Consider the following 451820-nt stretch of genomic DNA (forward strand, 5'->3'; position numbering starts at 1 on the left):
CGTGCTGATCGCCCTCCTGTGGGCGATCTTCGGGCTTCTCGCCAAGCGCTGGGGTGTGAGCTCGCTCGACGTCACCGCCGCCTCCTGCCTGCTCTCCGTGCCGCTGCTCGTGATCGTCGCCCTTGTGCTGCCCGTCCACATGATGCGGGCGCCCTTCGCCGAGCTGCTGCTGCAGGCGGTCTATCAGGGTGTGCTGGTTGGCGTGGTCGCGCTCTACCTCTACGCCCGCACCGTGGCGATGCTCGGCGCGGCGAAGGCGACATTGTTCCTACCGCTGGTGCCGATTGCGACCGCCACCTCCAGCGCGCTCTTCCTGGCGGAAAGCCCCTCGCCTACCGAGCTTGTCGGCATGGCGGTGGTGGTCACCGGGATGCTGGTCGCCTTCCGCTCGCCCTCGGTCGGTTGAGCCGCGGAAGCGCAGAAAGCGCCGTCAGTCGGCCGCCGCAGTAAAGCGGCCGGGAAGCTCAGCCCTGATGCCCCTTGGCAATGGGCTCGACATAGGTGAGAGCCATGTCCCAGGGGAAATAGATCCAGGTGTCCTGGCTGACCTCCGTGACGAAGGTGTCGACCGTCGGCACGCCGGCGGGCTTGGCATAGACCGTGGCGAAATGCGCGTTCGGCAGCATCTCGCGCACGACTCGCGCCGTCTTGCCGGTGTCGGTCAGGTCGTCCACGACCAGCACGCCCTTGCCCTTGCCGTCGCCGATCGCCTTGATGTTCGGCGCGATGTCCTTGAGCACCTTGAGCTCGGTCTGGTTGCGATAGTCGTGATAGCTCGCGACACAGACCGTCTCGATCATCCTGAGACCGAGTTCGCGGCAGATGATCGCCGCCGGCACCAACCCGCCACGGGTGATGCAGACCATCGCCTCGAAGGGGCCCTTGTCGGCGAGGCGCCAGGCCAGCGCGCGGGCATCACGATGGAACTGGTCCCAGGAAACCGGGAAAGCCTTGTTCGAGGACGGTTCGGCCATGGCATGCGCTCCGGGCTGATCGCGGCGCGAAGAACGCCGGTTTCCGACCGAAAAGCCTATCGGCGCGCGCCTGACAAGAGGCACGCGCCGAACATCCCCAGGCGAAGCCCTTTATTGCGGCTCAGAATTCAGCCCAGCCATCCGCTCCGCCGCCGGAAGCCACCTTTCGGCCGCGCAGGGGCGACCCGGCAGAAGGCACCGCGCGCAGCATCGGAGCTGCGGCATGAACAAGCTGTGCCATAGGCCTCGAATACTCGCCTCCGAGCCGGAAGGAGCCGGCCATCGTGCTCAGAGCCTCGGTCTCCTGCTGGAGGTCGCGGGCGACGCGGGCGCTCTGCTCGGCCAGCAGCGAGTTCTGCTGGGTGATCTCGTCCATATGCGCGACGGTGCGGGCCATCTCGTCGATGCCGTTGGCCTGCTCGGTCGTCGCCTGCGAGATCTCGCTGACGGTCGAGGCCACCTTCGACGCGGCGGTGACGATCTCGCGCAGCGTCGTGCCGGCATCCTTGACGAGCCCGACGCCAGCTTGAATCTGCTGCGTAGAATTCGCGATCAAGGCCTTGACGCCATTGGCGGATTCACTGCAGCGCGCGGCCAGCGCCCGCACCTCCGTCGCGACCACTGCGAAGCCCCGCCCGGCATCGCCGGCCCGCGCCGCCTCGACCGCGGCGTTGAGCGCCAGCAGATTGGTCTGGAAGGCGATCTCGTCGATCATCGAGATGATCTCGGAGATGCCGGACGAGGCCTGCTCGATCCGCCCCATCGCCTCGACCGCCTCGGTGACGATGGCGCCGCCGCGGGCCGCGACCTCGCTCGCCTCGTTGCCGAGTTGCACCGCCATCTTCGAATTGCTGGCGCTGTGCTTGACCGAGGCCGCGAGTTCCTCCGTCGTCGCCGCAGTCTGCTGCAGGCTCGATGCGTTCGCCTCGGTACGCTCGGCCAGTTGCTGACTGTCGGAGGTGATCTTCAGCGAAGCGCCGTCGATGCGCGCCGAGATGTCGCGGACCGAGCCGACGACATCCGCCAGCGTATCGAGCAGGTCATTGACCCCGGCGCAGAGCGTCGCGACCTCCCCGCTCTTGCCGTCCAGCGGCACGCGCCCGGTCAGGTCCTTGCCTTTGGCGAGCGCGATGACCTCGCTCGTCTCCCTGACGGCGGATTCGAGCTGCTTGCCCTTGAAGGTCGCGGTGATGTCCGTCGCGAACTTCACGACCTTGTACGGGCGGCCCTGAGCGTCGAGGATCGGGTTGTAGCTCGCCTGGATCCAGATCTCCCTGCCGCCCTTGCCGACGCGCCGGTACTGCCCGGCGTCGTACTCGCCACGGCCCAGGCGTTCCCAGAAGGCGCGATAGGTCGGTGTCTCCCGCTCGGCCGCATCGACGAACATCCGGTGATGCTGGCCCGCGATCTCGGCCAGCGAATAGCCGAGCACACTGAGGAAATTCTCGTCCGCATGCAGGATCTTGCCGGTCAGGTCGAATTCGATCACGGCCTGAGCCTTGTCGATCGCGGCACGCTGCCCTTCGAGATCGGCGAGGCGGTTCTTCTGCTCGGTGACGTCGAACGCGTATTTGATCACGCTCTTCGGCTTGCCGCCGGCTCCCATGATCGGGTTGTAGCTCGCCTGGATCCAGACTTCCTTGCCGCCCTTGCCGACCCGCAGATACTGCCCGCGCGAGAACTCGCCGCGTCCGAGATCGGCCCAGAACTGTTTGTAACTCGCACTGCCCTTTTCTTCGGGCGTGACGAACATGCTGTGATGCTGGCCTTTCACTTCGGCCAGCGCGTAACCCATGGCGGCAAGGAAATTGTCGTTGGCATCCAGGATCTTGCCGTCGAGGTCGAACTCGATCACCGCTTGCGATCGGTTGATCGCATCAAGCTGACCCGCAGCATGTCTGTTCGAGAAAAGGCCGGAAAAGAGCGACATCCATATCCCCCTTTTGGCGCGGCCCGCGCGTCAGGCTTCGTCTCGGGCGAGCGCCGTCATGAAAGCCGTCATCGAACTCTCGCCACGCGAAGACATGGCGAGGGAAGCCGAATTCTTTTCGACTACTCGCGAATCATTACATCAACTTGTTTATGAATGATGTATATGTAGTTAATCACATCAAATCACATCAAACAAGAACTTCCAATACGATTGGATACTATATCAAAGCAATGTTCGATGTGACAATTGAACCATGCCGTACAGCATCGGAGCCCAAAATAAGAGAAAATCCATTATTTTACTGAAATAATTCTATCATATATCTGTCATGATTTGGATTTGGATTTTTCAATCGCAATCATAGATTTCACGTCGGCTATCGCCGCTTCGAGTTTGTCTGCTTCGCGGGAGCGGACGACGATATTCGTGTCGGGCCCGGTATCCGACCAGAACGGGTAGGAGCCGATCGAAACCGCTGGATGGGCCTTGGCGATCGCCGCCAGCGGACCGCCGATATCGCCCTCGCGCAGGCCGGCCTGAACCGTATCCGACAGGACCTTCGTCCCCGTCCGCAATGTCGGGGCGACGACATCCAGCATCGCCTGCATGATCGCCGGAACGCCGGCCATCACATAGACATTCCCGATATTGAAGCCGGGAGCCTTGGAGATCGCATTGGCGATCAGTTCGGCCCCGGCCGGAATGCGCGCCATCCGCATGCGCGCCTCGTTGAGATCGGCCGGGGAGAAACGCTCCGACAGCATCGCGACCGCGCGCGGATCGTAATCGATGGAGACGCCGAAGGCGGCCGCGACAGCATCGGCGGTGATGTCGTCATGGGTCGGACCGATGCCGCCCGTCGTGAAGACATAGGTGAATCGAGCCCGCAGGGCATTCAGCGCCGCGACGATCTCGTCGGTAACGTCCGGAACGACCCGAACCTCGCGCAGCTCGATGCCGATATTGGTGAGATACTCGGCGATATAGCCGATGTTCTTGTCCTTCGTTCGCCCCGACAGGATCTCGTCGCCGATCACCAGGATCGCGGCCGTGACGATGGCGGCTGACGGGCTGGCTTCACTGGTGGTCATCGCGGCGCTCCTGGCTCTCGATACAAGAGCTAGAGCATCGGCCCAAAAAGTGGAACGCGGTTTTCGGGGAAATGCCGATACGAAAACAACGGGGTAAGACGTCGTCGCGCGGCGCCCGGGCAGCGCGGCGAACGCCCCGATGCAACGCGATCGCGCTGCTCAGGCGCGCTTGCGTTCGAAGACCAGATTGAGCCGCGTCTGGGCGACAAGCTTGTAGCCGCTGCGCGTCAAGAGCCCCGCGAGGTCGCTCTGCCAGCGCTGGCGGGAATCCTCGATGATGACGAAGCCGGGCCAGAGCGACTCCGGCGCATCGCGCAGGAACGGTTCGAGAATGATGTCCTCGGCCCCTTCGACATCGAGCTTGATCGCATCGATGCGCTCGTAACCCTCGCCTTGGACCAGCGCCAGCAGCGTCATGGCCGGCACCCGGACCGCTATCCCCGCGCTCGAATTGAGGATGCGCACACTCGACTCGCCGCGATTGGTCTGGTCGATGAACAGGGTCAGCTCGCCGGGCTTGTCCGCCAACGCGCAGGCCACCGCCTTGACCGTCCCGAACGGGTTCTGGGCGATGTTGAACGCGAGCCGCGCGAAGATCTCCGGCTGCGGTTCGACTGCGAGGATCCGCGCGCCGCGCCCCGCACGGGCGGCAACGAACAGGGAATAGGCGCCGATATTCGCGCCGACATCGATGAAGGTGAAACCGTCACGCAGCCGCGCGGCCAGCATCTCGCGCTCGACCGCGTCGAAATATTGCGGCGTGAACAGCACGCGCTTCTCGCAGACATTGCCGTCCGGATAGAGGCGCATCTTGGCGCCGAGCGCCTCGATATCGACCGGAGCGCCGTTCAGCGAGCGCAGGCCGAGGCGGCGCAACGCATAGGCGATCTTGCGCCCGAAGAAAGAATCGGAGGCCGCACGCGTCCGCGCGATGATGCGGGCGAGATAGGCTTTCGGAGCGAAGGCGCCGTAGGGCCGCTCTTCCGCCTGGGATTGTTCGATGATCATGGCCATTGCGCCAGCCTGATACACCTCACAGCGCCGCTGCGCCAGCCGTCTCCCCGCTTGCTGCCCAAAGCTATGCAGCGTCCGCGAACTGCCCGAAGATCGTTTCGAAGACGGGCGCGATCTCCCGGAAGACATCGATTAGCTCCGGATCGAACTGCCTGCCACGCTCGCCGAGGATGACCGCGACGGCCTCCTCGTGAGACATCGCCGCCTTGTAGACGCGTTCCGTGACCAGCGCGTCATAGACGTCCGCGATCGCCATCAACCGCCCCGTCAGGGGAATGGCTTTGCCGGCGAGCCCCCGCGGATAGCCGTCCCCGTCCCAACGCTCGTGATGCGTGAAGGCGATATCCTTGGCCACCTGCAGGAACGAGCTCGATGTGCCGAGATGCCGCTCGGCATTGACGATGACCTGACGCCCGAGTTCGGCGTGCGTCTGCATGACGGCCCGCTCGGCCTCGTCGAGCCGCCCCGGCTTGAGCAGGATGCGATCGGGAATGCCGACCTTGCCGATGTCGTGCAGCGGCGCGGATTTGAAGAGCAGATCGATGATCCCATCGTCCAGCTGATCCGCGTACAGCCCGCGCTCGCAGGCCGCCCTCGCCAGGGCCCGCAGGTAGTGCTGCGTACGCCGGACATGGTTCGCCGTCTCGTTGTCGCGCGTTTCCGCCAGCGAGGCCATGGCCAGGATGATGGCATCCTTCGCCCGTTCCGCCGCCTCCAGCGCGACGGACAGCGAGTTCACCAGCGCGATGTTGGTCATGGCGACGGCGGCGCTGTTGGCGATCCGCCTCAGAGTCCGGATCACCTCCGGCGCCGGGCGATGACAATGCGCCCAATACGCGCCGATCGCAGCCACGGGATCCTCGTGCCGCACCGGCACCATCACGAGGCTGCGCACGAAGGTTGGCCGATAGGCAGCATGCGGAATGCGATCATCCGCGTAGATGTCCTCGATGACGACGACCTCACCGCGCTGCATGGCCCAGCCGGAGATGCAGGTCTCCATCGGAAAGCGCTGGCCTTTCCAGAGCGGCGTGATGGCGTCCTCGTCGGCGTAGTAGCAACGGCCGCTTTCACGCAGGACGAAGCTGATGCCGTCTGCTCCGGTCAGTCCGCGCGCGTTGCGGCGAACGACGCTCATGACCTCCGCGATGCCGCGCGCCATGGCGAGATCGAGAACCAGGGCATCGAGCGCGCTCGGCGCATCATCCCCGTAATAAGCGAACGACGATGTTCTGGCCGGCGCGTGCATGGTTCAAGAGGCAGTCGAGCGGATCGAAAACGACGAAAGCAGTACCATGGCAACGTAATGAAATTCTGAACGCAAGGGCATGTTTGGAGCGCACCTACGTCAGCTGCAGGTGACCTCGACACTGGCGCGGCAGCTCGGCCTCCTCCGATGACGCAAGCGGCTTGCACGCTCCGCCAAACGCAATAGATATGTCGGCAAGGAGTTTCCTGGGCGCGATGACATTCGAAGACACCATCGGCCGGTCGCGCTCACGCGAACCTGCCATCAAGATTCACGGCCCCGAGGCTTTCGCGGCCATGCACAAGGCCGGCCGGCTCACGGCCGAGGGCCTCGACATGCTCGGCTCCTACGTCAAGCCCGGCGTAACCACCCAGCGCCTCGACGATCTCGCCTTCCAGTTCGCCATGGACAACGGCGCCTACCCGGCGACGCTGTTCTATCGCGGCTATACCAAGTCGATCTGCACCTCGATCAACCATGTCGTCTGTCATGGCATCCCCGACGACAAGCCGCTGCGCGAGGGCGATGTCCTCAACATCGACTACACGCTGATCGTCGATGGCTGGCACGGCGATTCGAGCCGGATGTACGCCGTCGGCGAGATTTCGCGGAAGTCCGAGCGGCTGATCGAGATCACCTATGAAAGCCTGCTGCGCGGCATCAAGGCTGTTCGAGCCGGCGCGACCACCGGCGACATCGGCTTCGCCATCCAGCGCTATGCGGAAGGCGAGCGCTGCTCGGTGGTGCGCGATTTCTGCGGCCACGGCATCGGCCGTCTCTTCCACGATGCGCCGAACATCCTGCACTACGGCAGCCCCGGCGAGGGCATCGAGCTGAAGCCGGGCATGGTCTTCACCATCGAGCCGATGATCAACCTCGGCAAGCCCGGCGTGAAGGTGCTCTCCGACGGGTGGACAGCCGTGACGCGCGACCGTTCGCTCTCCGCCCAGTTCGAGCATCAGATCGGCGTCACGGAGACCGGCGGCGAGATCTTCACGCTCTCGCCTGGCGGCTTCGACAATCCGCTCACCGCGCGATGAGTGTCGGCACCGGCAAGGGGCCGCGCAAGGTGCCCTCTTGCCGCCTTTGCCGAAGCCGCCGATGCAAAAGCCGCGACGCCGCATTATCACGGCCATCGCGACCGCTTGCGCGCCCGTTTCCAGGAGACCGGCGCGGAAGCCCTGCCCGATTACGAGCTGCTCGAGCTGCTGCTCTTCCGCTCGATCCCGCAGCGGGACGTCAAGCCGCTCGCCAAGGAGCTGATCCAGCGCTTTGGTTCCTTCGCCGAGGTACTGGGCGCCCCGATCACCCGCCTCACCGAGGTCAAGGGCGTCGGCGAGGGCGTGGCGCTCGATCTCAAGGTCGTTGCGGCCGCGTTGCAGCGCATGGCGAAGGGCGCCGTCTCGAAGCGGCCCGTCCTCTCCTCATGGTCGTCGGTGCTCGACTATTGCCGCATGGCAATGGCCTTCGCGGAGCGCGAGCAGTTCCGCATCCTGTTCCTCGACAAGAAGAACGCCCTCATCGCCGACGAGGTGCAGCAGACCGGCACGGTCGACCACACGCCGGTCTATCCGCGCGAGGTCATGCGCCGGGCGCTGGAACTCTCGGCCTCCGCCATCATCCTCGTCCACAACCATCCATCTGGCGACCCGACGCCCTCGGGTGCCGATATGCGGATGACCCGCGAGCTCGTCGACATCGCCAAGCCGCTCGGCATCGCCATTCACGACCACATCATCGTCGGGCGCGACGGCCATGCGAGCTTCCGCAGCCTCGGGCTGATCTGAGCCCTGTCGCCCGTCTCGTCGGAGGCCAGAGCATGTCGCAGCTCATCGTGAAGCGTGTTTACGACCCGCCCCTGCCGAGCGACGGCATGCGAATCCTGGTCGATCGCCTCTGGCCGCGCGGAATCGCGAAGGACAGGATCGAGATGTGGCTGAAGGATATCGCGCCCAGCGATGTTCTCCGGCATGAGTTCCACGGCCATCCCGACCGCTGGGACGAGTTTCGCGCCGCCTATGCCGCCGAACTCGGCAGCGCATCGGCGCAGGCAGCCCTCGCCACGCTGGAGGAGAAACTGGCGCAAGGGCCGGTGACGCTGCTCTATGCCGCCAAGGACGAGACCCGGAACAATGCCGAAGCCTTGCGGCTTTGGCTGGAAGAACGTCCCAGCGCAGCCAAAAACCGCTAGAAGGCGCCATTTCCCGAAAGCTCGAAGGCGGCAGCGCCTGGTATCGCTGACCGGGTCCTCTTTGCCGGTCCTGCCGAATACGCCGGAGCCCCACTCAATACTGCCTAGGAAAAAGGCAGACCCGACCAATTGGGCATCTTCCTCCCCCCTTCCCGAACGCCAGCGAATGCGCATAGGCTGGCCGAAAAGGGGAAGAGGGCCGCATGGTCGCATTCGATGAAATGACCGGCTCGGGCACGGAACTGAGACCGGCCTATGAAGCTCTCGACCGCTGGCTCAAGGAAGCGCCGCCGGAGACGCTGGCCCTGAGGCGCAGCCAGGCGGAGCTGTTCTTCCGCCGCATCGGCATCACCTTCGCGGTCTACGGCGACGAGGAATCGACGGAGCGGCTGATCCCTTTCGACATCATCCCGCGGGTCCTGACCAAGCCGGAATGGACCAAGCTCGAAGCGGGCCTGCGCCAGCGCGTGACCGCGCTCAACATGTTCCTGGCCGATGTCTACGGGCCGAAGGAATGCCTGAAGGCCGGCATCATCCCGCCCGATCTGGTCTATCGCAACGCCTGCTACCAGCTCGAAATGGTCGACTTCAAGGTGCCGCACGGCATCTACTGCCACATCGCCGGCATCGATGTGGTGCGCGTCGACGCCGACACCTTCTACGTGCTGGAGGACAATGCCCGCACCCCGTCCGGCGTCTCCTACATGATGGAGAACCGGGAGGTGATGCTCAGGCTCTTCCCCGAGCTCTTCTCCACGCATCGCGTCGCGCCGGTCGACAACTATCCCGACCAGCTGCTGGCGACGCTGCGCTCGGTTGCGCCACGCAGCGCGCCGTCCGACCCGACGATCTGCCTGCTCACGCCGGGCCAGTACAATTCGGCCTTCTACGAGCACTCTTTCCTGGCCGACAAGCTGGGCATCGAGCTTGTCGAAGGCTCGGACCTGCTGGTCAAGGACGACGTGGTCTATATGCGGACCACCCAGGGGCCGAAGCGCGTTGATGTGATCTACCGTCGCATCGACGACGACTTCATCGACCCGCTCGTCTTCCGCGGCGATTCCGTGCTCGGCGTCCCCGGCATCATCGGCGCCTACAAGGCAGGCAACGTCACGCTGGCCAATGCGGTGGGCACCGGCGTCGCCGACGACAAGGCGGTCTACAGCTACATGCCCGAGATCGTGAAGTTCTTCACCGGCGAGGAGCCGATCCTGAAGAACGTCCCGACCTTCCGCTGTCGCGAGCCCGAAGCGAACGCCTATGTGCTCGACAATCTCGAGAAGCTCGTCGTCAAGGAGGTCAACGGTTCCGGCGGCTACGGCATGCTGGTCGGCCCGCACGCCAACAAGGCGCAGATCGAGACCTTCCGCCGCAAGCTCAAGGCGAGCCCTGAGGGCTTCATCGCCCAGCCGACGCTGGCGCTCTCGACCTGCCCGACCTTCGTCGCCTCAGGCGTGGCGCCGCGCCATGTCGACCTGCGCCCCTATGTGCTGTCGGGCGCCAACGGCATTTCCTGCGTGCCGGGCGGGCTGACGCGCGTTGCGCTCAAGGAAGGCTCACTCGTCGTCAATTCGAGCCAGGGCGGCGGCACCAAGGACACCTGGGTTCTCGACGCATGACCGACGCTGCCAGCCAGACCATCATGACCCCGCAATCGCCTGCCACGCTGCGGAAAGGCACTCGCTGATCATGCTTTCGCGTACCGCCGACAGCCTCTACTGGGTTTCCCGCTATGTCGAGCGGGCCGAGTATCTCGCCCGCATCCTCGACGCCACGACGCGCCTGACCAACCTGCCCTCGACCTATGGCGGCGCTGGCACGGAATGGCACAGCGCGGTGTCCACCGCCGGCTGCGAGGACACCTTCGCCCAGGCTTATGGCGAGGCGAACGAGCGCAATGTCTGCGATTTCCTGACCTTCAACCCCGACAACCCCTCCTCCATCCGCAACTGCCTCGCCCAGGCGCGCTCAAATGCGCGCGCGGTCCGCACCGCCCTGACCTCGGAGATGTGGGACGCGCTGAACAGCGCCTGGCTGGAGCTGCAGCGTTTCGAGAAGAAGCGCATGGACCGCGAGGAGTTCGCCCGCTTTCTCGACTGGGTGAAGAACGTCTCGCTCGTCTTCGACGGCTCGGCCTACCGCACCATGCTGCGCGACGACGGCTACTGGTTCTCACGGCTCGGCGTCTATCTCGAGCGCGCCGACAACACGGCCCGCATCCTCGACGTGAAATACCATGTGCTGCTGCCGGCGAACGAGCAGGTCGGTGGCTCGCTCGACTACTTCCAGTGGACGACGGTGCTGCGCGAGGTCTCGGCCCTGACCGCCTATCACTGGGTCTATCGCGAAGCGGTGAAGCCGATCCTGATCGCCGATCTGCTCATCCTCAACCGCCGCATGCCGCGCTCGCTCGCCGCCTGCTACGAGAACATCTCGCGCTTTCTCGACCATCTCGGCGATGCCTATGGCCGGCAGGGCCAGGCCCAGCGCCAGGCGCGCAAGACGCTCGGCAGCCTCAGCAACACCCGCATCGACGATGTCTTCACGCACGGGCTGCATCAGTTCATCGAGGAGTTCATCACGGAGAACAATCGCCTCGGCAACACCATCTTCGAGCAGTATCTGCAATGAATCGCTTGCCTGCTCGCAGGCCGGCGGCCAAAGAGCGGTTGCCGTAACTCCGTCCGGACCAAACCATGCGGATCAGGATTTCCCACGCGATCAGCTACGACTATGCCGAGCCGGCGCGTCACATCACGCAGATCCTGCGGCTGACCCCGCGCGACCATGACGGCCAGCACGTCATGTCCTGGCGCATCGAGCCGAACGTCGACGGCCGTCTGCGCACCACGCAGGACGCGCACGGCAACATCGTTCACAGCTTCTACGCCGAAGGGCCGATCTCGTCCCTCGGCATCCGCATCGACGGGCTGATCGAAACCATCGATCTCGCCGGCGTCGTCCGTGGCGGCCACGAGCGGGTTCCCTGCGATGTCTACCTGCGCGACACGCTGCTGACCGGCCAGGACGAAGCGCTCCGCAACTTCGCCGACGAGGCCGTGACGGGCGCCGCCACGCCGCTCTCTCGCATGCACGCGCTGATGGCGGCGGTCGAGGAGCGGATAGCCTGCGTCGAGGCCAGTGGCCGCACCGGCGTCGGTGCGACCGCCGCCTTCGCGGCCAAGGAGGCGATCGCGCAGGATATCGCCCATGTCTTCATGGCCTGCGCCCGGCATCTCGGCGTGCCCGCCCGCTACGTCTCGGGCTATGTGGCGCAATCCGACGATCTGCCGCATGGCAACGGTGCCCATGCCTGGGCCGAAGCTTACCTTGAAGACTACGGCTGGATCGGCTTCGACTGCGCCAACGGGCTCTGCCCGATCGACACCCATGTCCGCGTGGCCGTGGGGCTCGACTTCACGGACGCCGCGCCGGTCCGCGGCTCGCGCCAGGGCGGCGAAGGCGAGAACCTCAACGTGCTCGTCAGCGCTCAGGAAGCCGAAGGCCGCTTCGCCAACCAGTGATCGTGCCCTCCACGGGAGTGCCGAAGATGCAAGGACAAGTCCCGTGACCTATTGCGCCGGAATCCTCGTGCAGGATGGCCTCGTCATGATCGCCGACACCCGCACCAATGCCGGGCTCGACGACATCTCGACCTTCCGCAAGCTCCACGTCTTCTCCTGGCCGGGAGAGCGGAGTTTCGGCCTGATGACCGCCGGCAACCTCTCGATCACCCAGTCCGTGGTGAGCTTCCTCAATGAGGGCCTGCCCAATTCCGAGACCGGCGAGATCGATACCCTGCAGAACGCCAGCTCGATGTTCCGCGCCGCGCAGCTCGTCGGGCGCTGCATCCGCCATGTCCGCGATATCGACGGCCCCGCGCTCGAGGAGGCGAGGGTCAAGTTCGACATATCCATGCTGTTCGGCGGCCAGATCAAGGGCCAGCCGATGCGGCTCTTCATGGTCTACGGCGCCGGCAACTTCATCGAATGCGGCGCGGACGCGCCCTTCCTCCAGATCGGCGAGCATAAATACGGCAAGCCGATCCTCGACCGCGCGGTGACCTTCAAGACGCATCTCTACGATGCCCTCAAGGTCGGGCTGATCTCGATGGATTCGACGATGCGCTCCAATCTCGGCGTCGGTCTGCCGATCGATCTCATGGTCATGCGGCGCGACGCGGACGATCTGGAGCTCAACCGCCGCATCGAAGCCGGAGAGCCTTATTTCCACGATCTGCGCGAGCGCTGGTCGGCCGCCCTGCGCGCGGCCCATATGGCGATCCCTCGCCCGCCCTATGCACCTCCCGAGCCTTGACGCGCTCGAACGGCAACCGGATGTCAATAATTGCGGCGCTAAGTTGTCGGGCAAGACCCGCCTTGGATAACGCATGTTCCAACCGTTTGCCGCGAAGATGACGAACGCGGGCTCCTCCGCTCGTATGTTCGCGAGCACGGTGGTGACTCTCGGCTGTGCTTTCCTGCTCCTGATGGCCGCCGGCATCGGCGTCGTCATCGCGATCACGCGCGAGGCGAACCGGCTGGAGGCACAGCGCCAGGCGGAGCGTGTCGAGACCGCCTTCAACGCCCAGATTCGCCTCAATGAACTGAGGCTGGAAGGGCTGGTCACCACCGGCGAACTGCCGGAAGCGTTGGAACAGACCGACCCGAAACCGGCGCTGCAAGCCGCTTTCAGGCGCTTGCGCGGCCAGCTTGCCGATTTCGACGGCGCTTATATCGCCTCGGCGAATGGCGTCGTGCTCGCAGGTATCGATACCAACGCGCCGTCCGGCCGCTCGGGATCGGGCGGCCTGCGCCATCTCGAAGCGTTTCTACGCGGCACGAAGGGGCAGCTGGTCGCAGCCATCGGCGAGACGCTTCTTCCGCAGTTCGGAGCGACGCGCTCGACGGTCATCAGGGACGGGGACGAAACCCTGATGCTGACGATCGTCGATCTCGCGCGCGTCGTGCCGTTCAGCGCCACGAGCGCGCGGGAATCGCTCTCGCTCATCGCCTATCGTCACATATCGGAAGGCCTGCTCCCGGAGCTGGCAGAGCGCTATCGCGTTGCCGATATCCACCTGGCGGCCGCGCAGCCGAGCGACAGGCTGACGGGACTGGCCTTGCGCGCCCCGGACGGCACCGTCAGCGGTTGGCTGACCTGGACGCCGGCCCGCCCCGGCGACGTCATGCTCCACCGGTTCCTCTGGGCTTTGATCGCAGTCGCCCTGCTGTTCTCGGCGATCTTCGTTTTCGTCGTCCAGCGCCTGCGCGCCGCCGCCGGGGAGATCGAATTGCGGGAGCGCCAGATCCAGCGCCTTGCAGGGCAGGATGAGCTTTCGCTCCTGCCGAACCGGCGCAGCTTCGACCTGACGCTCGATCAGACCCTCGCCGATCTCCAGCAGAACGGCACGGGGCTCGCGATGATGCTGATCGACCTCGATCGCTTCAAGGCCGTCAACGACACCTATGGCCACACCGCGGGCGACGAATTGATCCGGCAGGTTGCGACGCGGCTCTCGAGCGCGACGCAGGCCACGGACACGGTCGCGCGCATCGGCGGCGACGAGTTCGGCATCATCCAGACGCAAGGCGCCACGCCTGCCAGCTGCACCGCGCTCGCGGAGCGCATTCTGGCGCGGCTCACCGAACCCTTCGTCGTCATGGGAATCGAGGTCACGATCGGTTGCTCGATCGGCATCGCCATCGCTCCGCGCGACGGCGCGGATCGCGAAGCGTTGCTGAGACTGGCGGATATGGCGCTCTACGAGGCCAAGAACGGCGGCCGCAATCGCTTCTCCTTCTTCGAGACGCAGATGAACCGGTCGCTGCAGCTCAAGCGCATGGTCGAGGATGACCTGCGCCGCGCCATCGAGAATGACGAGCTGACGCTGCACTACCAGCCGCAGGTCTCGGTCGACGGCTCCACGATCGTTGGCATCGAGGCGCTGGTGCGTTGGCCCCACCCGGTGCACGGCATGATCCCGCCTTCGGACTTCATCGCCATCGCGGAGGAGCGCGGTCTCATCATGCCGCTGAGCGAGTGGGTGCTGCGGCGGGCCTGCACGGAGGCCCGGCGCTGGACCGGGATTCGGCTGGCCGTCAACGTTTCGCCCATCCAGTTCCGCCACAAGGACTTCGTCGCCAACGTCATCCGCATCATCGAGGAAACCGATTTCGATCCGGCGCAGCTCGAGCTCGAATTGACCGAAGGCGTGCTGATCGAGGATGCCGATGCGGCGGAAACCGCGATGATGGACATCCGCGCTCACGGCGTCGGCCTGGCGCTCGACGATTTCGGCACGGGCTATTCGAGCTTGATCTATCTGCGGCGCTTCGCCTTCGACAAGATCAAGATCGACCGCTCCTTCCTCGAATACATGGAAGCGACCGGGGAATCCGCCATCCTCGTCCATTCGATGGCACATCTCGGCCGGGCGCTCGGCCTGCGCGTCTGCGCCGAAGGCGTCGAGACCGCCGAGCAGCATCGCTTCCTGCAGGCGATCGGCTGTCACGAATTGCAGGGCTTCCTGTTCTCGAAGGCCGTGCCGGCCGAGGAGATCGATCGGCTGCTGGATCTCGACAACCCTTTTGCTGAAATCCTCGTCGCCGCCTGAAATCCGTCTTCAGAGCATTTTCGAGCGAAGCGGACACCGGTTCGCGTGAAGAAAATGCGATAAGATCAAAATCTAGAACAGCAGTTCGTGGATGCCGCTGAAGATCGCGTAGGCGAAGCCGGCGCTGAGCAGCAGCCCCGCCGCCCCGAAGATCGCGCCGATGATCATCAGCAGGCCGTCGCGCTCGACGAGGCCGAGCCCGACGAGGCAGACGGCAAGGCCGAGCGGGATCTGCCCGATGAACGGCGCCGCGACGATCAGCCCCAGCGCCAATACCAGGATGACCAGCCCCAGCACGGGAATGGCGTAGGGGCTGCCGAGCATCGTCAAGCGCGGCTTGGAGAAGCGTTCGAGCCGGATCAAGGCCGGAAGCGCCCGCTCGACGGCACGGTTGAGCTCCGGCTTGCCGATGCTGCGGGCGAGTAGGGCCTTCGGTAGCCATGGCATTCGCCGGCCCATCAGCATCTGCAGCGCGACGAAAGCCAGGACCAGGCCGCAGACCAGCGGGATCGGCGGCGGCATCGGCAGGCAATTCGGCAGGCCGAGCAGAACGACGAGCAACGCATAGGCCCGGTCCTGAAGCGCGGCGATGATCGTGCCGACCGCGATCCGTTCCCCGGGCAGGCCGGCAAGCGCCGTCAGAAGTCCGGAGGTGCGCAGGGAAGATGACAAAGGGACAAAGGCCGTGCCGAAGCGGGAGCGCCCGCGTAGCACGGTCGGCCGCTGGCCAACAAGCACGCCCGGCGCAGGCGTTCAATGCCGGGCGGTCGGGGCCAGCCTCTTGCGCGGCCGTTCAATGCAGCGTCAGCACGCCGTTCAGGCTGCGGATCTCCGCCGGCCGGATCAGGCGCGAATGCGCGACGGTGACCGAATGAAGCGGTCCATCGAGCTCGCGCCGCCAGAATGCGAGGAAATCCTTGAGCACCGGAAAGCGCGGCGCCACGTCGTATTGCTGCCAGATGAAGGTCTGCAGGACGCTGCGGTGATCCGGCATGCGATACAGGATCGTCGCAGTCGTCAGCCCATAGCCTTCCAGCTGCTTGATGAAATCTTCCGAGACCATCGCCACCTCCTCTCCTGATACGGAATGAAAGCTTTGCCGGATGCGTCGAGCCTGCTCCCGCTTGGTTAACAAAGGCTTGCAAGTCTACTGCCAAACTGCTGCAATCCCAATGCATGACGCGGGCCAGCACCTGCGGCGTGGCGGGGGCGTGCGTGGCGTATGGGTGGGGCAAGGCCGGTTTGGCCGGGTTGGCGATCGTCTTCGCCGCCGCTGCGTTCGATTCGGCCAGAGCGGAAGAAGACGAGGACGAGTATTCGCCTATTTCCATGGTGATATTCGGCTCGATGGAAGCGGGCCCGACCAAGACCTTCGTATCGGTCGGCATGAAGCGTGCCATCGGGGGCGGAATTGCCGATAGTGGCTTCCGGCTCTTCCTGAAGGCCGGAGGATCGCAGGAGCAGACGCGGCGGTCCTCTCCTCACGGCACCACCTACAAGGCCGGGTCGCAGGCGATGCTGGGATACGAATGGCGCATCCGCGACAGCTTTCTCGCTGTGTACGCCGGCTCCGACACCGAAAGCGAGCAGCGGATCGAAGCCCTCGGTCCCTCGCTGGTTTCGACCCGCTACGGCGCCCGCCTCCAGGCCGATCTCTGGGCCATTCCAGCCGACGGCATGATGCTGCAGGCCAATGCTTACGGCTCGTCACTCAACGGCCGGCTCTGGGCCCGCCTGGCGCCCGGCTGGCAGATGCCTGCCGGCTTTTATCTGGGTCCGGAAATCGAAGCCTATCGCGAGCGCGATTATCGCAAGCTGCGGCTCGGGCTTCATCTCACCGGCCTGCGTTTCCTCGGCCTCGAATGGCGCCTGTCCGGCGGCTGGCAGAACTCGAGCGACCGGCCTTCGGAGGCCTACGGCACGCTGGGGCTACATTGGCTGCGCTGAAGCATTTTCAAGCGAAGCGGACACCGGTTCGCCTGACGAAAATGCGATGAATTATCCCGAGCTCAGCTCTGCAAGGCTCGCAAGGCCTCGGGCGTATCGACATCGATGGCGATCGCCGGGTCCTCGAACGCGACCTCGACCACCCGCTCGCCGGCCTCGTCGAGCAGCCGCCTCGCACCACGATCTCCCGTGAGAAGCGACACCGCCGGAAAGATTTCCCGCGCCAGCAACACCGGATTTCCGCGCTGGCCGAACAACGTCGGCACCACGGCGAGAGCTTCGGGTCGCATCGTATGGGCTGCGACGAGTTGCTCGATGACCTGGGGAGTCACATTCGGCATGTCGCCGAGCGAAACCACCGCGCCCTGGACCCCATTCGGCAAGGCAGCGATTCCAGACTTCAGCGAGCTTGCGAGACCTGAGGCGTAATCGGGATTGTACACGATCCGGACCGGCAGATCCGCCAGCGCGGCGGTAACGGCGTCCCGTTCATGGCCGATGACGACGAAGACGGGTGAAAGGCCGGCCTCCAGCTGGGCTTCAGTGGCGTGGCGCAGGATCGGCTTGCCGCGCAGCGGCTGGAGCAGCTTGTTCCGGGCGCCCATGCGCGTCGACAGCCCGGCGGCAAGGACGATACCGGCGACCGAGCCGCCTCCGCTGTGTCCGGGCGCCCGCGGCTGCGGCCGCGAGACGATTTCCATCAGCAGCCCGCCGACGCCCATGCGCTGGACATCGGCCTTCTCCACCCGGATGCCGGCAAGGCTGCGTTGCAGCACCCAGTCGAAGCTGTTCTCCTTCGGCGAGCGGGCACAGCCCGGCGCCCCGATCACCGGCTTGCCACCGAGCCTGCCGAGCATCAGCAGGTTGCCGGGATCGACCGGCATGCCGAGATGCTCGACCTCGCCACCAGCTTCCACGAGCGCTTGCGGAATGACGTCGCGCCGGTCGGTGATGGCCGAGGCGCCGAATACGACGATGATGTCGGCCTCGCCCCCCGCCTGCTCGGCGATTGCCCTCGCCAACGGCTCCGGCTCATGCGGCACGCGCTTGTCGGCCGACAGAATGGCCTGCGCCGGCGCCAGCCGGTCCTGCATGATGCGCAGCGTCTTATCGACGACGCTCGGCTTCAACCCCGGCAACAGGGTCGAGATCACCGCCACCCGGGACGGGCGATAGGGCGCGATCGCGATGGCCGGCCCATCGCCGAGCGCCGCGAGCGCCTCTGCCACCCGCGCCTCGGCCACGGCGTAGGGAATGATCTTCACCGTCGCGACGAGTTCGCCCACGACCACCGCCTTGAGCGCCGGCAAGGTCGCGACCGTGATCGCCTCGTCCACCATGTTGAAGGCATCGATGGCCGCGACGTCGAGCCTCAGCACGCCGGCCGTGGCCGCGAACAGGTTGACCCGGCCGGTGAAGGGGGCTTCGGCGGCGATGGCCTCGCCGACCATATGCGAGGCCAGCCGCTCGGCCGCGGCGTTCTCGCCGATGTCGCCGGTTTCGAGCCTGACGGCGACGATCTCGGTGATGCCGGCCTCCTGCAGCCGTGCCGCGAGGTCCGCGGTGATGGTCGCGCCTTTCTTCACCGTCGTTCCGCCCGCGCGGATCGTGTGCGCGGCGATGCAGCCGACGGCCTCGGCGCTGGCGACCGGTCCGAATTTCATCGCCTTCGCCTCTCAGGCCGGCTTGCGGCGCGGGCCGCGCAAGGTCGCGACGATCTCGGCAAGGATCGCAAGCGCGATCTCGGCCGGCGAGACCGCACCGATGTCGAGCCCGATCGGCGCATGGATGCGTTCGATGGCGGCGGCGTCGAAACCGGCCGCCGTCAGGCGCTCGACGCGCTTGGCATGCGTCTTCCGGCTTCCGAGTGCGCCGACATAGAAGCAGTCAGAGCGCAGTGCAGCTTCCAGGCCGGGATCGTCGATCTTGGGGTCGTGGGTCAGCGCGACGAAGGCGGTGTAGCCGTCGAGGCCAATCCGGCCGATGGCCTCCTCCGGCCACTCCGCCAGCAGCTCGGTCTGCGGAAAGCGCTCGGGTGTGGCGAAGGCGGTGCGCGGGTCGATGACGACGAGGTCGAGATCGAGCGTCTTCGCCATCGGCGCCATCGCCTGCGAGATATGAACCGCGCCCGTCACGACGACGCGCGGATGCGGCGCCTGAACGGTCAGGAAATACGAGGCGCCATCCGCCTCCACCATGCCGCTCTTGCCCATCCGCAGCTGCCGTTCGAGCGGCTCGGCCAGGAGATCGCCAGCGATAGCCGCCTGCTTGACGAGACGCTGGGCGCCGCTGGCGAGTTCGGTGACGAGGATGGTTGCGCGGCGCGCCTGCCGCTCGGCGTTGAGCGTGGCGAGGACGGAAAGATCCACGCGGCTCAGCCCCTGTCCGTCGCCAGCTTCAGGCCCAGCCCGATCATCAGCGAGCCGCCGATCCAGCGCCCGAAGGCGAAGCCGGCCTTGGTCTTCTTCATCGCGCCCACGACGAGGGAGGCGCCGAAGACGGTGACGAGGTCAGCCGAGGAAAAGGCGAAGTTCACGATCGTCCCGAGGATCAGGAACTGCACCCAGACCGGCAGCGAACCAGCGGGATCGACGAACTGCGGCAGCAGCGCGATGAAGAACAGCGCAACCTTCGGGTTCAGGACCTCGACGATCAGCGAATCGAGCAGCGCGCGCTTCACCGTCTTCGGCGGCGAAACCGGCTGGTCGGGCGCGCCGAGACGCGAGCGGATCATGCCGATGCCGATCCAGATCAGGTAGAGCGCGCCCGCGATCTTCACCGCCACATAAAGTTCCGGCACATGCTTGAACACGGCCGAAAGGCCGAAGGCTGCGGCGAAGACATGCAGATAGCAGCCGAGATGGATGCCGAGCATCGCCATCAGGCCGGCCTTGCGGCCGTGGCTGATCGTCTGGGCAGCGGTGTAGAGCAGCGCCGGCCCCGGAAAATAGGCGACGAGGATCGTCACCGTCGCGAAGGCGATCAATGTTTCCCAGGAGGCCATCTCAGTTCACCTTCTCGACATAGACCTTGATGCGCCCGCCGCAGGAAAGGCCGACCTTCCAGGCCGTCTCGTCGGCGACACCGAATTCCAGCGTCCGTGCCTTGCCGTCGGCGATCACGTCGGCGGCCTCGGCGACCACAGCGCCCTCGACGCAGCCGCCGGAGACCGAGCCGACGAAATTGCCTTCGCCGTCGATGACGAGATGCGAGCCGACCGGGCGCGGCGCCGAGCCCCAGGTCTCGACCACCGTCGCGATCGCGACTTGCCGGCCGGCGCGGCTCCAATCCTCGGCGGCACGCAGGATGTCGGTGTCGGTGCTGATCATGGCCCGTGCCTGTTGCGGATGACGCGGAAACAAATTCGATCTTATGCGCCAATGCCCCGTCGCCGTCGAGCGAGCCGGGCACGGCCGTTATGTGAAGCTGACATATGTGCTAGCGCTCTGCCGAGTTCAAACGCCCTTCCCTCTCCAGACCCGAGGAAACCATGGCCGCAACCGGCCGCCGCGATGGCGTGGTCCTGCTGCACGGCATCCTGCGGCGCGCGGCTTCCATGAAGCTGCTCGAGCAGGCGCTCGCCGGCGAAGGATACCGCGTCCTCAATCTCGACTATCCCTCGCGCCGGCAGAGCCTGTCGGAGATCGTCGAAGGCCTGTCCGGCGCCATCTCCGCCTTCGAGGCTGGGCTGGACGGAGAGCTTCATTTCGTCACCCACTCGATGGGTGGGCTGGTCGCACGCGCCTGTCTCAACCGCTTCCGCCCGGCGCGGCTCGGGCGCGTCGTAATGCTGGCGCCCCCGAACGAGGGCAGCGAGATCTCCGACCTGCTGGCGCGGAACTGGTTCTATCGCAGCGCTTTCGGCCCGGCCGGCGAGCAATTGACGACACGGCGCAGCGAGGAGCTGTGCCAGTTGCTCGGGGCCGTCGATTACCCGCTGGGCGTCATTGCTGGAGACCGCTCGTTGTATATGTTCGCCTCGCTGGTCCTGCCGGGGGCCAATGACGGGCGCGTCTCGGTCGAGCGGACCCGCGTCGCGGGCATGGCGGACCATATCGTCCTGCCGACGAGCCACCCCCTGATCATGCGCGATCCGGAAGCTGTGGCCCAGACCATCTACTTCCTCCAGAACGGCCGCTTCAGGCGCTGAGCGCCGGCATCTGCGCCCGCTTCAGCCACAGGCGCGGATCGTTCTCGCGTCCCACCTCCTGGGAGAGCGCCGCGCAGAGATCCGTCATCGCCGCGAGGTTGTGGATCGGCCGGAACGAATCGACATGCGGCAGCATCGCCCGGATGCCGCTCGCCCGCGCCGCGAAGGCCTCGTAGCGCAGCAGCGGGTTGAGCCAGACCAGTTGCCGGCAGGACCGGTGCAGCCGGTCCATCTCGAAGGCGAGGCTGTCGTCGAGATGCCGCTCCAGCCCGTCGGTGAAGAGCAGCACCACAGCCCCGCCCGCCAGCACGCGCCGCGACCAGACGCGATTGAACTCGTGCAGCGCCGTGGCGATGCGGGTGCCGCCCTCCCAGTCCGGCGCGGCCTTGCCGGCGAGCGCCAGCGCCTCGTCGGGATCTCGCGCCCGCAGCATCCGGCTGACATTGGTGAGCCGCGTGCCGAAGACGAACGAGTGAACCCGGCGCCGCTTCTCGGTGAGCGCATGCAGGAAATGCAGGAAGATGCGCGAATATTCCGCCATCGAGCCGGAAATATCGACCAGCGCCACGATCGGAGGATGAACCTCCCGCCGCTCGCGAAAAGCGAGATCGATCGAGCCGCCTCCGCCCCTGAGCGACTGGCGCAAGGTCTGGCGCAGATCGACATTCCGGCCCCGCGCCGTCGGCTTGAACCGGCGGGTGGTGATGCTGTCGTCCGGCAGCCGCAACTCGGCGATGAGCTGCTTGGCGCGCGCGATCTCGGCCGCGCTCATCTGGGCGAAGTCGCGCGACTTCAACATCTCGCGATCCGAGACGGTGAGCCGCGCCGTGAGCTCGGTCAGCTCGGCAGGCGGCTCGTCGTCGCGTGCCGGCGGCGCGAACGCCTCCGCCACGCGCAGCGCCCCGGCCTCCGCCTTCACGGGCTGTCTGTCCCCGGCAGGCGAGGTCGGCGTCATCTGCGCCATGATCTTTTCGATCAGGTTGCGCCTGCGCCAGAACAGCCGGAACGCCTGATCATAGATCGCGCTATCCTCGTGCTTCTTCACGAAGATCGCATGCAGCGCCCAATAGACGTCGTCGCGCTCGCCGAGCGCGCCTTCGGCCAGCGCCTCCACCGCCTCCACGACTGCTCCCGGCCCGACCGGCAGCCCCGCCATGCGGAGGGCACGGGCGAAATAGGCGACGTTCTCGGAGAGCTTGCCGGTCATCGCTGCCCGCCTGCCCTCAACTCCGCGTCTCGGTCATGAACACCTTCTGGACGATCTGCCAGCGGCTCTCGATCTTCAGGAGCGAGAGCAGATCGGTGAAATAGCGCGGCGGCATCTGGCACTTGACCTTGACCAGCGCGAGCGTCGGCCCGACCAGATCGATCGTGAGGATGTGGTCGTCGCGCTGCAGCCCGGCGGACTTCGGCGCGGGCCGGTTGCGAACGGCCTCGAGCCATTCTTCGCGCGGCACGATCTGGATCGTTCCGTCCTCGCGGGCCGTGGTGAGCGCGCTGGTCGGATGGAAGACATGGGAGAGCTTCTCGGTGTCGCCCTCATAGAGCCCATCGAGATAAGTCCGCACCGTCGCTTCCACCGCCTTGATGTCCGCGTTCATGGCATCCTCCTCACGCTCTGCTTCGGCGACCTATACGGAAGGCAGGCCGGTCAACGCCCCGCCTCGGCCTTGGCCTGATCCAGCAGCTCCTTCACCTTGGAACCCTGCATCGCCTGGATATCGTCCTGGTATTTGAGCAGCGCGCCCAGCGTATCGGAGACGATGGCCGGGTCGAGCGCGACCGCATCGAGCTCGACCAGCGCCGTCGCCCAGTCGAGCGTCTCTGCCACGCCCGGCGCCTTGAACAATTCCTCCTTGCGGATCGCCTGTACGAAACCGACCACCTGCTTCGAGAGCTTCACCGGCGCGTCGGGCACCCGCGCCTTCAGGATGGCGAGTTCGCGGGTGGCATCGGGGTAGCCCACCCAGTGATAGAGGCAGCGGCGCTTGAGCGCGTCATGGATCTCGCGCGTGCGGTTCGAGGTCAGGATCACGATCGGCGGCTCGGCCGCCTTGACCGTGCCGAGTTCGGGGATCGTTACCTGCGCATCGGCCAGCACTTCCAGCAGGAAGGCCTCGAAAGCCTCGTCGGTGCGGTCGAGTTCGTCGATCAGCAGGATCGGCGCCCCGCCCTCCTGCGGTTCGAGCGCCTGCAACAGCGGGCGCTTCACCAGATATTTCTCCGAGAAGATGTCGCCTTCCAGCCGCTCGCGATCCTCCGCGACGCCGCCCGCCTCGGCGAGGCGGATCGCCATCATCTGCCCGGCATAGTTCCACTCGTAGACCGCGGAAGCGAGGTCGAGCCCCTCATAGCATTGCAGCCGGATCAGCCGCCGGCCCAGGCCCGCTGCCAGCACCTTGGCGATCTCGGTCTTGCCGGTGCCGGCCTCGCCCTCCAGCAGCAGCGGCCGCTTCATCCGGAGCGCCAGGAACAGCACGGTCGCGAGCGCGCGATCCGAGACGTAACCCTGCGACTGGAGCAGGGAGAGGGTCGCGTCGATGGAGGCCGGAATGCGGGAGGCGTTCAGCATGCTTGATCTCTATCGCGGCAGCCTTGGCGAAGGAAGGTATGGGACCGCAGGGCCATGCTGCTGACATGGCAGGGCGTTACCCATCCTAGCGTCTCCCGCACGGACAACGGAGCGCACCATCATGACCACCGAACAGATCGCCAAGGACTTCGTCGCCCTGCTCAAGGAGGGAAAGCACGACGAGGCCGCCAGCATCTTCAACGCCGACGACATCGTCAGCTACGAGAACATGCCTGGGCCGATGGCCGTCTGCCGCGGCAAGGAGGCCGTCAAGCAGAAGAGTGAATGGTGGGCCGCCAACCATGACGTGAACGACTTCGGCTGCGAGGGTCCCTATCTCAACGGCAACCAGTTCGCGGTGCTTTTCCATGTCGACGTCACGGTCAAGGAAACCGGCGAGCGGCAGAAGATGGACGAGGTCGGCCTCTATACCCTCAGGGACGGCAAGGTCGTCGAGGAACGGTTCTTTTATTGACGCGCCTCGCGTCATTCCCGGGCCAAGCGAGGCGCAGACCCGGGAATCTCGTGACGAGAAGGCGCTGATGGGCGCCCTCTCCGGCCTGAGATGCTCGGGTCAGGCCTAAGCATGACGCGCGATGGCCAACTCAGGCTTTTCCCGTCGCCTGTGCCACGGCCTCCTTGGCCATGACGCCGATCAGATGGGCGCGGTACTCGGGATCGGCATGCATGTCGCCATTGATCCCCTTCGCCGTATGCTTGAGACCGTCGAGCGATTTCGGCGCGAAGCGGGCCTTGAGCGCGACCTCGGCCTCCGGCCAGCGGAAGACGCCGCCCTCGCCCGCACCCGTCACCGCGACGCTGATATCGCTGCCGCGCTTGGCGACGAAGACACCGACCATCGCATAGCGCGAGGCCGGGTTGCGGAACTTGGCATAGCCCGCCTTCGAGACCAGCGGGAACGAGATCTTGGTGACGATCTCGCCCTCTTCCAGCGCCGTCTCATAGAGCCCGGTGAAGAATGCCTCGGCGGAAAGCTTGCGCTGGTTGGTGATGATCGTGGCGCCGAGCGCCAGCAGCGCGGCGGGATAGTCCGCGGCCGGGTCGTTGTTGGCGACCGAGCCGCCGATCGTGCCGCGATGGCGCACATGCGGATCACCGATATGCCCGGCGAGATAGGCCAGCGCCGGGATCGCTTCCCGCACCTCGGCCGAATCCGCGACCTCGGCATGGGTCGTCATCGCGCCGATGACGATGTTGCGGCCCTTGCGCGCGATGCCCTTGAGATCGGCACAGGCGCCAAGATCGACGAGAGCGGTCGGCGCTGCCAGCCGCTGCTTCATCGTCGGCAGCAGGGTGTGGCCGCCGGCCAGCAGCTTGGCGTCCTCCTTCTTGGCGAGCAGCGTCGCCGCCTGCCGGGCGCTGGTGGGCTTGTGATAGGTGAAAGCGTACATTTGCTTGTCCTTTCAGCTCACTCGGCCGCCAGGCGGCTGATCGACTTCTGCGCCGCGCGCCACACCGCCTGCGGCGTGGCGGGCATCGCGATGTCCTCATGGCCGAGCGCGTCGGTGATGGCGTTGATGACGGCGGGCGGCGAGGCGATGGCGCCGGCCTCCCCGCACCCCTTGATGCCGAGCGGGTTCGACGGGCACGGCGTCACGGTCATGCCGACATCGAAGGACGGCAGATCGTCGGCGCGCGGCATGCAGTAGTCCATGAAGCTCGCCGTCACGAGCTGGCCGTCGCTGTTGTATCGAGCGCCTTCCAGCAGCGCCTGGCCGATGCCCTGGGCGATGCCGCCATGCACCTGCCCCTCGACGATCATCGGGTTGATGACGTTGCCGAAATCGTCGACTGCGGCCCAGCGCTCGATGGTGGTGACGCCGGTATCCGGATCGATCTCAAGCTCGCAGATGTGGACGCCCGCCGGGAAGGTGAAATTGGTCGGGTCGTAGAACGCCCCCTCCTTCATTCCCGGCTCCAGCTCCTGCCCGTTGAACTTGTGCGCGACATAGGCCTGCAGCGCGCAGGAGCCGAAATCGAGCTTGCGGTCGGTGCCCTTCACCGAGAAATGCCCGTCCGCGAAATCGATATCGGCCTCGTCGGCCTCCAGCACATGGGCTGCGACCTTCTTGCCCTTGGCGATCACCTTGTCGAGCGCCTTGAAGATCGCCGACATGCCGACCGCGCCGGAGCGCGAGCCATAGGTGCCCATGCCCATCTGCACTTTGTCAGTGTCGCCATGGATGATCGAGACATTGTCGATCGGTATACCGAGCCGGTCCGAGACGAGCTGGGCGAAGGTCGTTTCATGGCCCTGGCCATGGCTGTGCGAGCCCGTCAGAACCTCGACCGTGCCAACCGGATTGACCCGGACCTCCGCCGATTCCCACAGGCCGACGCCCGCGCCGAGCGAGCCGACCGCCGCCGAAGGCGCGATGCCGCAGGCCTCGATATAGGAGGAGAAGCCGATGCCGCGCAGCTTGCCCTTGCGGGCTGAGTCGCGCTTGCGCTTGCCGATCCCCTTGTAGTCGATGATCTCCAGCGCCTTCTTCAGCGAGGCCGGGTAGTTGCCGGCGTCGTACATCATGATGACCGGCGTCTGGTGCGGGAACGTCCTGATGTAGTTCTGCATCCGGAACTTGGCCGGGTCCTTGCCGAGCTGGCGCGCGGTGACCTCGATCAGGCGCTCGACCACGAAGGTCGCCTCGGGGCGCCCGGCGCCGCGATAGGCATCGACCGGCGCGGTGTTGGTGTAGACGGCGTCGACCTCGCAATAGATCGCCGGGATGTCGTACTGGCCCGACAGCAGCGGCGCGTAGAGATAGGTCGGCACCGAGGAGGAGAAGGTCGAGAGATAGGCGCCGAGATTGGCGGTGGTCTTGACCCTTAGGCCCAGGATCTTGCCCTCCGCGTCGGTCGCGAGTTCCGCATGAGTGACGTGGTCGCGGCCATGCGCGTCGGACAGGAAGGCCTCCGTCCGGTCCGCCGTCCACTTCACCGGTCGGCCGACCTTCTTCGCGGCCCAGACACAGACGGTCTCCTCGGCATAGATGAAGATCTTCGAGCCGAAGCCGCCGCCGACATCCGGCGCGATGACGCGCAGCTTGTTCTCCGGCGCGATGCCGATGAAGGCCGAGAGCACGAGCCGCGCCACATGCGGGTTCTGGCTGGTGGTGAACAGCGTGAAGACGCCGTCGCCCGCATCGTAGTCGCCGACGGCCGCGCGCGGCTCCATCGCATTCGGCACCAGCCGGTTGTTGACGAGATCGAGCCTGGTGACGTGCTTGGCAGCCTTGAAGGCCTTCTCTGTCGCGTCCTTGTCGCCGAGATGCCAGTTGAACACCGTGTTGTCGGGCGCCTCGTCATGGACGACGGTCTTGGCGCCCGCCGCCGTGGCGGTATCGACCACCGCCGGCAGTTCCTGATAGTCGACCGTGATCGCCTCGGCGGCGTCGCGCGCCTGCGCCAGCGTCTCGGCCACCACGACGGCGACATGGTCGCCGACATAGCGCACCTTGCCCTGGGCCAGCGCCGGGTGCGGCCCGGCGCGCATCGGCGAGCCATCCTTGTTGTGGATCATCCAGCCGCAGATCAGGCCACCGATCTTGTCGGCGGCGAGATCGGCCCCGGTGAAGATGCCGAGCACGCCTGGCATGCCGGCGGCGGCCTTGGCATCGATCGACCCGATCTTGGCATGCGCATGGGGCGAGCGCAGGAAATAGGCGTGCGCCTGGCCCGGACGATTGACGTCGTCGGTGTAGCGCCCTTGGCCGGTGATGAAACGATGATCTTCCTTGCGGCGGACTGCGGCGCCGATTCCGGTGACGGACATGGTGTTCCCTCCTCGCACGGCACCTCTGGCGGGCGCCTCACTGCATGGAACGCAAAGACAGACGCGAAACCCGAGCCCATGGGCGCGGGCAGATGCTTCACTCGGCTGCGCGGCGTGGGGCCTCACGGTCCTTCAGCGATCCACCGGCCATGGCTTCGGCCCCGGCGGCGATCGCCTTGACGATGTTGTGGTAGCCCGTGCAGCGGCAGATGTTGCCGTCGAGGTCTTCGCGGATCGTCTTCTCGTCGAGATGGTGGCCACGCCGGTTCACGATGTCGATCGCCGACATGATCATCCCCGGGGTGCAGAAGCCGCACTGCAGGCCGTGATGCTCGCGGAAGGCCTCCTGCATCGGATGCAGCGCACCGTCCTGCGCCAGCCCCTCGATCGTCATGACGGAAGCGCCGTCCACGGAGACGGCGAGCATCGTGCAGGATTTCACCGCCTTGCCGTCGAGATGCACGAGGCAAGCGCCGCACTGGCTGGTGTCGCAGCCGACATGGGTGCCGGTCAGTCGGAGATTCTCTCGCAGGAACTGCACCAGAAGGGTGCGCGGGTCGACATTGGCGGTGACGGCCTTGCCGTTCACCGTCAGCGAAACAGTGGTCATGAGCACATCTCCTGTGACCCGTCTCTGATGCCCGTCCATCCCCCCCTGGGCCTGGATCGGGCTGAGCCCTTCGGATTGCTTCGCCCCATCGGGCAGCTTTTCCTTGGAATAGCTCAAAAACGAGTGTGGACCCGCACTTTTTCCGGGTCAAGCCGGATGCGCTTTGGGAATGCCCTGCGTTTCCAGACGAATCCCGGCGGTTTTCCATCCGGAACGCAACGTGCCGGACTTTGGCGGGACTTTCGGAGCATTGGAGATTTTTTAAGGGTATTCGCGCAGTTTCGGCGCTCGTGCCCGCTTTTCCGGTTACGAACGAGGGTTGCAGCTTGCCCCTGATGATGGAACAGATTCAGCGTAGGCTGCACGCCATCGGCTATGGCGAGAAGCAGCGAGCGCGCCTCCGTCTCTACCGGCCGATCGTCGACGACGTGATCGACAAGCTGGTCGTCGCCGATTTCGAGCGCGCCTTCACCATCCACAGCGACCTGCACAAGAGCGTCGCGCCCGTGGCTGAGGTGCTCTATCCGGCCTCTGCGGCGCATTTCCGCCTGCTGTTCGAGGGCGATCTCGACGAAGCCTATATCGCCTCGATGGAGCAGCTCTGCCGGCTCGAGCGGCAGGCGAATGTCCGCGCCAGGGCACGCGCCTCGAGCGCATTCTCGCTCGTGCGCGAGCTGTGCCTGGAAAGCCGTCGGCGTTCCCTGTTCTCGCCCCGGCAATTCGCCGAGGATCTCTTCCTCATCGAGCGCATCCTGACCTACGACGTCAACACTGCGATGACCGTCAATCAGGAGCTTGAGGAAGACGACGCGCGCCGACGTTCGGCCGCACTCGACCAGGCGGCCGTCACGTTGCGCAGCCGCATCGGCAGCCTCGACGACACGATCAGCGACGCCGTCGAGCAGTTCGTCTCGACTGCCGCCGAGACCGGCCGCACAACGGCCTTCATCAAGGACACGGTCGGCAAGGTCGCCAGCGCTTCGGTGGTCGTGCGGGAAAAATCGATCCAGACCGCCGCAGCGACGGAGGAGATGTCGGCCAACATCGCCGATATCGGCCAGCGCGCGCGGCAAAGCCTGTCGATCACCCATCAGGCCGTCCTCGATGCCGGACAGATGAACGAGGCCATCGCCCGCCTGCGAGAGGTGACCGGCAATATCGGCAAGGTCGTCGGCATGATCGCCGACATCGCGGCGCAGACCAATCTCCTCGCCCTCAACGCCACGATCGAGGCGGCTCGCGCCGGCGAGTCGGGCCGCGGCTTCTCCGTCGTCGCCTCCGAGGTGAAATCGCTGGCGACGCAGACCGCGAGCGCAACGCAGGACATCGCCGGCCAGATCGCCGAGCTCACCGCGAGCGCCGAGGCCTGCAGCGCCCATGCGGCAGCGATCGCCGCCACCGTCGACGCCATCCGGCTGGATTCGGAGGCGATTTCGGAAGCCGTCACCCAACAGAGCAAGGTCACCGCGATGATCGCGCATGACGCTTCACTGGTCGCTGACAGCTCTGATGCCGCGATCGAGAGCGCCAACGCCGTCAACGACAGCCTGGACATGACGCAGGTCGCGCTGGAACGGGCCAATGCCGCCGCGGCGGATGTCGCCCTTCAGGTCGGCGCGGCCGAGACGGCCGTCGCCCAGGCGCTGGACGCGCTACGCAAGGCTTCGTGAGGCGAAGGCGTCAGCCCTCGCTGACCGCCTTGGCGAAATTGGCGAAGAACTCGTCGGCCAGCTTCTTCGAGACCGAATCGATCAACCGCGAGCCGAGCTGCATCAACTTGCCGCCGACCTGTGCCTCAACCTCGTAACGCAGCAGCGTCTGGCCGCCCTCGGCATCGCTCAGATGCACCCGCGCCCCGCCCTTGGCGAAGCCGGCGATGCCGCCCTCGCCCTCGCCGGCGATACGGTAGCCGTTCGGCGGATCGAGCTCGCTCAGTTCGACCTTGCCCTTGAAGGTCGCCTTCACCGGCCCGAGCTTGATCTTCACCACCGCCGAGAGATGCGTGTCATCGTCCTTGCTGAGCTGGTCGCAGCCGGGGATGCAGGCCTTCAGCACCTCGGCATCGTTCAGCTTGGCCCAGACCACCTCTTTCGCCGCGGGCAACGTCGCCTCGCCGCTCATCGTCATCGCCATCATGCATCTCCCAGCTCTGCAGCCGCAGCTCGGACGATCACGGCCGGCGCGGTTCGAAGGCTATCCAGTTCCCTATCCATGGTCGCAAAGCGCCCGCCTGCACAAGAGGTGGGAGAACCGGCCAGCTGCTAACGGGGCACACACCAGTGCCTCGCCTAGGCCGGCGCACAGTCGACGCGCCTTGCCGACCACTTGGCGCGCCACGCAAAGCATGTTCGTGCCGAGCCGAAGTCCGGGCGCTGCCGAGAAATCAAACCGACCGGAACTGCCGGTCGCGATAGATCAGGCCGGCACCCTGCCCGGCCCCGGCGATGCCCACGACCTCGCCGATCAGAATGCGGTGGCTGGCGATGTCGTAAGTGGAGACCAGCCGGCAGTCGAAGGCGGAAACCGCGTCGAGCAGGACCGGCGAGCCGGTTGCCAGCGTATCCCAGCGTGCCGTCATGAACCGAGCCTCGCCGTCGATGCCGCGCCGGCTCGCGAAAATCTCGGCGAGCTCGACCAGATCGGCCGGCAAGGTGTTGATGCAGAAGGCGCCGCTCGCCTCGATAGCGGCCAGCGTCCGGCTCGTCCGGGCGATGCAGGCGAGCACCGTCGGTGGCGAATCCGACACCGAAGCGATGGCCGTCGCCGTCAGCCCCGTCCGGCCATCCGGCCCCTGGGTGGTGACGACATGCACCGCGCTGACGACCTGCGCCATCGCATCGCGGAAGGCAGTTGCATCCGGACGCTCCAGAGCAGGCGGCAAGGGGTGAACGGTCTTCGTCATGGACTCGGTCGGCTCGATGTTCCGGATCAGACGGATAGGCTGACGATGTAGAGGCTCGGGGCCCCGAACACCAGACGCAGCGGCGTCGGAATGAGGGGGCGCTTCGTCCATAGATATATCAGGACCGGCAAGAAGCTCGCCCCTATCGACCGAGCATCGCCAGAAGACCTTTGCGAAGATGCGCCATCAGGGCGTCGCTTGCCGCCATGGCCGCGGTGGAATCCGCGCCGGCAATCGCTTGGGCGAGCCCGCCATGGAGCAGCGCGGCAGGCACGAGGTCGTCCTGTCGTTCGAAATGATACCAGGCGCGCCGGATCAGCGCCTGCAGGGGCTCGACGGCGCGAGTGGCATAGGGGCTCCGCGCCGCCTGGCCGACCAGTGTGTCGAGTTCCTTGTCCAGCCGCGTATAGCCCGCGGCATCGCCCCTCTGGGCCGCCTGCCGCATGGCCTTCGCCGCCTCCACGATCGCGATCCGTTCGTCCGGACCGGCGCGCTTTGCCGCCTCGCCTACGACAAGACGCTCCAGAACCTCGCGCGCATCGAGCGCGGCGATGATGTCGATGGCGCTGATATCGGCGACGAGGACGCCCTTGCGCGGCAGGATCTCGACCATGCCATGCTGCGCCAGCCGGATCAGTGCCTCGCGAACCGGCGTGCGGCCGAGGCCGACGAGATCGATCAGCTGGGCCTCGGTCAGCCCGGCGCCGGGGCGCAGCGAAAGCGTCACGATCGCCTCCTCCAGCCGCCGGTAGGCGATATCGGAGAGGCTTTCTCCTGCCTTGGCGCCATGCCCCGCGCCGCGCTTCGCCTCGTCAGCCGCCTTTCGCTTCATCACGTCCCCATTCGCCGCCGCGGCAGCTTGACCGTTGTCGCGAGCTTGATATATCAAAAGAGATATATCAAGCTCGGTGGGCATTGGCGGCAAACCGCCTTGGGACAAATAGGCCGGCTCCTTCAGGCGGCATCCGATAGGCGATGCGGGCGGAACGCCGGCCGACGCTCTGGTGAGGAGACTTCTGGATGGCCTTCGCCTGCTCGATTCCCGCCATGCCGACCGTCCAGCAGGACGACGAAACCGTCAGGATCACGCGTTGGGATTTCGAGCCGGGCGCGGTGACCGGCTGGCATGAGCATGGCTGGCCCTATTTCGTGGTGATGCTGGTCGCCGGCACGCTGCGCATCCACAACGGCACCGAGGTCACGGACGTCCCGTTGGCGCAAGGCCAGTCCTATATGCGCCCGGCCGGCATCCGCCACGATGTCATGAACGGCTCCGATCATCCCATCGCCTTCGTCGAGATCGAGGTGAAGCAGCCTTCCGCCCTGAAGGAGCTCGCTCGCTCATGAAGGTCGCGATCGTCGGCGCGGGCATCGTCGGCGTCGCCGCCGCCCACGCGCTCCTCGACGAGGGGCACGAGGTGCTGATCGTCGAGCGCGAAGAGCCGGCCTTCGGTCCCTCGCGCGGCAACGCCGGCTGGATCGCCCATACCGACATCCTGCCGATCGCCAGCCCCAAGGTGCTGCGGCAGGTGCCGAGATTCCTCGCCGATCCGCTCGGTCCGCTCAGCATCCGCCCGGCCTATCTGCCGAAGCTGCTGCCCTGGCTCGCGCGTTTCGTGCTGGCCTCGCGGCCGCAGGCCTATGAGCGCTCGATTATCGGGCTCGCCGCGCTGCAGAAGCTCGCCTTGCCGGCCTGGCTCGCCCGCACTGAACGCACGAAACTCTCCCACCACATCCATCGCAAGGGCGGGCTATACGTCTTCGACGATGCCGGAGCGCTGGCCGCGGCGCGCAAGGTCGGGGAACGACAGGCCGCCTTCGGGATCAAGGTCGAGATGATCGGCGCAGACGAACTGCGCCAGCTCGAACCTGCCCTCAAGCCCGCCTTTGTCGGCGCCGCCTTCCACCCCGACGCCGCTCATATCAGCGACCCGCATCAGCTCACCCTTGCCCTGTTCGAGGCGGCGCTGGAACGTGGCGCCGTCTTCGAGAAGGCGGAAGTCACCAACGTCTCGCTCGGCGAGCACCCTGCCCTGATCGGCCCGGATGGCTGGCAGCGCGTCGTCGATCGCGTCGTCGTCGCGGCCGGCGCCTGGGCGAAGCCATTGGCAGCCGCGCTCGGCGATGCCGTCCCGCTCGACACCGAGCGCGGCTACAATGTCAGCTTTCCGGCTGTCACCGGCCTGCTGTCGCGCCCGGTCGGCTTCGAAGGCCACGGCTTCGTGGCGACGCCGCTCGACTCAGGCTTCCGCATCGGCGGTGCCGTCGAGTTCGGCGGGCTCAAGGCGCCGCCCAACCATGCCCGCACACGCCGCCTTTACGACAAGGCGGCCGGTCTGATCGACGGCCTGCCGCCCTTCGACAGCGGCAAGCTCTGGATGGGCTTCAGGCCGTCCCTTCCCGATTCGCTGCCGGTCATCGGCCCGGCGAGCCGGAATCCGCGCGTCATCTATGCCTTCGGCCACGGCCATTACGGCATGACACAATCTCACGTGACGGCAAATCTCGTCGCCGCCCTCGTCGCCGGAAGGCAGCCACCGATCGACCTCTCTCCCTTCAGCGCCACGCGGTTCTGACATGACGACGCCCGGCCCGATCATTCACATCCATGGCTGGCCGGGAACGGGGAAGCTGACGATCGTACGCGAACTGGCCAGCCTGCTTGGCGCTCGCCCGCCACGCCGATTGTCGAACGAGCATGGGAAGGTCCCTGGCAGCCCAACCGGCATCTCGAAAACCTATCTCGCGAGCTTGTCTGGCCTCTGGCGCACAGCGGCAGGCCGCGCAACACGCAATCATCATGCGCCAAAACCACGCTACGGCGCAGAGTATTCTGCACAATTTCGAGGCGTTTCGTTCGTAATTGCTTTTGACAGAAATTTGGCGCGGAGCGATTGTCGCTGGCGCAAGCCATTGGTAGCTCTGCATGGAAATCGCATCCCGCATGCGTCAGCGTCATGCTGATGACGAGAACGGGAGCTGGTTCGAGGGGTCGGCGTCGTCAATGGAAGTCTTTCTGCAGCAGCTCATCAACGGGCTGACACTGGGATCGATCTACGGTCTCATCGCCATCGGCTACACGATGGTCTTCGGCATCATCGGCATGGTGAACTTCGCCCACGGCGACATCTTCATGCTCTCGGCCTTCATCGCGCTGATCTTCTTCATGCTGATCACCGCGGTCGTCGGCACCGGGGCGGGCATGGTCATGCTGGCGCTCGTCCTCGTCCTGGCATTGGCGATGTTCTTCACCTCGCTGTGGAACTGGGCGATCGAACGCGTCGCCTACCGGCCGCTGCGCGGCTCCTTCCGCCTCGCCCCGCTGATCTCGGCGATCGGCATGTCGATCTTCCTGATGAACTTCGTGCAGGTCGTGCAGGGCCCGCGCAACAAGTCGATCCCGCCGCTGCTCAACAAGTCGATCACCCTGATCGATAGCGCGACCTACTCGGTGCAGATCTCCTACAAGCAGATCGTCATCATCGTGACGACGGCGGTGCTGCTCGCCGCCTTCTGGTACATCGTCCAGAAGACGCCGCTCGGCCGCGCCCAGCGCGCCTGCGAGCAGGATCGCAAGATGGCCGCCCTCCTGGGCATCGACGTCGACCGCACCATCTCGATCACCTTCGTCATGGGCGCCGCCCTCGCAGCGGTCGCTGGCGTGATGTACCTCGTGCTCTACGGCGTGGTGAACTTCGCCGACGGCTTCACGCCGGGCGTCAAGGCCTTCACCGCGGCGGTGCTCGGCGGCATCGGCTCGCTGCCCGGCGCCGTGATCGGCGGGCTGCTGATCGGGCTGATCGAGGTCATGTGGTCGGCCTATTTCACCATCGACTACAAGGACGTCGCCGCCTTCGCCATCCTGGCCATCGTGCTGGTCTTCATGCCCTCCGGCATCCTGGGCCGTCCCGAAGTCGAGAAGGTCTGACGCCATGGCGAAGCAACAGAGCACGGCCACGGCCGCGCCCGGCCGCGATTTCAAAGCGGCCCTCAAGGAGGCCGGCTTCGCCGCCTTCGTCACGCTCGGCCTGTGCATCCCGATCGTCGCCTGGGGCACGCGCCAGAACATGGACAACGTGCTGGTGCTCGATCCGCGCTGGGAGGCTGTCGCCTGGGCCGTCGGCATCGTCTTCGTCGGACGCCTGCTGGTGGCGCTGCGCCAGCAGGGACGCAAGGAAGGCAAGGCCACCGTCCGCATCCTGCCGCACGGCACCATCGCCTTCTTCCAGCGTCATTCGCGCGCCTTCTCGCTCTTCGGCCTCGGCTTCCTCGTCACCTTCCCGGCGATCGCCGTCGGGCTCGCCGGCTGGGGCGGCGCGCTGAAGTGGATCGACAATTTCGGCGTCCAGATCCTGATCTACGTCATGCTCGGCTGGGGGCTGAACATCGTCGTCGGCCTCGCCGGCCTGCTCGATCTCGGCTATGTCGCCTTCTACGCCGTCGGCGCCTATTCCTACGCGCTGCTCGCCAAGAATTTCGGCCTGTCCTTCTGGATCCTGCTGCCGATGGCCGGCATCCTCGCCGCCTTCTGGGGCATGCTGCTCGGCTTCCCGGTGCTGCGTCTGCGGGGCGACTACTTGGCCATCGTGACGCTGGCCTTCGGAGAGATCATCCGCCTCGTCCTGGTCAACTGGACCGAGTTCTCGAACGGCTATGCCGGCATCTCCGGCATTCCGCGCCCGACCTTCTTCGGCATCCCCTTCACCGCGGCGGATAACGGGTTCGCAGCGACGTTCGGGCTCGAATTCTCGCCACTCTACCGAACGATCTTCCTCTACTACGTCATCCTCTGTCTCGCCCTGCTGACCGCCTTCGTCACGCTGCGCCTGCGCCGCCTGCCGGTCGGGCGCGCCTGGGAGGCCCTGCGCGAGGACGAGATCGCCTGTCGCTCGCTCGGCATCAACACCACCAACACCAAGCTCACCGCCTTCTCGATCGGCGCAATGTTCGGCGGCTTCGCCGGGGCGTTCTTCTCGGCCCGGCAAGGCTTCATCTCGCCTGAATCCTTCGTCTTCATGGAATCGGCGGTCATTCTCGCCATCGTCGTCCTCGGCGGCATGGGCTCGCTCTGGGGCTGCGCCATCGCGGCGATCGCGATGGTCGGCGGCACCGAGCTGCTGCGCGAGCTCGAATGGATGAAGCAGATCTTCGGCAACGACTTCGACCCGACGAAGTACCGCATGCTGATCTTCGGCTTCGCCATGGTCGTGATCATGATCTGGAAGCCGCGGGGCCTGATCTCGACGCGCGAGCCCACCGCCTTCCTTGCCGAGAAGAAGGCGATCTCGGCCGATCTCGTCCAGGAGGGGCACGGCTGATGGCCTCCACCGCTTCCCACGGACGGGCCCTGCTCGAGGTCGAGCAGGTCACCATGCGCTTCGGCGGCCTCACCGCCGTCAACGCCCTCTCCTTCGCCGCCCGCAAGGGCGACATCACGGCGCTGATCGGCCCCAACGGCGCCGGCAAGACCACCGTCTTCAACTGCATCACCGGCTTCTACAAGCCGACGCAGGGCATGATCTCGCTCAACCATGACGACGGCTCGAGCTACCTGCTCGAGCGCATGCCGGACTTCCGCATCTCCTGGAGGGCCAAGGTCGCCCGCACCTTCCAGAACATCCGCCTCTTCGGCGGCATGACCGTGCTGGAGAACCTGCTCGTCGCCCAGCACAACCCGCTGATGGCCGCCTCGGGCTTCACCTTCCTCGGCGTGCTCGGCATCGGCGGCTACAAGGCCCGCGAGAACGAGGCGATCGAGAAGGCCAAGTTCTGGCTCAACAAGATCAACCTCACCCATCGCGCCGACGACCCCGCCGCCGACCTGCCCTATGGCGACCAGCGCCGGCTCGAGATCGCGCGCGCCATGTGCACCGATCCCGTCCTGCTCTGCCTCGACGAGCCGGCCGCCGGCCTCAACCCGCGCGAGAGCCTCGAACTCAACAACCTGCTGCTCTCGATCCGCAAGGACCTCGGGACGGCGCTGCTGCTGATCGAGCACGACATGTCGGTGGTGATGGAGATCTCCGACCACGTCGTGGTGCTCGACTACGGCACCAAGATCGCCGACGGCACACCCGCCGAAGTACAGGCAGACCCGAAGGTCATCGCCGCCTATCTCGGCGTCGACGACGAAGAGGTCGAAGTGGTGGAAGCGGAGGTCGGCATCTCGTGACTGTGGCCCAGCCTCTCCTCGCCGTCCGCGGCGTCAAGACCTATTACGGCAAGATCATCGCGCTGAAGGGCGTCGACATCGACGTCAACGCCGGCGAGATCGTTACCATGATCGGCGCCAACGGTGCCGGCAAATCCACCCTGATGATGACGATCTTCGGCAGCCCGCAGGCGCGCGAAGGCTCGATCACCTATGAGGGCCGCGACATCACCAGGATGCCGAGCCACGAGATCGCGCGTCTGGGAATAGCGCAGTCCCCCGAGGGACGGCGCATCTTCCCGCGCATGACGGTGTTCGAGAATTTGCAGATGGGCGCCGCCGTCCGCAACTTCGCGCATTTCGACGAGGATCTCGAGAAGATCTGCGTGCTCTTCCCGCGCATCAAGGAGCGGCTGCAGCAGCGCGGCGGCACGCTCTCGGGCGGCGAGCAGCAGATGGTCGCGATCGCGCGCGCGCTGATGGCGCGCCCGAAGCTGCTCCTGCTCGACGAGCCTTCGCTCGGCCTCGCCCCGCTGATCGTGAAGCAGATCTTCGAGGCGATCCGCGAGCTCAACAAGACGCAGGGGCTGACCGTCTTCCTCGTCGAGCAGAACGCCTTCCACGCGCTGAAGCTCGCCCATCGCGGCTACGTCATGGTCAACGGCGTCATCACCATGAGCGGCTCGGGCAAGGAACTCCTCGCCAACCCGCAGGTGCGCGCCGCCTATCTTGAAGGCGGCCGGCATTGAGCCCCGGCGGCCGGACGATGCGCCGGCCGCTGCAACTTTTTGATGAGAGACGGCTGCACGCCACCCATGCCATCGCTGTGGTGATGTCAGCCGCTTCCAAAGCCGAATGAAGCCGGGAGCAAGAGATGCAGGGCATCCTCTACGAAGAACCGACGGTCTGGCTCTTCCTGCTGGTCACGGTGATCATGGGCGGCTGGCTCGCCTGGATGTCGGGGCGCGCCATCGCGCTGACCTGGCGGCCGAACTGGCAGCTCGTCGTCTACATGCTGATCCTCGGCCTGTTCGTGCGCTTCATCCATTTCGCGCTGTTCCAGGCTACGCTGCTGACGCTGCATTACTACATCGTCGACACCATCGTGCTGCTGATCTTCGGTTTTGCCGGCTGGCGCTACAACCGGGCGAAGCAGATGACGCGGCAATATCACTGGCTCTTCGAGCGCACCGGCCCCTTCGGCTGGAAACCGCGCGCCGGGGCCGAAATTCGACCAGAATTGCTCTGAAGAGCTCACGAGCTTGTCGCGTGACACACCATCGAAAAAGCGCAAGACTGCGGCTTCCGGTGGCGAAAACGCGCCGAGACGGGCGGACCGTCCAGCCCGTTGATCAATCATAGAGGGGAGTTGCATCTCATGAAGAAACTGCTGTTGGGCGGTATTGCGCTTGGCGCGGTCCTCGCCATGTCCGGCGTGGCCAATGCGCAGATCAAGCTCGGCGTCGGCGGCCCGATCACCGGCCCCAACGCCGCGTTCGGCGCGCAGCTCAAGAACGGCGCCGAGCAGGCGGTCGAGGACATTAACGCCGCTGGCGGCGTCCTCGGCCAGAAGATCACGATCTCGGTCGGCGACGACGTCTCCGATCCGAAGCAGGGCGTCTCGGTCGCCAACAAGTTCGTCGGCGACGGCGTCAAATGGGTCCTCGGCCACTTCAACTCCGGCGTCACCATGCCGGCTTCGGAAGTCTATGCCGAGAACGGCATCCTGATGATCTCGCCTTCGGCCACCAACCCGAAGATCACCGAGCGCGGTCTGTGGAACACCTTCCGCACCTGCGGCCGTGACGATCAGCAGGGCAGCGTCGCTTCGGCCTATCTGCTGAAGAACTTCAAGGACAAGAAGATCGCCGTCGTCCACGACAAGACGACCTATGGCCAGGGCCTCGCCGACGAGACCAAGAAGGGTCTCAACGCCGGCGGCGTCAAGGAAGTGCTCTATGAAGGCGTCAACGCCGGTGAGAAGGACTTCTCGGCGCTCGTCTCCAAGATCAAGGCAGCCGGTGCCGACTACCTCTACTGGGGCGGCCTGCACACCGAAGGTGGCCTGATCGTGCGCCAGATGCGCGACCAGGGCCTGAAGACCGTGCTCGTCTCGGGCGACGGCATCACCACCGACGAGTTCGCCACGATCGGCGGCCCCGGCGTCGAAGGCACGCTGATGACCTTCCCGCCGGACCCGCAGAAGCGTCCCGAGGCGGCCGCCGTCGTCAAGAAGTTCGAGAGCAAGAACTTCAAGCCGGAAGCCTACACCCTCTACAGCTACGCCGCCGTCCAGATCATGGCGGAAGGCGCCAAGCGCGCGAACTCGGTCGATCCGAAGAAGATCGCCGAAGCGCTGCATGGCGGCCAGCCGGTCAAGACCGTGATCGGCGACATCGGCTTCGACAAGAAGGGCGACATCACCCGCCCCGACTACACCGTCTACACCTGGAAGAAGGGTGCCGACGGCAAGATCACCTATGTCGAGAACTGATCTCGACGGCTGATCCAGCCTGATATGAAAGAGCCCGCTCCGGACCGTCCGGGGCGGGTTTTTCTTAGATAGGCGATGGTGGCGCGGCGCCTGCGATGAATGCCGGCTAGGGGCGAAAGGCTGACGTGGCACACACAAGTGGCGATGTAGGTGTTGATGCCGTTCGCATCAGGCCCATGGTCGTCGGCGATGAGCGGTCGGTGCACGACATCCACAGCGCGTGCCTGACTCAAACGTTGTCGACGCTCTATTCCCCTGAACAGATCGCGGCTTGGATGCAGGGCCGGACGCCCGAGGGATATCTGAAGGCTGCGACATCCGGCGAGATCTTTTTCGTCGCAGAGACGGTCTCGGGCATAATCGGGTTTGCTTCATGGGAAGATGACGAGCTTCTGGCCCTCTTCGTACATCCGGATTTCCAGGGGCGCGGTGTCGGTTCGCAGTTGTTTGAAGCCTGCATATCGGACGCCATAGCCTCGGGCTCCAGCATCACTCGCGTGAAGGCGGCAAACGGCGCGGTGGCATTTTACGCCAATAGGGGATTTGTATCCGTCGCTCGGGGGAGCGTCGTAAAACACGGCGTCACGATCGAGGACACGCGTATGGTCATCGATCCAGTTCGGTTGGCGTCGCCTCGACGGGAACCGAACTGGAGAGGCTTATACGTCCGCGACGGGGTGGAAAGCGGACGCAGTGCCCGCGGCCTAATGCTCCGGAACTGGTCGTAGCAACTCGGGCTGGAAGAAACGGCTTGCAATTGCCGCTAAGATTATCGGCGCGAACCTGATCACGGCAGCATAAACCAGCAGGCCGGCATTGCCGATCAACCCAGCCTTGAAAAGCCCGTACCCGCCGAAAAGAAAGGCATGGGTAATGGCTCCAGCGGCGTAAGCAACACCTACAACCTTGCCGCTGTACGGCCCGCGGATCGCGGAGGCGTAAATGACCCAGACCGACAGCGGAACAAACAAAACTGCCGCCGTCCAGAGGCCGGTGTTGTAAGCGCCCTCCATGATGCCGCCCGCGGTGTGCACAAGTCCGTTTGCGAAGAGCAGCCCCCAGAAACTAAGGCCAATGAGTACGTTTCGTCGGAAAAGATACGCCGCTAATGGCGCACCAAACCACATCAAAGCGATGTTCACGACGGGGTAGAACGCCAGCGGGATCGGGCATTCTGGATAGGGCGGAAAGCCAATCTTCTGGCAGATCATTTCCTGAATGGAGTAGTCGAGGCCCAGCACAGGCAGGCTGTATTCCTCGAACTGATGCAGCCAGTACAGCGGCACTGCGAGCCAAACCAGCCACGCTGGATCCCACCAGCGGGACACCTTGGGATTGCTGCGGAACGTGTCGGTGGTCAGCAGGATGGCGAGCATTACAATCGCCCCACCCAATCCAATGAAGGGCCAAACGGTGTAAAACCACATGCGCATCGTCCCCCGGCACCTGTGTCAAGATCGTATTCAAGGGCCGGTCGGATTACCATTGTGTTTGAGACGTTCCGGGGGCGCCCTCAGAAGCGGTGAAGTACGTCATCCGGCGCTGGTACGATATCGGCTTGGCGATGGTCGTGCCCGTCGCAGTCTGGGCGGTCGAAGGTGACCTACTTCCGGTCCAGCGGATACTGCTGCTGAACTTCGCGGTGTTGCTGTTGCACCAATTCGAAGAGATGCGCTGGCTGGGTGGCTCGCCAGGGTTCTGAACGAGGTGTTCAATGGATATGGCTTCATGGCCGACAAAAACACGCGATACCCGTTCGACCCGCAGGAGATGGCAAGGTGGAACCGGGCAAAGCGTCTCACTCGGGCTGGTATCGTCCCCTTGCCCGGCGCAGACGCCTAACAGGCGGAGCTGAACGTCTCCAATGGGTGGTGGTCTCAATCGGTAATCGCAACACGCTACTTTTCCTTTGGAGATGGAGCGTGGGTGATGATGCAGCGGCGGCGGATCTACTATTCGGCGGCCCAGCGGGCTGAGATCTGGGATCGCTGGAAGGCCGGCGAGTCGATGAGTTCGATTGGGCGGCGGTTCGATCGGGAGTCCTCTTCGGTGTTCTCGGTGCTTTCGCCGACGGGCGGCATTCGGCCTCCAGACCGGCGGCGGGCGCCGCGGGCGCTCACTCTCAGCGAGCGGGAGGAAATCTCCCGAGGGCTCAGCACCCGCCGGTCGCTGCGCGTGATCGCTCGGCAATTGGGCCGATCACCGTCCACGGTCAGTCGCGAGGTTCAGCGCAACGGCGGGCCGGATCGCTACCGCGCGGCGCGCTCCGATCAGGCGGCCTGGGACCGGGCCTTGCGTCCCAAGCCGTGCAAGCTGGCTTGCCGACCCGGTCTGGCCCGGACAGTATCCGGCAAGCTGCAGCGGAACTGGTCGCCCGAGCAGATCGCCGGCTGGCTCAAGCGCACCTGCCCCCGGGAGCCACACAATCAAGTGTCGCACGAGACGATCTACCGCAGCCTGTTCATCCAGACCCGTGGGGTGCTGAAGAAGGAACTGCTGGACCACCTGAGGGCCCGGCGAACGATCCGCCGCTCCCGGCACGCCAGCCTGAAGCGGAACGGCCTGGGCCAGATCAGGGACGCCGTCTCCATCAGCGAAAGGCCGGCCTCCGTCGAGGATCGTGCGGTCCCTGGTCACTGGGAAGGCGACCTGATCGGCGGCTCCCGGAACAGCTACGTCGCCACGCTGGTCGAGCGGCATTCGCGCTACGTGATGCTGGTCAAGGTCGCCAACAAAGACACCGGGAGCGTCATCACCGCCCTGATCAAGGCGAACTCTATCAGTCCCTGACCTGGGACCGAGGCAAGGAGTTGGCCGACCACAAGCGGCTGGCCCTCGCTTCGAACGTCGAGGTCTACTTCTGCGATCCCAGGTCACCCTGGCAACGTGGCTCGAACGAGAACACCAACCGGCTCCTGCGCCAGTATCTTCCCCACGGAACCGACCTGTCCCTGCAAAGCCAGGCCCAGCTCAGCGCCATCGCCCGTCAGCTCAACGAACGGCCCAGAAAGACCTTGCTCTATCAAACCCCAGCCGAGAGGTTCGCCGAGTGTGTTGCGGCGATCAGTTGAGCCCGCCGTCGAAAGCGGGCGTCATGCAACGTCTAGGGAACCGACCCTGACCACGCGCCGTTGGTCTGTCGCCCAAGACGACGAGAACCCGGGATGCGCGAGATCACGATGAAACTGTCCGGTGGCTGCAACTGCGGACAGGTCCGCTACGAACTCGACGGCGAGCCCATCCGCGTCGGTATCTGCCATTGCGAGAACTGCCGGAAGGAGTCCGGCTCGGCCTTCTCCTTCTTCGGAATCTGGCCCAAGGCCAGCGCGATCCTGTCCGGCGAACTCAGCTGCTGGCAGAGTCGCGCGGGCGGCGATCGCTTCTGCCCGAAATGCGGCTCATCTCTGTTCTGCTGGAACGACGAGTCGGATGAGATCGAGATCAAGCTCGGCACGCTGGACGGGCCGCCCAGCGCGCTGCTGCCGGCCTATGAACTCTGGACCGTCCGCCGTGAGCCGTGGCTGGCGCATCAGAAGGGCGCAGAGCAGCATACGCGTGATCGGCAGGATTCCAGCGCCTGACCCGGTCCGGCGCGCTCATGACACGGACGGAAGCTCCGGTCTTTGGATCCCGTCCGCGGAAACGGGCACTCAGGCGTACGCCACCCAGCCGCGGAACGCGAAGCCCGCATAGAACAAGCTGACATCCCCGAACCTCGCTTCGCGCAGAAGCTGCTCGTCATCTTCGGGAGAGAGGATCGGCAGGCGCGCGCCGATCATGGACCGCGCCTTCTGCGCCTGCGCTTGGTCGATGCCCGAAGCGGCCGCGAAGGCGGCATAGCGTGACAGCCAGAGGTCGCGATCACCCTCCCCTTGCGGAAAACTGAAATGCGCGACGGCCAAGGGCGCACCGGACTTGAGGCGCCGGCGGACCTCTCGAAGCGTGCGCAGGCGCTCCTCGCGTTCGACGAAGTGCAGGGTCAGGATGCAGGCCGCGCCATCGAACGGCCCCTCGGGCGCGATGTCGATCAGGCCGTGGTGCGAATCTGCGCGAGCAGCCAGTGGGCCGAGCGTCAGCCGCGCGAGATCCAGCATCTCGGCTGATGGATCGACACCGTCGAAGCGCCAACCGGGCCGGGCTTCGGCAAACACCTTGATCTCCAGGCCGCCGCCTGCGCCGAGCACCAGGATCCGCGCGTCATCCGGCGCCCGCTCCGCGAGGAGAAGCGTGACCATGCGCTGCAGATCGGCGAGACCGGGAACCAGGCGTGGCGGGCCTTCGGCATAGCGGGCGACGGCTTGCGGATCAGAGAATGCATCCATGCTCGAAGGGTCTCCGGTCCGGCGGCGCATCTCGCCGCTATTCGAGAAGGGGTGGCGGCGCTCCTACTGAATCCGTTTCTGCGGAACCACGCTCAAGCTCTTGAGAAAGCCCGCGAAACGCAGCAGGCCGTCCGGCCAGGGGCCATGCCCCGACTCACTGTTGAGATGGCCGCTGTCGCCGGCATCGACGAACTCCGAGCCCCAGGCTTCGGCCAATTCGCGAGCCTCGTCCGACGTGCAATAGGGATCGGTGGCGCTTGCGATCAACACCGAGGGGAACGGCAGCTTCTGGCGGCGATGCGCGATGAAATCCGGCCCCATGCCCGGAACCGCTCCCTTCGCCTTCTCCGAAGCCGGCGCGACCAGGAAGGCACCGGTGACCTCACCGGGATGTAGATGTTCAGCGGCAAAGGCGACTGCGCTGCAGCCGGCCGAATGCGCGACGAGCACGACCGGCCGCGTTGCGCTGCGGACGGCCTGGACGATCCGGTCGGCCCAGAGATGGCGGGAGGGCTTGTACCAGTCCGCCTGCTCGACGCGGCGCGCCGTCTTCAGGCGGGTTTCCCAGCGGCTTTGCCAGTGGTCGGGCCCGGAGCCCGACCAGCCAGGGATGATCAAGATATCGACGTCGGAGGATTTCATCAGGCGTAGATAGCCCCGCCGCCGCCGAAGTCCAGCCCGTCAGCTCTCGCCGAATACCCGGCGGAAGATCGTGTCGACATGCTTGAAGTGATAGCCTTCGTCGAACATCGCCTTGAGTTCGGAAGCTGCGAGCTTCTCCGCCACGTCCTTGTCGGCGAGCAGATTGGTCAGGAAGTCCTCGCCATGCTCCCAGGTGCGCATCGCGTTGCGCTGGACCATGGAATAGGAATCCTCGCGGCTGGCCCCGGCCTGCGTCAAGGCGAGCAGCACGCGCTGCGAATTGTGCAGGCCGCCGAGCCGGTCGAGGTTCTTGCGCATGTTCTGCGGATAGACCAGCAGCTTGTCGACGACGCCGGTCAGCCGCGCCAGCGCGAAGTCGAGCGTCACCGTCGCATCGGGGCCGATCATACGCTCGACTGACGAGTGCGAGATGTCGCGCTCGTGCCAGAGGGCGACGTTCTCCAGCGCCGGCGTGACCATGCCGCGCACGAGGCGCGATAGCCCGGTCAGATTCTCGGTCAGCACGGGATTGCGCTTGTGCGGCATCGCCGAGGACCCCTTCTGGCCCGGCGAGAAATACTCCTCGGCCTCGTAGACCTCGGTGCGCTGCAGATGCCGGATCTCGGTCGCCAGGCGCTCGATGCAGGAAGCGACGACGCCGAGCGTCGCGAAATACATCGCATGCCGGTCGCGCGGGATCACCTGCGTCGAGACGGGCTCGACGGTCAGGCCCATCTTCGCGGCGACGTACTCCTCCACGCTCGGATCGATATTGGCGAAGGTGCCGACAGCGCCCGAAATCGCGCAGGTCGCGATCTCCGCCCGCGCCGCGACGAGGCGGGCGCGGCAGCGATCGAACTCGGCATAGGCCTGGGCGAGCTTCAGCCCGAAGGTGACCGGCTCGGCATGGATGCCGTGCGAGCGGCCGATGGTCGGCGTCAGCTTGTGCTCGAAGGCGCGGCGCCTGATCGCGGCGAGCAGCGCATCGACATCGGCGATCAGGATATCGGTGGCCCGCGCGAGCTGGACCGACAACGTCGTGTCGAGGATGTCCGACGAGGTCATGCCCTGATGGACGAAGCGCGCCTCCGGCCCGACGATCTCGGCCAGATGCGTCAGGAAGGCGATGACGTCATGCTTGGTGACGCGTTCGATCTCGTCGATGCGCGCAACGTCGAAGACGGCATCCCTGGCCTTGGCCCAGATCGTCGCGGCAGCCTCCTTTGGCACCACGCCGAGCTCGGCCAGCCGGTCGGTGGCATGCGCCTCGATCTCGAACCAGATGCGGAAACGGGTCTGCGGCTCCCAGATGGCGACCATCTCGGGGCGGGAATAGCGCGGGATCATCGCAAGCCTTTCATACAATGCGCGCCGTCATCCCGGACAAGCCGCGAAGCGGCGCCGATCCGGATCCATCGAGGGGCGTCGCGCCCTATGATGGATTCCGGGTCTGCGCTTCGCTCCGCCCGGAATGACGGAGCCCTTTCAATTCAAACCCACGCGCCGCGCGCGGCTTCCGCCGCCTTGCGGATCGCTTCGATATTGCCGGCATAGGTCGAAGGCCCGCCCTTGAACACCGCGGAGCCGGCGACCAGCGTGTCGGCGCCGGCCTTCGCCACCAGCGGCGCGGTCTCGGGCGTCACGCCGCCGTCGATCTCCAGCGCGATCGGCCGGTCGCCGATCAACGCCTTCACCTGAGCGACCTTCTCGACCACGGAGCGGATGAAGCTCTGCCCGCCGAAGCCGGGATTGACTGTCATCAGCAGGATGAGGTCGACATCCCCGATCAGTGCCTCGGCCGCGCTCGCCGGCGTGCCGGGGTTGAGCACGATGCCGGCCTGCTTGCCCTGAGCCTTGATCGCCTGCAGCGTGCGGTGCGGATGCGGGCCCGCCTCGACATGGAAGGAGATCAGGTCTGCGCCCGCTTTGGCGAAGGCTTCGACATAGGGGTCGACGGGCGCGATCATGAGATGCACGTCGAAGAACTTTTTCGTATGCGGGCGGATCGCCTTCAGCACATCGGGGCCGAAAGTGATGTTGGGCACGAAATGCCCGTCCATCACGTCGCAATGGATCCAGTCGGCGCCGGCCTCGTCGATCGCGCGCACCTCTTCGCCCAGCTTGGCGAAATCGGCCGAGAGGATCGAAGGAGCGATACGGATGGAGCGCGTCATGGCCGGGGGTTTAGCGCCCCGGGACGCCTGCGGCAATCAGGCGGAGCGCAATTTCACCGGAAAGGACAGCCTTCTATCGGCTTCCGCGATCTCCGCCACGACTTGCGCGAAGGCCGGGCGTAGCTTCAGCCGCGCGAACCATCCGGCCAAGGCCTCGAAGCCGTCGAGCGAGGGGCCACCAAGACGGCGGACGAAAAGCACGCTCATGAACAGGGCGATATCCGCCAAAGAGAGCCGGCCGCCGAAGAATTCGCGGCCCGCCAGCTTCTGTTCCAGCACCTCGTAATGCCGCAGCAGCTCCTCCTCGGCGATCAGCGCATCGGCCTCTTGCGCGATGCGGCGGTCGCGGTCCGGCGATGGCGGCGCCGTGCGGTGCATCAGCGGCCTCAGCGCCTGGAACAGAATTTCGTCGCCATAGAGCTCATCGAGACGGCAGCGCGCCCGGTCGACGGGTGAGTCCGGCATCAGCTTCGGCTCGGGATAGGCTTCGTCGAGATACTCGTTGATCACCGTTGAATCGTAGAGCACGAGCCCGCAATCGCTGAGCACCGGCACCTGCCGCTTCGGATTGAGCGCCAGTACCTCGGGATGCCGTGGGTCGTACCCGGTCGTCTGGTTGAACGGCACCATGATGCGCTGGAAGGACAGGCCTTTTTCCTTCAACGCGATCTCGACCTTGCGCGAGAACAGGCTCAGCGGCCCGCAATGGAGTGTGATCATGGCGCGGCTCTCCTGCGACGTCCAAAGCCTCGCAGGGCCCCGCGTCAACGCCCGTCAGCAGCTTCCCGGCGCCGGATACGGGCCGCGACACCGCCCAGCAGCCAGGGCAGCAGGTAGATCGGGAACTGCGCCAGCGCGAAGAACAGAAAGGTCGTAGGCGAGACGCCGGCGCCGAGCGCCGCGACCAGCAGCCCCATGTTCCGCTGCCCGGTGCCATAGCCGATCATGAAGCGTTCGGACGCCGGCAGCCGCCGCAGCACCAGCCATGCCGACAGGAGCCCCGCCGCCGAGACCGCGAAGACGCAGGCCAGCACGAACAGGACGAGCCGGGGATTGTCGAGCGCGGCGCGCGTCACCCCATCCATCGCCGCGATGGCGAAGATGAAGTACATCAGCACCCCGAAGCCATCGAGATTGGCCTTCATCGCCCTGATCCGCTCGACGCCGAGCCAGGACCGCAGCGCGAAGGCGACGGCCATGCCGCCGCCGATGAAGATCAGCAGCCTGAGCGCCAGCACCCAGCGGTCGAGCGGCACAGCGGCCCCCGCGAGCAGTTCCACCAGCAGCGGCGCGACGATCGGACTCACGATCGTGGTGACGATGACGCTGGCGATGATCAGCGACGGCTCGAAGCCGTAGAGGATCGCGACAGCCGGCGACGACATGATCGGCGGCGCCGCGCCCATGATCGCCAGCCCGAGCACGATGCCCGGATCGAGATTTTCCCGCCCGACAATGAGCAGAGCCCCGCCGATGATCAGCACCGGCCCGGTGACGAGCCATAGGCAGGCCGCGGCGAGCTTGGCTGGGCGCCGTAGCAGCCGGGCGGTGACGCCGAGGTCGACCCGCATGAATACGACCGTGGTGAAACAGAAGATGGTGAAGGGCAGTACCGGGCGGGCCGCGGCGGAGAATTGCGGCAGGGCGAGCCCGAGAAAGATCGAGAGCGCGAACCCCTGGGTACCGTAGCGCCCGAGCCATGCGAGCGCGGCGGCGAGAAAGGCGGCAGGACGCATCGGCACGGCTCTGGAATCATTCGTGAAAGAGCCGCACACTGGCCCATGGCGGATGAAGCGTCACCTGCCTGCCAAGCGGGGCGGTTCTGCGTCGGCATAAAATTGCGCCTGAATCGACCAAAGACTGCCTGAGATCATCGACCGGAGCGAATTGGCGCAGAATTTGCGAAAGATTTGGCCATTCGACGCAAAATACGGTCGCGCCGCTGACAAGCCGCCGCAAACCGGTATTTTTGCAGGGAAAAGCGTTGGCAGGAGCAGGTCATGAAGGTGGATACGATCGTACTCGGCGCCGGGATCGTCGGCATTTCGGTCGCGCTTCACCTGCAGAAGGCCGGGCGCTCGACCCTGCTGGTCGACCGGCGGGGACCTGGCGAGGAGACCAGCTACGGCAATGCCGGCCTGATCCAGCGCGAGGGCGTCTACCCCTACGGCTTCCCGCACGATTTCGGCGCGCTCATCCGCTACGCGATGAACAACACCATCGATGCGCATTATCATTGGCAGGCCATCCCGAAGCTCGCGCCCTTCCTGTTCTCCTACTGGATGCATTCGCGCGCCTCCCACCATGAGGCGATCGCGCATAAATACGCGACGCTGATCGAGCATTGCGTCACCGAGCATGATGCGCTCGCGCAGGAAGCCGGCGCCACCGAACTCCTGCGCCGCAACGGCTGGATGAAGGTCTTCCGCACCGAGCAGCAGCGCGACGAGCGCCTTGCCGAGGCTGCCCGCTGGCACCGGGAGTTCGGCCTGAACTATCGGGCGCTCGACATGGCGGCGCTCAAGGCCGCGGAGCCGCATCTCGATCATTCCAGCCTAATCGGCGGCCTGCACTGGACCGACCCGACCACCGTCATCGATCCGCTGGGCCTCTCGAAGGCCTATGTCGCGCTCTTCGAGAAGCTCGGCGGCAAGCTCGCCATCGGCGATGCGACGACGCTGGTGCAGAACGGCACCGAATGGAACGTCACCCTCGCCGATGGCACCAAGGCACAGGCGAAGGACGTCGTCGTCGCGCTCGGCCCCTGGGCCGACATGCTGACCAACAAGCTCGGCTACCGGTTGCCGCTGGCGGTGAAGCGCGGCTACCACATGCACTACAAGCCTCAGGGCAACGCCGTGCTCAACCATCCGGTGCTCGACACCGAGCGCGGCTATTTCCTGGCCCCGATGCAGCAGGGCATCCGCTTGACCACGGGCGCGGAGTTCGCCGATCGCGACGCGCCCAAGACCCCGGTTCAGCTCGCCCGCGCCGAGCCCATCGCCAAGGCGCTGTTTCCGCTGGGCGAGCGCCTCGACGCCGAGCCCTGGCTCGGCCGCCGCCCCTGCACGCCGGACATGATGCCGATCATCGGCCCGGCACCGAAGCACAAGAACCTGTGGTTCTCCTTCGGCCACGCCCATCACGGCCTGACGCTGGCCGCCGTCACCGGCCGCATGATCGCCGAGATGGTGAGCGGCCAGAAGGTCTTCGTCGATCCGGCGCCGTTTGCGCCCGCGCGGTTCATTTAGCCAGTGCCGTCATTCTCGGGCCGCGCCTGCGCGGACCCGAGAATCTCTTCACGGAAAAAGCGCCCTCTCCTGCACGAGATGCTCGGGTCAAGCCCGAGCATGACGCCCGGCGGATAGCCGGTCTGCACTGAGCCCCCTCGCCTCGCTGCGCCCGGCCTGTCACGATCCGGCTCCCGATTCTTGACCGAGACCTCGCCATGGCCCTCGCCAAACCACCCGTCCAGGACAATGCCTATGCCGCCGCGCTCGCGCTGCTGGACCGGGTGCCGCTGATCGACGGCCATAACGACCTGCCTTATGTCATCCGCAAGGATGCCAGGGCGAAGGGCGACGTCGCCGCCTATGGCCTCGACAAGGTCCATGCCGAGGGCGACACCGATATCCCGCGCATGCAGGCCGGCAAGCTGGCCGCCCAGTTCTTCGCAGCCTATGTGCCGCCGAAGCAGGCCCGGCCCGCAGGTTTCGCGCTCGCCCAGATCGCGCTGATGCGCGACATCCTCAAGCGCCATGCCGATGTCTTCCGCCCCGGCCTGTCCGCGGCGGACGTCGAAGCCGCCAAGGCCGAGGGCCGGATCGCGCTGTTCATGACCATCGAGAACGGCACGGCGCTCGACAACGAGCTCGACGCGCTCGATGCCTATTACGATCTCGGCGTGCGGCTGATGACGCTCTGCCACAACGACACCACCGACTGGTGCGATTCCGCCACCGACGCCCCGCGCCACAACGGCCTGACCGCGTTCGGCAAGGACGTGCTGCGCCGGATGAACAAGCTGGGCATGGTCATCGATCTCGCCCATGTCGCGCCCCGCGTGATGCATGACGCGCTCGACGTCTCAAGCGCTCCGCTGGTCTGGTCGCACTCCAACGCCTTCTCGCTCTGCGACCATCCGCGCAACGTGCCCGACGACGTGCTCGATCGCGTCGCCGGCAATGGCGGCGTGGTCATGGCGACCTTCGTGCCGGACTTCATCAGCCAGGCCTCGCGCGACTGGCACCGTCCGGCCAAGGATCAATACGGCAAGACACCCGATGGCATGGACTACGCGAAGGTCGAAGCCGAGATCGCACGCAACACCGGCCCGCGCCCGAAGGCGACGCTGGTCGAGTACTGTGACCATGTCGAATACCTCGCCAAGCGCATCGGCCACGACCACATCGGCATCGGCTCGGATTTCTTCGGCTGGGTCAATCCGGACGGGCTCGAGGACACCACGACCTTCCCCTCAGCGATCGCCGAGCTGATCCGCCGCGGCTGGTCGGAGGAGAATCTCGCCAAGCTCGCGGGTGGCAACACGCTGCGGGTGCTGCGCGCGGTCGAGCAGGCGGCGGGCTGAACACCAAGTGTTGTCATGGTCGGGCTTGTCCCGACCATCCACGTCTTTTCTTGTCAGGCGCGGGGTTCAAGACGTGGATGCTCGCCACAAGGGCGAGCATGACGTATGAGCTTGCCCATCGCCCCCGACCGTCCTGAGCGCGATGCAAGCCTCAGCGCAAAGACAAGACCTGACCTCCCCATGACCGGTTCCGGCACCGACCGTACCCGCCCGGCCCTCCAGGGCCCCGCCCCCATCGTCATCCTGGTCGAGCCGCAGCTTGCCGAGAACATCGGCATGTGCGCCCGCGCCATGGCGAATTTCGGCCTGTCCGAGATGCGCCTTGTCGCCCCGCGCGACGGCTGGCCCAGCGGTGGCGGCCTCAAGAAGGGCGCGACGGCAGCGGCCTCCGGCGCGACGCATATCCTCGAGAACGCCCGCCTCTTCGCCAGCGCGGCCGAGGCCATCGCCGATCTCAACTACGTGCTCGCCACCACCGCCCGCGAACGCGGCCAGATGAAGCGCGTGCTGACGCCGGCCGAGGCGATGCCGGAGGTCGCGGAGCGCGTCAGTAGCGGCGAGCGCGTCGGCATCCTGTTCGGGCGCGAGCGCATCGGCCTGACCAACGAGGAGATCAGCTTCGCCGATGCGATCCTGACCTTCCCGGTCAACCCGGCCTTCGCCTCGCTCAACCTCGCACAGGCCGTGCTGCTGAACGGCTATGAGTGGTTCAAGACGACGGGCGGCGAACCGCCCTTCCGCGAGAACAACCCGTCCCCGCCCGCGAGCCGCGCCACGATCCTCTCGATGTTCGACTATCTCGAAGGCGAGCTCGACCTCAGCGGCTTCTTCCCGGCCGGCAAGAAGCCGGTCATGACCGCCAATCTGCGCGACATCCTGCACCGGCTCGACATGACCGAGCAGGAGGCCCGGACGTTGCGCGGCGTCTTCAAGTCGCTGGTCGAGGGGCCGAAGAAGGCGCGGCTCCTGGCGCGGCAAGCCGAGACGCCGGACCAGTCAGAAGAATAAAAAAAGCCGGCCCCGAAGGGCCGGCTTGTCTGGTCCGGGGGGTCTCGAAACGCCCGGTCAGAACTGATACTTCAACGTCGCCTTCACGGTGCGGCCCGGCTCGCTGTAATAGTCGCGGGCCTGCGCCAGCACCCCGGTCGGGACGTTGACCGCGTCGAAGTACTTGCGATCGAAGATATTGTAGACGCCGATCTGCAATTCAAGGTCCGCGATCTGCGGCATCGGGCGCCACCAGGCCGAGGCGTTGAAGATCGCGTAGCCCGGTGCCCGGAAGCCCTGAGCGCTACCCGTCGTCGCCGCGACGTCGTCACGCTTGCCGGCGAGTTTGGTCGAGACTTCGGCGCCCCAGTAATCCGTGCCGTAGGCAATCGCGACAATGCCCTGCACCGGCGGAATTGAGTTCAGGAAGGTGTTGTCGGTCTTGTTCACGCCGCGCGTATAGGCGAAGGAGCCACGCACCAGCCAATTCTGCGCGAAGGCGTACTGGCCGTTGATCTCCACGCCCTGGATCTCGGCGCGGGGAATGTTGCGGAAGCTGACGACGCCACCCTGTGGGTAGAGCGCGCTCAGCGGCTCGACCTGAAGCTGCTCGATGAAGTTGTGATACTTCGTGTAGAAGTACGTGATCGACCCGCCGAGCTGCTTGTCGCCGAGGCGGACGCCGACATCGATGCCGTTGCCCTCCTCCGGACGCAGATCCGGATTGCCCCTGCGCAGATAGGTGCCCGGCCCGCCGAAGCGGCCATATAGCTCATTGGCCGTCGGCGCACGGAAGGTCTTCGCCCACTGCGCGAAGAAGGTAACGTCCCTCACCCCGGGCGCGTTCTTGAGGATGTCGTATTCGAGGCGAACGCGCGGCGACCAGCCGGTATCGCTGGACGACGGCGGCAGAGCGGTCGGACGCGAGCCGCCGGCGAAGAAGGCCGGCGTGTTCTGCGGCACTTCCTCGTACCAGTCGAACCGGACGCCGGGCGTGATGCGCAGCCGGTTGTCGAGCATGCCGATCTCGTCATGCGCATAGATGCCGACAAGCTTGCCATCGACCTTCGGCTGGTCGGCCTGATTGGTGTGCAGGTTGTTGCAGGTCGTGAAAGCGCCGGTATAGAGGCCCGAGGGGGGCTTGGCTGGGCAGTTGTCAACGCCCGAGGAGAACTGCTCGAGCGTCGACATGCGCAGTTCGGTGCCGACCAACAGGCGATGCGACAGCGCGCCGGTCTGGAAATTCTTGATGACATGGCCGTTGAAGCCGTAGGCGTTCTCATCGTTCTCGTTGTCTCGCACATGCGGCCCGATGATGGTGGTGTAGCGCCAGGCATTGACGAGATCGTTGCGCTTGAGGCGCTGCCAGTAGGCAACGGCATGGGCCTCGTCGAAGAACGACCCGGGCACCTTGTAGTCATAGGTCAGCGAAACGCGGTTGCGCTCGACATCCTCGCCGGTCTGGTAGGAGCCGGGGCGGAAGTTGCCGGTCAGCGACACCGTGCTGGTGCGGGTCTGCACCCGGTCGGCGCGCTTGAAGAGCTCGCCCTGAATGCCGAAGCGGTGATCCCCGACCTGCTGGTAGAGCTTGGCGAGGAAATTGTACTGGTTGAAATCGGACGGGTTGGGAGCCGTGCGCGCTGCACCGATCGACTTGTTGGTGCCCTTGTTGTCGATCTCATGTCCGTCGCGGAAGCCGCCCTGCAGCAGGACGGAGGTGTTGCCCATCTTGGCCGCAGCCGCCGCACTACCGAACCACGCCCGGTCCGTGCTGTCGTAGCCGGTCTTGGCCAGCGCGCCATAGGAACGCCCGTTGCGGAGCAGGTCCTCGGGATCGAGCGTGCGCACTGCCAGCGCGCCACCGAGCGCGCCGCCGCCGAGCGTGCTGGCGCCGCTGCCGCCGCGTAGCAGGTCGAGCGTCGACAGCGAATCGAAATCGAAGGCGTTCTGCGCGCCACGATTGACGCGAGTATCGATGATGAAGGGTTGGCGGATGCCGTCGATGGTCGTCAGCACGCGCGCGCCATCAAGGCCGCGGATGTTGAGCGAATTGGTCTGGCGGTTGAAGGTGATGCCGGCTTCGACGCGGTTCGAGAGGTCCGTCAGGCTCTGGATCTGCTCGCGGTCCAGTTCCTGGCGTGTCGTGCGCGTCGTCGTGGGGCCGCTCAGCAGCGCGCCGCCGGGCACGCCCTCGCCCTGCACATTGATCTGGTCGAGCACGACCGGGGCATCGCCGACCAAAACCGGCGCTGGCGCCGCCTGGCGGGTCCGTTGCTGCGCCTCAGCGGATGAAGCCAGAAGCACCAATGCCAGGCTTCCAAGCGCCACGCCGCCGCGAAGCCGACCGGAAAGATACCCCATCGCCCGTATCCCGTCCTTGCCGCGCGGCGGTTGAGCCTGCGCAGCAATTTAAAATGAGTAAAAAGAAGACCCTATACGCTCGAATAAGGCCGATGGACCGATATTGATCGTAATGGATACTGTCAATTGTCGAGAAAGATTCGGTAAAACAATAGAGGCGTTCTAATAAAGAACTATTCCAATGTAGAACTGCATCGTTTCTTCCGGGCGACATCACGCATCGCTCCCGAGGTCGTGATCGCCGAAGTCATGCCTGCCGCCGCTCCGGCCATTGCAACGTCGCCGACAGCGCGCATTGTCCTGTCATGAATTCCCGCCACACCAGAACGACCCGCCGCAAGCTGCTGACCGGAGGCAGCGCCATGGCCGCCGCTTTCGCCATCTCCGGCCGCAGCTCTGCTGCGACGGATGCCGATATCGTCATCGTCGGCGCGGGTGCGGCGGGTATCGCGGCCGCCCAGGCGCTGCGCGCAGCGGGACGCAAACCGATCGTTCTGGAGGCGCGCGGCCGCGTCGGCGGGCGCGCCTTCACCGATAATTCGCTTGGACCGGCCTATGATGCCGGGGCGATGTTCATCCATTGGGCGGAGCGCAATCCGTGGGTCCAGATCGCCCGCGAGCTCCGCATCGAGACGGCGGAGGAGTCCTGGGGCGGTGGCTTCCGTGTCTTCGCCAACGGACGCCCCATGGCGGATGCCGATCGTCGCCGCCGACGCGATACCTTCAACCAGATCGACCGCCGGCTTGAGACTGTCGATCTCGCGGCACGCGATATGTCGATCGCGGAACTGCTCGGCGACCTCGGCCCCGACAGCGCTCCCGTTGCGGCATCTGGCTTGCTGCTTTCGATCGGTGAGGAATCCAGCCGGATTTCGGCCCGCGACTATCAACGCCTCTGGTCGGGCGACGATCTCGTCATTCCCTCCGGCTACGGCGATCTCGTCACCCGCTCAGCCGCCGGCCTGGATATCCGGCTGAACGAGCCCGTCGAAGCGATTCGCTGGGATGGCCCCTCCGTCACGGTGGCCTCTCGCTCCGGCGAATTGCGCGCCAATGGCTGCATCGTCACCGTGCCGGTCGGCGTCCTCAAGGCCGGCGCTATCCGCTTTACCCCGGAATTGCCCGCCGCGACCCGCGATGCTCTCACGGGCCTGCATATGGGCGCGCTGACCAAGATTGCGTTTCGGGTCGAGGGCGATCGTTTCGGCCTCACGCCGGGGGCGAGCCTGCTCGAGGCCGGAGCGCCCGAGCGCATGATGAATTTCGACATGTTCCCGGACGGCAAGGACATCGTCATCGGCTATTGCGGCGGCGACTATGCACGCAAGCTCTCCGAAGCCGGCACGCAGGAGGCGCGCGCCCATGTCGTCGACCTGCTCGCGACGATGGTCGGCGCCGATTTCCGCAAGGCGGTCAAGGCGGTGTCCTTTCCGGCCTGGTGGACCGACCCCTTCTCGCGGGGCTCCTATTCCGTCTGCGATCCCGGCCACGAGAACGCCCGGGAGGCGCTTGCCCAACCCATCGGCGGCCGGCTCGTCATTGCCGGCGAGGCGACTGCGGGCGGCGGCGCCATGACGGTCGGCGGCGCCACGCTGGCCGGCCGGGCTGCAGCAACGGCGCTCGCGCGGCTCAAGGCCTGACGACAGGGTTTCGTCCCTCTACAGGATCAGTTCCCAACTCTGCCCGACCAGATGCTGGCCGAAGGAATGGTGCGTTTCCTCGGCCACCAGCCGAAAGCCCTCCGCGAGATAGATCGCGCGCGCGGCATGGAGGATATCGTTGGTCCAGAGCACCATGCGCGTATAGCCCGCATCACGGGCGAAGCCGATCGCCTCGCGCACGAGCGTCTTGCCGAGCCCCAGCCCCTGCGCCCGCCTCTCAACCAGCACGAGCCTGAGCTTGGCCGTAGCCTCATCCTCCTGCACGACGAAGGCCGATCCGGCCGGCGCGCCACCCAGCTCGGCGATGAAGCAGCGCTCGCGCCCCGGCTTGAAATCACGCAGGAACTTGGCCGCGATCTCCGCGACGAGTGCCTCGAAACTCAGATCCCAGCCGTAGTCCTCGGCATAGAGCCGACCATGGGCAGAAATCACCCAGCCGATATCGCCAGCCCGATGCTCGCGGATGACGGGTTCTGAACGGGCTTGCGGCTCCGATGAGAGAAAGCCCTGCGTCGTGTCGAGTGCGTCGACCAGATTCGCCTGCTGCGAGGGGTCCAGCCAGGACAGGATCGCTCGTGCCTGCGTATCGGAAGCCTCATCCAGCGCAGCGAAGAACGCCCTGCCTTCCGCGGTCAGCCGCAACCGCCACGCCCGCCCGTCGGCCGATGATCGGCTGCGCTCGATCAAGCCCTGCGCCGCAAAGCGCTTCAGGATGCGCGAGAGATAGGCGGGGTCGAGATCGAGCGCCTTCGCCATCTCCGCCGCCTGCCAGTCGTCGCGCTTCGCCAGTTCATAGAGCACGCGTGCCTCGGTCAGCGGCACGCCGGAGCCGTGCAGACTGCTTCCGAGCGCGCCAACCCAGCGGGTGTGAAAGCGATTGAACCGGCGGATCGCCGCTACGGCAGCGTTTTCGATAGAGTCCATGGCTCACCTCCGCAGCCGGAATCAGCCAGCTTAGTGGACCAAGTCAACTAAATTCAGGACATCAATGCAGGGCATCGTTGACTCTCCTTTAACCGGTCTCTGGCGGAGTCGGATTTTGACGTCTCGCGGCGCTGACATGCAGGTCGATCTTCTCGCTGGAACGGAATACCGCCCCCTGGCGGTCCCGCGCCCCCAACCCACCATCCTCGTCTTCGATTCCGGGCTCGGCGGCCTCACCGTGCTGTCGCGGACGACGCAGGCCTGTCCCGGCGCGCATATCGTCTACGCTGCCGACGATGCCGGTTTTCCCTATGGCCGGCTCGGCGAGGATGAGCTCGTCACCCGCATCCTCGCGGTGATGGAGCGGCTCGTCGCCCGCTATCACCCCGATCTCGTCGTCATCGCCTGCAACACGGCTTCCACGCTCGTGCTGCCGGCACTGCGGGCGCGCTTCGCCATCCCCTTCGTCGGCACGGTGCCAGCGATCAAGCCCGCCGCGGCGGCAACGCGGAGCGGTATAATCTCTGTCCTCGCCACGCCCGGCACTGTCGCACGCGTCTATACCCGCGAGCTGACCGAGACCTATGCCGCTGCGTGCCATGTCACGCTCGTCGGCTCGACACGGCTTGCCGGCCTGGCCGAACAGGCGCTCCGGGGCGAACCCGTCGATGACGATGCCCTGCTCGCCGAGATCGCGCCGTGCTTCGTCGTGTCGGGCCGGGGCCGCACCGATGTCGTCACGCTGTCCTGCACCCACTACCCGCTCGTCCTGGAGCGGATGAAGCGGCTCGCGCCCTGGCCGGTCGAATGGATCGACCCCGCTCCGGCGATCGCGCGCCGCGTCGTTAATCTCCTCGGCCCCGTTGCCGAGGGCCCCTGCCCGGACGCAACCGCCGTCTTCACATCGGGCGCCGGGCTGAGCGGCCCGCTGCGGATCGCGCTTGCCGGCTATGGTCTGGCGCGCATCGCGATCGAGCCCGTGCCGCTGGCAAACTGAGCCCTCGGCACGGCCCTGCACCGGCCGCAGCACCCATTCGCGTTTGACAAATCAGCCGGCGCATGGTTCTAGAGCGCCGTCGCGCGGCTCCTGACGGGGCCGCGTGACTTTTTCCGCACCCGTGATCCACTCACTTCAGAGTCGGATCTGTCGCCCCGGAGACGGGGACAGGAGGGCGCGGTCCTCAACTCGCGAACCATAGAGGACACGCGATATGTCGAAGCGCCATGAGGCGAAGTACAAGATTGACCGCCGTCTCGGTCAGAACATCTGGGGCCGTCCGAAGTCCCCGGTCAACCGTCGTGAATACGGCCCCGGCCAGCATGGCCAGCGCCGCAAGGGCAAGCCGTCCGACTTCGGCACCCAGCTGCGCGCCAAGCAGAAGCTGAAGGGCTATTACGGCTCGATCTCCGAGAAGCAGTTCCGCCGCTACTACGCCGAGGCTATCCGCCTCAAGGGCGACTCGGGCGAGAACCTCGTCGGCCTGCTGGAGCGTCGTCTCGACGCGGTGATCTACCGCGCCAAGTTCGTGCCGACCGTCTTCGCCGCCCGCCAGTTCGTCAACCACGGCCACATCACCGTGAACGGCAAGCGCGTCAACATCGCTTCCTATCAGGTGAAGCCGGGCGACGTGATCGCGGTCAAGGACAGCTCGAAGCAGCTCGCCATCGTGATCGAGTCCGCCGGCCTCGCCGAGCGCGACGTACCTGATTACATCGACGCCGACCACACCAAGTCCTCGGCCACCTTCACCCGCACCCCGACCCTGTCGGACGTGCCCTACGCGGTGCAGATGGAACCGAACCTGGTCATCGAGTTCTACTCGCGCTGATCCGGCTGCGGCCTACCGGTCGCACATTGGCAGATTTTGGGGGATGGCAGGTTTCTGCCATCCCTTTTTTGTTGCGCATGATCCTGCTGTGTTCGACGCGGGACAGCCGCCTGTATCGAGCAACAGGCGCGGCCCTCCTCGCCTACCGATGCCGGGGAAGACCACGAGCGTAAATCTTGCTCCAAATGCTGAGATCGGAGCTCGTGGATATCTGCCCGGCCTTGTCGGCGCGCTGCTCGCTTCCCTGGCGACGCTACCGGTTGCTCAGGCCGAGATGCGGTTCCGCGGCAATGTCCGTATCGGCGGCCATGAAGTCTCGAACCGGACAGTCACGCTCAGGCGCCGGGCCGTCATTCATCTCTAAGATCGGGCACCAAGCGGCGCCGGCTGCATCTGGCGCTCGGATGACAGGGGCGGAAGGGTGAAGGCCTGTCGTCTGCGCCGGATCAGATGATCGCGATGATGGTGCTTCGCCTAGAGATGCGAGCCGACCTCGTCGCGGAAGAAATAGCAGCCCACGCCGACGCAACCGATCAGGATCGACAGCGCGTAGGGCCCGAAGAGGCACACGACAAAGACGGACCCGATGAAGGCTCGCATCGCCCATGCTAACCACGTCTGCTTCATGGCTAACCTCTCGCATCGCATTTGCTGACAAAGCGTAAACGGCGACCTGTGAATCCAACCTGAATGGATATGGTGAATTTCGGAAACCCCATTCAGATCCGTGCGTTAGCAAGTCCGGCGAAAGCAAGGCAGCTTCACGGCCCGCGTTTGCCTTCGGCGTGGGATGCCGTAGCGTCGTCCTCCCATCGAGAGGAGATTCGCATGAAAAGAGCCTTGCTCATCGCGTTCGTCCTGGGCTGCACCGCCGGCGCCGCTCAGGCACAGAGCTGCAACCTCCAGGCTTCCGACAAGAAGCTCGCCGGCGCGGCCAAGACCAGCTTCCTGACCAAATGCCAGAAGGACGCGACCGCATCCTGCGACAAGCAGGCGGCCGACAGGAAGCTGGCCGGCGCGGCCAAGGCGAGCTTCACCAAGAAATGCGTGACCGACACGGTCGGCGGCTGAGCCGCCTGAAAGGCCGCGAATAGCGGCATCGCATCTCGAACGGACAGGCAGTGACGGGTCCGGTAGTCCGCGGCGCCGCTCTCGTGGCGTGGCTCACCAACGGCAGGCGCGCCAGCCTGTCGACGACTTGGTCGCGTTCCTTGCGATGGGCCGCCTTGCTCATGAGCTTGGCGATGATCTCGCTCTCGTCAGGAACGGCGTAAACTGGAAGGCCTGGATAACGTACGGCTGCAGCTTCATGGCAGCGGCGATCGCATAGAGATGCGCCCCCGGGGCGAGCCGGGGGCGCGATGTCGTCAGGGTTCGGGATCGATCGCCGAATACCGGCGGGGTTTACTCGTCGTCGTCGGAGCCGCCCCGGTCGCGACGGTCGTCCCGGTCGCGCCAGCGGCGCGGCCCGCGATCATCCTCGTCATGCTGCCCGCCGCCGCGCATCTCGCGGAAGCGCTCCTGTCCTTCCGCCATGGCTTCGCGCACGGAGCGGCGGAGCACCGTCTTCTGCTCGTCGCTGAGCGTGGTCCAGAGCGGGCGAACCGCATCGGCCAGCTCCTTCGATCGGGCCGCGCGCTCGCTCTGCCGGCTAGCGGCTGCGTCGAGCCGCTCCATCAGATCGGCATGGCGCAGCTTCTCGCGCTCCTCCCGCATCGCCGTCCATTGCTGGACACGCTGCTCGCTGCGCTGTTTGACGAGCGCCTCGACCTTGTCGAAAGCTGCCGTCTGCTCGGGCTTGAGCTTGAGGTCCGTGCGCACCCTCGCCAGCCGCTCGTCGAGACGCGCCTTGGCGCGCTCGGCGCGGCGCTCACGCCATTCGGTCCGGCGCTGCTCGCGGGTCTCCGAGCGCTCCTGTTTCTGGTCGCCGCCTGCGGGCGGGACCGGTTGCGGCTGTGCCAGGGCGAAGGTGCCGGCCAGCATCGCGATCGACGACGCGGCGATGAGAGCGATTGGTTTCATGGGAATCTCCCTTGAGGCAGTCCAGTCGGTATGTCGCTCAGCGGGTCTCGAGGCCGATTGGCGATGGGGTCAGCCTGCCCCCCGCTGTCTGACCCGGCAATGGCCCGAAGATGAAAAGATCGTAATGTGAGGCCAACGCGCGCCGCGCGATTCGGTTCGCCATCGGACGTCCCATGCATAACCTCATCACCGATATCCGCGGCGTCCTCGTCGGCCATGCAGATGACGCAACGGCAGCGACCGGCGTGACCGCAGCCATATTCGAACGCCCGACGATCGCTTCCGCCGCCGTGCTAGGCGGCGCACCGGGCACCCGCGACACGGCGCTCCTCCTTCCCGAGATGACGGTCGAGCATGTCGACGCGATCGTGCTCTCCGGCGGATCGGCCTGGGGGCTGGGCGCGGCCGACGGCGTCATGAGCTGGCTGGCGCGCGAAGGACGGGGCTTTCCGGTGGGCGCCTTGCGCGTTCCGATCGTGCCGCAAGCCATCCTGTTCGACCTCATCAATGGCGGCGAGAAGCGCTGGGCGCGCGGCGAAGGCGAAACGCCCTATCGTGCGCTGGGCGCGCGCGCAGCCGCGGAAGCCTCCACCACCTTCGCGCTGGGCACGGCAGGCGCCGGCTTCGGCGCGACGACCGCCAATCTGAAGGGCGGCATCGGCTCGGCCAGCGCCCGCGCCGCAACCGGGCAGATCGTCGGCGCCCTCGTTGCCGTCAACGCCGTCGGCACTGCCACGATCGGCGACGGCCCGCATTTCTGGGCGGCTCCCTACGAACGCGGCGATGAATTCGGCGGGCTTGGCTGGCCGGCGACCATCACTCCGGCCGACACGGCTCTGCGCTTCAAGGGCGGCACCGGGCAGAATACGACGATCGCGCTGGTGGCGACCGACGCGGTGTTGACCAAGGCACAGGCGCGCCGCCTCGCCCTCGCGGCTCATGACGGCCTCGCCCGCGCCTTGCGTCCGGCCCACGCCCCGCTCGATGGCGACATCGTCTTCGCAGCGGCAACCGGCTACAGCGGCGCGCCATCCGATGCCTTTGCCCTGACCGAACTCTGCACCACCGCGGCCGATGTCCTGGCGCGCGCAATCGCTCGCGGCGTGCATGCGGCGACGGCCCTGCCCTTCCCCGGCGCCAAGCCGGCATGGCAGGATCGGTTCCGCAGCTGAGAGACTACAACCATCGCGAGCAATCCGGTTCACAGAGCTTGTCGAGTTTACGAAATCGCAAGCCTCCTCCCGCAACCAGGCGGCCGACGAGACGATCGCCGCGGCCGGCAACATCGACATCGTCAGCCGTGTCGCCGCCGAGACCGACGAAGCCGCCAGCCACATCGCCGACTCCGCCGACCAGCTCTCCCTTCAGTCGTCGCATCTCGACGCCAAGGTCGCGCAGTTCCTCGGACGCGTCCGCGCCGCCTGAAGCGCCCGGTTTCAAGCCCGGCGCGAATGCGCTATGGCGAGGCCATGTCCACAGACGATTTCCTCGCCCGCTTCGGCTCGCCCGGCGCCAGCCAGCCGGATCCCGTGGCGGCCGCCCAGCAGGCCATGCGCAACCCCCTGCCCGCGCGCTTCTACAAGGAAGCCGGCGTGCTCGAGCGCGACGGCCTGTTCCATGTCGCGCTCGACGGCAGAACCGCCCGCACGCCGGCCCGCAAGCCGCTGGCTGTCGGCTCCCGCGCTGTCGCCCAGGCCCTCGCAGCCGAGTGGGAGCAGCAGATCGAGCGGATCGACCCGGCCCGGATGCCCCTGACGCGCCTCGTCAATTCGGCGCTGGACGGTGTCGAGGATCAGCAGGAGGCCGTTCGGGCCGAGATCGTGCGCTATTCCGCATCCGATGCGCTCTGCTATCGCGCCGGCGAGCCAGAGGCGCTCGTCGCGCGGCAGGATGAAGTCTGGCAGCCCATCGTGAAGGGCGTCGAGGCGCTGATTGGCGGGCGCTTCATCCTGGCCGAAGGCGTTGTCTTCGCCGAGCAACCGGCCGAGACGCTCGCCGCCGTTACCCGGCAGGTCGAGAATATCCCAACGCCCGTCGCTCTGGCTGGCGCCCACAACGTCATGACCCTGACCGGCTCGACCATCGTTCTGCTCGCTCTCGCGAACGGGCTGATCGATGCCGAGGCTGCCTGGCAGGCGGCGCATCTCGACGAGGATTATCAGATCTCGGTCTGGGGCCAGGACGAGGAAGCGGCCGAGCGCCGCGCGATCCGCCGACGCGAATTCGATGCCGCAGTGCTGTTGTTGACGAAGGGTTGAGCTTTCGAACAGGCAGGGGTCGGATCATCGTTCGATCGCCCTGATGGAAAATTGAGAGGTGGCCATATGGCGATGGGTCCGGCCGCAACCTCACCCGACGGCTATGTCGCCGCGCTGGCGGGCTGGCAGCGCGCCCTCGTCGAGCATCTGCGGCAAGGCGTACTGGCCGCGGCCCCGGTCGAAGAGCGCATCAAATGGACCCATCTGGTCTATTTCGCCAACGGCCCCGTCCTGCTGATCCGCGCCGAGGCGAAGCGCGTGCTCTTCGGCTTCTGGCGCGGCAAGCGTCTGCAACAGATCGCGCCACAGCTGAAACCCGGCGGCAAATACGAGATGGCGACCTGGGAGCTGCACGAAGGCGATTCGATCGCGCCAGACACCATAGCCGCTCTGGTGACGGAAGCCGTCCGGCTGAACACCGAACTCGGTAACCCGGCGGAGCGATCGGCATGATGCCGCTCCGCGCTTGAGCAAATGTCGTAATGGACTCTGGCGGTCGCGCCGCTTAAGCCGGCTTCGAGACGCGATTTCCGCCCGGAGCTTGCCGCCATGAAGGACATCCTCGAACAGCTCGAAGACCGTCGCGCCGGCGCGCGATCGGGAGGCGGCGAACGGCGGATCGACGCGCAGCACAAGCGCGGCAAGCTGACGGCGCGCGAACGCATCGAGCTTCTGCTCGACAAGGACTCCTTCGAGGAGTTCGACATGTTCGTGCAGCATCGCTGCGTCGACTTCGGCATGGAAAAGGGCGAAAAGATACCCGGCGATGGCGTCGTCACCGGCTGGGGCACGGTCAATGGCCGCACCGTCTTCGTCTTCTCCAAGGACTTCACCGTCTTCGGCGGCTCGCTCTCCGAGACGCATGCCCAGAAGATCACCAAGATCCAGGACATGGCGCTGAAGATGCGCGCCCCGATCGTCGGCCTGTTCGATGCCGGCGGCGCCCGCATCCAGGAAGGCGTCGCGGCACTCGGCGGCTATGGCGAGGTCTTCAAGCGCAACGTCCAGGCCTCGGGCGTCATCCCGCAGATCTCCGTCATCATGGGGCCCTGCGCCGGCGGCGACGTCTATTCCCCCGCGATGACCGACTTCATCTTCATGGTCCGCGACACCAGCTACATGTTCGTGACCGGCCCGGAGGTGGTGAAGACCGTCACCAACGAGACCGTCACCTCCGAAGAGCTTGGCGGCGCCAAGGTTCATACCAGCAAGTCCTCGGTCGCCGACGGCTCCTTCGAGAACGACGTCGAGGCGCTCTTGCAGGTGCGCCGCCTGATCGACTTCCTGCCGGCCAACAACACCGTCGGGGTGCCGGAATGGCCGTCATTCGACGTGCCCGATCGCGTCGACATGAGCCTCGATACGCTCGTCCCGGACAACCCGAACAAGCCCTACGACATCAAGGAACTCATCCAGAAGACCGTCGACGAGGGCGATTTCTTCGAGATCCAGGAAGCCTACGCCAAGAACATCGTCACCGGCTTCGCGCGCATCGAGGGCCGCACCGTCGGCATCGTCGCCAACCAGCCGATGGTGCTGGCCGGCGTGCTCGACTCCGACGCCTCGCGCAAGGCGGCCCGCTTCGTGCGTTATTGCGACGCCTTCGAGATCCCGATCGTCACCTTCGTCGACGTTCCCGGCTTCCTGCCGGGCACGGCGCAGGAATATGGGGGGCTGATCAAGCATGGCGCCAAGCTGCTCTACGCCTACTCGGAATGCACCGTGCCGCTGGTGACGATCATCACCCGCAAGGCCTTCGGCGGCGCCTATGACGTGATGGCCTCCAAGCATATCGGCGCCGACGTCAACTACGCCTGGCCGACGGCCCAGATCGCGGTGATGGGCGCCAAGGGCGCGGTCGAGATCATCTTCCGCGGCGGCGACGCCGAGACCATCGCGCGCCAGACCAAGGAATATGAGGACCGCTTCATGTCCCCCTTCGTCGCGGCCGAGCGCGGCTATGTCGACGAGGTCATCATGCCGCACTCGACGCGACGCCGCGTTGCCCGCGCGCTCGCCATGCTCAGGACCAAGAACGTCGAGCGGCCCTGGCGCAAGCACGACAACATTCCGCTGTAAAATCACAGGGCGCGTCATGCTCGGGCATGACCCGAGCATCTCATGCCGAAAGAGGCTCAGGCATGAGTTTCTCGGGTCTGCGCTTCGCTCCGCCCGAGAGTGACGCCCCGGCGCATCGCCACCCGGGCATGACTCGCACCGGATAATGGTCTAAGGCGGCAGCCATCCTCTGATCTGCCCTGCCCGGATGCTGTTCAACTCCTTCGCTTTCCTGCTTGCCTTTCTGCCGCTGGCGCTCGCGCTGCACTGGCTGGCCGAGCGCTTTGCGCCGCGCTGGCGGCTGCCGGTTCTCGTCGTGCTGTCCTTCGCCTTCTACGGCTATTGGGACTGGCGCTTCCTGCCGTTGCTCGCCCTGTCCATCGGGCTGAACTGGCTGATCGCCGAGGCCTTCCAGAAGACGAAGTCGAGCGGGCTGATCACACTGGCGATCGTGCTGAACCTCGCCGTCCTCGCAGTGTTCAAGTACTTCAACTTCTTCGCCGATCTCGCTGGAATGATTCCGGGATTGCCGGCGCCGAAATTCGATATCGCGCTGCCGCTCGGCATCTCCTTCTTCACCTTCCACCACATCATGTACCTGACGGATCTCAGGTGCGGGCAGGCGCCGCGCTACGATATCGTCCGCTATGCCCTCTACATCGCCTTCTTCCCGCAGGTGCTCGCCGGCCCGCTCGTGCGCTGGCGAGAGATCATGCACCAGCTCGACGAGCGGCCCTATCAGCGCCCCGATGCTGCCGAGCGAATCGCACGCGGCCTGATGCTGCTGACCTTCGGCTTGGCCAAGAAGGTGCTGATCGGCGACCCGCTGGCCGAATACGCCAACCCGGTCTTCGCCGCTGCGGCAGCGGGCAAGGTCGTCAGCATGGCCGAGGCCTGGCAGGGAACGCTCGCCTTCACCTTCCAGATTTATTTCGACTTCTCCGGCTACACCGACATGGCGCTCGGTCTCGCTTTGCTCTTCGGCATCGTTCTGCCGCAGAACTTCGAGGCGCCCTATCGCTCGCCCAGCATCCAGGATTTCTGGCGGCGCTGGCACATGACGCTGTCGCGCTTCCTGCGCGACTATCTCTACATCCCGCTCGGCGGCTCGCGCAGCGGCCTTCCGACGCAGATCTGGGCGCTCTTCGCCACCATGGCCCTCGGTGGCCTCTGGCATGGCGCGGGCCTGACATTCGTGGCCTGGGGCGTGGCGCATGGGCTCGCGCTGATCGTCGCCCTGTTCTGGCGCCGGGCCGGGCTGCCGATGCCCGCCCTGCTCGGCTGGCTTCTGACCTTCGTCTTCGTGATGTTCTGCTGGGTGCTGTTTCGCGCTGCGAATTTCGACGCTGCGCTTACGATCTACAAGGGCCTGATCGGCCTCGCCCCGACAGGGACCGGCTTCAAATGGCGCGCCCTCATTCCGGCCGCTGCCTTCGCCATCATCGGCCCCACCGCCTGGAACCTCGTCCACAAGCTGCCGCCGGCGCGCTGGCTCGCCGTTCTGGCGGGGCTCCTGTTCGTCATCATCCTGCTGAAGATCGGCGAAGACGCCAATTATGAGTTCATCTACTTTCAGTTCTGAGCCGGCCGCCGCGCCCGCTCAGGCGGCGAGGTGGACGAGCTTCATTGCGACGCTGCTCGTGGCGGCAGCGCTGTTTTCGGTCGCGTTCCTGGCAGTCGCCTTCCTGCTCGACCCCTATGATTCCGGCCGCTCGCCGCTCAAGCTGAAGGAAGGCGTGCGCCCGCAAGGTCCACGCACGGCTCTAGCCAGCCGCGGCCGCGATCCGCAATTCACCGGCGCGATCTTCGGCAATTCGCACATCCAGATCGTCTCGCCGGATGAGTTGCGTATGCGAACCGGCATACCCTTCGTCTCGCTGATTGCGCCCGCCACGACGCCGAAGGAGGTTCTGGCGACGGTCGACTGGTTCCTGCGTCACCATCGTGCCCCCGCGGCAAAGGCGCTCGTGATCGGCATCGACAATTACTGGTGCACCGCGAACCCCGCCCTGCCCAATGAAAAGCCCTTCCCGTTCTGGCTGCTGAGCCGCGGCCTGCCGGACTATCTCGGCGGCTTGATGCGCTTCGATCTGCTCGAGGAGCTCTCGCGCCGGATCACCTATCTGACCTCGCGCAAGGCCGAACGCGCCCCGCCCGACGGATACTGGGATTACGAGGCGAACTACCGCGCGCTGGGCTACGACACCAACCCGGAGATTCGCGTCCGGCTCGAAAAGCGCCAGGAAACCGGCGGCAACAACACCGACGGCCCCTTTCCGGCCGCAGCCGCGCTGGAAAAGCTCATGAGCACGGCACCTGCCGAGACCGCGCTGATTCTGGTGCGACCACCCGCCTATGCCACGGCGCTGCCTCAGCCAAGCTCGCGCGATGCAGCGGCCGATGCCGCCTGCCGCACAGCTTTCGCCGATCTGGCGGCGCGACGCCCGCGCACGGCGCTCGTCGACTGGCGCGCCGACAGGCCTGAATTGCACGACCCGAATCTCTTCTTCGATCACACGCATTACCGCCAGCCGATCGCCCGGCTGGTCGAGGCGGAAATCGCCCGCGCCATCCAGGCGCTGAATTGAGGCGTATCCGGCCTGAAATCGGACTGGAACCGCCCTTTTGCCGGCGGAAATCACGAAGCGGTTGAAGTCATGTCGGAAGCGATTGTTCCGCTTGAAACGGATCGCTATAAGGACGCGAAATCGGCTCACCCTCCCGCGGCAAAGCCGAGGGGCGCGTGAGCGGACAACTCAGAGAGCGCGCCCATGTCGAAGCAGATCATCCTCGATGCGGATTATAAACCGAGCGATGACGAGCCGTTCATGAACGATCGTCAACGCGAGTATTTCCGCGGTAAGCTCCTCGCCTGGAAGGATGAGATCCTGAAGGAAGCGAAGGAGACCCTCGTCACGCTCCAGAGCGAGAGTGAGAATCACCCCGACATCGCCGACAGGGCTTCGTCCGAGACCGACCGCGCCATTGAGCTGCGCGCCCGCGACCGCCAGCGCAAGCTCATTGCCAAGATCGAAGCCGCCATCGCCCGGATCGATGACAATTCCTACGGCTATTGCGAGGAGACCGGCGAGCCGATCTCGCTGAAGCGCCTGGAAGCCCGTCCGATCGCCACGCTCTCGCTGGAAGCGCAGGAGCGCCACGAGCGCAACGAGCGCGTCTTCCGCGACGATTGAAGCGCACCGGCCGGCCGCTATCCGGAAAGCCCCACGCCTTAAGTCGTGGGGTTTTTTGTAGGAGAGGCATGAGCTTCGCCTCACCCCCCGTCTTTTCCCGAGAACAGCCGTTCTCGTTCGGGCACGACGGCCGGCTATCCCCAGACCACGCGTCCATCGCCTGACGAAGACATGCCATGAAATGCTCGAATGCGAGCGCGACCTCGTTCGAGCTAGGATGCGGCGCGTAAGACAGCGCCGCCTTGCGCGGCAGTGGCGCTGCTTTCAGCGGTATTCTCTTAGGGAAGCGCGGCGGCTCCTACTAGATTTTCCTCTTCCGGCTTTGCCTCCCTTGGCGTCAATCCGCTTTCTTCTCCAGTTGCGGCTCCGCTTTCCAGGCTCCGAATCCGCCGCTCTTGAGAAACCGACGACCCGTCCATAAAACTCTGGGTTGCACATCGGAAGTCAGTCCAGACTGCCGGATTGCAGGGGCCAACGGCATGTTCGACCTCGACGCACCGGCAGAGAACATCGGCGTCCTCACGAAATGGCTGGCGGGTCAGCACCGGCCCGAACATCTGTATAGAGGGCAGACGAAGGACTACCCCGTCATGGTGCCGTCCATTTTTCGGCCTCTGGTGGCCGATCTCTCGGACGCTTCGCCCATCGCCAAGATCGATGCGGGCCGGCTCGGCAATTTTGCTCCACAGGCCGCAGCCCGGCTCGAGATGCTGAATCGCGTTATCGGCATAGCCGGCATTGGCCTCGGCAATATCATCGCCCAGCAATATGGCCTCAGCTCCGAGTCTCTCGACGTTACTGAAAGCATCGATATCGCGAGCTTCTTCGCGACACGTCGGTACCCGAGCTACACTCACGTGGAAGATGGTATCGGTGTGATCTACCGTTTCGACTCCAGCGCGGGGCGGCGGTTGCGGTTTCCATTCACGCTCTCGAATCTCGATGACCTTTTCGAGCGCGGAAAGTCCGACGCAGGCTTCTTCGACTTCTTCGTCAAGAAAACCGAAATGGACCGCATTTTCGATCGTGATCGATGGTTCGGCTTCCAAGAGGGGGAGGAGAAAGTCGTATCCGCGATATCGTTCGCGACGAGTTGGCAGGACCTCGAAGAAGCGATCGACGCGCGACAGGCCGACCTTGCACGGCCGGGCCAAGCCGCGACAAGCCAACTCGCCCGCACGATAGACGCACTGGATTGGGGACGAACCCGCTTCGCCGCCCAGCGAGGCGGATTCATACGTCCCGCGATCTTCTGGAATTCCCTGGTCCCGAAGGACTACAGCCTCATCAACACACGCCAGGAAATGGCGCGCGCCTATGGCGGCGTGTCTCTCCGGTTTGACGGGGGATCAGATGAGCAGGGACCCATCAACGCTTTGCCGCTCATTATTCCGTCCTCGGCGATCAAGCAGACCATCGTAGGAGTCGAAAACCTTCGTTCACGTGCAGACTGCCAGGCCTTCTTCTTCCAGCATGGGCCGAGACGTGCTGCGCCCGTTTTCCGGCGGGGTCTTTGGCCCGAGCCATCGGAAGATCCCCTCTATGGCGAGCTTTGGAACCTCGCCATTCGAATGCTGATCCGTCGCCATTTTCCAAACGACATACCGCCGGTCGACGACCCCGATCACGGGCTGCTCGACCGCGGGTACCGCGTGGCAGGCGAGAAAGCGACCCGCGACGCGCGTGAGATCGAGGACATCTACCGCGGGCAACTCGAGGACGCGGAAGAGGCAATCGCAGCTCATGGGCCGACATCGACACGTTACGCGGCCAAGGGTTGGGCGTTGTTTCAGCTTGGCCGGCGCAGGGAAGCGCTGAGGGCTCTCGCCGAGGGCCTGCGCGCTGACCGGACCGATATCGATCTGCTCATAGGCTTGGCCGAGCTTCTCCGGGCGGCGAACAAGCCGAGATGGGCGGGGAAGGTCATCGAACATGGCGGTCGGATCGATCCGGACAGTCTTCGCGTCATCGAGGCTCTCGCAGACGCACAGACGGACGCGTTAGATTTTGCCGGCGCTGCGGGCACGGTCGATCGCGGCTTGGCCCTTGCGGATGAAAGCCTGGACTGGCGAGAGCGAGCTCGGTTCGTCGTCCTGCGGATCGCGCTGGCGGAGCTTCTCGGCGAACAGGCGCTTTCCACACAGTTGCGCGATGTTGCTCGGAAGGCCGACATCGACATCGAAGAAGCCCATGAGCTTGCCCTGAAACTGCGTGCGCTCAAGGCGCGATCAGACAATGCGGGCGCCGGCCCTCAACAATGAGGAGCGGTGCGGCGAGAGCATCTTTATCGTTCGATGGAAAAGCCCCGCGTCGGGAGAACGCGGGGCTTCGGGCCGCCTGCTTGTCGGCTTGGGGAGCGTGGCGGGCGGCCGGGGCTGTCGGCGGCTCGGGAGAGACCGCCGGCCGAACCGGCGCGGAGACAAGGGGGAGCGTTCCGCGCCGTCCGGGTTCCGGAAAAGGGGTTAGAAGGGCAGCAGGATATCCATGACCTGCTGGCCGTAGCGCGGCTGCTGGACATCGGTGATCTGGCCGCGGCCGCCATATGCGATGCGTGCCTGGGCGATCTTGGTCGACTCGATCGTGTTGTCCGATTCGATGTCCTCGGGCCGGATCACGCCCGCGACGATCAGCTCGCGGATCTCGAAGTTGACGCGGATCTCCTGCTTGCCCTCGATCACGAGGTTGCCGTTGGGCAGGTTCTGCGTGACGACCGCCGCGACATTGGTCGCCAGGGTCTCGGAACGGTTCACCGAGCCGGCGCCCTCGCTCGACCCTTCCGAATCCAGCTTCAGCAGCGAGGACGACTTGGCCCCGTCCGGCAGGAACTTGTCGAGCTTGTTCTCGAAGCCGAAGGTGTTGTCGGCGCCGAAATCCTCGCCGTTCTTGCGGCTGCGCTTCGTCGTGTTGTTGAGCTGGGCCTTGTCGGTCACCTTGACCTTGACGGTGACGAGATCGCCGACATTGCGGGCGCGCTGATCCTTGAAGAAGGCGCGCGATCCGGTGCGCCAAAGCGAGTTCGGCGCATAGGAAGCGTGCTCCATCGCCGGCATCGGCATCTGCACCGGCTTGTAGCCCTTGGCGGCGGTCGGATCATCGACCGGCGACAGCGTCGGCGCCTGGCCGACATTGGCGAGGCGGTCGCCGATGCCGCAGGCGCCGAGCGAGGCGGTGAGCATCAGCAATGCGGAGAGCTTGGCGAGACGATGCGCGTACATGGCGGTTTCCATGGCTGTCACTGGGCGCTTGCGATGCGGCCGGCGGCGGAGGGCTGGACGGAAACCCGCCCGGGGCCGCTGACCTTGCCTTGCAGCACGCGCTTGGATTGAGGATTGGTGACGGAGACGACGTCGCCCATCGCGCCGGCCTCGCTGGCCCGGCCACGGAGCGTGATCAGCAGCCCCGGTGCCTCGTAGACGATGGTGACGAGGTCGCCCTTGGCGACGATCTCCTCGCGCTGGACGTCGCCGCTGCGCAGCGGCACGCCGGCGAGCAGAGCCCGGCGCGCGACCTTGTCGATGGCGGCGCGGGCGTCGCCGATGATCTCGCCGCCCTGCCCGTCGCGCGGGCGGCGCTCGACCACGACATCGTCCTTGCCGAGCGTCTCGCCGCGAGTGATCAGCCGCTTCGGCACGACGACCTCGACGGTCTCGACGAGCTGGCCGGAGATGCGCAGCGGCTTCAGCCGCATCGCCATGCTGCCGGGCACCGCAAGCCGGGCCTGAAGACGGCGCGAGCGGGCATCGAAGGAGAGGTCGAGGACGCTGACGTCGCCCGTGAGCTCGGGCTCGACCGCGATGGACGGAGCCCCGCCATCGATCGACAATGCGAAGACACGGGCATCGACGCCGAAGCGCTCCTGCAGCCCGACCTTTACTGCCGCCTCGAGGTCCGAGGCGGTGATGCGGCGCGCGGTGCGGGTCACGACGACCTGTGCGAAGCCTTGGCTCTCCAGCTCCGAGACCTCGCGGACGATGCCGGCGGCTCGGGCGGCCTCGACGATGCGCGCCACCTGGATAGTGCCGGTCTCGCCCAGGCCCGGTGCCCGGAAGGCGGCGGTCGCGGCGGCTTCGCTGGCGAGGCCCGGAATGAGATCGCCGAAGGTGACGAGGTCGCGCGCCAGATTGATCTCGGGACGCAACTGCAGCTTGCGCGGCAGCGTGGCGGCGGGAGCCACAGGGGTGGAGGCGGCAGCGGATGCGACCGCCACTGGCGCGGGTTGCGGATGATGCTGGCTCTGCTGAGGCGCGGCCAGCGCGGCGGCGCTCGACAGCAACAGGGCGGCGAGGGAGAGGCGGATCATGATGCGAAGCCCTCCGTCAGCCGCGGAACATCTGAGTCGTCGCCGACATCATCTGGTCGGCGGCGGTGATGACTTTGGAGTTCATCTCATAGGCGCGCTGCGCCGCGATGAGGGAGGAGAGCTCCATCACGGCCTGGACGTTGCCCTCTTCGAGGTAGTTCTGCTGCAGCGTGCCGAAGCCCTCGCCGCCGCCGAAGCCATCGATCGGCTGCCCCGACGCTGCGGTCTCGATGTAGAGGTTGTCGCCGATCGACTCGAGGCCGACCTTGTTGACGAAGCGCACGAGCTGGATCTGGCCGAGCTGCTGCGGTGCAGTCTGCCCCGGCATCATGGCTTCGACGATGCCCTGCGCGTTGATGCTGACGCTGGTGGCGTTGTTGGGCACGGTGATGCCGGGCTCGACCTGATAGCCGTCGCGGGTCACGAGCTGCCCCTGTGAGTCGAGGTCGAAGGAGCCGTCGCGGCTATAGGTGGTGCGGCCGTCCGGCATGCGGACGCGGAAGAAGCCCTCGCCGCGGATGGCAAGGTCGTAGGGCTTCTCGGTCGGGCTGATATTGCCCTGCGTCATCACGCGGCCGGTCGAGACCGTCTTGACGCCGGAGCCGATGAAGGTGCCGGCCGGAGCCTGGGTATTCTGATCCGAAGTGGCCGAGCCGGCGCGCCGGAAGTTTTCGTAGAGCAGATCCTGGAAATGGACCTGCTGGCGTTTGTAGCCGGTGGTCCGGACGTTGGCGATGTTGTTGGAGATGACCTGAACGTTCATCTCCTGGGCCATCATGCCGGTAGCGGCTGTCTGCATGGCGCGCATGGTGCTGGCTCCTTTCCGCTATCAGGCCTGCTGGTCCGCCAGGCGCGTGATCGCCCGGCTGCGCAGCTCATCGGATTTGCTGATCATGTTGGCGACGCTCTGGTAGTTGCGCTGCACCTCCATCAGGCGGGTCAACTCGACCACGGCCTTGACGTTCGAGCGCTCGATCGCGCCGGGCTCGAGCCTCGCCTCGGGGCCGGCGGCCTGGGCGGCGACCGTCGAGGAGAACAGGTTGGTGCCCTCGCTGACCAGCGCGGCCGGATTGGCGAAGCGGACCTGACGAAGCTTGCCGCGCGTGCCCTGGTCGCTGCTCACCGTGCCGTCGGCGGCGATGCGCATCGCAAATTCGCTGGAGCCGAAGGCGATCGGGCCGGATTCGCCCATCACCGGCAGCCCGGTCTGGGTGACGAGCCGGCCTTGCCGGTCGATGCTCAGCGATCCCGCCCTTGTATAGCGCTCGCCGTTCGGCGTCTGCACGACGAGGTAGTTGTCGCCCTTCAGCGCGACGTCGAGCGGGTTGCCCGTGAGTTCGACCGCGCCCTGCGACAGGTCGAGCGGCGTGCCGTTGTCGATGACATAGGATAGCGGCCGATCGGTCGGCTTGAACGCATCCGCCTTTGCGCCCGGCATGATGAATTCGTTGAAGCGCGCGTTGCGTGCCTTGAATCCATTGGTGCCGACGTTCGCCATGTTGTTGGCGATGACGTCCAGCTCGCGCGCCAGAGCCACCTGGCGCGACAGGCCGATGAGAAGCGCGTTCTCCACGGCTCAACTCCCGATCATGTCCCGCGGCAACCTCGACGCTCCCCAGCGCAGTCGCCACGGCAGACTTCCCGCAATCGCCGTGCCAGCATGGTTAATTTCAACAAGATATTGAAATCAAAATGATTATCCTTCTGGAAGGAGCTCTCGGAAGCCCGGCACGACCTGCAAAATCGGCAAGAACGACCCGGCAAATTCTGCCGCCCTTAACGACGCGTTAACCGTGATTGGCGAAGGTGAGCCATGGACGGCAGAACGCCGCCCGACGGCCGGGATGCGGAAGAGATGGCGAAGAAAGCCAAGACGGAAGAAGGCGCCTCAGGCGAAGCGGCGCCGAAGAGCAAGAAGAAGCTCTTCATCATCGGCGGCGTCGTGCTGCTGGCCGCGGCCGGCGCAGGCGGCTGGTTCTTCCTGAAGAAGCCCTCTGCCGAACAGCTTGCCGCCGCCGAAGCCGCCAAGCCGAAGAAGCCCGCCACCTTCCTCGAGATGAAGGACATGATGATCGGCATGTCCAATGGCGGCCAGCAGGACCGCCAGCCGGTGATGAAGATCAAGGTCGTGCTCGAGATCGGCGATGTGAAGGTCTCGGAAGAGGTCAAGCCGCTGCTGCCGCGTGTCGAGGACGCCTTCCAGGTCTTCATGCGCGAACTGCGCCCCTCCGATCTCGAAGGCTCGGCCGGCATGTACCGGTTGAAGGAGGAGCTGCTGCGCCGCGTCAACCTGACGGTCTACCCGGCCAAGGTCGACGCCGTGCTGTTCAAGGAACTGCTGGTGCAGTGAGCCGGGATACCCTGAGCTCCGGAACGAGATGACGGCGGAACGATGAGCACCGAGCGCGACAACCCCGCACTGGCCGACGAGCCGCTGACGCCGGAAGGCATGGCGGCCGGCTGGACCACGATGCCTGATATCGTCGAGGAGGATGGCGAGCAGGAAGGCGGTACCGACCGCCTGATGTCGCAAGAAGAAATCGACACGATGCTCGGTTTCTCCAGCGGCGACGACAAGGACGGCCGCAACGGCATCCAGGCGATCGTCGATTCGGGCTCGGTCGCCTATGAGCGCCTGCCGATGCTTGAGATCATCTTCGAGCGTCTCGTGCGCCTGCTCTCGACCAGCCTGCGCAACTTCTTCACGGACAATGTCGAGGTCACGCTGGAGAGCATCCGCTCGGTGCGCTTCGGCGACTACATCAACTCCATCTCGCAGCCGGCGCTGCTCTCGGTATTCAAGGCCGAGGAGTGGGACAATTTCGGCCTGATCACCATCGAATCGGCCCTGACCTATTCGGTTATGGACGCAATGTTCGGCGGCAAGCGCGGCCAGCCGGCGCCGCGCATCGACGGCAGGCCGTTCACCTCGATCGAGATCCGCCTGATCCGCCGCGTCATCGGGCTGGTGCTGAGCGACGCGGAAGCTGCCTTCAAGCCGCTTTCGCCCGTGAGCTTCACCGTCGACCGCGTCGAATCCAACCCGCGCTTCGTCTCGATCTCCCGCCCCGCCAACGCCGCCATCCGGGTCGAACTGAAGTTCGACATGGAGGGCCGCGGCGGCGCGCTGCACATCCTCCTGCCCTACGCCACCATCGAGCCGATTCGTGAATTGCTGCTCGAAAGCTTCATGGGTGAGAAGCTGGGCCGCGACCCGATCTGGGAGAACCACCTCGCGACCGAAGTCTGGCAGGCCGATGTCGACGTCACCTGCGTGCTGCACGAGACGCAGATGCCGCTGAAGCGCGTGATGAAGCTCGAGATCGGCGACACGCTGATGTTCGACAGCCGCCCGGACTCGACCGTTTCGCTGCGCTGCGGGGACTTCATCGTCACCGAAGGGCGGATCGGGCGCGTCGACGACAAGATCGCCGTCCAGGTAACCAGCCCGCTCCGGCGTTCGAAGACCACGCTCGCCGCCTTCGACAGCCTCGCCAGCCATCTCGGCGCCACGACCTGAGCAAGGATGCCATGATGATCAATCTCATCGCCGACGTGCTTGTCGCCAGCCTCCTGGTCGCCACCATCATCACCTGCTTCATCCTGACGAGGCGCATCGAGCGCCTCAAGGCCGACGAGGCCGGGATGCGCCAGACGGTCGGTGCCCTCATCACGGCCACCGACAACGCCGAGCGCGCCATCGCCGGTCTCAAGCACACGCTGGGCGACTGTGATCGCACGCTGGAAGAGCGCCTGCGCACGGCCGAGCGCTACGCCGCCGATCTCGCCGCCCAGGTCGAGGCCGGTCAGGCCGTGATGGAGCGCATCGGCCAGATCGTCAGCGCCGCCAGCCTTGTCGGCGCCAAGTCCGGCCCGGACGCCGCACCGGCCGCCGAGCCGGTGCCCGCGCCCGTCTCCCGCCTTGAAAGCGCGGCACAGTCCGCCGCTGCCATCCGCGCCCGCGCCGCCCGCCGCCTCAAGGAACAGGCTGCGTGATCGAAAGACCCCGCCTCCTGCCGGCAGTGATCCTCGGCGCCATGGGACTCCTGGCGCTGAAGCTGCTTGCCTGGACGGCGGAGCCCGCACCCGGCAAGATTCCGCCCGATCCACCGGTCTTCGCCAATGCCGCCGGCGGCAAGCCCAAGACGGAGAAGGAGGTCTGGGGCCTGGCGAAGATCATCGCGCGCGCCCACGCGCCGGACTTCTTCGATCCGGAGACCACAGGTTCCGTTCCGGCTCCCGACCCGAAGAAGGAGCAGGAGAAGAAGGACGCCGAGGCGAAGGCCGAGGCCGCCCGCGCCGCCAATCCCAACAACAAGGCCGGCATCATGAACGGCACGGCCAAGGCCGCGTCGCCATCGGAGAAGGCCATCCTCGAACGGCTCGGCGAGCGCCGCGAGGAGCTCGACAGCCGCATGCGCGAACTGGAAATGCGCGAGCGCCTGCTGGACTCGGCGGAGAAGAAGCTCGACGGTCGCGTCGGCGATCTCAAGACCCTCGAGGACAAGGTCACCCCGGGGGCGAAGGCCGCCGTCGAGGAGACGAAGGCGATCAAGAACCTCGTCATCATGTATGAGGCGATGAAGCCGAAGGACGCCGCACGCGTCTTCGACAGGCTGGGTCTCGAAGTCCTCGTCCCGGTTGTCCAGCAGATGAACCCGCGCAAGATGTCCGAAGTGCTGGCCGCGATGTCTCCGGAACGCGCCGAGAAACTCACCATCGCGCTGGCGACCAGCGGCCGCATGCCGAGCTTCGAGCGCGTGGCGAACGAAGCCGCCCTGCCCGGCAACGAACTGCCCGCGATCGCCCCCGCTCCGCAGCGCTGACCACTCGAATTCGGCTCGCCGGCACCGTCGCGTTAAGACCGCATTATGGTTGACGCGCTAGCGTGCCCGAGGGCCGTTGCGTCTGCCGGATGCGACGGGCCCGCTGTCGCGTTTGGTCGAGTATTCCGGTTTGCCTTTGTCGCGTTCCCTCGCCTTCGGTATCGGGCTGGCCGCTCTTGCGCTCGCCGCCGGCCTCGACGCGCCCGCGCTCGCCGCCGGCGCGACCTTGCGCGGCGAGACGATGCCGGCGGGCTTCGGCCGCCTGTCCCTTGCCTTCGAGGAGCCGACGCAGACCCGCATCCGCGTCGCAAACGGCGTGCTGATCGTCGCCTTCGGCAGCCCCGTGCAGGTCGATGTCGCGCGCATCGCCCGCGACCTGCCCAACTATGTTTCGGTCGCCCGTATCGATCCCGACGGGCGCGGCATGCGCTTCGCTCTGACCCAGCCCTACAAGGCGAACCTGATCGAGGCCGGCGACAAGGCCTTCATCGACCTGCTGCCGCAGAACTGGGCCGGCGTGATGCCCGGCCCCCCGCCGGAAGCCATCGCCGAACTGACCGAGCGGCTGCGTCTGGCCGAGGCGAAGGCGAAGGCGGCTGCGCGCCAGCCGCCCGCGCCACCGGCCGTGCTGACGATGCGCTCGGCCAGCCTGCCGACGCTGGAGCGCCTGATCTTCAAGGCGCCTTCCGAGACGAATCTCGCCAGCGAGCTTTCGGACGGCACGCTCAAGCTCGTCTTCGACAAGCCGATGAATGTCGAGGCGGCCGAGATCCGCACCGCCTTGCCGCCCGACGTCGCGCTCGCCGGGCTGGATGCCGGCAAGGAGGCGCTCACGCTGACCCTCTCCGTCCCGAAGGAGTGGCAGTCCCGCACCTTCAACGACGAGACCGGGCTGGTCGTCGACCTGCTGCGGCCCGCCAAGACGGCAGCGCTGTCGCTGCCGGATATCGACAAGCCCCAGCCTCCCGCCGCGCCGACAGCCGCCCCGTCCTCCGCCGGGCCTGCCGCGAAGCCTGCCGCCGCTCAGCCGGCCACGCAACCGGCCGCGCCCGCCCCGCGGCCGGCGGCCGCGACGATCGCTCCAGAGCCGCCTCCGGGGCCCGTCGCCATCACGGCCGGGGATAACCGCCTCGATTTCCGCTTTCCCCGCCAGACCGGCGCCGCGGCGTTCCTCGACGCCGGCCTGATGACGCTGGTCTTCGATACCCGCGACACCATTGATCCCGCCCGCCTCACCGGCTTGCTGCCGAAGCTGATCGAGGACAGTTCGGTGAGTCGCGAGGGCCGGGTCACGCTCGTGCGCCTGCGCCTCGCCGGCCAGCCGCTCGCCCGGTTCTTCGACGACGGCAACGCCTGGTCGCTCGATCTCGGCGGGGATGCCGGCAAGCCCGCCGCCCCGGTCGAGCCGCAGCGCAGCATGGACGAACGCGGCCAGACCATCGTCGCCTTGCCGCTCGCCGGCCTGACCGGTATCCATTGGCTGGAATCCGGCCCCGCCGGTCTGCCCGTCGCCGTGGCCACCGCGATCGGCCCGGTGCATCTGACACCGAAGCCCTATCAGTTCGTCGAGTTCGGCTTGCTCGAGACTGCGCAGGGCCTCGCCGTCCAGCCGCGCTCGGACGACGTCGCCGTCCGGGCCGGCACGGAGCAGGTCCGCATCGGCCGCACCGGCGGTCTCAGCGTCTCGCTCGACGTCGCCGAGCCCGCCAGGCAGCAGGAAGCGAAAGTCGAGAAATCCGAATTGCCTCCGCTGCTCGATGCCGATGCCTGGGCGAAACTGCGCCTCGGCAATCTGCGCGACCGAGCCCGAGCGCTGATGCTCGACGTCACCGACGCTTCGCGCGGCCGCAAATCGGAGGCGCGGCTGACGCTCGCCCGCTTCTACGCCGCCAACGGCATGATGCCCGAAGCCGCTGGTCCGCTTGGAGCGATGCTGGCCGACGACACGGCCATGCGCGCCAACCGGGAGGCGCTTTTCCTGAAGGGCGTCGTCGCTGCGCAGATGCACCGCAATCAGGATGCGATCGCCACCTTCGATGCCGAGCTGATCAAGGACGACATCGAGACCGGGCTCTGGCGCGCCCTGGTCGAGCAGCGCCTGAACCGGAACGCCCAGGCTCTGGTCGGCTTCCGCAGGGCCGAGGCCACGCTCGACCGCTACCCCGCCGATCTCCAGGGCGAGTTCCGCGAGGCGATGGCGCGCGCCGCACTCGCCATGCAGGACATGGGCATCGCCGAGCGGCAGATCCAGGCGCTCGCGGACATGCCGCGCGGTAGTTTCGACCAGGAGCGCCTCGCCTTGCTGCAGGCCATGCTGGACGACGCCAGCGGCCGGCCCGAAGCGGCGATGAACGGCTACAAATCGCTGTTCGAGGCCAAGAGCCGGCCCGTCGCGGCGGAGGCCCAATTGCGCGCTGTCAGGCTGGCCGACGCCGAGAAGCGAACCGATCTCAAGCCCGAGGAGGCCATCGCCCGGCTGGAAACGGTCTCGGTGATCTGGCGCGGCGGGCGGCTTGAGATCGAGGCGCTGGCCGAGCTCGGCCGGCTCTATGGCGACCAGCAGCGCTGGCGCGACGCTTTCATGGTTGCGCGCCGGGCGAACGAGAACTTCCCCGACGATCCGCTGACCCGGCGCATGCATGACGAGACCGCGCAGCGCTTCGCCGAGCTGTTCAGCGGTTCCGGGCTCGGCAACCTGCCCCGGATCGAGGCCTTGGCGCTGTTCTATGACTTCAAGGAATTCCTTCCGATCGGCCGGCGCGGCGACGAGATCACCCGCCTGCTCGGCGACCGGCTTGTCGAACTCGACCTGCTCGATCAGGCCGCCGAGATCCTGCGCTATCAGATGGATCGTCGCCTGAGCGGGGCTGCCCGCTCCACGGTCGCCGCCCGGCTCGCGATGATCGACCTGATGAACGGCAAGCCGGCCGAGGCCGTCCGTGCGCTCAATGCGACCCGGCTCGTCGAACTGCCCGCCGACGTCAAGCGAGCCCGGCTGCTGTTGGAAGCCAAGGCGCTCTCCGATCTCTCCCGCACCGATCAGGCGTTGGAGATGCTCGAGAGCGAGCGTGGCGTCGAGGTCGACCGGCTGCGCGCCGATATCTACTGGACCGGACGCCGCTGGCGCGAGGCCGGCGAGGCCTATGAGCGCCTTCTGGACGAAAGCTGGCGCGGCGACTCAGGCCTGACGGACCCCGAGCGCGCCGACGTGATGCGGGCCGGCGTCTCCTATGTGATGGCGAACGAGGCTTTGTCGCTCGATCGGCTGCGCAGCAAGTTCGCGCCGAAGATGGCGCGTAGCGCGGATGCCCGGACCTTCGCCTTCGTCACCGGCGCCAATCGCTCCCGCGCCGCCGACATCCGCGAAATGGCGCGCGCCACCGCCAATGCCGATACGGTCTCGGAATTCCTGAAGGCCTATCGCGAGCGCTATCCCGGCCTCTCGGCCGCGATCCGCAAGCCACCGCCGCAGCCCGACACCCTGCCCTCGCCTGCGCAGGGCGCGACGGCAGACCCGGCGACGCCGCAACGCAGCTGAGTTTCCCGTCATGCTCGGGCTTGACCCGAGAATGACGCGCTTTGCCTAGCCCGGCCCGGAATTCGTATCCTCGCCGCGCGCCCTGGCGCGCAGCACGAATTGCAGGTTGCGGATATAGACGAAGACGCCGAAGCCCTGGCCGAGGATGAAGACCGGGTCGCGCCGGTAGAGCGCATACATCAGAAGCAGCGCGCCGCCGCCGATCGAGAACCACCAGAAGGTCATCGGCACGACCGAGCGCCCCGCCTTCTCGCTCGCCAGCCACTGCACGACGAAGCGCATGGTGAAGAGGCCCTGCGCGACGACGCCGAGCAGCACCCACCAGTCGATTTTGTTGACGAAGACATCGTGGAAATAATTCCCGATGGTCTGCTGCAGGTCGATCAGCATCACATCGTCTCCGAGACGATCTGCGGCACGCGCTTGCGCCGCCGGATCAACCACCAGACGCCGGCGAGGTCGAGGATGCCGACCCAGAGCCGGTCGAAGAAACCGTAATTCGAGACGCCCGTCAGCCGCGGCCGGTCGCGCACATCGGCATGCAGCACCTGATAGCCCTCCCGCGCCATCAACGCCGGCATGAAGCGATGCAGCGCATCGAAGTAAGGCAAAGCGAGATAGGCCTCGCGCCGGAAGCACTTCAGCCCGCAGCCGGTGTCGCGCGTATCGTCCTTGAGCACGCGTCCGCGCACGCCATTGGCGATCTTCGACTGCCAGCGCTTGAAGCCGGTATCCTTGCGCCCGACGCGCTGGCCCTGCACCAGCCCGGCATGCAGCCCGCCCTTCTGCAAGGTCGCCACCATCTCCGGCAGGAAAGACGGGTCGTTCTGGCCGTCGCCGTCGAGCGTCGCCACGATCGCGGAACGGGCATGGCGCACACCGCTGCGCACTGCCGCGCTCTGCCCGCAGGATTGGGCATGGGTGACGACGCGCAGCCAAGGCCGCGTATGCGCCAGTTCCGCGAGCGCATCGGCGGTGCCGTCGGTCGAGCCGTCATTGACGTAGACGACTTCGAAGGGGCCGATCGCCGCGCAGGCCTTCTCGATATCGGCGACGAGCGGCGCGATGTTGCCGACTTCGTTGCGCACGGGCACGACGACACTGAGCAGCGGGTGGGAAGAGGTTTCGGTCAAAACGGCATCATCCGGAAAAACGGCCCGCAAACTGCGTCAGCTCAGTCGATAGGGCAAGGGTTTCTCAACCCGGCTCCCTGGCGAAGACGGCGATATCGAGCCTGCGGCCGCCATTGAGGTTGAAGCCGCGGATCGTCGTGAGCAGGCGCGGCTTGACCGACTGCGACGTAATCGCGGCTTCGAACTCACCCGCGTAGCGCTTCTCGACGAAGGCGACGCGGCAGCCGGGCTGGTTCAGGAAGGCGGCGGCCTGCTCGCCGCTGGCCGCCATGGCGAGATTGGTGCCGGTCAGGAAGACGAGGCTCGGCTCGCGATAGCCCAGCGTCAGCACGGCCGGATCGGGACAGGCTGCCCGAGCCGCCTCGGCGAGCCGCGGCGAGAGCTTGAGCGAGCGCAGGCTTTCGATGGCGAAAGGATAGACCGAAGCCGTCAGCAACAGGCTCGCCAGCACGCAACGCCAGAGCGCGCCCTCGAGGTCGAGCCGCCCGAACGCAGCGATGATGCCGATGGCCACGGCCAGCACCAGCGCGAAGCCGGGCAGCGCCAGCCAGGGCAAGGTCTGGTCGAGCGTCCAGTTGCCGTAGAGAATGACGCCCATCAGCGCCAGCGGCACGATCAGGACGAGGCAGGCCGTCGCCACGGCACCGCGCCGGTAGCGGTCGATGCCGCCATTGATCACCGCCAGCAGCAGCAGGGCCGTGATCGCGGGATAGAGCGGCAGCACGTAATGCGGCAGCTTGGTCGGCACCGCCTCGAACACCAGCCAGGACGGCACGATCCAGGCGATCAGGAACAGGATTTGCGGCTCCCTGCGCCTGACCCAGGCGAAGGGCACCGCCATCGCGGCGAAGGCCGCAGCCGGCCAATAAGTCGCGAAGAAGACGAGGAGATAGAGCCCCGGCGGTCCCCAATGCTTCTCCTGCCCCTCGGAGACCTTCCCGAGCATGTCCTGCCCGACGCTCTCGGCAAAGAAACTGCCGCCGGTCTTGAGCATGATCGCGACGAACCAGGGCACCGCGACGACGAGGCAGAGCAGCAGCCCCGGCCCGAAGCGCAGCGGCTTCAGCCAGCGGAAGGAGCGCTGGCTTGCGCTCAGCACGAGGATGGCGAGCCCCCAGACCATCGGCACGATCGGCCCCTTGATCAGAAGTCCCAGCGCCGTGGCGCCCCAGAACACCAGCCAGTTGCGCCGGTCCGGCACGAAGGCGAGCGAGCGCGTCCAGTTGAGCCAGGTCCGCGCCAGCGCGCCCATGCTGGCGACGGCGCAGGCGGCGAGCACGGCGTCGGTCTTGGCGATCCGGGCCTCGACGCCGAGCAGCACCGCCGCCGCCATCAATGACGCACCGAGCAGCGCGTAGCGCCGCGCCAGGAAGGCGAGCAGCGCCCAATAGCTCAGCAGCACCGTCGCGATCGCGCCGATGAGCGAGGGGATGCGATAGAGCCAGACCTGCGTGCGCGCCTGCGGCACGCCGAGCGCCTCGCCGGCCTTCACCGCGGCACTCTGCAGCCAGTAGATCCCGACCGGCTTCTTGTGGCGGGCTTCGTCCTGGAAGCGGATATCGACGAAATCGCCGGTCTCCAGCATCTGCTTGCTGGCCTGCGCGAAGCGCGGCTCGTCGCGGTCGAGCGGCTGCAACGTGCTGAAGCCCGGCAGGAAGGCGGCGAGCGAGAGCAGCAGCAGGAACGCGCAGACGCGCGCATGACTGGCCGTCAGGAACGTCGTCAGCCGGTCGATCGCTGGCGTGAGCGAAAACATCATCCATCCTCGCGGCCGTCGGGCCGCGCTCATGTCGAAACCGGCATGGCCGGGAACGCCGCGGGGATGCCGGGCCTTTCGGGCACGATCAAGGCGAACCGCGGCGGTTTACGCTGCGGGGCGCGAGCCGGCAAGCATAACGACCCATGCCGCACCATCCCGCTCGTGACACGACGGCGAGATCTAAGGCCAGGGGCGGCGGTTGCGGCTGCTGTTTCGACCGACCCGCCTCCCTCGTCGCCCTTCGACGATCGCGGTGGCGGGGGAGCGCTATCGAGAAACATGGCCGCTTCGCGTTCGCTCCTGCCGTATCTGAAGACCACCGCGCTCGTCGCCCTGGCCACGGCACTGGCTGGCATCGCCGTCTGGTTCGCCCCGCTCGACAGCGTCTCGGCGATCTACATGCTGCCTGTGCTCATTGCAGCGGTGCGCTACGGCACCGGCCCGGCAGTCATGGCCGCCTTGCTCGGCGCGTTGATGACGACGCTCTTCTATCCGCCGCTCTTCAGCGTCCTGGTGTTCGAGCCGCCGCAGATCATCGACCTGACCACTTCGCTGGTCGTCGCCCTCACCGTGGGGCAGCTCGCCGGCAAGCTGAGGCGGCAGATGCTGCAGGCGACGGAACGCGAGCAGACGATCAGGCGGATCTACGAACTCAGCAGCACGCTCGCAGTCGCGACTGATGTGGACGCGGTTTATCGCATCGTTGCCGAGCAGGTGTCGCAGGCGCTCGGCAGGCCGGCGGCGCTGTTCGCCATGTCCGGGCCGGGCCGCCTCGCGACGGTTCATTCGCCGTTCGCTCCGGACAACACCGAAGCCCTGGCCGTGCGGGCCAGGGAACTTCTCCTGAAGGCGCCCGGCCCGTCGTCGACGCTGGCCGTCGAGCTGCCGGATGGCGGACACTGGCTGCTGTGCCGTCTGGCGGGCACGGACGAAGCCCGCGCGGTCGTCGCGGTCGAGGTCGGCACGTCTGGCGACACCCTGGAAGGCCTTCCGGAGCGCCTGCAGACTGTCCTCGCCGAAGGAAACCGTTCGCTCGAACGGCTCGGGCTCTCCCGGATCCTGGAGGAGCGGCGCCTGCGGCAACGCACGGACGCCTTACGGGACATCCTCGTCGAATCGGTCTCGCACGAGTTGCGCACGCCGCTGGCCGGCATCATGGGGTCGGCCAGCGTGCTAGCGACAGCTCCGGGGCTCGACGACCAGCCGGAGCTTCTGGCCCTGGCGGGCGGAATCGAGCAGGAGGCCGGCCGCCTCGACCGGCTGATCCAGAATGTCCTCGACCTCGGGCGGATCCGCGCAGGCGCGCTTCAGCCCCGACTCGACACGGTCGATCCCCTGGACATCGTCAACAATGCGCTCGATCTTGCTACCAGCCGCCTGCACGGCCATGCCGTCCGGCGTGAATTCGACATGGAACTGCCCCTCGTCAGCGTCGATCCGGTGCTCGTCGCCCAAGCATTGGTGAATGTGCTGGAGAACGCCGCCAAATACACGCCTGCGGGCGGGACGGTCGCGGTTTCCGCGGCGAGGGAAGACGATGCGATCATCCTCGCCATCCGGGACGAGGGCGCGGGCCTCGCCTCGGGCGAGTCCGACATGATCTTCGAGCGCTTCCATCGGGGCGATCGCCATGCCGACATCGCCGGCGGCAGCGGTCTGGGCTTGACGATTGCGCGCGTTTTCGTCGAGGCCTGTGGCGGGCGCATTGCCGCCACGAGCCAGGGGCCAGGATTGGGCACGACCATACGGATGGTCCTGCCGGTTGCGGAAACGGGGCAACGTGACCTTGATGACGAGTGATACGGCCGCCACGACGAACCTCGCGACGGGGCCGCTCGTCCTCGTCGTCGATGACGAGGCGCCTATCCGCCGCTTCCTGCGCACCGGGCTGGAGATGCACGGCTTCCGCGTGGCCGAGGCCGAGACGGCCCGGCAGGCCCAGGAAGAGGCCGTGATGCGCCAGCCCGATCTCGTCGTCCTCGATCTCGGGCTCCCCGACGCCGATGGCGCAACCGTGGTCGATGCGCTGCGCGGCTGGTCGAAAGCCCCGATCATCGTCCTGTCGGTGCGCAAGTCGGAAGCGGAGAAGGTCAAGCTCCTGGAGAGCGGCGCCGATGACTACATCGTCAAGCCGTTCGGCATGGCGGAACTGCTGGCGCGGGCCCGCGTGGTGCTCCGGCGCGCCGTCCGCCAGGAAACGACGGAGCCCGTCGTCAAGGCGGGCGGGCTGTCGATCGACATCGCGCGCCGCCTCGTCAGCCGCGATGGGACGACGATCATACTTTCGCCCAAGCAGTTCGCGCTGCTGCGCATCCTCGCGGTCCATCACGGCAGCGTGCTGACCCACCGCCAGCTGATGCGGGAGCTTTGGCCACAGGAGCCGGACGAGGACGTCCAATACCTGCGTATCCTGATGAAAAAGCTGCGTAACCGCATCGAGCCCGATCCGGCCCGGCCAGCCTACATCGTCACGGAGCTTGCCGTCGGCTATCGCCTGCGCACGCAGGAACAGCTCATAGCCGCCGGCTATGTGGCGGCTATGGATTGAGCAACAACCCGTCATGGAACGGCTAAGCCCGTAACTGCTAGCAGCGGCGTTCGGGGAAGAAACGTCGTCGCCGTGGGGGCTCATGTTCAAGCTTTGGCTTGCGATTGCGACCATTGGCGCCATGGCCGGCGCCGTGGCGATCGCCTGGTATTTCTGCCGGCAGCTGATGCCGCTGGCGCGGCTGATCGACCGCCTCGGCGGCGGGCTCGGCGTCATCGCGAGCTGGCTCGTGCTGCTGGCCTGCCTGGTCAGCGCCGGCAACGCCACGATCCGCTACCTGCTCTCCTATAGCTCGAACGCCTGGCTCGAACTGCAGTGGTACATGTTCGCCGGCATGGTCCTGCTCGGCTCGGCCTATACGCTCAGGGTCAACGAGCATGTCCGCGTCGACCTGTTCTACGGCTCGGTCTCCGATCGGACGCGGCACTGGATCGACCTGCTCGGCGGCGCGGTCTTCCTGCTGCCGATGTGCATCGTGATGATCTGGTTCACCTGGCCGTGGTTCGTCCAGTCCTGGACGCTGAACGAAGCCTCCAACAATGCCGGCGGCCTGATCCGCTGGCCCGTCATCCTGCTCCTGCCCGTCGGCTTCGTGCTGATCCTGCTGCAGGGCATCTCCGAGATGATCAAGCGCGCCGCAGCGCTGCGCGGCTTCCATCAGCACGAATACGCTTACGAGAAGCCGCTGCAATGATCGACACGATCCGCGCCAATCTCGGCCCCATGATGTTCGGGGGGCTGATCGTCTTTCTGCTGATCGGCTATCCCGCCGCCTTCTCGCTCGCGGCCGTCGGCCTGTTCTTCGGCTTCATCGCCATCGAGATGGGGGTCATCACCCATAACTACATGGGCAACCTGACCTTCCAGCTGTTCTCGATCATCTCGAACGACCTGCTGCTCTCGATCCCGTTCTTCACCTTCATGGGCGCGGTGCTGGAGCGCTGCGGCCTGGCCGAGGATCTGCTCGACTCGATCGGCCAGCTCTTCGGCAGCATCCGGGGCGGCCTGTCCTATGCCGTCATCTTCGTCGGCGCGATCCTCGGCGCGATCACCGGCACGGTCGCCGCCTCGGTCATCGCCATGGGCGTGATCTCGCTGCCGGTCATGATGCGCTACGGCTACGACATGCGCCACGCCACCGGTGTCATCGCCGCATCGGGCACGATCACCCAGCTCATCCCGCCTTCGCTGGTGCTCGTGGTGCTGGCCGACGTGATGGGCAAGTCCGTCGGCGACATGTATGCCGGCGCCATCGGCCCCAGCATCGTGCAGGTCGCGCTGTTCTGCATCTGGGTGATGATCCTCTCAATCGTGAAGCCGGCCGCAATCCCGGCCTTGCCGCCGGAAGCCCGCACGCTCCGGGGCTGGGCGCTGGTCTGGAAGTGTATCCGCGGCATCGTCCCCTCCGCCGCCCTGATCTTCCTCGTGCTCGGCACCATCTTCATGGGCCTGGCGACGCCGACGGAAGCCGGCGCGATGGGCGCGGTCGGCGCGCTGGGGCTGGCGGCGCTGTATCGCACGCTGAGCTGGAAGCTGACCTACCAGGCGATGTCCTCGACCATGCGCATCACCGCCATGGTCACGATGATCCTGATCGGCGCGCGTGTCTTCAGCCTTGTCTTCCAGGGCGTGGGCGGCGGCAAGTGGATCGAGCACATGCTCACCGGGCTGCCGGGCGGTCATGTCGGCTTCCTGTCCTTCACCATGGTGTTCGTCTTCTTCATCGCCTTCTTCCTCGACTTCTTCGAGATCGCCTTCATCATCATCCCGCTGCTGGCGCCGGCGGCGGAGAAGCTCGACATCAACCTGATTTGGTTCGCCCTCCTGATCTGCGCCAACATCCAGACCTCGTTCATGCACCCGCCTTTCGGCTTCGCGCTGTTCTATCTGCGCGGCATCGCGCCGCCGACGGTGAAGAGCCGCGACATCTACCTGGGCTCGATTCCCTGGATCGTGCTGCAGCTCATCCTGGTCGCGCTGATGATCGCCTTCCCGCAGATGGTCACCTACTGGCTGGATAAACCGGTGACGCTCGATCCGGCAGCGCTCGAAAAACAGCTGAATTCGATGCCGTCCTTCGGCACGATCGAGCTGCAGGGGCTGACACCGCCCAAACCGTGAGCCACCGCGCCGAATGGCGAGCGATCGGCGCGCTGCAAAGCAACTCATTCTGAAGAGGCGATCGAGCCCGGCTCGCGCGCGGCGGCGGCACGGAGCGGCGTCCCTGCCAGCGACCAGCCGAAGGCGACGCCCCCACTCAGGACAAGCGTTGCGCCGCTAGGCGAGCCGCGAAGTTCCGGTCGAGCCGGAGGGCTCCTCGTTCAGGCTTCTGCTCTCGGGCCTCTGACGGCCAGCAGCATCGCGTAAGCCAGCATGCCGAAGGCGACGATGCCGAGGAGATTGAGGGCGATGTCGATCTTCATGGCGTGGCCCGAGCGGTAAAAGGTCAATCATTCCTTAACCGCGCTCGATGGGCCGCGCCAGATCAGATGATCTGATACTTACGTCACGCTCTCTGTGGCCAGTTTGAAGGCGTAGGCCAGCGCCGCGAAGCCGATCAGCCCCAGCATGCTAAAGATGTCCATGTCGTCTCCTCGGTGTTCAGCCGGGAGCATGGCCCGCAGGCCCTAAGATTGGCGGATCGATTTCATTCGAATTTTCTGTAATCGCGACGCCCACGCCGGATGGGTGCGGACGTGGAATTCCACTGACAGGCGACGATGCTTCTTGCCTCGGATAGCGGAGGCGCAAATCAGAATGACGCGCCGTCGCCTCCTCGGAATACCTCGTTGAAAAACGAGAACTCCGGAATGAAATCAATGGCGAGCCCGGCTGGATTCGAACCAGCGACCAGCAGCTTAGAAGGCTGCTGCTCTATCCATCTGAGCTACGGGCCCGAGAGGCGAAGGGAAAGCCCCCCGCCTGTCGTCTTCAATGCGTCCACTGACCGACGCGGGTATACTTGAAATTATCGGAGTAGGAGAGCGCGCGGCGTTTGGCCTCCTGAGGCTTCTCGACCCGGAAAGGGATGCCGTTGCGCGTGGCGTAGGCGACCGCGTCCTGCTCGTTGTCGAACCAGAGCTTGAGCTGGCTCTTCATGTCCGAGGATGAGGTCCAGCCCATCAGGGGCTCGATCTCGCGCGGCCGCTCCGGCTCGTATTCGAGCAGCCAGCGTTCGGTCTTGGCAGTGCCGGACTGCATGGCGGTGCGGGCCGGGCGATAGATGCGTGCGGTCATGAAAGCGCTCTGCCGTCACCAAATCTCGTGCAGCTCGCGACGCGAACCGCTTCGTAGATTTGGAACGATGGTCGGGGCACCAGGATTCGAACCTGGGACCCTCTGCTCCCAAAGCAGATGCGCTACCGGGCTGCGCTATACCCCGACGAACCATTCCAAACGTTGCGGTTCGCTATCATGCCACGGGCCAGACCCGCAAGCGAAAGCCGTTGACTGAGGATCGATCAACGCTTGAAAAGCGCGTGCTCGACCTTGTCGCCCGGCTTGAGCCCGAGCTGCTTGCTTACGCCACCGTTGATCTCGAGCACCGACAGCACCGGTTCCCCGGATGGAATCGTGCGGGTCGAGAGCGGTTCCGTCCGTTCGGCGATGCGCGCGATCGTGCCATCGGCCCGGATGAACAACATGTCGAGCGAGATATAGGTGTTCTGCATCCACATCGCGACCGGCTCGCTCGCGCCGAAATCGAACAACATGCCGCGATCCGCCGGCATGTAGTTGCGGTACATCAGCCCTTTCGCGCGCTGGTCCGGCGTGCGCATCACCTCGACCTGCAGAACGTGGCGCGTGCCGCCGCTGACGATGACGAGCGATTCGAGCCCCGAGCCGGCCGCGGCGGGCTGGCTCTGCGCCGCCGCCGGCACAAGCGCGATCAAGGCAAAAAGAACAGCGGCGAAAGCGGTCTTGACGGTATACATCGCGTCCAACTCCATGGCGGCCATCGCCGCGTGTCAGCTCTAGGTGCGGCCGATGGCGAATCTTCGGCAGATGGCAGCGCCGTCTGTCTTCCGGTCAAGTCTTTCGTCATCATATGAATGCGGGATGCCGCTTCCCGTCGCATGACGGCTTTCTTTCGCCATCGGCTTGCGGCAGTTTCGCCCGGCCAAAGAAGCAGGAGATCTGAATGACCGTTGCGCGCCTTCGTCGGCCGATGCACCTCACTGGAACGGCCCTGACCGCCGTCCTCATCGCCTTCGCATCGCCGGTCTGGGCCGCCGACTTCCAGCTCGACAACGTCCGGATCGATCTCGGCAAGCTGGTGATCAATGCACCGAAGATCGCGATTAAGGGCTCGACGCTGGAGAAGGACGCCTTCCTGGCGCTGTTCAGCGGCACGGCCGGCGATTCGGCAGCTACGCGTGCAGGGCGGTTGACCGCCAGCGAGATCAGCGCGCCGGAGTTGACACTGGTGCAGACGGTCGGCGACCAGAAGCAGACCACGACCTATCGCGACATCCGCTTCACCGACATCCGCGAGGGCAAGATCGGCCACGGCGAATCGGCGAGCGGCTCGATCGCCGCCGACGGCGCCGCCACCGGACCGATGAAGGGCGTGCTGAAGCGCACCGCCTTCGACGCGTTCGATCTGCGCCAGAGCGCGCGCGTGCTGACCGAGAAGGCCGCGCCGGGCACCCAGGAGCCGATGCTGCCGCTGATCGGCAATTTCGAGCAGGACGGCTACAGCCTCGACATGGGCAAGGCCGGCAAGATGTCGCTCGGCAAGACCACCGGGCGCGGCTTCGCCGCCAAGGTCGGGCCGGAGCCGCTGCTCGAGGTCATCAGCCAGCTTGCCGCCGCTTCCGAGGAACTCGAGAAGAAGGATGCCGACAAGGCTGGCGGAAGCGATGCCAAGCCGGCTGGGAAGAGCGACGCCGAAAAGCGCCTCGGCCTGTCCATGCTCTCGCTGTTCGACATGTTCGAATACGGCAGCGGCGAAGCTCGCGACTTCGTCATGACCGTCTCGGCCCCGCCCAAATCCGATGCCAAGCCCGGCGCCAAGCCCGATACGGTCGACATGAAGATCGCCCGCATGGCCTTCGGCGAGAGCACGCCGGCCAAATCTGGTTTCGCCCTCGAAGGTTTCCAGTTCAGCTCGGGCCCGGCCAAGGGCGGCGTCGATTCGATCAGCTATTCCGGCTTCTCCTTCGCACCTGTCATCCGCGAGCTCAGGGCAGCACTGACCGAGCCCGACAAGCCGCTCGACGAGGTCGATTTCCGCCGGTTCATCCCGACGATCGGCACGGTCCGGCTCGCAGGCATCTCGATCGATGCTCCCCCTGTCCTCACCGGAAAGGACCCGATCAAGATGTCGCTCGGCACCTTCGAATTGAAGGCCGGCGAGCAGCTCAACGGCATCCCGACCAGCATCGCACTGACCATCGACAAGCTGGTCACCCCGATCGTCGACGCCAGCGGCAATCCCGCCGCCAAGGACATGATCGCGATGGGCATCCGCTCGCTCGATCTTTCGGCCAGGCTCGACCTCGCCTGGGAGGCAGCGAAGAACGAGATCGCGATCCGCACGCTGTCGCTCGGCAGCGCCGGCCTCGTCCAGCTCGATGCGTCCGGCGCGCTCGGCAACGTCACCAAGGACCTGTTCTCCAGCGATCTCGCCCTCGCCCAGGTCGCCATGCTCGGTGCGACGGTGCGCAACCTGCAGGTCAAGCTGCAGAATTTCGGCCTCGCCGAGAAGCTGATCGAGAACGAGGCACGCAAGTCGAAGCGCAAGGTCGAGGATGTCCGCCAGCAGTTCACGATGGTCGCCAGCCTCGGCCTTGCGGCGATCCTCGGGCCTTCCGACGCGGCCAAGACGTTGACCGCCGCGGTCGCGCGCTTCGTCGCCAAGCCCGGCACGCTCAATGTCTCCGCGAGCGCCAAGTCGCAGACCGGCCTCGGCCTCGCCGACGTCATCACCATGACCGAGCCGACCGAGATCTTCGACAAGATCGACCTCAAGGCCGATGCTCAGTGAGCTAAGCATTTTCAAGCGAAGTGGACGCCGGTTCGCGTGAAGAAAATGCGACCAACTGATGACGGCGCCGTCGCGCCCGAAGATCGCGACTGGCGCCCGTCCGCCCTGCAATCCTGGTGGGCGGGCCTGTCGTCCGTCCCGCGCGGCTGGCTGCGCAAGCGGCTGAACCCCGACAATCAGACCCGGCTGCATCTGGCGCATCTCATCGCCCGGCGGCCGGGCCAGTTCGTCGCCGGCGCCTATACCTATGGCCGGCCGAAGGTGCGCTTTCCGGAAAGCGGCGCCAGGCTCGCCATCGGCCGCTACGGCTCGATCGCGGACGGCGTCGAAATCCTGCTCGGCGGCAACCACCGGCTCGACTGGGCGACGACCTATCCCTTTCCGGCCCTGCCGGGCCTCTGGCCTGAAGCCGCGAGCACGACCGGCCACGACACGACGCGCGGCGACGTCCTGATCGGCCATGACGTCTGGCTGGGATCACAGAGCATGATCCTGTCCGGCGTCCGCATCAGCCATGGTGCCGTGGTCGCGGCGCGAGCGGTGGTGACGCGCGATGTGCCGCCCTACGCGATCGTCGCCGGCAACCCGGCGCGCCTCGTCAGGCTGCGCTTCGACGAGGCGACGGTCGCAGCACTCCTCGAAACCCGCTGGTGGGCGTTGCCACGCGAGGAGCTCGTTCCGCTCCTGCCGTTGCTGATGAGCGAGCGGACCGAGGCGTTCGTCGCCGCGCTCAGGAGCCGCGCAGCAGCCGGCGCTTGACGCCGAGCGCGGGTTTCTCGACCAGGAACCACGACAAGGCGGCGATGACGACGGTCGCGGCGAGCGACGGCCAGAGCAGCGCGACAGCGCCAAGGCTCGGGAACAGCGCGTGCAGGGTCTGCTGCACTGGCCAGCCGTAGAGATAGACACCGTAGGACAGGTCCGCCGGCGGCTCGAGCGAGCGGCGCGTCAGCGCCGGTGCGAGCGCGAGCACCAGGGAGCCCCAGGCCGTGACTAGGTAGAGCGCAGCCTTGTAGAGCGGGGTGAAGCCTAGCGGCAAGAGCGCGAGCACGGCGAGCACCAGCAGTGGCAGCGAGAGCGTCACCCGCTCGCGATAGAGATAGATCACGCCGCCTGCGAGAAAGATCAGCGGCAGGCGAAGCGCGGTCTCCAAGCCCTTAGATCCATGGGGCGCCAGCACTTCGCGCAGGACCACCGCCAGCGAGAGCACCACGAGGGCCGCCAATGCGATCCGCGGCTTTGCCAGCAGCCCGGCGATGCCCGCGACGAGCACGCCCAGATAGCACAGCGTCTCGTATTTCAGCGTCCACACCGTTCCCATCGGGAACTGCAGCGGGTTGCCCTCGAATACGCCTGGCAAAGCGGCGGCGCTCTTGAAGGTGGTCAGCGTCGCGCTGATGAAGCGCCAGAGTCGTGGGTCGCTCAAATAGGCGGCCTTGTCGAGCGTCGTCATCAGCCCGCCGATCAACAGCGCCACGACCAGCGTCGCCGCGATCAGGCCGGGCGCGATCCGCAACAGGCGCGCCAGCACGTAGTCGCGCCAGCCGCGGCGCAGGAAGCTCATCGTGACCAGAAAACCCGAGATCGCGAAGAAGCCGTTGACCGCATGCTCGCCCAGCGTGAAGCCGGTGGTCTGGAACCAGGGCTCCTGCTCGACCCGTCCATCGGTGACGCTGAAGGCATGCGAGATCACCACGGCCACCGCCATCACCAGCCGCAACAGCCCGAAATTGTTGTGCGGATGAGCGAGCGCCTCGGCGACGCGCGGGGCACGCCCGATCATGGCAACATCTCCAGCCCCTCATGCGCCAGCGCGGTCTCGCCCCGCCGCCAGGCCCGCGCGCCCGCGACCGAGCCGGCATGTGCGTAAAGCTTCTCGCGGTTGAGAAGGAGGCCGTAGCCCACCGCCTTGCCGAGATTCTCCAGCATCCGGATCGGGCTGGGCTCCGTCAGGCCGTATTTGCGGGCGATGTAGCGCTCCGACCAGGCGAGATGCCAGCGCGCCTTGAAGCGGCGTTGCGGCGACGGCGTGCTTGAGCGGCCACGACCATGCCGCGCCTCCGCCTCGTGGACATGGATCAGCGAATGGCCGGCATCGCGCATGCGCCGGCACAGATCGTCATCCTCGTAGAACAGGAAGATCGAGCGGTCGAAACCGCCGAGCGCCATGAACAGCTCGCGCCGGATCAAGAGACAGGCGCCAGAGAGGAAGGGCAGGCAGGCATCGCCCTCCGGCACGACCATCGCGCCACTGCGGTTGAGATGATCAGGCGAGAGCAGCGAGCGCGGCTGCAGGAAGATCCGCCCCGACGGCTCGACGATGCGCGGCGCCAGCATGCCGGCATCGGGATACCGCTCGGCTGCAGCAAGCAGCGCCCCAGCAGCCCCGGCGCCCAGCTCCAGATCCGGATTGACGATCAGCACAAATGGAGTTTCGGCTGCCGCGATACCGATGTTGTTGCCGCGCCCATAACCCTCGTTGCGGGCATTGGCGATGACGCTTGCGCCCTTCTTTGCAGCGATGTTCCGGCTCTCGTCGCCGCTTGCATTGTCGACGACGATCGCCGGCACGCCCTCCCCCGCCAGCGCATCGAGGCAGGCCGGAAGGACCTCGGCGCTGTCATAGCTGACGACGATGGCGGTGATGGCGGCGGCGGGCATCGCGGCCTTGTGGCCTCGTCATGTCGCCGGACGCAAGCGAATTTCAGAGCACGCCACGTTTCCAAGGCAACGCGCCGTCATTCCGGCGTGGGTCCGTCCGTAACCAGCAGGCTCTAGCGGCGGGCGAGCGTGCCGATCTCGCCCTGCACGCGCTCGCGCTCGCTCGCGTCGCAGCGATGCGGCGCCTTGTAGGATTTCACAGCATAGCCGGCATTGGCCTCGACGAAGCGCTGTCGATCCTGCCGGTCGAGCCGGGCGATGATCCGGCTGCGGTCGACACGCAGGCCGCAATCATAGGCGCGCGAAACCGTCGCGGCGGCATATTCGACCGTGCCAGGCAGCGACCCCGCCACGGTCGTGCAACCGGCAAGGCCTATAAGCAGAAGCCCGGTGGCGAATGGCTTGATGGTCGTCATTGGGCGTGGCAGCAGCTCAGGAGGCGTCGAAATTTCCGGCGCGGATGCGGCCCATCCGCTCCTTCAGCTCGGCCCGTTCCTCAGCCGTGCAGGGCTCTGGACGGATGCCCTGATTGATCGTCTCGGCTTCGGAGACGCTGATATAGGCCGAGCGCGCCGCGGCCAGCTGCTCGTCGCTCGCCCCGCGCGCCTTCTCGGCCGAGAGGAAGCGATCGAGCGTCGCACGCTGCGGTGTTCCGGCCCGGCAGGCGCTCGCCCGCGACACCGTCGTCGCCAGCGCCGAGGCGCGTCCGGCGCTGGTGTCGGCATGGCCGGCGACGCAGGCGCCGAGCGACAGCGCAAGGAGGCAGGCGAGCGGAAGCGCCCGCCCGGTTGGCAGAGAGGCCATCGATGTCAGCCGTTCTTCTCGGGAGCGTTGATCCGCAGATGCGCCTCGCGAAGCTGCTTGGGCGACGCCTCGGCCGGTGCCCCCATCAGCAGGTCGACCGCCTGCTGGTTCATCGGGAAGAGTGCGACCTCGCGCAGGTTCGTCGCGCCGGCCAGCAGCATGATGATGCGGTCGATGCCGGCCGCCATGCCGCCATGCGGCGGGGCGCCGTACTGGAACGCGCGATACATGCCGCCGAAGCGCTCGACCACCGTCTCCTCGCCATAGCCTGCGATCTCGAAGGCCTTCACCATCGCCTCGGGGCGGTGGTTGCGGATGCCGCCGGACGCCAGCTCGTAGCCGTTGCAGGCAATGTCGTACTGGAAGGCCTTGAGCGAGAGCGGGTCTTCCTCGGTCAGCGCCTTCAAGCCGCCCTGCGGCATCGAGAAGGGGTTGTGCGAGAAATCGACCTTCTTCTCGTCTTCGTTGTACTCGAACATCGGGAAGTCGACGATCCAGGCGAAGGCGTAGGCGTTCTCGTCGATCAGCCCAAGCTCGGAACCGACCTTGTTGCGGGCGTTGCCGCCAAACTTGTAGAACTTCTCCGGATCGCCCGCGACGAAGAAGCAGGCGTCGCCGCCCTTCAGCCCCATCTGCGCGACGATGGCAGCGACCCGCTCCGGCCCGATGTTGTTGGCGATCGGCCCCTGGCCCTCGCCGTCTTCCTTGATCATCAGGTAGCCAAGACCCGGCTGCCCCTCACCCTGCGCCCAGGAGTTCATCCGGTCGCAGAAGGCTCTGCTGCCGCCGCCCGGCGCCGGGATAGCCCAGACGCGGTTCTTCTCGCCTTCGAGGATGCGCGCGAAAACCTTGAAGCCCGAACCGCGGAAATGCTCGGAAACGTCCTGCATGATGAGCGGGTTGCGCAGGTCCGGCTTGTCGGAGCCGTATTTGGCGATCGCCTCGGCATAGGGGATGCGCGGCCAGTTGCGGGTGACGGATTTGCCCTCCGCGAACTCCTCGAACACCCCGGTGATGACTGGCTCCATCGTCGCGAAAACGTCCTCCTGCTCGACGAAGCTCATCTCGACGTCGAGCTGGTAGAACTCGCCGGGCAGGCGGTCGGCGCGCGGATCCTCGTCGCGAAAGCAGGGCGCGATCTGGAAGTAGCGGTCGAAGCCCGCCATCATCAGGAGCTGCTTGTACTGCTGCGGCGCCTGCGGCAGCGCGTAGAACTTGCCGGGATGCAGGCGGCTCGGCACGAGGAAGTCGCGCGCGCCTTCCGGCGAGGACGCGGTCAGGATCGGGGTCTGGAATTCGGAGAAGCCCGAATCCTTCATGCGGCGGCGCATGGAGTCGATGACCTTGGTGCGCAGCATGATGTTGTTGTGCAGCTTCTCACGACGCAGGTCGAGGAAGCGGTATTTGAGGCGGGTATCCTCGGGATATTCGAGATCGCCGAAGACCGGCAGCGGCAGTTCGGCCGAAGGACCGAGCACCTCGATCCCTGTCGCGAAGACCTCGACCGCACCGGTCGGCAGATTGGCGTTCTCGGTACCGGCGAGACGGGCCTTGACCTTGCCGTCAATGCGCACGACCCATTCCGAGCGCAGTGTCTCGGCATCGGCGAAGGCCGGAGAATCCGGATCGATCACGACCTGCGTCATGCCGTAATGGTCGCGCAGATCGATGAAGAGCACGCCGCCATGGTCGCGGATACGATGGCACCAGCCGGACAGGCGCACGTTCTGGCCGATGTCGCTCTCACGGAGCGCGCCGCAGGTGTGGGAACGATAGCGATGGAGGGTCACGGGATCGGTCTTTCGGAAATGCGTCGGGTGCCGGCGCGAACGCCAGCCGAAACTTGAGGCTAACCACACGCGCGGGCGCGGAATGTCAAGAACGCCCGCGACATGCGGCCTCGCTGTCTGCTAAGAGCCGAAAGCCATGCATCTGATCTCCGACACCGCTGAACTCTCCGCCGCCTGCGATCGCCTTGCCGCCCATCCCTTCGTGACGGTCGACACCGAGTTCCTGCGCGAGACGACCTATTATCCGAAGCTGTGCCTGATCCAGCTGGCTTCGCCGGAAGAGGCGGTTCTGGTCGACCCGCTGGCGCCGGATCTCGATCTCGCCCCCTTCTTCGGGCTGATGGTCAACGACGCCGTGGTGAAGGTCTTCCACGCCGCCCGGCAGGATCTCGAGATCGTCTGGCTGCTCGGCCGGGTGCTGCCCGTCCCGCTATTCGACACGCAGGTCGCCGCCATGGTCTGCGGCTATGGCGACTCGGTCGGCTACGAGCAGCTCGCCAACGACCTCGCCAAGGCCCGCATCGACAAGTCCTCGCGCTTCACCGACTGGTCGCGGCGCCCGCTGACCGAGGCTCAGTTTTCCTATGCCGAGTCGGACGTCACCCATCTCCGCGATATCTACCTCGCGCTGCAGGCCGATCTCGATGCCAGCGGCCGCGAGAGCTGGGTTGCCGAGGAAATGGCGGTGCTGAGCTCGCCCGGGACCTACGAGGTCAAGCCGGAGAATGCCTGGCTTCGCCTGAAGGGCCGCGTCCGCAAGCCGCGCGAGCTGCCGGTCCTGATGGAGCTCGCCGCCTGGCGCGAGCGGGAGGCGCAGACCCGCGACGTGCCGCGCCAGCGCGTGCTGAAAGACGACGCGCTGATGGATATCGTCCAGCGCGGCCCGCGCACCACGGAAGGGCTGGCGGAATTGCGCTCGGTCCCCAACGGCTTCGAGCGCTCGCGCAACGGCGCCGAGGTCCTTGCCGCGATCGAACGCGCCGCGGACATCGATCCGAAGACCCTGCCTCGGCTGGAGCGCGAGCGCGGCCGGCCGACCAACGGTGCCGTGCTCGACCTGCTCAAGGTGCTGCTCAAGGCGGTTGCCGATGCCGAGCGCGTCGCGCCGAAGATCATCGCCACCAGCGACGACCTGGAGGCCATCGCGTCCGACGAGCTTTCGGACGTGCCCGCGCTCAAGGGCTGGCGGCGGGAAGTCTTCGGCGAGAAGGCGCTGGCGCTCAAGAACGGCTCGCTCAGCCTGCGCGTCCAGCGCGGTCGTGTCGTGGTGAGCTGAAGGACTCGGCCGAACCTAAATAGAGCGCTACATAGGTCTAAATTTCGTGCTATATAAAACTCCTGCTTCAGGATAGCCGGAGGTCGGACCATGCAACGTGTCGAAGCGGAGATCGCGGTCAGCGTTTCCGATCTCAAGAAGAATCCGACCGCCGTCGTCGCCGGCGCGCGGGGCAACCCCATCGCGATCCTGAACCACAATCGTGTCATGGCCTATATGGTACCCGCCGAGACCTATGAGGCGATGATGGACGCGCTTGACGATCAGGCACTCATAGAGGTCGCCAAGGCGCGGGCGAACGAGAAGAGCGAGCCCGTCAGCCTTGACGACCTATAGGCTCGCATTCCTGCCCTCGGCACGGAAGGAGTGGGACAAGCTTGGCGCGACCCTGCGCGAGCAGTTCAAGAGGAAACTGGCCGAGCGGCTGATGAATCCTCGCGTGCAGGCCGATGCTCTTCACGGCCTGCCCGACCATTACAAGATCAAGCTACGCGCCGCCGGCTACCGGCTGGTCTACCGTGTCGAGGACGAAGAGGTTCCGATCGTCGTCGTCGTGATCGGCAAGCGCGAACGGTCGCGGGTCTATGAAATCGCAAGGAAGCGCTGACGACCCTGCTCGTCACCCCCCGACGCCGTAGCTCTTGACCAACGAACTGGTCACCAGCCCCCAACCGTCGACCAGCACGAAGAAGATCAGCTTGAACGGCAGCGCCACCGTCACCGGCGGCAGCATCATCATGCCCACCGACATCAGGATCGAGGCGACGACGAGGTCGATGATCAGGAAGGGCACGAACAGCAGGAAGCCGATCTCGAAGGCACGCCGCAGCTCCGAGATCATGAAGGCCGGCACCAGCACCTCGACGCCGACATCCTGCGGCTGCTGCGGCCGCGGGCCCTGCGACATGTCGAGGAAGAGCGACAAATCCTTCTCGCGGACATGCCGGAGCATGAAGGTCTTGAAGGGCACCACGCCGCGGTTATAGGCCTCCTGCGGCTGGATCTGCCCCGCGACCAGCGGCTGCACCGCATTTGTGTAGGCCTCGCGCAGCGTAGGCGCCATGACGAAGCCGGTCAGGAACAGCGAGAGCCCGATGATCACGGCATTCGGCGGCGCCGTCTGCGTGCCCAGCGCCGAGCGCAGCAACGACAGCACCACCACGATCCGGGTGAACGACGTCACCATGATCAGGATCGACGGCGCCAGCGACAGCACCGTGATGACGGCGATGAGCTGAAGCGCCCGCTCGGCGACGCCTCCGCCCTGCCCGAGATCGAGCGACAGCGTCTGCGCCAGCGCCGGGCTGGCCTGCAGGGTGAGCAGCACCATCGCGGCCAGCGCGGCGCGGCCATATCGATAGCGTCTCACGGGTCTGGAACTGGGTGTCACGCGCGGCCGTTGCTACGTCCGACTCACGCGATCGGACAGCACGAAGCTAGTCGCGGGAAAACGCCGCGCAACGGTTGCGCGGCGCCTGCAGGCCGGAGCCCCGACATTCCTGTTGATGGTCGCCGCCGCCAGACTGGCGACAGCCTTCAGCTCGCTATCCGCTCAGGATTTCGCCTTGGGATCGCGCCCGAGCAGACGAGCGAACTCGGCTTCGATGGCATCGACCGAGAACGGGTCGATTTCCTTCGATTCCGTCTCGGCCGGCTTGTCGGCCTTCGGCTTCGCCTCGGGCGCGGGCTTCTCGACGGCGGCAAAGGCTTCATCGAGTTCGTCAGTGTCGATGAGCGACCCAGACTCGCCGGACACCGGCTTGGCCTCGACGGCAGGCTCGGGAACGTCCGCCGGCTGTGGCTCCGGCTTGGTCGGCTCCGAGACCTTCGCCTCGGCGGGCTTGGGTTCGGGCGTATTCACCTCGGCAGCCTTGGCTTCGGGAGCCTTGGCTTCGGATGCCTTGGGCTCCGGCACCTTGGGAACGGGTGCGAAGGCCGTCGGAGTCGCACGCTCCGGCGTCAGGCCGAGCGCAGCCGCCAGTTCTGCCTCGACGTCGCTGGCGAGCATCGGCTGGCGCGGCGCAGGGGCAAGGGTCGGCGTCGGGATGGGCGCAGGCTCCGGCTTGAACTCGGTCTTCGGCTCAGGCCTGAATTCCGGCTTGAACTCCGGTATCGGTGGCTGCGCCACGGGCTGGAACGGCTCTAGGGCAGGCTTCGGCGCTTCGACGACGGGCTTCTCGGCAGGCTTGAGCGCTGCGGCGGGCGATCTCACCGGCGGAGCCATGCTTTCCTGCGGGGGCTCGCCCGGAAGATTGGCGGGGCGCACGGCCGAGAAGGGGCGCTTCAGCGCCTCCTCGAGCTGGCGCGTCATGTCGTCGAGCTCACCGGCGCTGACGGCCGGGGCCGGAGCATGCTCGCGTGCGAAGCTCGGCGCCGGCCCGGTCGTGACGGATGTCATCGGCAGCGGCGGCGGAGGCGCAACGGGCTTTGCCGGTGCCGGCGGCGGTTCCGAATCGGGGAAGCCGAGAGCAGCGGCAACACCGGCGCTGGCTGCTGCAGCGGCGGCAATGTCGCCGTGAGCCGAGGACGGGCGGCTCGGCAACGGCGGCAGGACATCGGGCGCTTCGACGATCGCGCCGGCCTTGCGGACATCCTCGCCGGTTCGCAGCGCGGGCTCGGCCGGAGGAACGAGCGTGTCGAATGGCGGCAGCGGACGGTCCGGCATCGCCGTATCGACGTAGCTCGGAGACGCCGCCCTGCCCCCGCTGCGCATGATATTGGTCTCGACGACGACGTCGGAGGCGCCGCCGATCATGACGAGGTGTTCGATGTTGTCGCGCCGGATCAGTACGAGCTGCCGCTGGCGGTCGAGATCGTAAGTGTCGACGACGCCGAGCCGGGGTTGGCGCTGGCGCCCCCCGGCCTGGCCGCGCAGGCGCAGCCGGCCGCCCTGGATCTGTCGCACGAAAAGTCCGAGCAGGGCGAGAAGTACAAGGATGACGACAGAGGCGACGATCACCTTCTGCGCGGTCGAGAGTTCCAATCCGAACAAGCTCTGCAAGGTCTGCCTCATCTTCGACGACGGCCTCGGGCGGCCGAAGTTCCGCACGAGGTTCAACACCTTGGCTATAGCATAACGCTTTCACTATCGGGAAACATGGTGAACGCGTGGTTAACCGCACCTGCGAAATGCAAGGAGGTTAACCCGCTGTTAACCATGAGCCCGGCAGGATTTGCCTAGTAACCGGCAGCGGAACGAGGGGCTGGAGCCATGGCGAATGACGGCTTGAGCATCGGTGGCGGCCTGATGCAGGCGCTGAAGCTGCGCATGCAATACCAGCAATCGCGCCAGAAGATCCTCTCCGAAAACGTCGCCAACGCCGACAGCCCCGGCTTCCGCCCGGCCGACCTCAAGCCGCCGAGTGTCGACCCGGCTCGCGCCGGCGTCGCGCTTGCCCGCACCAGCGTCGGGCATATGAGCCTGTCCACAGCCAATGGCGGCTTCGACGGCACCGGCGCCCCCCGCTTCGAGACCACCCCGAACGGCAATGCCGTGAACCTCGAGGACGAGATGCTCAAGGTCGCGCAGAACCAGTCCGACTACCAGCTGGCCGCCTCGCTCTACAGCAAGGGTCTCGGCCTGATGAAGATCGCGATCGGCAAGGGTCGCTGAGTCATGGACCTGATCAAGAGCATCGCCATCGCCGCCTCCGGCCTGCGCAGCCAGTCAGGCCGGATGCGCGTCATCTCCGAGAACATCGCCAACGCAGATTCCGGCCCCGAGCGCGCCGGCGCCGACCCCTACCGCCGCAAGGTCCCGACCTTCCAGCGTCATTTCGACCGCAGTCTCGACGCCCAGCTCGTCGCGCTCGGCAAGGTCCAGCGTGACCAGAGCGCCTTCAAGGTCAAGCACGAGCCGGGCAACCCGGCCGCCGACGCCAAGGGCGACGTCGCGATGCCCAACGTCAACTCGCTGGTCGAGATGGTCGACATGCGGGAGGCCCAGCGCAGCTACGAGGCCAACCTCAACCTGATCTCTTCGACGCGCCGGATGATCCAGCGCACCATCGACATCCTGCGCGCCTGAAGGGTTAGCACGCCATGGCCACGTCCAGCTTCGCCGCGGGAGCCTATGCCTCCATCCAGGGGATGGGCGCCGGAAATCTGATGCGCAAGCCGCCCGCCCTGGGCGGCGCGGAAGCCGCCGGGCCGGATTTCTCCGCTCTGCTGGGCAAGGCGATCGACGCCACCGCCGATGCCGGCCGCAAGGCCGACACCCAGACGGCGAGCGTCGCCGGCGGGCGGGCCGACATCGTCAATGTCGTGACCGCGGTCGCCGAGAGCGAGGCTGCGATCGAGACGCTGGTCGCGGTGCGCGACCGCGTCATCGCGGCCTATGAGGAAATCATGCGGATGCCGGTCTGACGGCTGGGAAACCCAACAAACCTATGCACACAGCGATCGGACGAACATCATGACCTCCGGAGCCATTCTCGACGTCGCCCGCGACGGCATCGTCGTCTTCCTCAAGGTCGGTGGGCCGCTGATGGTGATCGCGCTCGTCGTCGGCCTCGTCGTCTCGCTGGTCCAGGCGCTGACGCAGATCCAGGAGCAGACGCTGGTCTTCGTTCCGAAGATCGTCGCGGTCTTTGCCGCGCTGCTGCTGTTTCTGCCGTTCATGGGTGACGCGCTGGCGGGTTATATGGGGCGAGTCGCCGTCCGAATCGCCACGGGCGGATGAGCCTGTCGCGACTGCAGCCGGCCCTGGCCGGAGCAGCCTCGCGGCACCCGCGCTGGCGTAAGGGTGCCTGCGGCACGATGCAGATCGCGATCCTGCCCGAGCTCAGCGCCATTTTCGTGCTCGTCTTCGCGCGCGTCGGCACGCTCGTCATGCTCATGCCGGGCATCGGCGAGCGCTTCATCTTCTCGCGCGGCCGGCTCTCACTCGCCTTTTTCATCGCGCTGATGATCCTGCCCGTGGCGCGCCCTTCCCTGCGTATCCCCGCCGACATCTCCGGCGTCGTCACGCTCCTGATCGGCGAATTGCTGGTCGGCCTGATCATCGGGGTCTGCGCCCGGCTGGTGATGGCCTGCCTGCAGACGGCCGGCACGCTCGTCGCGCAGACCATGGGCCTCGGCTTCGCCATGACGGTCGACCCGACCGGCGGCATGCAGAACCCGTCGATCGGCAACTTCCTGACCATGCTCGGCATCACGCTGGTCCTGACGACGGACCTGCACCACGTCGCCATCGCCGCGATCCACGAGAGCTACCGCCTGCTGCCGCCCGGCGGCGTGCCCGATCTCACGGACATCCTGACGCTCGCGGTGCAGTCGGCGGCGCGCGGCTTTGCCCTGGCGATCCAGATCTCGGCGCCCTTCCTCGTCTTCGGCCTGCTGTTCAATCTCGGGCTGGGCGTGCTGGCGCGGATGATGCCGCAGTTGCAGGTCTTCTTCCTCGCCGTGCCGGCCTCGATCATTGGCGGCATGCTCGTCCTGCTCGTCGTCGTCAGTGTGATGATGAGCGTCTTCCTGAACGATCTCGGCGCCTTCCTGCGCCAGTTCACCGGCAATTGAGGGCGCCATGTCCGAAGATGCCGAAAACGAAGACAGGACAGAAGACCCGACACAGCGAAAGCTGGACGAGGCCACCGACAAGGGCGACGTACCCAAATCGCAGGAAATCGGCACGTTCTTCGTGCTCAGCGGCTTCACCCTCGCCTTGCTGGTGGCCGCCGGCTGGTCGGCCCGTGACGCCATGCTGTCGCTGCGCTCCTTCCTGATGAACGCCCATCAGGTTCCCTCCGATGGCGCAGCCTTCATGCAGGTCACGCGGCAGGGCGTGCTGACCGGCTTCATGGCGCTCGGCATGCCCTTCGCGTTCATCCTCTGCGCCGGGCTCGTGGGCGCCATGCTCCAGCACAAGCCGCTCTGGACCTTCGAGCCGCTGATGCCGAAGTTCAGCCGCCTCTCTCCGATGGCCGGCGCCAAGCGCATGTTCGGCAAGGAAGCCTGGGTCAATTTCGCCAAGGGCCTCGCCAAGACGGCGCTGATCGGCGCCGTGGTCTGGTTCACGCTCTGGAACCAGCACGACCGGCTCGAAGCCTTCGTGCAGATGAACGTCGCTGCCCTGATGCCGGCAACGCTCACGCTCGCCATCAAGCTGATGGGCTCCGTGCTCGCGCTCTTCGCCATCGTCGCCATCGGCGACTTCGGCTGGCAGCGCTTCTCCTGGTACCAGCGCCAGAAGATGACGAAGCAGGAGCTCAAGGACGAGTTCAAGAACTCCGAAGGCAATCCCGAGATCAAGGCCAAGCTGCGTCAGATCCGCTCCCAGCGCGTGCGCAAGCGCATGATGGCGGCCGTGCCGAAGGCCACCGTGATCATCACCAACCCGACCCACTTCGCCGTCGCCCTGCAATACGAGCCCGGCATGGCCGCCCCGCTCTGCCTGGCCAAGGGCGTCGATACCATGGCGCTGAAGATCCGCGAGGTCGCCGGCGAGCATCGCGTGCCGATCATCGAGAACCCACCGCTGGCGCGTGCGCTCTATGCTACCGTCCGCATCGACGAAGAAATTCCTGTCGAACACTATCAGGCGGTGGCGGAAGTCATCGGTTACGTCTTGCGCCTGAAGGGTCGGCGCGCCTAACTCGGCACGGATGCGAAGGAAGGTTGGCCGCGAATTTTCGGCGCGGCCGCAAGGGAACGGACTTCACCGCATGAGCGGCACCACGGCGACCACAACGATCGATCGCTCCGACAAGCCGGGCCATATCGGCGTCATCCTGCTGGTCGCGGGCCTGCTGGTCGGCGCCGCCATCGCGCTCGGCTTCATCGCCAACGAATGGGCGCAGCCGCTCATCCTCGGCCTGCTGGCCATTCTGTCCGTTGTCGGCGTCTTCGGCCTCTTCGCCTTCGCCATCGGCCTGGTCCAGTTCTCCGGCCGCGCCGCCCGCAACGACCTGACCAAGACGATCGTCGACGCCGCCGATGAAGGCATCGTCGTGACCGAAGGCGAGAACGACATCGTCTACGCCAACGAGACCTACCTCGCGCTGGCGGGCGCCACCGGCGCGAACGACATCAAGCCGGTCGGGCGGCTGCTCACCGGCCGCGCCGATGTCTCGGAGGCGATCTACCGGCTTGCGGCCGCAGCCCGCGAGAACCGCCGCCTGATCGAGGAGGTCCGCCTCGAGCCGGCCCTGAACGGGCGCGGCGAGGTCGGCTGGTACCGCGTGCGCGTCTCGCCGGTCCGTCGCGAGGCGCGCAATGCGACGCTCTGGTCGGTCACCGACATCACGCCTGAGCGCGAGCGGCAGGAGAACGCCTTCCAGGAACTCCAGCACGCGATCGACTATCTCGACCACGCACCGGCGGGATTCATCTCGATCGATGCCGATAGCGAGGTCTCCTACCTCAACGCCACGCTGTCGAGCTGGCTCGATTTCGATCTCGCCCGCTTCGGCTCGGGCGGCCTGCATCTCGACGACATCTGCACGCCCGCCGCCGCCGCGCTGATCCAGGCGATCCGTGGTCAGCCGGGCGATGTCCGCGTCGAGGTTCTCGACGTCGACCTGAAGCGCCGCAACGGCGCCCCCCTGCCCGTGCGCCTGCACCATCAGGTCGCCTTCGGGCAGGATGGCCGCGCCGGCCCCTCCCGCACCCTCGTCCTCAACCGGGCCTCCGGGGAGGCCGGCATCGACGTTGGCAGCGATGCCGAAGTCCGTTTCGCCCGCTTCTTCCACTCGACGCCGATGGCGATCGCGACCGTCGACAAGACCGGCGCGATCCTGCGCTCCAACGCCGCCTTCGCCCGTCTGACGCCGGCCGGCGCGCAGCCACAGACGATCCACGATCTGGTCGCGCCCGAGTCCGGCCTCGAGCGCGCCCTCGCGGAGGTCGTGGACGGCAGCGCCGGCGTGAACCCACTCGACCTGACGCTCGCCGGGGAGGATGGCCGCTCGGCCAAGCTCTACCTCACCCCCGTCGCGGCCTCGGAGGACGGCGACGGCGAGCGCGCCATCGTCTACGCGCTCGAGACCACGGCCGAGCGCAAGCTGCGCGACAACATGGACCAGGCGGGCAAGATGCAGGCCGTCGGCCAGCTCGCCGGCGGCATCGCGCACGACTTCAACAACGTGCTGCAGGTCATCATCAACGCCTCCGAGTTCCTGCTCGCCAGCCACCGGCCGACCGATCCGTCCTTCCCGGACATCATGCAGATCAAGCAGAACGCCTACCGCGCCGCAGCGCTGGTCAGGCAGCTGCTCGCCTTCTCGCGCCGCCAGACCCTGCGCCCGCAGGTGCTGGAGCTCGGCGAGGTGCTGTCCGACCTCTCGCTGATGCTGAAGCGCGTCGTCGCCGACAAGGTGACGCTCGACGTCCGCCAGGGCCGCGACCTCTGGCCGGTAAAGGCCGATCTCGGCCAGCTCGAGCAGGTCATCGTCAATCTCGCCGTCAACGCCCGCGATGCCATGCCCAATGGCGGCAAGCTGACGGTGCGCACCCGCAACGTCGCCCGCGAGGACTGCGTGAGCTTCGGGCATGCCGCCCTGCCCACCGACGATTATGTGCTGCTCGAGGTCGAGGATAGCGGCACCGGCATCCCGCAGGAGCATCTCGACAAGATCTTCGAGCCGTTCTTCACCACCAAGGAAGTCGGCAAGGGTACGGGCCTCGGCCTCTCGATGGTCTACGGCATCGTCAAGCAGACCGGCGGCTACGTCTTCGTCGATTCCACCGTCGGCAAGGGCACGGCCTTCCAGATATTCCTCCCGCGCCACGTCCCGAGCCAGGAAGAGATCGCCGCCGAGGCCGCCGCCAAGGAAGCGCCGAAGAAGCTCGCCGCCGATCACACCGGCGCCGGCGTCATCCTGCTGGTCGAGGACGAGGACGCGGTGCGCGCGCTCAACGCCCGCATGCTGGTCTCACGCGGCTACACCGTCCACGAAGCCGCCTCCGGTGTCGAGGCACTCGACATCTTCCTGAAGAACGATGGCCGGATCGACCTCGTCGTCTCGGACGTCGTGATGCCGGAGATGGACGGCCCGACGCTGCTGGGCGAGCTGCGCCAGCGCAACCCGAACACCAAGGTCGTCTTCGTCTCCGGCTATGCCGAGGAGGCCTTCCGCAAGAACCTACCGGAGGGCGAGAGCTTCCACTTCCTGCCCAAGCCCTTCACCATGAAGCAGCTCGTCGAGACGGTGAAAGCCGCGATGGGCTGACGGGTTTCAAGCCCGGAGTTGAGTGCGGGCGTCATTCTCGGGCGAAGCGAAGCGCAGACCCGAGAATCTCATGCCGGAACAGCTGCAGGAGCCTCCTCCTGCAAGCCCGAGCATTGTCTGTTTGTGATGGGGTATTGAGGTTTTGTTCCGCGTGAGCGGGATGTCTGGTCCGGCTGGCCGGCCGGACCAGACGCGACTCGTCGACCGTCCCGAGCCAGGGCTTTCGCCCGTCGTCATCGAGGTTGCGGGTCGCTTCCTTGTCACGCTTGGTGAGTTGCCAGGGCCTCTTCGCATGAGCCGAACGCCCGCAGACAATCACAAGCCCTTCGAGGATAGCTCCCGATGCCGGTTTGCACCACGGTCCCTGAACCCTCCCGTTTCCTCGGCTGTGATGTCGGCAAGGCCGGGATCGTCGTCTTCGACAGCCGCGGCGACACCCTCGGCAGTCTCCCTAACGAGGCTTCGGCCCTGGCAGCCTTCGCAGCCGGGCTCGGCCCGGACTGCCTCGTCGTCTGCGAGGCGACGGGCGGCTATGAGGACGCCCTGCTGGCGGCGCTCGTCTCAGCCGGCTGCCCGGCCCATCGCGCCGATGCCCGCAAGGTCAAGGCCTTCATCCGCTCCTATGGGACGCTCGGGAAGAGCGATGCGCTCGATGCCAGGGCGCTTGCCCGCTACGGCGCCGAGCGCCACGCTCGGCTGATCCGCTGGCAGGCGCCCGCCCCGGCACGCGAGCGCCTCCAGGTCCTGGTGCGGACCAGAGCCGATCTCGTCGCCCAGAGAACGGCCTGCACCAACCGGCTCAACGCTCCCGGCATCGAACCGGTCAAAGCCCCGCTCCAGGCCCTGCACGACTGCCTCAAAGCCCAGATCGCCGCCCTGGCGCAAACCATCGCCGAGACCCTGCGCACCATCGCCCGCACCGACAGAAGCGAGCAGGCCTTGCGCTCCATCCGCGGCATCGGAACGACCACCGCCGCCACCCTCATCGCACTCATGCCCGAGCTCGGACGCATCAGCCGGCGCCAGGCCGCCGCACTCGCAGGCCTGGCTCCTCATCCAAACCAGAGCGGCAGTCGAGACGCCTACCGCCCAACCAGAGGCGGCAGGGCCGAAATCAAGGCCGCCCTGTTCATGCCCGCAATGGCCGCCGCAAGGCACGACCCCGCCATGCGCGACGCCTACACACGCCTCATCGCAAACGGAAAAAAGCCAATCGTCGCTCTCACCGCAATCATGCGACGCATCATCGTCATCGCAAATGCCCGCGTCAGAGACCAAAACAAACTGAGTTGATGACGGCTGACCTGGCTCAGTGCGCCGCCGGCACTGTACTGGCATCTTTGGCGTCACGCCCGGCCAGCGCCCCGACCCCGAGCAGCGCCAGGATCGTCAACGCGGCCGAGAGGCTGAGATAGTAGCCGACATAGGCGAGCCCCTTCTCCGTCGCGAGCCAGGTCGCGACATAGGGCGCGAGCGACGCCCCGACGATGCCGCCGAGATTGAAGGTCAGCGAAGCGCCGGTATAGCGCACAGCCGTCGGGAACATCTCGGCCAGCGCCGTGCCCAGCGGCCCGTAGGTAAAGCCCATCAGCGACAGGCCGACCACGAAGAAGGCGAGCACGCCGAGCGTGCTGCCCGAGCCGAAGAGCGGCGCCAGCAGGAAGCCGAAGATCGCGATGCCGAGCGTCGTCGCCAGCAAGGTCTGGCGGCGGCCGAAGCGGTCGGCCAGCACGGCCGAGACCGGGATCGTCAGGCCGAAAAACACGACGCCGATCATCTGCAGCGGCAGGAACTGATCGCGCGAGAAGCCGAGCTTGGTCGTGCCCCAGCTCAGCGAGAACACGGTCATCAGGTAGAACAGCACGAAGGTCGCCAGCGCCGCGAAGGTGCCGCAGAGCAGCGCGAGCTTGTGCTCGGCGAAGATGCTGACGAAGGGCACCTGCACGCGCTCATGCTTCTCCATCGCCTTGCGGAAGGCGGGCGTCTCGCTGATGCGCAGGCGGACATAGAGCCCCATGAAGACCAGCAGCGCGCTGGCGATGAACGGGATGCGCCAGCCGAAGCTGAAGAACTGCTCGTCGGTGAGCAACGCATCGAGCGCCAGGAAGCTGCCGGTGGCGCAGATGACGCCCACGGGCGCGCCGAGTTGCGGGACATGCCGTACCAGGCAGATTTTCCGGGAGGCGCGTTCTCGGTGGCGAGCAGCACCGCCCCGCCCCATTCGCCGCCGAGCCCGAGGCCTTGCCCGAGCCGGCACAACGCCAGCAGCAGCGGCGCCAGCACGCCGACAGCGGCATAGGTCGGCAGCAGGCCGATCGCGACGGTCGAAAGCCCCATCGTCATCAACGCGGCGACGAGCGTGGCCTTGCGGCCGATGCGATCGCCGAAATGGCCGAAGATCGCCGCGCCGATCGGCCGCGCGAAGAAGGCGATGGCGAAGGTCGCGAAGGACTGGAGCATGGCGGTGGTCGGATCGCCGCCCGGGAAGAACAGCTTCGGGAACACGATCACCGCCGCCGTCGCATAGATGTAGAAGTCGAAGAACTCGATCGTCGTGCCGATCAGGCTGGCGAGCAGGATGCGGCGCGGCGAGTTCAGGGCGGCAGGTGCAGGGGCGGGAGACACGTTGGCAACTTTCGCGAACAAATGCGGAAGCCGGGCGCAATAACAGGAAACGAAAGGCCGCGGCATGGGAAATGCCATGGCTTGATATGCATCATACGCATAATGGAACGATAATAACTATTGGCGTCAGCTCCACGAGCATGGCGCGACCATTACTCGGCTCCTCCTGACACAAACTGACAGAGGGAACAAAAAAAGAACTTGCTGCCTGGAACAAAGCGTGACCATCCTCCTGTCAAGACGCATTGAGATGTCCCCGTAGCCCTGCCATAAGGAGCCCGAACCGTGAATCAGGCAAATCTCAAGCTCGTGGAAGGCTCCTCGATGGACAAGGCCAAGGCGCTCGATGCGGCGCTCTCCCAGATCGAACGCGCCTTCGGCAAGGGCTCGATCATGCGCCTGGGCAAGAACTCGCCCTCGATCGAGATCGAGACCATCTCGACCGGCTCGCTCGGCCTCGACATCGCGCTCGGCGTCGGCGGCCTTCCCAGGGGCCGCGTGATCGAGATCTACGGGCCGGAATCCTCGGGCAAGACCACGCTCGCGCTCCACACCATCGCCGAAGCCCAGAAGAAGGGCGGCGTCTGCGCCTTCGTCGATGCCGAGCATGCGCTCGACCCGATCTATGCCCGCAAGCTCGGTGTCAATCTCGACGACCTCCTGATCTCGCAGCCCGACACCGGCGAGCAGGCGCTGGAGATCACCGACACGCTCGTCCGCTCCGGTGCGATCGACGTGCTCGTGGTCGACTCGGTCGCCGCGCTCACGCCCCGCGCCGAGATCGAGGGCGAGATGGGCGATGTCCAGCCCGGTCTGCAGGCCCGCCTGATGAGCCAGGCGCTGCGCAAGCTCACCGCCTCGATCTCGCGCTCGAACTGCATGGTCATCTTCATCAACCAGATCCGCATGAAGATCGGCGTGATGTACGGCAGCCCGGAAACCACCACCGGCGGCAACGCGCTCAAGTTCTATGCCTCCGTCCGCCTCGACATCCGCCGCGTCTCGACGCTGAAGGAGCGTGACGAGGCGACCGGCAACCAGGTTCGCGTCAAGGTCGTCAAGAACAAGGTCGCGCCGCCCTTCAAGCAGGTCGAGTTCGACATCATGTTCGGCGAGGGCATTTCCAAGGTCGGCGAGTTGATCGACCTCGGCGTCAAGGCCGGCATGGTCGAGAAGGCAGGCGCCTGGTTCTCCTTCGACAGCCAGCGCCTCGGCCAGGGACGCGAGAACGCCAAGACCTTCCTCAAGGCCAATCCCGACATGGCCGCCAAGATCGAGGCCACGATCCGCCAGAACTCCGGCCTGGTCGCCGACCGCATCCTCGACGAAGCCACCCCGGGCGCGGACGATCTCGACGAAGGCGAAGCCTGAGAAGTCCAGTTTCGTCCTGCTCGGCCTCGACCCGAGCATCTCCTGCAAGAGATTCCCGGGTCTCGGCTTTGCCTCGCCCGAGAATGACGTGCTGAGAAACGCGGGCGGCCTTCGGGTCGCCCGTTTTCGTTTGCAGATAAGGCCTTGCGGCCTGTGCGCTGCAACCAGCTTTCTGGACAGGGGCGAGCCGCCTGACTAGAACCGGTCGTTCCCGCCGGGCGCACCCGGCCCTTTGCCCGTGTTGAGAAGCGCAAGAACCGATGAGCGGCGTCAACGATATCCGGTCGACCTTCCTCGACTACTTCAAGTCCAACGGCCACGAAGTCGTGCCGTCGAGCCCGCTCGTGCCGCGCAACGACCCGACGCTGATGTTCGCCAATTCGGGCATGGTCCAGTTCAAGAACGTCTTCACGGGCCAGGAGAAGCGCCCCTATTCGCGCGCCACCACCGCCCAGAAATGCGTGCGCGCCGGCGGCAAGCACAACGACCTCGACAATGTCGGCTACACCGCGCGCCACCACACCTTCTTCGAGATGCTGGGGAACTTCTCCTTCGGCGACTATTTCAAGGACCAGGCGATCCATCACGCCTGGACGCTGGTCACCCGCGAATTCGGCCTGCCCAAGGACAAGCTCATCGTCACCGTCTATTCCGAGGACGACGAGGCGCATGCCCTCTGGAAGAAGATCGCCGGGCTGACCGACGACAAGATCATCCGCATCCCGACCTCGGCCAATTTCTGGCGCATGGGCGACACCGGCCCCTGCGGCCCCTGCTCCGAGATCTTCTTCGATCACGGCGACCATATCTGGGGCGGCCCGCCCGGCTCGCCCGAGGAAGACGGCGACCGCTTCATCGAGATCTGGAACCTCGTCTTCATGCAATACGAGGAAGCTGCGGGCGGCATTCGGACCGACCTGCCCCGCCCCTCGATCGACACCGGCATGGGGCTGGAGCGCATCGCCGCCGTGCTCCAGGGCACGCATGACAACTACAACATCGACCTGTTCCGCGCCCTGATCGGCGCCATCGCCGACCTGACCTCGGTCGATGCGGACGGACCGATGAAGGCGAGCCATCGCGTCATCGCCGACCATCTGCGCTGCTCGTCCTTCCTGATCGCCGATGGTGTGCTGCCGTCGAACGAGGGCCGCGGCTATGTGCTGCGCCGGATCATGCGCCGCGGCATGCGCCATGCGCAGCTGCTCGGCGCCAAGGAGCCGCTGCTCTACAAGCTCGTGCCGGCACTGACCCGCGAGATGGGCCGCGCCTATCCCGAATTGCTGCGCGCCGAGGCGCTGATCACCGAGACGCTGAAGCTGGAAGAGACCCGCTTCCGCACCACACTGGCACGCGGGCTCACCCTGCTCGACGACGCCTCGAAGGATCTGACCGCCGGCCAGAGCCTCAAGGGCGACGTCGCCTTCACGCTCTACGACACCTATGGCTTCCCGCTCGATCTGACGCAGGACGCGCTGCGCGCCCGCGAGATCACCGTCGATACGGAGGGCTTCGATGCAGCCATGCAGCAGCAGAAGGCCAAGGCGCGCGCCGCCTGGGCCGGCTCCGGCGAGGCCGCGACCGAGACGCTCTGGTATCCGCTGCGCGACAAGCTCGGCGCTACCGAGTTCCTCGGCTACGACACCGAGACCGCCGAGGGCGTGGTCACCGCGCTGATCCGCGACAACGCCGAGGTGCAATCGCTCAAGGCCGGCGAGAGCGGCTTCCTGCTGGTCAACCAGACGCCGTTTTACGGCGAGTCCGGCGGCCAGGTCGGCGATGCCGGCCTGATCAAGGCGCCGGGCACGTTGGTCGAGGTCGGCGATGTCCAGAAGAAGCTCGGCGATGTCTTCGCCCACAGCGTCACCGTCAAGGAAGGCGAGCTCAAGCTCGGCCAGGCCGTCGAGCTGATCGTCGACCATGACCGGCGCACCGCCATCCGCGCCAACCATTCGGCGACGCATCTGCTGCACGAGGCGCTGCGTCTCGTCCTCGGCGACCATGTCGCGCAGAAGGGCTCGCTCGTTTCGCCCGATCGCCTGCGCTTCGACTTCTCGCATCCCAAGCCGATCAGCGACGAGGAGCTGCGCGAGGTCGAAGAGATCGCCAACGCCATCGTGCTCAGGAATGAGCCGGTCACGACCCGGCTGATGAGCGTCGACGAGGCGATCGAATCGGGTGCCCGCGCCCTCTTCGGCGAGAAGTACGGCGATGAGGTCCGCGTCGTGGCGATGGGCACGAATCCGGCAGGCCGGGCCTATTCGGTCGAGCTCTGCGGCGGCACCCATGCCGCACGCACCGGCGATATCGGCCTCGTCAGCATCGTCGGCGAAGGCGCCGTCGCGGCCGGCGTGCGCCGCCTCGAAGCCATGACCGGCAACGGCGCGCGGCTCCGCCTCAACGAGGAATCGCGCCTGCTCGACGGGCTGGCAGGCCTGCTCAAGGTTCCGGCTTCCGAGGCCGGCAACCGCCTCGCCGCCCTGATCGAGGAGCGTCGCAAGCTCGACCGCGAACTGACCGAGGCTCGCAAGAAGCTCGCCATGGGCGGCGGCGGTGCGGCCGAGGATCCGGTGCGCGAGATCGCCGGGGCGAAGCTCCTGGCCCGCGCCGTCACCGGCATCGAGATGAAGGATCTTAAGAGCCTCGCGGACGAGGCCAAGGCCCGCGTCGGCTCCGGCGTCGTCGCCATCGTCGGCGTCGCCGATGACGGCAAGGCCGGCGTCGTCGTCGGCGTCACGCCCGATCTGACCGAGCGCTTCGACGCGGTCGCGCTGGTGCGCGCGGCGTCCGAGCAGCTCGGCGGCAAGGGTGGCGGCGGCCGTCGCGACATGGCCCAGGCCGGCGGGCCGGATGGCAGCAAGGCGCAGGCCGCGCTCGACGCCGTCGCGGCCGCGATGGGCTGATGACGGCCGGCGGGCAGCGCCAGACCGGCGCCCTCTCCCGCCGTGCCCTGCTGCTGGCGGCCGGCCTCTGGCCGGCGCTCGCTGCGGCACAGACCAGGCCGACACCGCGCAAGGCCGAAGGCCCCGCGCTTTCGGCGGCGCGCACCATCGTCGCGGGCGCGCCGCTCAGCGTCTTCCTGAGCCGCCCGCCGCAGGGCGCCCGCCTCGCCATCGCCCGCCCGGATGATCCGGATGCCACCGCGATCGTCGTGATCGAACCGAGGAACACGGTTCCCGTGCTGCCGACGCCCGGCTTGGCCGGAACCTACGAGCTGCGCCTTACAGTCGAGAAGGATGGCGCGCCGGCCATCCTGTTGCGCCAGCCGCTCGTCACGACCGAGCCGAGCGCTACGCTCGCGGCGCCTGCGCGCGTCAGTCGGGGCCAGGGATTGCCGGTCCGAGGCATCGGCCCGAACGGCGAACTCGACCGCGTCGCGCTGGTCTTTCCCGATGCGCCTGTGGATGCGGAAGGGCCGCGCTTCTTTCCGGCAGAAAATGTCGAGGCCGTGCTGGAGGCGCCGGACCAGCCCGGCATCTACGAGTTGCGCTATGTGATGAACGCGCCGGTTAGCGGGCTGCGCATCCTCGCGCGCCATCGCGTCATCGTGGAATGACGGGATGTGGGCTCTGCCCCGCAAAGGCGCTCGGGCTGACAAGCCGGGCTCCTAGAGCTTGCTGCGCGTTCTTCGAAACGCGGGTCGTCCCGGACAGAGCGAAGCGGAGATCCGGGATCCATGCCTGAACCGCTATCGGCAGCGCTCCGGCACGGATCCCGGGTCAAGCCCGAGATGACTGCGTGTCTCCGTGAAAGGTCGGCAGGCTTCAGCCCATCGCCTCGCGCTTCTTCAGCAGGTCGTTGAGCAGATCCTGCTGCTCGTTGAGCCGCGTGGCGAGGCTCTCCTCGACGGCAGCGCCGGATGCACCGGTCGCCTGCTCCATGAGCTCGGAGATATTCTTCCTGGCGATGGCGATCCGGCCGTCGAGATCCGAGGCGTTCTCAGGCATCTTTGCTTCTCCGTATCCGCCGGTCGCCAGAGGATTCCTGCCGGCTCGAACAGCATAACGCTACCGGTCGGGATAAGGTTCGCCGTTCTTGTGCACGAAGCGTCCGTCAGCGTTGGCGCTGATCATATCGACATCGGAACAGGTGGTCACGTCGGCGGGCCGGCGCGAGCCCACTTCGAGATAGACCGCCGTCGCATCCGAGCGATTGATCAGGTGGTGACCATTTCCGCTGTTCTTCGGAAAGGCGGCACAGTCGCCGGCGCGCAACAGCGTCTCGCCGTCGTCCTCGACAAGAACCAGCTCGCCCATCAGCACATGCACGAACTCGTCCTCATGCGAATGCCAGTGGCGCTGCGAGGACCAGCCGCCGGCCGGCAGATGCATGAGGTTCACGCCGAAATCCTGCAGTCCGCCGGCATTGCCCAGCCGCTGCCTGACCCGCTCCGCACAGGGTTGGTCGAACGGCGGCGGATAGCCCGCACCTTCCACCCTAGGCTCGGCAGCGAGATCGATCTTCGGCACGGCTTGCCTCCGGCGTTCAGCTCCGACGAGTCGGTGAGCGATAACGCCGAGCCGACCAGCACGTTCCGAGTGGCTCAACCGCCGACAAAAAAGCCCGGCCTCACGGCCGGGCTCCAATGATATCCGCAGGAAAGGCGTGCCTCAGGCCGCCATCGCCTTGCGCATGTTCTCGCTGACCTTCTCGAGGAAGCCGGTGGTCGAGAGGAACTTCTGGTCGGGGCCGACCAGCAAAGCGAGGTCCTTGGTCATGTCGCCGGCCTCGACCGTGTCGACCGTGACCTTCTCGAGCAGGCTCGCGAACTTGGCGAGCTCGGCATTGTTGTCGAGCTTGGCGCGATGGGCGAGGCCACGGGTCCAGGCGAAGATCGAGGCGATCGAGTTCGTCGAGGTCTCCCGGCCCTTCTGGTGCTCGCGGTAGTGGCGGGTCACCGTGCCGTGGGCGGCCTCGGCCTCGACGGTCTTGCCGTCCGGCGTCATCAGCACCGAGGTCATCAGGCCGAGCGAGCCGAAGCCCTGGGCCACCGTGTCGGACTGCACGTCGCCATCGTAGTTCTTGCAGGCCCAGACATAGCCGCCGGACCACTTCATCGCCGAGGCCACCATGTCGTCGATCAGGCGGTGCTCGTAGGTGATGCCGAGCTTGTCGAATTCGGCCTTGAACTCCTTCTCGTAGATCTCCTGGAAGATGTCCTTGAAGCGGCCGTCATAGGTCTTGAGGATGGTGTTCTTGGTCGAGAGATAGACCGGGTACTTGCGCATCAGGCCGTAGTTCAGCGAAGCCCGGGCGAAGTCCTTGATCGACTCGTCGAGATTGTACATCGCCATGGCGACGCCGGCGTCGGGGGCCTTGAAGACCTCCTTCTCGATCACCGCGCCGTCCTCGCCGACGAACTTGATCGAGAGCGTGCCCTTGCCCGGGAACTTGAAGTCGGTCGCGCGATACTGGTCGCCATAGGCGTGGCGGCCGATCACGATCGGCTGCGTCCAGCCCGGCACGAGGCGCGGCACGTTCTTGCAGATGATCGGCTCGCGGAAGATCACGCCGCCGAGGATGTTGCGGATCGTGCCGTTCGGCGACTTCCACATCGACTTGAGGTTGAACTCCTTCACGCGGGCTTCGTCCGGCGTGATGGTGGCGCACTTCACGGCGACGCCATGCTTCTTGGTGGCGTTGGCGGCGTCGATGGTGACCTGGTCGTCGGTCGCGTCGCGGTTCTCGACCGAGAGGTCGTAATAGTCCAGCTCGAGGTCGAGATACGGGAAGATCAGCGTGTCCTTGATCTTCTGCCAGATGATGCGGGTCATCTCGTCGCCGTCCATGTCGACGACCGGGTTGGCGACCTTGATCTTGCTCATGCGATGATCCCTGTGCTCTCCAGATAGAACAATCCGAAACCGCAGCATTTTGGCCGCGGTTGGCGGCTGGTCGCTTCCTAGCGGGTTAGAGGCCGAGGGGGAAGCGCCGCTTTTGGGCAATATGCGCCGCGGCCGGCTATGCTGCACTGCCGCAAAATCGGCACCTTCCCACCCTAGCCTGACCTGCCGCTCGTCATAGCGACAGGACGAACGACGTGTTTAGATTCATCATTGCCGGCAACGCCGCGGTGCCGCCGGCCGCGCTGCTTCTCGCAGTCATTTTGCTCCCGGGCCCGGCCTCCGCTCAGGCCTCCCCGCCGGATGCCGTGCAGCTGCCGATTCCGCGCGCGGCCTTGCAGGATCTGGACGCCGGCGAAATGGACGCCGCCCCGCCCACTGCGGGCGATGCCGACGCAATCGTCTTCAATCCGGCGCTGGCCGCGATCGGCCGCGCGAACGCAGCCTCCGGCGCGCATCTGCGCGCCCGCACCCCCATCCCCGTCGACATCGTCCGCAACGGTTTCGCCGCGCGACAGGATACGATGAGCGCCGCCCAGGATCGCTCCGTCGGCTTCAAGCTCGGCGAGGATGTCTTCTCGCTCTCGACCACGCTGTCCGCCCCGGCGAGCGTGGGCGCGACGCGCGATGCGCGGCTGAACTGGCGGCTGGCCCAGCCGGTCGGCTCGGGAGCGGGTTTCATCTGGGGCATCGCGACCGGCGGCGGCAGCTCGCTCTACTCGAACCCGGAGCAGATCGGCGAGGCGCTGATCGGCTACCGCCAGGAGCTGCTGCCGCATCTCACGCTGACATCGCAGCTCGCCATGGCCGGCAATTACGTCTTCGCGCCGGGCGATGGCCTGCATTCGGCGCTGACGCCGGAGATGAAGCTCTCCGTCGATCTCGCCAAGCTCGCCGACCTGCCCTGGCAGACCTCCTTCGATGTCACGCTGGCACGCAAGCTCCCGCTCGTCGCCAGCGACTACGAGACACGCGGCCGGGCGATGCTCTCCCTGAAATACGAGTGGCGCTGACGCGCCCGGCCGTCACGACATGCCGGCCTGCGGGCAGCGCCCTTTCCCATGGGTGCCTGCCGCACTAGCCTCCAGGCCATGACACACTCGACTTCGACCAAATTCGCTCTCGTCACCGGCGGCACGCGCGGCATCGGCGCTGGCGCCGCCCTCTCCCTCGCTCAGGCCGGCTACGAGGTCCTGGCCACCGGTTTGACGGAGGAGGAGGTCGTGGCGGCTCCCGCCCATCCCGCCATCCGCCATGCCCGGCTCGACGTGACGCGCGACGATCAGGTCGCGGCCATCGTCGCGGCCTGCCCGCGCCTTGATGCGCTCGTGAACTGCGCCGGCATGATCCAGCGCGGTGGCAAGGAATTCGAGATCGACGCCTTCCGCCTGACGATCGAGGTCAACCTCAACGGCAGCATGCGGATGTGCCTCGCCGCGAAGGACAAGCTCGCAGCCAAGGCCGATGGCAAGGCTGGCGGCGCCATCGTCAACATCGCATCGATGCTGACCTTCCACGGCTCGGCCTTCGCGCCGGGCTATGCGGCCTCGAAGGGCGGTATCGGCCAACTCACCAAATCGCTCGCCGCCGCCTGGGCGACGGACGGCATCCGCGTCAACGCGGTCGCGCCCGGCTGGATCGAAACCGAACTTACAAGGCCGCTGGTCGAGGACGCCGAACGCTCCGCCCCGATCCTCACCCGCACGCCGATGGGCCGCTGGGGCCAGCCCGGCGACGTCGGCGGCGCCATCGCGTTCCTGCTTTCGGATGCGGCGCAGTTCATCACGGGCGCGATCCTGCCGGTCGATGGCGGCTATCTCGCAGTCTAGAAAACCGATCCCGTTCAAAGGGTTCGGCGAAAGCGTTGAATCAGATTGCGCATCACTTGAATCAGAAGATCAGCACGGGAGAGACGCCATGAACACGACGAGCCCGATACCCGTCGCAGCCACGCAGGAAGAGCGCTGGACGCCCTATCGCCACCCGCAGCCGAAGGAATCGCCGCCGGAGCTGATCGTACCCAACGTCATCCCGACCGACGAGCGCGTCTGGGTGCCGGTCGACGACAATGTCTGGTTCCGCCCGCTGCTCCTGTGTGTTTCGCGCGGCTACTGGATGAACCTGCTCAAGGTCCGGCGCGCCGGCGTGCTCTCGCGCCATCGCCATCCGCTGCCGGTCCACGGCTATGTGCTGAAGGGCAAGTGGCGCTACCTGGAGCATGACTGGGTCGCGACCGAGGGCTCCTATGTCTACGAGGCGCCGGGCGAGACGCATACGCTAGTGGTCGATCCCGATGTCGAGGAGATGATCACCATGTTCCAGGTGAACGGCGCGATGATCTATGTCGACCCGGACGGCAAATGCCTCGGCTATGACGACGTCTTCACCCGCATCGACAAATGCCGCGCCCACTACGCGCAGAACGGCCTCGGCGCGGAGTATGTCGACCAGTTCATTCGCTGAGCCAACATTTGCTTGAGCGTCATTCTCGGGCGAAGCGAAGCGCAGACCCGAGAATCTCGTGAGGGTCAATGCTGGTTTCCGAGATGCTCGGGTCAAGCCCGAGCATGACGCCATTACCGCTTCAGCTTCGCCAGCTCGACGGCGGCGCGCAGCTCGATATGGGCCAGCACCTCGTCGAGGCGCGGATCGTCGGTCGTCTCGCGCCGCAGCGCCAGCGTCGTGCGCAGGCGCTCGAGTTCGGAGGGCAGCACGCGGCCGGCGAGCAGCGCCGCCTTGAGCCGGTCGAGCCCGTCAAGCAGATCGCTCCCGCGGCGAGCCTGCCGGCGCTTGCGCTCCTGCGGGTCCTCCTGCGCCTGTACGGCCAGCAAGGTATCGAGCGGCCCGGTCGTGCCGACGCCGGCACTGCGGGTCGCGGTGGCTGAATCCTCTGTCGGAAGCGCGAAGGAGGCGCCGCTCGAGCGCCTCGCGGAACTGGCCGGGCCGGCATTCGAGACCGGCGCGCGCTGGTCGATCCTGATCATGGCGGCCTTGTGCAAGAGTGGCCCAAGCCTCGCTCGGCATGGTTAACAGCCGGTAAATGACCCGGCAGAAACTGCCGCCCCGGCAGGAAGCGCAGCCCGCGAAAGCCTGCCCCGAGGATGCCTCAAAACTCCAAACGACTGACAAACAAGGCTTTTCAATTTTGACCTGAATGGCACGCGGCTCGCAGGGGATGGTGAACTTGAACCTGTCCCCTGGTGCCGAAGCATGTTCCGCAACTCCGCCCTGACGACGCTGCTGAAGCCGCTGGCCGCCCTGCTGGCCGTGGCGGTCGGCCTGTCGGCACAGCCGGTGTTCGGGCTGTCTCGGATCAAGGATCTCGCCGCGGTCGAGGGCGTGCGCACCAACCAGCTGCTCGGTTACGGCATCGTCGTCGGCCTCAACGGCACGGGCGACACGCTGAACAACACGCCTTTCACCAAGCAGTCGCTGCAGGCGATGCTGGAGCGCCTCGGCGTCAACACGCGCGGCGCCAACATGCGCACCGCCAACGTCGCCGCCGTGATGGTCACCGCCAACCTGCCGCCCTTCTCGACGCAGGGCACCCGCGTCGACGTCACCGTTTCGGCGATGGGCGACTCCAAGTCGCTGCAGGGCGGCACGTTGCTGGTCACACCGCTGCTCGGCGCCGATGGCGAGGTCTACGCCGTCTCGCAGGGGCCCGTGGCGATCTCCGGCTTCTCGGCCGAGGGCGATGCCACCAAGATCACCCGCGGCGTGCCGACCGTCGGCCGCATCGCCAATGGCGGCGTGGTCGAGCGCGAAATCGATTTCGCCCTGAACAAGCTCTCGACGCTGCGCCTCTCGCTGCGCAACCCGGACCTGACCACGGCCCGCCGCATGGCCGCCGCGATCAACGACTTCGTCGGCGGCGACTCGGCCGAGCCGACCGACCCCTCGACCGTGGTCCTCCAGATCCCGCCGCGCTTCAAGGGCAACATGATCCGGCTGCTGACCGATATCGAGCAACTGCGCATCGAGCCCGACCAGCTCGCCCGCATCGTCATCGACGAGCGCTCAGGCATCATCGTGATGGGCAAGGATGTCCGCGTCTCCACCGTCGCGGTGGCGCAGGGCAACCTGACCGTGACCATCAGCGAGACGCCGCAAGTCTCGCAGCCCAACGAATTCGCCCGTGGTCGGACGGTGGTGACGCCGCAGACCAGCGTCAAGGTCGACACCGGCGGCGGCAACAAGCTCGCCCTCGTCAAGGAAAGCGTGACGCTGGCCGAGCTCGTCGACGGGCTCAACGCGCTGGGCATCGGCCCGCGCGACCTGATCTCCATTCTCCAGGCCATCAAGTCGGCAGGTGCGCTGCAGGCCGAAATCGAGGTGATGTGATGACTGCTGCCCTCGCGCTTCCCGCCGCCAACCTCGCCCTCGGTATCGCCGGCAAGGTCGCCAGCGGCATCGCCGATGCGCTCGATCCGGCCAAGGCCAAGGCGAAGAAGCAGGCCGACGACTTCGAGACGATGTTTCTCGAACAGATGACCGACCGCCTGACCGCCAGCGACGGCACCGAAGGCCCGCTCGGCGAAAACGGCACGGGCGGCGGTATCTGGCGCTCGCAGCTCAGCCAGCAATACGCCAAGCAGATCCAGAAGGCCGGCGGCATTGGCCTGTCCGACCAGATCATGCGCGACCTGATCAGCCTGCAGGAAAAGGCCGCCGGCGGGGCGCAGAATGTCGGCGGCTAAGTTGATCCTGGATGAGAGGCCGCGCATCGCCGATGCGCTCAGCGCCCGCGCGCTGGTCGAGGCCGTGCTCGAGGCGCTGGGTTCCCTGTCGCATCTCGTCGGCGAGGAGACCGAGCTCGTCCGGGCCGGCCGCCTGCCGGAGGCGATGAGCCGTGAACCGCGCAAGACCGAACTCGCCGGCATCTATATGCGCGGCGTCGAGCAGGTGAAGCTCAATGCGGTCGCGCTCGCCCGCTTCGTGCCCGATCAGGTGAAGCGCCTGAAGGAAGCCCACCTCGCCTTCCAGGGCCTGATCGAAACCAACCAGATCGTGCTCGCGACGGCCCGTGCCGTCTCCGAATCCGTCATCCGCGACCTGGCAGCCGACGCCAACAAGCCGATGCGCGCGAACGGCTACGGCCCCGCAGCCTCGGTCGGCGCCGGCGCCTTCGCCCGTCCGAATTCCGGCCCACTCGTCGTCTCGCGGCGCCTGTAGCCAGCCTCCGCCAGCCCGGCTCACCACGATACTTTCCGGAGCGGCTGCGTCGGAAACCCTCAATATTTACCTAACTTCCTAACGGCGGATTCAATCTTTTCTGTCATGTTTTCATCGTCGGGCAGGTCTGTCCTGTTACCGGCGATCGACGAACGCGGCGCGACGGTGCCGTGAAAGCTCCAGAAGGAGTGGCTGTGGAATTTGGCAACGCACCCCGGATCGTGGCCGCGCCCGGCGCGCCGGCTGTCACGCGTTCCGACGTCACCGCCCAGCCGGGCAGCGTCGCCGTCGATCTCCCGCCCGAGAAGACCGTCCAGTCGGCATCCGCCGGAGCGGCCGTTAATGTCGAGGTCCGGGCCGAGGCGCGCGATGCCCAGAGCCGCGCGAACGGCGAGCGCCGCGCCTTGATCAACGATCAGAACGGACGCGCCGCCAATCGCACCGTCGACGAAACCGTCGAGCGCAAGTTGATCATCGACCCGCAGACCCGCGCGATCGTCCTGCAGAAGAAGGACCGCGAAACCGGGGAGACGGTCTCGCAGTTGCCGGACGAAACCCTGCTGAAGCTGCGCGCTTATTCGCGCGAGCTGACAGAACGGGCTCGCGAGGCCGAGGACACCCGCCATCAGGTCGAGCGCACGGCCTGACGGCCTGCCGCTCCCGCCCATCGCATCTGCTCGCCGCCCGCCTCGTGCGGGCGGTCTGCGTTTCGGCGCTCTGAACGCGCCGGGGCCGTTAAAGGCCGCTTAACCATGGCCCGACAAGTCGGCGATCCGCCTTAATTCGCCGGCCGAAATTTACCGGTTGTTACCGGCTGGGCCGCCAGGGTCGCCCCGTCCTGGCCAGAACGGCCGGGGCGCCAGAAGGCACCATACCAGAAGGTAAACACAGATGGCCGTCTCTCTCTCCTCGGGCGTTAGCAACGCGCTCTCGTCGCTGCAGTCGATCACCGCCCAGGCCCAGGCTTCCCAGTTCAAGCTGGCCACCGGCAAGAAGGTCAACACTGCGGTTGACAGCCCCGTCAACTACTTCACCGCCGCTTCGCTCAATGACCGCTCCAGCCAGCTCACGGGCCTGCTCGACGGCATATCGAACGGCATCCAGACCATTCAGACCGCCTCGAAGGGTATCGACGGCATCACCAAGCTGGTGAGCTCCCTGCAGTCGACCATCAAGCAGGCGCAGTCGGACGCCGCCCAGAACCGCCCGACCAAGGCTGGCACCGCTCTCGCGACCGCGGCCGAAGCAGCCGTGACCTCGAAGAGCCTCAAGGACATCGCCCTCGACAAGAAGATCGGCGGCGCGGATGCCACGGCTGACGCCGCCACCGCCACCACTTCGGGCGACGTCGGTATCGACACCACGACTGCCGTCAAGGCCGCCGTTTTCCTGAAGTCGGATACCACGACGTACACCGCCAGCTTCGACTCCACCACCGCAACGGTTCGTGACGTCGTCAACGAGATCAACAAGTCGGGCATCGCCACCGCCTTCGTCGACGAGAAGGGCCAGCTCAACGTCAAGGGCACCGGTTCGGAAGAAGTGCAGTTCGGCTTCGGCGTCGGCACTGACGACACCACCTCCCAGGCCGCTGCCGCCGGCGCCGGCAACGCCAACGCCAAGATCGGCTTTGCGACCGCGGACAACGTCGCGGGCACCGGCATCAAGGGTCAGGCCATCACCTCGGCCGTCCGTTCGAACCTGATCGACCAGTACAACGACCTGCGTAGCAAGATCGACGATCTCGCCAAGGACTCGAGCTACAACGGCATCAACCTGCTGAAGGGCGACCGCCTCTCGATCCAGTTCAACGAGAAGACCGGCAAGAACCAGACCAAGCTCGACATCCAGGGTTCGGACGTCACCTCCGACAACCTCGGCCTCGTCAAGGCTGGCAACACCAAGCTCACCGGTCAGGTCAACTTCCAGAACGACTCCGACCTCGAAGCAGCGACCAAGGCCCTCACCGGCGCCCTGACCTCGCTGAAGTCGCTCTCCTCGACCTTCGGTGCCAACCTCTCGGTCGCGCAGACCCGGCAGGATTTCACCAAGGACATGGCTGACACGCTGAGCACCGGCGCCGCCAATCTGGTGAACGTCGACGCCAACTCGGAAGCCGCCAACCTGCTCGCGCTGCAGACCCGTCAGCAGCTCTCGCAGACGGCGCTGTCGCTCTCCAACCAGAGCGAACAGGCGGTCCTGCGGCTGTTCTGATCTTCGGTCCGCAGAAGCGGATCAACCCGCAGAACGCGGGGCGAAGTCAAAGAGCGGCGGAGCTACGGCTCCGCCGCTTTTTCGTTCGGCACGGCGGCGAGATAGTCGCCTCGATTAACCTTTTATTATCCCTAACGCGGGATTATCGCCCCTGAAATCAGGTTGCATCGCGCCGGAGTCGCGCGTTCAGGGGACCGAAGATGGCCAGCACGATCCTTTCCAGCGGTGTCCGCAACAACCTCTTGACGCTGCAGCAGACGACGGCCCAGCAGAACGTCATCCAGAATCGACTTGCTACCGGCAAGAAGGTCAACTCGGCGATCGACAACCCGGTCAACTACTTCACCGCGCTCTCACTGAATGACCGCTCCAGCCAGCTGACGGGCCTGCTCGACGGCATCTCGAACGGCATCCAGACCATCCAGACCGCCTCCAAGGGCATCGACGGCATCACCAAGCTAGTGGGCTCGCTGCAGTCGACCGTCAAACAGGCCCAGGCCGACGCGGCCCAGAATCGCCCGACCAAGGCCGGCACGGCTCTGGCGACGGCGACGGAAGCGGCAGTGACCTCGAAGAGCCTCAAGGACATCGCTCTCGACAAGAAGATCGGCGGCGCGGACGCCACGGCGGACGCAGCCACCGCCACCTCTCCCGGTGACGTCGGCATCGACACCACGACCAACGTCAAAGGCGCCATTTTCCTGAAGTCCGGGAGCACGACGTACACCGCCAGCTTCGACGTCGCCAATGCGACAATGCGCGACGTCGTCAACGAGATCAACAAATCGGGCGTCGCCACAGCCTTCATCGACGAGAAGGGCCAGCTCAACGTCAAGGGCACCGGTTCGGAAGAAGTGCAGTTCGGCTTCGGCGTCGGCACTGACGACACCACCTCCCAGGCCGCTGCCGCCGGCGCCGGCAACGCCAACGCCAAGATCGGCTTTGCGACCGCGGACAACGTCGCGGGCACCGGCATCAAGGGTCAGAGCATCACCTCGGCCGTCCGTTCGAACCTCATCCAGCAGTACAACGACCTGCGCACGCAGATCGATCAGCTCGCCAAGGATTCGAGCTTCAACGGCATCAACCTGCTGCAGGGCGACCGCCTCTCGATCCAGTTCAACGAGAAGACCGGCAAGAACCAGACCAAGCTCGACATCCAGGGTTCGACCCTGTCCGCTGATAACCTCGGCATCAGCCAAGCCATCAACACCCAGCTCAACGGCTTCATCAACTTCCAGAACGATGCCGACCTGGACAAGGCGACAGCCGCGCTGACCGGCGCGCTGACCTCGCTGAAGTCGCTGGCCTCGACGCTGGGCTCCAACCTCTCGGTCGCGCAGACCCGGCAGGACTTCACCAAGGAACTCGCCAACGTGCTGACCACCGGCGCGGGCAACCTGGTGCTGGCCGATCCGAACGAGGAAGGCGCAAGCCTGCTGGCGCTCAACACCCGCCAGCAGCTCTCGCAGACCGCGCTCTCGCTGGCGAACCAGGCCGACCAGGGCGTCCTGCGTCTCTTCGGCTGACGCTTCCGCGATCGCCGCCCTCCCCTCGCCAGAAGGCAGCACAGACATGGCCCTCAAGGTCGAGCTCAAACCGCGCGAACGGATCATCATCGGCCAGGTGGTGATCCGCAACGACGAGCAGCGCACGCGCTTCTTCATCGAGGGCGACGCCCCGATCTTGCGCGAGAAGGACATCCTCACGGCCGCGACCGCGGACAGCCCGGCCAAGAAGATCTATCTCGCCATCCAGCTGATGTATCTGGCTCAGGATCCGACGCATCAGCACGAGACCTATTTCCAGCTGGTGCGCGATTTCATCAACGCGGCGCCCAGCGCTCTGCCGCATGTTCATGAGATCAATAACCGCATTTTAAGCGACGACCTCTACAAGGCTCTCAAGGCGGCCAAGAAGCTGATCGGCTACGAAGCGGAATTGATCGAGAATGCAAAACGGGTTTAACGCCTACGCCGCCGCTGCCAAGACAGCTCAATCCGTCGTTTCGCCTCGCGAGCTCGAAGCCTCCCTCCTGATCAAGGCCGCCACCCGGCTCCAGGCCGTCGCCGACGACTGGAGCATGCGCGAGCGGGAGCTCGACGAGGTCCTCACCTATAATCGCCGCCTCTGGACGTTGCTGGTCTCGGCCGTGATCGCCGAGGACAACCCGCTGCCGGTCGGCATCAAGCAGAACATCCTCGGCCTCGCGAATTTCATCTTCAACCAGACGTTCCGGATTTCATCCGATCCGCAGCCGCAAAGTCTCGGCATCCTCATCAACATCAACCGGGACATCGCGGCCGGCCTGCGCGGGCGCTGACGCGCCTACCGAACCGCCGACGTTGGACAAACGCCGCCCTTTCGGGGCGGCGTTTCTGTTTTGGGGGACGCTTCGGGACTTTGCCTGGAGCACAAGGGCGTCATCCCGGACAAGCTGCGCAGCAGCGCCGATCCGGGATCCATCATAGAGCTCCGGAGCCCTCCGATGGATCCCGGGGCAAGCCCGGGATGACCGCGGCCCCGCAAAGAATCAGTATGATCAGAGGAAGTTCGTCAATGACAGCTTCGAGAGCATCGACGTCACCTGATAGCTCGCCTGCAGCTGCGTCTGCAGCGCCAGAATCTGCGTCGCGACCTCTTCCGTCGTGACGTTCTCGATGCCCTCGAGCGTCGTGGTCAGATAGCCCTTGGTGGCCTGGTGGCGTTCCTTGGCGCTGGCGAGCGCCGTCTGGGCCGAGCCGAATTCGGTGATGATCTCGGCCGGCTTCTGCGTGCTGCCGCCGAAACCCAGCTTCTCGCTGACGCGCGATGTCATCGCCTCGTAGCGAGCCTGCGAATTCGCGTCGCCGGCCGGGTAATTCTCGGCCGACATGATCGCGAACTGGGCGAGGCCGACGCGGAAAGCCTCCTCATTGGCGCGGGCACCCGTGCCGACGATCTGCCCCTGATCGATCTGCACAGTGGCCGTGCTGCGCGCCGGGTCTGCCCCGTCGTCGCCGCGATACCAGATCACCGTCGTGGCCGCCGCGCCGGCATTGGTCGGCGGCAAGGTCGCGGTGTCGAAAGGCGGTCCTGGAACACGCTTCGGCGGGTTGCCGAGGCTGCCGGCGAAGAAGTCCTGCGCCGCCACCTGTGAGGAAGCGGCCGAAAGCGTCGTCTTCGCCTCCTTACCGAGCCCCGCCGCGATCGAGGCGCGCAGATTGGCGGCCGTCGCGTTCGCATCGGCGCCGATCTCGAAGGAATCGGTGTCCGAACCCGTGGTGCCCGCCGCACGGGCCGTCAGCACCACCTCCTCCTGCGTCCCGTCCGGCAGGTTGAGCTTGATCCGCACCGTGTCGCCGGCCACGGGCTGCGACGCGACATTGACCGCGACATCGGCCGGCGGGCCGGCATTGAAGGTCGTCGTCATCGCGGCCGTACTGCTGGAGGCGCCGGCGATCTTGAAACCGTAGGGATGGACCGTCGCTTCCTCGGCGATGGTCGCCGTCGCGCCGGTGCCGCCCGTCGTCAGCCGGCCGAGGCCGGAGCCGAGATCGGCCTGCCGGCGTTCGTCGATCAGTTGCTTCAGCCCGGCTTTGCCGGCGCCGTCGCCGTTCATGATCTCGCCGAAGCCGGCCGTCGGCTGGGTGTCGGAGGTCTTGCCGGAGAAGAGGTAGCGGCCATTGACCGCGATGTTCAGCAGGTCGAGCGTCTGCTTGAACTTCTCCTCGGCCAAGACCTGCGGCGAGGAACGGCCGCTGGCGCTCGGCACATAGCTGTTGGAGCGCGTGTCGTTGCGGGTTTCGCTGGCGAGCTTCGCGAAGTTCTCGACCGATGTCGTCTGCAGCTTCACGTTCACATTGCTGAGCTCGATGCCGCTCAGCCAGGAATCGATCGTCGAGACCTTCGCGTTGAGGTCGAGGCTGACGCGCCGGTCGATGCCGAGGTCGCCATAGCTGGTGCTGCGCTTCTTCGTGTCGAGCTGGCGCTGGAGATCGTCGAACTGGGCGCGGGTCGAGGCGAACTCGTTGGGCTTGGCTGTGCGATAGGCACCGGTTCCATAGGAGGTGATGGTCATGGCGGGCTCACACTCTCAGCAGCACGTCCATCATCTCCTTGACGGTGGAGATGATGCGGGCATTGGCGGCGTAGGCGGTCTGCAGCTCGATCAGCATGGACATCTCCTGATCGACATTGACCTGCGCGGTTGCTTGAAAACGGCTCTGGATCGAGGCGAGCGCGACCTGCTGGCCCTCGTCGAGGCGCTGGGCCGCCTCGACGGCCTGCCCCTGCGACGAGACCACGCGCTGGACGAAGTTGGCCATCGTCGTGGTCGAGGTCGCGCTGTTGCCGTCGAGCCCGACCGCATTGGTGAAGGAGCGCTGGCTCTGCGTCAGCCGCTCGAGCATCTGCTTGGGCCGGGTCGCGTCGCCCTGTGCCGTCGGGGGCGAGGTGTTGTAGACGGCGAGCAGCGATCGATCGGCCACGAGCGCCGGGTTGATCGCGATCCGCCCCGCGAAGCCGACGGTCTGCGAGCCGCCTTCATAGGAACCGGTGAAGGGCGTCCCGGCCGAGCCATCGACGAAGAAGGGCAGCTCCGGCGTTCCGCCTGCCGAAGACAGTGCCGTGTTGGTCGGCCGCGACGTCAGGCCGAGCACGTCGCGCGTGCCCGCCGCGCCGTCGTCGACGATGCGTAGGGTCGAGCCCGTGTTGGAGACCGTGAAGCCTCCGCCCACCGCAGCCTGGATCTGGGCCGCGACCGAAGCCGGACCGCCGGAAAAGTCGATGCCGATGACGCGATTGTTGGCATCGCCGCCGGCCGATGTCGGCAGCGGCAGCGAAGCAGCAGAATCGACCCTGACGAAGGTGAAGCGCTGCGTCTGGCCCCCCGGCGTCGCCTTGTAGTCGAGCGTGACCGTATTGCCGGATTGCAAGCCTGCCAGATCGACATCGAAGCCGGAGGCGGCGCCCGCCGTCACGGCCGTGCCGGCGATCTCGCGGTCAGAGAGCGCCTTCGACATCTGCGCGGCTATTTCGTCGAGCTGGGCCTGCGCCTGCACCAGCGTCTTGTCGCGCAGCTCGATATTGGCTGCGATCTCGCCCGAGCGGAAGATCTTGTTGGCGATCGCATCCGAGGCATTCCCGGATGCGTCCTTCATCGTGATCGTGCCGACCCCGCGCTTCGCCGGGTCGATGTTCCACTGATCGTCGGGCCCGAGCCCGGCATGCTCGTCGAAGCTGAAGGTGACGGCCGGCTTGCCGTCGAAGAGCTGCGTGCCCGAGCCGGTGACGACGCTGATCGAGCCGCGCGCATCTTCCGTGGTCTTGATGTCGATGTATTGCGACAGCTCGGACAGGATCAGGTCGCGCTGGTCGCGCAGGCTTGCGGTCGCGCTGTCGTTGGGGCTCGCGACGATGCGCGCATTCACCTTGGTCAGCGCGCCGAGCAGGTCGTTGACCTTGGTGACGCCGTTGGCGATGCCGCTCTCGGCCTGGCTGCGCAGTGCCTGCACGCCGTTGGAGAGCGTATTGAGCTGCCGCGCGAGCTGTGTGGCGTTGTCGATCACCTGCGAGCGCAGGCTGTAGGAAGACGGGTCGTTCTGCAGCGCCTGCAGCGCACCGGTGAACTTGCTGAAGATCGTGTCGAGCGCCGTCGCGCTGCCCGGCGCGCCGTAGAGCTTGTCGAGGTTCGACATCGCGCTCGCCCGCGTCGAGGTGTAGGCGGCGCCCGAGGACTCCTGCCAGAGCTGATGCTGCACGATCTTGTCGAGCAGCCGCTGCACCTGCGTGTTCTGCACACCGATGGTGAGCCCGGACAGGCTGTCATTGGTCGAGACCGACCGCCGGACATAGCCCGTCGTCCCCGCATTGGCGACGTTCTGCGAAACGACGCCGATGCCGACCTGCGTGGCGTTGAGGCCGCCGATCGCCGTATTGAGGGAGGTACTCAGACCCATCGCCAACTCCTGTCGCTAGCAGCGGCCCTCCTGGGCCGCGCCGGCCTTGCCGAAACGGCTCAGCGGATGATGTTGAACACCGCGCTCAGCATCTCCTGCGCGGTGGTGATGACCTTGGTGTTGGCCGAATAGGCCTGCTGAGTGACGATCATCTTCGAGAATTCGTCGGCGATGTCGGTGTTCGACTGCTCGACGCTGCCGCCGACGAGCTGCGAGGTGCCGAGGCCGATGATCGGCGGGCCGGATTCGATCGTTTCCTCGAAGGCGCCGCCATCGAGCCGCTTGAGCGAATTGTCGGCATTGAAGCGCGCCACCGAAAGCTGGGCCAGCGCCACGACCTGGCCGTTGCTGAACGTGCCGATGACCTGCCCTTCCGCCGAGACGGAGACGCGATCCAGCGTACCGGCGGTGTAGCCGTCCTGGCGGATGCTGCGGGCGTCGATCTGGCCGCTGACGTCGCCGTTCTGGGTCAGGCCATTGCCGCCTGTCGTCAGGTTGATGCCGGTGATCGTCGTGCCGCCGATCGTCATGGTCGGGATCGGGATGTCGCCGCTGGCCGGGTTGGTCATCTGCCCGGTCGAGCCGAAGGTGACGCTGACATTGGCGTTGCGATAGGCGACGGCGGTGCCGGTCGCGCCGGTATTCTCGGCGACGAACAGGTTCCAGGTGTCGGTTGTCGCCGGCGGGCCTGCCGAAGCGTTGGTGGTCTTGGCCCAGCGCAGCTCGACGCTGGTCGCCCGGCCAAGCTGGTCATACACCGTGACCGAGCCGCCCGGGATCGAGCGGCTGAGGAAGTTCGTCACCTCGCTGCCGACGACGATGCCGGTGCCGCCCTGCGTGGTCGAGAGCGGGTTGCTCGCCGGGAACGCGGCAGGGCTGAGCAGTTCCGAGCCCGGAACCGTGCTGTCGGCATTGTTGGTCTTCGGATAGGCCGGGATGTTGGCGCGGTACTCGATCGAGGTCGTCGCCTTGGCCGGGAATTGCTCCTTGGTGATGCGCAGCACCTCGGGCTGGGTGCCCACGAGCTGGCCGGTCACCTGGTCGATCTTCAGGCCCTTGAGGTAGTAGCCCGCGCCGTTGACGAGATAGCCGTTGGCGTCGAAGTCGAAATCGCCGCGGCGGGTGTAGAGGTTCTGGTTGGCGAACTGGGTGTTCGCGCCGACGCCGCTCGCCCGCTGGTCGACCACGAAGAAGCCGTCGCCGTTGATCGCGACGTTGGTGTCGATGCGGGTGGCGTTGAGGTCGCCCTGGATCGAGTTCGTCGCCTGGCTGAAGGCCGCGACGGAGCCGGCGATCTGCCGGTTCAGCGCCGCATCCGGCACCAGATCGGCGAAGGTCGTGTCGACGCGCTTGTAGCCGGTCGTCCGCGAATTCGCGATGTTTCCGGAAATGTTCTCCAGCGCATAGGACTGCGCCGTCATCCCCGAAACCGCCGTCGTCAGCGCACTGAAAACACCCATGGAACCCTCACCTCGACCGGCCGCCCCCCAAGGGCTGCCCACAACTCGAGGCCTGATCTGCACGGCGCATGCCATGCGAGTGTTCTTTTGGTTTCAGAGGGTTATATCGTTTACGAAGGGTTTTGCGGCACTCCTGACCGGGCAGATTCGCCCAAGGCCCGGCAGATTCTGCCGGGCTCAGCCTTCGGAGTCCTTGCTGCCGCGCCATGAGGCCAAGTCGCCCGCGACCTCCGCCAGCGTCGGCGGGCGCGCTTCGACGAAGGGCAACGGCCGGCAGACTTCGAGCGCCGCAAGCCCGATCCGCGCCGTCAGCATGCCATTGATGACGCCCTCGCCGAGCTTGGCCGAAAGCCTCGCCGCGAGCCCCTGCCCCACCACCTGCTGGATCACTGCATCGCCCGCCGCGATGCCGCCGGTCAGAACGAGATGATTCAGGACCTGTCGGGCCAGCCGCAGCAGGCCGAGCGTGCCCGGCCGCCCGGCATAGATGCCGGCGATCGAGCGCAACAGCCGCGCGCAGGCGACCAGCACGAAGACGACATCGACCAGCGCGCGCGGGCTGACCGCCGTGACAAGCGAAACGCGCCGCGCCGCGATCGCGATCTGCGCCTGCGCCATCGCATCGAGCGGCGTGAGCAGGCTGCGCTCCGCCACCGTCAGCATGTCACGCGCCGCGAAGAGCTGCGGCAGCGCCTCCTGCAGCGCCGCGCGGCCTTGCGCCGTCTGCGCGCGGCCTTTGTAGAGCCCGACGAGCTCCTCCGCGATTGCCCTGCCCTCGTCCGGCGTCCCGCTCGCAAGTGCCAGGGTCGCGCGCTCGCGCAGGGCTTCGACCTTTCGCTCGCGCAGGATGTCGCGGAGCACCCGCGCCAGCATGACGAGGAGCGCCAGCGCGGCAGCGGCGGCACAGGCCAGAGCCGCATAGCCGAGCGCCGGATTCTGGCTCATCAGCGACCGAATCGTGTTCTCGACCCAGACGCCGGCCGCCAGCGCCAGGAAGCCCGAGAGACCGGCGACGAAAAGCGTGCCCCATGAGAAGCGGCGCCTGGCAGCGGGCGCCACCGCCGGCTCGACGGCATCGATCGGCTCGCTCTCGGGCAGGATCGCGACCTCCCCGCGGCGAAGGGCTCCATCGTCGACAGCCACAGCGTCCGCGGCCTTGTCGCCGAGAAGGATCGCGCGCGGTGCCTTGCTCATGGGCGCAAACTCCTCATGCCAGCCGGTCCCCGATCAGGAACTCCAGCGCACGGTCGAGGCGGATCTGCGGCGGCGGCTTCGATCGCCCGCCTGCGTCGGGCTCGACCAGCGGCGGCCTGAAGCGCGGCGCCCTGACCTGCCAATGCGCCTTCGGGTCGAAGATCGCCTCCGGCCGCTCCGGCAGATCGCCGGGAAAGATGGCGGCCTCAGTGACGCCGTCGAAGACCTGCCCGTCGATCTCCTCGCCGGCTTCCGGCACGCCGGCGATGGCCGGAAGCTCCTCGCGCCCCTGCTTGATCCGCACCTCATGCGTCGCGCGCACGGCGGCAAGCGCCATCGCCTCGACGCGCGCGCCCGCACCCTGCGCCCGCCCCATCGCCCGCCCGACCAGATGTGACATCACCGCCGCGAGCCTGTCATGGCTGCTGTGGTGGATATGGTCGGCCTTGGTGGCAGCGAAGAGCACACGCTCGATGCGCGGCGCGAACAGGCTCGACAGCCAGGAATTGCGGCCGACCGAGAAGGCGGCGAGCGCCTGCCCCAGCGCCGTTTCGAGATCGGCCAGCGCCGGGGCGCCGGCATCGAGCGCGGCGAGCACGTCGACCAGCACGATCTGCCGGTCGAGCCGGGCGAAATGATCGCGGAAGAAGGGGGTTACGACGACGCGCTTATAGGCCTCGAAGCGCTCCGCCATAAGCCCGGCGAGCGTGCCGGGCTGCGGCTCGTGGTCATGGCCGAGATCGAGCGGCGCAAAGGTCAGCGCCGGCGAGCCTTCGAGATCGCCCGGCATCAGGAAGCGCCCGGGCGGCGTCACCGCCACGGCCTCCGGATCGGCCCGCAACCGCGCGAGATAATCCTTGAACACATCGCTCGCGGCCTCAGCCGCGAGTTCGTCCGGCGGCCCACCCGGGTCGCGCTTCTCCAGATCGGCAAGCCAGGCTTCGGCGGCCGCGCGCCGGTGCGGCTTGCGCGCATCGGCCACGGCCTGCGCCGACCAGCTCTTGTAGTCCTGCCCGATCAGGGCGAGGTCGAGCAGCCATTCACCGGGATAGTCGACGATGTCGAGCGTCAGCGTCGCCGGCCCCTTGAACCAGCCGGCGGCGCGTTCGTAGTCGATCTCGACGCGCAGCTCCGCGATGCGTCGCGTCGATTCCGGCCAGCGCCGATCCCGCCCGTTCATGGCGGCGCGATGGGCCTCGTAGGGAAAGCGCGGCACTTGCGGGTCGGGCTGCGGCACCAGCCGCACGCGGGCGATACGACCTTCCGAGGCCGCCTTCAGCACCGGCAGCTTCGCCCCTTCGATCAGGTTCTGGATCAGCGCCGTGGTGAAGACGGTCTTGCCCGAGCGCGACAGGCCGGTGACGCCGATCCGCAGGCGCGGCCGCGCCAGCCCGAGCAGGCTGTCACCGAAGGCCAGCGCCGCGTTGCGGGCATTGTCGAGATAGGAGGGGTCGCTCACGACGACGCCGGCATCACTCGTCCGGCCCCTCGCCCAGCGAAGCCGGCGTTACGAAGCGGTCGAGCCGCCCGCCGCGCGCGGCCACGTCGCCCCAGTCGTCGACCGCGAAATCGAGCACCGCGAGGCCGCTGGTCGGGTATTTCTGGCTCATGCGCGCCGCCGCGTAGCGGTCGCCATGGCCCGTGAGCAGTGTCGCGAGTTCGGCGAAGCCGGGATTGTGGCCGACCATCAGCAGGGTCCGGACATTGCCCTCGATGTCCTGCACAACTTCCAGCAGCCGCTCCATCTTGGCCTCGTAGATGCGGGGCTCGAAATGCATCGGCGGCTTTTCCGGCAGCATGGGAGCCACCAGCTCCCAGGTCTCGACGGTCCGCCGTGCCGGCGAGACCAGTACGAGGTCGGGCAGCAGCAGTTCATCGGCGAGATAGCGCCCCATCACGGGCGCGGCTTCATGCCCGCGCGTGGCGAGCGGACGGTCGCGGTCGGCCACACCGGTAGGCCAGTTAGACTTGGCGTGGCGCAGAAGCATGAGGCGTCGCATGGGAAGAACCTAGCGATGCCGTGCAGGATTTGCGAGGGGTCAGCCGCCGCCGATTTCGGCATCCGGCTCGTAGCGCAACAGATCGCCCGGCTGGCATTGCAGGACCACGCAGATGCGCGCCAACGTGTCGAAGCGCATGCCGCGCACCTTTCCCGATTTGAGCTGCGACACCTGCTGCTCGGTCAGGCCGATGCGCTGGGCGAGTTCCTTCGAGCGCATCTTGCGACGCGCCAGCATGACATCGAGTTCGACGACGACGGGCATGGCGTTGCGTTACACGAAACTTTGATTTTCGTCCGAAAGCCGGATCGCTTCCCTCCGTGAAGCGAGCGAGCTCGCGAAGCTGCCGACCATGACAGCTCCCGGGCGCCGCTTCAGCGTGTTCAGGCTGAGCGAGAGCGACGCCATCCGCATCGGCGCCTTCCGGGAAGAGATGTTCGTCGGGCCGCAGAACAGCGGCAATCGCGGCAGCTTGGCCCTGACGGCCGAAAAGGCCTGCCGGCTCGGCGACCTCTCGGACAAGCCGATCCTGGACGAGCTATCTGAAGACATCCGAGACGCAGGACTATGTCCTGCTGACGCGTGATGTCGACCTCGGCGAGGCTGTCCGCGCCATCGCGCCGGGGGTCGATCTTGCAGCGGCGATCCCGCCCTGCGAAACCGTCGCCGGCCTCAGCGGCTCTCGCGCCGCGCCATGAAGGCGAGCTTCTCGAACAGCGAGACGTCCTGCTCGTTCTTGAGCAGCGCCCCGTGCAGCGGCGGGATCAGCTTGCGCGGATCGCGCTCGCGCAGCACCTCGGGGCCGATATCCTCCGCGACGAGCAGCTTCAACCAGTCGAGCAGTTCGGAGGTCGAGGGCTTCTTCTTCAGGCCCGGCACCTCTCGCACCTCGAAGAACAGCCTGAGCGCCTCCTCCATCAGCCGCTTCTTGATGCCGGGGAAATGCACCTCGACGATCTGCTGCATCGTCTCCGCATCGGGAAAGCGGATGTAGTGGAAGAAGCAGCGGCGCAGGAAGGCGTCCGGCAATTCCTTTTCGTTGTTGGAGGTGATGATCATCACCGGCCGCTGCGCCGCCTTGATCGTCTCGCCGGTCTCGTAGACGTGGAATTCCATGCGATCGAGTTCGAGCAAAAGGTCGTTGGGAAACTCGATATCGGCCTTGTCGATCTCGTCGATCAGCAGCACGGGCCGGACGGGCGAGGCGAAAGCCTCCCACAGTTTGCCGCGCTTGATGTAGTTGGCGATGTCGGACACGCGGGGATCGCCGAGCTGGCTGTCGCGCAGGCGGCTGACAGCATCATATTCGTAGAGGCCCTGCTGAGCCTTGGTCGTCGACTTGATGTGCCAGGTGATGAGCGGCGCGCCGAGCGCGGCGGCGATCTCCTCGGCCAGCACGGTCTTGCCGGTACCGGGCTCGCCCTTGACCAGCAGCGGACGCTCAAGCCGGATCGCGGCATTGACGGCAACGGTCAGATCCTCGGTCGCGACGTAGTTCTCGGTGCCGGAAAAGCGCATGGACGATCCTTATGAGCGAACCGGCGGACGCTAGCCCATCCTGCCTCGGGCCGGAAACCGCTTTTGTCGACGCGGATCGAGACCTCCGGCGTAAAGCCTCATCAGGCAACGCGAATTTCTTTCCGCCAACGCGATTCCAAGGTTGTGTTGCGCCGCCGCGAACCGCAAGAATTATCGGCATACCTCACTCCTCGAATCGTAAGGTCAGGCTTTGGCCGGAACAGTCGATCCTTCCGCCTATAGGGACGTCGTCGTCGTGCTCGCGACGGCGGGCGTGATCGTGCCTCTCGCCAAGAGCCTCAAGGTCAATTCGATCATCGCCTTCGTCGCATGCGGCGCCCTTCTCGGCCCGTTCGGACTGGGTGGCCTCGTGTCGAAGGTGCCGCTTCTCGGCACGGTCACCATCTCGAGTCCGGAAGCCCTGGCCGGGCCGGCCGAATTAGGCGTCGCCTTCCTGCTCTTCGTCATCGGGCTGGAATTATCCTTCGAGCGCCTGATGACGATGAGGCGCCTCGTCTTCGGCCTCGGTCTCGGCCAGGTCGGGCTGAGCGCCGCCGCCATCGGGCTCGTCGCCTATGCCGTCGGCCAGCCGGCGGCGGCCGCCCTCATCATCGGCTTCGGCCTCGCCCTCTCCTCGACCGCGATGGTGGTCGAACTTCTCGCCGCCAAGAAGCGGATGACGACCTCGGCCGGCCGCGCCAGCTTCGCGATCCTGCTCTGCCAGGACCTCGCGGTCATCCCTCTACTCTTCCTGATCAGCGTCCTCGACGCGCAGAACGGCACGGGTTCCCTGCTCGCGGGCCTCGCGCAGGCGTTCATCCAGGCCTTCGCTGCGATCGCCACCATCATCGTCATCGGCCGGCTGGCGCTGCGGCCGCTCTTCCGCCTCGTCGCCTCGACCGGCTCGACCGAGAGCTTCATGGCGGCGACCTTGCTCACCGCGCTCGGCACCGGCCTGATCGCGGCGACGGCCGGGCTCTCGATGGGGCTGGGCGCCTTCATCGCCGGGCTGCTGCTCGCCGAGACGGAATTCCGCCGCGCCATCGAAGTCACCATCGACCCGTTCAAGTCGCTGCTGATCGGCGTCTTCTTCATCGCCGTCGGCATGAGCGTGAACCCGGGGCAGATCGCGGCACATCCCGGAGCGATTCTCGGCGCGTCGGCGGGTCTCATTCTGGTCAAGGCGGCCATCACCTTTGCGCTCGCCCGCCGCTTCCGGCTGTCCTCGGCGACCGCGCTCGAAACCGCGCTCATGGTCGCGCCCGGCGGCGAGTTCGCCTTCGTGCTGCTCAATGCCGCGACGGGTGCGAGACTGATCGACCAGAGCGCCACCAGCATCGTTCTCGCCGCCGTCTCGCTGACGATGGTCGCGCTGCCCTTGCAGGCCAGGATCGCCCGCAACCTCGCCCAGAAGTTCGCGCGGCCGGTCATCCTACCGGACGAGGCCTCCGTGCTCCCGCCCGACGACCATGCGCCGCGCGCCATCGTGGTCGGCGGCGGGCGCGTCGGCCGGCTCGTCGCTTCGATGCTGGACGAGCACGGCAAGTCCCACATCATCATCGATTCCGATGCCTCGCTGATCACGACGCAACGCCGGGCCGGCCGCCCGGCCTTCTATGGCGACGCGACCGAGCCGGAGTTCCTGCGCCTCTGCGGTCTGGAAGATGCGACGGCGCTGATCGTGACGATCGACGGCTCCCGCGCCGTCGATGCAATCGTCCAAGCCGCCCGCACCCTGAGGCCCGACATCGTCATCGTCGCCCGCGCCCGCGACGCGGCCCATGCCCGCCATCTCTACGAGATCGGCGTCAACGATGCCGTGCCGGAGACGATCGAAGCCAGCCTGCAGCTGTCGGAGGCGGCGCTGGTCGGGCTCGGTGTGCCGATGGGCCTCGTCATCGCCTCGGTCCACGAGCGGCGCGACGGCTTCCGCGCCCAGCTCAAGCCGGCAGGCGCCGCGACAGCCCCCGCCGTTCCACGCCACGCCCGTTCGCGAAGGCTGTGAAACTGGACGGCGACACCGCGCCCGCCTCGCGCGGTACATAACCCGCCTGCTGCGCCACCCGCTTGATATGCCCGTAGAACTGCGCCGCGCTGTGCGCCCAGCTATGGCGGGCGGCGAGTTCCAGGCAGATCTCGCGCGGTACTCGCAGCGCCTGCATGGCGGCACTGCGGAGATCCTCGTCCAGCACGCCAGCGTCGCTGCCGGCGAAGACGTCGCGCGGCCCCTGCACCGGGAACGCCGCGACCGGCAGTCCGCTTGCCGCAGCTTCCAGCAGCACGATGCCGAAGGTGTCGGTCAGGCTCGGGAAGACGAAGACATCGGAGGAGGCGTAGATTCCCGCCAGTTCCTCGCCTTCCTTGATGCCGAGGAAATGCGCTTCGGGATAGGCGCGCTGCAGATCGGCCCGTGCCGGCCCATCGCCGACGACGACCTTGCTGCCCGGTAGGCGCAGCGAGAGGAAGGCGTCGAGATTCTTCTCGACCGCCACGCGTCCGACACTGAGGAAGATCGGCCGCGGCAGGTCGAGCAGGCTCTGCGGGCGCGGATGGAACTGGCCGAGATCGACCCCGCGCCCCCAGCGCACCAGCTGCTGGAAGCCGTGCTGGCGCAGTTCCTCTTCCACCGTCGCTGTCGAGACCATCACGGCTGCGGCGGGACCATGGAAACGGCGCAGCAGCCCGTAGCTCCAGCTCTCCGGAATCGGCCAGCGGGCGGCGATGTATTGCGGAAAGCGGGTGTGGTAGCTCGTCGTGAACGGGCGCTTCTGGGCGAGGCAGACGGCGCGCGTCAGCCAGCCGATCGGCCCCTCCGTCGCGATATGGATATGATCCGGCGCGAACTCCGCGATGCGGGCGGCAAGCGCGCGGCGCGTCGCCAGCGCCAGGCGGATATCGGGATAGCTCGGCAGGCCGATCTGGTGGAAGCCTTCCGGTGTCAGCGCCTGCGCGGTCACCCCGAAATCCGGCGCCGCCGCGATCATCCGCTCCAGCGAGCGGACGACCCCGTTGATCTGCGGGCGCCAGGCATCGGTGGCGACGAGGACGCGCATCAGCGCGCTTTCCGTTCAGCCGTTTCCGGCCGAACGCCAAGAATGCGCGCCAGCTCAAAAGGCCCGAGCTTGCTCCGGGCCGCCTCGACCAGTTCCGGCACGGCGACCGGGCGCACCGGCACGACGACCGGCGCGGCGGCCTCGCCCCTCAGCCGGTCCTGCGGCCAGCGGATCAGCTCGAAACGCCCGTCATGGTGCTCGACGAACGCCGTGCAGCTTTCGACCCAGTCCCCAGTGTTGATGTAGGTCAGCCCTTCGATCTCGCGATGGGCCGCGTGGTGGATATGGCCGCAGATCACGCCGTCGGCATGGTGCCGGCGCGCCTCGGCGGCAAGGCAGGTTTCGAACTCGCCGATATAGTTCACGGCGTTCTTGACCTTGTGCTTGGCCCAGGCCGAGAGCGACCAGTGCGGCAGCTGCAGCCAGCGGCGCACCTTGTTCAGCGCCATGTTGAGTCCGAGCGCCAGCGTGTACGCCCAGTCACCCAGCAGGGCGAGCCATTTGGCGTTGCGCACGACGAGATCGAACAGGTCGCCATGGATGACGAGCAGGCGCTTGCCGTCGGCGGTCTCGTGGACGATGTCGTCGACCAGCGTGATGCCGCCGAACTGCAGGCCGGTGAAATCGCGCAGGAAGTCGTCGTGGTTGCCGGTGACGTAGATCAGCTTCGAGCCCTTGCGCACCTTGCGCAGCAGCTTCTGGATCACGTCGTTATGCGCCTGCGGGAAATACCAGCCGCTCTTCAGCCGCCAGCCGTCGATGATATCGCCGACGAGATAGATCTGCGGCGCGTCGTAGGCGCGCAGGAACTCCAGGACGAGATCGGCCTGCGCCCCGCGTGTCCCCAGATGCAGATCCGAGATGAAGATGCTGCGGACCTGCTTCGCGTCGTCCTCGTCGCCCATACCGGACAGCCCCTGCTGTTGCGATGCTCGGGGCGTGTGTCTGATTTGCGTTGCGCTTTGATGACGGCGAGGCCAATCCATGGTCTGGGTGAGGGCCTCGAAAGCCTCCCTGCTCATCGGAGAACGCCATGGATCTCGGAATCGCCGGCCGTACGGCCATCGTCTGCGCCTCCAGCAAGGGGCTCGGCCGCGGCTGCGCCGAAGCCCTGGCGGAAGCCGGCTGCACCGTCGTGATCAACGGCCGCAACGCCACGACCCTCGAGGCCACCGCAAGCGCCATCCGCGCCGCGACCGGCGCGACGATCATCGCCGTCGTCGCCGATGTCTCGACCCGCGCCGGACAGGACGCCCTGCTCGCCGCCGCGCCCAACCCCGACATCCTCGTCAACAACAATGGCGGCCCGCCGCCCAAGCCCTTCCGCGACGTGACGCGCGACGGACTGCTGGAAGGCGTCGTGCAGAACATGGCGACGCCGCTGGAGCTGGTTCAGCGCGTCATCGACGGCATGATCGAGCGCCGCTTCGGCCGCATCGTCAACATCACCTCCGCGAGCGTGGTGACGCCGCTGACCGGCCTCGACGTTTCCTCCGCCGCCCGCGCGGGCCTGACCGCCTTTCTCTCCGGCGTGGCCCGCGAGGTCGCGCATGCCAACGTCACCATCAACAACATCCTGCCCGGCGTGTTCGACACCGACCGGATCAAGACCGCGACCACCAAGGTCGCCGAAATGCAGGGCATCAGCATCGAGGAGGCCACGAAGAAGCGGCTCGCCGCGGTCCCGGCCGGCCGCCTCGGCACGCCGAACGAATTCGGCAAGCTCTGCGCCTTCCTCGCCAGCGACCATGCCGGCTACATTACCGGCCAGAATTTCCTGATCGACGGGGGCTCTTTCCGCGGCACGTTCTGAGCCGCGCGCCGCGGGCTTGGCGGGGTTGCAGAGTTCACGCTTCGCCGCCCTGCCTGGACATGGTCTAAGCACAGGAACGGTTTCGCTCGAAACCGTTCCTGCTCCCCTGGCGCACCGTTCCGTTGTCCCCTTTTCTCGGCATCACCCTCAAGCTGGTTTCGGCACTGGCCTTCACCCTGATGTCGGCGGCGATCAAGTCGATCTCGACGCGCTATCCGACGGGTGAGATCGTCTTCATCCGCTCCTTCTTCGCGATGATCCCCCTGCTCATCTGGCTGGCCTGGCGCTCCGAGCTGCCGGCGGCGCTGAAGACGAGCAATCTGCGCGGCCACCTCAAGCGCGGCATCATGGGCTCGACCGGCATGTTCTGCGGCTTCGCGGCGCTGCAGTTCCTGCCCTTGTCGGAAGCGGTGGCGATCGGTTACGCCGCGCCGCTCGCCGTCGTCATGCTCGCCGCGCTCGTCCTCAAGGAACGGGTCCGCATCTATCGCTGGAGCGCGGTGGCGATCGGTTTCGTCGGCGTGCTGATCATGCTCTCGCCACATCTCGGCGCCGGCGCCCATCCGATGGGCACGGGCTCGGCCATCGGCGCCGCGCTCGGCCTCGCCGGCGCCTTCTGCTCGGCCTTCGCCTCGGTCGAGGTCCGGCTCCTGACCCAGACCGAGCGCACCGGCGCCATCGTCTTCTACTTCATGCTGCTGACCAGCCTGCTCGGCTTCTCGACCATCCTGCTCGGCTGGAACATCCCCGATCTCCAGGACGCCCTGCTGATGGTCGTCATTGGCATCCTCGGCGGGCTCGGCCAGATCCTGATCGTGCAGGCCTATCGCTACGGCGATGCCTCGCTGATCGCGCCGTTCGAGTACTCGACGATGCTCTGGGCCGTGGCGATCGGCTGGTTCTGGTTCGGCGAATGGCCACCGATGACGATCCTGATCGGCGCCTTCATCGTCATCACCTCCGGCATCTATGTGATCCTGCGCGAACGCCAGCTCGGCCTCGCACGGCGCGAGCAGCGCGAGGTCGGCCCCAGCCGCATAACCTGACGCCCGCATGGGCATTGTTCGCTTGTTCAAACGATCGTCCGCCGTTACAAACGACACATCAGTCGAAACGGGGCCGGATGCATGGGAATCGAGACGAAAGAGCGCGGCGGGCGGGAGCTTGAGTCCGGAGCTCAGGTGATCTCGGGCCAGCTCGGCAAGACGATCCAGCGCCTGCGCAAGGCCTATAATTTCTCGCTCTCCGATCTCGCCGAGCAGTCCGGCGTCGCCAAGTCGATCATCAGTCAGATCGAGCGCAACGAGACCAACCCGACGCTGGCGACGATCTGGCGGCTCTCGCAGGCGCTCGACATCTCGATCGAGCGCGTGCTCTCCAGCGGCGAGGAAGAGCCCTTCATCGACAAGACCACACGAGCCGACACGCCGATCCTCGTTTCCGAGGACGGCAAGCTCAGGCTCGCGATCGTCGGCTGGATCAAGACGGTCGAATGGCTGCAATGGTACGAGGTCTCGTCCGAGCCCGGCGGGGAGCTCGACTCCGAGGGGCATCAGCGTGGCTCGATCGAGTCGCTCTCGGTCACCGCCGGCGAGTTCGAGGTCGAGGTCGGCGACATCGTCCAGCGCGCCAAGGCCGGCGAGACGCTGCGCTACCGCTGCGACCGCCGCCACGTCGTCCGCTGCGTCGGCAACGAACCCGGCCACGCCCTGATGGTCTGCATCCTCAAGGCGGCGGTGATGGAGTAGGCAGACGCTCCGCTCCCATGCACGCATCTTCCCGCCCGCGCATCGCGCGGGCGTTTTATATTCGAGGGGCAACGGAGCGCTGCGAGCCGCCGGGCGCGGGATTTGCTCCTCCTCTCGATCAGCCGGCGACGCGAACGCCCCCCGCCAGATAGACCGCGACAACGTTGAAGCAGGCCTCGACCAGACGGGCGCGAAAGGCCGACGCAGGCCCTCGGCCATGCAACGAGAGCCTCGCGCCCGCCGGAAACAGATTTGTCAGGCAGGCCGCAAAGCCGTCTGCAGCAAGCCGACTGCCGCCCTCTTGAGACGCCACAGCGCGTAGAAGGCTCGATAGCCGATCACGCTTTCAAGCTTCGCAAAAGGCGAAATATCAACCCTGCGCCAGTATGGCGTCATCTTCAGGTATCTGACGAAAAATGATGACCGCGGTTTTTTGTAGTCAGCATTCCATGGTTTGTACTTGCCGTCATAGTGCACGATGAATGGGCTGTTTCTGGAAGAGATCCATTCGGCACGGCTGTAGGCTGGCGCAACCCATCGCTCCGGAAGCAGGGAGGTGGACACCTGGTTCCAGCGCTGGTCAAGGCGGAACCAGTCATCGAAGAGGACTGCGTTGAGCGCGCCTTGATCGAGAAACTGAACGCGGTCCTTGTGCTCGGCGAGATAATGAAACACGCGCTCCGACACGTTACGTTCTCGCCAGAGCTTCAGATTAATGACGAGTACACCGCTTTGAAAATAGCGGTTTGATGGCGGGATGCCGAGCTCGGCATAGTTGAACACAACGGGATCGGATTCCGATGTCGACGACGTATTCAATGCCGGTGGCGCATCCAGCTTCGACGATACGTAAGGATACCAAACGTTCGATACAGCCGAAATCGCGAATTCGGGGTTCGCTGCATCGCTGAGCGAAGCGAGATCCGCCAGGACGACGAGATCGCAGTCGAGATAGATGACCTGCTCGCAATCGGCTGGCAGGACATGGGGGGCCAGCAGTCGCGAATAGGCATCTGGCGAGATGTACTTCAGATCCCCTTGTGAGAAAAACGCCTCGAAAGAAGAGAGATCGACTGGCGACCAGTGGAAGGTGATCTCGACCTTCTCGCGCGCCATCTCGCCGATCACCCGCTCAAGCTCGAGCCGCGCGGCAGCCTCGATATCGGAGGTCAGAACATGGATATGCAACGGCCGATCTGATTTGTAGTTGCACACTACTGACGTCAACATCACGGTGAGCGGCATGATATACCGGGTATTGGATGCGCAAAGAAGGTGAACATCTTCCTTTCCAGCCACTATTCACCCTCCCGAAGCTTTGGCCCGACGAGGTAAGTCTAGTCCGAGGCAGGAGAAAGGATAAGTCGATGCGAGGCACTCAAAATAGGGAGCGCCATGCGCAAAGGTGGCATACGACTGCGACCAGCGGCGTTCGCCAAAGCTAGCTTTGCCACTCTCGCGACGGCGCTCGATCGAAGCGCTCTCGGTCACCGCAGGAGAATTCGAGGTCGAGGTCAGCAACATCGTCCAGCGCGCCAAGGTCGGCGAAACGCTGCGACCGCCGCCACGTCGTCCGCTGCGTCGGCAACGAACCCGGCCACGCCTTGATGGGCTGCATCTCAAGGCGGCGGTGATGGAGTAGACGGACCGCAATCAGCCGCCTGTTCCATCAAGGCAGTAACCGACCGCGTCCCATTCCACAAAGCCGCACTCCACCCCCTCGCATGTGCTGCATCGACGTTGGCCTGCTTATCGTCGATGAAGAATATATCCGAAGGAGAAAAGCCGCTTTTTGCTTCTACCGCGCGAAAGAAGCGCTCATCGGGTTTGGCGCAACCAAGCTCTGCCGCGTAGTGCATATCGTCGAAGCTGCGCTTCAGCTCCAGCCCGTGCCAGATGTGCCGGGCTCGTTGATGCTCCTGCACCGTGGCGAGGTGAAGCTTCACTCCGGCCGACCTGATCGGGTCAAGTTGCGCAAGCAGACCATGATTGAGGTGAGCATCGTTTTCGAACCAGTATCGCGTTAATGTCTCCGCGCTGAGATGCGGCGCGATCTCGGCAAGTACCGGTTCGAGGCGCGCTCGCAGATCGGCGCGTCCCAGAATGATGTCTTGCCAGTGCGGCTGGAAGAAAGCCGCATGCAACAGCTCGCTTGACAGGTCGAGGTCGCGTTCAAGATGCGCCGACGAGCCGCGGGGATCAGGGTGCACGATTACGACGCCGTCGACGTCGAGCATTAAGGCCTTGAAGCGCATCCGCTGATGATAGGGCGAATGCTTCTTTTCACCGATAGCAGCCTCTGCGCCCGTGGGTTGGTCGAGCCGGCCTCTCCTCACTTCGCCTGCGGCCGTGCCGGCCCTTCCACCGCCGGCAGCGATTTCAGGTATTCCGCCATTGCCATCCGGTCGGCGTCCGGGAGTTGCGCGATGTTGCGCACCACTGCCGCCATCGTGCCGCCGACATTGTCGAAGCTCGGCGTGAAGCCGGTCTTCAGCAGCTCCGCGATCTCCTCCTTCGACCATTTGGCGAGGCCGTTTTCGGACTGCGTGATATTCGGCACCCAGCCCTTACCTTCAGGATCGGGGCCGCCAGCGAAGCGGGTCGCCGGGATGATCGCGCCGAGCGCGTTGCGAGCCGAGTGGCATTCGGCGCAATGGCCGGGGCCGTTGACGAGATAGGCGCCGCGATTCCACGCCTCGCTCTTCGTCGGGTCCGGACGGAAGGACGCCCCTTCGAAGAACAGCAGCTTCCAGCCGCCGACCAGACGGCGGATGTTGAATGGGAATGGCAGGTCATGCGCCGCCGCCCGGCCCTCGACCGGCGGCAGGGTGCGGATATAGGCGAAGAGATCGGCCAGAGCCCGCGGTGGCATCAGCCGGTAGGAGGTGTAGGGGAAGGCTGGGTAGAGATGCTGCCCCTTCGGCGAGACGCCGGCCGCCATCGCATCGACGAAGTCCTGCACACCCCAATTGCCGATGCCGTCGCGTGTATGCGGCGAGATGTTCGGCGCATGGAAGGTGCCGAAGGGCGAGGCGAGCGCGAGCCCACCGCCGAGCCGGAGCTTGTCGTCCTGCCCCGGCGTCGCATGGCACGAGGCGCAACCTCCCGCCGCGAACAGCAGCTTGCCGTTCTCGATATCCGCCGCCGGCAGCGCGCCGACCTCCGGCGAGGGCGAGACCACGCGCGGATCGGTAAGGACGTAGAAGCCGGCGAAGGCCAGCGCCACGAACACGACGAGGGTCACGAACATGCGGCGCAGCAACAGCATCGGCATCTCCACAAGGCGCGTCCGCCAGATTGGACGGGCCGGCGTCTCATCGGCAACCCTCAAAACGCAGCAATTCCAAACTGAGCGTGACGATCTTCCATAGAACCACGCTGCCGCCCGGCAAAAGGCGTCATTCTCGGGCGAAGCGAAGCGCAGACCCGGGAATCCCATGACGAGAAGGCGCTGGTTTCCGTCATGCTCGGGTCAAGCCCGAGCATGACGGCGAGGGAGCAGCCAAGGCTGCCTCGGTCACGAAAAAGCGGGCGGCCATCACTGGCGCCCGCTTCGGTGCACGTCACAAGTGGCCGGGTCGGCCTATTTCTTGACGCGATAGGCCTCGTGGCAGGTGCCGCAATTCTTCGTCGCCGCACCGAAGGCCGGGCGGAAACCGTCGAGGCTGGTGACGGCGGCGCCCGCCGCGGCGTCAGCCTCGAACTTGGCGAAAGCGGCCTTGAACCCGGCCTGATCCTCCCAGATCTTCGGCGAAGCCGTGGTCTCGCCGGTCTTGGAATTGTCGGGGAACAGCCCCGGCACCTTCTTCGCCGCATCGGCATATGTCTTGAAGACGGCCTGCGCCTTGGCCGCATCGAAGGGAACGTCTCCCTTCGCGATGGCCGCGCCTTCGCGCGTCGCAGCCCCGATCGCCTTCATCGCCTGCTGGCGCTCCGCGATCGGGTTCGACTGCGCCGTCACGGCGGAGAGGCCGAGCGCAAGGCCGGCGAGCACGAAAGCAGTGCGGATCATCCCTATCCCCTTTGAGGCAAGCCGGTGCCGGACGGCGCCGTTTTGAACTCGTCCAGATCAAACGATGATCGCGACGTAAGCCAGTCGCTTTTGCGTGAACGGATTTGCACCTGCGCAAACCCGCCCTTGCATCAAAGCGGATAGCCCGCTTCCTTGAGCGCGTTGAAGACCTTGAGCGGCGTCGCCGGCATGTCCATGGCCTTGATGCCGGCTGCGCGATCGAGCGCATCGACCATCGCGTTCATCACCGCCGGGCAGGCACCGATCGCCCCCGCCTCGCCCGCGCCCTTCACGCCGATGGCGTTGGTGACGCAGCGGACATTGCGCGTCTCGAAATGGAAGTTCGGGATGTCGATCGCGCGCGGCAGGGCGTAATCCATGAAGGTCGCGGTCAGCATCTGCCCGTCCGGATCGAAGCGGATTTCCTCCATCAGCGCCTGGCCGATGCCCTGCGCCGCGCCGCCATGCACCTGTCCCTGCAGCATCAGCGGGTTCAGCGTCACGCCGAAATCGTCGACCACGACATAGTTGAGGATCTCGGTCGCCCCGGTGCCCGGATCGATCTCCAGTTCGCAGACATGCGTGCCGTTCGGATAGGTCGCCTCCGGCGGCTGCCAACTCTGGTGCACCTTGAGCAGGGCGGGAGATGCTCCCGGCAGCGCGGCGATGGCCGCGAGGTCGAGCGCCTTGTCGGTGCCGACGATCCTGACCGCACCATCGACGAGTTCGAGATCGCCGACCGCCGCCTCCAGCTTCTCCGAGGCGAGCTGCTTGAGGTTGTCGGTCAGGATTTCGGTCGCCTTGTTGAGCGCCGCACCGCCGACGGGGATGGAGCGCGAACCGCCGGTGCCCGAACCTGTCTCGACGCGATCGGTGTCGCCCTGGATCACGCGGATGCGGTCCATCGGGATGTCGAGATGCTGCGAGACGAGCTGGGAGTAGGCCGTCTCATGCCCCTGCCCGTTCGACTGCGTGCCGATCAGCACGGTGACCGTGCCGTCCTTCTCGAGGATCACGGTCGAGCTTTCCGGCCCGCCGCCGCCGCAGGCCTCGATATAGCAGGCCAAGCCGATGCCGCGGATCCTGCCGGCCTTGGCCGAGGCCTTGTGGCGCGCCTTGAAGCCCTTCCAGTCGGCCACGTCCATGGCGCGGCGCATATGGCCCTCGAACTCGCCGGAATCGTAGACCGGCCCGGTCTGCGTCTTGTGCGGCATCTCTGTAGGCTTGACGAAGTTCTGGATCCTCACCGCTTCCGGCGTCTTGCCGGTCTCGCGCGCGATGGCATCGACCAGCCGTTCGATCAGATAGGCCGCCTCCGGGCGCCCCGCGCCGCGATAGGCGTCGACCGGTGTCGTGTTGGTCAGCACGCCGCGGAACAGCACGTGCACGGCCGGGATGCTGTAGCAGCCCGGCGTCATCGTCGTGCCGACCCAGGGAATGAAAGGCCCATATTGCGAGAGATAGGCGCCCATCTCGGCCGAGAGATCGACCTTGAGGCCGATGAACCTGCCCTTCGCGTCGAGCGCCATCGTCGCCTTGGCGAGATTGGCCCGGCCATGCGTGTCCGCGAGGAAATGCTCGTTGCGGTCGGAGACCCAGCGCACCGGGCGCTTCAGCTTCTCGGCCGCGATCATCGCCAGCGGATATTCGCGGTAGAGGAAGATCTTGGTGCCGAAGCCGCCGCCGACATCGGGCGTCACCACGCGGATGCGCTTGGGATCGACCTTCAGCACATAGTTCGCGATCAGGTCGCGCATGCCATGGCTGCCCTGGCTGCCCAGCGTCAGGGTCCAGCGCTTCTCGGCCTTGTCGTATTCGGCGATGCAGGCGCGCGTCTCCATGTAGTTGGAGGCGAGGCGGTTGTTGACGACGGTCAATGAGACCGTGCGCGCCGCCTTGGCGAAGGCCTGCTCGGTCTTCTCGCGGTCGCCCTGCTCGGCTTCGAAGGCGACGTTGCCCGGCCGGTCCGCCCAGACCTGCGGCGCGTCCTCGGCCAAGGCCTCTGCGATGCCGGTCACAGCCGGCAGCGGGCCCCAGTCGATCTCGATCGCTTCGGCCGCGTCGCGCGCCTGCGCCAGCGTCTCGGCGACGATGAAGGCCACGGCCTCGCCGACATGTCGCACGGTGTCGGTCGGCAGGACCGGGACCGGCAGCGGCTTCACCATCTCGCCGGAGGTGGTCTTGATCACCCCCTTGCAGGGCAGGTCGCCATAATCGGCCACGTCCTTGCCGGTCAGGATCAGCTTCACGCCCTTCAATTGGCGGGCGGTCCCGGTGTCGCCGATCGTGAAGCGGGCATGGGCATAGGGAGAGCGCAGCACGAAGGCGTGCAGAGCCCCTTCCGAGGCGATGTCGTCGGTATACCGGCCCGTGCCGGTCGTCAGGCGTTGATCCTCGACCCGCCTCACAGGCTGGCCGAAACCGAATTTCATGGGACGCATGAGGCATATCCTCAGATTGGTCTGATGAAAGACTGGAACAGAAACGGCGCTACGTCAGCCCCCGGCACGTGGCGCGGGGGCTGCGTTCTGCGCATTACTCTCAGCGCGCGGTCCGGATCGCCGTCTCCGAGAGCGAGACCATGGTGTTATAGTTGTTGACGATCCAGTTCGCGTCGCGCGCGGCGCCACGCCGGACATCGCCCTTGCTCTTGGCCAGCTTGTCGCTGAAGTCGCGCAGCTTGCCGAGCCAGGAGCTCGCCTGGCTCTCGATGAAGGGCACGCCGGACGGGTTCTTGTCCTTGAACGCGTCCATCTCGCGCACCGCGCCGGCATAGTCGGCGATGGCGGCATTGAAGACCTTCAGGTCGACGACCGGGCTCTCGTTGCTCGGCATCAGATCCATCACGGCGCGCGCATTGATCATGATGTTGCGCACCTGCCAGCGCGCCGAGCGCCCCTCCCGCTGCTCGACCGAGGCAAGCTCGCGCTGGTCCAGCCCCTTCTTGTAGACGCGCATCAGCGCATCGAGCTTGGCCCGCTCCTCCAGGAAGGTCTTGGCGGCCGGCACCATCAGCGCATGCAGCCTCTGCCCCTCCGCGAGGTTGTCGTCGCGATAGTCCTTGCGGTCGTAATAGCGCTCGCCCCGGGTGATCGACGGCGCCAGCTCCTGATAGGCCTTGATGTAGTTCCCGACGGTGGCGTCGATCGCCGGCAGCTTCGGCTCGCGCGCCATCGCTTCCTCCGCCTTCTTGATCTCGCCCGCCACGTCATAAAGGCTGTAGAGCCCGTAGGTGATGTAGCGCTCCTTGCCGGTCGGACCCTTCTTCATGTCGACCCAGCTCGCATAGCGCTCCCAGGACTGGATCGCGCGCAGCGTGCGGTTCATCAGCGCCGTATAGGCGTTCGACTTGGTGATCGCGGCCTGGAGATCCTCGTCCCCCGCCTTGCTCGCGCTGCCGGCCGGGACGGTCGCGGCCGGCTGGGCCAAGGTGGCATTCGGCGCGGCAAGAAGGGCGGCGGCGGCGCAGGCAGCGCCGAAGAAGAACGCTCGGGTCAACATGGTCCGATCCCTGGTAGGCGAAATCTCGGGAGAGCGCGGCATGCGCCGTCAATCCTGCACGACCGGCTCGCCATGCATCAGCCAGTCCTTGAAGCCGCCGGCATAATGGCTGTCGATGTCTAGACCGGCCGATTGCGCGAATTCCAGCGCCCGCCGTGAGCGCACTCCGGCGGCGCAGGACAGCACGAGTCGCTTGCCCGGCTCATTCGGCAGATCCGCCGGGTCGAACTGCGAGAGCGGCCGCGAGACCGAGCCGGGGATATGGCCGGCGGCGAATTCATACGGCTCACGGACATCGACGAGCAGGATCGAGCCGTCGCTCAGGCCCGCCTTGATGTCGTCGATGTCGAGGTCGTTCACGATCATGGGCAGCTCTTTCGCGCAGACTCGTCGTACCGCCCAGATAAGGCGGCGCGACGGCCATGGCCAGCGCGAGGCGCTCCGGGAAACCGAACAAATGAAAACAGCCGCGGGACCGGCCCGCGGCTGCGCCGATGCGAAATCCTCAAGCCTTCGGCGGGATGCGCAGGACCCAGCCGGGCTGGATCAGGTCGGGGTTCTTCACCGGCGGCGTGTTGGCCTTGACGATCTCGGTATATTTCGCGCCCTGGCCCTTGCCGTAATGCTCCTCGGCGATCTTCCAGAGCGTGTCACCCTTCTTCACCGTGTAGAACACGGCGGCCGGCGCCTCCTTGTTGACGGCGAGGTCGGATTCGACCTGCGCGACGCCGGTGGTGTTGCCGAGCGCAAGGATGATCTTCTCCGCCTCTTCCGTCGAAACGGCCTTGCCGGACACCTTCACCTTGTCGCCGTCGATCTGGATATTGACGTCGGATGGCAGGCCGTGCCCCGCCAGTTCCTTCTGCAGGTCATCGGCGGTGGCCGCCTTCGCCGCGCCCGATCCGAAGATCTTGGCGCCGGCTTCCTTGATGAAACTGAACAAACCCATGGTATGCCCTCCTTGTCTCGGGTGACTATCAAGCCCTGTCGTGGCGTCGCACGCAAGCAGCCGACGTTTCTCGAGAGACGGTCGCGCGCGACAGCCTGGCGAGAGGGCTCTTCCCTGCCCGCCCGGCGACTGGCAAGAACGCCGTATCGAAACGGGAGTTCCCCATGCTGACCCTCGCCCAGGCCCAGACCATCCTCCAGGCAGCCCTCGCCCACGGCGAAGCCAATGGCTTCAAGCCGCTCGCCATCGCGATCCTGGACTCGCGCGGCGCCCAGAAGGTCTTCGCAGCCCAGGACGGAACCAGCCTGAAGCGCGGCGAGATCGCGCTCGGCAAGGCCCATGGCGTGATCGCGCTGGGCATCGGCTCGCGCGCGCTGCACAAGATGGCGCTGGACCGGCCCTACTTCGTCGAGGCGGCGACGCACGCCGTCGGCGGCTCGCTGGTGCCGGTGCCCGGCGGCGTGCTGATCCGCTCGCCCGAAGGCGCGGTTCTCGGCGCCATCGGCATCTCCGGCGACACTTCCGACAATGACGAAGCGGCGGCCTGCACGGGCATCGCAGCGGCCGGCCTCAGCGCCGATACGGGGGCTTGACCCGCGTTTTTGCACTTGTCATCCGGCTATCGAGAGCTCATCTCCTCACCGTCACCAGGTTCGTTAAATCGGACAGTTTGGACCGGATCGAAGGTAGATCATGAGCGAAGCGGCTGCCGCCAACGAGAATGAGGTCATCACCACCGACGTCGTCATCATCGGCGCCGGTCCGTGCGGCCTCTTCACCGTATTCGAACTCGGCCTGCTCGACATCCGCGCGCATCTCGTCGACATCCTGCCCAAGGTCGGCGGGCAGTGCGCGGAGCTCTATCCGGAGAAGCCGATCTACGACATTCCGGGCTTCCCGATGGTGACGGGCCAGGCGCTGGTCGACAACCTGCTCGAGCAGATCAAGCCGTTCGGGCCGACCTTCCATCTGAACCAGATGATCGAAACGCTGGAGCCGACAGGCACCGCCGCGGCGCCGCGCTTCCGCGTCGTCACCGATGCCGGCACGGTCTTCGACACCAAGACGGTGATCATCGCCGCCGGCGGCGGGTCATTCCTGCCGAAGAAGCCGCCGATCCCCGCCATCGAGACCTATGAGAACGGCTCCGTCTTTTACGCCGTGCGCAAGATGGAAACCTTCCGTGGCCGCAACATCCTGATCGTCGGCGGCGGCGATTCCGCTCTCGACTGGACGCTGAACCTCCAGCCCATCGCGAAGCGCGTCACGCTGATGCACCGCCGCGACGATTTTCGCGCCGCGCCGCACTCGGTCGAACAGATGCGCAGCCTCGTCGCCGAGGGCAAGATGGACATGAAGCTCGGCCAGGTCACCGGCCTGAAGGGCGAGAACGGCAAGCTGCAGGCCGCCATCTGCCGCGGCACCGACAACGAAACCTTCGAGATCGCCTGCGATACGATGTTGCCCTTCTTCGGGCTGACGATGAAGCTCGGCCCGATCGCCGACTGGGGCCTGAACCTGCACGAGAACCTGATCCCGGTCGACACCGAGAAGTTCGAGACGAACGTGCCCGGCATCTTCGCCGTCGGCGACATCAACAGCTATCCGGGCAAGCTGAAGCTCATCCTCTCAGGCTTCCACGAGGCCGCACTCTGCTCCCAGAAGGTCCACCGCTACGTCTATCCGGAGAAGCGGCTGACCTTCCAGTACACGACATCCTCGTCGAGCCTGCAGAAGAAGCTCGGCGTCGCCTGAACCGGCCGGTTTCGGGCAGGCATCGATGAAGCCGCGGCAAAGGCCGCGGCTTTTTTTTATTGCGCGGTGACGTCGCTCGGGATGTGAGCGGCAGCCGTCCCGCTCCGCGCCGGCGTATTCTGCACCGGGGCGAGGCCGAGCGAATTGCGCACGCTCTGAGACGGGCCGGCCAGCATCGGCCCTTCGCCCGGCGCGGTGACGATCTGCGGCTCGCCATGCATCGGCGGCAGCGGCAGATTATCCTCCGGCTCCTGCGGCTCGATGCGTGCCTTGAGCTCGGCAAGCGCGCCCGACAGCGGCTGGAAGCTGAAGCGCACCTTGTGCGTGCCGGCCGGAACCTGCACGGCGCGGAACAACACGTTCGCCTTCAGGATCTCCGTCTCGACGCCGTCGACCTCGGCCTTCCACCAGGGGTGCCAGATGTCGTTGAGCACCACGAAGCCGGCTGAAGGCGTCGTCACCTCGATCTCGACCTCGGCATTGCGATACCGCGTCAGCTTCACATCGGCCTGCACCGCGACCGGCCCTTCCGCCGCCACGACCGGCGGCTCGACATCGAGCAGCACGGCCTGCTGCGGATCGGTCTCCGGCCAGCGGCCCGAGAGCTTCATCCTCTCGAAATCGGCGAACTGCCAGCCGCCGACGAACTGCACGCGCGGCAGCGCATGCGGGTTCTCGTAGACATAGCCTTCCTTCGTCCGGGCGATCAGGTTGAGATCGCCGCCGCGCAGCGCATGGTCCACCTGGTCGATCGGGACCGGCGAGGCGATGTAGCGGAGGCCCAGCAGGTTCGCGAGCCGGCAATGATAGGACGGGAAGAGCGGCGTGAACTTGCGCTCTGACGGCGAGGCGATGCCGTCGCGCGTGCCCACCGCTTCGGAGAAATCCTCCAGCCGCAGGGGGTTGTAGCCCAGCGTGTGGTCGAAGCCGTGGACCATGCCGGCATTCGGCCATTCGAAGCCCAGGCCGAGCAGCTCGACCCGGTCGCGACGCGGTGAATCGGCCGTTTGCGCCGTCAGATGCTTCAGCAGCGCGATGGTCTCGTTCTTCGTGCCCGGCTGCAGCACGTCGTAGAGCTGCGGCGACAGGGCCGTGGATTCGTTGGGGCCGTTGTTGACGCCGAGGTCGGCTGCCACCACGCCCGTGACGAGGATAGCGGCCGCGGCCGTGCCGAGCGCGCCGCGCCAGCGCTGCAGCATGAAGAAGGCGCCGCCCGCGACCGCGAACCAGCCGATCGCCAGCGCCACGGGCTTCCAGGCATCGCCGAGATGCCCCTCGCCGCGCGACACCAGAAGCGCAACCGCCAAGCTTGCGAGAACGAGCCCGGCACCGATGAGGAGATCGCGCCGGAACGAGGTGCCCGCCTCGGCCGTCAGGATGCGATGCAGCACATAGCCCGACAGCACCGCCGCCAGCCCACCGATCAGGAAGGTCGCATCGGCCGGCCGGCGGAACACCTTGATGCCCGGCAGATAATCATAGGCGAACTGGAACAGCGGCGTGTAGCGCCCGAGCGCGAACAGCACCATGAAGGCGAACATCAGCGTCAGCGGCCGCACCGCCTTGTCCCAGAGCCAGCCACGCGTCAGCCCCGGCGCCAGCAGCAGCAGCAGCGGCAGTGCGCCGAAATAGACCTGCCCCATATTCTGCGACAGGAAGAGCTCCTTGGCCCATTGCGGATTGTTGTACGGGCCCCAGAACTCGACATTCGGGTCCTTGGCGCCGAACAGGTCGCCGATGAAGGCGGTCAGCAGCGAGACCGGATGCAGCGAGCCGCGCCCGGCTTCGGTCAGGTCGATCTCGGGCCGGGTCGTCGCCTCGGCGAAGAGCCAGGTCCAGATCAGCGGCAAGGCGATGACGGCGAGCCCCGCGACGCTGGCGGCGGCGATCGGCAGCAGGCTGGTGCGGAAAGCGGGCCAGCCGCCCGAAAGCCAATGCGCCACGACCATGCCGAAAAGCACATAGCCGCCGAGCAACGCGACCTGATCGGGCTCGAGCACCATCAGCCCGGCGGCAAGCCCGGCGAAGACGCCGGAAAGTATCGACGACCGCTGCAGCATGCGCGCCGTCAGCCAGAAGGCGATGGCGAAGAAGGCGAGGCTGGCGATCTGCCCGACATGCTGCACCCGCCAGGCGGCTGAGGCGCCGAAGGCGAAGACCAGCGCCGCCATCAGCCCGCCCGCCGGATGCCAGTTGCGATCGCGGAAGAACACGATGAGCGCCAGTCCGCCGGCCAGGAGATGCGCCAATATATAGGCGTCGACCTCGCGGAAGCTCGGTGAAGGCGAGAGCAGCGCCAGGAGGATCGCGGGCGAGAAGATCAGCGATTGCGGATCGGCGATCTGCGGCGAGCCACCGAAGACGTTGTGGTTCCAGAACGGCGATTGGCCGGAATGGAGCGCGTTCGCCAGGAACTGGACCTGCGCCTGGAAATGCGCCTTCGCATCGAACGGAATCGTCACCGAACCCGAAAGCCAGGGCCAGCACAGGACCACCCATGCCACGACGAAACCCGCGGCCGCCAGCAGGTAGCCGGCGCACCTTGCATCCAAACGTCTCAACTGGACCCCCACGGTCCTCGGCACGAACGGTCCCGTTCTGGGATCCTGTCTTCAGCCCTGTCAGTGGACTGACGATGCTGCGGCGCACCTGAACCGAATCTGAACGCGATCACGCATCCGTGAGCACGGCTGAGGACAAGCTGAAGAAAGACCAAAGGGGATGCGCCTGCGCGCCGATGTGTGATGGAGCCGCAGCGTCATCCCGGACAAGCTGCGAAGCGGCGCAAATCCGGGATCCATCGGAGGGCTCGGCGTTCCGCGATGGATCCCGGGTCAAGCCCGGGATGACGCGCGGTTCCTTGCGAACTCCCTGTGCTAGCGCCCGGCGGCGAGCCAGCCGGCCAGCACCTTGCGCTCCGCCGGTGTCATGCCGGAGAGGTTGTTCGGCGGCATGGCGTGCGTCATCACCGCCTGCATGCGGATGGCGCGGGCATGGGCGGCGATCTGCTCCGGCTCGTGCAGCAGCACGCCTTTCGGCGCGATCTGGATGCCGGGCCAGGACGGCTCGGGCGCATGGCACATCGCGCAACGCCCGGCGACGATGTTGGAGACCTCCACCGGCGGCAGCGTCATGCCCGCCAGCAGGACCGGCTTGCCCGCCTCGCGCGGCTTGAGGCCGAGCTGATCGCGCCCGCCCGGCGAGGACGACATCGCCACCCAGAAGGCGAGCCACAGCGCCAGGATCGCCACCGCCCAGCACCACCAGGGCGATTTGGCGTGGTTGGCGTGGCGGACGTTGAAGAAATGCCGGATCAGCGCGCCCGCTACGATCACCAGCGCCACCAGCAGCGGGATCGCAGTCGAGTTGGCATAGGTCACCGGATAGTGGTTCGACAGCATCAGGAACAGCACCGGCAGGGTGATGTAGTTGTTGTGCGTCGAGCGCTGCTTGGCGGCCTTGCCGTATTTCGGATCGGGCTTCTCGCCGGCGGTCAGCGCCGCGATCACCTTCCGCTGCCCCGGCATGATGTTGAAGAAGACGTTGGCGGTCATGATCGTCGCCATCAGCGCGCCGGTGTGGATCAGCGCGCCCCGCCCGGAGAAGACGCTGGCGAAGGCCCAGCTCGCCGCCACCACATAGCCGAAGCCGACGAGCCCCAGCAGGACGTCGTGCTTGCCGAGCGGCGACTTGCACATCAGGTCGTAGATCAGCCAGCCTACGACCAGCGCCGCGATGCCGATGGCGCCGGCCGCAAAGGGCGAAAGCTGCATCACCGCCGGGTCGATCAGATAGAGCTCCGACTGCGCGTAATAGACCCAGACCAGCAGGAAGAAGCCGGAGATCCAGGTCCAGTAGCTCTGCCATTTATGCCATGTCAGCTCGGCCGGCATCACGGCCGGCGCGACCATGTATTTCCGCATCTCGTAGAAGCCGCCGCCATGCACCTGCCAGGCCCGCCCGCCTGTACCGGGCGGAATGTCCTCGGCCGGCTTCAGCGAGGCGTCGAGATGGATGAAGAAGAAGGAGGCGCCGATCCAGGCGATCGCCGTGATGACATGGAGCCAGCGCAGCATCATGCCGCCCCATTCCATCAGATAGGCTTCCATCATCGGCGGTCACCATCCTCGATTCGGCCGGGCCGGCGCGACGCGCCGTTGGAATTGGCCTTCCGGCAAATTACGGTTGAGGCAAGCCGGCATGCAAGTTGCTGGCCTCGACACGCGAACCGACGGGAACGGACATGGCAGGGCTGACGACGCATATCCTCGACACCCATGGCGGACAGCCCGCTGCCGGGGTCGCGATTTCGCTGCGCCGCCTCGGCCCGGAAGGCAGCGAGACGCTCGTCGAGACGCTCACCAATGCCGATGGCCGCACAGACGCGCCGCTGCTCACGCCCGAAGCGACCCGGCCGGGCATCTACGAGATCGACTTCGCGATCGGCCCCTATTTTCGCGAGCGCGGCGTCACGATGCCGGAGCCCGCCTTCCTCGACGTCGTCACCGTGCGCTTCGGCATCTCGGAGGTGACTCGGCATTATCACGTCCCGCTCCTCGCCTCGCCCTATGGCTATACGACCTACCGGGGGAGTTGAGTTTACCAACCCTCCGCCGTCATTCCGGGGCGGGCCGAAGGCCCGAGCCCGGAACCCAGAAACAATGCGTTTGCACGGCAAGCGCGTCGGCCGAAACAGCTTTGCTTGAGAGGGTATCGTTTCTGGGTTCCGGGCTCATCGCTGCGCGATGCCCCGGAATGACGGAGAGTTTCCGCATCAAATAGAGTGATCTAGCATCATCGTCTGAATCGAATTGTGGGCAGCCGCACATGACCACCACCGCCTATCCGCGCGACCTCAAGGGCTATGGCCGCACCACGCCCCATCCACACTGGCCGGGCGAGGCGCGCATCGCCGTCCAGTTCGTCGTCAACTACGAGGAAGGCGGCGAGAACAACATCCTGCATGGCGACGCCGCTTCGGAAGCGTTCCTCTCCGAAATCGTCGGCGCAGCGGCTTGGCCCGGCCAGCGCCACATGAACATGGAGTCGATCTACGAATACGGCTCCCGCGCCGGTTACTGGCGGCTCTGGCGGATGTTCACCGAGCGGAACCTGCCCGTTACGGTCTTCGCCGTGGCCAGCGCGCTCGCCCGCTATCCCGAGATCGTCGGCTCGATGCAGGAGGCCGGCTGGGAGATCGCGACCCACGGCCTGAAATGGATCGACTACCGCGATGTGCCGAGGGAGCGCGAGCGCGCAGACATCCTCGAAGCTATCCGCATCCAGACCGAGCTCACCGGCGAGCGCCCGCTCGGCTGCTATCAGGGCCGCACCTCGCAGAACACGATACCGCTGACGATGGAGGAAGGCGGCTTCCTCTACACCGCCGATGTCTATGCCGACGAGCTGCCTTACTGGCTTTCGGGACCGAAGGGGCCGCAGCTCGCCGTGCCCTACACGCTCGACACCAACGACATGCGCTTCGCCACGCCGCAGGGCTTCAACAGTGGCGACCAGTTCTTTGCCTATCTGAAGGACACCTTCGACACGCTCTATGCCGAGGGCGAGACCGCGCCGAAGATGATGTCGGTCGGCCTGCACTGCCGCCTCGTCGGCCGGCCGGGCCGCGCCGCGGCGCTCACCCGCTTCCTCGACTATGTGAAGAGCCACGAGAAGGCCTGGGTTGCGACGCGCCTCGACATCGCCCGCCACTGGGTCAGGACACATCCTCCGGCCGGCGGCTATGTGCCCTCGAAACTGCCGAAGGCCCTCTTCGTCGAGGTCTTCGGCCGCGTCTGGGAGCATTCTCCTTGGGTCGCCGAGGCGGCCTATGATGCCGGGATCGGCACGGCGCAGGACACTGCCGAGGGACTGCATGCGGCGATGGTCGCCGCCATGCGCAAGCATTCGCCGGAGCGCCAGAAGGCCCTGCTCAACGCCCATCCCGATCTTGCCGGCAAGCTCGCGGCGGCCGGCGAGATCACGCCGGAATCGACGCAGGAACAGGCCTCGGCCGGGCTCGACCGCCTCACCAGCGACGAGCGTGTCCGCTTCACGGCGTTGAACGAGGCGTACAAGGCCCGTTTCGGCATTCCCTTCATCATGGCGGTGAAAGGCGCGACCAAGGCCCAGATTCTCGCCGCTTTCGAGGAGCGGTTGAAGAACACGCCCGAGCAGGAATTTGCGACGGCACTGACCCAGGTCGAGAAGATCGTCCTGCTCCGGCTGAAGGAGCTGCTGCCCGCCGATTGAGGCTGTTCAGGCCGCCCGCTCCAGCCGAAGCGCCGGAACGCGCGAACCGACGCGATTGAGATCGGCGACGAAGCGGGCATATTCGCGCCGCTTCGCCTCCTCATCCGGCAGGCGCAGCAGGAAGGACGGGTGCACGGTGGCGACCAACGGCGTGCCGTCGTCCAGGACCAGCTCCCGCTCGCGCGCCTGGGCGAGAGGGCCGGCATGGCCGGTGAGCGAGCGCAGGGCCGTCGCCCCGAGAGCGACGACAAGCCCGTGCTTGACGAAGCCGCGCTCCAGATCGAGCCAGAACTTGCAGGCCTTGATCTCGCCGACATTCGGCTTCTCGTGGATGCGGCGCTTGCCGCGCAACTGGAATTTGAAGTGCTTCACCGCATTGGTGACATAGGCGCGCCGCCGGTCGAGCCCGGCTTCGGCCAGAGCTTGATCGAAGAGCCGCCCAGCCAGCCCGACGAAGGGCCTGCCGGCAAGGTCTTCCTGATCGCCCGGCTGCTCGCCGACGAAGATCACCGGCGCGTCGAGCGGCCCCTCCCCGAACACGACCTGCGTCGCATGGCAATGAAGCTCGCAGCGGGTGCAGCCTTGCGCGACTGCCGCCGCATCCTGCCATGACGCGATCGCGGCTTCGTTCGCCGGCTGATCCGCTTGAGACGACCGCCGCTCCTGCCTGATATGTCGCTCCGGAGGTTCTGTCGGAGTGCGCATCACCATCTCCTCCGCCCGCCGGTTCGCACTGGCGATCAAGGGAGCAATCAGTTCGGCCTCGGGTAGGTTCCGCCAATACTTCATCGGCATCTCGGCCCGCATCGCCCTGACCTTCAAACGCGCGGGATTGAAGATGCTGGCGTAGTAGGTGCGCCAGTAATCCTCCATCCGGTCGTCATCGGGAACCTCGGCTCGCCGGGCCGGTGGACCGTGCAGCAGCGTCTCGCCATCCCAGTGAAGCGAGCCTTGCGGGGTCAGGATCGACCAACACATCGCCGCGAAGCGCGCGGTGAAGAAGGTGGCGGCGGGCGCCAGGATGAAATGCTCGGGCTCGAACCAGGCGACGAAAGGGCCGTCCTCGCACGCCCCGGCCACCGCCCGGAAGCGGACGAAAGCCGTCATCTTGTGAAGGTCGCGCCGCACCGAGCGCGCCATCGCCTGCGCCCGGGCGACATCGGCATCGACGCTGTCGTCGAGCAGCGCCGGCTCCTGCTGCAGGCGCAGCAGCATGCGGTAGAGCAAGGCGAAGCGGCCACCGTCCCGGTGGCAGATCACCGTCTCGGCCAGATCAAGGAAGCGCCTGGGCACCGTGAGATCGCAAGGCTGCGCCTGCGCCGGTGCCAGCGCATCCCCGGCTCCAAACAGGCCGCCCCCGCCTTCGCCCCAATTCCATTCCACGTCCTCGGGCGCTGCGCCCGCCTGCGCCAGCCGGCGCGCCTCGGCACGCCAGCCTGCGAAGTCGGCGGGCCCTGAAAGCCGCGCCGCGATCATGCGAACAGTGAGAGCTGCTGCGGCCGCGGCGACAACCGCTCCCGCAGCCGTTCATGATCGAGGCTCCCGCCCGGGGACCAGCCCTCGGCTGCGATGAAATGGCGGATGGTGGCGAGCGAACGCGTCAGCCGCCCGACATCCTCGAGCCTCAGACGCCGAAAGCGCCGAGAGGTCAGGATGCGGTCGACGCTGCGGGTTCCGAGCCCCGGCACGCGCAGCAGCGCCTCACGGTCGGCCCGGTTGACGTCGACGGGAAAGCGCGCCCGGTGTTTGAGGGCCCATGCGAGCTTGGGATCGATGTCGAGGTCGAGCATCTCCCCTTGCGCGATGATCTCCTCGGCCTCGAAGCCGTAGAAGCGCGTCAGCCAATCCGCCTGGTAAAGCCGATGCTCGCGCATCAGCGGCGGCGCGATCAGGGGCAGTTGCCGCGACGCATCCGGGATCGGGCTGAAGGCGGAGTAATAGACCCGCTTCAGCCCGAAGCTCCCATAGAGCAGCGCGCTGCGCCTCAGGATCGTCCCGTCGCTCGCGCCGTCGGCCCCGACGATCATCTGGGTGCTCTGCCCGGCAGGCGCAAAGGCCGGCGCCTTCGCGCTCGCCTCCCGTTCCTCCGCGGCCTCCTCGATCTTCAGCTTGAGCCCGCCCATCGCGCTTCGAATGGCGACGGCGCTCTTCTCCGGCGCGAACCGCGCCAAGCCGGTTTCGCTGGGTAGTTCGACATTCACGGAGACCCGGTCGGCGAACCGCCCGGCCCGCTCGATCAGCTCCTGGCTGGCGCCGGGGATCAGCTTGAGATGGATGTAGCCGCGGAAATCATTCTGCAGGCGCAACGTCTCGGCGACGCGGACGAGTTCGGCCATCGTATAGTCGGGCGAGCGGATGATGCCCGAGGAGAGGAAAAGCCCCTCGATGTAATTCCGCCGATAGAAGCTCAGCGTGAGCTTCACCACCTCCTCCACCGAGAACCGGGCGCGGCGCACATTGCTCGACGAACGGTTGATGCAGAACACGCAGTCGAAACTGCAGAAATTGGTCAGGAGGATCTTGAGCAGCGAGATACAGCGGCCATCCGGCGCATAGGAATGGCAGATGCCGGAACCGGTCGTCGAGCCCAGCCCGCGACCGTCGCGGGAATCGCGCCGCGTCGTGCTGCTCGACGCGCAGGACGCGTCGTATTTGGCGGCGTCGCTCAGGATCTCGAGCTTCTCCATCGTGGTGAGCTGACCCATGGCGTTTCCTTATGTTCACTATTTGTTCTATCAGATGGCTTCCGCTTCTGGCAAGCTTGGTCGGCAGCGGGAACCGCGTCACGCGGGCGAGCGTTGTTCGGCGGAAACCCCATGGAGTGTCCGGTGTTCCGCCTGCTGCTGGTCATCATCATCCTGGTCGTCGGATACGACGCCGTCGTGCATCAGGGTGCGTATACGCGTGACGCCTGGAACAGCATCGTCCGGCTGACCAGTGCGTCAGTCGAGGGCGCCAAGGAACTGGGCGAGCGCGCACGCAACTGAGCGGCCCTCGGGTGGCTCAGGCGGCCGCCCTGCCCTCGACGATCCCCGCAATCGCCTCCAGCATCCGCGTATCGTCCCCGGCGAGCCCCTCCATCGCAGCCATGCGCTGGATCACGGTCGCGGCGATGGCTTCCTCTACCGTGTCCTCGGCATAGGCGTAGAAGATCGTCGCGTGCTGGCCGTCTCGATGGCAGCGCCCCTCGATCTGCTGGAGCTGGATCGCGCTGTGGCGCATGTCGTGAACCACCAGCGCCCGCTCCCGCTCCCCGCCCGGCATCTCGCCGCGATGCAGCGAAATCGATTCGGTGACGGTGAAGATCACCGCATCGAGCTGCCCCGTCTGGAAAGCGATGCGCGTCTCCTCGTTCTGCGTGCCCGAATGTCCTCCGTTGATCTCGGCCGTGCGCCAGCCGCGCCCGCGCAGCGTCTCGGCCAGCATCGCGCTGGTTTCGAGGAAGGCGACGGAGATCGCGACCTGCTCGTCATTGCCAAGCAGGTCTTCGCAGAAATCCGCGGTACCGGGGATGCGCAGCAGGCTCGCCTTCTGGCGGAAGCGCAGATCGGCCGCCCAGCCCTGAGGCTTGCGCGTCGAGCCGCCGGCGAGGCCGAGTTCCTTGCGGAACTCGCGCCATGTCGCGTCGTAGAGCTTGCGCGAGGCGGTATCGAGCGCGACGGGAGCAAGCTCGCGCTGCACCTCCGGCCAGCCGGCGATCTCCTCCGGCCGGCGCCGCAGCCCAATGGCGTTCGCGCCGCGATAGAGCAGATCGGCCATCGCCTTCCGGTCGGCCTCGTTCGGCTCCCAGCTCCAGTTCTTCCAGCGGCCCTTCGCCCGGCCGATCTTCAACCGTTTCATCAGAAGGCGGAAGCCGTCGAGATCGGCTGATGGCATGCCCGCCGCCTTGGCCAATAGCGGCGCGAGATAGGACAATTCATGCGGGGACTGGCCGGCCGTCGCGCTCATATAGATCGTGAAATCGGCAGCCTCCGCCATTTGTCGGCAGACCAGCCCCTGCTGCGAGTTGGGGTTGCGGATGCGGTGGGCCTCGTCGATCACCACCAGCGGCCAGGTCCGCTTCGGTGTGCCGTGCTTGGCGATCTCGTTGTTCTTGGCCCGCGTCGAGCGCTTCTTGCTGTCGGTGGGCGGCGCGAGCAGCGACTTCGTCTTCTCGAAATTCATCAGCGTCACCCGCTTCGCCGGCAAACCCGACAGCGCGATGGTCCGCCGCCATTGCGGGATCGCGCCCTTCGGGCAGATCACCAGCACCTCCTCTTCCGGCATCGCCGAAAGCGCGAGCCAGGCCGACAAGGTCTTGCCGAGTCCCGTCAGGTCGCCAAGCAGGAAGCCGGCCGCGCCCTTGGCCCGCGCCGCGAGGATCGCATCGCGCGCGACGATCTGGTGGGGATGCGGGACAAAATTCATGGGCGGGCAGCGCGAATTCCGTTCATCGGGCACGCCATGCCCGTTCCGCTCTCTTGGCACTGGCGCGCCACGGCGTCCACCGGCACTGTGCCGGCCTCGAATCCGGGAGACCCAGACAGATGACCCGCGCGCAGGCGATCGCGAAAGCACAGGATTGTTTCGATTCAGGCCGGCTCAAGAGCGATCTTGCCCGCCTTGTCGCGATGCCGACCGAAAGCCAGAATCCCGATCGCGCCCCGGTGCTCTCGCAATATCTCGACACCGAGATGCGCCCGCTGCTGGAATCGCTCGGCTTCACCTGCCGCGTCCTGACCCATGCCAAGGCCAAGGGCCCCTTCCTCTACGCCGAGCGTATCGAGGATGCAGCCCTGCTGACCATCCTCGGCTACGGCCATGGCGACGTGATCCGCGGCCTCGACGCGCAATGGAGCGAAGGCCTCTCGCCCTGGGCGCTGACCGAGCGTGACGGCCGCTGGTACGGCCGCGGCGTCGTCGACAATAAGGGCCAGCACCTGATCAATCTGAGTGCGCTCCGCGCCGTGCTGGAAACGCGCGGCAAGCTCGGCTTCAACGCCAAATACCTGATCGAGATGGGCGAGGAATCGGGTTCGCCCGGCCTGCGCGAACTCTGCGAGGAGCAGGCGGAGCTGCTCAAGGCCGACGTGCTGATCGCCTCCGACGGCCCGCGCCTCAACGCCGAGCGGCCGACCGTCTTCCTCGGCGCCCGCGGCGTCATCACCTTCGACCTCCAGATCACCGCGCGCGAGGGTGGCCATCACTCCGGCAACTGGGGCGGCATTCTGTCCGATCCCGCCATCCAGCTCGCCCACGCCATCGCCTCGATCACCTCGCCGACCGGCCAGATCCGCATCCACGAATGGGTTCCGAAGGAGCTGCCACCGGCCGTGCGTCGCGCCGTCGCCGATTGCGAGATCGACGGCGGACCGGACGGCCCGACCATCGATCCGAACTGGGGCGAGCCCGGCCTCTCGCCGGCCGAGCAGGTCTTCGGCTGGTGTTCCTTCGATGTGCTGGCGATGAAGTCGGGCGTGCCGGAAACGCCGGTCAACGCGGTGCCGCCGAGCGCCTGGGCCCGCGTCGCCCTGCGCTTCGTCGTGGGCATCGAGCCGCGCGACGTCGCGCCGGCGCTGCGCCGCCACCTCGATCGCCACGGTTTCCCGATGGTCGAGATCATCATGCCCGGCACCGAGCGCTTCGGCGCGACACGGCTCGATCCGGACGATCCGTGGGTGGCCTTCACGATCGCTTCGATTGCCGAGAGCACCGGCAAGAAGCCCGCGCTCCTGCCCAATCTTGGCGGCTCCCTGCCGAACGACATCTTCGCCGAGATCCTGAAGCTGCGCACGATCTGGGTGCCGCATTCCTATCCCGGCTGCTCGCAGCATGCGCCGGACGAACACCTCCCCGTCGCCATCGCGCGCGAAGCGCTGACGGCAATGGCCGGGCTCTACTGGGACATCGGCGCGGGAAGCACGCCGCCCGTCTGAAGCTCACTCCTGCGGCTGGCGCGGGTCACGTCCCGGCGGCAGGTCGATCGGCGTCGCCGGGGGCGCCTCCGGCGGTGCGTTCGGCGGCAATTCCGGTGGCGGCTCGGTCGGGATGCCCTGCGGCTCCTCGTCGGGCGGCGATTCGACCGGCGGGGCCGGCGGCACGTCGCCGGGCGTCAGCGGCGGGACCTCTGGCGGTGGGTTCGGCACGGCCGGCGTATTGCCGGGGCCGGCTTCTAGGCTGCGATTGAACTGCATCATGCGGAAACTGCCCTTTCAGGACAGCAACGCCGCAGTCGCCGAAAGGCTCCGCCCGATCGAAGCTGGCAGGGCTACTCCCGTTGGTCCGCACCTCGTTTTTCGTCTTTCGGCAGCGGATGCCGCGCCTGGATCCAGCTCTCCAGCGAGTGATCGAGTGCGAGCAGGACGAGGGCCAGCACCGTGGCGGCAAGCGTGACGAGCCAGTGCCCCAGCCCGGCGGCACATCCCAGCGCAGCCGTGACCCAGACCGCCGCCGCCGTGGTCAGGCCGTGAGGCATCATGTCGTCGTTGCGGCGGATAATCAGCCCGGCGCCGAGAAAGCCGACGCCGGTCAGCACGCCCTGCACCACGCGGCTCGCCGCGTCGGGATGCAGCGCCTCGCTGAACAGGCTTGCAGCCACCGCAGTCCCTAGCCCGACCAGGCCGAAGGTCCGGATGCCGGCGCTCTTGCGCTGGACAGTCCGCTGCCAGCCGACCGCCACGCCCGCCGCGAGCCCGGCAAGCAGCCGAAGAAGCAGTTCGAGTTCCGCCACGCTGCTGCTCGCTCCCGCCTTTAATTGGGGGCCAACGATAGCACAGCCGCGAAGCCGGCGAAGATGCCGCGTCGGCCGGTAACGGCTACAGGCCACGACCGGGCTGCTGCGCCCCAGGCGCCAGCCGCTCGCCTCAGCGAAAGTACGATCCGGAGATTTTCAGGAAAACCGTGGTGGGTGATGTAGGGCTCGAACCTACGACCCGCTGATTAAGAGTCAGCTGCTCTACCAACTGAGCTAATCACCCATACGCCACGAAGCGCCGCCGTTCGGCGGCGTGGACCGCGTCAGGCAGGGGGCGTGTAGCAAAGGCCCTGCCCCCTGTCCACCCGTCCATGACAGTTTTTTCAAGGCTCGCCCGAAAACACGGGCGAGCCTGTGGATGGTCAGGCCGCGCGGCGGTTCAGCAGGTGATAGAGCACGATCGCGCCGAAGGTCGCGGTGCCGATGCCGCCGAGCTCATAGCCGAAGATCGGCAGCTTGAGATCGCCCGCGCCGAGGATCAGCGCGGTCGCGACCGTGATGAGGTTCTTCGGCTCGGAGAAGTCGACCCTGTTCTCGACCCAGATCCGGCCGGCCGTCGCGGCGATCAGGCCGAACACCACGACCGCAAGGCCACCGAGCACCGCGACGGGGATCGTGCCGATCACCGCGCCGAACTTCGGCGAGAAACCGAGCAGCAGGGCGATGATGCCGGCCGCGACGAAGACCAGTGTCGAATAAACCCGCGTCACCGCCATCACGCCCATGTTCTCGGCATAGGTCGTGACGCCCGTGCCGCCGCCCGAGCCGGCGATCATGGTGCCGAGACCGTCGGCAAAGAAGCCGCGGCCGATCAGGTGGTCGAAGCTGCGCCCGGTCATCACCGAGATGCCCTTGATGTGGCCGAGATTCTCCGCGACCAGGATGATTGCGACCGGCACGATCAGGGTGATCGCCTTCATCTCGAAGACCGGCGCCACGAATTGCGGCAGGCCGAACCAGGCAGCGGCGCCGACCTTGCCGAAGTCGATCGGCGGCGCACCGAAGCTGGCCGCCGAGATCGCATAAAGGATATAGGCCGCGAGCCCACCGATGAGGATGGGCAGGCGCTGCGGCAGCCCGCGCCCATAGACAGCGACCAGCGCCACCGAGACCACCGTGAACAGCGCGATCCACTTTGTGTACGGGCTGGCCGAGATCATGCTGATCGCGACCGAGGTCAGGTTGAGGCCGATCGCGGCCACGACCGCACCGGTGACCACCGGCGGCAGCAGCTTCTCGATCCAGGCCGTGCCGACGCCCTGCACGATCAGCCCGATCACCGCATAGACCGCGCCGCAGGCGATGATGCCGCCGAGCGCCACGCCGATATTCGGATTGGGGCCGGAGCCGGCATAGCCGGTCGCCGCGATGACGACGCCGATGAAGGCGAAGGAGGAGCCGAGATAGCTCGGCAGCTGCCCGCGCGTGATGACGAAGAACAGCAGAGTCGCGATGCCCGAGAAGAAGATCGCGACGTTCGGGTCGAAGCCCATCAGCACCGGCGCGAGCACCGTCGAGCCGAACATCGCGACGACGTGCTGCATCCCGGCAACGACCGTCTGCCCGGTCGGCAGCCGCTCGTCCGGCATCACCGCGCCGGAAGTCTTCAGGGTCCAGTTCGGAAAATAGCCCATCATATCGCTCCCCAGGGCCGCCGGGGGAGCGACCGCACCGGAAGAGCAGATGAGGGCAAGATGCCGGCCAGCGCCAGATCGCGGCGGCGTCATCCACCGGAATCAGGGGACGAAAGCGTCATGCTCGGGCTTGACCCGAGCATCTCGTGCCGAACGAGGCTCCGGCGCCTTCGCGTCCGGAGATTCTCGGGTCGGCGCGATGCGCCGCCCGAGAATGACGGCGGGTGGCTCTTACTCCGCCGCCTGCGCGTGCAGGCGCCCGCCCCGCGCGATCAGCTTGTTGAGCGCGGCCAGATAGGCCTTGGCCGAGGCCACCAGCGTATCGGGATCGGCACCGCGCCCGGTGACGGAGGAGCCGTCGCGCGCGAGCCGTACCGTCACCTCGGCCTGGGCGTCGGTGCCCTCGGTCACGGCATGGACGTCGTAGAGCTCCAGCGCCACCTCATGCGGCACGATCGCCTTGATCGCGTTGAAGACGGCATCGATCGGCCCGTTGCCCTCGGCCTCCTCGGTGACGAAGCGGCCGTCGACATTGAGCTTCATCGTCGCGCGCTGCGGGCCGCGCGTGCCGGCGATCACGGTCAGCGATTCCAGCTTGATGCGGTCATGGGCGGTGGCGATGTTCTCGTCGACCAGCGCCTCGATATCCTCGTCGTAGACGTGCTTCTTGCGGTCGGCCAGCGCCTTGAAGCGGGTGAAGGCGTCCTCGAGCTGGTTGTCGCCCAGATCGTAGCCCATCTCCTTCAGCTTGGAGCGGAAGGCGGCGCGGCCGGAATGCTTGCCCATCACCAGCGAGGTCTTGGTCACGCCAACCGATTCCGGCGTCATGATCTCGTAGGTGGACTGGTTCTTCAGCATGCCGTCCTGATGGATGCCGCTCTCATGGGCGAAGGCGTTCCGGCCGACGATCGCCTTGTTGTACTGCACCGGGAAGGAGCAGGCGGTGGATACCGCCTTGGACACGCGCATCAGATGCGACGCATCGATGCCGGTCTCATAGGGCAGGACGTCGCCGCGCACCTTCAGCGCCATCACGACTTCTTCCAGCGAGGCGTTGCCGGCCCGCTCGCCGATGCCGTTGATCGTGCATTCGACCTGACGCGCGCCGCCCTCGATGCCGGCCAGGGAATTGGCGACGGCCAAGCCTAGATCATTGTGGCAATGCACCGAGAAGATCGCCTTGTCGGCGTTGGGCACGCGCTCGCGGATCGACTTGAACATGAAGCGATATTCGTCCGGCGTGGCGTAGCCGACCGTGTCGGGCAGGTTGATCGTCGTCGCACCCGCCTTGATCGCGGCTTCGACCGCGCGGCAGAGATAGTCGATCGGCGTGCGCGTGGCGTCCATCGCCGACCACTCGACATCCTCGACCAGGTTGCGGGCCTGCGTCACGGTGGCGGTGATGATCTCCAGCACCTGCTCCTGGCTCTTGCGCATCTGGTGCTCCAGATGGATCGGCGAGGTCGAGACGAAGGTGTGGATGCGCGGCTTCACGGCATGGCGCACGGCTTCACCGGCCCGCGCGATATCGATGCTGACGGCGCGGGCAAGGCCGGCGATCGTCGCGCGCTTGGTGCGGCGGGCGATCTCGGACACGGCCTCGAAATCGCCCTCCGAGGCGATCGGGAAACCGGCCTCGATGATGTCGACGCCCATGATGTCGAGGGCTTCGGCAACCTCCAGCTTCTCCTCGAAGGTCATGGTGGCGCCGGGGCACTGCTCGCCGTCGCGCAAGGTGGTGTCGAAGATCAATACGCGGTCTTTGGCGGAGCCCGTCTGGGTCGGATTGGTCATGGTCTGCTTCCGGTGTCGGTGCGCCGCGAGATCGGAAAAGGCGGGCGCTGGGTTTGCTGTCGGCGGTTCTCGTCACTCCCCTGAGCGCCCAGGCAGCATGCCCGGCCGGCCCTCAGGGGCAGCTAAGGAGAAGAAGGCCAAGAAGCGAGAACGGAGCACGAGCGAGGGGAGCGCAAGCGCGCATGCCGACGAGCTGCGCAGCGGCGCAGTCCTTCGTCAGGTCATGGCGGGCGGTCGAAACCACGGGCGTTCCTCAAATCGACGGGACAGGATGTAACCGAAAGCGCGGGCGAAGCGCAAGCATATGTCTCATGCGTCGCGAAATAACGACGGTCGCCATCTGTGGATTATCATCGCAGCGCGCGATTCGGCCGCCAATCGCGCTCCGCGACGGCCAGGCTGAAAACACTCGGAGTCACGCGCCGATGATGCGTTACGACCGCCCTGACATGGGGCTCGCCTTCTGCCTCTCCGGGCTCGCCGGCTTTGTCGATGCTCTCGGCTTCCTCAGCCTCGGCGGATTCTTCGTCTCCTTCATGACCGGCAACACCACGCGCCTCGGCATCGAGTTGGCCGGGCGGCATGCGGGTGGCATCGTCCTGGCCGCGACGATCCTCGGCCTCTTCGTCCTCGGCGTCGTCTGCGGCTCGCTGGTCAGCCATTTCGGCAAGAGGCAGCGCAAGGCGGCGGTGCTCGCCTTCGTCACGCTCGTGCTGATCCTCGCGGCCGGTCTCGACACCATCGGATTCGGCACAGCCGCAGCCGGCGTTCTCGCCCTGGCGATGGGCGCGGAGAATTCAGTCTTCCAGCGCGACGGCGAGGTCACGATCGGCCTGACCTACATGACCGGCACGCTGGTGAAGATGGGCCAGCGCCTCGCCGGCGCCCTGCTCGGCGGGCCGAAGCTCGCCTTCCTGCGCCATTTCGCGCTCTGGCTCGGCTTGCTCAGCGGTGCTGTCGTTGGAGCCGCCGCGCATAGCCGGATCGGCCTCGACGCAATCTGGTTGGCGGCGGCGGGGGCCGGCTTCTTCACCGTCGTCGCCCTCTTCATGCCGGATCGGGGCTAACCCCCCGGCCCATGCGGGACGCCTTTGCCCGCGGGATGGAATCGGTCATGGTTCCGGCTCGAAGATACGGAGCCTCCCCGATGCGCGCCACACCGATCCTCGCCGCGGCCTTCGCGGCGCTGCTGCTGTCTGCCTGCCAGACCTCGACGGTCAGCGCGCCCCCTGCCCCGCGGCCTGAGCAGGCCGCGCCCGGCGTGACGCCAAGCACCTTCCGCATGCCCTCGGGCACCGGCTGCTCCGGCGAGGTCGAGCGCTTCCAGGCCGTGATGGACAACGATCTCGCCACCGGCCACACGACCAAAAGCGTGCATGACCGCGTCAGCGGAGAGATCTCCCGTGCCCGCTCGACCTGCTCGGCCGGCAACGACGCGGGTGCGATCAGCCAGATCCGGGCGACGAAGACGAGGTTCGGCTATCCGGGCTGAACTTTGCGCGTCATGCTCGGGCTTGACCCGAGCATCTCGTAAACCACCGCCTTCTCGTCACGAGATTCTCGGGTCGAAGCTTTGCTTCGCCCGAGAATGACGCCCTGGCCTACGCGGCCAGCCCCCGCTTTTCGAGCAGCGCATCCGGCGTCGGCAGCCGGCCGCGGAAGAGCGTGTAAGCCTCTGCCGCGTCGCGGGTGTCGCCGGCCGAATAGATGTAGCGCTTCAGTTTCTCCGCCACCTCGGCTGAGAACACGTCGCCGGTCTCGGTAAAGGCGTTGAAGGCGTCGGCGTCCATCACCTCGGACCAGAGATAGCTGTAATACCCCGCCGAATAGCCGTCGCCCGAGAAGACATGGGTGAAGTGCGGCGTGCGGTGGCGCATGGTGATCTCGTCGGGCATGCCGATGCGCTTCAGCTCCGCCGCCTCGAAGGCAAGCGGATCGACCTCGGCCGGCGCCTCCAGCGAATGGAAGGCGAGATCGACCAGCGCAGAGGAGGTGTACTCCACGGTGGAGAAGCCTTGATTGAACGTCTGGGCCTTCTCGATCTTTTCGATCAGCGCTTCCGGGATCGGCTCGCCCGTCTCGGCATGCAGGCAATATTGCCGCATCACATCGCGCGTCAGGAACCAGTGCTCGTAGAGCTGCGACGGCAGCTCCACAAAGTCGCGCGCCACCGCCGTGCCGGCGAGCGAGCCATAGGTCACATCCGAGAGCAGACCGTGCAGAGCGTGGCCGAACTCGTGGAAGAGTGTGCGCGCGTCGTCGATCGAGAGCAGCGCGGGCTTGCCCTCGGCCGGCTTGGCGAAATTGCAGACATTGACGATGATTGGCCGGGTCTCGCCGTCGAGTTTGCGCTGGCCGCGGAAGGCGCTCATCCAGGCGCCCGAGCGCTTCGAGGAGCGGGCGAAATAGTCGCCGATGAACAGCCCGATATGCCGGCTGCTCGCCGCTTCCGTCACCTCGAAGATGCGCACATCGGGGTGATAGCCGGCGAGTTCCGGCCGCTCGGCGAAGGACAGCCCGAAGAGCTTGCCGGCGACATCGAACGCCGCCTGCCGGACACGATCAAGCTGCAGATAGGGCTTCAGCACGGCCTCATCGAGCGCATAGGTCTTCTGCCGGACCTTCTCGGCATAGTGACGCCAGTCCCAGGGGCGGATCGGCCCGTTCTCGCCCTCGTCCTGAGCGAGCGCCGCAAGGTCGGCAGCCTCGCGAGCCGCCCGCGCCTTGGCCGGCTTCCACACTAGTTCGAGCAACCCGCGCACATGTTCCGGCGTCTTCGCCATGGCGTCGTCGAGCTTGAAATGCGCGAAGGTCGCATAGCCCAGAAGCTTCGCCTTCTCGGCGCGCAGCTTCACCATCTCGGCGACGATGGCGCGGTTGTCGCTCTCGCCGCCGTTTTCCCCGCGCTTGCTCCAGGCGATGAAGGCTTCCTCGCGCAGGTCGCGGCGGGTCGAGAAGGTCAGGAACGGCTCGATGATCGAGCGCGACAGCGTCACCGCATGCTGGCCGGGCTTGCCGCGGTCGGCCGCCGCGCGCGCCATCGCAGCCTTGACGAACTCCGGCAGCCCGGCCAAGCCCGCCTCGTCTTCGATGAAGAGCGCATAGGAGGATTCGTCCTTCAGCACGTTCTGGCTGAACTGCGTGCCGAGCCCCGCCAGCCGCTCGTTGATGGTGGCGAGACGCTTCTTGTCGTCCGCGCCGAGCTTCGCGCCCGAGCGGATGAAGCCCTTGTAGGTCCGTTCCAGCAGCCGCGCCTGCTCGGCATCGAGTCCAAGCTTGTCCTGTCCGGCGAAGACCGCATCGACGCGAGCAAACAGCCCTTCATCCATCATGATCGCCGACCAGTGCCGCGAGGTGATCGGCGACATCTCGCGCTCGATCGCCTGCAGCGCCTCGTTCGTGTCGGCACCGGTCAGGTTGAAGAACACGCCGCCGACGCGGCTGAGTGCCCGCCCTGCCCGCTCCAGTGCCTCGATGCTGTTGGCGAAATCGGGCGCGGCCTTGTCCGCAACGATCGCCGCGATCTCGCCCTTGTGCTTGGCGAGCGCCGCGTCGAAGGCCGGGCGGATATGCTCGGGCCTGATCGCGCCGAAGGGCGGCAACCGGAACGGCGTCTCCCAGCGCGTGGCGAAGGGGTTCTCAGCCGGCAGAGGCAGGGCTTCGGGATAGGCGGTCTCGGCAGAGTTCATCATATCGCTTTCGAAAAGCCGGGTGGATCACTCGCCATCGAAGATATGCGCGAGATAACAAGCCCGCACTGCGGCGTTTTTACCGTTCCGTGCCGTTCTCCTGCAAGTCGTTGATCTACGTACGAAATCTGCTTCATCGTTGTGCGTCATTAATCCTCGTTTGTCTCGTTGTTTTCGATTTTTGCTCCGGTTTCACCGCATCGCCACCGCATGGACCGCATCGGCGCCCCCCGTTTGTTCACCCCTCGGAGGCGCTAAGACTGGCGAGCCGATCGCCCATCAGATTTGCCGCCGCCTCGGCCCGTTCGTCCTTCACATGGCCATAAACCTCAAGCGTGATCCGCGGGCTCGAATGGCCGAGCCGGTGCGCTACTGTCACGGCGTCGAGCCCGGCCGCGAGGAGATCGGTCGCGCAGGAATGACGCCATGCGTGGCAGGGCTGGGCGCCTTTAACTTTGGCGCGTCGCATGACGCGCTCCATCAGCTTTGTGATGCGGTCCGGGTGAAACATCTCCCCGCCCAGGGTCGGGAACAACAGAAGCGGCTCGCGCTGATAGCCCGGCCCCCACTTCAGCCCCTGTTCGAGGATGGTAGCGCGATGCCTCATAAGCCGTGCCATGAAGGCTGGGGGCAGCTTGATCCGGCGCAGCGACTTTTGGGTCTTCGCTACTTTGCGCAGCACCGGGACGCGCCCCGGTCCGACGCTGACCGAGCGCGTAATCGCGATCTCGCTGCGCTCTGTATCGATCTGGTCGAAAGCGAGCGGGGCGAGTTCGCCGCGTCTCATCCCGGTTAGCATTAAGACCGACACCATCAGGTCAATGTGATCGTAAACCTCGGTTTGGAAATCCGGATCTCCGACGATCGCCAGCAGTCGTCGGATTTCATCGTCGGCGAGATTGCGCGCACCGCTTCGCACAGTGGTGGGCGGCGTCGCATCGGCAGCAGGATTGCTGACGAGCCATCGCCATTTCCGGGCCTGCTGTAGCGCCGCATGGGCTGCCGTATGAACGACACGAACGGAGGCTGGGCTGAGTGACTTCGTTTCGTGCTTGCCCGGGACCTTCGGCTTGCGCCTGCTCACGCCACCGGTTTTCAGAAGTGTGGCGTAGGCCTTGTCAAGGTCAGCCGCGCTCAAACGGCGCAGTTTGATGGAACCGATGATCTTGCCGAGCTTCGTCAAGCTCTGGGCGTAAGTGCGCACGGTCGCTGGCGACTTGCCTTGGCTTTCGAGCACGTCGATGAAAAGCCTGAAAAACTCCGCGACAGTCCGGTCATCGGGATCACCCGCAACGATACCGGTATGGGCGGTTTCCATCGCAGCAGCATGGAGCTTCGCGTCGCGTTCCTTTTCAAAGCTCTTGGAGCGTTCGCGCGACTTGCCATCGGCGGCCGTTTCCCGCCAGCCCGCCCTGAAGAACGTCCTGCCGCTGACGCTGGTCTCCTTCCGAACATAGGCCATCACGCATTTCCCGCATTCTTGGCCGCAGACCGGCGCTGATACGCGACATGACACCGGCCGGAGCAGAAGCGCGCATCGGAACGTTGATGCTCGAAATAGTCGAGGCATTCGATGCAGGCGCGCATGGGTGTTTCGTTTTCGAGGTGATGACCGGCACTTTGGATCATAAAAGCAAAGAGCACCTTGGCGCGGTTGTGGAACCCGCCCGTGTTAAAGTTCTGCTCGGGTTTGACGTCATTTTCGATCGTGAGATTGCGATCTCGCAGGAAGCATCGGGCGGATCGAAGGCGATCGCTGTCGCGCGTGATCCGGCTGACGCCGTCCGGCCCGAGCGGTTCCCACGCGCCAGCAGCAGCTCGCAATGCGTCCAGTAATTCCAGCCAATCCGATGTGCTGGCAGGTTTGTCAGGTGCAAGGCGGTCAAATGGTTCGCCGTGACGGCGACAGAACGATGCGGCCGCCTCTCCGTCCGCGGGATCGATGGCCGCGAAGCTTCGCCAGAACGCTGCCGGTGCGTCGGCGGTCCATTCCTGTCCGACCCCGGTTGTTGTGAGGTCAACGACAACCTTCTTGCTTACCGGAGCCCAGTCGCGCGCGCTTCTCAGCGTGATCTCGTAAGGCTCCCCGGGCTTGGCCCGGCGAAAGCGACGACCCGTAAATATCAGCCTCGTTCTCATCGGTTAGTCCCGCTTCCAATCGCTTTGTCATCAAGGATTAGCGGGAAAGCACGCGAAACGCAACAGAACGATTTATGTCCGTTGACAAAGGGATTAATACCGACAAACCTAATTTGTCAGCTTGTTCGACATCTGTTGGAGGACGTCATGAACCGCCTTCGCCCGAAGAGACCCGGCTCCGGCTATTCCCCACATGCTTTTGCCCAGCGCATCCGAAAGTCGGATCGGATCGTCAATAAGATGATTGCGAATGGAGAGGTTCGCGTTGTGAAGCTGGGCGGGATGAAAATCATTCCCGACGACGAATTGCCGCGAGTGTGCGGCCTCTTGGGTATCATCCCGCCGCCCGAGCCCGAACCTCTGGGCCACGTCAACCAGCAGATCGAAGGAGAGGCTGCGCCTCTCGCTTGCCGCCCTCGCGGCAGACCGCGCAAGGTTGTTACGGAAACCGCCCCCTCGCAAAACGGATGAACCGCCACGGGGCGGTCGAAGCAGCGCCGCGGCGGGTTGTCAGATTTCGCTTTCCAAGAGTGTGAAATCTAACAAGCGCGCGCATGCCTGTCGATCAGTCCCCGGCATCTCCAAACGGAGGCCAGCGACCATGCACGGCAATGGCTATCGCGGCACCGACGAGCCGCTCTCCGCCGTCGAGATCGAGATGTTGGCGGCCGCCAAATTCGGCTGCAAGGTGAACAGCCGCGGCCGAGACGAACTGCGCCTCGGCAAGAACGACCGCTATTCGGTCGCTACCCGTGGCGAGAAGGCCGGCGTCTGGCACGACTTCCTAACCGACGAGGGCGGCATCTTCCGGCGCGAGGACGATGACCGGCCGCGCAGCAACGGCCATTCCTTCAAGACACCGCCGCCACGCTCCGGGCGGGCCGAGAATAGCCATGCCGATCGTGACGAGCCCGACGCGGATGATGAAGCCAAGCGCGAAGCCGAGCGCCAGCGCAGCCAGAAGATCCTCGGTGACTGCCTGCCGATCAAGGGTTCGATCGCCGAGCGCTACCTCGCCTATCGCGAGATCCCATGCCCGCAGAGCGGCGTCTGGTTTCACCCCGCCCTGTCCCCGCATCGGGATCTGCCAAAATGGCCCGCACTGGTCGCCCAGCCGCGCTACGGCGACGGCAAGCCGACGCCTGGGCACCATGTGATCTATTTGGCCGAGGATGGCGCCCGCAAACGCGACGACATGGGCAAAAAGTCAAAACTGTCCTGGGGTGAGATCAAGGGCGGTGCGGTCCAGCTTTCGCCGATGACCGAGTACGGCCATCTCGGCTACGCCGAGGGCATCGAGACCGCGCTCTCGGCGCAGGCCATCTTCGGCGTTCCGGTCTGGGCCATGCTCGGCACGAGCAGCGACCTGCCTATGCCGCCTGGGCTCAAGCGCGCCACCGTCTTCGCCGACGCCGGCCAGGGCGGTGAGGAGGCCGCGCGTAAGCGGGCCGAGCGGCTGGTCGAGGCCGGCGTCATCGTCGAGATCCGCCGACCGCTCGGCGACGACGACTTCAACACCGACCTGATGAAGAATCCCGGCCTCACCGCCGCGGACTATCCCGAGACCGAGCCCATCAACGAACCCGACGCCGACCTGCCGCTTCGCCCTTCGGTCCCCGGCGACGAGGCAGGCATCCCCCAGCGCCGCTGGCTGATCCCCGGTCTGGCGCTGCCCGGCCAGGTCAGCCTGATCGGTGGCGCGGCCGGGGCCGGGAAGTCGATGTTCGCGGTGCATCTGTCGCTCGCAGCCGCGGCCGGCGTCGACTGGGGCGGCTGGCGCCTGCCGCGGCCCTTCAAGGTGCTGACCGTCAACCTCGAAGAGGACGACGACGAGATGGACCGGCGCTTCTGCGCGGTTCGGCGAAGCATGGACCTGATCGGCACCGATCTCAGCCCGGCGGTCTCGGTCAGGCGCCTGGCCGACCTGGTCGTGGCGCGGTTCGACCCGAAGAAGAGGACGGTGATCGAGACCCCACGCGTCGATGAGATCATCCGGTCGATCCGCCATCACGGCTTCGACATGGTCATCATCGACCCGCTCGGCGAGACCTTCGACGGCGAGGAAAACTCCAACGACCAGATGAAGCGCATCGTCGGGATCTGGCGCCGCATCGCCCGCGAGACCGGAGCCGCCGTGGTGCTCGTCCCGCATGCGGGCAAGAACCGCAACGGCGATTCCGGCAACGCCGACATGGTGCGCGGCGCCTCCGCCATGATCGGCGTGGCGCGCTGCGTCGTCACGATCGCCCCGATGGCGCCCGACGAGGCGGTCAAGCTCGGCCTGCCCGAGGCCGACGCGCGGCGCTATGTCAGGATCGACGATGCCAAGATGAATTACAGCCTGCCCTCGGCCGAGGCGCGCTGGTTTCGCCGCGAGGGCATCACGCTCGCCAACGGTCCAGCCGGCTCCGACGGCGACGAGGTCGGCGTGCTCGAACCCTGGGATCCGCATGCTGCCTTTACCGAGGTCTCGCCGGCTGCCGTTCGGGGCGCTCTCGACAAGATCGAGGCTGGCATCCTCGACAAGGACGGCCGGCCGACCGGAGCGCTCTGGACCCCCCACAACAACAGCGGGGACAAATCGCGCTGGGTCGGCACGCTGTTCATGCGCGAGTTCGGCTGCCCGGAAGCGCAGGCCAAGCGGCTGATCAGCGACATGCTCGACAGCGGATTACTGGTCGCAACCGAGTATTCAGACCGGCACCGGAAGAAGCGCGTCGGGCTCAAAATCAACCTGACAAAATGGCCGGGTTCGAGGTGCGACGATGGCACCTAAACCCGACAGAATGTCCCTCTGCGCCGGTTCAAATCATCAACCGGCGCAGACCGGCGCAACCGGCGCAAAAATGCCTGCGCCGGTCCCATTTTTGCCAGAGCTAAAGCTCTGGTGGGGCAACCGGCGCAAAAGCTGCGCCGGTCGCTTGCCCGGCTGTCGCCGGCAGCGACTGCTTTGCCCCACCAGAGCGTCAGCCCAGCCCTGGCAAAACGCGCGACCGGCTCGCCTGCCATGAGCACCGCCCTCGCCACCCTGCAGGCAGCACGCTCGGCCGGGATCGAGATCGAGGCAGACGGATCACGGCTGCGCCTGCGATCAGCCATCCCGCCCTCCCGCATCCTGCTCGGAGCACTGCGCCAGAACGAGCCCGAGATCATCGAAATGCTGACGCCCGGCGAGGATGGCCGATCGCCCGAGGACTGGGCCTGCCGCTTCGACGAGATCGCCGGCCAGCGCGAATACGAGGACCACATGCCCCGGCCCGAGGCCGAAGCCTGCGCCCGGCAGTGCTGCATCACCGAATGGCTGGCCTGCCACCCCGGCCGGTCCACCACCGAGGCCGAAGACGTCTTCGCCCGCATCGGGATGACGACGCGCAACTTATTGCGTCCGGCGCTGGCCACGCCCGACGACCAACCGAACCGGCCCGGCCAGCCAATCAGGAGAGCGTCATGAACGGAACATCCCCGGAAGACGAAGCCGAAGCCCAACTTGTTGCGCTTATTCAGGAGGTTATTGACGAGCAATGCGCAAAACGTAGGGCCCTGCCGGTCGCCGATCTGGTCAATGAGGTCATAGCCCGCAAAGGCGGCTTCCACGGCCCGGATGCCGAGTTCTATCGGCTATGCGCCCATGACCACATCACCGAGCTGGTGCAGCGCCACTTCGGGCCGCCGCAGCTGCCCGACCCTTTCCGACATCGTGCCCGGTTACTCGCACCTGCGGAGAGCCTATTCGGTCGTGCGGAACGGCAAGCGCGTCACGGTTCCAGTCGAGCGGCTGACACCTCAGGAGGCTCGGACAATCGCCGACCAGCAGGAGCAGTTGGCTGCGGTCTACCTTGCCAAGGCCGAGGCGTACGAACGGGAAGCGGCGCGCCGTGAGGCAGGCGAGGACGGCTAGCGGATGGAGCCGAGGCCGGGGGGAGGTCTGCAAGCCCGGCCGGGGCCTCCGGGAACCGACCCGTAGCCCCGCGCTTGCGGCGGCCCGAAATTCAACGAATTTTGAAGTACAATAATCGAGATTGTGTCCATTCTCTCCGCGCAGATACTTGCCACGTTCGGAGCACCGCCGATGCCAGCAGGACGCCCGCCGAAGCCGCGTCGCGTCCGCGAGTTAGAGGGCCGGCGCGGGCATCGACCTATCCCGAACAGCGTCGAGAGCTGTGGCCGGCCACTGATGCCCGATTATCTCGACGACGAGCAGCGGGGCTTGTGGAAACAGATCGAGGCCGGCATGCCACCCGGCCTGCTCACTTTGGCCGACAGCCAAGCGGTCGAAAGGATGTGCGTCGCGTGGGCGAGGTTCCGCGAATGCCAGCGCAAGATCGGGGCGTTGACGATGTTCAGCAGAGGCTCAACCGGCCAGTTGGCGATGTCGCCCTTGGTCCGAATCCAGAACCTCGCGTCGAAGGAGATGCATCTTGCCGGCGAGGCACTCGGATTGAGCCCGGTCGCGCGCGCCCGGATCAGCGCGCCCGAGAACGTCGACAATGATCCCCTGGCGCTGTTGCTCGACGGCCAAGTTTATCGCCCGGCCGTGCCACGGAAGTCGAGGGCCAACTGAGGCGATTTGTGGACGGCGACGTGCGCCCGGCCTAGCCTCGATCTGCGGATCAGATGCGGTAGTAACCCACCGAACATCGTCGGCTGGCCCTGATGGTTTCCGCGGATAAGGTCCCATTCTGCTTTGCGGGCTTCGACCCCCTCGACCCCCGCGGGTTGTCCTCATCCTCAGTCTGACCGGCGCGGATCTCGTATGTTGTCCTCGCAACCTCCTATGCGCGCGTAGCGCGCTGGTTGGAGGCTGATCCTCAAGCGGCTGCCCTCGGACCATGGTGGCCCAGATCGCCCGTGCGGCCCGGCTGGCCTTGACGAAAGTGTCGAGCCGGATCGGTTTGCGGGCGATCAGCGCGTTTCGCGAGGATCCACTGCATTTGGGTGATACTTGTTGCGTCTGACGAGCCGGCATCTGCCATTCGTGACGGTGACCGCGGCCTTCGTGCGGAAGGTGCTCTGGGTCAGCGTGTTCGGTACTTCTCCATCGTTGCTAAACCGCTTTTCGCCAGCTTCGTGATGTGCACGGGGCGGTAATGGATCGAGGATCTCCGGCTCGCGCGCTCGGTCCGATGCCTCGGGTTTATACCGGGATCACAGCGGGTTCGTGCATCTATGGATCCACGCTCGTGCTTAGTGACGTACGTGAGCGCCATCTGATTGGCGCGATCGTCCGGAAAACGCCCCTGGCGTGAGAAACGTATGATCAGAGGCCGGCCGTGGTCGCTGACCCAAAAGGATTAGGACCTGGATCTGTATCCCGCTAGCGCGGATAGCGGGCATCGCCTCTTAATTAGGCAGCCGCGTTCCCTGGAAATTTGAAAACCTCGGCGCCGCGTTAGAAAACACGGCAATTAAGCACCTCGTCGCCGAATAAGTATGTGCAGATTAAAATCTGTGCTCTGTGCACCCTAGCGGGCATTCGCTGACCTAGCGGTCGTTGGCGCCAGTTCCGGGATCTCTTCGGCATTCTCTGATTGTGCTTCGGAATTAACCGTCCCGGCACTGGCCCATTGCACGCAATTCTAGCGTGAGTTAAGGAACCGTTAATGCGGCAACCGAGATTTTACGGGCTTCTTATGAAGGTCCGTGAGTACTAATATTCAGGGGGTTGGATAGTGAGCCACAGTTCAACGCCGCCCAATTCGCGAGTTATCGAACTCGCGGAAACGGAGGTGCCTCGCCCAGTCGATCCGATCGGTGATCGCCCGAAACGCATATTCGACATCTCGTTTGCTTGCGTATCGCTCCTCGTCCTTGCGCCCCTCATGCTCCTGATCTTCGCCGCGCTTAAGATCTTCGAAGGAGGGCCGGCGTTTTACAGTCATCGCCGTGTTGGACATGCCGGGCGCGAGTTCGGCTGCCTAAAGTTCAGGACCATGTCCATTGACTCCGCCCAACGGCTCCGGGATTTGCTGGAAAACGATGCCGGAGCCGCGAGGGAATGGGCGCGAACGCACAAGCTCAAGAACGATCCGCGAATTTCGACATTGGGTCGTACACTTCGGAGGTCAAGCCTCGACGAGCTACCGCAGCTCTTCAACATCATAAGGGGTCAGATGAGTGTGGTTGGCCCCCGTCCGGTGACGGCGACCGAACTCGACCGATATGGAGTAGCCGCCGAACTCTACAAGCGCGCCCGTCCTGGACTCACCGGACTCTGGCAGGTCAGTCGGACCGACGCGACCACCTACGACATGCGAGTGCGGCACGACGTCGAATACGTGATCAATCAGTCGATTAGGGGGGACGTCGTGATCATCGCGAGAACGTTCCGAGCGGTCTTATCGGGTGAAGGGGCGTCCTGATCTTCACCGACAGAACAGGCACCATGCGGCGTAGCCAAGACCGAGCCAGATGCCAATGGACAATGGGTATCCGATTATCAGGCCACGCATCACATTCCTCCGTTTCTCCGCCGGGCGCTCACTGTTCCTTCTGGACCTGAGATGACCGCGAAGTCCGGAAAGATCGGATTGCAGCGAGCGGATACGCCTCGTCCTTTCCTGGCAGATGGCCGGTTAACGAGGAATTAAATTGTGGGGACCACATGGCCACACTAAGGCGACAGCCTCTTCCGCCGAGCGACATCAATGCGGCTAAGGCAAAGACGCTCCCACGGGCCTCAATCATCGTCCCGACCCTGAACGAGAGCCGGCACATTGGCGCGCTCCTTCAGCAATTGATCGATTTTGCCCCACCCGAGGTTACCGAGATTTTCGTGTCGGATGGGGGCAGCACCGACGGCACGCAGGAAATCGTCAGGGCGTTCGAGGCGCGCGATCGCAGAATTCTGCTCATCAGCAATCATGGTCGGATCCAGGCGATCGGCGTGAACATCGCGGCGAAGGCGTCCAGCCCCCAATCGGAGGTCCTCATCCGTATGGATTCTCACGCTGCATACGGGAATGACTTCGTAAAGACGTTGTTGACCGAGATGGGGCGTCCGGAACTGCACAGCGTGGTCGTTCGGATGGTCACCGTTGGCGAGGGGTGCTTCCAGCGCGCAGTGGCGATGGTGTCGAACACGGCAGCGGGGACGGGTGGTTCGGCGCACAGGATCGGCGCGGAATCGAAGGTCGTCGATCACGGCCATCACGCGGCGTTTAGGCGAAGAACGTTCCTCGATCTGGGTGGATATGATGAGACGTTCGCGACCAACGAAGATGCCGAATTCGACCACCGCCTGATGCTGAAGGGCGGGCGAATCTGGCTTTCCGTCGAAGCGGACGTCCGATACTTCCCGAGGTCATCCCCGTTTGCGCTGGCGCGGCAGTATTTCAAGTACGGTGCTGGACGTTTCCGCACCATGTGGAAGCATAGAGTCAGACCGAAGCTGAGGCAGTTGATCCCGGTCTTGCTCACGCTCTACCTTCTAGCCAGCTTCCCGGTAGCGCTGCTCGTTTCACCGATCATGCTGCTGCCACTCGGGGCATACGGGGCCCTGCTCGCGGGTGCCACCGTTTCAGCGCTGAGCCGCAACCCCACACTCTGCACGCTCTGGGTTCCGGTCGCTCTGGTCGTCATGCATGTGTCTTGGGGACTCGGTTTCCTCTCGGCTATCGCTCGCTGGCATCTGACGCGGCCTTCGACTCCGGTTCAGGAGGCGTTCGTGGAACCCGTCGAGCCGTCGGCTCAGAAGGAGCGCGGGTCGTCGGTCAAGGCGGTGAGTGCGCCGAAACCCGTTTCCTTGCCCGAGCGGGCCCACTGATGCGCCAGGAAGCCCGCGATCCCGCTGAACAGAACGATGCAAATGACGAACGCGATGGTCATCGGGCACCTTGCGTGAAACCGGAATGGCGACGGAGACGGTCGGTTAGGTAACGGGGCGTTATGGCGATGAACCGCTAATGAAGCGCTAAGAGATTCGTCGAGATGTGCGAGTTAAGGTCCCTCGGGCCTTTGAAAAGTAACAAATGCAACGACAGCAAGTGCCGGAGACGCTGGTGGGCGGAAACGACGACGATATACTGATCCTCGTCGACTTCGATCACCGCCTGCAGCACCGGGCTGTTCATCGCGACCTGCAAGCTGGATTGCACCCCCTTTTTGGACAGGTGGCTTAGCCGACAAGGCATAGGCATCCGCCTATTGGTAAAACTATATAGAACGCGCCTGACAGCCCGCTCTCGCGGGTCTAGGGCAGACCGATAAAGTAGTGGGCATCGGCGGCTCGGCGTGATTCACGGCTTCCGCGCGGAGGCACGGATGGATCAAGATTGTTACTAGCTAACAGACGCGCAATTCGCACGGATTGAGCCGCATCTGCCGACGGATACTGGCGTGCCGCCTGAAAAGTTCTCTAATCGCGCTGGTCAAGTCGACTGATTGAAGGCCGCGTACGCCGGGTTCATGGTTCTCTCCGTGGTCGATCTCTATGGATCGCCGCATGTTGGCGTCAGAATGGTTGGATCGACCAAAGTGGCCCTCGCAGTTGCCGTCGAAGGCACTGCATTTTCATGGACCGCCTGATCCGGGCCATACGTCCCGGCGGGGACGCATCCGTACAGTCAGCCGAGCAACGTGTGTGCGGTCATGTGGCTGCGGAGCACTAGCGGAAGGGGGTATGTGTTTTCCACATCGCGCGGAGTATCACGGCGCTCGTCCGGGCAACGGCGATCCGCGCCTTCTTGAAGGCCGACACCTTCACGAGCTTCAGCCCCGCACCTTCGGCGTCGAGAAGCGCAGTTTTCGCGTCAAGAGTGTCGTGGCCGCCTCGTAGAGGTGCTTCCTCGTCATCCTGTTCCCTTGCTAGATGCGGCCGTTCCGGCTGGTCTCTGATGGTTCTCCCTTCCTCGTCGGCTTGGGCCGACGGTTGCTGGATGACCAGTCTGGTGCACCGCCCTGCGCTCAGCGAGATGCGCCACCTGTGATCACGCTAAGTGGCCCTCCCTGAAGTAGGCTTCGAGCCTTGGAGGATGCCGATTATGCCGCAGAATAAACACAAGCCCGAAGAGATCGTCGCGAAGCTGCGGAGGTCGACGTGCTGTTGTCCCAAGGGCGTCCGGTCTTGGAAGCGATCCGGGCCATCAGCGTGACGACGTCCACCTATTATCTCTATGGACGGCTCTCCCCTTGCAAGTCGCTTTCGAACTGATTTGCCTGGTCGTTTGCAACATCTATCCAGCGTCACTCGTCGTCGGGGCGCCCAAATGGTGAATTTCTACCAAACGCTACTCAGAAGAAATTTTACTCGGAAGGTCACGAGTATATCGAGCCTCGGTGCCATAGACGGTCAGGTCGACCTGTTACCGTTTCTAGGACCATTGTTATCAATAAGTTCTTCTAGGCCAACGGTGTGCGAGAAGAGGTTTTTTGCTTCAGAATTATCAATACAATTACTATGTTTTATCCTCTCCATTTGATAGTTTTTGCGCTGCAGGCCTCCTAATAAAATAGAGAAAATTCTATATTATTAATAATGATTTCTAAACTAGTTGAGTGGTAGATCTTTAGTCATCCGTATAAGGGAGCCAACACGATGGCCTCGACTACCGAACCTGTGAATCAGATGATCCTGCGCGGGACATCCGGGTCCGATAGTTTGACCGGCGGCGACAAGGCCGACGCGATTACGGGCGGTTTGGGAAATGACACGCTAACCGGCGGCGCCGGCAGCGACCTGTTCGATTTCACCAGGGGCGACGGCTCCGACATGATCAACGACTTCGCGACGCGCGCCGGCGGCGACGTGCTTCGTCTGTCCAATTACGGCTTCACCAACTTCGCGAGTCTTCAGGCGGCAATCAAACAGGTCGGTGCCGACACCCAGATCACGCTCGGCAACGGCGAGGTGCTCACCCTCAGGAACGTCACGGCCTCCAGTCTCACATTCGACAATGTCGCCTTGGATCAGACGTTGGCCCAGTCCGGCGCTTCGCGGAACTGGTTCAGCATGGCGGTCGCCGGAGCAACGCTGAACGGTACTGCCGGCAACGATACGCTTTCGACCAACGCGCTGAAGGTCACCTTGGTGGGGGGCAAGGGCGACGATATCTATATGGTCGGAGATGCGTCCCAAAGCATCGTCGAGAACGCCGGTGAGGGCACGGATACCGTCCAGAGCTGGGCGGCAAACTATTTCCTGGCAGCCGGCCAGTCCGTTGAGAACCTGGTCCTTCAAGGCTCCAGCAACCTCAACGGGACCGGCAATGAACTGGACAACCTGATTATCGGCAATTCCGGCAGTAACATCCTGGCGGGCGGCAGGGGCAATGACTTCCTCACGAGTGGGGGCGGTTCCGATACGTTCGTCATGAAGGCCGGGGACGGCTTCGACGTGATCACGGATTTCACCGCCAAGGGCACTGGCTCCGATACCCTACGACTGGAGCAATACGTCTACGCGAAATTCTCCGATCTGCAGTCGAAGATGGGGCAGATCGGGGCTGACGTCGCCATCTACCTCTCCGAAACCGACGCCGTCACCCTCAAAAACACCAAGCTGCAGGATCTCTCGGCGCAGAACTTCACATTTGGTGCAACAAGCAGTTCGATGATCCTGCGCGGGACATCCGGGTCCGATAGTTTGACCGGCGGCGACAAGGCCGACGCGATTACGGGCGGTTTGGGAAATGACACGCTAACCGGCGGCGCCGGCAGCGACCTGTTCGATTTCACCAGGGGCGACGGCTCCGACATGATCAACGACTTCGCGACGCGCGCCGGCGGCGACGTGCTTCGTCTGTCCAATTACGGCTTCACCAACTTCGCGAGTCTTCAGGCGGCAATCAAACAGGTCGGTGCCGACACCCAGATCACGCTCGGCAACGGCGAGGTGCTCACCCTCAGGAACGTCACGGCCTCCAGTCTCACATTCGACAATGTCGCCTTGGATCAGACGTTGGCCCAGTCCGGCGCTTCGCGGAACTGGTTCAGCATGGCGGTCGCCGGAGCAACGCTGAACGGTACTGCCGGCAACGATACGCTTTCGACCAACGCGCTGAAGGTCACCTTGGTGGGGGGCAAGGGCGACGATATCTATATGGTCGGAGATGCGTCCCAAAGCATCGTCGAGAACGCCGGTGAGGGCACGGATACCGTCCAGAGCTGGGCGGCAAACTATTTCCTGGCAGCCGGCCAGTCCGTTGAGAACCTGGTCCTTCAAGGCTCCAGCAACCTCAACGGGACCGGCAATGAACTGGACAACCTGATTATCGGCAATTCCGGCAGTAACATCCTGGCGGGCGGCAGGGGCAATGACTTCCTCACGAGTGGGGGCGGTTCCGATACGTTCGTCATGAAGGCCGGGGACGGCTTCGACGTGATCACGGATTTCACCGCCAAGGGCACTGGCTCCGATACCCTACGACTGGAGCAATACGTCTACGCGAAATTCTCCGATCTGCAGTCGAAGATGGGGCAGATCGGGGCTGACGTCGCCATCTACCTCTCCGAAACCGACGCCGTCACCCTCAAAAACACCAAGCTGCAGGATCTCTCGGCGCAGAACTTCACCTTCCTAAGTTCGGCATTGCCAGTGCCTGCTGCGGCAATGTCCGGCAATCCGGTCAACTGGATCAGTGCTTCCAATGCGAGTGGTCTTACGGTGGGAAGCACTAGGAACGACCAGATCGCTGGCGGCCCGCCCGGAGCGGAGTTGGCCGGCGGAGCGGGCGACGACACCTACCTTATGTGGAGCATCAGCAATGTCGTGCGAGAGAACGCGGGCGACGGAGTCGATACCATCGAGAGCTGGACTGGCGAAGGCATTGTGCTGCCCGACAATGTCGAGAACCTGATCCTCAGGGATGAGAGCGACAGTTGGGCAAAAGGAAACGATCTCAACAACATTCTCACCGGCAACGCTGCGAATAATCAGATCATCGGAGCGGGGGGGAACGATATCCTGGCCGGTGGCGGCGGACACGACGTTTTCATCTTCCGGAACGGAGACGGACGAGACATCGTTTCCGATTTCAACGCTTTGGGCGACAGCAGAGACGCGATACGCTTGGACGACCTGGCTATTCAGAACTTTGCCGACGTCTCGAAGAGAATGAGCCAGGTTGGTACCGATACCGTTCTCGACCTAGGGGAAGGGCAGATGGTGACGCTTAAAGGCGTTACGCGGAGCAGCCTGACCGCGGACAATTTCTGGCTGCCCTTGGACAAGACTGGGTTCACCCAGACCTTCCGCGATGATTTCGACAGTTTCTCGACATACGCCAGTGGTCAGGGAACGTGGTCCACGCGTTATGCCAACGGTGGCATAGACGCCTACACGATGGTGGGGAATGGCGAGCAGCAACTCTATGTGGATCCCGCCTTTTCGGGACTCGCCGAGAGCAATGCTGGTCGCTCCCTCGGGTTGAACCCGTTCACCATCGAAGACGGCAGCCTTGTCATAACCGCCATGCCGTTCTCCTCGCAGAACCAGCAGTATGTCGGCAATTATGGATGGAGTTCCGGCCTGATCACGACACAGAACAGTTTCAGTCAGACATACGGGTATTTCGAGATAACCGCGACCCTTCCGGAGATTAGGGGCGCATGGCCAGCTTTCTGGCTACTGCCGGCGGACGGGTCATGGCCGCCCGAACTTGACATATTTGAGTATCTGGGACGCAACTCAGATACGCTGAGTTCTGCAGTGCATTCCGGCGTTTCCAACGGACAGATGTCATGGCAGGGGGTGGATGACCTCGCTGCTGGTGCTCACACCTTCGGCGCGAAATGGACGCCATACGGCATCGATATCTACATCGACGACAAGCCTACTGCCCAATACGCTACGCCTGACGACATGAGCGGCCCGATGTATATGCTAGCCAATCTTGCGATGGGAGGCCACTGGCCTGGATCACCCGACGCGGGCGCGACAGCACAGGTCAACATCGACTCAATCAACGCATATCAGCTGACGGAATACACACTCGAGGGCTACACGCTCAGACAGAGCGCGACGCAGACGCGCACCCTCTCCGGGACCGCCGCTGCTGAGACATTGTTGGGAACGGCAGAGAATGAGCAACTCGTGGGCAATGGTGGCGCCGACAAGCTCGTCGGTGGCCTCGGTGACGACACCTACATTGTAACCCTGACGGGAACCGCCGTCGTTGAGAATCTCGGAGAGGGAATCGACACCGTTCGCAGCAGCGCAACGTTAGCGCTTCCGGTCAACGTCGAGAACCTAGTGCTGACCGGAGGCTCGGACATCGATGCGACCGGCAACTGGAATGCCAACATCATTACGGGAAACAGCGGTGCGAACCTGTTGGTCGGCGGCAAGGGCAACGATGTACTGACCGGCGGCAGCGGCGATGACATCTTCGCGATCTCCAAGGGCGATGGCTCCGACATCATTAAGGATTTTTCGCCCGGCGACGTCGTCCGACTGGACGGGTTCGCATTCGGCAGCTTCAGGGAGGTCAAGAACAATTTGTCCCAGCACGGCGCGGACGTTTATCTCGCGCTCGATACCAATGAGAGACTGGTCTTTCGGGACCGTTTGGTCGGCAACTTCACAGCGGATGACTTCCAACTCCCCGATCAACCGCCGGCCGGCCAGCCGGCCAGCCAATGGGTCATCGGTACCCGGCTGAACGAGACGCTCGTAGGGACCTCCGCCAATGAGGGCCTGACCAGCGGCGGTGGCACGGATGTGCTCATGGGCGGACAGGGCGACGACCATTACATCGTCGGCGACGGCATCACGGTCATCGAACGATTCAACGAGGGTGTCGATACGGTCCAGTCCTGGTTGGCGTCGTATTCCCTCCCCGAGCATGTCGAGAATATCCAGCTCATGGCAGCGGGATCGACGGGTATCGGAAACGGCGGCTCGAACACTATCACCGGTACCACCGGCAACGATACGTTCTACGGCATGGATGGGAACGATTGGCACACAGGCAGCGGAGGCAGCGATAGGTTTATATTCGATACCAAGCTGGATCCGCTCAACAACGTCGATCGCATCACCGATTTCGATCCCACCGATGATCTGATTTATTTGAGCAAGGCGATTTTCTTCAGTGGTGGTAACCTGGGACCACTTAATTCGGGCGCGTTTGCGAGCAGCAGCGAATCGGCCACGGCATCGCAGCGTATCCTCTACGACCCATTGACCGGGCAGTTGAGCTACGATCAGGATGGCAACGGGCCGAACCAGGCGCTTGAGTTCGCACAGCTGCAATCCGGGCTTGCCCTTCGCTCAAGCGATTTCGTCATCATCTGACGTTTGTATTCTGCGATCTGCGAAGGGAATTTGGACGTTCAATCGACATCCGGTGCTGTCCGGCATTGGGCTCGCGGCGGCGCACATTGATGAGGGCGAGCCTGGCATGACGGGCTGGACAAAGCCCATCCTTGTCAATGGAAGTGCCGGAGCCCGCCTCCGATCGAGCTGGGCAAGCGCTCTCACTCACGCAGCGTGTCGCATCCCAAACGTGTCCGACCTTGTGTTCCGAAGAGTAATATGATGCCTTCGGCTGCAACAAGACAATCGGTTCCGAAGGGCGCGGGGTGAAACAGTTTCGTTGGGGTATTTTCGGAACCGGGGCGATTTCTGCAAAGTTCGTGGCGGGGCTGGCCTCTGCTACCGCAGCAAGACCAGAATTCATTGCATCGCGCTCAGCTGAGACCGCACGCCGTTTCGCGACGGAACTCGGAATCCCGAGGGCGATCGAAGGTTACGCTGAGGCGGCCGGGCAAGGTGGTGTCGACGCGATTTACGTAGCAACGCCCCCATCGGAGCACGCGGCTCACGCGCAGCTTTGCCTTGAGGCTGGAATACCCGTCTTAGTGGAAAAGCCCTTCGGGTCCAGCGACGCGGATGCGAGCTCTATCGTCCAGACGGCCCGTGATCGCTCGGTCTTCGCGATGGAAGCAATGTGGACCCGGTTCCTGCCCGCGGTTCAAGCTCTGCGACAGAAGATTGCCGAAGGCGCGATTGGCCGTCCGCGGTTCGTAACGGGGAATTTCGGCACGTCGCAGCTTCCTGAGGAGAGGAATGGGATGTTCGACCCGGCGCGGGGCGGCGGGGCGACGCTTCATCTCGGCGCCTATCCGCTATCCTTGGGACATTTGCTGTTCGGGACATCGACTGCGGTCCAGGCGACCGGCACCATCGGCTCGACCGGGGTCGACGAAGATGCCGCCTTCCAGCTGCGCTATGCGAGCGGCGTGACCGGGTCCTTCTTCGTCAGCCTTCGCAGCTGGGCGCCGGACACCTTTCACGTGCTAGGCGAGCACGGCATGCTCGCCGTCGAGGGTTCTCTCGTACGACCTTACGGCCTAACCGTCACGCGGGAGGAGCCCTTGCGATGGAGCAGTGCACAATTCGGTCTCCGGGCCAGGCTGCAGCAGCATCCATTCGTCCATCGGCTAGCGCAGATGGCGGGGCGCTCCACACGCAGCAGAGGGCGCGCTTCGGCGTACCATTATCGGGGGAACGGATACCATTACGAAGCTGACGAAGTGAGGCGCTGCGTCGAGGCCGGCCGAACCGAGAGCGCCGTGATGCCGCTTGACGATTCCCTGGCGGTTGCTCGAACGATGAGCCGCATCCGAGCCGATATTCTTTCCCAAGACGGCCTCAGCAAGAGGAATGCATGAAGATCGCTTTCGTCGGCTGTGGTTACGTCTTCGACATTTACATGCGGACCCTCTGGGCCTATCCGGAGCTGACCATAGGGGGAATTTTTGACATCGATGCAGCCCGCCTGCAGCTTGTGTCGCGTCACTATGGCTTTAGGGCTTATGCCAGCTATGACGAGATGTTGGCAGACGAGAGCGTCGACATCATCGTCAATCTCACCAGCATTCGATCGCATCAAGAGGTCATCAGACGCGCTCTGCTGGCGGGCAAACACGTCTACTCTGAGAAGCCGCTGACAACAGAACTGGAGTGGACCCGCGAGCTCTTCGATCTAGCGGCCTCGAAGCAACTCGTCTTCACCGGCGCTCCGTGCAACCTTTATTCAGATGCCGTCATGACGATGTGGAAGGCGGTTACCGACGGAGCGATCGGCAAGCCGGTCTTGATCTATGCGGAACTCGACGACAATCCGGCCCATCTAATGAAGCTGGAGAGCGTGCGGAGTCCGACCGGCGCGCCGTTTCCTTACGTCGAGGAACTTCAGGAAGGATGCACGATCGAGCACGTCGGCTATCACCTCGCCTGGATCTGCGCGATGTTCGGCCCTGCGACCTCAGTCACGGCCGTCGCTTCGCACCTCGTCGCACGTAAGACTGAGACTCCGCTGGCCCCCCCCGATACGCCCGATCTTTCGGTGGCCTGCCTGACCTTTGCTAACGGACTGACGGCGCGCGTCACCTGTTCCTGGGTCGCGCCGCGGGACCACAGCATGCGCATCATCGGCGTCGAGGGGCAGATCACCTGCGACAACGTCTTTCACGATCAGTCGCCGCTGTTTCTGGAGCGGTTTTCCCGAGTCAGCCTCGCGGCAAGGAAGGCATACGCTGCGCGAACGCAGCCGCTCATCGGCCGCCTGTTCGGCATTGGTGGTCGGACATTGCCGCTCGTACGTCGCTGGAAATCGCATGCCGTAGAGGCCGAGAAGGGTGTCGGCACGAGCCTCAAGCACAGGTTTGTCAGCTGGCTTCGTCGCAGGCAGGTCTACGCCCAAGACAAGCTTCTGGGCATTGCCGAGATGATCCGGGCACTCGAGGCGGGCAAGCCGCAGCCGATGCGGCCTGACTACCTGCTCCACCTCAACGAATTGACGCTATTGATCCATCGTGCGGGCCCTCAGGGAGCGACTGTCGTGCCCACGACGTCCTTCACGCCGATCGCGCCATTGGCCGATTCAGTCACGCCCACCGCGAATTATCGCGAGACTTATCGCCCGAAACGATCCGAGGCGCTGCTGGCGCGTCTGATCGCAAGATTGCACACGAGTTGAGCCGGGTTGCGTCAGACCAGGCCCGTAGCCGAAGGCGGAGAAGTGTCGATACTGTCGAGAAGTTCTAACAACTTTCCGTATTTCGCCCGCTGCCTGGCCAGAGCGTCGAGCCTTGCGGCGGCCAAGGCCATCTCCCTCTCAGCATCGCCGAGCATCTTCTCGAGGTCAGGTTCGCGCTCGAAGAAGATCCCGTCCTCGTTCCCCATGATGGCGTTGGCCTGGTCCCGGGCCTGGTCGAGCCGCGAAGCAACGCCGACTCTTTCGCGTTCTATTTGCGACAGCGTGTCCGCGAGTTTGCTCCGCATCTCCTGATGCCAGATTTCGTCCGTCTTGCAATCGCGGGTCTGTGAACGGAAGCGTAAGAGAGCCATCACACACCATTTCCTTCGGCAAATGGGCGGCCGACCCCAATGTCGCAGCCCGCGAAACCCTTGCGGCAGTTCGATCGAAAGAATGGCGTTCAATTGCGGCCATCGCAACGGCCAGCGGCACCGGCCGCGGCGGTCGAGAAACGTCGGCATCGTCACCCATCTCAAAAACGAGATGCTTGCGAGGCGGACGAGGCAGCACAGGCCATGCAACCGTGGCGTCCGGGGGCCATTTTTGAAGAAGAAGGGTATCAACCGGGCAAGTCATGGCGCAGGTGCAAGTTCTGAAATTTCAGGATATCTGAAAAGACTTGATAAATATTCAACTCCCACAGCCGCAACGTCCGGTCACGGCGCGGCTTCATAGAATGGTCATTGATTTGATATTTCCAAGTATCATCGTTTTACAACCCCGATCAATTTCCTCGAGAGCCGCTCGAGGACGCAAAGTTGCGAAGAAAGATCATCCATTTCACGCGAAATCGTAGTCGACAACCCAATAAATTTTCCACGCTGCGGCAATTCTACGCGCCAATCGAGCGCCTCAGTTGGCATTAGGAATGTCTATCCAGCCGGCCTGTTAATCTTGCCGCCGGAGTTAAAAAGAATCTGCTACGCTTCGTCCCTGGCGGCTGCTACCATGATCACGCATGGGCGGATAAAAGTGGGCCCCTGTAATTGGTCGTGTCCCTGCGACGTCGGGAGTCTGTGTTGCTGATTGATCTTCCCCACCTTTTCTCGATCCTTTGGAAAAGGAAGTTGGCTTCGCTGCTTGCGATGACGGCCGTCGTGCTTGCGGGCGTTGGGTTCTTCGTGATGGCACCCCCAAAATTTGACGGCTACACAATGGTCTATGCGGGCGATCCGGTCAGGGAGGGTTCGTGGGAAGCCAGCCAGATGCAGGAGCAGCGGATATCGTCGCTCGTTGCAATAGGCGAAACGGACGACGTGCTGCTGAAGGCCGCCGAGATAGTCGGCATGGACAAGATCCTGCCGAAGGCCAAGTCTTCAGCCATCGTGCAGTATTTACCGCTCACCATCCGCAGCCGGCTGGATTCAACAGCGAGCCAGGAAGCTTCGTCCGTCGCCGTTTCGCGTCTTCTGAGAAGCGCCGTTCGGATCACTCCGGAGCAAAAGACCAATTTGCTGCGGGTCGTCGCTCGTCATGACGATCCCATTCTCGCCGCGAGGCTTGCCGACGCGGTTGCGGCCGCCTTGATCGATCGACAGATCGAACTTCGGGCGAGGCCGGGGGCCGTGACCTTCTTCGAGCAGCAGCGCAGCCGGTTCGATGAGAGCGTCAGAAATGCTTCGGCGGAACTGGCTGCGTATGTGACAGCCAACCAGACTTATTCGGTAAGCGAACAACGGCAACACCTACTCAAGCGAGCTAGCGAGCTAGCGTCGGCACTCACCGCCACGGACGGCGCCGTGGCCTCGGCTGTCGGCCAGCGAGAGGCCCTCACCGATCAGCTCAAACGGCTGCGACCAGTCACCCAATCGCCATTCGTCAGCGGCTTAGTCGATGCTCTGGGCGCCTCCAGTGAACGGTCTTCGACCGGCCGGACGAGCCTGCCGCAGGGAGGCTTCAATGGGGATCCCCCGTTGCTGCTGGTAAGGGTCTACCAAGACGGACTCGTGGCCCTCCTGAAAGTGAACAGCGAAATCGCCGCCGCTACTAAGCTGCGCGAGACCCAGCAGGCTGCGGCCGTCGAGATCAACCGGGAATTGGCAGATCTGTCGAAGAAAGAAGAGACCTTCGCACGGCTGACGAAGGCGGTCGAGATTGCTGCCAGTAATGCGGAGACCTATGGCAGGCGCATCGTTGAGGAGCAGATCACTGCTGATCTGGCGGCGGCGAAGATGTCCAATGTGCGGATCGCGCAGGCGGCCTTGGTGCCCCAGACGGCCGCCTTTCCCAGTCTGCGTATGCTGATTCCCATCACCTTGTTGTGCGGCCTTTTCGCCGGGGCCGGCATCGCCCTCCTGATGGAATTCCGCGTCGGTGGGTTCGATCGCAACGCGATGAGTTCGGGGCCGAGGGATACCGCTGGGCCTGTCAGCGTTCAGGATCCCTTTCAGCAGAGGGATCTCCGCCACGAGGTGCGACAGGTCGCGCGAGTGAAAGCGCACGGCCATAGCGGTTGACGTCGCCGGCGAGACGACGCCGACCGGCACCCTGACTTCCTTCCCGAGTTCCCCGCTGAGGTTACGCTGACCGGGGCGTACCATGCAGTCGCGCGCAGGGCCGTGCGCCGCGCTGATCGGCCTCGCCACCCGGCGAGAGCGTGCTGATCTGCCCCGGAACGCGGCCACATCCGGTCCCGTCCCGGGATCGCGCTCGGGAGCATTGCGGTCGATCTGGGATCTGCGCCACTCTGTGGCTTGTCCGGGATGACAACCTGTTTCCTTCAGAACGCGGCTCGTCCAGGCTTGGCGCGGCTGAAGCCGGTCTTGCCAACGTCGTTAGCGTTTCCGGGAGGCACCTGCGCGCTCGGATCACCATGCGTCGGACAGGGCGCGACTGACGGCGATCCGGCATGGCTTCTTCCTACAGCTGCGATCGACCGCTCCGGCCGATGTGCAGAGCATTCTCGCGCGAGCCAGGCGCCACTCCGCGTGGAGCAAATGCGAGATGGCTGAGCATCGGAGCATAGATAATCAAGCTCGGCGCACGACCCGGAATGCGACGACTGATAGGATTATCCCGACGGCCAACTCAGAACAGAGCCGCGCGATCACCGAGCCCGCCGCGCCGTACTTTGGAACGAGCAGGGCCTGAAGTGTGAGGGTGACGAGAAGGGCGACGCCACCGACGCGGAACAACAGCGCCGACCTTCCGCTCGGCAGGATGATGAAGTTCGAGACGGAAAGTTGAAACGCCATGATGACGGAAACCACGCAGAACAGGCGTGCGAGTACAATAGCCTCGGCAAAGACCGCCCCGAGAAAATGCTCGACCACGAAGCCGATGCCAGCGAAGATCACCACCGCCGCGAGGATGGTAATCGACGTAATTCCAGTGACTACCTTCACCGACAGGCGCCAGTCCGGAGGCGAGCGGCGAGCATGACGAATGGTCAGGGGGGATATCGCTGGCGTGGCGGCCATGACGAGCGCGATCAGGACGGTGTTTACCTTCTCCGCGAGGCCGTAAAACGCGACCTGATCCGGTGTCGAGAGCGCCAGAATGATGATGGGGGTGGCGGTCGAGTAAAGAGTGAATGCCCCGCGCTCGGCGAAGTAGGGAACGGCCGCGCGGATTGCCCCGATCGCGCGGCTCCGCAGGAGCCGAAGCCTGAGCCGATCGCGCCGTAGCAGAATCCACCCGCAACTTGTCGTCGCCAAGGCGGCCAGTGTCTGCAGCGCAGCCACGCGCCAGAGTTGGTCCGGTCCCTGCACGAGCGCCAACACAAGCAACAGCTGCGTGAGCTGCGGCACCGCCTCGATCAGCACCGCTACTCCGCCCCGCTGCAAGCCCTGGAAATACCAGCCGAAGTTCAATCCGTAGGTGAAGACGGCGCATAGCCCCAGAGAGACGGCAATGGGCTCGCGTGTCGTGAGCCCCATCGCAAAAGCGCTCGCCAAGAAGCTCGTCAGCGCGAATGGCGCCAACATCAGCTTCGCGGTGAGGACGCCGGAGACCATCGAGCCCAGTTCGTCCCCATTTTCCGCGGCAGCAGTCGCGTTCAAGGCATACAAATAGAAGCCGAACTCCATGAGAAGCACGGAGATCCAGACGACAGCGTTCCACACCACGTAGTCGGAAAAGACCGATGGTCCCAGCGTCTTGGCAACTATTGGCGTCACGATGACCGGAGACAGGAACCGGGTGCCGTAGTTGAGGAGATAGAAGACGAGATTACGGCTTGCGAGCTTCACTGACATGGCGCGCTAGCGTGTCATCCGGGCGACGAGTTCGACGCATTCAGCCTCGCCGGTGACAAAGTTGGCGGCAGGTAGCCGCGCCTGCGCTGCGGTCAGCGTGTCGTAGTGCTTCGGCGTCATCGTTTCCAGCTTCCGTGCGATCTCTGTGAGATCCTCGCCGACGAGCCCGATCCCGCGTCGCGCGAGCCATCGCCCGGTCTCGACGGACCCGATCGCGATGGGCACCGCCCCGTTCGCGAGGCCTTCATAGATGCGATTGGGCAAGAGCAAAGTCGAGTTCTGGCCCTCTTCGAAGAAATCGACACTCCATGCGAAGTGAACTTGGCCGTAAATGGCAGGTAGGTCGGCATAACTGTAGTGGCCGCCGTACTTGATATGCGGGCTCGAGGCTATGGCGGCGTCGAACCTGTCGCGGATCGGCAGTTCGATCCAGCCGCGCAGATCCAGTTCGAGAAGCCCTTTTGCCGCGCGTACCAACTCCACCAGCGCGTTCAGGCTTTTTATGCAGCGCAGGCGTCCGAACCAGCCGACGCGCCATGGCGGCCCGGCCGCTCGAAAAGCCGGTGCTGGCAATCTGCCGCTCGGATCCAGTACCTTGTTTTCTACCAACATGACCTCCGGCAGGTGGCGGCCATAGCGACGGAGATGCTCCCGGACAAAGGCCGGCGAACTCGTGATGACGAGAGAGCACCTCCCGAGAAGCACCCGCTCCACCAATCGGACCGCTTTTCCTTTCCAACCGAGATTGCTCAGCAGCCGATGAATATCGAGGATCTCGTAAGTCAGCGGGGGCTTGTGCTTCGCGAACCGTCGAACCATTGCCGCTACGGTGAGTGCCTCGAGGTTACGCGCCAAGATGGCGTCGGCGTCGCCTATCATCCCGGCGAGGCGAGGCGAACGGGCCATTGCCCATGACACAGCGAGAATGCGTGACAGAAAATCGCCATCCGCAAAGCGGCCGAGCGGGATCACGGGAATACCGCCGACCGTATCTGGCGCACTGCGGTCCCGGTTGAAGCCGAACAGAGTGATCTCTCCGTTCGCCGCCCGGAGCATGGCTATACGACGTGCCACGGCGGGGTCAGCGGCGTCGTGTACGAAATAGGCGATGCGCACCGGCTTAGTCATGGCGCCCAGCCGGCCCATTAATCTGGAGCCCGCCCCTGCGCTGCCCGAGGTACTCGCCATCGGCGGCGGTAACGCTCGCCTCCGCGCTGTTAGACATGATAGAGCATCCCGGAGACCGTGCGGTTGCCGCTGCGACGCCTCTCATCGTCTCACCTCGGAGGTGGGCGAATTCGGACGGAGACAGCGTGTGAAGGGCTGGACGCCACGGGGATCGTGTCGCGCGAGCCGCTCCGCCACCTGATTGACGTATCCGTCGAGGGAGCACCGCTCCTCGGCGAAGATACGATTCTGGCGTCCCAGCCGCTCGCGCAGTTCCCTGTCGCCATTCAACCGGGTCAAGGCAGCAGCCATTGCCTCGTCATCGCCGGGCTGCACCACAGTCCAAGGATCGAAACCGGTGAGATATTCCCGAATGCCGCGCGACGCCGTCGCGACGATCGGCCGGCCTGCCGCCATGGCTTCGACGATGCCCGTCACGCCGGCCGCGTAGTCCACATCGTTTAGCGGTACGACGACGATCGACGAGCGCGCATAGGCGTTTCGCAGCTCCGGGAAGGAAACGCGGGACATATACTCCATATTGGGCGGACAATCGCGCGCCCTGACGTTATCTGCGCGATAGCCGTGGCCATAGACCGCGAATTTGCCTTCCACCCGGCCGGCTGCTCGAGCGAGCGTGTCGTAGTCGCGGTTCTCCGCGCCGCATGCCATCACGAACGGCGCAGCTATGGAGTCCGTATCTTCATCCGCCGGGCGGAAAAACCGATCATCCACCCAGTTGAAGGCGGCCATGACCTTGTCCTGCGGCATGCCGCAGTCGTCGGTCAGAATTTTGGCCTGCAGTTCATTCACGGTGATAAGCGCGGCGAATATATCGTGACCCAGAAGCGAGAGGACGAGCTTCTTCGATTTCCATCCGCTGTTGTGGAACACGCACGCCATCTTCCCCTTCCAACCCGAGAGTTTCAGCAAGATGGCGAGCGGCAGTCCGACACCCTCGGCGGTGACGTAGAGCCGGTCATAACGCCGGGCCAGAAGAGCTGCGTTGAGAGCCGATCCGACCTTTTGATAGCGGCCGAACAAGATCTTGAACCATCGTCCTCGTCTAGAGGCGGCGGAACTATACGAGAGTATGTCGGCGCCAGTTGCCCGTGCAATCTCGACAAATTCGAGACGCGGCCCCTCCTCCTCACTATACCCCGCAAGTTCATCCGCGTATTTTCCCGCCCCCAGCACAACGGCGCATCGCATGTAATCAGACTCTCTGCCAGGCCAAGTTTGATTGATTGAAATATGGCACCTCTAACCAAAGGGCAATCAGGCTGCAGCAATAGTTATCTCGCGTCGCCGCAATGCCGCAGGTATGGTTAGCGTGAGTGTAGTCCGAAGGCAGAGCGAAAGGCTACGGCCGTCGCCGCATACTGGCCGGAGGTGAGTTGGCCCGGGTAGGCTGCGTTGCTGTCCCAATAACTGTGGAAGAAGATGTCGCTCGATCTGCACCATTCCGCCATCAAATCGATATATGCGCCGAAGTTGTCGGAACAGACGCCCCATTCTGGGTAGACGACCGGCTTCTTTTGTCTGCGAGCGAAATCGAGGTGCCACTGCAGTCCGTAAGGCCGCGTAACCATATGGGTCCAGGAAGCGAGCGGCTCTATCGGATCCCATTTTGGGAAATGGTAGAAATCGAGCCCGATGAGATCGACGAAGTCTACTCCGGGAAACGTAGGTGACGGGTCTTGCTGGTCGATATTCGGACACCATATGAACCTGAAACGTATCGAGACCGAGCGGAAGACCGCCACGAAACGCCGAAATGCATCATTGAATTGCCGCTCGTGATTCCGCGCAGCCCATTTCATCCAAGTGCCGTTCTGCTCCCAGCCCGTGCGGACATAGACGATTGCCTGGTCGGGACGATGCCGGGACAGGATCCTCGCCGCGGCGCGCCAGCGGCTATCACATTGTCCGCCGGCCGCATCCGCCAATGTCGCCCCGGCCCAGATCAGCGGAACGGACCAGACAGCCGGCTTAGCGAATCCGGCGAACAGGTCGGCGATCCAGGACACGGATCCAATGAAGTCGTCTGCCGAGGCCTCGCCGACGAAAAGAGAGATGAAGTCGAGCCGGCCGACTACCCTTTCGAACCGGCGAGCGGCCTCGACATCGTTGCCTACATAGGCGCCGACCAAAGTCATGGTCTAGCTTTTAGGACGCGGAACTGCACGCGGCCGTCCTCTTCGAATTGATCGGGTGAGGGGTAAGGCGCCCTCGCGGCCGCCTCCTCGGAAGTCCCCGGCCATACGACGAGGAGCGCCATTACCCCAGTAATGAATGGATTGAGCAGGTATCCGCCCAAAACGAGATATGTATAGGCGAGAGGAAAACGCAAGCCCGGCTGCCCTTTGCCCACCGCGAAATAGAGAAGGGACGCATAGAACAGAGAGCCGACCAAGCCATATTCATAAATTACCTTTCCCCAGGTCGGGTCGAAGGTTCCAAAGCTCACCTTAAGGAAATACTCTTGCACGGAGCCGGGACCACGGCCGAAAAAAAGTGAGCCGTCACGCACATGCAATGCGTATTCCAACAGCGGAATGACGCCAACGAAGCGCGAATAACCGCTCGACTGCTTTTCCGAGAACTCACTGACCCGATCGGTTAGGGCATTTAGTTCGAGCATACCCCCGAGAGGGATCGCGATCATGACCCCGACTACGCCGAGGGCGACGAGCCCGAACTTCCGCTGGCGCCATGCGTGGTACGGGACAATGAGGGCGAGCATTGTCAGTCCCGTTCCTGAATAGGTAAGTACGGACGCAACTATAAAAAGAGCAAGTACCGCGACGCGGGCTTTCCGAATGAACTCGGCCACGAATGCGACTGCCAAAAACTGATTGAAGAACGATGGCTCCAGGAAGAAAAACCCATTACTTTTGATGGTTGGAGAGCCATAATAAAGTGGGTTCATAAGGTTGAACCCTTTCAGCAAAAGCATATCTGGAAGATATACATCAAGGGCAAAAGCGAGATTTCCGACGATAAACTGAGAAAAATACTGAATAATTCCAACAAACGCCAATATTATCATGATTTTGACAAAAAAGTGTAGAAGCTCGTCGTAGTCGTCTCGCGAGAGCCTTATGCGGAAGATCAGGAAAGACTGGATGACAGCGGCGAGCGCAAAGGACGTGAATGAGAACTTGTCGGTGGCCACGACCGCGTAGCTCAACACGCCCACTGAAAGGAAACCGCCCAAACACATCAGCGACCTGATGTCCACAAGCATGCCGCGCGACATCAGTTGGGCAATGGTGACAATGATAACCAGGAACGAGAAGGAGAAGGCGCTGGCTGTGCCGGGTATCGCGATCTTCTGCAGCAGGATCACGAGGACGAGCGTCATCTTGATAACGTCAACGGTCGAAAGATAACGGTAGGCGGCCGGGAGATTTCGCCCCGGTGGCTCCACTGCAGAGTTCTTGAATTCCGTCATCATAGGGCCCTCTTCCGGAATACGGGATCGGCCGGAGTTCCGTTATCCGGTGCCATTAATACTCGATACAGATAGAAGCGCCGCAACTGCAAGAGATGAGGCGCGCTTGCTGTCGCCCTCCGGCGACGCGCGGTGTGGCGTCAGCCGCAACCAAGCCATTGACCTCCATGACGAGCACAGACGGACGTCTCGAGATCGTACGCCTCGCCGAAGCAATCGCGCTTGCAACCGGACCCGCGATTGGGCCCTCGATACTGCGGCGAACTGTCACGCGCGGATGCCGCTACTGCCGATGGGCATCTCAAAATCAGCAATGCGGCGGTCAAATTGCTTCCGGACTCCATCCGGCGGCGACATGCATCTCGTGTACGTTTTGATGACAAACTAAGCGCCCCGTGATTGAGCTGTCATTGTGGCAGCGACGGCAATCATTCCATCCGCTCGTCCAATCGTGTCGGATGCTGCGGAATTCTTTGAGTCTGCAGAACATGGGTCCGATGATTTTACGGGCGTAACAGGCGTCGCGGTTGTGGCGTGCGCGTTCTTGACGGTCGATATGTTGCCAATCACTCGGAACCTGAATTCCTCCTAGTCTCAAATCTTTAATTTGAATAATTATTCTAACAATTGAAAAAACAAACTTATCGTGGTTTCGTCCGGAAATGCATGACGCAAAATCTGCATATATACTAGGAATCGCGAGCGTCCCTAAACTGATTCAACCCGGCTACCTTTCGGTAGTTTCCATCGCGGACTGATCGGTAAGAGTTACTTAGAGTTTCGGTGGTTTGCTCAATCGTCGTCACTGCCGATGGCATCTCCGAGTAGCGGGAACTAAAATGGCTCCCTTTCAGTCAGCGGCGGTAAGCTCTTCCGAAGTCGCGGAAGCGTTGCGCGGTTGCCTGAAATGGTTCGCCGGTGTGGCGGTGTTTTCGGCCATCATCAGCGTGCTCTATTTGAGCGGTTCAATCTACATGATCCAGGTCTATGATCGGGTCCTGGCGAGCCACTCGGTACCGACGCTCGTGGCTCTTTCATTATGGCTCTTCGCCACCATCGTCTTGCAGGGATTTCTCGATGCACAACGCTTGCGCATGCTGGCGCGTATAGGTGCGCGCTTCGATGAGGTTCTCGCTCCCCGAATCTACGCCCTCGTTGCAGCGATGCCTTTGTGCGCTCCAACTCAGTCGCGGACCTCGGCGCCGGTTCGTGACGTGGATCAAGTCCGCGGTTTCCTATCGAGCCTCGGTCCGACCGCCCTATTCGACATCCCCTTCACCCCACTCTTCGCCTTGATCGCATTCCTTCTGCACCCTTGGCTTGGGCTGCTCGTCGTTCTGAGTGGCCTGGTGATTCTCGGACTTACATTCCTCGTCGACGTCCTCAACCGTTCAATCTCAAAGATGATCGCGGGGACCGCAGTTCAGCGGCAGAACTTGATAGAAAGCACACGCCGAAATGCCGAGGTCATAGTGGCGCTCGGAATGGACGTGCCGCTGACCAATCGCTTTCAGATTATGAGCAATCGTCTGACCGATGCCGGTCTACGCGCCAGCGATGTCGTCTCCACGGTAGGGACCGCCACGAAGATGATCCGCATCGGGCTTCAGTCTGCATCTCTCGGGCTGGGCGCCTATCTTGCGATTCGCGGCGAGATTTCTGCCGGCTCGATCGTGGCAGCTTCGATCCTGACTTCGCGCGCGCTGGCTCCAATAGAGACGGCGATCGTACATTGGCGAAGTTTTCTGGCCGCACGGGAGAGCTACTTCCGGCTTGGTGAATGCTTGGCGCTTGCTCCCGAGGTCGACGATCGGCTGCCACTGCCGGGGCCGTCACGGCGCGTGCAGCTTAGTAATCTCGTTGTAGTTCCCCCGGGCGGGACTAGCCCCATCCTCAAGGGCGTCTCGTTTGAGATGGCGAGCGGCGACGCACTCGGCATCATCGGGCCAACGGGCTCGGGCAAGTCGGCGCTCGCACGCGTGCTCGTCAACGTCTGGAGGCCGACGCGCGGTCAGTTGAAGCTCGACGGCGCGAGCCTTGATCAATGGGGCAAGCGTCTCAGCGCGCACATCGGATACTTGCCGCAAGACATCGAACTGTTGGAGGGCACGATCGCCCAGAACATCGCTCGCTTCTCGGCCGCCCCGGACCCGGCGGCAATCGTGGCTGCTGGCCGCGCGGCGGGTGCCCATAACCTCATCCTCGACTTGCCTCGCGGTTACGACACCCCTATCGGTGACGGCGGAATCGGGCTTTCTGGGGGGCAGCGACAGCGCATCGCGCTCGCACGAGCGCTGTTCGGTGATCCGTTCCTTGTCGTGCTTGACGAGCCCAACGCAAATCTCGACGGCGAGGGCGATGAGGCGCTGGAGCGCGCAATCATGTCCATCAGGGCACGCGGGGGAGTCGCCGTCGTCATTACCCACCGCACGCCTGGGCTCTCAGCCACCAATCTAATCGCGGTTTTGAAGGACGGACAGTTCTCAGCCTTCGGGCCGAAAAGCGAAATGGTGCGTCGACTCCCGACGGTGTATGGCTCGGAGCAGTCGCCACGTATGGCAGAACGTGTTTCAACATGAACGCGGTTTCGCCGAACATGCGAGCCGCCCCCGGATCTAATCGGCCGAGCCATCTCGACATGCTGCGTCGCCAGCAGCGTGCGGGCCTCATTGCAGTTGCGATATTCCTCGGTACGACGGCCGCGTGGTCGATGACCACCACCCTTTTCGGAGCGGTGGTGGCCGTCGGCAGCTTTGTCGTTGCTGGGAATGTCAAGAAGGTCCAGCATCCCCACGGAGGCGTCGTCGGCGCACTACTGGTCAGCGAAGGTCAACATGTCAATGCGGGAGAGGTCGTGCTTCGGCTCGATCCGACGACGGTGAAGTCATCCCATCAGATCCTCGCCAAGCAGATCGACGAAGCGACGATACGCCTTGCACGGCTGGAAGCGGAACGGCAGGACGCGCCCGAAATGAACACGGGCGAGTTTGCCGCGATGATTGCGGCTTCCAACGAGTTCGGGCGAGTCGTTGCGGCAGAAGCAAAGTTATTCGATGTGCGCCGCGTCGCGCGTGAGGGGCGCCGAGCGCAGTTGCGCAAACGCATGTCGCAACTCGCTGACGAAATCAAAGGTCTCTCCGCCCAACGTGCCGCTAAGGAGCGGGAGGCGGGCATCATTGCCGATGAGCTCGCCGGCGTGGAGGACCTCTATCGCCGTAAGCTCGTGCAGTTGACGCGCCTGAGCACCTTGCAGCGCGAGCAGGCCAACATCGAAGGACAGCGCGGCAAATTGAATGCGGAGATCGCACAGGTCGAGGGTAAGATCGCGGAAATCGAGTTGCAGATTATTCAAATCGGCGAGGATCAGCGTGCCGATGCCATCAAAGAACTACGAGATGTTCAAGCGCGCCACGGTGAACTCATTGAGCGGCGGGTCGCCACGGAGTTCCAGCTCGAGCACATCGACCTGCGAGCGCCAAGCGCAGGAGTCATTCACCAACTGGCCGTTCACACGATTGGTGGCGTGCTCCCGGCGGGAGAGACTGCAATGCTCATCGTCCCCGGCGAAGAAGCTCTTCAGCTAGATGCCAGGGTGCGGCCGGCCGATATCGACCAGATCGCTTCCGGTCAAAGTGTACGGATCAAGGTGCTCGCCGGGCAACAAAGTAGGGCGCCCGAGCTTAGAGGCAGCATTATGCGCATTGGCGCGGACATATCCCGTGACGAGCGAGATGGCCAACCATACTATGCTCTTCGAATTGCGATCCCTCCGGAGGAATTCGCTCGATTGGCGCCACTCAGGATCATTGCCGGCATGCAAGCAGAAGCGATGATCGAGACAGCACAGCGAACGCCGCTCGACTTTATCCTCAAACCCTTCATTTCACAGTTCGACCGTGCGTTCCGTGAGAGGTGACCCCGAGGAGGTCCCGCTGCGCTCGCCCTTCAGGCGCCGAAACCGTAGAGTACGTCGTCGCTAGCCCCGTCGACCGCCAACGTCCCACGATGGCCGCAGTCGGTAGATCTGCATGCGGCCGTGGAGCCCCGCCCGTTCTCGCGTCCGGCTTCGCACCCCGGACGCCGTGTCCATTTGCATCATGTCGATCATCACAAGTGCGCGCACGCAGAAACGTTTGCGCCGGCACCTGCGTCTACGGCAAGCTCGTAGACAGCGACGGCGAGATCCTCGACATGCTGGAGCAATCGAGATGGGATACGGGTGTTCCTTACGGGGGATGGGCAAACTGCTTAAAAAGAATGGCTTTGCTTCCAAGGTGCTGGTGACGGACAAGTTGCGTCCTAGCGTGGCTCGGCGAGAGCTGAAGTTCTGGGCACGCCATGAGCAGGGCATGCGCCGCAACAATCAAGCTGAGCACCCACGCCAGGTGATCCGACGGCGAGAGCGCAAGATGCAGCTATTCAGCCAGCATGGCGCGGCATTCATCGAGCCCGAGTGCGCGCAGATCGTGGCCGTCGAGGTAGAGCAGATCGAAGGCGTAAAGGATCGCCTCGCTGGCGAAGCGCCGGCCACCGCGCCCGCCGAGCGCCTTCTGCAAGGCACCGAAGTCCGAGGCGCCGCGCGCGTCGAGCCCCCTGCCTCGCCAACGAGGATGGCATCGGCTAGCCCAAGTTCAAGCGCGTCATGGGCGATCGTCGGGAAGCGCGCCGTCCAATTATGCCCGCCTCGGGTGACGATGCGGACGCGACTGGCCTCAATATGCACGGCGAGCCGATAGCCATCCCATTTCACCTCATAAGCCCATTCGGGATCGATCAGCGGCTTTGATGCCAGCAGGGCCAGGCAGGGCTCGACGCGCTCCGGCATCGGATCGAACAGCAGCGCCGCCTGACGGCCAGTCCGACCCCGGCGGGGGGCCGGTGCCGACCTGACCGTCTCGGCCACCGGGCCGGACCGCAACACTCACTGTCGCGGTCGGGCGGCTCGAATACGTCTCTCTCGATGATCGCACCACTGCTTCTCGCAGTGTATTATATGGCACCTGCGCCCACTGCAGTGACCATCCTCTTGTTCGTACTGCTCATCGCATTCTATTTTCCGGCAAACTTCATGCTGGTGCTACGCCGGATGCGCGACGTCGAAATGCCGCTCTGGCACGGCGGCTTGATGATCGTCGCGGGTATCGCGTCATCGATCCTCGAACAGATGGGCGACAGAAGCGCCCTCCTTTCACTTCCGTGTCTGATCTACCTGCTTGTGATGGGCCTGATTCTACTGTTCAAGCCGGGCCTCGCTGCGCAGCAAGCGAAGGCGATTAAGGCCGCGCCTGTGCGGCCCCGGGGTGAACCGGCACCCTGATGCGAGCAACGCCGCCGCTTTACAGTGATTCGGCCGGGTGATTCGGTTGTTCAATTATGTCGGGTGCGACTTTTCAGGCGGAAAACGGTGCTAGAATCGCCGCCAACCTGTGGATTGCGCCGATAACCGCCGCGACGAAGCCGCTGCGCTTGGCTTTCGCAGCCGGCCTCGGCACCTTCGATTCGCCAAGACGACGGAGCGGCTAGGGCGGCCTTGCAAACTCACCCTAGCCGCGCAGCCCTTGTGGTTGCCTTGACTGGCGCGCCCGAGGGGGGCTGGGAGATGATCCGTCGCATCTCTCAGCCTCCACCATCACCCAAGCGGCGCTTTCCGACAAGCGCGGTCCCTCTGTGAAATGGTGTGCAGAAGTCGCGCCGAGAGCGGCCGACTTTCCGTTTCACCGCATCGCCACCGCATTTTCGCCAACTCGGCCGCGCTGACGCTCGATAAAATCAAAGGGTTACGTTCATGAATCGCCATTTCCGAAGATATGCGCGAGATAGCGGCGCATGAAGGGCGGCATGTCGAGCTTTTCAGTCTCGGGCAGGCTGCGGACGATCACGATGTCGGCGAGTTCCTCCTCCTCGAGGTCCTTCATCCGCTCGATCATCAGCGCCCGTGCCTCGCTCGCCGGCAAATCGATCGCGACCTCGCGCATGAAGGCGATGCGCCCGTGCTCGATCACCGCGGTCCAACCGCCGCCGACGCTGAACTCCTCGACGCTTAAGCCTGTTTCCTCGCCGAGTTCCCGCGTGACGCTGCCGGCGAGGTCGAGCGTACGGTCGGGGCGGACATCCTCACGGTCGGGCGTGCCGGCGGCGAAATAGACCTTGCCGGCATTGGCCGTGTGATCGCCCATCTTGCCGCACAGGAAGGCGCCGTCCTTGGCCCTCAGCGCCGCCATGGCGAAGCCGTTGCGGATGACGGGGCCGGGATGGCCCGCATCGCGCCAGCTCATGAAGGCTGCATAATCGGTCTCGAAATAGCCGGCCTCGAACACGCCGTCGCGGATCGCGGCACGATGCTGCAGCATGATGCGCCCGTTGAACATCGCCGGCTTTCCGGCGCTGATCTTCGCCCAATGTGCTTCGATCGCCTCGGCGTTCTCGCGTGCATAGGCCCAGTCATAGGGCTCGACGCGGGCATCGACGCCGGTCAACCGGACGATCGTGCCGTTCTCGACGCCATCAGTCACAGAAGAACGCCCTCGCTGACGACGATGGCCGAGCCGCCGATGCGGGCCGAAACCAGCGCGCGGTCCCGCACGCTCAGTTCCAGCGTGATCTGCGACGGCCGCCCCATCTCGTAGCCCTGCTCGATGACGAGGCGATGGTCGCCATCGGCCGGCTTGTCATAGGCCATGATCGCGCCGGCGAAGGCGGCGGCGGCGCCACCCGTGGCAGGGTCCTCGCCGATGCCCGTTCCCGGCCAGAACATGCGGACATGGAAGTCGTGCCCGGTCTCCGCCGTCTCGCGGCCGTAGAGATAAGCCCCGCCGGCCCCGAACGCCGCCTGCCAGCGCGCAAGATCAGGACGTGCGCGGCCGATGACCTCGCGTGTCGCCACCGGAACGAAGTGGAAAGGCACGCCTGCCGAATAGACCGCCGGAGCATGGTTCTCGAAGCCGATCTCGCTGGCATCGAGGCCGAGCGCCGTGGCCAGCACCTCGGCCTCCGCCGCCTCGCCCACCCGCTCCGGCAGGCGCGGCAAGGTGAAGACGGCGTGCCCGGCATGGCTGCCTTTGACCTCCACGGCGCAAGAGACCGGACCGACCTTCTCCTCCAGCACCAGCAGTTCGGCGGGCCGCCCTTCGGCATCGTCGGTGAGCGCGAGCCAGACCGCCGTGCCGACCGTCGGATGGCCCGCGAATGGCAATTCGCCGCCCGGCGTGAAGATGCGGACGGAAGCGCGATGCCCGGGCTTTTCGGGAGGCGAGACGAAGACCGTCTCGGACAGGTTGAACTCCCTGGCGATGGCCTGCATCGCCTCGGTGTCGAGCCCCTCCGACTGGAGCACCACCGCCAGCGGATTGCCGGCGTGGCGGCGCGTGGTGAAAACGTCGAGCGTGACGAAGCGGCGTTTCATCGGGTCATCCTGCCGGGATTTCGAGATCGATCGTGAGCGGGCAATGGTCAGACGCCTTCGGCCGGTCCCAGCCGACGCGTGGATAGCGATCGGCGCAGGTCGCCAGCCGCGCCATCGAGCGGTCCGGCTCGCGCGGGTCGAGCGGCACGCGGTACGGCAGGCCGCGCCGGATCATCTGCATCGGCGGTGTCGGATTGGCCGCCGCCAGCGAAGGCGAGAGCAGGATGTGGTCGAGCGGCATATGGCTGTCGATCAGCCTCTCCTGGCTTTCCGACCAGTAGCGCCGGAAATGCGTCCAGCGCTCATGCGCCGGCAGCACATCCATCGGCTCGACGGCAAAATCGTCGAGCAGTGGCTCGATGCCACTGTCGCCCTCGTCGACCACTTCGGCGCGCGGGCCGAGGCCATGGCGATAGCCGTTGAGATCGCCGAGCACGATCCAGTTCGCCTCGCGCCAGCCACCCCCGAAGCTTTGCTGAACCAGCCATTTGACCGCCCGCGCCTCGGCCCGGCGCACGGGCAGCGTCATCTCCCGCCCATCCTCACGGCCATTGTTCATCGACTTGAAATGGCAGCCGAACAGGCTGAGCCGCCGTCCGTCGAGGGTCAGTTCGACCTCCAGGCAGTCGCGCGCGAAGACCTTGCCATGCGGGCCGATGCCGAGCATGGCGAGCTCGCGGTCATGCACGCCGGCCTCTGCAAAGGTCAGCTCCTTGTGCGAGCGAACCGTGACCTGCCCCAAGAGATCGCGCCGCGCCGCGAAGCCGATATCGATGTTGCGCCGGTCGTTGCCGTCGATCAGCGTGAAATGGCCGTAGCGGTGGTCGGCGATGCGGTGGACGTAGTTGGCAAAGAAGGCCTGCAGGCTCGCCAGCGAATCGACCTCCTGCAGCATCCACAGATCGGCCTGCGCCTCGGCGATGGCGAGCGCAGTCATCTGGCGTTTGTCGTCTTCCAGCGCCACCGCGAGCGAGCGCTCCACCGCGTCGCGCTCGTCGGCGCGCGGGAAATGGAACAGCGACATCGCTGCCGCCGTCTCGGTGCGCCCGCCCGGCTCGAAGCGGTGGCGGGTCAGCAGATTCTCGACGTTGAAGGTGCCGACGCGCAGCTTCATCGCGACGCCCCTCCCCACCGCCAGCCATCCTCCCCGAAGCCCTCATCCTGAGGAGCGCCGCAAGGCGCGTCTCGAAGGATGCTCCAGGAGGCTCCGGAAACATCTGGACCATCCTTCGAGACGCCGCTTCGCGGCTCCTCAGGATGAGGGCTGGTGAAAGGACCGGCCACGAGCGTCAAATCGCTTCCGGTTCGAAGACCTGCGAGGGCGTGACGAACTCGTCCTGCGCCGCCACGGTCAGGATCTCGCGCGAGCCCGCCTCCTTGGTGCGCTTCAGCAACCCGTAGATCGAGGACGAAGCCTTCCAGAGCGCCGAAGCGGCTGATTCCTCGCGCAGGTAATGGGTGAAGAACAGCGCCGCGATGGCATCGCCCGCACCGTTGACGCTGACGTCGAGCTTCGGCGTCCGCACCCGCCAGCTGCCGGTGGCGTCCGCCGCCATCAGATCGATGGAATCGCCCGGCGTCTCCTCGGTCACCAGCGAGGTCACCATCACCACCTTGGGGCCGGCATCGCGCAACGCTTCCACGGCGCGGTGCGCGTCGGCGAGGGTCTTGATCTCGATATCGGTCAGCAGCTCGAGCTCGAACTGATTGGGCGTCACGATATCGGCGGCCGGCACAGCCTGCTCGCGCATGAATTCGGGGATGCCCGGCCGCACGAAGACGCCGCGGCCGACATCGCCGATCACCGGGTCGCAGCAATAGAGCGCCTTGGGGTTGGCGGCCCGCACCTTTTCGACAGCGGAGAGGATCGCATGGCCGATATCGGCCGAGCCCATATAGCCGGAGATCACGCCGTCGCAATCGGCCAGCACGCCGCGCTCGGCAATGCCTTCCATCACCTCGTCGATCATGCCGCCGTCGAAGACACGGCCCTTCCAGCTGCCATAGCCGGTGTGGTTCGAGAACTGCACCGTGTGGATCGGCCAGACATCGACGCCGAGCCTCTGCATCGGGAAGGTCGCGGAGGCGTTGCCCACATGACCAAAGGCAACGTGGGACTGGATCGAGAGAATATTCATGGTCCGAAGCGATACCCCGTTCGCGATAGGCCCGCGAACCTAGCGGGTCCGGCGCGCGGCGCAAATCGAAAGCGGTGATGGCTGCGATCAGCCCGGCGTCAAGCGCTCGAAAGCTGCGCCACGCCGGCCGTGTCGGTGAACTGGGTTACGCTCTTCAGCTTGCCGTCGGCGATGGTGAAGATATCCATGATCTCGAAGGAGCCGCTGCGTCCGGTCGGCTTGCATTCGACATCGGCGCGCCAATGCAGCGTCGCCTTGCCGCCGTCGACCGTCAGCGCCAGTTCCTCGATATTGCTGAAGACATAGGTCGCGATCAGCCCGGCCATCTGCTCGCGGACGGCGGAGTGCCCATCCGGCTGCGCGAAAATCGCGGCCGCTTGCGGCCCGCCAGCCAGCCGATAGCTGCAGTCGGGATGCATATAGTCCATGAGGGCTTCGAGATCGCCGCGGTGACGGGCGGCATAGGCATCGCGAATCAGGGCTTCGACGGCGGCGCGCTCGGTCATCTCGCCTCTCCTTGCGTCAGCACCTCAGTCTTGCGCTGCCGCGGCTGCGAGTCCAGCGCGGTGCCGGAACGGTCATTCCCGCGGCGCGACCTGCGCCATCGTCGTGGCCAGCACGTAGCGCAGCCCCTCGGGCTGATAGTCCAGCGCGACCTCGCCATGGAACTTCTGCGCCATGACGCGCTCCACCAGCCGCGAGCCGAAACCCACCCGGCGCGGTGGGACGACGAGAGGCCCGCCGCTCTCGGTCCATTCGAACCGGAAGGCATCCTCGCTCTGCGGGCGTCCGGTCGACCAGCCGATCGCGACTTCGCCGGCTTCGACCGACAGCGCGCCGTACTTCATCGCATTGGTCGCGAGCTCGTTGACGGCAAGCGCCAGCGTCATCGCCTGATCCGCCGGCAGCTGCAGCGGCGGCCCGCCGATTCGGATCGTGCCGAGGCCGGCGCGATGCGGCGCCAGCGCCCCCTCGACCACCGCGCGGATCGGGGCGCTGCTCCAGCTCGACTGTGTCAGGATCGAATGCGCTTCCCCCAGCGTCGCGATGCGCTCGCTCAGGATCGATTGCGCCTCCTTGAGCGTCTCGGCGGAACGGAAGGTCTGGCTGGCGATCGCGGCGATCATCGCCAGCGTGTTCTTCATGCGGTGAGCGAGTTCCGCATTGAGCAGGCGCCCGTTGCGCTCGGCCTGCATCTTCCCGGTCGTCTCGATCACCGTATCCATCATGCCGAGAACCCTCCCGGCCTCGTCGCGGATCGGGCTGTAGCAGAAGGTGAACCAGACCTCCTCGGGATGCCCGTACCGATTGATGGTGAGCGGGAAGTCCTCGATGAAGGTCGCCTCGCCGGCGAGAGCCTTGGACACGATCGGGCTGATCTCGTCCCAGACCTCCAGCCAGACCTCCCGGAAAGGCTGCCCGAGCGCCGAGGGCTTGTTGCCGAGAATGGAGCGGAAGGCATCGTTGTGGATGGTGATCAGCTCGGCGCCCCAGGCGAGGCATTTGGGGAAGCGCGAATTGACCATCATGCTGACGGCCGTCTTCAGCGCAGCCGGCCAGTCGCCGAGCGGCCCGAGCGGAGTCGCCTCCCAATCATAAGCACGGATGGCGGCGGCCATATCGCCACCGCCATCCAGAAAAGCCGTTTCGCCGTTCAAGCGACACCCCCAGCGCGAATCCGCACAACATGCACCGAGTGCGGATCGCGCGCGACGTCAAATCATGGTCCGATGCCTAGGCAAAAGGATGGATCGCCTCGCCGCGTCCGAAAGGACGCATGACGAACCATCCCGGGTGCAGGACGTCAGGAGCCGGAAGCCGCCTTCTTGGCGAAGCTGTCGATGAAGGTCTTCGACAGGTCGACATTGGAGTTGGTCAGTTCGGGATCCAACAGCTTCAGCGAATCGTACATGCTCTTCATGCCGTCGAGCGTGGAGATGCCGGTCCGCGAATAGCTTTCCTGCGAGTTCTTGACCGCCTGGAGGTAGAGCGGCTTGTCGCCGAGCAGATACTCTTCCGGCACCAGCGCCGCGACATCCTCGGGCTTCGCCGTCTCCAGCCACTTCAGCGACTTCATCAGCGCGTTGACCAGCTTCTGCGTCGTCACCGGGTTCTTCTCGGCGAAATCGTTCTTGAGATAGAGCACGGCCGCCGGGTTGGCGCCGCCGAACAGAGCCTTGGTGCCCGCCTCGGTGCGCGTGTCGATCAGCGAGACGATATCGCCGTCAGCTTCGAGCTTCGAGGTGACCGGGTCGAGATGCGAGATCACGTCGACCTGCTTCTGCTTGATCGCGGCGACCGCGCTCGCGCCGGCGCCGACGCCGATGATCGCCGCGTCCGTCGCCTTCAGCCCGGCCTTGACCATGGCGTATTGCGCGGTCAGCGCGGTGGAGGAGCCCGGCGCCGTCACGCCGATCTTGAGGCCCTTGAAGTCGGCGGCAGACTTGACCTTGTCAGCGAGGTCCTTGCGCACGGCGATGGTGATCGCCGGGAAGCGGCCGAGCTCGATCACCGCCCGGATGTCCTGGCCCTTCGCCTGCATGCGGATGGTGTGCTCATAGGCGCCGGTCACGACATCGACCGAGCCGCCGACGAGGGCCTGCAGCGACTTCGCGCCGCCGCCGAAATCGTTGATCTCGACGTCGAGGCCCTGATCCTTGAAGAAACCCTTCTTCTCCGCGATGGTGAGCGGGAGATAGTAGAGCAGTTGCTTGCCGCCGACGCCGAGCGTCAGCTTGGGCTTCTCGGCGTTCTGGGCGACGGCATGGGACGCCGCGCCGAGCGCGGTCGAAAGAGCGAGCGCGGCCAGCGCGCCGCGGCGGGACAAGAGCATGGACATTCCTCCGGTTTGGATCCTGCTGGCGCTTCTGACGGGCGCGCATTCCCCGGGAACATAGGCTAGATTGAAGCGCGGGAGCAACAATCCCGCACCGGCGACGAGGCCGGAGCCTTCCGGCCTGTCCACGCATGTCTACCTGCTGCAACGGCAAGGCGAGGGCCGCCCGTGAACGAAGTGCGCATCGCGATTTTCGTCTTCTTCTGCCTGACCGCGGCTTCGCTGGGCGCGCTGTTTTCCTACCAGCGTCTTCCGGAGCATCAGCGGTTGGACGACACGCAGAAGGTCCTGCATCTCATCGCCAACATCTTCGTCGTGATGACCTCCCTCGTCCTGGGCCTGATGATCACTTCGGCGAAGAGCAGGTTCGATGGGGTCAACCAGGACGTTCACAGCTACGCCACCGAGCTGATCCTGCTCGACCGGATGCTGTTCCTCTATGGCCCGGAGGCCAGCGAAACCCGGCAGAAGCTTCTCGTCTATGCCGAGCGCGCCGCGAATGGCCACTGGACTGCCGAAGGCGGGCTTTCGGACAAGACCTCCGAGCGAATGATCGAGGATGTCGGAACCGGCCTGCGCACCCTCGAGCCGAACCGCGATCCTCAGCTCTCGATCTGGAACGACATGCGCGAACAGTACCGCAAGGTGCTGGAGTTGCGCTGGAGTCTGGTCGAACAGGCCGAGGGTTCGCTGCCACGGCCGCTGATGCTGATGGTCGTCGCCTGGCTGGTTCTGATCTTCGCGATCTTTGGATTCCGGGCGCCGCGGAATGCCGTGGTCGTGACGGGTTTCGTCGCTGCCGCGGCCCTGATTGGCGGAGCGATCTATCTGATCGTGGACATGGATGTCCCCTTCGAAGGGCCGATCCAGGTCTCGCCCGCCCCCTTGCAGCGAGCCCTCACCGAGATGCGCCGGTAAACCCGGATTGCTTGTTGCGTTTCAGCCGCCAGATCGCCGGCATCGCGCACTACACTATCTGGACTGGATCAGGGGCGCGGACATCGGCATCATGAAGACTGGAGGACGCCCTGATGTCACAGAAGGGCTACAACCAGTTCTGCCCGGTCGCCAAGGCCTGCGAGGTCATAGAGCCGCGCTGGACGCTCCTGCTTCTGAGCGAGATGCTGGCGGGCTCGACGCGCTTCAACGAGATCGGCCGGGGCGTCCCCGGCATGTCGCCGACGCTGATGTCGCGACGCCTGAAGGAGATGGAGGAGCGCGGGCTGATCGTCCGCTCGGAGCATCCGGCCACGGGCGAGATTCATTACAGGACGACGCCTCTCGCCGAAGAGCTCGGGCCGATCATCAAGGCTCTGGGGAACTGGGCGCATCGCCACATCGATGCCGAGGTGACGCTCGACAACCTCGATGCCCGCCTGCTGATGTGGAACATGCGGCGCAAGATCGACATCGGTGCGCTGCCGCTCGCCAGGCGCACGGTGATCCAGTTCATTTATCCCGAGCTTTGCACCGCCGACCGGAACTTCTGGCTGATCGTGAAGCCGGGCACGCCCGTGGACCTCTGCTCGACCGATCCGGGCTACGACGTCGATCTCTTCGTCACCGCCAAGCTCGAGGCGTTGACCGCGGCATGGATGGGCCATTCCAGCCTGAAGAAGGAAATCGAGCAGGAACGAATTTCGCTGACCGGCGACACACGCCTGGCAGCGTCCATCGAGCACTGGATGGTGCGCAGTTCCTTCGCCGCGGCGTGAGCGCAGCCCTGCGCCGCTCCAGTTTCTGTATCGGGATCGCTACAGAAACTACACTATGGCCGCCCGGCCTCCTGTCGCACGATCAATCCCGCTGATCGGCATCTCCGTTGGCATCATCCTGCGCGCTGACGGACCGTCCTTCGCGACGACGCCTTTCGGCAGGCCGGCACAGCCGGCGTCGATGGCTTCCCACCACATGACAGCGCATGAGGCAGAACCATGGATGAGACACTCACGATGACTCCCCCGCCCGCCGCAGCGACGCCCGATCTCGCCGCAGTCAAGGCCCGCCAGCAATCGACCTGGGCATCGGGCGATTACGCCGTCATCGGCACGACCCTCCAGATCGTCGGCGAGAATCTGTGCGAGGCCGTCGATCTGCGCAGCGGCGAACGCGTTCTCGACGTCGCCGCCGGCAACGGCAACGCGACATTGGCCGCCGCCCGCCGCTGGGGCGAGGTCACCTCGACCGACTATGTCCCCGCCTTGCTGGAACGGGGCCGCGCCCGTGCCAAGGCCGAGGGCCTCGACGTGACCTTCCAGCCGGCCGACGCGGAGGCCCTGCCCTTCGCCGATGCCAGCTTCGACGTCGTGCTCTCGACCTTCGGCGTCATGTTCACGCCCGATCAGGAGCGCGCCGCCTCGGAGATGATGCGGGTCTGCCGGCCCGGCGGACGGATCGGGCTGGCGAACTGGACGCCCGAGAGCTTCATCGGCCAGGTCTTCAAGACAATCGGCAAATACGTCCCGCCCGCGCCGGGTGTCCGGTCGCCGGCGCTCTGGGGCACGGCCGAGCGTCTCAAGGAGCTGTTCGGCGCCGGTTCGCCGTCCTGGAACGAACGCCACTTCACCTTCCGCTATCGCTCGCCAGCCCATTGGCTCTCGGTGTTCCGCACCTGGTATGGCCCGGTGCAGAAGACCTTCGCGAACCTTCCCGAGGACAAGGGCCGCGAGCTCGAGCAGGACCTGCTCGCCCTGATCGGCCGGCTCAATATCTCCGGGGACAGCACGATGGTTCTACCGAGTGCCTATCTGGAAGTCGTCGTGACCAAGCGCTAGGCCAGCCACAGGCGGGAAGGCTACAGCGAAGCGACGGGTTGCCCGTCGCTTCGCCCTGCAGGGCTACAACGGTCCGTCGCTCAGCCCGCCGGCACTGCGGGAACGAGGCCGTGGCGAAGCATGAGCTCCTTCACCGCGACAGGATCGGGTGGACCGCCAGCGCCGAGCAAGCCGGCGATCTCGCGAAAATAGCCGGGCCCGAGCACGCCGGGCGACAGGATGCAGAGGCAACTCGCCGCCTCATCGCTTTCGTTCCGGAAGCCGTGGACCACGCCGCGCCTGATGAAGGCCGACTGTCCCTGTTGGAGAGCGACATCCCGGCCGTCGATCGTGAACGTCAAGGTCCCGTCGAGACCATAAACCGTCTCGTCCCAGCTCTCATGATAGTGGGGCACCGGGACCTTCACCTTCGGAGCCACGGTCATCCGAAAGACGTCGATGCTGCCCTCGGTCTCATCCTTGTCGTACAGGAACTCCAGCAGCAGCCCACCCATCCTGATCGTTTCGGCCACCGGAACCTCCCCACCCGCGCGTGATGATGCGACCCTAGCGAACTGACGTTGCGGAAGCCACCGTTTCCGTCCCGCCTCCGTCGCATCAGGCTGTCGTCGTCGAGCTCTGCCCGGGACGCCAGACCAGCAGCCGCTTCTCGACCAGCGTCACCAGCGCGTCGATGGCGATGACGAAGATCGCCAGGATCAGCATGCCCGAGAAGACGCCGGTGACGTCGAAGACGCTCTCGGCCTCGTGGATCTTGTAGCCGAGCCCGGCGGACGAGCCGAGATATTCGCCCACGACCGCGCCGACCAGCGCGAAGCCGACCGAGGTATGCAGCGAGGAGAACATCCAGGTCAGCGCCGACGGCCAGTAGACATGCTTGAAGAGCTGGCGCTCGTTCATGCCGAGCATGCGCGCATTGGCCAGGATCGTCGGCGAGACCTCTCGCACGCCCTGGTAGACGTTGAAGAACACGATGAAGAAGACCAGCGTGAAGCCGAGCGCCACCTTCGACCAGATGCCGAGCCCGAACCAGAGCGCGAAGATCGGCGCCAGCACGACGCGCGGCAGGGCGTTCGCCGCCTTGATGTAGGGGTCGAACACCGCCGAGAGCAGCTCGCGCCGCGCAAAGGTGAAGCCGAACAGGATGCCCGCGAGCGAGCCGATGACGAAGGCTAGCACCGTCTCGGTCAGCGTGATGCCGAGATGCCAGTAGATGTCGGCGCTGGTGAGCTGCTTGAAGGTGCGCGTCAGCACGGCGACCGGCGTCGAGAAGAAGAACTGGATCGTCTTGACGTCGCCGAACAGGCTCGTCGTGGTCACCACATGCCAGATCAGCAGGAAGGCCAGCATCACCAGGACCTGGAGCGAGAGGAGCTTCACGCGCTTCATGATGCGTCTCCCCCGACCAGCTCCCGGCCCTCGCCCATCGCATAGGCCTTCTGCACCTCGACGCGCAGCGAGGTCCAGATATCGCGATGGATCTCGTGGAAGGCCTTCTCCAGCCTGATGTCTGCGATGTCGCGCGGGCGCGGCAGGTCGACCTTGTAATCCGCGACGATCCCCGCCGCCGGCCCTGCCGACATCACCACGACCCGGTCGGACAGCGCGATCGCCTCTTCGAGATCGTGCGTCACGAACATCAGCGCCTTGCGGTCGCGCGACCAGAGATCGAGCAGGAGATTGCCCATGATCTGGCGGGTCTGCGCATCGAGTGGACCGAATGGCTCGTCCATCAGCAGGATCTCGGGATTGCGGATCAGCATCTGGGCGAGGCTGACGCGCTTGCGCTGCCCGCCCGAGAGCATGTGCGGGTAGCGATCAACGAAGGTCCGCAAGCCCACGCGCGCCAGCCATTCGCGCGCCCGCTGGTCCGCCTCGCGCTCCGGCACGCCCATGGGCTCGAGCGCGACCTTGACGTTGTCCAGCGCCGTCTTCCACGGCATCAGCGCGTCCTGCTGGAAGAGATAGCCGGCGCGGCGGTTGAGACCCACAAGCGGCTTGCCGAAGATGCCGACCTTTCCGGCCGACGGCGAAAGCAGCCCCGCCGCCGCGTTGAGCAGCGTGGACTTGCCGCAGCCGGTCGGCCCGACGATCGAGACGAACTCGCCGGGATGGACCTTGAGGTCGATGCCCTTCACGGCCTGATAGCGGCCGCCATCGGCAAGGTGGAAGGTGATGTCGACACCGCCGAGCGCGACGGCCGGCTCATCCGGCGACGTCGCTCCTGCCCCCGCATGCGCCTGCGGGCGATCCTGCAACTCCATGAAACCCGTTTCCCCGTCGACCGCCGTCCCGGCGGTGCCGTCAGCTTGTTCTGCGTTGCGGAGATTAATAGGCGATCAGTCCGCGAAGGCAACGCCGTCGCGTGGTGCGGCCGCGCGTCGCTTGCATCGATCTGCTGCCGCGGCCATATGCCAGAACCGATCCATGCCAAGACCGATCTGCGGGAGCTGAACCGAACGCCATGGCCGACCTCGAACAAGCCATGCACGCGCTCGTGGAGTTCATGCGCATCCATCAGCAATGGGCGATCCCGATCGTCTTCATGGTCGCCTTCGCCGAATGCGTCGCGATCCTGTCCTGGCTGGTGCCAGCGACCGTGTTCTTCACCACCTTCGGCGCCGTCGCGGGCGCTTCCGGCCTCAATCTCGTCCCGCTCGCACTCGCAGCTTCGCTCGGCGCCGGCAGCGGCTTCTGGGTGTCGTACTGGGCAGGCCTTCTGCTTGGCCCGCGCGTTCACGACTACTGGCCCTTCACCAAGAACCCGCAACTGCTCGATCGCGGCCACGCCTTCTTCGAGAAATGGGGGATCGCGAGCATCCTGATCGGGCACTTCTTCGGGCCGCTCAGGGCGGTGATCGCCATCGTCGCCGGCATCGTGAACATGCCGTTCTGGCAGTTCCAGCTCGCGAACTGGCTCGCCTCCTTCGCCTGGGGCTTCGGATTGCTCTACGGCGTCGGGCGGGTCAGCGAATTCTTCGCACGTTGAGCGAGCCCGGAACCTGACTGTCCGGTGAACGCGGCATTGTGCGGCCGTTCAATTCCAAAGGCGCCTATTCGCGTCGTCGCATCGCGGCACGCCACTTTCATCGGCGAGCCCGGCGCGACACGCCGAACGGCCCTGGGCCGCCGGCGTCGTCCGTCGGCGGGACCCGGCCCCCGGCGGATGCGATGATCCGGGCCGACCCTGTGAGGTCCATGCCATGACGATGTCCCGTTTCCTCATCCCCCTCGTCGCGCTTGCCGCCATGGGCGGTCAGGCTTTCGCCCAGACCGCGACGCAGCCGACTCCCTCCGCCAAGCCGGCAGCGCCCGTCACCGCGCCTGCCGCTCCCGCTGCACAGGCAGCCCCGGCAACCAAGCCGGCCACGCCTGCCGCCCAGCCCGTCGCGGCACAGGCCAAGAAGATCAATATCAACACGGCGACCGCAGCCGAACTCGACACGCTGAAGGGCATCGGCGAGGCCCGTTCCAAGAAGATCATCGAGGAACGCGGCAAGGCGAAATTCAAGGATTTCGCCGATCTGGTGAAGCGCGGCACCCTGCCGTCGAATGTCGAGGCCGAGATCAAGGACAAGATCACCTTCTGATCGGCTTCGGATATGCAAAAGCCTCCGGCGCAAGGCGCCGGAGGCTTCGCTGTGCCCGATACGGGCAAAGCGGAAAATCGAACCGCGCGGCCGCGCTGACTTGTCAGGCGAGGCCGAGCACCACGGCAAGCATCATCGCCAGCGACAACCCCAGCACCACGCGGATGACCGCAGGCGTTTCAAGGATTCGCAGAAGTTCCATCGCAGCCTCCTCTGATGAGCGGGCAAACACGAACGACCGACGCAAATCTCAATAGGCAAACATTTCGAGCGCGATCCAGGCGACCGCGGCGAGGACGAGCCCGGAAATCAGCACCGTCAGAACCGGCCGTCCGAGGAAGCCCTGCCGCGCCTCGACGGGCGTCTCGACCGCCGGATCGGCATCGCTGTGATCGTCGGCGCGCATCGGCGGCACCGGATCACCACCGCGAAGCTGCTCGACATCCTGCGGCGGCACTCTGGGTCGGGTATCGACCGTCATGACCGTCTCCCTGCGTTCAGCCGGACAGAAGACCGGCACCGCAACGGAAACGCCCGCGCATCAACAGTGTTCCTGCCAGCGCCCGAAAGAAAACGGGCGGCAGCCTTACAGCCACCGCCCGAAAACAGAAAGGACCTTTGATATCAGATTGTTGCAAGTCATTCCGGAATCAGATCCGGAACGACTTGAATCAATCCGGCAAGCCCGCGCCTTTGACGTCATTCTCGGGCGCCGCGACGCGGCAATCCGAGAACCTCCTGTCGAAAAGGGCGCCCTTCCTTCACAAGATGCTCGGGTCAAGCCCGAGCATCACGGAGTGTGAAAGGCCTCGGTTCTCGCCTTGTCGACCAGGGCCTTGGCCTTGATCCCAAAGGCCCGGCGGAAGCCGGGCCGTCGCGGAACAAAAGATCCTGGATCAACCCTCAGTTCTTGGTCTTGTCGACCAGCGCCTTGGCCTTGATCCAGGGCATCATGTCGCGGAGCTTGGCGCCGACTTCCTCGATCGGATGGGCGGCGTAGCGAGCGCGGGTCGCCTTGAACGAGGTCTGGTTGACCTTGTTCTCGAGCATCCAGTCGCGGGTGAACTTGCCCGACTGGATGTCGGTCAGCACGCGCTTCATCTCGGCCTTGGTCTCGGCGGTGATGATCCGCGGGCCGGTGACGTACTCGCCGAACTCGGCGGTGTTCGAGATCGAGTAGTTCATGTTGGCGATGCCGCCCTCATAGATGAGGTCGACGATCAGCTTCACTTCATGAAGGCACTCGAAATAGGCCATCTCGGGGGCGTAGCCGGCCTCGGTCAGCGTCTCGTAGCCGGCCTTGATCAGCTCGACCAGGCCGCCGCAGAGCACGACCTGCTCGCCGAAGAGATCGGTCTCGCACTCTTCCTTGAAGGTCGTCTCGATGATGCCGGCGCGGCCGCCGCCATTGGCCGAGGCATAGGACAGGCCGAGGTCATGGGCGTTGCCGGTCGCGTCCTGGTGGATCGCGATCAGGGTCGGCACGCCGCCGCCGCGCTGATACTCGGAACGGACGGTGTGGCCAGGGCCCTTCGGGGCGACCATCAGCACGTCGAGGTCCTTGCGCGGCTCGATCAGGTTGAAATGGACGTTGAGGCCGTGCGCGAACAGGAGGGCAGCGCCTTCCTTCATGTTGCCGTGCAGCTCGTCGCGATAGATGTCGCCCTGCAGCTCGTCCGGGGTCAGCATCATCATGATGTCCGAGACCTTGGCGGCCTCCGACGGGGTCATCACCTTGAAGCCGGCTTCCTCGGCCTTCTTGCGCGTGGCCGAGCCGGCCTTGAGCGCGATGATGATCTCCTTGACGCCGGAATCGCGCAGGTTGAGCGCATGGGCGTGGCCCTGCGAGCCGTAGCCCACGATGCAGACCTTCTTGCCCTTGATCAGGTTGATGTCGGCATCACGATCGTAATAAACGCGCATGGGTGTCTCCTTTGTCACGCGTTGGACTTGTCCCGGCCCGGATCGTTCTGTGCCGTGCCGTAGAGGGTGAAGAACTGCTCGGCCGCGCGCTCCGCGTCGCCCGTGATCTCGGCCTTGCTCAAGGTCAGCGTATCGCCGAGCAGGAGCCGGATCTGGACGTCGCGGCCGGCGAGGCCGAAGAAGGTGCGGAACGCTGTCTCGGTATCGTCGAAGGCCAGGAGCCCCGCCTCGCGGCCCGCATCGAGCACGGGTTTCAGCCGCTCGCCGATGGCGAAGCGACCATTCGCCAGCACGATCGAGCCGAGATTGCCGTCGCGTGAGGCCGCCTGGCTGATGCCGATGCGGTTGAGCGCGATCGAGGTCGGACTGGCGATGACTTCGAGCCAGTTCGCGGCGAAGCGCTTCAGGCTCTCGCGCAGCGCGCCGGCATCGAGCGTCTGGCGGTCGAAATTGCCCGCCCTCACCTTCGAGGCCTGCCACTGCACCGTCGCGGTCAGAAGGCCGTCGCGATCACCGAACCATTTGTAGAGCGTTTCCTTGGAGCAGCTCGCACGCCGCGCCACCGCGGTCATGGTGAGGCCACTGCCCTTCTCGACCATCAGGCTCAGCACGGCATCGAGCACGGCTTGCTGGCGCGCGGTCAGCGCCTCGCCTTGCGTCTCTGCGGCAGCCTGCGTCATGGTCGGCGGAAATCTCCAGTACCGTACGTTACGGTTCAGGCATCTAGCGCAGCCACAGATCGCGGGCAAGCGTTATTCGGGGTGGCGGCGCGCCAGAGAAGAATTATCTCCGGAGTTCGATGGCCTGATGAACGGAGAGACCTATGACCTTGCCCACCGCCGCCGATATCGTCGCTTTCTGGCGCCAGGCCGGGCCTGAGAAATGGTTCGCCAAGGACGAGGCCTTCGATGCCGAGATTATCAGGCGCTTCCTGCCCGCGCATGAAGCCGCGGCGGCGGGCGAGCTCGCCGATTGGGAGGAAACGCCCGAGGGCGTCTATGCCCTGCTGATCCTGCTCGACCAGTTCCCGCGCAACATGTTCCGCGACAGTCCGCGTGCCTTCGCCACGGATGCCCAGGCCCTTACCATCGCGGGGCACGCCATCGCAGGCGGATTCGACGAAGCCTATCAGGCACCCGAGAAGCGCTTCTTCTACATGCCCTTCATGCACTCCGAGAAGCTGGCGGATCAGGAGCGCTGCATCGCGCTCTGCGCCGCGGCCGATGACCCCGAAGGGGTCAGATATGCGGAGGTCCATCGCGACATCATCCGCGATTTCGGCCGCTTCCCGCATCGCAATCCGGTGCTGGGGCGCGATACCACGGCCGAGGAAAGGAGCTTCCTGACCGAGGGCGGTTTCGCAGGCTGAAGCTCATTCAATCAGCCCGGGAAACAACCCGTCATCCCTGGCTTGGCCCGGGATCCATCGTGGGGCGCCGCGCTCTGCAATGGATCCCGGATCGGCGCCGCTTCGCGGCTTGTCCGGGATGACGGCGGGTTTCCCGATCTTATCCTGTCAACCCTGCTGGCTCGCCATACGCTGCAGGAAGATCGCCGCGATCGTCAGAAGGAAACCGACCCACCATAGTGGCGAGCGCAGACTCGAACCGCTGCCGAGCGGCTCAGCCTTGGCCCGGCCGGACAGGCGCAACAGCACCGGGCCGGCGAGGCAGAGAAAGCCGACGACGCCGAGCCCGAGCGCGATCAGGCTGAGCTGGTCGGGCCTCAGCGCCATCATCACATCGCCTCCGGCCCGCGGCTCATCGCCGCGATGCCGGTGCGCGAAACTTCCGTGAGGCCGACCACCGTCATCATCTTGATGAAGCGCTCGATCTCCTCGGTCGAGCCTGTCAATTCGAACACGAAGGAGGTCAAAGAGGCATCGAGCGTCCGCGCGCCGAAGGCCGAAGCCAGCCGCATCGCCTCGACGCGATGCTCGCCCTTGCCGACCACCTTGATCAGCGCGAGCTCGCGCTCCAGCGCCTCGCCCTGCTCGGTCAGGTCGACGACCCGGTGCACCGGCACCAGACGGTCGAGATGCGCCTTGATCTGGTCGATCACATTGGCGGTGCCCGAGGTCACGACCGTGATGCGCGAGATGTGCTTGTCATGCTCGGTCTCGGAAACGGTGAGGCTCTCGATGTTGTAGCCGCGCCCCGAGAACAGCCCGGCGATGCGGGCAAGAACGCCCGGTTCGTTGTCGACGATCACCGCCAGCGTATGGCGGGCGACCGGCTGGGACTTCGGAGCGTTCGGGTAATGGCTGGCGGGCTTCGACATGACGGACCTGCAGGCGGGTTGGAGCGAAAGATTGGCGGAGAGTAAGATTCAGGACTGGCGCAGATCGACGAGGGCGGACTCGTCCACCTCGTCATGGGCTACGATCCAGGGCTCGTCGAGCGCGGCCGCGAGCCATTCGCGATAGGCCGGCAGCGCTAGCACAGCGCGCATGTAGTCCTGCGAAACCGGATCGATGGCGATGCCATAGGTGTCGAGGCGGGTGACGACCGGCGCGTACATCGCGTCCGCCGCCGAGAAGGCGCCATAGAGGAAAGGCCCCTCGCCTGCCCCGCCGAAACGCTCGCGCGCCTGCCGCCAGATGCCGGTGATCCGCTCGACATCGCGGGCCACATCCGCGCCGCGATCACGCGCCGCATAACGCTTGCCGAGGTTCATCGGGCAGGCGCCGCGCAGCGCCGTGAAGCCCGCATGCATCTCGCTGCAGGCGGCGCGGGCCTGGGCGCGGGCGGCGGGGTCGCTCGGCCAGATGCCTGCATCGGGATGCGTCTCATGGAGATACTCGATGATCGCCAGCGTCTCCCAGACCGCGAGATCGCCATCGATCAGCGTCGGCACGGTGCCGCCGCTGCCCGGCGCCTCAGCGAAGACGGTCTGCTTGAAGCCGGGCTCGTCGAGCAGGACGAGCTTCTCCGAAAAGGCGATGCTCTTGACGCGCATTAGCAGCCAGGCCCGGAGCGACCAGGACGAATAGCACTTGTTGCCGATCAGCAGCTTCATGCGGCGACGCTCTCGGTTTCGCCGACGAAATCAAGCGCCGCAGCGACATGCAGCGCGGTGGTGTCGAAGACGGGCATCGCGAAATCCGCCTGCGAGACCAGAAGCCCGATCTCCGTGCAGCCGAGGATGACGCCGTCGGCGCCCTCCTCCCGCGCCGCACGCTCGACGATGGCGCGATAGCGCTCGCGCGAATCCGGCTCGACGCGACCGCGGCACAATTCCTCGTAGATCACGCGATGCACCTCGTCGCGCTCCTGCGGCTGCGGCACCAGCGCCTCGACGCCGAAGGCCTTCAGCCGGTCGCGATAGAAGCTCTGCTCCATGGTGAAGCGCGTCGCCAGCAATAGCGGCCGGCGCGCGCCGGAGGCGAGGATTGCCCGCGCCGTCACATCGGCCAGGTGCAGGAAGGGTAGCTTGGTCGCGGCGGTGATCTGGTCCGCCACCTTGTGCATGGTGTTGGTGCAGAGCACGAGGCAGGAGGCACCGGCGCGCTCCAGCCGCCGCCCGCTCTCGGCCAGCGCCGCACCGGCTGCCGCCCAATCGCCCTGCGCTTGCATCTCGGCGATGCCAGCGAAATCGACCGAATGCAGCAGGACATCGGCCGAGTGCAGCCCACCCGAGCGCGCCCGCACGACTTCATTGAGCAGCCGGTAGTAGACCGCGGTCGATTCCCAGCTCATGCCGCCGATCAGGCCAATGGTATTCATGCTGTTCCCCTTGCCGTGCCGCCAGCGTCATTCTCGGGCGGAGCAGAGCTTCGACCCGAGAATCTCTTTCAGAGCGAAACGCCCTTCGTCCTGAGATGCTCGGGTCAAGCCCGAGCATGACGATGCCTCGTCAAACGAGCTGCTTGCCCTTGGCGTCGATGATCTGGCCGGTATCGCCTTCGAAATCGGGCAGGATCATCTCGTTATGCGCCTTGCCCGATGGGATCATCGGGAAGCAGTTCTCTTCCTTGGCGACGACGCAATCGAAGATCACCGGCTTCGGCGTATCGATCATCTCCATGATCGCGGCGTCGAGTTTGGCCGGGTCGTCGCAACGAATGCCATGGCCGCCATAGGCCTCGGCAAGCTTCACGAAGTCCGGCAGCGACTGCGAATAGCTCTCCGAATAGCGCCCGCCATGCAGCAGTTCCTGCCACTGGCGCACCATGCCCATGTATTCGTTGTTGAGGATGAAGATCTTCACCGGCAGCCGGTACTGCACCGCCGTCGACATCTCCTGCATGTTCATCAGAATCGAGGCTTCGCCCGCGATGTCGATGACCAGCGCCTTCGGGTGCTTCATCTGCACGCCGATCGCCGCCGGCAGGCCATAGCCCATGGTGCCGAGCCCACCGGAGGTCATCCAGCGGTTCGGCTCCTGGAAGTGGAAGTGCTGCGCCGCCCACATCTGGTGCTGGCCGACCTCGGTCGTGATGAAGGGATCGCGGTCCTTGGTCAGCTGGTAGAGCCGCTCGATGGCGTATTGCGGCTTGATCACCGTGTCGGACTGCTTGTAGGCGAGGCTCTTGCGGCCGCGCCAGCCCTCGATCTGCGTCCACCAGGCGGCGAGCGCGGTCTTGTCGACCTGCGCACCGGTCTCACGCCAGATCCGGACCATATCCTCCAGCACATGGGCGCAGTCGCCGACGATGCCGATATCGATCTTGACCGTCTTGTTGATCGAGGACGGGTCGATGTCGATGTGGATCTTCTTCGAGCGCGGCGAGAAGCCGTCGATCCGCCCGGTGATGCGATCGTCGAAGCGCGCGCCGATATTGATCATGACGTCGCAGTCATGCATCGCCAGATTGGCCTCGTAGGTACCGTGCATGCCGAGCATCCCGAGCCACTGCTTGTCCGCAGCCGGGAAGGCGCCGAGCCCCATCAGCGTCGAGGTGACCGGGAAGCCCGTCAGCCGCGCCAGCTCACGCAGCAGCGCCGAGGCGTGCGGACCAGAGTTGATCACGCCGCCGCCGGTGTAGAAAACCGGCTTCTTGGCGCCGGCGATCAGCTCGACCGCGGCCTTGATCTTGTTCAGGTCGCCCTTGACCACCGGGCGATAGGTCTTGTGCTGGTTGTCGCGCGGGCGGGTATAGGTGCCGGTGGCGAACTGGATGTCCTTCGGGATGTCAATGACGACGGGACCGGGCCGGCCATTGGCCGCGACGTAGAACGCCTCGTGCAGGACACGCGGCAGGTCGTGGATGCTCTTCACCAGGTAGTTGTGCTTGGTGCAGGAGCGGGTGATGCCGACCGTGTCGCATTCCTGGAAGGCGTCCGAGCCGATCAGATGCGTCGGAACCTGGCCGGTGATGACGACGAGCGGGATCGAGTCGAGCAGCGCGTCGGTCAGGCCCGTGACCGCGTTCGTCGCGCCAGGGCCGGAGGTCACGAGCACGCAGCCGACCTTGCCGGCGGTCGAGCGGGCATAGCCTTCGGCGGCATGGACGGCGCCCTGCTCGTGGCGGACGAGCACATGCTTGACCTTGTCCTGCTGGAAGATCGCATCGTAGATCGGGAGTACGGCCCCGCCGGGATAACCGAACAGGTGCTCGACACCCTGGTCCTGAAGCGCGCGGACGACCATCTCGGCGCCGGTCATCATCTCGCTCATAACGCTCTCCTGAGGCTGATCTACTGGTCTGTCTGGGGATTTAGGCAATAAAAAAGGCCCTCGGAGGGGCCTGGGCGTGCGCTGGCGTCGGGGACGCCCGGTTGTTAAACCGGCCCCTACCAGCGCACCTGTACGATAATAAGCTTGCGCATCGCGCGTTCGATCCTTGGCGGAAGTTGCGGAACGCTAGCGGAGAGCGCCCAGCCGGTCAAGCGCCAACCAACATGGTTACCGGTCGGTCTGCGGCGCACCCGAAAATCAGGTGCCGTAACGGAACGATTTCTCAATCCGCCGTCCCTAGGATTCGCGGCGCTCGAACCGGGACGGACATGTACTACGAAGTCCATAGCGAGAATATCGCGGCGCGCAGCCATGCCCCGCAGATTGCAGAGATCCTGCGCCGCTTCGCCTCGCGCTACCGCGAGGACGGCCCGGTCGCCTATGAGGAATTCACCGCCGAGATCCTGCCCCTTTTCGGCAAGGATCTGATGATCCTGGAACCCACCGGCGACGGCGACTATTGCTGGCTTCACTTCGGGCGCGAGATCGTGCGCTATTCCGGCGCCACGCGCCTCGGACAGCGCGTCTCGGACATGCGTCCGCAGGTCGCCCGCTTCACCATCGCCGCCCTCGACCAGGCGTTGGCCGAAGATCGGCCGCTCTATACCGTGCACCGATCGAGCGGCACGGTACGCGTCGCCCTGTGGGAGCGGCTGCTCCTGCCGACGCTTGCCCAGGACGGCCGTCGCTACGTCATTGCCTTCGCCCGGCCGCTGCAGTTCCGCGAGGACCTGCTCAACGCCGTGCTCGAAACCTCACCCAGCGGGATCGTGGCGTTGCGCGCCATCCGCGACAACGCCGGCCGGATCGAGCAGGCCGTCATCGTCACCGCCAACAAGCGCGCCGCCGTGCTGAGCGGAAGCCCCGAAGCCGAACTCCTCGACACCGATGGTCGCGAGAGCCTGCCCTTCCTGTCCGATCTTTCGATCTGGCAGCGCTGCGTCTATGCGATGAACCTTCAGCGTGCCGACGTGCTGGAGACATCCTTCACCCAGGAGGGCAAGACCCTCTGGCTGAGGATCGCCATCGCTCCGCTGGGCGACGGGCTGCTGCTGACGCTGACCGACGTCACCGATCTCACCGTCGCCAACCAGACCCTGCAGCTGCGCGCGGCCACGCTGGCGCTGGAGATCGGCCGCGAGCGCGCGACGCGGCGCGCCCTCTCCGAGGAGATCGGCCACCGCGAGGAACGCGAGCGCGAGCTGCGCCGCCTGGCCGAGACCGACCCGCTCACCGCGCTGCTCAACCGCCGCTCCTTCACCGAGAAGGCCAACGCCGCCATCGCGGCAAGCGAGGCGGATGGCAGCGATATCGCGCTGATCATCGTCGACCTCGATCATTTCAAGCAGGTCAACGACAGCTATGGCCATCCGGCCGGGGATGCGGTGATCCGCGCCTTCGCCGATCTTCTGCTCGGGCAGTTCCTCAACGAGCACAATCTCGTGGGACGCTTCGGCGGCGAGGAGTTCGGCATCCTGTTGCCGGATTGCGACCTGGCCTCTGCCGCGTCGAGCGCCCGTCAGATCCAGGACACCCTGCTCGCCCGTTCGATGCCCGTCTCCGAGACCTTGGCGCTGCGGGTGACCGCGAGCCTCGGCGTCGCCGCGCGCGATCGCGGCGAGACCCTCGCATCCCTGACGGGGCGGGCGGACCAGGCGCTCTACCGGGCCAAGAACGAGGGGCGCAATCGCCTCGGCTTGGCCCCGCCGGAAGCAGTCGCCGCCGCAGCGGCCGCCGCCTGATCAGATTGCGAGCGCCTCGCAGGCGACATCCAGCGCTTCGAGCGGCGCGACCGCCCGCCATCCCGTCATCTGATGCCGGAACCATGTCACCTGCCGCTTGGCATAGGCGCGCGTATCGGCCTGCCCGCGCCGGATCGCCTCGGCAAGGCTGATCTCGCCGTCGAGATGAGCGATCAGCCCGGGGACGCCATGCGCCCGCATGATCGGCAGCAGCGGATCGAGCCCGCGCGCCTTCAGCCGCACGACCTCATCGAGCGCCCCGGCCTCGATCATCTGCTCGAAACGGCGGTCGATCTGCTGCCGCACCACCTCCCGCTCGGGATGAACGAACAGGCGTAGCAGCTCGCTCTCGCCGAGCGGCCCGGGCTCGCGTTCGCCCTGGAAGCTCGCGAGCGACCGCCCCGTCGCCCGGAAGACCTCGATCGCCCGCATGATCCGCATCCGGTCGCTCGGCTTGAGCCGCTCCGCCATCGCCGGATCGCAGGCGGCGAGCTCGGCATGGAGCTTGGCCGTGTCGAGCCCGTCGGCATGGGCACGAAAGCCAGCCCGGACGCTCTCGGGAACAGCCGGCATCGCCGAGAACCCCTCCGTCACCGCCTTGAAGTAGAGCCCGGTGCCACCGACGAGGATCGGCAGCGAGCCGCTAGTCCGCAAGTCGTCGAGCAGCTTCGCCAGATCGGCCGCGTAGCGCATCGCCGAATAGTTCACGGCGCCATCGACATGCCCGTAGAGACGATGCGGCACCATCGCCTCCTCCGCCTCGCTGGGACGCGCGCTCAGGGTGCGCAGGTCGGCATAGACCTGCATGGAATCGGCGTTGACCACGGTGCCGCCGGTGCGGCGCGCGATCTCCATCGCCAGCGCGGACTTGCCGCTGGCGGTCGGACCTGCGATGAGCACCGCCCTGAACTGTCCTTCGGCCTGCCCCACCCGGTCCTCACATGCTCGTCGCCACACTCGTATCCGCCCACGGCCAGGCGCTGGTCGGCGAAGCACTGCTGGCCCGCCTTGCCCGCACCGTTCCCGGCACCGTCCGCACGGCCGTTCTCGACGGCGCGGTCGCTGCCGACCTCTTCGCGGAAGCAGCCGATGCACGCAAGCTCGAAGCCGATATCGGCGCGGAGCTGGATGGCGCGGCGATCGACATCATCGTCCAGCCGGCGGCGACCCGCCGCAAGGCGCTGTTTCTGGCCGACATGGACTCCACCATGATAGGCCAGGAATGCATCGACGAGCTCGCGGCCTATGTCGGCCTCAAGGAGCTCGTCGCCGGCATCACCGAGCGGGCCATGCGCGGCGAGATCGCCTTCGAGCCTGCGCTGCGCGAGCGCGTCGCACTGCTCAAGGGCGTGCCGCTGTCGGTCGTCGACGAGATCATTCGGGACCGCATCACGCTGACGCCGGGCGGGCGCGAGTTGGTCCGGACCATGCGCGCGAATGGCGGCTATACCGCCCTCGTCTCGGGCGGGTTCACGGTCTTCACCGGCCCGATCAGCGCCGCAATCGGCTTCGACGAGCACCGCTCCAACGTCCTGCTTGCCGATGGCGGCATTCTGCGCGGCGAGGTCGCCGCTCCCATCGTCGGCATGCAGGCCAAGCTCGATGCGCTCGTCGAGCTGCGCACCCGCTTCGGGCTGGCGCCGGAAGCGACGATGGCCGTGGGCGACGGCGCCAATGATCTCGCCATGCTCGGCGAAGCCGGGCTGGGCGTCGCCTTCCGCGCCAAGCCGGCGGTCGCGGTTGCGGCCGGCGCCAGGCTGAACCGTGCCGATCTAACCGCCCTGCTCTATGCCCAGGGCTACACCGGCAGCGAGATCGTCCGCGCCTGATCAGTCGACGATGAAGAGCTTCGCGCCGGTCTTCGTCGCGGAGCGATGGGCCTCGGCGCCATCGGCGACCTGATAGCTCATGCCGGCCTTGAGCGGCATCACGCGGCCATCGGCGAGCGTGGTATCCATCTCGCCTTCCAGGCACAGGATCACGTGCCCCTTGGAGCACCAGTGATCGGCGGAGTAGCCGGGCGAGTACTCCACCATGCGCACGCGGATGCGGTTCTCCTCCGGGCCGAAATACTGGACGCGCCAGATCGCCTCGCCGCTGTCGCCGGCATGGCGCTCCGGAGCGATCGTCGACCAGTCGGTGGTGACGAAGGGAATGTCACTGATCTTCATCGGGTCTCTCCCGGCTTGTCCGGTCTCGGGATGCCGGTCACTCGACAGGCTCTAGCCCTGCCGCGGGCCGTTGCGCCAGTGCGATACCCGGCCCCCCGGCCTGCGATGGCGGCATGAAAAAGGGCGGCCCGGTTGGGCCGCCCTTCGAAATCTCCGGCCTGGATCGTCTCAGTTCATCGAGACGGCGACGAAGCGAACCTCGCCCTGCCCGTTCGAGACGAGCAGAAGGACGGACTTCTTGCCTTCCTTCTTCAGCGCATCGAGCCGCTTGGTCACGTCCTGCGGAGCGTTGACCGGCTCCTGGCCGACCTCGACGATCAGCTCGCCGACGAGGATGCGCTTGTCGGCGGCGTTCGAATTGGCGTCGACCTTGGTGATGATCACGCCCTTGAGGCCGTCCTTGATCGAATAGCGCTTCTTCAGCTCGTCGGTCTGCGGCGAGAATTCGAGGCCGAGCGCGCTCGTCACCGCGGGCTTGGCAGGCTCTGCCGCCGGCTTGTTCGTCGAGGCCGACTGCACCTTCTCGCCATCCTCGAGGCGGCCGAGCTTGACCGTCTTGATCTCTTCCTTGCCCTTGCGGATCACCGCGATCGGCACGTCCTTGCCGACCGGCGTCGCCGCGACGATGCGCGGCAGGTCGCGCGAATCCTTGACGTCCTTGCCGTCGAACTTGACGATCACGTCGCCGGTCTCGAGCCCGGCGGGCTTGGCCGGACCCTTCTCGTCGATGCCGGCGACAAGCGCGCCGCGCGCCGTGCCGAGCCCGAGAGCCTCGGCGGTGGCGTCATCGACGCTCTGGATGCGCACGCCGAGCCAGCCGCGCCGCGTCTCGCCGAATTCCTTGAGCTGGTCGACGACGTTGGTCGCCAGCGTCGAGGGCACGGCGAAGCCGATGCCGACCGAGCCGCCGGTCGGCGACAGGATCGCCGTGTTGATGCCGATGACCTCGCCGGCCATGTTGAACAGCGGGCCGCCCGAATTGCCCTTGTTGATGGCCGCGTCGGTCTGGATATAGGTGTCGTACGGCCCCTGGCTGATGTCGCGGTTGCGGGCCGAGACGATGCCCGACGAGACCGAGCCGCCGAGCCCGAACGGGTTGCCGATCGCCATCACCGGGTCGCCGATCCGCATCTTGTCGGAATCGCCGAACTTGACCGCGGGCAGCGGCTTATCGTGCTTTACACGCAGCACGGCGAGATCGACCTTGGTGTCCTTGCCGATCACCTCGGCCTTGAGCCGCAGGCCATCGTTGAAGATCACGGTGATCTCGTTGGCATCGCCGACGACGTGGTTGTTGGTGACGACGATGCCCGAGGGATCGACCACGAAGCCCGAGCCGGCCGACTGCGAGCGGCGCTGCTGCGGCGCCTGGCGCTCGCCCTGCTGGTTGCGGCGGTTGAAGAATTCCTCGAACAGGTCGCCGAAGGGCGTGTCGGGGCCGAGCTGCGGCAGCTGCGGCAGGTTGCGGCCCTTCTGATCGTTGGTGGTGACGGCCGCGATGTTGACCACTGCCGGCATGACCTTGTCGACGAGGTCCGCGAGCGAAGTCTGCCCTTGCAGCAGCGGCGTGTTCGCCTGCGCGTGCCCCGGCGCCAGCACCGGCGAGGCCAGCAGCGCGAGACCGGCGACGCCGGCAGCGAAGGCGATGCGGACGGACCGGACTGCGGGAACGGTTTTCGATGCCATATGGATCCTCATGTCGGAAAGATGCGGGCTGATCGATGCAAGCCAGTCGCGCCCGATGATTGAACTCCGAAATGCGGCGGAAGGGCGACGCACGATCATGTCATCGAACACGATCGCGTGCCAGTTCCGCAAAATCTACCGGTTCAAGCCTACGAACTGCCCCGCGCGGCCCATACCAGGACCACGCCCAGAACCGCCGAGCCGATGCCGATCAGCCGCATCCGGTCCACCGGGGTTTCCGCCGCGCTGCGGAGGGCATCCTTCGCCAGATGCGGGATCGCGGCGAAGAGGATGCCCTCGATGGCGAAGACCAGGCCGAGCGCCGCGACGAAATCAAGCATTCGCGTCGCTCGCCATGATCAGGGACGTGCCGGCGCGGGCACGGCAGGCGCCGCCGGGGTTCCGGCCTGGCCATCCTGACGCTGCGCGTTCGGTCCGTTGAAGAAGCGGAAGAACGGCGAATCCGGCGTCAGCACCATCCGGGTATCTCCTGGCTTGATGCTGGCTTCATAGGCCTGCATCGAGCGGTAGAAGGAGAAGAACTCCGGGTCCTTGCCGAAGGCTTCGGCGAAGACCTTGTTGCGTTCCGCCTCGCCCTCGCCTCGGATCTCGTCGGAGCGCTGCTGCGCTTCGGCGACGATCACGGTCGCGTCCCTGTCGGCCCGCGCCCTGATCTCCTGAGCCTGCTGGCCGCCGAGCGCGCGGGCTTCCGCCGCCTCGCGCTGGCGTTCCGTCTGCATGCGCTGGAACACCGCCGCCGAGTTCGCCGCCGGCAGATCGACGCGCCGCAGCCGGACATCGACCACCGTCATGCCGAAGCGCGCCGCCTCGCGGTTCACGTCGTCGCGGATGCGGTTCATCAGCCGCGAGCGCTCGGTGCGCACCATCGCCGTGAAGCTCGCTTCCGCCAGTACCGAGCGGACATTGCCGTTCACGATCGAGGCGAGCTGCGAATTGGCCCGCGGGATGTTGTTGACCGCCTGATAGAAGCGCAGCGGATCGGAGATCCGGTAGCGCGTGAAGGCATCGACCACGAGACGCTTCTGGTCCGAGGCGATGATTTCCTGCGACGACAGATCGAGGTCGAGAATGCGGTTGTCGAGCAGCGTCACCGTCTCGACCGGTGCGAACCACTTGAAGTAGAGGCCCGGAGCCGTCTTGACCGCGCGCACCGCGCCGAGCCTGAGCACGATCGCCGACTGCGTCTGCGAGACCACGAAGGTGCAGGCGTAAAGCACGACCGCGACGGCGGCGACGACGACCAGCGCGGCCGCGCGAAGGAAGGAGCCGTTCATCGGGTGGCTCCCTGCTGACGGGCGCCCGGGACCTGACGGCCCGCATTGAGCTGGTCGAGCGGCAGATAGGGCACGACGCCCTGCCCACCGACCGGGTTGTCGAGGATGATCTTGTCGGTGCCGCCCATCACGCGTTCCATCGTCTCCAGGAACAGACGCTCGCGCGTCACGCCCGGAGCGTTCTTGTACTGCTCGTAGACCGCGTTGAAGCGGCTCGCCTGACCACGGGCTTCGGCAACGGTCTGCTCCTTGAAGGCTTCCGCCGCCTGCACGAGCTGGGCCGCCCGGCCGCGCGATTCCGGCACGACGCGGTTGGCATAGGTCTGCGCCTCGTTGCGCAGGCGCTCCTGGTCGGCACGGGCCGCCTGGACGTCGCGGAACGCGTCGATGACCTGCTGCGGCGGGTCGACCTTCTGGAGCTGGACGAGGCGGATCTGCACGCCGGCATTATAGCCGTTGAGCGTCTCCTGCATCAGCTGGCGCACCTCGTTCTCGATCGCGCCGCGATCGGTCGTCAGCACGGGCTGGATGTTGCGGCGGCCGATCACCTCGCGCATGGCGCTCTCGGCCACGGCCTTCACGGTTCCCGGCGGGTCCTGGATGTTGAAGACGTAGTTCTCGGGCGCGGCCGGGTCGATCTGCCACTGCACGATGAAATCGATGTCGACGATGTTCTCGTCGCCGGTGAGCATCAGGCTCTCTTCGGTCACGTCGGTCTGGCGCGCGCTGCGCACCGATTCCACGGTCCGGAAGCCGACCTCGGTGGTGATGACGTTCGTCACCTGGGGCTTGATCACGTTGCCGATCGGATAGGGCCAGTTCCAGTTCATGCCTTCGCCGGTCTTGCCGGCGAAGCGGCCGAACACGACGTTGAGGCCGACCTCGTTGGGGCGGACGAAATAGACGCCCGAACCGAGCCAGATCAGGATCAGCGCGAGAAGGCCGAGAATGAGCCCGCGCCCGCCGATATTGCCGCCCGGAACAAGGTTCTTCAGCCGGTCCTGGCTGCGCCGCAGGATCTCTTCGAGATCGGGCGGGTTGCCGTTGCCTCCGCCTGAGCCGCCGCCCCAGGGGCCTCCGCCGCCGCTACCTCCGCGCTGGCCCCAGGGTCCACCCCCGCCGCTGCCACCGCCGCTCTGATTGCTCCAAGGCATTCTCGAGCCGTTCCCTTCCGTTCCGTAGAGGCCGAGCCATAGGCGAATAGCGGCCGCTTGTCAGCGCCTTCGGCTGAAGGCGCTGGGCTGAGTTGGTCATGGGCCACGGATTCGTCAACGGCGCAAGCCATTCATCGTGAACGGAAAGCGGCGATCAGCCGCGCCTGTGATGGGTGACGAAGGTATAAGGATGCTCGTTATCGGGATCGGCAGGATGGGGCTCCTTTGCACCGGCGAGGAAGGCGTCGCGCTCCCAATCGGGAAAAAGCGCGTCTCCCGGGGGCTTGGTGTGAACCAGCGTGAGCTCGAGCCGATCAGCCAAAGGCAGCGCCTGCCGGTAGATCTCGGCGCCGCCCGCAACAATGACGGACTCGGCTCCGCTCGCGGCGGCGACCTCTTGCCCGAGCGCCAGCGCCTCGTCGAGCGAATGCGCGATCCTGACCCCTTCGGCCGAGAAGCCGGCATCGCGGGTCAGCACGATCGTCTCGCGCCCCGGCAGCGGCTTGCCGATCGAGAGGAAGGTCTTGCGCCCCATCAGCACGGGGCGGCCGAGCGTCAGGCTGCGAAAGCGCCTGAGGTCAGTCTTGAGCCGCCAGATCAACCGGTTGTCGTCGCCGATCACGCCGTTGTCGGCGATGGCTGCGATCAACACGATCGGACGTTTCTGCATGGCTTCAGTCCTCCGCGCCCAGCTGCCTGAGCGCCTCGCCTTCCAGCCGCTTGACGGTCCACTCGTCCTGCGCCCTGGCCCCGATCGCGCGATAGAAAACGCGCGAAGGCTCGTTCCAGTTCAGCACCCACCAGGCCAGGCGCGGCAGTTTCTCCGCGACGCAGCGGCGCGCCAGCCCCGCGATCAGCCCCTTGCCGATGCCGCGTCCACGCTGGCCAGGCCTGACGTAAAGGTCCTCCAGCCAGATGCCGTGGCGGCCCGAGAAGGTCGAATAGGTGTAGAACCAGACGGCGAAGCCGACCGGCTCGCCCTCCCATTCGGCGATGTCGCAGAAGGTTCGGGGATTCGGGCCGAACAGCGCCGCGTCGATCTCCGCTTCGGTCGCGACGACCTCGTGCAGCAGCTTCTCGTATTCGGCCAGTTCCTTGATGAAGCCGAGCACGAGCGCGGCCTCGCCGGGCCGGGCGGAACGGATGGTCAGCGTCATACGGCGATCGGAGCCTTGATGGAGGGGTGCGGGTCGTAATCCGTGATCGTCACGTCCCCGAAGCTGAAATCCTCGAGCCGCGTCACGGCGGGGTTGAGCGAGAGCTTCGGCAGCGCTCGCGGTTCACGCGAAAGCTGCAGCCGCGCCTGATCCAGATGGTTCACATAGAGGTGCGTATCGCCGAAGGTATGCACGAAATCACCGACGCCGAGGCCCGTGACCTGCGCCACCATATGGGTCAGCAGCGCGTAGCTCGCGATATTGAAGGGCACACCGAGGAAGACGTCCGCCGAGCGCTGGTAGAGCTGGCAGGAGAGCTTTCCGTCCGCCACGAAGAACTGGAACAGGCAGTGGCAGGGCGCCAGGGCCATCTTCGGGATATCCGCCGGGTTCCAGGCCGAGACGATCAGGCGGCGCGAATCCGGGTTGCGCCTGATCTCATTCACCAACCAGGCGATCTGGTCGATGGTCTGCCCGTCCGGCGCCGGCCAGGAACGCCATTGCCGGCCATAGACCGGGCCGAGATCACCGTTGGCATCGGCCCACTCATCCCAGATCGTGACGCCGTTCTCCTGCAGGTAGCGCACATTGGTGTCGCCGCGCAGGAACCAGATCAGTTCGTGGATGATCGACTTGAGATGCAGCTTCTTGGTCGTGACCAGCGGAAACCCCTGCGACAGGTCGAAGCGCATCTGATGGCCGAAGACGGCGATGGTGCCGGTTCCGGTGCGGTCGTCCTTGCGGGTGCCCTCGGTCAGGACGCGTTGGAGCAGGTCGTGATACTGGCGCATGGTGAATCTCTGGGAAGCGGGCGAGCATAGCGGCTCGGCGGCGCCTTGGCCCCCTCGCCGTCGCATGCATCCCCAGCCTTTGCACGCGCTCCCGCCAATCCATGGCCGGAACAATGGCGAAAGCCTCCCGTTCCCTCTCCAACAACCGGAAACAGGGAGGCAGTCCATGCTTTCGCGCAGACCGATCCTGGCGCTCGCCTGCATAGGCGCGTTCTGGCTTCACGGCCAACTGGCCCAGGCGCAGGCGCCCGCGCCCATCACCCCCGCGAAACCGGCCGTCTCGATGGATCAGGCCCGTCGCATCGCCGCCGATCATGGCGTCGTCCGGATCGAGGAGATCAAGCTCGACGACGACAAGTGGAAGGTCGAGGGCCGCGACAGCACCGGCGCCGAGATCGAGATCGATCTGCGGGCCAGCGACGGCGTCGTCATCAAGATGGAGCGCGAACGACCCGCCTCGGCCAAGGCCGGCCGAAGCTGACGCATTTTCGAGCGAAGCGGACACCGGTTCGTGTGACGACAATGCGATGAAATAAGGAGTTGAGGCCTACCCGCGCCTCCTTGAAGGGAGGGCATGCCCCAAGCCTCACGCCATCGCGACCGGCCGTGAGCAACTGCATCCGCAAACCCGCCTCAATCCGGGCCGCTCATCCCGCCTCGATTCGTGGGGGATTGAGACGATGCAGGCAAAAGCCGCGATGGTCCGTTTGCTGTTTGCGCTTACGCTCAACGGCCTTGTCATTGCGGCCGGACAGGGCGCGGAGCCCAACCCGGGCGCGACGATCTCGGAAAGCCAAGCACGCGATATCGCCTGGAGGGCCGGCCTCGTCCATGTCGAGGAGATCACGCGATCCGACGACCGCTGGGAGATCGCCGGCCGCAGCCTCGACGATGGCGAGATGGTGCTCGATATCGACATCAGAAATGGTCGCATTCTCGATTGAGGCCGTAATGCCGCACAACCCACGGAAATCGGCGCAGCGCTCTTTCCCCGCGCCGATACTGTCCCTATATTCGTCGGTGCCGCTCGCAAGAACGGCTATGGCGATAAACGGATTTCGGAATAAGCCTTTCGGACCCGGGGGCGGTACCCGGCGCCTCCACCCCAGCCCTGCGGCGCGAGCAGCAGGAACTTGCAGCCCGACGGTTGCAGGGCTGCGGCGGGGGCGAAATAGGATCGACGAGGGTGTAAAGGTCTTCCTTTTGCTCGGCATGGTTCCGCCGTTATCGGGCCAAAAGCATAGTTGCCAACGACAACAATGCTCGGGTTGCTGTCGCCGCGTAAGCGGTGCTGGTTCCCAAACCAAAGTCCTTGCGTTTAGCCGCGTAAGGCGGGGCTCGGAGGCGCCTGGCAACAGAAGCCTCCACTTTCATTTTGGCCTGCCGGCTGTTCCCGCCGGAGCAATAAGCGGAAACATCGACCTGATGTCCAAGGATGTGCTGCGTTACGATCTGATGGTTCAGGAGGCGCTGAAAGGCGTCGTCCGCAAGATCCTGACGGAGGCGGCGCGCGACGGGCTGCCGGGCGAACATCATTTCTACGTCACCTTCCGCACCGGTGCGCCGGGCGTGCGCGTGTCCCAGCGTCTGCGTGAGAAGCACCCGGACGAGATGACCATCGTGCTCCAGCATCAGTTCTGGGATCTCAACGTCGGCGACCATTCCTTCGAGGTCGGGCTGTCCTTCTCCGGCGTGCCCGAGCGGCTGCTCGTTCCCTTCGATGCGGTGACGACCTTCTTCGACCCTTCCGTGCAATTCGGCCTGAAGTTCGAGACCCAGGATCAGGCCGAGGACGCAGCCGACGCGCCGCAGCCTGAGCCGGCGGCCGCCCCCAGCGCCGTCCCGGCCAAGGTCGTGCCGGCGGGTGTGCCCGCGCTGAAGACCCGTACGCCGGTGGCCGAAACGGCCGACAAGGATGGCGACACGGCGACGCAGGACACCGATGACGACGGCAAGAGCGGAGCCGAAGTCGTCAGCCTCGATTCCTTCCGCAAGAAGACCTGACGGACCTCCCATGACCGAGACGCGCACCGAAACCGATTCCTTCGGCCCCATCGCCGTGCCTGCGGATCGATATTGGGGCGCGCAGACGCAGCGCTCGCTGGAAAACTTCAGGATCGGCGGCGAGCGCGAGCGCATGCCTCTGCCCCTGGTCCACGCCCTTGTGCTGGTCAAGAAGGCAGCCGCCCACGTCAACGCCCGCCTCGGCCTGCTCGACCAGCGCGTCGCCGGCGCCATCGGCCAGGCCTCTGACGAGGCTCTCGCCGGCAAGTTCGACGGCCATTTCCCGCTCGTGATCTGGCAGACCGGCTCCGGCACCCAGTCGAACATGAACGCCAACGAGGTGCTGGCGAACCGCGCCAATGAACTGCTCGGTGCCGGCCTCGGCGCCAAGAGCCCGGTCCACCCCAACGACCACGTCAATCGCGGCCAGTCCTCGAACGATGCCTTCCCCACCGCGATGCATATCGGCGCGGTGCTCGAGATCACCCGCAAGCTGCTGCCGGCCCTGCGCAGCCTCGAAAAGGCGCTGAACGCCAAGGCCGAGGCCTTCAAGCACCTCGTCAAGATCGGCCGCACCCACCTGCAGGACGCGACGCCCGTCACGCTCGGCCAGGAATTCTCCGGCTATGCAATGCAGCTTCATCTTGGCATCGGCCGGATCGAGGCGGCACTCGGCGGGCTCTATGCGCTGGCGCAGGGAGGCACGGCCGTCGGCACCGGCCTCAACACCCATCCGGATTTCGCTGTCCTCTTCGCCAAGGAAGTAGCGATGCTGACCGGCCTGCCCTTCCGCACGGCCGAGAACAAGTTCGAGGCCCTGGCCAGCCACGGTGCGCTGGCCGCGGCCCATGGCGCCCTGGCGGCGCTCGCCTCCGACCTCTTCAAGATCGCCAACGACGTCCGCCTGATGGGCTCCGGCCCGCGCTCGGGCCTCGGCGAGATCAGCTTGCCCGAAAACGAGCCGGGCTCCTCGATCATGCCGGGCAAGGTCAACCCGACCCAGGCCGAGGCGCTGACGATGGTCGCGACCCAGGTCCACGGCAACCAGGCGACGATCGGCTTCGCCGCGTCCCAGGGCCATTTCGAGCTCAACGTCTTCAAGCCGGTGATCGGCGCGGCCTTCCTGCAGTCGGTCCGACTGCTTGCCGACGCGGCCGACAGCTTCCGCACCAACTGCGTCGAGGGCATCGAGGCCAACGAGACGCAGCTCAAGGAGCTGCTCTCGCGCTCGCTCATGCTGGTGACGGCGCTCGCTCCGGCGATCGGCTACGACAAGGCTGCGAACATCGCCAAGTCTGCGCATCACAACGGCACGACGCTCCGCGACGAGGCGCTCAAGGCCGGCGTCGACCCCGATCTGTTCGACAAGACGGTCAAGCCCGAGCTGATGCTCGGCCCGGCCTGACGGGAGCCTCGCCCGTGGCCGAGATCATCAACCTCCGCCGCGCCCGCAAGCAGAAGGCGCGCGCGGAGGCTGATAAGACGGCCGAGCAGAACCGCATCAGCTTCGGCCTGAGCAAGGCCGAACGCAGCCTTGCCGAAGCCGAGCGCGCCAAGAGCGCCCGCCATGTCGACGGGCACAGGCTCGGCGGCGAGGACAAGGACCCGGAACCGGCATGAAGCCCGAGCGCAAGCGCTCGCTCAGCATCGCCGGCCATCGCACCAGCATCTCGCTGGAGGATGCCTTCTGGGATGCGCTGAAGGAGATCGCCGCGGCGGAAGGCCGCCCGGTCGCCGCCCTGGTCGCCGACATCGACTCCGGCCGGGGGGAGCTCAATCTCTCCTCCGCCCTGCGCCTGCACGCCCTCGCGCATTACCGCCGCTTGGCAGGCCGCCCTTAGACCCTGCTGATATTTACGAAACCGCGCCGTCATCCCGGGCTTGTCCTGGGATCCATCGTAGAACGCAGCGTCTTACGATGGATCCCGGATCTGCGCTCGCTGCGTCCGGGATGACCCGCTTTTCCGTGAAAACGCAGCAGACTTTAAGCCGTGTGGCAATTGCTGGATCGCTCCTGATCGGAGCCCCTCTGTAAGAGGGTTTTGGCGTGAAGCCGACACGTCCGACAGCGGCATACCCGGCAGCCAAAAAGCACACCGCTTCAAATACTTGCGCTGAAACCCTGAATCAGCCTGCCAAGCGGTTGAATCGGAATCTCAATTCAGCGGCACGTTGCGGGGCTGCGGCACCGGCGCGATCTGGAAAGGCGGCGGCAGTTGCGGGGCCGTCCCCCCGGTCGGAGGCTGGACCGCACCTTCCGGGGAGCTGCTGCGCGGCGCGCCCGGCAGGACCAAAGGGCCGGGCTGCGGCTGGGGCGGCGCCGATTGCGCGGCCGCACGCTCGGCGGCGGCACGGGCACGCTCCTCGGCATCCGCCCGGCGACGCGCCTCCACTTCGGCCCGTGCCTGCTCGACACGGCGCACGTCTTCGGCCCGTTTCTCCTCGGCCTGGCGACGCTGCTCCTCGACTCGACGCGCCTCTTCCTGCCGCTTCTCTTCGGCCAGGCGGCGCTCTTCCTCGGCCTTCACGAACTCGTTGAGCTTGCGCTCGTTCTCGCGCATCTCACGCTCGGCCCGCAGCCGGCGAGCATGGATCGCCCGTTCGCGGGCATCGGCCTCGAAGGCTTCGACACGCTCGATCTCGCGCGCCAGCGCCCGGGCCGCCACGGTGTTTGACAGGGCGCTGACATCGTTCTCGCGCCGCAGGTTCGAGAGGGGCCCGCGCCAGGCGACCCCGATCTGCGGCGCATCGCCCGGCCAACCCTTCGGCAAGGCGCCGAGCGGCTTGAGGCCGAGCCTGAGGTCGGCGTTGAGCGCGCGCAAATCGACGGCGCCGCTCGCCTCGGCGCGCAACCCGTTGCGCTCGAAGCTGAACGGCTGCAGCCGGACCAGCCCGCCCGCCAGCGTGAAGGGAAGTGACACGTCGCCAAGCGCCCAGGCATCGCGGTCGAGCGCCGCGGCGATCCTGTCCTGCAGGCGCGACGCATCGCTCTCGGAGGCATCCTCGCCGGTGCTGGCGATGACGCGCGCATAGGCGCTCGGGTCGAAGCGGGCGAGGCGTGCGTCCGACAGCGCGAGGCTGCCGGCCCCGCTCAAGCCGGCGATCAGCCGCGCCGGGGTCTCGCCCGAGCCGCCGAACTCGATCTGACCCGAAGCCTTGCCGCCGACCGCGCCCTTGGTCAGATCGCCGAGATCGATCGCCATCACGCTCAGGCGCCCGTTGAGCTGCGCAAGCCCGCCATCGCGCCGCAGGCTGAGCCGACCCGCCATCTGCCCGCCGCCGAAGGCGCCCCGGATGTCGTCGACCCGCAGGCCATCCTGGTCCGAGCGCAGGGCAAAGCTCGCATTGCGGATCGTGCCGCCGTCGAAAGCGGCAAGCGAGCCGGCCTCGACGGCGATGTCGAGATCCGGCAGCCCGGCGACACGACCGAAGCGGGCCGTGGACCAGATCGACCCCGGCGACGGCGGTGTCGGACCCAACGACGCCGCGATCAACTGGCGCAGATCGGCTGAGGGGATCGCGATCCGGCCGGTATAGCGCCCCTCGCGCGGCAGGGTGAGCACGCCGCTGGCAGCCATGCCGCCGAGATTTGCCCGGATGGCGTCGAGCTTCACCGCCTCGCTGGTCACCTCAAGGCGAGCATGCGCATCGAGGATGCCGTCGGGCAGCAGCCTTGCGGGTCCCTCGGCCAGGATCTGGCCCGGCCCCTCGGCTTGGACCGAGAGCTGCGGCCCGCTTGCGCCGTCCTCCACGACGATGGAGAGCCCGGGCCCGGTGAGAGAGCCGACGGCCCGCCCTTGGCCCAGTTCGAGCGCCAACCTGCCGGCCCCACCCTGCATCGGTGTCGGCAGGCCGAGCGCCGTGAAGGCCTGCCGCCGGTCGGCAAGGTCGAAGCCCAGATTGGCGCGGCTCCAGTTGCCGGCGCGATCGAGCAGGCCGCTGATCGTCAGCTTCCCCGCTGCGGCTGCGCCTTCGGCGGAGAGCGCCGTCTCGCCGGACGCTGCCCGCGTCAGGCGGAAGCTGGCATCGAGCCGCGCCAAGCCTTCCCCTGCCCGTATCAGGGCCTGCGTGGCCGCTTCCGGCAGCAGCGGCCCGGCCAATGCGGTCAGGGTCTCGAACCGCGGCGCGCGGACTCGCCCGGTGATCTCCCCGCCCTCGGCCAGAAGCGAGCCGGCGCCGGTGACGCTGACCCCGCCGAAACCGTCCACTGAAAGCCGGCTGAGCCGCCAGATATCGCCCTCCCGGCGCAGATCGAGGCTGGCCGACCCCGGCGGGGCATTGCGGAAGCGCGCATTGGCAAGCGTCAGGTCCAGCGCGATGTCGCGCTGCCTGAACAGGCCACCGAGGCTCGCCCCCGGCGGCAGGGCGTCGAGCGCGAGCCCGCTCACCGTCGCCTTGGCGGCAAGCCGGGCCGGACCAGCCTCGCCGGAAGCGTCAAGCCGCAGGCCGGAGGAGCCGACGACCAGCAGGCGCTGGAATGTAGCGCGCTCGCCCGCCCATGAACCGAGCGCGTCGGCATCGATCCGCCCGAACCCCGCGACGAAATCTGCCAGAGCCGGATCGAGGCCAGCACGCGCCAGCACCAGCGCGACCCGGCGCGCATCCTCGGCCTTGAGATTGATGCGGCCGGAAGCCCCGTCCGCACTGATACTCCCGCTCGCGCCGGCCAGCGCGCCGGCGACGCGCACAGAGGCCGAAGCATCGCTCAGCCCGCCATCATGCAGGCGGCCGCGCAAGGCAAAGCCCGAGAAATCCTCGCCGCGCCAGATGACCTGGTCAAGGTCGAGCCCGACATCGACCGTGCCCGGCAGGCCCTGCAGAGCCCGTTCGAAGCCCTGGCGCTCGGCCAGCGCCGCCATCAGCGCATCGGCATCGAGCCTGCGCGCGCGCAGCGCCAGCGAACCGGCGCCCGTTCCGGGCAGATACTGGCCCTCGCCCTCCAGCCGCGCCGCGCCACCGGCGAGATCGAGCGTGAGCCCGGCGAGATCGAGCTGGCGGCTGCCGCCCTTGACCCTCCCGGAGAGCGCGACGGCCCCGCCCGGCGAGAGACCGAAGGCGCCATCGAGCTCGACGCCGACACGACCCTGCCCCGATGGCAGAACCAGCGAACCGTCGAAATTGAGCTGCAGATCCTCGCCGGTCAGGAAGGCCTTGGTGCGCAGCCGGCCGCCTTCTTCCAGCTCGCCCGTGGTCACGCGCAGCGAGGCGCCGGCCACCTCGCCCTCGAAGCGCCAGGGACCGGCGAGGCTGACCGCGGACACCTCGGCGGCGATGGGCGAAAGCGAGACCGCCGGCTTGCCGGGCTCCCGCCAGATCAGGGCCGAGCGGCCGATCCGCAGGCGGTCGAGCCGCGCCTCGGCGGGGAGACCCTTGCCCGTTCGCGCGGGCATCTGGATCGCGCCGGCATCGTCGAGGACGAGCGAGATCGCGGCGCCGTCGATCTCGGCCTCGGAGAAGCGGAACTCCCCGCGCGCCATCGCGGCCAGCGCCAGCTCGACGGTCACCTGCTCGGCCGTCGCCGAACTCTTGGCGCCGTTGCCGCTGCCGATCCGGACGTTCTCAAGCGAGATGCGCGGCGAAGGCAGCAGGCGCAGGCCGATGGCACCGCCGATCTGCGTCTCGACGCCAAGCGCCTCGCTCAGCCTGGCCTCGATCTGAGGCCGGTAGGCCCGCCAGTCGACGAAGCCGGGGCCGATCAGGGCCGCCAGCAGCGCCAACACCAGCAGGCCGGCCAGAACTGTCAGGCTTTCACGCAACGTTCGCTTTCTGTCCCTGTCGCCGAGATGGCGCAGCGCCGGTTGGAAACCGGCAGCCGCGCGCGATCATGCCTGCAAGTCGCGGCGGGATCACGACATTTTCGCGAAGGGCGCGGGCAGCGCAAGCCGCGCCGATGTCACAGGACGACGATTTTGCCGGGATTGAGGATGTTCTGTGGATCGAGCGCCCGCTTCAGCGTCCGCATCACCGCGAGCGCCTCCGGCCCATGTTCCTGTTCGAGATACTTCATCTTCTTCTGGCCGACGCCGTGCTCGCCGGTGCAGGTGCCGCCCATGGCGAGCGCGCGCTTGACCAGCCGGTCGATGAAGCCCTGCGCCCGCTCGACCTCGCCCGCGTCGTTGAGGTCGACCAGCGGCTGGGTGTGGAAATTGCCATCGCCGACATGGCCCGCGATCGGCGCGATCAGCCCGGAGGCCTCGATGTCGCGCTTGGTCTCCTCGACGCATTCGGCGAGCTGCGAGATCGGCACGCAGACATCGGTCGCGACCGACTCGAAGCCGGGCCTGAGCGCCTTGGCCGCCCAATAGGCGTCATGCCGCGCCTGCCAGAGCTTGGAACGGTCCTCCGCCTTGGTCGCCCAGTCGAAGGGGCCGCCGCCAAATTCGGCAGCGATCTCGCCGAAGCGCTCGGACTGCTCGGCAACGCCGGCTTCCGTGCCGTGGAACTCGACGAAGAGCATCGTCGTCTCCGCCAGGCCGAGCTTGGCATGCAGATTGACGCCGCGGATCATCACGTCGTCGAGCAATTCGATGCGCGCGACAGGCAGGCCGGTCTGGATGGTCAGGATCGTCGCGTCGCAGGCCGCCTTCACCGAAGGGAAGGGGCAGACGCCGGCGGCGATAGCCTCCGGGATGCCGTGCAGCTTCAGCGTCACCTCGGTGATGATGCCGAGCGTGCCTTCAGAGCCGACGAGCAGGCGCGTGAGATCGTAGCCGGCCGAGGTCTTGCGGGCCCGCGTCGAGGTCTTGACGACGGAGCCATCAGCCATCACCGCCGTCAGCGCCAGAACATTGTCTTTCATCGTCCCATAGCGGACGGCATTGGTGCCGGAGGCGCGCGTCGCCGCCATGCCGCCGATCGAGGCGTCGGCGCCGGGATCGATCGGGAACATCAGGCCCTGGTCGCGCAGATGCTCGTTGAGCTCCTTGCGAGTCACGCCAGCCTCGACCACCACGTCGAGGTCCTCGCCATGGACGGCGATGATCCGCTTCATCTGCGACATGTCGATGCAGACGCCGCCGAAGGGCGCGTTGACATGACCTTCCAGCGAAGTGCCTGTACCGAAAGCGATAACCGGCACGCCATGCGCGGCGCAGAGCTTCACGATCTCGGAGACCTCTTCCGTGCTCTGCGGGAAGACCACGGCATCCGGCGGCTGGTTCGGGATCCAGGTCAGGGTGTGGCCGTGCTGCTGGCGCACCGCGAGGCTGGTGACCAGCCGGTTGCCGAAGCGCGCGGCCAGCGCCTGCGTCACGGCTGCGACGGCATCGGGAGAAGGCGGCAGCACTGCGGCGGAGGCAGGGCTGTCATGAAGGGCGGCGGCAGGCAGGCTCATTGTCAAGATCCGGTTTTGGCGCTTAGACTTGGAACAGATCGGTTTCGCAATTGGTTACGGTCTGACATCATCCTGGCTGCCACAGCCGGGGCGAAGTGCTGACGCTGATTGCGATCGATGCATAGTAGATCATGCGACGACAAAATGGGCATCCGCAATAATGCGGCCGTCCCTTGATCGAGGCGCCTGACAGGGAGGCGATCATGAAACACGATACACGCGCCCCGGCGCTGTTCTTCGCACCCTTCGTCTCCTCGGCGATGCGGGTCGAGCCGCAGTGGATCGACTATAACGGCCATCTCAACATGGCGTACTACCATGTCCTGTTCGATCGCGCGGTCGACGAGGTCTTCTCGCTGGTCGGCCTGACGCGGGACTATGTCGAGACGCGGCACGCCTCCACCTTCACGGCGGAATGCCACATCCTCTACAAGCGCGAGCTGACGGAAGGCGATCTCGTCCGCGTCACCGCCCAGCTCATCGGCTTCGACGACAAGCGCCTGCACTATTATCTCGAGATGCGCCACGCCCATGAGGGCTGGCTCGCCGCGACGAGCGAGAACCTGTCTCTTCACGTCGATATGCTCCATCGCAGGGTCGTGCCCTTCCCGGCCGACATTCTCGCGAACATCGCCCTGATGAAGGCCGCCCACGGCATGATGCAGGTGCCGGCCACGATCGGGCGCATCATCGGCATGCCCAGGAAATCGGCGATCCGGGTCGGCGAGATGGCTGAAGAGCGCGAGACCGAGATCGAAACGCGCCACTGAGCGGCCCGCGCCTCAGACATCCTCGTCGGGAATCTTCAGCTTGTGCCCGCAGGCCTTGCAGTAGACCGCGTCGGGCTCATGCCGTTGCAGCGCGCATTCCGGGCAGGGAAACAGCACCTTGTTGGGACGAAACAGCGCCTGCGCCAGCCGCACGAACAGCGTGATCCCGACGATCATCACCACGATCGACGTCAGCTTGCCGGCGACACCGGGCAACGTCACGTCGCCGAAGCCGGTCGTGGTCACGGTGGCGACCGTGAAGTAGAGCGCCTGGACATAGCTCTCCAGCCCGCCCGCCTGCCGGAAGAAGAAGGTGTAGACGAAGCCGGTGACGACGAAGAGGAAGGTCGCGATGTTGCTCAGCGCCCGCACGACGTTCTCCCACTCGCGGAAGCGGGTGGCGCGAAACTGAGACCAGACGATGCCTTTGTGCGAGAGCGACCAGAGACGCAGGATGCGCAGGAAGCCGAAATTCTCCAGCCATTGCGGCGCCAGCAACGTCGACAGGATGAACAGGTCGAGCAGCATGGTCGGCTGGCGTAGCAGCCGCAGCATGTTGGTCGAGGCGAGCAGCCGGGCCCCGATCTCCGCCACCATGATCACCGCGACCGAATAATCGATCCAGAGGAATGCCGGCTGCTCCCGTAGCAGCGGCGTGGCGACGAAGAAGGCGATGATCAGCAGATCGACGATCGTCGTGACCGCCTGGAAGCGCAGGGCCGCGGGCGTGCGGCCGTGATAGAGCTGGCGCAGCCGGTCGCGAAGGCATTCGAAACGGCTCTCTTCGGGTGGGGCGTCGGCGGCATCCATTGCGGCGAGCATAGGCGCTCGCCGGATGAGCCGCTACCAGCGCCGCCGCCGGCCGGGCTGCATATCAGCGGCGCGTCACGACGGCGTGGACCGCATAGCCACGATAGGGCGCGGCGAGCCGGCAATCGGCGCCGGCCGCCTCCGCGAGCGCGCGCACGGTGCCCGGCAAATCCTCCCGCGGCGTGACGTGGAACAGGCCGAGCCAGCGCAGCAGCATCGCTTTGAAGGCGGCGGGCAAACCATCCTGATCGCCGAAATCGACGATATGCAGCGCCCCACCCTCGTCCAGACGGCGCAAAGCCTCGGCGATGACGCCCTGCCAGGGCGGGATCATCGACAGCGCATAGGAGATCACGATCCGGTCGAAGCCGGGAAGGCCGAACATGGCCTGCGGATCGAAATCAGTGGCATCGGCCTGCGCAAGACTGATCCGATCCTCCAGTCCCGCACGCGCTACCGAGGCGCGCGCCGTCGCCAGCATCTCGCCGGAGACGTCGAGCCCGTAGCAGGCGCAGTCCGGGTAGCGCCGCGCGATCCGGATCAGGTTACGCCCGGTGCCGCAGCCGATCTCCAGAACGGTCGCGCCGGATGGCGGCCGCAGGCCATCGATCAACTGGTCGCGGCCGAGCAGGTAGAACTTCCGACTGGCATCGTAGATATGGCGCTGATGCCGGTAGATCCGGTCCATCAGCCCGGCGGCGGTGCCGGCCGATGCCTCGGCCGCGCTCATCGGGCCTGCCCCTTCAGGACATAGAGGTGGAAGCCGCCATAGATCGCGGAACGGTCCTGCCGGCACAGTTCGCGGCTGCGCTCTTCCTCGTAGCGCCACTGGTCGAGGATCGCGGCCGGCACCCGCCCCGGCAGCAGGCGCTCGTCGGCCGCCGTGCGGAAGATCACCCGTGCACCCGGACGCGCGGTGCGCGTGATCTGCGACCACAGCGCCGTCAGGTCGGCATCGTTCATCCAGTCCTGGGCATCGAGCAGCACATAGGCGTGGCAGCTCTCGGCCGGCTGGTCCTCCAGCAACGCCGTGACCGGGGTCTGGCGATAGGACACGTTCGAGGCGCGCGCCTTGACCGTCGCGAAATGCGCCGGCTGCAGATAGGGCGGCAGCGCCGCATCGGCGCCTTCGCCATAGCGCCGGCCGAAGGCCTGCTGGGCGAAGTAGTTGCCCTTGAGGTCGAAATCGCAGGCGAGACGTTCGAGCCGCAGCTTCAGCGCCCCCAGGATGCCGTCCTCGCCATCGGCGGCGAGCGCCTTGTACTGCGCCGGCGGGATGCCGAGCCCGTAAAGCGAGGCCGGCTGCCGCACCAGCCAGCGCACCAGCCGGCGCTCGAAGACCGGCGCGAGGTGCTGCTCGTAGAGCGCCCTCTGCTCGGCGAGGTCGCGGGCGGCGAGCATCGCGCGGGGATTGCCGCCGAGCAGCCGCGCCAGCACATGGCCCGTGCCGATGAAGCGGCCGAGCAGCCCGTAGCGGTAGAAGCCGTTGGCGAAGAGGTTGATCCGGCGCCGGGCATTGAGCCCCCTGCCTTCCCAATATCCGCGCGAGACGGCGTCGAGATGCGGCGCGATCTCGCGGTCGTAGAGCGCGACATTGTCGCGCGCGTTCGCCCGGCCGAAGAAGCGCAGGAACGTTTCATGGCTTTCCAGCCGTGCCAGCGCCGCGAGCTTCAGCCGACCGAGCGCGATATGCGCCCCGTTGAGGTCGACGGCACTCACGCGGACTGGCGCCGCCGTTAGATAGGAGAGGATGTTGCAGGACCCCGAGGCGATCGCCACGACGTGGTCGTCGGCCTTGAGCTGCAGCGCCGCCATGTCGACGACCGGGTCCTCCCAGATCTGCGGATAGACCAGACCCGAGAAGGCCCGCGCGAACAGCCATTCCAGCATGCCGGCCTTCGAGAGCGTCTTGCTGCGCCGGACCGCCGAGCCGAGCCCCGAACTGGTCATGCGGCGCGCGGCACGCGCCGTCTGTGTCGCTTGTTGCGTCACGGTTTCCTCCCTCTGCGGGTGGCGGGGCTGCTAGAGGAGTCGCGTGACGGTCAGGTGACGGCGCCCGGCGCATTGCCACAGCATCGTGAAATAGCGGGGCAGGCCGAGGGGTGAAATCCGGCCGGCGAGTCGCCATATTGCGAGGCACGAGACGGATGGCGGCCCCACCGCCCGCTGAAAGGAGATCGCAATGGGTCTGATGAGCATGTTCGGCGAGCCGAAGAAGGCGGACGAGACCTTCCCGTTCCAGCTGACCGATGCAGAGTGGCGCGCGCGGCTGACGCCGGAGCAGTACCAGATCCTGCGCGGCCATGGCACGGAGCGGGCCGGCTCCTGCGCGCTCAACTTCGAGAAGCGCGCCGGCACCTTCTCCTGCGCCGGCTGCGGCCAGAAGCTGTTCAAATCCGGCAAGAAGTTCGAGAGCGGTACGGGCTGGCCGAGCTTCGACCAGCCGCTGGAAGGCGCGGTCGAGACCAGCGAAGACCGCAAGTTCGGCATGGTCCGCACCGAAGTGCATTGCGCCAACTGCGGCGGCCATCTCGGCCACGTCTTCCCGGACGGCCCGCCGCCCACCGGCCTGCGCTACTGCATCAACGGCGTGGCGATGAACTTCGAGGCAGCGGAAGGCTGAATTAGCGCGTCATGGTCGGGCTTGACCCGACCATCTCATGACGGGAAAGCGACGAAGAGATGCCCGGGTCAAGCCCGGGCATGACGCCCTATGAACGGGGCACCGCCCTTCGCGCCAGCGCAGCCGCATCGACCGAAACCGGCAGATCGCCGAACTGCCCCGACCAGCCATCCCCCAGCCGCGTCGCGATGAAGGCATCCGCGACCTCCGCCGGCGCATGCCGCAACAGCAGCGAGCCCTGCAGCAGCAGCGCCAGCCTCTCCGTCAGCCGCCGCGCCTGCCCCTCGTTGCGCATCAGCTCCGGCAGATCGCCCTCCAGCCGCTTCAGCGCCGCGTCATAGCGCCGATCCGCTCCGGCAGCCGCCAGCAACTCCGCCCGCAGCACATCCACCGCCCCCTCCTCACGTGCCAGCGAGCGCAGCACGTCGAGGCAGATGACATTGCCCGAGCCTTCCCAGATCGCGTTGAGCGGCGCCTCGCGGTAAAGCCGCGCCATCGGGTTTTCCTCGATGAACCCGTTGCCGCCATGGCATTCCAGCGCCTCGGTGACGACGGCGGGCGCCCGCCGCGTGATCCAGTATTTCGCGATCGGCGCCCCGACCCGCGCCAGCAAACGCTCGCTGGCGGACTCCGCCTGCCGGTCCAGCGCCGCGAAGAGCCGGAAGGCGAGCCAGGCGGCGGCCTCGGCCTCGATGGCGATGTCGGCCAGCACGTTCTGCATAATCGGCTGGTCGATCAGCGCCTTCTGGAAGGCGCGCCGGTGCTGCGCATGATGCGCCGCCAGCGACACCGCCATCCGCATCAGGCCGGAGGAAGCCGCCGCGATGTCGAGCCGCGAATTATGGTTCATCGAGAGCCCGGTGCGGATGCCACGTCCCGGCTCGCCGATCAGGTGCCCGATGGCTCCCCGGAACTCGACCTCGGACGACGCATTCGAGCGATTGCCGACCTTGTCCTTGAGCCGCTGGATCGCGACGCCGTTGCGCGCTCCGTCAGGCAGCCATCCCGGCACAGCGAAGCAGGAGATGCCCTCCTTCGTTCGCGCCAGCGTCAGGAAGACGTCGGAATGCGGCACCGAGAAGAACCATTTCCGGCCATGCAGCGAGAATGTGCCGTCGCGATTATCCTCGGCCACCGTCTGTGTCTGGCGCAGATCCGAACCGCCTTGCGTCTCCGTCATCGCCGTGCCGACGGTGGCGCCCGTCTTGAGATGCGCCGGCCCCTGCCTCGGATCGTAACGGTTGGACGTAACGAGCGAACCCCACTGCTCCCAGAGTGCAGCATCCTGCTTCAGCACGGGCACAGCGGCATAGGTCATGCTGATCGGGCAGCAGATGCCGCTCTCCGCGCCATACCAGAGATATTGCAGGGCGGCCCTTGCCACCTGCGCGCCGGGTTCGGGCTGGTTCCAGGCCAGCGCATGCGTCTCCTGCCCGAGGGCGAGGCCCATCAGTTCATGCCAGGCGGGATGGAAGGCGATCTCGTCGATGCGGTTGCCGAAGCGGTCGAAGGCCCGAAGCTCCGGCGTATGGCGGTTGGCGAGATAGGCGAGCTCCTGCACGCGGCCGGAGCCGACCGTGCGCCCAGCCTCATGCAGCCGGGCGCTGGCCCAATCGGCACCGAAGGCCGCGACGATACGGGGCAGCACCGGATCGGCGGCGAAGGCATCGTAATCCGCCAGCACAGGCACCTGATTGGTGACCTCCCAGCGCCCGTCGCTGCCATGCTCGGCCATTGCTGCCACCTCCCTGTGGAACGGGATATAAAATGATCGCTCCGGCAGGGCGCAATCCTGACATCGACGCCCTATATTTGCCGGAGAACGAATCACGCACGAGCAGCTTAGACCCTTGTCCGATACCGACGCCTTTTCCGCTCCCTTGCCCCGCCCCGGCGGACTGGCCGCGCGCGCCGCGGCGCAGCCGGCGGCCGGCTATCTCGCGGGTCTGAACCCGGAGCAGCGCCAAGCTGTCGAGGCGACGGAAGGCCCGGTGCTCGTGCTCGCCGGCGCCGGCACCGGCAAGACCCGCGTGCTCACCACTCGCATCGGCCACCTGATCTCGACCAGCCGCGCCTACCCCTCGCAGATCCTCGCCGTCACCTTCACCAACAAGGCGGCGCGGGAGATGAAGGAGCGTGTCGCCCATCTCGTCGGCCCTGTAGCCGAGGGCATGCCCTGGCTCGGCACCTTCCACTCGATCTCGGCCAAGCTCCTGCGCCGCCACGCCGAGCTGCTCGACCTGCGCAGCGACTTCACCATCCTCGACACCGACGACCAGATCCGCCTGATGAAGCAGGTGATCCAGGCCGAGGGCATCGACGAGAAGCGCTGGCCCGGCCGCATGCTGGCGGGCTTCATCGACAGCTGGAAGAACCGCGGCCTTAGCCCCAAGGACGTCGCGCCCGGCGAGGCCGCCGTCTTCGCCAACGGCAAGGGCGGCAAGCTCTACGCCGCCTATCAGGAGCGACTGAAGGCGCTGAACGCCGTCGATTTCGGCGATCTCCTGCTGCACTGCCTGACGCTGTTTCGCGACTATCCGGACGTACTCCAGACCTATCACGACCGCTTCCGCTACATCCTCGTCGACGAGTACCAGGACACCAACACGGCGCAGTATCTCTGGCTGCGCCTGTTGGCGCAGGGCCGCCGCAACATCTGCTGCGTCGGCGACGACGACCAGTCGATCTATGGCTGGCGCGGCGCCGAGGTCGACAACATCCTGCGCTTCGAGCACGATTTTCCGGGCGCGACCGTGATCCGGCTGGAGCGCAACTACCGCTCGACCGGCCATATTCTCGCCACCGCCTCCAAGCTCATCGCCCGCAACGAGGGCCGCCTCGGCAAGACGCTGCGCACCGAGGATGCGCTCGGCGAGAAGGTCACCATCACCGGTGCCTGGGACAGCCAGGAGGAAGCCCGCCTGGTCTCCGACGAGATCGAGGCGATGCAGTCCAAGGGCCAGGATCTCGGCCAGGCCGCGGTGCTCGTCCGCATCTCCGCTCAGATGCGCGAGATCGAGGAGCGCTTCGTCCAGGCCGGCGTGCCCTATCGCGTGATCGGCGGCCCGCGCTTCTACGAGCGCGCCGAAATCCGCGATGCGCTGGCCTATCTGCGCTGCGTGGTATCGTCGACCGACGATCTCGCCTTCGAGCGCATCGTCAATGTCCCCAAGCGCGGCCTCGGCGACGCCACCGTCCAGCTCCTGCACAACCACGCTCGCGCCACCGGCTTCTCGCTGCTGCAGTCGGCCCGCGCCGCGGTCGAGAGCGACGAGCTGAAGCCCAAGGCCCGCACGGCGCTGCGCGAACTGGTCGAGGCCTTCGGCCGCTGGTCGGCCCGCGCCGAGCACATGCCGCAGGGCGAGCTAGCCGAACTGGTGCTGGAGGAGTCCGGCTACACCGAGATGTGGAAGAAGGACCGCTCGGCCGATGCCGCCGGGCGCCTCGAAAACCTCAAGGAGCTCGTGCGCTCGCTCGACGAGTTCCCGGACCTGCCGGCCTTCCTCGAGCACGTCTCGCTGGTGATGGATGTCGCCGACGGCGAATCCGGCGCCCGCGTCTCGATCATGACGCTGCACGCCGCCAAGGGGCTGGAGTTCGACACCGTCTTCCTGCCCGGCTGGGAGGAAGGGCTCTTCCCCAACCAGCGCGCGCTCGACGAGAGCGGCCGCGCCGGTCTGGAAGAGGAGCGCCGCCTCGCCCATGTCGGCCTGACCCGCGCCCGCAAGAAGCTGAAGCTCTATTTCGCCTCGAACCGGCGCATCCACGGCCTTTGGCAGACCAGCCTGCCCTCCCGCTTCATCGACGAACTGCCGGAGGAGCATGTCGAGGTCGAGCAGGCTCCGAACAGCTATAGCCAAGGCGGCTACGGCGCTTCGCGCTTCGACCGGATGGAGAGCTTCGGCTCCAGCTACAACACGCCGGGCTGGCAGCGCGCGCAGGAGAACCGGGCCAAGAACGGCGGCGGCAGCGGCTTCTCCGAGAGCGGCCGCGGTTTCGGCTCGGGCGGCTTCGGTTCAGGCTCAGGCTCAGGCTCGCGCCAGCGCGGCCCACTACTGATCGAGGGCGAGCTCACCGCCAAATCATCAGGCGAATCCGCCTATGGCGAGGGCGCCCGCGTCTTCCACGTCAAGTTCGGCCCCGGCTCCGTCGCCAGCGTCGACGGCAACAAGCTCACCGTCGATTTCGACAAGGCCGGGCGGAAGATGGTGCTGGATAGCTTCGTGCAGAAGGCCGGGTGATGGCGGCGACGCGCCACCTTGCAGTGGCACCCGTCGCTAGGGGCCAAGCCCGCTGATCGCTGTAAATCCTCGCAGGAACAGCTTGTCGCGGGTGGTCGACGCAGCTTCGGCCGGTTCCTTCACGTAGAAGTACGGGCCGTAGCTATATGAGATCGGCCCCCGATCGGCATAGCCGAACCTCAGCGCATAGATGTTTGCCGTCGGCGCGTCGGGGGAAAACTGCAGCACGACCGGCAAATAGCTGAAGCCGTTCTTGTCGGTGATGATGTCGCCATTGGTGATCGTATAGTGAGCGCTCGATCCCCCGATCTCCATCCCGTTGACGTCGACGACCGAAACCCGGATCTGCTTGTCCGGAATGCCGGTGTCGAGCCGGTCGAAAAAGACCGCCCGCGTCCATACGGAGACCGGCTCCAGCTTCCTGACGACGGCGATCTCGTGGAACTTCATGTCGATGCAGCATTTGTTGTTCACGCAAGGCGGCGGCAGCCCGACGCCGGACTGCACGAAAGCCTCGAGCTTGTCGGGGATGCGGCCAGCGCCGAAAATCCTGCATTGCTGGGGCGCGTCCGCACCGATCGCGAGGCTGCACGATAGCAGCCAGGCGATCGACGCAACGGCAAGTCCGGAGCCGGGCTTCCCGTGCGAAGCGGTCATTTGCTCAATGCCTTGACCGCGTCCTTGACCGAGCTTCCCCGCGCGACCAACCGCTCAAGCTGCTCGAAGAAGTCGTCCGAAAGACCGATGAAATACTCAGACGTCGGCGCCGTCTTGAGGATGCTGGCGCTATCCTTGCTGGAAAGGCCGCTGGCCGCAACCTTCATGGCGGAATCGCTGAGCGAGATCTTGCTGTAGAATTTGACCAGATCCTTCTTCTGTTTGTCCGACAGATTCGGATTGCTCATGACCTCGATCAGTTTGGCCTGCTTGAGCTCGTTTTCGCGGCTGGTCCACTCTTTGATGAACTTTGCCTTCTTCGCGGTTATGCAAGGCTCGGATACTTCAAGCTCCTTGAAGTATTGCTCTGTATTCACATCGCATTTGACCGCCAGCGTGAGCGAGACCGGCATATCGCGTTCGACGGTCGGGTTGAACGTGAAGGTCTGCTTCCATTCGATCTTGACCTTCAGGCTGGCGGAGCTGTAGGCGAGGTTCAGCGAGACCAGCCACGGTCCTTGCGCAGCCCCGCCATTGGCCGCAGCCTGCGGATTGGGTTGAAAGCGGAAGAACTCGTTGTCGGGGTCGTTGATCGATGTCAGCGCGTCCTTCGCGATCTGGAACAGCTGGGCGCCTTTTTCCTTCGCCTCCAGGTCTCCTTCCTTCAGATCGCAATCGATGAGCTTGCTGCGGAACAGATCCTGCTGGATCGACTGATAGTCGGCCGTCATGCCGAACCATCCGTACCCGCCCGAGCCGTTATAGCGCTGCCGCACCTCCTTCCAGACCTTCTGGAGATCCGCCTTGCAGCTGACGCTCCACGGAGCGCCCCTGAACTGCGAGGTAGCAACCAGGTTCACACCGAAGCTCGAATCCGGCGTGATGTCGGGCTGGTCGCGAATGCGTTGCGCCACATAGGACGCGAAAGTGTGGCTGTCGGGCGAACCCACGACGAAATTGAAGGACGAACCGAAGCGAAACGCGGGCGGAAAGACTGAATCACCGTTACCTTTGATGCCGAGCGAGGTGGCGGCGTAAACCGGCTCGATGCTCTTGGTCTTGCCATCGAGATTGGCGAGCTTCGGCGTGTCGACCTCGAAATCGCGTTTGATGGCAGCGCGGATCGCAGTTTCCTGATCGGGCGTGATCGTGACCGTGGCCAGACCCGAGATGGTTGCCCCGACGATCGGCACATACAGGCCGTACTCGGGATCCTTCTGCCTGAATGGCGCTCCGATGCCCCAGTATTTCACCGAGGGATCGGACAATGTCAGGCCGAGCACGAGCGGAATTCGCTCAGGATAGATATGAAATTGCTTCGGATCCGCCTCGTCCTGAAAGGCGACCACTCCGTTCGCCCGCGTCGAGGATTCGATCTTCGGCAGAGCAATCGCGGGAGCCGTCGCAAAAGCGACGAGACCTGCAGTGGCTGCCAGCGCAAAAGCTCTCATCATGTTGCCCCCTTTTCCAGAGCGACGATGATTACGAGCCCAATGTCAAAAATACAACTATAAGTTGCATGAACCTTTGTGATGCAACCCGGCACCGACATTTACGTCAGGCATCGCATAGACACGGAATCGACTTGTGCAACGATCCGGCCGGGGATCGCTGGCGACCGTCGGCTTGAACCGACACCGGAGGCATCCCGGCCGAGACCCGGCACGCCATCGCCCTGATCCCGGCTCCGGATGTATCGCTACAGCCAGCAGCGGAGTAGAAGCGGCGCCTAAGCTGCCGATTCTCTGAAGAAACAACCGACTATGACTCCCCAGATCGCGCTGACCGACGCCGAGGACGATGCTCTTCGCGACGTCCTCCATAACGGCCTGCGAAACTACAACGACGAAAAGATCGGCCGGAACGATCGCCAGACGCTGACGATCCGCGTCGATGATCCCGAGAGCGGCGAGCCGATCGGCGGGCTCATGGGCCGCAGCTCGCTCGGCCTGCTCTCCATCGATTTCTTCTATCTGCCGAAGAGCCTGCGCGGCTCGGGCGTCGGCAGCCGCATCCTCGCCATGGCGGAGGAGGAAGGCCGGCGGCGCGGCTGCAGCAAGGCCGTGCTCTACACCATCAGCTTCCAGGCGCCGGAGTTCTACAAGAAGCTGGGATGGCAGGTTTTCGGCGAGATCGCACCGAAGCCGCCCGGCGCGACCCGGGTCTACCTGACCAAGGACCTCTGAGCGCTCAAGCGCCGTTCTCCCGCTCGCGAAAGGCCTTCCGCGCCGCCGAGACCTGCGGGTAGTAGGTCTCCGCCCAGACCCAGACCCCGCAGAAGGCGGCGCTGAGCTCGCGGCCGAGCTCGGTCAGCGTGTAGTCGACATGCGGCGGGATCACCGGATGGACGGTGCGTACGACCAGCCCGTCGCGTTCCATCTCCCGCAGCGTCTTGGTCAGCATCTTCTGGCTGATGCCGCTGACACTACGCCCCACCTCGGTGAAGCGCAGCGTGCCCCGCTCCTCCAGCGCTTCCAGCACCAGCATCGTCCACTTGTCGGCGATCTGCGCGATCACCTGGCGCACCAGCGACTCCACGGCCGGGCTCACCGGCGGCAGCGCGTCGCTCCTGGCATGCATCGCCCCCATGGCACTGCGGATCGCCTGCATCCGACACTCTCCTTTTGGTGCGTATGGAACTTCTACGCGCCTTCTTTCCATTGAAGAGTAAGGGTGCCAACTGGTGTCACGCAACCACGAAAGGGACTTGCGATGCATATCACCGGAAACACCATCCTGATCACCGGCGGCGGCTCCGGCATCGGCCGGGCGCTGGCCGAGGCCCTCCACGCCAAGGGCAACCAGGTCATCATCGCGGGGCGTCGCGAAAGCGTCCTCGACGAGGTCACCGCAGCCAACCCCGGCATGGCATCGATGCTGCTCGACATTCAGGACAAGGCCGATATCGAGGCCTTCGCCAGGCAGATCGTCGAGCGCTTTCCGAAGCTCAACGCTGTCCTCAACAACGCCGGCATCATGAAGCCCGAGAACGTTCCGGCCGCCGATAATCTCGCCATCGCCGAGGAGACGATTGCGACCAACCTGCTCGGTCCGATCCGCCTCACCACGGCGCTGCTGCCGCATCTGCTGAAGCAGCAGAATGCGACGGTCCTGACCGTCTCCTCCGGACTCGCCTTCGTGCCGCTGGCGGGAACCTTGACCTACAGCGCTACCAAGGCCGCGATCCATTCCTGGTCGATCGGCCTGCGCGAGCAGCTCAAGAGTACGTCGGTCGGGGTCATCGAGATCGCCCCGCCCTATGTGCAGACCGAACTCCTCGGCCCGCACCAGGCCGTCGATCCCGCCGCGATGCCGCTGGCCGATTTCATCGCGGAAGTGATGACGATCCTCGAGACCCGGCCGGACGCCGCCGAGGTGATCGTCGAGCGCTGCAAGCCGCTGCGCTACGCAGAGGCGACAGGCACCTTCGCCAATGTCTTCGCCGCGCTGAACGCCCAGCACGCCTGAAAACAAGCGCAACCTTAGGGAAGGGGCGTGGCGAACCCTCTCCTGCACTGTTCGGGTAAACATGCTAATCCCATAAACATGTTTGCATTATCAATAGGATACGATGCTATGCGCGATATTCCAGATTGAAAGGTAGATCATAGGTAGCATCCAATCCCCCAAGCGACCTCGCGACCTCGCGAGCCGCGAGTGTGAGTTGGCGAGCCTGGCAGCGCGTGCCAGCACCCCGGGTTCGTCGAACAGCGATGTTAACGGGCCGGCCGTCGCAGCCGGCATAGTCATCAGCATGTAACATGCCGGCGAGGCCTCGCAGATGCTACTCGAATGTTCGCCCGAGCAATCGCGGTCTACGCGGAACGCACGGACATTCAAACGATGCGGCCACGACTTTGCTGAGCAGTTGAGCCAGTCGAGCGGTCGAGCGCGCACCCAGTTGGGCTTCGCTTTCACACTTCGCGCCACCCGTCTCCGGTGCATCGATGTCAGCGATGCGGATCTTCTCGCCTCGGTAGCGAAACGTATCGCCATCGATCACGCCTTCCGAAGCGGTCGTAAGGCCGCATTTCGCGAAGAAGGCCGTGCGGCTGGCGGGTTCGATCTCAGAGGAGGCGCGCGGTCTAACTACGCCCACGCCAGTCGATGCCCTCACTCCCGACACCGCAAAGCTCTGCAAGGAAGTCCGGTTCGTAACCAGGGCCCCGATCTCTAAACCCGCTACGAGGCCGAACGCAGCAAGACGCAGGCCCGCGCGGCGATACCACTTAAGCCGCCATATCTTTACGCTGCACTCAGCCTAGGGGAAAGATGGCAGGGAATGAACGAGGTACCGATAACCGACTGTCTCGAATTTTCATGAGCTGTCGAAACCTATTCGGCGATAGGCTCGATCGTCCTCGCGTCGTCATCACCCTGACCGGACTTGTTGACCTGCGTCGAGACGATCCACTCCCGAAGGTAGGGCGGCTTCTGACGGAGGATGTCCTGCCGGCCGCACCGCTCATCCATGCATCGAACTGCAAGAGATGGACGGCATGTGACGTTGCCCCTCGGTTCTAATCCGGTTTGAAGTTCGTTCTGGCCCATTGAGAGGACCAGGACATGAAGCGCAGCCGCTTCTCGGAAGAGCAGATCATCGCGATCCTGAAGGAACAGGAGACCGGGGTCTCTGTCGCTGATCTGTGCCGCAAGCACGGTGTGAGCGACGCCAGCATCTACAAGTGGAAGGCGAAGTTCGGCGGGATAAACGTGTCGGAGGCCAGGCGCCTTCGAACGCTGGAAGACGAGAACGCGAAGCTGAAGCGAATGCTGGCCGATGCGATGCTCGACAACGTCGCGCTGAAAGATCTGCTGGGAAAGAAATGGTGACGCCCGCCGCCGAGCGGGAAGCCGTCGCGCATCTCGTGGAGCATCACGCGATGAGCGAACGGCGGGCGTGTAAAGCCATCGGCTGCTGCCGCATGACCGTCCGATACCAATCCGCGCGCCCTGACGATCGCGCTCTGCGGGATCGCATGATCGCGATCGCCCGCGAGCGCCGACGCTTCGGGTACCGGCGTCTGCATGTTCTGCTCAAACGCGAAGGCCATGCCGTGAACCACAAGCGGCTCTTCCGGCTCTATCGTGAGGAAAAGCTGACGGTGCGTCGGCGCGGCGGGCGTAAACGGGCCATCGGCACCAGAGCGCCGATGCTGGTGCCCCTCGGGCCCAACGAGCGCTGGTCGCTCGACTTTGTCTCCGACCAGTTCACCGATGGCCGCCGCTTCCGGATCCTGACCATCGTGGATGACTGCACGCGCGAGAACCTCGCGTCGTCGCCGACACCTCGCTATCGGGGCTTCGGGTCGCTCGCGAACTCGACCGCGTGATCGCTGAGCGCGGCAGGCCAAAGATGATCGTCAGCGACAACGGCAGCGAGTTCACCAGCAACGCGATCCTGGCATGGGCGGATCAGGCTCGCGTCGAATGGCACTACATCGCGCCAGGCAAACCGATGCAGAACGGCTTCATCGAGAGCTTCAATGGCCGCCTGCGTGACGAACTGCTCAACGAGACACTGTTCTCGTCCCTGCCGCAGGCGCGAACGGCATTGGCCAACTGGCGCGTCGACTACAACACCGCACGCCCTCACTCGCAGCTCGGATGGCAGACCCCCACGGCGTTCGCCTCGACCTTCACCCCGCGCCGGGCCTGACGCTGCGCTATGCGACAGCACAGCACTAGAGCTCGTCGCTTCACCAGCCCGAACGGGCTCCACAACCGCCAGAAACGAACTCAGCGCTGGATAAAAACTGGGGGCAACGTCAGGTGGGGCTGGATGTATCTGTCGACCGTGCTCGACGACTTCTCGCGTTACATCATCGCCTGGAAGCTGTGCAGCACGATGCGCGCCGAGGATGTCACCGACACGCTGGATATTGCATTGGCCGCTTCAGGCTGCGACCGGGCCCATGTGCGCCACAAGCCCAGGCTGCTCAGCGACAACGGCCCGAGCTACGTCGCCGGTGAACTGGCGAATACATCGAGGCTCAGCGCATGAGCCATGTGCGCGGTGCTCCCTTTCATCACCAGACCCAGGGCAAGATCGAGCGCTGGCACCAACCCGGAACTCCCGCTACGGACCGAGCGGCACGTCGCTAATTCGATCGCCACCATCCGCACCCGCCTGAACAGGGCCCTGTCCCAGCGCCTCGAACGATGTCCATGCTGCCAACGAACCAGTCGGTTATTTATGACACAGTAAGACTAGGCGCCTGATTTTAGTCGATCCCTGGCGTGCGGACCGCCTCGGGAGGCCTTACTTCGCCGAATATATTGCATACTCGCCCTGATGGCCGATCGCCGCATGGCGCTCTGAGTCGAAAGGGGCGTCGCGCGCGGAACTTACGATGTAGTAGGTGATCCCCTCCGCGCGCATCGCGTTTTGCAGCGCCTCGAGATCGGGCGCTCGATTGAGCCTGTCGAGCACCGCGAGCCGCCGGCGGGCTTCTTCTCCCCTCGCCCCACCGGCAACGAGTAGAGATTGCGGACGAGAGATATAGGCCGGCACGCCGCTGAGCGCCACGAGGTGCGCCGCGTCATCGGTGTTCCTGGAATTGGGGGACTGGCGGGCCACTACGAAGCGAGGTTTGGCGCCCCTGACCGTGGACAGCAAGGGCGCCAACTCCACGAGTTCGTTAGGCACGTGCTGATCGTAAAAATCCTTACCCCAAGCCATGCGCGGCCGTTTTGCCGCGCTGATTGTGATGTTGAGAAAACAAAGGGATAATATAGCCGCCGCAACGATCGCTACTCGCCCCCGAACCGTCGGAGTCCGAGCCATTGGCCCAGCCGCGGCGATCGCACCCAAGCGTAGGGTCCATATCGCTAGGATCACCACAAGCAGAGGGCCTGCACGATGGCGAAACTCGGAGAAATCGCCGTCCGGCGGCGTCGGCGCGAGAAGCATCATCAAGGCAGCCACCGCCAACAGGATCCACGGTAAACTGTCGACCGCTTCAAGCCGCCCCTGTCGACGAATCACCAGCGACAGGACAACAAACAGGGGAAGCCACCACCCAGCTGTCTCCATAAGCGCGAAACCCACTCCAACCAGTCCGGCGCCCCAGCGACCGATGTGTGGCTGCAGCGATGGAACGAACCCCTGAAGATTCGCGGGACCTTGGTCGCGGTGCGCGAACTCGATGTAGGAAAACAGGAACCCGCCCGCGTCCGTTCGCAACGCCTGCGAGGAAAGCGCGGCCAACAAGAGGACCAGCCCGAGCAGCCCCAGCAACGTCATCCCTTGCTTCGACCTCATGGCGAAGTGCCGCCAGCCGACAACCGCCCCCAACGCCACTGTGGGAGCGAGCCAGACGAAGGTATTGAGCCGCACCAGCGCGCAGCTCGCGGTCAATGTCAGGGCCAAGAGGAGCGACGCCGGGCGCTGGTCTCGCATCCATCGCACCAACACAGCGAGAGCGGCGCAGGCGACGCCAAGGCTGTAGGCCGTGCCAGGCGCCGTTTCGAGCAGCCAGTCGAAACAAAACAATCCGTTGCCGAAGCCGAAGCGTCCAGTGTCCGGAACGGCCGCAATCGCCATCAACGCCGCAGCGGCTAGGAAAGGCCCCTCGAGCACAAGCCCGAGCGCCGCCACGCCGCAGGCCATAATAAAAATGCCGAACGGAAGCCACGACAGCATCGTCGCGTCGATCGGTGAGACGCCGGCGATGGCCGGAAGAAGCGCCGCGGGCAGGTAGCTCACGTAATGGTAGATCGCTCGCGGCATATCCGCCATGTACACCATCCCTCGGCCGACCTCGGCCGGAGCCGAGAATTGCGCGAGGCTCGCCGCGTGCAACAACCCGTCTGACCAAAACGGGAACTCATTTTTGGTGTGGAACACACGCATGCGCGGTCCGATATCGGCTGCCCAAAGGAAAGTGTAAAGGCTAGCAAGAAGCGTCAGGCCGACCGTTTGGATTATGGGCGGCTGTGCGTCTTCGTGTCGTGCAAGTGCAAAGCCCAAGGCCGCGGGTGCGACAAAAAACGCCGCGACCACCGACAGGCCCCCAGGGATCAAGACGTCGCTTGCGAACAACGCGTGAGCAATCGCAACGAATCCGAGGGTCAACGCAAGAAAGGGCTCAGCCGTCTGGCCGAAGACGCGGCAAATCAGCAGGCCGGTTCCCTGCATTAAGACCAGCAATGTGAGAAGAACGAGATGCACCTGCCAGCCCAGATCAGGCGAAATAGCAGCCATCGCGACCGCGCCGGTCAACGGCAAGATGATTGCATTCATCTGGGAGCGACCGATCGTTGCGTCATGCAGTCAATGGGATCGCGACATGCGCCGACCCACATGTGGAAGCCAACTAGCGAAAAGCCGTTCAGAGCCGCTCCAGTGGAAAGAGGAGCATGCGAAGGGGCGGCGAAGGTTCGAAGGAACGCGCCGAAGCCCTCGGAGCCGAAGCAGTCAAGATAGCGTGTGCCACCGAGGAGGTGCGCGACGTCGTCGTAAGGGGGGGGCAGGGCGAGAGCGCGGTGCACTAGGGAGTGACGGATGTGGAACGCACTGGCGACGAGTGAGATGAGAGCCGCGGTGAGACATAGCGAGACTGAGGTGTCTGGTCTTCGGCCCGGTTGATGGTCAGAATCCATGGACATCTGTGACTCACCGTCGTTTCTTCGGCAATGTGCTGACCACGCGGCGCAGGATCAGAAACTGAAGCGGAAACGCAGTTAGGATGACGACGATCATGGCGATGGAAGCTGGCGCGCCGGACAGGTCCACCAGCAAAGCTAATACGACAATTCCATAGAGATATTGGACTGCATAGGTAAAAATGACCGCAAAGCCCATCCTGACAGTGTATTCTCGCCGAAATACGAAGTAAGAATTGAAGATGAAGGCGATAAGTATTCCGCATGCGTAGGTCACTGTGTAGGCGATACGATAGCTGGTGAACCTTAAGAGAACAAGGAAAAGCAGGTAGGTGACGGCGGTATTCAGTGCGCCTGAAAATAGAAACCGTTTGAACTGCCGGGCTAACTCGAGATGATCGAGTTGACGAAGATAATTAAGCACCGGATACCGTGATTTTGAATTCTTCGTAGGATCGTATATAGTCTTCGGAACTGTATTCCTCCGAGGCAAATACCAGAAGTATCGCGTCGTTCGTGTAGCGATATTGGGTTCCCCAGACCATAGCGGGCATGAAGACGCCGAGATCGGGACGATCCAGCAGTACCTCGGTGCGGCTCCTGCCGTCGTCCAGCAGAACGCTGACAGAACCTCTCAGGCAGACGAGGAACTGATGGCAGACCTTGTGCGCATGCTCTCCTCGAACCTCCCGCGAGGGGACGTCATAAACGACGAAATAGCGCCTTGGTTGAAAAGGGATATCCTTCTCGAATTCGCAGACGGAGAGTCTGCCGCGCATATCCACCACGGTCTTCAACCGATGCAGGGTTGCCCGGCCGACACCGACGTCGGTAACCAGTTCTTGAGTTTGATCTGGTGAGCCCGCTGCCGTCTGCGCGCTCGCTTGCTGCTTAGTCTGGGCATAGCCTACGATGCGTGCAGGATTCCCCACCACGATGGCATTCGGCGGCACGTCACGCGTCACCACGGCGCCGGCCCCTATCATGGCACCACGTGCGATCCGCAGCCCCGGCAGGATAGTCGCATTGGCGCCGATGGAAGCATCATCCTCAATGATCGTCCTCAGGAACCCATCCGGATACTGGCGCGAGCGGGGGAACCGGTCATTCGTGAACGTTGCGTTGGGGCCTATGAAGACACGATCTCCAATCTGCAAGCCGTCCCAAATTTGAACGCCGCACTTCACGGTGACGCTATCGCCGAGCGTGACATCGTTCTCGATGAAGACGTGGTCACAGATATTGCAATCTCTGCCGATCCTTGCGTGCTGAAGGATGTGGGCGAAGGCCCAGACGCGGGTGCCTTCGCCGACGTTGGCGCTCTCGCAAATCCCTGCGGGATGGACGAAGAACGCGCTCTCATTACGGCTCATGCGGTTTCTCCACTCGCGTCGCGAAACCCAGCGACCGCGGATCGATACGTTCTATCTTGCTGATGACCCGAAGTGGTCGGCGCTTTGTGTTTTCGAACGTGCGCCAGAGATAGGAGCCGATTACCCCCTGAACGGCCAAGGTCGAAGAGCCCATGAATACGATCAGCAACGTCAATCCCGTGTAGCCGGGTTCCGTGATCAGGCCGAACAGGCGAGCGAACATCACGAAAATTGCGAAGCACAGGCTCAGCAGGCAACCGGCGATACCGATCCAGAGCACGGCAAGGATGGGGACGTCGGAAAAGGAGAATATACTGTCCATCATATAGCGTAGCCGCCGCGAGAAATTCCAGGCACTCGCCCCTTTCATTCGTGGGCGACGCTCGTAAGGAACGAAGACGCGGCGGTAGCCCACCCAGAACAACTGGGCGACGAGCGAGCTGTTTGGCTCGGAAATCTCGAGAAGCGAATTCATGACGGCCCGGTTGCACGCGAAAATGTCGACGCCGCCCTTGGGAATGTCACGAATTACCATCTTGCGGTAGAGCCACCAAAAGGCATTCGATAGCGCATTCTGGATTGGGGAATCGTGGCGTCCGGAACGCTTACCGAAGGCGATGTCGACTTCGCCGCTCTCCAACAGGTCGAAGAACTCTCGGATGAGCTCCGGGGGCTCTTGAAGATCCGCAGCCATGACCGCAACGAAATCACCACCCGCGATCTCGATCCCGGTCCGGATTGCGGTGAATGAACCGAAATTGCGGCTGTGAAACACGATGGTCGCAGGACAGCCTATCTCGTCGAGCCGATCCCTCAGGATTTCACCAGAGCGGTCGGGCGACCCGTCGATCACGAAGACGATCTCGATGTCGCCGGGCTCGCGCGCGAATTTCGCGAGTACCGGGATCAGGTCGTCGATATTCTCTTCGTTTCTGTAGACCGGAATGACCAGAGAGCGATGCGGCCTATCTTCCGCCAGCGCAGGGCCGGACGAGGTACCAATCAAGGCTGCCATTCGGAGAGCGCCTCGCTGACCTTATCGATCTCCTCATCCGTCGCTCCAGGGAAGCAAGGGATCGTCAGCAGACGTGCGACGCTTTTACGGGAGACGGGAAGTCCGCCCGGCGCCTGCCCCTGCGGCAAGCCGAACCAACCTGGCTGATCGCAGTCTAGGATCGGGTAGTGGATGTCAGTAGCGATCCGCCTATCGGTCAGGTGTCTGCGCAGCCGATCGCGCTCGTCACACAGGAGGATAGCCAGATGTCCCGCCGACCCATGCGGGCTGCGAACCAACGATACGCCCTCCGGCAGAGCCTTCGTATATCGCTTGAGGATCTCGATTCGCCGCGCGTTGTTCTGATCGAGCTTGGGGAGCAGGGCCGCAAGGATGGCGGCCTGTACTTCATCCAACCGCGAGTTGCGCCCGCCGGGGCGTGTGATGCTATACTTGTCGCGCCAGCCATACTGGCGGAGCGCGTTGCAGGTTTTCGCAAGTTCATCATCGGACGTGACGATGGCTCCCGCATCGCCAAAGGCACCGAGATTCTTGGTAGGATAGAAGCTGAAGGTGGAGATATCCGCGAGACTTCCCGCCATCCGGCCGTTGAGGCGGGCCCCGTGAGCCTGCGCGCAATCCTCCAGGATTGAGACCGATCCGAAGCCGGCCTCGTTCATCTTGGTGCGCAGCATTGCAACGTCGACCACTCCGCCATACAGATGCGTCACGATCACCGCAGCGGTCCGGACGCCGAGCGCGGATACGATTGAATCTAGGTCCGCGAGCTGCGACTCCTCGACGATGTCGGCATAGACGGGCTTCAGGCCGACGAGCCGCGCAGCTATAGTCGAGTAGCCGCCAGCGTTTGCCACCGTGACAACCTCGTCCTTTGACGTTCCGCGTGTCGCCACGAGCGCGCGCAAGGCAATTTCAAGGGCATCGGTGCCGTTGGCCACGCCGATACATGTCTCAACGCCGAGATAGTTTGCGAAGGCTTCGCAGAAAATGCGTGTCCGCTCTCCGTTGAGCCACCAGCCAGAGGCCAGAACCGCATTCACGGTTGCCGAGATGGCATCGGAGTTGGCGTCGTAATTCCGCCTTAGGTCATTGAGCGGAACAAACAAGGCACTGGAATGTTCGCTCATTACGATCCCTAATGTCGAGTTGGTCGCCCAGCCCGATCGACTTGAAGGTAACGGAACTTGCGCCTGCCGCCCCTGCGAATTCCACTTGTCCGGAGGCTTCTTGCCTTGACGGAATCCAAAACGCAAGAAGCTAGGCCGTCGACTCATTACCGCGTAGCCAGATCGCGAGCTAGAGGCTTGCGAAGAAGTTCTCCGCGAGCTTGTCGTAGCGTGTGGCGATGCGGCGGAGCTGTTTGATCTTGTTGAAGAAGCGCTCGATCAGGTTCCTGTCCCTGTAGAGGTGGCGGCTGAAGCACATCGGGTCCTTCCGATTGCTCTTGGGCGGGATGTTGGCCCGGGCTCCGCGTTCACCGACGAGGGCGCGCAGGGAGTTAGCGTCGTGGCCCTTGTCGGCCATCATCGCGCCGGGAGCGAGATGGCCGATCAGGTCAGCGGCGCTGGCGATGTCGCTGGCTTGCCCCGCCGTCAGCTTGAGCTGGATCGGGCGCCCTTGCACCGCTTCACATCGGACAGATCGCACCAGACCGACAGCAGCAGCGCATTGAAAATCGAAAGCGGAGGCCAGGCCGGCTCGCCCTTCGTGGCCCGATAGAGGGGATCGAGCAGCACTGCGATCGGCTTTCAGTCGATCAGCCCATCAAGTTCGTCGAGCGACGACGCGCCCCGCCATCGGGTCGCAAAACCAAGCTGCTCCTGACCAATCGAACGATGCGCCATCGTCGCCGTCCGAACTGGAAAGCGCAATCAAATCAGAAATCAAGAACGCCGTCTACGCCTACCCGCGCACAGGTCTCATCACTAGCTCGCCGACATTACAGGGATAACCGCGTGTGTGGCGGAACGCGCACCGTCATTGGGCTACTTGCGCGTTCGCTTCCTCACGGCGCTTTTGCAGCCATGCCTCATGTTCCCGGATAATCTCGTCCCAGTTTCTGACCGCGGAATCCCCCGTCATCAAGCAACGTCGTATGCCGTAATCATATGAGCGTCCGGCCAGAACTGAAGACGCTAGCCGGTCCATAGCGTAAGATCCGGTCACAAGTATCATAACAACTCCCGCAAACCCATACACGGCAAACATGCTGAACGGCAGATCATAGCACCGAAAGTACGGCAGCCTGGCGAGCGCGATCACCGAAAAGATTGCGATGGGCACAACGTTAAATCTCGTTTCGACTGCAGAAACTCCGTTAAGCGCCGTTATGCCGAGCACTGAGAGCGCGATGAATGCCAGCACCAGAGCATACCTGTTCGCTTCATCGCGGCGATGCTCACGAAACAACGATCGTACGTAGGTTAACGCTCCGATCAGGCCGCCCAGATTGATGGCCCAATAGAGCACGCGCAGGGCGGCACCGTATGGGGGGTTTAAATCGCGGACATACGTAAACAGGTTCGTGACGCTGAATGCGTTGAAGACGTGTGCCAGGACTGTCGCGGAACCTGCGAGTGGGTGCGCGAGATACCACCGCCCCCCCCCCGCCCACTGGCAGCTGCCCCTGGAATAAGGGGTTAATGTAGTACCACGGACCCGCTATGTCTCCTGTGACCAGCGTGTCATATTTCCAGAGGAAGACGCCGTACGCCGCCTGAAGGTCGCCAAGCCTGCAGACCGGGAAGATAGTTGCCGTACCGTAAAGAGAAAGATTGTAGACCAGTTGAGGCCCCCAGACCAGGACGCCCGCAGCAATGAACGCGCCTGCAACTGCGAGCGCGTGACGGTGCCAATCTCCTCTGGAGCCCTTCCATGCCATAACGGCAATCGCAACCGAGAGGTACCACGCGACCACGACGGAGACGTTAGCCGGACGGACCATCAGCATCATCGCCGCAACGAACCCGGCTGAGATGAGAGACGCTACGGTGGTTGTGCTCGTCTCGGCTGTGCAGATCCTCACCGCAAGAGCGGCAAGGAACACGTAGAGGGAGAGCGATAGGCCCTCCGTTAAGGCATCCGTTATTAGCGAGATGACGAGGGGATTGAGCAGAAGTCCCGCGAGCACGGCGAGCGCAAGCCGAAAGCTGAAAGCAGAGACGAGGCACGCAAGCCATAGCACGGCGGCCAGAAAGATTGCGTATTGCGCAATACCGGAAACCAGAGCGAGTGCACCATGGTCGTATCCGGATACGAAGGTCAGCAGATAAAGGAACAGGGGGTAGCCATAGGTGCGGATCGTTCCAAAGTCGTAAAAGGGGCCATGCTCGCGGAAACGAACTGCGTAGAACTGATATGCTGAAGAGTCGGCGGTGTTACTGATGCTCGAGTAAATCTGATGATGCGTGAGGAAAGCGGCAGCGAGGGCTAGCGAGGCAGTCACGATAAGCGCCATCGGGGCGCGCAAGCGAGGGGCGGTCGCCTTGACGAGTGGCAGACGGGTGTTGGGGATAGTTCTCGCAGACAATGGAGGCGCCCAATGGACCAGACGGAACAACGCGAGCACACATTGCGCATTGCAAGTACGTTGGCAAGGACGGCGATTGAGGTGCAAGGGTATCGGCGATCGACTTTGGAATTAGACCCCATGATCGCGGAGTGAGCTGACTGGGTCGGCGGCCTCTCCGGCGCGGATATCGCCCTCGATGCGATAGAGTTCTGCGATGCGCGCGAGCCCTTTCCGAAGCGATCCGCGCCGGGCCTGATTGGGCCAGTTCGTAGAACTTCCGCCGGACAGGATGGCATGGATGCCCCCGCTCGCCCAGCCTCGCGCTTCGTGTGACGTTGGCAAGGGAGCTCTGACCACAGGAGAGCGCCATGCCGAACGATGTTGCCCGCATCAGTGCGACGCGACAATCACGATGCGAGTTGCGCGACAATCAAGGAGAGAATCGTCGAGGGGCGCGACAGCGCAGGGCGTAGCCCGTAGCTGTCGCGCCCCTCGACGAAGGCGAGCTTCTTTCGGTGCATCGTCGCTGATGATCGGGGCCGGCCGGCTGTCGCAAAATTCTCTCCGTCGATGGAGGAGACCTTGCGTGCCCGGCCGCCACGTCACCGATCACCAGATGAGGCTCTTCATGAAGTTCCGACAGAACGACGTCGTCGCGATCGCGGCGGCGAAGGCCGGGTTCAGCACCGCTACGGGATATCGGATATCGGGCGATCCAGGCCTTCCGTCGCGAAGCGACAGGCAGCGTGGGCGCCGCAGGCCCGATCCTCTAGCGTCGATCTTCGACGACGAGATCGTGCCGCTGCTGCGCTCGGCGCCGGGTCTTCGGCCGATCGGCATTTTCGAGGAGATGCGGCGGCGCCATCCCGATCTCGACCCCGGCGTCCGGCGCACGATCGAGCGCCGCATCCGCGCGCCTGGCGCGCCATTCATGGCCCGGAGCAGGAGATCATCTTCCGGCAGATCCACGAGCCCGGCCGGATGGGTTTGTCGGAATTCACCGACATGGCCGATCTCGGTGTCAGCATCGCCGGCGTCGCGCTGAACCATCGACTTTACCACTTCCGGCTTGTCTGGTCGGGCTTCGAGCAGGCGCATCAGATCTCGCCACCACCCGTCTTTCGCCGATCCAACTCGACGAGACCCGCTAAACTGGTCCCTCTTGTTGCATCGGTCCAGGCTCCCGAGGCACGCGCCGGACACTTCACCAATCGAGAGCCGTCGATCCCGCTGGCCCGGCAAGCCCGCGCCATCCTTACGTGCCGATCCGGATCGAATCGGCCTGCCAATCTGCTTTCAAGTCTTTGCCAAAAAGCTCGTCGCACTCATGACAGCGCCAGCCGATGATGCGCAGCCGTATGCCGCGGGCGCTGATATTTCCCAATTCAACGCGGAGCCTGGCTTGGTCTTCGTTTCCGCATTTGTGGCAGCGCAGAATGGTAAGCCAGCCGTTACCATTCATGACCACCGGCGCAGCTCCCGGCCCGCCGGTGCGGCCATGCGGATGCCGGAGCGATTTGTGTTCGGCAGCATCAAGATCAGAAGTCTCCGCGTGGGCATCGGGTAACCCGCGTGCAATTGCAAATGAGCTTAGCAGTGCCCATTCTCGGCATGTGTCTGAGTACTGCAGGAATGTGACAAAGATGCAAAGCTGGCCATGGTGAATGCCGGGCCGACACCTTCCGACCGAGACGGCCGCGGTCACGACGGCCTGCCATCCGATGTCAGGACATCGTACTTCTCTATCCAGTAGGGTATACCGTAGCGGACGGTCCGCACGTACCGTAAAACAGTGTCCGTAAGGCTTGACGCGAACCTACGGACATGCATTTCTGCGGACGATATCTCTACGGACAGAGAGTTCGCCCATGCAGACCGTGTTCTATGCTCGCGTCTCAACCGCCGATCAGACCATTGCCCATCAAGAGCGGCAGGCGCGGGACGCCGGCTTCGCGATTGACCGCGTGGTCGCCGATAATGGCGTCTCCGGCGTCAGTACCCGGCTTGCCGAGCGGCCAGAGGGCCAGCGCCTGTTCGACCTGCTCCGGGCCGGGGACGTGTTGGTCGTGCGCTGGGTCGACCGGCTCGGGCGCAACTACGCCGACGTCACCGAAACGATCCGGGAGTTCATGCGACGGGGTGTGGTCATCAAGACCATCATCAACCGCATGACCTTCGACGGGGCCACGGCAGACCCGATGCAGCAAGCCGTCAGGGATGCCCTTATTGCCTTCATGGCAGCCTCGGCGCAGGCGCAGGCGGAAGCTACAAAGGCGGCACAGGCGGCTGGCATCGAGCACGCGAAGGCGAGCAATGGCAGCGCCTACAGGGGCCGCAAGCCGAGCTTTACCCGAGCGCAAATGGAAACCGTTCGGGACCTGCTGGCGCAGGATGCAGGTGTCAGCGTCATCGCCAGGACGACCGGTCTGTCCCGGCAGGCGATCTACCGGATGAAGGATGATCCCGCGGAGGCAGAGGCAGTGCTGGCAAAGTGGGGACTATAGCGCGCGGTCTACTGTTCTTCCCCGGAACCGCCGAGCACTCCAGCTTTGGTTGCATGGGGGCTCTTGCCGCCCATGGCTCATGCGCTCGCTCCCACGGGAGCCGGCTCTACAAGCGCCAACATCACGCCTTCGAGTATCAGGTACAAGTCTTCGCCCGTTGCATCATCGGGCAGCGCGGGTACACCGCCGACGCCGCACGTGAGATGGGCGAGGATGAGTTCGCTGGTGGCCTCTACAGCCGCAGCCCGGCCCGCTGGTTCTCGCATGAGTGCCCTGATCGAGGTGATATCCCGGACCGAAACCTGGGGCCGCCAGATTCGGCCGAGCCTGCGGCCATACGCCTGAGGATCAGCTCGGACTGTACGGGCCTGGGCAAAGTCGATCACGTTCCCGGGTTTCAAGTGATCAGCCTCGATGGTTTCAGGGACGAGGTCGCAAGAGAAGGCCAGTATGGATGGCACCGATCACCTTCGTCGCGAAGCCGGGCGTGACATAGATATCGCCATGCTGCGGGGCCCGAAGGTTCTTAAGCCGGCACTGCCTTCTCAGGACATCGCCCTCGGCTCCGGCATCCAGAACCCTGATCGCATTATCGGGGCTTGTCGAGCCCATGAACCCGCCGATCTTCATCTCGCTTGAACGCCGGTGAGCCTCGCACCGATCCGGCCGGTGCGCGCAGCGTCGGGTGCGGGGTTTCCCAGCGCCAACAGCGTCGTCGTCCGAACGACGGAATGCTAGTCAGCCGTCCGATGTTCCGCTCGTACCAGGCCGCCAGATCGGCTCCCCAAACCTCGGCGAGTTCGGCAGGCGTCAGTTCGTCGGGCCGTCTCGGCTCGAGCGCCGCGATGCCTTTCCGCCAGCGCTCTTGATGTTTCGGCGGCAGAAGCGGGTTGTTCACGTCGATCGGCTTGTCGTCCATCGCCTTGAGGACATCCTTCATCCGCAGCGCACGCGGTTTGCGTCGGGTCTGCGTGTTCCGCTCCGTCGCGAGCTTCTTGAAGTGCACCAGGTCGCTGACCAGGCGGGCATAGGCGGGGACGTTTGTCTGCCGGAGCTTTTCGATGACCTCGGGCCCGTGAACGGCGACGTCGGCAGCCACGATTTCGATGATCGAGGCGCCGAGGCGATCCCGGGCGTTTAGCAGGTTCCTTCGCTGCATGGCGGCTTCTCCCGCGCCTGCGCGCGACGCGCGCGACTGGGGCAATTCTAGCAGGAACCAGCTGTCCGTATCTGGCGAAAAGTAAGACGCCGCAGTTGGCTGGCAACCGCCTTTGGCGCTGCGCCTCCACCGATCATCGCAGCCAGGGCTTCAGGCCCGCCAGGGGGAGGTCTGCTTCAGGCGGGTCAGCCGGATCTCGCCTGCTTTTGGCCGATCTCGTGAATATAAATTCAGTCGATTCAGGTTTAATCGGTCATGATTTTGGATTGGTATTCCAATGCTCCCAATTATTCGGATTTCGTAGGGATACAAAAACGTATTGACGCTATATGTTGTTGTTGATATAGCTAGTCAATTCTTATTCTATGCTCGCGAACTGGAGGTGTGTGCGATGAGTGGCCGACAACATTCCAGCGTGAGGATGTTTTCCATGAAGAGCTTGCCGCCCCGGATTTCGTTCTCTTCCCCCAGTCGCCCGATTGGCGACAGCAGTACGCCGCCAAACGGCGTCGCGCTGGCCAAGCCGCCCGCGCCCTACCGCGACCCGGCGATGGTCGGCTCGAACTACGCCCGGCTCCCGAACGAAGGCTATATGACGATTGACGCCGACTGGATCATTCCGGCGCTACTGAAGGCCGTTCCGATCGAGGGGCGGATCCTGGAGCCGTGCGCAGGCCGCGGCCACATAGTCTACACTCTCCGCCAGGCCGGGCTTGTTGTGGTCGCCCGCGATCTGTTCGCCTACCCGGCCCCCTTGGTCCCCGACATCGAGAGCGGCTGCGATCTTCGGGAGATCAGCACGCTGGCCGGTGTCGACTGGGTGGTTACGAACCTGCCCTTCAAGGATCAGGACGAGTTCCTCGCCCATCTCCTGCGGCTGGCGGCCGATGCTGGATGCGGCGTCGCCGTGCTGACGCGGCTGGAGTGGACTTTCGGCGCAAGCGCGTCGTTCCCTCGTTCACGAACACCCGAACTTCGCAGGGAACGTGCTTCTGACGCGCCGTCCGCGCTGGAGCGAGGACGAGAAGGCGGCTCCGCGGCACAATTTCTCCTGGTCCGTCTGGCAACCCCGGCCTCGCCCGGCCTCACAGCCCCCGTGGCTCAAGTTTGGCGACGGCACGCGCGCACCTGCCGCGCTTCAGACCGGCCATGGCCTTCCCACCTCACGGTCAGCCACCCGCTTGCGCCGCGAGCGGCCAGAGCGTCAGGGCCCCAGCTTACGTCCTGGCTTCGAGGAGTAAGGGGCGGCCCCCAGTAAAGATGCCCCAGGAGACCCACCCTCTCAAGATCACGCTCAAGCAGCAATCGGGCATCGGCGCTTGCCGCTTGCGTTTCGCGCCCGCCCGCACCCGCTGCGGCTCCGCCCTTCCACCACCAGCACCCGCTCCCCCTAAAGGGGGAGGAGCGGGTGCTGGAGGCGGTGGAGAGGGCTATACTGGCTCCAGCACCCTCCAGTACCAGTCCAGCACCTCAAGTGCTGGAACCTCCTGCGGGGACTACGACGTAGTCCCTCCACTCGTGGTTCTTGTCCCGGCGGTTGATTACTTGCAGGTGGCCTGCGCGCACCAAGCGCCGGACCTGACCGACGATCCTGGCCTTCTGTTCCTTGATCTCCGGATCGAGCTTCAAGATCGGGCCGAGCGCGTATCCGACCCAATGATCAGCCTGGGGACTGGCCCGGTATTCGCCGTCGCGGACGGTTGCTTTGATCTCCTCTACGAGTGCCGCGGGGAACGCCGTGTCGGCCGGCCGCGCCTCCCACCGAACCGGTACGCCGATATGATCGCCGTCGGGGTTGTCGGCGTTGGGATTATTGAGAGGGACGTTGTCGAGCCTGATCCAGGTCGAGACATCGGCCGGTGGCGCGTGGTTCGTTTTGCCGTCGACAAGGCGCATGTGGCGCCAGCGCTCCTGGGGATCGATCCCGAATTTCTTCGCCTCGTCCGGCGTCATGCGCTGCACCAGGCGAACGATGCGGCAGCCGTCGACAAAGGCGGCGGCCCCGCGGGCATCGCCGGCGTCGAGTTCGCGGGCTGGGCCGGCGAGGCTCTTGCGCGCGTGATGGACGAGCAGAATGGCGCAGTTTGCTCTGGTCGCGACGGCGGCGAGGGCCTTGATCACCGCATCGACGGCGACGTTATCATTTTCCGGGATGCCGTGCGCCGAGATCACCGGATCAATCACGAGGACGTCGAGACCGTGCGCGACAATCGTCGCCTCGAGCCCGTCGAGGCTCGCCTCGTCGATCGTGAACCCCTGGCCGTCCGCGCTGGCAAGCTTGAGCGGCAGATTAAGTCCGCTTTCGAAGAACAACCGGCCTTCGTATTGCTCGGGCGTGATGCCGAAATGCTGCGCGACGCCCACGAAGCGGCGCTCGATCTCGTCGATTGGATCTTCCAGGTTCCAGTAAAAAACCTTGAGGGGACGGATCGGGCGGTCGTGCAAGAGCTGCCGCCCGGCCGCCATCGCCAGAGCCTCGACCATGGCGATGATCGACTTTCCCGATCCGCCGGGCGCGACGAGGGCAGAGACGCACTGCCGCAAATAGGCTTTGCCGTAGAGCCAGCGCCGCGGCAGAATGTCCTTGGCGGAGCGCAGGACGCGCGGCTGGATCGGCAGGACCTCCGGCTCGGGAGGCACATCCCACCCTTCCGTCCCGTCCCCGCCGCCGCCGTCGGGGTCTGGCTCGGGGGGCTCATCCGACCCCTCGGGCCCCTCTCCGGCGTCCCCGGCTGGATTGTCCCCACCCGCAGTGCCGTCCCCGGCGGGCGGGCCCCCATCCGCAGTGCCGTCCGCGGCGTCGACAGAGGGCTCGTCCCACTCCCCGGTGCCATCTCCAGCGCCGCTGGCGGGTCTGTCCCAACCCCCGGTGCCGTCTGCAGGGCCGTCGTCAGGCCGAGCGTGAGCGTTCGTATCGCCACTGCTGCCAGGCTCCGGGCCAAGATTTGGGTCCGGGCGCCTGGACGGCTTCGTCCAGCCTGGGACCCGCCCAAAAACTTCAGCGAAGAGGCTCGCGGCCGTGATCTTCCGGATGTCGGTGAAGCTCTCCCAGGTAGCCCTCGTGTGAGCCCGATCGTAGCCCCACCACTTTTGGGACCACCTGTCGAAGGCCTCGAACGACGCTCCGCCGGCCCGCGCCGCCATGCCGATCTTCAGCCACTTGTCACGGTCAACGTAGTCATTGGGCAGGGCGTCGAGCGCGGCCTCGACATCCGACGGGATGCAGGTGTGGTGAAAGAAACCGAAGATCTTGCCATTGGCTCCTGGCGGAGCGTCGGCTGCCGTCTTCGCCGACATCGGCCAGCGTGACTTGCACTCCCTCTCGAACGCTTCTTCCTGTTCCTCGGTGATCAGCGGCAGATCGTCGAATGGAACCGCGTCGAGCGGCACACCGCGCCACTCGTAGGGTACGCCGGACACATGCTCGCCGAACGCCACAAACTGCTGACCGTCGCCGAGGATCTCGATCTTGCTTCCCGGGTGAAAGGGCAGTGGGATCGTCCGTTTCAGGCGCGGCCGGTCGGAGCGGTAAACGGCCAATACGCGCGGTGAATTGCTTCGGAACCGCGTCGGCGCCGGCCCGAAATGTTTCTCGACCAGCGCCTCGACCTCGGCGGCCATGACTGGATCGTCGACATCGACGTCGACGGCGCGCAACTTGTCGCAGCGAATTCCAGTGCTCGCGCCTTCCTCGTTGAAGACCGGCACGCCGGCCGCCTGCCGCCAGCCCGCCTCGAATGGCGCCTTCCCGCAGGTCCGCACGGCGATGACCCGATAGCCCCTCGCGTGCAGGCGCTCGCGACGCTCCGTCACCTCGCGGTCGAGCGTCATCCCGCCCATCCTTCTGGTTCGGCCGCATCGGCCGCGCCAGCGCTCTGGGGTTGGGCGCGGCTCGGGTTCGGGAACGCCTTGTCGCGCGGCACCCAGCGCAGCACCTTGTAGGTGAGCAGCCGCGTTTTACGGTCGCCGAACTGGATCGGCTGCGATGGGCCAAATTCGACGAGCGGGACCAGGTCACGTCCGAACTGGGGTTCGCATTGGTTGTAAAGATGGGTGACGAATTCGCAGTGTGAGTACGTCCAATTGGTCATTTCGAATGCGATGTCGGCGACGCCGAAGGCCTTAGGCGCGAGGGCGAACAGCGACAATGCGGGCTTTGCCTCCGCCGTCGGCGGTGGCGGCATGGGACCGTCGAGCCCCGGGACCGGCGTGAATGTACGCTTGCTGCTGCCGTCATGGCCGGTCAGCCAGCCGCGCCGGAGGCGCTCGGGATCAACGGCAACCACCTGACCGTCGAGCTTGATGACGCGGGATCCCCCCTTGCTGCCGATCGCCCACTCGTCGCGCGATGGGGCGTAGCGGAGGTACGGGTCACGGGTCGGCATCGCGATCGGCATGGGGAGCCTCCATTTCGGAAGACCGCCGGCGCATGACAGCGCAGCCCGCCAAGCTCCAGAGATGTTGTCAATCTCTGTGGCCATGCGAAGAGAAGTATTAGCGGCGGTATTGCTATTTAGTCACTGAATATCTTGTCAGCAGACAAGATCATTATTGGTATTTGAGGGCTCCATACCAAACTAATATTACGTGTTTGCTGACACCGTCGGATATCGCGCGTCCATTGGCGTCAAGTCGATGTCTGCATCCGGCCAGCGAGCCAGTGCTCGACGTCGCGCCAGCGGTATCGGACCGCCCGGCCAAGCTTCAGGAACTCGGGACCGGTGCCGTGGCAGCGCATGCGCGCCATCGTATTCTCCGCGAGACCAAGGCGCTCCGCCGTTTCCCTTGAGGTGAGGAGCTGCTCGGGTGCGGTGGTCGGGAAGGGTCCATTCATCAGCATGCTCCTCGGGCAGAGTTGAACGGCTGGCGCCGGCGGCGCGCTGGGGTCGTGAGTTCGCGGCAGAACCCGCGCCAGCAGCAGACGCATCGAGGTCAGACCGGGATCGCCGGTTTGGTGGACGGACCCCGCCGCCCTCCTGCGCATCGCCGTCCCTGGGTCGACCGTCACGCTGCTGCAAGCCACTCAGCCGGGCAGGATCACTCGGGTAGCGAACGAAACGGGTGCCCCGGGCGTCCTCGGCCACGGACAGTCGCGCCGCCGCTCCGACGGTCGACCGCAGGGCTACTACGCTCGAGCCTTCATGCAGCATTGCGAGGGGCGTCGCCGGATTGACACCCGAGGCGAGCAGCTTGCGGGCAGCGGTCAGGAACGGTGTGCGCCATTCGCGCTTTCCGACGGGAGTACCGTTCAGGAACGCGCGATAACGGCCGTGGCGCGCTGGCCTGATGACGATCGTCAAAATGGAGGTGGCTTTTGCCCATTCCAGAAGCGACAATTCGCCTGTGACCGCCTCGCGGACGAGCCGTCGCGCCATCGTTCTGTTGGGGAGGCGATCGTCCGGTCGAAGGGCGCTGTGCTGCGCATCCATTGTTGCCTCCGTAGAAGGAGAGACATTGCGGCATGACATGGCGCGGTCGATTGACCCGCTCAGTGGGTTTCAGGCGGCTCGGTCGCTCGTTACCTTGCTCCTGGCGGCGTGCCCGAGGAGCTGGTCGCGCGCTGCTCGATCCAGGCGACCAGGTCCCTGGCGCGCCACCCGAGCTTTCGCGTGGAGAGCCGCAGCGGCAGTGGCGCCCGCCCGCTCCGCGAGAGGCGTCGCCAGTGTGCGACGCTGAAGCGACAGAACGCGGCGGCCTCAGCGGTGCTCAGGACGCGATTGCCGGCGATCGAGGCGGGCAGATTGTCGAGGATGTTCGCCATTTCGTGACACTCACAAGAAGCTCGAGAGGTGGGCTTGTGAGAGCATGGGAGACTTTGGCGGTCGTGAAGTCCAAGGGGAAGTTGTCGATCGCGCGATGCGCAAAAACCCCTAAGGCGGCGACTGATCGTCAGGTGGCTCCTGGTCTTTGTGCCTGTGCCGTTCGCAGGTCGGCCAGCACATTCGAAATCGCATCCGCCATCGCGTCGCGCGAGGCATCGTGTTGGCGGTATTGCTTAGGCACCGCCTGCATGACGGCCCATGCGAACTGCGTGAATGGGGTGCTGCGGGACTTCTCGCTCGGTTTCGAGGCCGTGACTGGTTCCCCCCGTCGTTCGAAGACCGCAGCCAGCTCGGTCACGAAAAATCGCCAGCTATGTGAGGGGTCGAGGGGTGGCCGGGTCTGTTTTTCCGCTTTCAGTTCTTCGACTGCCTGGCGGGCACGGGCCGCCAAGCTCAACAGCACCGGATGAACGTCCTCCCAGCGAAAGCTGGATGGTTTCCCACCGCCAATATCGACCTTTTCAAGACGGCGCCACGTCTCGGCCATCTCGCCCTGGTCAAGCGCCGCGACCAGGTCTCCGGATGCACGCCTGATCCGCTTGAGCAACGATCCGACTTCGGCATGGGTCGTGCCGTGAACGAGCGACGCCCGCTCCCAGCAGAATTGTTGGGCCACACGATGCACCCAGGCGAGGTCATGCTCTGAAAGTGCAAACCCCTCCAGCGCCTTTTGCCAGCCCGGCAGTAAGTCCGGGGCAGGCTCACCACCGAGCATAGCGACAAGGCTCGAGGGTACGGGCTTGCCTTGAAGGACGTCACCGAGATGTTCGCCCGAGACCACGTATGCCCGTTCGATCTTTGGTCGTACCGCGAGCGATTTGCGCGGGTTGCGGACTGGTGGACGCTTAGCCATGGCCATTTTCTCCGAACCGGGTTCCGGAATTGGCGCTGGCGCCCGCGACCGAGCAATCCCCCGGCGTTGATGGCGAGGACGCTGGCTCCAGGACCAGATTACGGACGAGGATCAGCCGGGCTCGGCCCAGCGGGCTCGTCACGTCTACCGGCTGCGGTGATACCGATGCGTGCAAGCTCCGCCTCCACCTGTTCGAGGGTCATGTGCTCGACCTTGGTCGACGGCAGCTGGCCTGTCGGCGCCTCGATCGATTTCGGCTCGCGCCAATGGGCCGACCTGGTCCGCAGCAGCATCTCATTGGCTCGGAGCGCCACGCCCAAATCGTCGGTCTGATTGGCGAGCGCCAGGATGTTGCGGGCGGCGAGTGCCAGGACCTGGTACTCGGTCAGCTCCAGCTCCTCCCGGTAGTGAACTTCCAAAGCCTCGACGCTTATGCGCAGGATCCGGGCGATGATCTCGTACGGCACTCTGTTGTAGGCGTGAGCCCTCACGGCCGACCGCGTCGTCTCGGTCGGCTCGTGCTGGTCGAGGCCCAAGGCGCCCGGCGGTGGTTCTTCGATCGTCATCGCATCTCTCCGGGCACTGGCTCCAGGCGGCCTGAAAGACGTGCTGTCGAGCTTGGCTGCGCTGCCAACAGCTCCGCAACGTGCTGGCCCCAGCGCTCGAGCGCATCGCGTCGCTCCGCCATGAACTCGTGGCGCTGGTAGACTGCCGCGACGCCGGAAATGGTGCCGGACGTATGATTGAGGATCTTGTCGGCTACGTGAGGAGCTATTCCGAGCCGGGCCATGCCTGAAACGGCCGTCCGCCTCAGATCATGCAAGCGCCAGCCAACAATCCCGGATAGTCCGTCCAGCTCCCGTTTCGCCTTGGAGAAGTTATTGAAGGGGGCAGCGCCGCTCGTGATGAAGACGCAGTCGCCAAGCCGGGGCATGCGCCGGATCAGCGCGGCCGCGGGCTCCGTGAGATGGACCAGGTGGGGCCGGCCGTTCTTGGTTCGCCCGGCGGGAAGCGTCCAGGTCCCCGCCTCAAGGTCGATCTCGTCCCAGCCCATCCGGGCGACTTCCTCGCGGCGCTGGGCCGTCAGGGCCAGCAGCTCCACGATAGCGCCGTAGGGGCCGCCCGTCTGACGGGCTGCCATCAGCACCTGTGCCAGTTCTGCGTCGGACAGCACGCGATCGCGCGAGATCACGCGACTGGGCGCCGGGATGCTATCGCAGGGCGACCGCTCGAGCAGCGCCTTGCCGATGCACCAGTTGAACAAGGTGCGCATGACCCTGAGGAGCTTGTTGGCCCCGATCGGGGCTCCCCGGTCGACGACCTCGCCCAGGCAGGCCACCACGTCCCGTTTGGTGATGGAATGGATGCTGCGCGCGCCCCAGCGCTCGACCATATCCCGGCGGAGCAGCCGCTCGATCTCCCGCCCTGACCGGCGCTTGGAGGCATGCTGCTGGACAAACAGTTTCACGACGTCCTCGACCCGATCGCTCGACAGCCTGCGCCGCGCTTCGCCCTTCTCTGCAGCCGGGTCGCGCCCCTCCCGCCGCGCGCTGAGCACCTTGTGCGCTTCACCCCGAGCCAGATGCAACGTGACGCGGCCATGGGGCCCGATGGTATATTTGCGCAAGGCCGACCCGGCCCCGCCGGTCCGGTAGAGGACGATGAAGACCTTTCGCCCGGCGGGGGTCACCTTGACGCCGAAGCCTGGCAGCGTCTCGTCCCAATAGACCAGCTCGCGGGACGGCGTCGGCAGGGCGTCAATGATGGACTTGGTCAGGCGTGCCCGTGGCATGAGGTGCTACCCAAGAGAGATATAGGTAGCCTCATAGAGCCAATTCGGTCCATCTCTGTCAATGACAAATCAGAAAATCATCAACAAACCCCGTCAGATATCCATCTACATCCATCGCCAGCCATCGATATCCACCTGCTCCTCGGTAACCTGCACGGAGAGGGGCAGGGCTGAGGTGTCGGCCGCTGGACCGGCAAAGCGGGGCTTACCGCTGCGCGGCAATGGGTTAGCGGCCTACCCCTCACCCTGCCCTCTCCCTCCAGGAGATGGTTTCCCGCGCTGGCCGAGCCTGTACTTTCTCCGAAGGACCCTTCGCCGGCAGCGCATGACAACCCTGCCCCGCCCTGCTAATGCCACCGCATGCGCGAAGGCCTCCTGCCAGCGACGGTTGCGACCGTCTTCGAACTCTCCACCTCGGGCGAGAAGGCTCGGGCCCTGACCGAATTGCTCGGCGAGATCTTCGACCCGACCGAGACCGCGATTTCGGCCTTCGAGATCGAGGACGGCGTCACCACGCTCTCGCTGAATGCGCCCTGGAAGGTCGAGATCTACTTCGCCCAGCACCCGGACGAAGAGGCGGTGCGCGACCTGCTCAGGCCGATCGTCGGCGGTCTGGTCGACACGACACCCTTCACCACCGTGAACACGCGCGATTGGGTTGCGGCGAGCCTCGACGGGCTGAAACCCGTGCGCGCCGGCCGCGTCCTCGTCCACGGCGCCCATGACCGGGAGACCGTGCGCGTCAACGACGTCGCGATCGAGATCGAGGCGGCGCTCGCCTTCGGCACCGGCCATCACGGCACCACGGCCGGCTGCCTGCTGGCGCTCGATGCCGAAATGAAGAAGCGCCGGCCCCGTTTCGGCATCGATGTCGGCACCGGCACCGGGATTCTGGCATTGGCGCTCGCCAAGCAGATCAAGCGCAAGGTCGTCGCCGGCGATATCGATGCCGTCGCGGTCGAGGTCTCCGCCCATAATGCCCGGCTCAACCACGCGCCCCGCGCGCTCGATCTCTATGTCGCGCCGGGCCTGCGCCATGCCAAGGCGAACCGGCCGGGCCGTTTCGACCTCGTCCTCGCCAATATCCTGGCCGGGCCGCTGAGGCGTCTCGCGCCCTCGATCGCGCGCGTGCTGGCGCCGCAGGGTACGCTGATCCTGTCCGGGCTGCTCGCCATGGACGTTGCCGGCGTGGTCTCCGCCTATCGGCATCAGGGCGTCTATCTCGCAAGCCACTCGCTGCGCGAAGGCTGGGCGACGCTGGTCATGAAAAAAGGCGGCGCAGCCCCAAGGCCCCGCCGCCCTGCCTGACCTCCTGCGCCAGAGCACCGGACCGAAGAGGCGAAGCCCCTTCCGATCCACTTCCGCTAGAAGCGCGAGGTCGTTACCCGTTCAGTTCAGAAGCCGATATGGCCGTACTTGCGCTCGGCCTCGGCCTGCAGGCTGCGGGCGTCGTGCCAGACGGCAGCGGTGAACTTCGCCGCGTCGGCGATTTGTTCGGCGATATGCTTGATGATGGCGATCATGGTTCGGATCCTGAAAGTTGCCGGCGCGCGGCAGGGCCGCAGCAGCCCGAATTCAGCGGTTGAAAGGCAGCGAGACGTCGCCCGACAGCGTCGCGGACGGGTAGCCGCCCAGGACCATCTCGGCCTCGTTGACGAGGAGGTTGCGGGCGCGCAGCTCGCGGGTGGCAGAGCGCATGCGGCTCTCGATCAGCGCGGCATAGAGGCGCTGCATCAGGCTGGGCGTATCGGCCTTGCGAGCCTTGGCTTCGGCCACCACCGGTACGGGCAGCACGTCGGCATTGTTCAGCACATAGGTCATGGGTCTATCTCCGAAAAACGAAGGACAGTCCCGGTCGCTTCCTCGTTCTCTTATGCGACTAAGGTGGGGTCATTTCGCACTTGCGAGAAGGTATGTTCGCATATGCGAGATATGCGCAAAACGCATGCGATCCGTCCATATCCGTTAACGTTTGCGTCGATTGCATAACCAAGCGGCACAATGCGGAGCGGGCAGGCAGTCCGGTCCCACCGAATGGGCATCGCCGAAACGCCGCTTTTGCGCTGGCGCTTTCCCTGGCGGGGCGCGACGATGGCGCACGCTATGCCGGACCCTGCCATGACCGAATCGACCCTGCCGACCTGCCGCTTCCAGTCCTTCTCTGAACCCAGGGATCCCGCCGAGGTCGCCGGCCGCGTCGCGGCGCTGCGCGGCGCCCTTGCGTCACAGGGCCTCGCCGGCTTCGTCATCCCACGCGCCGACGAGCATCAGGGCGAATATGTCCCGGGCCATATGGCCCGCCTCGCCTGGCTGACGGGCTTCACCGGCTCGGCCGGCAGTGCCGTGGTGCTGGCCGACAAGGCCGCGCTGATCGTCGACGGCCGCTATACCATCCAGTCGGCCGCGCAGACCGACACGAAGATCGTCACCCCCGTCCGCATGGAAGAGACGCCGCTGGAGCGCTGGATCGAGCAGAACCTGCCGGCCGGCGGCAAGCTGGGCTACGATCCCTGGCTCCACACGGTCGATGGTGTCGCGAAGCTTGAGAAGGCGGCGGCCGCAGCCGGCGGCAGCCTCGTCGCGGTCTCCGCCAATCCCGTCGACGCGCTCTGGTCGGACCGCCCGGCCCCGCCCGCTGCGCCGGTGAAGGCACACCCGGCCGCCTATGCCGGCGAGGATACCGCCTCGAAACTCGACCGCATCCGCAAGGCGCTGGCCGAGGCCAAGGTCGACGCGCTCGTCGTCTCCGACCCGCATGCGCTGGCCTGGGTCTTCAACATCCGCGGCGGCGATGTCGAGCACACGCCGTTGCCGCTCGGCTACGCCATCGTCCCGCGCGAAGGCCGCCCGACCGTGTTCCTCGCGCCCGAGAAGATCACCAACGAAGCCGGCGACGCGATCGGCGCCGTCGGCGAGATCGCGCCACCGGCCCAGCTTGAAAACCAGCTGAAGACGCTCGGCGCTGCCAAGGCCAAGGTCCGGCTCGATGCCACCACCGCCGCCGCCGCGCTGGCGACGCTGATCCGCGACGCCGGCGGCACGCCCGATGCCGGCACCGACCCGATCGCGCTGATGAAGGCCCGAAAGAACGCGGCCGAGCTCGCCGGCACGCGCGCCGCCCATCTGCGCGACGGCGCGGCGATGACGAACTATCTGAGTTGGCTCGCAAGCGAGGCACCAAAGGGCAAGCTGACAGAGATCGACGCCGTCGCCGCTCTCGAAACCGAGCGGCTGAAGACCGGGCTGCTGAAGGACGTCTCCTTCACGACCATCGCCGGCGCCGGCCCCAACGCTGCACTGCCGCATTACCGGGTCAGCGAGGCGACCAATCGCCGGCTGGAGCCCGGCATCTTCCTGGTCGATTCAGGCGCCCAGTACGAGGACGGCACCACTGACATCACCCGCACCATCGTCATCGGTGAGCCCACCGCTGAGATGCGCGACCGCTATACTCGCGTGCTCAAGGGCCATGTCGCGATCTCCCGGCTGGTCTTCGTCAAGGGCACGTCAGGCGCACAGCTCGACGCCTTCGCGCGGCTGCCGCTCTGGCAGGGCGGTTTCGACTTCGACCACGGCACCGGCCATGGCGTCGGCAGCTATCTCTCGGTGCATGAGGGGCCGCAGCGGCTCTCCAAGCTCGGCACTACGCCGCTGGAGCCGGGCATGATCCTCTCCAACGAGCCCGGCTACTACAAGCAGGGCGAATACGGCATCCGTATCGAGAACCTGATCGTCGTCGAGGAGCGGCAGATCCCCGGTGCCGAGCGTACGATCTACGGCTTCGAGACCATCACCTGGTCTCCTTATGAGCGAGCGCTGATCGAGCCGTCGCTGCTCGATGCCGGCGAGATCGCCTGGATCGACGCCTATCACGCCACGGTCTGGGAGAAGCTCTCCCCGCTGGTCGAAGGCGAGGCGAAGGCTTGGCTGGAGAAGGCTTGCCGGCCGTTGTGATCTCACCCGTCATTCTCGGGCGAAGCAAAGCTTCGACCCGAGAATCTCCTGCAGAAAAAGGCGCGAAAACCGCAGTCCTCTGGTCACGAGATGCTCGGGTCAAGCCCGAGCATGACGGGGGTGGATCACATCACCATTCGGAACGCCACCACGGCCACGACACCCACGGCCACCACGCCCAGCAGCGGCAGACGTGTCGCGGCCAGAGCCGTCACCGCCGCCGCAGCCGTCTCGGCCCAGCCCGTCGCGAGCGCGCTCGGCGCGATCACCGCGATCAGCACGGCCGGCGGGATCGCGTCGAACGCCGCCTGCGCCCTTGGCGACAGGCTGAGGCGCCCGGCAAGCGCGAGCCCTGCGACGCGCGTCGCATAGGTCACGATCGCCATGCCGAGGAAGGCGAGGAGGTTGATCGGATCGACGCTCACGCCTCGGCCTCCTTCGCCACGGGCTGCGGATCGGCGCCTGCGGCGAGCCACGCCGCCAGCAGCCCGCACAACGCACCTGCCGCGACATGCCAGGGCGGCCCGGCCAGGCGATAGGTAACCGCCGAGGCGATGCCGGCGGCCGCCACCGTCCAGAACGTCACCCGCCCCTTCCAGAAGGCTGCGACCAGCGCGATGAACAGCGCCGTGAAGGCAAAATCGGCGCCGAGCCGCTTCGGATCGCCCAGCACGGCGCCGATGCTCGCGCCCAGCGTCGAGTTCACCAGCCAGCCGGTGACGAAGGGAACGACCATCGCGAACCAGTAGGCCGGCGTGAGCCGATGCGTGCGGGCGCGCTTCTCGGCCAGAGCCCAGTTCTCATCGGCCATGTAGTAGAGGCCGAGCAACTTCTGCCAGCGGCTGAAGCCCTCGAGCTTGGGCGCGAGCGAGGCGCCCATCAGCACATGGCGGGCATTGATCAGCAGCGTCGAGAAAACCAGCGCGGCGATAGGCGCCGGTGTCGTCCACAACTCCACTGCCGCGAACTGCGCCCCGCCGGCAAAGACCATCAGGCTCATCAGGAAGACTTCGAGCGGCGACAGCCCCTTGCTGGCGGCGACCGCGCCGAAGAGCAGGCCGATCGGCGCCGCAGCTACCGCCGCCGGCCAGATGTCGCTCAGGCCGCGCCTGATGTCGTCGCGCATCGTGGACATGGGTTCGCTCTCTCGAAAGGCGCTTGGCTCAGCCGGCATGCGCCGCACGGAAGGCGCCGGGGGTCACGCCGAAGCGGGCCTTGAAGGCGCGGGTCAGATGCGGCTGGTCGCAGAAGCCGGTCGCCGCCGCGACATCGCCCGGCATGTCGCCGCGCCGCAGCCGCTCGCGGGCACGCCGGACGCGGACATCGACGAGATAGGCATGCGGCGTCAGTCCGGTTTCCCGCCGGAAGGCGCGGATCAGATGGTGGCGCGGCAGGCCGGTCAATCGCGCGAGATCGGCGAGCGACAGATCCTCGTCATAGCGCGCCTCGAACAATTCGCGCGCCTTGGCGACGGGCCCGCCCTCCGCTCCAACGGAGCGAACCGCAAGATCGGCATGGCGAGCCAGGCAGCGCGCATAGAAGCGTAGCAGCATCTCCTCGCCCCCCAGCAGATCCTCGCCATCCTCGATCGCACGATGCGCGGCAGCAAAGAGCGCGGCGCCCTCGGCATCCTCGACCAGCGGCTGCCGAAAGAACGGTGTGCCCGACACGTCCCGGCCGCTGAGGGAGGCCGCGACCTCGCGGATGAGCCCGATCTCGGGATAGGTCATGCGGTAGCTGTAGCCCGGCCCATAAGGCTCGCCGTCATGGGTCTCGAGCGGATTGACGAAGGTGATCTGGTTGGGGCGGGCATAGTGCCGCTCGCCACGCACCCGAAACGTCTCGCAACCGGCCTCGATCGTGCCGATCACATAGCTTTCATGGCGGTGCGGGGCATAGGCATGCCGGCGGAAGGTCGCGGCGAGGCAATCCAGCCCGTCGAAGCGCTCGGCCGGAAACAGCTTCGCCCGCTCGCCGGCGACGAGCGGTTCGAGGCACAATGTCTCGCCCTGTGTGATCGCTTCCATGGGGCGAGCATAAACTCTCTCGCCGCATCGCTGTCTTGAAGAAAAGTGATCGGGCGCATCACGCGCCCGATGTGTTCTGGTCGCTCTGAACAGCGTTAGATGGCGTGGGAGGCGCTGCCGGCTCCGACCCGCTCGGGGCTCTTCGATCCCAGCGCCAGCACGCCGAGCCCGCCGACCAACGTCGCGACCATGGCATAGGCCATCACGCCGAGCGTCCCGAAGCCGTCGACCAGAAGCCCACCGAAGATCGCGCCGCTGGCGATCGCGACCTGGAAGGCGGCGACGAGCAGGCCACCGGCCGACTCGGCCTCCTCTTCCGGCGCGACGCGCACCAGCCAGGTCTGGAACCCTACCGGCAGCGCACCAAAGGCGAAGCCCCAGAGCCCGACGGCGACGGCGGAAGCCACCGGCGAAGAACCGACCAGCAGCAGGCCCAGGCCCATCAGCGCAATCGTCAGCGCACCGAAGATCACGGATGCCTTGGCGCTGCGGGCGGTGATGGCGCCGCCGACCAGGTTGCCGAAGAAGCCGCCGACGCCATAGGCCAGCAGGACGAGCGAGATCGCCTCGACCGAAAGCTGCGGGATCTGCTCCAGGAACGGCCGGACATAGGTGAACCCGGCGAAATGCCCGGAGATCACGACGACAATGCCCGCCAGGACCAGCGCGATGCTCGGCCGGCCGAGCAACCGGAAGAGCGTACGGATATCGGGCGAGCCGCGTGCCGGCAGGCGCGGCAGCACGGCCATCTGGATGACGAGCGTCGCGACGCCGATGAGAGCCGCGATCCAGAAGACGACGCGCCAGCCCAGCAGGTTGCCGACATAGGCGCCGATCGGCGCGGCGCTCACCGTGGCGATGGAGACGCCGGTGAAGATCAGCGACATCGCCTTGGGCATGGCGCTCGGCGGCACCAGCCGCATCGCGATCGCCGCCACCATCGACCAGAAGGCGCCGAGCCCGATGCCGAGCAGGACGCGGGCGACGAGCAGCGTCGGGAGAGTGGTGGCGACGGCGGCGAGCGCGCTTGAGAAGATCAGCAGGCTGGTCAGCGACCAGATCACGATGCGACGGTCGATGCCGCGGGTCACGATCGCCGCGGCGAGGCCGGCGATGGCACCCACGACCGCCGTCGCGGTCACCGCTTGTCCGGCCGCTCCGACCGAGACGCCGATATCGGCGGCCATCGGCGTCAACAGGCTGGCGGGCAGGAATTCGGCGGTGACGAGGCCGAAAACGCCGAAGGTCAGCGAGACGACGGCGGCCCAGGCAGGCTTTTCGCGCGCGTCGTCGCGGACGTCATCGAGGTCGAGTGCAGTTGCAGACAGGGAATCTGACATGGGGGTCTCCACGAGGTGGCCGGAAGATGGGCGTGGCGCCGTGGAGTTTCCATGCTATATAATCCGCATTCCTTGACCGTTCGTCCAGGACTGCAATGACCGCTTCAATCGATCACCTGACCGAGATGCTGCGCGGCCTGAGGCTCGACGGCGTCGACTACAGCCGTTGCCAGATGGCCGCGCCCTGGGGCGTCGTCTTCCCGCAGAGCCGCGAGGCCTGCTTCCATTTCATCTCCCGCGGCGGTTGCTGGCTGAAGACGCTGGCCGGCGAATGGGTGGAGTTGCGCGATGGCGATGCCGTCCTGCTGCCACATGGCGGCGGCCATATCCTGGCGAGTTCCCCAGAGGTCGTGCCCTCCCCGCCCTGCGACTGCCGCGTGCGCGAGCTCTACGGCAATGTCTTCGATGTCGAGGGCGGCGGCGCGGGCGAGCACATGCTGGTCTTCACCGGGCGCATGACCTTCAATGTCGATATCGATCATCCGCTGCTGCGCCTGATGCCGGATGTGATGCGGATCTATGATTTCGCCGCCAACGAGCCGGGCCTTCCGCATCTGCTGGAGGCGATGGGCCGCGAGGTCGCGATGGACCGCGTCGGCGCTGGCGGCATCCTCGCCCGCCTTGCCGATGTCGTCGCCGCAACGATCATCCGGAATTGGGTCGAGTTCGGATGCGGCACTGCCAAGGGCTGGATCGCAGCGGCGCGCTGCCCGCAGATCGGGAAGGTGCTCGCTGCCGTCCACGCCCATCCGGAAACCGACTGGACGGTCGAAAGCCTGGCCGGGTTGATGGGCGCCTCGCGCTCCGGCTTCGCCGAACGCTTTGCCGAGGTCGTCGGCGAGACGCCGGCACGCTATGTCGCGCAGGTCAGGATGCACCAGGCCCGGCAATGGCTCGCCCGCGACAAGCTGCGCATCGCGGTGGTGGCGCAACGCCTCGGCTACGAATCCGAAGCCTCGTTCAGCCGCGCCTTCAAGCGCATCACCGGCTCGGCGCCGAGCCAGGTGCGGGCGGCAGGCGGGCAGCAGCCAACAGCGATGTTCGCGCCGTCTGCGGAGGCGGCGGAGTAGCCTAACTCCCGCCGTCATGGTCGGGCTTGACCCGACCATCTCGGAGACCAGCGCCCTCTGGTCACGAGATTCCCGGGTCTGCGCTTCGCTCCGCCCGAGAATGACGAGCAAACTCACCCACCCACCAGATCGAACCAGCCGGCCTCGTCGATCACCTCGACGCCGTGCTTGGCGGCATCCTTGAGCTTCGAGCCGGCGCCCGGCCCGGCGACGAGCAGGTCGGTCTTCGACGAGACCGAGCCCGCCACCTTGGCGCCCAGCCGCTCGGCCATCGCCTTGGCTTCGTCGCGCGTCATCCGCTCCAACGCACCGGTGAAGACCACGGTCTTGCCGGCGACCGGGCTCGCGGAGGCCACCGCCTCCAGCGGCTGCGGCGACACCTGCGCCAGCAGACGGTCGAGCAGCTCCTCGTTATGCGGTTCGCCGAAGAACTCGATCAACGCCTCGACCACGGTCGGCCCGACGCTGTCGATGGCGTTGAGTTCCTGTCGCTCGGGCGAGGCCTCGTCCGCCGCCGCGATGCTGGCCGCCCGCAGCGCCTCGAACGAGCCATAATGCCGCGCCAGAAGTCGCGCCGTCGTCTCGCCGATATGGCGGATGCCCAGCCCGAAGATGAAGCGGTTGAGCGGTGGGGTGCGCCGGTCCTCGATCGCGTCGAAGAGCTTCCTGGCGCTGACCGCGCCGAAGCCATCCTTGTCCTTGAGCTTCTTGAAGTTGGCGGCGTCGCGCTCGGCCAGCGTGAAGATATCGGCCGGCTCCCTCACAGGCAGCTCCGGATCGGAATGGAAGAACTCGATCTGCTTGTCGCCGAGCCCGTCGATATCCATCGCATCGCGCGAGACGAAATGCTTGAGACGCTCGACCGATTGCGCCGGGCAGATCAGCCCGCCGGTGCAGCGGCGCACGGCATCCTCTTTTCCGGTGCGGGGGTTGAGTTCGCGCGTCGCATGGCTGCCGCAGGCCGGGCAGAGCGTCGGGAACTCATATGGCTTCGAATCCGCCGGACGCTTGGCGAGATCGACGGCCTCGACGCGCGGGATGACGTCGCCCGCACGCTTCACCGTCACCGTGTCGCCGATGCGGATGTCGGTGCCGTCGCGGATCGGCAGCCCCTTGGAATCGAAGCCGCGGATATAATCCTCGTTGTGCAGCGTCGCATTGGTCACGACGACGCCGCCGACCGTCACCGGCTTCAACCGCGCCACCGGCGACAATGCGCCGGTGCGCCCGACCTGGATATCGATCGCCTCCAGGATGGTGGTCGCGAGTTCGGCCGGGAATTTGTGCGCGATCGCCCAGCGCGGCGCCCGCGAGACGAAGCCGAGCCTGGCCTGCAACGCGAGATCGTCGACCTTGTAGACCACGCCGTCGATATCGTAGCCGAGCGTTGCGCGCTGGCTCTCGATCAGCCGGTAACGCTCCAGCAGCTCCGCCACGCTCTCGCAGCGCTTCATCAGCGGATTGGTGCGGAAGCCCCATCGCCGAAAGATTTCGACCACGCCCATCTGGGTCGGCGCCGGCAACACCGGCATCTCGCCCCAGGCATAGGCGAAGTAGCGCAGGGGCCGGGCAGCCGTGATCGTCGCGTCGAGCTGGCGCAGCGAGCCCGCCGCGGCGTTGCGCGGATTGGCGAATTCCGGCAACCTCTTCTCGCGCTGGCGCTCGTTGATCCCAGCGAAATCGGCATGGCCGAGATAGACCTCGCCGCGCACCTCGGCGATCTCCGGAATGTCTCCGCCCTCCAGCCGGTGCGGAATCTCCGAGATGGTCCGGGCGTTGACCGTGACGTCCTCACCCTCCTCGCCGTCGCCGCGCGTCGCGGCAGAGACGAGTTCGCCCTTCTCGTAGCGCAGCGAAAGCGACAGCCCGTCGATCTTCGGCTCGGCGGTAAAGGCGATGCCCTCCTCCTCCTTGCGCCCGAGGAAGCGATAGACACGGCCGACGAATTCGGCCACCGCCTCATCGGAGAAGGCGTTGTCGAGCGAGAGCATCGGCACGCGATGGCGGATTTTGGCGAACTTGCCCGAAGGCTTGGCGCCGACCTTGCCGCTGACGCCGGCGGCGTCCTTCAGCTCGGGAAAGGCCTCTTCGAGCGCGACGAGCCGCTGACGCTTCGCGTCATAGGCCGCGTCGTCGATGATCGGCTGATCGTCCTGGAAATAGGCGTCGTTCGCCGCCTGCACCTCGGCGGCAAGCCGCTTGTGCTCGACCTTCGCCTTGCGCGGCGTCAGCTCGGCAACCGGGGTTTCGGAGAGGGCGGTGTCGTCGGCGTCGCTCATGGCACAGCATTAGGCGAGATGCGCGTGACGAGAAAGGGCAGCAGCCGATGCGGCTTACCACTCCAGCCGATACTCAGCCCTCATCCTGAGGAGCCGCGCAGCGGCGTCTCGAAGGGTGCTTCAGAAGGTTCCCGAACCATCTGGAACATCCTTCGAGACGCAGCCTTCGGCTGCTCCTCAAGATGAGGACTATGATCGATAAGCCTCTCACATCCGCGAGAAGGCTTGCGACAAATCCGGCTTTCGCGCGTATAGTTTGGAGGCTGGGAATTGGAAGCTCGACGCCGCAGGCCGTTGACGCCAGGGACATGTCGACAGCCGTGGTGAACCGGGCCAGGAACCGGGAGTCACGCCATGGCTAATGTCGACGGCACCGTACATGACATCGTCACGCTCTCGCAGCCACGCATCAAGACCATCACCACGATGGACTTGCGCGAAGCGCTGCGACGCGGCTGGGAGGACTTCATGGCGCAGCCGAGCCATCTGGTCTTCATCGCGGTGATCTATCCCATTGCCGGCATCCTGCTGGCGCAGCTCACCGTGAGCTACAACATCTTCCCCCTGCTCTTCCCGCTGCTCAGCGGCTTTGCGCTGATCGGCCCGTTCGCCGCGATCGGGCTCTATGAGGTGAGCCGCCGCCGCGAGAAGGGCCTCGACTCTTCCTGGAGTCACGCACTCGAAGTGCTGCGCTCGCCCTCGATCGGACAGATCATCCTGCTGGGCGCAATCCTGACTGGGCTCTTCCTCGCCTGGCTATTCAGCGCCTGGTTCCTTTATCGCGGCATCCTCGGTCTGCCGGCCGATGTCTCGACCACTGATTTCCTGCGGGCCCTCTTCACCACGGCCGACGGCTGGATCATGATCGTCATCGGCAACTCGCTCGGGCTGCTCTTCGCGATCCTCGCCTTCTCGATCTCGGTGATATCCTTCCCGCTGATCATCGACCGGCATGTCGATGCGCCCACGGCGATCCGCACCTCGATCGCCGCCGTCGAGGCCAATCCGCGCGTGATGATGTATTGGGGGTTGATGGTGACCGGGTTGCTCGTGCTCGGCTGCCTGCCGGTGCTGGTCGGCCTGATCGTGGTGATGCCGGTGCTCGGCCACGCGACCTGGCATCTCTACCGCAAGATCGTGGTCTGAACCCGGGTCGGGATCGGGCGCTCCCCGGGAGCGCTGCCGTCGTCGCGGGAACCTTTGGCCCCTAAATGGGGTTCACCCCCTGTCAAATCGAGCATGATGGCTCATTCAGTCAGGGGGTTTTTCATGAACAACATCATTTATATCGTCGGCCTGATCGTCGTCGTCCTCGCCATTCTCTCCTTCCTCGGCTTGCGCTGAGAGCGAAGAGAAGGCGGGTTGCAGACGCCGGCCGCTGAGGCTCAGCCGCGGCGCGGCTTGCCCTTTCCGAACGGCTTACCGCCGCCGGCGGGGCGCCCGCCCTCAGTACGCTCCGGCCTGGCGGCGAAGGGCTTTCCCGTCGCAGCGAACGGCTTCTTGAAGCCGCCACCGGCGGGCTTGCCATCATCCCGGCGCGGGCGAGCGTCGTCGCGCTGGGGCCTGCCTTCCGGGCGATAGGGCTTGCGGTCCTCGCCGCGCGGCTCGCGCTCTCCGCCGTCCTTGGGCTGATAGCGCGGGCGCTGCGGCGCATCGCCCGTCGCCTCGGCACCGTCCCAGCTCTTGCGCGGCGCAGCCGGGCGCTCGGCCTTGTCGCCAAAAGATTTGGCCGGCCGCCGCTCGGCCTCGGTCGTCGGCTCGATCGTGATCCGGTCCCGATCCGGCACCTTCGCCGATTCGTAGAAGCGGTCGGCCACGTCGGCATCGATCTCGACCTTGGTCTCGCGGTCGAAGATACGGATGGCGCCGACCTCGTCGCGCGTGATCCGGCCGCGGCGGCACAGCATCGGCAGGAGCTGGCGCGGATCGGCGCCCTGCTTGCGGCCGATGTCGAGCCGGAACCAGACGGTGTCGCCGCGCGGGCCGGCCGGCTTGCGCGGGCGTTCGCCCTCCTCGCCCTCGTCGCGTCCGAACGGACGGCGCTTGGCAGCGTAATCCTCGTTCGTGCGGACCGGGCGGCGCTCGTCACGGCCGAAGCCGGGATCGCCGACCTCTTCCGCCGCTGGCAGCCGGGTACGGTAGAGACGGACCAGGGCCGCCGCGATGTCACGGGCCTCGCGGCCCGCCATCAGCGCCTCGATCATGCCGGCATCGTCCTCGGAGCCGTCGCCGCTGAGCAGCGGATCGGATAGCAGGCGCTCCTGGTCGAGCACGCGGATTTCCTCCGCCGTCGGCGGGGCGATCCATTCGGCCTCGACCTTGCCCTCCATCAGGAGGCGCTCGGCCTTGCGCCGGCGCGACTGCGGCACCAGCAGCACGCTCGTGCCCTTGTTGCCGGCGCGGCCGGTGCGGCCCGAACGGTGTTGCATCACCTCGGAATCGTTCGGCAATTCGGCATGGATGACGAGGTCGAGTCCCGGCAGGTCGATGCCGCGCGCCGCGACATCGGTCGCGACGCAGACCCGCGCCCGGCCGTCGCGCAGCGCCTGCAGCGCGGCGTTGCGTTCGTTCTGGCCGAGTTCGCCCGAGAGCGCGACGGAGGTGAAACCGCGCTCCAGCAGGATCGCCTCGAGATGGCGCACGGCGTTGCGGGTGTTGCAGAAGACGAGCGCCACTGGCGCATTGTGGAAGCGCAGCAGGTTGACGACCGCGAGTTCCGCCTCCTTGGGATAGACGCGCACGGCCTTGTAGGAGATGTCGGCATGGCCGCGCCGCGTCGCTTCCACCTCGATGCGCAGCGCATCGCGCTGATAGCTCTGGGCGAGCTGGACGATGGCCTTAGGGAAGGTCGCCGAGAACAGCAGGCTGCGCCGCCCCTCGGGAGTCGTCTTCAGGATGTATTCGAGATCGTCGCGGAAGCCGAGATCGAGCATCTCGTCGGCCTCGTCGAGCACGACCGCCTTCAGCGCGGAGACATCGAGGCGGCGCCGCTCGATATGGTCGCGCAGGCGGCCGGGCGTGCCGACGACGATATGGGCGCCCTCGTCGAGCAGCATCGCCTCGCGGCGCGGGTCCATGCCGCCGACGCAGGAGATCACCCGCGCCCCGGTCTGGGCGTAGAGCCAGGCGAGTTCGCGCTGCACCTGGAGCGCAAGCTCACGCGTCGGCGCGATGATCAGCGCCAGCGGCTCGGCGGCGGGGCCGAGCTTTTCGGCGTCGCCCAGCAGCGTCTCGCCGATGGCGAGGCCATAGGCGATGGTCTTGCCGGAGCCTGTCTGCGAGGAAACCAGAAGATCGCGCCCGCGGGCGTTCTCCTCCAGCACAGCGCTCTGCACCGGCGTCGGTTCGGAATAGTTGCGATCGGCGAGCGCGCGCGCGAGCGGCGGGCTCGTGAGGGAGAAGGACATGCGATAACGGGCCTGAGGTTGCGGCGTGGTCGGCGGAACGACGCGAAAGCGTGGACGATGGGCTGAAGCGCTGACGGGCAGGCTGCGCCATCGAATGAAACCGGCTCATAGAGCAAACCGAGGCAAAAGGGAATGCATGGCGCCCGGCGCGGCACGCAAAGCCGCACGAAGCCAGACGCGCCTTGTCGGCCATCCGCCGGTCCCACTAGCTTCCAGCCCTGATCGCCGAAGCATCATGCCTGACGGAGAACGGTTCATGGAGCAGCAGTCACGCCGCATCGGCGCCTATGAGGTCTCGATTCTGCACGACGGCATCTTCGAGGCCCCGCTCGACGTGTTGATCCATGCCGGCGGCCAAGCTGCTCGCACCGTCATTCCGGGGCGGCCTGAAAGGCCGAGCCCGGAACCCAGAACCGATGCTGTCCGTCATGAAACGGAAACTTTCCCGCAGTTTTCACGATCGAGGGCATCGGTTCTGGGTTCCGGGCTCATCGCTGGCGCGATGCCCGGAATGACGGTCAGAAGATAATGACGGTCAGTGGATTCCGTCTCGACCGCACCAAGCGGCCTCAGCCGCGCAGACCCGCCGCCTGCAGCAGGCGCCCGGCCGCGGCCCGCGCCTCTTCGGTGATCGAGGCGCCGGCGAGCATTCGCGCGATCTCCTCGCGCCGCGCCTGATCCTCCAGCACCGTGACCCGCGTCACGGTGCGGGAAGCCGCGTCGTCAACCGCCGATTTGGCGATCAGGAAATGCTGCCCGGCCTTGGCGGCAACCTGCGGGGCATGCGTCACCGAAATCACCTGCACGCGGCCCGCGAGCCGCGCCAGCCGCTCGCCGATCGCATCGGCGACGGCGCCGCCGACGCCCGTATCGATCTCGTCGAAGACCAGCGTCGGCGCGGAGCCGCGCTCGGCCAGCACCACCTTGAGCGCCAGCATGAAGCGCGAAAGCTCGCCGCCGGACGCCACCTTCATCATCGGCCCCGGCCGCGTACCCGGATTGGTCTCGACCCAGAACTCGACCCTGTCGAAGCCCTCCGGGCCGCGCGCGCTCTCGTCGCTTTCGATCCGGGTGATGAAGCGGGCGCGCTCCAGCTTGAGCGGCGGCAGCTCGGCCTTCACGGCCTCATCGAGCCGCGCCGCAGCCGCCTTGCGGGCCTCCGACAGCGCCTGCGCGTGTGCGAGAAAAGCGGTCTCCGCCTCGTTCAGCTCGGCCTCGAGGCGCGCGAGCGACGATTCGCTCTCGTCGAGCGCGGCGAGATCGCTCGCCATCGTGGCGGCAAGGACGGGCAGCCCATCGACCGGCACGTCGTATTTGCGGCCCGCCGCCCGCAGCGCGAAGAGCCGCTCCTCGATGCGCTCCTGCTCACGCGGATCGTACTCCGCGGCGCGCATCGCGGCAGCGAGCGTCTCGCCCGCCTCCTCGAGCGCGATGATGGCGGTGTTGAGCGAGGCGAGCGAGGGATCGATCAGTTCCGGCGCCTGCCCGGCCCGGCGCTCCAGCCGGCGCAGCACGGCCGCCAGCCCCGCGACCGGCGACGCCTGCCCTCCGACGGCTTCATGGGCATCGATCAGGTCGCGCGCGACCTTCTCCGCCTGCATCATCGATTGCCGGGTTGCGGCGAGCGCATCCTCCTCGCCCGGCTGCGGCGCGAGCTTGCCGAGTTCCTCGACGGCGTGGCGCAGGAAATCCGCTTCCTTGCGCGCCGCCTCGACCCGCATCCGCTGCGCCTGCAGGGCCTGCCGCGCGCGCTTCAGCGTCTCGCTGGCCGTGGCGACGGCCTCGGCCTGCTTCTCGAGCCCGCCGAAGCCGTCGAGGATGGTGCGGTGCTGGGCCGGGTCGGTCAGGGCGCGGTCGTCATGCTGGCCGTGGATCTCGACGATCGCCGCGCCGACCATCCGCAGGATCTGTACCGAAACCGGCTGGTCGTTGATGAAGGCGCGCGTACGGCCATCGGCATATTGCACGCGGCGCAGGATCAGATCGCCGTCGGTGTCGAGTTCCTGGGCCTGCGCCAGCTTGCGCGCGGCATGCTCGAGCGGCAGGTCGAAGACGGCGCTGACCTGTCCCTGCGCCTCGCCATGGCGCACGAGCGAACCGTCGCCGCGCCCGCCGAGCGCCAGCGCGAAACCGTCGAGCAGGATCGATTTGCCGGCGCCCGTCTCGCCCGTGAGGACGCTGAGGCCCTCACGGAAGCCGAGATCGAGCCGGTCGATCAGGACGATATCGCGGATGGAGAGCTGCGCCAGCATTGGCGCTCAGCTCGGTTTGCGGAGCCGGCAGGGTCGTCCGGGGTCCGTCATGCAAGCCCCGTCAGAGACCGCCGAACCCGAAAACACCACCGACCGTGCGCGAGAAGCCCTGGAAGGCGCGGCTGATATAGGAGCCACGATCCTCGCGCGGCTCCAGACCGCCGCTTTGCAGCAGCTTGTAGGCGTCCTTGTACCACGGGCTATCCGGGAAGTTGTGGCCGAGCACGGCCGCGGCGGTCTGGGCTTCGTTGGAGATGCCCATCGCCATATAGGCCTCGGTCAGGCGCATCAGCGCCTCCTCGACATGCCGCGTCGTCTGGTACTTGATGATGATCTCGCGGAAGCGGTTCACCGCGCCGGTGTAGTTGCGCTTCTCCAGATAGTAGCGGCCGACGTTCATCTCCTTGCCGGCGAGCTGGTCGCGCGCCACCAGGAGCTTCTCCTTGGCGTCCAGCACGTATTCCGACTTCGGATAATTCGCGATCAGCTGCTCGAAGGCCTGGATCGCCTGAGCCGTCCGCTCCTGATCACGGGTCGTGTCCGGGATCTGGTTATAATAGGACATCGCCAGGATGTACTGCGCATAGGCAGCGTCGGGGCTGGCGGGGTTCTGTGCGATGAAGCGCTTGGACGCGGTGATCGCCTCCTCCCACTTCGAAGCCTGGAAATTGGTGTAGGCCGTCATCAGCAGGCCCTTGCGGGCGTAGGGCGAGAACGGCTCCGCCTTGTCGATGCCTTCGAACTTCTTGGTCGCGCCTTCGCTGTCGCCGGTCTGCAGGCGCGCAAGGCCCTCGTTATAGAGCTTGTCGGCCGGTTCGGGCGGGGTGAGGTCCGGCTTGTAGACCTCGGGCTTGTCGAACGGGTTGAGCGAGGACAGCGTATCGCAGCCGCCGAGCAGCATGGCGGCGCCCAGCGCCAGGGCGATGCCCTTGCGTGGATAGGAGCCACGATGAATTGCCGGAAGGCTATGCCGCTTCACGCTCACGTCGTCCGTCCTCTTTCGATCGTCTCTGCCGGCGGGAAGCATGCCTTACCTCAGACGCTTCCCCCGCGCCACTGCCGAAAGCCGGTCAGGGCACGATTCCGCAGCCTTGCGGCATCTGGGACAAAAACCTGGCGAAGGAAAGGCAGAAAGCGCCGCCCTGCGACTTTTCAGTGCAGATCCGGCGCGTAGGCTGCCGGCGCGGACGCAGCCATCTGAACGGCGCGCGGCGCGGCGAAGACCGGCTGGGATTCGACGATCGCGAAATTGGCACGGTCGGCGAAGAGCGCTTCCAGGATGCGGACATTCATGCGGTGACCGCCGCAATAGGAGCGGAACTCGCCGATGATCGGATAGCCGGCGAGCGCCAGATCGCCGATCGCGTCGAGCACCTTATGGCGCACGAACTCGTCGCCGTAGCGCAGGCCCTCGGGGTTGATGACCTTGTCCTCGCCGATCGCGACGGTGTTGTCGAGCGACGCACCGAGCGCGAAGCCCGCCTTCCAGAGCTGCTCGACATCGCGCATGAAGCCGAAGGTGCGGGCCTTCGAGATCTCGCTGGCATAGGCCTTCGCGTCGAGATCGAAGATCTTGCGCTGGCGGCCGATGACGGCGGTGTCGAAATCGATCTCGACGTCGAGGCGGAAGCCCTGCTCGGCCGGCATCAGCTCGGCGAAGGCGCGGCCGTTCTCGATGCGCACCGGCTGGAGAACCTTGAGGTAGCGGCGCGCGGCGCCGAGCATGACTATGCCGGTCGCCTCGATCGCCGCGACGAACGCGGTGGCGCTGCCGTCCATGATCGGCATTTCCGGCCCGTCGATCTCGACGAGAACGTTGTCGAGGCCGAGACCGGCACAGGCCGACATCAGATGCTCGATCGTCGAAACCGAAGCCGGGCCGCGATCGCCGATCACGGTGCAGAGCTCGGTGGCGCTGACCTTGGTATGCTTGGCATGGATGAGCTGGGGCGGCATGCCCTCGATGCCCGTCCGCAGGAAGACGACGCCCGAATTGGCGCTGGAAGGCTTCAGGCAGATGCTCGCGGGCGCCCCGGAATGGACACCGATCCCGGCGAGGGTCACGGCTGCGCGCAAGGTCGTCTGCCGATCGAAGTTCATTCCGCTATCCAATCCTGGTCGCGGCAACCGGGGCCGCATCATATGCGACGGTCGGCGGCGACATATCCAAATTCGGCATCAAGCGACCCAGATGGGCTAATCCTCTTGATGCGGCTGCAACATAAGTCTTTGCCGCAGCCTCTCAAAATCACTCTTTCTTTCGCTGTGTTACAGCGGGAAAGCTTTGGCCCCGATCAATAACACGCTGAAAGATAACGATTTTCTAACACGCAAAAATCCCGCCGCGGCTGGCCGCGACGGGATCGGTTACAACGCCGTGAAAGGCGCGGTCTTTCAGTTCGCCTGGCGACGCAGGAAAGCGGGAATCTCCAGGTGATCTTCCTCGCTGCTGCGGGTCGGTGCGAGTCGGCCATGCGGGTCGAGCTGGCCCTGCGCAGGACGCGAGACCGGCTGCTGTGCCGGACGGCGCATATACTCGGCATGAGCAGCGCTCGGCGCAGCCGCCTGCGGCATCGGGGCCTGCGGAGCCTGGCGGACCGGAGCCGGGGCCGGCGCATGCTCGGCCTCATCCTCCTTGCGGCCGAAGCCGACCGAGGCGAGGCGCTGCATCAGCGACATGCGCTTCTGCTCGATGGCGTTCGGCGGCACCGGCGCGGGCTGGGCGCCGCGCTGGGCGTTGAGCTGGGCCTGGCCGGGGGCCGGAAGATCCTCGACACGCGGCATGCGGGTCGGGCGGACCACCGCGCGCTCCGGCATCGGCGGGATGAAGCTGTCGTCGAAATGCAGGCTAGGCTCGGCATGGGCGATCGGCTCGGGAGCCGGGGCGGCCATGACGGGGCGCGGCTGGACCGGCTCGATCCGGATGTCCTGCGCCATCGGCGCCGGGGCGGGCTCCGTCATCGGGGCCATGCGGGCGGTCTCGATGACCGGCACATGCGCGGCCTGGGCGACCGGGCGGGTCGCGGCTGCTGCGGTGCTGCGCAGGCGCGCTTCCTGCTTCAGACGCTCGGCGACCTGGGCGATGCGGGCCTCGGTGTCGTCGACCTCGGCCTGCGTCGAGATCGGCTTGTCGATGCCGGTGGCGACGACGGAGACGCGGACCGTGCCCTCGAGCGATTCGTCGAAGGTCGCGCCGACGATGATGTTGGCCTCGGAATCGACCTCCTCGCGGATGCGGGTGGCAGCCTCGTCGACCTCATAGAGCTTCATGTCGCGCCCGCCTGTGATCGAGATCAGCAGGCCGCGCGCGCCCTTCATCGAGACGTCGTCGAGCAGCGGGTTGTTGATCGCGGCCTGGGCCGCGGTCAGCGCGCGCTTCTCGCCCTGCGCCTCGCCGGTGCCCATCATCGCCTTGCCCATGCCGCGCATCACGGCGCGCACGTCGGCGAAGTCGAGGTTGATGAGGCCGGGGCGGACCATCAGGTCGGTGATGCAGGCGACGCCCGAATAGAGCACCTGGTCGGCCATGCCGAAGGCATCGGCGAAGCCGGTGGTCTCGTTGGCGACGCGGAACAGGTTCTGGTTGGGGATGACGATCAGCGTGTCGACGGCTTCGTTGAGCTCGCCGATGCCGGCCTCCGCCATGCGCATGCGGCGCTGGCCCTCGAACTGGAACGGCTTGGTGACGACGCCGACGGTCAGGATGCCCATGTCACGGGCGACACGGGCGATGGCCGGGGCCGCACCGGTGCCGGTGCCGCCGCCCATGCCGGCGGTGATGAACACCATATGGGCGCCCGCCAGATGGTCACGGATCTCGTCGATGACCTCCTCGGCCGCCGCGCGCCCGACTTCCGGCTGCGAGCCGGCGCCGAGACCTTCGGTGACCTGAAGACCCATCTGGACGATGCGCGAGGCGCGCGAAAGGGCGAGAGCCTGGGCGTCGGTGTTGGCGACGACAAAGTCGACGCCATCGAGGCCCGCCTCGATCATGTTGTTGACCGCATTGCCACCGGCGCCACCGACGCCGAAGACGGTGATCCGGGGCTTCAGTTCCCGGATGTCCGGGGCTTGCAGATTCATCGCCATGGTTGCCTCTTTTGATCCGTTTGTCCGGCGCCTGGCGGGAGCCGTCCCGATTGCTACGTTTGACGCCGTGGCTCGCCCTTTCGAACGCGCCGGTACTCACTCAAATTCCGGATATGCGCGCGAAAGGCTGGTCTCCGCCCTTTCGCGCCATGATCTAGAAACTGTCCTTCAGCCACTGCCCGACACGCGAGAAGTAGCCGTCCGTCCCGGTTGCGAAATAGCGCGCACCGGCGGCGCGCGGTTCGAAGTGCTCGACATGGGCGACCTGCGGATAGACCAGCAGGCCGACCGCCGCCGAAAAGGCCGGGCCCTTGCCCGCTTCCGGCAACCCTTTGATCCCGAGGGGGCGTCCGGTGCGGACCTGCCCCCCCAGCACACGCCGCGCCACTTCCGGCAGGCCGGTGAGCTGGCAGGCGCCGCCGGTCAGCACGACGCGCCGCCCGGCCTGGGCCGAGAAGCCGGCATTGGTCAGCCGGTCGCGCACCAGCTCGAGGATTTCCTCGACGCGGGGCTTGATGATCCGCACCAGATGCGACTTCGCCAGATGGTTCGGCATGTCGCGCTCGTCGTCGTCGACCTGCGGCACCGCGATCATGTCGCGCTCGTCGGAGGCGCTGGAGATGCAGGAGCCGTGCAGCGTCTTCAGCCGCTCGGCCGCCGAGACGCGGGTGGAAAGGCCGCGCGCCACGTCCATGGTGATGTGGTTGCCGCCGACCGCGATCGCGTCGGCATGGACCATGTGCCCGCCGGAGAAGACGCCGAGGCTGGTGGTGCCGCCGCCGAGATCGACGACGACCACGCCCATCTCGGCCTCGTCGTCGACGAGAACCGAAAGGCCGGAGGCGTAGGGCGTCGCCACCACGGCCTCGACCTCGAGATGGCAGCGCTCGACCGCCAGCATGACGTTGCGCGCCGCTGCCGCCTCGCTGGCGACGACATGCATGTCGACGGAGAGCTTGCCGCCGATCAGCCCGCGCGGATCGAGCACGCCCGGCACGCCGTCCAGCGCGTAACCGGTCGGCAGCGCATGGAGCACGGCCTTGCCCGGCCGGATCGCATGGGTCGCGGCGGTGGCGAGCACGCGCTTGACGTCGCCGTCGCCGACCGAGCCGGAGCGCAGGTCGACGCTCGCCGCATAATGCTGGGAGCCGATGCGCCCGCCGGTCAGGTTCACGATGACCGACTGCACCTCGACCTTGGCCATGCGCTCGGCCGCGTCGACCGCGGCACGAATCGCACGCTCGGCGCTTTCGAGATCGATGATCGCCCCGCCCTTCAGGCCGAGCGAACGCTGGTGGCCGATGCCGATGATGCGGGCGACATGGGTGCGTCCGCGCAGCCGCTCATTGGCCTCGGCCGGGTTGAGCTCGGCGATCAGGCAGACGACCTTGCTGGTGCCGATGTCAAGAATCGACAAGGTCGCGCTCTTGCGCGACGACAGCGGACGCATGCGCGGGGTCAGACCCTGGGAGGTGACGTGGTTCATGCCTCGCCTCCCTTCTTCTTGCCCTTGCTCTTGAGCAGGTCGGCCCGGGCGGCGGCGGCCTCCTCGGAGAGGCGCATCACCACGCGGTCGGGCTGGCGCAGATCGATGGCCAGCACATCCTTGTCGAGGATGCGGTAGTCGCTCTCCATCGAGACGAGGCGCTGGACGGCGGCTTCCGGCTTGGTCTCGGGCAGGCGCACATCCATTCCGTTGTCGAGCTTGAGGTTCCAGCGGCGGCCGGAGATCAGCGTCGCCGCGCGGATATGCTGGGCGAAGGGCCCCGCCTGGTTGCGCAGCGCGAGATACTCGCCCGCCCGGTTGTTGGCGTCCTTGCCGACGACCAGCGGCAGATAGGCGAAACGGCCGTCATCCATCTTGTCGATCACCGTCCCGTCGGCCGCGATCACGAAAAGCTCCCCTTTGACCTGCCACAACGCGAAGGGCTCGCGCTCGGTGAGCGCGATCGAGACCTCGCCCGGATAGAGCTTGCGCACCGTCGCCTCGCGAATCAGCGGCGTGGCTTCGAGCTGCTTGCGAGCCTCGTCGGCGTCGAAGAACACCAGCGACGTCTTCGAATCGATGCCGGCCGCGACCAGCACCTCCTGCTCCGAGAGCCCCGAGAGGCCCGAGATGGTGACGCGGTCGATGCCGAAGCCGAGTGCGCGAGCCAGCATGTGGCGCGGCTCGCCGTAATTGTCCTGCATGGTCTGCCAGTGGCCGCCCATCACGAAGCCGGTGCCCAGGCTCAGGGTGAGGAAGCCGATCGCGAGCCAGGTGCCGAGGCTGCTCGGCAGGCGCTGCGCCAGCGGCACGGCGATGGCGCTGCGGCGCGAGCGGCGCAGCCACTTGCCCTGCCGCTCGCCGACGAGCAGCTGCGGGCCGGCATGCTGGACCGGCAGGCGCGAGACAGGTCTCGCCACCGGCGCGCGTCTTGCCACTGAAACGGGTTTCGCCGTCATCGCATTCACCGATCGAGGGAGGCGTCCTCCACCATCCATTTGACGAGCTCACCGAAGTTCAGGCCCGCGTGGGCAGCCAGTTCGGGCACCAGGCTGGTCTCGGTCATTCCGGGTTGCGTATTGACCTCCAGCCAGACGAGCGTGTCGGTCTCGTCGTGGTATCGGAAGTCAGATCTGCTGACGCCCCGGCATCCGATTGCTTGATGCGCCGTTAACGCACACTCTTCGATCTGCTGGTAAATTTTCGGTAAAATTTGAGCCGGACAGATGTGGATCGAGCCACCTTTCGCGTACTTCGCGTCGTAGTCGTAAAACTCACCGGTTGCGGCTTGTATTTCCGTCACACCGAGGCTGCGCTCGCCCATCACCGCGCAGGTCAGCTCGCGGCCGGCGATAAAGGTTTCGGCCAGCAGCATTTCGCCACAGGGCCAGTCCGGCCGGGCGATTTCCTGCGGCGGATGCTCCCGGCCCTGCTTCACGATCACCACGCCGACAGAGGAACCCTCGTCGATCGGCTTGAGCACATAGGGCGGCGGCAGCACATGCTGCTTCGCTGCGGCGAAGCGAGAGACGTTGACGCCATGGGCGACGGGCACGCCGGCCGCCTTCACCACCGTCTTCGTCCGGTCCTTGCGAATCGCGAGCGCCGAGGCCAGCACGCCGGAATGGGTATAGGGAATCCGCAGGATCTCGAGCACGCCCTGGATCGTGCCGTCCTCGCCGAAGCGCCCATGCAGCGCGTTGAAGGCGACGTCGGGCTTCAGCCGCGCGAGAACCTCGGCGATGTCCCGCTGCACGTCGACGCGCGTGACGCGGTAGCCGACGCTCTCCAGCGCTCGCGCGCAGGCCGCGCCGCTATTGAGGCTGACCTCCCGCTCGACGGACCATCCGCCCATCAGCACTGCGACGTGTTTGCTCATGCCGGTCCCCGCTCGATGCGATGGCCGAACCTCTGCCCGCAATGGTTAACAGCGCGTTAACCATGACGAACCGGGCGTTAACGAGGGACGACGGCCCGACGCTCCGGCCTTGAGAAGGCCATTACGGCTAGGCCTGAAGGCCTCTGTGTATTCACGAAAATCCGGGTCATCCCGGCCGGAGCGAAACGCAGAGCCGGGATCCATGCCTGAAGCTTGATCGGCAAAGCTCCGGCATGGATTCCGGGTCAAGCCCGGGATGACCGCGTGATTCCATAGAGAATCAGCAGCCGCTAGCCGATCTTGGCGAGAAGCCGTCGCAGTTGCGCCCGCTCCTCCGGCGAAAGGGCGCCGACCAGCCGCTCCTCCGTCGCGACATGCGAGACGACGATTCGGTCGGCGAGCGCGAAGCCCGCCTCCGTCAGCACGATGCGCAACGCCCGGCGGTCGGCCGGATCGGCCTGCCGCTCGATCAGCCCGCGTTTCTGCAGGCGGTCCAGCCGATTCGTCATCGCTGAGGTCGAGATCATCATGTCCTGCGCGAGTTCGGACGGTGAGAGCGCCCGCCCCTTGCCCTGCCGCCGCAGAGTCAGCAGCACGTCGAAACCGGCGAGATCGAGCTCGTCGGCCACGAGATTGGCGGAAACGCCGTCGCGCACCCGGTCGGCCGCGCGCCAGAGATCGCCGCAGACCGCCATAACGCTGGTGTCGAGGTCGGGACGCTCCCGCCGCCACTGCGTCAGGATCGAATCCATTGCCCCGCCCTGACCACCGGGCCGCTCCTCGCTCATCCCCGCTCCTTGCCAAGTAATTTCATATCAGATAATTTGATATCGAATTATCTTACATCAAATCAAACTAGCATCGGCGCTGTCGGGAGCCAAGCTCCACGCGCATCGGAGGCCGCCATGCCGAGCCTGAACAGAACGCTGCTGACCACGATCCTCGTGCCCTGCCTCTGGGGTTCCACCTACATCGTCTTCACCCAGACGCTGCCCGTGGATCACCCGCTGCTGGTCGGAGCTCTCCGCGCCTTGCCGGCCGGCCTTCTGCTGATGGCGCTTGGGCCGGGACTGCCGCCGCGCGACAAGCTCCTGCCGCTCGCGGCACTCGGGCTCGCCAATATCGGGCTGTTCTTCGCGCTGCTCTTCGTCAGTGCCGCGCGCCTCCGGGCGGGCTTGCCGCCACGGTCGGCTCGATCCAGCCGCTGATCGTCGGACTGCTGGCCTGGCCGCTGCTCGGCCGGCGCCCCGGCCGGGGCCAGATCGTCGCCGCGCTCGCTGGCCTCGTCGGCGTGGCCCTGCTGGTGCTCGATCCGCATGCCCGGCCCGATGCCGTCGGCCTGATCGCCGGCCTCGCCAGCGCCGCCTCGATGGCGACCGGCACCGTGCTGATCGAACGCTGGGGCAAGATGGGCTCGCCGCTCGCTCTGGCGGCCTGGCAACTCACGCTGGGCGGGCTGATCCTGCTGCCGGTGGCGCTGCTGGTGGAAGGGCCGCCGCCGATGCCGACCGCCCTGAACGGCCTCGGCCTGGGCTATCTCGTCCTGATCGGCACCGCCCTCGCCTACTGGCTCTGGGTCCGGGGCATCACCACGCTCGGCGCCAGCGTCGCCTTTCTCGGGCTGCTCAGCCCAACGGTCGCGACCATCCTCGGCGCCGTCCTGCTCGGCCAATGGCTTGGCGGGCTCCAGCTCCTCGGCATCGCGATCATCCTGAGTTCGACGATCGCCGGCATGCTACTCTCGCGCCGGGCCGCCGCGATGGCGACGATTACGCCGCAACCCCGAGCCGCTTGATCTCCCAGTGCAGCTCGAAGCCGGAGTTGTCCTTGACCCGGCGGCGCACTTCTTCGCCCAGCCCCTCGACATCGGCCGCCGTCGCGCCGCCGGTGTTGATCAGGAAGTTGCAGTGCATCTCCGAGACCTGCGCCCCGCCGACGCGCAGGCCACGGCAGCCGGCAGCATCGATCAGCTTCCAGGCCTTGCCGCCATCGGGATTCTTGAAGGTCGAGCCTCCCGTGCGCTCCTTGATCGGCTGGGCCGCCTCGCGCGCCTGCGTCACCCGGTCCATCTCGGCCTGGATCGCCGCCTTGTCGCCCGGCCGCCCCTGGAAGAGCGCCGAGGTGAAGATGATCTCGCGGGTCGCCTCAGCGCTGTTGCGATAGGTGAAGCCCATCTGCGCGTGGCTCAGCGTTACGATCTCGCCCTTGCGGGTGACGCCACGCGCCTCGACCAGCACATCGGTCGTCTCGCCGCCATGGGCACCGGCGTTCATGCGCAGCGCCCCGCCGATCGAGCCGGGGATGCCGCGATAGAAGGCAAGCCCATCGAGCGAGGCATCGACCGCCGCCCGCGCCACCTTGACGTCCGGCACTGCCGTGCCGGCCCGCAGCCGATCGCCGGACTCGATCGCGATCTCGCCGAAGCCCTTGCCGCCGAGCCGGACCACGACGCCGGGAATGCCGCCGTCGCGCACGATCAGGTTGGAGCCGAGCCCGACCACGGTGACCGGAATGTCCTCCGGCAGCTTCGAGAGCAGATAGGCCAGGTCCTCGTCATCGGCCGGCGTGAACAGGATCTGCGCGGCACCGCCGACGCGGAACCACGTCAGACCGGAAAGGTCCTGGTTCGCAAGGAGCCGCCCCCGCAGATCGGGAGCCGAGGCGCGGATGTCGGAGGTGAGGTCTGCAAAGGGCATGGCGTCGCTTTAGAGCATGATGATCCGGGACGGAACAGGTCGTCATGCTCGGGCTTGACCCGAGCATCTCTTGCCGAAGGAGTTTCCGTTGCCTTTTCCTACCTGAGATTCTCGGGTCTACGCTTCGCTGCGCCCGAGAATGACGGCGGAGAGTGCGGCGCACATTCACGCCAGTGCCTTGAGTTCCCCCGGCAGCGCATAGGCCCATTGCGTGATGTTGCCGGCGCCGAGGCAGACGACGTAGTCGCCCGGCCCCGCCAGCTCCGCCACGATGCCGGCGAGCTTCTCGGGCCCTTCCAGCGGCAGCGTGTGGCGATGGCCGCGCGCCTTGATGCCCGCCACCAGCGAATCGCGGTCGGCGCCCGGGATCGGCGCCTCGCCGGCCGCATAGGTGTCGGCCACGATCACCGTGTCGGCGTCGTTGAAGCAGGCCGCGAAATCGTCGAACAGGCTGGAGAGCCGGGTGTAGCGATGCGGCTGCACGATGGCGATGACCTTGCCCTTGGTCGAGGCGCGCGCGGCCTTGAGCACGGCGGCGATCTCCACGGGGTGATGGCCGTAATCGTCGAAGATCAGCGCGCCGTTCCACTCGCCGGTCTTGGTGAAGCGGCGCTTGACGCCGCCGAAGCCGGCCAGCGCCTCGCGGATAACAGGCACGGGAATGCCGAGATCGTAGGCGACTGCGATAGCGGCCGTGGCGTTGAGCGCGTTGTGATGGCCGGGCATCGGCATGACGAGATCGCGGATCACCTCGTCGCGGCCCGATTTGCGGTCGCGGATAAGAAGCGTGAACTTTGCCTGCCCGCCCGAGAGATCGATGTCGATCAGGCGGAAATCGGCCTGCGGGTTCTCGCCATAGGTGACGACGCGGCGGTCCTCGATCTGGCCGACCAGACCCTGCACCGTCGGGTGGTCGATGCACATCACCGCGAAGCCGTAGAAGGGCAGGTTCTCGACGAAGGACCGGAACGCGGCCTTGATCGCGTCGAAGGTGCCGAAATGGTCGAGATGCTCCGGATCGATATTGGTGACGATCGCGACGTCGGCCGGCAGCTTCAGGAAGGTGCCGTCCGATTCGTCGGCCTCGACCACCATCCAGTCGCTCTCGCCCATGCGGGCATTGGTGCCGTAGGCGTTGATGATGCCGCCGTTGATGACGGTCGGGTCCAGCCCTCCCTTCTCCAGCAGCGTCGCGACCAGCGAGGTCGTGGTCGTCTTGCCATGGGTGCCGGCGATGGCGACGCAGCTCTTCAGGCGCATCAGCTCGGCCAGCATCTCCGCCCGGCGCACCACGGGCAGGCGCAGCTCGCGCGCGGCGGCAAGCTCGGGATTGTCGCGCTTGATCGCGGTCGAGACCACGACGACCTCGGCCTCGCCGAGGTTTTCCGCCTTGTGGCCGACGAAGGTGGTGATGCCCTTTTCCGCAAGGCGCTTGACGTTGGCGCCGTCGGAGGCGTCCGAGCCCTGCACCTTGTAGCCGAGATTGTGCAGCACCTCGGCGATGCCGGACATGCCGATGCCGCCGATGCCGACGAAATGGATGGAGCCGAGCTTCGGCGGCAGCTTCATGGTCCGTGAATCCTGTCAGTTCGAAGAATGGGCCGTGGCGATCACGAGATCGGCCAGGCGGTCGGCAGCGTCGGGGATGCCGGCGCTCTTCGCGTTTGCGGCCATCGTCGTCAAGTGCGCCGGCTGCGCGATGAGCTGCGAGAGCTCGGCGGCGAGGTGCCGCGGCGTGAAGTCCGGCTGCATCATGCGGATGGCGCCACCGGCATCCTGAAGGAACCCGGCATTGGCGGCCTGGTCCTGATCGAGCGAGCCCGGCAGCGGCACGAGGATGGCCGGCCTGCCGATCACGGTGAGCTCCGCCACTGTCGAGGCACCCGAGCGTGCGATGACCAGCTGCGCCGCCGCCATCTGCGCCGGCAGGTCCTTGAAGAAGGGCGCGATCGTCGCCTTCACGCCGAGCTTCTCGTAGATGCCGCGCACTCGTTCGTCATCCTCTGCCCGCGCCTGCTGGACGATCGCCAGCCGCGCTCGCTCCGCATCGGTCAGGAGCTGGATCGCCGGCGGCACGATGTCCGCCATGATGCGTGCGCCCTGGCTGCCGCCGAAGACCAGAAGCTGGATCCTGCCCTCGCCCGGCCAGTCATAGTCACGTCCGGCAGCCTCGATCACGGCCGGGCGGACGGGGTTGCCGACATGGCGGCATTTCGCCTGCTGGGCCTCGGTGAGACCACCCACCTTGGCGAAGCCCGTCGCGATCACGTCGGCACGGCCGGCGAGGAAGCGGTTGGCGCGGCCGATCACGGCGTTCTGCTCATGGATGAGGGTGCGGACCCCGGCAAGCGAGGCGCCGAGCACCGGCGGCACGGTCGGGTAGCCGCCGAAGCCGACGACGACGGCGGGCTTGACCTGCGCGATGATCCGACGCGCCGCGAAGGTGCCCTTGGCGATGCGGAACAGCGCCGCGGCCTTCTGGAAGGGCGAGCGGCCGGACGGTGTCGCCGCCGGCACGGCATGCACCGCTTCGGCCGGGAAGGTGCCGGCGAACTCGGCGGCGCGCGTATCGGTCATCAGCACGACGCGCATGCCCTTGGCATGGAGCGCGTGGCTCAGCGCCTCGGCCGGGAAAAGATGGCCGCCGGTCCCGCCGGCGGCCAGCATGACGAGCTTGCCCGCTGCCATCGTTCAACGTCCGTAGGAGCCGAAATCGACCGAGCGCGGCCTGCGCCGGGTCAGCGCCAGCAGGAAGCCGGTGCCGATCGCGAGCGAGAGCAGCGACGAGCCGCCATAGGAGATGAACGGTAGCGTCATGCCCTTGGCCGGCATCATGTGCAGGTTGACCATCATGTTGATTGCCGCCTGGATGCCGAAGAGCAAAGCGAGCCCCGTCACGGCGAGGCGGATGAACGGGTCCTCCGCCTTCTGCGCCACGAAGAGCGACCGGATCACGATGGCCGCGAACAGCGCGACGAGCAGCATGCAGACGAGGATGCCGAATTCCTCGGCCGTGACGGCGAAGATGAAGTCGGTATGCGCGTCCGGCAGGATGCGCTTGACCGTGCCCTCGCCCGGTCCCTTCCCCAGCCAGCCGCCCTGCGCGAAGCTCTCCAGCGCCGTGTCGACCTGGAAGGTGTCGCCCGAGCCCTTGTCCATGAAGCGCTCGATGCGGGCGCGGACGTGCGGCACCAGCTCATAGGCGACGAGGATGCCGGTGGCGCCGATGCCGCCGAGCCCGATCACCCAGAACCAATGCAGGCCGGCGACGAAGAACAGCCCGCACCAGACGAGGCTGACCAGCATGGTCTGGCCGAAATCGGGTTGCAGCACGAGTGGCACGATCGTGACCGGCAGCAGCAGCAGGGCCATGATCGTGCCCGGCAGGTCCGGCCGGCGCGTGCCCTCGGCGAAGGCCCAGGCGGCCAGCACGACAAAGGCCGGCTTCAGGAATTCGGAAGGCTGGACCGAGCCTAGCGGGCCGAGCGTCAGCCAGCGCTTGGCGCCCTTCACCTCGACGCCGAAATAGAGCGTCGCCACCACCATCGCGAGCGAGACGACATAGATCAGCAGCGCCGCGCGACGCACCTGGCGTGGCGTCATCAGCGAGACGCCGAGGAAGATCGCCAGCGCGACCGCGAGATAGGCCGCCTGCCGGTTGACGAAATGGAAGGTCGAGAGCCCGAGCCGCTCGGCCACCGGCGGCCCGCCGGCCATCAGCAGCACCACGCCCGAGACCATCAGCGCGACGAGCGCGGTCAGGATCAGGCGATCGATCGACCACCACCAGCGGCCACTGAGAGAAGGTTCCGCGCGCGAGACCATGACGGCATCCCATCGACAAATTCTGCGCGGCCGAAGCCACGCCTTGCGTGACGAATCACTCTGTCAATGAATGGTTAACCGATTGATTCCGATGCCGCGGTTTGCCGGACTTGCACACGGCGAACGACCGGCTTGCCGGACGGCACTCCGAAGCCCGCTGTTTTAGGACGGAGCCACACCGTCATTCCGGGGCGGGCCGAAGGCCTGAGCCCGGAACCCAGAACCGATATCGCTCGTCGGGAAGGCGCTCAAGTTGGCCAGCTCTTTCGTCGCATGCGTCGGCTCTGGGTTCCGGACTCTTCGCTTGAAGCCCCGGAATGACCGCTTGGTTGCATGCAGAGCCGGGAAGCCTATCCCGTCGTCACCGCGGCCGCGAAGACGCGGGCGATGCCGGCTAGCCGCTCGGCATAGGCCTGGGCACCCGGCGGCTCGCCCGTCTTGGCGCCGGCAGCGGCGAACATCAGCCCAGCGATCCAGTCCTCGATGGTGATGGAGCCACGGTTCAGGGCGATCTCGCCCTGGGCTTCCGCTTCCCGAAGCAGCTGGCGCGCGAAGCTGGCGAAGATCTGCTCGAACGCCTGCAACTCCCGCGTCGCGATGGCGTTCATCACCGCCTTCAGCTCGACGAGATGCTCGCCGGTGCCGAAGCTCGCATAGGCCTGCCCGTGATGAGCCTGGAGCAGCGCGGCGAGGCGTTCCGGGAACGGCCCCCTCCTCTCGATCACCTCACGGCAACGTGCCTCGACGCGGCGCGCCAGCAAGTCCAGCATCGCCCGGAAGACGTCGTCCTTGCCCTTGAAGTGGAGGTAGAGCGTCGCCTTGGCGAGACCTGCCTCTTTGGCGATGTCGTCCATCGAGCTGCGCTTGTAGCCATAGCGGGCGAACAGCCGCAGCGCCGCATCGGCGATCTGGTCGACGCGGGCATTCGCCTCGTCGACAGGGAGAGGGCTGGAACTTTCGCTTTCGTCCGGCATTTGCAGCGTCGGTAGTCTTGACAAAATCCAAACTGCGCGCGACCATCCTAATTAGACTCAAAACGTCTAATTAGTCCAGTCGCGCGACCCAGGGCTACGGATTCATCGCCCGCCATCTGATATGTCAGATCGGGCCATCGAGGGCGAGCCCTCGATCCGCACCATGGTGCCGCGCTGCGTCTTGCCAGCATCGGAGGCAGCCATGGTCTCTCTCAAGGTCAACGGGACGACGCATAGCGTCGACATCGACGACGAAACGCCCCTGCTTTGGGCGATCCGCGACAATCTCGGCCTCACCGGCACCAAATTCGGCTGCGGCGTCGCCCAATGCGGCGCCTGCACCGTCTTCATCGACGGGCAGCCGCTGCGCTCATGCGTGACGCCGGTCTCGGCGGTCGGCACCAGCGAGATCACGACCATCGAAGGTCTCGCCGGCAAGGAGGCCGATGCCGTCCAGGCCGCCTGGACCGCACGCGACGTGCCGCAATGCGGCTACTGCCAGTCCGGCCAGGTGATGAGCGCCATCGCCCTGCTCAAGGAAAACCGCAAGCCGAGCGATCGCGACATCGACCTCGCGATGAACGGCAATATCTGCCGCTGCGCCACTTACGTCCGCATCCGCGCCGCAATCCATGACGCCGCCCGCGCGCTGGAGATCTGAGCCATGGCCGCGCATGATCCCAAGCTCTCCCGCCGCGCGCTGCTGTCGGGCGCTGGCGCCCTCGTCATTGGCCTGCACCTGCCGCGTGGCGCCAAGGCCCAATCCGGAGCCGGCGCGGCCTACCGGCCGGGCGGCAACGCCACCTTCGCGCCCAATGCCTTCATTCGCGTCGCGCCCGACTCGACCGTGACCGTGCTCGTCAAGCACATCGAGTTCGGCCAGGGGCCGTTCACCGGCCTCGCCACTCTCGCCGCCGAGGAGATGGACGCGGCCTGGAGCCAGATGCGGGCCGAGCATTCCCCGGCCGACGTCAAGCTCTACGCCAATCTCCTCTTCGGCGTGCAGGGCACCGGCGGCTCGACTGCCATCGCCAACAGCTGGGAGCAGATGCGCAAGGCGGGCGCCGCGGCGCGTTCCATGCTCGTTCAGGCAGCAGCCGATGCCTGGAAGGTCCCGGCTGGCGAGATCACCGTCTCCGACGGCGTCATCGCCCATGCCTCCGGCAAGAAGGGCTCTTTCGGCGAGTTCGCGGAAGCCGCCGCGAAGCTGCCCGTGCCGGAGAACCCGCCGCTGAAGCCGGCCTCGGCCTACAAGCTGATCGGCAAGGAAGGCGCGGTGAAGCGCCTCGACAGCGCCGACAAGGCGCGGGGCAAAGCGCAGTTCACCATCGACATCCACGCACCCGGCATGCTGACGGTCGTCGTGGCCCGCTCGCCGCGCTTCGGCGGCAAGGTCGCGAGCTTCGACGCCTCGGAGGCGCTCAAGATCAAGGGCGTGGTCGACGTCAAGCAGATCGGCTCGGGCGTCGCGGTCTATGCCGACGGCATGTGGCCGGCGCTGAAGGGCCGCGAGGTCCTCCAGGTCACCTGGGACGACAGTGCGGCCGAGAAGCGCGGCAGCGCCGAGCTGATCGCTGAATACCGCAAGCTCGCTCGGCAACCCGGCACCATCGCCGGCAGCCACGGCGATGCCGAGGCAGCGCTCGCCAAGGCCGACCGCGTGATCGAGGCCGAGTTCGTCTTCCCCTATCTGGCGCATGCGCCGATGGAGCCGCTCGACGGCTATCTCGAATGGGACGGCGAGCGGGCGCTCGCCCGCTTCGGCAGCCAGTTCCAGACCACCGAACACCAGACCATCGCGACCATCCTCGGCCTTCCGCCCGAGAAGGTGAGCCTCGAGACCATGCTCGCCGGCGGCAGCTTCGGCCGGCGCGCGCAGGTCAGCCAGCATCTCGCCGCCGAGCTCGCCATGGTGGCCAAGGCGATCGGCCCGAACCGCCCGGTCAAAATCGTCTGGACCCGCGAGGACGACCTCACAGGCGGCTACTACCGGCCGCTCTTCGTGCATCGTCTCAGAGGGGCGGTGAAGGACGGCAAGGTCATGGCCTGGGCGAACACGCTGGTCGGCCAGTCCTTCTTCCTGGGCACGCCCTTCGAGGCGATGACCGTCAAGAACGGCATCGACGCGACCTCCGTCGAGGGCGCCAACGAGATCTTCTACGAGGTGCCGGACTTCCACTGCGAGGTGCACAATCCCAAGGTCGGCGTGCCCACGCTGTGGTGGCGCTCGGTCGGCCACACCCATACCGGCTATGCCGTCGAATGCTTCATCGACGAGTTGCTGCAGGCGGCGGGGCAGGACCCGCTGCAGGGCCGGCTCGCCCTGATGGGCGACAGGCATCCGCGCGCTGCCGGCGTCCTGAAGGCGGTCGGCGAGCTGGCGAACTGGAAGGGCGCAGGCCCGTTCGATGGCCGCGCGCGCGGCATCGCCGTGGTCGAGAGCTTCGATTCCTTCGTCGCCCAGGTCGCCGAGGTCTCGATCGGCCCTGAGGGCGAGCCGAAGGTGCACAAGGTCTGGTGCGCAGTGGATTGCGGCGTCGCCGTCAACCCCGACATCATCCGCGCCCAGATGGAAGGCGGCATTGGCTTCGGCCTCGGCCATGCGCTCTACGGCGAGATAACGCTCGACCAGGGCCGGCCGGTGCAGACCAACTTCCACGAATACCGCTCCCTGCGCATCCACGAGATGCCCGAGGTCGAGGTGAAGATCATCGCCTCCACCGAGAAACCGAGCGGGGTCGGCGAGCCCGGCGTGCCGCCGATCGGCCCTGCGGTCGCCAATGCGCTCGCCGCGCTCGGCCATGGCCGGCCGCGCCAGTTGCCGATGCAGGGAGGAACCGTCTGATGAGCAGGAATCTCATCCTCGCTGCCGCCGCCGCGCTTGCGGTCTGCGTCACCGGCAGCGCGCTGACGCTGGCGCAGAACGCCGGGCAGGCTCAACCCGGCGGCGCGACCTTGAGGCCGGCATCGAGCTTCTCGTCCATCGCCAATCAGCGCGACCGCTCGGTCGCGGTCTTCAACGAGATGGGCAAGGTGCTCACGCATCCGCGTTGCATGAACTGCCATCCGGCGACGGAGCGGCCGCGCCAGGGCGATCTGCGCAAGCTGCACGAGCCCCTCGTCGTGCGCGGCAAGGACGGGCACGGCGCGGCCGGCCTGCATTGCGCGACCTGCCACGGCAAGGAGAACTTCGATCCCGCCCGCATCCCCGGCAACGAGCATTGGGCGCTGGCACCGGCCTCCATGGCCTGGGAAGGCAAGAGCCTCGCCCAGATCTGCGAGCAGTTGAAGGACCAGAACCGCAACGGCAGCCGCGACCTCGCTGCCCTGGTCAAGCACGTCACCACCGACAGCCTCGTGCTCTGGGGCTGGAAGCCCGGCAAGGGCCGCGAACCGGCTCCGGGCACCCCGGCCGAGTTCGGCGCGCTGATGCAGGCCTGGGCCGACAGCGGCTCCGCCTGCCCGGCGTCCTGACGCCGATCAGCCCAGCCGGATTTGAACGTCCGTGCCGTCGTCCCGGACGCAGCGAAGCGGAGATCCGGGATCCATGCCTGAACAGTTCCGGCATGGATCCCGGGTCAAGCCCGGGATGAGCACGCTTTTCCGGCTCACATCAGCAGGCTCTACGGAGCGGTAGATTTTCCGGGTGCCCCGAAGGGCTCGAAACCCGGCAGCGCTGCGACAAGCTTGCGGAACGTGTCGCCGCGCACCTCGAAATTCGGGAACTGGTCGAAGGAGGCGCAGGCCGGCGAGAGCAGCACCGCGATCTCGCCCTCGCCCGGCTTGGCGAGCGCATCGCGCGTCGCGTCAGCCACCCCCTGGTCGAGAGTGACGCTGCGCTCATAGGTGACACGCCCATCCTCGTCGAAGGTCGCGGCGAAGAGATCGCTCGCGGCCCCGATCAGATAGGCCCTGGCGATATTCGGGAAATAGCGGCGCAGGGACTCGATGCCGCCATCCTTGGCCTTGCCGCCGAGGATCCAGAAGATGTCGCGGAAGGAGGTCAGCGCCTTTTCCGTGGAATCCGCATTGGTCGCCTTGGAGTCGTTGATGAAGACGACGCGGCCGATCCGGCCGAGCTCCTCCATGCGATGCGCGAGACCCGGATAGCTCTTGAAGCCGGCCTCGATCTCCTCGGCGCTCAAGCCTACTGCCGAGCAGGCGGCGAAGGCCGCCGCCGCGTTCTGTGCGTTGTGCGAACCGCGCAAGGAACCGATGCCGGCGAGATTGGCGACGACCTTGGGCTTGCCGTCCTTGACCTCGACGATGCGGGTATCGAGCCGGCCGTGATTGGCGGTGACGCCGGCGAAGACGCCTTCGTCGAGCGGCTGCTCGCCGCTGATCTTGACGAGCGGGCGGCCTCCGGCGGCGCGGCGCCGCGCCATCTGCTTCGAGGCCTCATCGTCGACGCCGACGACGGCGATATCGGCGGCAGCAACCAGCCGCTCCTTGATTGCCGCGTAGTTCTCCAGCGAGCCGTGCCGGTCGAGATGATCTGGCGTCAGGTTCATCTGAATGCCGACCGTGGGCTTAAGCGATGGCGCGAGGTCGATCTGGTAGCTTGAGCATTCAATGACATGGACGCGCCCGGCCGCGGGCGGCTCCAGCGCCAGCACCGCAGTGCCGATATTGCCGCCCATCTGCACGTCGCGCCCGGCCTGCTTCAGCACATGCGCGATCAGCGCCGTCGTCGTCGACTTGCCGTTGGTGCCGGTGATGCAGACGGTCGGAGAGCCCGGCGCGATCCTGGCCCGCTCCAGAAAGAACAATTCGACATCGCCGATGATCGCGGCGCCCACAGCCTTCGCCTTCGCCACGGTCCAGTGCGGCTCCGGATGCGTCAGCGGCACGCCCGGCGAGAGCACGAAGGCGGCAAAGCCCGACCAGTCGGCGCTGGCGAGATCGACGACGGCGATGCCCTCGGCCGCCGCCTTGTCGCGGCTCGTCTCGTTGTCGTCCCAGGCCGCGACATCCGCGCCGCCGGCCTTGAGCGCGCGCGCCGTGGCGAGCCCCGAGCCGCCGAGGCCGAACAGGGCGACCTTGCGCCCGGCGAAGACCGTAACCGGTGTCATCGAGTACCTCCGTCATTCCGGGGCAAGCGCGGAGCGCTTGAGCCCGGAACCCAGAACCGATGCGGTGTTTCGAAAAGACAGCGGAACACGATCGCCCTCTCGATCAAGAACATCGGGTCTGGGTTCCGGGCTCGGGCCTGCGGCGCGCCCCGGAATGACGCGGTGGTACCGGTAGCCACAGACATCGCTCAGCGCAGCTTGAGCGTGGAGAGGCCGACCAGCGCCAGCACCACCGAGATGATCCAGAAGCGGATCACGACCTGCGGCTCGGTCCAGCCCAGTTTCTCGAAATGGTGATGGATCGGCGCCATCAGGAAGACGCGCTTGCCGGTGCGCTTGAACACGGCGACCTGGATGATGACCGAGAGCGCTTCTACCACGAACAGGCCGCCGACGATCGCCAGCACGATCTCGTGCTTGGTCGCGACCGCGATGGTGCCGAGCAGGCCGCCAAGGCCAAGCGAGCCGGTGTCGCCCATGAAGATCTGGGCCGGCGGCGCGTTGAACCAGAGGAAGCCGAGGCCGGCGCCGATCACCGCGCCGCAGATCACCGCGAGCTCGCCCGAGCCCGGCACATGGTTGATCTGCAGGTAGTTGGCGAAGATCGCGTTGCCGACGAGATAGGAGATGAAGCCGAAGGTGCCTGCCGCGATCATCACCGGCACGATGGCGAGGCCGTCGAGCCCGTCGGTCAGGTTCACTGAATTGCCGGCGCCGACCACGACGAAGGCCGTCACCAGCGGGAACAGGATGCCGAGCGGGATGATCGCGTCCTTGAGGAACGGCATGGCAAAGCCCGACGAGATCGCCGGCGGCTGCGTCTGCATCACGAGGTAGCAGGCGATCAGCGCGACCACGACTTCGATGGCGATGCGCGCCTTGCCCGAGAAGCCCTTATGCGACTGCTTGGTCACCTTGAGATAGTCGTCATAGAAGCCGATCGCGCCGTAGCAGAACGTCACGCCGAGCACGATCCAGACATAGGGGTTGCGCAGATTGCCCCAGAGCAGCGTCGCGGCGAAGAGCCCGCCCAGGATCATCAGCCCGCCCATGGTCGGCGTGCCGCGCTTGGCGAGGTGCGATTCGGGGCCGTCGGTGCGGATCGGCTGCCCCTTGCCCTGCTTGATCCTGAGCCAGGAGATCGCCGCCGGGCCGAAGAAGAAGACGAAGAGCAGCGCCGTCGCTGTAGCCCCACCAGCCCGGAAGGTGATGTAGCGGAAGACGTTCAGGATCGGGAAGGTGCCGGAGAAGTCGGCGAGCCAGACGAGCATGCTGATTGATTCTCTTATATCACGATGATTTTGGATCGTTTCGATCCCAAATCACAAAACGTGATCGATTCCAAAAGATGAGAGTGGGATTGGTGCGAAAAACCAGCTTCCACTTTCTCGCATCCCGCTCTCAGGGTCAGTCTTCGGCAGGCATGGCGGGGAAGCGCGCGAGGATCGCCTTGACGATCGGCCCCATGCGCGAGCCGAGCGAACCCTTGACCGTGACGACATCGCCGGCGCGGATCGCATCGAGCACGAGCGGCTCCAGTTCGCTCGCCCCGGGGGCATAAGCCCCCCGCATGGCGGAAGGCAAGCTCTCATAGAGCCCTTTCATCAGCGGGCCACAGGCGAAGACCTGGTCGATCGTGTTAGCCACGAGAGGCTCGGCGAGACCGCGATGGAGGTCGCCGCCGCTCGGTCCGAGCTCCAGCATGTCGCCGAGCACGGCGATGCGCCGGCCGCGCCCTTCCACCGGCAAGCGACCGAGATTCTCGATCGCGGCGCGCATCGAGGCGGGGTTGCCGTTGTAGCTCTCGTCGAGCAGCGTGATCGCGCCGCCCCGCGCCTGCAGGATCTGCCGCGCCCCGCGCCCGGCCGGCGGCCTGAGGTCGCCGAGCGCGAGCGCGGCCAGCGCGAGATCGGCACCGAGCGCATGGACGACGGCGAGCACGCCGAGCGAGTTCAGCACGATATGCTTGCCCGGGCTGCCGAGGCGATAGGTGACGGGCTCGCCGAAGACGCGGGCCTCGACCACGGACAGGTCCGGCTTGAGCGCGCAGGAGATCAGCCGGACATCGGCATCCGGGCTTTCGCCGAAGGTGATGATCCGCCCGGCCGGCCCGGACTTGGCGATATCGCGCAGCAGCTCCGATTGCGGGATGTCGGCGTTGACGATGGCCGTGCCGCCTTTTTCAAGTTCCCAGAAGACGCCGGCCTTCTCCTCGGCGATCCCCTCCAGCGAAGCGAAGGCGGCGAGATGCACCGGCTGGATCGTGGTGATGATCGCGACCTGCGGGCGCACCATCCGCGCCAGCGGGACGATCTCGCCGGGGCTGTTCATCCCGATCTCGTAGACGCCATAGGCGATATCGGCAGGCGTGCGGCAGAGCGTGAGAGGCACGCCCCAATGGTTGTTGTAGGAGGCGACCGGCGCATGGGTCTTGCCCTGCCGCGAGAGCACGAGGCGCAGCGCCTCCTTGGTGCCGGTCTTGCCGACCGAGCCAGTGACGGCGACGATGCCGGCCTTGAGTTCGGCCCGGCGCGCGGTGCCGGCCTGCTCCATCGCCTTCAGCACGTCGGGCACGATGGCGAGCGCGCCGGCCCCGGCGAACTCCGCCGCGTGCTCCTCGTCGATGACGGCGAGCGCCGCGCCCTTGTCGAGCGCGCCCTTGACGAAGTCATGCCCGTCGCGGGCCTCACCCTTGATGGCGAAGAAGACATCGCCCGGCACGAGCGTCCGGGTGTCGATCGAGGCGCCGGTCACGACAGGCGGCACGGCGCCTTCGGGTCGCGCGCCCAGCGCCGCGATCAGCTTCTCACCGGTCCAGAGCGGGGCGCTCATCACTTGATCTCCGATAGCGCTTTCCGGACCACGTCGTGATCGGAGAAGGGCAGCGTGCGGTCGCCTATGATCTGGCCGCTTTCATGGCCTTTTCCCGCCACGACCAGCAAATCCCCAGGCTTGAGCATCTTCACGGCGGCGCGGATCGCCTCCTCGCGGTCGCCGATCTCGGAAAGCTCTGGCGAGGCGGCCATGATCTCGGCCCGGATGGTCGCCGGGTCCTCGCTGCGCGGATTGTCGTCGGTGACGATGGCGATATCGGCTTTTTCCGCCGCGATCGCGCCCATCAGCGGCCGCTTGCCCTTGTCGCGGTCGCCGCCGCAGCCGAAGACGCAGATCAGCCGCCCGGTCGCATAGGGGCGCAGGGTCGTGAGCACGGCTGCGAGCGCATCGGGCTTGTGGGCATAATCGACCACGACGAGCCCGCCATTCGCCTCGCCGACGCGTTCGAGCCGCCCGGCGACCCCGGTGAGCCCGGCCATCACCTGCAGCGCCGCCGCCTTGTCCGCACCGGTCGCGATGGCAAGCCCGGCGGCGACCAGCGCATTGCCGGCCATGAAATCGCCGACCAGCGGCAGGGCGACGGAGAGTTTCTGCCCGTCGAAGCCGACCGTCAGGCGCTGCGAGAAGCCCTCGCGCTCATTGGCGAGCAGTGTCAGCGTCTCACCCTTGCGGCCGATGCCGAGCACCGGATGCCCCGCTGCCTCGGCGGCCTGCGCCGCCTCTTCCGCATAGGGCTCGTCGCGGTTGATCACGACCGGCGCGCCGGCCGGCAGCAGCGTCCAGAGCCGCAGCTTGGCGGCGAGGTAATCCTCGACGCTGGGGTGATAATCGAGATGGTCGCGCCCGAGATTGAGGAAGGCGCCCGCCTTCAGCCTGACGCCGTCGAGCCGGCGCTGGTCGAGGCCGTGCGAGGACGCCTCCATGGCGAGATGCGTGATGCCCTCGCCCGCCAGCTTGTCGAGCGAGGCGTGCAGCGAGAGCGGATCGGGCGTCGTCAGAGAGCCGTAATCGGCGCCCTTGCGCGTCACCACGCCGATGGTGCCGACGCTCGCCGCCTCATGGCCGAGCGCCTGGAAGATCTGCCGCGTGAAGTCCGCGACCGAGGATTTGCCGCTGGTGCCGGTCACCGCCACGATCGTTTCCGGCTGGCGCGGATGGACCTTGGCAGCGGCCAGAGCCAGCGCGAGCCGGGGGTCGTCGACCTGCGCGAAGGCGACGCCGGCCGGCAGGTCCGCCGGGCGCGGTCCGCCCGAGACGATCGCGACGGCGCCATGCCCCACCGCATCCATGATGAAGCGCGCGCCGTCCGCCTTCGCGCCGGCGAGCGCGACGAAGACGTCGTCCCCCGTCACCTTGCGGCTGTCGAAGGCGACGCCATGCACCTGCTGGCTGGCAGCCTCGGCCTCGAAGGTCTCGGGGAAGAGGTCTCCGAGGCTGTATCCGGATATCGAGCTCATGCGACCTCCGTCATTCCGGGGCTTCGCGCAAGCGAAGAGCCCGGAACCCAGAACCGATACCCTGGTATGTCGAAGCGCACCGGCTGATCCTGATCGTCCTGTGTTTCTGGGTTCCGGGCTCAGGCCTGCGGCCTGCCCCGGAATGACGGCGCGACAGCGGCGCCGTCAAGATGTCACCGCGAACCCCAGGCCCCCAGCTTCGCCATCAGCGGGAAGGGCGACGGCGGCGGGTCGAAGCGCGGGTTAAGCCCGAGGATCGGTGCCGCGCGCTCGATCACCCTGCCGGTGGTCACGCCGGCATTCCAGGCCGCGGTCGAATAGCCGCCGCTCTCGGCATAGCCCTTCGGCTCGTCATAGATCGCGAGGAAGAGGTATTTCGGCTTGTCGGAGGGTGCGATCGCCGTAAAGGTCGTGAAGTTCTTGTTCTTGGCGTAGCGGCCGTTGATGACCTTCTCGGCCGTGCCGGTCTTGCCGCCGACGAAGTAGCCGGGGATGTCGGCCTTGCGGGCCGAGCCCTTCTCGCCGTTGAGCCGCATGATGAAGCGCATCGCCTCGGAGGTCTCCGGCTTGATCACGCGGGTCGCCACCTTGCGCGCATCCTCCTCGGAGCGCTTCAGGAAGGTCGGCTTCATCAGATAGCCGCCATTGACCAGCGCGGCGACGGCGGAGAGCGCCTGCAGCGGCGCCACCGCGAGCCCGTGGCCGAAGGCGATGGTCGCGGTGTTGATCTCGCCCCAGCGCTGTGGAACGATCGGGGCTGCGCTTTCCGGCAGCTCCGTCGTCATCCGGTCGAGCTGCATCATCTTCCGCAGGAAGGCCTTGTGGCCCTCGACGCCGACGGCGAGCGCCATCTTGATCGAGCCCATGTTCGACGAGTGCAGGAAGACCTCGGGCACCGTCAGCGTGCGGCCGGTGCCGTGGTATTCCTTGATGACCTGGCGGCCGAACCGCATCATCCCGCCGGCGGTCGAATAGCTCGAATTGATGTTGGCCTTGCCGGAATCGAGCGCCATCGCGATGGTCAGCGCCTTGAAGGTCGAGCCCATCTCGTAGACGCCGACACTCATCCGGTTGATGCGGTCCTTCTCCAGCGCGTCGACCGGGTTGTTCGGGTCGAAATCCGGCAGCGAGGCGAGCGCGATCACCTCGCCCGTGGTCACGTCGATGATCGCGCCGGCCGCCGCGATGGCCTTGAAGCGCTCCATGCCCTTGAAGAGCTCGTCGCGCAGCAGATGCTGCACGCGCAGATCGATCGAGAGCTGGACCGGCTTGAGGTCCGAGGCTTCCGTCGCGAGCCCGGCGCCGTTGAGGTCCTGCAGCCCCTGCGAGTCGATGTATTTCTCCATGCCGGCGATGCCGACATTGTCGATATTGGCGAAGCCGAGCACATGGGCGGCGGCGGTGCCGTTGGGATAGACGCGCTTGTTCTCGGGCACGAAGCCGACGCCGGGGATGCCGAGCCGGTGAACCTCGGCCTGCTGGCGCGGCGTGATCTCGCGCTTGACCCAGACGAAGCCCTTCTTGGTGTTGAGCTTGTCGCGCAGATCCTTGGCGTCGAGGTCCGGCAGCACGGCGGTGAGAAGCTCGGTCGCCTCGTCCTTGTCGAGGATCTTGCGCGGCTCGGCGAAGACCGAGACCGTGCGGATGTCCGTGGCCATCACCTCGCCGTTGCGGTCGACGATGTCGGGCCGCGCGGCGGAAATGGCGGTGGAGGTCGCGCGGCGCAGGCCGACCTGCTCGTTCGGCAGCGCCCCAAGCATGACGAGCCTGCCGGTGATCGCAATGAACAGGGCGGAAAAGCCGAGGATGACGAGGCCGACGCGCGGCTGGCTCTTCTCCCCGCTCATGCGGAAGACGTCGCGCAGCCAGGCCAAGCGCGCGCGCTTGGTGATGGTCTCGGCCGCCTCGCCCTGCTGCTCCATCGGCGCCCCGTTCGGTGTCGGCTCGGTCATGGCATCGGTCTCGGCGTCGTCGCGCTCGACTTGGCGTTCTTCGGCGTCTCGGTCGGCATGCCGAGCCCGAGATCCGCGAGCTTGCGGCCGATGGTGTCGACCTTCGGGCCGCGATTGGGGATGTCGGAGGGCTTGACCACCTGCGTCACGACGAAGGGCTGGAGATCGAGATGCCGCTCGGCCAGCGCCTGGACGCGGTCGGGGCGGTTGAGGAACTGCCACTCGGCCTTGAGCACCTGGATCGCGTCGCGCTCGCGCTGGGTCTTGCCCTTGAGCTTCTGGAGATGCTCGGCCGCCAGCGTCGTTTCGTATTTGATCGAGTAGGCATAGACCGCCGAGGAGACCAGCGCGCCGATGGCGATGACATGCAGGAGCTTGATCACGCTCAGGGTCTCCGGCGCGGCTGCGGGTCGGGAACGGTGGAGAGCGCGACGAGCCCGGCATCGGCCCGGCGCGCCGGCGCCTCATTGCGCTCTGCGGCGCGCAGCTTGGCCGAGCGCGCCCGCGGATTGGCCCGCATCTCGGCTTCGGAAGGCGCGACGGCGCCCTTGCTGATCAGCCGGAAGGTCGGCTGTTCGGAGGCCACGGCCGGCGCATGGCGCGAGCCGGACGGCACGCGGCCCGAGCGCTCGGCGAAGAACTGCTTGACGATGCGGTCCTCCAGCGAATGGAAGGTCACGACGACCAGCCGCCCGCCGGGCTTCAGCACGGCTTCCGCCGCATGCAGCGCCCGCACCAGCTCGCCGAGTTCGTCATTGACCGCGATGCGCAGCGCCTGGAACACGCGCGTCGCCGGATGGGGCCCGCCCGGCTCGCCCCGCACGATCCCGGCGACGAGGTCGGCGAGCTGCTTTGTCGTCGCCAGCGGCGCCCTGCGGCGCGCCTCGATCACGGCGCGGGCCACGGCGCGGGAGCGGCGCTCCTCGCCATAGTGATAGAAGATGTTGGCGAGGAGCCCCTCCTCGGCCTCGTTGACGATGTCCGAGGCGCTCTGCCCTGCTCCGCTCATGCGCATGTCGAGCGGGCCGTCGAAGCGGAACGAGAAGCCGCGCTCGGCCTGGTCGATCTGCATCGAGGAGACGCCGATATCGAGCACGACGCCGTCGAGCGGCGTCATCCCGAAGCGCTCGGCCTCCTCGGCCAGCTCGCCGAAGCAGGCCTGCGACAGCGTCAATCGCCCGGCCATCGCCGCGACGAGGTCCGCCCCGCCGGCGATTGCGCTCGGGTCGCGGTCGAGCCCGAGCAGCGTCGCCTCCGGCGCCGCGTCGAGGATCGCTTTAGTATAGCCGCCAGCGCCGAAGGTGCCGTCGAGATAGCGCCCGCCGGGCTGCAGGGCGAGCGCCTCCAGCACCTCGCCCAGCAGCACGGGCACATGACGAACCGGTCCGCTAATGGCCGCACCGGAACGGTCGCCATGATCCGTCATGTGCCCGCGCCTCCGGCTGGAACCCCCAAGCCACCCAGGGTGCGCTTGACGTCGCGAAGCCGCGTCCGCGCCGCATCGAGATGCGCGCGGAACCGTTCCGGCTCCCAGATCTGGAATTTGTGCCCGTGCCCGACGAAGGTCACGGTATCGCCGATGCCGGCATGCGCCCTGAGCGCCTCGCTCAGCACCATCCGCCCCTCCGTATCGACCTTCAGCACCTCCGAGGTGCCGTTGAGCGCCGTCGAGAGCAGCTCCCACTCGTCCGAGAACGGCGAGAAGCGCGCGAGGATGTCGTCGATCGTCGCCCGCAGCGCGTTGCCGCCGGCATCCAGCGCCGGCAGATCGAGCGCCTGATGGACATAGAGCCCCTCGTACCCGTCCTTGGCCAGGACGGCCCGAAAGCTCGAAGGAATGGAAACGCGCCCCTTGGCGTCGAGGCGATTGGTGAAGTTCGAGACGAAGCGGTCCATCAACGCCGCCTCCCGGCCTGCTCTTCACGACGCCGCGGCGCACCGAGGCGGGCGGCGAAAAATCCCTCCGTCGAAGCGGGCAAAGCACGCCTGCAAGCCAAAATCCGCGCGGCACACGGAGCCTGACCCTTGGATTGCCTGCCGGCTTCGACGGGATGATTTGGGATAGCATGGGCCATTATGGGCGTCAATGGAATCGCAGGCACGGAACCGCACCTGCAAGGACTCTCCGCCATCACAGCTCGTTAAGGTTAAGTATCCGTAAACCATGTGGAATCCGCCTTGTGCCGATGCGGGCGAGGCCGCAGCGGACGACAAATGGACGGAGAAAAAATATCAGGCGCCGCGGCGCGTCATGCCGGGGCCTGCCCCGAGCATCTCCGGCAATACGAGATGCCGGAGCTTCTGCGTCGCGAGAGTGCCGGGTCTCGGAACGCTCAGCCGTCCTTGGACGCCGTCAGCAACGCATCGCGGACGAGATCGAGCTGGTCGCGCAGCCTTGCGGCGTCCTGAGCCGTCCCGCCCAGCGCCTTGCCGATCGCGTCCTGCACGCAGCGCCCCTGCACGCGCATCCCCTCGCCTTTTTCGGCGAGGCGGATACGGACCTGGCGCTCGTCGCGGGCGTCGCGCTCGCGCCGGATGATCCCGGCGCCTTCAAGGCGCTTCAGCAGCGGGGTCAACGTGCCGGAATCGAGCATCAGCTTCTCGCCGAGCTCCTTGACCGTAAGCCCGTCCTGCTCCCACAGCACCAGCATCACGAGATATTGCGGATAGGTCAGCCCAAGCTCGGCCAGGATCGGGCGATACGCCCGGTTGAAGGCGTGGCCGGCCTGATAGATCGCGAAGCAGAGCTGCTGCTCCAGCCGCGACATGCCGTCCCTGGCTTCATCCCGCTGTGCCATCGCGCCCTCTTGCACCGTCATTCCCACGCAACCTGAAAGCGGCCTCCTAATCAACCGCCCGCTTCATTTCCCGGAGCTGTCGATTCTGCACGGAATCACGCCGTCATCCCGGGCTTGACCCGGGACTCATGCCGGAGCGCGTCCGCTCAAGGTTCAGGCCTGGATCCCGGATCTGCGCTTCGCTGCGTCCGGGATGACCAGCGTTTACATGAAAGCGCAGCGAGTCACAAATTAATTGTTGACAATCTAATTGTGCACAATCTAAATAGCAGGCATTGGTTGACCCCACAGAGAAGGAGCCCTCCCATGAAAATCCTCTACACCGCTCATGGTTCCGCCACCGGCGGCCGCGAAGGCCAGGCCGCGACTGACACCGGCAACGTCAAGCTCGTCCTGAACACCCCGAAGGAACTTGGTGGCGGCGGCGGCGAAGGCACGAATCCCGAGCAGCTCTTCTCGAATGGCTATTCCGCCTGCTTTCTCGGCGCGCTGAAATTCGTCGCCGGCAAGGAGAAGGTGAAGATCCCCGACGAGGCGAAGGTCTCGGCCGATGTCGGCATCGGCCCGCGCGACGACGGCCAGGGCTTCGGCATCGCCGTGAAGCTGACAATCTCCGTGCCCGGCGTCGACAAGGCCGTGGTCGAGGACCTCGTCCAGAAGGCCCATGTGGTCTGCCCCTACTCGCACGCGACGAAGGGCAACATCGACGTCGACCTTCAGGTTGCGGCCTGAGTTCCGGCGACCCATCTTGTTTCCGCGGCCGGGTTCGCCCCGGCCGCGAGACGATCAAGCCCCGCGCGATTGGCGCGGGCGTCGTTTCCGGAAGCCTCGCCCTCTAGCCTCTGGAAAACATCATGTTGAACCGTCGCCAATGGCTTGCCGGAACGGCAGCCGCGCTCCTCCCCACCCTGCCCGCCCTCGCCCGCGCCCCGCAGACGGCCGCGCAGGTGCCCGGCATCTATCGCCGCATGCTCGGCGACATCGAGATCACCGCCATCCTCGACGGCTATGTGCCGCTCGGGGCCAAATCCTTCACGGGCGGAGACCCCGGCGACGTGCCGCGCCTCGTCGCTGAGGCCGGCCTGACCGAGGCACTGCCGACCTCGGTCAACGCCTTCGTCGTCAACACGAAGGACAGGACCTACCTCGTCGATACCGGCGGCGGCGCCTGGACCGGCCTTGGCGACACCATGGGCCGGGCCGAGGCCAATCTGCGCGCCGCCGGCATCGAGCCGGCCCAGATCGACGCCGTCATCCTCACCCACGCCCATCCCGACCACGCCGAGGGGCTGATCACCGCGCAGAAGACCGCCCGCTTCCCCAATGCGGAGGTCGTCATCCACGAAACCGAATATGCCTTCTGGCACGATGACGGCATCCTGAGCCGCGTCCCGGCCGAGGCGAAGCCGTTCTTCGAGTCCGCCCGCAACTCGCTCGCGCCCTACGCCGCCCGCACCCGCAAGGTGAAGGCCGGCGAGATCGCGCCGGGACTGACCTTGGAAGATGCGCCGGGCCATACGCCGGGTCACAGCATCCTGCGGCTGTCCTCGGGCAGGGAGCAGATCCTGCTGGTGGCCGATTGCGTGCACAACGCCGCGATCCAGACGGCGCGCCCGGAGATCACCTTCGTCTTCGATGCCGACGGCGCCCAGGCCGCGGCCTCGCGCCGGCGCGTGCTCGACATCATCGCGGCGGACGGCATCGCGTTCAGCGGTTCGCACATGCCCTTCCCCGGCTTCGGCACGGTGAAGAAGAGCGGCAACGCCTTCCGCTTCGTGCCCGCCGAATGGAGCTACACGCTCTGAACCAGCGAGCCGCTTGCTGGAGCATGCTGATTTTGCACGGAACCGCTGCGTCATCCCGGACAAGCCGCGAAGCGGCGCCGATCCGGGAACCATCGTAGAGCTCCGGCACCCTTCGATGGATCCCGGGGCAAGCCCCGGATGACGGCGTGGTTCGGAGAAAAATGAGCACGCTCAAGCCGGAAACAAACGAAGGGCCGGGATCGCTCCCGGCCCTTTCGCATTTCTGAAGGTGCCAGTCGGCCTGTAAGCCGGGTTCTGGATGGCCGGAGGATCGCTCCCCCGACGTGACGGCCATTCCTCTGGGATGCACATCGCTGCGCACCTCGAGCAACCAACCCGGACGACAGGGCACAGAAACCTGCCCCTCCCCGCTTGCGCGGGCAGCATCGTCCCTATTCGGTTTTGCTCCCGGTGGGGCTTGCCATGCCGTCCCCGTTGCCGGGTCCGCGGTGCGCTCTTACCGCACCTTTTCACCCTTACCCCGCGCAAGAAGGCCGAAGCCAACGGGCACGAGGCGGTTCGATCTCTGTGGCGCTTTCCCTGGGGTCGCCCCCGCCGGACGTTATCCGGCACCGTGTTTCCGTGGAGCCCGGACTTTCCTCCCCCGAAAGAACCTGAGCTCTTGCGGGAGCGGCCGTCCAGCCGACTGGCGAGGGGGGAGATGCGCGCTGGCGCGGCCCACGTCAAGCGCGGGCCGGCGCGAAGCCTCAGTTGCGCGCCGTGATCGTGCGGACCTTGGCGCAGTAGGTGCGATTGGCGCCGCTCATCCGGCTGGTCATATGGCCGCTCTGGTACTTCATGACGGTCCGGCAGGTGTCGCCACCGGCAAGCTTGTAGGCCTGCGCCAGATACATCATGCCGTAGCGCGCATTGGTCTCGGCATCGAGCAGGCCGCCCGCGCTGCCGGTATAGCCCATGCCGCGCGCCGTCTGGTGGCGGATCTGCATCAGGCCGAAATTGCCGGCATGCGCGGCGCGCGGATTGTAGCGGCTCTCGACCCGCACCACCGCATCGGCGAGCGAGAACGGCACGCCGTTGGCCGCCGCATGGCGCGCGATGATCGCCTTGATGCCTTCGGCACCGGCCGGAGCTGCCAGCGCGCGGCTGGGACGGGCCTCGCCCTTCTCCGGCTCGGCATGGGCGACGCTCGCCGCATCGGCCTTGGCGGCCCGTGCGGCCTTGCGCCCGGCTTTGGTGTTCGCCTTGGTCGCGGTCGCCTCAGTCGGCTCGCCCTTCGTCTCACCGGCCTTCTCGCGGGCGATCTCCGCTTCGCGAACGATAAAGGCTCTGGCGTCCGTTTCCGCGTTCACGAATTCCTCCGCCGAAGCGATCCCGGAGAGGCTAATCAGGCACGCAGCCGCTAGGCCGCCACAGACATACCGCATGTTGAACTGAACCCATATTACGCCATGACTGGCCAATGGGGGTGGTCAATTGATGGTTCAATGTGTCGATAATCTGTCACGACTCAAGCAAAAACCTCCAATAAATGCGTCAACAGGAATTTATTCTATATTCGACTGTTAAGTATTGATATGTAATTGTCGCCTCGTAAAACTTGGCCGGGTTCCCTGCTCAAAAACGAATCAAGCACGAGCCCGGCCGGCCGCATTCCAGCCTCATTTCCGGCTCGGGGCGCATTATTGGCGCGGCAGGCCGTCGCAGCCCTGCCCCTTGCATCGGCGCCGTCGCTCCCCACATCATCCGCCCTCGGATTCACTGGGATCATTGCGTTCATGGCTTCCTCCTTCTGGGGCGCGCTCGGCGGCGGCGGGCTCGGGCTCGTGCTCGGCGGCCCCCTCGGCGCGCTGCTCGGCGCAGTGGCCGGCCATGTGCTGGTCGATCGCGAGGGCGCGCCCTTCGGCCCGGCGCCGCGGGAACTCGTCTTCACGACGGGGCTCGTCGCGCTCGCCGCCAAGATGGCGCGCTCGGACGGCGTCGTGACCTGCGACGAGATCACCGCCTTCCGCCGCATCATCGAGGTGCCGCCCGAGCAGCAGCAGCGCATCGAACACCTGTTCGATCTCGCCAAGCAGACCAGCGCCGGCTTCGAGGCCTATGCCGCGCAGATCGCCGCCGCCTTCAAGGACGAGCCCGCCCTGCTGGAGGACGTGCTCGACGGGCTTTTCCTGATCGCCGCCGCCGATGGCGCGATCCATGAGGCCGAGCACGCCTATCTCCAGTCGGTCGCCGGCATCTTTGGCATCGCGGACGGCGATTTCGCGCGGATCGAGGCCCGTCACGCACGCCGCCCGGATGATCCCTATCTCGTCCTCGGCGCCAGCCGCGAGATGGATGACGCCGAGCTGAAGCGGCATTACCGCCGCCTCGTCGTCGAGACGCATCCCGACCGGGAGATCGCCCGTGGCCTGCCCCAGGAGGCGGTCGCGATCGCGACCCGGCGCCTCTCGGCCATCAACGCCGCCTGGGACGCGATCCAGAAAGAGCGCGGCATGAGCCGCAACCTCTCGCCCGAACCCGCCTGAGCCCGCACGCATGAACGACACCGCCAAACCCGACGCGGCCACCCCCGACAGCCGCTTCGCCGCCAAGGTCTTTCCCTCGCCCAACCATGGCGAGCGCAAAGGCCGCGACGGCAAGGATTCCGATGCCCTTCCCGGTCGCCGGCCGGACATGCTGATCCTGCACTACACCGGCATGCCCATCGCGGGCGAAGCGCTGCAATGGCTCTGCAACCCCGTCTCGCAGGTCTCGTCCCATTATTTCGTCTTCGAGAACGGCCACACGCTCCAGCTCGTGCCGGAGGGCCGGCGTGCCTGGCATGCCGGCGCCTCGCACTGGGCCGGCGAGACCGACATCAACTCCTGCTCGATCGGCATCGAGATCGCCAATCCCGGCCACCCCGGCGGCCTGCCGGACTACCCGGAAGAGCAGCTCGCCGCGACGCTGAACCTCTGCCGCGATATCTGCGAGCGCTGGTCGATCCCGCCCGAGCGCGTCCTCGCCCATTCCGACATCGCGCCGGGCCGCAAGATCGATCCGGGCGAAAAATTCCCCTGGCGCCGCTTCGCCGAGGGCGGCGTCGGCCTCTGGAACGAGCCGGCGTCGATCCGGGGCGGGCGCTTCTTCGCCCGCGGCGAGAGCGGCCAGCCGGTCGAGGCGCTGCAGGCGATGTTCGCCATGCTCGGCTATGGCATCGGCGTGGACGGTGTCTTCGACGAGAAGACGGAGGCTGTCGTCGCCGCCTTCCAGCGCCATTGGCGGCCCGAAAAGGTCGACGGCGTCGCAGATTCCTCGACGATCACGACGCTGCGGGACCTGCTCGCCGCGACGCAAGCAGCCCGCACCGCCTGAACGCGGGCTAACCCAAAGATTGCAGGAAGTTAACTCGCCTGCCGGCCCGGTTTCTGGCAAGCTCCGTCCAATTGCGCGCATGCGCATAGGGTGGGGACGCGACCTTGCGCAGATGGCTGATCGGAACGGGACTGGTGATCCTCGCTGCGGCCGGCGGCTACTGGGCGCTGCGCCCTGCCGGCGGCAACGCCAATGAGCCGGCCTATCGCACCGCGGCGCTCGATCGCGGGCGGATCACGGCGGCGGTGCGCGCCACCGGCACGCTGACCCCGGTCACCACCGTCCTCGTCGGCTCGCAGCTCTCCGGCCAGATCGTCGAGATCCTCGCCGACTACAATTCGCAGGTGAGGGCCGGCCAGATCGTCGCCCGCCTCAACAGCGACCAGATCAAGACGCGGCGCGACGCCGCCCAGGCCGATCTTGAACAGGCCAGGGCCGATCTCCTGGTCAAGCGCGCCCAGCTGGATCGCGCCCGCACCGCCCGCACAAAGGCCGACTCGGTAATCCGCGACCTCGAGGCCCAGCGCGACCGCACCACCGCGCAGCTCACCGACGCCAAGCGCACCTTCGAGCGCCAGAACGAGCTGTTCAACCGCAGCACCGGCTCGCAGCAGAACCTCGACACCGCGCGGACGCAGGTCGAGATCCAGACCGCGAGCCTCGCCTCGAACGAGGCCCAGCTCACTTCGGCCCGCGCCGAGCTCAAGGGGCTCGATGCCGACATCCAGCTCGCGGAGGGGCAGGTTCAGTCCGGCCAGGCGATGATCGGCAGCCGCGAGGCCAAGCTCAAGGACATCCTGATCGACCTGGAGCGCACCGATATCCGCTCGCCGGTGGACGGCGTCGTGGTCCAGCGCCAGGTCGATCTCGGCCAGACGGTCGCGGCCTCGCTCTCCTCGCCCACCCTGTTCCAGATCGCGCAGGACCTGCGCGTCATCGACATCTACGCCAATGTCGACGAGGCCGATGTCGGCCGGCTGAAGCCCGGCCAGCCAGTCTCCTTCAGCGTCAACGCCTATCCCAACCGCACCTTCCAGGGCCGCGTCGAGATGGTCAGGCTCGGCGCGCAGACCATCCAGAACGTCGTGACCTATACCGGCGTCGTCCGCGTCGAGAACCGCGACATGGCGCTGCTACCCGGCATGACCGCCAATCTGCAAGTCGTCACCGAGGACCGGGCCGATGCGCTGCGCGTGCCCAACGCCGCCCTGCGCTTCCGCCCGGCCGGCGCCGCCGCGCCGCTTCCGGCCGCCACGGCAGACGCCGCCTCCGAGGGGCCGGCGAACGAGCGCGGCCCCCGCGCCGGCACCGCCTTGCGCGAGCGGATCGAGACCGAACTGCAGCCCACCGCCGAGCAGAAGCAGGCGATCGCCGAGATCCTCAGGGAACGCCGCGGCAACCGCGAGGCGATGGCGGGCCTCTCGCCGGAGGAGCGGCGCGCATCCTTCCGCGCCGCGCGGGCGGAAATCGTCGCCAGGATTGCCGCCGCCCTCGATCCCGAACGTCGCGTGAAGTTCGAGGCCCTGATGCAGGAGGGCGGCCGCGCCGCGCAGCGCCAGGGCATTCCCGGCCGCGTCTATGTCCTCGACGAGGCCGGCCAGCCCAAGCCGGTGCCGGTGATGCTCGGCCCGACCGACAGCGCCTTCACCGAGCTCCTCGGCGGCGACATCAAGGACGGCACCCAGATCGTGGTCGGCGGCGGCCCGCGCCTGACGACGGCGCCGGAACCGCCGGTTTCCCGCGCCCGCGGGCCGCGGCTGTTCTGATGCGGGACATGATGACGAGAGCCGTCATTCTCGGGCGAGGCACAGCCTCGACCCGAGAATCTCGTCGAAGAGATGCTCGGGTCAAGCCCGAGCATGACGAGCACTTTCGCGCGGAGGCACGACCATGCCCCTGATCGAAACCCGCGATCTCTCCCGCGTCTACGATCTCGATTCCGGCCGCGTCACGGCGCTGGACCGGGTCTCGCTCGCGATCGAGGCCGGCGACCTCGTCGCGGTGATGGGACCTTCCGGCTCGGGCAAATCGACCTTCATGAACCTGATCGGCTGCCTCGACCGGCCGAGTGGCGGGCACTACGTACTCGACGGCGTCGCGGTCGAGACCCTGTCGAGCGATGGGCTCGCGGAGCTACGCAACCGCAAGCTCGGCTTCGTCTTCCAGCAGTTCAATCTGCTGCCGCGCATCGACGCCTGCGCCAATGTCGAACTGCCGATGGTCTATGCCGGCGTGCCTCGTGCCGAGCGGCGCCGGCGCGCGCTCGCTGCGCTGGACCGTGTCGGCCTGGCGGAGCGCGCGCATCACCGCCCGATGCAGCTCTCCGGCGGCCAGCAGCAGCGTGTCGCCATCGCGCGCGCCCTCGTCAACCAGCCGCGCCTGTTGCTCGCGGACGAGCCGACCGGCGCCCTCGACAGCCGCACCGCGCTCGAAATTCTCGCCCTGTTCCAGGATCTGAACCGCGAGGGCGTCACCGTCGTGCTCGTCACCCATGACGGCGAGGTCGCCCGCCATGCGCGCCGCCTGATCCGCTTCCGCGACGGGCACCTGCTCAGCGATATCAGGCAGGAGCCCGCCGATGCGCGCAGCGCTCTCGCAGCGCTCGATGCCGGCTTGCCGGAGGAAGCTTTGCCGGAGGTCGCGGCATGAGCCTCGTCGAAGCGATCCGTTCCGCCCTGTCCGCCATCGGCGCCAATGCTCTGCGCTCGGCCCTGACAATGCTCGGCATCATCATCGGCGTCGCCGCCGTCATCGCCATGGTCGCGATCGGCTCAGGCGCCCGCGAGCGCGTCACCGGCCAGATCAAGTCGCTCGGCGCCAACCTCGCCATCATCCAGTCCGGCAACGTCACGCAGGGCGGCGTCAGGCTCGGCGCCGGCGCCTCGTCGACCCTCACCGACGAGGATGCCGCCGCGATCCTGAAGGAGGTCGAGGACGTCACCGCTGCCGCCCCGGTCATCTTCACCCGCGCCCAGGCGGTCTATGCCGGCACCAACTGGTCGACCCAGATCACCGCGACCGATCTCGACTTCTTCGCCGCCCGCGAATGGGACATCGCCGAAGGCCGGCTGTTCGAGCCCGAGGAGCTGCGCAAGGGCGAGATCGTCGCCGTCATCGGCCAGACCGTGGCGCGCAATCTCTTCGGCGAGGAGAACCCGCTCGACCAGCAGTTCCGCATCCGCAACGTGCCCTTCAAGGTCATCGGCGTGATGGCATCCAAGGGCCAGTCGGCGCTGGGGCAGGACCAGGACGACGTCATCTTCGTGCCGCTCGACACCGGCCGGCGCCGCATCGTCGGCCGCAACTATGCGCGCGACCGCTCGGTGCAGAGCATCATGGTGAAGTTCGCCAATGAAGAGGCGATCAACCCCGGCATCGCCGAGGTCACCGCCCTGCTGCGCCAGCGCCACCGCCTGACGGAGGATCAGGAGGACGATTTCATCGTCCGCAACCTCACCGAGATCGCCAACACCGCGACCGCGGCGGCGACGACGCTGTCCTGGCTGCTCGCGGCGGTTGCCGCCGTTTCGTTGCTGGTCGGCGGCATCGGCATCATGAACATCATGCTGGTCTCGGTGACCGAGCGCACCCGCGAGATCGGGCTCAGGCTCGCGGTCGGCGCCCGCCAGAGTGCGATCCTGACCCAGTTCCTGATCGAGGCGACGACGCTGGCGACGATCGGCGGCGCGGCCGGCGTAGCGCTCGGCATCGCAGCGGCGTTGGGCATCGCCCATATCGCCGGCTGGCCCTCGGTGATCTCGATCCAGACGATCCTGATCGCGGTCGGCGTCTCCGGGCTGATCGGCGTCTTCTTCGGCTTCTATCCGGCCAGGCGCGCCGCGAAGCTCGATCCGATCGAGGCGCTGCGGCGCGAATGAATCGCCGCCTTCCGCGCAAGGGCGCAAAGGTCCCTTAACGGACCGCCCGTAGGGTTGCCCTATCGGCAGGCAGGAGCGGCACCTTGAACAGCCATCAACTCGTGGCAGCGGCACGGCCCCTCTACGACCGCGCCGTCGCGTCGGCCGCCATCGGCGCTTGGGAATGCAATCTCGCCAACGAGACGCTGAGCTGGACCGATGGTGTCTATGATCTTTTCGGCCTGAAGCGCGATTCCGCGATCTACCGCAGCGCGACGCTCGATCTTTATGAGGATCGCTCGCGTCGCGAGATGAACCAGCTGCGCAGCACGGCCATCAGCACCGGCCAGGGCTTCGCGCTCGATTGCCGGATCAGGTCCGCGGCGGGCGAGAAGCGCTGGATGCGACTCGTGGTCGGCGTCGGCCATCAGCACGGCCGGCCGATCCGCATTTTCGGCTCGAAGCAGGACGTCACGGCCGAGAAGGGGCTGTGGGCCGAGGTCGCGGCGCTGGCGCGTACGGAAGCCCCGGTCGGCCTGCAAGCCCATCGCGGCCTGACCGATCTGCTGCGCCAGTTCCGCTACGAGCGCGGACGGGACATCGAGCGCCTCGCTGTCGCCGTCTTCGAGATCGATGGCTTCCGGGGCGTCCTCGAAAACTATGGCAAGGCGGCCGGCGACGCCCTGCAGCATTGCGTGATCGAACGGCTGAAGCGGTTTTTCCCCGATGCCCTGGCGGTCGAGCCGGTCGGTCCGGGCACATTCGCGCTGCTGCTGCGGATGCCGGGCGACCGGCACTATCTGAGCACCGTACTCGACGGCACGCGCCGCCTGCTCTGCCGCCCGATCTCGCACGGCGCGCTCGTGGTGGACTTCACCGTGTCGATCGGCGCCGCCCTGCTGCTGCCGGGCGGCCATCGCGAGCCGCAAGAGGTCTTCGCCGAGGCCGAGGCGGCGCTCCATGTCGCCGGCATGGCGGGCGGAAACTGCGTCCGCGTTTTCGACGGCCCGGTCGCAGCCTCGCGCCTCAAGGCCAGCTTCGCCTAGAGCACCGCCTGGCCCGCTTCCTGAGAGCTTGCTGGATTTTGACGGAACCACGGCGTCATTCCGGGGCTTCGCGTCAGCGAAGAGCCCGGAACCATGAACGCGGGGTCAAACGAGAAGACCCGTCGGATCGGCGCGCTTTTGGATGAGCTGTCGTGTTCATGGGTTCCGGGCTCGGGCCTGCGGCCCGCCCCGGAATGACGGCGCGGTTCCGTATCAAATCAGCAGGGCCCTAGACCAGCGCCTTGATGAAGATGATCGATCCGTCCTGTCCCCGGCCCATGTCGCGCCAGCCATGGTGGCAATAGAAGCGTTCGGCCCGCGTGTCCGATCCCGTCGTCAGCCAGGCCTGTGCGTGGCCGGCCGCCACGAGCCCGGCCAGCGCCGCATCGAGCAGGGCTTGGCCATGGCCGCGCCCCTCATGGGCCGGATCGACGAACAGCGCCCAGACCAGCCCGGTCTGATGGTTGGCGCAGGTGAAGGCCACGACCTCGCCGGCCTCCTCCGCCACCAGGAAGATGGCGTGCTCGCGATACCAGTCGACCTCCTCGGGCGTGACCAGCCTCGGATCGCTCAGGACGTTCTCGTGCACGCCCATGCGGATGGCGTGGATGCGCGCGTTATCGGCAAGGGTCGCTTTGCGGATCATTGAGGGTCGCCCCGCCGCTCAGCGCTTGCGCACGAATTCGGTGCGCAGCACCAGACCCTTGATCGAGTCGTGGCGGCAGTCGATCTCTTCGGGATTCTCGGTCAGCCGGATCGAGCGGATCACCGTGCCCTGCTTCAACGTCTGGCCCGCACCCTTGACCTTGAGGTCCTTGACCAGGACGACGGCATCGCCATCGGCCAGCACATTGCCGGCGGCATCGCGCACCTCGACATGCCCGGCAGCAGCGGCGGCCGCTGCCACCTCGGAGGCCGGACGCCATTCGCCCGTCGCCTCGTCGTAAACGTAATCGTCATCGGCCATGCCGCACTCCCTGAAAGTCGTGAGGGTGGCCTTAGCGCCCGCCGCGCCGAAACGGAACCTCTCCGTCATTCCGGGGCGGCCCGCAGGGCCGAGCCCGGAACCCAGAACCGATGCGCTCGGGAATTTGGGCACGGAGCTATTAGCGCCTTCACGAAGCACGACATCGGTTCTGGGTTCCGGGCTCATGGCGTTGCCATGCCCCGGAATGACCGCGAGCGTAATCCGACCGCTACTCCGCCGCCTGTAGCCGATAGGCGGCGGTGTCGTAGTTGAGGATCGGCGCCAGCCAGCGCTCCACCTGCTCGATGCTCATGCCCTTGCGCTCGGCATAATCCTCGACCTGGTCGCGCTCGACCTTGGCCACGCCGAAATAATAGGCGTCGGGATGCGAGAGATAGAGGCCCGAGACCGAGGAGCCCGGCCACATCGCGTAGCTCTCGGTCAGCTTGACGCCGACGCGCCGCTCCGCCTGCAGCAGCTCGAACAGCGTCGCCTTCTCGGTATGGTCGGGCTGCGCGGGATAGCCGGGCGCGGGGCGGATGCCCTGATACTCCTCGCGGATCAGATCCTCGTTGGAGAAGGACTCGTCGGGCGCATAGCCCCAGAACTCCTTGCGCACGAGCTGGTGCATCCGCTCGGCGAACGCTTCCGCGAAGCGGTCGGCCAGCGCCTTGACCATGATCGAGCGGTAATCGTCGTTGTCCCGCGCGAACTTCTCGGAGATGCGCTCTTCCTCCGCACCGGAGGTCACGACGAAAGCGCCGATATAGTCCGGTGCCACGCCTTCCGGCGCGACGAAGTCGGAGATGCACATATTCGGCTTGCCGTCGCGCTTGGAGAGCTGCTGGCGCAGGCCGTGGAAGGTCGCGAGCGTGTCCTGCCGGCTCTCGCCGGTATAGAGGCGGATGTCGTCGCCGACGGCATTGGCCGGCCAGAAGCCGACGACCGCCTTGGGGTTGAACCAGCGCTCCTCGACGACGCGCTTCAGCATCGCCTGCGCATCCTCCCAGAGCGCGCGCGCCGCCTCGCCCTGCTTCTCGTCCTCCAGGATCGCGGGGTAGCGGCCCTTCAGCTCCCAGGTCTGGAAGAACGGCGTCCAGTCGATCACCGGCACGAGGTCGGCGATGTCGTAGGTGCGGAAGACGCGCGTGCCGAGGAAGCTCGGCTTCGGCGGCGTGTAGTTGCTCCAGTCCGGCTTGAAGGCGTTGGCGCGCGCCTTCGCCAATGGCAGGCGCTGCTTGTCGGCCTCCGAGCGGCGATGCGCGGCAGCGACCTTGGCATATTCCGCCTTGATGCCGTCGACATAGGCCGGCTTCTGGTCCTGCGAGAGCAGGCTCGACACCACGCCGACCGCGCGCGAGGCGTCGGTGACATAGACCGTCTGGCCCTTCTCATAGGCCGGGTGGATCTTCACCGCCGTATGGACGCGGCTCGTCGTCGCCCCGCCGATCAGCAGCGGAATGTCGAAGCCCTCGCGCTCCATCTCGGAGGCGACGGTCACCATCTCGTCGAGCGAGGGGGTGATCAGGCCGGACAGCCCGATGATGTCGACGTTTTCCTTGCGGGCGGTGTCGAGGATCTTCTGGGTCGGCACCATCACGCCGAGGTCGATGACCTCGTAATTGTTGCACTGGAGCACGACGCCGACGATGTTCTTGCCGATGTCGTGGACATCGCCCTTCACCGTCGCCATCAGCACCTTGCCGGCTGCCGAGCGCTCGGAGCCGCCATTCAGGCGCTTCTCCTCCTCCATATAGGGCATGAGATAGGCGACGGCCTGCTTCATCACGCGGGCGGACTTCACCACCTGCGGCAGGAACATCTTGCCCGCGCCGAACAGGTCGCCGACCACGTTCATGCCGGCCATCAGCGGACCTTCGATGACGTGCAGCGGCTTGTCGGCCTTCAGCCGTGCCTCTTCGGTGTCGACATCGATGAATTCGGTGATGCCGGCGACCAGCGCATGCTCCAGCCGCTTCTCGACCGGCAGCTCGCGCCAAGCGAGGTCCTTGCCCGAAGCCGCGACCGAGCCGTCGCCCTTGAAGCGCGGTGCAGCCTCCAGCAGCCGCTCGGTCGAATCCTTGCGGCGGTTGAGGACCACGTCCTCGCAGAGCTCGCGCAGCTCGGGGTCGAGATCGTCATAGGAGCCGAGCTGGCCCGCATTGACGATGCCCATATCCATGCCGACCTTGATGCAGTGGTACAAGAATACCGAATGCATGGCCTCGCGGACCTTCTCGTTGCCGCGGAACGAGAAGGACAGGTTCGAGACGCCGCCCGAGATATGGGCGTGCGGCAGGGTCTCGCGGATCGTCTTCGTGGCCTCGATGAAATCGTTGCCGTAATTGTCGTGCTCCTCGATGCCGGTCGCCACCGCGAAGATGTTCGGGTCGAAGATGATGTCCTCGGGCGGGAAGCCGATCTCCTCGGTCAGGAGCTTGTAGGCGCGCGTGCAGATCTCGATCTTGCGGGCATAGGTGTCGGCCTGGCCCTTCTCGTCGAAGGCCATGACGACGACGGCCGCGCCGTAGTTGCGGCAGATGCGGGCATGTTCGAGGAAGGCCGCCTCGCCCTCCTTCATCGAGATCGAGTTGACGATCGGCTTGCCCTGAATCGTCTTGAGGCCCGCCTCGATGACATGGAACTTCGAGGAATCGACCATGATCGGGACGCGGCTGATATCCGGCTCCGAGGCGACGAGGTTGCAGAACTCGGTCATCGCCTTCTCGGAATCGAGCAGGCCCTCATCCATGTTGATGTCGATGACCTGCGCGCCGTTGGCGACCTGGTCGCGCGCCACGTCGAGCGCAGCCGCATAGTCGCCGGCCGTGACGAGCTTCCTGAACTTGGCGGAACCGGTGACGTTGGTGCGCTCGCCGATGTTGACGAAGGGGATGGTCTCGTCGAGCGTGAAGGGCTCCAGCCCCGCGAGCCTGAGATAGGGCTTCACCTCCGGCATCTGGCGCGGCGCCTTGCCGGCGACGGCCTCGGCGATGGCGCGGATATGGTCCGGGGTGGTGCCGCAGCAGCCGCCGACGACGTTGACGAAGCCCGCATCGGCGAATTCGGCGAGCATCGTCGCCGTCGCTTCCGGGCGCTCGTCATAGAGGCCGAACTCGTTGGGCAGGCCGGCATTGGGATAGGCGCAGACCAGCGTGTCGGCGACGCGCGACATGTCCTTGATATGCGCGCGCATCTCGCGTGCGCCCAGCGCGCAATTGAGGCCCACGGTCAGCGGCGCGGCATGGCGCACCGCGTTCCAGAAGGCCTCGACCGTCTGGCCCGAAAGGGTGCGGCCGGAGAGATCGGTGATCGTCCCGGAGATCATCACCGGCAGGCGGATGCCCCGCTCGCGATAGACCTCCTCGATCGCCACGATCGCGGCCTTGGCATTCAGCGTGTCGAAGATCGTCTCGATCAGCAGCAGCTCGGAGCCGCCGTCGATCAGGCCCCTCACCTGCTCGGCATAGGCGTCGCGCACCTGGTCGAAGGTCACGGCACGGAAGCCGGGATTGTTCACGTCCGGCGAGATCGAAAGCGTGCGGTTGGTCGGGCCGATGGCGCCGGCGACGAAGCGGCGGCGCCCGTCCTCGGTCTGGGCGATCGCCGCCGCCTCGCGGGCGATGCGCGCGCATTCGACGTTCAGCTCGTAGACCAGCGCCTCCATGCCGTAATCGGCCTGGGCGATCGAGGTGCCGGAGAAGGTGTTGGTCTCGACGATGTCGGCGCCCGCCCGGAAATAGGCGAGGTGGATGTCGCGCAGCGCGTCCGGCAGCGTCAGGGCGATCAGGTCGTTGTTGCCCTTGAGGTCGTGGTTCCAGCCCTTGAAGCGCTCGCCGCGGAAATCCGCCTCGGTGAGCTTCAGATCCTGGATCTGCGTGCCCATCGCGCCGTCGAGCACGAGGATGCGCTGCCGTGCGGCCTCGCGCAGCGAGCGATCGATCTCGGCCCCATCGACCGGGGCTGCCTTGAAGTCAGTCATAGGCTTACTCCGCCGCCACCGCCTGCGCCGCCGGCTTCTCGGGCTTCAAGCCGACGAGATGGCAGATGGCATAGACGAGGTCGGCCTTGTTCATCGTGTAGAAATGCAGGTCGCCGACGCCTCGGTCGATCAGGTCGAGCACCTGTTCGGCGCAGACGGCGGCGGCCACCAGCCGGCGCGTCGCGGCATCGTCTTCCAGCCCCTCGAAGCGATCGGCCAGCCATTGCGGCACGCTGGCGCCGGTCTTGCGGGCGAAATTCGCCGTCTGCTTGAAATTCTGAACGGGAACGATGCCGGGCAGGATCGGGATCTCGATGCCCTTCGCGCGGACCTTGTCGAGATAGCGGAAATAGACGTCGTTATCGAAGAAGAACTGGGTGATAGCCCGCGTCGCGCCGGCATCGACCTTCTTCTTCAGCGCGTCGATATCGGCATCGAGCGAGGCCGCCTCCGGATGCTTCTCCGGATAGGCGGAGACCGTGACCTCGAAATCGCCGATGCGCTTCAGGCCCGCGACGAGATCAGAGGTCTGGTCATAGCCCTCCGGATGCGGCTCGTAGGTCGTGCCGAGGCCGCCGGCCGGGTCGCCGCGCAGCGCCACGACATGGCGCACCCCGGCATCCCAATAGGAGCGGATGACATCGTCCACTTCCGCCCGCGAAGCGGAGACGCAGGTCAGATGCGCGGCCGGCTTCAGCCCGGTCTCCTCGACCATGCGCTTGACGGTGGCGTGGGTGCGCTCACGGGTGGACCCACCGGCGCCGTAGGTCACCGAGACGAAGCCCGGAGCGAGCGGCTCGAGCCGGCGCACCGATTCCCACAGCGCGACTTCCATCTCCGCCGTCTTGGGCGGGAAGAACTCGAAGGAGACCCGGGGGCGGCGTGTGCCGTGACGGCTGGGGCGAAAGGCGTTCATCACGCAACCTCGAAATCGATCGTACGAACCGGGGGATCGGCCTGGACGCGCCGGTCGCGTCCGCGCCAGAGCATGACCGGAAGCTGGCCGGAGCCGCCATCGGCCAGGGTGACTTCGCGGGAAAGGTCGCAGGCGAGGCCTGCCTCGGCGAACCAGCCCGCGATCTGCACGCGCGAGAAGCCGAGCCGGCGATGCGCATGCTCGGTCCGCAGGAATTCCATGTCGTGCGGGGCGAAATCGACGACGATCAATCGCCCGCCCGGCGCCAGCATCGCCGCCGCCTCGCGCACGGCGCGTGCGGGATCGTCGAGGAAGTGCAGCACTTGATGGATGACGACGAGGTCGAAGGAGCCGCGCGCGAAGGGCAGCGCGTAGATGTCGCACTGCCTGAGCTCGACGCGCGAAAGCCCAGCCTGCTCCAGATTGGCGCGCGCCACCGCCAGCATCGCATGGTTGGCGTCGACGCCTACGGCGCGGCCGAACTTCGGCGCGATCCGCTCCAGCATCCGGCCGGTGCCGGTGCCGAGATCGAGCATGGCGCCGGGTGTGCCCTCGCCGACCGCCTCCTCGACGGCCGCCTCCACGGCATGGTCCGGCACATGCAGGCTGCGCAGCCGGTCCCAGTCGCGCGCGACGCTGGCGAAATAGCTCTGCGCCGCCTCCGCCCGCGTCGTCCGCACGGCGGCGAGCCGCTCGCGATCGGCGGCGAGCACCGGGTCACTCAGATCGAGCCATGCGGCGAGCGAAGCGGCGAAGGCGCCGCCCGGCCCTGTCTCGTCGAGCCGGAAGAAGGCCCAGGCCCCCTCGCGCGAGCGCCGGACCAGCCCGGCCTCGGCCAGAAGCTTGAGATGGCGCGAGATGCGCGGCTGCGATTGGCCGAGGATATCGGTCAGGTCCGAAACCGAGAGCTCGCCCTCGGACAGCAGCGCGAGAATGCGCAGGCGGGTCTCCTCGCCCGCGGCCCGCAAGCCGGCGAGAAGCACATCGGAGGACAATGCCGTCGGCTGCCGCACGCGTTCGCACTCCCTCGGCTCGAGAAAAAGATATAAAGATATCTTTATGTCAAAAGGACTGTTCGTGCAAGCGGATTATCGTGCGGAAAACAGGACGGAGCGAATGGGGCCTACCGTCGCAAAATACGGCATCAGGGCCGTTGCCACGTCATGCTCGGGCTTGACCCGAGCATCTCGATCAGAAAGGGCGCAGGAAACTCCTGAAGCATGAGATGCTCGGGTCAAGCCCGAGCATGACGCCTCGGCCCGGCGGCGCCGCTGAGCCCAAACTTATCCCCGCCCCGCGAACCCATGCCTATCCTGCGCGCGTCCTATCCGACCGAGGGGCTTCGCGAGGCATCGTGGGCCGGATGGGATTGCGGGCTTCGCGTCCCGGACCGTTGCGGGTCCGCTCGATCGCCGCGCGTCCGATTGGACGCGATAACGGTGATCGATTTATCCAATATCGCATCGGAAACATCCGATGCGATAGCGCGGAGGTGCCGACTTCGTCCGGGCCCAACAGGCAGGCCCGCTCCTTCGCCGGAACCCAGAACGAAGCGGAACCCCCAGATACCCGTGCGCGGAGCCGAACGGCGCGAGGTCGTCGCTGTTCGACACCATCGACATCGACTCGACATCGGCACGCAGCCGTCGACTGCGAAACGCCGCCCGGCTCCGCGCATCCCTCGGATGTCCAAGCCCGAAACCCCGCAGGCTCAGGCCTGACGGGGCTTTCGGTGCATCTCTTCCGGCAAAAGCCGACATCACGCCGGATTCGGCAACGCAGCGCCGATCCGGTCATTATGGCAAGCACGAGCCTGTCACGCCCTGAACCATGCGCGGCAGGCGTCTATCGGCAGCAGAAATAACGTTCAGAGCACTTTCAGATCGCCCGCCGCGGTCTTGCCGCGTTCGGTCTTCAGCTCGAACGACACATTCTGCCCTTCCGTCAGCGTCATCATCCCGGCTTCCTTGACGGCGGTGATATGGACGAACACGTCCTTGCCGCCTTCTGCCGGTTGAATGAAGCCATACCCCTTCTCAGTGTTGAACCATTTGACGGTTCCGGTCGCCATCGCCACATCCCTCGAAGTCGCGCCTGCCGGCCCGCACGCCCTCGAGCCGGATCCGATCAGGTTGAACCAACCTGGTCGGGGAATCCGCCTCCAAGCTACTGATAGAGAACGCGTGATCCGAACAGGTCGCGTTGCGATTTGATCGGCGCGTGCCCTAGCGTGTAAGCCGGCAATGGAAGGATTGACCGAAAACCGATCCTTGTCGAGATTAAACACCGAGCAGTCGAAACGGCTGATCGATCAAGACTTGGTCAGGATCACCTGCGTTTTCGCTGCGGCGCGGGATGAACCTCCCAGGTAGATTTCGACCTCGCCGGGATCGACGACGTAGCGTCCCTGTTCGTCATGGGCGCCGAGTTTCGCGGCTTCCAGCCTGAAACGCACGGTTTTCGTCTCTCCGGCCTTGAGCATCACCTTCTCGAAGCCTTTCAACTCGCGCAGCGGCCGCGAGAGGCTCGCCACCGGCTGGCGGATATAAAGCTGTACCACCTCGTGGCCATCGCGCGCGCCGGTATTGGTGACATCGACCGAAACCTCGACCACACCCGTCAGCGCCATCGAGGAAGCCGAGACGCGCGGATCGGCATAGGTGAAGCGGCTGTAGGACAGCCCGTAGCCGAAGGGGTAGAGCGGCTCGTTGAGCTCGTCCATGAAGATGGACTCGTAGCGCTGGCGGATCTTTTCCGGGCGGCCGGTCGGGAGCTGGTTGTAATACACCGGGATCTGCCCGACCGAGCGCGGGAAGCTCATCGGCACCCGGCCCGACGGGTTGTAGCGCCCGGTCAGGATGTCGGCGATGGCCGTGCGCCCCTCCGTGCCGCCATGGAAGGTCTGCAGGATCGCGGCGACATGCTCGCTCGCCCAGGTCAGCACGAGCGGCCGGCCCGTCGCCAGCACCAGCACCACCGGCTTGCCGGTCCTGACCAGCGCCTCGAGCAGTTCCTGCTGCACGCCGGGAAGTTCGAGCTTGGTGCGCGAGGCTGCCTCGCCCATGAATTCGCAGTCCTCGCCGAGCATGGCGACGACGAGATCGCTCTCCGCCGCGGCGCGGAGCGCAGCCTCCTTGTCGGCGAACTCCGTGCCGCAATTCTTGGCAAAGGCCGGCTGGTAGTTGATCGCGACATCCTTCGGCAGCCGCTCGCGCAGCGCATCCGGCAGGGGCGTGATGACGCGCCGCCCCAGCCCCGCCGGATCGGTCCAGACCCGCTCATCCTCCGGCACCGCCATGGCGCCGATCACCGCGACCGACTTCACCGTGTCCCGGATCGGCAGCGTCTGGTCGGCGTTCCTGAGGAGGATCGCGCCCTCGCGCGCCGCCTGCAGCGCGACCTCGCGGGCCGCTTCCGTCTGCATCAGCTTCGGTGCGGCGGCAGGGTCGACATCCGGCTTCTCGAACAGGCCGAGATGGTATTTCACGCGCAGCACGCGCCGGACTGCCTCGTCCAGCACCTTCACCGGCACGCGCCCGGCGCGGACCTCGTTGGCGAGGTGCTTGTGGTAGACGTCGCCCATCATGTCCATGTCGATGCCGGCGATCAGCGCCTTGCGCGCGGCTTCCGCGTCGTCGCGGGCGATGCCGTGCAGCCGCAGCTCCGTGATCGAGCCGAAATCGGAGGTGACGAAGCCACGGAAACCCCATTTCCCGCGCAGCAGATCGGTCAGCATGCCCTTATGCGCCGTCGCCGGCACGCCGTTCAGGGCGTTGAAGGCCGCCATCGCCGTCATCGAGCCGGCCTCGAACGACGCCTTGAACGGCGGCAGATAGAGGTCGAAGAGCTGGCTCGTCGGGATCCATGTCGAGTTGTAGTCGCGGCCCGCCTCGGCAGCGCCATAACCGACGAAATGCTTCACCGAGGTCGCGACGCCACCGCGTTGATAACCGAGGGTGCGCGCCGTCGCGACGATCGAACCGAGCCAGGCATCCTCGCCCGCCCCTTCGAGCACGCGGCCCCAGCGTGGATCGCGCGAGATGTCGACCATCGGCGCGAAGGTCCAGTTGATGCCGGCGGCCGAGGCCTCCCGCCCGGTCCAATAGGCGGCCTGCTCGATCAGCGCCGGATTCCAGCTCGAAGCCTGGCCGAGCGGCAGCGGGAAATAGGTCGAGAAACCGTGGACGGCGTCGAGCCCGATGATCAGCGGTATCTTCAGGCGGCTTTCGCGGACCGCCTTCTGCACCGCCAGAACCTCGGCCGGCACGACGAAGTTCATCACCGCGCCCATGTCGCCGCTGCGGACCTTGTTGATGTCGAAGCCCTCGCCGCGGCCCGAGAGGTGGAGCTGGCCGACCTTCTCCTCCAGCGTCATCCGCCCGATCAGCGCGTCGACCTTGCGTTCGATCTCGCGCGCCTCCCGCCCGGTTTTCCAGGCCACGGGCTGCTGCGCGAAGGCAGCGGAGGCCGTGCAGAACAGCAGAAGGGCAGCGACGAGCCGCAGAACCATGAAGGGAATCCCCAAGCGATAAGGCCATCAAGCAGCCTGCGCCCTACAGGATCGCTCCCTCTGGCTCAACCGTTGCATGGCCTCTGGCGCATGAAGTCGTCAGCCGATACAGGGCTCGCAATGTCTCAGACCACCATCGCAGCCATGCCGCACAGACACCGCCTCTACGAAGATCTGCTCGCCCTGCCGCTGGGCACGCTGATGATCAGCTTCGGCATCGTGCTCTTCACCAAGGCCACGGTGCTGACCGGCGGCGCGGCCGGGCTGGCGCTGTTGCTCCAATTCGCCATAGGCGCCGATTTCAGCCTGCTCTTCTTCGTCATCAACCTGCCGTTCTACTGGCTCGCCTTCCGGCGGATGGGCTTCGCCTTCACGCTGCGCACCGTCGCGGCCGTCGCCCTGATCTCGCTCTTCGTCTGGGCGACGCCGGGTTGGTTCCGCATCGAGGCTGTCGCGCCGCTCTATGCCGCGATCGTCGGCGGCGTCGCGATGGGCCTCGGCCTGCTGGCATTGGCGCGCCACCGCACCGCAATCGGCGGGGTCAACATCCTCGCGCTCTACCTGCAGGAGCGCCACGGCCTGCGCGCCGGCTGGGTCCAGCTCGCGATCGACGGCGCGATCTTCGCCGCCGCGCTTTTCCTGCTGCCGCTCGACAAGGTCGCGCTGTCCCTGGTCGGCACGCTCGTGATCAACGCCATCCTGGCGATGAACCACAAGCCGGGCCGCTACATGGCGGTCTCCTGACGCAGATCGCCCTGCTGCGCATGAGGTTGCGCGCCGCCGTCCGTCATGCGAGTCCAACCCGAAGGACTGACGGGAAGCGAACGGCGAGACGAGACATGGCCCAGCCCCTCACCATCGAAGACCTGCGCATTCTGGCCAAGCGCCGCGTGCCGCGCATGTTCTACGATTACGCCGATTCCGGCGCCTGGACCGAGGGCACCTACCGCTCGAACGAGACCGACTTCGCCAAGATCAAGCTGCGCCAGCGCGTCGCCGTCGACATGACCGACCGCTCGCTCGCCTCCGACATGATCGGCCGGCCCGTCGCGATGCCGGTCGCGCTCGCGCCCACGGGCCTCACCGGGATGCAGCATGCCGATGGCGAGATCCTCGCCGCCCGCGCAGCAGCCAAGGCCGGCGTGCCCTTCACCCTCTCGACCATGAGCATCTGCTCGATCGAGGACGTGGCGAACCACACCAGCGCGCCGTTCTGGTTCCAGCTCTACGTGATGAAGGACCGCGAGTTCATCTCCCGCCTGATCCAGCGCGCCAAGGCAGCCGGCTGCTCGGCGCTGATGCTGACGCTCGACCTGCAGGTCCTCGGCCAGCGCCACAAGGACATCCGCAACGGCCTTTCCGCCCCGCCGAAGCCGACCATCGCCAACCTGATCAACCTGGCGATGAAGCCGCGCTGGTGCCTGAAGATGCTGGACACGCCGCGTCGGCAGTTCGGCAACATCGTCGGCCACGTCACCGGCGTCGCCGACATGTCCTCGCTCTCCTCCTGGACCGCCAGCCAGTTCGACCCGAAGCTGAACTGGGACGACGTCCGGTGGATCAAGGACCAGTGGGGCGGCAAGCTGATCCTCAAGGGCATCCTCGATCCTGAGGATGCCGAGATGGCGGCCAAGAGCGGCGCCGACGCGCTCATCGTCTCGAACCATGGCGGCCGCCAGCTCGACGGCGCGCTGTCCTCGATCGAGGCCCTGCCCGGCATCGTCGAGCAGGTCGGCGGCCGCATGGAGGTATTGTTCGACGGCGGCATCCGCTCCGGCCAGGACGTGCTGAAGGCGATCGCGCTCGGCGCCAAGGGCACCTTCATCGGCCGCGCCTTCCTCTACGGGCTCGGCGCAATGGGCGAGCAGGGCGTCACCGCCGCGCTCGACATCATCCGCAAGGAGCTCGACGTCACCATGGCGCTCTGCGGCCTGCGCGACATCAGGGATGTCGACCAGAACATCCTTGTCGGCGGGCGCGAAGGGGCGATGAAGCGGCTGGCGAGCTGACCGCCCTCGCGCCCCCGCCGCCGCCATGATCCGCGCCGCAAACGATGCACGCTTTTGGGACCGCATCGCCCGCAAATACGCCGCCGATCCGATCGCGGACATGGCGGGCTATGAGCGCACGATCGAGCGCACCCGGCATTATCTCAAGGGCGAACAGACCGCATTCGAGTTCGGATGCGGCACGGGGACGACGGCGCTCAGGCTCGCCCCCGCCCTAGCCCGCATCGTCGCGACCGACATATCCGGCGGCATGATCGCCATCGCGCGTGAACGGGCCGAGGCCGGGAAGCACGCCAACGTCGAATTTGCGGTTGCCGCTCCCGACGCTGCGCCGTGGCCGGACGAGACCTTCGACATCGCGCTCGGCTTCAACGTCCTGCATCTGGTGGCAGCGCGGGAAGCAGCCTTGAGCGGCATCCGCCGGCTGTTGAAGCCCGGCGGGCTGTTCATCTCCAAGACGCCGTGCCTGAAGGAGATGAACCCGATTATACGCATCGCCGTTCCCGTCATGCAGCTCCTCGGCAAAGCTCCCTATGTGTCGTCCTTGTCCGCGGGAGAGCTGGAACGCGAGATCGCGGCAGCGGGCTTCGAGATCGTCGAGCGTGCCCACCATGCCTCGCGCGGTCGGGATCCGCGGCCCTTCCTCGTGGCCAGGAAGCGCTGAAGACGTTGCGCCCGGGCGGCAGAACGCAACCGAATTCGGTCAGCCAATCTCATGGCTGGTCCGCTCGCGACCCATTGCAGACTTCAGCGAGAGCGCTAGTGTTGGGAATGCTCCCTGCATCCGAGACCGCTCGCCTATCGCTCCGGCGCCGAACGATCGCCGATTTTGAAGCATGCCTAGCGATGGATCGCGACCCGGAGGTGGTAAAATACATCCCCGGTCCGTGGGACGATGCCACGAAGCATGAGGCTTTTTTGCGCGAACGCATCCAAGCTGATTTTGGAGACGGGCTTGGCTACTGGTCGATATATAGTCGAGATGCAGAGAGGCGTTTTTTAGGCTGGATTCTTTTGATTCCATACGATGGGACAGGGCCCAAGGTAGAAATCGGCTGGCGTCTGAATAGGTCGGCCTGGGGTCGGGGATACGGAACGGAAGCGGCCCTGCCGTTTGTGTCTTATGCCTTCGAAGACATCGGACTGCCCGAGATAGTCGCGGACATCGACATTCGAAATGTCGCCTCTCACCGCATTGCTGAGAAGATTGGAATGCAGCATGTAGGCGATATAGTCCATGATAGCATTCCTATGAAATCATATGCGCTTACACGTTACGACTGGCGATGAGGCCCGTCTCATTATAGCGCTCACTAGCGCAGGTTACTATCAGACCTTGTGGACTTCCAATCCGAATGAAGCAGTTCATGCCAAATTTTACCTTCCTCGACGCATGGTACGCGAACGAGAAAATTGGGAAGTCTGTGTAGACGTGTGTCATCTCGATTTTGCATTACGCGACGTGAGGATTTCTCCGGATCAAGCTCTAACGCGATGAAATCTGCGCGGTCACTTGGGCAACAAGGACGCAGCGTAAGGGTATTCGTTTGCAGCACGCGCATCTTAAATCTGCCGGCTGCGCGTGTTCTAGCCGCGCGGCTGTCTGCTGGCGCCGGTGGTCTCAATCGGTAATCGCAACACGCTACTTTTCCTTTGGAGATGGAGCGTGGGTGATGATGCAGCGGCGGCGGATCTACTATTCGGCGGCCCAGCGGGCTGAGATCTGGGATCGCTGGAAGGCCGGCGAGTCGATGAGTTCGATTGGGCGGCGGTTCGATCGGGAGTCCTCTTCGGTGTTCTCGGTGCTTTCGCCGACGGGCGGCATTCGGCCTCCAGACCGGCGGCGGGCGCCGCGGGCGCTCACTCTCAGCGAGCGGGAGGAAATCTCCCGAGGGCTCAGCACCCGCCGGTCGCTGCGCGTGATCGCTCGGCAATTGGGCCGATCACCGTCCACGGTCAGTCGCGAGGTTCAGCGCAACGGCGGGCCGGATCGCTACCGCGCGGCGCGCTCCGATCAGGCGGCCTGGGACCGGGCCTTGCGTCCCAAGCCGTGCAAGCTGGCTTGCCGACCCGGTCTGGCCCGGACAGTATCCGGCAAGCTGCAGCGGAACTGGTCGCCCGAGCAGATCGCCGGCTGGCTCAAGCGCACCTGCCCCCGGGAGCCACACAATCAAGTGTCGCACGAGACGATCTACCGCAGCCTGTTCATCCAGACCCGTGGGGTGCTGAAGAAGGAACTGCTGGACCACCTGAGGGCCCGGCGAACGATCCGCCGCTCCCGGCACGCCAGCCTGAAGCGGAACGGCCTGGGCCAGATCAGGGACGCCGTCTCCATCAGCGAAAGGCCGGCCTCCGTCGAGGATCGTGCGGTCCCTGGTCACTGGGAAGGCGACCTGATCGGCGGCTCCCGGAACAGCTACGTCGCCACGCTGGTCGAGCGGCATTCGCGCTACGTGATGCTGGTCAAGGTCGCCAACAAAGACACCGGGAGCGTCATCACCGCCCTGATCAAGGCGAACTCTATCAGTCCCTGACCTGGGACCGAGGCAAGGAGTTGGCCGACCACAAGCGGCTGGCCCTCGCTTCGAACGTCGAGGTCTACTTCTGCGATCCCAGGTCACCCTGGCAACGTGGCTCGAACGAGAACACCAACCGGCTCCTGCGCCAGTATCTTCCCCACGGAACCGACCTGTCCCTGCAAAGCCAGGCCCAGCTCAGCGCCATCGCCCGTCAGCTCAACGAACGGCCCAGAAAGACCTTGCTCTATCAAACCCCAGCCGAGAGGTTCGCCGAGTGTGTTGCGGCGATCAGTTGAGCCCGCCACCCATTGCAGACACTACCCTGTGGTCGACGGCGCCCCTGTACGCGCTGGAATTTGCGCTGGCTTCTGCAGAGGGGCAGCCCTGGCTTGAGCGGCCCTAAGGGGCGCTCGCTGCGTCTGCGGCATGGACGCTGTAAACGCGTTGGCCGTAACCGTTACAGCGGATGCGGGACTTGACAGAGATTTCTCCGATCGAAGGCGAGGCACCTTGGCGTAGCGCCTCGCCTTCGATACCGGGCTTATCTCGGCGCGAGGCGTTCCAGCTCGTTCAGGCGCTTCAGGGCAGACTGCTGCTGCAGCAGCCCGTAGTTGATGCCGGAGGCGTTCAGCGAACTGCCGGCCTGGTAGGGATACTGGCCGAAGTCGGAGAAGAACTCCTTCACCTTGGTCTGGACCGGCACCAGCAGCCACATCTGCTGGCCAAAGAACTTCATCGACTCGCCCCCCTCCTTCATGCCGCGCTCATAGGGATCCATGCGGAGATTGGTGATCATCGCCCATGAGGTCACTTCTCGCGTGGCGGTCGCGATATTGCCTTCGCTGGCAACAGCGAAGCTGACCTTCCAGTCATTCCAGCGCAGCGCATTGAGATTGCCGCCCTGGTCGAAGTAGAACACCGTCTCGCGCGGCCCCTTCTTCTCGTCGCCCTTCAGGAAGGGCATGAAGTTGTAGCCATCGAGATGGACCTTGAAGGTCTTGTTGCCGCTCTGGAATCCGGTCTTCATCTTCTCCTTGACGTCGCCGAGGCCGGCGGCGGCGCAGAAGGTCGGGAACCAGTCCATCAGCGTGATCATCTCGTTGACCTGCGTGCCGGGCTTCACCACGCCCGGCCAGCGCACCCTCATGGGAATGCGGAAGCCGCCTTCCCAGGTCGTGCCCTTCTCGCCGCGGAACATCGTCATCGCACCGTCCGGCCAGAGCGCGATCTCGGCGCCGTTGTCGGTGGTGTAGAGCACGATGGTATTGTCGGTGATGCCGAGATCGTCGAGCTGCTTGAGAAGCTGCCCGACATGCCCGTCATGCTCGGCCATGCCGTCGGCATGGATGCCCATGCCGGTCTTGCCCACCGATTCTTTTTTGAGATGGGTGAAGACGTGCATGCGCGTCGAGTTGAACCAGCAGAAGAACGGCTTCTGAGCCTTCACCTGCCGGTCGATGAAGTCCTTGGCACCGGCCAGGAATTCCTCGTCGACGGTCGGCATGCGCTTGGTGTCAAGCGGGCCGGTATCCTCGATCTTGCCGTCCGCGCTCGATTTGATCACGCCGCGTGGGCCGTACTGGCGCTTGAAGGCCGGGTCCTTCGGGTAGAAATAGCCCTCCGGTTCCTCCTCGGCATTGAGATGGTAGAGATTGCCGAAGAATTCGTCGAAGCCGTGGCGCGTCGGCAGGTGCTCGTCGCGGTCGCCGAGATGGTTCTTGCCGAACTGGCCGGTGGCATAGCCCGCGGTCTTGAGCGCGTCGGCGATCGTCGGCATCCACTCGGCAATGCCATGCGGATCGCCAGGCATGCCGATCGTCAGAAGGCCAGTGCGGAACGGTTCCTGCCCGATGATGAAGGAGGCGCGGCCGGCGGTGCAGCTCTGCTGGCCGTAGGCATCCGTGAAGATCGCGCCTTCGCTGGCGATACGGTCGATATTGGGGGTGCGATAGCCCATCATCCCCATCGTGTAGGCGCTGACCTGCGGGACGCCGATGTCGTCGCCGAAGATGACGAGAATATTGGGCTTTCTTCCGCCGGCCGATGCCGCTGGAGCGGGCGCCGGTTGCTGGGCCTGCGCCGTCTGGACCGGCGCGCCGGCAAGATAACTCGACGTCGCCGCGAGCACGGTCCCGCCGAGAAGCATCGAGCGTCGATTTAAGGCAGCGTCCTTCGAAGAGCGTTCATCCTTGGATTCCACGACATGTCCTCCACCACATCCCTCGGGGTCGGCATAGATAACCTGCGCCTTGCGCCGAAGGAGCCTAGGACGGTGTCCGCTGTCGTGCAGCGCTGTAACGGTTACGGAAGCCGCTTACCCGGCGCGCGGCCTCACAACTCAACTGAACTCCTGTCGAAATGCTCGTGAGGGGCCATATTTCGCAAATCGCTTGATCCGCTCATCCCATCTCGGGCATCAGCGGCACCGGATTTTCCCGCCCACTCAGTCCAAAAGAAAAGCCCCGCGGCACGCTTGGTGCCGCGGGGCTTTCTGCTTCCGAGACGGGGCCTTAGCGCGTGAACTTCTTGTACTGAATCCGCTTCGGGATGGTGGAGTCGATGCCCAGCCGGCGCTTCTTGTCTTCCTCGTACTCGGCGAAGTTGCCCTCGAACCACTCGACATGGCTGTCGCCCTCGAAGGAGAGGATGTGGGTCGCGATGCGGTCGAGGAACCAGCGATCGTGGCTGATGATCACGGCGCAGCCCGCGTAATCCTCCAGCGCCTCTTCCAGCGCCCTGAGCGTGTCGACGTCGAGGTCGTTGGTCGGCTCGTCGAGCAGCAGGACGTTGGCGCCGCTCTTCAGCATCTTGGCGAGGTGGACGCGGTTGCGCTCGCCGCCCGAGAGCGAGCCGACCTTCTTCTGCTGGTCGCCGCCCTTGAAGTTGAAGGCCGAGCAATAGGCCCGCGAATTGATCTCTTTCTTGCCGAGATAGATGATGTCGTTGCCGCCCGAGATCTCTTCCCAGACGTTCTTCTTGTCGTCGAGCGAGTCGCGGCTCTGGTCGACATAGCCGAGCTGGACGCTCTCGCCGATCTTGATCGTGCCGGCATCGGGCTTCTCGACACCGGTGATCATCTTGAACAGCGTCGTCTTGCCGGCGCCGTTGGGGCCGATCACGCCGACGATGCCGCCCGGCGGCAGCTTGAAGGACAGCCCGTCGATCAGCAGCTTGTCCTGGAAGCCCTTCGACAAATCCTCGAAGTCCACGACGTTGTTGCCGAGCCGCTCCGCGATCGGGATGATGATCTGGGCGGTGTCCGGCCCCTTGTTCGAGGCCTTCTGCACCAGTTCGTCATAGCGCTGGATGCGGGCTTTGCTCTTGGCCTGCCGGGCCTTGGGCGAGGCCGAAACCCACTCCTGCTCACGCTCAAGCGTCTTCTGGCGCGAGACGTCCTCGCGGCCTTCCTGGGCGAGCCGCTTCTGCTTCTGCACCGACCAGGCCGAGTAGTTACCCTCGTAGGGGATGCCCTGGCCGCGATCGAGCTCGAGGATCCAGCTGGTGACGTTGTCGAGGAAGTAGCGATCGTGGGTGACGATCAGGATCGCGCCCGGATAGCTGCGCAAATGGCCTTCGAGCCAGGCGGTGGTCTCGGCGTCGAGATGGTTGGTCGGCTCGTCGAGCAGCAGCAGCTCGGGCTGCTCCAGCAGCAGCTTGCAGAGCGCGACGCGGCGGCGCTCACCGCCCGAGAGCTTGCCGACCTCCCAGTCATCAGGCGGGCAGCGCAGCGCATCCATCGCCTGGTCGACCTTGGAATCGAGGTCCCACAGCCCCTTGGCCTCGATCTCGTCCTGGAGATTGGTCATCTCGTCGGCGGTCTCGTCCGAATAGTTCATGGCGAGTTCGTTGTAGCGGTCGAGGATCGCCTTCTGCGGCGCGACGCCGAGCATGATGTTGTCGCGGACGTTCAGCGTCTCATCGAGCTTCGGCTCCTGCGGCAGGTATCCGACGCGCGCGCCCTCCGCGACCCAGGCCTCGCCGGTCCACTCCTTGTCGAACCCTGCCATGATCTTGAGCAGGGTCGATTTACCGGCGCCGTTGACGCCGAGCACGCCGATCTTGGCGTCCGGGTAGAAGGACAGGTGGATGTCCTTCAGCACCTGCTTGCCGCCCGGATAGGTCTTGGACAGGCCACGCATATGGTAGATGAACTGGCGGGACATGGGGCGAGCGGGCTCCGCTTTCAGACGCTTGGCGACGAGATGTCGGGAAATCTGGCCGCTATGTAGCGAGCGGCGCCGCTGGCCGCAACCGCATCGGGCGATTGCGGCGGGCAAGCGCGTCCTGAACAATGCAGGCGCAAACCGGCCGGGGCCCATCCGACATGTCAGAGCAGAACGGCAAGGCCACGATCGAACTCAGGCTGCGCGACGGCGCGCAGCTCTTCAACACGCTCGACCCCTTCCCCTTCCGCGAGGGCGACATCGCGGCGGAGGCCGATGCGTACATCGTCGATTGGGCGCGCGACCTGCCGAAGGACGCGCCGATCGCGATCGTGATCCATCTCGAAAGGGCCGATGCCGCCGACCGGCCGGTGCCCGATCTCGCCACGGCGATCACCAGCTGGTTCGCCAGCCGAGCGCGCACGGAAACCCAGGCCCTGCGCGAGCTGTTTCGCGACGGGCGCCTGGTCTTCGCCATCGGCTTTGCCGGCCTCGCCGCCTGCCTGTTTCTAAGCTGGCTGCTGACGCAAGGCAGCGAAGGCCCCTTCGCGCGCGTCTTCCAGGAAAGCCTGATCATCATCGGCTGGGTGGTGATCTGGCGCCCGGCCGAGATGTTTCTCTACGACTGGGTGCCGATCCTGCGCCGCAGGAAGCTGTACCGCCGCCTGGCTGGCGCGCATGTCGAGATCCGGCCGGACTGAATCGCCGTGCGCGGTCCGGTTCACGAAACCGCCAGAGCGCTTCCCACGGCCCGCCATTTGCCTGATCGTCGCAGACGAGTGAAAAGCGGGAGCCGGTCGATGAATCTGTCGCGCACCTTCGGCCTGTTGGCTTTCGTCGCCGCCGCCTTCGGCTTTGCCCCCGCATCGGTCCACGCCCAGTCTGAAGAACCGGGCTGCCGGCCGGAGATGGCGAGCCTGAAGCTGCCGATCCAGCGTATCAACCTGGCGAAGGACGAGGTGCGGCTCACCTTCGTCGGCCACGCGACCTTCCTGATCGAGACGCCGGGCGGGATGAAGATCGCGACGGACTACAACGATTATGTCCGTCCCCCGGTCACGCCCGACATCGCCACGATGAACAAGGCGCATTCGACCCATAATTCCCGCAGCCCCGACCCCGCCATCAAGCGCGTGCTGCCCGGCTGGGACGTTTCGGGACAGGGCGCGGCGAAACACGATGTCACGCTCGGCGACGTCCGCGTCCGCAATGTGCCGACCAATATCCGCAGCTATGACGGCGGCACCGACTATGACGGCAACTCGATCTTCGTCTTCGAGATCGGCGAGCTCTGTATCGCCCATCTCGGCCACCTGCATCACCCGCTTGAGCCCGGCCATCTGCGCGCGCTCGGCCGCGTCGACATCGTTCTCTTCCCGGTCGACGGCAGCTACACGCTCGACCAGGACGGCATGCTGGAGGTGCTGAAGACGGTCCAGGCCCGCGTCATGATCCCCATGCACTTCTTCGGCGGCGGCACTTTGAACCGCTTCCTCGCCCGGACGCAGGACCTCTGGCCGGTCGAGCGCCGCGGGCAGTCGACGATCACGCTGAGCAAGGCCACGCTGCCGGCGAAGCCCACCATGATCGTGCTGCCCGGGCATTGAGTCCTTGCCGCCATTCTCGGGCGCGACCCGAGACTCTCAGGCCGGAAAAGGCTTCTGCATCATCTGGTCACGAGATGCTCGGGCCAAGCCCGAGCATGCCATTCAGGTGTTGACGCCGCCGTCGATGGCGAAGCCGGCGCCGGTGATGAAGCGGCCTTCATCGCTCGCGAGATAGGCGACGGCACCGGCGATATCCTCCGGCCTGCCGTAGCGCGGGATCGCCATGCGCGACCGCTGCGCCTCGGCGCCCGGACCATCGGCCGGGTTCATGTCGGTATCGGTCGAGCCGGGATGGACGATGTTGACGGTGATGCCGCGCGGGCCGAGATCGCGCGCCAGACCCTTGGTGAAGCCGATCAGCGCCGCCTTGCTCATCGCATAGAGCGTGATGTCGGGCTCGACCACGCGGTCGGCGAGGCAGGAGCCGATCGAGATGATCCGCCCGCCCTCGCCCAGATGCGCGGCGGCAGCCTGCGAGGCCAGCACCACGGCGCGGACGTTCACGGCGAGCGTGGCGTCTATATCGGCGAGGCTCCAGTCCGCGACCGGGCCGCCACGATAGATGCCGGCATTGTTGACGAGGATGTCGAGCCCGCCGAGCGCCTTCGCCGCCTCGTTCACCGAGCGCTTCACCGCTTCGGGATCGGCGCTGTCGGCCGCCCCCGCGACGCCCTTGCGGCCGAGAGCCTCGATCGCCTTCACGATTTCGGCCGCCTTGTCGGCCGAACGCTCATAGGTCAGCGCGACATCTGCGCCTTCGGCGGCCAGCCGCTTGGCGATGGCAGCGCCGATTCCGCGGCTGCCGCCAGTGACGAGCGCGCGCTTTCCAGCAAGGCGTGACATGGGAAACTCCATTTATGTTACGATCGATACATAAATACATGAGGCGCTTGCCCGGGGGCGTCAAGAGAAATATATATCGATCGACACAGAATAACTTCGAGGGGCAGGCGACATGGCCGAGCGGGGCCGTCCACGCAGTTTCGACCGGCAGGCCGCGCTGGAGCGCGCCATGGATGTGTTCTGGGATCGCGGCTACCAGGCCGCGTCGATGAGCGACCTCACCGACGCCATGGGCATCAACTCCCCGAGCCTCTATGCCGCCTTCGGCAGCAAGGAGGAGCTCTATCGCGAGGCCATCGGCCATTTCGCCGCGACCGAAAGCGACGACATCCTCGCGCCCTTGAGCGACGCGCGGACAGCGCGGGCGGCGATCGAGGGCTATCTCATGGCGAGCGCCGCGACCTTCACCCGGCCGGGTCGCCCGCCCGGCTGCATGGTCGTGCTCTCGGCGGTCAACGCGGTCGGCGTCGGCGAGGAGACGAGCCGCATCCTGCGCGAAATGAGGGCCGGCAGCGTCACGATGATCGAGGAGCGGCTGAACCGGGCCATTACGGCCGGCGAACTGCCAGCTTCGCTCGATACGCACCCGCTCTCCAGCTATTACGTCACTGTCCAGCAGGGCATGTCGATCCAGGCCCGCGACGGCGCTTCGCGCGCAACGCTGGAAGCGATCGTGCGCGGAGCCATGGCGGCCTGGGACAGCCTGACTCAGCCGCGCGACGCCGCAGCTTGATCCTCGCCGTTAACGCCTCGCTGAGGCTGATCCCAGGCTTTCCTTGCCGTAGCGGCCGATCGCGGCATCCTGCCTGCAATCGGGAGACCGCTCCATGCGCCGCATCGCCGCCTTCGCCTGCCTGCTCGCTGTCGCCGCCCTGCTGCCCATCCAGGCCGAGGCCGCCCGCTTCCGCTCCGGGCGCGGCGGTTCCGCTCCCGCCACCAAGACCAGCCACAGCATCGTCGTCGTTCCCGGCGCTGCAGGTATCGCCGGCGCCAAGGCCGCGGAAGCCGGCCAACCCGAGCGAGCGCCCTTCCCGGCCTCCGGCGCGCCGCGCGAGGAGCCTGTCCTGCTCCGCCTGACCGCCAATGAAGGCGCTCAGAAGCCCTGGTGCCGGACCGATGTCGTGGTCGGCGGCTTCTGCATCCTGAACTGACCCCGGCGCTTCAGTAGTCGCCGCCGAGATCGTCCGGCAGGTTGGCCGGCATCTGCCCCGGCCGCTTCGGCTTGGTCAGCGGCGTCGGCGTCGGCGTGTTGTGCCGCAGCAGTTCGCGCCCCGCATAGAAATCTCCCGCCAGCTGCAGGTCGAAGCGTTCCTCGTCGCGCCGGCGCACATCCGCCTCGATCTCCTCGGCCTCGTCCGCGGGAACGCCGAGGCATTTGAGCAGCGCCGTGCCGAAGACCATCGCCGATTCCAAGGTCTCGCGGATCTGGTAGTCGACGCCGGCATGGACCAGGTCGAGCGCATGGCCGCGGTCATAGGCGCGCACGAACAGCTTGGCATGCGGGAATTCGGCCTGCGCCAGCTGCACGATCGCATCCGCCGTCTGCCGCCGCTCGACGCAGACCACGATGACCTCGGCCCGCTCGGCCCCGGCGGCATGGAGGATGTCGCGCCGCGTCCCGTCGCCGTAATAGAGCTTGAAGCCGAACTGCGACGCGGCGCGGATCATGTCGACGTCGAAATCGATGATCGAGACGCTGATGCCGCGGGCGAGCAGCGCCTGGCTGGCGACCTGGCCGAAGCGGCCGAACCCCACGATCAGCGCCTGCGCCCGCAAGCCATCCGCCACCTCGATGCCGTCGAGATCGGTCTTGGGCGCCGGCAGGAAGCGGTCTAGCGCCAGCGCCAGCAGCGGCGTCAGCGCCATGGAGATGATGACGGTGCCGCTTGCGATGGCGGTGATGCGCGGGTCGAATATGCCGGCCGCCGCCGCAGCCGCGTAGAGCACGAAGGCGAATTCGCCGCCCTGCGAGAACAGAGCGACGCGCGTGATCGCCTCGCGCCAGTCCGAGCCGAAGATCTTGGCGACGATGAAGATGCCGAGCGCCTTGACCGCCATGAAGCCGATGACGGCAACCAGGACGAGCCGCCACTCGTGCGAGACGACCGCGAGGTCGAGCGACATGCCGACGGCGAGGAAGAACAGGCCGAGCAGGATGCCGCGGAACGGCTCGATGTCGGCTTCCAGCTGATGGCGGAAGGTGGATTCCGACAGGAGCACACCGGCGAGGAAAGCGCCCATTGCCATCGACAGCCCGCCAAGCTGCATGGCGAGCGCCGCGCCGAGCACGACGAGAAGCGCCGCGGCGGTCATCACCTCGCGGGCCTCGGCGGCCGCCAGCACGCGGAACATCGGGTTTAGCAGCCAGCGCCCCGCCGCGATCAGCCCGCCCAGCGCCCCGCCGGCGATGGCGAAGGAAACCCAGGCGTGCTCGGCGCTGCCGCGCTGCGGCGACAGCAGCGCGACGATCGCGAGCAGCGGCACGATGGCGAGGTCTTCCAGCAGCAGGATCGAGACGGCTTTCTGGCCCTGCGGCGTCGAGGTCTCGCCGCGCTCGTTCAGCATCTGCATGACCACGGCGGTCGAGGACAGCACGAAGCCCATCGCCGCGATGAAGGCGACCTTGACGTCGAGTCCGCCGGCCATGCCGAACAGCGTCAGCAGGAAGCCGCAGGCGAGAACCTGCGCGATGCCCAGCCCGAAGATGCTGCGCCGCAGCCCCCATAGCCGCGAGGGCTGCATCTCCAGGCCGATGACGAAGAGGAACATCACCACGCCGAATTCGGCGATATGCAGGATGCCTTCCGGGTTGGAGAACAGCCCGAGGCCGAAGGGGCCGATGACGATGCCCGCGCCGAAATAGCCGAGCACGGAACCGAGACCCAGCTTGCGGAAGATCGGAACCGCGACGACGCCCGCGCCGAGCAGCGCCACGACCTTCACGAGGTCGCCCGTCAATCCTGCCTCGGCCGCCATCCGTCCTCCTTCGCGCCGGCTCACCTCAACCGGTGCCCCAACCTAGAGCATGCGGTGTTGCGATGGAAACGCAGGTCATCCCGGCCGGAGCAAAGCGCAGAGCCGGGATCCAGGCCTGAACCGTGATTGGAAGCGCTCCGGCATGGATCCCGGGTCAAGCCCGGGATGACGGCGATGGTTCCATCGGCATTGAACCCCGAACAAGAAGTGGCGCAGCACTATCCCGCGCGGCTGACCCGCCCTTCCAGCGGATAGGCCGGATCGGAATAGCCCGGCGTCGAGGGGTGGCCCGGCGGCACGAGGCTGTCGACCAGCGCTTCGTCCTCCTTGTCGAAACCAGCATCGAGCGCCGCGAGATAGGCCTCCCACTGCTCGAAGGTGCGCGGGCCGGCAATGGCTGCCGTGAGGAAGGCGTTGTTCAGCACCCAGCGCACCGCGAACTGGATCGGCGTCAGCCCCTTCCTGGCGGCATGCTCCTTGATCGTCCGGGCGATGACGAGGCTCTCCTCGCGCCATTCGGCCTGCATGATCCTGCGGTCGCCACGCCCGGCGCGCGTGCCCTCCGCCGGTGCCTGACCGGGTGCGTATTTCGCCGTCAGAACGCCGCGCGCCAGCGGCGAATAGGAGGCTACGCCGAGCCCGAAATAGCCGCAGGCCGGCAGATGCTCGACCTCGGGCATGCGGTTCATCGCGTTGTAATAGGGCTGGCTCACGGCAGGTCGGTCGATGCCGAGCTCGTCGCAGAGCCGGCAGATCTCGGCCAGCCGCCAGGCGCGGTAGTTCGAGACGCCGAAATGCCGGATCTTGCCCTGCCGGACGAGGTCGGCGATCGCATGTACCGTCTCCTTCAGCGACGTCTGACGGTCCTCCTTGTGGAGGTAATAGATGTCGATCGTCTCGGTGCCGAGCCGGCGCAGGCTGTCCTCACAGGCCTGCATGATCCAGCGGCGCGACAGCCCGCCGCTCATCGGCCCCGGCCCCATCGCATTGGCCACCTTGGTCGCCAGCACCCAGTCGTAGCGGTTGGCGGCGATAGCCCTGCCGGTGATCTCCTCCGAGCGCCCCTCATTGTAGGCATCGGCCGTGTCAATGAAATTGATCCCGGCTTCGCGGGCGTGATCGACGATCCGGCGCGAGGCTGCCTCGTCGGTCGGGCCGCCGAACATCATCGTGCCCAGGCAGAGCGGCGAGACCTGGAGGCCGGAGCGGCCGAGGCGGCGATAATCCATGACGGTCATCCTTCGGATCGGAGATGGCGAAGCGTGCCGCAGCCTCCCCGTGGATTCCAGAGGCCATGACGCAGGCGCGCCCTGCGTAGCGCAGCCAACGGCAAGGAAATGCTTAATCTTTCCTGACAGAATGACTTGTCGTCACATGGCAGCCCGATGAACCTCGCCCAGCTCGTCAAGAGCCAGACCTTCGCCACCCTGCTGCAGGCGCTCGACGCGGCAGGCGAGCTGACGGCTGGCCGGACGGTACAGGCGAAGCTGCTCTCGCTGGAGCCGGACGGCACGGCCACGGCCGCGATCGGCGACACGAAGGTCGCGCTCGTCCTCGCCGGACCGCAGGCACGGCAAGCGGCGCTGCAGCCGGGGGCGACGCTGCTCCTGCGGCTCGACCCGCCCGAGCAGCCCGGCGGCGATTTACGCGCCACGCTGGTGGAAGTCCGCCCGCCAACCTCGCCATCCGGCGCTCCGATCGCACAGCAACCCCTCACGCCGCCGCCTGCGACCGGTTCTGCTGCTGCGCCTGCCGCCGTCCTGCCCGCTCCCGCGGCTGCCCCGCCCGCTTCCAGCTCGCCGCAGCCGAATCAGGCCCCGCAGCAACCCTCCGCTGGCAGCGCTCCACCCATATCTGTCGCAGCCGCTCAGCTGGCGCGCGCCACCGCAGAACCATCTGCCCCGGCACCCGCGACCGTGCCGCAGGGCGCTGCACCCGCTGCTGCGGCAATACCTGCGATTCCAGCGGCCCTGACCGCAGCCGCTGCGCGCCTGCTCGCCGGCCCCCTGCTCGGCGCCGTGCTGCATCGGCAGGACAGCCTCGCCCCGCTTTTCGCCAATCTGCGCGGCCTCGCGGAGGGTTCGATCGCGCTCGCGCTGCCCAAGACCCTGCTGCCGGCGATCGACCGCGTGCTCGCCCAGGCCGTGCCGGCCGAGCGCCAGCCTGTCACGGCGCAGCGCCTGAAGGAGGCGTTCCAGAGCTCCGGACTGTTCATGGAGGCCCACCAGGCGGCGGGCGAACCGCCACCGCGACAGGGCGACCTGAAGGCCAGCCTGCAGGCGCTGCGCGAGACCTTGCTGCCGATCGTCGAATCCCTCTCCCCGGATTCGAAGGCGACCCGCCTGGAACGGGCAGCCATTGCGCTCACCGCCGAGCAGCACACCGAGATCGCGCCGGGCACCGCCGCGGACCAAACGGCCCGTGCCGCCCCGCCCCGCCGCGACGGCCCGCTCCTGCCGCAACCCGCCACTGAGCCGACGCTTGCGCCTGGCGAAAAGCCGCTCGCCATCGCCGAAACCCTGCTCGGCCAGACCGAGGCGGCGCTCGACCGCATCAAGCTGACGCAATACGCCTCGCTGCCGCTGGAGCCAGCCCGCCAGGACGGCACCCAGCCGGCGCAACGCTGGCTCGCCGAGATCCCCATCGCCTTCCAGCATGGCACCGCGATGTTGCCCCTGCATGTGGAGCGCGAGGCGCCGCGCCGGGACGTACAGGGCGTGAGCCCGCCGCTCTGGCGCATCCGCTTCGCCCTCGATGTCGAGCCGATGGGCCCGCTGCAAGGCGTCGTCACCCTGCAGGGCCGCGATGTCGGCGTGACGCTCTGGGCGGAACGCGACGAAACCAGCCAGATCCTGCGCGGTGCGGCACCCGGCCTGGAGAGCGCCCTGCTCCATGCCGATTTTGCCAGCGGCGCCGTCGATGTCCATACGGGCCAGCCACGCGTGATGCAGCCGACGGCCGGCCAGTTCCTGGATCGCCTCTCATGAGCGCGCCGCAGCCGCCCCGCATCGCCGTCGCGCTCGAATATGACGGGCACGGGGCGCCGCGCGTCACCGCCAAGGGCCGCGGCGAACTGGCCGAGCGCATCGTCGCGACCGCGCGCGAGCACGACGTCGCCGTCGAGCAGAACGCCATCCTCGCTCAGGCCCTCTCGACGGTCGAGCTCGACGACCAGATCCCGGAGGAACTCTACCGGGCGACGGCGCAGGTCATCGCCTTCGTGCTGTCGCTGCGTGGCGAGATGCGCCGGCTGAACCGGGACGGCCATCGACCTTGACCACCGGAATCGTCGTCAGGCGCATCGGCCCTGCCGCCTACGCGGAGCTGGGACCGGCTTTCGCGGAGCTTGCCGGCCACGCGCTGGAGCCCAACCCGCATATGGCGCCGAGCGCCGTCACGGCCGCGACGATGCTCGTGCCTGAGGACGACATCATCGTGCTCTGCGCCTGGTTCAGCGAGGCGCTGGATTTCGAGCAACTGGTGGGCGTCTGGGCCTTCCGGCGCGAGCGCGATTGGCGCAGCGGCTTCGCCAGCGCCCTCGCCGCGCCGCTGGTGCCGCTCTACGAAGTCTCCTCCCTGCCCGTGCTCGACCGCGACCATGCAGCGGATGCGGCCCGGGCCCTGCTGCGTTATCTCGTCGCCTCCGGCGATCTGCCGCATACGCTGCTGCTGCCGCTCCTGCCCCTCGACGGCGCCTGCTACGCCACCCTCGCGGAAGCCTGCCGCCAGACCGGCAGCCGGATCTCGACCTATGAGCGCTGGGTCCGGCCCGTCATGATCCCCCAGCCAGGCGACGACTCCGAACGTTATCTGCGGCGCGCGCTGGGCTCCGGCTACAAGAAGCGGATGCAGCAGTTCCGGGCCGTCGCGAAGCAGGGTGCGTTGACCTTCCGCCGCAGCCGCGGCCGCGCGGCGCTGGACGCGCTCGATGCGTTCCTCACCCTCGAAGCCGCAGGCTGGAAGGGTGAGACCGGGACGGCGATCGCCTGCCTGCCGGCGGACGCCGCCTATATCCGCCGCATGGCCGAGCTCTTCGCAGCCGAGGATACCTTGCAGATCGACACCCTCCTGCTCGATGGCCAGGTGCTCGCCACCGGCCTGCTCGTCGAAAGCGGAGACCGCCGCCACTTCCTCAAGATCGCCTATGACGAGGCGCAGGCGCGCCATTCGCCGGGCCGCACCCTGACGATCGCGATGCTCCAGGCCGACCTCGCCGGCACGCCGCCCGCCCTCTTCGACAGCGGCGCGGGCGAAGGCGTCGATCCCGGCACCTATGTCTGGGGCGAGCGCCGCGAGATGGCCAACGCCATCATCCGCATCGGGCCCGGCAAGCCCGGCGCAGCGCAGGTCGCCGCCTTCAGCCGGATGTGGCTGCGGCGCCTGCGGGAGGCCGTCAAGGCTCGGTCGGGGCGGGCGTCTCCTCCGAAAGGGCGTTGAGTAACAGATTGAAGAGCGCGCCCCCGTGCGGCTCACGCGCTTGACCGGCCTTCCTCCCGCCCGATAGAGCCGGGTGCTGCGCAGGAGACGCCCGATGACCACGGCCGCCCGGATTGGAATCGTCACCGTCTCCGACCGCGCCTCGGCCGGCGTCTACACCGACGAGGGTGGTCCCGCGATCCGGGACTATCTGGCGAAAGTGCTGACTTCCCCGTGGGAGGCGGTCGCGCGCGTCATCCCCGACGATCGCAGGCTCATCGCCGAGACCCTGATCGAGCTCGCCGACCGCGAGGGCTGCTGCCTCGTCGTCACCACCGGCGGCACCGGCCCGGCCCCGCGCGACGTCACTCCGGAGGCGACCGAGGACGTGATCGAGAAGCCGATGCCCGGCTTCGGCGAATTGATGCGCCAGGTCAGCCTCGCCAAGGTGCCGACCGCGATCCTCTCGCGCCAGACCGCGGGCATCCGCGGCAGGACGCTGATCGTCAACCTGCCGGGGCGCCCGCGCGCTATCGCCGAATGCCTGGACGCGGTGATGCCGGCGATCCCCTACTGCATCGACCTGATCGAGGGTCCCTACCTCGAAACCGACCCAGCTTTGATCACCGCCTTCCGGCCGAAGAAATAGAAGCACGTCATCAACTCAGTTTGTTTTGGTCTCTGACGCGGGCATTTGCGATGACGATGATGCGTCGCATGATTGCGGTGAGAGCGACGATTGGCTTTTTTCCGTTTGCGATGAGGCGTGTGTAGGCGTCGCGCATGGCGGGGTCGTGCCTTGCGGCGGCCATTGCGGGCATGAACAGGGCGGCCTTGATTTCGGCCCTGCCGCCTCTGGTTGGGCGGTAGGCGTCTCGACTGCCGCTCTGGTTTGGATGAGGAGCCAGGCCTGCGAGTGCGGCGGCCTGGCGCCGGCTGATGCGTCCGAGCTCGGGCATGAGTGCGATGAGGGTGGCGGCGGTGGTCGTTCCGATGCCGCGGATGGAGCGCAAGGCCTGCTCGCTTCTGTCGGTGCGGGCGATGGTGCGCAGGGTCTCGGCGATGGTTTGCGCCAGGGCGGCGATCTGGGCTTTGAGGCAGTCGTGCAGGGCCTGGAGCGGGGCTTTGACCGGTTCGATGCCGGGAGCGTTGAGCCGGTTGGTGCAGGCCGTTCTCTGGGCGACGAGATCGGCTCTGGTCCGCACCAGGACCTGGAGGCGCTCGCGTGCCGGGGCGGGCGCCTGCCAGCGGATCAGCCGAGCGTGGCGCTCGGCGCCGTAGCGGGCAAGCGCCCTGGCATCGAGCGCATCGCTCTTCCCGAGCGTCCCATAGGAGCGGATGAAGGCCTTGACCTTGCGGGCATCGGCGCGATGGGCCGGGCAGCCGGCTGAGACGAGCGCCGCCAGCAGGGCGTCCTCATAGCCGCCCGTCGCCTCGCAGACGACGAGGCAGTCCGGGCCGAGCCCGGCTGCGAAGGCTGCCAGGGCCGAAGCCTCGTTAGGGAGACTGCCGAGGGTGTCGCCGCGGCTGTCGAAGACGACGATCCCGGCCTTGCCGACATCACAGCCGAGGAAACGGGAGGGTTCAGGGACCGTGGTGCAAACCGGCATCGGGAGCTATCCTCGAAGGGCTTGTGATTGTCTGCGGGCGTTCGGCTCATGCGAAGAGGCCCTGGCAACTCACCAAGCGTGACAAGGAAGCGACCCGCAACCTCGATGACGACGGGCGAAAGCCCTGGCTCGGGACGGTCGACGAGTCGCGTCTGGTCCGGCCGGCCAGCCGGACCAGACATCCCGCTCACGCGGAACAAAACCTCAATACCCCATCACAAACAGACAATGCTCGGCTTGACCCAAGCATCTCCTGCCGAAAGAGACTCCCGCGCTTCGTCTTGCCTGAGATTCTCGGGTCTGAGCTTCGCTCCGCCCGAGAATGACGCTCTCGCCAAAGGCCGGGAATGGCGGAATTCACCCCGCCTGAAGCTCCTCGCCGATCGCGCGTACGAGCTGCGGCGAGAGTGGGTCGGTCGCCGCCGGAAAACCGCCGATCAAGGCGCCGTCGCGGCCGATCAGGTATTTGTGGAAATTCCAGCGCGGCGTCTCGGTCGGCCGCTCCGCCGCCGCCCAGCGATAGAAGGGATGGGCCTGCGGCCCACGCACCACGGTCTTCTCGACGAAGGCATAGGTCGCGCCATGGCTCTGGCGCGCCGCCTCGGCGATGGCGGCGCCGTCGAGCGGTTCCTGCCCGCCGAAATCGTTGCTCGGGACCGCCACCAGCATCAGGCCGCGCGTCTGGTAGCGCTGCCAGAGCTGCTCCAGCGTGGCCATCTGGCCGGCATAGCCGCAGCGCGTCGCCGTGTTGACGACGAGGATCGGCCGGCCGCGATAATCGCCGAGCGCTAGTCGCCCTCCGCCCGGCCGGTCGAAACCGAAAGCATGGGCATCGCTGCGTGCCTGGGCGAAAGCCATGCCCGGCATCGCCGCCAACGCACCGAGGCCCGAGATCACCGAGCGCCTGTCCATGCTTCGCCTCCCTCGTTCCGCACCGATACGTCGGCGGAGCGCAAACGGATGCGCCCCGGCAGCCTTTCGGCTCCGGGGCGCAGGGGCAAGGCAAATTCTCGCGAGCGGACGGCCAGCGAGCAAAAACTCAGCAGGCGAGGACCTTCTTCACCCGGACCTCGAGGTCACGCAGCTCATAGGGCTTCACCACATAATGGTCGGCACCATTGGTGGTCGCCTCGTCCATCTTGTCGACCGAGCGTTCCGAGGTCGCCATGATGATCTTGATCTGGTTGAGCTCCGGCACCGAGCGGATGGCGCGCAGCAGGTCGATGCCGCTCATGCCGTCCATGTTCCAGTCGAGCAGCAGCAGATCGTAGCGCTTGGTCTGCATCTTCATCAGCGCTTCGCGGGCGTTCTCCGCCTCGTCTATGTCCTGAAACTCGATCTGCTTCAGGAAATAGGTCGCCAGGCCGCGCATGCTCTTCTGGTCGTCGACCACCAGGATGCGGTACTCGCTTCTGGCCTTTGACATAACTTTCTCCTTACGCGCTCCGCAGGTTCGGGCGCTCGCCGATCAGCTGGCTGACCGCGGCCCCGATCTGGTCCAGCGGAACGACCCTGTCGGCGGCTCCCAACTCGAAGGCCGCTTTCGGCATCCCGTTTACCACGCAGGTCTCCCCACTTTGGATTAACGTCTCGGCCCCGGCTTTGCGCATAGCTAACAAACCGTCAGCGCCGTCGCGGCCCATGCCGGTGAGCAGGATGCCGACCGCATGCGCGCCGAGGCTGCGTGCCACGGAATGGAACATGACGTCGACGGAGGGCGAATGGCCGCTGACGAGCGGGCCTTCCTTGAGCACGCAGACGAGCTCGCCGCGCCGCTCCTCGACTTCGAGATGGCGCAAGCCCCCCGGTGCCACCACCGCCATGCCGGGCCGCAGCCGGTCGCCATCCGCCGCCTCGCGGACATCGAGCCCAGTCGCGGTCGCGAGCCGTGCCGCGAACTTCGCGGTGTAGCCGGGCGGCATGTGCTGCACCACGACGATCGGAAGCCTGAGATGGGCGAGGTCGCGCATCACCGTCTGCACGGCCGGCACGCCGCCGGTGGAGGCGCCGATCGCGATCAGCGAGGTCTTTCCGGCGCGCGCCGGCTCCCTCAGTGGCGCCGGGCGGGCGGGAGCGGTGATCTGAGCCATCTGGCGCGCGGCGGCGATCATCTTGCGGCTGGCCGAGGCGCGCTGCAGCGCCGCGACGAGATGCTTCATGAAGCCTTCGAGCGTGTGGGTCGTGCCATCAGGCTTCTCGATGAAGTCGATGGCGCCGAGCTCCAGCGCCTGGATGGTGTTGTCGGCGCCCGGCCCGCCGAAGGCCGAGACGATGAGCACGGGCAGCGGGTCCTGCTTCAGCACCCGCGCCAGCAGCTTGAGGCCGTGCCGCCCGGGCAGTTCGAGGTCGAGCGTCAACACATCCGGGCGCAGCGCCTGGATGGCGTCCCAGCCCTCCTCCGCGCTGCCGGCGACGCCGATCACCTTGAAGCCGGGCGCAGAGTCGATGATCTGCGTCATCAGCTTCTGCATCAAGATGGAGTCGTCGACGACCAGGACCTTGATCGGCGCTGCGGGGGACGTCGGCATGTTCATCACCAGACCTCCACTTCACCAGCCACGGGCTGGGTCTTGAGCCGGTTGAGATAAGCGATTTCCTGCTCGTGGCCGCTGTCGCGCGAGGTGGGCTGGACGTGCTGCACCCAGGCACGGCCCGTCGAGGGCTGGTAGTGGATGCGCCGCGAGCGCGTGCCACCCACATCCCGCGAGACGACGGGAATGCCCTCGACCTTCAGGAATTCGTTGACGAAGGCGATGTTGCCGTCGCCGATGGCGAGCATCGTCGCACCCGAGAGCACGCGCGCGCCGCCGAAGACCTTCGCCTCGAAATTACTGCGCCTCGCGCCGCGCTTGAGCAGGTCGTTGATCAGCACCTCCATCGCCGTGTCGCCATAGCGCTCGCCGGCGCTGGCATCGGCGCTGCCGTTGTTCTTCGGCAGCAGGAAATGGTTGAGCCCGCCGACGCCGATCTGCGGATCGCGCAGGCAGACCGAGACGCAGGAGCCGAGCACGGTCGCGACGATCTCGTCCTTGGCCGAGGTGATCTCGTGCTCGCCCGGCGCGACGGTGATGATCGTCGCCTCGAAGCGCGGGTCGAAATAGCGGCGAGAGGATCGTGAGACGCTCATGCTGTCCTCTCGTAGATGGTTCGGCCGATGAGGCGCAGGTTCGGATGCGGCTGCGGCAGCGATTCCGAATGGCCGAGATAGAGGAAGCCGCCGGGCGACAGCAGCGCGACGAACCGATCGAGGATCGAGGCCTTGGTCTGCGTATCGAAATAGATGAAGACGTTGCGGCAGAAGATGATGTCGAACGGACCGCTCATCGGCCATTTCTCGATCAGGTTCAGCCGCTTGTAGGCGACCAGCCGGCGCAGATCCTCGCTGATGCGGGCATCGCCTCGCCCCACCCCGCCTTCCAGCTTGAGCATCGGCTTCACATCGGCCGGCAGCCGCTCGAACAGCTCCGCCGGATAGATGCCGGCCTCGGCCCGCGCCAGGATGTCGGTGTCGATGTCGGTCGCCAGGATCTTGAAATCGAGATCGCTGCGCGCGCCCATGACGTCGCGGCAGGAGGCCGCGATCGAATAGGCCTCCTCCCCCGAGGAACAGGCGGATGACCAGATGCGGATGCGCCCGCGGCGCCCGGCCCGCTCCTGCAGCAGCCGCGGCATCACATCCTTGCGCAGATGGTCGAAATGGTGGCGCTCGCGGAAGAAGGCGGTGTGGTTGGTCGTCACCGCATTGATCAGCTCGGGCAGCTCTCCGGCTGCCTGCGGCGTCTTCAGGAAGGCGCAGTATTCGGCGACCGAGCCCATGCCGAGCGCCTTGACGCGACGCGCCAGCCGCCCGCGCGTCATCGCCTCCTTGTGCTCGCGGATGACGATGCCGGCTTGGTCGTAGACCAGCTTCGCGATGAAGCTCATATCGTCGCGCGTCAGGGTGATGTCGGCCATGGCGGGCTGGAGGGCGGCCATGCTGGAAAGCGATGTCGGTCTGGACATGCTTCAGCCTCCCATCCGTCCGCCTGCCGCGACACGGCGAGGCTGTGTCTGCAGGGGCAGGCGCGGCTCGGGCGCCATCGGGGCCGGCATCGCCCGGCGCGCATGCTGCGGCTCAACCCAGCGGGGCGCAGTTGTCGGGCGGAACGCATCGACGATCTCGCTCAACATCGCGACCTGCCCCGCGAGTTCGCCCGCGGCCTGCACGCCGCGCCCTGCCAGTTCGGCATTCTGCCGTATACCCTTGTCCACCTGAGACACGCTTCGGTTCACCCCACCCATGCCGTGGGCCTGCTTGGCGCTCACGGCTGAAATCTCGGCAACGGTCGTGGACACGCTGTTCACAGCGGCGACGATGCGGCCGAGCGTCTCGCCGGTCTCACGCACCAGCCCCACGCCTTCCGCGACCTGCCCGTTCGACGTTGCGATCAGGCCCTTGATGTCCTTGGCCGCCTGCGCCGAGCGTTGCGCCAGGGACCTCACCTCGGACGCGACCACGGCGAAGCCCTTGCCGGCATCGCCGGCACGCGCCGCCTCGACCGCCGCGTTGAGCGCCAGCAGATTGGTCTGGAAGGCGATCTCGTCGATCACCCCGACGATCTCGGAAATCCGCAGCGAGGAACTCTCGATCCGCTCGATCGCCCCGGCCGCCCGCGCCACCACGCTCTGGCCTTCCCGCGCCACGCCCATCGTGGTGCCGGCGAGATCGCTCGCCTCCCGCGAATGCGCGCTGCTGCGCCCGACCGATGCGGCGATTTCCGCCGCCGCGCCCGAGGCCTCGCCGAGATCCACGGCGATCTGGTCCGTGCGCATCGCGAGATCGGCGGCGACTGTGTTGACGTCGATGGCGGCGTGGGAGATCGACCCGGCGGTGGCGCGGATCATCTCGATCCGTTCGCCGAGCACGCCGAGCGCCTCGTTGATATCGTGCTGGATCTGGCCAAGCCGGCCCCGGTGGATGCCGCCCATGCGGCGCGTCAGATCACCCTCCGACAGCCCCTCGGCCACCTCGGCGATATCGGCGAAGGCATTGTCGAGCAACTCGTTGATCCGGTTCATGCCTCCGGCCATCCGGGCGAGCACCTCGGATTTGCCCTGCGCGCCGACGCGGCGCGAAAAATCGCCATCGAGGGCCGCCTCGATCAGCTGCGAGACCTCGGCTGCGGCGGCCAGTTCGTCGGTCAGCTCCTGCCACTCGACAGCGGTGCCGAGACTGCGGCCCTCCCCGCCTTCGATGGGCGTCAGCGCCAGGCAGATCGTCCGACGTCCGAGCGTCAGGCGGACGGACTGGCCGGCGGCGAGGCGATGCTCCCCGCGCACCCGCTCCATCACGCGCCCGAGCATGTCCTTGGCCGAGCATCCCGGGAAAGCGGCGCGGAAATCCTCCTGCGCCTCGGCGAAGAAGCGCAGAAGGCCCTTGCTGGCGTAGATGATCCGGCCTTCCGGATCGCAGATCATGACGTTGGCGCGGCCATGGTCGAGCGCTGCGCGCAGCCGCACGGCCTCCTGCCCCTGCTCGTGCAATGTGGCGAGTGCGCGCGACAATTCGGCTGCCTCGCCCGAGCCGGTCGCCGCCGGCAGCGCCCACTCACCGGCCTCCGCCAGGCGCGTCGCGGCACGCGAGACACCGGCCACGGAGCGGGTCGCGCCCCAGGCGGCGAGGCCACCGAGCAGGGCCACGGCGGAGACGCTCAGAGCCGCCATGACGGGCGTGCCTGTCGAGGCCGCGTAATAGGCGAGCCCGCCGGCAAGTGCTGCCGAGCCGGCCGCGGTCAGCGGCTGGCTGACCGAGAGTCGTGAAAAGGGGCCGAGCGCGCTGCCCATGGGGTCCGATCGTTTCTTGTTCTGGCCCGCTTGGACGCTACGCTCGTGCTTGTTCTAAAAGATGCTCAGGCAGCCCGGCTGGTCTTGAGCAGCGCTTCGCCGCCGCCGTCCCGGATCACCGCCGCCAGATCGAGCAGCGCCACGATGTCGCTGTCGAGCAGGACGAGGCCTTCGATCAGGCCATGCTCGTCGCGCTCCAGATCCGGCGCCGGGCGCACGGCCGAGACCGGCACGTCGACGATGTCAGAGACCGAGTCGACCAGCAGGCCCGCCGTCTTGTCCTCGACGTCGACGACGACGATGACATGCGTGGCGGAGGCATCGGTCACGCCCATGCCGATCGCGGTGCGCAGGTCGTAGACAGCCAGGATCACGCCGCGCAGATTGAGCACGCCGCGCACATGCGGGGCCGCATGCGGCAGCGGCGTCGTCGCCTGCCAGCCCTTGATCTCGCGGACCATGCCGACATCGATGCCGAAGGTGCGGTCGCCGACCTTGAAGGTGACGATCCGGCGCGCAGCCGATTCAGGCTGTGCGGACGAGAAGTGCTTTTCGCCGAGTTGGAGGGTCATGGTCATCCAGCCATTTTGAGGTCAGATTGAGGGTTCCGGCCGCCGGAAGCGGCGAGCCGCAGCATGGAGTCGATATCCAGGATCAGGGCGACGAGGCCGTCGCCGAGGATCGTCGCCGCCGAGGCGCCGTTGACCGCCCCGTAATTCGCTTCGAGGCTCTTCACCACGACCTGCTGCTGACCGACGATCTCGTCTACCGCGATGCCGACATTGTTGCCGCGTTCGGTCTCGGCGATGATGACGATGTTCTCGTTGGTCGTCCCCATCGAGCCCATCACGTCGCCCAGCCGGTAGAGCGGCGTCACCTCGCCGCGCCAGCGCAGCACTTCCTGGCCGAAGGGCAGCCGCTCGATCGGCGTCGACGCCAGATGCTGCGTCTCGATGACCGAGGCGATCGGGATGACGTAGCGATCGTCGCCGCAGCGGATCACCATGCCTTCCAGCACGGCGAGCGTCAGCGGCAGGGCGAGCGTGAACTTGCAGCCGCGCCCCGGCTCGGAATCGACGCTGATGCGCCCGCCGAGCGATTCGACGTTGCGGCGCACGACGTCCATGCCGACGCCGCGGCCCGAGATGTCGCTGACGGCTTCCGCCGTGGAGAGGCCAGCCGCGAAGATCAGCTGGTCGATCTCCTCCGGCTGCAGCCGCTCGTCGGCTCCGACGAGGCCGCGCGACTTGGCTTTCGCGAGCAGCCTGTCGCGGCCGATGCCGCGGCCGTCATCCGTGACCGAGATGACGATACGCCCGGCGCGATGCTCGGCGATGAGCTTGATCGTGCCTTCGGGGCTCTTGCCCGCGGCGATGCGGTCTTCCGGCGTCTCCAGCCCGTGATCCATCGAGTTGCGGATCATGTGGGTCAGCGGGTCGGCGAGCTCCTCGATGATCGTCTTGTCGACCTCGGTGTTCTCGCCTTCGAGCACGAGGCGCACTTCCTTGCCGAGCGTCTGGGCCAGTTCCCGCACCAAGCGCGGCATGCGCTGGAACACGGCCTTCACCGGCTGCGCGCGCACCGCCATGACATGGTCCTGCAGCTCGCGCGTCTGGCGCGACAGGGTCAGGATGCCCTCGGCGGTCTTGGCATGGACGTCATAGGGCAGCGAGCGCACGCATTCGACCAGCATCGACTGGGTGATGACGATCTCGCCGACGAGATTCATCAGCTTGTCGATGCGCTCGAGATCGACGCGCACGCTGACCGCCTGGCGCTGGCGCGTCGACTGATCATTGGCGGGCGCCCGCGGAGCGGCGCGAACGGCAGCCGCCTCAGCCACAGGAGCCGGCGCGATTGCTGCCGCAACCGGCGCCACTGCCGGCACTGGGGCAACGTCGGGCTGACTCGCGGGCTCGGGAGATGCGCCGAGCTTCGCCAGGATTGCGGACAGATCCGCGGCCACGGAGCTCGATACCTCGGAGATTGCCGCGGCAGGCTCGGAGGCGGGCGTCGCTTCGATGGCCGGAGCCGTCGCGAGCATCTCGATCTCGAATTCCTCGTTGGCGAGGCTGAAATCGAAGCGGCCGTGCAGTTCCTCGACGGAAAGCTCGGTCTGCAGATCGACCTCGAAACGCATCCAGCAATCGGTGACGTCGAGGCTCTCCAGCGGCGGCACCTGGCTCAGGTCGCAGCGGATCGCGACGACATCGTCGACTGGCAACGAGCCGAGCACGACGCGCGGCTCTATCACGCGGCGGAACAGGTCGGTCTCCGGCACGATGCGCAGGCGAACGTTCTGTCCCGGCTTCACGGCGGCAGGCGCAGCCGCCACGGGCTCGTCGTCCCAGCCGTCATCGGCGGAGGCGGGCGCGGCGGTCTTCGCCTCGACCATGGCGAGCAGGTTGCCGAGCGCAGCGATGCCAATTGGGGCATCGTTGTCCGCGACAGGGGCGGCAGGCGCCGGAGCGGCGGCAGGTGCGGGTGCGGCAACGGGTGCCGCCACCGGGGCCTGCGGCTCCTTGCCGACCTGTTCAAGTGCGGCCAGCAGATCAGGCCGCTCGGTCGCGGGCTCGTCGTTGCGCGCCGCGGACACCAGATCGGCAACCGCATCGGAGCAGCGCAGGAAGAGCGAGAACGGCGCATCCTCGATCGCGACGCGGCCCGACCTCAGATGATCGAGCGAAGCCTCGAAGACATGCGCGAAGCCCACCAGCTCGGTGCAGCCGAAAGCGCCGGCGCCACCCTTGATCGAGTGGATGGCGCGAAAAGCGGCATTGACATCCTCAGGATCGGTCGAGCCCTCGTCGAGCGCCTGGAGCTTCAGCTCCAACGCCCCGAGAAGCTCTTCGCATTCCTGGAAGAAGGTCTGCTTGAGTTCTGCCAACGGATCCATCGGCCAACTTTCAGTTCTGGTAGCGCGCGACGAGGCCGAGCAGCGTATTGGGCTCGAACGGCTTGACCATCCAGGCGCTGGCGCCGGCGCGCCGGCCCTCGGCCTTGATCTCGGCGCCGTTTTCGGTCGTCAGCACGATGATCGGGGTGTTCTGGCCGGCCGGCCGCGAGCGGCAGGCGCGGGTGAACTCGATGCCGTCCATGATCGGCATGTTGAGGTCGGTGATCACGAGATCGGGCTTGAACTGGTCGAACTTGTTCAGCCCGTCCTCGCCGTTCTCGGCCTCGGCCACCTCGTGGCCGGCATTGCGCAATGTCAGGCTCAGCAGGCTGAGCAGGGTCTTGGTATCGTCGATGGCCAGGATCTTCATGCCTGTCACTCCAGAACGAGAGCGCTGTGAGCGGCATCGAAGCCGATCGCCCGCAAGGATTCGCGGCATTCCGAGGAAGCCGCCTTGAGCGTGACCGAAAGCCCCCGCGCCTTGGCGCTGGAAGCTGCGGAATGAAGGAGCTGGACCCAGAGGCTCGGCAGCGGGCCGGCCTCGGCGCATTCGACAGCGACGCTCTCCTTCTGCTGAAGCGCGACGAGCAGCTGGTTACGGAACGTCGCAGCCTCGGAACGACCGAGGAAGGGCGGAAGCGAAACGGTTATGACCATGAAGGGCGACCCAGGATTGCTCCCGGAGCATCGCAACAAACTGGTAAAAACTTCGCTAAATGCTGAGCTGCTCGTCAACACTCGTGTCGCTTTCACGACATTTGCGAGGCGATGCGGCGGGGATCAGAACATGCTGTTGCTGATGGCGCGCGGCACGAGCGTGATCTTGCCGTTCGCTTCCCGGTATTTCCGGGGCATGTTGATGATGCCCGACAGGTGCAGCCAGAGGTTGTTCGGCGAGATCGGCTTGGTGATGATCTCATGCGCGCCGAGCTTCGCCGCCTGCAGGACCGATCGGCGGTCCGGCCGTTCCATCATCACCAGCACCGGCGCCTTGGCGAAGGGCGAGGTCTTGAAGGAGCGGATGGCGGCCAGGCATTTGACGCTGCCGCCATCGGGAATGTCCCAGTCGAGGATGACGATGTTCGGCTGCTTCTGCAGGAACGTCGTCGCCGCCGACGACAGGTCCGAGGCCTCGAAGATGCGGTTGAGCTGCGTCTGATACAGCATCGTGCGGATGAGCCGCCGGTAATGCGGGCTCGGGTCGATGAGCAGCACCGACAGGTTCGGGAAGGATGGCGCGATATGCATGGCGCTGACTCGGAACTCGCTTACTCAACTCCGCGGGCCGGCATGGAATAGGCTAGACCTTCAGCCCGAACCGGAAACCGCCCCAGTGCCGACCCTTCACCAGGATCGGCGCCGACAGGTCTTCCATCACCAGGAACTGTCCGCCGCCCATGTCCCGCCGATAGCTTTGCAGCAGGAAGGGCTTGCGATTACGCGCTGCGGCAAGCCCCGTCCGGTCGTCGAAGATGCGCCGGTTGCGGCAATTGGCGTTGTTCCACACGGGATCGCCGCCCTGAGCCTGCGAATATTTGCGGTTATGCGTCGGCAGGAAGCCGTTCCGGTCCACCGCCGCGCAGAACACGATACGCCCGTTCAAGGTCAGCAGCTTTTCCTGCAACGGCGGCAAGAGACGGTCGGTCAGCGCGACGAAGCGCGTCATATGCTGGACCGGATCGGAGCCCTGTATCGGCCGATAGGCCTCGTCGAACAGGTCGGCCAGCGTCACCTCGCCGCGCGTCAGCGCCGCCTCGAACATCTCGCCGATCGTGCCGGCCGTCTCCATCACCGTCGCGATCAGCTCCGACTGCGCGGTCCTGACGCCCGAGGCGGCGATCGATCCGAGAATGCCCTCGCTGATCGCGACCAGCGCCTCGGTGCGCTGCACCGCCTGCTCCAGGATATCGGTCGAGGCATCGACCCCGGCCACCAGCCCGGCGAGGTCATGCCCCGCCTTGGCGCAGGCCTCGGCATTCTCCCGCGTCGGCCGCGATACCGCCTCGATCTCGCCGATCAGCTCGACGACCGAACGGCCGAAGCTGTCGAACTCGCTCATCTGCTGCGAGATCGTCCGGCTGCCCTCGCGGGCGCGCTGCGCGGTCTGCGCGTTCTCCTGGCTGCGGCGCGAGAGCGCGTTGACGGCCTTGACCAGCAGGTCGAGCTGGGCGGCGCTCGCCGCCGTCGCCTCGCGGGTCTGCTCGGCCAGCGCCTTCACCGCGGCGGCGATCACCGCGAAGCCCTTGCCAGCCTCGCCGCTGCGGGCGGCCTCGACGCCGGCATTGATCGAGAGGAGCTGGATTTCGCGGGTGATGGATTGGATCGCATCGCTGGAGGCGCGAGCCTTGTGGGCATCGCTGACCGCCTGCGCCAGCGCCTGCGACATCGACTGCGCCTCCTGCGACAGCGTCTCGATATCGGTCTGTGCCGCGTTGAGGCCGAGCTTGACCGAGCCGGTCACCCGCTCGAGGCCGCTGCGCACTCCGGAAGCCGCGGCCTGCGCGCCCTCCGCCGCCTGCCGAATCGCATGGTTGGCGCGCGAGACCTGCTCGACGGCGCCGACGACTCGCCTGAGCCCGGTGGTCTGGGTCTCGAACTGCTGGGTCACGTCCCCGATTCGGCCAGAAACATCGGTGATTTCGGCGCTGAGCTTGCCGAAGCGGTCGGCGATCTCGCGCACGGCACGCTCCGCGCCCGTCTCCACAACCGCGCGCGCCGGCGCGTCGAGAGATGGCGCGACCTCGGCGAACGGGGCGTCGAGGATCGGCAGATCGGCCTTGAGAGCCAGTGCGTGCATGCGAGGCGTTCCCTGAACCGACGGAATTCCTTCCAGACCGTAGTAAAACGCGGTAAACCGCTGGTTAAGAAGGCATTCCGGACGTTAAAAGCAGTCTGGCAACCGGCAGGCCCGTCACATGGCGGCCCGTCGGCGGCCCGGTGGACTGCCGTCGATCCGGGAGGCGGCACCGTGTCGGAACCCTCTCGACCTTCGAACGTAGACCCAACGATCATCACCGCCGGCGGTCGCCGGCGATGCCAGCCACGAAGCTTCACACTGGAGAACGTCATGACAGAGTTTTCGGTCTTCTCGCGCCGTGCCGTTCTCGGCTTCGGCATATCGGCCCTGACCGCAGCCGCCGCGCCGAAGGTCTGGGCGCAGGCCGCTGCGCCGGCCGCGCCGACCGGCCCCTTCTCGCTGCCGAAACGTGCTTACGAGGCCAATGCGCTCGAACCGCATATCGACGCGGCGACCATGGACATCCACTACAACCGCCACCATGCGGCCTATGTCGCCGCGCTCAACAATGCGGCCAAGGACAATGGCGTCATCGCCAAGGCCTCGGTCGGGGAACTGCTCGCCGATCTCAACCAGCTGCCCGAGAACCTGCGCACGCTCGTGCGCAACAATGGCGGCGGCCATGCCAACCACACCATGTTCTGGGAGGTGATGGGCCCGGGCGCCGGCGGCGCACCGACGGGCGACGTCGCCGCAGCGATCACCAAGGACCTCGGCGGGTTCGACAAGTTCAAGGCCGATTTCGAGGCGGCGGGCCTGCGCGTCTTCGGCTCGGGCTGGGTCTTCGTCACGGTCGACAAGGACGGCAAGCTCGCGCTGCTCGCCAAGCCGAACCAGGACAGCCCGATCATGGAGAAGCAGATGGTGCTCTTCGGCAACGACGTCTGGGAGCATGCCTATTACTTGAAGTACCAGAACCGCCGGGCCGACTACCTCAAGGGTTGGTGGAACGTGGTGAACTGGGCGAAGGTCAACGAGCGCTACGCCGCTGCCAAGGCCGGCAAGCTCGCGATCTGAACCGCAGCGGACAGACCCGTTTCAAGCAGCAAGAAAAGCGCCTGCGCGCGGCCGGTCGGCTGCGCGCAGGCACAAGGTCATCCTCAGGATGCTCGGGATCAGGCGACCCCGACGCTGCCGTAGACCATGCGGCCGCGATGGAAGGTGGCGCTGCGCTCCGGAATGCGCGCGACGGCCTCGGCCGAGCAGCTGGCCGGGACCAGCGTGAAGGCGGCATCGTCGCCGGCCTTGGGCCAGGCCCGCTTGCCGCTGTCGTCGAGCGGCAGTACGCCGCCGGTCGCTATGGCCATGGCGCGCGACAACCGGAACTCGTCGCTGCCCCGGTAGATCTGCGCGTAGAGGTTCGCCTTCTCCAGCATGTCGCCCTTGCCGAAGGGCGACCAGTGATCGACGACGCTGTCGGTGCCAGTCATCACGAAGACGCCCTTCTCGCTCAGCTGCGGCAGCGGCATCGTCAGGCTTCCCAGCGGCACGGTCGAGGCGATGGTCATCTGCTGCGCCGCCATGCGCCCGATGGTCTCCGCCAGCGCGCCGGCAGGCAGCGTGGTCAGAGCGAAGGCGTGGCTGATCGTCACCTTGCCGCGCAGGGCCGGGCTCTTCTCCACGGTGTCGATCATGTAGTTGACCGCCGCGACGCCGGCCGGATTGGTCTCGTGCAGGTGGATATCGACGCCCTTGCCGGTGTCGAGGGCGATCTGGAACATGGCGTCGAGCGACTTCTCCATCGCGCCGTCGACATTGGTCGGGTCGAGCCCGCCGACATAGGCGACGCCCATCTTCATCGCCTCCCGCATCAGGCCGTCGACCTTCGAGAGCAGCAGCCCGTGCTGCGGGAAGGCGACGATCTCGCATTCGAAGTCGTCGCGATGGTTCTCCAGCGCGCGCTGGAGATGCTCAAGGCTTTTGAGGCCGCTGACCGGATCGATGTTGCAATGGCTGCGGGCCACCGTGGTGCCCTTGGAGTGCAGCAGGGCGATCAGCGCCTCGGCACGCTGCTGCGAGGTCGGCAGCAATTGCGGAATCAGCTTCTCCTCGCGGGCGATCATGTCGAGGATCGTCTTGCCCTGCCGCGGCAGCGGCGCCTGCCATGGGCCACTGTAGAAGGTCTTGTCGAGATGGATGTGCATGTCGCGCATCGCCGGCAGGGCGAGCTGGCCATGGGCCTGGTAGCGGGGCACGCCGACAGGCAGGGTCGCTCCGGCCGGATGCAGCGCGGCGATCTTTCCGGCCTTGATCTCCAGCGTGTAGAGCGCCGTGCGCGTGCCGATGACGACCTCGCCGTCGCGCTCGAAGCCTTCCTCGAGCCGCACATCGGTGAGGCAGTAGTGCTGGTCCGTCAGTGAGCCGACACCGGCTTCGGACACCGGCCGTGCCGGGGTGGCCGCAGCCGGCGCGGCCTGGGCGGCGCCGCTCGCCAGTCCGGCGACGGCATAGGCGGTGGTGAGTTTTCCGGTCTGGCTGAGAAAGGCCCGTCGGCTGTGGTGATGCCCGGTTTCCATGGCTTTGTCCGTTGCCTCGCTGGTTGCGTTTCCGCCCCTGAATTACGCTTGGGCAGCTCGGCTTGGCAGCGATATTTGCCAATCCTGGCTATTCGAAACGGCAATACTGCGTGCCGGCAGCATCTCGCTCACCAATCCAGCCGGCAGAATCCGGCCAGCCGCTCCGCCAGCACGATGGCGGCGGCGGGCGCGTTGTCGCGATAATAGAGCGCCAGCTCGAAATCCGTGATCTCCGGCAAGCCTTCCGCCGTTCCCAGCGTTCGGTGGCCGGGCAGGCGGCAGCTCGCGGGCAGCAAGGTCACGCCCAGCCCGGCAGCGGATGCGGCGGCCAGCGCCGCGAGGCTGGCGCTGCTGTAACCCACGCGCCAGCGGATACCGAGGCCGTCGAGCGCCTGGCAAAGCTCGTCGCGGTAGAGCCCGTTGAGCGGGAAGACGACGAGCGATACCGGCGCGCGTTCGATGGCGGGGTGAGCCAGGCTGTCCAGCCACAGCAAGGGCTCCTGCCGGGCGGCACGGGGCGGCTGGCGCCGGCGCTGCTTGACCAGGATCAGGTCCAGCTCCTCGCGGTCATAGGCGCTGCGCAGGTCGGCGCTGAGGCCGCTGGTGACATCGAGCCGCAGATGCGGCTGCTCGCGGCTGAACGCGGCGAGCAGGTCGACGGTGGGCACCGTGAAGTCCTCGGGCATGCCCAGCCGCAGAACGCCGTCGCGCCAGATGCCGGTCAGCGCGTCATGCGCCTCCTCGTTCAGCGCGATGATGCGCCGCGCGTAGCTCAGCAGCCTGCCGCCCTCCTCAGTCAATTCCACCTGATGCGAGGATCGCTCCAGCAACGGCTTGCCGAGCAGATCCTCCAGTCGCCTGACCTGCTGGCTGACGGTGGATTGCGAGAGGGAGACGCGATCGGCGGCGCGGGTGAAGCTCAGGGTCTCGCACACCGCGACGAAGCTGAGCAGCAGCTGCGGGTTGAACATCGGATAGCGATTCATGCGCCCGCCGCCTGCAGCACCTCGCCGAAGATATTGGTGGGCCGGGCCGGACTCGAACCGGCACCGGCGCTGTTATGAGCAGCGAGCTCTAACCATTGAGCTACCGGCCCGTCACTCGCCTAGCATCGCCCGAGGCCGGCAAGCAAGGCGGGAGGGGCACATCCAAAAGGAAAAGGCCTCGCGGCACGCCGCGAGGCCTCATGTTCGTCCGAGCTTTCAAGCGGATCAGGCCGCCGTCGCCATGTCCGACCGGCCCTGATGACCGGCGGCATGCCCCTCGCGGAAGGTGAAGCGGGCGATGTGCTCGGTCAGCGCGCGGGTCTGCTCGTCGGTCAGCGCCAGTGCCGCGTTGGTCTCCTCGACGAGCGCCGCGTTCTGATGCGCCATCGTACCGATGCCGTCGATCTCGGTGTTGATCGCCGAAACGTCGGTGGCCTGGTTGCGGGCGGTCTGCGAGATGCCGTTCATCAGCCCCGTCAACTCGTTCACCGAGGAGACGATCGCGCCGAACATGGCCGAAGTCTCCTCGACCAGGCCGACGCCGACCTTGACGTCGCCATGCGCGGCCTCGACCAGCTTCTTGACGTCGTTGGACGCATCGGCCGAGCGCTTGGCCAGGCTGCGCACCTCGGTCGCCACCACCGCGAAGCCCTTGCCGGCGTCGCCGGCGCGAGCCGCCTCGACCGCGGCATTGAGCGCCAGCAGGTTGGTCTGGAAGGCGATCTCGTCGATCATGGCGATGACCTCGGAGATCTTGCTCGACGACTGGCGGATGCGCTGCATCGCCTGCAGGGCCGAGGCCACCACCTTCTCGCCCTGCTGCGCGCGTTCCTCCGCGCCCTGCGCCATGCCGGTCGCCTGGGCCGCCTCGGTCGCAGTCTTCTTCACCGTGCCGGCGAAGGCGCCGAGCTGGTTCGTCGCCATCGAGACGGCGTTGCTCTCCTCGCTGGTGCGCTCGGCGAGATCGGTCACGCCGTCGAGGATCTCGCTGGTCGCGCTGCGCACCGCCGAGACGGTCTCGGCAAGCCGCGCAAGCGTGCTCTCGAACTCCTCGGCAAGCGCGTTCGTGCCGTCCTTGAGCTCGGCGAAGGCGCCCTGATACAGCCCCTCGATGCGGGCCGAGAGATGCCCCGCCGAGAGCTCCGCCAGAACCTCGCAGGTCTCCGACAGACCGGCGCGCACCGTCTCCAGCAGCGTATTGACCGAACCGGCAAGCGCATTGAGCTCTGCATCGGCGAACTGCGCCGAGACCCGCTGGCTGAAATCGCCGGCGGCGGCGGCAGCCACGACCACGCCGAAGGCCTCGCCCAGCTCCTGCATCATCTGCTGGCGCTGCTCCTGCGCCCGGGCCTGATCCTCGATCTTGGCGACCTCGGCGGCGCGCAGCGCCACCGCATTATCCCGGAAGAGCAGCACACTCTTCGAGATGTCGGAGATCTCGTCATTGCCCTTGGTGTCGACCGCCGTCTCCAGCGCGCCGTCGGCGATGGCCCGCGTCGCCGACCAGAGGCGGTTGAGGCGACCCACGATCATCGGCCGGACATAGAACAGCGACAAGGCCAGCGCGATCAGCAGCGAGCCGAGCCCGATCCCGCCGAGCCAGAGCTTGCTCTGGTCGATCAGCGAGGAGGTCGCCTCGCCCGAAGAGACAGCCTCGCCGCGTGCGGTGCCGACAAGCTCGTTCACCTGGCTGCGGACGGCCTCGGCCGCGACATGGGTCTGCTTGAGGCCGGTCTCGATCGCGGCGCGGGTTGCGAGATCGCGCTCGCGGATCGCGATCAGCCCGCTCTGGCCTTCGCCGAGGTCGATCACGGCGTTGACCGCCTGGCCGCGCGCCGCATTGGGCTGCAGCTTCTGCGCCGCGGAGAGGAAGCCGCGAACCTGCCCGAGGATGGCGCTGAAGCGCGCCTTGGCGTTGTCCAGCTTCTCGCGGTTTTCGATCTGCGAGATTTCGCGCAGCAGGCCGACGAGCTCGCTCACCTGGAGCTGGAGCGCCTGGGCCGTCTGCAGCGCGGCGAGGTCCTTGTCGATGATGTTGGCCAGCGCTTCCTCGACCTCCTTGCCGGTGAGCTGCGTCGCGCTGGCGATGTTCATCTTGACGTTGAACTGCGCATCGCCCGTCTCGAAATCGGCGAGGGCGGTGAAGCCTTCGCGCGCCTTCGAGAGCTGGCCGAGCGCCTCGCCCTGCTCCGATGCATTGCGCAGGCGATCGCCGGTGAGGTCGTTGATGTCGTTGATCTGGCGCGACAGCATGTCGATCGCCGCCTGGGCCTTCGCCTTGTCGACCTTGCCCTGATCGGCGATGCGACGCAGCAGGTCCATCTGGCGGGCCTCGACCTTGTCGAGCTCACCCGTCAGCGTCGAGCGCTGCTGCACCGTCTCGACCTCGCTGAAGCGCGCCGCCAGCGCCGTCGACTGCGTGGCCGCCTGCGAGAGCTCGAGCGCGAGCTCCACGACAGGCATCTTCTGCCCGACGAGGTTGGCGAGCGTCTGGTCGACGCGGTCGTAGGAGAACCACGCGACCGAGGAGGAGACGAGGGTCAAGGCGGTCATCATGCCGAGGGCGGCATAGATCCGGGTTGCGATGCCGATCCGCAACGGCGCGCCCTCACGCGTGGGCTTGGCTTTCGTCATGAAGTCGTACTCCGGATATCCGCAACGCTGGAGAAGGAATTCAAGGGAACGGGGTCTACCAGGCCGCTGCCGGGCCACGACGGTTCGATCGCGTCATAGCAATGGGAATCCCCGCCCTCCCCTGGCCTGACGGCCAGGCGGCTGGTTCCGCACGCGGCATCGAATGGACATGGAATCCCCCGGCCGGGTCCCTCCCGGTCTGTGGAGCGCAGCATTGTCCAAGCGCGCTTAAAGAACGCTTAAAAGTGGATTCTTTTGAATCACATTGTCCGAGGGCGGCTTCACGCCCTGTTAGGAATTCGGGCGCCCCTCAATCCCCGGCCGGCTTCGGCACCGGGCGCGGGCGGCCCTCCTCGTCGATGGCGACGAAGGTGAAGGTCGCGTCGGTGACCTTCTCGTGCAGGGTCGTGCGGAAGCGCTTGGCCCAGGCCTCGACATGGATCCGCATCGACGTCCGCCCGACCGACTCGATCTCGGTGTAGACGCTGAGCACGTCGCCGACTTTCACAGGGTGAATGAAGGTCATCGCCTCGACCGCGACCGTGACCACGCGCCCCTGCGCCTGGTCGACGCCGGCGATACCGCCCGCCTGGTCCATCCGCGACATCACCCAGCCGCCGAAGATGTCGCCATTGGCATTGGTATCGCCCGGCATGGCGATGGTCCGCACGGTCAGCGTGCCGCGCGGCTCGTCTTCATGGCGCTGGTCGGCTTTGGTCATGGGTATCCTGCAAGGCATGCGGGGAGATCCGCAGTGCGATGATGGCGAGGCTGCCGCCGGCAGGCAAGTGACCCGAACCCTTTGCCTCGCCCGGCGTTACCGGCGACAATCGCCGAGGCCCCGCCAACGAGGATCGCCGCCATGCCCAGCCCCGCGCCGTCCAGCCCGGAACCAATGATCTGCATCTCGTTGCGCTATGCCGACGCCCCGCGGATGTATGACTGGCTGATCGAGGCCTTCGGCTTCGAGAAGCACGCCGCCTATTATTCGGAGGAGGGCAAGACCCTGCTCCACGGCGAGCTGCGGATGGGCGGCAGCTACATCATGCTGGGCTCGTCCGAGGGCAACGAATTCGGCAAGCTCGTCTCGCGGCCCGCCGAGCTCGGCGGCACCACAGCCTCACCCTATATCGCGACCGACGATATCGATGCGCGCTGCGAGCGCGCACGCAAGGCCGGCGCCGAGATCTGCATGGAGCCGACAGACCAGCCCTATGGCAGCCGCGACTTCATCTGCAAGGACCCGGAAGGGCATGTCTGGTGCTTCGGCACCTATCGTCCCGGCGCGCCGACGAGCTGAGCCGGCGACGAGGCCCGCCGCGACCGCAGCATCAGCCAGCAGACCACGCTCAGATTGACGAGGTTCCAGGCGAGCCCGTTCAGGAAGGCCATCCGGTACGAGCTGAAATAGTCGAAGATGACGCCGGACAGATAGCCGCCGACCGCCATGCCGAGAACCGTCACCGACATGACCAAGCCGATGCGCACGCCGGCCTGCTTCGCCGGCAGGTATTCGCGGATGATGACGGCGTACATCGGCACGATGCCGCCCTGGAACAGCCCGAAGATGGCGCTGACGACATAGAGCGACTGCAGCCCGTCGAACCAGAGATAAAGGAAGAGCGCGACGCCCTGCATGAGGGAGCCGAGCGCCAGCGTCGCCACGCCGCCGATCCGGTCCGCGATGAAGCCCGAGCCGATGCGGCTGACGATGCCGAGAAGCATCATCAGCGAGAGCATCTCGGCGCCGCGGGCGACGCCGTAGCCGAGGTCGCCGCAATAGGCGACGATATGGACCTGCGGCATCGCCATCGCGACGCAGCAGGCGAAGCCGGCGACGCAAAGCAGCAGCTGGAGCTGTCCGGCGCTGAGGCCGAGATCGCCGCGCGCGCCCGCGCTGTGCGCCTCGGCCGCCGCGAGCGTCGCGGCTGCCGGCTGGCGGCGGAAGAATGGCGCCAGCGGCAGCATGATGACGAGCGCCGCGACGGCGATACCGAAATGGGTCGCGCGCCAGCCATGATGGGCTAGTCCCCAGGTGATGATTTGCGGCCAGACCACGCCGGCGAGATAGCTGCCGGACGCGCCGCAGACCACGGCGAGCCCGCGATGCCGGCGGAACCAGTGCGACAGGTCGGAGATCAGCGGCGAGAAGCCCGCCGCGCTGCCCATCCCGATTAGCAGCCCATGCGCCGCCGCGAACTGCCAGAGCGAATGCGACAGGCCCGCCGCGGTGTAGCCGGCGGCGAGCAGCAGCGCGCCGGCGATGATCGGCACCGAGATGCCGTAGCGGTCGGCGACGCGGCCCATGACGATCTGGCCCACGCCGAAGCCGAGCATCGCGCAGGTATAGGGCAGCGAGGCGCCGGCCCGCAGCGTGTCGAACTCGCCCTGCATTGCCGGCAGCACCACCACGACCGACCAGGAGCCGACGCAAGCGACGGTGCCGACCACCAGCGCGACGGCGAGGCGCAGCCAGGCATAAGGAGAATCCGGTTGGTAGCGGTCGGCAGGCTGGGACATGTTTCCTCGGCAGCCAATCGTTCGGAGGTGACTCTTCTACCGGCAGCTTTAGCGCCTGAGGCGGGCCGGACAAGCGCACCGGAGGCAGGGCGGCCGCGCGGTCGCGGCAGGTTGGCCTGCCGGGGCGGCGCTTGACGATGCTCCGCGTTGACGGGGCACCGGAGCGGCAGGAGCGTGCGACATGGCGAGGATCTGCATCTACGGCGCCGGACTGGTCGGCTGCTATCTCGGTGGGCGCCTCCTGGCTGCCGGCGGCGATATCCGCTTCATCGGCCGCCCCGCCATCGGCGATGTGCTGCGGCGCGACGGCCTGACCGTCTCGCATTACGACGGCCGCAGCTGGCATGTGCCGCCGGAGGCGATCGTCTTCGGAACCGATGCGGCGATCGCCAAAGATTGCGACCTCGTCCTCGCCACGGTGAAATCCGGCGGCACGGCCATAGCGGCGCGGGATCTGGCCGCAACCTCGCGGCAGGCCGGCCGACGGAGATCGACTGGATCAACGGCGAGATCGTCCGGCAGGCCGGGGACGCTCGGGCAGGCGGCGCCGGTCAATGCCCGGCTCTGCGACCTCGTCCACGCCGCAGAAATGGAAAATCCGCGGCCCTCATGGACCGCGGATGCGCTTTTCGGGGAATTGCGGCGAGCCGCCGCTGTCAGGCAGCGCGGCGCTCGTGGCGGCCTTCCCGGACCTCCTCGATGATCTTGGCGACGAAGGCCGGCAGGTCGTCCGGCTTGCGCGAGGTAACGACGCCCTTGTCGGTGACAACCTCGCTATCCTCCCAGCTCGCCCCGGCGTTGATGAGGTCCTGCTTGATCGTCTTGTAGGACGTCATCTTGCGGCCCTTGGCGATGCCGGTATCGATCAGCAGCCACGGGCCGTGGCAGACGGCGGCGACCACCTTGCCCTGCTCGAAGAAGGACTTGATCAGCGCCAGCGCCTTGTCGTTGCCGCGCAGCGTGTCGGGGTTCATCTGCCCGCCCGGAAGCACGATCGCGTCGTAATCCTCGGCCTTCGCCTGGTCGAGCGTCCGGTCGACCTTGACCGGCCGGCCCCAATCCTTGTTCTGCCAGCCCCTGATCTCGCCCGCCTCGGGCGAGACGATATCGACGGTGGCGCCGGCCTTCTGCAGGGCGGCATGCGGCACGTCGAGCTCAGACTGCTCGAAGCCATGCGTTGCGAGGATGAGAATCTTCTTTCCGGCCAGATCGGTCATGGCGTTCTCCTGATCGTTGGGTGTGATCAGGAAACCGATGGGCCGCGGAACCGTTCCCCGGAAAAAAGGTCGCGGGGGGCGCAAAAGCGCTCAGCGGAAGATGCGCTCGCCTTCCATGTCGACGATCTGCTGGCCCTTCACCAGCGTGAAATCGGCTGCCTCGGCCTGACCCGGGAAGCGGTCCGCGCGGATGAAACGATGGCTCTTCGTCTCGCCGTCGACCACCTTCTCGATCACGCCGCAGAGCTGGTACTGCCCGGCCTCCTGATAGGGCGTGGCATGGATGGTGAAGCCGTTGTGCTCGATGCTCTTGACGGGACCTGCCGGCTTGTCGTCGGCAGGCTTGCGGCCGCCGAACAGCGATTTCAGGAAGGACATGCGGCGCTCTCCTCCGGCCGGTGATCTTCAGGAGCGGAGCAGTAGCCCCCTCGCCGGCCGCTGCCAAGTCGAACCCGCCTGTATCCGGCAAGACCAGCGTGAAAGCGGCTTGGCAGCGCCGGCCCGATCGACTATGGAGCCGCGATCGGGCTTCGAACCCGTTCGTAAGCGTCTCACGTCAGGCAACGCATCCCTTCGGCTCACGGCCGCATCAGGATGCATCCGAACGGCCTGCCACTTGCGAAAGCCTGATCCATGTCCCGTCCTACCCTCCGCCGCCTCCCCGCCCGCTACGCCGGCGTGGTGATGCCGTTTGTCCTGTCGGTGATGATGACCTTCGTCGTCTCCGGCATCTCGACGTTGAAGGCGCTCGGCCTCACCGCCGAGTTCCTGCAGACCTGGCCCGCCTCCTGGGCGCTGCCCTGGCTCGTCGCCTTCCCGACGTTGATCCTGGTGCTGCCCCTGGTCCGGCGCCTCGTCGCGCTGGTCGTCGCGCCGCCGGCCTGAGCGCGCCTCAGGCCGAGAGGTGGAGCGCCACCTCGCGCCGATGCGGCCGCGCCCGGTGTTCGAACAGGTAGATGCCCTGCCAGGTGCCGAGCGCGAGGCGGCCGCCCATCACCGGGATCGACAGCGAAACCGGCGTCAGCGCCGCCTTGATATGGGCGGGCATGTCGTCGGGCCCTTCCGCGCGATGGACGAGATAATCCATCGCCGGATCGTCGGCAGGCGGCACCAGCCGGCGGAAGAAGGCGTCGAGGTCGCGCTGCACGTCCGGGTCGGCATTCTCCTGGATCAGCAGGGAGCAGGAGGTATGGCGCACGAAGAGCGTCAGCAGCCCGCTCTCCTCCCCGCTCGCACGCAGGAAGGCGACGACGCGGTCGGTGAACTCGTTAAGCCCCGGCCCGCGCGTATCGACCGTCAGGATCGCTTGTCGCGACATCGCCGCGTCAGCGCTCGGTCAGCGCGAGCTTGGCGCCCAGCGCCACGAAAGCGGCGGCGAAGCTGCGCCTCAGCCACGCCATCACCGCCGGACGGCCGATCACCCGGTCGCGCATCGCCGCGGCAAAGAGCCCGTAGAGCGCGAAGACGATGAAGGTCATCGCCATGAACACCCCGGAGAGCTCCAGCATGCGCGCCAGCGGGCTCGGCTCGCCCGCCGCGATGAACTGCGGCAGGAAGGCGACGAAGAAGATCGAGAGCTTGGGATTGAGCAGGTTGATCGCCAGCCCGTCGCGCAGCACGCGCCAGGCCGAGCGCGGATCGGCCCTGGTCTCGACCTTGAGCGCGCCATGTTCCCTGAGCGTCTGCCAGGCCATGAACAGCAGATAGGCGACGCCGGCGTATTTCACGATGGCGAAGGCAAGCGCGCTGGCATGGAGCAGCGCCGCGATGCCCATCATCGCCGCGATCAGATGCGGCACGATCCCGAGCGTGCAGGCGAAGGCCGCGAGCACGCTCGCCCGCGAGCCGCGCGTGAGGCCCGCCGCGATGGTGTAGAGCGCGCCGGTTCCGGGCGAAGCCACGATGATGAGCGAGGTCAGCAGGAACTCTGGGGACATAGTGCCTCCGGACAGCTGGGAGGCGCAGGAAGCCTTTTCCTGCCGGGAAGATCAAGGCCTCGCCGCTTCGCTGAAGGCGGGGGCAAGGCGTGGGAACAATTGCTGGCGCTACAGCGGACGCTCTGAGCCCGTCACCTTTCGAGGTGGACGGCGTCAGCGCGCCTGCCAGAAATAGAGCTGGCCGGAATGGTTGTTGCCGACCAGCCGCTGCTCCTGCGCGACGATGTTGGTGCCATCGAACAAGTCCCAATGGTCGCCATTCGTCCATTGCAGGAACAGGAAGGAATATTTCTTGTCGCCGGTCGTCTGGTAGCAATTCTCCAGATAGAGCACGCCCTTCCGACCGAGCACCTTGGGTGAGACGTCCTTGCAGACACCCTCGATATCGGGCTGGCCATGGGCGCGCTGGACGCGCGGCAGCAGTTCCGAAGCCCGGATGAAGAGTTGCTGGCTCAGCCCATTGAGGGGCTGTCCTGAGCCGGGCAGCACCCCGGGACGTGGCCCGCCTGCCAGTGGCGGCGCTCCCTGGAAGGATGATTTGAGATCCGCATTCATGATGGTCTGGATCGTCGCGTCATCCTGCGACGGCGTCAGCTTGAGCGTATAGCCCATACAGATCGCGCAGCGATTAGTGGCGTCGCCGATCGCGTTCTTCGCCCAGGGGCGGACCGTGGCGAAGCGCTCCTGTAGCGCGTCATAGGTGAACGGGAGCACGGGCAACCTCCGGGAGCGCAAGGCAGCGTTGTCGATGATCGACCGCCTGCTCAATCATTGAGTGGCGGCAGACTGACCAGCCGCGGGCCCGGCGGCATCCTTCGTTCACAGGAGGACTGATCCGGCGTTCGCTTCGGAGCGCGCCAAAAGAAAAGCCCGCCTCCACAGCATGGAAGCGGGCCTTGTTCTCGAGCGGCCTGCGGCGACGCAGGCTCTCGCGATCAGTTGTCCAGGAAGCTCCGCAGCTTCCGGCTCCGGCTCGGATGCTTCAGCTTCCTGAGCGCCTTCGCCTCGATCTGGCGGATGCGCTCGCGGGTGACGCTGAACTGCTGGCCGACCTCTTCGAGGGTGTGGTCGGTGTTCATGCCGATGCCGAAGCGCATGCGCAGCACGCGCTCCTCGCGCGGCGTGAGCGAGGCCAGCACGCGCGTCGTCGTCTCGCGCAGGTTGCTCTGGATCGCCGCGTCGATCGGCAAGATCGCGTTCTTGTCCTCGATGAAGTCGCCGAGATGCGAATCCTCCTCGTCGCCGATCGGCGTTTCCAGAGAGATCGGCTCCTTGGCGATCTTCAGGACCTTGCGCACCTTCTCCAGCGGCATGGCCAGCTTCTCGGCCAGTTCCTCCGGGGTCGGCTCGCGGCCGATCTCGTGCAGCATCTGGCGCGAGGTCCGCACGATCTTGTTGATCGTCTCGATCATGTGGACGGGGATGCGGATCGTGCGGGCCTGGTCGGCGATCGAGCGGGTGATCGCCTGCCGGATCCACCATGTCGCATAGGTCGAGAACTTGTAGCCGCGGCGGTACTCGAACTTGTCGACCGCCTTCATCAGGCCGATATTGCCTTCCTGGATCAGGTCGAGGAACTGCAGGCCGCGGTTCGTGTACTTCTTAGCGATCGAGATCACGAGGCGCAGATTGGCCTCGATCATTTCCTTCTTCGCCTGCCTTGCCTCGCGCTCGCCCTTCTGGACCATCAGCACGATCTTGCGGAATTCCTGGATCTCCAGCCCGGTCTCGGAGGCGAGCGTGTGCACCTCCTCGCGCAGCTGCTTGATGCGCTCGAGCTCCGACCCGACGAATTCCTTCCAGCCGCGCGAACCCAGCTTGGAGACGCGAAGCACCCATTTCGGATCGAGCTCGCCGCCGACATGCTGCTTGAGGAAGTCCTCGCGGCCGACGCCATAGCTCTCGGCGAGGCGCAGCAGGCGCGTCTCGTGGCCGATCAGGCGCTTGTTGATGTCGTAGAGCTGCTCGACCAGCGCCTCGATGCGGTTGTTGTTGAGCGAGAGCGACTTCACCGCGGTGATGATGTCGTCCTTGAGCTTCTTGTATTTGCGGTCCTGCGACGGCGAGAGCTTGGTGTTCTCCAGCCGGTTGGCGATGTCCTGGTCCTGCAGGCGGCGCAGCTTCTTGTAGTCGTCGGCGATGGCGTTGAAGGTCTCGAGCACGCGCGGCTTGAGCTCGGCCTCCATGGCCGAGAGCGACACGTTGTTCTCGAGGTCGTCATCGTCCATCTCCGGCGGGGTCTCGCCCTCCGGGGTCTCGGCCTGCTCGGCTTCCTCGGCGCCTTCCTCTCCCGGGATCGCGTCGGGGTTCTTCCCGTCCGGGCCGGCATAGGTCGCCTCGAGATCGATGATGTCCCGCAGCAGGATCTTGCCGTCGACGAGCTCGTCGCGCCAGATGATGATAGCCTGGAAGGTCAGCGGGCTCTCGCAGAGCCCGGCGATCATCGCCTCGCGGCCGGCCTCGATGCGCTTGGCGATGGCGATTTCGCCCTCGCGGGAGAGCAGCTCGACGGAGCCCATCTCGCGCAGATACATCCGCACCGGATCGTCGGTGCGCTCGGTCGGCTCGAGGTTGCGCTTGGTCTCGGTCGGCAGCGTCTGCCGCGAGGCCTCGACGAGATCACCGCCCTCGACCTCGTCGTCGTCGCTGCCGGCGGCCTCCTTGCGGTTGGCGCGCTCCTCGCCGGCCGCTTCCGGGTCCTCGTTGTCGACGACGTTGATGCCCTGCTCGCTGAGCTGGCCGAGCACGTCCTCGATCTGCTCCGAGGAGAACTCCTCCGAGGGCAGAACCTCGTTCAGTTCATCATAGGTGACATAGCCGCGCTTCTTCGCGAGCTTGATCATCCGCCGTACGGCCTGATCGGTAAGATCGAGCAACGGGCCGTCGGTAGTCGGGGGGGCATCCGGCGCGACCTGATCGGTCTTTTCCCGTTCGCTCGCTTTTGTCGCCATCAATAGCGCTCCGCATTCGTGCGCCGGACATGGCCGAGGCAGCCATATACCGACGCATAAAAGGGCGGCGCGACCGCAGACCCGGCGCGCTCACCCACCCAAATCACTGCTCGCAGATGGCACCAGACGTCGTTGACGAATCGTGAACCACCCGACACCTTGCGCGCATCAAACGGGCAACCGCCATTCGCTGGGCTATCAATCTTCGGACATGGCCTCGGTGCCGTCGATTGTCTCGAGGCGGGCCTTAACGTCCTTGATCCAGGCGAAATTGGCTTCGGTCGCGTCGTCAGCCAATGCGCGCTCGGCTGCTCTCAACTCGCTATTTAGCGTCCGCGCGCGATGATGCAAGACGATGGCCTGATGAATCGAGTCGAAAACCGATTCTGGATCAGCATCTTGCGCGAGTTTAAGCCGTTCGGCCGGCCCCGTGACCGCCATCAGCTGGTTGCGCGCCTCCTTGACCCGCGGCTGGGTCAACCGATTCGCAAGCGTCTCGCGGTCGAGCGTCTCCTCCACCGCATCGAGCAGCGCCTGCCGGAAGCGCTCGGCCGCCGATCCGTCGAGCGACATCTCCGCGATATCGTCGGCGCAACGCAGGATGAGATCGGGGTGGCTCGCCAGCGCCAGCAGGATAAAGGCCTCGCGCTGGTCCTCTCCCCGCATCTTCGCCACGATCCGTGACTGGGTCAGCGCGCTCGAAGCCTTGAGCGGACCTGCAAGCCAGGGCGGCACCTGCCGGGCGCCTCCCCGCATCGGCCCGCCCCGGCTGCCGCGCTGAAAATTGCCCTGTCCGCCACCACGCTCGGGCCGCGCCGGAGCGGCGCTGGCGAAGAGCTGGCTCAGTCGCTCGTCCATCTCGCGGCGGTAATGCTTGCGGGTCGTCTCGTCGCGGATCTGGCCCAGCGGCTCCTTCAGCCGCCGCTCGAAGGCGGCGCGCCGTTCCGGCGTATCGAGCGGCCCGGCCTCGACCTCGCGCTGCCAGAGCATGTCGACGAGCGGCCGCGCCGCCGCGACCACCTCGGCGATGGCCTGGCGTCCGCCCGAGCGGGCGAGATCGTCAGGGTCCTGGCCATCCGGCAGCAGGGCGAAGGAGAGCGACTTGCCCGGTTCGAGCATCGGCAATGCGATGTCGATCGCGCGGCTCGCGGCCTTGCGGCCCGCCTTGTCGCCGTCCAGGCAGATCACCGGCTCGTCGGCCATGCGCCAGAGCAGGCCGAGCTGATCCTCGGTCAATGCCGTGCCGAGCGGCGCCACCGTCTGCGGAAAGCCCGAGAGCGACATGGCGATGACGTCGACATAGCCCTCGACCACAATGACCTGCCCAGTGTCGTGCGAGGCCTTGCGGGCATTGTGGTGGTTGAACAGCAGCGAACCCTTGTGGAAGAGCGGCGTCTCCGGCGAGTTCAGGTATTTGGCCGCCACCTCCGCGCTCATCGCCCGGCCGCCGAAGGCGACGACGCGTCCGCGCGAATCGTGGATCGGGAACATGATGCGATCGCGGAAGCGGTCATAGGGCACGGCGATCTCCTCGCCATGCACCAGGAGCCCCGCCTCCATCATCAGCTCGGCCGGCACGCCCTTGCCGGCCAGATGGTCGCGCAGCGCGAAACGATCGACCGGGCCGTATCCCAGCCGAAAGCGCGTGCGCGCCTCGCCGTCGAGCCCGCGCGTCGAGAGATAGCGCCGGGCCGCGCCGCCACGCTCGCCCATCAGCTCGGCCTCGAAGAACTTCGCCGCGATCTCGACGACCTCGTGCAGCCCCTTGCGCTTCTCCTCCTGGACCTGCGCTTCCTGCGTGATCTTCGGCAGGATGACGCCGGCCTCGGCCGCGAGCTTCTCGACGGCCTCCGGGAAGGAGAGCCCCTCGGTCTCCATCACGAACTTGAAGATGTCGCCGTTCTTGCCGGAGGAGAAATCGAAGAAGGACGCCTTCTGGTCGTTGACGAAGAAGGACGGTGTCTTCTCGGCGTTGAACGGCGAGAGCCCCTTCCATTCCCGCCCCGCCTTCTGCAGGCGCACGCGTTTGCCCACGACCGCCGAGACAGGCAGCCGCGCCTTGATCTCCTCAAGGACGGAGGGCGGGAACTTCATGGCGTCCTGTCTGGACCCTTCGCAGCCCTGTGCCAACCGGCAAGTCTGCCTTTCCCGGCCTTATCGGCCATATCCACAGCGCGCCCCATCTGGTAAAGAAAATCGCGAAAAAGGAAGAAAGCGATGGCGCTCAACATCAAGGATCCGGAGACCGAGGAGGCCGTGCGCCTGCTCGCGCGCCGCCGTGGCCTCAGTCTGACCGAGGCAGTGCGCCAAGCCGTCAGGAGCGAGCTCGACAAGGACGAGCTATCAGACGCGGAGAAGACGCGGCGGATAGCGGAGGCCTGGGCGCGGATGGAAGAATTCTACAAGAAATATGGCATCAAGCCGGCCCAACGCTCCATGACCAAGCAGGAGATGGACGACATCATCGGCTATGATGAGAACGGTATGTGGTGAATATCGTTGTCGATACCTCTGCCGTTGTCGCCATCATCACCTTGGAAACCGAGGCCAGAGCCTTTTCTGCCGGCTTGGCCTCGGCAACGCGACGAGTCATGACCAGCGTCAACCTCCTTGAAGCACGGCTGGTCCTCAGCTTCGCCAAGGGTATGCCGCCGGAGACCGTTTCCGACTTCGTAATGCGGGAACGCATCGACATCGTCCCCTTCGACGCAGCCCTCTCCGATCTCGCCTTCGAAGCCTATGGCCGCTACGGCAAGGGCCGCCACGCCGCCCGCCTCAACATGGGTGATTGCGCCGCCTATGCGCTGGCGAAGGCACGCGGCTGGCCCCTGCTCTACAAGGGCGACGACTTCTCCGAAACGGATATCGAGCGGGCCTGAGGCCCGCCCGCTCCTGCCGGCTCAACCGCCCAGCGCCGCCTTCACCATCGGGCTGGCCTTGCCGAAATCCATCTGGCCGGCATGGGTCGCACGCAGGATGCCGATGACCTTGCCCATGTCCTTGACGGCGGTCGCGCCGCTCTCGGCGATGGCGTTGTCGATCGCAGCCTTCACCTCCTCGTCGGACATCTGCTTGGGCAGGTAGGAAGAGATCACCGCGACCTCGGCGCGCTCGCCATCGGCGAGCTCGGGGCGGGCGTTGGCGTCGTAGATCGCGATCGATTCCTGGCGCTGCTTGATCATCTTCTGGAGCACGCCGAGGATCTCGTCGGCCGTGGCTTCGCCCTTGCCGGCGCCGCGCGCCTCGATGTCCTTATCCTTCAGCGCCGCCTGGATCAGGCGGATCGCGCCGACCCTGCCCTTCTCGCCGGCCTTCATCGCTTCCTTCAGATCGCCGGTGAAGCGCTCGCGCAGGCTCGTCATCTCGTTGTTCCTTTTTCTCTTGTGCGGCCTGCACCAACCTTGATTGACGGGCAGCGCCCGGCTCTTTAAGGCTCGCGTTCCAGACCGGCGGAGTGGATTGCCACAGCCCCGCCCCCGCTTTCTGCCGCTGGCGCGGCCTGGACCGAGACATAGACATGACCGCTTCCGAAGGAAACCCCGCCGATAGCGGCTGGACCGAACCGCGCGCGACCGCGCTCCTCGTGCTAGCCGACGGCACGGTGCTGGAAGGCTTCGGCCTCGGCGCCGTGGGCGAAGCGCCGGGCGAGGTCTGCTTCAACACGGCGATGACGGGCTATCAGGAAATCCTGACCGACCCGTCCTATGCCGGGCAGATCATCACCTTCACCTTCCCGCATGTCGGCAATGTCGGCGTGAACGACGAAGACACCGAGACCGTCAACGCCGCCGCCTCTTCCGGCGTGCGCGGCTGCGTGCTCCACGCCGTCATCACCGAGCCGTCGAGCTGGCGCTCCAACCGGCATTTCGACGCCTGGCTGAAGGCCCGCAACATCGTCGGCATCTGCGGCGTCGACACCCGCGCGCTCACCGCGCTGATCCGCGACAACGGCATGCCGAACGCCATCCTCGCCCACAGCCCGGACGGCGTGTTCGACATCGAGCGACTGAAGAAGCAGGCGGCAGGGCTGCCCTCCATGGCCGGGCTCGATCTCGTTCCGCTCGTCACCGCCGCCCAGCGCTATGACTGGGACGAGACCCCCTGGGTCTGGCCGGCCGGCTACGGCAAGCGCGAAGCGGCGAACTACAAGGTCGTCGCCATCGACTACGGCGTGAAGCGCAACATCCTGCGCCTGCTCGCCAAGGCTGGCTGCGACGTCACGGTCGTCCCTTCGACCGCCAGCGCCGAGGACATCCTCGCCCTGAACCCCGACGGCATCTTCCTTTCCAACGGCCCGGGCGACCCGGCCGCGACCGGCGAATATGCGGTGCCGGTCATCAAGGAACTGCTCGACAGGAAGGTCCCGACCTTCGGCATCTGCCTCGGCCACCAGATGATGGCGCTCGCCATCGGCGGCCAGACCATGAAGATGAAGCAGGGTCATCATGGCGCCAACCACCCGGTGCAGGACAAGACTACCGGCAAGGTCGAGATCGTCTCGATGAACCACGGCTTCGCCGTCGATCCCGCGAGCCTGCCGGCCAATGCGGTCGAGACCCATGTCTCGCTCTTCGACAGCTCGAACAGCGGCATCGCGCTGACCGACCGCCCGGCCTTCAGCGTCCAGCATCACCCGGAAGCTTCCCCCGGTCCGCAGGACAGCCACTATCTCTTCAACCGCTTCATCGATCTGATGGCGGCGGAGAAGGGCAAGAAGGCGGCCTGAGGGCCGCCACTGTCGACGGAGACGGGCATGATCCACCAGTTGCGCATCTACGAGATCTTCGAGCGCAACAAGGCGGCGTTCCACGCCCGCTTTCGCGACCATGCCGCACCTATCATGGCGCGGCACGGCTTCCGGATCATGGCTATGTGGGAGACGGCGAGCGCCGGGCGCATCGAATTCGCCTACATCCTCGCCTGGCCCGACAGCGAGACGAAGACGCGGGCCTGGACGAGCTTCATGGCCGATCCCGAATGGATCGAGATCAAGCGCGTGACCTCGCTGCAGCATGGCAGCCTGGTCGGTGCGATCGAGGATCGCATCATGAGGCCGACCGACTACTCGCCGAAGCTCGGTTGACAGCGCCTCGCCTTCGGCGCTTTAAGCAGCTCATGACCAGCCTGATGGCCCTTCAGCAGAGCTATTACACCCCGTCCTCATAGAGGCGGTGGCATTCCCATGTTCAACCGCCGCGCTGGCGGTTGAATTCAGGCAAGTCACCCGGCATCGCGGCTCCCCACCGGACCAGAGCGATGCAATCCAAGATCAAGACCATCACTTCCATCGGCATCATGGGCTTCGGCGCCTTCGGCCGCCTGATGGCTCGTCATCTCCAGCCGCATTTCGCGCTCCGCATCTGCGACCCCGCTCATCCACCCTCGCCCGATACGACCGGCAAGGGCCTGCGGCCGGCGACGATCAGTGAAATCGGCAGTTGCGACCTCGTTGTCCTCGCCGTGCCCGTCGCGGCGACCCCCGAGGCGGTCGCGGCGCTTAGGCCCCATCTGAAGGCCGGCGCGATCGTGCTCGATGTCGGCTCGGTCAAGATCGGCCCGGCGCGCGTGCTCGCGGAAGGCCTGCCCGGGCATGTCGAGATCATCGGCACGCATCCGCTCTTCGGCCCCCAGAGCGCCCGCAACGGGCTTGCAGGACTGAAGATCGCGCTCTGCCCGATTCGAGGCAGCAGCACGCCACGCATCGCCGCCTTCCTGCGCCATGTCCTCAAGCTGAAGGTCATCGCGACCACGCCTGACGCCCATGACCGCGAGGTTGCGATGGTGCAGGGCCTGACCCATCTCATCGCCAAGATCCTGGTGCGGATGGAGCCATTGCCGCAACACATGACCACCGCGAGCTTCGACCTGCTGATGCAGGCTACGGAAATGGTCCGACACGATGCGCCGAACGTCTTCATGGCGATCGAGCGCGCCAATCCGCATGCCAAGGCGGTGCGCGACCGCTTCTTCGCGCTGGCCGAGGAGATGCGGATGTTTCTGGAGAATGGCCGTCAGGACATGGTCCAGACTGAACCGGCCCTGCCTCACAAGGTCGCAGACGCGGTACCGGCCTAGCCTTCACCGCCCGCCCCGCCGACAATACGGGAAACCTCGAATGTCCCAGCGATGACCGACAACCCCCTCACCCATCCGGGCGCCGCCCACCCCGATCTGCGCGAGCCGATGATCGGCCTGCTCGTCCGCACGTTCTACGAGCGGGCGCGGCAGGACGACGTGATCGGCCCGGTCTTCGCGGCGGCCGTCGAGGATTGGGACGACCATATCGCCAAGATCACCGATTTCTGGAGCAGCGTGATGCTGCGCACCGGGCGCTACAACGGCCGGCCGATGCGCCCGCATCTGATCCTCCCGCTGGAGGGCCGGCATTTCGACCGCTGGCTCGACCTGTTCGAGGCGACGGCACGGGAGGTCTGCGAACCGGAGATCGCGGAGGCCTTCATCGTCCGGGCGCGGCGCATCGCAGACAGCTTCGAGATGGCCCGCGCCAGCCAGCGCGGCGAATTTGCTGCGCCCCGGCATAGCTTGCGATAGATTCAGTCCGTCATTCTCGGGCTTGACCCGAGAATCTCATGACAGGCGCAGGAGCCTCATCTTCCGGAGATGCTCGGGTCAAGCCCGAGCATGACGCGGATCACGCCGCCCTCGCCTCGCGGCTTAAGAATGCCTCAATGTCAGCCGGCGCCGCGCCGGCCTCGCCTGCGATCCGCTCGGCCAGCGCCGCCGCGGAAGGCCTCAACGTCCCGAACGGCCGGTCGAGCCAATAGGAAACCGGGTTCAGCGCCTCGCGCTCATCCGCCCGGACGATCCGCCCGGCCGCCAGTTGCTCGCGTGCCAGGGGCGGACGCGCCAGGGCGATGCCGAGGCCATGGGCGGCGGCATCGAGCACCAGATTGTAATCCTCGAAACGGCGGTCCTGCGGGCGCGGGCGATAGTCCAGCCCCTGCGCGGCGAACCAGGCCTTCCAGCCGGCAGCGTCGGAATCATGGATCAGAGGCTGGGCCAAAAGACGCTCCGGCGCGCCCACGCCAATGGCCGCCGCAAGCTGCGGCGAGGCGATCGGGAAGCACCATTCCTCGAACAGCTTGAGCGAGAGCCGATCCGGCGCCCCGCCCCGCCCGCAACGGATGCCGAGATCGACGCCCTCCTCCTCGAAATCGACCCTGCGGTGCTCGACCTGCAGCACGATGCGCAACGAGGGCATCCCCGCCTCCAGCACCGCGAGGCGCGGCATCAGCCAGAGCGAACAGACCGAGGGCGGCGCGCTGACGCGCACCACCGAGGCGCCGCGCACCTCGCGCCAGCGGTCGGAGGTGTCGGCGATCAGCGCGAAGGCTTCCTGCGTGCGCTGGAGCAGGCGCTGCCCCTCCGGCGTCAACGAGACACCGCGTGCCTGCCGCAGGAAAACGCGCAGGCCCAGCCAGTGCTCGAGCTTTGCGATCTGCCGGCTGACGGCGCCATGCGTCAGGTTCAGCGCCTCGGCGGCGGAAGAGAAGCTGCCGGTGCGGGCGGCCGCCTCGAAAGCGCGCAGCGTGTCCAGCGGGGGCAGGGTCGAGCTGTGATCCATCCTCACAGCTCATGCGCGAATTGTTCGTTTGTCAATCAGCTCGCCGAGGCGTCTATCGAGAGCAACCTTTCGTCACCGATGGATCGACGCCATGTCCTCCTCAAGTTGCACGTCACCCGCACTGGCCACCCCGAGCACCCGTCTCGACCCGACGCTGGTCTTCACCGTGACCTTCACGGTCCTGGCCTGGGCCTCCTCCTTCCCGGCGATCCGTGCCGGGCTCGCCGGCTTCGGCCCGGCCGAGATGGCCTCTTTGCGCTTCGCGCTCGCCGGCGTGCCGGCCGCGCTCTTCCTCATCGCGACGCGGGCCAAGCTGCCCGAGCGCGCCGATATCTGGCGCTTCCTCATCGGCGGCGTGATCTTCATCGCGGGCTATGCGCTGTTGCTGAACTTCGGCCAGCGCGTGGTGCCGGCCGGCCCCGCCGCCTTCATCATCAACACCAATCCGATCATGACGGCGGTCCTCGCCATGATGATCCTGGGCGAGCGCTTCAGCCTGACCGCCTGGCTCGGCACGGCGCTCTCCTTCGCCGGCATCGGCGTCATCGCGCTCGGCAAGGGTCTCGACGTCGAGATCGGGATGAGCGTGCTGCTGATCCTTGGCGCCGCCTTCTGCAACGCCATCACCACGGTCGTGCAGAAGCCGCTCTTCGCCCGCTATAAGCCGCTCCAGGTCGCGGCCTGGAACATGGCGATCGGCGGCTTCGTGCTCCTGCCCTTCCTGCCATCCGCCATCTCGCAGGCTCAGGCCGCGCCGGCCGTCTCCTTCTGGTCGGTGGTCTATCTCGCCGTCGTGCCGAGCCTGATTGCCTACGGCACCTGGGCCATCACCCTCTCGCGCCTGCCGGCTGCCCGCGCGTCCAACTTCCAGTACGCCGTGCCGCCGATGGCGATGCTGATCGGCTTCCTCTGGCTCGGCGAGGTGCCGACGCTGTTCGGACTGATCGGCGGCGTCATGGCGCTGGCGGGTGTCGTGGTGGTCAATCTGAAGCGCTGAACCCGCTCGGCGCTCGGAAAACCGCCGTCATCCCGGGCAAGCGCAGCGCAGACCCGGGATCCATCGGAGGGCTCTGCGCTCGACGATGGATCCCGGATCGGCGCCGCTTCGCGGCTTGTCCGGGATGACGTTTCGCGGGTGGAAAGGGCGCCGCGACAGAGCAGCCTCAAAACCCCTTCGCCTCGAGTGCCTTCTCCTCATCCGCGATGTAGTCCCGGATGACCGGGACGGCGCTCTTATGCGGGCCCAGCAGCAGCTGGAACACCATGTCACCGCCGATGTCGAAGGAGATCGAGCAGGCGCAGAGGTAGAACTCCCACATCCGGGCGAAACGCTCGCCCATCATCGCGACCACCTCCTCGCGCCTCGCCATGAAGCGCTCGCGCCAGGCTTCCAGCGTCCAGTGGTAGTGCCGCCGCCAGAACTCGCAATCGGACGACCAGAGCCCGGTCTGTTCCACCGCCCCGAACACCTCCGACAGCGCCGGCGCATAGCCGCCGGGGAAGATGTACTTTTCGAAGAAGGGGCCGGTGAAACCGGGCGGCCCGGCGCGGCCGATGCAGTGGACGAGCGCGATCCCGTCCGGCGTCAGCAGATCGCGGATCTTCTCGAAATATTCGAGATAATGCGCGAGGCCGACATGCTCCATCATCCCGACCGAGACGATGCGGTCGAAGCTGCCGGTCAGCTCGCGATAGTCCTTGTTGATGAAAGTCACGGCATCGCCGACGCCGGCCGCCTCGGCGCGCTTCTGCGCGGCGGCCATCTGGTCGGGCGAGACGTTGAGGCCGGTCACCTTCGCCCCACAGGCCTTGGCCAGATAGATCGCGAGTTCGCCCCAGCCCGAGCCGATGTCGAGCACGCTCATGCCGGGCTCGATGTTCAGCTTGGCGGCGATGTGCCGGAGCTTGGCCTTCTGCGCTTGTTCGAGCCCCACGTTCGGCGAATGCCAGTACGCGCAGGAGTACGTCATCGTCTCGTCGAGCCAGAGCCGGTAGAAATCGGTCGGGATGTCGTAGTGATGCTTGACCTTCTTGCCGGCGACGCCGAGCGGGTTGTGCATCTGCCAGCGCCTGATCTTGAAGCGAACCTGCCGGATAGCCTTCTGCAGCGGGTGCTTGCGCATCTCCTTGCGCTGCATCCAGAACAGCGTCAGCAGATCGTGGATCGTGCCTTCCTCGAAATCGATCCGCCCGTCCATGTAGCCTTCGGCCAGCGCAAGCTCGGGATTGAGGAAGAGTTCGCGCTCGATACGGTCGTCATGGAAGCGGACCGTGACGGCCGGCGCCATCTTGCGCACGCCGGCGAACAGCATCTCCGCCGGCCCCGGGCCGAAGATGTGACGCTTCCCATCCGGCGTGATGACGGTCAAGCGCCCCTGCCGGATGAACCGTTTGAGCAGCCGCGGCAGCAGAAGCATCGATTCCCCCTTGAACGCCATCTTGAGTCGGGTGGCGCCTCCACGAGTTAAGCGGAAACGGATGGGTGCCGAAACCCCTGCCTGTTGCGGAGCCGCCCTGCTTGCGTTTAGTCATCGAGGACGGCTGCATTCGGCCCGGAGGATCGAACCTACCCATGTCCTGGCGCGATTTCTGGAACGGCGAGCATTCGATCTACGTCTCGCCGCGCCACAAGGCCCTGCATTACCGCGCCATCGCAACCGACCTGATCGGCCACATCCCGGCGCCCAACGGCGTCGTGCTCGACCATGGCTGCGGCGAGGCGCTGGATGCCGGCCGCGTCGCCTCGGCTTGCGGCAGGCTCTATCTCTGCGAAGCCGCACCCAACGTCCGGGAGAAACTGCGCGCCCAGTTCGGCCGCAGGGAGAACATCACCGTGGTCTCGCCGGAGGAGGTCGAGGCCCTGCCCGAGGCGACGCTCGATCTCGTCGTCGCCAATTCGCTGGTCCAGTATCTCTCCCGCGACGAGCTGAAGGCACTGCTCAAAACCTGGCGCGGCAAGCTCAAGCCGGGCGGCGCGCTGGTGATCGCCGATGTCATCCCGCCGGATGTCAGCCCGCTCACCGACGCCTCGCAGCTGCTCGCCTTCGCCTGGCGCGGCGGCTTCCTGACTGCGGCGCTCGCCGGCCTGGTCCGCACCGCCTTCTCCGATTACCGCAAGCTGCGCGCGCAATACGGGCTATCGACCTACACGCCGGAAGCCGTCACCGAGCTGATCCGCGAGGCCGGATTCACGACGATCGAGCGACCCGCCAATTTCGGCCACAACCCCCACCGCATGACCTTCAAGGCGACGAAGTCCGCGTGACCGACGAAAGCGCAGGTCCGAGCCGGTAACCGCGCGGAGTTGTACTAAAGTTCCGTAGCTGAAATCTGCCGGACATCTTGATCTGGCGAAATAAATATGGCTTTGAGCGCGGCTTGCCCGAACGGCGCGAGATCTCCGTGCAGGAACACTTCGTCTGTCCCTATTGCGATGCCGCGCTCAACAGGGGCGTGCTGTCGTGCCGGTGCTGCGGACGGGACCTCACCCCCGTGCTGCCCCTGCTGCGCCGTCTCGATACGCTCGAGGAGCGGCTTGCGGCCTTCGAGAAGCGGGCCGAGGAAGACCGTGCCGCGCTCGCCGCCCGGCCGGCTCCGGTCGCCGAAACCGTGGACTCCGAGCCTGCCGAGGCCCAGCATGCGGCCGCGCCGACCGTTCCGCATGGCACGCGGCGGCGCTTCTGGGTTCTGCCCTTCGGCCTGGTGCTGCTGCTGCTGGCCTATTGCGGGGTCGTGCTCTGGCTCGATCTGCCGCTCTGGGCGCTGCGCCTCGCTTCGATCGCGATCCCCTTCCTCACCGGCCTGATCTATTTCGGCATCCGCCCCCGGCTGATCGCCTTCGATATCGGCATCGCGGCCGCCTTCGCGATTTTTTCTGTCGTGACAATGAACGCGTTGCTTGGTTGGCACGACAATATACCGCTCCTTCCGCAGGGGCCGGCAGCCTGGCGCGAGACTTCGTTCTACGCGCTGAGCATCGGCGCCTCCATGTTCTCGGGGATGTTGCTGCGCGTGACGCAGGCTGCGCTTGCCGCGCGTGGCCTCGTCTCGCTGCCGGAACTGCGCAAGGGGCTGCTGGCCGTGCATGGCAAGGTGCCGATGGAAACGTTGAAGACCATCGAAACCACCATCCTGATGGCCGGCACCGCCATTTCTGCCATCGCCGGCCTCGTCGCCGCAATCCTGGGAGTGAAATAGGAACGATGATCATGACTGTGCTCGTCCGGCACATTATGCCTGCCGTTCTCGCCGTTGCCGCCACGCTGACGGCCGCGCAGGCCGCCGACCCCGTCCAGCTCATCACCCGCGAGGAGGCCGGTCTCCCGACCGCCGCCAAGGCGGCGGCGAGCACGCGCAACCTCACCCGCGGCCCGGGAATCGATACGCTGCCGACGCCTGACAAGGGCGTGGACGGCAAGCCCTTCCGCCTTGCCGTGCGCTTCATGCCGAGCAACGGCGTGCCGATCGACCCCAGCACCGTTCGCGTCTTCTACCGCCGCCAGCCCCCGGTGGACATCACCGAGCGGATCAAGCCCTTCATCACCCCGGCCGGGATCGACGCTCCTTCCGTCATCGTCCCGAGCGGAAGCCACGTCATCGAGATCGAGGCGACCGACAAGGAAGGCCGCATCGGCCGCAGGCAGATCACGCTGACGGTCGATCCGCCGAGGTAGAGGAAGCTGGCGGGTGGCGGCCCTTTACGCCGCCCGATCGGCGAAGCTGAAGAACTTGTGGCCGAGGAACGAGAAGACCATGACCACGCCCGTGGTGACGATCTGCATCGGCAGATAGGGCAAGCCGGCCCGCGTCACGAACAGATGCATCAGGATGCCGGTGAGCACGAAGCCGCCGGCCGCGATCACGGCGAAGCGCCAGCCGGCCTGCGCATGGCTGCGCGTCGCATCGAAGGTCATCCAACGATTGAGCGTGTAGGAGACTAGCGCGCCGACGACGAAGCCGGCGAGCGTGGCCGGCACGGGGTCGATTCGGCCGAGCTCGACGAGCCCGATCAGCACGCTGTAATGCGCGACGGCCGTCAGGCCACCGGCGATGACATAGGCCACGAGCTGGCGGAGCTGGCGCGGATAACGGCGAAACGGCATCCGCGCTTCCTAGAGCATTTTCGAGCGAAGTGGATACCGCTTCGCGTGAAGACAACGCGATAAAACAAAAGGCTGGGGGCTGGCCCGCTCAGCCCGCGTCGCTGCCGGCGAGATTGGCCGGCAGGCCGCCGACCGGCATGTCGAGCCCCTGCTTCAACGTGTCGAGATGATATTCGCGGATGCGCCCGTTGGTGGGATCGCTGACGAAGGCGCTGCCGCCGATCACGGCGAGGCCAGGCGTCGGCGTTTTCGCGCCATAGGCGCAATCGAAGGCCGCGACGGCGTCGAAGGAAGCGATCTCCTTCCAGGCCGGCGCGACCGCGTACACCCTGAGCTTGCCGTCCGGCGTCAGGTTGGCGAGGCGGTTGCCGGTGCTGCTGAGTTCGAACTGGCAGGCGGCCTGCCCGCCGGGGATCGCAAGCACATCCGCCGTCGAGAGCGCCTTGGCGTCGGGGTCGATCCGCAGCAATGCGTCATAGGGCGCCTTCAGCCCGTAATTGCCGACGAGATGGCGCCCGCCGTCGCGGGATTTGAGCGCGCTGATGCGCCGCTCGTCCGGATAGGCCAGCTTGCGCGCGCTCCATGCGGCCGCGGTGCCCTTGCCTGTTTTCGAGAGCACCAGCAGCCCGCCGCCGTCGCCCTCGGCGCAGCCGAAGAGGTGCCGCCCGCCGCGTGCCGGCGCATAGCCGTGATAGAGCTTGCAGGAGGCATCGGCCCGCGCCGGATCGTTGAAGCCCGCGATCCGCTTCCAACCGCCGTCCTTCTGTGAGGGCTTGCCCTGCTCCAGGACCTCGAAGCCGTTGGGGCGCGGCGAGGCGCTGCGGTCGTCGCCCTTGGCATAGGCGGGGTTGGGCACCGAGATCAGCCATTGCCGGGCACCGAGCGGCACGGCGATGCCATGCTGCGGGGCGGGGCTCGGCCAGACCGTCACCGCCGGATCGGACTTCGCGAGGCTGTCGATCCCGACCATCACGACGCGTGGCTCGCTCTTGCCCTCCCAAGGGCGCAGGCCGTCATAGAACAGCGCGAGCTGTCCCTGCCCGGAGATGACATGGGCCGGCCGGTCGCCCTTCGTCATGAAGTCGATGAGCTTCGGCTCGGCCTTGTCGAGATCGACATGGTCGCCATGCGATTCCGCGATCAAGCCGGTATCGAGGATGCGCAGTGTCCCCGCCTCGTCCCCGGTCTTCACCACGACGAAGCGGCCGCCGGATACGCCTGCAAAACCCGGATTGGCCTTCGGCACATCGAAGCTGTGCGTGACCTCGCCGCTGTCGAGATCGAGGATGCGGACGACCGGCTTGTCGTGATCGGCGAAGACGAGGCGCCCGCGCAGCGGCGCATGGTCATGCGCCTGCACGGCGGAAGCGAGCAGGCAGCCGGCGAGGCCGAGGCCGACGGCTTGAAGGCGAAGAGAAGTCACGAGGAGGCTCCGTCCAAACGAAATAATGCAATACTATAACATTACATCATCATCGAAAGAGCTCAACCCGTGCACGGTGTCGATCAGTGGACAGCTCGCAAGACGGGGGCGTCCCGGCGGATGGCACGCCCCTCGCTCTGCGTCTTGGTCGTCGCCAGCCCCCAGCAGGCTCAGGCCCGCACCTCGAACACCATGTTGAACGGCGTCTCGGTCGCGCGCCGGAAATGCGAGAAGCCGGCATCCATGGCGACCTTGCGCAGCCGCATCTCCCCGGCCTGCGCCCCCAGCCCCAGCCCCACCTCCTGCGAGAGCGAAGCCGGTGTGCAGATCATGGTCGAGGCACCGTAGAAGATCCGCCCGACGGGATTGAGGTTGTCCTTGAGATGGTCGTGCGCGAAGGGCTCGACGATCATCCAGCTGCCGTCCCGCGCCAGCGATTCCCGCACATGCTTTCCGGCGCCGACCGGATCGCCCATGTCATGCAGGCAATCGAACATGGTCACGAGATCGTACTTCCTCTCCGGGAAGTCCTTGGCCGAGGCGCGCTCGAAGACGATGCGGTCGCCCACGCCGGCCCTGTCCGCCGCCTCGCGCGCCCGCTCGATCGACGGTCCGTGATAGTCGAAGCCATAGAACCGCGATTGCGGGTAGGCCTGCGCCATCAGGATGGTCGAGGAGCCGTGCCCGCAACCGACATCGGCGACGGTCGCGCCATCCTTCAGCTTGGCTTCCATGCCGCCCAGCGCCGGAATCCAGCTGGCGATCAGATTCGCGTTGTAACCCGGCCGGAAGAAGCGCTCGGTGCCCCGGAACAGGCATTTGCTGTGCTCGTGCCAGCCGAGGCCGGCGCCGCTGCGGAAGGCCTCCTCGACCTTCGGCTCGTCGACCCACATCGACTGCACGATCTCGAACGCGCCGGCGAAGAAGGCGGGACTGTCTTCCTCCGCGAAGGCCATGGCCTGTTCCGGCGAGAGGCTGAAGCTGTCGCTGCCCTCGTCGTAATCGACATAGCCGGCCGAGGCCTGCCCGGCGAGCCATTCGCGCAGATAGCGCTCCTTGAGGCCCGTCTTCGTGGCCAGTTGCTGGGAGGTGACGGGCTCGCCGTCGGCCATCGCCTTATAGAGGCCGAGCTGGTCGCCCAGCACGATCAGAGCGCCGGTGACGGAGGCTCCGACATCGCCGACGAGACGTCCTACCAGGGCATCGAGTTTCTGAGGGTCGGCTGCACGCATAGCCATGCTCCTCGGGTTAGGGCGTGGCCGGTGCTTCTCGCGCGATCCGGCTCGACGCCATCGCGGAAGCCATGAACGCTAAACCCGTGGAAAGGCCTGTCAACGAGATAAAATCTGACCTTGCGTCTACCCGCCGTCCGAAAGCCAATCGGACCCGAGGCGCGGCAGGTTCGGATCGCGCCGCGCCGTCTCCACAACGCTGTCGAGCAGCCCCGGAAAGCGCTGGTTCAGCTCGTCGCGCCGGATGCTGAGATAGCGCGAGGTGCCCTCCACCCGCATGCGCGTGATGCCAGCCTCGCGCAGCTTCCCGAAATGGTAGGACAGGAGAGAGGGCGAGGCGAAGGCGGTGAAGTGGCTGCAGCGCGCCTTGTCGACCTCGCTGACATCGGCGAGCGCCACGAGGATGCCGAGGCGGATCGGATCGGCCAGCGCCGCGAACACGTCGGCGGGCGCGACATCCTCGATATCGGGATGGAAAACCGGCTTCATGTCCTCCGAGATAGGCGATGCCACCGCTCCTGACAATATTCAACATTTGTTGAAATTACCCTTGCGGTCAGTGATGCGCGATCTTAAAGTTCAACGATCATTGAAATTTTGAAGCTCGCCTTCGAAACAGCGATCATCCGCAAGGATCAGTCCCATGGATACGCGCCTTCTCTCGCTCGCCGGCGGCGCCTTCGCCATCGGCACGGGCAGCCTGATCGTCACCGGCATCCTGCCCCATCTCGCCTCCGGCCTCGGCGTCTCCGTCGATGCCGCCGGCCTGCTCATCTCGATCTTCGCCCTCGCCTATGCGATCGGCTCCCCCATCCTCTCGACCGTGCTCGGCGACGCCGACCGCAAGACGGTGCTGGTCGGCGCGATGACGGTGTTCGGCCTCGCCAATCTCGGCGCTGCCTTTGCCAGCGATTTCTGGGTGGTGATGGGCGCGCGGATCGTGATGGCGCTCGCTGCCGGCGTGTTCATGCCGGCTGCCAACGCCGTCGCGGTCGCGGTCTCCGCGCCGGAACGGCGCGGCCGGGCCATCGCGCTCGTCACCGGCGGCATGACCGTCTCGCTGATTCTCGGCATACCCATCGGCACCGCGGTCGTCGGCTTTGGCGGCTGGCACCTCGCCTTCCTGATCGTGGCGCTGTTCAGCGTGCTCTCGTTGGCGGGCCTTCTCGTCAAGCTGCCCAAGGGCCTGCCGCGCGGGACCAACACGCTGCGCGAGCGCCTCCAGGTCGCGGGGCGCAGCGACGTGCTGCTGGCGCTGGCCACGACGATGCTTTGGACCACAGGCGCCTTCGTCCTCTACACCTACATCGCGCCCTTCCTGACCAACCATGCCGGCATCGCCGGGCCCTGGCTCGCGGTGACCCTCGTCGTCTCAGGCATCGGCTCGGCCATCGGCAACCAGCTCGGCGGCATCGCCAGCGACCGCTTCGGTCCCGAGCGCACGCTCACCGTCGTGCTGAGCGTGCTGGCGCTGGCGCTGCTGACGGCCTCGCTGATCGCGGTCGGCCTGCCGCCGGCGCTCGCGATCTACCCGATTCCCTTCGTGCTGCTGGTGTGGAGCGCGGCCGGTTGGGCCGGGCACCCCTCGCAGATGTCGCGGCTCGCCGCGATGGCGCCGGACGCGGCCGTGGTCGCGCTCTCGCTCAACGCCTCCGCCCTGTATTTCGGCATCGCGGCCGGCGCGGCGCTGGGCCAGCAGGTGATGCGCCATGCCGGGACCTGGCCGCTCGGCTTCGTCGGCGCGGCCTGCGAGGTCGCGGCGCTCGCCGTGCTCTTCGTCGCGATGCGCCGCAAGCGCCGCGTGCCGCGTCCGCTGGAGATCGATCTCACCATGCCGGCACCACGGCCTGTGCGTTGATCGGGGGCGGAAGCGGTTTTAGCTTCCTTCCGCCGCCTTGCCCGTCTATAGCGAGCGCCTAGCATTCATTCAGACGCTCGCCAGGCCTCCGCTCGCCCGATCGGACCGGCCTTGCGCGCGCCCGCAAGACCGGTCGAGATCATGCCCAAGCGCACAGACATCAAGTCCATCCTGATCATCGGCGCCGGCCCCATCATCATCGGACAGGCCTGCGAGTTCGACTATTCCGGCACCCAGGCCTGCAAGACGCTGAAGGCCGAGGGCTACCGCATCGTCCTGGTCAACTCGAATCCGGCGACGATCATGACCGATCCGGATCTGGCCGACGCGACCTATGTCGAGCCGATCACGCCGGAGATCGTCGCCAAGATCATCGAGAAAGAGCGCCCGGACGCGCTGCTGCCGACCATGGGCGGCCAGACCGCGCTGAACTGCGCGCTCTCGCTCAAGAAGATGGGCGTGCTGGAGAAGTTCAACGTCGAGATGATCGGCGCCACGGCCGAGGCCATCGACAAGGCCGAGGACCGCGAACTCTTCCGCGAGGCGATGACCAAGATCGGCCTCGACACGCCGCGCTCGCACCACATCAAGACGCTCGGCCAGGCGCTCGACGCGCTCGAGGATATCGGCCTGCCCGCCATCATCCGCCCCTCCTTCACCATGGGCGGCACCGGCGGCGGCATCGCCTACAACAAGGGCGAGTTCATCGACATCGTCGAGCGCGGCATCGACGCCTCCCCGACCAGCGAAGTCCTCATCGAGGAGAGCGTGCTCGGCTGGAAGGAGTACGAGATGGAGGTTGTCCGCGACAAGAAGGACAACTGCATCATCGTCTGCTCGATCGAGAACTTCGATCCGATGGGCGTCCACACCGGTGATTCGATCACGGTCGCCCCGGCGCTGACGCTGACCGACAAGGAATACCAGATCATGCGCGACGCCTCGCTGGCGGTGCTGCGCGAGATCGGCGTCGAGACCGGCGGCAGCAACGTGCAGTTCGCGATCGATCCTGCCACCGGCCGCATGATTGTCATCGAGATGAACCCGCGCGTCTCGCGCTCCTCGGCGCTGGCCTCCAAGGCGACCGGCTTCCCGATCGCCAAGGTCGCGGCGCGCCTCGCCGTCGGCTACACGCTCGACGAGATCGAGAACGACATCACCGGCGGCGCGACGCCGGCCTCCTTCGAGCCGACCATCGACTACGTCGTCACCAAGATCCCGCGCTTCGCCTTCGAGAAGTTCCCGGGCTCCGAGCCGACGCTGACCACGGCGATGAAGTCGGTGGGCGAGGCCATGGCCATCGGCCGCACCTTCCAGGAAAGCCTGCAGAAGGCCCTGCGCTCGCTGGAAACCGGCCTCGACGGGCTCGACGAGATCGAGATCGACGGCTTCGGCCATGGCGACGACCGCAACGCGGTCAAGGCGGCGATCTCGACGCCGACGCCGGACCGCATCCTCCACGTCGCCCAGGCCATGCGCTTCGGCTTCAGCGACGAGGAAATCCACGAGAGCTGCAAGATCGATCCCTGGTTCCTCGCCCAGATGCGCGGCATCGTCGAGACCGAGGAGAAGATCCGCAAGTTCGGCCTGCCACAGACGCCGGGCGCCTTCCGCCAGATCAAGGCGATGGGCTTCTCCGACAAGCGTCTCGCCGCAGTCTCGGGCAAGAACGAGACGGAGGTGCGGGCGCTGCGCCACGCGCTGGAGGTGCGCCCGGTCTACAAGCGCATCGACACCTGCGCGGCCGAGTTCGCCTCGCCGACCGCCTATATGTATTCGAGCTATGCCATGCCCTTCGCCGGCAAGGTCGCGGACGAGGCCAACCCCTCCGACCGCAAGAAGGTCGTTATCCTCGGCGGCGGGCCGAACCGCATCGGCCAGGGCATCGAGTTCGACTATTGCTGCTGCCATGCCTGCTACGCGCTGCGCGACGCCGGCTACGAGACCATCATGGTCAACTGCAACCCGGAGACGGTCTCGACCGACTACGACACCTCCGACCGGCTCTATTTCGAGCCGCTGACGGCGGAGGACGTGCTCGAGATCCTCGATACCGAGAGGCGGAACGGCACGCTGCTCGGCGTCATCGTCCAGTTCGGCGGCCAGACGCCGCTGAAGCTCGCCAATGCGCTGGAAGAGGCGGGCATCCCGATCCTCGGCACCTCGCCTGATATGATCGACCTCGCCGAGGACCGCGACCGCTTCAAGCGCCTGCTCGACAAGCTGCACCTGAAGCAGCCGAAGAACGGCATCGCCTACTCGGTCGAGCAGTCCCGCATCATCGCCGGCGAGCTTGGCCTGCCCTTCGTCGTCCGCCCCTCCTACGTGCTCGGCGGCCGCGCCATGGCGATCATCCGTGACGAGGTGATGTTCGAGGACTACCTGCTCGGCACCCTGCCCTCGCTGATCCCCTCCGAGGTCAAGGCCAAGTACCCGAACGACAAGACCGGCCAGATCAACACGGTGCTCGGCAAGAACCCGCTGCTGTTCGACCGCTACCTGTCGGATGCGATCGAGGTCGATGTCGACTGCCTCTGCGACGGCAAGGACGTCTTCGTCGCCGGCATCATGGAGCATATCGAGGAAGCCGGCATCCATTCCGGCGATTCGGCCTGCTCGCTGCCGCCGCGCTCGCTCAGCCCCGAGACCCTCGCCGAGCTGGAGCGCCAGACCAAGGCGATGGCGCTCGCGCTCGATGTCGGCGGGCTGATGAACGTCCAGTACGCCATCAAGGACGGCGACATCTACGTGCTCGAGGTCAATCCGCGCGCCTCGCGCACCGTGCCCTTCGTCGCCAAGGTCATCGGCCAGCCGATCGCCAAGATCGCCGCCCGCATCATGGCCGGCGAGGCGCTGGCGGGCTTCGGCCTGAAGCCGTCGAAGCTCGACCATGTCGGCGTCAAGGAAGCCGTCTTCCCCTTCGCGCGCTTCCCCGGCGTCGACGTGCTGCTCGGCCCGGAGATGCGCTCGACGGGGGAGGTCATCGGCCTCGACCGCTCCTTCGACACCGCCTTCGCCAAGAGCCAGCTCGGAGCCGGCTCCAAGGTGCCGGTCAAGGGCACCGTCTTCGTCTCCGTGCGCGACGACGACAAGCCGCGCATCGTTGCATCGGTGCGCATCCTGGCCGATCTCGGCTTCCGCATCCTCGCCACCGGCGGCACGCTGCGCCTGCTGCAGGAACAGGGCATCGACGCGGCCCGGATCAATAAGGTTCTGGAAGGCCGGCCGCATGTCGTCGACGCGATCAAGAACGGCGAGATCCAGCTGATCTTCAACACCACCGAAGGCCCGCAGGCACTTGCGGATTCCCGTTCGTTGCGGCGGACGGCCCTCTTGCACAAGGTTCCCTATTATACCACCTTGGCCGGAGCGATCGCCGCGGCGGAGGGCATAAAGGCCTATTGCAGCGGCGATCTCGAAGTACGATCGTTGCAGTCATATTTCGAACGCGCGGCCTGAGGCCGTACGCGGCGGAGTAGAGAGACGAAGCGGAAGCGCGGGGACGCCGGCAGCCGATTTGCCGCTGGCGAGCCGCGCTTTCGGAGCTTATGGGACGGAAAGAATGGAAAAGGTTCCAATGACCGTGGGCGGCTTCGCCGCTTTGGAAGCGGAGTTGAAGCACCGCCAGCAGGTCGAGCGTCAGCGCATCATCACCGCCATCTCCGAGGCACGCGCCCTCGGCGACCTCTCCGAGAACGCCGAGTATCATGCGGCGAAGGAAGCGCAGTCGCTGAACGAGGGCCGCGTCCAGGAACTCGAATCGCTGATCGGCCGCGCCGACGTGATCGACGTGACCAAGCTCGGCGGCGACACGATCAAGTTCGGCGCCACCGTCAAGCTGATCGACGACGATACCGAGGAAGAGAAGAGCTACCAGATCGTCGGCGAGCCGGAATCGGACGTGAAGTCCGGCAAGGTTTCGATCGGCTCGCCGATCGCGCGCGCGCTGATCGGCAAGAAGGTCGGCGATTCCGTGCAGGTCAACACGCCCGGCGGCGGCAAGTCCTACGAGGTCGTCAGCATCGCCTTCCGCTGACGCAGAGCGTCATACTCGGGCCTTGGCCCGGGTATGACGCCTCCTCCCTAGCCCGCCAGTACCACCTTTATCGCCTTAATGATGCCGTCCACGGCGACGCTCGCCAGGATGAGGCCCATCACCCGGCTGATGACGCTCGCCCCCGCATTGCCGATGATCGCGATGATGCGCGACGCGCAGAACAGCAGCACGAGCAGCATCGCGAGGATGATGACGATCTGCACCACGGTCTCGGCCTGCTCTGCGAGGCTGATCTTGGAATTGTCCGTGACCGTCATGACAGTCAGCATCGCGCCGGGACTGGCGATGCTCGGAATCGCCAACGGATAGACCGCCTTCTCCAGATCGGCGGAGCGCAGCAGCTTCTGATCTTCCTCCAGCTTCGATTCGCCGAAGATCATCGTCAGCGCGAACAGGAACAGTACGATGTTGCCGGCGATCTGGAACGAGCTCAGCTCGATATCCATCGCGGTCAGCAGGACCTGGCCGAGCAGCACGAAGAACAGCAGCACCAGGAACGCGACCAGCGTGCCGTGCAGCGCGATCCGGCGCGCCGCGGCGGCGCTCAGGCCGGCGGTCACGGCCAGGAAAACCGGCAGCGTGCCGATCGGGTCGATCACGACCCAGAGCTTTATGAATTCCGTCAGCCAGCGTTCCATGCAATCCCCCTTCGATACCGCTCAATAGAACAGGCTGCGGCGGCAGCCCATATGCGGCCGCCGTCGATACCGCTTGGCAACCATGATCGGCAGATGATGGCGCGCGGGCCGGCAGCCATGGACTATCGCTGCTTCGCTCCTACATTGAAGCGACGAGCATCTGGAGATCCCGGCCATGATCACGCGTCGACATTTTCTGGCTTCCTCGCTCGGCGCCGCGGCGCTGGCTGTGTTGCCGGGCGTTTCGTCCGCTCTCGCTCAGGCCGCGCCGATCGGCTCGATCAAGATCGAATTCGCTCCGACCGTCACCCACGCCTGGGGCGCCAACATTGCGATCGTCAGAAGCGAGCTCGAACGCACGCTCGTCGACCTGCTCGGCCCCTCGCTCCAGCGCGGAGCCGGCACGCGCCTCGTCGTCAACATCAGCAGCGTCTGGCTGGCGAGCTATGCCGGTGGCGGCGGTGGCGGCAAGCCCAGCGATGGCGGCGCCAGCAACGACTATCTCGAGAGCATCGCGACGCTCTATGATCGCAGCGGCCGCGAGCTCGCGAGCTATCCGATCCTGTCGACCGAACTCTCGGGCGGCGCCGGCGCCTGGTATCTGCCGGATGTCGACCAGCGCCGGCTGCGGGCGCTCGCGCGCAACAACGCCTACTGGATCAAGCGCTACGTCGGCTGAAGCCTCAGCCGAACGGTACGATCGGCTCGTCCTTGACCCGGTCGAGCGCGAGCGCGGTGCGCACGTTGCGGACATTCGGCAAGGCCGTGAGTTCGCCGACGAAATCCTGGAACGCCTTCAGATCCGGCGCCACGCATTTCAGCACGAAGTCGATGTCGCCGGAGAGCGTCCAGCACTCGCGCACCGTGGACCAGTCGCGGATACGGCTCTGGAAGGCGGCGAGATCGGCCTCGGCCTGGCTCGCCAGATGCACGAAGGCAAAGCAGACGACCTCGAAGCCCAGCTTCCGCTCGTCTAGATCGGCATGGTAGCCGCGGATCAGCCCGGCTTCCTCCAGCGCGCGCACGCGCCTCAGGCAGGGCGGCGGCGAGATGCCGACGCGGCTCGCCAGCTCGACATTGGTCATGCGCCCATCGGCCTGGAGTTCCCGCAGGATGCGCAGGTCGATATCGTCGAGTTTCGGACGCACGAAGATCCCCGGAGGCAAAATATCCTCAAAGTAAAGCCGCGCTGGTGTAGACGGCGGCGACGGGCGATACAAGGCGCATGCCGCAGACGCAGACAGCCATGCACGAGAATCCGAAGCCGACCGTCTGGGTCCTGACCGACGGCAAGGCTGGCGACGAGCTTCAATGCCTTGGTGTCGCCGAGCGGCTGGGCGTTTCGCCGGAGATCCGGCGCGTGAAGCCCCGCAAGCCCTTCGCCTGGCTGATGCCGCGCGGGCCCATCGACCCGCGCGAGGCGCCGGATCGGCCGGGAAGCCCGCTCCGCTCGCCCTTCCCCGACATCGCCATCGCCTCCGGCCGGCGCGCCGTGGCCTATCTGCGCGCGCTGAAGAAGGCCTCGAACGGCGCGATCTACACCGTCTTCCTGAAGGACCCGCGCACCGGAACCGGCGCGGCCGACCTGATCTGGGTCGCCGGGCACGACCAACTGCGCGGCGACAACGTGCTGGTCACCACCACCTCCCCCCATCGCCTGACGCCGCAGAAGCTCGCAGCCGCGCGCGCCGTGCCACCCGCGACCATCGCTGGCTTGTCAGCTCCGCGAGTCGCGGTGCTCGTCGGCGGCGACAGCCGGCACCATCGCTTCACGGCGGCAGACATCGAGCGCTTCGCCGGGCAGCTCGATGAATTGGCCCGATCGGGGGCGGCCCTGATGGGTTCCCCCTCCCGGCGCACCTCGCCAGCCCTCGCCGCCGCCGTCGCCGCCGTCTTCGCCCGCCATGGCGGCTGGTGGTGGGACGGCTCCGGCGAAAACCCCTATCCCGCCCTCCTCGCCAACGCCGACGCCATCGTCGCCACCGCCGACTCGACCAACATGATCGGAGAGGCCGCCGCGACCGGCTCCCCCGTCCTTGTGTTCGAGCCACAGGGCGGCCACGACAAGATCGCCGCCCTGATCGCTGGGCTGGAACATGAGGGGGTTGTGCATCGCTTCTGTGGACGCCTTGAAGGCGAACGCTACGAGCCGATAGACTCCACGCCGATCATAGCCGATGCGATATGGCAGGGCTGGCAGCGCCACCGGGCCGATTTCGGCCTGACGGACGGTTGAGCCCGGAGGCTCTTGTTTCGGCGCCGCGCCGCCGTATCTGACGGAACGAAGCTGCGGACCACGACCGCAGGAGAGGAATTGAGACGATGGCCCATACCCACGCCCGCGTCATGATCGTCGGCTCCGGCCCGGCCGGCTACACCGCCGCCATCTACGCCGCCCGCGCCATGATGGAGCCGGTGCTGATCTCCGGCCTGCAGGCAGGCGGCCAGCTGATGATCACCACCGATGTCGAGAACTATCCCGGCTTTGCCGACGTCATCCAGGGCCCCTGGCTGATGGAGCAGATGCGCGCCCAGGCCGAGCACATGGGGACGAAGATGGTCACCGACCATATCGCCCGCGTCGATCTCTCGCAGCGCCCCTTCCGGCTCTGGGGCGATGGCGGCGAGACCTATTCCTGCGATGCGCTGATCGTCGCCACCGGCGCCCAGGCGAAATGGCTAGGCCTGCCCTCCGAGCAGGCCTTCCAGGGCTTCGGCGTCTCGGCCTGCGCGACCTGCGACGGCTTCTTCTTCCGCAACAAGGAAGTCGTGGTCGTAGGCGGCGGCAACACGGCGGTAGAGGAAGCGCTCTACCTCGCCAATCTCGCCAGCAAGGTCACGCTGGTGCATCGCCGTGACAGCCTGCGCGCCGAGCGCGTGATGCAGGAGCGCCTGTTCAAGCATCCGAAGATCGAGGTCGTCTGGGACAGCGCCATCGCCGAGATCTGCGGCGGGACGCAGCCGCCGAACGTCACGCATCTGCGCCTGACGAACATGAAGACAGGCGTCGAGAGCGAACTGAAGGCGGACGGCGTGTTCATCGCCATCGGCCACAAGCCGGCCACCGAGCTCTTTGCCGGCCAGCTCGCCATGAGCGAATCGGGCTACCTCGATGTCGAGCCTGGCACGACCCGGACCAATGTCCCCGGCGTCTTCGCGGCCGGCGATGTCACCGACGAGCATTACCGTCAGGCGGTCACGGCGGCTGGCCTCGGCTGCATGGCCGCGCTCGATGCGGAACGCTGGCTGGCGGCCAGCGCATTGGACCGTCGCGAAGCTGCGGAATGAATGGTTCGGCGCAACCTATCACCAATTCTGATAGGTTGTGTCACCAGATTCAGTGCGAATAATAGGTGCTACCTGCCACACAGACATTGACGCACAAGCGCTTTATCCCGCATCATGCATAAAACGCATAACGGGGGAAGCGCGGTGGATTGGGACCGCATTAGAATATTTTATACGGTCGCGGAGTCAGGCAGCTTTACGAAAGCTGGCGATGTTCTCGGCTTGAGTCAATCAGCCGTCAGCCGGCAGATCGGTGCGCTCGAGCGTGAGCTGCGCGCGCCCCTGTTCCACCGGCATACGCGCGGTCTGATCCTCACCGAACAGGGCGAACTGCTCTGGCGGGCGGCCCGCGAGATGACCCAGCGGCTGGAGCGCACGCGCTCGCAGCTCTCGGAGACGCGCGAGCATCCCTCCGGCGAGCTCAAGGTCACCGCCACGCGCGGCCTGGGCGGCCATTGGCTGACGCCTCGCCTTGCCGAGTTCCTGGATCTCTACCCCGACATCAGGGTCGAGCTCATCCTGACCGATGAGGAACTCGACCTGTCGATGCGCGAGGCCGACATCGCGATCCGCCTGCGCCAGCCGCAGCAGCCGGACCTGATCCAGCGCAAGCTCTTCACGGTGCACTTCCACGTCTACGCCTCGCCGGCCTATGTGAAGCGCTTCGGCGAGCCGAAGAGCTACGACGATCTCGACAACCACCGCATCCTGTCCTTCGGCGGCACCTCGCCCTCCTATCTGACGGCGGTGCACTGGCTCGGCACGATGGGGCGCGACCAGCGCAACCCGCGGCCGATCCATCTGACGGTCAACAACATCACCGCGATGAAGCGCGCGGTGGATTCGGGCGCCGGCATCGCCGTGCTGCCGGACTACCTGATCGAGACTGGCTCGCCGCTCGTGCAGCTCATGCGCGAAACCGAGATGCCGCAGCTCGAGAGCTATCTGGTCTATCCGGAAGAGATGAAGTCTGTGGCCCGCGTCCAGGTCTTCCGCGACTTCCTGATCCAGAAGGCCCAGCGCTGGACCTACTGACAAGTCGGACCACTCGAATACATGAATCGGGCGCCTCAGGGCGCCCGATTGCTTTTTGGCTGTTTTGTGACCACTGGCGCACTTCGCATGCGCCAAATTCGAACAGCACCGTCCGAAATCGCTTTTTAACCGCGGGAATTCGACTGCGAGAGGGCCTTAGCAGCCTCTCCGTGCCGGCCGCATCCTGCAATGAACGCATATTTCTCAATCATTTAGGCTCAAATTCGCGCCATCTGCCCTTAGTTCATGCAGCCAGCGCATGGCGGACCCAAGCTATGTTGCATTGCAAAACGGCAAGTCATGCTCGATATTGTACTCACGGTTGTTCGGAACGGGCTCCGCAATCTCCTCCCGGCGTTGAGTTCGTTTCAGCCGTTCCCCTCTGAGATGTTTGGCGTTTCGCCAGATGTTTCAAACTTTCAAGGCCGGCTCCCCTCGGGGACGCCGGCCCTTTTTTTGTCCATTCCAGTATTCCTGATCGACCGCGGCGCTGCGCCTCGGAGGCCCGACAAAAGAAAAGGCACCGCCCATAAGCGGTGCCTTCCGATTGCGTGCGGCGGTCTCGTCGCTCAGGCGGCGAGCTTGCCGGCGATTTTGGCGAAACCGTCGAGGAAGCCCTGCAGGAAGCTGCGCGTCCCCTCGTTGGTGATCTCGTGGTTGGAGTCGATCAGCTCTTCCTTGAAGGTGATGAAGACCTGCCCGCCGACCACGACGCCGGCGAGGTTGGTCATGATCATCCGCAGTTCGTTCTGGGCGACGGCGGTGCCGACGGCGCCGCCGCTCGTGCCGGTCACCGCCACGGTCTTGCCGGCCCAGGAATTCTTGCCATAGGGGCGCGAGGCCCAATCGATCGCATTCTTGAGCGCGGCCGGGATCGAACGGTTGTGCTCGGGGGTGACGATCAGGATGGCGTCAGCTGCCTCGATCTCTCGCTTCAGCCGCAGCGTCGGCTCGGGGCGGTCGGCTTCCAGGTCCTGGTTGAACAGGGGAAGATCGTCGATCCGCACGAAGGAGGGTTCGAAGGCATCCGCTCCCAGCTTGGCCAGAGCCTCCGCCAGCTTGCGGTTGATCGACTCGCGGCGCGTGCTGCCGACGACGATGGCGAGCTTCAACTTGGCCATGGTATTCCTCGTTACTGGGCGGAAAGTGCCGCGACAGTAGAGGCCTCGGCGATCCCGGAGCAAGCCGGTCGCCTGCAAGGGCACCATTGCAGCAATTCAAGCGCGAAGGCCGAGTTTCCACCCAGCCGCATTACTGCCGCGGCGGCCGGGCAGCGAGCGGCAGCGCGTCGAACAGGCTGGGCTCGGCGGTGGTGCGCGCCTTCTCGATCGTCAGAATCCTGAGCTTGGTTTCGACGCCGCCATCGGCCGAGAAACCGCCCGTCTTGCCGCCGGCCGCGAGAACGCGGTGGCAGGGCACGATGATCGGCCACGGGTTCTGGCCGAGCGCCACGCCGACGGCCCGCGCCGCGCCGGGATCGCCGATGCGAGCCGCGACCTCGCCATAGGTCAGCGTCTCGCCAGGCGGGATGGCGAGCGCGACCTCATAGACCTTGCGGTTGAAATCCGAGACCGCCTCGATCGCGATCGGAAGGTGCGAGAGATCGCGCGCCTCGCCGGTCAGCAAAGCCCGGATCGATGCCACGGCATCGGCGACGAAGCTCTCCGCCCCGGCCTCCTCGGCCTCGGGAAAGCGCCGCGCCAGCCGCCGACGCGCCGCCACCTCGTCGCCTTCCGGCAGTTGCGCCCCGATGAACCGCTCGCCTTCCCAGGCCAGCGCGCAGGTGCCGATCGCCGTCTCGAAGAGATGGAAATGCTGGGTGGCGATGGTCGCTCTCCCGGTCCGCTGCGTGGACGGAACTGATCTAGCATGCCGGATAGCGGCCAGGGCACCCGAAAGCTGGCAGCAGAGGCCGGCTCACATGAAGAGCTTCTCGCCCTCCAGCCCCTTGTAGAGCCCTGCGACCTGCTCGCCATAGCCGTTATAGATCAGAGTCGGCCGCCGGTCGCGCGAGCCCAGCACTTGCTCGCTCGCCTGGCTCCAGCGCGGATGCGGCACCGCCGGGTTCACATTGGCCCAGAAGCCGTATTCCGAGGCCTGAAGCCCCTCCCAGAAGGTCTTCGGCCGCTCCGCCACGAAGCTGATCTTGCGGATCGATTTCACCGATTTGAAGCCGTATTTCCACGGCGTGATCAATCGGATCGGCGCACCGTGCTGCGTCGGCAGCGGCTTGCCGTAGATGCCCGTCACCAGCAGCGGCAGCTCGTTCGTCGCCTCCGCGATGGTCAGCCCCTCGGTATAGGGCCAGGGATACCAGCGCTGGCCCTGGCCGGGCGCCACGCGGGGGTTCAGGAAGGTCTCGAAGCGGATATACTTCGCTGAAGAGAGCGGCTTGGCGAGCGCGACAAAGGATTTGAGCGGGATTCCGGTCCAGGGCACGGCCATCGCCCAGGCCTCGACGCAGCGGAAGCGGTAGAGCCGCTCTTCCAGCGGCAGCTTGCGCACGAGATCGTCGAAGCCGATCTCGAAGGGCTTCTCGACCATGCCATCGACCTGGATCGACCAGGGACGCGTCGCGAGCCGCCGCGAGGCGTCCACGATGTCCTTCGACATACCGAATTCGTAGAAGTTGTTGTAGTTCGCGGCGTCCCCCTCAGCCGTCAGCGCCACATCGATCTTGTAGGCCTCGTTGCGCTTGGCCGGATAGAGATCGAGCGTCGGATCGGGCGTCTGCGCCATCGCGCTTCCCGGCAGCGCAGCCCCCACGATCAGCCCCGCCCCTGCGCCAATCAACTGGCGGCGGTTGAGGAAGGCGCCCTCCGGCGTGGCCTGGCTTTCCGGCATTTCCCAGCCGGCACGGCGCTTGATCAGCATGACGGACATACTCCGTTTCGATGGCCGCTGTTAGGCCACGAAAGCGGGGTCACGGCAATTCACGAGGGGGAGAGGTTTCCCCAGCCGGTCATGGTCGGGCTTGACCCGACCATGTCTGGAAGAATTTGGCTGGTTTACGAGATGGTCGGGTCAAGCCCGACCATGACGCAGATATTCTCAGCCCCGCGCTTCCAGCGCCTTGATGATCGCCTGGCCCATCTCGCTGGTCGAGACGGCGTTGGCGCCCGGTGCGGCGATGTCCTTGGTGCGGGTGCCCGAGCCGAGCACGTCGGCGATCGCGCCTTCGAGCCGGTCGGCTGCCTCGCCGGCGCCGAACGAATAGCGCAGCGCCATGGCAAAGGAGCCGATCATCGCGATCGGGTTGGCAAGGCCCTTGCCGGCGATGTCCGGCGCAGAGCCATGGACGGGCTCGTAAAGCGCCTTGCGCTTGCCGGTGGCCGGGTCTTCCGCGCCCAGCGAAGCCGACGGCAGCATGCCGAGCGAGCCGGTCAGCATCGCCGCGACGTCGGAGAGGATATCGCCGAAGAGGTTGTCGCAGACGATGACGTCATACTGCTTCGGCCAGCGCACGAGCTGCATGGCGCAATTGTCGGCGAGCACATGCTCGAGCTCGACATCCGCATATTCGGCGGCATGGAGCGCGGTGACCGTCTGCTTCCAGAGCACGCCGGTCTTCATAACGTTGTGCTTCTCGGCCGAGGAGACCTTGTTGCGGCGGGTGCGCGCCAGTTCGAAGGCGACGCGGCAAATGCGCTCGATTTCCGGGGTCGTGTAGATCTGGGTGTCGACGCCGCGCTTGGAGCCGTCCTCCAGCGTGACAATCTCCTTCGGCTCGCCGAAATAAACGCCGCCGGTGAGCTCGCGCACGATCAGGATGTCCAGGCCTTCGACGACCTCGGGCTTGAGCGACGAGGCCGAGGCTAGCGCCGGGTAGCAGATCGCCGGGCGCAGATTGGCGAACAGGCCGAGATCCTTGCGCAGGCGCAGCAGCCCGGCTTCCGGCCGGTGCTGGTAGGGCACATCGGCCCATTTCGGCCCGCCGACGGCGCCGAAGAGCACGGCGTCGGCATCCTGCGCCAGCTTCATGTCGCCTTCCGAGATCGCGGCCTTGTGCGCGTCATAGGCCGCGCCGCCAACGAGACCCTTCTCGATCTCGAAAGAGCCGAGGCCCTGCTTGCCGAACCAGGACACGATCTGTTCGACCTGGCCCATCACCTCGGGGCCGATGCCGTCGCCGGGGAGCAGCAGGAGCTTGTGGGTTGCCATGATCGTGAAGCCTCGTGTCCAGGTCGTTTCCTGCGCAGGCTGATAGGCGGCGGGGCGCCGCCATGCAAGCCGAAGCCCCGCAGAGCCGCCACGCAAAAAGCCCGCCCCTGTCGGGGCGGGCCTTCTTGACCGTCAGGCCGCGAGTGCCGCTCGCGACGCGGCGGTCACTCGATGATCTGGATGACGCGGCGGGTGCTGGGCTCGACCAGCACGGCGCGGTCGTTCACCACGGTATAGCGGTAGTTGCTGACGCCGTATTCGGCCGGCACCTCGCGATAGACCACGCCCTGCTGCGGCAGCACCGTGCCGACTGCGAGCGGCTGGGCGTAGGTGAAGGAGGTCGGGCGCTGCGTGATGACGTATTCCTTGAAGCGCGGCGCAAGCTCGCTGCGCATCGACGGCGCTTCCGGCAGGCCGTTGGGCTGGCCCTGGCCCTGCGCCATGACGGCGGCGGGCAGCAAGACGAGGCCGGCGGCGAAAACGATATTCCTGAGCATCTGGATGTCCTTCATCTGCGACGAAGCCGAAGGTCGCCCTTTGCTATCCCTATGCTCGAAGAACGGCCCGGCCGGCATGAGGTTCCGCAGAAAATGCGAAAGCCGGGGATGCCCGCCCGAGGAGGCGCTCAGCTCCGCAGCCGCGCCGTCACCTCGATCTCGACCTTCATTTCCCGCTTGAGCAGCCCGGCGATGACATAGATTCCGGCGGCCGGCCGGATTTCGCCGAAGACCTCGCCGCAGACGCCGAGCACCGGCTCGCAATAGCTGCGGTCGGTGACGAAATACTGGGCCCGGACGATCTGCGACAGCGACGAGCCGGCCTCATCCAGCACCGCCCCGATCGTGCGGAAGATGTTGCGGGTCTGCTCGGCCGGATCATCCGGCATCGCCATGGTGACGTAGTCATAGCCGGTCGTGCCGGAAACGAAGACCAGGTCGCCGTCGATCACGGCCCGCGAGTAGCCGAAGGAGCGCTCGAAGGGCGAACCGGTGGAAATGAGGCGGCGCATGGCCAATTCTCCAAGAACCAAAGCGGGTCATCCCGGACGACCGAAGGAAGACCCGGGATCCATGCCTGAAGATTCCCCGAAAGGCTCAGGCATGGATCCCGGATCGGCGCCGCTGACGCGGCTTGTCCGGATGACCAGCCATTCATGCAGCATGGCCGCGGACGCCACCCGTTTTCTGGAAAGCTGCGCCTGGAACCTGCTGATTTTGACATGGAACCACGCCGTCATTCCGGGGGGCCGTAGGCCCGAGCCCGGAACCCAGAACCGACACCCTCTGCCGGAAGGGCGGCTGGGCTCCGTTTCCTTGCCGACACGCCGCATCGGTTCTGGGTTCCGGGCTCATTGCTTCGCAATGCCCCGGAATGACGGCGGAGTTCCAGATCCATCAATGCGTCTAGACCCGCCCGCCCTTCAGCGCGCGCAGCACCTTCTCTCCGGGCCGGCCGGTCTGCGGCATGCCGATCTTTCCCTCGATCTCCTTGATCGCGGCCCGCGTCAGCGCGCCCACCGCGCCATCGGGCTCGCCGACATTGTAGCCGCGCGCGATCAGCAGGCGCTGCAGCTCGCGCCGCTGCTCGCGCGACAGCGGCAGATCGTCGGTCGGCCAGTCGCCCTGCACGCCCGGCCGGCCGCGCAGCCGGTCGGACAGGAGGGAGATGGCGAGAGCATACGAGTCCGCGCCGTTGTAGCTGTAGGCGGCGTCGTAGTTCTTGAAGACGAGGAAGGCCGGTCCGTTGCGGCCGGCCGGCATCAGCAGGCCGGCATTGCCGGTGCCGTTCAGCGCCGAGCCGTCGTATTTCACGATGCCACGCGCTGCCCAGGTCGAGACGGGATGCTTCGGGTTGCGCCCGGTCGGCCCGGAATAGCCGTCCGGCACGCGCACCTCGTAGCCCCAGGTCGCGCCGGTGACCCAGCCGGCCTTGGCCATGAAGTTCGCGGTCGAATGCAGCGCGTCGGGAATGGAATCGACGAGATCGCGCCGGCCGTCGCCATCGCCATCGACCGCGAGGCGCAGATAGGTCGAGGGGATGAACTGGGTGTGGCCGAAAGCGCCGGCCCAGGAGCCGAACAGCCGCTCGGGCCTGACATCGCCGCGCTGGATGATCTGCAGCGTCGCGATCAGCTCGCCCTTGAAGAAGGCGTTGCGGCGCGGCGCCAGGCAGGCGCCGGTCGAGAGCGCCTGCACGAGCGGCATCTTCCCGCGCGCCTTGCCGAAATCGCTCTCGACGCCCCAGACGGCGGCGATGGTGTGGCGGTCGACGCCGAAGCGCTGCTCGGCCGCCGCCAGCGTCGAGGCGTGCTGGCGCATCATCGAGCGCCCTTCCGCGACCTTCTCGTCATCGACCAGCGTGCCGAGATAGTCCCAGATCGGCGTCTTGAACTCCGGCTGGTTGTTCATCGCCTCGATGACCTTCATGTCCGGCTCGACGCCGGCCATGGCCCGATCGAAGGTCGCGCTCGATACGCCCTTGGCCGCAGCCGCCGAACGCAGGCCGGCGAGGCAGGATTGGAAGTCCGCTTGAGCCGGGGCGGCGGAAGCAAGCAGGACGAGTGGCAAGGCCAATGTGATTGCGCGCATGGGTCTCCACCGAATCGCATGAATGACGCGAAGCTAGGCCGCTGTGGTTAATGGAGGTTAACGATCGAGAGTGGCGGCACGAAGAAGCGAATTCGGCTATGGGAAAACCACCATCCCTCCCGCGATTCGCCCGCCATGTCGCCAGCCGCCATCGAGCTCCTCGGCTTCGCCGCAGCCACGCTGACCAGCCTGTGCTGGCTGCCGCAGGCCTGGCGCACCATCCGCACCCGCGACACCCGCGCGATCTCGCTGTGGACGCAAGGGCTTTTTGCCGCAGGCACCGCGCTCTGGCTGAGCTACGGCATCCAGATCCTGTCCTGGCCGGTCATCGCCGCCAACGCCCTCACCCTTCTCCTCGTTCTCGTCATCATCTCGATGAAGCTTCGCTTCGGCTGAACGCCGGAACCGTTGCGCCGAACGCCCGTTGTCAGCCGTCGCCCAAACAAGCCGTCGCGAAGAGAGCCCCCCGGCATGCCCTCCCTGACCACCGCCCATATCCTGCCGATCGCGATGCTGTTCGGCTCCAACATCTTCATGACCTTCGCCTGGTACGGGCACCTCAGCTACAAGAGCACCGCGATCTGGCTCGCCATCCTCGCGAGCTGGATGATCGCACTGCCGGAATACATGCTGGCCGTGCCGGCCAATCGCGTCGGCTCGGCCGTCTATTCCGCCGCCGAGCTCAAGACGATGCAGGAAGTCATCACGCTCACGGTTTTCGCCGGCTTCTCGGTGTTCTGGCTCAAGGAGTCCTTGACCTGGAGCCATGCCGTCGGCTTCGCCCTGATCGCGGCCGGCGCCTTCTTCATCTTCCACGCCAAGGCCTGAGGACGCGACCTCCGGCCGATATCTCCAACGACAAACCGACCAGGAATACCTGCCTTGAACAAGACGGCACTGATCCTCTGCGGCCTCCTGCTCGCCCCGGCGGCGGCGATGGCCGGCCCGACCTGCAGCCCGAGCAGCGAGCGCGCGCGCATCCTCTCCGCCGCCTCGCCGAACGCGATCCACCGCAACTGGCAGGGCGGCAAGCATCTCGGCTATGGCTGGTCGCTGCAGGTCGAGCGCAGCACGCATGACGCGGCTGGCACCGAATACTATGTCGGCGACCTCTACGATCCGGACGGCCAGCTCGCGACGCGGAAGGTATTCGCCGTCGAGAGCGAGTGGGATTGCGGGCCGTAAGACGCCCCCGCAGAGCGTCATTCTCGGGCGAAGCCCTCGGGTCCGTTCTTCGATCGGCCCAAGGATAAACTCCGCGGAGACCTGAGAATCTCCGGCAATATGAGGCTGGAGGAGCCTCTTTCGGCGAGAGATGCTTGGGTCAAGCCTGAGCATGACGCGCCTTCATGCTCACCTGGCCGGTCGCACCCTCAGGATCTTGCCGTTGGCATCGTCGCTGAGCAGGTAGAGGAAGCCGTCCGGCCCCTGCCTGACATCGCGGATGCGCTCGCCGATCGTGGTCAGCAGGCGCTCTTCGCCGGTCACCTTTTCGCCCTCGGTGGAGAGCCTGACCAGCATCTGGCCGGCGAGCGCGCCGACGAAGAGCGAGTTCTTCCAGGCCGGCCAGACAGGACCGGTGTAGAAAGCGGCGCCTGACGGCGCGATCGACGGGTCCCAATAGAACAGCGGCTGCTCCATGCCGGGCTTCGCCGTGCCCTCGCCGATCTTCGTCCCGGAATAATCGATGCCGAAGGTGATGACCGGCCAGCCATAGTTCAGCCCGGCCTTCGGCGTGTTGACCTCGTCGCCGCCGCGCGCGCCATGCTCTGCCGTCCAGAGCTGGCCGCTCTCCGGATGCAGTGCCGCCCCCTGCACGTTGCGGTGACCGATCGACCAGATTTCCGGCGCCCAGCCCTGCTTCTTGGGATTATCGGCCGGCGCGCCACCCTCCGGCCTGATGCGGATGACCTTGCCGAGATGGTTGGCGGGGTTCTGCGCCTGGTCGCGCTCGCTGTAACGGTCACCCACGGTGACGAAGAGCGCGCCCGTCCGGTCGAAGACGAGGCGGGAGCCGAAATGCATGTTCGAGCTGATCGTCGGCATCTGCCGGAAGATCACCTCGACGCCGGTCAGGGCGGTGCCCTGCTCGTTCAGCTTCCCCCGCCCGACGCTCGTGCCGTTGCCGCCCGAGCGCGGCTCGGCGAAGGAGAAGTAGACGAAGCGGTTCCGTGCGAAGGCGGGATCGAGCGTCACGTCGAGGAGCCCACCCTGCCCGCGCGCCATCACGCTCGGCACGCCCGTGACTGGCCGCGACAGCTTGCCGTCGGTCTCCACGATCCTGAGCCGGCCCGGCCGCTCGGTGACGAGCATGCGCCCGTCCGGCAGGAAGGCGAGACCCCAGGGGTTTTCCAGCCCGCTGGCGACGGTCTCGACGACGAGTTCGCCTGCGCTCGACGGAAAGCGCTGCTGGGCTATGGCGGATTGCGACAGGAACGCCCCGAGCGTCCCCGTCGCAAACGTCAGTCCCGCAAACACAAACCGCATCGTCGTCTCCCATCCATCGTCCGGCCCTGCCAGAGATAGAGGTCAACGTCGCGGATCACCAAGCCGTTGCGACGAGCTCACGACGAAGTGAGGCGTTTACGGCGACGAAAGGGCACCTTCGTTCCGGGCGCGCCACTGAGACGGCCTGCCCGGAACGGCGGGGGAGATACCGCTTATTCCGGCTTCACGCCGGCGTCGGCGATGATCTGCTTCCAGGTCGCGATTTCCTGGATGTGGTAGGGCTTGAACGCGGCGGGATCGCGCACCTTGAGCGTGAAGCCGAGCTTCAGGATGGCATCGCGGGTCGCCGGCTTGTTCAGCGAGGCGATGACGGCCTTGGACAGCGTGTCGAGCACGTCATCCGGCGTCTTTACGGGAGCGAAGAAAGCCGCCCAGGAATCGGCATCGGCATTGCTGACGCCCTGCTCGCGCAGCGTCGGAATATTCTTGGCGCTCGGGTTGCGCTCCGGGCTTGCGATGGCGAGCGCCCTCAGCGTGCCGGCATTGATCTGCTCCAGCACGCTCGGCAGCGTCGAATTGGCAATGTCGATGCGGCCGGCGATGATCTCCTGCACCAGCGGCGCGGCGCCCCTGAACGGCACATGCGTCATCTTGATGCCGGTGCGCTGCATGAACAGCTCCATCGCCAGATGCGAGCCGGAGCCGACACCGGTCGAGCCGTAGTTGAGCTTGCCCGGATCGGCCTTGGCGAGCGCGATCAGCTCCGGGATGGTCTTGGCCGGCAGGTCGTTGCGGACGACGAAGGCGTGCTCGAAGGCGCCGACGCCGGCGAGCGGCGCGAAATCCTTGACCGCGTCGTAGCCGGGCTCCTTCAGCAGGAACATGTTGTTGCCATGCGTCTGGTTGTTGCCGAAGACGATCGTGTAGCCGTCGGGGGCAGCATGAGCGACGGCACGCGTGCCGACCGCACCCGAGGCACCGGCCCGGTTGTCGACGACGACGTTGTGCCCGAACGCGACCGTGAGGTCTTGCGCCACGAAGCGCGCGATGGCGTCGGTCGGCCCGCCCGCCGGATAGGGCACGACCAGGGTGATGACCTTGCTGGGGAAGCTCTGGGCCCGGGCCACAGACGGAGCGAGGACGGCGCCGGCCATCAGGCCGAGCGTGGAACGGCGGGTCAACGACATGAACTTCCTCCCGGACGCCCGCCTGTATGGCGGTGCTGATTTCGCGGCAGATTTACGGGCAAAGGCGACATGCGTCCAGCGCCAGATATGCGCCGGCTAAAGCAGGGTAGCCTGCGCCATGAACAGAGGAGGACAGCCGATGACGGTACGCATCGAGAGGCAGGGCAAGGTCGCGACGGTCGTCCACAGCCGGCCGGAAGCGCGCAACGCCATGGACCCCGAGAGCGCCGAGGCGCTGACACGCGCCTTCCTCGAACTCGACGGCGATGAGGAGACCGCCGCGATCGTGTTCTGGGGCGAAGGCGGCGCCTTCTGCGCCGGCTGGGACCTGAAATACGCCCAGGCCTTCACCGATGCCGAGCGTTTCGAACGCGAGATCGTCGAGAGCCTCGCCTTTCCGCCCGCCGGTGCGGAGCCGCGCGGCCCGATGGGCCCCTCGCGATTGGAGATGAGCAAGCCGCTGATTGCCGCGGTCGAAGGCCCTGCCGTGGCCGGCGGCATGGAGTTGGCGCTGTGGTGCGACGTCCGCGTGATGGCGGAGGACGCCTATTTCGGCGTCTATTGCCGACGCTGGGGCATTCCGCTGATCGATGGCGGCACGGTCCGCCTGCCGCGCCTCGTCGGCCAGGGCAGCGCGCTCGAGATCATCATGACCGGCCGGAAGGTCGAAGCCGACGAAGCCCTGCGCATCGGCCTGTGCGAGAAGGTCGCGCCAAAGGGGCAGGCACGCGCCGTCGCGGAGGCGATGGCACAGGAGATCGCGCGCTTCCCGCAGGGCGCCGTCCGCGCCGACCGCGCCAGCGCCATCGCCGGACATGGCCTGAGCGTCAGGACCGCGCTCGAACAGGAATGGAAACAAGGCGTCCACACCATCGCGACGGAAGGCGCGGCCGGTGCCGGCCGTTTCGCCGCCGGCAAGGGACGCGGCGGCGATTTCTCGGAAATCTGACGCGTCAGGGCGCGAGCCCGGCCCGCTTCAAGCGCTGGATCGCGAGGTCGAGCGCCTGCAGGAAGGCTGAGCGATCCTTCGGCGAGAACGGCTTCGGCCCGCCGCTGGCCGCGCCCATCGCCCGCAGGTCCTCCATCATGTCCCGCGTCGCCAACGCCATGCCGATCGAGGCCTCTGTGAACGGTTTGCCGGTCGACCCGATGACGTCGGCGCCAGCCTTGATGCAGCGATCGGCCAGCGGGATGTCGGCCGTCACGACGATCGACCCGCGTCCGACGCGCTCGGCGATCCAGTCATCGGCCGCATCGAAGCCGCCAGAGACCGTCACGCGTTCGATCCATGGCTCGCGGGGCACGTTGATGAAGCTGTTGGCGACGACGAAGACCTTAACCCGGTGGCGCTCGGCGACGCGGTAGATCTCCGGCTTCACCGGGCAGGCATCGGCATCGACATAGATCGCGATGGTTGCGGCTGTGCTCGTCATTCCCCGGCCTTCGCATGCTCGGGCTGCGGGATCAAACGGCGGAAATTCATGACGCTTCTGCAAAACATCAAGCAGTTGCGCTTGCGATCATGGCCGGCAGGTCATAGACCACGCGCGCGCCTGCTGCGGCGCATCCTTTCCGCTCCCCGGAGATCAGTCCCATGGCCTTTCTTGCCGATGCCCTGAAGCGCGTGAAGCCCTCAGCGACCATCACGATCACGCAGAAGGCCCGCGACCTGAAAGCCCAGGGCAAGGACGTGATCTCGCTCTCCGTCGGCGAGCCCGATTTCGACACGCCGGACAATATCAAGGAAGCGGCCATCGCCGCGATCCGGCGCGGCGAGACCAAGTACACCCCGGTCTCCGGCATCCCGCAGCTGCGCGAGGCCGTCGCCCGCAAATTCAAGCGCGAGAACGGCCTCGACTACAAGGCGAGCCAGACCATCGTCTCGACCGGCGGCAAGCACGTCATCTACAACGCGCTGCTCGCCACGCTGAACCCCGGCGACGAGGTGATCTGCGTCTCGCCCTACTGGGTCAGCTATCCCGAGATGGTCGCGCTCTGCGGCGGCACGGCGACCTTCGCCGAGACCTATCTCAAGAACGACTTCAAGCTGCAGCCGGAAGACCTCGAGAAGGCGATCACCCCCAAGACCAAGTGGGTGATCCTGAACTCGCCGTCGAACCCCTCGGGCGCCGCCTACAGCCACGCCGAGATGAAGAAGCTCACGGATGTGCTGATGCGCCATCCCCATGTCTGGATCCTGACCGACGACATGTACGAGCACCTCGTCTATGGCGACTTCCAGTTCGTCACGCCGGCGCAGATCGAGCCCGCCCTCTACGAGCGCACGCTGACCATGAACGGCGTCTCGAAGTCCTATGCGATGACCGGCTGGCGTATCGGCTACGCCGCTGGCCCGCAGCAGCTCATCAACGCCATGGACCTGGTCCAGGGCCAGCAGACCTCGGGCACCTCGGCGATCTCGCAATGGGCCGCGGTCGAAGCTCTCGACGGCACGCAGGATCACATCCCGGTCTTCAGGAAGGCGTTCGAGCGCCGCCGCGACCTCGTCGTTTCCATGCTGAACCAGACCCGCGGCCTGAAGTGCCCGGTGCCGGAAGGCGCCTTCTACGTCTATCCCGACTGCTCGGAGCTGATCGGCAGGAAGCTGCCGAGCGGCAAGGTGATCGAGACCGATGAGGATCTCGTGATGGGCCTGCTGGAGACGGAAGCCGTCGCGGCCGTGCACGGCTCCTCCTTCGGTCTCGGCCCGAACTTCCGCATCTCCTACGCCACCTCGGACGAGAAGCTGGAAGAGGCCTGCCGCCGCATCCAGCGTTTCTGCGCCGAGCTGCGCTGAGACGATGGCGACCGGCGCCGCAACGCGCCGAATCTTTCTGGCCGGGAGCCTCGTGCTCCCGGCCTCTTTCGTTTTCGGGCAGAGCGCGAACACCCTCTCCCCGCGCGAAGCGTTTGAAGCCGCTCAGGCAAAGCGAATCCTGCTGATCGATATCCGCAGCGCGGAGGAATGGGCCGATACCGGCCTGCCGCAGGGCGCCCTAGCGTTCGATGCCGATGCGCCGGCCTTCGAGGTCCGCCTCGCCGGGCTTCGCCTCGACAATCCCGGCAAGCGCATCGCGCTGATCGACCGCACCGGCGCGCAGGCCGTGGCCGTCGCGCAGAAGCTGGCCGGACGCGGCTGGCGCGATCTCGCGGCGGTGCGGGGCGGCGTGCTTGGGCCGGGTGGGTGGCTGGCCGAGAAGCTGCCACTGACGCCGCCGTAGAATCCTTCTCCCTTCGGGGAGAAGGTGTCTGCGAAGCAGACGGATGAGGGCCGTCATCGCCGGCCTTGCCTCATCCGTCAGCGCTTCGCGCTGCCACCTTCTCCCCCGCGGGGAGAAGGATTCAACAGGTCCGGCCTTCTCTCCCGCGTGATCGTCTCCGCCTGCTGGCGTCGCCATTTCGCGATGCGGGCATGGTCGCCGGAGAGCAGCGCCTCCGGCAGGCCCCTGCCTTCCCATTCGCGCGGGCGGGTGTAGTGCGGATATTCGAGCAGGCCGTTCTCGAAGCTCTCGTCCTCGCCCGAGGCTTCCTTGCCCATCACGCCGGGAATGAGGCGCACGCAGGCATCGAGCAGCGTCAGCGCCGCCATCTCGCCACCGGAGAGGATGTAGTCGCCGATCGAGACCTCGATCAGGTTGCGCCCCTCGATGACGCGCTCGTCGACGCCCTCGAAGCGCCCGCAGATGATGACGAGGCCGGGGCCATCAGCCCATTCGCGCACTTGGCGCTGCTGAAGCGGCCGCCCGCGCGGAGACATCAGCAGGCGCGGGCGTTCATCCTCGGCCGGCACGGCGGCATCGATCGCCGCCGCCAGCACGTCGCAGCGCAGCACCATGCCGGCGCCGCCGCCGGCCGGGTTGTCGTCGACATTGCGATGGCGGCCGATGCCGTGCTCGCGAATCTGGTGCGCATCGAGCGCCCACAAGCCCTTGCGCAGCCCCTCGCCCGCCAGCGAGATGCCCAGCGGGCCCGGAAACATCTCCGGGTAGAGCGTCAGGATCGAGGCATGGAAGGGCATGGCTTAGTCCAGTCCAGCGTTTGAAAAACCGCCGTCATCCCGTGCGAAGCGAAGCGCAAACGCGGGATCCATGCCTGAGCGTAATCGAAAAGAGTTCAGGCATGGTTCCCGGATTGGCGCGGCTGCGCCGCTTGTCCGGGACGACACACCGATTGGAAGCTAACTGAAGCGCAGTGCCGGCAACCCGTCCAGCGCCGTGAAATCGCGAACCGAGGCGATCAGGTTGCCATAGGCCGCGAAGCCGCCGGCATCGAGCATCGTGAGCAAGGCGATGGCGCGCATGCCGGCGCGATGCGCGGCCTCGACACCCAGCGGCGCATCCTCGAAGACGATGCAGTCGGCGGGCTGAACCTTCATGCGCTCGGCCGCGGCCAGGAACATGTCCGGATGCGGCTTGCCGCGGAAACCCTGGCTCGGCGAGACGATGGTGGCGAAGCGCTGGCGCAGGCCGAGCGTGTCGAGCACCACCTCGATATTCGCTGGCGGCGCGGCGGTCGCCACCGCCATCGGGATGCCGGCCGCTTCGGCGCGCGCGATCAGGTCGAGGAAGCCGGCGTTTGCGGCGACATGCGGCAGGTAGGCCTCCCGATAGAGCGCCTCCTTGGAATCGCTCATCGCGTCCAGCTCGGCGACGGCCGCCTGCGGGAAATAGGAGGAGATGATCTCGTTGCCGGCCATGCCGGCAGTGCGCGCGGCAAAAGTGTTGCGGTCGAATGGCAGGCTGTTGCTGACGTGCCAGCTTTCCCAGGCATCGTCATGGAAGCGCATGTTGTCGACGATGGTGCCGTCCATGTCGAAGATCAGCGCGCGGGCCGGCTTATCGCTTGGCATCATCTGGTTGACCGTCGTCGGGTTCGAACAATCCAGCCGGCGGCTCGGCCTCGATCCGCCTTGCGGCGATGTCGATGCGCGGCACGACAGCTTTGGTGAAGGGTATCAGCACCGAGCGCCCGTCCGGCGTCTCGACATCGAGCAGGTCGCCCGCGCCGTAATTCTCGACCGTCGTGACGGTTCCGAGCGTCGCCCCATCGGGGCCGATGACGGTGCAACCGATCAGATCGGCATGCAGGAACTCATCCTCATCCTCGCTCGCGGCCAGCTTGTCGCGCGCGACGAGCAGCTCGACGCCGTTCAGCGCTTCCGCCTGCTCGCGGGTCGTCACGCCCTTGAGCCGGGCGACGACCACCTCCTTGGCGGGGCGGACGTCATCGATCTCGTAGGTTCGGCCCTTGCGGTCGACCAGCGGGCCGTAACCGGCGATCGCGAGCGGATCGCCGGTGAAGGTCTTGATCCTGACCTCGCCGCGCACGCCATGCGGCGCGCCGACGATACCGAGCAGGATGAGTTGATTGTCAGACATGGCTCGTCATTCCGGCCAAGCCGCAAAGCGGCGCAGCGCCGGAATCCATCGAAGGGCGGTGACGCTCTACGATGGATTCCGGGTCTCCCTTCGGTCGCCCGGAATGACGGAGCCCCGTCTTCAAGACAAGCTCACGCCTCGGCGGAGGCTTCGGCGGCCGGGGCAGCAGCCTTCTCGGCCTTCTTCTCGGCGCGCTCCTTGGCCTTCTCGCCCGGAACGGCCTTGTTCGGGTTGTTGCGGGCCGGGCGCTTGGCGATGCCGGCGGCATCGAGGAAGCGCAGCACGCGGTCGGTCGGCTGGGCGCCCTTGGCGAGCCAGGACTGGACCTTCTCGAGGTCGAGAACGACGCGCTCGGCCGAATCCTTCGGCTTCATCGGATCATAGGAGCCGATCTTCTCGATGAAGCGGCCATCGCGCGGCGAGCGGGCGTCGGCGACGACGATGCGATAGTAGGGGCGCTTCTTGGCGCCGCCGCGGGTCAGGCGAATCTTGAGGGACATTGTCTTCTTCCTTTGGTTTGAAGTTTGAAGTCGTGTTGAATGGTGAAGGCTACTTCTTCTTGCCGAACGGTCCGCCCAGCCCGGGCAGCCCGCCGCCGCCGAGGCCCGGCAGCTTCGGCATCATGCCGGCCGGGGGCGTGATGCCCTTCGGAAGCCCTGGGAAACCGCCAGGGGGCATCGAGGGCAAGCCACCGCCCGCGCCGAGCTGCTTCTGCAGTTCGGCGAGCTGGGCAGGATCCATCTTCGACGGGTCGGGCATGCCGGCGGGAAGACCGCCGCCGAGCCCAAACATGCTGCCGAGCTTGCCGAGCATGCCGCCCTTCTGCTTGCTCATCATTTTCATGGCGTCGGCCATGCCGCGATGCATCTTGAGCAGCTTGTTGATGCTCTCGGCCGAGGTGCCGGAACCGGCCGCGATGCGCTTCTTGCGGCTGTTCTTGAGCAGGTCGGGGTTCTTGCGCTCGGCCGGCGTCATCGAATCGATCGCGGCGATCATGCGCTTGAACATCTTGTCGCCGACGCCCGCGCTGGCGAGCTGAGACTGGGCCTGCTTCATGCCGGGCAGCATGCCCATCACGCCGCCGATGCCACCCATCTTCTCCATCTGCTGAAGCTGCGCGCGCATGTCGGAGAGGTCGAACTGGCCCTTCGCCATGCGCTGCGCAGTCGCCTGCGCCTGCTCGGCATCGATCGTCTCGGCCGCGCGCTCGACGAGGCTGACGATATCGCCCATGCCGAGGATGCGGTTCGCGACGCGCGAGGGATGGAAATCCTCGAGCTCGCCGACCTTCTCGCCGGTGCCGACCAGCTTGATCGGCTTGCCGGTGACGGCGCGCATCGAGAGCGCCGCGCCACCGCGCGAATCGCCGTCCATGCGGGTCAGCACGATGCCGGTGAGGCCAACGCGGGCATCGAAGGCGCGCGCGGTGTTGACCGCATCCTGGCCGGTCAGCGCATCGGCGACCAGCAGCACCTCGTGCGGGTTCGTCGCGGCCTTCACCTCGGCGACCTCGGCCATCAGCGTGTCGTCGAGCGTGACGCGGCCGGCGGTGTCGAGCATGACGACGTCGTAGCCGCCCAGCCGCGCCGCCTCGATGGCGCGCTTCGCGATCTGCACGGCCGACTGGCCGGCGACGATCGGCAGCGTCTGCACGCCGACCTGGGTGCCGAGCACCGCGAGCTGTTCCATGGCGGCCGGGCGTCGCGTATCGAGCGACGCCATCAGCACCTTCTTCTTGTTCCGCTCCGTCAGCCGCTTGGCGATCTTCGCGGTCGAGGTCGTCTTGCCGGAGCCCTGCAGACCCACCATCAGGATCGGCACCGGCGGCACGGCGTCGAAGCCGATGCCCTCGCCCTCCCCGCCGAGCGTGTCGATCAGGACGTCGTTGACGATCTTGATGACCTGCTGGCCGGGCGTGATCGACTTCAGAACCTCGGCGCCGACGGCCCGCTCGCGCACCTTGTCGGTGAAGCTGCGGACGACCTCGAGCGCGACGTCGGCCTCCAGCAGCGCACGGCGAACCTCGCGCAGCGCGGCGTTGACATCCTCCTCGGTCAGCGCACCCCGGCGGGTCAGCCCCGAGAGGATGCCTGAGAGTCTGTCGCTGAGCGTGCCGAACATGCGGACCTGCCTGCTTGCCTCAAGAAGCCTTCACGGCCGAGCCTCATCGCCAAACGGTTTCGCGCCCGAGGGCGCAGACGCGCTGTCGGGCGTTGACCTCCGGGCTCATGGAAGCGCTAGGCGCGGCCCGGTCGGCGGATGTGGTTTCGGCGATGTCGGCGAAACGAATGCGGTCTTAAAGCCGAAGACCATGGCGAAAGTCAAGTTTTGGGGGAATGCGTGCCGGCTGGCCGCACCCCCTGGTTGCAATTTCATGCGCGCTGCCGCATTCCTGTGCCCAGTCCTGCGTCTTCCAGACCGGGCCGATCGCCGGGGGATTCTAGTCCGCAAGGCCTTCTGCCGGGTTATCGACGGCGCGCGGTGCGGCTGAGGTCTTTCGGCCCCAGAAAGGCCCATATCGGGCGGCATCGCTCGCCTCCCTGTTCGCAACGATGCTGGTCCATGAAACGCTCCTCCGTCCTCGCTCTCCTGGCCCTGTCCTGTCTGCTCGCGGCCTGTGCCGGCGGTCCGCGCCAAGACGGTCCGCCGAATCCCAGGACAGTCGAGAAGATCGCCGCCGTCTCGCTCGATCCGGCATCGGCGGGGCGCATCCTCAACGCCTATCGCGCCAGCAACGGCCTCGGCCCGGTCAAGCCCGATCCGCGCCTGATGGCGATGGCGCAGCGCCAGGCCGATGCGATGGCCGCGCAAAATGCGCTCTCGCATGATGCCGGCGGCAGCTTCGGCGCGCGCGTGCAGGCTGCGGGCATCGACAGCGCCCGGGCGGCCGAGAATCTCGGCGGCGGCTACTTCTCGACCGAGGAAGCCTTCGCCGGTTGGCGCCAGTCCTCTGGCCACAACGCCAATCTCCTGATGAAGGAGGCGACCCGTTACGGTATCGCCCTCGCCAAGGATCCGCGCACGAGCTACGGGGCCTGGTGGGTGCTGGTGGTCGCCGCCGACCCCGAGCGGCGCGTCACGCTCGACACCGGGCCGCTCGTACCCGTCCAAAGGCGTTGACGAGCGAAATTCCGAGATGACAGGCCGTGGCCCTTGCGGCTAGCAATGACGTCCTTTTCAAAGAGGATACATACTGCAATGGCCAAATTGTCTGGAATAGCATTCGCTCTAGCTGCCCCGTTGCTGATCGCAGGCGTGACTGTGGGTCAGGCACAGCCTTGCGTGACGAATTTCAACTCTGCCGGCGTGCCGATGGTCTCGCAGATTACCTACAAGACCTGGGATCTCTTCAAGAAGCCGCCGGCCGCTGTGCTGCCCGCGATCGCCAGGGCGATCCAGGCCGATGGCGACTTCATGGACATCCGCACCGACAAGGCCAGCGGCACGATCTCCGCGATACAGGAGGTGACCGGCTCCGGCCGTCCGCAGCTCCTGAAAGTGACCACGCGCAAGCAGCCGACCGGCACGCGCGTCGACATCGCCTTCACCGTGCAACCCGGCCAGATGTCGCCGGAAGGAGCTGTCCGGACAGCCCTCTGCGACTTCCTCGACAGCGCGCGCTGAGCCATCGCGAGCCCGAGAACACGGGGCTCGCCGAAAACGCCGGGCACCGATTTCCAATCCTGGGGCCCGGCTCTTTACAAGAGACCGCATTTGGTGATGGCTCTGGTTTTTACGGAGCCTCCCATCATGACCTTCGAAGCCTGGGCCGCCTTCGCCGCCGCCACCGCCGTCCTCCTGGTCATTCCCGGACCGACGATCCTCCTCGTTATCTCCTATGCGCTCGGCCAGGGCTGGCGCACCGCCTTCCCGATCGCCGTGGGCGTCGCGCTCGGCGATTTCACGGCGATGACGCTCTCCATGCTCGGCATCGGCGCCTTGCTCGCCACCTCCGCCATGGTCTTCACCGCGCTGAAATGGATCGGCGCTGCCTATCTCATCTGGCTGGGCATCAAGCTGTTCCGGGCCGGCGGCACGCTCGACGCCAAGCCGCGAGAGGATGCCGCCCCCGCCTGGAAGATGCTCGGCCATGCCTGGCTGGTGACGGCGCTCAACCCCAAGAGCATCACCTTCTTCGTGGCCTTCCTGCCGCAGTTCCTCGACACGAAGGGCGATTTCTGGACGCAGATGCTGATCTTCGAGGCGACCTTCATCGGCCTCGCCTTCGCCAATGCCATGGGCTACGCGCTGGTCGCCTCCCGCGCCCGCGCCGTCGTCAGCGATCCCCGCGCGATCGGGCTCTTCAACAAGGCCGGCGGCACGCTGCTGATCGGCGCCGGCGTCGCGACGGTGGCGATCCGCTCCGGCAGCAACTGAACGAACGGCCTCCGCGACCATGACGGCGAAAGACCTGTCGACGCTCGGCTTCTACGCCGCCGAGGCGGAAGCCTACGCCGCGCGCAAGCGCGAGCCGGAGCACCGACGGATCGATCTTTTCGCCAGGACGCTACGCCCCGGCGCCCGCATCCTCGAGCTCGGCTGCGGCGGCGGCCAGGACAGCGAGGCGATGCTGGCGCGGCTTCGACCTGTTTCCGACCGATGGTTCGCCGGAGCTGGCACAACAGGCCGAGCAGCGGCTCGGCCGCCCGGTCGGTGTGCTGCTTTTCGAGCAGTTGGACGAGGTCGAGGCCTATGACGGCATCTGGGCGCATGCCTGCCTTCTGCATGCGCCGCGCCCGGCCCTGCCCGGCATCATAGACCGCATCCATGACGCCTTGCGGCCGGGCGGAATCCTCTATGCCAGCTTCAAGGCGGGAGAGGCAGAGGGGCGGGACGGTCTCGGGCGCTATTTCAACTATCTCTCGACCGACGAGTTGCAGCTGGCCTTCGGCGAGAAGCCTCGCTGGCAATCTCTGCGGATCGAGGAAGACATGGGTTCGGGCTATGACGGCATGGCCGCGCGCTGGCTTCACGCCTTGGCGATCAAATCGCAGGAGGCTTGACGCTGCGTCGCGGCGTCCTACTTCTCCTTGGCCATGAACCGTCGCAAGCTTCTCTCATTCCTCGGCCTGGGTGCCCTGCTGGCCTCGACCGGCGCGGCCTGGGCGGCGATCTCCCGCTCCCGCAATCCTTATTATCAAGGCCCCGTCAGCGACCATTTCGACGGTGTCCTCTTCAGCGACGGGCGCACCGTCAGCAAGGGTCTGCTCGACGTGCTGCGCTGGCAGACCGGCAAGCGCGAGCGCGAGGCCTTCCCGCTAGCCTATGGCACCCCACCGCAGGACAAGCCGCCGGCCCGCGTCGACGGCGCCCGCATCGTCCATCTCGGCCACGCCTCGTTCCTCTATCAGGTCGGTGGCCTCAACCTGCTGATCGACCCGGTCTATTCCGAGCGCGCCAGCCCCTTCTCCTTCATCGGGCCGAAGCGGGTGAATGCGCCCGGCGTCGCCTTCGACGACCTGCCGGCGATCGACGCCGTCCTCATCACCCACAACCACTACGACCATCTCGATATCGAGACGCTGGCACGCCTCCACCAGCGCGATCGGCCGCGCCTGATCATGCCGCTCGGTAACGACTCGATCGTCAGGGCCCGCATCCCGGATGCACGCACCGAGGCGCATGACTGGAACGAGCGGCTGCAGCTCTCCGATACCGTCGCGGTCACGCTGGTGCCGAGCTACCACTGGTCGGCGCGCGGCGCCTTCGACCGGCGTATGGCGTTGTGGTGCTCCTACATTATCGAAGCTGCGGGCACGAAGATCTTCCACATCGGCGATACCGGCTATCACGACGGTTCGCTCTATGAGCGGCTTGGCCGCGAGCACGGGCCGTTCCGCCTCGCCGTGCTGCCGATCGGGGCCTACGAGCCGCGCTGGTTCATGTCCGACAACCACATGAACCCGGACGAGGCCGTGAAGGTGATGCTGGCGCTCCGCGCCGAGCAGGCGATCGGCCATCACTGGGGGACGTTCCAGCTCACCGACGAAGGCGTAGAGCGCCCGCCCGCGGCGCTGAAGGCCGCGCTGGCTGAGGCCGGGCTGCCGGAAGAACGCTTCAGGCCGATGCGGCCGGGGCTGAGCTGGATAGGGTAGGCGCCGCGCCGTCATTCCGGGGCATCGCGCAGCGATGAGCCCGGAACCCGGAAACGATGCGCTTTCCGCAACAGTCCTCGATCGCAAGGGCCCTTCCGATGGGCGGCTTCGGTTCTGGGTTCCGGGCTCACGCCTTCGGCGCGCCCCGGAATGACGCGCCGGAAACTCAGCCCCTATTTCGGCTGCACGTAGACGTTGATTTCGAGGTTCGGATCGCCGGGATCGTTGAGCTCGCTGACATATTCCTCGAGGAAGGAATCCTTCACGACAATGCTCTTCGCTTCGAGATAGGCGGTGATCGTCTCGTAGGTCGAGTCGATGTCGTCATAGGGCGCCTGATGCAGGAAGCGGAACGCGCGGCCTGCCGGTGACGTCCCCATCCTGAAATCGGGGCTGAGCGAGGGCGCCTGTCCACCGGCGGGAATTGCGACCGGCAGCATCGCATCGAAGCGGAAGCCGTCATCGGTCGTCTCGACGAAGAGCGTGAGCGGGCGCCCGGCGACCGCCAACCCACTTCTCTGGGCCTCGGCGCGCAGGGCCTTGAAGCTGTCCGCCAGCTTCTGGAACCCCTGGTCCCAGGTCGCCTGGCCCGACATCGTCAGGACAGGCTTGGGCGCGAGAGTCACCCCGGCGACATCGCTGCTGTCGGAGCCCTTGCCCGCCAACGTCGCATTGGGATCGGGCACACCGGTCTGCTGCTGCGACGGAGCCGGCGGAAGCGGCTGGCCCGGCGCAGGCAGGGTCGGCGGCGGCTGCACCGGCTGCGGCTCTAGCGGCATGGATGGTGCCGGCTGGACAGGCTGGGGCGTCACCGGCCCGGGAAGCGAAGGAGCAGGTTGTACCGGCTGCGGACCGGGCTGCGCCTCGGGGACAGCAGTCGGCGGCGTCTGAGCCGGAGCCGAAGGCACTTGTGCAGGCGAAGGAGCCTGCGCGGGGGCAGCGCCGGGCGGCGGCGCGAGCGGCGCTGACTCGACGGGGCTCGGCGGGGCCACGCGCCCCTGCGCCAAAGCCATATTGCTGGATACGCTCGCCATGCCGGCGAACGCCAGAACACAAATCCGGGAATACCGCCGAGAATCACGCATTGTCACGGCCCTGAGTTTCACGCGATTCGCGCCCTTGCAGCGCAGCATAGAATGTCCACCTTCTCGCAGGAACGGGGATGAGGGTGGCTTTTTCACGTCGCCTCGGCCATAGACCCCGTATTCATGGGACGTGTGACCAAATGAACGCTCTGGCTCATCGCCGGTTCCTGAAAATGAACGGGCTCGGCAACCAGATCACGGTGCTCGACCTGCGCGGCACCAGGCATCGCGTCAGCGAGGCCGAGGCCCGCGCCATCGCCTCCGAGCCCCGCGCCCGCTTCGACCAGCTGATGGTGCTGCACGACGCCGTGACGCCCGGCACGGACGCCTTCGTGCGCATCTACAATACGGACGGTTCCGAGGCCGGCGCCTGCGGCAACGGCACGCGCTGCGTCGCCTGGGCGATGATCGCCGATCCCGAGATGGGCGATCCCGCGAAGAGCCGCCTTGCCCTACAGACAAAGGCCGGCCTGCTGCCCACGATCCGCGACGGCGAGACCCTATTCACCGTCGACATGGGCGCGCCGCGCCTGGCCTGGGACGAAATCCCGCTGGCCGAGCCATTTGAGGATACCAGCCGCTTCGAATTGCAGATCGGCCCGATCGACAACCCGATCCTGCACACCCCCTGCGCCGTGAATATGGGCAACCCCCACGCCGTCTTCTTCGTCGAGGACCCCTACGCCTACAATCTCGAGCAGATCGGCCCGCTGCTCGAGAACCACCCCATCTTCCCCGACCGCGCCAATATCGAGCTCGCGGCGGTGAAGGCGCCCGATCACATCGTGCTGCGCGTCTGGGAACGCGGCGCCGGCATCACCCAGGCCTGCGGCTCGGGCGCTTGCGCGGCGCTGGTCGCGGCCGTCCGGCGCGAACTTTCCGCCCGCAAGGCCACGGTCAGCCTGCCGGGCGGCGACCTCACCATCGAATGGCGCGAGAGCGACGGCCATGTGCTCATGACCGGCCCGGTCGAGTTCGAATGGGAAGGCACGCTCGATCCGGCGCTGTTCGCGAGCGCCGCCTGATGCCGCTGGAGGTCGTCACCTTCGGCTGCCGCCTCAACATCGTCGAGAGCGAGGCGCTGAAGCTCCAGGCGGATGCCGCCGGGCTGAAGCACGCCGCCATCGTCAACTCCTGCGCCGTGACCGCCGAGGCGACGCGGCAGGCGCGGCAGGCCGTGCGCCGTCTCAAGCGCGAGCAGCCCGACCGCCCGGTCATCGTCACCGGCTGCGCCGCCCAGATCGAGCCCACACGCTTTGCGGCGATGCCGGAGGCGGATCGGGTTCTCGGCAATGACGAGAAGCTGCGCCCGGAAAGTTGGGCCGCGCTTGTCCGCTCGAACAGCCTCGGGAACGCCGATGCTCCGGCCGAGGACAAGCTCGACGTCGGCGACATCATGGCGCGCACGACGCTGCGGGCGCCGGTGACGGGCCGCTTCGCCGGCCATACGCGCGGCTTCGTCCAGGTCCAGAACGGCTGCGACCACCGCTGCACCTTCTGCGTCATCCCCTTCGGCCGCGGGAATTCGCGCTCGCTGCCGGCGAGCGACGTGATCGCCCAGTGCCGCCGTTTGGTGGAGGCAGGCGCACAGGAGATCGTGCTGACCGGCGTCGACCTCACCAGTTACGGGCGCGACTTGCCGAATGAGCCGACATTGGGCGCGCTCGCTCGGGCGATCCTGAGGGCCCTGCCCGAGCTGCCGCGCCTGCGCCTTTCCTCCATCGATGCCGTCGAGGTCGACGACACATTGCGCGATCTGCTCGCGACCGAAGCGCGGCTGATGCCGCATCTGCATCTATCGCTGCAGGCCGGCGACGATCTCATCCTCAAGCGCATGAAGCGCCGCCACAGCCGCGAAGATGCCGTCCGCTTCTGCGCCGATATCCGCGCCCTGCGCCCCGATATCGTCTTCGGTGCTGACCTCATCGCCGGCTTCCCGACCGAGGACGAGGCGATGTTCGCCCGCTCCGTCGCGCTGGTCGAGGAATGCGGGCTGAGCTTCGTCCATGTCTTCCCTTATTCCGCCCGCCCCGGAACGCCGGCGGCACGCATGCCGCAATTGCCCGGCTCGGTGGTTGCCGAGCGGGCGGCGCGTCTGCGGATGGCGGCGGGCGCCGCGCATGAGCGGCACCTCGCCGAGCGCGTCGGGCGGCCGCTCAGCGTCCTGACCGAGCGCGGCAACACCGGCCGGGCCGAGGATTTCACCCTGGTCCGTTTCGATCGCGACATCGCGGCGGGCGAGATCGTGGCGGTGACCGGCCACGCGGCCGATGGGAAGGCCCTTCTCGCGGCATAGCTTCTTAATTGAAACGCATGTCATCCCGGACGCAGCGAAGCGGAGATCCGGGATCCATGCCTGAACCTTCAACGGAAGCGCTCCGGAATGGATCCCGGGTCAAGCCCGGGATGACGGCGTGGTTCCGTACAAGATCAGCGCGCTATGATTTTGGCGAATGGGAGTAGCCGCCCCGGTCGCCGATGGGAGGGAGGAGGAGAGACCGGGGCGGCGGAGCCTTGCCGAAGCGGCGGGCCCGGACATTAGACGCGGCAGCGCCGAAAAAGGTTCAAATCTTCAAGCAACCGCGGAGCCGCGCACGCGCTGCACCTGATTATTGCAGTAACCGCGCGGATTCCAGACAATTTCGAGAGGCTGGCTGTTGCCGGCAACGTCGTGCGCCCGCGCCATGATCACGAACGGGCCGGCCCGCTCGGCGGAAATCTCCGTCTCGAAGCGCCGCCAGGCAAAGACCCCCTCGCCCGGCTGCAATGGTATCTCCTGCCAGCTCTCGCCGCCGTCGCTGGAGAGCTGGACCGAAGCGAGCGGAATGGCGCCGCTCCAGGCAAAGCCGCCGACCGTCAGACGCTCGCCGGATTTGACACTGAAGCCATCGACGGGCGTCGTGATCAGCGATTTCACCGGCATATCGGTGATCACCGCGAAATTCGCCGGTTCGAGTGCATCGCCCGGGCGCATCGGCTGGATCGGAAGCCGGTAATCCGTCCCGCGCATCTTCTCGCCGTCATGCTCGATGGGGCGCAGGCTGACCCGGTCGAGCCATTTCTGCCAGGCCGAGCCGGGATAGCCCGGCGCCACGATCCGCAGCGGGCCGCCATGCAGGCGGGGCAGCGGCTCGCCATTCATCGCGAAGGCGATCAGCGTCTCCGGGGCCAGCGCCTTGGCCATCGGCAGACCGCGCGAGAGCGCAGCTTTCTCCGGCTTCCCGATCTGCCGGTCGGGCGCATGATGCGCGGTATAGACGGCGCTCGGCTTCGGCCCCGCATGTTCGAGCACATCCGCCAGCCGCACGCCGGTCCAGCGCGCGCAGCCGACGGCGCCGAGCCGCCATTGCAGCCCGTCCGTTGCCGGCGAGAACTGCGAACGGCCATTGCCGGCGCATTCGAGGACGGCGGTGACCGTGACCTCCTCGAAGCGCTGGCGCAGCCCCGCGACGGTCCAGACGGTCGGCCGCTCGACCTCACCGTCGATCGTCAGCGTCCACTCGCGCTCGTCGCCGATCTCGGGCAATTCGCCGTTGTTGCGGATGAAGAAGGAATCGATCGGCGTGATCGACTCGTCGAGCAGCGCGAGCCCCGGCTCGGCGTTCAGGGCCTCTTCCTCGTAGACATGGAGCCCGGGCTTCAGCCGGCGCAGCAGCGGTAGTTCGACGAGACGACGAGGCAAACGGCGATCTTCTCCGTGGCGGACCCGCGGCGGCGATTCAGCCCCGCGGCGGCCGGCACAGAAGACACATTGTTCCCCCGGCTGTCGACCGCCTCGCGCGTCGCAGCCTCTCAGCGCTTGGCGACGACCTCTTCGCGGAGCGCCCGCCGCAGCACCTTGCCGACATTGGTCTTCGGCAGGGTCTCCCGGAAGAAGATCTGCTTGGGCACCTTGTAGCCGGTCAGATTCTCCTTGCAGTAGGCGCGCAGCTCATCCGCCGTCAGGGTCTGGTCCTTGCGCACGACGAAGGCCGTGACCGCCTCGCCCGAATGCTCGTCGGGCAGGCCGATCACCGCCGATTCCAGCACGCCCGGATGCGCGGCGAGCACGTCCTCGACCTCGTTCGGATAGACGTTGAAGCCGGAGACCAGGACCATGTCCTTCATCCGGTCGACGACCTTGACCTGACCGTCCGGCAGCATCACGCCGATGTCGCCGCTGCGGAAATAGCCGTCAGCCGTCATCGCCTTGGCGGTCTCGTCCGGACGGTTCCAGTAACCCACCATCACCTGCGGCCCGCGGATGCAGATCTCGCCGGCCTCGCCCAGCGGCATGTCGCTGCCCTCGGCGTCGCGGATGGCGATCTGCGTGGAGGGGATCGGATAGCCGATGGTGCCGCTGAACTCCTGGATGTCGGGTCGGTTGATCGTCGCGATCGGCGAGGTTTCCGAGAGCCCGTAGCCCTCGATGATCGGCCGCCCGGTCACGGCCTTCCAGTGCTTGGCGACAGCGGCCTGCGTCGCCATGCCGCCGGCGACGGCGAAGCGCATCTCGGTGAAATCGACGTCCTTGATCTCCGGATGGTTGGCGAGGGCGTTGTAGAGCGTGTTGACCCCGGAGAAGAGCGTGAAGCGGCTCGCCTTCAGCGTCTTGATGAAGCCGGGAATGTCGCGGGGGTTGGCGATCAGCAGGCTCTTGGCGCCGATCCGCAGCAGGAACATGCAGCAACAGGTCAGCGCGAAGATGTGGTAGAGCGGCAGCGCCGTCACCATGACGTGCTGATAGTCGCTGCGGCCGAGCGGCGGCTCCAGCATCCACTCCAGCCACAGGCCGGCCTGCTGGACATTGGCCGCGACATTGCGATGCGTCAGCGTCGCGCCCTTGGCGATGCCGGTCGTGCCGCCCGTATACTGCAGAAACGCAACATCCTCCGGCGCTACGGCCACGGGCGTCATCGCCGCACCGCCGTGGAGGATCTGCTGGAGAGGAATCGCTTCGGGCAGGTTGAACGGCTTGACCACCTTCTTGATCCGCCGCGCGACGAAATTGACGATCTTGCCCTTGAAGCCCATCAGATCGCCCGCCGTGGCGATGACGACGGAGTCGATCTTCAGGTTCGGCTTCGCCTCCTCGACGACATGGGCAAAGTTCTCGATCACCACGAGCACCCGCGCGCCGGCGTCGTTGACCTGATGGGTCAGCTCGCGCGCCGTGTAGAGCGGATTGACGTTGACCACGGTGAAGCCGCCGAGCAGCGTGCCGAAGATCGCCGCCGGATAGGCCAGGATGTTCGGCATCATCAACGCGACGCGGTCGCCCTTCTTCAGCCCCTGCGCCTGCAGCCATCCCGCGAACGCCTCGGCCGCGGCCTGCGTCTCGGCGAAGGTGATCGTCTTGCCGAAGCTCTCGAAGGCCGGCCGGCTGCCATAGCGCGTGCAGGCGGAGCGGATCAGGTCGGCCAGCGTCCCGATCTTGGCTTCGTCCAGCTCCGGCGGCACCGCCGGCGGATAATGCGCAAGCCACGGGCGTGAATCAGTCTTGGCCTGCGTGGCGCCGATCGCGTTCATCGTCCCTCCCTCTCACCCGGTTACCGGCCTGTGGCCGGCTCCGAGCCTTGTCATCGTCATAGAGTGCGGAACGGCGGGCGAAGGCGCAAGCGCCGGCTATCCGCCCCGCAATGTTCATATATAAACTGTTCGAAAGAGGCGAAAGCAAGCAAAACCGGAAGCCGCACGGCTTCCGGTTCGGCTTTCTCGCGAAAGGCGCGGGCGTCAGCGCCCCTGGGCCACGGCCAGAGCGTGGGCCGAGACGACCGCCTCCGCAGGTTTGCCCGCAAGCTCGGCCAGATGATCGAAGCGAGCGCTGAAGGAGCCAACACCGGAGGTGGCCGAGCGCAGCTCGACGATCAGCCCCATCATCTCGGCCTCCGGAACCAGCGCCCTGATCTGGTCCCAGCCGCGCCAGCCGGGCCGCGTGTCATAGCCCAGGATCTGCCCGCGCCGGGCGGAGATCAGCGCGGAGGCGCGCGACATCGCCTCCGAGGGAATGACCACATCGACGGACAGGATCGGCTCGAGCAGAACGGGCTTCGCCTGCGGCATCGCCTCGTTCATCGCCAGCCGCGCCGCCTGCCGGAAGGCCATGTCGGAGGAATCGACGGTGTGGTAGGAGCCGTCGGTCAGCGTGACCGCGAGATCGACGACCGGGAAGCCGAGCGGCCCCTTGTCGCAGAAATCCCGCATGCCGGCCTCGACCGAGCCGATATACTGGCGCGGCACCACGCCACCGGCGATCTTGTCGACGAAGCGGATGCCCTCCCCGCGCGGCAGCGGCGCGACCTCGATCACGACATCGCCATACTGGCCATGGCCGCCGCTCTGCTTGCGGTG

At 66.1% G+C, this 451820-nt stretch carries 423 protein-coding genes, 4 tRNA genes, 2 other RNA genes and 10 pseudogenes (2 of these 439 cut by a window edge); 195 read left to right on the top strand and 244 right to left on the bottom strand.

The window, feature by feature from the left end:
* Positions 1-406 carry the final stretch of a DMT family transporter gene (locus tag NWE53_RS08575; protein WP_265053907.1) on the top strand. It extends 488 nt beyond the left edge of the window, so only the last 406 of its 894 coding nucleotides appear in the window; its start codon lies beyond the left edge, outside the window; its stop codon occupies positions 404-406.
* A 58-nt stretch (positions 407-464) separates the two neighbouring features.
* On the opposite strand, the gene gpt is transcribed toward NWE53_RS08575, so the two are convergent.
* The 5 genes from gpt to NWE53_RS08600 form a co-directional block, all read right to left on the bottom strand.
* Complete coding sequence (gene gpt, locus NWE53_RS08580) at positions 465-974, bottom strand: xanthine phosphoribosyltransferase (RefSeq protein ID WP_265053908.1); 510 nt, start codon at positions 972-974, stop codon at positions 465-467.
* Between the two features lie 121 nt (positions 975-1095).
* Complete coding sequence (locus tag NWE53_RS08585; RefSeq protein ID WP_265053909.1) at positions 1096-2904, bottom strand: methyl-accepting chemotaxis protein; 1809 nt, start codon at positions 2902-2904, stop codon at positions 1096-1098.
* Positions 2905-3233: 329 nt separating this feature from the next.
* Entirely contained in the window at positions 3234-3998 is a 765-nt protein-coding gene (locus NWE53_RS08590; RefSeq protein ID WP_265053910.1) for a competence/damage-inducible protein A, read from the bottom strand.
* A 159-nt stretch (positions 3999-4157) separates the two neighbouring features.
* Entirely contained in the window at positions 4158-5006 is an 849-nt protein-coding gene (locus tag NWE53_RS08595; protein ID WP_265053911.1) for an FkbM family methyltransferase, read from the bottom strand.
* A 70-nt stretch (positions 5007-5076) separates the two neighbouring features.
* Positions 5077-6261 (bottom strand): GAF and HD-GYP domain-containing protein, encoded by a 1185-nt coding sequence (locus NWE53_RS08600; RefSeq protein ID WP_265053912.1) that lies wholly within the window; start codon positions 6259-6261, stop codon positions 5077-5079.
* 215 nt (positions 6262-6476) lie between these two features.
* On the opposite strand from NWE53_RS08600, the gene map reads away from it, so the two are divergent.
* The 8 genes from map (at position 6477) to NWE53_RS08640 (ending at position 15068) form a co-directional block, all read left to right on the top strand.
* Positions 6477-7301, top strand: a complete 825-nt coding sequence (gene map / locus NWE53_RS08605) for a type I methionyl aminopeptidase (RefSeq protein ID WP_265053913.1) — start codon at positions 6477-6479, stop codon at positions 7299-7301.
* Entirely contained in the window at positions 7302-8048 is a 747-nt protein-coding gene (gene radC, locus NWE53_RS08610; protein ID WP_442864992.1) for a RadC family protein, read from the top strand.
* Positions 8049-8080: 32 nt separating this feature from the next.
* A complete protein-coding gene (locus NWE53_RS08615; protein ID WP_265053915.1) occupies positions 8081-8452 on the top strand; it encodes a DUF488 domain-containing protein in 372 nt (123 codons plus the stop codon).
* A gap of 203 nt (positions 8453-8655) precedes the next feature.
* Positions 8656-10071, top strand: coding sequence for a circularly permuted type 2 ATP-grasp protein (locus tag NWE53_RS08620; RefSeq protein ID WP_265053916.1), 1416 nt, complete (start codon positions 8656-8658; stop codon positions 10069-10071).
* 70 nt (positions 10072-10141) lie between these two features.
* Positions 10142-11083: an alpha-E domain-containing protein gene (locus NWE53_RS08625; RefSeq protein WP_265053917.1), complete on the top strand. Its 942-nt coding sequence runs from the start codon at positions 10142-10144 to the stop codon at positions 11081-11083.
* Between the two features lie 65 nt (positions 11084-11148).
* Positions 11149-11976, top strand: coding sequence for a transglutaminase family protein (locus NWE53_RS08630; protein ID WP_265053918.1), 828 nt, complete (start codon positions 11149-11151; stop codon positions 11974-11976).
* A gap of 43 nt (positions 11977-12019) precedes the next feature.
* On the top strand, positions 12020-12769 hold the full coding sequence (locus NWE53_RS08635; protein ID WP_265053919.1) for a proteasome-type protease: 750 nt from the start codon (positions 12020-12022) through the stop codon (positions 12767-12769).
* A gap of 73 nt (positions 12770-12842) precedes the next feature.
* Positions 12843-15068 (top strand): putative bifunctional diguanylate cyclase/phosphodiesterase, encoded by a 2226-nt coding sequence (locus NWE53_RS08640; RefSeq protein ID WP_265053920.1) that lies wholly within the window; start codon positions 12843-12845, stop codon positions 15066-15068.
* A 72-nt stretch (positions 15069-15140) separates the two neighbouring features.
* Here the strand turns inward: NWE53_RS08640 and NWE53_RS08645 are convergent, their stop codons facing one another.
* Entirely contained in the window at positions 15141-15740 is a 600-nt protein-coding gene (locus NWE53_RS08645) for an exopolysaccharide biosynthesis protein (protein ID WP_265053921.1), read from the bottom strand.
* 121 nt (positions 15741-15861) lie between these two features.
* On the bottom strand, positions 15862-16131 hold the full coding sequence (locus tag NWE53_RS08650) for an usg protein (RefSeq protein WP_265053922.1): 270 nt from the start codon (positions 16129-16131) through the stop codon (positions 15862-15864).
* 113 nt (positions 16132-16244) lie between these two features.
* Here NWE53_RS08650 and bcsS point away from each other — a divergent pair, with 113 nt between their 5' ends.
* Positions 16245-17015 (top strand): cellulose biosynthesis protein BcsS, encoded by a 771-nt coding sequence (gene bcsS, locus NWE53_RS08655; protein WP_265053923.1) that lies wholly within the window; start codon positions 16245-16247, stop codon positions 17013-17015.
* A gap of 62 nt (positions 17016-17077) precedes the next feature.
* On the opposite strand, the gene NWE53_RS08660 is transcribed toward bcsS, so the two are convergent.
* From NWE53_RS08660 to NWE53_RS08675, 4 genes are read right to left on the bottom strand one after another with little or no spacing between them, the layout of a single operon-like run.
* The gene (locus tag NWE53_RS08660) at positions 17078-18679 is read right to left on the bottom strand and encodes a molybdopterin-binding/glycosyltransferase family 2 protein (protein WP_265053924.1); all 1602 of its coding nucleotides are present in this window, start codon (positions 18677-18679) and stop codon (positions 17078-17080) included.
* A 12-nt stretch (positions 18680-18691) separates the two neighbouring features.
* Positions 18692-19384: an XdhC family protein gene (locus NWE53_RS08665; protein WP_265053925.1), complete on the bottom strand. Its 693-nt coding sequence runs from the start codon at positions 19382-19384 to the stop codon at positions 18692-18694.
* Positions 19385-19389: 5 nt separating this feature from the next.
* Complete coding sequence (locus NWE53_RS08670; RefSeq protein ID WP_265053926.1) at positions 19390-20019, bottom strand: LysE family translocator; 630 nt, start codon at positions 20017-20019, stop codon at positions 19390-19392.
* A gap of 1 nt (position 20020) precedes the next feature.
* Positions 20021-20344, bottom strand: a complete 324-nt coding sequence (locus NWE53_RS08675; protein ID WP_265053927.1) for an XdhC family protein — start codon at positions 20342-20344, stop codon at positions 20021-20023.
* Between the two features lie 161 nt (positions 20345-20505).
* Here NWE53_RS08675 and NWE53_RS08680 point away from each other — a divergent pair, with 161 nt between their 5' ends.
* Positions 20506-21165, top strand: coding sequence for an alpha/beta fold hydrolase (locus tag NWE53_RS08680; RefSeq protein ID WP_265053928.1), 660 nt, complete (start codon positions 20506-20508; stop codon positions 21163-21165).
* Here NWE53_RS08680 and NWE53_RS08685 read toward each other — a convergent pair.
* The 3 genes from NWE53_RS08685 to NWE53_RS08695 are packed head-to-tail and all read right to left on the bottom strand — an operon-like array spanning position 21155 to position 23737.
* Positions 21155-22372, bottom strand: coding sequence for a vWA domain-containing protein (locus tag NWE53_RS08685; RefSeq protein WP_265053929.1), 1218 nt, complete (start codon positions 22370-22372; stop codon positions 21155-21157). The genes NWE53_RS08680 and NWE53_RS08685 overlap by 11 nt on opposite strands.
* Before the next feature lie 16 nt (positions 22373-22388).
* Positions 22389-22766 (bottom strand): nuclear transport factor 2 family protein, encoded by a 378-nt coding sequence (locus tag NWE53_RS08690; protein WP_265053930.1) that lies wholly within the window; start codon positions 22764-22766, stop codon positions 22389-22391.
* A 50-nt stretch (positions 22767-22816) separates the two neighbouring features.
* Positions 22817-23737 (bottom strand): AAA family ATPase, encoded by a 921-nt coding sequence (locus NWE53_RS08695; RefSeq protein ID WP_265053931.1) that lies wholly within the window; start codon positions 23735-23737, stop codon positions 22817-22819.
* A gap of 121 nt (positions 23738-23858) precedes the next feature.
* Here NWE53_RS08695 and NWE53_RS08700 point away from each other — a divergent pair, with 121 nt between their 5' ends.
* On the top strand, positions 23859-24212 hold the full coding sequence (locus NWE53_RS08700; protein ID WP_265053932.1) for a nuclear transport factor 2 family protein: 354 nt from the start codon (positions 23859-23861) through the stop codon (positions 24210-24212).
* Positions 24213-24342: 130 nt separating this feature from the next.
* On the opposite strand, the gene NWE53_RS08705 is transcribed toward NWE53_RS08700, so the two are convergent.
* From NWE53_RS08705 to NWE53_RS08715, 3 genes are all read right to left on the bottom strand, one after another.
* Positions 24343-25149 carry an FAD binding domain-containing protein gene (locus tag NWE53_RS08705; RefSeq protein ID WP_265053933.1) on the bottom strand — a complete coding sequence of 269 codons (807 nt, stop codon included), beginning with the start codon at positions 25147-25149 and terminating at the stop codon, positions 24343-24345.
* Between the two features lie 17 nt (positions 25150-25166).
* On the bottom strand, positions 25167-27530 hold the full coding sequence (locus NWE53_RS08710; protein WP_265053934.1) for a xanthine dehydrogenase family protein molybdopterin-binding subunit: 2364 nt from the start codon (positions 27528-27530) through the stop codon (positions 25167-25169).
* 97 nt (positions 27531-27627) lie between these two features.
* On the bottom strand, positions 27628-28140 hold the full coding sequence (locus NWE53_RS08715) for a (2Fe-2S)-binding protein (RefSeq protein WP_265053935.1): 513 nt from the start codon (positions 28138-28140) through the stop codon (positions 27628-27630).
* Between the two features lie 335 nt (positions 28141-28475).
* On the opposite strand from NWE53_RS08715, the gene NWE53_RS29840 reads away from it, so the two are divergent.
* Positions 28476-29810 carry a methyl-accepting chemotaxis protein gene (locus NWE53_RS29840; RefSeq protein WP_320109558.1) on the top strand — a complete coding sequence of 445 codons (1335 nt, stop codon included), beginning with the start codon at positions 28476-28478 and terminating at the stop codon, positions 29808-29810.
* 10 nt (positions 29811-29820) lie between these two features.
* Here the strand turns inward: NWE53_RS29840 and NWE53_RS08725 are convergent, their stop codons facing one another.
* From NWE53_RS08725 to NWE53_RS08735, 3 genes are all read right to left on the bottom strand, one after another.
* The gene (locus NWE53_RS08725; RefSeq protein WP_265053936.1) at positions 29821-30273 is read right to left on the bottom strand and encodes a CoxG family protein; all 453 of its coding nucleotides are present in this window, start codon (positions 30271-30273) and stop codon (positions 29821-29823) included.
* 250 nt (positions 30274-30523) lie between these two features.
* Positions 30524-31042 (bottom strand): flavin reductase family protein, encoded by a 519-nt coding sequence (locus NWE53_RS08730; RefSeq protein WP_265053937.1) that lies wholly within the window; start codon positions 31040-31042, stop codon positions 30524-30526.
* Between the two features lie 142 nt (positions 31043-31184).
* Positions 31185-31874 carry a GntR family transcriptional regulator gene (locus tag NWE53_RS08735; protein WP_265054848.1) on the bottom strand — a complete coding sequence of 230 codons (690 nt, stop codon included), beginning with the start codon at positions 31872-31874 and terminating at the stop codon, positions 31185-31187.
* Between the two features lie 188 nt (positions 31875-32062).
* Between NWE53_RS08735 and NWE53_RS08740 the strand changes: the two genes are divergently transcribed.
* From NWE53_RS08740 to NWE53_RS08780, 9 genes are all read left to right on the top strand, one after another.
* Positions 32063-32389, top strand: a complete 327-nt coding sequence (locus tag NWE53_RS08740) for a cupin domain-containing protein (protein ID WP_265053938.1) — start codon at positions 32063-32065, stop codon at positions 32387-32389.
* Entirely contained in the window at positions 32386-33618 is a 1233-nt protein-coding gene (locus tag NWE53_RS08745) for an NAD(P)/FAD-dependent oxidoreductase (protein WP_265053939.1), read from the top strand. Before NWE53_RS08740 ends, NWE53_RS08745 begins: the two co-directional genes overlap by 4 nt.
* A 428-nt stretch (positions 33619-34046) precedes the next feature.
* Positions 34047-34970 (top strand): ABC transporter permease subunit, encoded by a 924-nt coding sequence (locus NWE53_RS08750; RefSeq protein WP_265053940.1) that lies wholly within the window; start codon positions 34047-34049, stop codon positions 34968-34970.
* 4 nt (positions 34971-34974) lie between these two features.
* Positions 34975-36360: a high-affinity branched-chain amino acid ABC transporter permease LivM gene (livM, locus tag NWE53_RS08755; RefSeq protein WP_265053941.1), complete on the top strand. Its 1386-nt coding sequence runs from the start codon at positions 34975-34977 to the stop codon at positions 36358-36360.
* On the top strand, positions 36360-37214 hold the full coding sequence (locus NWE53_RS08760) for an ABC transporter ATP-binding protein (RefSeq protein ID WP_265053942.1): 855 nt from the start codon (positions 36360-36362) through the stop codon (positions 37212-37214). Before livM ends, NWE53_RS08760 begins: the two co-directional genes overlap by 1 nt.
* The gene (locus NWE53_RS08765) at positions 37211-37942 is read left to right on the top strand and encodes an ABC transporter ATP-binding protein (protein ID WP_265053943.1); all 732 of its coding nucleotides are present in this window, start codon (positions 37211-37213) and stop codon (positions 37940-37942) included. The genes NWE53_RS08760 and NWE53_RS08765 overlap by 4 nt, the downstream gene beginning before the upstream one ends.
* 125 nt (positions 37943-38067) lie before the next feature.
* Positions 38068-38442: a DUF6867 family protein gene (locus NWE53_RS08770; protein WP_265053944.1), complete on the top strand. Its 375-nt coding sequence runs from the start codon at positions 38068-38070 to the stop codon at positions 38440-38442.
* Positions 38443-38571: 129 nt separating this feature from the next.
* A complete protein-coding gene (locus NWE53_RS08775; RefSeq protein ID WP_265053945.1) occupies positions 38572-39687 on the top strand; it encodes a branched-chain amino acid ABC transporter substrate-binding protein in 1116 nt (371 codons plus the stop codon).
* Positions 39688-39863: 176 nt separating this feature from the next.
* Positions 39864-40415, top strand: a complete 552-nt coding sequence (locus NWE53_RS08780) for a GNAT family N-acetyltransferase (protein WP_265053946.1) — start codon at positions 39864-39866, stop codon at positions 40413-40415.
* Here NWE53_RS08780 and NWE53_RS08785 read toward each other — a convergent pair.
* Positions 40392-41114, bottom strand: a complete 723-nt coding sequence (locus NWE53_RS08785; protein ID WP_265053947.1) for an HXXEE domain-containing protein — start codon at positions 41112-41114, stop codon at positions 40392-40394. The genes NWE53_RS08780 and NWE53_RS08785 overlap by 24 nt on opposite strands.
* A 95-nt stretch (positions 41115-41209) precedes the next feature.
* Between NWE53_RS08785 and NWE53_RS08790 the strand changes: the two genes are divergently transcribed.
* From NWE53_RS08790 to NWE53_RS08800, 3 genes and pseudogenes are all read left to right on the top strand, one after another.
* Positions 41210-41389, top strand: coding sequence for a hypothetical protein (locus tag NWE53_RS08790; RefSeq protein ID WP_265053948.1), 180 nt, complete (start codon positions 41210-41212; stop codon positions 41387-41389).
* A 227-nt stretch (positions 41390-41616) separates the two neighbouring features.
* Positions 41617-42758: pseudogene (locus tag NWE53_RS08795) on the top strand (IS30 family transposase).
* Between the two features lie 93 nt (positions 42759-42851).
* Positions 42852-43268 (top strand): GFA family protein, encoded by a 417-nt coding sequence (locus NWE53_RS08800; RefSeq protein WP_442864994.1) that lies wholly within the window; start codon positions 42852-42854, stop codon positions 43266-43268.
* A 69-nt stretch (positions 43269-43337) separates the two neighbouring features.
* On the opposite strand, the gene NWE53_RS08805 is transcribed toward NWE53_RS08800, so the two are convergent.
* From NWE53_RS08805 to NWE53_RS08830, 6 genes are all read right to left on the bottom strand, one after another.
* Complete coding sequence (locus tag NWE53_RS08805) at positions 43338-44009, bottom strand: class I SAM-dependent methyltransferase (protein ID WP_265054850.1); 672 nt, start codon at positions 44007-44009, stop codon at positions 43338-43340.
* A gap of 63 nt (positions 44010-44072) precedes the next feature.
* Positions 44073-44651 carry an RBBP9/YdeN family alpha/beta hydrolase gene (locus NWE53_RS08810; protein WP_265053949.1) on the bottom strand — a complete coding sequence of 193 codons (579 nt, stop codon included), beginning with the start codon at positions 44649-44651 and terminating at the stop codon, positions 44073-44075.
* A gap of 39 nt (positions 44652-44690) precedes the next feature.
* Positions 44691-45998, bottom strand: a complete 1308-nt coding sequence (purB, locus tag NWE53_RS08815) for an adenylosuccinate lyase (RefSeq protein ID WP_265053950.1) — start codon at positions 45996-45998, stop codon at positions 44691-44693.
* Between the two features lie 143 nt (positions 45999-46141).
* Positions 46142-46825 carry a ribulose-phosphate 3-epimerase gene (gene rpe / locus NWE53_RS08820; protein WP_265053951.1) on the bottom strand — a complete coding sequence of 228 codons (684 nt, stop codon included), beginning with the start codon at positions 46823-46825 and terminating at the stop codon, positions 46142-46144.
* Positions 46826-46861: 36 nt separating this feature from the next.
* Positions 46862-47545: a glutathione S-transferase family protein gene (locus NWE53_RS08825; RefSeq protein WP_265053952.1), complete on the bottom strand. Its 684-nt coding sequence runs from the start codon at positions 47543-47545 to the stop codon at positions 46862-46864.
* A gap of 44 nt (positions 47546-47589) precedes the next feature.
* Positions 47590-48561, bottom strand: a complete 972-nt coding sequence (locus NWE53_RS08830) for a hypothetical protein (protein ID WP_265053953.1) — start codon at positions 48559-48561, stop codon at positions 47590-47592.
* A 264-nt stretch (positions 48562-48825) separates the two neighbouring features.
* Here NWE53_RS08830 and NWE53_RS08835 point away from each other — a divergent pair, with 264 nt between their 5' ends.
* From NWE53_RS08835 to NWE53_RS08845, 3 genes are all read left to right on the top strand, one after another.
* Positions 48826-50076 carry an NAD(P)/FAD-dependent oxidoreductase gene (locus NWE53_RS08835; protein WP_265053954.1) on the top strand — a complete coding sequence of 417 codons (1251 nt, stop codon included), beginning with the start codon at positions 48826-48828 and terminating at the stop codon, positions 50074-50076.
* 197 nt (positions 50077-50273) lie between these two features.
* Positions 50274-51413: a dipeptidase gene (locus tag NWE53_RS08840; RefSeq protein ID WP_265053955.1), complete on the top strand. Its 1140-nt coding sequence runs from the start codon at positions 50274-50276 to the stop codon at positions 51411-51413.
* 180 nt (positions 51414-51593) lie between these two features.
* Positions 51594-52421 carry an RNA methyltransferase gene (locus NWE53_RS08845; protein WP_265053956.1) on the top strand — a complete coding sequence of 276 codons (828 nt, stop codon included), beginning with the start codon at positions 51594-51596 and terminating at the stop codon, positions 52419-52421.
* Positions 52422-52478: 57 nt separating this feature from the next.
* Here the strand turns inward: NWE53_RS08845 and NWE53_RS08850 are convergent, their stop codons facing one another.
* Entirely contained in the window at positions 52479-54761 is a 2283-nt protein-coding gene (locus NWE53_RS08850) for a TonB-dependent hemoglobin/transferrin/lactoferrin family receptor (RefSeq protein ID WP_265053957.1), read from the bottom strand.
* A 362-nt stretch (positions 54762-55123) separates the two neighbouring features.
* Here NWE53_RS08850 and NWE53_RS08855 point away from each other — a divergent pair, with 362 nt between their 5' ends.
* A complete protein-coding gene (locus tag NWE53_RS08855; RefSeq protein WP_265053958.1) occupies positions 55124-56401 on the top strand; it encodes a flavin monoamine oxidase family protein in 1278 nt (425 codons plus the stop codon).
* Between the two features lie 18 nt (positions 56402-56419).
* On the opposite strand, the gene NWE53_RS08860 is transcribed toward NWE53_RS08855, so the two are convergent.
* Positions 56420-57346 (bottom strand): bifunctional helix-turn-helix transcriptional regulator/GNAT family N-acetyltransferase, encoded by a 927-nt coding sequence (locus tag NWE53_RS08860; protein WP_265053959.1) that lies wholly within the window; start codon positions 57344-57346, stop codon positions 56420-56422.
* Positions 57347-57482: 136 nt separating this feature from the next.
* Between NWE53_RS08860 and murI the strand changes: the two genes are divergently transcribed.
* Together murI and rpsD are read left to right on the top strand one after the other, a co-directional pair.
* A complete protein-coding gene (gene murI, locus NWE53_RS08865; RefSeq protein ID WP_265053960.1) occupies positions 57483-58343 on the top strand; it encodes a glutamate racemase in 861 nt (286 codons plus the stop codon).
* Between the two features lie 214 nt (positions 58344-58557).
* Positions 58558-59175, top strand: a complete 618-nt coding sequence (gene rpsD / locus NWE53_RS08870) for a 30S ribosomal protein S4 (RefSeq protein ID WP_265053961.1) — start codon at positions 58558-58560, stop codon at positions 59173-59175.
* A gap of 474 nt (positions 59176-59649) precedes the next feature.
* Here the strand turns inward: rpsD and NWE53_RS08875 are convergent, their stop codons facing one another.
* Positions 59650-59802 carry a hypothetical protein gene (locus NWE53_RS08875; protein ID WP_265053962.1) on the bottom strand — a complete coding sequence of 51 codons (153 nt, stop codon included), beginning with the start codon at positions 59800-59802 and terminating at the stop codon, positions 59650-59652.
* Positions 59803-60003: 201 nt separating this feature from the next.
* Here NWE53_RS08875 and NWE53_RS08880 point away from each other — a divergent pair, with 201 nt between their 5' ends.
* On the top strand, positions 60004-60246 hold the full coding sequence (locus NWE53_RS08880) for a hypothetical protein (RefSeq protein ID WP_265053963.1): 243 nt from the start codon (positions 60004-60006) through the stop codon (positions 60244-60246).
* Between the two features lie 333 nt (positions 60247-60579).
* On the opposite strand, the gene NWE53_RS08885 is transcribed toward NWE53_RS08880, so the two are convergent.
* On the bottom strand, positions 60580-61197 hold the full coding sequence (locus NWE53_RS08885) for a Spy/CpxP family protein refolding chaperone (protein ID WP_265053964.1): 618 nt from the start codon (positions 61195-61197) through the stop codon (positions 60580-60582).
* Between the two features lie 173 nt (positions 61198-61370).
* On the opposite strand from NWE53_RS08885, the gene NWE53_RS08890 reads away from it, so the two are divergent.
* Positions 61371-62369 (top strand): P1 family peptidase, encoded by a 999-nt coding sequence (locus NWE53_RS08890; protein WP_265053965.1) that lies wholly within the window; start codon positions 61371-61373, stop codon positions 62367-62369.
* 4 nt (positions 62370-62373) lie between these two features.
* Here NWE53_RS08890 and NWE53_RS08895 read toward each other — a convergent pair whose 3' ends face one another.
* The gene (locus NWE53_RS08895) at positions 62374-62637 is read right to left on the bottom strand and encodes a hypothetical protein (RefSeq protein ID WP_265053966.1); all 264 of its coding nucleotides are present in this window, start codon (positions 62635-62637) and stop codon (positions 62374-62376) included.
* Between the two features lie 29 nt (positions 62638-62666).
* Between NWE53_RS08895 and NWE53_RS08900 the strand changes: the two genes are divergently transcribed.
* From NWE53_RS08900 to NWE53_RS08930, 7 genes are all read left to right on the top strand, one after another.
* The gene (locus tag NWE53_RS08900; protein ID WP_265053967.1) at positions 62667-63455 is read left to right on the top strand and encodes an ATP12 family chaperone protein; all 789 of its coding nucleotides are present in this window, start codon (positions 62667-62669) and stop codon (positions 63453-63455) included.
* A gap of 66 nt (positions 63456-63521) precedes the next feature.
* On the top strand, positions 63522-63908 hold the full coding sequence (locus NWE53_RS08905) for a DUF1801 domain-containing protein (protein ID WP_265053968.1): 387 nt from the start codon (positions 63522-63524) through the stop codon (positions 63906-63908).
* Positions 63909-64004: 96 nt separating this feature from the next.
* Positions 64005-65534 carry an acyl-CoA carboxylase subunit beta gene (locus NWE53_RS08910; protein ID WP_265053969.1) on the top strand — a complete coding sequence of 510 codons (1530 nt, stop codon included), beginning with the start codon at positions 64005-64007 and terminating at the stop codon, positions 65532-65534.
* A 187-nt stretch (positions 65535-65721) separates the two neighbouring features.
* Positions 65722-67095, top strand: coding sequence for an MBOAT family O-acyltransferase (locus tag NWE53_RS08915; RefSeq protein WP_265053970.1), 1374 nt, complete (start codon positions 65722-65724; stop codon positions 67093-67095).
* A complete protein-coding gene (locus NWE53_RS08920) occupies positions 67070-68101 on the top strand; it encodes a hypothetical protein (RefSeq protein ID WP_265053971.1) in 1032 nt (343 codons plus the stop codon). The genes NWE53_RS08915 and NWE53_RS08920 overlap by 26 nt, the downstream gene beginning before the upstream one ends.
* A 183-nt stretch (positions 68102-68284) precedes the next feature.
* A complete protein-coding gene (dksA, locus tag NWE53_RS08925) occupies positions 68285-68707 on the top strand; it encodes an RNA polymerase-binding protein DksA (RefSeq protein ID WP_265053972.1) in 423 nt (140 codons plus the stop codon).
* A 479-nt stretch (positions 68708-69186) separates the two neighbouring features.
* Positions 69187-70968: a hypothetical protein gene (locus NWE53_RS08930; protein WP_265053973.1), complete on the top strand. Its 1782-nt coding sequence runs from the start codon at positions 69187-69189 to the stop codon at positions 70966-70968.
* A gap of 201 nt (positions 70969-71169) precedes the next feature.
* On the opposite strand, the gene flgH is transcribed toward NWE53_RS08930, so the two are convergent.
* From flgH to flgF, 4 genes are read right to left on the bottom strand one after another with little or no spacing between them, the layout of a single operon-like run.
* Entirely contained in the window at positions 71170-71922 is a 753-nt protein-coding gene (gene flgH, locus NWE53_RS08935; protein WP_265053974.1) for a flagellar basal body L-ring protein FlgH, read from the bottom strand.
* 17 nt (positions 71923-71939) lie between these two features.
* Positions 71940-73007 (bottom strand): flagellar basal body P-ring formation chaperone FlgA, encoded by a 1068-nt coding sequence (gene flgA, locus NWE53_RS08940; protein ID WP_265053975.1) that lies wholly within the window; start codon positions 73005-73007, stop codon positions 71940-71942.
* 16 nt (positions 73008-73023) lie between these two features.
* Entirely contained in the window at positions 73024-73815 is a 792-nt protein-coding gene (gene flgG, locus NWE53_RS08945; protein WP_265053976.1) for a flagellar basal-body rod protein FlgG, read from the bottom strand.
* Between the two features lie 21 nt (positions 73816-73836).
* A complete protein-coding gene (gene flgF, locus NWE53_RS08950; protein ID WP_265053977.1) occupies positions 73837-74580 on the bottom strand; it encodes a flagellar basal-body rod protein FlgF in 744 nt (247 codons plus the stop codon).
* Positions 74581-74820: 240 nt separating this feature from the next.
* Here flgF and fliL point away from each other — a divergent pair, with 240 nt between their 5' ends.
* From fliL to NWE53_RS08975, 5 genes are all read left to right on the top strand, one after another.
* Positions 74821-75357, top strand: a complete 537-nt coding sequence (gene fliL, locus NWE53_RS08955; protein ID WP_320109559.1) for a flagellar basal body-associated protein FliL — start codon at positions 74821-74823, stop codon at positions 75355-75357.
* Positions 75358-75399: 42 nt separating this feature from the next.
* Entirely contained in the window at positions 75400-76527 is a 1128-nt protein-coding gene (fliM, locus tag NWE53_RS08960) for a flagellar motor switch protein FliM (RefSeq protein ID WP_442864997.1), read from the top strand.
* A gap of 11 nt (positions 76528-76538) precedes the next feature.
* Positions 76539-77003: a DUF6468 domain-containing protein gene (locus tag NWE53_RS08965; protein ID WP_265053978.1), complete on the top strand. Its 465-nt coding sequence runs from the start codon at positions 76539-76541 to the stop codon at positions 77001-77003.
* Positions 77000-77833, top strand: a complete 834-nt coding sequence (locus tag NWE53_RS08970) for a MotE family protein (RefSeq protein ID WP_265053979.1) — start codon at positions 77000-77002, stop codon at positions 77831-77833. Before NWE53_RS08965 ends, NWE53_RS08970 begins: the two co-directional genes overlap by 4 nt.
* 76 nt (positions 77834-77909) lie before the next feature.
* Positions 77910-81371 (top strand): hypothetical protein, encoded by a 3462-nt coding sequence (locus tag NWE53_RS08975; protein ID WP_265053980.1) that lies wholly within the window; start codon positions 77910-77912, stop codon positions 81369-81371.
* Positions 81372-81416: 45 nt separating this feature from the next.
* On the opposite strand, the gene NWE53_RS08980 is transcribed toward NWE53_RS08975, so the two are convergent.
* The 3 genes from NWE53_RS08980 to NWE53_RS08990 all read right to left on the bottom strand — a co-directional run bounded on the left by NWE53_RS08980 (position 81417) and on the right by NWE53_RS08990 (position 84263).
* Positions 81417-81761: a lipid-A-disaccharide synthase N-terminal domain-containing protein gene (locus NWE53_RS08980; RefSeq protein ID WP_265053981.1), complete on the bottom strand. Its 345-nt coding sequence runs from the start codon at positions 81759-81761 to the stop codon at positions 81417-81419.
* Positions 81761-82504 carry a glycosyltransferase family 2 protein gene (locus tag NWE53_RS08985; RefSeq protein ID WP_265053982.1) on the bottom strand — a complete coding sequence of 248 codons (744 nt, stop codon included), beginning with the start codon at positions 82502-82504 and terminating at the stop codon, positions 81761-81763. Before NWE53_RS08985 ends, NWE53_RS08980 begins: the two co-directional genes overlap by 1 nt.
* 64 nt (positions 82505-82568) lie before the next feature.
* Positions 82569-84263, bottom strand: a complete 1695-nt coding sequence (locus NWE53_RS08990) for an ArnT family glycosyltransferase (protein WP_265053983.1) — start codon at positions 84261-84263, stop codon at positions 82569-82571.
* Positions 84264-84542: 279 nt separating this feature from the next.
* Here NWE53_RS08990 and NWE53_RS08995 point away from each other — a divergent pair, with 279 nt between their 5' ends.
* The 4 genes from NWE53_RS08995 to NWE53_RS09010 all read left to right on the top strand — a co-directional run bounded on the left by NWE53_RS08995 (position 84543) and on the right by NWE53_RS09010 (position 88932).
* A complete protein-coding gene (locus tag NWE53_RS08995; RefSeq protein ID WP_265053984.1) occupies positions 84543-86063 on the top strand; it encodes a sensor histidine kinase in 1521 nt (506 codons plus the stop codon).
* The gene (locus tag NWE53_RS09000) at positions 86053-86811 is read left to right on the top strand and encodes a response regulator (RefSeq protein ID WP_265053985.1); all 759 of its coding nucleotides are present in this window, start codon (positions 86053-86055) and stop codon (positions 86809-86811) included. The genes NWE53_RS08995 and NWE53_RS09000 overlap by 11 nt, the downstream gene beginning before the upstream one ends.
* Positions 86812-86932: 121 nt before the next feature.
* On the top strand, positions 86933-87505 hold the full coding sequence (locus NWE53_RS09005; protein WP_265054853.1) for a TRAP transporter small permease subunit: 573 nt from the start codon (positions 86933-86935) through the stop codon (positions 87503-87505).
* Complete coding sequence (locus NWE53_RS09010; protein WP_265053986.1) at positions 87502-88932, top strand: TRAP transporter large permease; 1431 nt, start codon at positions 87502-87504, stop codon at positions 88930-88932. The genes NWE53_RS09005 and NWE53_RS09010 overlap by 4 nt, the downstream gene beginning before the upstream one ends.
* Before the next feature lie 699 nt (positions 88933-89631).
* Here NWE53_RS09010 and NWE53_RS09015 read toward each other — a convergent pair.
* The 4 genes from NWE53_RS09015 to NWE53_RS09030 all read right to left on the bottom strand — a co-directional run bounded on the left by NWE53_RS09015 (position 89632) and on the right by NWE53_RS09030 (position 90746).
* Positions 89632-89708 (bottom strand) — tRNA-Arg (locus tag NWE53_RS09015).
* A 34-nt stretch (positions 89709-89742) separates the two neighbouring features.
* The gene (locus NWE53_RS09020) at positions 89743-90048 is read right to left on the bottom strand and encodes an ETC complex I subunit (protein WP_265053987.1); all 306 of its coding nucleotides are present in this window, start codon (positions 90046-90048) and stop codon (positions 89743-89745) included.
* A 68-nt stretch (positions 90049-90116) separates the two neighbouring features.
* A tRNA-Pro gene (locus NWE53_RS09025) sits at positions 90117-90193 on the bottom strand.
* Between the two features lie 79 nt (positions 90194-90272).
* Positions 90273-90746 (bottom strand): DUF192 domain-containing protein, encoded by a 474-nt coding sequence (locus NWE53_RS09030; protein ID WP_265053988.1) that lies wholly within the window; start codon positions 90744-90746, stop codon positions 90273-90275.
* Between the two features lie 206 nt (positions 90747-90952).
* Between NWE53_RS09030 and NWE53_RS09035 the strand changes: the two genes are divergently transcribed.
* Entirely contained in the window at positions 90953-92800 is a 1848-nt protein-coding gene (locus NWE53_RS09035; protein WP_265053989.1) for a hypothetical protein, read from the top strand.
* A gap of 45 nt (positions 92801-92845) precedes the next feature.
* Positions 92846-93559, top strand: a complete 714-nt coding sequence (locus NWE53_RS09040; protein ID WP_320109560.1) for a CatB-related O-acetyltransferase — start codon at positions 92846-92848, stop codon at positions 93557-93559.
* Here NWE53_RS09040 and NWE53_RS09045 read toward each other — a convergent pair.
* The 5 genes from NWE53_RS09045 to aspS all read right to left on the bottom strand — a co-directional run bounded on the left by NWE53_RS09045 (position 93531) and on the right by aspS (position 98055).
* Complete coding sequence (locus tag NWE53_RS09045; protein WP_265053990.1) at positions 93531-94583, bottom strand: acyltransferase family protein; 1053 nt, start codon at positions 94581-94583, stop codon at positions 93531-93533. The two genes, NWE53_RS09040 and NWE53_RS09045, sit on opposite strands and share 29 nt — an antisense overlap.
* Entirely contained in the window at positions 94580-95461 is an 882-nt protein-coding gene (locus NWE53_RS09050; protein WP_265053991.1) for a glycosyltransferase family 2 protein, read from the bottom strand. The genes NWE53_RS09045 and NWE53_RS09050 overlap by 4 nt, the downstream gene beginning before the upstream one ends.
* Positions 95462-95574: 113 nt before the next feature.
* On the bottom strand, positions 95575-95877 hold the full coding sequence (locus NWE53_RS09055) for a hypothetical protein (RefSeq protein ID WP_265053992.1): 303 nt from the start codon (positions 95875-95877) through the stop codon (positions 95575-95577).
* Between the two features lie 16 nt (positions 95878-95893).
* Entirely contained in the window at positions 95894-96265 is a 372-nt protein-coding gene (locus tag NWE53_RS09060) for a hypothetical protein (protein ID WP_265053993.1), read from the bottom strand.
* Between the two features lie 5 nt (positions 96266-96270).
* Entirely contained in the window at positions 96271-98055 is a 1785-nt protein-coding gene (gene aspS, locus NWE53_RS09065) for an aspartate--tRNA ligase (protein WP_265053994.1), read from the bottom strand.
* A gap of 136 nt (positions 98056-98191) precedes the next feature.
* On the opposite strand from aspS, the gene rnd reads away from it, so the two are divergent.
* The 3 genes from rnd (at position 98192) to NWE53_RS09080 (ending at position 99938) form a co-directional block, all read left to right on the top strand.
* Entirely contained in the window at positions 98192-99331 is a 1140-nt protein-coding gene (rnd, locus tag NWE53_RS09070) for a ribonuclease D (RefSeq protein WP_265053995.1), read from the top strand.
* A 90-nt stretch (positions 99332-99421) separates the two neighbouring features.
* Positions 99422-99667 carry a type II toxin-antitoxin system Phd/YefM family antitoxin gene (locus NWE53_RS09075; protein ID WP_265053996.1) on the top strand — a complete coding sequence of 82 codons (246 nt, stop codon included), beginning with the start codon at positions 99422-99424 and terminating at the stop codon, positions 99665-99667.
* The gene (locus tag NWE53_RS09080; RefSeq protein ID WP_265053997.1) at positions 99654-99938 is read left to right on the top strand and encodes a type II toxin-antitoxin system RelE family toxin; all 285 of its coding nucleotides are present in this window, start codon (positions 99654-99656) and stop codon (positions 99936-99938) included. Before NWE53_RS09075 ends, NWE53_RS09080 begins: the two co-directional genes overlap by 14 nt.
* Before the next feature lie 12 nt (positions 99939-99950).
* On the opposite strand, the gene fliP is transcribed toward NWE53_RS09080, so the two are convergent.
* Both fliP and NWE53_RS09090 read right to left on the bottom strand, forming a co-directional pair.
* Positions 99951-100721, bottom strand: a complete 771-nt coding sequence (fliP, locus tag NWE53_RS09085; protein WP_442864998.1) for a flagellar type III secretion system pore protein FliP — start codon at positions 100719-100721, stop codon at positions 99951-99953.
* 162 nt (positions 100722-100883) lie between these two features.
* Positions 100884-102332, bottom strand: a complete 1449-nt coding sequence (locus tag NWE53_RS09090; RefSeq protein WP_265053998.1) for a flagellar biosynthetic protein FliO — start codon at positions 102330-102332, stop codon at positions 100884-100886.
* Between the two features lie 210 nt (positions 102333-102542).
* Here NWE53_RS09090 and NWE53_RS09095 point away from each other — a divergent pair, with 210 nt between their 5' ends.
* From NWE53_RS09095 to NWE53_RS09130, 8 genes are all read left to right on the top strand, one after another.
* Entirely contained in the window at positions 102543-102944 is a 402-nt protein-coding gene (locus tag NWE53_RS09095; protein WP_265053999.1) for a flagellar basal body rod protein FlgB, read from the top strand.
* Positions 102945-102947: 3 nt separating this feature from the next.
* On the top strand, positions 102948-103358 hold the full coding sequence (gene flgC / locus NWE53_RS09100; RefSeq protein WP_265054000.1) for a flagellar basal body rod protein FlgC: 411 nt from the start codon (positions 102948-102950) through the stop codon (positions 103356-103358).
* A 14-nt stretch (positions 103359-103372) separates the two neighbouring features.
* A complete protein-coding gene (gene fliE, locus NWE53_RS09105) occupies positions 103373-103696 on the top strand; it encodes a flagellar hook-basal body complex protein FliE (protein ID WP_265054001.1) in 324 nt (107 codons plus the stop codon).
* Positions 103697-103745: 49 nt separating this feature from the next.
* Positions 103746-104012 (top strand): flagellar biosynthesis protein FliQ, encoded by a 267-nt coding sequence (gene fliQ, locus NWE53_RS09110; protein WP_265054002.1) that lies wholly within the window; start codon positions 103746-103748, stop codon positions 104010-104012.
* 77 nt (positions 104013-104089) lie between these two features.
* Positions 104090-104848 (top strand): flagellar biosynthetic protein FliR, encoded by a 759-nt coding sequence (gene fliR, locus NWE53_RS09115; protein WP_265054856.1) that lies wholly within the window; start codon positions 104090-104092, stop codon positions 104846-104848.
* 7 nt (positions 104849-104855) lie between these two features.
* The gene (gene flhB / locus NWE53_RS09120; protein ID WP_265054003.1) at positions 104856-105923 is read left to right on the top strand and encodes a flagellar biosynthesis protein FlhB; all 1068 of its coding nucleotides are present in this window, start codon (positions 104856-104858) and stop codon (positions 105921-105923) included.
* A 70-nt stretch (positions 105924-105993) separates the two neighbouring features.
* The gene (gene cckA, locus NWE53_RS09125; protein ID WP_265054004.1) at positions 105994-108498 is read left to right on the top strand and encodes a cell cycle histidine kinase CckA; all 2505 of its coding nucleotides are present in this window, start codon (positions 105994-105996) and stop codon (positions 108496-108498) included.
* Between the two features lie 342 nt (positions 108499-108840).
* Positions 108841-109791: an IS110 family RNA-guided transposase gene (locus NWE53_RS09130; RefSeq protein WP_265050007.1), complete on the top strand. Its 951-nt coding sequence runs from the start codon at positions 108841-108843 to the stop codon at positions 109789-109791.
* 16 nt (positions 109792-109807) lie between these two features.
* Here the strand turns inward: NWE53_RS09130 and NWE53_RS09135 are convergent.
* A pseudogene (locus NWE53_RS09135) lies at positions 109808-111189 on the bottom strand (MFS transporter).
* A 219-nt stretch (positions 111190-111408) separates the two neighbouring features.
* Between NWE53_RS09135 and recA the strand changes: the two are divergent.
* The 3 genes from recA to NWE53_RS09150 all read left to right on the top strand — a co-directional run bounded on the left by recA (position 111409) and on the right by NWE53_RS09150 (position 116050).
* The gene (gene recA, locus NWE53_RS09140; protein ID WP_320109561.1) at positions 111409-112494 is read left to right on the top strand and encodes a recombinase RecA; all 1086 of its coding nucleotides are present in this window, start codon (positions 111409-111411) and stop codon (positions 112492-112494) included.
* Positions 112495-112754: 260 nt separating this feature from the next.
* A complete protein-coding gene (alaS, locus tag NWE53_RS09145; RefSeq protein ID WP_265054005.1) occupies positions 112755-115397 on the top strand; it encodes an alanine--tRNA ligase in 2643 nt (880 codons plus the stop codon).
* Positions 115397-116050 carry a hypothetical protein gene (locus NWE53_RS09150; protein ID WP_265054006.1) on the top strand — a complete coding sequence of 218 codons (654 nt, stop codon included), beginning with the start codon at positions 115397-115399 and terminating at the stop codon, positions 116048-116050. Before alaS ends, NWE53_RS09150 begins: the two co-directional genes overlap by 1 nt.
* Positions 116051-116258: 208 nt before the next feature.
* Here NWE53_RS09150 and NWE53_RS09155 read toward each other — a convergent pair whose 3' ends face one another.
* From NWE53_RS09155 to NWE53_RS09165, 3 genes are all read right to left on the bottom strand, one after another.
* On the bottom strand, positions 116259-116441 hold the full coding sequence (locus NWE53_RS09155; RefSeq protein ID WP_265054007.1) for a hypothetical protein: 183 nt from the start codon (positions 116439-116441) through the stop codon (positions 116259-116261).
* A gap of 60 nt (positions 116442-116501) precedes the next feature.
* A complete protein-coding gene (locus tag NWE53_RS09160; RefSeq protein ID WP_265054008.1) occupies positions 116502-116963 on the bottom strand; it encodes a cupin domain-containing protein in 462 nt (153 codons plus the stop codon).
* Between the two features lie 141 nt (positions 116964-117104).
* The gene (locus NWE53_RS09165; RefSeq protein ID WP_265054009.1) at positions 117105-118319 is read right to left on the bottom strand and encodes an NADP-dependent isocitrate dehydrogenase; all 1215 of its coding nucleotides are present in this window, start codon (positions 118317-118319) and stop codon (positions 117105-117107) included.
* A 215-nt stretch (positions 118320-118534) separates the two neighbouring features.
* On the opposite strand from NWE53_RS09165, the gene NWE53_RS09170 reads away from it, so the two are divergent.
* The 3 genes from NWE53_RS09170 to NWE53_RS09180 all read left to right on the top strand — a co-directional run bounded on the left by NWE53_RS09170 (position 118535) and on the right by NWE53_RS09180 (position 120800).
* Entirely contained in the window at positions 118535-119350 is an 816-nt protein-coding gene (locus tag NWE53_RS09170) for a hypothetical protein (RefSeq protein ID WP_265054010.1), read from the top strand.
* Between the two features lie 78 nt (positions 119351-119428).
* Complete coding sequence (locus NWE53_RS09175; protein ID WP_265054011.1) at positions 119429-120166, top strand: SDR family NAD(P)-dependent oxidoreductase; 738 nt, start codon at positions 119429-119431, stop codon at positions 120164-120166.
* An 88-nt stretch (positions 120167-120254) separates the two neighbouring features.
* A complete protein-coding gene (locus NWE53_RS09180) occupies positions 120255-120800 on the top strand; it encodes a 2,4'-dihydroxyacetophenone dioxygenase family protein (protein WP_265054012.1) in 546 nt (181 codons plus the stop codon).
* A gap of 113 nt (positions 120801-120913) precedes the next feature.
* Here the strand turns inward: NWE53_RS09180 and NWE53_RS09185 are convergent, their stop codons facing one another.
* The gene (locus tag NWE53_RS09185) at positions 120914-121321 is read right to left on the bottom strand and encodes a flagellar assembly protein FliX (protein ID WP_265054013.1); all 408 of its coding nucleotides are present in this window, start codon (positions 121319-121321) and stop codon (positions 120914-120916) included.
* Between the two features lie 226 nt (positions 121322-121547).
* Here NWE53_RS09185 and NWE53_RS09190 point away from each other — a divergent pair, with 226 nt between their 5' ends.
* From NWE53_RS09190 to flaF, 8 genes are all read left to right on the top strand, one after another.
* Positions 121548-122681: a flagellar basal body P-ring protein FlgI gene (locus tag NWE53_RS09190; RefSeq protein ID WP_265054014.1), complete on the top strand. Its 1134-nt coding sequence runs from the start codon at positions 121548-121550 to the stop codon at positions 122679-122681.
* Positions 122681-123037, top strand: a complete 357-nt coding sequence (locus NWE53_RS09195) for a rod-binding protein (RefSeq protein WP_265054015.1) — start codon at positions 122681-122683, stop codon at positions 123035-123037. Before NWE53_RS09190 ends, NWE53_RS09195 begins: the two co-directional genes overlap by 1 nt.
* Complete coding sequence (locus NWE53_RS09200) at positions 123024-123512, top strand: hypothetical protein (protein WP_265054016.1); 489 nt, start codon at positions 123024-123026, stop codon at positions 123510-123512. The genes NWE53_RS09195 and NWE53_RS09200 overlap by 14 nt, the downstream gene beginning before the upstream one ends.
* A gap of 194 nt (positions 123513-123706) precedes the next feature.
* The gene (locus NWE53_RS09205) at positions 123707-124159 is read left to right on the top strand and encodes a hypothetical protein (protein ID WP_265054017.1); all 453 of its coding nucleotides are present in this window, start codon (positions 123707-123709) and stop codon (positions 124157-124159) included.
* A gap of 244 nt (positions 124160-124403) precedes the next feature.
* Positions 124404-125726, top strand: coding sequence for a flagellin N-terminal helical domain-containing protein (locus NWE53_RS09210; protein ID WP_265054018.1), 1323 nt, complete (start codon positions 124404-124406; stop codon positions 125724-125726).
* 200 nt (positions 125727-125926) lie between these two features.
* Entirely contained in the window at positions 125927-127255 is a 1329-nt protein-coding gene (locus tag NWE53_RS09215; RefSeq protein ID WP_265054019.1) for a flagellin N-terminal helical domain-containing protein, read from the top strand.
* 46 nt (positions 127256-127301) lie between these two features.
* Positions 127302-127694 (top strand): flagellar biosynthesis repressor FlbT, encoded by a 393-nt coding sequence (gene flbT, locus NWE53_RS09220; RefSeq protein WP_265054020.1) that lies wholly within the window; start codon positions 127302-127304, stop codon positions 127692-127694.
* The gene (gene flaF / locus NWE53_RS09225) at positions 127678-128049 is read left to right on the top strand and encodes a flagellar biosynthesis regulator FlaF (protein WP_265054021.1); all 372 of its coding nucleotides are present in this window, start codon (positions 127678-127680) and stop codon (positions 128047-128049) included. Before flbT ends, flaF begins: the two co-directional genes overlap by 17 nt.
* A 219-nt stretch (positions 128050-128268) precedes the next feature.
* On the opposite strand, the gene NWE53_RS09230 is transcribed toward flaF, so the two are convergent.
* The 7 genes from NWE53_RS09230 to NWE53_RS09260 all read right to left on the bottom strand — a co-directional run bounded on the left by NWE53_RS09230 (position 128269) and on the right by NWE53_RS09260 (position 136583).
* A complete protein-coding gene (locus NWE53_RS09230; RefSeq protein ID WP_265054022.1) occupies positions 128269-129786 on the bottom strand; it encodes a flagellin in 1518 nt (505 codons plus the stop codon).
* Positions 129787-129793: 7 nt separating this feature from the next.
* Complete coding sequence (gene flgK / locus NWE53_RS09235; protein WP_265054023.1) at positions 129794-131665, bottom strand: flagellar hook-associated protein FlgK; 1872 nt, start codon at positions 131663-131665, stop codon at positions 129794-129796.
* 59 nt (positions 131666-131724) lie between these two features.
* A complete protein-coding gene (locus NWE53_RS09240) occupies positions 131725-133125 on the bottom strand; it encodes a flagellar hook protein FlgE (protein WP_265054024.1) in 1401 nt (466 codons plus the stop codon).
* Positions 133126-133302: 177 nt separating this feature from the next.
* Positions 133303-134319: a YcjF family protein gene (locus NWE53_RS09245; RefSeq protein ID WP_265054025.1), complete on the bottom strand. Its 1017-nt coding sequence runs from the start codon at positions 134317-134319 to the stop codon at positions 133303-133305.
* A 13-nt stretch (positions 134320-134332) separates the two neighbouring features.
* Entirely contained in the window at positions 134333-135778 is a 1446-nt protein-coding gene (locus tag NWE53_RS09250) for a YcjX family GTP-binding protein (protein WP_442864999.1), read from the bottom strand.
* A gap of 13 nt (positions 135779-135791) precedes the next feature.
* Positions 135792-136319 carry a SixA phosphatase family protein gene (locus NWE53_RS09255; RefSeq protein ID WP_265054026.1) on the bottom strand — a complete coding sequence of 176 codons (528 nt, stop codon included), beginning with the start codon at positions 136317-136319 and terminating at the stop codon, positions 135792-135794.
* Positions 136320-136358: 39 nt separating this feature from the next.
* Positions 136359-136583 (bottom strand): helix-turn-helix domain-containing protein, encoded by a 225-nt coding sequence (locus tag NWE53_RS09260; protein WP_265054027.1) that lies wholly within the window; start codon positions 136581-136583, stop codon positions 136359-136361.
* Between the two features lie 88 nt (positions 136584-136671).
* On the opposite strand from NWE53_RS09260, the gene NWE53_RS09265 reads away from it, so the two are divergent.
* Positions 136672-136905, top strand: a complete 234-nt coding sequence (locus NWE53_RS09265; protein WP_265054028.1) for a hypothetical protein — start codon at positions 136672-136674, stop codon at positions 136903-136905.
* Between the two features lie 86 nt (positions 136906-136991).
* Here NWE53_RS09265 and NWE53_RS09270 read toward each other — a convergent pair whose 3' ends face one another.
* On the bottom strand, positions 136992-137837 hold the full coding sequence (locus NWE53_RS09270; RefSeq protein WP_265054029.1) for an AAA family ATPase: 846 nt from the start codon (positions 137835-137837) through the stop codon (positions 136992-136994).
* A 211-nt stretch (positions 137838-138048) separates the two neighbouring features.
* Here NWE53_RS09270 and NWE53_RS09275 point away from each other — a divergent pair, with 211 nt between their 5' ends.
* Complete coding sequence (locus tag NWE53_RS09275) at positions 138049-139842, top strand: cation:proton antiporter domain-containing protein (RefSeq protein WP_265054030.1); 1794 nt, start codon at positions 138049-138051, stop codon at positions 139840-139842.
* On the opposite strand, the gene NWE53_RS09280 is transcribed toward NWE53_RS09275, so the two are convergent.
* Together NWE53_RS09280 and NWE53_RS09285 are read right to left on the bottom strand one after the other, a co-directional pair.
* The gene (locus NWE53_RS09280; RefSeq protein WP_320109562.1) at positions 139778-140890 is read right to left on the bottom strand and encodes a glycosyltransferase family 4 protein; all 1113 of its coding nucleotides are present in this window, start codon (positions 140888-140890) and stop codon (positions 139778-139780) included. The genes NWE53_RS09275 and NWE53_RS09280 overlap by 65 nt on opposite strands.
* Positions 140890-141795 (bottom strand): UDP-2,3-diacylglucosamine diphosphatase, encoded by a 906-nt coding sequence (locus tag NWE53_RS09285; protein ID WP_265054031.1) that lies wholly within the window; start codon positions 141793-141795, stop codon positions 140890-140892. The genes NWE53_RS09280 and NWE53_RS09285 overlap by 1 nt, the downstream gene beginning before the upstream one ends.
* Positions 141796-141923: 128 nt before the next feature.
* Here NWE53_RS09285 and NWE53_RS09290 point away from each other — a divergent pair, with 128 nt between their 5' ends.
* From NWE53_RS09290 to NWE53_RS09300, 3 genes are all read left to right on the top strand, one after another.
* The gene (locus NWE53_RS09290) at positions 141924-142703 is read left to right on the top strand and encodes an SDR family oxidoreductase (RefSeq protein WP_265054032.1); all 780 of its coding nucleotides are present in this window, start codon (positions 141924-141926) and stop codon (positions 142701-142703) included.
* Positions 142704-142825: 122 nt separating this feature from the next.
* Entirely contained in the window at positions 142826-143749 is a 924-nt protein-coding gene (locus tag NWE53_RS09295) for a DMT family transporter (protein ID WP_265054033.1), read from the top strand.
* A gap of 81 nt (positions 143750-143830) precedes the next feature.
* On the top strand, positions 143831-144451 hold the full coding sequence (locus NWE53_RS09300; protein WP_265054034.1) for a helix-turn-helix domain-containing protein: 621 nt from the start codon (positions 143831-143833) through the stop codon (positions 144449-144451).
* A gap of 255 nt (positions 144452-144706) precedes the next feature.
* Here the strand turns inward: NWE53_RS09300 and NWE53_RS09305 are convergent, their stop codons facing one another.
* The 8 genes from NWE53_RS09305 to lysM form a co-directional block, all read right to left on the bottom strand.
* On the bottom strand, positions 144707-145750 hold the full coding sequence (locus tag NWE53_RS09305; RefSeq protein ID WP_265054035.1) for a glycosyltransferase family 8 protein: 1044 nt from the start codon (positions 145748-145750) through the stop codon (positions 144707-144709).
* A 320-nt stretch (positions 145751-146070) separates the two neighbouring features.
* Positions 146071-146688 (bottom strand): HAD-IA family hydrolase, encoded by a 618-nt coding sequence (locus NWE53_RS09310; RefSeq protein ID WP_265054036.1) that lies wholly within the window; start codon positions 146686-146688, stop codon positions 146071-146073.
* 95 nt (positions 146689-146783) lie between these two features.
* Entirely contained in the window at positions 146784-147713 is a 930-nt protein-coding gene (locus NWE53_RS09315) for a c-type cytochrome (RefSeq protein WP_442865021.1), read from the bottom strand.
* Between the two features lie 321 nt (positions 147714-148034).
* Positions 148035-148463 carry a c-type cytochrome gene (locus tag NWE53_RS09320; RefSeq protein WP_265054038.1) on the bottom strand — a complete coding sequence of 143 codons (429 nt, stop codon included), beginning with the start codon at positions 148461-148463 and terminating at the stop codon, positions 148035-148037.
* Between the two features lie 131 nt (positions 148464-148594).
* Complete coding sequence (locus tag NWE53_RS09325) at positions 148595-150904, bottom strand: xanthine dehydrogenase family protein molybdopterin-binding subunit (RefSeq protein ID WP_265054039.1); 2310 nt, start codon at positions 150902-150904, stop codon at positions 148595-148597.
* A 100-nt stretch (positions 150905-151004) separates the two neighbouring features.
* Positions 151005-151964: a YiiG family protein gene (locus NWE53_RS09330; RefSeq protein WP_265054040.1), complete on the bottom strand. Its 960-nt coding sequence runs from the start codon at positions 151962-151964 to the stop codon at positions 151005-151007.
* Positions 151965-152012: 48 nt separating this feature from the next.
* On the bottom strand, positions 152013-152330 hold the full coding sequence (locus NWE53_RS09335; RefSeq protein ID WP_265054041.1) for a rhodanese-like domain-containing protein: 318 nt from the start codon (positions 152328-152330) through the stop codon (positions 152013-152015).
* A gap of 139 nt (positions 152331-152469) precedes the next feature.
* Positions 152470-152913, bottom strand: a complete 444-nt coding sequence (lysM, locus tag NWE53_RS09340) for a peptidoglycan-binding protein LysM (protein WP_265054042.1) — start codon at positions 152911-152913, stop codon at positions 152470-152472.
* Between the two features lie 164 nt (positions 152914-153077).
* On the opposite strand from lysM, the gene NWE53_RS09345 reads away from it, so the two are divergent.
* Both NWE53_RS09345 and NWE53_RS09350 read left to right on the top strand, forming a co-directional pair.
* Entirely contained in the window at positions 153078-153506 is a 429-nt protein-coding gene (locus NWE53_RS09345) for a GlcG/HbpS family heme-binding protein (protein ID WP_265054043.1), read from the top strand.
* Positions 153507-153606: 100 nt separating this feature from the next.
* Positions 153607-154668 (top strand): NAD(P)/FAD-dependent oxidoreductase, encoded by a 1062-nt coding sequence (locus tag NWE53_RS09350; protein ID WP_265054044.1) that lies wholly within the window; start codon positions 153607-153609, stop codon positions 154666-154668.
* Positions 154669-154724: 56 nt separating this feature from the next.
* Here the strand turns inward: NWE53_RS09350 and NWE53_RS09355 are convergent, their stop codons facing one another.
* Together NWE53_RS09355 and NWE53_RS09360 are read right to left on the bottom strand one after the other, a co-directional pair.
* Positions 154725-157229, bottom strand: a complete 2505-nt coding sequence (locus NWE53_RS09355; protein WP_265054045.1) for a YfhO family protein — start codon at positions 157227-157229, stop codon at positions 154725-154727.
* Between the two features lie 315 nt (positions 157230-157544).
* Positions 157545-158777, bottom strand: coding sequence for a urate hydroxylase PuuD (locus tag NWE53_RS09360; protein ID WP_265054860.1), 1233 nt, complete (start codon positions 158775-158777; stop codon positions 157545-157547).
* A 134-nt stretch (positions 158778-158911) separates the two neighbouring features.
* On the opposite strand from NWE53_RS09360, the gene uraH reads away from it, so the two are divergent.
* Together uraH and puuE are read left to right on the top strand one after the other, a co-directional pair.
* Complete coding sequence (gene uraH / locus NWE53_RS09365) at positions 158912-159265, top strand: hydroxyisourate hydrolase (RefSeq protein WP_265054046.1); 354 nt, start codon at positions 158912-158914, stop codon at positions 159263-159265.
* Between the two features lie 230 nt (positions 159266-159495).
* Positions 159496-160920 carry an allantoinase PuuE gene (gene puuE / locus NWE53_RS09370; protein WP_265054047.1) on the top strand — a complete coding sequence of 475 codons (1425 nt, stop codon included), beginning with the start codon at positions 159496-159498 and terminating at the stop codon, positions 160918-160920.
* A 6-nt stretch (positions 160921-160926) separates the two neighbouring features.
* Here the strand turns inward: puuE and NWE53_RS09375 are convergent, their stop codons facing one another.
* Both NWE53_RS09375 and NWE53_RS09380 read right to left on the bottom strand, forming a co-directional pair.
* Entirely contained in the window at positions 160927-162396 is a 1470-nt protein-coding gene (locus tag NWE53_RS09375) for a UdgX family uracil-DNA binding protein (RefSeq protein ID WP_265054048.1), read from the bottom strand.
* Positions 162393-163625 (bottom strand): putative DNA modification/repair radical SAM protein, encoded by a 1233-nt coding sequence (locus NWE53_RS09380; protein WP_265054049.1) that lies wholly within the window; start codon positions 163623-163625, stop codon positions 162393-162395. The genes NWE53_RS09375 and NWE53_RS09380 overlap by 4 nt, the downstream gene beginning before the upstream one ends.
* Positions 163626-163748: 123 nt before the next feature.
* On the opposite strand from NWE53_RS09380, the gene NWE53_RS09385 reads away from it, so the two are divergent.
* On the top strand, positions 163749-163907 hold the full coding sequence (locus NWE53_RS09385) for a hypothetical protein (protein ID WP_265054050.1): 159 nt from the start codon (positions 163749-163751) through the stop codon (positions 163905-163907).
* A 16-nt stretch (positions 163908-163923) separates the two neighbouring features.
* Here the strand turns inward: NWE53_RS09385 and NWE53_RS09390 are convergent, their stop codons facing one another.
* Positions 163924-165327, bottom strand: a complete 1404-nt coding sequence (locus NWE53_RS09390) for an SNF2-related protein (protein ID WP_265054051.1) — start codon at positions 165325-165327, stop codon at positions 163924-163926.
* 119 nt (positions 165328-165446) lie between these two features.
* Between NWE53_RS09390 and NWE53_RS09395 the strand changes: the two genes are divergently transcribed.
* Positions 165447-166835 carry a M20 family metallopeptidase gene (locus NWE53_RS09395; RefSeq protein ID WP_265054052.1) on the top strand — a complete coding sequence of 463 codons (1389 nt, stop codon included), beginning with the start codon at positions 165447-165449 and terminating at the stop codon, positions 166833-166835.
* Between the two features lie 3 nt (positions 166836-166838).
* On the opposite strand, the gene NWE53_RS09400 is transcribed toward NWE53_RS09395, so the two are convergent.
* The 5 genes from NWE53_RS09400 to NWE53_RS09420 all read right to left on the bottom strand — a co-directional run bounded on the left by NWE53_RS09400 (position 166839) and on the right by NWE53_RS09420 (position 171081).
* The gene (locus NWE53_RS09400; RefSeq protein WP_265054053.1) at positions 166839-167096 is read right to left on the bottom strand and encodes a hypothetical protein; all 258 of its coding nucleotides are present in this window, start codon (positions 167094-167096) and stop codon (positions 166839-166841) included.
* A 71-nt stretch (positions 167097-167167) separates the two neighbouring features.
* Positions 167168-167629 carry an MgtC/SapB family protein gene (locus tag NWE53_RS09405; protein WP_265054054.1) on the bottom strand — a complete coding sequence of 154 codons (462 nt, stop codon included), beginning with the start codon at positions 167627-167629 and terminating at the stop codon, positions 167168-167170.
* A gap of 171 nt (positions 167630-167800) precedes the next feature.
* A tRNA-Lys gene (locus tag NWE53_RS09410) sits at positions 167801-167876 on the bottom strand.
* A gap of 139 nt (positions 167877-168015) precedes the next feature.
* Positions 168016-169287, bottom strand: a complete 1272-nt coding sequence (locus NWE53_RS09415) for a solute carrier family 23 protein (RefSeq protein WP_265054055.1) — start codon at positions 169285-169287, stop codon at positions 168016-168018.
* Positions 169288-169518: 231 nt separating this feature from the next.
* Positions 169519-171081, bottom strand: a complete 1563-nt coding sequence (locus NWE53_RS09420; protein ID WP_265054056.1) for a 2-isopropylmalate synthase — start codon at positions 171079-171081, stop codon at positions 169519-169521.
* A 425-nt stretch (positions 171082-171506) separates the two neighbouring features.
* Between NWE53_RS09420 and NWE53_RS09425 the strand changes: the two genes are divergently transcribed.
* Positions 171507-172148: a YoaK family protein gene (locus NWE53_RS09425; RefSeq protein ID WP_265054057.1), complete on the top strand. Its 642-nt coding sequence runs from the start codon at positions 171507-171509 to the stop codon at positions 172146-172148.
* A gap of 80 nt (positions 172149-172228) precedes the next feature.
* Positions 172229-172573, top strand: coding sequence for a hypothetical protein (locus NWE53_RS09430; RefSeq protein ID WP_265054058.1), 345 nt, complete (start codon positions 172229-172231; stop codon positions 172571-172573).
* A gap of 109 nt (positions 172574-172682) precedes the next feature.
* Here the strand turns inward: NWE53_RS09430 and NWE53_RS09435 are convergent, their stop codons facing one another.
* From NWE53_RS09435 to NWE53_RS09445, 3 genes are all read right to left on the bottom strand, one after another.
* Positions 172683-174770 carry a M3 family metallopeptidase gene (locus tag NWE53_RS09435; RefSeq protein ID WP_442865022.1) on the bottom strand — a complete coding sequence of 696 codons (2088 nt, stop codon included), beginning with the start codon at positions 174768-174770 and terminating at the stop codon, positions 172683-172685.
* 238 nt (positions 174771-175008) lie between these two features.
* Positions 175009-176232 (bottom strand): tyrosine-type recombinase/integrase, encoded by a 1224-nt coding sequence (locus tag NWE53_RS09440; protein WP_265054059.1) that lies wholly within the window; start codon positions 176230-176232, stop codon positions 175009-175011.
* Positions 176232-176909 (bottom strand): hypothetical protein, encoded by a 678-nt coding sequence (locus NWE53_RS09445; protein WP_265054060.1) that lies wholly within the window; start codon positions 176907-176909, stop codon positions 176232-176234. Before NWE53_RS09445 ends, NWE53_RS09440 begins: the two co-directional genes overlap by 1 nt.
* 147 nt (positions 176910-177056) lie before the next feature.
* Between NWE53_RS09445 and NWE53_RS09450 the strand changes: the two genes are divergently transcribed.
* The 11 genes and pseudogenes from NWE53_RS09450 to NWE53_RS09500 all read left to right on the top strand — a co-directional run bounded on the left by NWE53_RS09450 (position 177057) and on the right by NWE53_RS09500 (position 193828).
* Positions 177057-177380: a hypothetical protein gene (locus tag NWE53_RS09450; RefSeq protein ID WP_265054061.1), complete on the top strand. Its 324-nt coding sequence runs from the start codon at positions 177057-177059 to the stop codon at positions 177378-177380.
* Positions 177381-177510: 130 nt separating this feature from the next.
* Entirely contained in the window at positions 177511-179685 is a 2175-nt protein-coding gene (locus NWE53_RS09455) for an AAA family ATPase (protein ID WP_265054062.1), read from the top strand.
* A gap of 231 nt (positions 179686-179916) precedes the next feature.
* The gene (locus NWE53_RS09460) at positions 179917-180360 is read left to right on the top strand and encodes a hypothetical protein (protein ID WP_265054063.1); all 444 of its coding nucleotides are present in this window, start codon (positions 179917-179919) and stop codon (positions 180358-180360) included.
* A gap of 177 nt (positions 180361-180537) precedes the next feature.
* Positions 180538-180807, top strand: a complete 270-nt coding sequence (locus NWE53_RS09465) for a hypothetical protein (protein WP_265054064.1) — start codon at positions 180538-180540, stop codon at positions 180805-180807.
* Positions 180808-181083: 276 nt separating this feature from the next.
* Positions 181084-181470: a phage terminase small subunit P27 family gene (locus NWE53_RS09470; protein WP_265054065.1), complete on the top strand. Its 387-nt coding sequence runs from the start codon at positions 181084-181086 to the stop codon at positions 181468-181470.
* Between the two features lie 1108 nt (positions 181471-182578).
* Complete coding sequence (locus NWE53_RS09475; RefSeq protein ID WP_265054066.1) at positions 182579-183268, top strand: sugar transferase; 690 nt, start codon at positions 182579-182581, stop codon at positions 183266-183268.
* 242 nt (positions 183269-183510) lie between these two features.
* Positions 183511-184671 (top strand): glycosyltransferase family 2 protein, encoded by a 1161-nt coding sequence (locus NWE53_RS09480; RefSeq protein WP_265054067.1) that lies wholly within the window; start codon positions 183511-183513, stop codon positions 184669-184671.
* A gap of 1216 nt (positions 184672-185887) precedes the next feature.
* Positions 185888-186015 (top strand): annotated as a pseudogene (locus NWE53_RS09485) (IS3 family transposase); the annotation flags it as partial.
* 426 nt (positions 186016-186441) lie between these two features.
* Positions 186442-191139: a family 16 glycosylhydrolase gene (locus NWE53_RS09490; protein ID WP_265054068.1), complete on the top strand. Its 4698-nt coding sequence runs from the start codon at positions 186442-186444 to the stop codon at positions 191137-191139.
* A 287-nt stretch (positions 191140-191426) separates the two neighbouring features.
* Positions 191427-192518, top strand: coding sequence for a Gfo/Idh/MocA family protein (locus NWE53_RS09495; protein WP_265054069.1), 1092 nt, complete (start codon positions 191427-191429; stop codon positions 192516-192518).
* Positions 192515-193828 (top strand): Gfo/Idh/MocA family protein, encoded by a 1314-nt coding sequence (locus NWE53_RS09500; RefSeq protein ID WP_265054070.1) that lies wholly within the window; start codon positions 192515-192517, stop codon positions 193826-193828. Before NWE53_RS09495 ends, NWE53_RS09500 begins: the two co-directional genes overlap by 4 nt.
* Before the next feature lie 11 nt (positions 193829-193839).
* Here the strand turns inward: NWE53_RS09500 and NWE53_RS09505 are convergent, their stop codons facing one another.
* Positions 193840-194349: a hypothetical protein gene (locus tag NWE53_RS09505; RefSeq protein ID WP_265054071.1), complete on the bottom strand. Its 510-nt coding sequence runs from the start codon at positions 194347-194349 to the stop codon at positions 193840-193842.
* 558 nt (positions 194350-194907) lie between these two features.
* On the opposite strand from NWE53_RS09505, the gene NWE53_RS09510 reads away from it, so the two are divergent.
* On the top strand, positions 194908-196344 hold the full coding sequence (locus NWE53_RS09510; protein WP_265054072.1) for a GumC family protein: 1437 nt from the start codon (positions 194908-194910) through the stop codon (positions 196342-196344).
* Positions 196345-196857: 513 nt separating this feature from the next.
* On the opposite strand, the gene NWE53_RS09515 is transcribed toward NWE53_RS09510, so the two are convergent.
* From NWE53_RS09515 to NWE53_RS09535, 5 genes are all read right to left on the bottom strand, one after another.
* Positions 196858-198084 (bottom strand): lipopolysaccharide biosynthesis protein, encoded by a 1227-nt coding sequence (locus NWE53_RS09515; RefSeq protein ID WP_265054073.1) that lies wholly within the window; start codon positions 198082-198084, stop codon positions 196858-196860.
* Positions 198085-198090: 6 nt separating this feature from the next.
* Complete coding sequence (locus tag NWE53_RS09520; RefSeq protein ID WP_265054074.1) at positions 198091-199212, bottom strand: glycosyltransferase; 1122 nt, start codon at positions 199210-199212, stop codon at positions 198091-198093.
* Between the two features lie 141 nt (positions 199213-199353).
* Positions 199354-200295 carry a glycosyltransferase family 4 protein gene (locus NWE53_RS09525; RefSeq protein WP_265054075.1) on the bottom strand — a complete coding sequence of 314 codons (942 nt, stop codon included), beginning with the start codon at positions 200293-200295 and terminating at the stop codon, positions 199354-199356.
* 284 nt (positions 200296-200579) lie between these two features.
* Positions 200580-201410 (bottom strand): glycosyl hydrolase, encoded by an 831-nt coding sequence (locus NWE53_RS09530; protein WP_265054076.1) that lies wholly within the window; start codon positions 201408-201410, stop codon positions 200580-200582.
* The gene (locus NWE53_RS09535) at positions 201407-202711 is read right to left on the bottom strand and encodes a hypothetical protein (protein ID WP_265054077.1); all 1305 of its coding nucleotides are present in this window, start codon (positions 202709-202711) and stop codon (positions 201407-201409) included. The genes NWE53_RS09530 and NWE53_RS09535 overlap by 4 nt, the downstream gene beginning before the upstream one ends.
* 836 nt (positions 202712-203547) lie before the next feature.
* Between NWE53_RS09535 and NWE53_RS09540 the strand changes: the two genes are divergently transcribed.
* Positions 203548-205287 (top strand): type I secretion system permease/ATPase, encoded by a 1740-nt coding sequence (locus NWE53_RS09540; protein WP_265054078.1) that lies wholly within the window; start codon positions 203548-203550, stop codon positions 205285-205287.
* A gap of 59 nt (positions 205288-205346) precedes the next feature.
* Positions 205347-206624 (top strand): HlyD family type I secretion periplasmic adaptor subunit, encoded by a 1278-nt coding sequence (locus NWE53_RS09545; RefSeq protein ID WP_265054079.1) that lies wholly within the window; start codon positions 205347-205349, stop codon positions 206622-206624.
* 502 nt (positions 206625-207126) lie between these two features.
* Here NWE53_RS09545 and NWE53_RS09550 read toward each other — a convergent pair.
* Positions 207127-207629 (bottom strand): annotated as a pseudogene (locus NWE53_RS09550) (ATP-dependent DNA ligase); the annotation flags it as partial.
* 39 nt (positions 207630-207668) lie between these two features.
* Between NWE53_RS09550 and NWE53_RS09555 the strand changes: the two are divergent.
* Positions 207669-208025 carry a hypothetical protein gene (locus NWE53_RS09555; RefSeq protein WP_265054080.1) on the top strand — a complete coding sequence of 119 codons (357 nt, stop codon included), beginning with the start codon at positions 207669-207671 and terminating at the stop codon, positions 208023-208025.
* 466 nt (positions 208026-208491) lie between these two features.
* On the opposite strand, the gene NWE53_RS09560 is transcribed toward NWE53_RS09555, so the two are convergent.
* The 7 genes from NWE53_RS09560 to NWE53_RS09590 form a co-directional block, all read right to left on the bottom strand.
* Positions 208492-209220 carry an NUDIX hydrolase gene (locus NWE53_RS09560; protein ID WP_265054081.1) on the bottom strand — a complete coding sequence of 243 codons (729 nt, stop codon included), beginning with the start codon at positions 209218-209220 and terminating at the stop codon, positions 208492-208494.
* Complete coding sequence (locus NWE53_RS09565; RefSeq protein WP_265054082.1) at positions 209217-210110, bottom strand: PhzF family phenazine biosynthesis protein; 894 nt, start codon at positions 210108-210110, stop codon at positions 209217-209219. Before NWE53_RS09565 ends, NWE53_RS09560 begins: the two co-directional genes overlap by 4 nt.
* A gap of 4 nt (positions 210111-210114) precedes the next feature.
* Positions 210115-211224, bottom strand: coding sequence for an endonuclease/exonuclease/phosphatase family protein (locus NWE53_RS09570; RefSeq protein ID WP_265054083.1), 1110 nt, complete (start codon positions 211222-211224; stop codon positions 210115-210117).
* A 175-nt stretch (positions 211225-211399) separates the two neighbouring features.
* A complete protein-coding gene (gene pdxY, locus NWE53_RS09575) occupies positions 211400-212248 on the bottom strand; it encodes a pyridoxal kinase PdxY (protein WP_265054084.1) in 849 nt (282 codons plus the stop codon).
* A 98-nt stretch (positions 212249-212346) separates the two neighbouring features.
* Entirely contained in the window at positions 212347-212754 is a 408-nt protein-coding gene (locus NWE53_RS09580; protein WP_265054085.1) for a nuclear transport factor 2 family protein, read from the bottom strand.
* 72 nt (positions 212755-212826) lie between these two features.
* Positions 212827-213867, bottom strand: a complete 1041-nt coding sequence (locus NWE53_RS09585) for a sensor histidine kinase (RefSeq protein WP_265054086.1) — start codon at positions 213865-213867, stop codon at positions 212827-212829.
* 185 nt (positions 213868-214052) lie between these two features.
* Positions 214053-215081 (bottom strand): ABC transporter substrate-binding protein, encoded by a 1029-nt coding sequence (locus NWE53_RS09590; RefSeq protein ID WP_265054087.1) that lies wholly within the window; start codon positions 215079-215081, stop codon positions 214053-214055.
* Positions 215082-215252: 171 nt separating this feature from the next.
* Between NWE53_RS09590 and NWE53_RS09595 the strand changes: the two genes are divergently transcribed.
* The 3 genes from NWE53_RS09595 (at position 215253) to NWE53_RS09605 (ending at position 217858) form a co-directional block, all read left to right on the top strand.
* On the top strand, positions 215253-216002 hold the full coding sequence (locus NWE53_RS09595) for a bestrophin-like domain (protein WP_265054088.1): 750 nt from the start codon (positions 215253-215255) through the stop codon (positions 216000-216002).
* 113 nt (positions 216003-216115) lie between these two features.
* Positions 216116-216799: a winged helix-turn-helix transcriptional regulator gene (locus NWE53_RS09600; RefSeq protein WP_265054089.1), complete on the top strand. Its 684-nt coding sequence runs from the start codon at positions 216116-216118 to the stop codon at positions 216797-216799.
* 219 nt (positions 216800-217018) lie between these two features.
* Entirely contained in the window at positions 217019-217858 is an 840-nt protein-coding gene (locus NWE53_RS09605) for a class I SAM-dependent methyltransferase (RefSeq protein WP_265054090.1), read from the top strand.
* An 80-nt stretch (positions 217859-217938) separates the two neighbouring features.
* Here the strand turns inward: NWE53_RS09605 and NWE53_RS09610 are convergent, their stop codons facing one another.
* From NWE53_RS09610 to NWE53_RS09620, 3 genes are all read right to left on the bottom strand, one after another.
* Positions 217939-218370: a cupin domain-containing protein gene (locus NWE53_RS09610; RefSeq protein WP_265054091.1), complete on the bottom strand. Its 432-nt coding sequence runs from the start codon at positions 218368-218370 to the stop codon at positions 217939-217941.
* 85 nt (positions 218371-218455) lie between these two features.
* A complete protein-coding gene (locus NWE53_RS09615; protein WP_265054092.1) occupies positions 218456-219247 on the bottom strand; it encodes an ABC transporter permease in 792 nt (263 codons plus the stop codon).
* Complete coding sequence (locus tag NWE53_RS09620) at positions 219244-220122, bottom strand: ABC transporter ATP-binding protein (RefSeq protein WP_265054093.1); 879 nt, start codon at positions 220120-220122, stop codon at positions 219244-219246. Before NWE53_RS09620 ends, NWE53_RS09615 begins: the two co-directional genes overlap by 4 nt.
* 200 nt (positions 220123-220322) lie before the next feature.
* Here NWE53_RS09620 and NWE53_RS09625 point away from each other — a divergent pair, with 200 nt between their 5' ends.
* Positions 220323-220847, top strand: a complete 525-nt coding sequence (locus NWE53_RS09625) for a DedA family protein (RefSeq protein ID WP_265054094.1) — start codon at positions 220323-220325, stop codon at positions 220845-220847.
* Positions 220848-221061: 214 nt separating this feature from the next.
* On the top strand, positions 221062-221448 hold the full coding sequence (locus tag NWE53_RS09630) for a ComEA family DNA-binding protein (RefSeq protein WP_265054095.1): 387 nt from the start codon (positions 221062-221064) through the stop codon (positions 221446-221448).
* Positions 221449-221698: 250 nt separating this feature from the next.
* Here NWE53_RS09630 and NWE53_RS09635 read toward each other — a convergent pair whose 3' ends face one another.
* Positions 221699-221929, bottom strand: a complete 231-nt coding sequence (locus NWE53_RS09635; RefSeq protein WP_265054096.1) for a hypothetical protein — start codon at positions 221927-221929, stop codon at positions 221699-221701.
* Between NWE53_RS09635 and NWE53_RS09640 the strand changes: the two genes are divergently transcribed.
* Positions 221928-222251 carry a hypothetical protein gene (locus tag NWE53_RS09640; RefSeq protein ID WP_265054097.1) on the top strand — a complete coding sequence of 108 codons (324 nt, stop codon included), beginning with the start codon at positions 221928-221930 and terminating at the stop codon, positions 222249-222251. The two genes, NWE53_RS09635 and NWE53_RS09640, sit on opposite strands and share 2 nt — an antisense overlap.
* Before the next feature lie 100 nt (positions 222252-222351).
* Here NWE53_RS09640 and ilvC read toward each other — a convergent pair whose 3' ends face one another.
* Together ilvC and NWE53_RS09650 are read right to left on the bottom strand one after the other, a co-directional pair.
* On the bottom strand, positions 222352-223371 hold the full coding sequence (gene ilvC / locus NWE53_RS09645; protein WP_265054098.1) for a ketol-acid reductoisomerase: 1020 nt from the start codon (positions 223369-223371) through the stop codon (positions 222352-222354).
* Positions 223372-223385: 14 nt separating this feature from the next.
* Complete coding sequence (locus tag NWE53_RS09650) at positions 223386-224051, bottom strand: TetR/AcrR family transcriptional regulator C-terminal domain-containing protein (protein ID WP_265054099.1); 666 nt, start codon at positions 224049-224051, stop codon at positions 223386-223388.
* Positions 224052-224194: 143 nt separating this feature from the next.
* Here NWE53_RS09650 and NWE53_RS09655 point away from each other — a divergent pair, with 143 nt between their 5' ends.
* A complete protein-coding gene (locus tag NWE53_RS09655) occupies positions 224195-224740 on the top strand; it encodes a DUF924 family protein (RefSeq protein ID WP_265054100.1) in 546 nt (181 codons plus the stop codon).
* A gap of 147 nt (positions 224741-224887) precedes the next feature.
* Here NWE53_RS09655 and NWE53_RS09660 read toward each other — a convergent pair whose 3' ends face one another.
* The 5 genes from NWE53_RS09660 to NWE53_RS09680 form a co-directional block, all read right to left on the bottom strand.
* Positions 224888-225109, bottom strand: a complete 222-nt coding sequence (locus NWE53_RS09660) for a hypothetical protein (RefSeq protein ID WP_265054101.1) — start codon at positions 225107-225109, stop codon at positions 224888-224890.
* Positions 225109-225651: an acetolactate synthase small subunit gene (gene ilvN / locus NWE53_RS09665; RefSeq protein WP_265054102.1), complete on the bottom strand. Its 543-nt coding sequence runs from the start codon at positions 225649-225651 to the stop codon at positions 225109-225111. Before ilvN ends, NWE53_RS09660 begins: the two co-directional genes overlap by 1 nt.
* Before the next feature lie 48 nt (positions 225652-225699).
* Positions 225700-226389 (bottom strand): glutathione S-transferase, encoded by a 690-nt coding sequence (locus NWE53_RS09670; RefSeq protein ID WP_265054103.1) that lies wholly within the window; start codon positions 226387-226389, stop codon positions 225700-225702.
* The gene (locus NWE53_RS09675; RefSeq protein ID WP_265054104.1) at positions 226386-227096 is read right to left on the bottom strand and encodes an aspartate/glutamate racemase family protein; all 711 of its coding nucleotides are present in this window, start codon (positions 227094-227096) and stop codon (positions 226386-226388) included. Before NWE53_RS09675 ends, NWE53_RS09670 begins: the two co-directional genes overlap by 4 nt.
* Positions 227097-227226: 130 nt before the next feature.
* Positions 227227-228990 carry an acetolactate synthase 3 large subunit gene (locus NWE53_RS09680; protein ID WP_265054105.1) on the bottom strand — a complete coding sequence of 588 codons (1764 nt, stop codon included), beginning with the start codon at positions 228988-228990 and terminating at the stop codon, positions 227227-227229.
* 329 nt (positions 228991-229319) lie between these two features.
* Here NWE53_RS09680 and NWE53_RS09685 point away from each other — a divergent pair, with 329 nt between their 5' ends.
* Complete coding sequence (locus NWE53_RS09685; RefSeq protein WP_265054106.1) at positions 229320-230792, top strand: GGDEF domain-containing protein; 1473 nt, start codon at positions 229320-229322, stop codon at positions 230790-230792.
* Here the strand turns inward: NWE53_RS09685 and miaA are convergent, their stop codons facing one another.
* Positions 230793-231647 (bottom strand): tRNA (adenosine(37)-N6)-dimethylallyltransferase MiaA, encoded by an 855-nt coding sequence (gene miaA / locus NWE53_RS09690; RefSeq protein WP_265054862.1) that lies wholly within the window; start codon positions 231645-231647, stop codon positions 230793-230795.
* An 86-nt stretch (positions 231648-231733) separates the two neighbouring features.
* On the opposite strand from miaA, the gene serB reads away from it, so the two are divergent.
* Positions 231734-232621, top strand: a complete 888-nt coding sequence (gene serB, locus NWE53_RS09695; RefSeq protein ID WP_265054107.1) for a phosphoserine phosphatase SerB — start codon at positions 231734-231736, stop codon at positions 232619-232621.
* Here the strand turns inward: serB and NWE53_RS09700 are convergent, their stop codons facing one another.
* The 8 genes from NWE53_RS09700 to NWE53_RS09735 all read right to left on the bottom strand — a co-directional run bounded on the left by NWE53_RS09700 (position 232622) and on the right by NWE53_RS09735 (position 239046).
* Positions 232622-232963, bottom strand: coding sequence for a DHCW motif cupin fold protein (locus NWE53_RS09700; protein WP_265054108.1), 342 nt, complete (start codon positions 232961-232963; stop codon positions 232622-232624). It lies immediately after the preceding gene.
* Between the two features lie 168 nt (positions 232964-233131).
* A complete protein-coding gene (locus tag NWE53_RS09705; RefSeq protein WP_265054109.1) occupies positions 233132-234649 on the bottom strand; it encodes a DegQ family serine endoprotease in 1518 nt (505 codons plus the stop codon).
* 149 nt (positions 234650-234798) lie between these two features.
* Entirely contained in the window at positions 234799-234990 is a 192-nt protein-coding gene (locus NWE53_RS09710; RefSeq protein WP_265054110.1) for a DUF2065 domain-containing protein, read from the bottom strand.
* 18 nt (positions 234991-235008) lie between these two features.
* A complete protein-coding gene (gene hflC, locus NWE53_RS09715; RefSeq protein WP_265054111.1) occupies positions 235009-235944 on the bottom strand; it encodes a protease modulator HflC in 936 nt (311 codons plus the stop codon).
* A complete protein-coding gene (hflK, locus tag NWE53_RS09720; RefSeq protein ID WP_265054112.1) occupies positions 235941-237098 on the bottom strand; it encodes an FtsH protease activity modulator HflK in 1158 nt (385 codons plus the stop codon). Before hflK ends, hflC begins: the two co-directional genes overlap by 4 nt.
* 154 nt (positions 237099-237252) lie before the next feature.
* Complete coding sequence (locus NWE53_RS09725) at positions 237253-237768, bottom strand: dihydrofolate reductase (protein WP_265054113.1); 516 nt, start codon at positions 237766-237768, stop codon at positions 237253-237255.
* Between the two features lie 4 nt (positions 237769-237772).
* Positions 237773-238255: a GNAT family N-acetyltransferase gene (locus NWE53_RS09730; RefSeq protein ID WP_265054114.1), complete on the bottom strand. Its 483-nt coding sequence runs from the start codon at positions 238253-238255 to the stop codon at positions 237773-237775.
* Positions 238252-239046, bottom strand: a complete 795-nt coding sequence (locus tag NWE53_RS09735) for a thymidylate synthase (RefSeq protein WP_265054115.1) — start codon at positions 239044-239046, stop codon at positions 238252-238254. The genes NWE53_RS09730 and NWE53_RS09735 overlap by 4 nt, the downstream gene beginning before the upstream one ends.
* Before the next feature lie 166 nt (positions 239047-239212).
* Here NWE53_RS09735 and NWE53_RS09740 point away from each other — a divergent pair, with 166 nt between their 5' ends.
* The 7 genes from NWE53_RS09740 (at position 239213) to NWE53_RS09770 (ending at position 242891) form a co-directional block, all read left to right on the top strand.
* Positions 239213-239527, top strand: coding sequence for a PepSY domain-containing protein (locus tag NWE53_RS09740; protein WP_265054116.1), 315 nt, complete (start codon positions 239213-239215; stop codon positions 239525-239527).
* Positions 239528-239726: 199 nt separating this feature from the next.
* The gene (locus tag NWE53_RS09745) at positions 239727-239990 is read left to right on the top strand and encodes a PepSY domain-containing protein (protein ID WP_265054117.1); all 264 of its coding nucleotides are present in this window, start codon (positions 239727-239729) and stop codon (positions 239988-239990) included.
* 38 nt (positions 239991-240028) lie between these two features.
* Positions 240029-240415, top strand: a transfer-messenger RNA (tmRNA) gene (gene ssrA, locus NWE53_RS09750).
* A 56-nt stretch (positions 240416-240471) separates the two neighbouring features.
* Entirely contained in the window at positions 240472-241050 is a 579-nt protein-coding gene (locus NWE53_RS09755; RefSeq protein WP_265054118.1) for an SspB family protein, read from the top strand.
* 10 nt (positions 241051-241060) lie between these two features.
* Positions 241061-242455 (top strand): class II fumarate hydratase, encoded by a 1395-nt coding sequence (gene fumC, locus NWE53_RS09760; protein WP_265054119.1) that lies wholly within the window; start codon positions 241061-241063, stop codon positions 242453-242455.
* A gap of 14 nt (positions 242456-242469) precedes the next feature.
* The gene (locus NWE53_RS09765) at positions 242470-242670 is read left to right on the top strand and encodes a DUF4169 family protein (RefSeq protein ID WP_265054120.1); all 201 of its coding nucleotides are present in this window, start codon (positions 242470-242472) and stop codon (positions 242668-242670) included.
* Positions 242667-242891, top strand: coding sequence for a ribbon-helix-helix domain-containing protein (locus tag NWE53_RS09770; protein WP_265054121.1), 225 nt, complete (start codon positions 242667-242669; stop codon positions 242889-242891). The genes NWE53_RS09765 and NWE53_RS09770 overlap by 4 nt, the downstream gene beginning before the upstream one ends.
* 315 nt (positions 242892-243206) lie before the next feature.
* Here NWE53_RS09770 and NWE53_RS09775 read toward each other — a convergent pair whose 3' ends face one another.
* Entirely contained in the window at positions 243207-246806 is a 3600-nt protein-coding gene (locus NWE53_RS09775) for an AsmA family protein (RefSeq protein WP_265054122.1), read from the bottom strand.
* A gap of 137 nt (positions 246807-246943) precedes the next feature.
* The gene (locus NWE53_RS09780) at positions 246944-248383 is read right to left on the bottom strand and encodes an FAD-binding oxidoreductase (RefSeq protein WP_265054123.1); all 1440 of its coding nucleotides are present in this window, start codon (positions 248381-248383) and stop codon (positions 246944-246946) included.
* 203 nt (positions 248384-248586) lie between these two features.
* Here NWE53_RS09780 and NWE53_RS09785 point away from each other — a divergent pair, with 203 nt between their 5' ends.
* Positions 248587-249153, top strand: coding sequence for a thioesterase family protein (locus NWE53_RS09785; RefSeq protein WP_265054124.1), 567 nt, complete (start codon positions 248587-248589; stop codon positions 249151-249153).
* Between the two features lie 12 nt (positions 249154-249165).
* On the opposite strand, the gene NWE53_RS09790 is transcribed toward NWE53_RS09785, so the two are convergent.
* The 3 genes from NWE53_RS09790 to NWE53_RS09800 all read right to left on the bottom strand — a co-directional run bounded on the left by NWE53_RS09790 (position 249166) and on the right by NWE53_RS09800 (position 251955).
* Entirely contained in the window at positions 249166-249963 is a 798-nt protein-coding gene (locus NWE53_RS09790; RefSeq protein ID WP_265054863.1) for a potassium channel family protein, read from the bottom strand.
* A gap of 64 nt (positions 249964-250027) precedes the next feature.
* Positions 250028-250693, bottom strand: a complete 666-nt coding sequence (locus NWE53_RS09795) for a class I SAM-dependent methyltransferase (RefSeq protein ID WP_265054125.1) — start codon at positions 250691-250693, stop codon at positions 250028-250030.
* A complete protein-coding gene (locus NWE53_RS09800) occupies positions 250690-251955 on the bottom strand; it encodes a BtaA family protein (RefSeq protein ID WP_320109564.1) in 1266 nt (421 codons plus the stop codon). Before NWE53_RS09800 ends, NWE53_RS09795 begins: the two co-directional genes overlap by 4 nt.
* A 199-nt stretch (positions 251956-252154) precedes the next feature.
* Between NWE53_RS09800 and msrB the strand changes: the two genes are divergently transcribed.
* Positions 252155-252586 carry a peptide-methionine (R)-S-oxide reductase MsrB gene (gene msrB, locus NWE53_RS09805; protein WP_265054865.1) on the top strand — a complete coding sequence of 144 codons (432 nt, stop codon included), beginning with the start codon at positions 252155-252157 and terminating at the stop codon, positions 252584-252586.
* Positions 252587-252674: 88 nt separating this feature from the next.
* Here msrB and NWE53_RS09810 read toward each other — a convergent pair whose 3' ends face one another.
* On the bottom strand, positions 252675-254321 hold the full coding sequence (locus NWE53_RS09810) for an acyl-CoA dehydrogenase family protein (protein ID WP_265054126.1): 1647 nt from the start codon (positions 254319-254321) through the stop codon (positions 252675-252677).
* 115 nt (positions 254322-254436) lie between these two features.
* Between NWE53_RS09810 and NWE53_RS09815 the strand changes: the two genes are divergently transcribed.
* Complete coding sequence (locus tag NWE53_RS09815) at positions 254437-256827, top strand: ATP-dependent helicase (RefSeq protein WP_472841030.1); 2391 nt, start codon at positions 254437-254439, stop codon at positions 256825-256827.
* Between the two features lie 36 nt (positions 256828-256863).
* On the opposite strand, the gene NWE53_RS09820 is transcribed toward NWE53_RS09815, so the two are convergent.
* Together NWE53_RS09820 and NWE53_RS09825 are read right to left on the bottom strand one after the other, a co-directional pair.
* Positions 256864-257484, bottom strand: a complete 621-nt coding sequence (locus NWE53_RS09820) for a hypothetical protein (protein ID WP_265054127.1) — start codon at positions 257482-257484, stop codon at positions 256864-256866.
* Positions 257481-258938 carry a hypothetical protein gene (locus NWE53_RS09825; RefSeq protein ID WP_265054128.1) on the bottom strand — a complete coding sequence of 486 codons (1458 nt, stop codon included), beginning with the start codon at positions 258936-258938 and terminating at the stop codon, positions 257481-257483. Before NWE53_RS09825 ends, NWE53_RS09820 begins: the two co-directional genes overlap by 4 nt.
* 309 nt (positions 258939-259247) lie before the next feature.
* Here NWE53_RS09825 and NWE53_RS09830 point away from each other — a divergent pair, with 309 nt between their 5' ends.
* Entirely contained in the window at positions 259248-259670 is a 423-nt protein-coding gene (locus tag NWE53_RS09830; RefSeq protein WP_265054129.1) for a GNAT family N-acetyltransferase, read from the top strand.
* Positions 259671-259674: 4 nt separating this feature from the next.
* On the opposite strand, the gene NWE53_RS09835 is transcribed toward NWE53_RS09830, so the two are convergent.
* Complete coding sequence (locus NWE53_RS09835) at positions 259675-260094, bottom strand: winged helix-turn-helix transcriptional regulator (protein WP_442865000.1); 420 nt, start codon at positions 260092-260094, stop codon at positions 259675-259677.
* Between the two features lie 102 nt (positions 260095-260196).
* Here NWE53_RS09835 and NWE53_RS09840 point away from each other — a divergent pair, with 102 nt between their 5' ends.
* From NWE53_RS09840 to NWE53_RS09850, 3 genes and pseudogenes are all read left to right on the top strand, one after another.
* On the top strand, positions 260197-260952 hold the full coding sequence (locus NWE53_RS09840; RefSeq protein WP_265054130.1) for an SDR family oxidoreductase: 756 nt from the start codon (positions 260197-260199) through the stop codon (positions 260950-260952).
* Positions 260953-262050: 1098 nt separating this feature from the next.
* Positions 262051-263237, top strand: a pseudogene (locus NWE53_RS09845) (IS3 family transposase).
* Positions 263238-263251: 14 nt separating this feature from the next.
* Positions 263252-263550 (top strand): annotated as a pseudogene (locus NWE53_RS09850) (DDE-type integrase/transposase/recombinase); the annotation flags it as partial.
* Between the two features lie 196 nt (positions 263551-263746).
* Here NWE53_RS09850 and NWE53_RS09855 read toward each other — a convergent pair.
* The 8 genes and pseudogenes from NWE53_RS09855 to NWE53_RS09885 form a co-directional block, all read right to left on the bottom strand.
* On the bottom strand, positions 263747-265729 hold the full coding sequence (locus tag NWE53_RS09855) for a hypothetical protein (protein WP_265054131.1): 1983 nt from the start codon (positions 265727-265729) through the stop codon (positions 263747-263749).
* Between the two features lie 372 nt (positions 265730-266101).
* Positions 266102-266515, bottom strand: coding sequence for a GtrA family protein (locus tag NWE53_RS09860; RefSeq protein ID WP_265054132.1), 414 nt, complete (start codon positions 266513-266515; stop codon positions 266102-266104).
* Positions 266508-267464 (bottom strand): WxcM-like domain-containing protein, encoded by a 957-nt coding sequence (locus NWE53_RS09865; protein WP_265054133.1) that lies wholly within the window; start codon positions 267462-267464, stop codon positions 266508-266510. Before NWE53_RS09865 ends, NWE53_RS09860 begins: the two co-directional genes overlap by 8 nt.
* Positions 267454-268479: a glycosyltransferase family 2 protein gene (locus NWE53_RS09870; protein WP_265054134.1), complete on the bottom strand. Its 1026-nt coding sequence runs from the start codon at positions 268477-268479 to the stop codon at positions 267454-267456. The genes NWE53_RS09865 and NWE53_RS09870 overlap by 11 nt, the downstream gene beginning before the upstream one ends.
* Positions 268467-269606, bottom strand: a complete 1140-nt coding sequence (locus NWE53_RS09875) for a DegT/DnrJ/EryC1/StrS family aminotransferase (protein WP_265054135.1) — start codon at positions 269604-269606, stop codon at positions 268467-268469. Before NWE53_RS09875 ends, NWE53_RS09870 begins: the two co-directional genes overlap by 13 nt.
* A gap of 169 nt (positions 269607-269775) precedes the next feature.
* A pseudogene (locus NWE53_RS09880) lies at positions 269776-270099 on the bottom strand (transposase); the annotation flags it as partial.
* Complete coding sequence (locus NWE53_RS30165; RefSeq protein WP_472841031.1) at positions 270072-270215, bottom strand: transposase; 144 nt, start codon at positions 270213-270215, stop codon at positions 270072-270074. The gene NWE53_RS30165 and the pseudogene NWE53_RS09880, both read right to left, overlap by 28 nt.
* A gap of 662 nt (positions 270216-270877) precedes the next feature.
* Positions 270878-271936, bottom strand: coding sequence for a hypothetical protein (locus NWE53_RS09885; RefSeq protein WP_265054136.1), 1059 nt, complete (start codon positions 271934-271936; stop codon positions 270878-270880).
* A gap of 640 nt (positions 271937-272576) precedes the next feature.
* Between NWE53_RS09885 and NWE53_RS09890 the strand changes: the two are divergent.
* Positions 272577-273085, top strand: a pseudogene (locus NWE53_RS09890) (IS21 family transposase); the annotation flags it as partial.
* Positions 273086-273245: 160 nt separating this feature from the next.
* On the opposite strand, the gene NWE53_RS09895 reads toward NWE53_RS09890, so the two are convergent.
* On the bottom strand, positions 273246-273695 hold the full coding sequence (locus NWE53_RS09895) for a hypothetical protein (protein ID WP_265055064.1): 450 nt from the start codon (positions 273693-273695) through the stop codon (positions 273246-273248).
* Positions 273696-273858: 163 nt separating this feature from the next.
* Here NWE53_RS09895 and NWE53_RS09900 point away from each other — a divergent pair, with 163 nt between their 5' ends.
* Positions 273859-274494 (top strand): recombinase family protein, encoded by a 636-nt coding sequence (locus NWE53_RS09900; RefSeq protein ID WP_265054137.1) that lies wholly within the window; start codon positions 273859-273861, stop codon positions 274492-274494.
* 589 nt (positions 274495-275083) lie between these two features.
* Here the strand turns inward: NWE53_RS09900 and NWE53_RS09905 are convergent.
* Complete coding sequence (locus tag NWE53_RS09905) at positions 275084-275653, bottom strand: hypothetical protein (protein ID WP_265054138.1); 570 nt, start codon at positions 275651-275653, stop codon at positions 275084-275086.
* Positions 275654-276083: 430 nt separating this feature from the next.
* Between NWE53_RS09905 and NWE53_RS09910 the strand changes: the two genes are divergently transcribed.
* The gene (locus tag NWE53_RS09910; RefSeq protein WP_265054139.1) at positions 276084-276911 is read left to right on the top strand and encodes a hypothetical protein; all 828 of its coding nucleotides are present in this window, start codon (positions 276084-276086) and stop codon (positions 276909-276911) included.
* A gap of 212 nt (positions 276912-277123) precedes the next feature.
* Here NWE53_RS09910 and NWE53_RS09915 read toward each other — a convergent pair whose 3' ends face one another.
* From NWE53_RS09915 to NWE53_RS09945, 7 genes are all read right to left on the bottom strand, one after another.
* Positions 277124-279484, bottom strand: a complete 2361-nt coding sequence (locus NWE53_RS09915; RefSeq protein WP_265054140.1) for an AAA family ATPase — start codon at positions 279482-279484, stop codon at positions 277124-277126.
* Positions 279481-280050: a hypothetical protein gene (locus NWE53_RS09920; protein ID WP_265054141.1), complete on the bottom strand. Its 570-nt coding sequence runs from the start codon at positions 280048-280050 to the stop codon at positions 279481-279483. Before NWE53_RS09920 ends, NWE53_RS09915 begins: the two co-directional genes overlap by 4 nt.
* Positions 280051-280280: 230 nt before the next feature.
* Positions 280281-280487, bottom strand: a complete 207-nt coding sequence (locus NWE53_RS09925) for a helix-turn-helix transcriptional regulator (RefSeq protein WP_265054142.1) — start codon at positions 280485-280487, stop codon at positions 280281-280283.
* Between the two features lie 684 nt (positions 280488-281171).
* Positions 281172-281414, bottom strand: a complete 243-nt coding sequence (locus tag NWE53_RS09930; protein WP_265054143.1) for a helix-turn-helix transcriptional regulator — start codon at positions 281412-281414, stop codon at positions 281172-281174.
* A gap of 128 nt (positions 281415-281542) precedes the next feature.
* Positions 281543-282328, bottom strand: a complete 786-nt coding sequence (locus NWE53_RS09935) for a hypothetical protein (RefSeq protein ID WP_265054144.1) — start codon at positions 282326-282328, stop codon at positions 281543-281545.
* A 98-nt stretch (positions 282329-282426) separates the two neighbouring features.
* Positions 282427-282894 (bottom strand): hypothetical protein, encoded by a 468-nt coding sequence (locus NWE53_RS09940; RefSeq protein ID WP_265054145.1) that lies wholly within the window; start codon positions 282892-282894, stop codon positions 282427-282429.
* Positions 282891-284120 (bottom strand): tyrosine-type recombinase/integrase, encoded by a 1230-nt coding sequence (locus NWE53_RS09945; RefSeq protein WP_265054146.1) that lies wholly within the window; start codon positions 284118-284120, stop codon positions 282891-282893. Before NWE53_RS09945 ends, NWE53_RS09940 begins: the two co-directional genes overlap by 4 nt.
* A gap of 360 nt (positions 284121-284480) precedes the next feature.
* Here NWE53_RS09945 and NWE53_RS09950 point away from each other — a divergent pair, with 360 nt between their 5' ends.
* Positions 284481-285428, top strand: a complete 948-nt coding sequence (locus NWE53_RS09950) for a 50S ribosomal protein L11 methyltransferase (RefSeq protein WP_265054147.1) — start codon at positions 284481-284483, stop codon at positions 285426-285428.
* Positions 285429-285514: 86 nt separating this feature from the next.
* Here the strand turns inward: NWE53_RS09950 and NWE53_RS09955 are convergent, their stop codons facing one another.
* Positions 285515-285643 (bottom strand): hypothetical protein, encoded by a 129-nt coding sequence (locus tag NWE53_RS09955; RefSeq protein WP_265054148.1) that lies wholly within the window; start codon positions 285641-285643, stop codon positions 285515-285517.
* 52 nt (positions 285644-285695) lie between these two features.
* The gene (locus NWE53_RS09960) at positions 285696-285941 is read right to left on the bottom strand and encodes a hypothetical protein (protein ID WP_265054149.1); all 246 of its coding nucleotides are present in this window, start codon (positions 285939-285941) and stop codon (positions 285696-285698) included.
* Positions 285942-286238: 297 nt separating this feature from the next.
* On the opposite strand from NWE53_RS09960, the gene NWE53_RS09965 reads away from it, so the two are divergent.
* Positions 286239-288074 (top strand): aminopeptidase P family protein, encoded by a 1836-nt coding sequence (locus NWE53_RS09965; protein WP_265054150.1) that lies wholly within the window; start codon positions 286239-286241, stop codon positions 288072-288074.
* A 125-nt stretch (positions 288075-288199) separates the two neighbouring features.
* On the opposite strand, the gene NWE53_RS09970 is transcribed toward NWE53_RS09965, so the two are convergent.
* The 4 genes from NWE53_RS09970 to NWE53_RS09985 all read right to left on the bottom strand — a co-directional run bounded on the left by NWE53_RS09970 (position 288200) and on the right by NWE53_RS09985 (position 291441).
* Positions 288200-288499 carry an AzlD family protein gene (locus tag NWE53_RS09970; protein WP_265054151.1) on the bottom strand — a complete coding sequence of 100 codons (300 nt, stop codon included), beginning with the start codon at positions 288497-288499 and terminating at the stop codon, positions 288200-288202.
* Positions 288496-289209 (bottom strand): AzlC family ABC transporter permease, encoded by a 714-nt coding sequence (locus tag NWE53_RS09975; RefSeq protein WP_265054152.1) that lies wholly within the window; start codon positions 289207-289209, stop codon positions 288496-288498. The genes NWE53_RS09970 and NWE53_RS09975 overlap by 4 nt, the downstream gene beginning before the upstream one ends.
* A gap of 28 nt (positions 289210-289237) precedes the next feature.
* Positions 289238-290101 carry an AraC family transcriptional regulator gene (locus NWE53_RS09980; protein WP_265054153.1) on the bottom strand — a complete coding sequence of 288 codons (864 nt, stop codon included), beginning with the start codon at positions 290099-290101 and terminating at the stop codon, positions 289238-289240.
* A gap of 95 nt (positions 290102-290196) precedes the next feature.
* Positions 290197-291441: an MFS transporter gene (locus NWE53_RS09985; protein ID WP_265054154.1), complete on the bottom strand. Its 1245-nt coding sequence runs from the start codon at positions 291439-291441 to the stop codon at positions 290197-290199.
* A 95-nt stretch (positions 291442-291536) separates the two neighbouring features.
* Here NWE53_RS09985 and NWE53_RS09990 point away from each other — a divergent pair, with 95 nt between their 5' ends.
* The gene (locus tag NWE53_RS09990) at positions 291537-292511 is read left to right on the top strand and encodes an AraC family transcriptional regulator (RefSeq protein ID WP_265054155.1); all 975 of its coding nucleotides are present in this window, start codon (positions 291537-291539) and stop codon (positions 292509-292511) included.
* Between the two features lie 113 nt (positions 292512-292624).
* On the opposite strand, the gene ligA is transcribed toward NWE53_RS09990, so the two are convergent.
* Entirely contained in the window at positions 292625-294790 is a 2166-nt protein-coding gene (gene ligA, locus NWE53_RS09995; RefSeq protein ID WP_265054156.1) for an NAD-dependent DNA ligase LigA, read from the bottom strand.
* A gap of 354 nt (positions 294791-295144) precedes the next feature.
* Between ligA and NWE53_RS10000 the strand changes: the two genes are divergently transcribed.
* A complete protein-coding gene (locus tag NWE53_RS10000) occupies positions 295145-295936 on the top strand; it encodes a DUF2189 domain-containing protein (RefSeq protein WP_265054157.1) in 792 nt (263 codons plus the stop codon).
* A 239-nt stretch (positions 295937-296175) separates the two neighbouring features.
* Here the strand turns inward: NWE53_RS10000 and NWE53_RS10005 are convergent, their stop codons facing one another.
* Complete coding sequence (locus tag NWE53_RS10005) at positions 296176-298197, bottom strand: DEAD/DEAH box helicase (RefSeq protein ID WP_265054158.1); 2022 nt, start codon at positions 298195-298197, stop codon at positions 296176-296178.
* A 256-nt stretch (positions 298198-298453) separates the two neighbouring features.
* On the opposite strand from NWE53_RS10005, the gene NWE53_RS10010 reads away from it, so the two are divergent.
* Complete coding sequence (locus NWE53_RS10010; protein WP_265054159.1) at positions 298454-298726, top strand: hypothetical protein; 273 nt, start codon at positions 298454-298456, stop codon at positions 298724-298726.
* 40 nt (positions 298727-298766) lie between these two features.
* On the opposite strand, the gene recN is transcribed toward NWE53_RS10010, so the two are convergent.
* From recN to NWE53_RS10050, 8 genes are all read right to left on the bottom strand, one after another.
* Positions 298767-300449 carry a DNA repair protein RecN gene (gene recN / locus NWE53_RS10015; RefSeq protein ID WP_265054160.1) on the bottom strand — a complete coding sequence of 561 codons (1683 nt, stop codon included), beginning with the start codon at positions 300447-300449 and terminating at the stop codon, positions 298767-298769.
* 61 nt (positions 300450-300510) lie between these two features.
* Entirely contained in the window at positions 300511-301434 is a 924-nt protein-coding gene (locus tag NWE53_RS10020; protein WP_442865001.1) for an outer membrane protein assembly factor BamD, read from the bottom strand.
* A gap of 167 nt (positions 301435-301601) precedes the next feature.
* Complete coding sequence (lpxC, locus tag NWE53_RS10025) at positions 301602-302549, bottom strand: UDP-3-O-acyl-N-acetylglucosamine deacetylase (RefSeq protein ID WP_265054161.1); 948 nt, start codon at positions 302547-302549, stop codon at positions 301602-301604.
* A gap of 294 nt (positions 302550-302843) precedes the next feature.
* Positions 302844-304538 (bottom strand): cell division protein FtsZ, encoded by a 1695-nt coding sequence (gene ftsZ / locus NWE53_RS10030; protein ID WP_265054162.1) that lies wholly within the window; start codon positions 304536-304538, stop codon positions 302844-302846.
* A 154-nt stretch (positions 304539-304692) separates the two neighbouring features.
* A complete protein-coding gene (gene ftsA, locus NWE53_RS10035) occupies positions 304693-306024 on the bottom strand; it encodes a cell division protein FtsA (protein ID WP_265054163.1) in 1332 nt (443 codons plus the stop codon).
* Positions 306021-306983: a cell division protein FtsQ/DivIB gene (locus NWE53_RS10040; protein ID WP_265054164.1), complete on the bottom strand. Its 963-nt coding sequence runs from the start codon at positions 306981-306983 to the stop codon at positions 306021-306023. Before NWE53_RS10040 ends, ftsA begins: the two co-directional genes overlap by 4 nt.
* Positions 306984-306988: 5 nt before the next feature.
* The gene (locus tag NWE53_RS10045; protein WP_265054165.1) at positions 306989-307903 is read right to left on the bottom strand and encodes a D-alanine--D-alanine ligase; all 915 of its coding nucleotides are present in this window, start codon (positions 307901-307903) and stop codon (positions 306989-306991) included.
* Between the two features lie 290 nt (positions 307904-308193).
* Entirely contained in the window at positions 308194-308691 is a 498-nt protein-coding gene (locus NWE53_RS10050) for a MarR family winged helix-turn-helix transcriptional regulator (protein WP_265054166.1), read from the bottom strand.
* A gap of 117 nt (positions 308692-308808) precedes the next feature.
* Between NWE53_RS10050 and NWE53_RS10055 the strand changes: the two genes are divergently transcribed.
* Complete coding sequence (locus NWE53_RS10055) at positions 308809-309111, top strand: EamA family transporter (RefSeq protein ID WP_265054167.1); 303 nt, start codon at positions 308809-308811, stop codon at positions 309109-309111.
* 83 nt (positions 309112-309194) lie between these two features.
* Positions 309195-309698: a DMT family transporter gene (locus NWE53_RS10060; protein WP_265054168.1), complete on the top strand. Its 504-nt coding sequence runs from the start codon at positions 309195-309197 to the stop codon at positions 309696-309698.
* On the opposite strand, the gene murB is transcribed toward NWE53_RS10060, so the two are convergent.
* The 5 genes from murB to NWE53_RS10085 form a co-directional block, all read right to left on the bottom strand.
* Positions 309673-310599: a UDP-N-acetylmuramate dehydrogenase gene (murB, locus tag NWE53_RS10065; protein WP_265054169.1), complete on the bottom strand. Its 927-nt coding sequence runs from the start codon at positions 310597-310599 to the stop codon at positions 309673-309675. The two genes, NWE53_RS10060 and murB, sit on opposite strands and share 26 nt — an antisense overlap.
* Before the next feature lie 165 nt (positions 310600-310764).
* Complete coding sequence (gene murC, locus NWE53_RS10070) at positions 310765-312168, bottom strand: UDP-N-acetylmuramate--L-alanine ligase (RefSeq protein ID WP_265054170.1); 1404 nt, start codon at positions 312166-312168, stop codon at positions 310765-310767.
* Between the two features lie 15 nt (positions 312169-312183).
* Positions 312184-313287, bottom strand: a complete 1104-nt coding sequence (gene murG / locus NWE53_RS10075) for an undecaprenyldiphospho-muramoylpentapeptide beta-N-acetylglucosaminyltransferase (protein ID WP_265054171.1) — start codon at positions 313285-313287, stop codon at positions 312184-312186.
* A gap of 3 nt (positions 313288-313290) precedes the next feature.
* Positions 313291-314424 (bottom strand): FtsW/RodA/SpoVE family cell cycle protein, encoded by a 1134-nt coding sequence (locus NWE53_RS10080; protein WP_265054172.1) that lies wholly within the window; start codon positions 314422-314424, stop codon positions 313291-313293.
* A 350-nt stretch (positions 314425-314774) separates the two neighbouring features.
* Positions 314775-315398 (bottom strand): TetR/AcrR family transcriptional regulator, encoded by a 624-nt coding sequence (locus tag NWE53_RS10085; protein WP_265054173.1) that lies wholly within the window; start codon positions 315396-315398, stop codon positions 314775-314777.
* Positions 315399-315600: 202 nt separating this feature from the next.
* Between NWE53_RS10085 and NWE53_RS10090 the strand changes: the two genes are divergently transcribed.
* From NWE53_RS10090 to NWE53_RS10100, 3 genes are read left to right on the top strand one after another with little or no spacing between them, the layout of a single operon-like run.
* Positions 315601-316059, top strand: a complete 459-nt coding sequence (locus tag NWE53_RS10090; protein ID WP_265054174.1) for a (2Fe-2S)-binding protein — start codon at positions 315601-315603, stop codon at positions 316057-316059.
* Positions 316060-316062: 3 nt separating this feature from the next.
* The gene (locus tag NWE53_RS10095; RefSeq protein ID WP_265054175.1) at positions 316063-318243 is read left to right on the top strand and encodes a xanthine dehydrogenase family protein molybdopterin-binding subunit; all 2181 of its coding nucleotides are present in this window, start codon (positions 316063-316065) and stop codon (positions 318241-318243) included.
* On the top strand, positions 318243-318872 hold the full coding sequence (locus NWE53_RS10100; RefSeq protein WP_265054176.1) for an Isoquinoline 1-oxidoreductase subunit: 630 nt from the start codon (positions 318243-318245) through the stop codon (positions 318870-318872). Before NWE53_RS10095 ends, NWE53_RS10100 begins: the two co-directional genes overlap by 1 nt.
* A gap of 149 nt (positions 318873-319021) precedes the next feature.
* Here NWE53_RS10100 and murD read toward each other — a convergent pair whose 3' ends face one another.
* From murD to NWE53_RS10145, 9 genes are all read right to left on the bottom strand, one after another.
* Positions 319022-320470 carry a UDP-N-acetylmuramoyl-L-alanine--D-glutamate ligase gene (gene murD, locus NWE53_RS10105; protein ID WP_265054177.1) on the bottom strand — a complete coding sequence of 483 codons (1449 nt, stop codon included), beginning with the start codon at positions 320468-320470 and terminating at the stop codon, positions 319022-319024.
* Positions 320471-320658: 188 nt separating this feature from the next.
* Positions 320659-321741 carry a phospho-N-acetylmuramoyl-pentapeptide-transferase gene (gene mraY / locus NWE53_RS10110; protein WP_265054178.1) on the bottom strand — a complete coding sequence of 361 codons (1083 nt, stop codon included), beginning with the start codon at positions 321739-321741 and terminating at the stop codon, positions 320659-320661.
* Between the two features lie 136 nt (positions 321742-321877).
* Positions 321878-323302: a UDP-N-acetylmuramoylalanyl-D-glutamyl-2,6-diaminopimelate--D-alanyl-D-alanine ligase gene (locus NWE53_RS10115; protein ID WP_265054179.1), complete on the bottom strand. Its 1425-nt coding sequence runs from the start codon at positions 323300-323302 to the stop codon at positions 321878-321880.
* Positions 323302-324762, bottom strand: a complete 1461-nt coding sequence (locus tag NWE53_RS10120) for a UDP-N-acetylmuramoyl-L-alanyl-D-glutamate--2,6-diaminopimelate ligase (protein WP_265054180.1) — start codon at positions 324760-324762, stop codon at positions 323302-323304. Before NWE53_RS10120 ends, NWE53_RS10115 begins: the two co-directional genes overlap by 1 nt.
* Before the next feature lie 173 nt (positions 324763-324935).
* Positions 324936-326714 carry a peptidoglycan D,D-transpeptidase FtsI family protein gene (locus tag NWE53_RS10125; protein WP_442865002.1) on the bottom strand — a complete coding sequence of 593 codons (1779 nt, stop codon included), beginning with the start codon at positions 326712-326714 and terminating at the stop codon, positions 324936-324938.
* Positions 326711-327097 (bottom strand): cell division protein FtsL, encoded by a 387-nt coding sequence (gene ftsL, locus NWE53_RS10130; RefSeq protein WP_265054181.1) that lies wholly within the window; start codon positions 327095-327097, stop codon positions 326711-326713. Before ftsL ends, NWE53_RS10125 begins: the two co-directional genes overlap by 4 nt.
* Positions 327098-327099: 2 nt before the next feature.
* The gene (gene rsmH, locus NWE53_RS10135) at positions 327100-328107 is read right to left on the bottom strand and encodes a 16S rRNA (cytosine(1402)-N(4))-methyltransferase RsmH (protein WP_265054870.1); all 1008 of its coding nucleotides are present in this window, start codon (positions 328105-328107) and stop codon (positions 327100-327102) included.
* A gap of 29 nt (positions 328108-328136) precedes the next feature.
* Positions 328137-328610 carry a division/cell wall cluster transcriptional repressor MraZ gene (locus NWE53_RS10140; RefSeq protein WP_265054182.1) on the bottom strand — a complete coding sequence of 158 codons (474 nt, stop codon included), beginning with the start codon at positions 328608-328610 and terminating at the stop codon, positions 328137-328139.
* Positions 328611-329047: 437 nt separating this feature from the next.
* Positions 329048-329512, bottom strand: a complete 465-nt coding sequence (locus NWE53_RS10145; protein ID WP_265054183.1) for a MarR family winged helix-turn-helix transcriptional regulator — start codon at positions 329510-329512, stop codon at positions 329048-329050.
* Positions 329513-329818: 306 nt separating this feature from the next.
* Between NWE53_RS10145 and NWE53_RS10150 the strand changes: the two genes are divergently transcribed.
* The gene (locus tag NWE53_RS10150; protein WP_265054184.1) at positions 329819-330244 is read left to right on the top strand and encodes an organic hydroperoxide resistance protein; all 426 of its coding nucleotides are present in this window, start codon (positions 329819-329821) and stop codon (positions 330242-330244) included.
* Positions 330245-330366: 122 nt separating this feature from the next.
* Positions 330367-331317 carry an MBL fold metallo-hydrolase gene (locus NWE53_RS10155; protein WP_265054185.1) on the top strand — a complete coding sequence of 317 codons (951 nt, stop codon included), beginning with the start codon at positions 330367-330369 and terminating at the stop codon, positions 331315-331317.
* A gap of 228 nt (positions 331318-331545) precedes the next feature.
* Here the strand turns inward: NWE53_RS10155 and rnpB are convergent.
* Both rnpB and NWE53_RS10165 read right to left on the bottom strand, forming a co-directional pair.
* Positions 331546-331967: RNase P RNA component class A (gene rnpB, locus NWE53_RS10160), an RNA gene on the bottom strand.
* Between the two features lie 57 nt (positions 331968-332024).
* Complete coding sequence (locus NWE53_RS10165) at positions 332025-332627, bottom strand: lytic transglycosylase domain-containing protein (protein WP_265054186.1); 603 nt, start codon at positions 332625-332627, stop codon at positions 332025-332027.
* Between the two features lie 426 nt (positions 332628-333053).
* On the opposite strand from NWE53_RS10165, the gene NWE53_RS10170 reads away from it, so the two are divergent.
* The 6 genes from NWE53_RS10170 (at position 333054) to NWE53_RS10195 (ending at position 339535) form a co-directional block, all read left to right on the top strand.
* Complete coding sequence (locus NWE53_RS10170; RefSeq protein ID WP_265054187.1) at positions 333054-333803, top strand: TerB family tellurite resistance protein; 750 nt, start codon at positions 333054-333056, stop codon at positions 333801-333803.
* 10 nt (positions 333804-333813) lie between these two features.
* Positions 333814-334632 (top strand): N-acetylmuramoyl-L-alanine amidase, encoded by an 819-nt coding sequence (locus NWE53_RS10175; RefSeq protein WP_265054188.1) that lies wholly within the window; start codon positions 333814-333816, stop codon positions 334630-334632.
* Between the two features lie 104 nt (positions 334633-334736).
* Positions 334737-336398: an efflux RND transporter periplasmic adaptor subunit gene (locus NWE53_RS10180; protein ID WP_265054189.1), complete on the top strand. Its 1662-nt coding sequence runs from the start codon at positions 334737-334739 to the stop codon at positions 336396-336398.
* A gap of 124 nt (positions 336399-336522) precedes the next feature.
* The gene (locus NWE53_RS10185) at positions 336523-337281 is read left to right on the top strand and encodes an ABC transporter ATP-binding protein (protein WP_265054190.1); all 759 of its coding nucleotides are present in this window, start codon (positions 336523-336525) and stop codon (positions 337279-337281) included.
* Complete coding sequence (locus tag NWE53_RS10190) at positions 337278-338510, top strand: ABC transporter permease (RefSeq protein ID WP_265054191.1); 1233 nt, start codon at positions 337278-337280, stop codon at positions 338508-338510. Before NWE53_RS10185 ends, NWE53_RS10190 begins: the two co-directional genes overlap by 4 nt.
* Positions 338511-338593: 83 nt before the next feature.
* On the top strand, positions 338594-339535 hold the full coding sequence (locus tag NWE53_RS10195; RefSeq protein WP_265054192.1) for a sensor domain-containing diguanylate cyclase: 942 nt from the start codon (positions 338594-338596) through the stop codon (positions 339533-339535).
* Between the two features lie 229 nt (positions 339536-339764).
* On the opposite strand, the gene NWE53_RS10200 is transcribed toward NWE53_RS10195, so the two are convergent.
* From NWE53_RS10200 to NWE53_RS10230, 7 genes are all read right to left on the bottom strand, one after another.
* Positions 339765-340181 carry a GNAT family N-acetyltransferase gene (locus NWE53_RS10200; protein WP_265054193.1) on the bottom strand — a complete coding sequence of 139 codons (417 nt, stop codon included), beginning with the start codon at positions 340179-340181 and terminating at the stop codon, positions 339765-339767.
* 18 nt (positions 340182-340199) lie between these two features.
* Entirely contained in the window at positions 340200-340502 is a 303-nt protein-coding gene (locus NWE53_RS10205) for an alkylphosphonate utilization protein (protein WP_265054194.1), read from the bottom strand.
* A 229-nt stretch (positions 340503-340731) separates the two neighbouring features.
* Positions 340732-344484: a methionine synthase gene (gene metH / locus NWE53_RS10210; RefSeq protein ID WP_265054195.1), complete on the bottom strand. Its 3753-nt coding sequence runs from the start codon at positions 344482-344484 to the stop codon at positions 340732-340734.
* 4 nt (positions 344485-344488) lie between these two features.
* Positions 344489-345400 (bottom strand): methylenetetrahydrofolate reductase [NAD(P)H], encoded by a 912-nt coding sequence (gene metF, locus NWE53_RS10215; protein WP_265054196.1) that lies wholly within the window; start codon positions 345398-345400, stop codon positions 344489-344491.
* The gene (locus NWE53_RS10220; RefSeq protein WP_265054197.1) at positions 345400-346413 is read right to left on the bottom strand and encodes an ArsR/SmtB family transcription factor; all 1014 of its coding nucleotides are present in this window, start codon (positions 346411-346413) and stop codon (positions 345400-345402) included. Before NWE53_RS10220 ends, metF begins: the two co-directional genes overlap by 1 nt.
* An 854-nt stretch (positions 346414-347267) precedes the next feature.
* On the bottom strand, positions 347268-347471 hold the full coding sequence (locus NWE53_RS10225; RefSeq protein ID WP_265054198.1) for a cold-shock protein: 204 nt from the start codon (positions 347469-347471) through the stop codon (positions 347268-347270).
* Between the two features lie 240 nt (positions 347472-347711).
* Complete coding sequence (locus NWE53_RS10230; protein WP_265054199.1) at positions 347712-349910, bottom strand: glycoside hydrolase family 3 N-terminal domain-containing protein; 2199 nt, start codon at positions 349908-349910, stop codon at positions 347712-347714.
* 120 nt (positions 349911-350030) lie between these two features.
* Here NWE53_RS10230 and NWE53_RS10235 point away from each other — a divergent pair, with 120 nt between their 5' ends.
* The 5 genes and pseudogenes from NWE53_RS10235 to NWE53_RS10255 all read left to right on the top strand — a co-directional run bounded on the left by NWE53_RS10235 (position 350031) and on the right by NWE53_RS10255 (position 354734).
* Complete coding sequence (locus NWE53_RS10235; protein ID WP_265054200.1) at positions 350031-350654, top strand: YitT family protein; 624 nt, start codon at positions 350031-350033, stop codon at positions 350652-350654.
* A gap of 95 nt (positions 350655-350749) precedes the next feature.
* Positions 350750-351919: an alpha-hydroxy acid oxidase gene (locus NWE53_RS10240; RefSeq protein WP_265054201.1), complete on the top strand. Its 1170-nt coding sequence runs from the start codon at positions 350750-350752 to the stop codon at positions 351917-351919.
* Between the two features lie 25 nt (positions 351920-351944).
* Entirely contained in the window at positions 351945-352583 is a 639-nt protein-coding gene (locus NWE53_RS10245; RefSeq protein ID WP_320109565.1) for a class I SAM-dependent methyltransferase, read from the top strand.
* Between the two features lie 107 nt (positions 352584-352690).
* Complete coding sequence (locus tag NWE53_RS10250) at positions 352691-353209, top strand: GNAT family N-acetyltransferase (RefSeq protein WP_265054872.1); 519 nt, start codon at positions 352691-352693, stop codon at positions 353207-353209.
* 383 nt (positions 353210-353592) lie between these two features.
* A pseudogene (locus tag NWE53_RS10255) lies at positions 353593-354734 on the top strand (IS30 family transposase).
* A gap of 245 nt (positions 354735-354979) precedes the next feature.
* Here NWE53_RS10255 and NWE53_RS10260 read toward each other — a convergent pair.
* Together NWE53_RS10260 and ettA are read right to left on the bottom strand one after the other, a co-directional pair.
* Positions 354980-356584, bottom strand: a complete 1605-nt coding sequence (locus NWE53_RS10260; RefSeq protein ID WP_265054873.1) for an arylsulfatase — start codon at positions 356582-356584, stop codon at positions 354980-354982.
* A 364-nt stretch (positions 356585-356948) separates the two neighbouring features.
* Positions 356949-358601: an energy-dependent translational throttle protein EttA gene (gene ettA, locus NWE53_RS10265; RefSeq protein ID WP_265054202.1), complete on the bottom strand. Its 1653-nt coding sequence runs from the start codon at positions 358599-358601 to the stop codon at positions 356949-356951.
* Positions 358602-358762: 161 nt separating this feature from the next.
* On the opposite strand from ettA, the gene NWE53_RS10270 reads away from it, so the two are divergent.
* Together NWE53_RS10270 and NWE53_RS10275 are read left to right on the top strand one after the other, a co-directional pair.
* Complete coding sequence (locus tag NWE53_RS10270; protein ID WP_265054203.1) at positions 358763-359302, top strand: hypothetical protein; 540 nt, start codon at positions 358763-358765, stop codon at positions 359300-359302.
* A 99-nt stretch (positions 359303-359401) separates the two neighbouring features.
* Positions 359402-360208 (top strand): MBL fold metallo-hydrolase, encoded by an 807-nt coding sequence (locus NWE53_RS10275; RefSeq protein WP_265054204.1) that lies wholly within the window; start codon positions 359402-359404, stop codon positions 360206-360208.
* A 102-nt stretch (positions 360209-360310) separates the two neighbouring features.
* Here the strand turns inward: NWE53_RS10275 and NWE53_RS10280 are convergent, their stop codons facing one another.
* Complete coding sequence (locus NWE53_RS10280) at positions 360311-361051, bottom strand: 3-oxoacyl-ACP reductase family protein (protein ID WP_265054205.1); 741 nt, start codon at positions 361049-361051, stop codon at positions 360311-360313.
* Positions 361052-361163: 112 nt separating this feature from the next.
* Between NWE53_RS10280 and NWE53_RS10285 the strand changes: the two genes are divergently transcribed.
* Both NWE53_RS10285 and NWE53_RS10290 read left to right on the top strand, forming a co-directional pair.
* Positions 361164-361784, top strand: coding sequence for a TetR/AcrR family transcriptional regulator (locus NWE53_RS10285; RefSeq protein WP_265054206.1), 621 nt, complete (start codon positions 361164-361166; stop codon positions 361782-361784).
* A 94-nt stretch (positions 361785-361878) separates the two neighbouring features.
* Positions 361879-362202 (top strand): hypothetical protein, encoded by a 324-nt coding sequence (locus tag NWE53_RS10290; protein ID WP_265054207.1) that lies wholly within the window; start codon positions 361879-361881, stop codon positions 362200-362202.
* A 10-nt stretch (positions 362203-362212) separates the two neighbouring features.
* Here NWE53_RS10290 and NWE53_RS10295 read toward each other — a convergent pair whose 3' ends face one another.
* Both NWE53_RS10295 and NWE53_RS10300 read right to left on the bottom strand, forming a co-directional pair.
* The gene (locus NWE53_RS10295; RefSeq protein ID WP_265054208.1) at positions 362213-364027 is read right to left on the bottom strand and encodes a monovalent cation:proton antiporter-2 (CPA2) family protein; all 1815 of its coding nucleotides are present in this window, start codon (positions 364025-364027) and stop codon (positions 362213-362215) included.
* A gap of 218 nt (positions 364028-364245) precedes the next feature.
* Positions 364246-365256, bottom strand: a complete 1011-nt coding sequence (locus tag NWE53_RS10300) for an aldo/keto reductase (protein ID WP_265054209.1) — start codon at positions 365254-365256, stop codon at positions 364246-364248.
* 156 nt (positions 365257-365412) lie between these two features.
* Between NWE53_RS10300 and fliK the strand changes: the two genes are divergently transcribed.
* From fliK to mog, 4 genes are all read left to right on the top strand, one after another.
* Positions 365413-367014: a flagellar hook-length control protein FliK gene (gene fliK, locus NWE53_RS10305; protein WP_265054210.1), complete on the top strand. Its 1602-nt coding sequence runs from the start codon at positions 365413-365415 to the stop codon at positions 367012-367014.
* Positions 367011-367304, top strand: a complete 294-nt coding sequence (locus NWE53_RS10310; RefSeq protein WP_265054211.1) for an EscU/YscU/HrcU family type III secretion system export apparatus switch protein — start codon at positions 367011-367013, stop codon at positions 367302-367304. The genes fliK and NWE53_RS10310 overlap by 4 nt, the downstream gene beginning before the upstream one ends.
* Complete coding sequence (locus tag NWE53_RS10315) at positions 367301-368464, top strand: GNAT family N-acetyltransferase (protein WP_265054212.1); 1164 nt, start codon at positions 367301-367303, stop codon at positions 368462-368464. The genes NWE53_RS10310 and NWE53_RS10315 overlap by 4 nt, the downstream gene beginning before the upstream one ends.
* Positions 368465-368558: 94 nt before the next feature.
* Positions 368559-369092, top strand: a complete 534-nt coding sequence (gene mog, locus NWE53_RS10320) for a molybdopterin adenylyltransferase (protein ID WP_265054213.1) — start codon at positions 368559-368561, stop codon at positions 369090-369092.
* A gap of 10 nt (positions 369093-369102) precedes the next feature.
* On the opposite strand, the gene NWE53_RS10325 is transcribed toward mog, so the two are convergent.
* The 13 genes from NWE53_RS10325 to NWE53_RS10385 all read right to left on the bottom strand — a co-directional run bounded on the left by NWE53_RS10325 (position 369103) and on the right by NWE53_RS10385 (position 381569).
* Positions 369103-370053, bottom strand: a complete 951-nt coding sequence (locus NWE53_RS10325) for an IS110 family RNA-guided transposase (protein WP_265050007.1) — start codon at positions 370051-370053, stop codon at positions 369103-369105.
* 357 nt (positions 370054-370410) lie between these two features.
* Positions 370411-370965: a glutathione peroxidase gene (locus tag NWE53_RS10330; RefSeq protein ID WP_265054214.1), complete on the bottom strand. Its 555-nt coding sequence runs from the start codon at positions 370963-370965 to the stop codon at positions 370411-370413.
* Positions 370966-371092: 127 nt separating this feature from the next.
* Entirely contained in the window at positions 371093-371479 is a 387-nt protein-coding gene (locus NWE53_RS10335) for a response regulator (RefSeq protein ID WP_110488895.1), read from the bottom strand.
* Between the two features lie 10 nt (positions 371480-371489).
* On the bottom strand, positions 371490-372587 hold the full coding sequence (cheB, locus tag NWE53_RS10340; RefSeq protein ID WP_265054215.1) for a chemotaxis-specific protein-glutamate methyltransferase CheB: 1098 nt from the start codon (positions 372585-372587) through the stop codon (positions 371490-371492).
* Positions 372587-373180: a chemoreceptor glutamine deamidase CheD gene (locus tag NWE53_RS10345; RefSeq protein WP_265054216.1), complete on the bottom strand. Its 594-nt coding sequence runs from the start codon at positions 373178-373180 to the stop codon at positions 372587-372589. The genes cheB and NWE53_RS10345 overlap by 1 nt, the downstream gene beginning before the upstream one ends.
* Positions 373177-374055: a CheR family methyltransferase gene (locus NWE53_RS10350; protein WP_265054217.1), complete on the bottom strand. Its 879-nt coding sequence runs from the start codon at positions 374053-374055 to the stop codon at positions 373177-373179. The genes NWE53_RS10345 and NWE53_RS10350 overlap by 4 nt, the downstream gene beginning before the upstream one ends.
* Positions 374056-374058: 3 nt before the next feature.
* Positions 374059-375876 carry a methyl-accepting chemotaxis protein gene (locus NWE53_RS10355; RefSeq protein ID WP_265054218.1) on the bottom strand — a complete coding sequence of 606 codons (1818 nt, stop codon included), beginning with the start codon at positions 375874-375876 and terminating at the stop codon, positions 374059-374061.
* A gap of 65 nt (positions 375877-375941) precedes the next feature.
* Positions 375942-376454 (bottom strand): chemotaxis protein CheW, encoded by a 513-nt coding sequence (locus tag NWE53_RS10360; RefSeq protein ID WP_265054219.1) that lies wholly within the window; start codon positions 376452-376454, stop codon positions 375942-375944.
* Positions 376451-378772 (bottom strand): chemotaxis protein CheA, encoded by a 2322-nt coding sequence (locus NWE53_RS10365; RefSeq protein WP_265054220.1) that lies wholly within the window; start codon positions 378770-378772, stop codon positions 376451-376453. The genes NWE53_RS10360 and NWE53_RS10365 overlap by 4 nt, the downstream gene beginning before the upstream one ends.
* A gap of 10 nt (positions 378773-378782) precedes the next feature.
* Complete coding sequence (locus tag NWE53_RS10370) at positions 378783-379142, bottom strand: response regulator (protein ID WP_265054221.1); 360 nt, start codon at positions 379140-379142, stop codon at positions 378783-378785.
* Between the two features lie 5 nt (positions 379143-379147).
* Positions 379148-379429 (bottom strand): STAS domain-containing protein, encoded by a 282-nt coding sequence (locus NWE53_RS10375; RefSeq protein WP_265054222.1) that lies wholly within the window; start codon positions 379427-379429, stop codon positions 379148-379150.
* A 123-nt stretch (positions 379430-379552) separates the two neighbouring features.
* Positions 379553-380020: a response regulator gene (locus NWE53_RS10380; RefSeq protein WP_265054223.1), complete on the bottom strand. Its 468-nt coding sequence runs from the start codon at positions 380018-380020 to the stop codon at positions 379553-379555.
* Positions 380021-380072: 52 nt separating this feature from the next.
* Positions 380073-381569 carry a methyl-accepting chemotaxis protein gene (locus NWE53_RS10385; protein ID WP_265054224.1) on the bottom strand — a complete coding sequence of 499 codons (1497 nt, stop codon included), beginning with the start codon at positions 381567-381569 and terminating at the stop codon, positions 380073-380075.
* A gap of 270 nt (positions 381570-381839) precedes the next feature.
* On the opposite strand from NWE53_RS10385, the gene NWE53_RS10390 reads away from it, so the two are divergent.
* The gene (locus tag NWE53_RS10390; RefSeq protein WP_265054225.1) at positions 381840-382586 is read left to right on the top strand and encodes a superoxide dismutase; all 747 of its coding nucleotides are present in this window, start codon (positions 381840-381842) and stop codon (positions 382584-382586) included.
* Between the two features lie 98 nt (positions 382587-382684).
* Here the strand turns inward: NWE53_RS10390 and NWE53_RS10395 are convergent, their stop codons facing one another.
* From NWE53_RS10395 to NWE53_RS10415, 5 genes are all read right to left on the bottom strand, one after another.
* A complete protein-coding gene (locus NWE53_RS10395) occupies positions 382685-384085 on the bottom strand; it encodes an amidohydrolase family protein (protein ID WP_265054226.1) in 1401 nt (466 codons plus the stop codon).
* A 128-nt stretch (positions 384086-384213) separates the two neighbouring features.
* On the bottom strand, positions 384214-385071 hold the full coding sequence (locus tag NWE53_RS10400) for a LysR substrate-binding domain-containing protein (RefSeq protein ID WP_265054227.1): 858 nt from the start codon (positions 385069-385071) through the stop codon (positions 384214-384216).
* 34 nt (positions 385072-385105) lie between these two features.
* Positions 385106-385181 (bottom strand) — tRNA-Ile (locus NWE53_RS10405).
* 115 nt (positions 385182-385296) lie between these two features.
* Positions 385297-387705 (bottom strand): methyl-accepting chemotaxis protein, encoded by a 2409-nt coding sequence (locus tag NWE53_RS10410; protein ID WP_265054228.1) that lies wholly within the window; start codon positions 387703-387705, stop codon positions 385297-385299.
* Positions 387706-388015: 310 nt separating this feature from the next.
* Entirely contained in the window at positions 388016-388426 is a 411-nt protein-coding gene (locus NWE53_RS10415; RefSeq protein WP_265054229.1) for an acyl-CoA thioesterase, read from the bottom strand.
* A gap of 141 nt (positions 388427-388567) precedes the next feature.
* Between NWE53_RS10415 and NWE53_RS10420 the strand changes: the two genes are divergently transcribed.
* Positions 388568-389005, top strand: a complete 438-nt coding sequence (locus tag NWE53_RS10420) for a VOC family protein (protein ID WP_265054230.1) — start codon at positions 388568-388570, stop codon at positions 389003-389005.
* Here NWE53_RS10420 and NWE53_RS10425 read toward each other — a convergent pair.
* Complete coding sequence (locus NWE53_RS10425; protein ID WP_265054231.1) at positions 388978-390225, bottom strand: MFS transporter; 1248 nt, start codon at positions 390223-390225, stop codon at positions 388978-388980. The genes NWE53_RS10420 and NWE53_RS10425 overlap by 28 nt on opposite strands.
* A gap of 181 nt (positions 390226-390406) precedes the next feature.
* Here NWE53_RS10425 and NWE53_RS10430 point away from each other — a divergent pair, with 181 nt between their 5' ends.
* Entirely contained in the window at positions 390407-390928 is a 522-nt protein-coding gene (locus NWE53_RS10430; protein WP_265054232.1) for a 2-dehydropantoate 2-reductase N-terminal domain-containing protein, read from the top strand.
* Here NWE53_RS10430 and NWE53_RS10435 read toward each other — a convergent pair.
* Together NWE53_RS10435 and NWE53_RS10440 are read right to left on the bottom strand one after the other, a co-directional pair.
* Positions 390882-391442: a type 1 glutamine amidotransferase domain-containing protein gene (locus tag NWE53_RS10435; RefSeq protein WP_265054233.1), complete on the bottom strand. Its 561-nt coding sequence runs from the start codon at positions 391440-391442 to the stop codon at positions 390882-390884. The genes NWE53_RS10430 and NWE53_RS10435 overlap by 47 nt on opposite strands.
* A 90-nt stretch (positions 391443-391532) precedes the next feature.
* Complete coding sequence (locus NWE53_RS10440; RefSeq protein WP_265054234.1) at positions 391533-391820, bottom strand: HlyU family transcriptional regulator; 288 nt, start codon at positions 391818-391820, stop codon at positions 391533-391535.
* A gap of 255 nt (positions 391821-392075) precedes the next feature.
* Here NWE53_RS10440 and NWE53_RS10445 point away from each other — a divergent pair, with 255 nt between their 5' ends.
* On the top strand, positions 392076-392327 hold the full coding sequence (locus NWE53_RS10445; protein WP_265054235.1) for a DUF2798 domain-containing protein: 252 nt from the start codon (positions 392076-392078) through the stop codon (positions 392325-392327).
* Between the two features lie 7 nt (positions 392328-392334).
* Here NWE53_RS10445 and NWE53_RS10450 read toward each other — a convergent pair whose 3' ends face one another.
* The 5 genes from NWE53_RS10450 to dnaG all read right to left on the bottom strand — a co-directional run bounded on the left by NWE53_RS10450 (position 392335) and on the right by dnaG (position 398424).
* Positions 392335-392760: a secondary thiamine-phosphate synthase enzyme YjbQ gene (locus NWE53_RS10450; protein ID WP_265054236.1), complete on the bottom strand. Its 426-nt coding sequence runs from the start codon at positions 392758-392760 to the stop codon at positions 392335-392337.
* 7 nt (positions 392761-392767) lie between these two features.
* On the bottom strand, positions 392768-393379 hold the full coding sequence (locus tag NWE53_RS10455; protein ID WP_265054237.1) for a LysE family translocator: 612 nt from the start codon (positions 393377-393379) through the stop codon (positions 392768-392770).
* A gap of 153 nt (positions 393380-393532) precedes the next feature.
* Positions 393533-394093 (bottom strand): hypothetical protein, encoded by a 561-nt coding sequence (locus tag NWE53_RS10460; protein WP_265054238.1) that lies wholly within the window; start codon positions 394091-394093, stop codon positions 393533-393535.
* Positions 394094-394314: 221 nt separating this feature from the next.
* Positions 394315-396330, bottom strand: a complete 2016-nt coding sequence (gene rpoD, locus NWE53_RS10465; RefSeq protein WP_265054239.1) for an RNA polymerase sigma factor RpoD — start codon at positions 396328-396330, stop codon at positions 394315-394317.
* Positions 396331-396528: 198 nt separating this feature from the next.
* Positions 396529-398424 (bottom strand): DNA primase, encoded by a 1896-nt coding sequence (gene dnaG / locus NWE53_RS10470; RefSeq protein ID WP_265054240.1) that lies wholly within the window; start codon positions 398422-398424, stop codon positions 396529-396531.
* 123 nt (positions 398425-398547) lie between these two features.
* On the opposite strand from dnaG, the gene NWE53_RS10475 reads away from it, so the two are divergent.
* Both NWE53_RS10475 and NWE53_RS10480 read left to right on the top strand, forming a co-directional pair.
* Positions 398548-398823: a type II toxin-antitoxin system VapB family antitoxin gene (locus NWE53_RS10475; protein WP_265054241.1), complete on the top strand. Its 276-nt coding sequence runs from the start codon at positions 398548-398550 to the stop codon at positions 398821-398823.
* Positions 398820-399209 carry a type II toxin-antitoxin system VapC family toxin gene (locus tag NWE53_RS10480; RefSeq protein ID WP_265054242.1) on the top strand — a complete coding sequence of 130 codons (390 nt, stop codon included), beginning with the start codon at positions 398820-398822 and terminating at the stop codon, positions 399207-399209. Before NWE53_RS10475 ends, NWE53_RS10480 begins: the two co-directional genes overlap by 4 nt.
* Positions 399210-399230: 21 nt before the next feature.
* Here the strand turns inward: NWE53_RS10480 and NWE53_RS10485 are convergent, their stop codons facing one another.
* Entirely contained in the window at positions 399231-399692 is a 462-nt protein-coding gene (locus NWE53_RS10485) for a GatB/YqeY domain-containing protein (protein WP_265054243.1), read from the bottom strand.
* 155 nt (positions 399693-399847) lie between these two features.
* On the opposite strand from NWE53_RS10485, the gene carA reads away from it, so the two are divergent.
* The 4 genes from carA (at position 399848) to NWE53_RS10505 (ending at position 402882) form a co-directional block, all read left to right on the top strand.
* Positions 399848-401056 (top strand): glutamine-hydrolyzing carbamoyl-phosphate synthase small subunit, encoded by a 1209-nt coding sequence (carA, locus tag NWE53_RS10490; protein WP_265054244.1) that lies wholly within the window; start codon positions 399848-399850, stop codon positions 401054-401056.
* Between the two features lie 27 nt (positions 401057-401083).
* The gene (locus tag NWE53_RS10495) at positions 401084-401413 is read left to right on the top strand and encodes an NIPSNAP family protein (RefSeq protein ID WP_265054245.1); all 330 of its coding nucleotides are present in this window, start codon (positions 401084-401086) and stop codon (positions 401411-401413) included.
* Between the two features lie 173 nt (positions 401414-401586).
* Positions 401587-402405, top strand: a complete 819-nt coding sequence (locus NWE53_RS10500) for a prephenate dehydrogenase (protein ID WP_265054246.1) — start codon at positions 401587-401589, stop codon at positions 402403-402405.
* Between the two features lie 51 nt (positions 402406-402456).
* On the top strand, positions 402457-402882 hold the full coding sequence (locus NWE53_RS10505; RefSeq protein WP_265054247.1) for a group III truncated hemoglobin: 426 nt from the start codon (positions 402457-402459) through the stop codon (positions 402880-402882).
* A gap of 100 nt (positions 402883-402982) precedes the next feature.
* Here NWE53_RS10505 and NWE53_RS10510 read toward each other — a convergent pair whose 3' ends face one another.
* The gene (locus tag NWE53_RS10510) at positions 402983-403915 is read right to left on the bottom strand and encodes a LysR substrate-binding domain-containing protein (protein ID WP_265054248.1); all 933 of its coding nucleotides are present in this window, start codon (positions 403913-403915) and stop codon (positions 402983-402985) included.
* Between the two features lie 91 nt (positions 403916-404006).
* Here NWE53_RS10510 and NWE53_RS10515 point away from each other — a divergent pair, with 91 nt between their 5' ends.
* Entirely contained in the window at positions 404007-404912 is a 906-nt protein-coding gene (locus tag NWE53_RS10515) for a DMT family transporter (protein WP_265054249.1), read from the top strand.
* 166 nt (positions 404913-405078) lie between these two features.
* Here NWE53_RS10515 and NWE53_RS10520 read toward each other — a convergent pair whose 3' ends face one another.
* Complete coding sequence (locus tag NWE53_RS10520; RefSeq protein ID WP_265054250.1) at positions 405079-406332, bottom strand: SAM-dependent methyltransferase; 1254 nt, start codon at positions 406330-406332, stop codon at positions 405079-405081.
* 155 nt (positions 406333-406487) lie between these two features.
* Here NWE53_RS10520 and NWE53_RS10525 point away from each other — a divergent pair, with 155 nt between their 5' ends.
* The 3 genes from NWE53_RS10525 (at position 406488) to NWE53_RS10535 (ending at position 408588) form a co-directional block, all read left to right on the top strand.
* Entirely contained in the window at positions 406488-407180 is a 693-nt protein-coding gene (locus NWE53_RS10525) for a class I SAM-dependent methyltransferase (protein WP_265054251.1), read from the top strand.
* Positions 407181-407317: 137 nt separating this feature from the next.
* Positions 407318-408112, top strand: coding sequence for a hypothetical protein (locus NWE53_RS10530; RefSeq protein ID WP_265054252.1), 795 nt, complete (start codon positions 407318-407320; stop codon positions 408110-408112).
* 11 nt (positions 408113-408123) lie between these two features.
* A complete protein-coding gene (locus NWE53_RS10535) occupies positions 408124-408588 on the top strand; it encodes a hypothetical protein (RefSeq protein WP_265054253.1) in 465 nt (154 codons plus the stop codon).
* Between the two features lie 24 nt (positions 408589-408612).
* Here NWE53_RS10535 and NWE53_RS10540 read toward each other — a convergent pair whose 3' ends face one another.
* The 4 genes from NWE53_RS10540 to NWE53_RS10555 all read right to left on the bottom strand — a co-directional run bounded on the left by NWE53_RS10540 (position 408613) and on the right by NWE53_RS10555 (position 412161).
* The gene (locus tag NWE53_RS10540) at positions 408613-409017 is read right to left on the bottom strand and encodes a GtrA family protein (RefSeq protein ID WP_265054254.1); all 405 of its coding nucleotides are present in this window, start codon (positions 409015-409017) and stop codon (positions 408613-408615) included.
* Positions 409018-409105: 88 nt separating this feature from the next.
* A complete protein-coding gene (locus NWE53_RS10545) occupies positions 409106-410440 on the bottom strand; it encodes a hypothetical protein (protein ID WP_265054255.1) in 1335 nt (444 codons plus the stop codon).
* 170 nt (positions 410441-410610) lie between these two features.
* On the bottom strand, positions 410611-411672 hold the full coding sequence (locus NWE53_RS10550; RefSeq protein ID WP_265054256.1) for a class I SAM-dependent methyltransferase: 1062 nt from the start codon (positions 411670-411672) through the stop codon (positions 410611-410613).
* A 126-nt stretch (positions 411673-411798) separates the two neighbouring features.
* Positions 411799-412161, bottom strand: coding sequence for an ArsR/SmtB family transcription factor (locus NWE53_RS10555; protein WP_265054257.1), 363 nt, complete (start codon positions 412159-412161; stop codon positions 411799-411801).
* Positions 412162-412315: 154 nt separating this feature from the next.
* Here NWE53_RS10555 and NWE53_RS10560 point away from each other — a divergent pair, with 154 nt between their 5' ends.
* From NWE53_RS10560 to greA, 3 genes are all read left to right on the top strand, one after another.
* Positions 412316-413530, top strand: a complete 1215-nt coding sequence (locus tag NWE53_RS10560; protein WP_265054258.1) for an MFS transporter — start codon at positions 412316-412318, stop codon at positions 413528-413530.
* Between the two features lie 141 nt (positions 413531-413671).
* Positions 413672-416989: a carbamoyl-phosphate synthase large subunit gene (gene carB / locus NWE53_RS10565; RefSeq protein WP_265054259.1), complete on the top strand. Its 3318-nt coding sequence runs from the start codon at positions 413672-413674 to the stop codon at positions 416987-416989.
* Positions 416990-417092: 103 nt separating this feature from the next.
* On the top strand, positions 417093-417566 hold the full coding sequence (gene greA, locus NWE53_RS10570; RefSeq protein WP_265054260.1) for a transcription elongation factor GreA: 474 nt from the start codon (positions 417093-417095) through the stop codon (positions 417564-417566).
* Between the two features lie 47 nt (positions 417567-417613).
* Here greA and NWE53_RS10575 read toward each other — a convergent pair whose 3' ends face one another.
* Positions 417614-418225 carry a MarC family protein gene (locus tag NWE53_RS10575; RefSeq protein ID WP_265054261.1) on the bottom strand — a complete coding sequence of 204 codons (612 nt, stop codon included), beginning with the start codon at positions 418223-418225 and terminating at the stop codon, positions 417614-417616.
* Between the two features lie 175 nt (positions 418226-418400).
* Here NWE53_RS10575 and NWE53_RS10580 point away from each other — a divergent pair, with 175 nt between their 5' ends.
* Positions 418401-418904, top strand: a complete 504-nt coding sequence (locus tag NWE53_RS10580) for a twin-arginine translocation signal domain-containing protein (protein ID WP_265054262.1) — start codon at positions 418401-418403, stop codon at positions 418902-418904.
* A gap of 4 nt (positions 418905-418908) precedes the next feature.
* On the opposite strand, the gene NWE53_RS10585 is transcribed toward NWE53_RS10580, so the two are convergent.
* Positions 418909-419373, bottom strand: a complete 465-nt coding sequence (locus tag NWE53_RS10585; RefSeq protein WP_265054263.1) for an Lrp/AsnC family transcriptional regulator — start codon at positions 419371-419373, stop codon at positions 418909-418911.
* Positions 419374-419450: 77 nt separating this feature from the next.
* Between NWE53_RS10585 and NWE53_RS10590 the strand changes: the two genes are divergently transcribed.
* From NWE53_RS10590 to NWE53_RS10600, 3 genes are all read left to right on the top strand, one after another.
* Positions 419451-420461, top strand: coding sequence for a mitochondrial fission ELM1 family protein (locus NWE53_RS10590; protein ID WP_265054264.1), 1011 nt, complete (start codon positions 419451-419453; stop codon positions 420459-420461).
* A gap of 86 nt (positions 420462-420547) precedes the next feature.
* A complete protein-coding gene (gene trxB / locus NWE53_RS10595) occupies positions 420548-421513 on the top strand; it encodes a thioredoxin-disulfide reductase (RefSeq protein ID WP_265054265.1) in 966 nt (321 codons plus the stop codon).
* A 144-nt stretch (positions 421514-421657) separates the two neighbouring features.
* Entirely contained in the window at positions 421658-422548 is an 891-nt protein-coding gene (locus NWE53_RS10600; RefSeq protein WP_061969317.1) for a LysR family transcriptional regulator, read from the top strand.
* Positions 422549-423117: 569 nt separating this feature from the next.
* Here NWE53_RS10600 and NWE53_RS10605 read toward each other — a convergent pair.
* From NWE53_RS10605 to NWE53_RS10635, 7 genes are all read right to left on the bottom strand, one after another.
* Positions 423118-423669, bottom strand: a complete 552-nt coding sequence (locus NWE53_RS10605; protein ID WP_265054266.1) for an NADPH-dependent FMN reductase — start codon at positions 423667-423669, stop codon at positions 423118-423120.
* A 130-nt stretch (positions 423670-423799) separates the two neighbouring features.
* Entirely contained in the window at positions 423800-424375 is a 576-nt protein-coding gene (locus NWE53_RS10610) for a methylated-DNA--[protein]-cysteine S-methyltransferase (RefSeq protein WP_265054874.1), read from the bottom strand.
* A gap of 90 nt (positions 424376-424465) precedes the next feature.
* Positions 424466-425422 carry a protein-methionine-sulfoxide reductase catalytic subunit MsrP gene (gene msrP, locus NWE53_RS10615; RefSeq protein ID WP_265054267.1) on the bottom strand — a complete coding sequence of 319 codons (957 nt, stop codon included), beginning with the start codon at positions 425420-425422 and terminating at the stop codon, positions 424466-424468.
* 177 nt (positions 425423-425599) lie between these two features.
* Positions 425600-426709 (bottom strand): 3-isopropylmalate dehydrogenase, encoded by a 1110-nt coding sequence (gene leuB / locus NWE53_RS10620; protein ID WP_265054268.1) that lies wholly within the window; start codon positions 426707-426709, stop codon positions 425600-425602.
* Between the two features lie 164 nt (positions 426710-426873).
* Entirely contained in the window at positions 426874-427206 is a 333-nt protein-coding gene (locus NWE53_RS10625; RefSeq protein ID WP_265054269.1) for a DUF1236 domain-containing protein, read from the bottom strand.
* Between the two features lie 128 nt (positions 427207-427334).
* Complete coding sequence (locus NWE53_RS10630; protein ID WP_265054270.1) at positions 427335-427718, bottom strand: RidA family protein; 384 nt, start codon at positions 427716-427718, stop codon at positions 427335-427337.
* 394 nt (positions 427719-428112) lie between these two features.
* Positions 428113-429297 carry a lytic murein transglycosylase gene (locus NWE53_RS10635; protein ID WP_265054271.1) on the bottom strand — a complete coding sequence of 395 codons (1185 nt, stop codon included), beginning with the start codon at positions 429295-429297 and terminating at the stop codon, positions 428113-428115.
* A 135-nt stretch (positions 429298-429432) separates the two neighbouring features.
* Here NWE53_RS10635 and NWE53_RS10640 point away from each other — a divergent pair, with 135 nt between their 5' ends.
* The 3 genes from NWE53_RS10640 to NWE53_RS10650 all read left to right on the top strand — a co-directional run bounded on the left by NWE53_RS10640 (position 429433) and on the right by NWE53_RS10650 (position 430482).
* Complete coding sequence (locus NWE53_RS10640; RefSeq protein WP_265054272.1) at positions 429433-429693, top strand: SemiSWEET family sugar transporter; 261 nt, start codon at positions 429433-429435, stop codon at positions 429691-429693.
* 75 nt (positions 429694-429768) lie between these two features.
* Positions 429769-430125, top strand: a complete 357-nt coding sequence (locus NWE53_RS10645) for a DMT family protein (RefSeq protein WP_265054273.1) — start codon at positions 429769-429771, stop codon at positions 430123-430125.
* A 54-nt stretch (positions 430126-430179) separates the two neighbouring features.
* Positions 430180-430482, top strand: coding sequence for a hypothetical protein (locus tag NWE53_RS10650; protein ID WP_265054274.1), 303 nt, complete (start codon positions 430180-430182; stop codon positions 430480-430482).
* Between the two features lie 168 nt (positions 430483-430650).
* On the opposite strand, the gene NWE53_RS10655 is transcribed toward NWE53_RS10650, so the two are convergent.
* On the bottom strand, positions 430651-431784 hold the full coding sequence (locus NWE53_RS10655; RefSeq protein ID WP_265054275.1) for a PQQ-dependent sugar dehydrogenase: 1134 nt from the start codon (positions 431782-431784) through the stop codon (positions 430651-430653).
* A 173-nt stretch (positions 431785-431957) separates the two neighbouring features.
* Complete coding sequence (locus NWE53_RS10660) at positions 431958-432932, bottom strand: Bug family tripartite tricarboxylate transporter substrate binding protein (RefSeq protein WP_265054276.1); 975 nt, start codon at positions 432930-432932, stop codon at positions 431958-431960.
* Between the two features lie 139 nt (positions 432933-433071).
* Here NWE53_RS10660 and NWE53_RS10665 point away from each other — a divergent pair, with 139 nt between their 5' ends.
* Complete coding sequence (locus tag NWE53_RS10665) at positions 433072-433881, top strand: crotonase/enoyl-CoA hydratase family protein (protein ID WP_265054277.1); 810 nt, start codon at positions 433072-433074, stop codon at positions 433879-433881.
* 4 nt (positions 433882-433885) lie between these two features.
* Here the strand turns inward: NWE53_RS10665 and NWE53_RS10670 are convergent, their stop codons facing one another.
* Positions 433886-434365, bottom strand: coding sequence for a YaiI/YqxD family protein (locus NWE53_RS10670; protein WP_265054278.1), 480 nt, complete (start codon positions 434363-434365; stop codon positions 433886-433888).
* A gap of 161 nt (positions 434366-434526) precedes the next feature.
* On the opposite strand from NWE53_RS10670, the gene NWE53_RS10675 reads away from it, so the two are divergent.
* Positions 434527-435729: a pyridoxal phosphate-dependent aminotransferase gene (locus tag NWE53_RS10675; protein ID WP_265054279.1), complete on the top strand. Its 1203-nt coding sequence runs from the start codon at positions 434527-434529 to the stop codon at positions 435727-435729.
* A 52-nt stretch (positions 435730-435781) separates the two neighbouring features.
* Positions 435782-436153 carry a rhodanese-like domain-containing protein gene (locus tag NWE53_RS10680; RefSeq protein WP_265054280.1) on the top strand — a complete coding sequence of 124 codons (372 nt, stop codon included), beginning with the start codon at positions 435782-435784 and terminating at the stop codon, positions 436151-436153.
* A 77-nt stretch (positions 436154-436230) separates the two neighbouring features.
* Here NWE53_RS10680 and trmD read toward each other — a convergent pair whose 3' ends face one another.
* From trmD to ffh, 5 genes are all read right to left on the bottom strand, one after another.
* A complete protein-coding gene (gene trmD / locus NWE53_RS10685; protein ID WP_265054281.1) occupies positions 436231-436950 on the bottom strand; it encodes a tRNA (guanosine(37)-N1)-methyltransferase TrmD in 720 nt (239 codons plus the stop codon).
* A 159-nt stretch (positions 436951-437109) separates the two neighbouring features.
* Positions 437110-437784: an HAD family hydrolase gene (locus NWE53_RS10690; RefSeq protein WP_265054282.1), complete on the bottom strand. Its 675-nt coding sequence runs from the start codon at positions 437782-437784 to the stop codon at positions 437110-437112.
* A complete protein-coding gene (rimM, locus tag NWE53_RS10695) occupies positions 437768-438310 on the bottom strand; it encodes a ribosome maturation factor RimM (RefSeq protein WP_265054283.1) in 543 nt (180 codons plus the stop codon). The genes NWE53_RS10690 and rimM overlap by 17 nt, the downstream gene beginning before the upstream one ends.
* A gap of 131 nt (positions 438311-438441) precedes the next feature.
* Complete coding sequence (rpsP, locus tag NWE53_RS10700) at positions 438442-438810, bottom strand: 30S ribosomal protein S16 (RefSeq protein ID WP_265054284.1); 369 nt, start codon at positions 438808-438810, stop codon at positions 438442-438444.
* Positions 438811-438859: 49 nt separating this feature from the next.
* Entirely contained in the window at positions 438860-440431 is a 1572-nt protein-coding gene (ffh, locus tag NWE53_RS10705) for a signal recognition particle protein (protein ID WP_265054285.1), read from the bottom strand.
* 441 nt (positions 440432-440872) lie between these two features.
* Here ffh and NWE53_RS10710 point away from each other — a divergent pair, with 441 nt between their 5' ends.
* The 5 genes and pseudogenes from NWE53_RS10710 to NWE53_RS10730 all read left to right on the top strand — a co-directional run bounded on the left by NWE53_RS10710 (position 440873) and on the right by NWE53_RS10730 (position 444405).
* Positions 440873-441430, top strand: a complete 558-nt coding sequence (locus tag NWE53_RS10710) for a CAP domain-containing protein (protein ID WP_265054286.1) — start codon at positions 440873-440875, stop codon at positions 441428-441430.
* A gap of 162 nt (positions 441431-441592) precedes the next feature.
* Positions 441593-441934 carry a hypothetical protein gene (locus tag NWE53_RS10715; protein WP_265054287.1) on the top strand — a complete coding sequence of 114 codons (342 nt, stop codon included), beginning with the start codon at positions 441593-441595 and terminating at the stop codon, positions 441932-441934.
* Between the two features lie 126 nt (positions 441935-442060).
* Entirely contained in the window at positions 442061-442687 is a 627-nt protein-coding gene (locus NWE53_RS10720) for a LysE family translocator (protein WP_265054288.1), read from the top strand.
* A 19-nt stretch (positions 442688-442706) separates the two neighbouring features.
* Positions 442707-443313, top strand: a pseudogene (locus NWE53_RS10725) (class I SAM-dependent methyltransferase).
* Between the two features lie 33 nt (positions 443314-443346).
* Complete coding sequence (locus tag NWE53_RS10730) at positions 443347-444405, top strand: MBL fold metallo-hydrolase (protein WP_265054875.1); 1059 nt, start codon at positions 443347-443349, stop codon at positions 444403-444405.
* Positions 444406-444578: 173 nt separating this feature from the next.
* Here NWE53_RS10730 and NWE53_RS10735 read toward each other — a convergent pair whose 3' ends face one another.
* A complete protein-coding gene (locus tag NWE53_RS10735; protein WP_265054289.1) occupies positions 444579-445184 on the bottom strand; it encodes a GyrI-like domain-containing protein in 606 nt (201 codons plus the stop codon).
* A gap of 446 nt (positions 445185-445630) precedes the next feature.
* Here NWE53_RS10735 and dapF point away from each other — a divergent pair, with 446 nt between their 5' ends.
* Positions 445631-446515 (top strand): diaminopimelate epimerase, encoded by an 885-nt coding sequence (gene dapF, locus NWE53_RS10740; RefSeq protein WP_265054290.1) that lies wholly within the window; start codon positions 445631-445633, stop codon positions 446513-446515.
* On the top strand, positions 446515-447786 hold the full coding sequence (gene mtaB / locus NWE53_RS10745) for a tRNA (N(6)-L-threonylcarbamoyladenosine(37)-C(2))-methylthiotransferase MtaB (protein WP_265054291.1): 1272 nt from the start codon (positions 446515-446517) through the stop codon (positions 447784-447786). The genes dapF and mtaB overlap by 1 nt, the downstream gene beginning before the upstream one ends.
* Positions 447787-448062: 276 nt before the next feature.
* On the opposite strand, the gene NWE53_RS10750 is transcribed toward mtaB, so the two are convergent.
* From NWE53_RS10750 to NWE53_RS10760, 3 genes are all read right to left on the bottom strand, one after another.
* The gene (locus NWE53_RS10750; RefSeq protein WP_265054292.1) at positions 448063-449172 is read right to left on the bottom strand and encodes a sulfite oxidase; all 1110 of its coding nucleotides are present in this window, start codon (positions 449170-449172) and stop codon (positions 448063-448065) included.
* A gap of 110 nt (positions 449173-449282) precedes the next feature.
* Positions 449283-450998: an AMP-binding protein gene (locus NWE53_RS10755; RefSeq protein WP_265054293.1), complete on the bottom strand. Its 1716-nt coding sequence runs from the start codon at positions 450996-450998 to the stop codon at positions 449283-449285.
* Positions 450999-451202: 204 nt separating this feature from the next.
* Positions 451203-451820, bottom strand: the end of a protein-coding gene (locus NWE53_RS10760; RefSeq protein WP_265054294.1) for an elongation factor G. Its footprint extends 1467 nt past the window's final position; 618 of the gene's 2085 nt are visible here — the last part of the coding sequence; its start codon lies off the right edge, out of view; it ends in the stop codon at positions 451203-451205.

The organism is Bosea sp. NBC_00550, from assembly GCF_026020075.1.
GTDB lineage: Bacteria > Pseudomonadota > Alphaproteobacteria > Rhizobiales > Beijerinckiaceae > Allobosea.

Excerpts from the sequence above, each read along its gene's own strand:
- NWE53_RS09505 (WP_265054071.1), bottom strand. The coding sequence starts at position 194,349 with ATGCCGACGTTTCTCGACCGCCGCGGCCGGTGCCGCTGGCCGTTGCGA.
- NWE53_RS10300 (WP_265054209.1), bottom strand. The coding sequence starts at position 365,256 with ATGGATTATCGCCGCCTCGGCCGCTCCGGCCTCCAGGTCTCGCCGCTC.
- NWE53_RS09685 (WP_265054106.1), top strand. The coding sequence starts at position 229,320 with ATGTACTACGAAGTCCATAGCGAGAATATCGCGGCGCGCAGCCATGCC.
- uraH (WP_265054046.1), top strand. The coding sequence starts at position 158,912 with ATGGCAGGGCTGACGACGCATATCCTCGACACCCATGGCGGACAGCCC.
- NWE53_RS08980 (WP_265053981.1), bottom strand. The coding sequence starts at position 81,761 with ATGCTGATCGACCTGCAGCAGACCATCGGGAATTATTTCCACGATGTC.
- NWE53_RS08965 (WP_265053978.1), top strand. The coding sequence starts at position 76,539 with ATGATGATCAATCTCATCGCCGACGTGCTTGTCGCCAGCCTCCTGGTC.
- NWE53_RS10050 (WP_265054166.1), bottom strand. The coding sequence starts at position 308,691 with ATGAGCGAGGAGCGGCCCGGTGGTCAGGGCGGGGCAATGGATTCGATC.
- NWE53_RS09910 (WP_265054139.1), top strand. The coding sequence starts at position 276,084 with ATGAAGAGCTTGCCGCCCCGGATTTCGTTCTCTTCCCCCAGTCGCCCG.
- rimM (WP_265054283.1), bottom strand. The coding sequence starts at position 438,310 with ATGTCTGACAATCAACTCATCCTGCTCGGTATCGTCGGCGCGCCGCAT.
- fliK (WP_265054210.1), top strand. The coding sequence starts at position 365,413 with ATGAACCTCGCCCAGCTCGTCAAGAGCCAGACCTTCGCCACCCTGCTG.
- NWE53_RS09650 (WP_265054099.1), bottom strand. The coding sequence starts at position 224,051 with ATGACGCAGGCTGCCGCAGAGACGCAAGGCGAGGCGCTGACCGCGCGC.
- NWE53_RS10375 (WP_265054222.1), bottom strand. The coding sequence starts at position 379,429 with ATGGTCATAACCGTTTCGCTTCCGCCCTTCCTCGGTCGTTCCGAGGCT.
- NWE53_RS09825 (WP_265054128.1), bottom strand. The coding sequence starts at position 258,938 with ATGATGAGAGCTTTTGCGCTGGCAGCCACTGCAGGTCTCGTCGCTTTT.
- ffh (WP_265054285.1), bottom strand. The coding sequence starts at position 440,431 with ATGTTCGGCACGCTCAGCGACAGACTCTCAGGCATCCTCTCGGGGCTG.
- NWE53_RS08625 (WP_265053917.1), top strand. The coding sequence starts at position 10,142 with ATGCTTTCGCGTACCGCCGACAGCCTCTACTGGGTTTCCCGCTATGTC.
- fliE (WP_265054001.1), top strand. The coding sequence starts at position 103,373 with ATGGCCACGTCCAGCTTCGCCGCGGGAGCCTATGCCTCCATCCAGGGG.
- NWE53_RS09735 (WP_265054115.1), bottom strand. The coding sequence starts at position 239,046 with ATGCGCCAGTATCACGACCTGCTCCAACGCGTCCTGACCGAGGGCACC.
- NWE53_RS09955 (WP_265054148.1), bottom strand. The coding sequence starts at position 285,643 with ATGATCGCCATCATCAAGCATATCGCCGAACAAATCGCCGACGCGGCG.
- NWE53_RS09790 (WP_265054863.1), bottom strand. The coding sequence starts at position 249,963 with ATGGATGCCGCCGACGCCCCACCCGAAGAGAGCCGTTTCGAATGCCTT.
- NWE53_RS09030 (WP_265053988.1), bottom strand. The coding sequence starts at position 90,746 with ATGTATACCGTCAAGACCGCTTTCGCCGCTGTTCTTTTTGCCTTGATC.
- NWE53_RS09785 (WP_265054124.1), top strand. The coding sequence starts at position 248,587 with ATGAAACACGATACACGCGCCCCGGCGCTGTTCTTCGCACCCTTCGTC.
- NWE53_RS09230 (WP_265054022.1), bottom strand. The coding sequence starts at position 129,786 with ATGACCATCACCTCCTATGGAACCGGTGCCTATCGCACAGCCAAGCCC.
- NWE53_RS09865 (WP_265054133.1), bottom strand. The coding sequence starts at position 267,464 with ATGAGCCGTAATGAGAGCGCGTTCTTCGTCCATCCCGCAGGGATTTGC.
- NWE53_RS10630 (WP_265054270.1), bottom strand. The coding sequence starts at position 427,718 with ATGCGCCGCCTCATTTCCACCGGTTCGCCCTTCGAGCGCTCCTTCGGC.
- NWE53_RS08725 (WP_265053936.1), bottom strand. The coding sequence starts at position 30,273 with ATGGCGATGACGATGAGCGGCGAGGCGACGTTGCCCGCGGCGAAAGAG.
- NWE53_RS08855 (WP_265053958.1), top strand. The coding sequence starts at position 55,124 with ATGGCCGCCGCTTTCGCCATCTCCGGCCGCAGCTCTGCTGCGACGGAT.
- flaF (WP_265054021.1), top strand. The coding sequence starts at position 127,678 with ATGCAAAACGGGTTTAACGCCTACGCCGCCGCTGCCAAGACAGCTCAA.
- pdxY (WP_265054084.1), bottom strand. The coding sequence starts at position 212,248 with ATGAATATTCTCTCGATCCAGTCCCACGTTGCCTTTGGTCATGTGGGC.
- dksA (WP_265053972.1), top strand. The coding sequence starts at position 68,285 with ATGTCGAAGCAGATCATCCTCGATGCGGATTATAAACCGAGCGATGAC.
- lpxC (WP_265054161.1), bottom strand. The coding sequence starts at position 302,549 with ATGAACTTCGATCGGCAGACGACCTTGCGCGCAGCCGTGACCCTCGCC.
- NWE53_RS10555 (WP_265054257.1), bottom strand. The coding sequence starts at position 412,161 with ATGAAGCCGGTTTTCCATCCCGATATCGAGGATGTCGCGCCCGCCGAC.
- NWE53_RS10085 (WP_265054173.1), bottom strand. The coding sequence starts at position 315,398 with ATGCCGGACGAAAGCGAAAGTTCCAGCCCTCTCCCTGTCGACGAGGCG.
- flgC (WP_265054000.1), top strand. The coding sequence starts at position 102,948 with ATGGACCTGATCAAGAGCATCGCCATCGCCGCCTCCGGCCTGCGCAGC.
- NWE53_RS09920 (WP_265054141.1), bottom strand. The coding sequence starts at position 280,050 with ATGCCGATCGCGATGCCGACCCGTGACCCGTACCTCCGCTACGCCCCA.
- bcsS (WP_265053923.1), top strand. The coding sequence starts at position 16,245 with ATGACGCGGGCCAGCACCTGCGGCGTGGCGGGGGCGTGCGTGGCGTAT.
- NWE53_RS09980 (WP_265054153.1), bottom strand. The coding sequence starts at position 290,101 with ATGGAAGCGATCACACAGGGCGAGACATTGTGCCTCGAACCGCTCGTC.
- NWE53_RS09945 (WP_265054146.1), bottom strand. The coding sequence starts at position 284,120 with ATGCCACGGGCACGCCTGACCAAGTCCATCATTGACGCCCTGCCGACG.
- rpsD (WP_265053961.1), top strand. The coding sequence starts at position 58,558 with ATGTCGAAGCGCCATGAGGCGAAGTACAAGATTGACCGCCGTCTCGGT.
- NWE53_RS08805 (WP_265054850.1), bottom strand. The coding sequence starts at position 44,009 with ATGGATGCATTCTCTGATCCGCAAGCCGTCGCCCGCTATGCCGAAGGC.
- NWE53_RS10720 (WP_265054288.1), top strand. The coding sequence starts at position 442,061 with ATGACCTTCGAAGCCTGGGCCGCCTTCGCCGCCGCCACCGCCGTCCTC.
- NWE53_RS08890 (WP_265053965.1), top strand. The coding sequence starts at position 61,371 with ATGCATAACCTCATCACCGATATCCGCGGCGTCCTCGTCGGCCATGCA.
- NWE53_RS10055 (WP_265054167.1), top strand. The coding sequence starts at position 308,809 with ATGCCGAGCCTGAACAGAACGCTGCTGACCACGATCCTCGTGCCCTGC.
- NWE53_RS09950 (WP_265054147.1), top strand. The coding sequence starts at position 284,481 with ATGCGCGAAGGCCTCCTGCCAGCGACGGTTGCGACCGTCTTCGAACTC.
- fliM (WP_442864997.1), top strand. The coding sequence starts at position 75,400 with ATGAGCACCGAGCGCGACAACCCCGCACTGGCCGACGAGCCGCTGACG.
- NWE53_RS10100 (WP_265054176.1), top strand. The coding sequence starts at position 318,243 with ATGAGCAGGAATCTCATCCTCGCTGCCGCCGCCGCGCTTGCGGTCTGC.
- NWE53_RS09555 (WP_265054080.1), top strand. The coding sequence starts at position 207,669 with ATGATCGCACCACTGCTTCTCGCAGTGTATTATATGGCACCTGCGCCC.
- NWE53_RS10560 (WP_265054258.1), top strand. The coding sequence starts at position 412,316 with ATGGATACGCGCCTTCTCTCGCTCGCCGGCGGCGCCTTCGCCATCGGC.
- NWE53_RS09190 (WP_265054014.1), top strand. The coding sequence starts at position 121,548 with ATGTTCCGCAACTCCGCCCTGACGACGCTGCTGAAGCCGCTGGCCGCC.
- NWE53_RS08710 (WP_265053934.1), bottom strand. The coding sequence starts at position 27,530 with ATGTCCGTCACCGGAATCGGCGCCGCAGTCCGCCGCAAGGAAGATCAT.
- NWE53_RS10645 (WP_265054273.1), top strand. The coding sequence starts at position 429,769 with ATGCCCTCCCTGACCACCGCCCATATCCTGCCGATCGCGATGCTGTTC.
- NWE53_RS08730 (WP_265053937.1), bottom strand. The coding sequence starts at position 31,042 with ATGACGAAGACCGTTCACCCCTTGCCGCCTGCTCTGGAGCGTCCGGAT.
- NWE53_RS10710 (WP_265054286.1), top strand. The coding sequence starts at position 440,873 with ATGAAACGCTCCTCCGTCCTCGCTCTCCTGGCCCTGTCCTGTCTGCTC.
- NWE53_RS10040 (WP_265054164.1), bottom strand. The coding sequence starts at position 306,983 with ATGACGGCGAAACCCGTTTCAGTGGCAAGACGCGCGCCGGTGGCGAGA.
- NWE53_RS08840 (WP_265053955.1), top strand. The coding sequence starts at position 50,274 with ATGGCCCTCGCCAAACCACCCGTCCAGGACAATGCCTATGCCGCCGCG.
- ilvN (WP_265054102.1), bottom strand. The coding sequence starts at position 225,651 with ATGTCGAAGCCCGCCAGCCATTACCCGAACGCTCCGAAGTCCCAGCCG.
- NWE53_RS09350 (WP_265054044.1), top strand. The coding sequence starts at position 153,607 with ATGAGCGAAGCGGCTGCCGCCAACGAGAATGAGGTCATCACCACCGAC.
- NWE53_RS09745 (WP_265054117.1), top strand. The coding sequence starts at position 239,727 with ATGCAGGCAAAAGCCGCGATGGTCCGTTTGCTGTTTGCGCTTACGCTC.
- NWE53_RS08830 (WP_265053953.1), bottom strand. The coding sequence starts at position 48,561 with ATGCGTCCTGCCGCCTTTCTCGCCGCCGCGCTCGCATGGCTCGGGCGC.
- NWE53_RS08640 (WP_265053920.1), top strand. The coding sequence starts at position 12,843 with ATGTTCCAACCGTTTGCCGCGAAGATGACGAACGCGGGCTCCTCCGCT.
- carB (WP_265054259.1), top strand. The coding sequence starts at position 413,672 with ATGCCCAAGCGCACAGACATCAAGTCCATCCTGATCATCGGCGCCGGC.
- NWE53_RS10230 (WP_265054199.1), bottom strand. The coding sequence starts at position 349,910 with ATGGTTCTGCGGCTCGTCGCTGCCCTTCTGCTGTTCTGCACGGCCTCC.
- NWE53_RS10540 (WP_265054254.1), bottom strand. The coding sequence starts at position 409,017 with ATGCCGTTTCGCCGTTATCCGCGCCAGCTCCGCCAGCTCGTGGCCTAT.
- NWE53_RS10535 (WP_265054253.1), top strand. The coding sequence starts at position 408,124 with ATGACTGTGCTCGTCCGGCACATTATGCCTGCCGTTCTCGCCGTTGCC.
- NWE53_RS09095 (WP_265053999.1), top strand. The coding sequence starts at position 102,543 with ATGGCGAATGACGGCTTGAGCATCGGTGGCGGCCTGATGCAGGCGCTG.
- NWE53_RS08850 (WP_265053957.1), bottom strand. The coding sequence starts at position 54,761 with ATGGGGTATCTTTCCGGTCGGCTTCGCGGCGGCGTGGCGCTTGGAAGC.
- NWE53_RS09580 (WP_265054085.1), bottom strand. The coding sequence starts at position 212,754 with ATGACCGAGCGCGCCGCCGTCGAAGCCCTGATTCGCGATGCCTATGCC.
- NWE53_RS09660 (WP_265054101.1), bottom strand. The coding sequence starts at position 225,109 with ATGATGGCGCTGAGGCCCGACCAGCTCAGCCTGATCGCGCTCGGGCTC.
- NWE53_RS09820 (WP_265054127.1), bottom strand. The coding sequence starts at position 257,484 with ATGACCGCTTCGCACGGGAAGCCCGGCTCCGGACTTGCCGTTGCGTCG.
- NWE53_RS09260 (WP_265054027.1), bottom strand. The coding sequence starts at position 136,583 with ATGCCCGTCGTCGTCGAACTCGATGTCATGCTGGCGCGTCGCAAGATG.
- NWE53_RS09360 (WP_265054860.1), bottom strand. The coding sequence starts at position 158,777 with ATGGAAGCCTATCTGATGGAATGGGGCGGCATGATGCTGCGCTGGCTC.
- lysM (WP_265054042.1), bottom strand. The coding sequence starts at position 152,913 with ATGGGTTTGTTCAGTTTCATCAAGGAAGCCGGCGCCAAGATCTTCGGA.
- rpe (WP_265053951.1), bottom strand. The coding sequence starts at position 46,825 with ATGACGCGCTCCATCCGTATCGCTCCTTCGATCCTCTCGGCCGATTTC.
- NWE53_RS10575 (WP_265054261.1), bottom strand. The coding sequence starts at position 418,225 with ATGGAACGCTGGCTGACGGAATTCATAAAGCTCTGGGTCGTGATCGAC.
- NWE53_RS10285 (WP_265054206.1), top strand. The coding sequence starts at position 361,164 with ATGGCCGAGCGGGGCCGTCCACGCAGTTTCGACCGGCAGGCCGCGCTG.
- NWE53_RS08705 (WP_265053933.1), bottom strand. The coding sequence starts at position 25,149 with ATGTACGCTTTCACCTATCACAAGCCCACCAGCGCCCGGCAGGCGGCG.
- dnaG (WP_265054240.1), bottom strand. The coding sequence starts at position 398,424 with ATGAAGTTCCCGCCCTCCGTCCTTGAGGAGATCAAGGCGCGGCTGCCT.
- NWE53_RS10455 (WP_265054237.1), bottom strand. The coding sequence starts at position 393,379 with ATGTCCCCAGAGTTCCTGCTGACCTCGCTCATCATCGTGGCTTCGCCC.
- NWE53_RS10640 (WP_265054272.1), top strand. The coding sequence starts at position 429,433 with ATGTCGCCAGCCGCCATCGAGCTCCTCGGCTTCGCCGCAGCCACGCTG.
- NWE53_RS09925 (WP_265054142.1), bottom strand. The coding sequence starts at position 280,487 with ATGAATGGACCCTTCCCGACCACCGCACCCGAGCAGCTCCTCACCTCA.
- NWE53_RS10505 (WP_265054247.1), top strand. The coding sequence starts at position 402,457 with ATGACCGACAACCCCCTCACCCATCCGGGCGCCGCCCACCCCGATCTG.
- ilvC (WP_265054098.1), bottom strand. The coding sequence starts at position 223,371 with ATGCGCGTTTATTACGATCGTGATGCCGACATCAACCTGATCAAGGGC.
- NWE53_RS09210 (WP_265054018.1), top strand. The coding sequence starts at position 124,404 with ATGGCCGTCTCTCTCTCCTCGGGCGTTAGCAACGCGCTCTCGTCGCTG.
- NWE53_RS09565 (WP_265054082.1), bottom strand. The coding sequence starts at position 210,110 with ATGAAACGCCGCTTCGTCACGCTCGACGTTTTCACCACGCGCCGCCAC.
- greA (WP_265054260.1), top strand. The coding sequence starts at position 417,093 with ATGGAAAAGGTTCCAATGACCGTGGGCGGCTTCGCCGCTTTGGAAGCG.
- NWE53_RS10150 (WP_265054184.1), top strand. The coding sequence starts at position 329,819 with ATGAAAATCCTCTACACCGCTCATGGTTCCGCCACCGGCGGCCGCGAA.
- mtaB (WP_265054291.1), top strand. The coding sequence starts at position 446,515 with ATGCCGCTGGAGGTCGTCACCTTCGGCTGCCGCCTCAACATCGTCGAG.
- NWE53_RS09605 (WP_265054090.1), top strand. The coding sequence starts at position 217,019 with ATGGATGAGACACTCACGATGACTCCCCCGCCCGCCGCAGCGACGCCC.
- NWE53_RS10670 (WP_265054278.1), bottom strand. The coding sequence starts at position 434,365 with ATGACGAGCACAGCCGCAACCATCGCGATCTATGTCGATGCCGATGCC.
- NWE53_RS09630 (WP_265054095.1), top strand. The coding sequence starts at position 221,062 with ATGACGATGTCCCGTTTCCTCATCCCCCTCGTCGCGCTTGCCGCCATG.
- cckA (WP_265054004.1), top strand. The coding sequence starts at position 105,994 with ATGAGCGGCACCACGGCGACCACAACGATCGATCGCTCCGACAAGCCG.
- NWE53_RS10125 (WP_442865002.1), bottom strand. The coding sequence starts at position 326,714 with ATGACCGAGCCGACACCGAACGGGGCGCCGATGGAGCAGCAGGGCGAG.
- NWE53_RS08905 (WP_265053968.1), top strand. The coding sequence starts at position 63,522 with ATGGCGATGGGTCCGGCCGCAACCTCACCCGACGGCTATGTCGCCGCG.
- flgG (WP_265053976.1), bottom strand. The coding sequence starts at position 73,815 with ATGCGCGCCATGCAGACAGCCGCTACCGGCATGATGGCCCAGGAGATG.
- NWE53_RS08690 (WP_265053930.1), bottom strand. The coding sequence starts at position 22,766 with ATGAACGCGGACATCAAGGCGGTGGAAGCGACGGTGCGGACTTATCTC.
- NWE53_RS10355 (WP_265054218.1), bottom strand. The coding sequence starts at position 375,876 with ATGGGCAGCGCGCTCGGCCCCTTTTCACGACTCTCGGTCAGCCAGCCG.
- NWE53_RS08990 (WP_265053983.1), bottom strand. The coding sequence starts at position 84,263 with ATGATGTTTTCGCTCACGCCAGCGATCGACCGGCTGACGACGTTCCTG.
- NWE53_RS10235 (WP_265054200.1), top strand. The coding sequence starts at position 350,031 with ATGTCTCAGACCACCATCGCAGCCATGCCGCACAGACACCGCCTCTAC.
- NWE53_RS09335 (WP_265054041.1), bottom strand. The coding sequence starts at position 152,330 with ATGATCGTGAACGACCTCGACATCGACGACATCAAGGCGGGCCTGAGC.
- mraY (WP_265054178.1), bottom strand. The coding sequence starts at position 321,741 with ATGCTCGTCTGGCTCGCCGACTTCTCCGGCACCTTCCCGATCCTGAAC.
- NWE53_RS09185 (WP_265054013.1), bottom strand. The coding sequence starts at position 121,321 with ATGATCAGGATCGACCAGCGCGCGCCGGTCTCGAATGCCGGCCCGGCC.
- NWE53_RS10350 (WP_265054217.1), bottom strand. The coding sequence starts at position 374,055 with ATGTCCAGACCGACATCGCTTTCCAGCATGGCCGCCCTCCAGCCCGCC.
- NWE53_RS09940 (WP_265054145.1), bottom strand. The coding sequence starts at position 282,894 with ATGACGATCGAAGAACCACCGCCGGGCGCCTTGGGCCTCGACCAGCAC.
- NWE53_RS08600 (WP_265053912.1), bottom strand. The coding sequence starts at position 6,261 with ATGCACGCGCCGGCCAGAACATCGTCGTTCGCTTATTACGGGGATGAT.
- NWE53_RS09935 (WP_265054144.1), bottom strand. The coding sequence starts at position 282,328 with ATGGCTAAGCGTCCACCAGTCCGCAACCCGCGCAAATCGCTCGCGGTA.
- NWE53_RS10730 (WP_265054875.1), top strand. The coding sequence starts at position 443,347 with ATGAACCGTCGCAAGCTTCTCTCATTCCTCGGCCTGGGTGCCCTGCTG.
- NWE53_RS10185 (WP_265054190.1), top strand. The coding sequence starts at position 336,523 with ATGCCCCTGATCGAAACCCGCGATCTCTCCCGCGTCTACGATCTCGAT.
- NWE53_RS08780 (WP_265053946.1), top strand. The coding sequence starts at position 39,864 with ATGGTCGTCGGCGATGAGCGGTCGGTGCACGACATCCACAGCGCGTGC.
- flgH (WP_265053974.1), bottom strand. The coding sequence starts at position 71,922 with ATGTACGCGCATCGTCTCGCCAAGCTCTCCGCATTGCTGATGCTCACC.
- NWE53_RS10755 (WP_265054293.1), bottom strand. The coding sequence starts at position 450,998 with ATGAACGCGATCGGCGCCACGCAGGCCAAGACTGATTCACGCCCGTGG.
- NWE53_RS08785 (WP_265053947.1), bottom strand. The coding sequence starts at position 41,114 with ATGTGGTTTTACACCGTTTGGCCCTTCATTGGATTGGGTGGGGCGATT.
- NWE53_RS09265 (WP_265054028.1), top strand. The coding sequence starts at position 136,672 with ATGACAGCTCCCGGGCGCCGCTTCAGCGTGTTCAGGCTGAGCGAGAGC.
- NWE53_RS08915 (WP_265053970.1), top strand. The coding sequence starts at position 65,722 with ATGCTGTTCAACTCCTTCGCTTTCCTGCTTGCCTTTCTGCCGCTGGCG.
- NWE53_RS09280 (WP_320109562.1), bottom strand. The coding sequence starts at position 140,890 with ATGCGCGTCCTCGTCGCCACCGATGCCTGGCGCCCGCAGATCAACGGG.
- NWE53_RS09840 (WP_265054130.1), top strand. The coding sequence starts at position 260,197 with ATGCATATCACCGGAAACACCATCCTGATCACCGGCGGCGGCTCCGGC.
- NWE53_RS09155 (WP_265054007.1), bottom strand. The coding sequence starts at position 116,441 with ATGCCTGAGAACGCCTCGGATCTCGACGGCCGGATCGCCATCGCCAGG.
- NWE53_RS09450 (WP_265054061.1), top strand. The coding sequence starts at position 177,057 with ATGAACCGCCTTCGCCCGAAGAGACCCGGCTCCGGCTATTCCCCACAT.
- NWE53_RS09330 (WP_265054040.1), bottom strand. The coding sequence starts at position 151,964 with ATGTTGACCCGAGCGTTCTTCTTCGGCGCTGCCTGCGCCGCCGCCGCC.
- NWE53_RS08880 (WP_265053963.1), top strand. The coding sequence starts at position 60,004 with ATGAAAAGAGCCTTGCTCATCGCGTTCGTCCTGGGCTGCACCGCCGGC.
- NWE53_RS09430 (WP_265054058.1), top strand. The coding sequence starts at position 172,229 with ATGCGCGCCACACCGATCCTCGCCGCGGCCTTCGCGGCGCTGCTGCTG.
- NWE53_RS09625 (WP_265054094.1), top strand. The coding sequence starts at position 220,323 with ATGGCCGACCTCGAACAAGCCATGCACGCGCTCGTGGAGTTCATGCGC.
- NWE53_RS10390 (WP_265054225.1), top strand. The coding sequence starts at position 381,840 with ATGACAGAGTTTTCGGTCTTCTCGCGCCGTGCCGTTCTCGGCTTCGGC.
- NWE53_RS09855 (WP_265054131.1), bottom strand. The coding sequence starts at position 265,729 with ATGAATGCAATCATCTTGCCGTTGACCGGCGCGGTCGCGATGGCTGCT.
- NWE53_RS10690 (WP_265054282.1), bottom strand. The coding sequence starts at position 437,784 with ATGATGCCAAGCGATAAGCCGGCCCGCGCGCTGATCTTCGACATGGAC.
- NWE53_RS09215 (WP_265054019.1), top strand. The coding sequence starts at position 125,927 with ATGGCCAGCACGATCCTTTCCAGCGGTGTCCGCAACAACCTCTTGACG.
- NWE53_RS10445 (WP_265054235.1), top strand. The coding sequence starts at position 392,076 with ATGTCCCGTCCTACCCTCCGCCGCCTCCCCGCCCGCTACGCCGGCGTG.
- NWE53_RS08875 (WP_265053962.1), bottom strand. The coding sequence starts at position 59,802 with ATGAAGCAGACGTGGTTAGCATGGGCGATGCGAGCCTTCATCGGGTCC.
- hflC (WP_265054111.1), bottom strand. The coding sequence starts at position 235,944 with ATGAACGGCTCCTTCCTTCGCGCGGCCGCGCTGGTCGTCGTCGCCGCC.
- NWE53_RS09730 (WP_265054114.1), bottom strand. The coding sequence starts at position 238,255 with ATGACGCTGACCATCCGTTCCGCCCGGCCCGGCGAGGCCGCGCTCGTG.
- murB (WP_265054169.1), bottom strand. The coding sequence starts at position 310,599 with ATGCCCTTTGCAGACCTCACCTCCGACATCCGCGCCTCGGCTCCCGAT.
- ligA (WP_265054156.1), bottom strand. The coding sequence starts at position 294,790 with ATGAGCGACGCCGACGACACCGCCCTCTCCGAAACCCCGGTTGCCGAG.
- NWE53_RS09460 (WP_265054063.1), top strand. The coding sequence starts at position 179,917 with ATGAGCACCGCCCTCGCCACCCTGCAGGCAGCACGCTCGGCCGGGATC.
- NWE53_RS10400 (WP_265054227.1), bottom strand. The coding sequence starts at position 385,071 with ATGAATCGCTATCCGATGTTCAACCCGCAGCTGCTGCTCAGCTTCGTC.
- NWE53_RS09700 (WP_265054108.1), bottom strand. The coding sequence starts at position 232,963 with ATGAAGATCAGTGACATTCCCTTCGTCACCACCGACTGGTCGACGATC.
- NWE53_RS09285 (WP_265054031.1), bottom strand. The coding sequence starts at position 141,795 with ATGGGCGACGAGGACGACGCGAAGCAGGTCCGCAGCATCTTCATCTCG.
- NWE53_RS10625 (WP_265054269.1), bottom strand. The coding sequence starts at position 427,206 with ATGCTCAGGAATATCGTTTTCGCCGCCGGCCTCGTCTTGCTGCCCGCC.
- NWE53_RS08920 (WP_265053971.1), top strand. The coding sequence starts at position 67,070 with ATGAGTTCATCTACTTTCAGTTCTGAGCCGGCCGCCGCGCCCGCTCAG.
- NWE53_RS10115 (WP_265054179.1), bottom strand. The coding sequence starts at position 323,302 with ATGAGCGCCCCGCTCTGGACCGGTGAGAAGCTGATCGCGGCGCTGGGC.
- NWE53_RS10510 (WP_265054248.1), bottom strand. The coding sequence starts at position 403,915 with ATGGATCACAGCTCGACCCTGCCCCCGCTGGACACGCTGCGCGCTTTC.
- NWE53_RS10420 (WP_265054230.1), top strand. The coding sequence starts at position 388,568 with ATGCCCAGCCCCGCGCCGTCCAGCCCGGAACCAATGATCTGCATCTCG.
- NWE53_RS09930 (WP_265054143.1), bottom strand. The coding sequence starts at position 281,414 with ATGGCGAACATCCTCGACAATCTGCCCGCCTCGATCGCCGGCAATCGC.
- NWE53_RS09875 (WP_265054135.1), bottom strand. The coding sequence starts at position 269,606 with ATGAGCGAACATTCCAGTGCCTTGTTTGTTCCGCTCAATGACCTAAGG.
- NWE53_RS09310 (WP_265054036.1), bottom strand. The coding sequence starts at position 146,688 with ATGCTCGACGTCGACGGCGTCGTAATCGTGCACCCTGATCCCCGCGGC.
- NWE53_RS10415 (WP_265054229.1), bottom strand. The coding sequence starts at position 388,426 with ATGACCAAAGCCGACCAGCGCCATGAAGACGAGCCGCGCGGCACGCTG.
- NWE53_RS09670 (WP_265054103.1), bottom strand. The coding sequence starts at position 226,389 with ATGAAGCTGCTGATCGGCAACAAGTGCTATTCGTCCTGGTCGCTCCGG.
- NWE53_RS09345 (WP_265054043.1), top strand. The coding sequence starts at position 153,078 with ATGCTGACCCTCGCCCAGGCCCAGACCATCCTCCAGGCAGCCCTCGCC.
- NWE53_RS08670 (WP_265053926.1), bottom strand. The coding sequence starts at position 20,019 with ATGGCCTCCTGGGAAACATTGATCGCCTTCGCGACGGTGACGATCCTC.
- trmD (WP_265054281.1), bottom strand. The coding sequence starts at position 436,950 with ATGCCCTTCCATGCCTCGATCCTGACGCTCTACCCGGAGATGTTTCCG.
- NWE53_RS09870 (WP_265054134.1), bottom strand. The coding sequence starts at position 268,479 with ATGGCAGCCTTGATTGGTACCTCGTCCGGCCCTGCGCTGGCGGAAGAT.
- carA (WP_265054244.1), top strand. The coding sequence starts at position 399,848 with ATGACCGCTTCCGAAGGAAACCCCGCCGATAGCGGCTGGACCGAACCG.
- murD (WP_265054177.1), bottom strand. The coding sequence starts at position 320,470 with ATGACACCGGTTACGGTCTTCGCCGGGCGCAAGGTCGCCCTGTTCGGC.
- NWE53_RS08740 (WP_265053938.1), top strand. The coding sequence starts at position 32,063 with ATGGCCTTCGCCTGCTCGATTCCCGCCATGCCGACCGTCCAGCAGGAC.
- NWE53_RS09005 (WP_265054853.1), top strand. The coding sequence starts at position 86,933 with ATGGCCGGCGCCGTGGCGATCGCCTGGTATTTCTGCCGGCAGCTGATG.
- NWE53_RS09620 (WP_265054093.1), bottom strand. The coding sequence starts at position 220,122 with ATGGAGTTGCAGGATCGCCCGCAGGCGCATGCGGGGGCAGGAGCGACG.
- NWE53_RS10515 (WP_265054249.1), top strand. The coding sequence starts at position 404,007 with ATGTCCTCCTCAAGTTGCACGTCACCCGCACTGGCCACCCCGAGCACC.
- murG (WP_265054171.1), bottom strand. The coding sequence starts at position 313,287 with ATGGCAGCGGGCAAGCTCGTCATGCTGGCCGCCGGCGGGACCGGCGGC.
- NWE53_RS10295 (WP_265054208.1), bottom strand. The coding sequence starts at position 364,027 with ATGGCGGCCGAGGCAGGATTGACGGGCGACCTCGTGAAGGTCGTGGCG.
- NWE53_RS10010 (WP_265054159.1), top strand. The coding sequence starts at position 298,454 with ATGGAGCAGCAGTCACGCCGCATCGGCGCCTATGAGGTCTCGATTCTG.
- metH (WP_265054195.1), bottom strand. The coding sequence starts at position 344,484 with ATGACTGACTTCAAGGCAGCCCCGGTCGATGGGGCCGAGATCGATCGC.
- NWE53_RS08680 (WP_265053928.1), top strand. The coding sequence starts at position 20,506 with ATGGCCGCAACCGGCCGCCGCGATGGCGTGGTCCTGCTGCACGGCATC.
- leuB (WP_265054268.1), bottom strand. The coding sequence starts at position 426,709 with ATGGCAACCCACAAGCTCCTGCTGCTCCCCGGCGACGGCATCGGCCCC.
- NWE53_RS29840 (WP_320109558.1), top strand. The coding sequence starts at position 28,476 with ATGATGGAACAGATTCAGCGTAGGCTGCACGCCATCGGCTATGGCGAG.
- NWE53_RS09540 (WP_265054078.1), top strand. The coding sequence starts at position 203,548 with ATGGCTCCCTTTCAGTCAGCGGCGGTAAGCTCTTCCGAAGTCGCGGAA.
- NWE53_RS09795 (WP_265054125.1), bottom strand. The coding sequence starts at position 250,693 with ATGAGCGCGGCCGAGGCATCGGCCGGCACCGCCGCCGGGCTGATGGAC.
- NWE53_RS10240 (WP_265054201.1), top strand. The coding sequence starts at position 350,750 with ATGGCCCAGCCCCTCACCATCGAAGACCTGCGCATTCTGGCCAAGCGC.
- NWE53_RS10205 (WP_265054194.1), bottom strand. The coding sequence starts at position 340,502 with ATGGCCGATGACGATTACGTTTACGACGAGGCGACGGGCGAATGGCGT.
- NWE53_RS10140 (WP_265054182.1), bottom strand. The coding sequence starts at position 328,610 with ATGGACCGCTTCGTCTCGAACTTCACCAATCGCCTCGACGCCAAGGGG.
- NWE53_RS08700 (WP_265053932.1), top strand. The coding sequence starts at position 23,859 with ATGACCACCGAACAGATCGCCAAGGACTTCGTCGCCCTGCTCAAGGAG.
- NWE53_RS09810 (WP_265054126.1), bottom strand. The coding sequence starts at position 254,321 with ATGGCCGAGCATGGCAGCGACGGGCGCTGGGAGGTCACCAATCAGGTG.
- NWE53_RS08585 (WP_265053909.1), bottom strand. The coding sequence starts at position 2,904 with ATGTCGCTCTTTTCCGGCCTTTTCTCGAACAGACATGCTGCGGGTCAG.
- NWE53_RS08595 (WP_265053911.1), bottom strand. The coding sequence starts at position 5,006 with ATGATCATCGAACAATCCCAGGCGGAAGAGCGGCCCTACGGCGCCTTC.
- NWE53_RS10000 (WP_265054157.1), top strand. The coding sequence starts at position 295,145 with ATGGCTAATGTCGACGGCACCGTACATGACATCGTCACGCTCTCGCAG.
- NWE53_RS08695 (WP_265053931.1), bottom strand. The coding sequence starts at position 23,737 with ATGCTGAACGCCTCCCGCATTCCGGCCTCCATCGACGCGACCCTCTCC.
- NWE53_RS10280 (WP_265054205.1), bottom strand. The coding sequence starts at position 361,051 with ATGTCACGCCTTGCTGGAAAGCGCGCGCTCGTCACTGGCGGCAGCCGC.
- flhB (WP_265054003.1), top strand. The coding sequence starts at position 104,856 with ATGTCCGAAGATGCCGAAAACGAAGACAGGACAGAAGACCCGACACAG.
- NWE53_RS08995 (WP_265053984.1), top strand. The coding sequence starts at position 84,543 with ATGGCCGCTTCGCGTTCGCTCCTGCCGTATCTGAAGACCACCGCGCTC.
- NWE53_RS09200 (WP_265054016.1), top strand. The coding sequence starts at position 123,024 with ATGTCGGCGGCTAAGTTGATCCTGGATGAGAGGCCGCGCATCGCCGAT.
- NWE53_RS09985 (WP_265054154.1), bottom strand. The coding sequence starts at position 291,441 with ATGTCAGATTCCCTGTCTGCAACTGCACTCGACCTCGATGACGTCCGC.
- NWE53_RS09770 (WP_265054121.1), top strand. The coding sequence starts at position 242,667 with ATGAAGCCCGAGCGCAAGCGCTCGCTCAGCATCGCCGGCCATCGCACC.
- NWE53_RS08900 (WP_265053967.1), top strand. The coding sequence starts at position 62,667 with ATGTCCACAGACGATTTCCTCGCCCGCTTCGGCTCGCCCGGCGCCAGC.
- NWE53_RS09545 (WP_265054079.1), top strand. The coding sequence starts at position 205,347 with ATGCTGCGTCGCCAGCAGCGTGCGGGCCTCATTGCAGTTGCGATATTC.
- NWE53_RS10425 (WP_265054231.1), bottom strand. The coding sequence starts at position 390,225 with ATGTCCCAGCCTGCCGACCGCTACCAACCGGATTCTCCTTATGCCTGG.
- NWE53_RS10335 (WP_110488895.1), bottom strand. The coding sequence starts at position 371,479 with ATGTCAAAGGCCAGAAGCGAGTACCGCATCCTGGTGGTCGACGACCAG.
- NWE53_RS09740 (WP_265054116.1), top strand. The coding sequence starts at position 239,213 with ATGCTTTCGCGCAGACCGATCCTGGCGCTCGCCTGCATAGGCGCGTTC.
- NWE53_RS09420 (WP_265054056.1), bottom strand. The coding sequence starts at position 171,081 with ATGACCAATCCGACCCAGACGGGCTCCGCCAAAGACCGCGTATTGATC.
- NWE53_RS09050 (WP_265053991.1), bottom strand. The coding sequence starts at position 95,461 with ATGCCCGCCGCCGCCATCACCGCCATCGTCGTCAGCTATGACAGCGCC.
- NWE53_RS09520 (WP_265054074.1), bottom strand. The coding sequence starts at position 199,212 with ATGACTAAGCCGGTGCGCATCGCCTATTTCGTACACGACGCCGCTGAC.
- fliQ (WP_265054002.1), top strand. The coding sequence starts at position 103,746 with ATGACCTCCGGAGCCATTCTCGACGTCGCCCGCGACGGCATCGTCGTC.
- NWE53_RS09245 (WP_265054025.1), bottom strand. The coding sequence starts at position 134,319 with ATGAGCAAGGCACCGCGCGCGATCCTTCTCGGCGACAAGGCCGCGGAC.
- NWE53_RS09515 (WP_265054073.1), bottom strand. The coding sequence starts at position 198,084 with ATGTCAGTGAAGCTCGCAAGCCGTAATCTCGTCTTCTATCTCCTCAAC.
- NWE53_RS09590 (WP_265054087.1), bottom strand. The coding sequence starts at position 215,081 with ATGCTCTTGTCCCGCCGCGGCGCGCTGGCCGCGCTCGCTCTTTCGACC.
- NWE53_RS10365 (WP_265054220.1), bottom strand. The coding sequence starts at position 378,772 with ATGGATCCGTTGGCAGAACTCAAGCAGACCTTCTTCCAGGAATGCGAA.
- NWE53_RS09165 (WP_265054009.1), bottom strand. The coding sequence starts at position 118,319 with ATGAGCAAGATCAAGGTCGCCAACCCGGTCGTCGACATGGACGGCGAC.
- NWE53_RS09600 (WP_265054089.1), top strand. The coding sequence starts at position 216,116 with ATGTCACAGAAGGGCTACAACCAGTTCTGCCCGGTCGCCAAGGCCTGC.
- NWE53_RS09530 (WP_265054076.1), bottom strand. The coding sequence starts at position 201,410 with ATGACTTTGGTCGGCGCCTATGTAGGCAACGATGTCGAGGCCGCTCGC.
- NWE53_RS09755 (WP_265054118.1), top strand. The coding sequence starts at position 240,472 with ATGTCCAAGGATGTGCTGCGTTACGATCTGATGGTTCAGGAGGCGCTG.
- NWE53_RS09585 (WP_265054086.1), bottom strand. The coding sequence starts at position 213,867 with ATGGCCGCCGCCATCCGTGCTTATGATTGGGAGGCGACTCCGCTCGGG.
- NWE53_RS09835 (WP_442865000.1), bottom strand. The coding sequence starts at position 260,094 with ATGCAGGCGATCCGCAGTGCCATGGGGGCGATGCATGCCAGGAGCGAC.
- hflK (WP_265054112.1), bottom strand. The coding sequence starts at position 237,098 with ATGCCTTGGAGCAATCAGAGCGGCGGTGGCAGCGGCGGGGGTGGACCC.
- miaA (WP_265054862.1), bottom strand. The coding sequence starts at position 231,647 with ATGGAGATCGCGCGCCGCACCGGCGGCACCGTGGTCAACGCCGATTCC.
- NWE53_RS08860 (WP_265053959.1), bottom strand. The coding sequence starts at position 57,346 with ATGGACTCTATCGAAAACGCTGCCGTAGCGGCGATCCGCCGGTTCAAT.
- NWE53_RS10675 (WP_265054279.1), top strand. The coding sequence starts at position 434,527 with ATGGCCTTTCTTGCCGATGCCCTGAAGCGCGTGAAGCCCTCAGCGACC.
- NWE53_RS09300 (WP_265054034.1), top strand. The coding sequence starts at position 143,831 with ATGGGAATCGAGACGAAAGAGCGCGGCGGGCGGGAGCTTGAGTCCGGA.
- NWE53_RS10120 (WP_265054180.1), bottom strand. The coding sequence starts at position 324,762 with ATGAGCTCGATATCCGGATACAGCCTCGGAGACCTCTTCCCCGAGACC.
- NWE53_RS09480 (WP_265054067.1), top strand. The coding sequence starts at position 183,511 with ATGGCCACACTAAGGCGACAGCCTCTTCCGCCGAGCGACATCAATGCG.
- dapF (WP_265054290.1), top strand. The coding sequence starts at position 445,631 with ATGAACGCTCTGGCTCATCGCCGGTTCCTGAAAATGAACGGGCTCGGC.
- NWE53_RS10580 (WP_265054262.1), top strand. The coding sequence starts at position 418,401 with ATGATCACGCGTCGACATTTTCTGGCTTCCTCGCTCGGCGCCGCGGCG.
- NWE53_RS10080 (WP_265054172.1), bottom strand. The coding sequence starts at position 314,424 with ATGGTCTCGCGCGCGGAACCTTCTCTCAGTGGCCGCTGGTGGTGGTCG.
- map (WP_265053913.1), top strand. The coding sequence starts at position 6,477 with ATGACATTCGAAGACACCATCGGCCGGTCGCGCTCACGCGAACCTGCC.
- NWE53_RS09655 (WP_265054100.1), top strand. The coding sequence starts at position 224,195 with ATGACCTTGCCCACCGCCGCCGATATCGTCGCTTTCTGGCGCCAGGCC.
- NWE53_RS10345 (WP_265054216.1), bottom strand. The coding sequence starts at position 373,180 with ATGAGCGTCTCACGATCCTCTCGCCGCTATTTCGACCCGCGCTTCGAG.
- msrP (WP_265054267.1), bottom strand. The coding sequence starts at position 425,422 with ATGCTGATCAAGCGCCGTGCCGGCTGGGAAATGCCGGAAAGCCAGGCC.
- NWE53_RS08910 (WP_265053969.1), top strand. The coding sequence starts at position 64,005 with ATGAAGGACATCCTCGAACAGCTCGAAGACCGTCGCGCCGGCGCGCGA.
- NWE53_RS10330 (WP_265054214.1), bottom strand. The coding sequence starts at position 370,965 with ATGGACAGGCGCTCGGTGATCTCGGGCCTCGGTGCGTTGGCGGCGATG.
- NWE53_RS10520 (WP_265054250.1), bottom strand. The coding sequence starts at position 406,332 with ATGCTTCTGCTGCCGCGGCTGCTCAAACGGTTCATCCGGCAGGGGCGC.
- NWE53_RS09270 (WP_265054029.1), bottom strand. The coding sequence starts at position 137,837 with ATGCGCTTTTCCGGCACCGAGAACTACGTCGCGACCGAGGATCTGACC.
- NWE53_RS09130 (WP_265050007.1), top strand. The coding sequence starts at position 108,841 with ATGCCGGTTTGCACCACGGTCCCTGAACCCTCCCGTTTCCTCGGCTGT.
- NWE53_RS08770 (WP_265053944.1), top strand. The coding sequence starts at position 38,068 with ATGCAGGGCATCCTCTACGAAGAACCGACGGTCTGGCTCTTCCTGCTG.
- NWE53_RS09320 (WP_265054038.1), bottom strand. The coding sequence starts at position 148,463 with ATGATCCGCACTGCTTTCGTGCTCGCCGGCCTTGCGCTCGGCCTCTCC.
- NWE53_RS10605 (WP_265054266.1), bottom strand. The coding sequence starts at position 423,669 with ATGGCCAAGTTGAAGCTCGCCATCGTCGTCGGCAGCACGCGCCGCGAG.
- NWE53_RS08735 (WP_265054848.1), bottom strand. The coding sequence starts at position 31,874 with ATGAAGCGAAAGGCGGCTGACGAGGCGAAGCGCGGCGCGGGGCATGGC.
- NWE53_RS09500 (WP_265054070.1), top strand. The coding sequence starts at position 192,515 with ATGAAGATCGCTTTCGTCGGCTGTGGTTACGTCTTCGACATTTACATG.
- NWE53_RS09640 (WP_265054097.1), top strand. The coding sequence starts at position 221,928 with ATGACCGTCTCCCTGCGTTCAGCCGGACAGAAGACCGGCACCGCAACG.
- NWE53_RS10370 (WP_265054221.1), bottom strand. The coding sequence starts at position 379,142 with ATGAAGATCCTGGCCATCGACGATACCAAGACCCTGCTCAGCCTGCTG.
- NWE53_RS09425 (WP_265054057.1), top strand. The coding sequence starts at position 171,507 with ATGATGCGTTACGACCGCCCTGACATGGGGCTCGCCTTCTGCCTCTCC.
- NWE53_RS10090 (WP_265054174.1), top strand. The coding sequence starts at position 315,601 with ATGGTCTCTCTCAAGGTCAACGGGACGACGCATAGCGTCGACATCGAC.
- NWE53_RS09905 (WP_265054138.1), bottom strand. The coding sequence starts at position 275,653 with ATGCAGCGAAGGAACCTGCTAAACGCCCGGGATCGCCTCGGCGCCTCG.
- NWE53_RS09705 (WP_265054109.1), bottom strand. The coding sequence starts at position 234,649 with ATGGCATCGAAAACCGTTCCCGCAGTCCGGTCCGTCCGCATCGCCTTC.
- NWE53_RS10360 (WP_265054219.1), bottom strand. The coding sequence starts at position 376,454 with ATGACCATGACCCTCCAACTCGGCGAAAAGCACTTCTCGTCCGCACAG.
- rpoD (WP_265054239.1), bottom strand. The coding sequence starts at position 396,330 with ATGGCGACAAAAGCGAGCGAACGGGAAAAGACCGATCAGGTCGCGCCG.
- NWE53_RS10495 (WP_265054245.1), top strand. The coding sequence starts at position 401,084 with ATGATCCACCAGTTGCGCATCTACGAGATCTTCGAGCGCAACAAGGCG.
- NWE53_RS09960 (WP_265054149.1), bottom strand. The coding sequence starts at position 285,941 with ATGACCTATGTGCTGAACAATGCCGACGTGCTGCCCGTACCGGTGGTG.
- NWE53_RS10045 (WP_265054165.1), bottom strand. The coding sequence starts at position 307,903 with ATGAGCAAACACGTCGCAGTGCTGATGGGCGGATGGTCCGTCGAGCGG.
- NWE53_RS09635 (WP_265054096.1), bottom strand. The coding sequence starts at position 221,929 with ATGACGGTCGATACCCGACCCAGAGTGCCGCCGCAGGATGTCGAGCAG.
- murC (WP_265054170.1), bottom strand. The coding sequence starts at position 312,168 with ATGAAGCTGCCGCCGAAGCTCGGCTCCATCCATTTCGTCGGCATCGGC.
- NWE53_RS09975 (WP_265054152.1), bottom strand. The coding sequence starts at position 289,209 with ATGTCCACGATGCGCGACGACATCAGGCGCGGCCTGAGCGACATCTGG.
- NWE53_RS09885 (WP_265054136.1), bottom strand. The coding sequence starts at position 271,936 with ATGGCGCTTATCGTGACTGCCTCGCTAGCCCTCGCTGCCGCTTTCCTC.
- gpt (WP_265053908.1), bottom strand. The coding sequence starts at position 974 with ATGGCCGAACCGTCCTCGAACAAGGCTTTCCCGGTTTCCTGGGACCAG.
- NWE53_RS08745 (WP_265053939.1), top strand. The coding sequence starts at position 32,386 with ATGAAGGTCGCGATCGTCGGCGCGGGCATCGTCGGCGTCGCCGCCGCC.
- msrB (WP_265054865.1), top strand. The coding sequence starts at position 252,155 with ATGAGCATGTTCGGCGAGCCGAAGAAGGCGGACGAGACCTTCCCGTTC.
- NWE53_RS09680 (WP_265054105.1), bottom strand. The coding sequence starts at position 228,990 with ATGAGCGAGATGATGACCGGCGCCGAGATGGTCGTCCGCGCGCTTCAG.
- NWE53_RS09010 (WP_265053986.1), top strand. The coding sequence starts at position 87,502 with ATGATCGACACGATCCGCGCCAATCTCGGCCCCATGATGTTCGGGGGG.
- NWE53_RS10270 (WP_265054203.1), top strand. The coding sequence starts at position 358,763 with ATGTCAGAGCAGAACGGCAAGGCCACGATCGAACTCAGGCTGCGCGAC.
- NWE53_RS08615 (WP_265053915.1), top strand. The coding sequence starts at position 8,081 with ATGTCGCAGCTCATCGTGAAGCGTGTTTACGACCCGCCCCTGCCGAGC.
- NWE53_RS08660 (WP_265053924.1), bottom strand. The coding sequence starts at position 18,679 with ATGAAATTCGGACCGGTCGCCAGCGCCGAGGCCGTCGGCTGCATCGCC.
- NWE53_RS09535 (WP_265054077.1), bottom strand. The coding sequence starts at position 202,711 with ATGATGACGGAATTCAAGAACTCTGCAGTGGAGCCACCGGGGCGAAAT.
- livM (WP_265053941.1), top strand. The coding sequence starts at position 34,975 with ATGGCGAAGCAACAGAGCACGGCCACGGCCGCGCCCGGCCGCGATTTC.
- NWE53_RS10175 (WP_265054188.1), top strand. The coding sequence starts at position 333,814 with ATGAACGACACCGCCAAACCCGACGCGGCCACCCCCGACAGCCGCTTC.
- NWE53_RS10590 (WP_265054264.1), top strand. The coding sequence starts at position 419,451 with ATGCCGCAGACGCAGACAGCCATGCACGAGAATCCGAAGCCGACCGTC.
- NWE53_RS09570 (WP_265054083.1), bottom strand. The coding sequence starts at position 211,224 with ATGAAGCTGCGCGTCGGCACCTTCAACGTCGAGAATCTGCTGACCCGC.
- NWE53_RS09470 (WP_265054065.1), top strand. The coding sequence starts at position 181,084 with ATGCCCGATTATCTCGACGACGAGCAGCGGGGCTTGTGGAAACAGATC.
- NWE53_RS09020 (WP_265053987.1), bottom strand. The coding sequence starts at position 90,048 with ATGACCGCACGCATCTATCGCCCGGCCCGCACCGCCATGCAGTCCGGC.
- NWE53_RS09465 (WP_265054064.1), top strand. The coding sequence starts at position 180,538 with ATGACCACATCACCGAGCTGGTGCAGCGCCACTTCGGGCCGCCGCAGC.
- NWE53_RS09180 (WP_265054012.1), top strand. The coding sequence starts at position 120,255 with ATGAACACGACGAGCCCGATACCCGTCGCAGCCACGCAGGAAGAGCGC.
- NWE53_RS09440 (WP_265054059.1), bottom strand. The coding sequence starts at position 176,232 with ATGGCCTATGTTCGGAAGGAGACCAGCGTCAGCGGCAGGACGTTCTTC.
- NWE53_RS09390 (WP_265054051.1), bottom strand. The coding sequence starts at position 165,327 with ATGAATTTTGTCCCGCATCCCCACCAGATCGTCGCGCGCGATGCGATC.
- purB (WP_265053950.1), bottom strand. The coding sequence starts at position 45,998 with ATGATCCCGCGCTATTCCCGCCCCGAGATGGTCGCCATCTGGGAGCCG.
- NWE53_RS09400 (WP_265054053.1), bottom strand. The coding sequence starts at position 167,096 with ATGATGCAGTTCAATCGCAGCCTAGAAGCCGGCCCCGGCAATACGCCG.
- recN (WP_265054160.1), bottom strand. The coding sequence starts at position 300,449 with ATGCTGGCGCAGCTCTCCATCCGCGATATCGTCCTGATCGACCGGCTC.
- NWE53_RS10440 (WP_265054234.1), bottom strand. The coding sequence starts at position 391,820 with ATGTCCTTCCTGAAATCGCTGTTCGGCGGCCGCAAGCCTGCCGACGAC.
- NWE53_RS10665 (WP_265054277.1), top strand. The coding sequence starts at position 433,072 with ATGACGGTACGCATCGAGAGGCAGGGCAAGGTCGCGACGGTCGTCCAC.
- NWE53_RS09375 (WP_265054048.1), bottom strand. The coding sequence starts at position 162,396 with ATGATCGCGGCGCGGCTTTCAGGGCCCGCCGACTTCGCAGGCTGGCGT.
- NWE53_RS08885 (WP_265053964.1), bottom strand. The coding sequence starts at position 61,197 with ATGAAACCAATCGCTCTCATCGCCGCGTCGTCGATCGCGATGCTGGCC.
- alaS (WP_265054005.1), top strand. The coding sequence starts at position 112,755 with ATGAGCGGCGTCAACGATATCCGGTCGACCTTCCTCGACTACTTCAAG.
- NWE53_RS10500 (WP_265054246.1), top strand. The coding sequence starts at position 401,587 with ATGCAATCCAAGATCAAGACCATCACTTCCATCGGCATCATGGGCTTC.
- NWE53_RS10155 (WP_265054185.1), top strand. The coding sequence starts at position 330,367 with ATGTTGAACCGTCGCCAATGGCTTGCCGGAACGGCAGCCGCGCTCCTC.
- ettA (WP_265054202.1), bottom strand. The coding sequence starts at position 358,601 with ATGTCCCGCCAGTTCATCTACCATATGCGTGGCCTGTCCAAGACCTAT.
- NWE53_RS10200 (WP_265054193.1), bottom strand. The coding sequence starts at position 340,181 with ATGATCCGCAAAGCGACCCTTGCCGATAACGCGCGCATCCACGCCATC.
- NWE53_RS09780 (WP_265054123.1), bottom strand. The coding sequence starts at position 248,383 with ATGAGCCTGCCTGCCGCCGCCCTTCATGACAGCCCTGCCTCCGCCGCA.
- NWE53_RS10385 (WP_265054224.1), bottom strand. The coding sequence starts at position 381,569 with ATGCACGCACTGGCTCTCAAGGCCGATCTGCCGATCCTCGACGCCCCG.
- NWE53_RS09675 (WP_265054104.1), bottom strand. The coding sequence starts at position 227,096 with ATGAATACCATTGGCCTGATCGGCGGCATGAGCTGGGAATCGACCGCG.
- NWE53_RS10735 (WP_265054289.1), bottom strand. The coding sequence starts at position 445,184 with ATGCCGCTAGAGCCGCAGCCGGTGCAGCCGCCGCCGACCCTGCCTGCG.
- NWE53_RS09615 (WP_265054092.1), bottom strand. The coding sequence starts at position 219,247 with ATGAAGCGCGTGAAGCTCCTCTCGCTCCAGGTCCTGGTGATGCTGGCC.
- NWE53_RS10095 (WP_265054175.1), top strand. The coding sequence starts at position 316,063 with ATGGCCGCGCATGATCCCAAGCTCTCCCGCCGCGCGCTGCTGTCGGGC.
- NWE53_RS09325 (WP_265054039.1), bottom strand. The coding sequence starts at position 150,904 with ATGCGTCCCATGAAATTCGGTTTCGGCCAGCCTGTGAGGCGGGTCGAG.
- NWE53_RS09965 (WP_265054150.1), top strand. The coding sequence starts at position 286,239 with ATGACCGAATCGACCCTGCCGACCTGCCGCTTCCAGTCCTTCTCTGAA.
- NWE53_RS09710 (WP_265054110.1), bottom strand. The coding sequence starts at position 234,990 with ATGCTTGATTTCGTCGCGGCGCTCGGCCTGGTCTTCGCCATCGAGGGC.
- NWE53_RS10660 (WP_265054276.1), bottom strand. The coding sequence starts at position 432,932 with ATGTCGTTGACCCGCCGTTCCACGCTCGGCCTGATGGCCGGCGCCGTC.
- NWE53_RS08685 (WP_265053929.1), bottom strand. The coding sequence starts at position 22,372 with ATGACCGGCAAGCTCTCCGAGAACGTCGCCTATTTCGCCCGTGCCCTC.
- NWE53_RS09255 (WP_265054026.1), bottom strand. The coding sequence starts at position 136,319 with ATGCGACGCCTCATGCTTCTGCGCCACGCCAAGTCTAACTGGCCTACC.
- NWE53_RS10410 (WP_265054228.1), bottom strand. The coding sequence starts at position 387,705 with ATGACGAAAGCCAAGCCCACGCGTGAGGGCGCGCCGTTGCGGATCGGC.
- mog (WP_265054213.1), top strand. The coding sequence starts at position 368,559 with ATGACCACGGCCGCCCGGATTGGAATCGTCACCGTCTCCGACCGCGCC.
- NWE53_RS08825 (WP_265053952.1), bottom strand. The coding sequence starts at position 47,545 with ATGATCACACTCCATTGCGGGCCGCTGAGCCTGTTCTCGCGCAAGGTC.
- NWE53_RS10170 (WP_265054187.1), top strand. The coding sequence starts at position 333,054 with ATGGCTTCCTCCTTCTGGGGCGCGCTCGGCGGCGGCGGGCTCGGGCTC.
- NWE53_RS09150 (WP_265054006.1), top strand. The coding sequence starts at position 115,397 with ATGACGGCCGGCGGGCAGCGCCAGACCGGCGCCCTCTCCCGCCGTGCC.
- NWE53_RS10260 (WP_265054873.1), bottom strand. The coding sequence starts at position 356,584 with ATGCTTCTCGGCGGGACCGTGCTCGCGGCGACGTCGAGTTATCTTGCC.
- NWE53_RS10430 (WP_265054232.1), top strand. The coding sequence starts at position 390,407 with ATGGCGAGGATCTGCATCTACGGCGCCGGACTGGTCGGCTGCTATCTC.
- NWE53_RS08760 (WP_265053942.1), top strand. The coding sequence starts at position 36,360 with ATGGCCTCCACCGCTTCCCACGGACGGGCCCTGCTCGAGGTCGAGCAG.
- flbT (WP_265054020.1), top strand. The coding sequence starts at position 127,302 with ATGGCCCTCAAGGTCGAGCTCAAACCGCGCGAACGGATCATCATCGGC.
- NWE53_RS10190 (WP_265054191.1), top strand. The coding sequence starts at position 337,278 with ATGAGCCTCGTCGAAGCGATCCGTTCCGCCCTGTCCGCCATCGGCGCC.
- NWE53_RS10310 (WP_265054211.1), top strand. The coding sequence starts at position 367,011 with ATGAGCGCGCCGCAGCCGCCCCGCATCGCCGTCGCGCTCGAATATGAC.
- NWE53_RS08715 (WP_265053935.1), bottom strand. The coding sequence starts at position 28,140 with ATGACCACTGTTTCGCTGACGGTGAACGGCAAGGCCGTCACCGCCAAT.
- ftsZ (WP_265054162.1), bottom strand. The coding sequence starts at position 304,538 with ATGGCGATGAATCTGCAAGCCCCGGACATCCGGGAACTGAAGCCCCGG.
- NWE53_RS09395 (WP_265054052.1), top strand. The coding sequence starts at position 165,447 with ATGACCCGCGCGCAGGCGATCGCGAAAGCACAGGATTGTTTCGATTCA.
- NWE53_RS10250 (WP_265054872.1), top strand. The coding sequence starts at position 352,691 with ATGCTCCCTGCATCCGAGACCGCTCGCCTATCGCTCCGGCGCCGAACG.
- NWE53_RS08775 (WP_265053945.1), top strand. The coding sequence starts at position 38,572 with ATGAAGAAACTGCTGTTGGGCGGTATTGCGCTTGGCGCGGTCCTCGCC.
- NWE53_RS09915 (WP_265054140.1), bottom strand. The coding sequence starts at position 279,484 with ATGACGCTCGACCGCGAGGTGACGGAGCGTCGCGAGCGCCTGCACGCG.
- fliL (WP_320109559.1), top strand. The coding sequence starts at position 74,821 with ATGGACGGCAGAACGCCGCCCGACGGCCGGGATGCGGAAGAGATGGCG.
- NWE53_RS09490 (WP_265054068.1), top strand. The coding sequence starts at position 186,442 with ATGGCCTCGACTACCGAACCTGTGAATCAGATGATCCTGCGCGGGACA.
- NWE53_RS09240 (WP_265054024.1), bottom strand. The coding sequence starts at position 133,125 with ATGGGTGTTTTCAGTGCGCTGACGACGGCGGTTTCGGGGATGACGGCG.
- NWE53_RS09900 (WP_265054137.1), top strand. The coding sequence starts at position 273,859 with ATGCAGACCGTGTTCTATGCTCGCGTCTCAACCGCCGATCAGACCATT.
- NWE53_RS10245 (WP_320109565.1), top strand. The coding sequence starts at position 351,945 with ATGATCCGCGCCGCAAACGATGCACGCTTTTGGGACCGCATCGCCCGC.
- NWE53_RS08845 (WP_265053956.1), top strand. The coding sequence starts at position 51,594 with ATGACCGGTTCCGGCACCGACCGTACCCGCCCGGCCCTCCAGGGCCCC.
- NWE53_RS10485 (WP_265054243.1), bottom strand. The coding sequence starts at position 399,692 with ATGACGAGCCTGCGCGAGCGCTTCACCGGCGATCTGAAGGAAGCGATG.
- NWE53_RS08750 (WP_265053940.1), top strand. The coding sequence starts at position 34,047 with ATGGAAGTCTTTCTGCAGCAGCTCATCAACGGGCTGACACTGGGATCG.
- NWE53_RS10275 (WP_265054204.1), top strand. The coding sequence starts at position 359,402 with ATGAATCTGTCGCGCACCTTCGGCCTGTTGGCTTTCGTCGCCGCCGCC.
- NWE53_RS10635 (WP_265054271.1), bottom strand. The coding sequence starts at position 429,297 with ATGCGCGCAATCACATTGGCCTTGCCACTCGTCCTGCTTGCTTCCGCC.
- serB (WP_265054107.1), top strand. The coding sequence starts at position 231,734 with ATGCTCGTCGCCACACTCGTATCCGCCCACGGCCAGGCGCTGGTCGGC.
- NWE53_RS10435 (WP_265054233.1), bottom strand. The coding sequence starts at position 391,442 with ATGACCGATCTGGCCGGAAAGAAGATTCTCATCCTCGCAACGCATGGC.
- NWE53_RS09435 (WP_442865022.1), bottom strand. The coding sequence starts at position 174,770 with ATGAACTCTGCCGAGACCGCCTATCCCGAAGCCCTGCCTCTGCCGGCT.
- NWE53_RS10525 (WP_265054251.1), top strand. The coding sequence starts at position 406,488 with ATGTCCTGGCGCGATTTCTGGAACGGCGAGCATTCGATCTACGTCTCG.
- NWE53_RS08835 (WP_265053954.1), top strand. The coding sequence starts at position 48,826 with ATGAAGGTGGATACGATCGTACTCGGCGCCGGGATCGTCGGCATTTCG.
- NWE53_RS10655 (WP_265054275.1), bottom strand. The coding sequence starts at position 431,784 with ATGCGGTTTGTGTTTGCGGGACTGACGTTTGCGACGGGGACGCTCGGG.
- flgA (WP_265053975.1), bottom strand. The coding sequence starts at position 73,007 with ATGATCCGCCTCTCCCTCGCCGCCCTGTTGCTGTCGAGCGCCGCCGCG.
- NWE53_RS08620 (WP_265053916.1), top strand. The coding sequence starts at position 8,656 with ATGGTCGCATTCGATGAAATGACCGGCTCGGGCACGGAACTGAGACCG.
- NWE53_RS10450 (WP_265054236.1), bottom strand. The coding sequence starts at position 392,760 with ATGTCGCGACAAGCGATCCTGACGGTCGATACGCGCGGGCCGGGGCTT.
- NWE53_RS10395 (WP_265054226.1), bottom strand. The coding sequence starts at position 384,085 with ATGGAAACCGGGCATCACCACAGCCGACGGGCCTTTCTCAGCCAGACC.
- NWE53_RS09055 (WP_265053992.1), bottom strand. The coding sequence starts at position 95,877 with ATGACGACCATCAAGCCATTCGCCACCGGGCTTCTGCTTATAGGCCTT.
- NWE53_RS08675 (WP_265053927.1), bottom strand. The coding sequence starts at position 20,344 with ATGATCAGCACCGACACCGACATCCTGCGTGCCGCCGAGGATTGGAGC.
- NWE53_RS09990 (WP_265054155.1), top strand. The coding sequence starts at position 291,537 with ATGACCGCTTCAATCGATCACCTGACCGAGATGCTGCGCGGCCTGAGG.
- NWE53_RS10550 (WP_265054256.1), bottom strand. The coding sequence starts at position 411,672 with ATGCGTGCAGCCGACCCTCAGAAACTCGATGCCCTGGTAGGACGTCTC.
- NWE53_RS10225 (WP_265054198.1), bottom strand. The coding sequence starts at position 347,471 with ATGGCGACCGGAACCGTCAAATGGTTCAACACTGAGAAGGGGTATGGC.
- NWE53_RS08590 (WP_265053910.1), bottom strand. The coding sequence starts at position 3,998 with ATGACCACCAGTGAAGCCAGCCCGTCAGCCGCCATCGTCACGGCCGCG.
- NWE53_RS09175 (WP_265054011.1), top strand. The coding sequence starts at position 119,429 with ATGACACACTCGACTTCGACCAAATTCGCTCTCGTCACCGGCGGCACG.
- NWE53_RS09035 (WP_265053989.1), top strand. The coding sequence starts at position 90,953 with ATGACCGTTGCGCGCCTTCGTCGGCCGATGCACCTCACTGGAACGGCC.
- NWE53_RS09290 (WP_265054032.1), top strand. The coding sequence starts at position 141,924 with ATGGATCTCGGAATCGCCGGCCGTACGGCCATCGTCTGCGCCTCCAGC.
- NWE53_RS08930 (WP_265053973.1), top strand. The coding sequence starts at position 69,187 with ATGTTCGACCTCGACGCACCGGCAGAGAACATCGGCGTCCTCACGAAA.
- NWE53_RS09000 (WP_265053985.1), top strand. The coding sequence starts at position 86,053 with ATGACGAGTGATACGGCCGCCACGACGAACCTCGCGACGGGGCCGCTC.
- cheB (WP_265054215.1), bottom strand. The coding sequence starts at position 372,587 with ATGAACATGCCGACGTCCCCCGCAGCGCCGATCAAGGTCCTGGTCGTC.
- NWE53_RS10475 (WP_265054241.1), top strand. The coding sequence starts at position 398,548 with ATGGCGCTCAACATCAAGGATCCGGAGACCGAGGAGGCCGTGCGCCTG.
- NWE53_RS09075 (WP_265053996.1), top strand. The coding sequence starts at position 99,422 with ATGCAACGTGTCGAAGCGGAGATCGCGGTCAGCGTTTCCGATCTCAAG.
- fumC (WP_265054119.1), top strand. The coding sequence starts at position 241,061 with ATGACCGAGACGCGCACCGAAACCGATTCCTTCGGCCCCATCGCCGTG.
- ftsA (WP_265054163.1), bottom strand. The coding sequence starts at position 306,024 with ATGAACCACGTCACCTCCCAGGGTCTGACCCCGCGCATGCGTCCGCTG.
- rnd (WP_265053995.1), top strand. The coding sequence starts at position 98,192 with ATGCATCTGATCTCCGACACCGCTGAACTCTCCGCCGCCTGCGATCGC.
- trxB (WP_265054265.1), top strand. The coding sequence starts at position 420,548 with ATGGCCCATACCCACGCCCGCGTCATGATCGTCGGCTCCGGCCCGGCC.
- NWE53_RS08810 (WP_265053949.1), bottom strand. The coding sequence starts at position 44,651 with ATGAAATCCTCCGACGTCGATATCTTGATCATCCCTGGCTGGTCGGGC.
- NWE53_RS09445 (WP_265054060.1), bottom strand. The coding sequence starts at position 176,909 with ATGAGAACGAGGCTGATATTTACGGGTCGTCGCTTTCGCCGGGCCAAG.
- NWE53_RS10290 (WP_265054207.1), top strand. The coding sequence starts at position 361,879 with ATGCGCCGCATCGCCGCCTTCGCCTGCCTGCTCGCTGTCGCCGCCCTG.
- rpsP (WP_265054284.1), bottom strand. The coding sequence starts at position 438,810 with ATGTCCCTCAAGATTCGCCTGACCCGCGGCGGCGCCAAGAAGCGCCCC.
- NWE53_RS08630 (WP_265053918.1), top strand. The coding sequence starts at position 11,149 with ATGCGGATCAGGATTTCCCACGCGATCAGCTACGACTATGCCGAGCCG.
- NWE53_RS09455 (WP_265054062.1), top strand. The coding sequence starts at position 177,511 with ATGCACGGCAATGGCTATCGCGGCACCGACGAGCCGCTCTCCGCCGTC.
- NWE53_RS10145 (WP_265054183.1), bottom strand. The coding sequence starts at position 329,512 with ATGGCACAGCGGGATGAAGCCAGGGACGGCATGTCGCGGCTGGAGCAG.
- NWE53_RS08800 (WP_442864994.1), top strand. The coding sequence starts at position 42,852 with ATGCGCGAGATCACGATGAAACTGTCCGGTGGCTGCAACTGCGGACAG.
- NWE53_RS10325 (WP_265050007.1), bottom strand. The coding sequence starts at position 370,053 with ATGCCGGTTTGCACCACGGTCCCTGAACCCTCCCGTTTCCTCGGCTGT.
- flgK (WP_265054023.1), bottom strand. The coding sequence starts at position 131,665 with ATGGGTCTGAGTACCTCCCTCAATACGGCGATCGGCGGCCTCAACGCC.
- fliR (WP_265054856.1), top strand. The coding sequence starts at position 104,090 with ATGCAGATCGCGATCCTGCCCGAGCTCAGCGCCATTTTCGTGCTCGTC.
- NWE53_RS09045 (WP_265053990.1), bottom strand. The coding sequence starts at position 94,583 with ATGATCGGGCGTGCCCCGCGCGTCGCCGAGGCGCTCGCTCATCCGCAC.
- NWE53_RS09830 (WP_265054129.1), top strand. The coding sequence starts at position 259,248 with ATGACTCCCCAGATCGCGCTGACCGACGCCGAGGACGATGCTCTTCGC.
- NWE53_RS10005 (WP_265054158.1), bottom strand. The coding sequence starts at position 298,197 with ATGTCCTTCTCCCTCACGAGCCCGCCGCTCGCGCGCGCGCTCGCCGAT.
- NWE53_RS09195 (WP_265054015.1), top strand. The coding sequence starts at position 122,681 with ATGACTGCTGCCCTCGCGCTTCCCGCCGCCAACCTCGCCCTCGGTATC.
- NWE53_RS09725 (WP_265054113.1), bottom strand. The coding sequence starts at position 237,768 with ATGCAGAAACGTCCGATCGTGTTGATCGCAGCCATCGCCGACAACGGC.
- NWE53_RS10380 (WP_265054223.1), bottom strand. The coding sequence starts at position 380,020 with ATGCATATCGCGCCATCCTTCCCGAACCTGTCGGTGCTGCTCATCGAC.
- NWE53_RS09415 (WP_265054055.1), bottom strand. The coding sequence starts at position 169,287 with ATGGGCTATTTTCCGAACTGGACCCTGAAGACTTCCGGCGCGGTGATG.
- NWE53_RS08650 (WP_265053922.1), bottom strand. The coding sequence starts at position 16,131 with ATGGTCTCGGAAGATTTCATCAAGCAGCTGGAAGGCTATGGGCTGACG.
- NWE53_RS09380 (WP_265054049.1), bottom strand. The coding sequence starts at position 163,625 with ATGGGTCAGCTCACCACGATGGAGAAGCTCGAGATCCTGAGCGACGCC.
- murI (WP_265053960.1), top strand. The coding sequence starts at position 57,483 with ATGCAGGTCGATCTTCTCGCTGGAACGGAATACCGCCCCCTGGCGGTC.
- metF (WP_265054196.1), bottom strand. The coding sequence starts at position 345,400 with ATGAACGCCTTTCGCCCCAGCCGTCACGGCACACGCCGCCCCCGGGTC.
- NWE53_RS09040 (WP_320109560.1), top strand. The coding sequence starts at position 92,846 with ATGCGACCAACTGATGACGGCGCCGTCGCGCCCGAAGATCGCGACTGG.
- NWE53_RS09060 (WP_265053993.1), bottom strand. The coding sequence starts at position 96,265 with ATGGCCTCTCTGCCAACCGGGCGGGCGCTTCCGCTCGCCTGCCTCCTT.
- puuE (WP_265054047.1), top strand. The coding sequence starts at position 159,496 with ATGACCACCACCGCCTATCCGCGCGACCTCAAGGGCTATGGCCGCACC.